Below are 404,876 nucleotides of genomic sequence, written 5' to 3'. Positions count from 1 at the left end.
TTTTCAAAGGAACCTCATCCACCGAAATGGACGGGGTATCAACTTCTGGCGTTGATTTTTGGCACGCTGTTGAGTTCTCAAGGGACGGACGCTTCCTTTGTACTCACCCTCTCGGGCTTTCCTCCGGCGCTTCGTTCTTCGTTTCCGACTCTATCAGACTCTTTCGTGTCCGATTCCCGGTCGAAGCGGGATTCGCTTTCCAGGATTCCGCTTTCGCGTTTCCCTTTCCGGCGAGTCCGACTCTATCAGTGCTTTTCCTTCTCCCTGACCACTCACCGGTTTACCAAAAAGGCATGCGGAAAGAAGAGGAGAGAGGAGGATCGGTACTGAAGAGGAGGATGCCCGTCCGCCAACTGTTCGCGAGAAGTTCACACGAGGTGTCGCGGCAGGAGTCACGACAGTACAGGTCCGGCAGTGGCCAGGCAAATCGATTCGGGCGTATGGTCTAGTCCACCGGTCTAGTCCACTAGTCTCCGTGCCGAAGGGCCATCCGGGTCGGGACCAACACCAGGCGAACCGGTACAACCCGTGACATATCCTTCTGAAAGTACGCCGTTCGCGACAGGTAGTGACGGCGACATGTAGCAGCCCCACCCCTGGGAGGCCCCCATGACCAGCGTGACGTCCCCACTTGCCGGGCGCGCCATCGGACTCGCGGCAGTGCCCGATCCGGTGTTCTCCGGCGCCATGGTGGGACCGGGCACGGCCATCGATCCCGCGCGTGACTCCACGGAGGCGGTGTCCCCCGTCGACGGCGTGGTCGTCTCCCTGCACCCGCACGCGTACGTGGTCGTCGACAGCGACGGGCACGGTGTCCTGACCCACCTCGGGATCGACACCGTCCAGCTCAACGGCGAGGGCTTCGAGCTGCTCGTCAACAAGGGCGACACCGTGGAGCGCGGCCAGGTCGTCATCCGCTGGAACCCTGCCGCGGTCGAGGCCGCGGGCAAGTCCCCCATCTGCCCGGTCGTGGCACTGGAGGCCTCTGCCGAGTCGCTCTCCGAGGTTGCCGAGAGCGGTGACACGAAGGCCGGGGACGTCCTCTTCAACTGGAAGTGACACCTCCGCCTATCGGGCGAGTCGGACATCCACCGCGGCGGCACAGGCCCGCCGCTCAATCGGAGACGGGTGAAATGGAGACAACGCTGCGAGGCGTCGGCGTGAGCCACGGTGTGGCGATCGGCGAGGTCCGGCACATGGGCACGGCGGTTCTCGAGCCGCCGGCCAAGCAGATCACCGCGGACGAGGCGGAGCGTGAGCAGGGGCGCGCCCGCAAGGCCGTGGAGGCTGTTTCGGCCGACCTGATCGCGCGCGGGCAGCTGGCCGGCGGCGAGGCCCAGCACGTGCTCGAGGCCCAGGCGATGATCGCCACGGACCCCGAGCTGATGGCGGACGTCGACCGGCGGATCGCCGTCGGCAGCACGGCCGAGCGTGGCGTGTACGACGCGTTCGCCTCCTACCGTGACCTGCTTGCCGGAGCGGGCGAGTACATGGCGGGCCGGGTGGCCGACCTGGACGACGTCCGCAACCGGATCGTGGCGCGCCTGCTCGGCGTGCCGATGCCGGGTGTCCCGGACAGCGACGAGCCGTACGTGCTGATCGCGCGGGACTTGGCGCCGGCCGACACCGCCCTGCTGGACCCGACGCTGGTGCTCGGCTTCGTCACCGAGGAAGGCGGGCCGACCAGCCACAGCGCCATCCTCGCGCGGGCGCTGGGCGTGCCGGCGATCGTGGCCCTGCCGGGTGCCGGTGAGATCGCCGAGGGCACCGTCATCGCGGTGGACGGCAGCACGGGCGACCTCTTCCTTGAGCCGAGCGCCGAGAAGAGGGCGGAGCTGGAGGCCTCGGCCGCGGAGCGGAAGGCGGCTCTGGCCGCCTCTTCCGGTCCGGGTGCGACCTCCGACGGCCACAAGGTGCCGCTGCTGGCCAATGTCGGCGGTCCCGCCGATGTGCCTGCGGCCGTCGAGGCGGGGGCGGAGGGTGTGGGCCTGTTCCGCACCGAGTTCCTGTTCCTGGACGACAGCAAGAAGGCTCCCTCCGAGGAGAAGCAGGTCGAGTCGTACCGCAAGGTGCTGGAGGCCTTCCCCGAGGGCCGGGTCGTCGTCCGGGTGCTGGACGCGGGCGCCGACAAGCCGCTGGACTTCCTGACGCCGGCCGATGAGCCGAACCCGGCTCTGGGTGTCCGCGGCCTGCGGGCGCTGCTCGACCACCCGGAGGTGCTGCGGACGCAGCTGACCGCGCTGGCGAAGGCGGCCCAGGGTCTGCCCGTCCACCTTGAGGTCATGGCGCCGATGGTGGCGGACCGCGCCGATGCGAAGGCGTTCGCGGACGCCTGCCGTGCGGCGGGCCTGCACGCGAAGTTCGGTGCGATGGTGGAGATCCCCTCCGCCGCGCTGCGGGCGCGCTCGATCCTGCAGGAGGTCGAGTTCCTGTCGCTGGGCACGAATGACCTGGCGCAGTACGCCTTCGCGGCGGACCGGCAGGTCGGTGCGGTCTCGCGCCTGCAGGACCCGTGGCAGCCGGCGCTGCTCGACCTGATCGCCCTGTCGGCGGACGCCGCCCGGGCCGAGGGCAAGAGCTGCGGCGTCTGCGGCGAGGCGGCGGCCGATCCGCTGCTGGCCTGTGTGCTTGCGGGTCTGGGTGTCACCTCCCTCTCGATGGGCGCCGCCTCGATTCCCTACGTGCGGGCGACCCTCGCCAAGCACACCCTCGCGCAGTGCGAGCGGGCCGCTGCGGCGGCCCGTGCGTGCGACAGCGCGGAGGAGGCCCGGGTGGCCGCCCAGGCGGTGCTGTCCGGCGAGTAGCCGACGGCGGCAACGCCAGGACCGTGGGGCCTCCGCCGGTGGCGGGGGCCCCACTGCCGTATCCGGCGCCTTCTTCTTGCGTCAGCGGTGCGGGCCCGGGGCGTCCACCTCGTATCCGGGGCAGTATTCGACGCCTGGTTCCGGGGACACCGGCTCCCCTGTGTCGGCGTCCGTGCAGTACGCGTTGAACACGGCGGCCGCGGAGAGTGCGGTCAGGCGGCCGCGGTCGAGGTGCCAGCCGTGGACCCGGTCCCTGCCGTCGGTGGTGGTGCGCAGGACGAGCCCGCCGGGGCCGCCGAGAGCGAGTCCGGCGGCGAGGACGGTCACGAAGCCGAGGCCCTCCCGGCCGTCGACCCGGGGCGGGCCGTCCGGTTCCTCGCCGCCCTGCGCGTGCAGGACGGCGACGAGCTGTTCCGCGTCGGTCGGGACGCTGCAGACGAGGTGGTGGCGGCCCGGGCCGGCGCCTGCGATCAGGCGTTCGAGTGCTTCGGTGGCGCGCTCGAAGGAGGACCGGCCGATGTCCTCCCCGCAGTCGGCGCAGCTGCCGACGCGGGACAGGAGGGTGGTGGCGTACTCCCAGGTGGCGTGGCGGACGGCCTCGTCGACGAGGAGGGGGAGCAGTTCGTCCACCGGTTGGCCGGCGTAGGGCAGCACGGCGCCTCCTGTGGCGAGCTCCGCGGTGAAGCGGGCCCGGGTCCCGGCGGCGTCGGGGTCGAGGCCGCGCTCGGCGCAGTAGCCGGCGTACTGCTCGGGGTCGAAGAGCGCGACAGTGGTGTGGATGCCCTGGGCCGCGAGGGAGCGGAGCAGGCCGTCCACATGGTGGAGGTAGTCGGGGTACTGGGCGAGGTCGTCGAAGGCGAAGGTGCGGTAGCCGCACATGGCCGCGAAGTCCTCGGCGTCGGCCAGCAGGCCGAGGGTGCTGGGGACTTCGCGGCGCAGGGTGCGGCGGGTGCCGGCGCCTTTGGCGCCGGCCCCGGCCGCGGTGCCGGTACGGGAACTGCTCCTGGTGCGGTCGGTCGGTGGCATGGCTGGCTCCCCCTGAGTAAGGCCGTCATTTCTCACTCAGAGTAATCATCGCCACTGACAGTGACCTCAGCCGCGGGTGCGAGCCAGCTCCTCGTAGAAGTGGAGGAGGTCGAGATCGTCCACGGAGCCCGGGTTGACGGCCTTCGCCATCGGCGCGCCCTGGAGGAGCCGCTTGACGGGGACCTCGATGCGCTTTCCGGTGAGGGTGTGCGGGATCCCCGGCACCTCGATGACCTCGTCCGGGACGTGGCGCGGGGAGAGCTCCTCGCGGATCGTGGCCTTGATCCTGGCGCGCAGGCCGTCGTCGAGGACGGCGCCCGGGGCGAGGTGGACGAACAGCGGCATCCAGTACCCGCCGTTCGGCTCCTCCAGTCCGATGACCAGCGACTCCTTGATCTCGGGGAGGCGTTCGACGGCCTCGTAGATGTCGGCGGAGCCCATCCGGACGCCTTGGCGGTTGAGTGTGGAGTCCGACCGCCCGTGGATGACCACCGAGCCGTGCCCGGTGATCGTGATCCAGTCCCCGTGCCGCCAGACGCCGGGGAACATCTCGAAGTAGCTGTCGTGGTAGCGGCTGCCGTCGGGGTCGTTCCAGAAGCGGACCGGCATCGAGGGCATCGGGTTGGTGACGACGAGCTCGCCGACCTCGCCGACCAGGGGCTTGCCGGACGGGTCCCAGGCCTGGAGGTCCGTGCCGAGGCAGGCCGCCTGGAGTTCGCCGATGTGGACCGGGAGGGTGGGGACGGCGCCGGCGAAGCAGCTGCACACGTCGGTGCCGCCGCTGACGGAGGCGATCCAGAGGTCCTCGGCGACCTCGTCGTGGAGCCAGCGGAAGCCGTCGGGCGGCAGCGGGGAGCCGGTGGTGGCCACGCACTTCACCGCGGACAGGTCGAAGTCCCGGCCCGGGTGGACCTCGGCCTTGCGGCAGGCCATGACGTAGGCGGCGGAGGTCCCGTACAGCGTGGCCTTCGTCCGCTCGGCGATGCGCCACTGGGCCCCGGTGTCGGGGTAGCCGGGGCTGCCGTCGTACAGCACGACGGTGGTGCCGGTGAGCAGGCCGGAGACGAGGAAGTTCCACATCATCCAGCCGGTGGAGGTGTACCAGAAGAACCGGTCCTCGGGGCCCAGGTCGCAGTGCAGGCCGAGCTGCTTGAGGTGTTCGAGGAGGATGCCGCCCTGGGACTGGACGATGGCCTTGGGCAGGCCCGTCGTACCGGAGGAGTACAGCACCCAGAGCGGATGGTCGAAGGGCACCGCCTCGAAGACGGGCTCGGTGTCCCCGGCGGTCAGGGCGGACCAGTCGAGGGCGCCCTCGGGGGCGGGGGTGCCGAGCAGCGGCACGTGGACGACGGCCCGCAGCGAGGGCAGTTCGGCGCGGAGCTCGGCGACGGTGTCGCGGCGGTCGTGCTCCTTGCCTCCGTAGCGGTAGCCGTCGACGGCGAAGAGGACGACCGGCTCGACCTGCTGGAAGCGGTCCAGGACGCTGCGGGCGCCGAAGTCGGGGGCGCAGGAGGTCCAGACGCCGCCGACCGCGGCGGTGGCGAGGAGGGCCGCGACGGCCTCGGGGATGTTGGGGAGGTAGCCGCTGACCCGGTCGCCGGGGCGTACGCCGAGGGCGCGCAGTTCGGCGGCGAGCGCGCCGACCTGGCGGCGGAGCTCGGCCCAGCTGACGGGGGTGGCGTCGTGGGTCTCGTCCACGGACAGCAGGGCGGGGTCGCCGGCGCGGGCCGGGTCCTCGCCGGCGCGCAGGGCGTGCTCGGCGTAGTTCAGGGTGGCTCCGGCGAACCAGTGCGCTCCGGGCATGGAGCGGTCGGCGAGGACGGACTCGTACGGGGTGCTGAACCGGACGTCGAACCAGTCGGCTACGGCCTGCCAGAAGGTGTCGAGAGCCTCGACGGACCAGCTGTGCAGGGCGGGGTAGCCGCCGTCCGCCGGGGCCCCGTACCGCTCGGCGGCCCAGGCCTGGAAGGCGGTGATCCGGGCCGCGGCGATCCGGTCGGGGCCAGGGGCCCAGAGGGGTTCCGGCGGCGTGGCTGAGGTCATGGGTCGGCTCCCGGTCAGATCTGTGGCTCGCGCTTCGTGTGCGTACGGTGCCATCGCGCGGCGGGTGGGTGCGCGGCGGCTCACAGGGACCATGCCATGTGATCGAGATCCGCACCAGAGTCGTCGGCGCCACTCCCCGGGCGCGCCGTGGAGGGGTGTCAGCCGGTCGCCGGTGATCGCCTGCGGGTGAACGGCAGTTGAACGCAGCACCCGCGGCAGGGGCCCGGTGGCAGGGTGCTTCCATGGACGGTCGTGATCTGGTGCGTGCGGTCAGGGACATCGGTACGGAGCGCGGACGGCGGGCCTGGCTGTCGGCCTGGCGCCACCGGCGCGCGGATGCGGTGGGGCTTGCGCGCCGGGGCGCGGAGCGGGCGCGGGTGCCGGGGCTGCTGACGGGGACGGAGCCCCGCCCGGGCGGGGGCGTGCTGCGGTTCGCCCGCTCGGAGCTGCTGGTGCGGGTGACCGTGGGCGGCGCCGTCTTCTGGAGCTGGGACGGGGCCGGGCCGACGCCTTCGTACGCGGTGGTGGGCAGTGGGCCGGCCCCGGATCCGCGGGCCGCGCTGGAGCCGGACACCGGGGGCGGCTGGCGGGTGGTGTCGGAGCGGGTGACGGTGGCGGTGTCCCGGCACGGGGCGGTGGAGGTGCGGACCCCGGGCGGGGCGGTGCTGCGGCGGGAGCTGCCGCCGCGCTGGTGGGAACCGGTGTCCGCCGGGGAGGGGGCCCCGCGGGCGGCGCGCTGGCTGCAGCGCAGCGAGGTGCCCGCGGACGCGCGGTTCTTCGGGCTCGGCGGGCGGGCGGCGGGGCCGCGGCTGCGGGACGGGGTGTACCGGCTGTGGAACACCGACCCGAAGGGCGGCTTCGGACCGGGAGACGACCCGCTGTACATCACGATGCCGGTGCAGCTGGTGGTCGCGGACGCGGGGACGCACCTGGTCTTCCACGACAACTCCTGGGACGGGCGGGTGACGCTGCGCGAGGGTGAGGAGGGCGCCGGATCGGGCGCGGACCGGCCGGGGACGAGCGAGCTGCGGGCGGAGGGCGGGCCGCTGCGCTGCTGGGTGCTGACGGGCACTCCGGCGCGGGTGCTGCAGGGCTGGTCGGGGCTGACGGGCGCGGCGGCGGTGCCCCCGCAGTGGGCGCTGGGGTACCAGCACGCGAAGTGGGGCTTCGACAGCGCGGCCGAGGTGCGGCGGGTGGTCGCGGGCTATGCGGAGCGCGGCTTCCCGCTGTCGGTGGTGCACCTGGACATCGACCACTACGACGGGCACCGGGTCTTCACCGTGGACGAGGAACGGTTCGCGGACCTGCCGGGGCTGGCCCGGGACCTGGGCGAACGGGGGGTGCGACTGGTCTCCATCGTGGATCCGGCGGTGAAGGCCGGGGACCCGGTGCACGCCGCGGGGCTGGCGGTGGGTGCACGCGGGGCCTTCGTCCGGGACGCCCGGGGCGCGGAGGTCCGCGGCGAGGTCTGGCCGGGGACCTGCGCCTATCCGGACTTCACGGATCCGGTGGTGCGGGAGTGGTGGGGCGGGCTCTACGAGGAGCGGCTGGCGCGGGGCTTCGCGGGCTTCTGGCACGACATGAACGAGCCGGTGTCCTTCGCCCCCGTGGGGGATGCCACGCTGCCGCGGTCGGCGCGGCACGCGATGGACGGCGCGGGCGGGGACCACCGCGAAGGGCACAACGTGTACGGGCTCGCGATGGCGCGCGCGGGCTGGGAGGGCCTGGTGCGGCTGCGGCCCGCCGAGCGCCCGTTCCTGTTCTCCCGCTCGGGGTGGGCGGGGATGCAGCGGTACGGGGGCAGTTGGTCCGGCGACGTGGAGAGCAGCTGGGCGGGGCTGCGGGCGTCCTTGGCGCTGGTGATGGGGCTGGGGCTGTGCGGGGTGCCGTACTCGGGGCCGGACGTGGGGGGCTTCGGCGGGACCCCGTCGGACGAGCTGTACCTGCGGTGGCTACAGCTCGGCGCGTACCTGCCGCTGTTCCGGACGCACTCGGCGATCTGGGCCGGGCGGCGGGAGCCGTGGGAGTTCGGGCCGGAGGTGGAGGAGCACGCGCGGGCCGTCATGGCGGAGCGGGAGCGGCTGCGCCCGTACTTCGTGACGCTGGCGCACCTGGCGCGGCGGACCGGGGCCCCGTACGTGCGGCCGCTGTGGTGGGGGGCGCCGGAGGAGCGGTCGCTGCGGGACTGCGAGGACGCCTTCCTGCTGGGCGACGCCCTGCTGGTGGCGCCGGTGCTGGAGTGCGGGGCGGACCGGCGGGCGGTGCGGCTGCCGCGGGGCCGGTGGTACGACACGGCGACCGGGACGGCGTACGAGGGGCCCGGCCAGATCCTGCTGGACGCACCGCGCGGGCGGATCCCGGTGCTGGCGCGGGCGGGGTCGGTGGTCCCGGTACGGGCCGGCGCGAACGGCGGGAGCGGGGACGGGGACGGGCCGGGCGACGGGGTGGTCCTGGAGGTGTGGGCCCCGGCGCAGGGGCGCACGGGCGGCGGGGTGGTGGTCAGGGATCCGGGGCCGGGCTTCGAGGCGGGCGTGGTGGAGCGGTACGCGGTACGCCGGCTGGGCGGGGCGGTGGTGGTCGAGGACGAGGAGGGCAACCCGGTGGAGGAGGGCGTGGTCGTGCGGGGGCTCTGACGCGCAGGACGGAGCGGTGACCGGCCGGGCAGCCCCCGCCGGGGGCCCCGCCGGGGCGGCCCGCCGGGGGTCCTTCGCTGGGGCGGCCCGCCGGGGGTCCTTCGCCGGGGCGGTCCCCCGCCGGGGCAGTCCCCCGCCGGACAGGCCTTCCCCGGGGCGGTCCCCCGCCGGACAGCCCTCCCCCGCCGGGGCAGTCCCCCGCTGGGGCCGTCCTCCCCCGGGGCGGCCCCCCGCCCCGGCGGCGGTGCTCCCCCGCCGGTCACCCCTCCGGCCGGGTGGCTCCGTATCCCGGGTCGGCGTGGCGGACCCGGGTGGCGAAGTCCTCTACCGCGTCGCTGACGGCATGGAAGCGCAGGGAGGGGAAGAGGTCGAAGTTGTGCTGCGTGCCCGGGAGTTCGGCGTAGGCCACCGGTCCGGCGGACGTCCGGCCGAGCGCGGCGGCGAAGTGGCGTGCGTCCTCGACCAGGACCAGGGTGTCCAGCGCGCCGTGGACGATGAGGAACGGCGGGGCTCCGGGGTGCAGGTGGGCCAGCGGAGTGGAGTCGGCGGCGCCGTCGGCCTGCCCGTAGTAGCCGTAGAAGGCGATCACCCCTGCCACCGGGCCGCCGTCCGGGCCGCCCGGCGTGCGTGATGCGGTGAGGGCGGCCGTGGCCGCCAGGTGCGCGCCGGAGGAGCCCCCGGCGAGGAACAGCGCCCCCGGATCGGCGCCGAGGGCGGCGGCGTTCTCGCGCACCCACCGGACGGCGCGGCGCACGTCCGCGAGCCGGTCGGCGTAGGTCAGGGAGCCGCCCAGCCGGTAGTCGGCGCTCACGCACACCCAGCCGCGGCCGGCGAGCCGGTGGAACAGCGGGCGCGCGCCCAGCAGCCTGCTGCCGGTGCGGAAGCCGCCGCCGTGGAGGTAGAGGAGCACCGGCGCGTCCCGCGCCCCCGAGCGGGGGGCGTACACGTCCAGGAGGTGGCCGCGGCCGGCGTCCCCGTAGCGCAGGCCGGCCGTCCTGCGCACCCCGGGCCGGTAGGAGACCAGGGGCAGCACCAGCAGGCGGAGCAGCCGGCGCAGCCCGGGGCGCGGCCGCGGGTCGACCGTCCGCGGTCCCAGTGCCTGCCGCAGCGCGGCCTCCAGCCGGGGGCGGGCGGTGCGGGTCCGCACCGCGAGCGCCAGCAGGCCTGCCGCGGTGGCGGCGGCGGTGCCCGCGCCCAGCCACCACGCGGGGGTGCCGGTGCTTCCTGACGTCAGGGCGGGCAGGGCGCCGGCGGCGAGCAGGTACAGGGCGAGGAACGGCTGCTCGTTGATCAGGAACGTCAGGACGAAGCTGAGGGTGAAGGGGGTCGAGCGGGGCGGTCGCGGCGGGCGCAGGGCGAGCGCCGTCATGAGCACGATCATTCCGCTGCTGCTGAGCACCTGGACGAACGGCACCGGTCCTCCCCCGAACCTCCCGTGGACGTGCAGGACACCGGCCCGGTCGGGCCGGGTTCAGCCGTAGGCGCCCGCGAACCAGTTCGCCGCCGCCCGGGTGTGCAGGGGGAAGGCGAGGTCGGCCGGGGCGCGCAGGACGTGCCATCCCGTGGTCTCGTCGGTGGCTGCCGAGGCGGGCAGGTCGGCGGTCGGGCGGGGTGGGAGCAGACCGAAGAGCAGCAGGTGGCCCGCCGGGGAGCTGAGGGCGTCGGCGAGGGCGACGTCCTCGGCGGCTGCGGTGATGCCGGTCTCCTCGCGCAGTTCGCGCACGACGGCCTCGCGCCAGTCCTCGCCGAAGTCCATGAAGCCGCCGGGCAGGGCGATCCCGCCGAGGGCCGGTGCGATGGTGCGCGTGATGACGACCAGGCCGGTGCCGTGCTCGTCCTCGACGGGGAGGAGTGTGACGGCGACCGGGAGCGGGTTGCGGTAGGCGACGGCCCCGCACGCGGTGCACCGGCGGGGCCAGTCGGCCGAGCCGTACGGCGCTCCGCAGGTGGAGCAGTGCGAGTCCTTCAGCGGTGCCTGCATGCGCCGATGGTATGCCAAGGGGTATGCGGAGAAGGGCTGTTGCGGCAGTGGTCGCGGGACTGGCGGCGGTACTGGCGGCGGGGCCGCCGGGCGGGAGCGCGGAGGCCGGAGCAGCCGGCGGGGCCGGGGGCGACGCGAGGGTCGACAAAGTGGCCGGGCGCGGCGCAGTGGCCGGGCGCGGCGCAGTGGCCGGGCGCGGCGGGCGGGTCGCGCCGTCGGGGTTCGCCGCCCTGCGCGAGGTCGATCCGAGCATCCGCCAGGACATGCGGTACGCCGGTGCGCACAATTTCACCGGCGGCGTGGTCGACGGGTACGAGGAGCCCGTCTGCCTGCTCGGCCGTCCGGCCGCCGAGGCGCTGCGGCGGGCCCAGCGCGGACTGCTGCGGCGCGGGTATGTGCTCCGGGTGTACGACTGCTACCGGCCGCAGCGGGCCGTGGACCAGTTCGTGCGCTGGGCGCGCTCGGCCGAGGGGCCCGGCGACGCGCGGACCAAGGCCGAGTTCCACCCGCACGTGGACCGTGACCGGCTGATTCCCGAGGGGTACATCGCGCCGAAGTCCGGCCACAGCCGCGGGAGCACGGTCGACGTGACCCTGGAGCGGCTCGCGGGCGGGGCGCTCGACATGGGGACGCCGTTCGACTACTTCGACCCGCTGTCGCACACCGCCGACCCCCGGGTCGGCGCGGCGGCCCGGGCCAACCGGCAGCTGCTGGTGCAGGCGCTCGGGGCGCAGGGCTTCGTCAACCTGCCCGAGGAGTGGTGGCACTTCACCCTGCGGCCCGAGACCTTCCCCGGGACGCACTTCGACTTCCCGGTCTCTGTCGCCTCCGTGCGGCCGTGAGTACCGTGCCCGCATGACCTTCCGTTCGTACGAGGAGTTCTGGCCCTACTACGTCGCCATGCACTCCCGCGCCGCCACCCGCTGGATCCACCTCACCGGGACCCTGACCGGTCTCGCGGTGACGGCCTACGGGCTGGCGCGCGGCCGGTGGCGCCACCTCGCCGCGCTGCCCCTCATCGGGTACGGGACGGCCTGGCCCGCGCACTTCCTGGTCGAGGGGAACAACCCGGCGACCTTCGGCCATCCGGGGTGGTCGCTGCGCGGGGATGCGCAGATGATCCGGATGATGCTGTCCGGCCGGGACGCCGAGCTGGCCGTGATCGCGCAGAAGTGGCTTGCCGAGAACCGGTGACCGGGTGCGCCCTCCCGTGGCACACTCCTGACGATCCGTCAGATTCGGTTGGGGAGGGGTCTTGGCACTCACACGCACACCCGTCGTCGACGGGTGGTTCACCGAGCACGGGCCGGACGGCGGCTTCCGGCTGCTCGGCACCCGCTGCACCGCCTGCACCGCCGTGTTCTTCCCGCGCGAGGACGCGTACTGCCGCAACCCGCACTGCCCCGGCGGCGGTGAGCTGGCCGAGGCCGCGCTGTCGCCGCGCGGGCGCGTCTGGTCCTACACCGACGGGCGCTACCGGCCGCCCGCCCCGTACGTGTCCGACCCGGACGCGCCCTGGGAGCCGTACACGCTCATCGCCGTGGAGCTGGAGTCGGAGGGCATGGTCGTGCTCGGGCAGGCGGCGCCCGGGGTGGGCGTGGCCGACCTGGCGGTGGGCATGGAGGTCGAGGTGGTGGGCGGCGTGCTCAACGAGGACCGTGCCGCGGGGACCGCGTGGACGAGCTGGCGGTTCCGGCCGGTCGCGGACCCCGGCGGTACGGCGTGAGCGCCGAGGTCGCCGTCCTCGGCGCCGGGATGCACCCGTGGGGCAAGTGGGGGCGCAGCTTCGTCGAGTACGGCCGCGCCGCCGCCCGGAGCGCACTGGCCGACGCCGGACTGGACTGGACGGACGTGCAGTCGGTGGTCGGCGCCGACACGGTGCGCGGCGGCTACCCGGGCTACGTGGCCGGAGCGACCTTCGCCCGGGCCCTCGGCTGGCAGGGGGCCCGGGTGACGAGCGTCTACGCGGCCTGCGCGTCCGGGGCCCAGGCGGTCGGGGCCGCGCGGGCCCAGATCCTCGCCGGACTGGCCGACGTGGTGCTGGTGGTGGGGGCGGACGCCGCGCCCAAGGGGTTCTTCGCACCGGCGGGCGGCGAGCGGCCCGAGGATCCCGACTGGCTGCGCTTCCGGGTGCTGGGGGCCACCAACCCGGCGTACTTCGCGCTGTACGCGCGCCGCCGGATGGCCGTGTACGGCGACACCCCGCAGGACTTCGCCCAGGTCAAGGTGAAGAACGCGGCGGCCGGGGCGCTCAATCCGAACGCCCGCTACCGCACGGCGGTGACGGCCGACGAGGTCGCCGCCTCGGCCGTGGTCGCGGACCCGCTGCGCCTGCTGGACATCTGCGCGACCTCCGACGGGGGCGCGGCCCTGGTACTGAGCAGCATGGACTTCGCACGCGCGCGCGGGATCACCGACCCGGTGCGGATCCGGGCGGTGTCCACGGTGACGCCGACCTATCCGCGGACCGTCCTGGATCTCCCCGACATCGCCACCGACTCCACGGCGGCGGTGCGTCCGGCGCCGGGGTCGTTCCGGTCCTCCATCGCCCGCGCCGCCTACGAGGAGGCCGGGCTCGGGCCGGACGACCTCTCGCTCGCCGAGGTGTACGACCTGTCCACGGCGCTGGAACTGGAGTGGTACGAGGACATCGGGCTCTGCGGGGAGGGCGAGGGGGCGAAGCTCGTACGGGAGGGGGCGACGGCCCTCGGCGGGCGGATCCCGGTGAACACCAGCGGCGGGCTGGCCTCCTTCGGGGAGGCGGTGCCCGCGCAGGCCATCGCCCAGGTGTGCGAGCTGACCTGGCAGCTGCGCGGTACGGCCGGAGACCGGCAGGTCCCCGGGGCGCGGGCCGGGATCACCGCCAACCAGGGCCTGTTCGGACACGGGTCGGCCGTCGTCGCCGTGCGCTGAACAGCGGGTGTTGTCGGGATGCTTGACGGCCCTCCGCGGCGGGTTCACACTCGCTCCACAGTCCCGCGCCGTGACCGGGACACCCCAGCCCCCCATGAGAGCCGCGGCCCGTACCCCAGTCGGCGGGGGTACGGGCCGCCTCCTTGTCGGGCCCCTGGTCAGGCGCCCGGCGTCAGGCTCCGGCGGCGGGCGCGGGCCAGCGACATCGCGTGTTCCACGACCCCGACCAGCACGTCCTTGACGGACTCCCGGTCGCGGGCGTCGCACAGCAGCACCGGCACCTCGGCGTCGAGGTCGAGGGCGTCCCGTACGGTCACCACGGGGTGCCGGTCCGCGCCGTCGAAGCAGTTCACCGCGACCACGAACGGGATCCCGCGCCGTTCGAAGTAGTCGACGGCGGCGAAGCAGTCCGCGAGGCGGCGGGTGTCGGCGAGCACGACGGCGCCCAGCGAGCCCTGGGACAGCTCGTCCCACAGGAACCAGAAGCGGTCCTGGCCGGGCGTGCCGAACAGGTACAGCACCAGGTCCTCGCGCAGGGTGATACGTCCGAAGTCCATGGCCACGGTCGTCGTCTTCTTGCCCTCCACTCCCCCGGTGTCGTCGATGGCGGCGCCGGGTTCCGAGAGCCGTTCCTCGGTCCGCAGCGGTCTGATCTCGCTGACCGCACTGACCAGGGTGGTCTTGCCCACCCCGAAGCCGCCCGCGACCAGGATCTTCAGGGTCAGCGGCTCGACCGGCGACACGGCATGCATCGCGCCGGTGCGGCTAGAGCGCCCGAAGGCCATCGATCACCTCACGCAGAATGGATTCATCGGGGAGTTCGGCCGGAGGTACCGGCCGGGTCACATGGACCAGTTCGTCGTCGACCAGGTCGCCGATCAGGACGCGGACGACCCCGACCGCGAGGTCGAGTTCCGCCGCCAGCTCCGCGACCGACTGCGGCCGGTCCCGGCACAGGCCCAGGATGTGGGCGTGCTCGGGGGCCAGGGTCAGGTCCCAGACCGGGTCGTCGGCGGCCGCTTCGGCGACGACGAGCGCGATCAGGTCGAGGCGGTGCTGGCCCGCGTGGCTGGTCCGGCCACGGGTCATCGCGTACGGGCGCACCACGGGGCCCGCGTCGTCGTCGAACCAGTGCGGGTGTTCGTGTCCGCGGACGGCGGCAGGGGTGTCGGTGGGGTGGTCCTGGCCGGGTTCGCTCATGCCGTCCGACTCACCCTCCGGTTGGCAGCCCGGCGCGCGGGGCGGTCGCCAGGTGGTCGCCCACCCGCTTGACCATGAGCGTCATCTCGTAGGCGACCTGGCCGACGTCGGAGTCCGCGTCGGACAGGACGGCCAGGCAGCTGCCGTCCCCGGCCGCCATCACGAAGAGGAAGGCCTCGTCGAGTTCGACGACGGTCTGGCGCACCGTGCCGGAGTCGAAGTGCCGGCCGACGCCCTTGGCCAGGCTGTGGAAGCCGGAGGCGACGGCCGCCAGGTGCTCGCTGTCCTCCCGCGTCAGGTCCTTGGAGCTGCCGGTGGGCAGGCCGTCGCCGGACAGGACCACCGCCTTGCGGATGCTGGCGACGCGGTCGACGAGCTCGTCGAGGAGCCAGTTGAGCGGGCCGGAGCCGCGGCCCCTGCTGTCGTTGCCGGTCTGCGGTGCGGTCATCGACCGTCCCCTTCGTTCTCGTGCGCGGGACCGTCGGCGGCGGGGGTGCCGGCCTCGGCCTCGGACTGCTGCTTCCTGTGCTGGGTGCGGCCCGCCGTCCAGCCGCGCTGGAGGGCGGCCATGCGGGACCGCACCTCCTCCGCGTCCCGGTCGGGTGCCGGCTGCGCCTCGGGGGACGCGGGGGCGGTGGCCGCGGGGTTCTTCAGCTGCGGCGCCAGGTTCGCCTGGCGGACCCGCCGGGGCAGCACGCCGGCCCCCGGGGCGGGGTCCGCGGCGCTCTGCCCGGGAGTGGCGGCGGGGGGCGGGACCGCGGAGACCGGGCGGGGGTCGACGCGGCGGCCGTGCTCGGCGACCAGGGTCGGGGTGGGGCGGCGGCGCGGGAGCGGCACGGCGCCACCGGTACGGGCGCCCTCGGGGCGGGCCGCGTCCCGGCGCGGGTTGTCCAGGCGGACGGGTCCGGTGGGGGCCAGCGGCTCGCGGCCGGCGCCGGGGCGCCGTTCGCCGGGCCGGGCTCCGTGCCGTTCGGCGTCGCGGTCGCGCAGGGCGTCACGGTCGCGCCCGCTGTCGCGGTCGCGGTCCCGCAGCGCCTCCCGGTCCCGGAAGCCCTCGGCGTCGCCCTTCCAGGCGCCGCTGCGCTCGGCCTGCCGACCGGTGTGCGGCCGGTCCGCGGGGCGCAGCCCGAGCAGGGCGCTGCGCGGGGTGCCGTTGGGCGGGGTCTCGTCGTCCAGGGTGGCCATGGCCGGGCGGGCGGCGGCCGGGTCCGGGGCGGCGGGGTCGTCGAGGCCGGGTACGGCGTCCAGGCCGAAGGCGCCGAGAGGGGCTTCCAGCTCCACGGGGCCGCGGAGGTCGGCGGGCGGCAGCTGGCGGCCGGAGGGGACCCGTTCGACCGCGGGGGAGGTCCGCGCGGCCGGGACGGTACGGGGTCCGCTGGCCCCCTTGCCGACGGCCGTCCGCACGCCGGCGCCGTCGGTCTCGGGGGCCTCGGTGAGCAGGGCCACGGGGAGGAAGACCACCGCGGTGGTGCCCCCGTACGGGCTGCGCTGGAGCACCACCTTGATGCTGTGGCGCCGTGCGAGGCGGCTGACGACGAACAGGCCGAGCCGGTCGGTGTCGGAGAGTTCGAACTCGGGGGTCTCGGCGAGCCGCAGGTTCGCGTCGAGCAGCGCTTCGGGGTTCATGCCGAGGCCGCGGTCGTGGATCTCCAGCGTGAAGCCGTTGGCCACGCGTTCCCCGTGCACCTGGACGGCGGTGTGGGGCGGCGAGAACACGGTGGCGTTCTCCAGCAGTTCGGCGACGAGGTGGGTGACGTCGGCGACGGCCGGACCGGCGATGCCCAGGCGCGGCAGGCGGCGCACCTCGATGCGCTCGTAGTCCTCGACCTCGGCGACGGAGGCCCGGACGACGTCCATGAGCTGGACGGGTTTGCGCCACTGCCGGGAGGGCGCGGCGCCGGAGAGGATCACCAGGCCCTCGGCGTGGCGGCGCATGCGGGTGGTCATGTGGTCGAGGCGGAAGAGGTCGGCGAGTTCCTCGCTGTCCTCCGTACGGCGTTCCATCGTGTCGAGCAGGGTCAGCTGGCGGTGCAGCAGCACCTGGTTGCGGCGGGCCAGATTGACGAAGACCTCGGACACGCCGCGGCGCAGCTCGGCCTGTTTGACGGCTGCCTCGACGGCGGCCCGCTGGAGGGTGTTGAGGGCCAGGCCGACCTGGCCGACCTCGTCCTTCTCGTACTCCAGGCGGGGCGCCTCGGTCTCCACGTCCACGTGCTCCCCGGCGGCGAGGCGGCGCATCACGCCGGGCAGCCGGACTCCGGAGGCCTCGTGGGCCTCCTTGCGGAGCCGGGACAGGTCGCGGATCAGGTCGCGGCCGATGCGTACGGAGAGCACCAGGGACACGGTCAGGGCGATGAAGCCGAGGACGCCGGCCACGGCAGCCTGGACCAGGACGTCCATGGCGGCGGGTTCGACCCGCTTCTGGTAGCGGTCCCCGGCATCGGTGCCCATGGCGGCGAGGTCGTCGAGGACCTTGCCGGCGCCGGCGTCCCATTGGGCGGCGGTGACCTTGGGGTTCTTGGCGGCGCCGCCGGACAGGAGGCGTTCTTCGGCGTCGCGCAGCGCCTTGGTGTCGGCGCCGCCCCAGTACTCCTCGAAGCGCTTGCGGTCGGCGTCGGGGAGGATCGCGAGATTGCTCTCGTAGAGCAGGGTGCGGTTGGCCATCAGGTCGGAGACGCGCCGCAGGTCGGTGGCGCTGACGCTGTGCGCGGCGAGGGCCGAGGCCACGACGGCGTCCTCGCGGGAGAGCGTCTCCCGGGCGCGGGTGATGCCGACGAGGGCGCGGCCCTGCTTGTCCAGCTCCACGTTCTCCAGGGCGTGGAGGTTCATGAGGAACTCGTAGCAGGGGTCGACGAGGCGGCTGTAGAGCTCCAGTGCCTGGCTGGGGTCGAGGGTGTTCTGGTCGACGGAGCGGCGCAGGGCGCTGATGCCGTGGAGGCCGGCCAGCAGGGAGCGCAGGCGCTGGGCGTTGGCTGCGCTGAGCTCGTCGGTGACCTCGGGGTCCCGGGCGTTCACGCCGATCCGTTCGACGACTGCGTCGGTGGCGGCCCGGTTCTCGGCGAGTGCGGCGGTCGCGGTCGAGGCGCGGGGGTCGCCCAGCACGACGAGGCTCTGGCGGCGTTCCTGCTGGACGACGCGGACGACGTCCTCGACGGGGTAGCCGACCTTGTCGATGACGTAGGCGACATCGAGGAGTTGGACGGCCTGCCGGCCCGTGATGACCGTGGCGAAGCCCCAGAGGGCGGTCAGGGAGACGAGCGGCACAAGGAGCAACGCCACGATCTTCCGGCGGATGGACTTCCCGCGAAAGCGCATGGCCTCCCCAGCCTCCCCCAGCTCAACCCCGCTGCCGGGGGTAGGTGTTCCGTCATTTAAACGGCGTGAGCCTACTACTGCCGTGGCGTTGCTTCGAAGGCGTGTCCGGACGTTTTCGGCCGGACTCCCGGACGAGGATCACGAGTTGTCCGATACCTCCGGTCAAGAGCACGCCGATTTGCGGCAGATGGCTCCTGGTGGGGCTTCGGTTCCCGCATCGGGATGGATGGCTGGAATTATTCGTTCCGCCCCTCTTTCCCTCTTCGGGTGTCCGCGATGCGGGAATCTCCGGGCCGTCCCGGACGTCCTTCTGTTCGAGGGGGCGCATGGGAACGGCAGACGGGGTAGACGCACTGCACGACGGCGTGAACCGGGTGCAGCGGCAGGCAGGGCGGGACCGCATGGTGGGGAGTGAGCGGACCATGGACAGGTACGAGGACGACCGGGGGCCGGACGGCGGCGCAGCGGCCGGGATGCACGGGCGCGGACTGTGGGTGGAGGAGCCGGCCCGCCGGCGGCGGATGCCCGATCCGGTGCGGGATGCGGCGGTGCGGGCCGTCCTGGTCGTGGCACTGACCCTGATCCAGGCGACGGTCACCTTCTTCCTCGCCCTCACCGCCTCGTGGCTGGCCCTCCCGATGACGCTGGGCGCGGTCGCCGGGACGATCGTGGCCACCTGGGCGGTCCTGGACGTGTGGATCACCCGGCAGACCTGGATCCAGCGGTACGGGGTCGTGTCGGAGCCCAGCAGCTCGGCGCGGGCCCGCCACCGCGAGGCCCGGCGGGCGGAGCGGGCGCAGCGGCCGGCGCGCGGAGAGCGGGCTCGGCGGCCCGCGCGCGCGGACCGGGCGCAGCGGCCGGAGCGCGAGCCCGGCCCGGTCCGGATACGCCGCGAGGACGCACGCCTCGCGGCTCCGGGCCGCGGCTGAGGCGTGTGCCGGGGCCGCGTGCCGCGCGGCCGGCAGGACTCTTGCCCCCGTCCTGGGTGTACGGCCCGGCGGGGCCGGGGCCGCGCGGCCGGCAGGACTTTCGCCGGGCGCGCCCGGCCGCTGCCGGAGATTGCAGGGGCCGCCTGGGGCGGCTCCCGGGCCGCGCGGAGGCAGGGCCGGGCCGGTCGGCCGATCCGGCCCGGTCGGTCCTGCGGCCGTCAGGCCGGCGTGCTCCGGCGGTACATCCGGGTCGCCGTGATCTCGCCGTGGATGGTCTCTCCGTCCGGTGACTGCTGCGGCAGGCCGGGGCGCAGGTGCTCCTCCACGCTGATGTACTTCAGGCCCGCCCGCAGGTCTGCATCGTTGCGCAGCCGGATGACCAGGGGGAACTCGGCCAGGGCGGTCGTGTCGAACAGGCCCGTGGTGTAGAGCAGCTGCACACCGAGCGCGTCGGACACGGCCCGCTGGAGCTCCAGCAGGTACGTGGCGTTGGCGCGGCCGATCGGATTGTCGAGGAACAGCGTGCCCGCGTGGCGGTGCCGGTCGCGGCCGCGGTCGTTGCTGCGCAGCGCCGCCATCGTGCAGTACAGGGCGATCGCTGCGGTCAGCAACTGCCCGCCGGAGAAGACGTCGCCCATCTGGCCGACCGGGACCCGCTCGGCGCGCAGCACCGCGTCCGGCTTGAGGATCTCGACGGAGATGCCCTTGGGCTCCAGCGCCGCCTGGACGGCGCCCAGCAGCAGGGACATGCCGTCGCGGCGGCCCTCGCCGAAGGAGGCGGTGCTGTTCTTCTTCACCGCCGCCCGGGTGGCCTCGTCGATCACCTCGCCGAGCCGTTCGGTGAGCGTGGCCTGGTCGGGCTCCTCGAAGCGGATCCGCAGGAACTCCTGCCCCGACCACTCCCCGAGGCCTTCCGGCAGCTGGGACAGGCGCTGCGCGGAGCGCAGGGTGGCCAGGGCCGATTCGACGAGCCCGCGCAGCCGGTCGACGATGCTGTCGCGGTTGCGCTCCAGCTGCGCCAGCTCGTCGGTGAGGACCCGCAGTCGCGGCGCGAAGGCGGCCGCCCAGGCCGCCGCGTGCTCCGGCAGGGCTGCGGCGGGCAGTTCGCGGATCTGCTGGCGCGCGGGGGTGCGCACCTGCTCGTAGCGGGTGGCGTTGGCGTGCCGGACCAGGACGTCACCGGCCTCGCGCAGCGCGGATTCGGCGGCCGACAGGTCGGCGGCGCACCCGCGCAGGGAGCGCCGGGCCTCGGCCGCGGACTGGCGGGCCTCCTCCAGGCTGCCGGGGTGGGGTACCGGCTCCTGTTCGTCCTCCGGGTGCGCGTGGTCGCGCAGCAGGTCCCGGAGCAGGGCCGCGGTCTCGTCGAAGCCGCCGGCGCCGTCCTCGGCGGCCCGGTGGGCGCGCAGCAGGTCGGCGTGGGCGGAGCGGGCGTGCTCCACGGCGGCGGTGTGGGCGGCGAGCTGGGCGGTGGCGGTGCGCAGCAGGGCCTGGGCCTGGTCGACGTCCGCGGGAACCAGTTCCTCGGGGAGGTCGGTGTGCGCCCCGCCGTCGGCGGGGGCGTGCCGTTCGGCTTCGCCGCGCAGCCGGCCCAGCTGCTCGCTGGCGTGGGAGGCGCGGGCCTCCAGCATCTGCACGAGGGATTCCGCGCGGGCGGCGGCGGCCTGGCGGGAGGGCCCGTCGGCGCCGTCGGTGCCTTCGAGGAGCTGGGCGGCGCGGGTGCGGACCTTGTTGGTGAGGCGGTCCAGTTCGGCGAGGGCGGCGCTCTCGTCGCTCTCGGCGCGGGCCTGTTCGGCGCGCAGGTCGGCGCCGACGCCGACCTTCTCGTAGAGCCGGGAGGCCGCGCGGTAGGCCTCGCGCAGGTCGGGCAGGGGCGGGCGCCGGCCCTGGGGTGTGCCGTCGTCTTCCGGGAGGGGCTCGGGGGCTCCCGCGATCTCGGCGCGCTCGGCCCGCAGGGCGCGTGCGGTGCGCCGGGCGTCGTCGGCGGCCCGCTGGGCGGCGCGGCGGTCCTCGTCGGCGGCGCGGGCCCGGTCCAGGCAGGCCTCGGCGCGCGCCTCCGATTCGGCGGCCTCGTCGGCGAGTTCACGCAGCCGCGCCTGCCAGCCCGCACGTTCGCGCAGCCGGAAGGCGAGGCCCGCGAGGGCGTCGGCGACGCGGCGGGCGCGCTGGGCGGTGTCCTGGCGCTCGTCGCGGACGCGGAGGGCGTCGGCGGCGGCCTCCTCGGCCTCGGCGCGGACCGTACGGGCTTCCGCGAGTTCGGCGTCGGCCTCCTCGGCGAACGTCCGGGCGGCCCGGGCCTGCCGGGCGAGTTCGGCGAGGCGGCCGGGCGGGCAGCCGGTGCGCCAGGAGGCGAGGCGGGCGGCCAGCTCGCGGTCCCCCGACAGGCGGGCGGCCAGGTCGCGGATCTCGGCGTCGCGGTCGGCGGCGCGGGCCCGCAGGGCCTGGCGCTCCTCGTCGGCGGCGTGCTCGTCGTGCATGGCGGGGTTCGGCGGCACGATGAAGATGCCGGAGGCGGCCGCGCCGGGGCCCTCGCCTGCCGGGGGTACCGGCGCCAGCAGGGCCGCGGCCGTGCCCACGGCCACTGTGGAGCGGGGCAGCAGGGCGGCACCGGAGAGGACCTCGCGGGCGCGGCTGTGGGTGTCGGGGTCGGTGATGACGACGCCGTCGACGAGTTCGGGTCGGGCGGCGAGGACGGCGGCGTGGTCGGCGGGGTCCACGGACTGCGCGAGGTAGCGCCAGCCGGGGAGGGCCGGGATGCCGTGCTCGCCGAGGTACTCGACGGTGGCGAGGACGTCGGGGCCGGGCGGCAGCAGGCCGCCGTCGCCGAGGGCGCCGAGGATGCGGGCGTCGTCGGCGGCCGCGGTGCGCAGGTCGAACAGCTGGCGTTCCGCCGCGGCGACCCCGTCGGTGAGCAGCGTGTGCAGGTCGCCGGCGTTGCGGTCGAGGTCTTCGGCGCAGAGTCCCGCGGCGGTGGCGACGGCCCCCGGGGCGGTCTCCGCGGCGCGGTCCGCGGGGCCGTGGCCACCGGAGTCGCCGTGGCCACCGGAGCCGCCGGGGCCTGCGGGGGCGTCCCCGCCGCCGCCGGGCCGGCCGGGCGTGGTGCGGGCGTCCTCGGCGGGGGCGTCGCCCGTGCGCGGGCCGGGGACCGAGGCGTCCGCGGCGTCCGCGGCGGCCGGCAGGCCGAGGAGTTCGGCGAGCCGCGGCGCCGCGGCGAGGGAGGCGGCGGTGCGGTGCTCCGCCTGGTGGGCCGCCTCGGCGGCGTCGGCTGCGTCGGCGGCGCGGGCGGCGGTGAGTTCGGCGCGGGATTCCGCGGCGGCGGCATCGCGGGCTTCGTCGGCGGCGGCGCGGGCGGCGGCGCGGGCCTCGTCCCAGGCCGCCACGGCGGTCTGCTCCGCGTCGGCGGCGGCGAGGGCGGCGCGGGCCGGGTCGGCGTCGGGGGCGGAGTCGTCGAGCCAGCCGGCGCGGACGGCCTCGGCGGTCTCCTGCTGGACCTCGCCGAGGCGCGAGCGGAGGTGCTCGGCCTCGCTGCGGGCCCGCTGGGCGGCCGTGGCGGCGGCGGTGGCGTCCCGGTGGGCCGCCTCGCCGGTCTCCTGGAGGACCGCGGAGCGCTCCTCCTCCTCGTTGGCGAGGCGTTCGCCGTGCTCGGCGGCGGTGTGCAGGGCACGTACCAGCTCGGTGGCGGCGGTGGCCCGGGCGGCCAGCGCGGGCGCTGCGTCCCGTTCGGCTTCCAGGATGGCGGCGGCGACGCGGGAGGAGCGGTCGGCTGCGGCGCGCAGGCGCAGGACGGTCTCGGCGGCCTGCCAGGCGGAGTGCAGGGTGCGGGCTTCGAGGAGTTCGCGGCGCTGGGCGGCGGCCGCCTTGTCGGCGACGGTCAGGGCCAGCGAGGCGTGCCGGTAGGCGAGTTCGGCGGAGATCGCGGCGCTGCGGGCGCGGGCGGACTCCGCGGAGGTGACCTCGTGGGCGGCGCCGGTGACGCGCTGGGCGAGGTCGGCGGCAAGGCCGCGTTCCCGGGTGGCGCGGGCGGCGAGCCGGCGGGCGAGGGCGCGGGTGCGGCGTTCCGCGCCGGCGTGGACGTCGCGGAGGCGGGCGCGGGCCGCGGCCGCCTCGACGATCTTGGTGAGGAGGTCCACCGACCCGGCGGTGAACTCGCGTTCGGCCATCAGCTCGGCGCGGCGGCCGAGCTTGTTGCCGAAGCCGTGCACGAGGTCGGCGAGCCCGTCGGTGTCCCGGGTGTCGGTGACGGCGCGCAGCAGGAGGTCGGTGAAGTCGGAGTCCTTCTTGACCGCGAAGAGGCCGGCTGCCTCGCCCTCGTCGGCGTTCATCTCGCGCTGGTAGCGGAACAGCTCCGGGTCGAGGCCGAGTTCGGTGAGGTGCTCGTTCCAGCGGTCGTGGATCTCCTCCCAGCCCACGTCGAGGTGCGGGTAGGCCTTGCCCGCTTCGGTGAGGGCGTCCCGGAAGCCCTTCATGGTGCGGCGGCGGCCCTGGGCGCCGGAGACGCCTTCGGCGGTCGCGCGCACGGAGGTGGCCTCGGCGACGGGCAGGTTGTCGAGGCTCAGGCCGGGCCCGGGCCGGAAGGAGTACCAGGCCTCGGCGAACTTGCGGGGGTCGTTGGAGACCTGGCGGCCGCGCCATTCGCTGACCTTGCCGACGACCAGGCACTCACCGGTCTGGGTGTGCTGCCACTCCAGCGCGACGTGGCCGCAGTCGTCGGCGAGCAGGAACTTGCGCAGGACGCCGGAGCTGGCGCCGCCGAGGGTGTTGCGGTGGCCCGGGAGCATCACGGAGAAGATCAGCTTGAGGAGGACGGACTTGCCGCCGCCGTTCTCCAGGAAGAGCACTCCGGCGGGCGCGGGGCGGCGCGGCGGGCCGGTGGGCTCGTCCTCGAAGAACTCCGCCTGGGTGGGCGCCGGGTGGGGCACCGGCTCGCCGACTCCGCGCAGGTCGAGCACGGTGTCGGCGTAGCGTGCGCCGGCGGGCCCGATGGAGTAGAGGCGGATCCGGGACAGCTCGTACATGGCGGCGGACTCTCGTGGTGGCTGGGTGAGGCAGGGGTGCGGGGCGGAACTCAGGCGTGGAAGGGCAGCCCGGCGTCGGCCGCCAGTTCCAGGTCGTCGCCCTCGGGCGGCGGCAGCAGGCTGGCGGAGCCGTCGCTGACGGCGACCACGCCGAGTTCCAGGAGCTCGGCCATGGCCGCGCTGCCCGCCATGTCGCGGACCTGGAGCTGGTAGCGGGGGGTGGTGCGGTAGGTGCCGCCGGAGTCGTCCCCGGTGCGCTGGAGGAAGCCGGACTCGGTGAGGAACGCGGCGGCCTTGCCGACGATGCCGGTGGTGGAACCGGCCAGCCGGCGGGCGTCCTTGGTGGCGCCGGTCGCACTGCGGCGGGCGTAGACGCGCCAGGCGGCTTCCAGGCCGGGGGCGTCGGTGGCCGGGTCGGTGTTCTCACCGAGCTCCTCGGCGCGCTCTTCCAGGCGGCGGCAGGCCTGCCGGACGAAGGCGTCGACCCCGTTGACGGTGACGCGGCCGATGTAGCCGTCGTCGGCGAGGTCCTCGGGGCGGGGGAAGGCGAGGGCCGCGACGGCGAGGTGCGCGAGGCCGTGCAGGAACCGGTCGGCGGACTCGGCGGCGGTGCGGCGGGCGTAGTCGCCCATCCGGACGGCGAACACGGATTCCTCGCCCGCGGCGACGGCCATGCCCGCGCGGGGCGACACCTCCAGGACGACGAGGCCGAGGCCGGTGGCGACGGCGTCGGCGAGGCGGCCGAAGGCGGGCTCTTCGCGGTAGCGGCGCAGCAGCTCGGCGTACTCGGCGTCCCGGGCGGGCAGCAGCTTGGGCTGGAGCCCGAACGCGACGAGCCGGGCCGCGTCGGCGGCGTCGGCGGGGGTCACCGCGGCCGATGCCGGGGCGGCGGGCGCGACGGGGCCCGACGGGCCGTCGGGCTCGCTCCACGCAGGGTGCTCGGCGTGGTGGTCGCTCACGGGCGGATCTCCTCGGCGGTGCGGTGGGGGGTGGCGTGAGGTACGGCGCAGCCGCGGGGTGCGACGGCAGCTCCGGGGCCGGGGCCGAAGCCCGGGCCGAAGCCCGGGCCGGAGCCGGAACCCCGGCCGGAGCAGGCGGGGTCGGCCCCGGGGCCGGGCGGGGGTGCGTCCGGCGGGACGGCGGCTGCGCGCGAGCCGTCCGGCACTCCGCCCCGGGCCCCGCGCCTCGGACGCCGGCGGGGCTGGATGGTGGCCTCGGCGCTGCACGCGGGGGCACGCCGGCTCACGTCGCCTCCGCCCGGGCCGCCGCCATGCCCGCCGCGTCCAGCAGTGCCGTGCCGACGATCAGGTCGGCGCCGCCGAACTCGGGGTCCTGGAGAGGGGTGCCGTCGTCCACCGCGAAGAGCAGCCGCTCCTCGCCCTGCCGGTAGGCCGTGCCGACGGCCGGGCTCGCCGCGTGCACGGCCAGCAGCGCCACCAGGTACGGCAGGTCGGGGTCGGTGCGGCGGGCCTCGGCGAGGAGCCCGGACAGCCGCCGCGGCGCGTCGTGCGGAAGGGTCAGCAGCTCCGTGGCGCAGGCGAGCTGCTCCTCGCTGAAACGGCTGTCGTCGGGGGTGGCGATCAGGTCGGGCTCCGGCATCTCCGCGCCGAGGTGCTCCCGTTCGACCGGCGGGGTCAGCAGGATCTCGACGAGGTCGGCGACCCGCACGCTGACGGGGGTGCGCAGTCCGGCGCCGGCGGCGAAGAAGGCGTCGGTGACGCGCCCGGCACTGGCCAGGGGCAGCGGCAGCAGGGGGGCCACCAGCTGTCCGTACAGGTCGATGCCGGAGCGCGGCGCGGGGGCGGCGAAGGCCTGCCGGTCCTGCTCGGCGCGGAACAGCGGTCCGGCGTCCAGCAGTCGGGACTGGAGCTGGGTGTGGCGGCGGATGCAGTCCTTGACGATGTCGACGAGCTCGGCGGCGCGCCGCTTGTTCTCGGGCTCCTCCGCCTCGTCGCGCGCCTTGCGGATGTTGGTGAGGATCGCGTTCTCGTGGCGGTAGCGGGCGGCGACGTGGTCGAGGGCTTCCGCGATCATGTCGGGGACGGCCTGCAGCCAGTCCACCGCCCGGACGTTGCGCCGGGTGGCGTCGAGGGTCCGGCGCAGCGTCTCGGCGTACTGCACGGTCCGGTAGCGGGCCTGTTCCGCGGCGAGCTGGGCGTCCGCCAGCCGTCCTCGGCTGATCAGCACCTCCAGCTTGACCTCGGCGGCGATCTGCGCGCTGGTGACGTCGGTGTCGAGGGCGCCGACGAGGACGTTGACGGCCTCGTCGGTGGTGCGCAGGTAGACGGTGCCGCCGGGGCCCGGCACCTCCTCGATCAGCTTGAAGTCGTAGTCCCGGCGGACGTAGACCCCGTCCGGGCCGAAGGTGCCGTAGAGGGCGCGGAAGCCGCGGTCGACACTGCCGACGTTGATCAGGTTCTCCAGCACCCAGCGGGCCACCCGCTCGTGCTCGGCCGCCGGACGGGCCGGTGCCTGGGCGGCGACCCGGGGCAGCAGTCTGGTCACCACCTGCTCGTGGTCCGCGCCGGTGTCGAAGTCCATGGTGAGCGTGACCAGGTCGATCGCGGCCAGCGCGACCTCCGCCATCGCGTAGATGCCGTACTCGCCCGCCAGATTGGCCTTGCGCACGTCGAGGTCGTGCAGCGGGGCGGTGCAGGCGAGGGCGCGCAGCCGCCGGGCCAGGCCCTCGTCGGCGGCCGGGCCCGGCGCCGGGGACGGAAGGGTCTTCGCCGGGGCGGGGAGAGTCACGGGCAAAGACTAGGCGCTGACCCGGACAACAACCCAAACGGCATGGTTCGGCCGGATCGTCCCGGCCTCCAGGGAGACGGTGTGTCCGCTGTTCTACGCTCGCCGCATGGCTTCCATGATCACACCTTCGGCCGGGGCCGGGCCCGGCGCCCCGGTCGACCTGAACGCCGACCTCGGCGAGGGCTTCGGCCGCTGGACGCTGACCGACGACGAGGCGCTGCTGTCCGTCGTCACCAGCGCCAATGTGGCCTGCGGCTTCCACGCCGGGGACCCGTCCATCATGCGCCGGGTCTGCGAGCTGGCCGCGGAGCGGGGGGTTCGGATCGGGGCGCAGGTCTCCTACCGCGACCTGGCCGGCTTCGGGCGCCGCTCCATGGACGTGCCGCCCGCCGAACTGGCGGACGAGGTGGCGTACCAGATCGGGGCGCTGGAGGTGTTCGCCCGGGCGGCCGGCTCCAGGGTGTCGTACGTGAAACCGCACGGTGCGCTGTACAACCGCACCGTCCACGACGCCGGGCAGGCAGCCGCCGTGGTGGCCGGAGTGGTCACGGCCGGGGGCGCGCTGCCCGTGCTCGGGCTGCCCGGGTCGCTGCTGCTGGCAGCCGCCGGGGAGGCCGGGCTGGTCCCGGTACCGGAGGCGTTCGCCGACCGCGCCTACACCCGGGCCGGGACGCTGGTGCCGCGTACCGAGCCGGGCGCAGTGGTGCACGACCCGGATGCGGTGGTGGCGCGGGCGCTGCGGATGGCGGCCGAGGGCGCGGTGACCGCCGCCGACGGCTCCGCCGTCCCCGTGGCCGCACGCTCGCTGTGCCTGCACGGGGACACCCCGGGGGCGGCCCGGCTGGCGCAGCGGGTGCGCTCGGCGCTGGAGGAGGCCGGGGTCCGGGTGGAGGCGTTCGCATGAGGACCCTGGTGGTCGGCGAAGAGGCCCTGCTGGTCGAGTTGGGGACGGCCGAGGAGGTGGCCGCGCTCCACGCGGAGCTGCTGCGCCGCCGGGACGCGGGCGAGCTGGGCGGCGTACGGGACATCGTGCCGGCGGCGCGGACCGTCCTGCTCGACGGGGTACGGGACCCGGCCGGCCTCGGGGCCGGGATCCCGCGGTGGGAGGTGCCGCGGCTCACCTCGGCCCAGGGGCCGCTGGTGAGCGTCCCGGTGCGCTACGACGGCCCGGACCTGGCCGAGGTGGCCCGGCTGTGGCAGGTGGCGCCCGACGAGGTCCCCGCCGTGGTCGGGGCCGTCGAGTTCCGGGTGGCGTTCTGCGGCTTCGCCCCCGGTTTCGGCTACCTGACCGGTCTCCCGGACCGCTTCCACCTGCCTCGCCGGGCCACGCCCCGCCCGGCCGTCCCGGCGGGCTCGCTGGCGCTGGCGGGCGAGTATGCGGGGGTGTACCCGCGGTCCTCCCCCGGCGGCTGGCAGCTGGTCGGCTCCACCGACGCCGTGCTCTGGGACCCGGAGCGGGAACCGGCGGCCCTGTTCGCGCCCGGGGTGCGGGTGCGGTTCACGCAGGCGCCGGCATGAGCGGACTGCTGGTGGTGCGGCCGGGCGCGCTGACGACGGTCCAGGACCGGGGCCGGCCCGGGTACGCCCACCTGGGGGTGCCCCGGTCGGGGGCGCTGGACACGGCGGCGCACGCCCTGGCCAACCGGCTGCTCGGCAACGCCCCGGACGCGGCGGCTCTGGAGACGACCCTGGACGGGGTGGGCCTGCGGGCCCTGGCCGCGACGGTCGTGGCGGTCACCGGTGCGCCCTGTGCCGTACGGGTGGACGGCCGGCCGGTGCCCTGGGGGGCGCCGGTGCGGCTGCCGGCCGGGGCGGAGCTGGAGGTGGGCCCGGCGCGGTCGGGGGTGCGCAGCTACGTCGCGGTGCGCGGAGGGGTGGCCGTCCCGCCGGTGCTGGGCAGCCGCTCGACGGACCTGCTGTCGGGGCTGGGGCCGCCGGTCCTGTCGGACGGTCTGCTGCTCCCGGTGGGCGGGCCGGGTCCCGCCCCGGACGCGTGGCCGGACGCCTGGGGTCTGCCGGGGGCGCCCTCGGAGCTGGCGCTGCCGCTGCGCCTCGGCCCGCGGGCCGACTGGTTCACCGCCGCTTCGCTGGCCGGGCTGTGGCGCACGGGGTTCCGGGTCTCGGCCGTGTCCAACCGGATCGGCCTGCGCACGGAGGCGGGTACGCCGCTGGTCCGGGCCCGCTCCGGTGAGCTGCCCAGTGAGGGCATGGTGCTGGGCGCGGTCCAGGTGCCGCCGGACGGGCTGCCGGTGGTGTTCCTGGCCGACCACCCGGTGACGGGCGGCTACCCGGTGGTGGGCGTGGTTCCGGCGGGGCCGGCCCTGGACGCGGCGGCCCAGGCCCGCCCGGGGACGCCGGTGCGGTTCGTCCGGGCGCGGTGAGGGGCGCCTGACACGCCCCGGCCCGGCCCCCGGTGTCAGGGGGCCGGGCCGGGGCGTGTGCGTCAGGGCCGGGGCGTGAGCGGCGCTACACGGCGGACTCCGGTGCGATCCGGCTCCGTACGGCGGACTGCACGTCCTCCTCCTCCGCCGGGTCGGTGGCCAGGTGGCGCAGCCGTGGGGCGACTCGGGCGTCGGCCGTCTCGGCGTGGCGGGCGGCGACCTCGCGGGTGCTCTCCTCGCAGTCCCACAGGCACTCGACGGCGAAGCCGGCCGCGAAGCCGGGGTCCGTGCTCGCGAGGGCCTGCGCGGCCCGGCCGCGCAGCTGGGAGGAGGCCGTCTCCCGGTAGATGTGGCGCAGCACGGGGGCGGCGCAGCCGATGGCGAGCCGGCCGGCCCCGTCGACCAGGGCGAACAGCCTGGGGGTGTCCGGGCCGGCGCCGCGGACCGTGGAGCGCAGGGCTCCGAGGACCAGGGGCGCGTCCTCGGCCCCGCCGCGGGCGGCCAGTACGGCGGCGGCGGCGGCTCCCAGGGCGTCGGGGCGGTGGATCCAGCGCCGGGCCCGGTCGACGGCGGCGGGGCTGCACATGCGCTCGTACGCGGCAACGGCGGGCTCGTCGGCGGCGGCTTCGATGAGGTCCAGGACGGCCGGGTTGTCCGGTTCGGCGAGGACCAGGTGGTGCAGGGCGGTGGCCCGGGCGGCTTCTCCGCAGGCTCCGGCGGCCGCCGCCAGAATGGCGGTGCGGTCCTCGGGAGCGGCCACGGCGGCGAGGCAGCGCGCGGCGGGCACGTGCAGCGGTGTGCCGCGGCTCAGCCCGTCGGCGGCCCAGTCGAAGACGGCCTGGACGCCCCAGCCGGGCCGGGGGCCGCTGGGGGTGAGCTGGCGCTGCCAGCGGTCGAAGGAGCCCTGTTGACGGGCTGCGCGCAGGCGCTCCCCGTGCTCCGGGGTCTCCTCCCACAGCCACCACGGCCGGGGCTCGTAGGCGTCGCGTACGGCGGCGGCCAGCCGCGCCTCGCCGTCCGCGGTGGCGGGGAAGCGGGCGAGGACGGGCCCGGCGAGGGAGCGCAGGCCCTCGTCGTCGTCGCGCAGGGCGAGCTCGTCCAGGGCCCAGGCCCAGTTCGCGCCCGTGGCGGCGTAGCGGCGCAGCAGCATGAGTGCGTCGTCGCGGCCGTAGGAGGCGAGGTGGCCCAGGACGGACAGGGCGAGGCCGGTCCGGTGGTCCTCGTCGTCGACGAGGTCCTCGGCGTCGAAGAGGTGGGCCTCGATCGCGCCGAGCGGGCCGTCGAGGTCCAGGTACAGGCGGGCGTAGTAGAGGGAGCGGTTCTCGACCTGCCAGTCCGTGCGCGGGTCGCGGAGCACGCACCGGTCGAGGGCCTGGAGGGCCTCCGCGCGGGGCGCCGCCAGGGCGTGCAGCGTGCCGTCGCCGCGGCCCCGCTGGAGGAGCCCGAGCAGGGTGCCGCTAGGCGCTATGACTGGTTCGAACATGGGAGTGGCCTCAAATCAAGCTGGGGACGCAACCGGGAATCGGAATTCACAGGGCCGCGCAACAGCATGCGAGGACGTCCGCCGTCGTGTTCCGCTCGATGTAGACCATTGCCTTCTCACTCTCGTCGGTGCTTCTCGACCAGGGCGGCGGTCCCCCGGCAGGAGGGGGGTCGGACACCCGTTGTGTCCTGCCCGCTCCTGCCCGTCCGCCCAGTTCGCGAATCGAATCCGTCGCCATGATGACCCAGCCGGTTTGTGCACCGCGACCACATTTATGGCCGCCGTGACCAGACTGTGAGGTCTGTACCGGCCCGCACCCGGCAAAAAACGGACTACTTGGCTCCGAAGAGTTCCAGCAGGTCCGCCTTGGCGAACATGCGCGCCGTGTCCACGGCGGAGGGGGTCCCGGCGTTCGGGTCCGCGCCGCCGGCGAGCAGCGCGCGGATGACGGCCTCCTCGCCCTTGAAGACGGCTCCGGCGAGCGGGGTCTGGCCCCGGTCGTTGGGCCGGTCCGCCTCGGCGCCCCGGTCGAGCAGGACCGTGACGGCCTCGGCGTGGCCGTGGTAGGCGGCCAGCATCACGAGGGTGTCGCCGCGGTCGTTGGTGAGGTTGGCCGGTACGCCGGCGTCGACGTAGGCCGCGAGCGTGGCGGCCTCGCCCTGGCGGGCCAGGTCGAAGATCTTGGTGGCCAGCTCGATGACGTCTTCGTCGGGGCCCTCCGCAGAGGGGCCCGGAGAGGTGCCCTCGGTGTGCTCGCTCATCGTTCGTGGCGCCTTTCACTCGCTGCCTGCCCGGCCCGTCCGGACGCCCCGTCCCCGGGCCCGGCGGGCAGGGGGATGCACGGCACGGCGTCCGTACGGGTGAATCGCCAGAGTAGCGCCCGCGCCCGGGCGTACCGGGGCCGGGCCGAGGCGAGGATCACCCTTGCCCCCTGTTCGGCGGACGCGCCAGCCGGGGTGAGCCGGTCAAGTGAAAAATCGCTCGATTCACCCGTATGCACCTTTTGTCGCATTGATACTTCCTGTGAGCCTGGAACAACTGATGGTGACTGTCCCCACCCACCAGGAGAAATTCTCATGGTCCTGTCCATCTCAGGTGTCGTCCTGCTCGGCATCATCTGCTTCCTGTTCTTCAAGAAGGACGGGATGAAGCTGTCGCACGCGTTCGTGTGCTCGCTCTTCGGCTTCTTCCTGGCCGGCTCCGCCATCGCCCCCAGCATCACGGCGAGCACCGCGAGCCTCGCCAGCCTCCTCGGCGGGATCAAGCTCTAGCCGGGCCCCCGTACGAGAACACCCAGCCCCACCCGAAGCACCCGTCACACCCCACAACTCCAGGAGACGCCCGTGGCCCGGCGCCCACTTCCCCGCATCCTCAGCAGCGGCACCACGTCGCTGGCACGGGGCCGCGACCTCGCTCGCACGGCCGCCGACAGTGCCACGGACGTCCTCCATCCGCTCCTCACCATCGGACGCGGCCTGCGCATCCTGGCCTCGGCCGGGCGGCGCAAATGGTCCGAAACGCCCAAGGACAAGCGTGGTCCCGCGCTGTTCCTGGGCGCCGCCTGCGTCCTCGTGGTCGCGCTCGTCCCCTACGGCCCGCTCTTCGCCATGATCACCGTCATGGCGGCGGCGGCCTGGCAGGGACGCGACCGCACCCCGGTGAAGACCGGGCCCAGCGATGCCGAGACCGAACGCCTCGGCTCCCTCTACGAAGCCCTCGTGCCGTACTTCTCCACCCCGGAGGACCCGAACCCGCTCTTCGCCCACGGCGGGGACTGGGACAAGGCCTTCAGCGGCTACGAGTTCGACGAGGCGGGCCGCATCACCCGGCTGCGCATCCGCTACCCGGCCTACTTCACCGATGGCGAGGCCGCCTCACGGACCCGGATCGAAACACTGCTGCACGCCAAGTCCGGGCGCGGACGGGAGTATCTCTTCGACTGGGACGAGGAGGGCAACCAGCTCGACCTGAGCGTGCTGGCGGCGCTGCCGACGGGCATCGCCGCCCAGCCGTTCGTCACCTCCCCCGGGGAGACCGTGCTCGGCTTCACCGACGCCGCCGGCGTGCAGCGGACCCTGCCCGTTCAGGAGGCCGGCGAGCCGCGCGACGTGCCGCCCGTGCTGTGGCGCACCGGACCCCGCTCCACCGAACCCCACCTGCTCGCCGTGGGCCAGCCCGGCAGCGGCACGTCCACCCTGCTGCGCTCGATCGCCCTCCAGGCCCTGCGGCACGGGGGCGACGTCCTGGTCGTCGAGGGCGGCGGCAGCGGCGAGTACGCCTGCCTGGCCGGCCGCACCGGGGTCCTCGCCGTCGAATGCGGGCCGACCGGCGCACTGTCCACCCTGGAATGGGCCGCGCAGGAGACCGAACGCCGCCTCGTCGCCACGCACCGGGCTCGCGAGACGGGCCGCCCGGCGCCCGAGGACACCACCCGCCCGCTGTGGATCCTGCTGGACCGGCCCAGCGTGCTGGCGCACCTCGCGGCAGCCGACGGCCGCCCCGACCCGCTCGCCCGGCTCCAGGTGCCGCTGCGGCACGGCCGGGCCGCCCACGTCACGGTGGTGGTGGCCGAGCAGTTCGACCACCTGGAACTGCTCGCCGACGCCGTGTGGCAGCACACCCGCGCCCGCGTGGTCCTCGGCCCGGCCGAGACCGGGCAGATCTCCGACGTCCTCGGCCTGCCCCCGCACACCACCCCCACCACGCAGGTCCCGCCCGGCCGCGGATACGCCCGGCTCGGCGCGGGCCCGGTGCACCGGCTCCAGGTCCCCGCCACCCCGGACCCGTACGACGACGCCACGCACCCCGGCCACCGCCAGGCCGTACTGGACCTGCTGCCCGACCGGCGCCAGGACCAGGCGGCCCCGCAGGGCGGACCCGACGGCCCCGCCCCCGCCAAGGCGCTCCACCCGCAGCCCCCGGCCCCCGGCTCCGCCCAGGCCCCGGAGGTCCCGGCCGAGGCGCCCTGATCCCGGCGGGCCCGGCGGCCCCCTACGCGACGAAGGTGCGCGGCGGCTCCGCCCCGCCGCCCCCCGCACCGGTACCGACCAGCCGGGCCGCCGCCGCCAGCCGCGCGGCGGCCTCCTCGGCCACCGGGCCGCCCACGGTGAACGGCAGCCGGACGTACCCCTCGAACGCCCCGTCCACCCCGAACCGCGGCCCCGACGGCACCCGCACGCCGACCCGCTCCCCCACCTCGGCCAGCCGGGAGCCGGACAGCCCGCCCGCCCGCGCCCACAGGGTCAGCCCGCCCCGCGGCACCTCGAACTCCCACTCCGGCAGCTCCCGGCGCACCGCCGCGACCAGCGCGTCCCGGTTCTCCCGGGCCTGCTCGCGGCGGATCCCCACGGCCTCCTGCCACCCGCCGGTCCGCATCAGCCAGTTCACCGCGAGCTGTTCCAGCACCGGCGTGCCCAGATCGGCGTAGGCCCGGGCGGCGACCAGGCTGCGGATCACGTCCGGGGCGGCGCGCACCCAGCCGATCCGCATCCCCGCCCAGAACGCCTTGCTGGCGGAGCCCACGGTGACCACCGTGCTGCCCGACGGGTCGAAGGAGCACACCGGGCGCGGCATGGCCAGGTCCGCGTCCAGCCGGAGTTCGACCATGGTCTCGTCGACCACCAGCACGGTCCCGGCCGACCGGGCGGCCTCCACCATGGCCCGGCGCTGGTCCTCGGAGGCGAGGGCCCCGGTCGGGTTGTGGAAGTCGGCGACGACATAGGCCAGCCGCGGGGCCGAGTCGCGCAGCACCTGCCGCCACACGTCCATGTCCCAGCCGCTCAGCCCGTCGGCCATGGCCACGGGCACCAGGCGGACCCCGGCGGCGCGCATCAGCTGGAGGATGTTGGCGTAGGAAGGGGACTCCACGGCGATCCGCTCCCCGCGCCCGGCGAACAGGGTGCAGATCGCGTCGATGGCACCCATCGCCCCGGTGGTCACCATGATCTGCTCGGGCATGGTCGGGATGCCCTGCTCGGTGTAGCGGTCGGCGAGCATCCGGCGCAGCGCGGGCAGCCCGGCCGGGTAGTCCCCGTGCGTGTGCGCGTACGGGGGCAGCTCCTCCAGCGCCCCCTGTACGGCCTTGGTCAGCCAGGGCTCCGGGGCGGGCAGCGCCGCGCACCCGAGGTCGATCATCGAGCCGAGGGACTCGGGCGGCAGCGGTTCCAGGCCCCGCGCGGGCAGCGGGTTGCCCGCCGGGACGGAGGTCCAGCTCCCCGAGCCCCGGCGGGACTCCAGGAAGCCCTCCCCGCGCAGCGCCTCGTACGCGGCGGCGACGGTGGTGCGGCTGAGGGAGAGGGCGACGGCCAGCTCCCGCTCGGCCGGCAGCCGGGCCGCGACGGGCACGCGGCCCTCCAGGACGAGGAGCCGGATCCCGTCGGCGAGGGTGCGGTACGCGGGCGGCTTGCGGGTGCCGGAAGCCGGGGGGCGCTCCTGCTGGGAGCCGATGAGGCGGGCGAGCTGTGCGGCGCCGACCGCCGAGGTCCATTCGGCCATTGCGTCGGGTCCACCTTCGTCGGATTGGCTTCGGAGCGGGTGCCCCGGGCCGGGATTGGATTGCCTTCTTCCGGCACAGCCTGTCACGCGTCAGTCCACTTCCACCAGGCCCCCCCGCGCCCCCTCGCACCTCCGCCCCTCGCGCCTGCGCGCCCCGGTGCCGCCCGCACCTCCCGCGCGCGGGGCACGGGGGCGCGGGGGATACTGCCGCCGTGACGCACGTACGCCTTCGCCACCCGTATCTGGACCACCCGGCTCCCATCCCCTTCGCGCACCGGGGAGGGGCCGCGGACGGGCTGGAGAACACCGCCGCCGCCTTCCACCGGGCCGCCGAGGCGGGCTACCGGTACTTCGAGACCGATGTCCACGCCACGGCCGACGGCAGGCTGGTGGCCTTCCACGACGCGACCCTGGACCGGGTGACCGACGGGCGGGGCCGGATCGGCGAGCTGCCCTGGAGCCGGGTCCGCGAGGCCCGTGTGGCGGGCAGCGAGCCGCTGCCGCTCTTCGAGGAGCTCCTCGACGCGTTCCCGGAGGCCCGCTGGAACATCGACGTCAAGGCCGAGGCCGCCCTGCACCCGCTCGTGGACCTGATCGCCCGGCGCGGGATCTGGGACCGGGTCTGCGTCGGCTCCTTCTCGGAGGGCCGGGTGGCCCGGGCGCAGCGGATCGCCGGGCCCCGCCTGGCGACCTCCTACGGCGTGCGCGGAGTGGTCGGCCTGCGGCTGCGTTCGTACGCGATCCCCGCCGCCCTGCGCGTGGGCGCGGTGGCCGCGCAGGTCCCGGAGGTCCAGTCGGGCATCCGCGTGGTCGACCGCCGGTTCGTGCGCACCGCGCACGAGCGCGGCCTCCAGGTGCACGTCTGGACCGTGAACGAACCGCAACGCATGGAGGCTCTGCTGGACCTGGGGGTCGATGGCATCATGACCGACCGGATCGACATCCTGCGCACGGTGCTGGACCGTCGCGGCGCCTGGGCCTGACCGGCCTCCGGGCGGCCGCCCGGCTCCCGGGCCGGTGCGGTACGGGAACCAGCGAGGGGGCACCGATGAGTGCGCAGACGACGGACGGGGCGGGGCCGGACGCCGAGGACGGCAGATCGGCCGCGGCGGTGGCCGCACGCCGGCGCGAGCAGCGGGGCTGGTACTTCTACGACTTCGCCGTGTCGGTGTACTCCGCCAGCGTGCTGACCGTGTTCCTAGGGCCGTACCTGACCTCGGTGGCCAAGGCCGCCGCGGACGCCGAGGGCTTCGTGCACCCGCTGGGGGTACCGGTCCGGGCCGGCTCCTTCTTCGCCTACACGGTCTCCGCCTCAGTGATCCTGGCCGTGCTGCTGATGCCGCTGGCGGGAGCGGTCGCGGACCGGACCGGCCGCAAGAAGCCCCTGCTGGCGGCGGCCGCCTACACGGGGGCCGCGGCGACGGCCGCGATGTTCTTCCTGGGCGGCGAGCGCTACCTGCTGGGCGGCCTGCTGCTGATCGTGGCGAACGCTTCGCTGTCGGTCTCGATGGTGCTGTACAACGCCTACCTCCCGCAGATCTCCACCCCGGACGAGCGGGACTCGGTGTCGTCGCGGGGCTGGGCCTTCGGCTACACGGCGGGCTCCCTGATGCTCGTGGTGAACCTGGTGCTCTACCTGGGCCATGACAGCTTCGGCCTCAGCGAGAGCGAGGCGGTGCGGATCTGCCTGGCCTCGGCGGGCCTGTGGTGGGGCGCCTTCGCGCTGATCCCGCTGCGCAGACTGCGGGACCGGGCCGTGGTGCGCGAGCCGGGAGCGGGGCCGGCCGTCAGCGGCTGGAAGCAGCTCGTCGCCACCTTCAAGGACATGCGGCGCTACCCGCTGACCCTGTCCTTCCTGCTGGCCTACCTGGTCTACAACGACGGCGTGCAGACGGTGATCTCGCAGGCTTCCGTCTACGGGTCGGAGGAGCTGGAGCTGGAGCAGTCCACGCTGATCGGGGCGGTCCTGCTGGTGCAGGTGCTCGCCGTGGCGGGCGCGCTGGGGATGGGCAGGCTGGCGCGGGTGTACGGAGCCAAGCGGACCATTCTCGGATCGCTGGCCGCGTGGGCGGTGACCCTGGCGGCCGGCTACTTCCTGCCCGCCCGTACCCCGGTGTGGTTCTTCGCGCTGGCCGCGATGATCGGGCTGGTGCTGGGCGGCAGCCAGGCTCTGTCGCGCTCGCTCTTCTCGCACCTGGTCCCGGCGGGCAAGGAGGCCGAGTACTTCTCCGCGTACGAGATGAGCGACCGGGGCCTGAGCTGGGTGGGACCGCTGGTCTTCGGGCTGACCTACCAGGTCACGGGCAGTTACCGGGACGCGATCATCTCGTTGGTGGTCTTCTTCGCACTGGGTTTCGTGCTGCTCGCGCGAGTGCCGGTGCGGCGCGCGGTGGAGGCGGCAGGCAATCCTGTACCCGAGCGGATCTGAGCGGGACCCGCGAGTACGCCCGGCCCGGACCTGCGAACGAATTCCGAACGAATTTAGACGTTGAAGCAAAGGGCCGGTAGTGTACGCCTTTGGCCTGCCAGGCGGACCGTTACTGCGCGCGCAAGAAGCGTGGACGTTGGGTGACATCTGCTGCCAGATGTGACAAAACGGGCATTGGTGGGTACAACAAGGGGCGGCACGACGGGCGACGCACGACCCGGAGCGGGAATCTATACCGCCGACCGGACGTTGACCGGATGACGACGACAGCGACACCTGTCCTGTGGGCGACAAAGCCCGGGAGGCACGATTCATGAGTGAGCGAGCTCTCCGCGGTACGCGCCTCGTGGTGACCAGCTACGAGACGGACCGCGGCATCGATCTGGCCCCGCGCCAGGCGGTGGAGTACGCATGCCAGAACGGTCATCGATTTGAGATGCCGTTCTCGGTTGAGGCAGAAATTCCGCCGGAGTGGGAGTGCAAGGCGTGCGGCGCCATGGCACTCCTGGTGGACGGGGACGGGCCCGAAGAGAAGAAGGGCAAGCCTGCGCGAACGCACTGGGACATGCTCATGGAGCGACGCACCCGCGAGGAGCTGGAGGAAGTGCTGGCCGAACGGCTGGCGGTCCTGCGCTCCGGCGCCATGAACATTGCCGTGCATCCGCGGGACAGCCGCAAGTCCGCCTGACAGCCGGACGAACGCACGAGCCGAGGGGCCCCGCCACACAGTGTGGCGGGGCCCCTCGGCGTTCCGTGTGCGGCGCACCCGTCGTGCGCGGCGACCCCGTAGTCCCCGTGCGCCGGCCCGCGGGCCGGCGCACGGGGACTACGGGGTGAGCGGCGGCCGGTACCCGGTGTCCGGACCCCGGCCCTGCGGCCGGTCCTCACGGATGACCTCGCCCTGGACGACCTTGCCGTCGGGCTGGTGGATCCTGGCCTGCCGGAGCGCGCCGCCGAAACCGCCCGCCGAAGCCTCGGCCATCTTCCGCTCCAGCGTCCGCGTGGCCCTGCGCCCGATCCAGGCCCGGACGGGCGGGAGCAGGCAGAGCAGGCCGGCGGCGTCCGAGAGCAGCCCGGGCATGATCAGCAGCAGGCCGGCCAGCATGGTGAGGCCGTTGCCCCGGCCGGGCTCGGGCGGGGTGGGCTGCTGCCCCTGCTGAGCCTGCCGGAAGGTTTCCGCCAGGTTCCTGAAGGCACGCCGCCCGGCCCGCTTGATGACCACCACGCCCAGGACCAGGCCGGCGGCGAGCAGCGCGGCGACCACCGGGCCGCCGGCCGCCCCTGCGACCAGGCTGAGCAGCCAGATCTCCAGGATCAGCCAGGCGGCGACCGCCAGGGGGAGGAACGTGCGGGCGGGCGAGCGCCGCCGGGGGGCCGTCGAAGTGGGAACGCCGGTCGTCATGACATCCAGTGTGCCCGGGCCCGCATAAAAGCGGCCTCAGTCGGAAGTACCGGACACCCCCTAAGGGATGCCCGGTGACCGGCGCGGCCGGGTCAGACCGGGGAGCCGCCCTTGCCGGTCAGCCGTGCGACCTGGGCCTTCAGACCCCACTGGGTGACCCTCCACAGGGCCTCCACCACGATGTCCTTGCTCATCTTGCTGTCGCCGAACTCGCGCTCGACGAAGGTGATCGGCACCTCCACGACCCGGAAGCCCTTCGCGACCGCCCGGCGGGCCAGGTCGACCTGGAAGCAGTAGCCGGCGGAGGCCACCTCGGCCAGGCCCAGCCCCTCCAGGGTCTCGCGGCGGAAGGCGCGGTAGCCGCCCGTCACGTCGCGGATCGGGACACCCAGCATCAGGCGGGAGTACGTCGAACCGCCGCGCGAGAGGACCTCCCGGCTCTTGGGCCAGTTCACGACGCGGCCGCCCGGCACCCAGCGGGAGCCCAGGACCAGGTCGGCGCCGGCCAGGGCGGTCAGCAGGCGCGGCAGCTCCTCCGGCTGGTGGGAGCCGTCGGCGTCCATTTCCACGATGACGCCGTAGCCGTTCTCCAGGCCCCAGGCGAAGCCCGCCAGGTAGGCGGCGCCGAGGCCTTCCTTGCCCTTGCGGTGCAGGACGTGCACGTGGTCGTCGCCGGCCGCCAGCTCGTCCGCCAGCTTGCCGGTGCCGTCGGGGCTGTTGTCGTCCGCGACGAGGATGTGGGCCTCGGGCACCGCCGCGCGGACACGGCCGACGATAAGCCCGATGTTCTCCGCCTCGTTGTAGGTCGGAATGATCACCAAGGCCGTACCGAGCGGTCCGTAGCTCTTCTGTCCGCCGTCGCTCACTGAGTCCCCTTTAGGTATTCCTGTTCGTCCTGCACGTCCTGTCACAGAGGATGATTTTAGAACAGCGATCGGGGCCCGCGGTCCTTCGGGCCGGTCGGGCGCTCGCTGGCTGCGGGCCGACCCCGACCGTTGTCTACTGGACCGCCGGGCCCCGACCTGGGGCCACCCGCCGCCCGGCGAAACCTTCCCTCGCCCCCGAGGCGCGGGCGCGGCTGAGCAGACGGATCCGTCCGGCACGACGTCCAGTGGTGGACCCGGCCGAACCTATCCGGGTCCGGCCGCCCGCACCGAACCGAGGCCGACCGCATCACCCCTGTGGGCGTACGAATACCTCCCGCCCGCCGACCACCGTCGCCAGGCACACCGGCAGGTCCGCGCCGGGGCTCAGGTCCGGCAGCCCCGGGGTGCCGGAGCGCGGGTCGGTGGACCAGCGGGCCACCCGGTCGTCGGGGGCCTGCACCACCAGTTCCGAGGTCTGCCAGACCGCGTAGTCCGCCGGGGCGCCCGGCACCAGCACCCCCGCGTCGTCCCGCCCGACGGCCCGCCAGCCGCCCCTCGTGTGCGCCGTGAAGGCCGCCCGCACCGACACCCGGTGCTCCGGGGTCCGGTGGAAGGCGGCCGCCCGCACCGTGCCCCAGGGGTCCATCGGGGTCACCGGCGCGTCCGAGCCGAAGGCCAGCGGCACACCCGCCCTCAGCATGGCCGCGTACGGATTGAGGGTCCGGGCCCGCTCGGCGCCCAGCCGGTCGGCGTACATGCCGTCCTCACCGCCCCAGGCCGCATCGAACGCGGGCTGCACCGAAGCGGTCAGCCCGAGCTCGGCGAAGGCCGCGATCGTCGCCGGGGTCATCATCTCGGCGTGCTCCACCCGGTGCCGCCCTGCCCGCACCCGGGCCAGGCCCACCTGCTGCGCAGCAGCCCGTACCCCCTCCACCACGGCGCTGACCGCAGCGTCGCCGATCGCGTGGAAACCGGCTTGCAGACCCGCCTCCGTACAGGCCGCCACGTGTTCCCCCACGGCCCGCGCGTCCAGGTATCCGGTACCGGTGTGCGCGGCGTCCGCGTACGGGCTGTGCAGGCAGGCCGTGTGCGAACCGAGGGCCCCGTCGACGAACAGGTCCCCCGCCGCTCCGACGGCCCCGAGCTCCTTGACCCGCCCCAGGTCCCGGTCCGCCCAGTAACCGAACACCCGCGGCCCCGGGCGCTGCGCCGCCAGGGCGAGCAGACCGGTGAAGTCCTCCTCCGAGGAGATGCCGGGGCCGCCGCACTCGTGCACCGAGCCGATGCCGAGCGACGCCGCCCGGTCGAGGGCCGCCCGCTGCGCCTCGGCGCGCTGGGCGGGCGTGACCGCGCCGAGCGCGGCAGCCCGGACCGCGTGGTGGGCGTCCCGGGTCAGCGGCTCGTCCCCCTCAGGGTCCACCCCGGGTACGAGGTCCAGCAGAGCGGTGGTCACCACGGCCGAGTGCACGTCGATGCGGCTCAGGTAGAGGGGACGGCCCCCCGCCGCACGGTCGAGTTCCGCACGGCGCGGAGCGCGCCGCTCCGGCCAGCGGGCGGCGTCCCAGCCGTGCCCGAGGAGCACCCGGTCCGCGGGGCGGCTCGCGGCGTACTCCCGGACGAGGTCCAGTGCCGCGGACAGCGAGCGGGCCCCGGAGAGGTCCAGGCCCGTCAGCGCCAGGCCCGCCGAGGTGGTGTGGACGTGGGCGTCGGTGAAGGCGGGCGTGACGAGCGCCCCGCCGAGGTCCACGACCTCGTCCACGCCGGGGGCGAAGGCGTCGGCGGCCCCCTCGGAGCCCACCCAGGCGACATGGCCGCGCTCGACCACCATCGCGGTGGCGAAGGGGTCTGCGGGACTGTGGACCTCTCCCCCGCGCAGCAGGACGGTACGGGTGGGGTCGCCGGGTGCGGGGATCGCGCGCTTGCTCATGCGCACCAGTCTCGCCCCTCGGACGGGGGCGGCCGGACGCGGGTACGCCCCTACACGCGCGGCGGGCGCGCCTCGTACGGCGTGGACAGGACGACCGTCGTCCGGGTCGCGACGTGGGCCAGGGCCCGCAGCCGGCCCAGCAGGTCCTCCAGCTCCAGGGGGGTGGCCACCCGCACCTTCAGGATGTAGTTCTCGTCGCCCGCGACGCTGTGGCACGCCTCGATCTCGGGAACGTCCGAGAGCCGGTCCGCGATGTCGTCCGGGGCGCTGGGGTCGAACGGTTTGACCGAGATGAAGGCGGTCAGCGGCAGGCCCACGGCCTCCGGGTCGACCACGGCCGCGTACCCGCGGATCACTCCGCGCTGTTCCAGACGGCGTACTCGCTGGTGGACGGCCGACGTGGACAGTCCGGTGGCCTTGCCCAGATCCGTGTAGCTCATCCGCCCGTCCCGCACGAGCAGATCCACGATCTGGCGGTCCAGCTCCTCCATTGCGCTCATAGCCGCTCAACCTAAGGCCCAAGGGCACTCCAGGCCCAGTGCTGTCCGCTCACTGGAGGCATCTGCGGCGGGCATGTGACCAAAGCCACAAGGGTATACCGGTGTACGGCCGTCCGTTGTGGTTACTCGTGCCGCGCGACGGGAAGTGCTTGCTGTGGCCGAGGACGAAGAACCAGCCCGCCCGGCCCACCCAAGGGGGAGTCCATCCATGCTGAACACCAAGCGCACCGGTCGCACCGCACCGGAGCCCCTGGAACCTCTCGAATCCGAGGACGACGAGTACCTCGACGGCCTCGAAGACGCCGAAGGCTTCGAGATCCACCACGCGATCTGCCCCGACTGCAGCCAGTCGATCGCCCTCTTCGCCGACGAGGAGTACCTGCCCCAGCACGCGCTCTGCCTGACCCCGTGGAACCCCTTCGGGCTCACGGTGTGCGCCGGCACCGGGCGTCCCGCGGGCGACGCACTGCCCGCCGCGGGCACCTCCCGGCCGCACGAGGGCGCGCCCGAACTGGACGCCGTCGTCATGCTCAGCCTGCCCCAGGGACTGGACTGGCGGACGCAGCCCTTCTCGCACGTCGGCGGTCCGGGCTCGCGTCCGGTCCGGGCGATGGCCCCCGTGCTGCCGCAGACACGGCAGCAGCACGCGCAGGCCGCCTGACCGCCGCTACCAGTACGTCCCCTGCACCATGGCCGCGAGGCCGGCGTGGTGCAGGATCAGGCCGTCCGGGTCCGCCGGTACCGCCACCTCACCGAAGTACGCCTGCCGGTACGCGATCCGCAGCATCACGATCCCGTGCCGCAGGGCCGCGTAGAGGGTGTGGAACTCCATGTCCCGCGGGGTGTGCCCGGTGAGTTCGGCGTACCGGCGCTCCAGGTCCGCCCGACGCAGGAAGTCCGGCAGACCGGGCTGGCCGAAGCCCACCGTGAGGTCCTGGAAGAAACGGTGGAGGAAGACGGTCCAGCCGAGGTCGACCTCGCGCGGGGCGTATCCGGCCATCTCCCAGTCCAGGACGGCGACCGGCCTGAACCCGTCGTAGACGATGTTGCCGATACGGGCGTCGCCCCAGTTGAGCACGGCCGGGCCCTCGTCCGCCGGCCACAGCTCCTCCAGCCGGGCGAAGGCCCGCTCGATCAGCGGGGACGGCGCCAGCCCGTCCACCACCCAGGCGTAGTAGGCGCGCTGGGCGTTCACGTGCCGCCGCAGCGGACTCCCCTCGCCCCCGGGCAGCAGGAACTCGGCCTCCCGGGCCGGGAACTGGTCGTGCAGCCGCGCCAGCAGCGCGATGCTGTCCTCCTGGAGCGCGGCGCGCTCCGCATCGGTGGCGGAATGCAGCCAGTTGCCCTCGTACGTGTAAGGCATCACGTCAGGCGGCACCCGTCCCTCGGCGCGGGCCATCACGAAGAACGGCGCCCCCAGCGGCCCTGGATCCTCCTCCAGCCACAGCACCTGCGGGACGGGGACGTCCGTGTACCGGGCGACCAGGCCCATCACCCGGTGCTGACGCGGCATGTCGTACGCGGGGAAGACGCTGTACGCCGCCGGATCGGCCGCCAGCCGCAGCGCGCAGCCGCGCACCGGCGCCCGCGGATGCTCCAGGTCGAAGAGCAGGGTCTCGCTGGACATGCCGTTGGAGCCTGGGACGGACACGTTCACGACCTTCGCGCCGGGGAGCTCGGCGTCCAGCCAGGCCGCCAGGCGCCGGCCGAGCTCCTCGGGCTCCCGGGTGGACGTGCGGGGACGGGGTGCAGTGGCCATGGATGAGCCCCTTTCCTGCGGGTTCCGGCGGGCTGGTGCCTACGGGGCGACGGAGGAGTGGTCGGTGAAACCGCTGGGGTCGTGCCGGCCGAAACTGCCGTGCTCGAAGATGCCGTGGCCGACCTGACCGTCGAGGGTGAAGCGCGCCGAGTGGTCGGTGACCCCGAAGGCGGCCATCGGGTGGGCGGCCGGATCGGACAGGTCGTAGACCCGGCGGTCGGTCCAGCCGCGGCCCATCCAGGTGCCGTGCTGCCAGTCGGCGGCGGGCGGGTATCCGGCGCCGACGGCCAGCGGGGAGGAGTTCAGGATCTCCACGCCCAGCTCCAGGGGCTTGCGGGAGGCGTCGGTGAGGTGGACGACGGCGCTCTCGGGGTGCCGGCTGCCGGGGCGGTAGCGGATCTCGGTGTGCGGCCAGCCGAGCTGCACGTCGCCCCGGCCGTCGGCCTCGGGGAACACCTGCACGGCCTCGTTCAGGGTGCGGTGGCCGTCCGCGTCCTCCTGCGTGATGACCATGAGGAACCGGTCCGCGAAGCGGACCGGGACCCACAGCCAGTGGAAGCCCTCCGGCCGGTGCTCCTCGGCGGCCCGGCCGCCGTCCTCACCGGGGATCGGCCGCGCGCCCCAGCTGCGGTCCCGGGTACCGGTCCACTCCCCCGGAGCCAGGGTGAACTCCTCGCCTCCGGCCCGGACCGTACCCGCGACCCGGCCCGCCTGGACGAAGCGGCGCCCCTCCAGGATCAGCCGGTCCCCGCGCCGCTGGACGTGGTGGGGCTCCCAGACGGCGGGGAACTCGGCGGTCCAGGTGATGTCGTACGAGAGCCCGTGCGGGTCGTCCGGGTCGGCGGCGCAGCGCAGGGTGAGCTGCTTCAGCGGGACGTCGACGGTGATGGACAGGGGCCCGACGGACAGGTCCGTCCGGTCGTCGCCGAGGGCGTCGGAGGCGCGGACGGCGCGGAGCTCGTCGCCGGTGCGGAGGGTGGCGTAGGCGTCGATGACCCCGGCGTTGGGGTAGACGCCGAGGCCGAGGATGAGGACGGCGCGGCCGGCGTGGTCGAAGACGTGGAAGATGCAGCGGTCATAGGCGTTGCGGTCACCGCTGACGACGTGCTTCATCGACAAGGGGGCCTGGTGGATGGGGTATTCGTCGAGGGACACGGGCCGGTCGGCGGGCATGGCGAACCTCCTGGACGGCATGGCGGAGCCTGACACGGCTGCCCGGGCAGCAGATGTGACGGTACGTCAGAAAGCGCGCGAGGGGCCAGACTCCTGGCACAACCTGACAGGCCTGCACGGATGGGCGGGGGGGTGCGGGGGGGTGCGGGGCTTCGGGGGCTCTGTGGCGGTGGGGCGGTATCAGGGAGGTGTGGGGGTTTCCCGTCAGTCCCAGGGTCCTTCCGGGTCGGGCCGTCCCCTCAAGGGCGCTCCTTCGTCGCGTCGCTACGCGATGGCCTACGGCCACCCTTGACCGGCCGTCCCGCCCCGGAAAGACAAGGACTGTCGGGAACCCCCCAAAAGGACGCTCACCGGGGACCGGTCAACATTCGGGCCGGCCAGCGATGGGCGGCCGAGTCGGGGGCCGCATCAGACCATGACCCCTGCCACTCGGCATAGCGTCTGCACACCGCCCGTGGCCGTACATAAGCCGCAGACTCTCCGCTGCCCCCTGCCACTCGGCTTAGCGACTGCCACCCGTCTGTGGCCGTACATAGGACGCAGACTCTCCGCTGCCCCCTGCCACTCGGCTCAGCGGCCGCCGGTCGCCTGTGGCTGGACATAGGCCGCCCACGGTCCGGTGCCCTCCGGCGCCCGGCTTGGCGACTGCCACCCGCCTGGGGCTGGGCATAGGCCGCAGGCCTCCCGCTGCCCGCTGCTGCAAAACTTGGCGGCCTCCGACCGCACCGAGCTGGGCATGGGCCGCAAGTCCTGCGGGGGTGGTTGCGGCGATCGGGCGGTGAGCGGATCGATGCGGAAGGCGCACAAGCCGCCTTCCGGCAGCCGTAGGGGCCGTGAACGGCCATCGGCCGTTGCGGGAGGGGGCCTTGGGGCTCAACTAAGCGCTTAAAGGGCCGCATCGGGGGTCGAAGGCGCTCTGACGGAGTCAGAGGCCACTTCCCTCGCTGTCACACTCCGGCAAGACACCATCCACGCCCAGACCGGCACCCAAAAGGGATAAATGAGCGGAGGTGGCTCCCCTGGGCCGCGAGCGGCCTGTGCCCACCCCCGGACGGCTCGCAGACGCCCGCGGCGGGGAGCACACCCCGCCTACGGCGGCCCGCACCTCGGCCACGGACGAGGTGGCAGCCGCCAAGCCGAGCAGCAGAGGGCAGCGGAGACTCTGCGGCCTATGCCCAGCCGCAGGCGACCAGCGGCCGCCAAACCGAGGGGCAGGGGCACCGGGTGGTGGGCGGCCTATGCCCAGCTACAGACGGGCGGCAGCCGCCAACCCAAGTAGCAGGGGGCAGCGGAGGGTCTGCGGCTTATGCCCAGCCCCAGGCGGGTGGCAGTCGCCAAGCCGAGTGGCAGGGGGCAGCGGAGAGTCTGCGTGCCTATGTACGGCCACAGACGGGGTGCAGACGCTATGCCGAGCCGCAGGGGTCATGGTCTGATGCGGCCCCCGACTCGGCCGCCCATCGCTGGCCGGCCCGAATGTTGACCGGTCCCCGGTGAGCGTCCTTTTGGGGGGTTCCCGACAGTCCTTGTCTTTCCGGGGCGGGACGGCCGGTCAAGGGTGGCCGCAGGCCATCGCGTAGCGACGCGACGAAGGAGCGCCCTTGAGGGGACGGCCCGACCCGGAAGGACCCTGGGACTGACGGGAAACCCCCACCCCTCCCTGATCCCGCCCCGCCGCCACAGAGCCCCCCGAAGCCCCCGCCCCACCCACCGACACCGCCCACCGCCCCACAGCCCCCAACCCACCAAAGCCCCCGCCCCCCCGGGGAAGCGTCGAACGGATGGGCGTGGGGTGGTGGGGATTACCCCGTGCTGCGGTGGGGCGTTGGCCCTGTATGACCATGCTGCAGTCTGCAACGGGGCGAAGGCGGCGTCCGGTGACGCCGGGCTTCGGAGAATCGGTTCAGCGTGAGTCCGGGCCGCAGGGCGGTCCGGCTCCCGACCCGCCCATCTACCGGGCGCTGCTGGCCCGCTATGCCGATGACGGGCGGACCCTGCCGGGCCGCCGGGACCCGGAGTGGGCCCGGCTGACCACGTCGCCGGTGTGGCCCGCCACGAGCAGCGGGCTCTACTAGGCCGGGCCCGTCAGCGGGTTTCGGGGCCCGCAAGGTGGCGGGCGATGACCATGCGCTGGATCTGGTTGGTGCCCTCGACGATCTGCAGCACCTTCGCCTCGCGCATGAGCCGCTCCACGGGGAAGTCCGCCGTGTACCCGTAGCCGCCGAGGATCTGGACGGCGTCCGTGGTGACGGCCATCGCCGCGTCGGTGCAGAACAGCTTCGCCATGGCGGCCTGCCGGGAGAAGGGCCGGCCGGCGTCCCGCAGCCGGGCCGCGGCGAGGTACAGGGACCGGCCCGCCTCGATCTTGGTCGCCATGTCGGCCAGCATGAAGCGCAGGCCCTGGAAGTCCGCGATGGGGTGGCCGAACTGCTTGCGGCCCAGGGCGTAGGCCAGGGCCTCGTCGAGCGCGGCCTGGGCGACGCCGATGGCGCAGGCGGCGATGCCGAGGCGGCCGGCGTCCAGGGCGGCGAGGGCGATGGTGAAGCCCTGGCCCTCCTCGCCGATGCGCCGGGCGTCGGGGATCCGTACGCCGTCGAAGTGCAGCTGGGCGGTGGGCGAGCCCTTCATGCCCATCTTCTTCTCGGGCACGGCGGCGGTGAGCCCGGGGGCGTCCCCGGGGACCAGGAAGGCGGTGATGCCCTTGGGTCCGGCGGCGCCGGTGCGTGCCAGGACGGTGTAGAAGTCGGCGACTCCGCCGTGGGTGATCCAGGCCTTGGTGCCGGTGATGACCCAGTCGTCGCCGTCGCGGACGGCCTTGGTGGTCAGAGAGGCGGCGTCGGAGCCCGCGGCGGGCTCGGAGAGGCAGTAGGCGCCGAGCAGGCCGCCGCCGAGCATGGCGGGCAGGTGGGCGCTCTGCTGCTCCTTGGTGCCGTAGCCGGCCAGGCCGTGGCAGGCCAGGGAGTGGACGCTGACGCCGAGGCCGACGGTCAGGCGGGCTGCGGCGAGTTCTTCGAGTGCCTGGAGGTAGACCTCGTAGGGCTGCTCGCCGCCGCCGTGTTCGCCCGCGTACGGGAGGCCGAGCAGGCCGGCCTCGGACAGCAGGGTGAAGACTTCGCGGGGGAAGCGGCCGGAGTCCTCTTCCTCGGCGGCCCGGGGGCGGATCTCCCGCTGGGCGATCTCGCGTACGAGGGCGAGGAGGTCCCGGGACTCCTCGGTGGGCAGCTGACGGTCCACCGGCTGCGGGGCGCGGTCAGTCATGGCGGCGCTCTCCTCCCTGATCGGGCACGGCGGCGGCGCGTGAGGTGTGGGACGCGACGCCGGGTCTCGGTGCTCTTACAGCCGATGGTGCCCTTCCGGGTCGCGGAAAGAGCCATTCAGTGGCTGCGGCGGGTTGAGTATGCCTGATCAGCGGCGTCACGTCACCGGTGCAAGATCTTTTCCCCGGCGGGTTCAGGACAGGACGGCGTCCTCGGCCGCGGGCGGAGCGGGGCACTCCGGGACGAACTCCTCGATCACCGTCAGAGTGGCGCGGAGCTGGCGGACGAGCAGGGCTCCGAGCCGTTCGCGGTCGGGGCGTCCCGTCCGGTCGGTCCCGCCCGGCGGGGCGGCCCCGGCGGCCGGGCCGGCGGGTCCGCCCGGTGGCCGCGCCCGGGCTGCTCCGGGGGCGCCGATCCATTCCAGGGTGATGCCTTCCACCGCGGAGAGCCAGCCCACGAGGGCGAGCCGGGCGAGCGGCGGGACGGTGCGGTGGCCGTAGGCGCCCTCGGCGATGGCGGCGACCAGTTCCTCGCGGACGGTGTCGCGGATGGCCAGGACCTCGGCGTCGGAGCCGATGCCTCCGGTGACGATGGTCCGGTAGGCGGCGTGGTGGTGCTCGGCGTAGTGGAGGTAGCCGTCGATGGTGCGGCGGGCGCGTTCGGCGGCGGGCAGGTCGGTGTCTCCGACGGCGCGGGCGAGGAGTTCGGCCACCGAGTCCTCGACGATGGCGAGGTAGTAGCCGCGTTTGCTCGTGAAGTAGTAGTAGAGGAGCCCTTTGGCGACGCCGGCGTGCCGGGCGATGTCGTCCACGGAGAGGGCGTCGTACGAGGTGTCGGCGAACAACTTCCGGCCGATGGCTATGAGTTCGGCCCTGCGCACCTGCGATCGACTGGTGGCGCGGCGCTGTTGCCCGTGATTCACATTCAGCCCCAGCCTCGAACTGCCCCAGGATGCACGAAGTATGGCAGGGCGGAGGTGGCCCTGTACCCCAGCCGCCGCTGTGCGTGACGTTCCGTGCCGACGCTCCCGCCGCTCCCCGGTCATCCCCCGTTCGTCTTCATGACCGGTGTCCGGGCCGGGCAGGCGATGGTGACCTCGGACGTGATCGTGACGGACGGGCTGCGGCTCACATCCAGCCGACCTGGGTGACGAACATGGCCACGACGACCACGAGGGTCCAGCCGAGGACGTGTTCCAGCCAGGAGGACTCCTCTTCGGGCCCGCCGGTGGCGACGAGGTTCCGGGGCAGGGGCGGCAGGGGCGGGGGTGGTGGCAGTCATGGCGTCCAATGTGCCGCGTTCGCGCCTTTCGCGGTAGAGACGAGGGTCACTGGTGGCGAGGGTCACGCGGGCGGGCCCCTGCCCCTGCGAGGCTGCGGTGCGGACGGGGCCCGTCGCCGGCCCGGTCCCGGTCCCGGTCCCGGTCCGGCTGGGCTTCGCGGCACCGGTGGCCTGCGGCTCCCCGGATACGGGACCCTCCGCCGCGGGGCCCTCCGGCGCGGAGACCTCCGGCCCGGGGACCCCCGCCGCGGGGACCTATACGGCGGGGACCTCCACCGCGGGGCCCCCCACCGCGGGGACCTGCCGTCGGGATGCGGGGCGCCCCCGGCCGCGGGGCGCGTCCGCCGGGGCTCAGAGGACTCCGACCGCCGCCAGCGCGGCCGTCTGCACCGGGCCGGGCAGGTCCGGTGCGTAGAGGTAGCAGACGCCTCCGCTGCCCGAGACGGTCTTGCCCGCCGCGTTGTGCCGCTTGGTGCGCAGCCAGACGTTCTCGAACTCGCGCCGCCGGTAGACGCGGCGGACGGCGGCGTTGTCCGGTGAGTTGGGGTCGTTGGCGACCACGTCCCCGGCGGCGGTGAAGCCGATGACGGTCATCAGGTGGCCCGCGGTGCCGTAGCCCGCTCCGGTGAGCTCCCCGGAGGTGAAGGACTGCGAGGTGATGACGGGGATTCCGGCCCGGACGAGGATCTCCAGCTCGGTGAGGGACCCGAGGCGGGTGACCACGCCGGCAAGGCCGGGGTGGGTGGCGGCGTAGGCCGCGTTGAAGGGCCAGTTGCCGCAGCCCTTGTAGGCGGCGTCGTAGGTGGAGCGGGCGGCATGGCACACCTGGGGGTCGGAGAACTCCGGGGCGACCCAGGCGAGGGAGGCGGCGTCGGGACGGTGGCCCCAGAACTCGATGACCATCTGCGAGGAGGTGGGGCTGCACCAGGCCTCGCCGCCGTTGTCGTACTCGGGGTAGCGGCCGGCGTGGACCTCCTGCGAGTAGCGCGGGACGGCCAGTTCGCGGGCCCGGCCGGAGGGCGTGGAGGCGGGCACGGTGAAGCGGTCCGGCACGTCGGAGGCGGCGGCTCCGGCCAGCCGTACGGTGGGGCCGCCGGTGGAGCCGGGCCTGCGGTACAGGGTGAGGCGCAGCTGCCAGTCGGTGAGGCGCAGGCCGCTCGCGGGGGCGTCGACGGCCAGGGTGTCGGTCCAGACGGTGGAGCGGCTGTCGGTCTGGCCGTCCACGGAGGTGCGGCGGATGTCGCCGTCGCCGGAGGCCCAGCGGCCCATGACGTACCAGGGGGTGGTGGTGCCGTCGGTGTACGTGCCGCGCAGTTCGGTCTGGATCCAGGTGCCTGCGGGCGTCGCGGCGTTCCAGGAGGCGATGGCCTCGGTGGCGGGCACGGCGCAGTGGTGCACCGGGGAGGTCCAGACCGCGTACTCCCAGGTGCTCTTCCTGCCGGTGTGCGGGTCGGCGTACCCGGTGCGGCCGACGGGGGTGGCGATCTCCAGGCCGGACCGGAGACCGGCGACGGCGGTGGTGCCCTCGTGGCGGCCGGCGAGCCAGTGCGCGCGGGAGTACCAGAACCGGTTGTCGACGGTGCGGCGCGGGCCGCGGGGGGCGGTCCGGGGCGCGGCCGAGGCGCTGTTCCCGGGGACGGGGGCGGCGGTGGCGGCCGTGGCGGCGGCGACCGCGAGTGCGGCGACGAGTACGGCCCTGCGCGGTGTGGGTGCGGTCATCGCGTGGTTCCCCCAGGGGTTGCGTCGGTGCATCGGTGGCTTCACCCTTCCAGTTCCCGGCGGCCGGGGGTCGAAGCCGGGGGCTCGTGTCGGGGGTGACGACCGGTCCGGCCGTAGGGTGGCGGGGTGGAGCCACACCAGTCACTCGAAGCACTCGCGCGGGAGCTTGCCGGTCTGCCGCCGTCCCTCGGCCCGGTCCGGCTGATCGGTGTCGACGGGCATGCCGGCTCGGGGAAGACCACCTTCGCGGCGCGGCTCGGCGAGGCGCTGGGCGGGGCTCCGGTGGTGCACCTGGACGAGGTGGCCACCCACGAGGAGCTGTTCGGCTGGGCGGGGCGGCTGTGGGCGCAGGTGCTGGAGCCGCTCGCGGCGGGGCGGCCCGCGCACTGGGCGCCGTACGACTGGGTGGAGCGGCGCTTCGGTGCGGCGCGGGTGCTGGAGCCGGCGCCGGTGGTGCTGCTGGAGGGGGTCGGGGCGGGGCGGCGGGTGCTGCGTCCGCATCTGGCGGGGCTGCTGTGGATGGAGACCCCGCGCGCGGTGTCGTGGGGGCGCGGGCGGAAGCGGGACGGGCGGGAACTGTCCGACTTCTGGGACGGATGGGAGCGCGCGGAGCGCGCGCACTTTGTGGATGACCCTTCGCGCCCCTTCGCCGACACCGTGGTGCGGCAGAGCGGTACGGGATACGAGTGGACTTCCGGGGCGGTTGCGACGCCGGAAGCACCCGGAATCGTCACTGAACGTGACGGGCTCCCCCGGGCCTGAGCGCCCGTGGACCCGGGCCCCACCAGGCCTCCGCCGACCTGCTTGACCGGGGTGCCGCGACGGCCTTACGTTCTGGATGTGCGGCCTTCACCGGCCGCCGCGGACGCGAAGCCCCCGGTTGTTCCCCCGTGATCGGGGGCTTCGTTCTGCCCTCCCCACCGCGGCCGGGGCCGCGGCGGACGGGTGCCCGACGCCCCCGTTTTCTCACCGTGCGTCACGGTCCGGGCAGGGCGCCGCAGCCCGATCCCGGTACCCCGCACCCTGGGTAAGGCGCGAAACCGCAGGTACGATGCAGCCCTGATTTCATCGGCGGTGGGCAACTCGCGTGCTCGACGCGGAGGTTGCCGCGCACCACGGGGGCGGGCTTGTGGGGGACGTGATGGATTTCGGCACGCCGGGCAGCACGCACGCCCCGGCCGAACTCGCCTGGCTGCGCGGGGTCGACGCCTGCACGATGGGCGCCTATCCGCAGGCTGAGGAGGAGTTCCGGGCGGCCGTGCAGCTCGATCCCTCGATGGCGGACGCCTGGCTGGGCCTGCACGCCCTGCGGGTGGACACCGCCCATGCGCTGGTGCGGATGTACGCGCACCGGGAGCGCTTCGGCGAGCAGCGGGCCCGGCACCGGCGGACGCTGAACTCCTGGTACTGGCTGGGCTGGTGGGTGCAGCCGGTGCTGGAGAGTCGCCGGGACCTCTTACTTGCCCACGCCTCGCACTGGCTGGACGGCCGACACGTGCCCGAGCTGGACCAGGCGCTGGCCGCACTGCCGCCGGTGGACACCGATCCCCAGGTGCGCTTCCTGCACGCCTGCCGGGCCTATCTGGTGAAGGACTGGGAGCAGCTGGTGCGGCACACCGAGCCGCTGGTCGACGATCCGCTGCTGGGTATCGAGGCGGGGCTGTTCGGCGGGATGGCCCGGGTCCGCCTGGAGATGTACGGGCAGGCGGAGCCGCTGCTGTCCGCGGCGTTGATGCGGTGCCGCAGCGAGCAGCCGCAGCGCAAGGAGCTCCGGTACTGGCTGGCGCGGGCGCACGAGGGCACCGGGCGCAGTGCGGCGGCGCTGCCGCTGTACCGGGCGGTCCACCGGGTGGACCCGTCGTTCATGGACACGGCGGCCCGGCTGACGGCCATCGAGGACGGCGACGACTGCGACGGCATGGCGGGGTCGGCCGGTCCGGCGGGGTACGTCGGGTACGGGGCGTGGGGCGGGCACGGCCCCTCCCCGGTCGGCGGGGACTTCGCCGCGGTGGCGCTGGGCGGCGGCCCGGTCCAGGACGTCGCCGCGGACGGCCAGGCTGAGCCGGATCCGCCGGCGGTGCCCGAGCCGCCGGACCTGCGCCACGGGCCGGGTTCGGCAGGGGCCGCGCCGCCCGGGCGGGGTGCGCGGCGCAAGGTGTCCGTCCCGGCGCAGAGCGGTCCGGGCGTTCTGCCGGCGGGCCCGGCGGATCCGGCGGCGCTCGCCGAGGCGCTGGCGGAGCTGGAGCGGATGGTGGGCCTGGAGCCCGTCAAGCGGCAGGTGAAGGCGTTGTCGGCGCAGTTGCACATGGCGGGGCTGCGGGCGGGGCAGGGCCTGCCGGTGCAGCCGCCGAAACGGCACTTCGTGTTCTCCGGCCCGTCGGGGACGGGCAAGACCACGGTGGCCCGGATCCTGGGCCGGGTGTTCTACGCGCTGGGCCTGCTGGGCGGCGACCACCTGGTGGAGGCGCAGCGGGCCGACCTGGTGGGCGAGTTCCTGGGGCAGACGGCCGTGAAGGCGAACGACCTGATCGATTCGGCCATCGGCGGGGTGCTGTTCGTGGACGAGGCGTACAGCCTGTCCAACTCGGGCTACAGCAAGGGCGACGCGTACGGGGACGAGGCCCTGCAGGTGCTGCTGAAGCGGGCCGAGGACAACCGGGACCACCTGGTGGTGATCCTGGCGGGCTACCCGGCCGGCATGGACCGGCTGCTGGCCGCGAATCCGGGCCTGTCCTCGCGGTTCACCACCCGGGTGGACTTCCCCAGCTACCGGCCGCTGGAGCTGACCGCGATCGGCGGGGTGGTGGCGGAGGCGAACGGGGACTGCTGGGACGAGGAGGCGCTGGAGGAGCTGCGCAGCATCAGCGCCCATGTGGTGGAACAGGGCTGGATCGACGAGTTGGGCAACGGCCGCTTCCTGCGCACCCTCTATGAGAAGAGCTGCGCCTACCGCGACCTGCGGCTGTCGGGTTTCGCGGGTGAGCCCTCACGGGACGACCTGGCGACGCTGCGGCTGCCGGACCTGATGCAGGCGTACGGGGAGGTCCTGTCGGGCCGGGGCCCGCAGGACCGCCCGGAGGCGCCGCCGCTGTGACGGCGCCGTCGCCCCCGGGCGGCGGGGTCAGCCGGTCAGGGCGCCCTCCGAGCTGTGTTCGGGCCGGTGCGGGCGGGGCTGCGAGCCGCGCTCGGGCCGGCGGCCCGGGGTGGCGGGCCCGGCTGCGGGCTCCGGGCGCCGCGCTGCCGGGGCGGTGCGGTGCGCGGGGTCGCGCACCTCGCCGACCAGCATCTCCAGGACGTCCTCCATGGCGACCAGGCCCAGGACCCGTCCGGCCGCGTCGGCGACCTGGGCCAGATGGGTGGCGTCGCGGCGCATGACGCTGAGCGCGTCGTCCAGCGGGAGCGTCGCGGACACGGTGGTCATGCGGCGCCAGACCCGCTGGGGGACGGCCCGTTCCCGGTCCTCCAGGTCCAGGACGTCCTTGACGTGCAGGTAGCCCATGAAGGCTCCGCTGTCGGAGCGGACGGGGAACCGGGAGTAGCCGGTGCGCACCGTCAGCTGCTCGATCTGCCGCGGGGTGGCGGACGGTCCGACGGTGATGATGCGGTCCCGGGCGAGGAGGACGTCGGTGACCGGGCGGCTGCCCAGTTCCAGGGCGTCCTCCAGCCGCTCCTGCTCTCCCGGTTCGAGGAGTCCGGCCTGCCGGGAGTCCTCGACGAGGCGGCCGAGCTGGGCGCTGGTGTAGACGGCCTCCACCTCGTCCTTGGGCTCGACCTTGAAGAGCCGCAGGACGAGCGTGGCGCAGGCGCCGAGCGCGGTGGTGACCGGCCCGCAGACGCGGGCGAAGGCGACCAGGCCGGGGCTGAACCACAGGGCGGTCTTCTCGGGGGCGGCCATGGCGAGGTTCTTGGGGACCATCTCGCCGATGACCAGGTGCAGGAAGACGACGGCGGCGAGCGCGAGGGCGTAGCCGAGGGGGTGGATGAGGCCCTGCGGGACGTGGAGGGTGTGGAAGAGGGGTTCGAGGAGCCGGGCCACCGTGGGTTCGGCGACGGCTCCCAGGGTGAGGGAGCACATGGTGATGCCGAACTGGGCGGCGGCCATCATGCGGGGCAGGTTCTCCAGCCCGTGGAGGACTTGCCGGGCCCTTGCGGATCCGGCCGCGAGCGGCTCGATCTGGCTGCGCCGTACGGAGACCAGCGCGAACTCGGCGCCGACGAAGAAGCCGTTGGCGAGGACGAGGAGCAGGGCGAAGAGGAGTTGCAGGGCGTTCACCGGCCCACCGCTTCCAGTTCGGCGGGGGCGGGGGCGGGGGCCGTGCGCACCAGCCGGACGCGTTCGGCACGGTAGCGGCCGACCTGGCGGACGGAGAGCTTCCAGCCGGGGAGCTCGGCCCGGTCGCCGGGGGCGGGAATCCGGCCGAGCAGGTCGGCGACCAGGCCTGCGACGGTCTCGTAGGGGCCCTCGGGCACCTCAAGGCCTATCCGGCGCAGGGTCTGCACCCGGCAGCTGCCGTCGGCCTCCCACGAGGGGCGGCCGTCCTCGGCGGGCACGGCGGCCAGCTCGGGCCGGCCGTCCTCCGCCCGGTCGTGCTCGTCGCGGACCTCGCCGACGAGTTCCTCCACGATGTCCTCCAGGGTGACGACGCCGGCGGTGCCGCCGTACTCGTCGACGACCACGGCCATGGGCTGTTCACTGCGCAGCCGTTCCAGCAGGGGCTGCACCGGCAGGGAGCCGGGCACCAGCAGGGGGGCGACGCAGATGCGGCCGACGGTGGTGCGGGCACGTTCCGCCTCGGGTACGCCGAGGGCGTCCTTGAGGGAGACGACGCCGGTGATCTCGTCGATGCGTTCGCGGTAGACGGGGAAGCGGGACAGGCCGGTGGCCCGGGTCAGGTTGAGCACGTCGGCGGCGGTGGCCGTGTACTGCAGGGCGCTGACCTTCACCCGGGGCGTCATGACGTGCTGGGCCGTGAGCTCGCCCAGCGAGAGGGTCCGTACGAAGAGGTCGGCGGTGTCCTGTTCCAGGGCGCCGGCCTGGGCTGAATGGCGGACCAGGGAGACCAGTTCGCCGGGGGTCCGGGCCGAGGCCATCTCCTCGGTGGGTTCCACGCCGAGCGCGCGGACCAGCCGGTTGGCGACGGCGTTGAGGCCGGCGATGACGGGCCGGAAGGCCCGGGAGAAGGCCTGCTGGGGGCCGGCGACGAAGCGGGCCACCTGGAGCGGCCGGGAGACCGCCCAGTTCTTCGGGACGAGCTCGCCGACGACCATCTGGACGGCGGAGGCGAGCAGCATGCCGACGACGACGGAGACGCCGGCGGTGGCCCCCGCGGGGAGGCCGGTCGCGGCGAGCGGCCCGGCCAGGAGTGCGGCGAGGGCGGGCTCGGCGAGCATGCCGACCACGAGGGAGGTGATGGTGATGCCGAGCTGGGTGCCGGAGAGCTGGAAGGACAGCTCCCGCAGGGCTTCGACCACCGTGCGGGCACGGCGGTCTCCGTCGGCTGCGGCCCGTTCGGCCTCGGGTTTCTCGACGGTGACGAGGCCGAATTCGGCCGCCACGAAGAAGCCGTTGGCGAGGATGAGGGCGAAGGCCGCCACGAGCAGAAGTAGCGGGATGGTCATGCCGCCGCCTCCGGGGGGAGGGCGGCGCGGATACTACCGGACGATCCGTCCATTGCTGGAGGGAGTCACTCCTCAAGTCGCAGGTGCCCACGGGCCACGGGGTCCCGGGGCCGGTGGGAGGGCGCGCCATCGCGCCCCGCCACCAGGGTAGTCACTGGGATCGCCGCCGCAATGGGACGCAGCGGGCGAAGGCGGCCGCTCAGGGCCGTCCCGGGGGTGTCCGCGGCCGCGCCGGGCCGGGTGGGGCCGGGCGCGGCTGCGGGTCAGTGGTCGTGCGTGCCGGTTCCGCGGGTCTCGGCGAGGGCGCGCAGGGCACGGGCGTCGCGGACGGCCTGTTGCCGGGCCACGCCGGGCTGGATGCCGAGGGCGGGCAGGCTGGTGCCGTCGCTGAGGTCGAGGAAGACCCAGGGGTCTCCGGGCCGCAGGTTGACGCGGAGGATCTGGGGCCATTCCAGGCGTCGCTTGGACGTCAGGTTGACCACGGTGACGCCGTGCTCGTCGGCGACGACCTTGGGCCGGCTGAGGAGGACGAGGACGGAGGTGAGGAGCAGCGCCGTGAAGACGAAGCTGACCCGCTCCCCCGGGCTGAGGTTCTCCAGGAGGAAGGCGATCGCCGTGATGGTGACGAACATGGCGAGGCCGACGCCCAGCAGGACCGCCCGGGTGCGGGTCGGCCGGAAGGTGACCGGCAGGGCGGGCGGTGCGGGCGGGGCGGCGGGCTCGGCCATGGGGTTCGTTGCCTTCTGGGGGTGGCGTACGGGGCGTGCGGGCCTGCGGGGGCCGCTCAGAGGCGGCAGGCGTGGATCGAGGTGGTGAGGATCGCGCGGGCGCCGAGCTCGTACAGGTCGTCCATGATCCGCTGGGCTTCCTTGGCCGGGACCATGGCGCGGACGGCGACCCAGCCCTCGTTGTGCAGGGGGGAGATGGTCGGCGATTCCAGGCCGGGGGTGAGGGCGACGGCGCGCTCCAGGTGCTCGGCGCGGCAGTCGTAGTCCATCATCACGTAGCTGCGGGCGACCAGGACGCCCTGGAGGCGGCGCAGGAACTGCGCGACCTTGGGGTCGTCGGTGGCGGCGCCGGTGCGGCGGATGACGGTGGCCTCGGACTGGAGGATCGGCTCGCCGATGACTTCCAGGCCGGCGTTGCGCAGGCTGGTGCCGGTCTCGACGACGTCCGCGATGATCTGGGCGACGCCGAGTTCGATGGCGGTCTCGACGGCTCCGTCGAGGTGGACGACGGCGGCGTCGATGCCGAGTTCGGCGAGGTGCTTGCCGACGATTCCCTCGTATGAGGTCGCGATCGTCATGCCGCCGAAGTCCTGGGGGCCCTTCGCGGTGCCGGGCTTGGTGGCGTAGCGGAAGGTGGACCGGCCGAAGTTCAGCGGCAGGATCTCCTCGGCGTTGGCGCCGGAGTCCAGGAGGAGGTCGCGGCCGGTGATGCCGATGTCGAGCTTGCCCGACGCGACGTAGATCGCGATGTCCTTCGGGCGGAGGTAGAAGAACTCGACCTCGTTGTCGGGGTCGACCGTGACGAGTTCCTTGGACTCCTTGCGCTGCCGGTAGCCGGCCTCATGGAGCATCGCCGACGCCGGTCCGGAGAGTGAACCCTTGTTGGGGACGGCGATGCGCAGCATGGGGCTTCCTTGGGTGCGTAGGGGCGAAAGGGGGTGCGTGAGCGGGCGCGGCGGGCCGCGGCGGGGCTCTGGCCTAGAGGTGCGCGTAGACGTCGTCGAGGGAGATCCCGCGCGCCACCATCATCACCTGGACGTGGTAGAGCAGCTGGGAGATCTCCTCGGCGGCGGCTTCCTTGCCCTCGTACTCGGCGGCCATCCAGACCTCGGCGGCTTCCTCGACGACCTTCTTGCCGATGGCGTGGACGCCCTTGCCGACCAGCTCGGCGGTGCGGGAGGTGCTGGGGTCGCCGGTGGCCTTGAGCTGGAGCTCGGTGAAGAGCTCTTCGAAGCTCTTGGGGGTTTTGTTCGCCATGATGGTCCTCAGAATACGGGGTGGCGCGCTGCCTACTGGCGCCAGGGTTCGCTGACGGTGCGCAGGGTCATGGCGGTGGAGACGGCGGCGGTGACCGCTTCGTGCCCCTTGTCCTCGTTCGACCCCTCAAGGCCGGCGCGATCCAGCGCCTGCTCGTCGTTGTCGCAGGTCAGGACGCCAAAGCCGACGGGGACTCCGGTGTCGATCGACACCTGTACCAGGCCCTGGGTGACGCCCTGGCAGACGTAGTCGAAGTGCGGGGTGCCGCCGCGGATGACCACGCCGAGGGCGACGATGGCATCGTATCCGCGACCGGCCAGTACCTTCGCCACGACGGGGAGCTCGAAGCTCCCGGGGACGCGGAGCAGGGTCGGCTCGTCGATGCCCAGCTCGTGCAGGGCCCGCAGGGCGCCGTCGACCAGTCCGTCCATGACCTTCTCGTGCCACTGGGCCGCGATGACGGCGACGCGCAGGTCTCCGCAGTTCTTCACGCTCAGTTCGGGTGCGCCCTTGCCGCTCACAGCTCTGCTCCTCGGTGGTTCGTGTACGGGTGGTAGGTGCTGGTGGAGTGCTTGCCGGTCACTGGTTGCCGCAGGCGGAGGTGGGCACGGCCCCCTCCAGCCACGGCAGGTCGTGGCCCATCCGGTCCCGCTTGGTGCGCAGGTACCGCAGGTTGTGCTCGCCCGCCTCGATCGGCATGGCCTCGCGGCCGCTGACGGCGATGCCGTGCCGGATCAGGGCGGCGGACTTGTCGGGGTTGTTGGTCAGGAGGCGGACGCTGCGGACGCCGAGGTCGGCGAGGATCTGCGCGCCGGCTCCGTAGTCCCGGGCGTCGGCCGGCAGGCCCAGCTCCAGGTTGGCGTCGAGGGTGTCGCGGCCGCGCTCCTGGAGTTCGTACGCGCGCAGCTTGGACAGCAGTCCGATGCCGCGGCCCTCGTGGCCGCGCAGGTAGACCACGACGCCCCGGCCCTCGTCCTTGATGCGCTGCATGGAGGCGTGCAGCTGGGGGCCGCAGTCGCAGCGCTGCGACTGGAAGATGTCGCCGGTGAGGCATTCGGAGTGCATCCGGACGAGGATGTCCCCGCCGTCGCCGTCGCCGACGTCTCCGTGGACCAGGGCCACGTGCTCGACGCCGTCGACGGTGGACCGGTAGCCGTAGGCGGTGAAGTCGCCGAAGGCGGTGGGCAGGCTGACCTCGGCCTCGCGGCGCACGGTGGGCTCGGCGGAGCGGCGGTAGGCGATCAGGTCCTCGATGGAGATGATCGTCAGGCCGTGCTTGCGGGCGAAGGGGATCAGCTCGGGCAGGCGCAGCATGACGCCGTCCTCGCCGGCGATCTCCACGATGGCGCCGGCCGGGCGCAGGCCTGCGAGGCGGGCGAGGTCGACGGCGGCCTCGGTGTGGCCGTTGCGGACCAGGACGCCGCCGGGCTTGGCGCGCAGGGGGAAGACGTGGCCGGGGCGGACGAAGTCGCCGGGTTCGGAGGTTCCGTTCGCCAGGAGGCGCAGGGTGGTGGCGCGGTCGGCGGCGGAGATGCCGGTGGAGACGCCGTGGGCGGCGCTCGCGTCGACGGAGACGGTGAAGGCGGTCTTCATCGACTCGGTGTTGTGCTGGACCATCTGGGGGAGTTCGAGCCGCTCCAGCTCGGGGCCCTCCATGGGGGCGCAGATCAGGCCACGGCACTCGCTCATCATGAAGGCGATGATCTCGGGGGTGGCCTTTTCGGCGGCGATGACGAGGTCGCCCTCGTTCTCGCGGTCCTCGTCGTCGACGACGACGATGGGGCGCCCCGCGGCGATGTCGCGGATGGCCTGCTCGACGGGGTCGAGGCGGAAGGTCTCTTCGGGGACGTCGGGCACGGGCTTGAGGGTGGCGGTCATGCCGTTGCTCCTTCCAGGGCCGGGGCGGCGGGGGTGCGCGAGCGCTGGTACCAGTCGTACGCGCCCCACAGGACGAGCGCGAAGTACACGACGTAGACGAGGCCGGAGAAGGCCAGGCCGTTGGTGAAGGCGAGGGGGACGCCGACCAGGTCGACGAGGAGCCAGGCGAACCAGAACTCGACGAGGCCGCGGGCCTGGGCGACCATCGCGACGATGGTGCCGACGAAGATGTAGGCGTCGGCCCACGGGCTCCAGGACAGGTGCGGGAAGTACGTGAACAGGCCGCCGACGGCCAGGGTGCCCGCGGCCGCGCCGGCGAGGAGCAGTCCGCGCTCCTTCCAGCTCGCGGTGCGCACGGCGATGGAGCCGTCCTGGGCCTGCCGGCGGCCGCGCTGCCAGGCGCGCCAGCCGAAGAGGGCCACGCCGATGACGAGGAGCTGCTTGCCGACGCCGCCGGCGAGGTGGGCGGAGGCGTAGGCGGCGATGAGGATCAGGCCGGAGAGGAGCTGGGCGGGCCAGGTCCACAGGGAGCGGCGCCAGCCGAGGGCGAGGGCGGCCAGGCCGATCAGGTTGCCGATCATGTCGGACCAGATGACCTTCTGGTCGAAGACCGTGAAGGCTTCGGCGTTGAGCCAGGTCAGGGCGCTCACCGGTCGGCTCCTTCGCTGTGCAGGGGGTCGACGCCGGCGGCCAGCAGGCGTTCGACGTACTTCGCGAGGACGTCGACCTCGAGGTTCACGGGGTCGCCGGGCTGCTTAATGCCGAGGGTGGTCAGTGCGAGCGTGGTGGGGATCAGGCTGATGCTGAACCAGTCGGCGGCGGCCTCGACCACGGTGAGGCTGACGCCGTCGACGGTGATGGAGCCCTTCTCGACGACGTAGCGGGCGAGGTTCCCGGGGAGGGCGATCTTGACGATTTCCCAGTGCTCGGACGGGGTCCGGGAGAGGATCGCGGCGGTGCCGTCGACGTGGCCTTGGACGAGGTGGCCGCCGAGGCGTCCGCCGAGGGCCATGGGGCGTTCGAGGTTGACGCGGGAGCCCGGGGTGAGGGCGCCGAGGCTGGAGCGGTTGAGGGTCTCCTGCATGACGTCGGCGGTGAACTCGCCGCCCGTGCTCTCCACGACGGTCAGGCAGACGCCGTTGACGGCGATGGAGTCGCCGTGCTTGGCGCCGTCGGTGACGAGGGGGCCGCGCAGGCGGAAGCGGGAGGCTTCCGCGAGCGGCTCGACGGCGGCGACCTCGCCCAGCTCTTCGACGATTCCGGTGAACACTCAGTGCTCCTTGGTGGGGGCGGGGGCGGGGGCGGTGGCGGGGACTGCGGTGATGCGCAGGTCGGGGCCGATGCGGACGGCTTCGGTGAGGTCGAGGCGCAGCGCTGCGGAGACGGTCCCGATCCCGGCGTCGGCGAGGGCGGCGGGGCCCGCGCCGAGCAGGGCCGGTGCGAGGTAGCCGATGACGCGGTCGACGGCCCCGGCTTCGAGGAAGGCTCCGGCGAGGGCGGGTCCTCCTTCGAGGAGGACCGAGCGGGTGCCGCGGGCGTGCAGGGCGGCGAGCAGGTCGTCGACGCCGATGCGCCCCTGGCGCAGGGGGAGCCGCAGGACGTCGACGCCGGGCAGGTGGCGGGTGTCGGCGTCCTCGGCGACGACCAGCAGGGTGGGTGCGGCGGCGTCGAGGATGCGGGCGGCCGGCCGGACCTCGGCGCGGGTGTCGAGGGCGATCCGCAGGGGCTGGACCGCGCCGTCGATGCCGCGTACGGCGAGGTGCGGGTCGTCGGCGCGCAGGGTGCCGGAGCCGACCAGGACGGCGTCGCTCTCGGCGCGGAGGCGGTGGACGTCGGCGCGGGACTCCGCGGAGCTGATCCAGCGGCTGCTGCCGTCGGCGGCGGCGCTGCGTCCGTCGAGGGTGGCGGCGTACTTCCAGGTGACGTGCGGGCGGCCGAGGCGTACGGAGGTCAGCCAGGCGGCGTTGCCCGCCTCGGCCTCGGCGGCGAGCAGTCCGCCGACGGCCTCGACCCCGGCGGCGCGGAGGGTGTCGGCGCCTCCGCTGGCCTGCTGGTTCGGGTCGGCGACGGCGTAGACGACGCGGCTGATCCCGGCGTCGACGAGGGCCTGTGCGCAGGGGCCGGTGCGGCCGGTGTGGTTGCAGGGTTCGAGGGTGACGTAGGCGGTGGCGCCGCGGGCGGCGCCGCCTGCCGCGCGCAGGGCGTGGACCTCGGCGTGCGGGCCGCCGGCCCGCTGGTGCCAGCCTTCGCCGACGACGGTGCCCGCGGCATCGGTGATGACGCAGCCGACGACGGGGTTGGGGCTGGTGGAGCCGAGTCCGCGGGCGGCGAGCTCGACGGCTCGGCGCATGGCGCGGGTGCCCGCGTCGGGTGCATCGGATGCTGCGTGCGCGGCGTGTGTCGCCACCGGGTCCTCCTGCCTCATCGGGCACGGACTCCGGGGCCTGTCGGGATGCGACAGATGAAGCGGGCTTGCGCACACGGGGACGCCGAGGCCGGAAAGGACGGTCCGGTCAGACGCATCCGCTGGGATGCGCCGACGAACCGCCGACGGCGGCGTACCGGTCACTGGCCCGCCGCGCACTGCCTCCCATCCGGACTTTAACCGTCGGTCCAGGAATCCCACCTGGTCAACCGGCCGCTGGCTGCGGACGGGTCGCGGACTATAACCGCCGGTTCGGAATTACACCGACCCCGGAGTGCGCTGCTTACTGGTACTGGAGCCAGTCTGCCACGGTCGATCGTCGGCCACCCGGGTGAGGGGATGTGGCCTGGCTCACATGGAGGAGTTCTCCAGGGGGTCTCATGCGGGGCGGGCGGGCCGGGTCTGCGCGACTGCGGCCGCCTTTGGTCCAGACCTATTGACGGGTTGGTCTAGTCCTCTTAACGTTCCCTTCATCTTCCCGGGAACAGCCCGTCAGATGTGCGCACATCACGGGCCGGCACGCCTCATATCCCTTGCCGTTGCAGCACGTTGTGTCCTGTCGTGTCCTGCCCCCTCCCCTCCCCAGGAGGCACCATGCCGTCCCCCACGCGTACGAGAGCGATGCTCCTGGCATCCGGCGCCGCCATCGCCGGCCTGCTGGTGGGCGGGCTCTCGGCGGGCGTCTCGCACGCCGCCGACAACGAGTCCTGTCGCCCCGACGGGCTGTACAAGACCGCCGGCGTCGACGTCCCGTACTGCTCCGTCTACGACTCCGAAGGCCGCGAGAAGATGGGCGCGGACCACCAGCGCCGCGTCATCGGCTACTTCACGGGCTGGCGCACCGGCAAGGACGGCACCCCCGCCTACCTCGCCAACAACATCCCCTGGTCCAAGGTCACCCATCTGAACTACGCCTTCGCCCACGTGGGAGCCGACAACAAGATCTCGGTCGGCGCCGACAACGCGAACAACGCCGCCACCGGAATGACCTGGCCGGGGGTCGCGGGCGCCGAGATGGACCCCTCCCTCCCCTACAAGGGCCACTTCAACCAGCTGACCAAGTTCAAGAAGCAGTACCCGAACGTCAAGACGCTGATCTCGGTCGGCGGCTGGGCGGAGACGGGCGGCTACTTCGGCGACGACGGCAACCGGGTCGCCTCCGGCGGCTTCTACTCGATGGCCACCAACGCCGACGGCTCGGTCAACCAGGCCGGCATCGACACCTTCGCGAACTCATCGGTCGAGTTCATCCGCACGTACGGGTTCAACGGCGTCGACATCGACTACGAGTACCCGACCACCATGAAGGACGCGGGCAACCCGCTCGACTGGCAGCTGGCCAACGCCCGCCGGGCCGGCCTCGTCAAGGGCTACGACGCGCTGATGAAGTCCCTGCGCGAGAAGCTCGACCGCGCGGGCGCCGCCGACGGCAAGCACTACCTGCTCACCGTGGCCGCCCCCTCCTCCGGCTACCTGCTGCGGGGCATGGAGACGTTCCAGATGCAGAAGTACCTGGACTACGTGAACATCATGTCCTACGACCTGCACGGCGCCTGGAACGAGTACGTCGGCCCGAACGCCTCGCTCTTCGACGACGGCAAGGACGCCGAGCTCGCCGCCGCGAACGTCTACGGCAGCTCCCAGTACGGGAACATCGGCTACCTCAACACCGACTGGGCCTACCACTACTTCCGCGGGTCCATGCCGGCCGGGCGCATCAACATCGGCCTGCCCTACTACACCCGCGGCCACAAGAACGTGCAGGGCGGCACCGACGGGCTGTGGGGCAAGGCCTCCGCCACCACCTGCCCGGCGGGCGCAGGCCTGACGAAGTGCGGTGACGGCGCGGTCGGCATCGACAACCTGTGGCACGACAAGGACACCAACGGTGTCGAGTCGCCCGCCGGCTCCAACCCGATGTGGCACGCGAAGAACCTGGAGAAGGGGATCGTCGGCGACTACGTCACGAAGTACGGCTTCCCGGCGAACACCGCGCTGACCGGCACCTACGTCCGCAAGTACGACGCCACCCTGGTCGCGCCCTGGCTGTGGAACGCCCAGAAGAAGGTCTTCCTCTCCACCGAGGACGAGCAGTCGGTGGCCGCCAAGGCCGACTACGTGGTCGACCGCGGCATCGGCGGCACCATGGTCTGGGAGATGGCCGGCGACTACGGCTGGAACGCCGCCAAGGGCCAGTACGAGATCGGCGACACCCTCACCTCGGTGATGTACGACAAGTTCAAGGCGGCCGCCCCGTACGGCGCGAAGAAGTCCAACAGCGCGCTCCCGACCCGGGCCGTGGACGTCAGGACCGAGTTCACCGAGTTCAAACTGGGCGACTCGAACTACCCGATCACCCCGAAGATCAAGATCACCAACAACACGAAGAGCGCGCTGCCCGGTGGCACCGAGTTCCAGTTCGACTACGGGACCTCGGCCCCCAACAACGCTTCCGACCAGTCGGGCTTCGGCACGAAGGTGATCAGCAGCGGCCACACCGGCAGCAACGCCGGAGGCCTGAAGGGCGACTTCCACCGGGTCTCGCTCAAGCTCCCGGCCTGGCAGTCGCTGGCCCCGGGCGCCTCGGTGGACCTGGCCTTCAACTACTACCTGCCGGTGTCCACGCCCTCCAACTGGACGGTGAACATCTCCGGCACCAGCTACGCCCTGGCCGGCGACCTGGCGCGCGGCACCACGGTGGTGGAGCCGGGCACCACCCAGCCGCCGACCACGCCGCCCACCACTCCCCCGACCACCCCGCCCACGACCCCGCCCACCACGCCCCCGACGACCCCGCCGGGCGGCACCTGCACGAACCCCGCGTACGTGGCGGGCAGCGTCTACAACAGCGGGAACCTGGTCTCCCACAAGGGCCGCAACTGGAAAGCCCAGTGGTGGACGCAGAACGAGGAGCCCGGCACCACCGGTGACTGGGGCGTCTGGAAGGACCAGGGAGCCTGCTGAGCCCGCAGGCGACCTGACGTGAGGACCCGGTGGCCCGGCGGCCACCGGGTCCTCGCGCGTCACCGGGTCCTTAGGCGTCACCAGTTCCTCGCGCGTCACCGGGTCCTCGCGGAGCCCGCCGCGGCGGGCTGCGGCCGGCCTTGGGCCTACCCCCCGAACAGGGCTTCCTGGGCCGATTCGCGGGCGGCCAGGCGGGCTCCCGCCAGGACGGCCGCGCCGCCGAGGACGGTGGCGCGGACCTCCGTCGGGAGCGGGGTCAGCGCCGCCAGCCTGCCGGCCACCCGGGCGGCCAGCAACGGGCCGCCGGCGAGGCCGAGTTCGCCGCCCAGCACCACGCAGCCCGGGTCCAGGACCGCCGCGACGGCGGCCGCGCCCAGCGCGAGGCGCTCCGCGAGGGCGTCGAGGAAGGGCTCCCCCGCCGCCCCGGACACCGCCTGCTCCACGGGGCCGTCGAAACCGTGCAGCCGGGCCAGGGCCGTCACGGCGTCCCGGCCGGCGAGGGCGTGGAACCCGCCCCCGCAGTCGGTGGCGGAGGGCAGCCCGCCGGTGCCGGGGACCGGGAGGAAGCCGATCTCGCCGGCGCCGCCGGAGGCGCCCCGGCGCAGCCGGCCGTCGAGGACGACGGCTGCCCCCACCCCCGCGCCGAGCCAGAGCAGGACGAAGGAGTCGAGGTCGCGGGCCGCGCCGAGGCGCTGTTCGGCGAGGGCGGCCAGGTTGGTCTCGTTCTCGACGGCCACCTCCGCGGGCAGGCTGCGCTGGAGCGCGGCGACCAGGTCCCGGTGCCAGGCGGGCAGGCCGGTGGTGTCGCGGAGTTCGCCGGTGCCGGGGGCGACCAGGCCGGGGGCGCCGACGACGACGGTGTGCAGGGAGTCCGCGCCCGCAGTGCGGGCGGTGTGCAGCAGGGCCGCGACGGCGTCGGCGGGGGCGCCGGCGGGCAGGTCGGCCTGGGCCAGGGTCCGGCCCAGGAGGTCGGTGACCACGGCGGTGACGCTGTCCGTGCGGACGTCGAGGGCGGCGAGGTGGGCCCGGCGGGCGACGATGCCGTAGACCCGGGCGTTGGGGCCGCGCCGCTGTTCGCCGGACTCGCCGACGACCTCGATCAGCCCGGCCCCGGTGAGCCGCTCGACGAGGTCGGCGACGGAGGGCCGGGAGAGTCCGGTCCGCGTCTTGAGCTCGGCGGCGGTCAGCGGGCCGGACTCCTGGAGGAGGCGCAGGGCGAGGCGGTCGTTGATCGCCCGGGCCGTGCTCGGTGAGGCGGGGGCCGGAGCGGCGGGGGTGAGGGCCTTGGCAGGAGTCACGGCGCCATCTTAGGGAGGCCGGGCCCCTAACCATCAGGCAGGGTTCCTGATAATTTATGGGCCATGACCGGGGACACCGACTTCAGCCCGGCGCGGCTGCGCCGCGCCCGTTTCGCGATCGCCGCCGTCTTCTGCGCCCACGGCGCCGTCACCGGCTCCTTCGCCACCCGCATCCCCTGGATCCAGGAGCACGCGCACCTGACCCCCGGCACCCTGGGGCTCGCCCTCGCGTTCCCCGCCCTCGGGGCCGCGCTGTCGATGCCCCTGGCCGGACGGGTCAACCACCGTTTCGGCGCCCGCACGGCCCTGCGGGGCCTGCTGGCGATGTGGACCCTGGCCCTGGTCCTGCCGAGCCTCGCCCCGAACCTCCCCGTCCTGTGCGGTGCGCTCTTCCTGTACGGGGCCGCCGCGGGCATGTCGGACGTGGCGATGAACGCGCTGGGCGTGGAGACCGAGAACCGGCTCGGCCGCTCCGTCATGTCCTCGCTGCACGGCATGTGGAGCGTGGGCGCCCTGCTCGGTTCCGCCGCCGGCACGGTCGCCGCGCACGGCGGGGCGGACGCCCGGCTGCACCACCTCGTCGCCGCGCTGGTCCTGACCGCGGCCGGACTGGCCGCCGTACAGGGGGTGCTGGACCTGAAGAGCGCCGAGGACGCGCAGGCGCCGCCGCATTTCGCGCTGCCGCCGAAGTCGGCCCTGCTGATCGGCGCCATAGGCTTCGCGGCGGTGTTCGCGGAGGGCGCGAGCCTGGACTGGTCCGGGGTCTACCTCCGGGACGTGCTGCACACCGACGCCGGTCTGGCGGCCGCCTCGACCACGGCGTTCGCGCTCACCATGGCGGTCGCCCGGCTCGTCGGGGACTGGGTGGTGGACCGGTTCGGGGCGGTGCGCACGGTCCGGGTGGGCGGCGTGCTGGCGACGGCGGGCGGGCTGCTCGTGGTCGCGGTCCGGGAGCCCGCGGCAGCCCTGGCGGGCTTCGGGCTGATCGGGCTGGGGATCGCGGTGGTGGTCCCGCTGGCCTTCGCGGCGGCGGCGCGCAGCGGTCCGGCCCCGGCGCAGGCCATCGCCGGGGTCGCGACGATCACGTACACCTCGGGTCTGATCGCCCCGTCGGCGATCGGGGCGGTGGCCGACGCGAGCTCGCTGGTGGTCTCCTTCGGCCTGGTCACCCTGCTGGCCTTCGCCCTGGTGGTGGGGGCGGCGGTGCTGCGGCCGAGGCCTGCGGTGGGGCAGTCTTCGGGGGAGGCCGGTCCGGCCAACCGGGACGAACCTGCCGAAATCCGGCCGTAATATATCGCTGGCCGCGGCGGCACCACCCGTGCAGCGGCTGCGATGGGTGATCAGCCGGAGAAACGGAGTGGAACATGGGCCTCGGCGTGCGCTGGACCGTGCACGGAGACGGGCGGACCCCCGCTCCCGGCGCGGTGGTCCGGCCGGAGGAGCGGCTGTCGTGGCCGCGGACCGCGGGGCTGGGAGCCCAGCACGTGGTGGCCATGTTCGGCGCGAGCTTCGTCGCCCCGGTCCTGATGGGGCTGGACCCGAACCTGGCCATCATGATGTCCGGTGTCGCGACCGTGATCTTCCTCCTCGCGACCCGCGGGCGGGTCCCCTCCTACCTGGGCTGCTCCCTCTCCTTCGTGGGCGTGGCCGCGGCGATCCGGGCCTCCGGCGGCGACAGCGCCGTGGTGACCGGCGCCGTCTTCGTCGTCGGGGCGGCGCTGTTCCTGGCCGGCCTGGCCGTCCGGCGCTTCGGGGCGCGGATCATCCACGCGGCGATGCCGCCCGTGGTGACCGGCGCCGTGGTGATGCTCATCGGGTTCAACCTCGCCCCGGTGACCGCTTCGACGTACTGGCCGCAGGACCAGTGGACGGCCCTGGCGACCATGGCCTTCACCGGGTTCGCCGTGGTCTGCCTGCGAGGGTTCTGGTCACGGATCGCGATCTTCCTCGGCCTGCTGTTCGGGTACGGGCTCTCCTGGATCCTCGACCTCACCCTCGGCAGGATCCACTCGCCGGCGGGCGGGCCCGAGGCCGTGGACCACTGGAGACTGGACCTGTCCGGAGTGGCCCGGGCCGACTGGGTCGGGCTGCCCTCCTTCCACGCCCCGGCCTTCGAGTGGTCGGCGATCCTGATCGCGCTGCCGGTGGTCATCGCGCTGATCGCGGAGAACGCCGGGCACATCAAGGCCGTCGGCGAGATGACCGGCGACCCCCTCGACGACAAGCTGGGCACCGCGATCGCCGCCGACGGCGCCGCGTCGATGCTCTCCACCGCGGTCGGCGGACCGCCCAACACCACGTACTCCGAGAACATCGGCGTCATGGCCGCCACCCGCGTCTACTCCACCGCGGCCTACTGGGCCGCGGCCGCCTTCGCCCTGCTCTTCGGCCTGTGCCCCAAGTTCGGGGCGGTCGTGGCCGCCATCCCCGGCGGGGTGCTCGGCGGGATCACCGTCATCCTGTACGGCATGATCGGCCTGCTCGGCGCCCAGATCTGGATCAACGGCGGCGTGGACCTGCGCAATCCGCTGAACCTGGTACCGGCTGCGGCGGGCATCATCATCGGCATCGGCGGGGTCACGCTGCGCATCACCGACAGTTTCGAGCTCGGCGGCATCGCCCTGGGCACGATCGTGGTGATCGCGGGCTACCACGCGCTGCGCCGCCTCGCCCCCGCGCACCTCAAGCAGCAACCGCTGCTGGACGCGGGCACCTCGGCCTACGACGACGAGGGGCCGCAGGACAAGCGCGGTTGACGCGGTTTCGCCCGAACCGGGGAAGCCCACGGCCAAGTTCCCCGGATCCCCGGCGGCGCCTGCGACGCTGCCTCCCATGGAAGCGGTGCTGGCGCGGATGCGCGCCCTGGACGAGCGGCTGCCGCCGCAGGACGGCGTCGCCGTCTTCAACCGGGTGTACCTGACGGTGACCCGGACCCTGCACCGCCGGATCGAGCGGGGGGACTTCCCCGCGCCACGGACCGCCCGGACCCTCAGCGTGCGCTTCGCGGAGCGGTACCTGGCGGCCGTGGAGGCCGACCGGGCCCCGGCCTGCTGGCGCCCGCTGCTCCAGTACCGGCGCCACCCCGGCGTCCGGCCGCTGCAGTACGCCCTGGCCGGGATCAACGCGCACATCGGCCATGACCTCGCGCTGGCGGTGGTCTCCACCTGCCGGGCGCTGGACTGCGAACCGGCTTCCCTGGAGGCGGATTTCGACCGGGTCGGCGACACCCTGGTCGCGCTGGAGGAGCACATCCGCGAGGAGCTGATGCCGGGCCCCGACCTTCTGGAGATCGCCGACCCGCTGACGCACCTGCTCGGCTCGTGGAGCCTGGACCGCGCCCGCGCGGGCGCCTGGGCGTCGGCGCGGCTGCTGTGGACGCTGCGCCGCACCCCCGAACTGGCCGAGGAGTTCCGCGAGTCCCTGGACGCGAGCGTCGGCCTCGTCGGCCGCTGCCTGCTGACGCCGACGGTCCTGCCCGGCGGATACGGCACCCGGGGGCACCTCGGGCCCCCGGGGCCCCCGGCGGAACCCGTCCGGCAGACGGCCGTCGCCTGGCGGGCGGGGTAGCCGGACCGGGCCGCTGCCGGCTGGTCTCCGGCGGGCATGGGAACGGGCCGCCGCCGCGCGGTGTGCGCGGGGGCGGCCCGTGTCGGGGGGATGCCGGGAGGTCAGTCCTCCGGCAGCTCAACCGGGGCGATGTCCTCGTAGAGGTCGCCCGGGCCCGGGTTGGTGGAGTCGGTCGAACCGCCCAGGTGGTGCATGACGCCCCACACCGCGTTCAGGGCGGTCTGCACGGCGCCCTCGGCCCAGCCCGCGGTCCAGGAGATGTCGTCGCCCGCGAGGAAGATGCCGCGCTTGTCCTCGGGGAGGCGGTCCTGCATGAAGTGCGTGAACAGGCGGCGCTGGTAGCGGTAGTGGCCGGGGAGGTTGGCCTTGAAGGCGCCCATGAAGTAGGGCTCGTTCTCCCAGGACACGGTCACCGGGTTGCCGATGACGTGGCGGCGGATGTCGACCTTCGGGTAGATCTCGCCCAGCGACTTCAGCATGACCTCCATCCGCTCGTTCGCGGACAGCGGCAGCCACTTGAGGCTGTCGTCGCACCAGGTGTACGAGAGGCAGATGACGGCGGGCTTGTCCGGGCCGTTGTCCAGCAGGTAGGTGCCGCGGGTCATCCGGTCGGTCAGGGTCATCGACATGACGTCCCGGCCGGTCTCCTCGTCCTTGTCGAGCCAGAACGGCCGGTCGACGGGCACGAAGAGCTTGCTGGACTCCATGTAGTGGGTGCGCTCGATCGCCGTCCAGTGGTCGATCGGGAACAGCGTGTCGTCGCACTCGATCTTGGACAGGAGCATCCAGGACTGGGCGGTGAAGATCGCCGCGCGGTAGGTGCGGATGTCGCCCGTGGAGTCGGTGACCGTGATGCGGTTGCCCGCGGTGCGGTGCAGCCGGGTCACGGCCGGCCGCGGCGCGCCTGCGTGCAGCGAGGACAGCGAGGTGCCCTGCGCCCAGTGCAGGATCTTCTCGGGCTCGCGCTCCCACAGCCGCAGCGGGAGCTGCTGCGAGCCGCCCACGATGCCGCGGTGGTGGTCGTCGGCCTCGGTGTAGACGACGCGCAGGATTTCCAGGATCGAGTTCGGGAAGTCGGTGTCCCAGCCGCCGGTGCCGAAACCGACCTGCCCGAAGATCTCGCGCTTGCGGAAGGACTGGAAGGCCTCGGACTTGCAGAGGAACCCGTAGAAGGTCTCGTCGTCGAGCTTCTCGACGAGCTTCGCCCAGATCTCGCGGATGCGCGGGACGTCCCGCTCGCGCATCGCCGTGTTCATGTCGGAGAAGTCGGCGCCCTCGTCGAGGCACGCGTTCCACGCGGCGGCGACGTCGCGGTAGACCTGCGGGAGGTCGGCGATGGTCTCGGCGTAGTGCGTCTCGCCCTTGAGGTCCACGACCGTGGAGGGGGTGGCCTCCGCGAGCGGGTTCGGGAAGGGCTCGGTGGCCAGGCCGACGAGGTCGATGTAGTGCTGGAGGGCCGTGGAGGACGGCGGGAAGCGCATCGCGCCCATCTCCGCGGTCAGCTCCTCGGTACCGGCGCCCTCGAAGCCGACGGTGCGCAGCCGCCCGCCGATCTGGTCGGCCTCGTAGACGACGGGCTTGAGGCCCATCTTCATCAGCTCGTACGCGGAGATGATGCCGGACAGGCCGCCGCCGATCACGGCGACCTCCGTGCCGTGCTCGGTCGCCGGTATCTGGCCCAGGCCCGCCGGGTGGGCAAGGAAGTCGTCGTAGGCGTACGGGAAGTCCGGGCCGAACATGGTGATCGGCGGCTGTCCGTCGCTGTGCGGGACGGCGGTGGTGGGCACCGTGGACGTCATGGCGGTACGTCTCCTTGCGGCAGAGCAGGCGGGGCGGGGGGGAAGAGGGGTCTCAGACGAGGGAGGCGTAGAGCCCGGGGCGGCGGTCGCGCAGGTACGGATTGGTCTCGCGGGACGCTGCCAGCAGCTCGGGGTCGGCCTCGCCGAACACCAGCTCCTCGCCGCGGCCGGCCCGGGTGCGGGTGGTCCCGTCGGGACTCGCCAGGCAGCTGAGCCCGACGAACTCGAACGCGCCTTCCGGGCCGGTGCGGTTGACGTACGCGATGTACATCTGGTTCTCGAAGGCCCGTACGGGGACGAGCTGTTCGGCGACGAACTGGAAGGGGTGCATCTGCGCGGTCGGCACCAGGAGGAGGTCGGTGCCGGCGAGCGCGTGCGCCCGGACGTTCTCGGGGAACTCCACGTCGTAGCAGATCATGATGCCGACCCGGAGGCCGTTCAGGTCCGCCTGGACGACGGGGGTGTCGCCGGAGGCGAAGGCCTCCTGCTCGAAGCCGCCGAAGAGGTGGGTCTTGCGGTAGTTCGCCAGCGGGGCGCCGTCGGGGCCGATGAGCTGCGCCGCGTTGAAGACGGCGCCGTCCGCGCGCTCGGGGTAGCCGTACAGGACGGCGACGCCGTGGCGGCGGGCGATCTCGCCGACGGCCCGGGCCGACATGCCGTCGGCGGGTTCGGCGAGCGCCGCGATCTCCTCGACCTCCAGGGCGTAGCCGGTGAGGAACATCTCCGAGGTCACGAGGAGCCCGGCACCGCTCTGCGCGGCGCGCGCCGCGGCCTCGTCGAGCGCCTTGAGGTTCTCGGCGGTGTCGCCGAGCCTTCCGGAGCTCTGGAGGAGGGCAGTGCGCAGCGGCGGCATGGACGTACCTCTGTGGCAGGAGGGGCGGGGGTGTCCTCAAACGGTACGTTTGCGCGTTCGACGGAGACAAGCCGTGAGCGTTGTGCTCCGCGCATCGATCCGTTGCGTGTTCGGGGTCCGGAGCGGCGATTCGTTGCGCAGGCCGCTCGGGAGCCCCTGGCCCCTGCCCCGGGGAAGTCTACGAGGCCGCCCGGAACGCCGGATGGGCGGCGAGCAGCCGCAGGTCCTCCAGGATGTCGGGCGTGTGGTTGGACACGACCCGGCCGCTCCAGGTGTCGCAGAGTGCGGGGACGGTCAGCGGACCGTCGAAGTGGTGTCCGGCAGCCTCGTAGGCGCGGCGCAGGGCGGCGTACGCGGCCGTGTCCTCGGGGGCGCCGGCGTCGGGACCGAGGACGGTGGTGGCGACGCTGCCCTTGAGGTCGAGCAGGGCGCGGCTGGTGAGGACGCGGAAGGAGCGCGGACAGCCGGCGGAGAGGTAGAGGTGGTAGCGGTGGGGCACCGGGGAGAAGCCGGTGCCGAGGCGGCCGCGCAGGGCCGGGGCCGTGGCGGCGGCGGTGCCGGGCCGGGCGGCGCACAGGGACCGGGTGGCCTGGGCGGTACGGCCGGGCCGGCCGGTCAGGGTGGGCTGCGGGGTCTGCGTGGTCTGGGACATGGCTCTCCTCGCGGGCTGCGGATGGCGGTGCGGGCGGGCGGGCTGAGCGGGGCAGGCGGGCACGACGGGGCGGGCGGGCAGGGCATAGCGGGGCAGGTCAGGGCAGGGCACGTCGTACGGCGGCTGCTGCTCGGCGATGCGGGCCGTGGCGGGCGACGGCTCCCCGATGCGGGGGCGCCGGGGTGCGGCTCACGGGCAGGCGGGGTGCGGGGGCACGGGAACGCGCCTGCGGTCCCGTGGGGAGGCGGCCTGCTCGGCCGTGCCGTGGGGACGGGCAGACGTCAGCCGCGCGCGCCGAAGGCGCTGCACACGCGCAGGAGGTCGATGTGCAGGCGCCGGGTCAGCCACCAGCGGCGGAGGGTCTGCGCCCCCGTGCCCGCCGTCCAGGCTGTCGCCACCGGCCCCGTCCCCCGTCCGTGCTCGGCGGCCCCCGCGGTGGTTACCCTTCCCGCGGCGGGCGCTGTGCCTCGTGTCCGTCCCCCCGCAGTCTCGTGGCGGCGCCCGGGGCCGTCAAGACGGCGGTGAAGGCTTTGTGCGCCCGGATCCGCCACTGCGCCGTAGGCGGGAGGCGGCCGGACAGGAGAGGAGTGGAGCAGTCATGACGTCCGAGAACGGCGGCCCCGGCACCGGGGTGCTCGACCATCCCGCCTGGGCCGCACTGACCGGCCCGCACCGCGGCTTCGCCGTGACCGGGCCCGCGGGCCTGGCCGTCCGCTACCCCGGGGACGTCTCCCCGCTGGCGGCCCTGCACGACCCCGCGGATCCGCGGGCCTGGGCGGACCTGGCCGCGCTGGCCGAGCCCGGCGGGCTGCTGTTGGTGACGGGGCTGTCGGGGCCGCCCGAGGGATGGGAGACCGTGGTGTCCCTGCCGGGCGTCCAGCTCGACGGTCGGGACGTACGGGGGCGGGCCTCGGCGCAGGCGGTGCCGCTGGGGCCCGCCGACGTACCGGAGATGCTGGAGCTCGTCGCGCTGGCGAAGCCGGGCCCCTTCCGCGAGCGGACCGTCGAACTCGGCACCTACCTCGGGATCCGGCACGAGGGGCGGCTCGTCGCGATGGCCGGTGAGCGGATGCGGCCGGCGGGCTGGTCGGAGATCAGCGCCGTGTGCACGCACCCGGGCCATCGCGGCCGGGGACTGGGCGCCCTGCTGACGCGGGCCGTGGTCGCGGCGATCCGGGAGCGCGGCGACCAGCCGTTCCTGCACGCGGCCGCGGAGAACGCGGGCGCCGTCCGGCTGTACGAGTCGATGGGCTTCCGACTGCGCCGCCGCCCGTCCTTCTTCGGGGTGCGGCCGCCGGCCCCGTAGACGGTTCTCGCGGATCGGACCGGGCCGGTCCGGTCCGGTCCGGTCCGCAAGACGCCTCCCCCGCGCCGGGTTTCAAGACCCGGGGGGCGGTCACACGCGCCAGGGCAGGACGAAGACAAGGGCGCAGGGCGAGTAGGACGGGCCTGCCTTTGTACGACGGACGACCCCACGGGAGGGAACTGCCATGACCGACGTCTCACGCCTGCCCGGAGCCACGCACGCCTCCTGGCAGTGGCAGACGCGAGCGGCCTGCAGGCAACTGGGAACGGGCCGGTTCTTCCATCCGGCCGGCGAGCGGGGCGAGGACCGCGAGGAACGTGACGCCGCCGCGAAGCGGGTCTGTGCGGGGTGCCCGGTGCGCAGGGAGTGCCTGGAGCACGCGTTGCGGACCCAGGAGAGCTTCGGAGTCTGGGGCGGCCTGACGGAGGAGGAGCGCCGCTCGCTTCCGGCCCCGGCCGAACCGGCCCGGGCCATGGCCTCCGCCCGCCGCTGAGCTCGCCCGGCAGCCCGCGGCCGCTCTCGGCCCGGCCCGCCGCACCGCTCGGGTGCTGCCCTGCACTGCCCCGTATCGCGTCCCCGGTATCGCCCTCGCCCGTCTCGCCGCTCGCGTGGAGCCGCGCGGGGGTCCGGCAGGCGGGCGGTCTACGCCGGGGCGCCCGAGGTGAAGCGGCGCAGCAGCGGGGAGAGGACCAGCACCGACTTGGTGCGCTCCACGAAGGGCTCCCCCGCGATCCGTTCCAGGACGCGCTCGAAGTGGCGCATGTCGGAGGCGAAGATCTGGACGAGGGCGTCCGCGTCGCCGGTGACGGTCGACGCGGACACCACCTCGGGGTACCGCTCCAGGCCTCGCCGGATGTCGTCCGGCGAGGTGTTGTGGCGGCAGTAGATCTCGATGAAGCCCTCGGTCTCCCAGCCCATCGCGGCGGGGTCCACACGGACCGTGAAGCCGGTGATGGCGCCTTCGGCCCGCAGCCGGTCCACGCGGCGTTTGACGGCGGGGGCGGAGAGTCCGACCTCGGAGCCGATGTCCGCGTAGGAACGGCGGGCGTCCTCGGCGAGGGCGTGCACGATGCGTTCGTCGAGATCGTTCAGTCGCACTGCGGGTGGATCACTTCTCTGCCGTGGCCAGTCGGGAGCGGCGGATGCCGTACAGGAAGTAGACCACGAGGCCTGCGGCCATCCAGCCACCGAAGACGATCCAGGTGGCGGTGTCCAGGCTGAACATCATGTAGCCGCAGGCGAGCAGGCCCAGGATGGGCGTGACCGGGAAGAGGGCGACCTTGAAGGTGCGCGGCATGTCCGGGCGGGTGCGGCGCAGGATGACGACGGCGACGTTGACGAGGCCGAAGGCGAAGAGGGTGCCGATGCTGGTGGCGTCGGCGAGCTTGCCCAGCGGGATGAAGGCCGCGAGGACTCCGCAGAAGAGGGAGACGAGCACCACGTTGGCGCGGGGGGCGCCGGTCTTCGGGTGGACCTTGGCGAAGACCTTGGGGACGAGGCCGTCGCGGGACATGGCGAACAGGATGCGGGTCTGGCCGTAGAGGACGGCGAAGACCACCGAGGCGATGGCGACGACGGCGCCGGCGGCGAGGACGACGCCCCAGAAGGAGTGGCCGGAGACGTCGGTCATGATCTGGGCGAGCGCGGCCTCGGTGCCCTCGAAGTCCTGCCAGGGCATCGCACCGACGGCGACGAAGGCGACGAGGACGTAGAGCACGGTGACGATCAGCAGCGAGAGCATGATCGCGCGCGGCAGGTCGCGCTTGGGGTTCTGGGCTTCCTCACCGGCGGTGGAGGCGGCGTCGAAGCCGATGTAGGAGAAGAAGAGGGTGGCCGCGCCGGCGCTGATGCCGGTGATGCCGAGGGGGGCGAGGGGGGCGTAGTTGCCGGCCTTGATGCCCATGAAGCCGATGCCGATGAAGAGCAGCAGGGTGACGATCTTCACGGCGACCATGGCCGAGTTGATCCGGGCGCTCTCCTTGGCGCCGCGCATCAGGAAGACCATGGCGAGCAGCACGACAACCAGGGCGGGCAGGTTGATGAAGCCGCCGTCGCCGGCCGGGTGCGAGACCGCGTCGGGGATGGTGATGCCGAGGGTGCCGTCGAGGAGTTCGTTGAGGTACTCGCCCCAGCCGACGGCGACCGCCGCGACGGAGACGCCGTACTCCAGGACCAGGCACCAGCCGCAGATCCAGGCGATGAGCTCGCCCATGGTGGCGTACGCGTACGAGTACGAGGACCCGGAGACGGGGACGGACCCGGCCAGCTCCGCGTAGGACAGGGCGGAGAAGAGGGCGGTCAGGCCCGCGATGACGAAGGAGATCGTCACGGCGGGGCCGGCCTTGGGGGCGGCCGTGCCGAGGACGACGAAGATGCCGGTGCCCAGGGTCGCGCCGATGCTGATCATGGTCAGCTGCCACATGGTGAGCGAGCGGCGCAGCGAGCCGCCCTCGCCCTGGCCGCCCTCGGCCACCATCTGCTCGACCGGCTTGCGGCGGAGCAGCGGGTGGGCGGGCCGGCGGGGCTCGCCGGTGACGGGTGGCGCCTGGCCGTGGTCGAGCACGAGGGGACTCCTTCTTCACTGCGGATGGGGACTGTCAGGCGTCGACCGCAGCGGTCCGGAGCAGGAGCAGGCAGGCGGGAGCCTGCCTGGACACGGGGGACCGCCGAGCAGGCGATCCGCGCCACTCCACGTACAGCGAGTGAGCCTACGAGCTGAGTGATACCGCCCGTAATGCACCATCCTTGCACATTGCCGCACGATCGTTGCGCGGATCTGTCCCAGATGGTCCTTTGTTGCGCGCGGATGATCGATCACTGCGTGAGCGACCCGGAGCACCGTTGTTGACACCTCGTCAGATCTGTCGGAACGTGCCGTACGAGCAGGTGGAACGGGCCCCCACGGGGTACGAGGTCCACGAGGGGGCGCCGCACCGTCGGGCGCAGCCGACGAGCGGAGGCGAAGAGTGAGACGACCGAGCCCTGACGAGCCCTGGCTGGACCCGGGACCGTTCCTGCGGGGTGTGGCATGGCTGGACGAGGGACGTCCCGTCCGGGCCGACCCGGCCGACACCATGCGGCTGCCCTGGGACACCGGCGAGCGCGCCACCCTGCCCATCGGGGTGCGGCTGGAGTTCACCACCGATGCGGCGGAGGCGGTGGAGATCCGCTACCGCGGGGCCGTGCCCGGCCCCACCGACGCCCTGCGCGACCTGGCGCACGGATTCGCCCTGTGGGACCGGCACGGGATGGTCGAGGAGGTGTTCACCGAACCGGCCGCGGAGTCCGTCGTACGCATCGCACTGGGCGGCGGCCGCGGCCCCTTCACCGTCTACCCGCCGGAGACCCAGTCCCCGGTCGTCCTCGGCCTGCGCGGGATCGGCGGGACCCTCTCCCCCGCCCCGCCCGCCCCGCGCTGGGTGGTGCACGGCGATTCCATCACCGAGGGCTGGTGGTCCACCCGTCCGGCACACGGCTGGCCCGCGGTCACCGGGCGCGCGCTGGGCTGGGACACCGTGAACCTCGGCTATGCGGGCGCCGCCCGCGGGGAACTGGCCACCGCCGAACAGCTCGCGGGCCTGCCCGCCGATGCCCTGACCCTGGCCTTCGGCACCAACTGCTGGTCCCGGGTGCCCTATTCGGCACCACTGCTGTACGAAACCACCCGCGCCTTCCTCGAACTCGTCCGGCAGGGACACCCGAGGACCCCGCTGCTGCTCCTCTCCCCCGTCCTGCGGCCCGACGCCGAGCGCACCCCCAACCGGCTCGGCGCCACCCTCGGGGCCCTGCGCGACGCGATGGAGCGTGCCGCCCGGGACCGCATCGCCGCCGGGGACGAGCGCCTCGCCGTGCTCCCGGGCCGCGATCTGCTGGGTCCCGAACACCTGGCGGACGGCCTGCATCCGAACGACGCCGGACACCAGGTGCTCGGCCTCGCTGTGGCCACGGCCCTGCGGCGGGCCGGGTTCGGCACGGGGTGAGTGAAAGAGCCCACACCGGATTCTCCGGATCTCCCTGAACGCATTCCGCCCACCGGGGCGTGTCCTGGGCACAGATGCCGCCGCCCGGCGACGGCGAGGAAGACACCACCCGTGGGAGAGATCAGATGGGCATGAAGCGCGGAACCACCCTTGCCGCGGTCGCGATGGCGGTCGCCCTGGCGGCGACCGCCTGCGGCCCGGCGCAGGACAAGGCGGCCGGCACGGCCCAGCCGGCCGGGGCCGCCTCCTCCCAGGGCTACGACGCGCCCTCCGACACGGCCGCGGCAGCGGCTGCGGCGCCCGCCGGCCCGCTCGCCGTCGCCGCCGACGGGAAGCTCGGACCGATCCTGACCGACAGCGCCGGGCTCACGCTGTACCGCTTCGACAAGGACACCGCCCAGCCTCCGAAGTCGGCCTGCGAGGGGGACTGCGCGAAGACCTGGCCGGTGGTGCCCGCGGGCGACGCGACGGCCGCCGAGGGCACGGACCCGGCGCTGCTGGGCGAGGTCGTGCGCGGCGACGGCTCCCGGCAGCTCACCGTGGCCGGCTGGCCGGTGTACCGGTTCAGCAAGGACACCAAGGCGGGCGAGACCAACGGCCAGGGTGTCGGCGGCACCTGGTTCGCCTTCGCGCCCGACGGCAAGAAGGCGGCCAAGGCCGCCGCGGACGCCCCCGCGGCTCCCGCGGCCCCCGCGGCCCCCGGCGGGGCCGCTCCCGGCGGGGCCGCCCAGGCGGGCGGGGGCGCGGCGCTGTCCGTGGCGAAGGACCCGAAGCTGGGCGAGCACATCGTCGACGGCAAGGGCATGACGGTGTACCGGTTCAAGCCGGACACCGCGTGGCCGATGGTGTCCAAGTGCACCGGCGACTGCCTGGCGAAGTGGCCGGCCGTGCCGCCCGTGGACAAGGCCGACGCCCGGGGGATCACCGAGCGGAACTACCTGGTGCTGGACCGGCCCGACGGAGACAGGCAGCAGACCGTGGACTGCTGGCCGGTGTACACCTTCACGGGCGACAAGAAGCCGGGCGACGTCAACGGCCAGGGCGTCGGCGGCACCTGGTACGCGGTCTCCCCCGACGGCAAGCTGATCACCGCCCCGTAGCCGCCCCCGGCCCCCACCCGTGGCCACCCCCTCCCCCCACGCATCCCGGACCGCGCGGCCCCCGTCATCCCCCCACGGGGGCCGCGCACCGTGCCGCCCGGGCCCGGGCGGCACGTTCCCGGGCGGCGGCGCCCGGCACACCCTTCCGGTCGCCGCACTAGACTCGGCTGCATGCTGCGCGTGCTGGCCGTCGACGACGAGGAGCCGCTCCTTGAGGAGCTTCTCTACCTGCTGCGCTCCGACCCACGGGTGCACAGCGCCGAGGGCGCCTCGGACGCGACCGGCGCCCTGCGCCGCATCACCCGGGCGCTGGAGACCGGCCCGGACGGCGCCGACGGCATCGACGTGGTCTTCCTCGACATCCACATGGCCGGGCTGACCGGCCTGGACATCGCCCGGCTGCTGGCCGGCTTCGCACGGCCGCCGCTGATCGTGTTCGTCACCGCCCATGAGGGCTTCGCGGTGCAGGCCTTCGACCTCAAGGCCGTGGACTACGTCCTCAAACCCGTACGCCCGGAGCGGCTGGCCGAGGCGGTACGGCGGGCCTGCGCCCTGCTGGACCGCCCCGCGGAGGGTGCGCCCGCCGCCGGGGAGGCCGGGGCCGCCGTGCCGGCGGCCCGCCGGCCCGCCGCCGAGGGCGGCGCCGCCGACCGCGCCCCGGACCAGATCGCCGTCGAACTGGGCGGCGTGACCCGGTTCGTGGCGATCGCCGACATCGCCTACGTCGAGGCGCAGGGGGACTACGCCCGGCTCCACACCGACGAGGGCAGCCACCTGGTGCGGATACCGCTGTCCACGCTGGAGGAGCGCTGGGCGGCCCGCGGGTTCGTCCGGATCCACCGGCGCCACCTCGTCGCCCTGGGCCGCATCGACGAGCTCCGGCTCGACGCCGGCACCACCACCGTCCGCGTGGGCTCCGCCGAACTCCAGGTCAGCCGCCGGCACGCACGCGAGCTGCGGGACCTGCTGATGCGTCAGGCCACCGGCTGAGGGGCGCCGTCCGGGCCGCGGCCGACCGTCCGGCGTGCCGGCCCGGCCGTTCGTCGCTCCGGGAAGGGCGTACGGCGATCCGCCGGGCCTTTCGGCCGCACGGGCGGGCCGGGCGGCCCGCCGCCCACACGCCCCCGCCTATCGTGGATCTTCCGGCGCGGGAGGAGCGTGATGTCCGAGATCCAGGCGCTGCTCGACACCCTGACCGGACTGCCCCGCACCCGGCCGGCCGGCCCCGCCGAGGCGGAAGCGCTGGTGGCAGCGCTGCGCAGCGCTGCCGCCCGCTGGGCCGACGTGCTGTACGAGGCCGGCGAGGGGACCCGCCGGCAGGTGCCGCCCCGGGCCGAGGCCGCGCTGACGCTGGCCTTCCGCCGCGCGGAGGAGTCCTACGTGGAGCTGGAGATCGCCCTGCGCGACTGCGCGGAGCACCGCGACCCGGCGCTCTGAGCCGGCCCGTGCCCGCCCGCCCGCGGCGCCCGGCCGGATCGCCCCTGTCGCCCGGTGCGGGGCGTGCATAGACTCCGGTCACCCCGCCCCGCACCTGCTGAAGGACCGATCGGTGAACCAGACGTACGCGCTGACCGCGGTCACCGTGGTCGTGCTGGTCACGGTCCTGGTCGGGGCGCTCGGACTGCGGATATCCCGGACCACCTCCGACTTCTACGTCGCCTCGCGGACCGTCGGCCCGCGGCTGAACGCGGCGGCCATCAGCGGGGAGTACCTCTCGGCGGCCTCCTTCCTCGGCGTCGCGGGGCTGGTGCTGCTGCAAGGGCCCGAGATGCTCTGGTACCCGGTGGGCTACACCGCGGGCTACCTGGTGCTCCTCGTCCTCGTGGCGGCTCCGCTGCGCCGCTCGGGGGCGTACACGCTGCCCGACTTCGCCGAGGGCCGCCTGGAGTCGCAGGCCGTGCGGCGGATGGCGGTCCTGTTCGTGGTCGGGGTCGGCTGGCTGTACCTGCTGCCGCAGTTGCAGGGCGCGGGCCTGACCCTGGAGATCCTGACGGGCGCCCCGCACTGGGTCGGCGGGGTGGTCGTCGCCTCCGTCGTCAGTGCGGCCGTGGCCGCGGGCGGGATGCGCAGCATCACCTTCGTGCAGGCCTTCCAGTACTGGCTGAAGCTGGCCGCGCTGCTGGTCCCGGCCTTCTTCCTGCTTGCCGCCTGGGCGGGGGACGGCGCGCCGCGCGCCACCTTCGACGCCCCCGCGGTCTTCCGCGAGCACACCGCCGTCACCCTCGCCGAGGACGTGCGCCTGTCGGTGGCGGAGCCGCTCGCACTGACGGTCACCGGGCAGGTGGACGGGCGGGCCCACCAGGCCGCTCCGCTGACCCTCGCCGCCGGTCAGCACTCCGTACGGGCCGGAACCCGGATGGAGTTCGACCCGGGCACGCCCGTGCCGCAGAGCAGGGCCGAGGCGGGCGCCGCCGTGTCCAGCTGGTCCTCGCCGCTGTCGGGGAGCCACCGGGAGCACCGGCTGTACGCGACGTACGGGCTGATCCTCGCCACGTTCCTCGGCACCATGGGCCTGCCCCACGTCGCGGTGCGCTTCTACACCAGCCCGAACGGGCGGGCCGCGCGGCGCACCACCCTGGTGGTGCTCGGGCTGGTCGGGGTCTTCTACCTGCTTCCCCCGCTGTACGGGGCGCTGGGCCGGATCTACGCACCCGAGCTCTCCCTCACCGAGGACGCGGACGCGGCGGTGCTGGTGCTGCCCGAGCGGATGATCGGCGGGCTGCTCGGGGAGCTGCTGGGGGCCCTGCTGGCGGGGGGCGCCTTCGCCGCGTTCCTGTCGACGGCCTCGGGGCTGACCATGGCGGTGGCGGGGGTGCTCCACCAGGACGTGCTGCGGGCCCGCGGGGTGCGCAGCTTCCGGCTCGCGGTGCTGGTGGCGGTCCTCGTCCCGCTGGCCGGGAGCGTGGCGGCCCGCGATGTGCCGGTCGCGGACGCGGTGGGGCTGGCCTTCGCCGTGTCGGCCTCGTCGTTCTGCCCGCTGCTGGTGCTGGGCATCTGGTGGCGGGGGCTGACTCCGCCGGGTGCGGTGGCCGGGCTGGTGGCCGGCGGCGGGGCGGCGCTGAGCGCCGTCCTGGCGACGCGGGCGGGGCTGGCGCCCGCGGGCTGGGTGAACACCCTGCTGGCCTGGCCCGCCGCGTGGTCGGTGCCGCTGGGCTTCCTCACGATGGTCCTGGTGTCGCTGGCCACCCGGTCGCGGATTCCGGCCGGGACGGCGGCGACGCTGGCCCGGCTGCACCTGCCGGAGGACGTGGCCGTGGACCGCGGGGCGGGGGCCCGGTGAGCGGGGCCCTGCTCGCCCTGGCGGCGGTGGCCGGCGCGGCGTTGCTGCTGGGCGCCGGGTGGGCGGCGGGCCGCCGGCACGCCCGGCGCGGTGAGCGGGCGGCCGGGCTGGACCTGGGCACCCCGGTGGAGCGGGCCACCTTCCACACCCTGCACACCGCCTCGCTGGCCGCTCCCCCGCTGCGGGCCGGGCTGACCGAGGACGCCGCGCGCAAGGCGGCGAAGCGGCTGCGGTCGCTGCTGGGCACGGACGCGCTGTGTCTCACCGACCGGGAGTCGGTGCTGGCGTGGGACGGCCCCGGCGCCGACCACCACGAGCGGCGGGCCATGGTGCGGGTGTCGATGATGCTGGAGTCGGGGCGCAGCGCGAGCGTGCGCACGGACTGCCAGCGGCCCGAGTGTCCGCTGAAGTGGGCGGTGGTGGCCCCGCTCACCGGGGAGGACGGGGTGCTGGGTGCGCTGGTGGCGTACGGGTCGCGGGAGTCGGCGGTCCTCGTGCGGGCGGCGACCGAGGTCGCGCGGTGGGTGTCCGTGCAGCTGGAGCTGTCGGAGCTGGACCGGTCGCGGACCCGGCTGATGGAGGCGGAGATCAAGGCGCTGCGTGCGCAGATCTCCCCGCACTTCATCTTCAACTCCCTCGCGGCGATCGCCTCGTTCGTCCGGACGGACCCGGAGCGGGCCCGGGACCTGCTGCTGGAGTTCGCGGACTTCACCCGGTACTCGTTCCGCAGGCACGGCGAGTTCACCACGCTGGCCGAGGAGTTGCGCTCCATCGAGCAGTACCTGGCGCTGGCCGGGGCCCGGTTCGGGGAGCGGCTGAAGGTGACCCTGCAGGTGGCGCCGGAGGTGCTTCCGGTGGCGCTGCCCTTCCTGTGCCTGCAGCCGCTGGTGGAGAACGCCGTCAAGCACGGGCTGGAGGACTCCACCGCCGTGTGCCGGATCATCATCTCGGCGCAGGACGCCGGCGCGGAGGCGGTGATCACCGTGGAGGACAACGGGGTGGGGATGGATCCGGCCGTGCTGCGCCGGATCCTGGCCGGGGAGCGCGGCGGGTCCTCCTCCGGCATCGGGCTGCCGAACGTCGACGACCGGGTCCGGCAGGTGTACGGGGACGACTACGGGCTGGTGATCGAGACGGGGCTCGGCGCCGGTATGAAGGTGACCGTGCGGATCCCCAAGTTCCGGGCGGGCGTGCACAGCGCGCCCCCGCCGCCCCCGCTTCCCGGTCCCTGACCGGGGCGTCCGGGCACTGCGGGCGGTCACTGCAGGCATCCGGGCACTGCGGGCGTGCGCCGTGCGTTGACCGGGTGGAGAACCGGCCTTCCACGAGCCAAGGGAAGTGGTCACGTGACGGAGCGCAAACCCCCCGGGATCAGCTTCGAGTCCTGGACGGACCGGCAGATCCGCGAGGCCGAGCAGCGGGGGGCCTTCGCCGAGCTGCCCGGTTTCGGCAAGCCGCTGTCGGAGCTGGACCAGCCGTACGACGAGCTGTGGTGGATCCGCAGGAAGATGGCCTCCGAGAACATGACCGCGATGCTCCCGCCGGCCCTGGCCCTGCGCAAGGAGGCCGAGGACGCGCTGGCCGCGGTGGCCGCGGCGCCGTCGGAGCGGGCCGTACGGGCTCTGCTGGAGCCGGTCGACGAGAAGATCGCCGCGGCGCTGCTCCGGCCGCCGCCGGGGCCGCCGCTGGGTCGCGGGCGCATCGACGTGGAGGAGGCCGTACGGCAGTGGCGCGAGGCCCGCGGCGCGGCCTGAGCGGATGCACCCGTGGCCCCGGTCGTCCGCGGGGGACGGCCGGGGCCACGGGTGGACGGTCCGCAGTGGATTCGCGGGCCGGGGGTGAGCCGGCGCCGCGGGATCCCGGATCCGCGAGCGGGAACTAGCTCCAGCTGGCGTGCAGCGGCTTGCCCTCGGCGTAGCCGGCGGCGGACTGGATGCCCACGACGGCCTTCTCCTCGAACTCCGCGAGGGAGCCGGCACCGGCATAGGTGCAGGAGGAGCGGACGCCCGCGATGATCGAGTCGATCAGGTCCTCGACGCCCGGCCGGGTCGGGTCGAGGAACATCCGCGAGGTGGAGATGCCCTCCTCGAACAGCGCCTTGCGGGCGCGGTCGTAGGCGGACTCCTCCGAGGTGCGGTTGCGGACCGCGCGGGCGGAGGCCATGCCGAAGGACTCCTTGTAGAAGCGCCCGTCGGCAGACTGCTGGAGGTCGCCCGGGGACTCGTACGTCCCGGCGAACCAGGAGCCGATCATGACGTTGGAGGCGCCGGCGGCCAGCGCCATCGCCACGTCGCGGGGGTGGCGGACGCCGCCGTCGGCCCATACGTGCTTGCCGTACTTCTTCGCCTCGGCCGCGCACTCCAGCACCGCGGAGAACTGCGGGCGGCCCACGCCGGTCATCATGCGGGTGGTGCACATGGCGCCGGGGCCGACACCGACCTTGATGATGTCCGCACCGGCGTCGATGAGGTCCTTGACCCCGTCGGCGGCCACGATGTTGCCCGCGACGATCGGCACCTGCGGGTCCAGCGCGCGGACGGCCTTGATCGCATTGATCATCGACTCCTGGTGGCCGTGCGCCGTGTCGATGACGAGCGTGTCCACGCCCGCGTCGAGCAGCTGCTTGGCCTTCTCCACGAAGTCGCCGTTGATGCCGACGGCAGCGGCGATGCGCAGCTTGCCCTGGGCGTCGGTGGCCGGGGTGTACAGGGTCGCGCGCAGGGCGGCCTTGCGGGTGAGGATGCCGACGAGGCGTCCGTCCCGGTCGACGGCCGGGGCCAGCTTGCGGTGGCCGGCGTCGAGCTTGGTGAAGGCCTCGCGGGGGTCGATGTCGGCGTCGATGAGCAGCAGCTCCTTCGACATGACCTCGGAGAGCTGGGTGAAGCGGTCCACACCGGTCAGGTCGTGGTCGGTGACGACGCCGACGGGGCGGCCCTCGCCGTCGACGACGACTCCGGCGCCGTGGGCGCGCTTGGGCAGTAGGGACAGCGCGTCGGCGACGGTCTGGGTGGGCGCCAGCGTGATCGGCGTGTCGAGCACGAGGTGGCGGGTCTTCACCCAGGAGATGACGTCGGTGACGACCTCGATCGGGATGTCCTGCGGGATCACCACGATGCCGCCGCGGCGGGCCACGGTCTCGGCCATGCGGCGGCCGGCGATGGCGGTCATGTTCGCGACCACGAGGGGAATGGTGGTGCCGGTGCCGTCGGGCGAGGTGAGGTCCACGGCCTGCCGGGAACCGACCGCGGAGCGGCTCGGCACCATGAACACATCGTCGTACGTCAGGTCGTACGGCGGCTTCAGGTCATTGAGGAAACGCACGTGCTAGACATCCCAGTCGGTCGAAGGATCCTTCTTGATGGCTGACAGGGCAGCCGAGGAAACGCACGTACTTCATTCTCCCACGTCCTCGTGTTCACCACGCCCGGGCTGATCGTCCGAGACATATGGGGCCCCGTGGTCCTTTCCTACGGGACCTTGGTCCCGGCGGTCCGGCGGTGGATGGGCAGCCGGCCGCCGGTCAGCGGGACCGGGGAGCGGCCGTGGCGGACCGCCGTGAACTCGGCGGCGATGGCCAGGGCGGTCTCCTCGGGGGTGGCGCCGCCGAGGTCGAGGCCGATGGGCGAGCGCAGCCGGGCCAGCGCGGTCTCCGGTACGCCCTCCTCGCGCAGCCGGGCGGCCCGGTCGGTGGTGGTGCGGCGCGAGCCCATGGCCCCCACGTAGCCCAGTGGCAGCCGCAGGGCGTGCGCGAGCAGCGGGACGTCGAACTTCGCGTCGTGGGTGAGGACGCAGACGGCGGTACGGGAGTCCAGCCGGCCGGCCCGGGCCTCCTGCGCCAGGTGCCGGTGGGGCCAGTCCACGACCACCTCGTCGGCGTCCGGGAAGCGGGCCGGGGTCGCGAAGACCGGCCGGGCGTCGCACACGGTGACCCGGTAGCCGAGGAAGGAGCCGATCCGGGCCAGGGCGGCGGCGAAGTCGATGGCCCCGTACACGAGCAGCCGGGGCGGCCGGGCCGTCGATTCCACCAGGAGGGTGAGCGGCCGGCCGCACAGGCCGCCGGCCGTGCCGAGTTCGGCGGTGCCGGTCCGGCCCGCCAGCAGCAGGGCCCGTACCCGTGCGGCGGCGGTCCGGTCCAGGGCCGGGCCGCCGGCCAGGCCGCCCTCGTACGACCCGTCGCCGTGGACGGCGAGCGCCCGGCCGAGCTGGCCGGGGGGTCCGGACACCACACGGGCCAGCGCGGCCCGCGATCCGTCCGCGGCGGCGTCGAGCACGCAGCCGAGGACGGGGCGCACCGGATCGCCGCCGCGGACCGGGGTGACCAGGACGTCGAGTACGCCGCCGCAGGTCAGGCCAACGGCGAAGGCGTCGTCGTCGCTGTAGCCGAAGCGGTGGACCCCGCCCGCGCCCGAGCTGATCGCCTCAAGGCACAGCTCGTGCACGGCGGATTCCACGCAGCCGCCGGAGACCGAGCCGAGGGCGGTGCCCCGGTCGTCGACCGCCAGGGAGGCGCCCGGGCCGCGCGGTGCGCTCCCGCTGACCGCGACCACGGTGGCCAGGGCGAATTCCCGCCTCGCGGCGCACCACGCGCGTAGGTCCGCGGCGATGTCGAGCATCAGCGGATGTACTCGCGGCGCGGGGCCTGCCCGGGGATGAGCGGCCGCGGCGGCAGGACCGCCGGGGCGGGGGGCCGGGTGGCGGGATGGCGGGCCGCCGCACGCACGGCTGCGGTCCGCGCGGGCCCGGTGGACTCTTCGGGTTCGCGGCGCACACCGAGCAGTTGCGCCGCGTGGGCCACGCTCGCCAGGGTGGCGTGGTGGTGCCAGCCCCGGAAGGAGCGCCCTTCGAAGTCGCGGATGCCGGCGGGCTCGCAGGTGTCCGCGAAGTCGAGGGAGACCCGGTCGGTGAGCTTGGCGAGCAGGAAGAGCTGAGCGAGCGGCCGGTCGCCGATGTTGGTGACCCAGAACTCGGTGGGCAGCAGGGCGGCTTCCGTCCAGGCCCCGACCAGCAGCAGCGGGGTGGGCGGGGCGGGCAGCAGGCGGTCCTCGCCGGGGGTGGCGAGGATGGAGGCGGAGGTCAGCAAGGTCACCGCCCCTTCGCCGTGGCCGTGCCGGGTCCACTCGACGACGCGGCGCTGGGAGCGCAGGGAGTCGATGAGTTCCCGGGCGGGTGCGGTGTGCGGCCCGGGCTTGTGCCGTGCTGCGCCGCCGAAGGAGACGGGCAGCGAGCCGTCGACCTTGAAGACGAAGGGGATGTCGTGCTGGGCGAAGGACTCGATGCACTGCGGGAGTTCGCTGTTGGCGACCTCCATCACCACCGGGCGGCGCTGGAGCTGCCAGGTCGCCGCCATGCGCTGCACGGCGTTCACGGCGTCCTGCGCGGGGGTGAGCGAGCGGGCCGTGTCCGGGATGCCGGCCCGCCGCCGTCGCAGGAGTTCGCTGGTCCAGGGGCCCGGCAGGGTGAGGGTCCACTCGACGGGGAAGCTTGCCTCGCTGGATGCGAGCCAGATGCCGCTGGCCTGCTGGCAGTTGGCGGTGCGTCCGAGCTGCGGGACGAACTGCCGGCCCACCCCCACCGAGCGGTCACCGGCCTTCTCGATGACCATCGGCTGCAGCACCCAGGCCAGCGGGCGCTGGGCGGTGCGTTCGATGTGCTGGGCGAGGGAGCGGCGTACCGGGGTCCAGTCCCAGGGGGACTTGCTGATGAACTGCTGGAGGCTCTGCTCGACGGAACTGGCACCCGTGCCGGCGATGTTGCGGATGGTTTTCTTGCCGGTGGTCTTCACGAGGCCGTTCAGATAAACGCGGGCCCAGTTTCGCTGGTCCCGCCGGGGTAAGGACTCGAAGAGCAGGGAGATCAATACGTCGATCAATTCGGAGATTTCTTTTTCTGAATCCTCCGACAGCACTATGCGAGCCATCTGGGCCTCCCCCGCGACCAGCTAGATCCGTTACCCTACTTGACGGCGAAGAACGGCCGTAGGCCCTTGCAGCTACTTCCTGAAGTCGCTCGAAGTTTCGAGCTGTTCTTCTTCCACCACGAGCGGGATGGGGATCTGGTTCGCCGCATAGTAGATCGCGATCAGGAAGTGCGCGGCAAGTGTGAGCGGTGCGGAGATGAAGGCCAGGAGTACGGTGACCGGATACGCGATCGCACCGAGGCCGAAACGCATCCGTGTGGCTCGCGCCCCCGCCCTGTCCACGTGGTCGTGGAAGAGGTGGCCGACCCTGGTCACGTACCACCAGAAGGCCATGAAGGCGAGGGCGTAGGCCACCGTGACGGCGCTGTACAGGACGGCGGCCGCATGCGCCGACCCGCCGTCCTCCACCAGGTGTTCGGCCAGGACGGTGGTCGTGTAGGGGATCACCGACACCACCATCAGCACCAGGAGATTCAGGAACAACAACGGTCGGTCGACCCGCTTGAGGTGACTGAAGATGGTGTGGTGGTTCACCCACATGACGCCGATGATGAGGAAACTCACCACGTAGGCGGCGTAATGCGGCCACTGTTCCCGCACCCCGTGCCAGAAGTCCGAACCCGTTTCTTCCGGAACCTTCAATTCCAGAACGAGGATCGTGATGATGATGGCGAATACACCGTCACTGAATGCCTCGACCCGCCCGGTTTCGCGCTCCATGACCTCCCCTTTGCCATTGCGTGCATAAATGCAACCTGCGCGTCCCGCGTATGCCGTGCATAACGGGGAGGGCGATCTTCTCCCGCCCTCCCCGCACACGCTACCCAGATTCCGCAGGCTAGCTGCCGAACCCGGCAGTCTGCCGCCAGATTCGGCCATCGCGGACCACAAGTGTCCCGAACGCGTGCTCCGGTTCACCGTTCAGGTTCATGATCGCCCGGTAGAAGATGGTGTCGTCGGTCTCGATGTACTCCTGGAGTTCCACCAGGGTGGGCTTGACGGTGAGGTAGCCGGTGAACGTCTCGCGTACGGCTTCGATGCCGACCGAGGCGCCCTCGAAGCGCAGCAGGACGGCGTCGTCCGTGTAGTTCTTCATCACTGCTTCGATGTCCAGTGCCGCGAGCGCGTCCATCTGACGGACGAACACCGGGTGCAGCTTGGCGATGTCGTACGTGGCCATTGTCGACTCCGTTCTATCAACTGGTGGAGGAACTGGTGGAGTTGGGGGTGCCCGCAGGCTCGGCCGGGACGGCGCAGGAGCCCGTGGCCCCGGCGAAGGGCAGCCGGACGACCATCCGGGTCTCCCCCGGCCGCGAACGGGCCGTGAGGGAGCCCTGGTGGCGCTGGGTGACGATCCGGTAACTCAGGTGGAGTCCCAGACCCGTTCCCTTGCCCACGTCCTTGGTCGTGTAGAAGGGTTCGAAGATCCGCGGCAGGGACTCCTCGGGGATGCCGCGACCGGTGTCGGCGACCTCCACGACCATGCAGATCCCCTCGGACCGGGCCCGCAGCGTGAGCACGCCGGCGCCTTCCATGGCCTCGGCCGCGTTGTCGACCAGGTTGGTCCACACCTGGTTCAGCTCGCCCGGGTAGCCCGTCAGTTCGGGCAGGCCGGTTTCGTACGCACGCACGATGCTGATCCCGGCGAGCTTGGCACGCAGGACGACCAGCGTGTTCTCCAGGCCTTCGGTCACCTGGAAGCGCTGTTCGGGGGCTCGGTCGAGATTGGCGTAATCACGGGTGGCGGCGACCAGTTGGGAGATCCTCGGGCCGGCCGCGCGCAGCTCGGCCGCGAGCGAGCGGATCTCCAGCAGGGCCGCCAGGTGGTCGAGGCCGGCCGCCAGGGCCGGCTCGCCGATCCCCTCCAGCCGCTCCCGCAGCCAGCCCAGGTCCACACCGAGGTCCGAGACGCCCGAGGCGAGCAGGCCGGCCCGTTCGGCGCCCGCCTCCTCGGCCCAGTCGGCGATCTCCTCCTCGGCGTCCGACTGGGCCAGCGGATCGGTGACCTCCGGCGGCGGCAGTGAGTCGAGCTCCTCCGCCAGCCGGTCCAGGGCGGCCCGCTCCGCGCCCCCGGCCGAGGCCCCCCAGTCCTGAGCGGTCCGGGTGAGCCGCGCCAGGGCCGGGGCCAGCTCCTGTGCGGCCCGGGCCACGGCCGCCGCCGGGTTGTTCAGCTCGTGCGCCAGTCCCGCGGCGAGGGTGCCGAGGGCCTCCACGGTGGCCCGTTTGCGGGCCTGCACCTCGGAGGACTTGATCCGCCAGGCCAGGACCGGCAGCAGCACGGCCGCGACGCCCTGACAGCGGGTCAGCATCTCGAAGAAGACCGGCCGGGAGTAGGCCACCACCGTGGTCGACGGCCCGCTCGCGGCCGCGGTGGCCACGTACGCGCCCCCGGTGAGCAGCGGGAGCTCGCCCGTGAACCGGTGGGCGGCGGAGGGTTTGCCGTCGTGGGCGTCGGCGGCCGCGCTCTCCCCCTCGGTGGAGTGCCGGGTCAGCACCTCCTCCCGCCCGTCGACGACCTTGGTGACCACCAGCCCGCCCGAGAGCAGCACGTGGAAGCCGGTGGCCTCCTCCCCGTCGCGGAAGAGGACCTCCCCGTCGGCGAGCACCCGCGGTTCGGAGACCGACACCAGCCAGTCCAGCTGCTCCTGCGTGAGCGCGGCGAAGATCTCCAGCCCGTGCAGGGCGCTCCGCAGTTCGCCGCTGTTCACGCCGGCCTCCGCACGGCCCCGGTACGGGCGGACAGCCGCAGGGTGGCCAGCAGAGCCAGGGCGCACACCCCGGCCACGGCGGCCATGAAGCCGACGGAGGTGCGGTGCAGTCCGTACGTGTTGGTGAGCATCCCGGCGAGGACCGCCGGAACGCTCATGGCCAGGTAGGCGAAGACGTAGACGGCCGCGGTCAGTTCACCGCGGCGGGCCGGGTCCGCCAGGGCGCTCAGGGCCCGGAAGGCGCCGAGGAAGGCCGCGCCCCAGCCGCTGCCGAGCACCGCCGTGGCCGCCAGGAACACCGGGGCCGAGCCGAGGCCCAGGGACAGCAGGACCAGGCCGAGCCCGGCCAGCAGCCCGCACAGGCCCAGGACCGCGGTCCGCAGGGCCTCGGTCCGGCCGAACAGGAGCTGCGCTGCGGTGGCGGCCCCGGCGAGCAGCGCCACGGTGGCGCCGCCGACGAGGTAGTTGGTGGACTGCAGCAGGGACAGCGCCAGGTGCGGGCCGAGGGAGAGGTAGAACCCGCCCACCGCCCAGACGGCGACGATCGTCAGGACCAGGACGGCGAAGCGGCCCCGGGCCCCGGCCGGTACGTGGATCCGGTGCGGGGCCACCCGGAAGCGGCCCCCCGCCCCCGGTGCGCTCTCCGGCATGCGGACCACCCCCGCCAGGGTCACCGCGAAGGCCCCGACCAGCAGGACGTAGCTCAGTACGGTCGGCGCCGGGGCGAACTGCACGAGCAGCCCGGCACCGAGCCCGCCCAGCCCGATGCCCACCGTCGGCCCCGCACTGTTGACCTGCGCGCCGAGCGCCGGTTTCGTGCGCGGGGCCAGTTCGAGGAGGGCCGCTCCCATCGCCCCGGTGGCCAGGCCCACGGCCAGCCCCTGCACGGCGCGGGCCGCGAGCAGCAGGGCGAGCCCGTCGGCCGCGGCGAACAGGGCCATCGAGACGATCGCCAGCACCAGTCCGGCTCCCAGGACCGGTCGCCGGCCCAGGGTGTCGGAAAGGGAGCCGAACAGCAGCAGTCCGGCGAGCACGGTGACCGCGTACAGGGCGAAGACCACCGTGACGGTGCCGGAGGACAGGCCCCACCGCTGCTGGTAGAGCACGTAGAGGGCGGACGGGACGGAGGAGGAGAGCATCAGCAGGACCAGGACCGCACCCACCACCCAGAAGCCGGATGCTGCGGGTGCGTCGGCCGCGGGTGCGGCGGGGGGCACGGCTGCCCCCGTGGTCGTTTTCGTCGGATCGGCCACTGCGTCACTCAACTCCCCCAGGACGGGCCCGTCGGGCCCTCGGCGTGCTGTGGTCAGACGAGGGCCCGGGCCTTCGCCAGTGCGCGGGCCGTGAGCACCCCCGCGAGGTGGCCGAGGTACTCGGCCGACGTGCCGCGCCCCGGGACGAACAGCTCCCGGGGCTCGCGGCGGAAGGCGGCGAGTACGGCGTCGGTGGTGTACGGGCCCCCGCGCAGCCGGTCCTCGACCCCGCGCAGCCGCTGCGCGCGGGCGGTGGCCCCGGTGACGGCGATGCGCGGCCCGTCGGGGGTGATCCGTACGGCGGCGGCGCACACCGGGTAGCGGGTGGCCCGGTCGGCGGTCTTCTCGAAGGCCGCCGCCCGGCCGGCTGCGGGCACCAGCAGTGCGGTGATCACGGAGCGGGCGGGCGGGGAGCCGGCCGTGAACTCCTCGGCGGACACGCTCGCGCGCCCGCCGGGGCCGGCCAGTTCCACCGCGGCGTCCGCCGCGAGGGCGGCCACCGGCAGGTCGGTGGCCCGTCCGGGGGCGGCGAGGTTACCCCCGACGGTGCCGAGGTTGCGGACCTGGGGGTCGCCGTTGGCCCGGGCCGCGGCGGCCAGCTCCGGGGCTTCGGCGAGGACCAGCGGGTCCGCGGCGAGTTCGGCGAGCGTGGTCAGGGAGCCGATCCGCAGCCCCTCGGGGACACGGGCCACGCCCTTCAGCTCGTCGAGCCCGCGGAGGTCGACAAGGAGCCGGACGCCGTCGGCGCCGAAGGCGTTCTCGCCGGTCCGCAGCCCGGGCAGCAGGCTCTGGCCGCCGGCCAGGACCCGGGCTCCGCGGGTGCCGGCCAGGAGGGTCAGGGCCTCCTCCAGGCCGACGGGGCGGACGTAGTCGAACTCGGTGAGGATCACTGGGCTTCTCCTCGCAGGCGGCGCCAGACCTTCTCGGGGGTGAGCGGCATGTCGATGTGCTGGACGCCGAGGTCGCGGAGGGCGTCCACGACGGCGTTGACGACGGCCGCGGCGGGCGGCACGGTGGCGATCTCCCCGGCGCCCTTGGCGCCGAGCGGGTTGTGCGGGCAGGGCGTGACCGTCTTGTCCAGGGTGAAGTGGGGGACGTCGGCGGCGCGCGGCAGGGCGTAGTGGTCGAGGTCGGCGCTGATCAGCCGGCCGTCCTCGGCGTACTCGGCAGCCTCCATCAGGGCCTGGCCGAGGCCGTGCACGATGCTGCCCTCGATCTGCCCGAGGACCACCGTGGGGTTGCCGATGTTCCCGGCGTCGTCCACCGCGGTGTAGGCCACCACCTCGGTCTCGCCGGTGAGTTCGTCGATCTCGACGACCGCCACGTGCGACCCGAAGGGGTAGTTGAAGTCCGGGGGGTCGAAGTGGGTGGTCTCGTCGAGGGCCGGTTCGATCTCGGGGGGCAGCCCCCAGCCGTACCAGAGGGCCATGGCGAGTGCGGCGAAGGTCTTGGTGTTCTGCGGGTTGCCCTCCTCGTAGACCTTGCCGGCCTCGTAGACGACCTTCTCCTCGGGGACGCCGAGGAAGACCGCGCCGGCCCGGATCAGCTTGTTCTTGATCTTCCGGGCGGTCAGCGCGATGGCGGGGGCGGCCATGCTGTAGGAGCGGGAGCCGTAGGTGCCCTGCCCGTACGGGGCTTTCTCGGTGTCGCCCTCGAAGACCTGGACGGAGTCCGGGTCGATGCCGAGTTCGTCGGCGGCGACCTGGGCGAAGACCGTGCCGTGGCTCTGGCCGGTGGAGGCGGAGCCGACGGTGACGGTGACCTCGCCGGTGGGGTGCACCCGGATGTTGGCGCTCTCCCAGGTGCCGCCGAGCATGCCCTCCTGGGACATCCTGGTGGAGGGGCCGACGCCGCAGACGGCCACGTAGGTGGCGAGGCCGACGCCGAGGCGCTTGCCCCGGGTGCGGGCCTCGGCCTTGCGGGCGGGCATGTCGGCGTAGCCCGACAGTTCGAGGGCCCGGTCGAAGTTCAGCCGGTAGTCCCCCGAGTCGTAGGTCCAGCCCAGACCGTTGTCGTACGGGAACTTCTCCTTCGGCACCAGGTTCATCCGGCGGACGGCCGCCGGGTCCATGCCGATCTCGCTCGCGAACCGGTCGACGAGCCGCTCCATCAGGAACGCGGCCTCGGCGCGTCCGCTGCCGCGCTGGGCGCCGAGGGGGACGGTGTTGGTGAAGGCCGCGTACACCTCGCAGAAGGCGGCGTCGATGTCGTACATCCCGCTGATGGAGCGGCCCATCAGGGCGGTGGCGACGCCGGGGCCGATCGTCGAGGGGTAGGCGCCGAGGTTGGCGTGGCTGGTGCAGCGCACCGCGGTGATGCGGCCGTCGCGGGTGCCCGCGAGGGTGACGTGCTGGCGGTGGTCGCGCCCCTGAACGGTGGAGTTCATCAGCCCGGTGCGGGTGTCCACCCATTTGACGGGCCGGCCGAGCTCCTTGGACAGGAGCAGGACCAGGGCCATGTCGGGGTACAGGTACCCCTTGGTGCCGAAGCTGCCGCCGACGGTCGGGGTGATCACCCGCAGCTTGTTGAAGGGGATGCCGAGGACCAGCGCGGAGAGCAGGAACCGGTGGTTGTGCGGGCCCTGGGTGGAGGCGTACAGCGTGTACTCGCCGGTGGCGGCGTGGTAGTCGCCGACGGCGCCGCGCGGTTCGATGGGGCTGTTGATCGTGCGCTGGTTGACGAGGTCGAGTGCGACGGTGACCTCGGCGGAGGCGATGGCCGCGTCGGTGCGGTCCTTGTCGCCGCAGGTCCAGTACGCGTTCAGATTGCCGGGGACCGCCTCGTGGAGCTGCGGCGCGCCCTCGGCGAGGGCCTCGTCTGCGCGGGTGACCACGGGCAGCGGTTCGTACGCGACGGTGATGGCGGCGAGCGCTGCGGCGGCCTGGCGCGGCGTCTCGGCGACGACCACGGCGATCGGGTCGCCCACGTGGCGGACCGCGTCCCCGGTCAGGACGGGCCGGGCGCCGGGGAGTCCGTAGGGGTGGGGCGGGAAGTGGCTCTCGACCCCGCCGGGGACCCAGATGCAGGGCAGCGGCATCACGTCGGTGAAGTCGGCGGCGGTGGCCACCTTCAGGACGCCGGGCAGCCGTTCGGCCGCCTCGGTCCCGATGGAGAGGATCCTGGCGTGGGCGACGGTGCTGCCCAGGATCGCCATGTGGGCGGTGCCGGGCAGGTCGATGTCCGCCACGTACGTGGCCTCGCCGCGCAGCAGCTGCGGATCCTCGCGGCTGTCCAGCGGCCGGCCGAGCAGGCCGTTTCCGCTGGGAGCGCTCTCCTGCGGCTGAGCCGTCTGCTCCCCCGTCACTGCGGTCATCTCCCGCTCCCCTCCTGTCCGGCCGCGGCGGACACGGCGGGCAGCTCGGCGCGGGTGGCGGCGCAGGCGCGCTGCACTCCGCGGACGACGCTGTGGTAGCCGGTGCAGCGGCACAGGTTGCCGGTCAGCCACTCGCGGATCTCCGGCTCGGTGGGCGCCTCGCCGTCCGCGGTGGAGTCGACGAGTTCACCGAGGGCCATCACCATGCCCGGGGTGCAGAAGCCGCACTGGGTGCCGTGCTCCTGGCGCAGTGCCTCCTGCAGGCCGGACAGTTCGCCGCCGGGGGTGGTGACCCCTTCGATGGTGGCCACCTCGGAGCCGGCCGCCGAGGCGGTGAGGACCAGGCAGCTCTTGACGGACCGGCCGTCGAGCCGGACCACGCAGGCGCCGCACTGGCCGGTGTCGCAGCCGACCTTGGTGCCGGTCAGCCCGAGGCCGTCACGCAACCGTTCCACGAGCAGTTCGTTCGGCTCCGCCGAGAACTGCTCGGGTCTTCCGTTCACCTTCAGTGTGATATCCATGCCAGCGCCTGCGCTTCCGTGAGCGGCCGGTTGAAAAGGGGCCCGCCGGGCTGCTGGAGAATTCCTCCGGAGTGCAGCGGGCCGGTGTCGACGGGCGCGAATCCGAGATCCGTGATGATTCCCGCGACGATTTCCTTCGCTTTTGTGTCGTCGCCCGCCACGAAATGGGCCAGGCGGTTCGGCCCGGCCCGGTCCGGCGCGGTGCCGGCCACGGCGAGGGTCTCGAAATGCATGGTGTTCAGGGATTTCACCAGCCGCGCCTGCGGATACCATGCGGCGACCAGGTCGCTGGAACCCCGTCCGCCGAAGTCCCGGGGCGCGCCCGGTCCGCTGAAGGCGTTGGTGGCGTCCACGAGCAGGGTGTCGCGTACGGACTCCGGCGGGAGCAGTCCGCGGACGCTGTCGAAGGGCACCATCAGCACCAGGAGTTCGGCCTGGCCGGCGGCCTCGGCGGGGTGCGCCGCCGAGGCCGCCGGTCCCAGTTCGGCCACGAGGGGGCCGAGGGTCTGCGGGCCGCGGGCGTTGGCGAGGAGGACCTCGTGCCCCGCCGCCACGAGGATGCGGGCGAGGACCGTGCCGATCCGCCCGGTGCCGATGATGCCTGTCTGCATGGACTCTCCCGAAGCGGTCGATCCGGTACGGCGGGGCGGCTGCGCGGCGGCGCCGCCGAAGGGCCCCTCCTGGCCGGGCGCGGTCAGTCCATGCCGATCCAGACCGACTTGGTCTGGGTGTAGTTCTCCATGGACTCGGGCCCGCACTCGCGGCCGTAGCCCGAGGCCTTGTAACCGCCGTAGGGCACGGCCGGGTCGTACTGGTTGTAGCAGTTGACCCAGACCGTGCCGGCCTTGATCTGCGAGGCGACCCGGTGTGCGCGCCGGAGGTCCTTGGTGTGGACGCCGGCGGCGAGGCCGTACGCGCTGTCGTTCGCGATGCGCACGGCGTCCTCCTCGGTGTCGAAGGGAATGATCGACAGGACGGGTCCGAAGATCTCCTCCTGGGCGATCCGCATCCCGTTGTCGACGCCGGTGAAGACGGTCGGCAGGAAGTACAGGCCCGCCGACAGCTCGTCGGAGGCTCCCTCGGGGGTCCAGCCGGTGCCCCCGGTACGCAGGGTCGCGCCTTCCTTCTCGCCGATCTCGATGTACGAGCTGACCTTGTCGAACTGGCCGCGGTGGGCCAGCGGCCCGAACAGCGTGGCCGGGTCGCGCGGGTCGCCCGGCTTGAGGGCGGCGGCCCGGGTGACCAGGCGTTCGACCATCTCGTCGTGGATGGGGCGCTGGAGCAGCAGGCGGGAGCCGGCGGTGCAGATCTCGCCCTTGTTGTAGTAGATGCCGAAGAAGGCCAGTTCCTCGGCGGCGTCGAGGTCCGCGTCGGCGAAGACGATGTTGGCGGACTTGCCGCCGAGCTCCATCGTCACCTTCTTCAGGGTGCCGGCCGCCTTGCGGATGATGGACTGGCCGACGGAGGTGGACCCGGTGAAGGCGATCTTGTCGATGTCCGGGTGGTCGGTGAGGGTCTCCCCCAGCTCCACGCCGGGGCCGGTGATGACGTTCAGCACGCCGTCCGGGATCTCCGCCTCCTGGAAGAGCTCGGCGATCTTCAGGGCGGTGAGCGGGGTGGCCGGGGAGGGCTTGTGGACGACCGTGTTCCCCGCCGCCAGGGCCGGTGCGATCTTCGTCATCGACAGCAGCAGCGGGAAGTTGAACGGGGTGATGGCGCAGACCACGCCCAGCGGTTCGCGCAGGGTGTAGGCGAGCTGTCCGCCGGCCGGGGCCCGGGAGGAGCCGTCGACCCGGGTCACGGCGCCGGCGTAGTAGTGCATGAGCTGGGCGGCCATGGGGGCGTCGACGGTGCTGGAGAAGGCGAACGGTTTGCCCATGTCCACCGTCTCCAGCAGGGCGATCTCCTCCAGGTCGCGCTCGATCAGCTCGCCGACCCGGTTCAGCCGCAGCGCGCGTTCCTGGGCGGAGAGTCTGCTCCAGGGCCCCTCTTCGTACGCCTTGCGTGCCGCGGACACCGCCGCGTCCGCGTCGGCGGCGGCGGCCTGGGCCACCGGCACGATCTCCTGGCCGTCCACGGGGCTGACGTCCGGTTCGGTACGGCCGTCCCGGGCCGGGACCCACTGGCCGCCGATGAAGAGTTTTCCGGGGTTGGCCAAGGGCTGGTCGCTGAGCGCGCGCCTGGTCATGGCTGCTGCCTTCCGGTGTCGGGTGCGGGGCGGTGGCTAGCCCTGCTCGAGCTGGGTCAGGAACGTCTCGGCGAGGGCCTTGGAGGAGTACGGGTTCTGGCCGGTGGTCAGCCTGCGGTCCACGACCACGTGCGAGTCCCAGATCGCCTCGGCCTTCTCGTAGCGCGCGCCGAGCCGGGTGAGCTCGACCTCCAGGATCAGCGGGAGCCGGCCGGCCATGTTGGTGACCAGCTCCTCGCTGTGCGAGAAGGCCGTCATGCGGTAGCCCTCGAAGGGCCAGCGGCCTTCGCCGTCGCGCAGGGCGAGCAGCGAGGTGTGGCCGTGGCAGACGGTGGCGAGGGGCTTGTCCTGGGCGATGACCCAGCGCAGGATCTGCGCGAGCTCGTCGGATTTGGGAAGGTCGCCGATGGCGCCGTGACCGCCGCTGACGTAGACGCCGTCGTAGCCGGCGATGTCCTTCTCCGTCAGGGTTTCCAGGGCGGTCGGATGCTTCAGCTGGGGCGTCTCCCCGATGACGCGGACGTACGCGGCGGCGTTGGCCGCGTCCTCGTCCGGCGAGCCCTGCGGGCGGACCCACCGGAGGAACTGCGGGTCGATGCTGGTCTGGTCCACGGTGGGCGACTGGCCGCCGATCGTCGCCACGTCCACCGTGTGGCCGGCCGCCGTGAACAGCTGATAAGGCACGACGAATTCCTCGGCCCAGAATCCCGAGGGGTGCTGTTCTCCGTCGAGCAGGTGGAGGGTGGCCTTGGCCGTCATGACGACGAGAATCTTCATGATTCTCTCCTTGTTCTGGATTCGCTGCCGATTCAACACGCCCCTCGCAGGGGGCGTAAGGGGACGACGTCAGGCCCGTGATACTTCGTCACGTGCGTCCAACGCCGCGATGATGGTGCGGAATTCACCGACCAGTGGGTGGTCGGGATGCGCGTCGGCGAATATGCGTTCTCCGTGCAGAGCGGCCATATCCCGCGAGTACGGAAGGATTCCGGCCAGGGGTGCGCCGTAGACCTCCTCGGCCCGCCGGCGGGCCCCGGCCGGGTCCAGCCCCTCGGGGGCCATGCTGAGGACCACTGCGCGCCGGCAGGGCAGCCGCCCGGCCAGGGCGATGGTCTCCTCGACCCCGGCGAGGTCGATCCGGTCGGCACGCGCCATGATCATCAATACGTCGGCGCTCGCCATGGCCGTCACCGACTCGTTGTTGAGCCCGGCATGGGTGTCGAGCAGCAGCACGTCCAGTGCGAAGTGCCGGGCCAGCCGGTCGAAGCCCTCCGGCAGGAGGCCGACGTCGTAGCCGCTGGTCATGATCTCGCGCAGGGCGGCCGTACCGGTCCGGGCGGGTACCACGTACAGCCCGGGCACGGCCACCTGCTGGGCCGCGGCCTCGATCTCGCAGCGGCCGAGCAGGTAGTCGGCCAGGGAGGGGCCGGGCCCGAGCCGGAAGAGCAGGTCCAGGGCGGGGGAATGGATGTCGGTGTCCACCACGCCCACCCGGCGGCCCCCGCCCGCGATCAGCAGGGCGAGGTTCGCCAGGACCGAGGACTTCCCGGTGCCACCGCGGTGCGAGTGCACCACGACGGTGCGGGTCACCCGGCCACCGCCTGCCGGGCGGCGGCGTCCGCGTGCGGCCCCCGCGCCGCACGCGGCCGGTGCAGGGCCAGCATGGTGACGTCGTCGTGCTGTTCGGCCGTTCCCGTGTGCTCGATCACCGCCACGTCCATCCTGTCGACCACGTCCTTGCCGTTCACCAGGGGCGCGGTGAGCAGGTCCAGCATCCGTTCGTCGCCGAAGAAACTGCCGCTGGGGCAGCGGGCCTCGGGTACTCCGTCGGTGAAGGCGAAGAGGGTGTCGCCGGGGTCCAGTTGGGCGTAGCCCAGGGTGTAGACGCAGTCGGGCAGCACCCCGACGGCCGGCCCGGTGGTGTCCAGCGCGACGGGCTCCCGGCCGTCGCCGGGCAGGAGCAGGGGCGGGTTGTGCCCTCCGTTGATGTAGACGAGGCTGCCGGTGAGCGGGTCCAGCACCCCGAAGAACAGGGTGGCGAAGTAGCCCTGCCGCAGGTGGTTGCGGGTGAGGTAGCCGTTGGTGGCGGTCACCGCGTTGAGCAGCGGGGTCGCTCCGACGACCGGGATCCGCCGGCTGCCGCCGGTGCGCCCGGCGGCCACCAGGTGCTGGAGTCCGCTGTTCTCCGCGGTGTGGCGCAGCAGTGAGCGGATGAGCGCCATGAAGAGCGCGGCGCCGACCCCCTTGTCGCAGACGTCGGCGACGACGAAGGCGAGCCGGCGGCCCCGGGAGATCTCGAAGACGTCGTAGAAGTCCCCGGCGACCTGCCGCGCGGGCCGGAACCGCACGTCGATCTCCCAGCCCGCGGGGACCGGCAGTGATTCGGGCAGGAAGCCCGCCTGGATCTCGCGGCCGATCTCCAGTTCCTTCTCGTAGCCCATGAGTTCGGCGCGGGCGTCCGCCTCGCGCAGGGTGCGGCCGAGGCCGGCCCGCTCCGAGCAGCTGTGCAGCCGGGCGCCGACCAGGGCGGGCAGGAAGGGCGGGACCAGGTAGTCGTGCCCGATCCGGACGTGGTCCTCCAGGGCGGCGAACTGCTCCACCGTCCAGACGACGACGGCGGGGGCGCCGCCGGCTTGGCGGCGCAGCCGGCGTACGGCCAGCCGTACGGACTCCCCGTCGGATTCGGCGGGGACGAGCAGCACGTCGGCGTGGGGCAGCAGGTCCAGCGGCTCTCCGGCCAGTTCGGCCGGGGTGCGGGTGACGAGTTCCGCATCCGTCGACCGCAGTGCGTGGAGCAGCTCCGGCGGCGGGGGCGGGTACGCGTCGAGGATGATCACGGTCGTGGAGGGCATGGGTCAGTCCCCTCAGCCTTCACAGTCAGCGTGCTGATGTTGCAGCCGTCCCTGTGCACGTAGCTGAACTCGTCCGCGCTGGTCAGCGCCAGGTGGATGCCGAGACCTCCGATCCGCCGGTCCTGCGGGGGCACCCCGGGGGCGGGGGGCAGGCAGCCCGCGACCGGGTCGAACGGCGGTGCCGAGTCCTCGATGGCGATCCGCACCCCGCCGGGGCCGGAGCGGCCGCGGACGGTGATCCGTCCGTCGCCGCCCCGGTACCCGTGCATCACGATGTTCGTGGCCAGTTCGTCCGCGGCCAGGCGCAGCCGGTAGGCGGCGCGCTTGTCCAGGCCCGCCCGGTCGGCCAGCCGCAGGACGAACGAGGCGATGTCGCCCAGGGCCCCGAGGGTCGCGGGCACCTCCAGTACGGCGGGCGTCCTCGCCAGTTCGGCCATGTCGGGCACGGTCGTCACTCGTCGGTGAGGACGATGCTGCGGTCGAGGCCCGCGGTCCGGATGGTCCGGGAGACGGGCTCGATCGCGCCGACCACCTTGATGGTGACGTGGTTGGCCACCTTCTGCTGGGCGAAGACCAGGGAGCGCAGTCCGGCGCTGGCCATGTAGCCGACGCCGGCCATCCTGATCTCGACGGTGCTGGTGCCGTGCCCGGCGGCCTTCTCGATCGTCTGGTGGAACTCCGGGGCGGTCTTGGCGTCCAGCTCGCCCGTCAGTTCGATCACCGTGGTGTCGCCCTCGATGCTCAGGGACACGGAAAGCGGCATGTCTGGTCTCCTTCGGTCAGGGCGTGTCAGTGCAGGTCGGCTTCGGTGTTCGTGCGGCCCACCAGGATCACGACCGAACGCGGGCCGATCAGGTACTTCCCGGCGTTGTCCAGCTCCTCTTCGGTGCCGGGGGTGCGGATGTCGTACGGGGCCTGCGCGCCGGTGTCGGCGAACAGGTGCCAGCTGCGTCCGCCCGGCAGGGCCGGCAGCTCCAGGTCGTGCGACTCCCAGTGCGCGTTCATGGCCACGTACACCACGTCGTCGTCCCCGGTGCCGCAGCGGGCCACCGCCAGCAGACGGCTCTCGGCCGACCAGTCGGGCTGCCAGGCCCGCTCCCCGTGCCAGCTGATGTCCGGCAGGCCCAGGTGTTCGCGCACCCGGCCGGTGGGGTGGGTGGTGGCCCGCAGCTCACGGTGGCGCTTGCGGAAAGCGATCATCTGCCGTGTGAAGCGCAGCAGTTCGGAGTTCTCCTCGACCTGGTCCCAGTCGAACCAGGACAGTTCGTTGTCCTGGCAGTACGTGTTGTTGTTGCCCTGCTGGGTCCGCGCCACCTCGTCGCCGGCCAGCAGCATCGGGATGCCCTGGCTGGTGAAGAGGATGGCGAGGGCGTTCTTCATCTGACGCAGCCGCAGCGCATTGACCTCGGGGTCGTCCGTCGGCCCCTCGGCTCCGCAGTTCCAGCTGGCGTTGTCGTTGCCGCCGTCGTTGTTGCCCTCGCCGTTGGCCTCGTTGTGCTTGTCGTTGTACGAGACGAGGTCGGCCAGGGTGAACCCGTCGTGCGCGGTCAGGAAGTTGACGGACGCGGAGGTCCCCCGGGTGGAGTACAGGTCCGGGGAGCCGGCGATGCGGGTGGCGAGTTCGCCGGTGATGCCGGGGTCGCCCTTGAGGAAGCTGCGCACGGTGTCGCGGTACTTCCCGTTCCACTCCGCCCAGCGGCCGTACGCCGGGAAGTTCCCGACCTCGTACAGGCCGCCCGCGTCCCAGGCCTCGGCGATGAGCTTGGTGTGCCGCAGGACGGGATCGTAGGCGAGCAGTTCCAGCAGCGGCGGGTTGGGCAGCGGGGTGCCGTCGAGGGAGCGGCCGAGGATGGCCGCGAGGTCGAAGCGGAACCCGTCGATGTGGTAGTCGGCGACCCAGTGGCGCAGGCAGTCCAGCACGAAGTTGCGCACGACGGGGTGGTTGCAGTTGACCGTGTTGCCGGTGCCGCTGAAGTTGAAGTAGTACCCCTCGGGCGTGAGCATGTAGTAGGTGGCGTTGTCGAGCCCCTTGAAGGAGATCGTCGGCCCCTGCTCGTTGCCCTCGGCGGTGTGGTTGAAGACGACGTCGAGGATGACCTCGATGCCGGCCGCGTGCAGGTCCTTGATCAGGGTGCGGAACTCGTCGCCCTGCATCCCGTACCGCCCGGTGGCCGCGTAGCCGGCCTTGGGCGCGAAGAAGGAGACGGTGTTGTAGCCCCAGTAGTCGTAGAGCTTCTCACCGGTCTCCGGGTTGGTGCGCGGGTTGTCGCTCTCGTCGAACTCGAACACCGGCAGCAGTTCGATGCAGTTGACCCCGAGCTCCTTCAGGTACGGGATCTTCTCCCGCAGCCCCGCGAAGGTGCCGGGAGCCGTGACCTGCGAGGAGGGGTGCCGGGTGAATCCGCGCACGTGGGCCTCGTAGACGACGAGGTCCTCCGCGGGGATGCCCAGCGGGGTGTCGTCGCCCCAGTCGAAGTCCTGGAGGCAGACGCGGGAGCGGTACTGGTAGCCGCGGCTGTAGTCCGGTTCCACGCCCCACACGTCGCGGCCGGCGATCAGCCGTGCGTACGGGTCGGAGAGGACCTGCCGGGCGTCGAAGCGCTGGCCGGAGACCGGGTCGTAGGGGCCGTCGGCCCGGTACCCGTACTCCATGTTCTCGTGGTCGAGCCCGAAGACCGTCATGGCGAAGACGCTGCCGGTGCGGAACTCCTCGGGGAACCGCAGCTCGGCCGTCGGCTCGGGCTCTCCGCGTTGGAAGATGACCAGGGTCATGGAGGCGGCCTGGTCGGAGAAGACGGAGAAGCTCACCCCGCCGGGGACCACATTGGCCCCGAAGGGGAACGGCTTGCCGGCGCGGACGCGGTACCCGCCGACCTCGTGGGTCGGGTACGCGTCGACCCGCAGCACCTGCTCGGACCGGGTCTCGCTCACCGTGCGGCCTTCACCGTGGTCGTGGCGGCCGCCGCGCGGGCCTCGCCCGTCTCGAAGAAGTCGAGGAAGCCGGTGGCCGACATGACGAACCGGACCTCCTCGCTCACCCCGTAGAGGGTGACGGCGACGCCCGCGTGCTGGGCCTCGCGGTAGACCACGAGCAGGGTCCGCAGACCGGCGCTGGAGACGTAGGTGACCGCCGTCAGGTCGATCTTCAGCGCCTTGCCCTCACGGACCAGCGGCAGCAGTGCCTGGAGCAGCGAGCCGGAGGTCTCGCTGTTGATCTCTCCGGTGGCGACGAGCACGGTGGCCGTCTTGTTCCGGCGTTCTTTGAGGCTGAGAGTCATTGCCTTCCCCTCTGGTTGGGGCGCCCCCCGTTGAGCGCTACTTGGTCACGGGACGCAGCCGCACCTTGACCTTGACCCGGCCCTGTACGTCGGGCAGGCGGACGGTCAGCTGGTCCGCGTCGAACTCCTCGTACGGCTTCTCGTCGATCTCCACGGCGGCGATGCGCACCGATCCCGCGGGAAGCAGGTCGGGCGAGACGCGCAGCACGCGGTCGGGCAGGTTGGTCGGGTCGGGCTGGAAGTGGAAGTCCATCTCCCGGCCGTTGATGAGCAGGTTGTTGTAGACGGCGGCGAGGTAGCAGAGCTCGGCCGAGTGGTACATGGACATCGAGTGGCTGCCCTTGAGCCGCTCGGTGCCGAGCAGGTACGGGGTCCCGCTGGCGAGCACGTTGAAGTAGACGGCGCCCTCGTCGTGGTCGAGGAAGAAGGTGTTGTAGAACGCCTGCGCCTGCCGGGCCTCGCGCAGGTTCGCGTCGCCGCCGGCGGTGCCGTGCAGGATGAGGTAGGCGAGGATCGCCTGCTCCTGCTGCCACCAGGCCTTGCGGTCGTGCCAGGCGAAACGATACGTCTCCTCGTCGCCGGACTTGGTCCGCTCCACGACGTCGTACCAGCCGCCGCGCTGGAGGTCGCTGCCGACCGCCGGCATGATCTCGCCGATCTTGCGGGCGAGCTCCTGGTAGGCGGGCTTGGCCTTCAGCGAGTTCATCCGCATCAGGTTCCAGGCGATCTTCAGGTTGTGGCCGACCACCGCGCGGTTCTGCTGCCAGCTGTGCGCGGTGTCGTGGGACCAGTCGCGGAAGAAGCGCTCCTGGACGAAGGGGCTGTTCTTGTAGTCGGGGAACTTGTCCGCGATGGTGTCGAAGGTGTACTCGAGGAAGTCGGCGTACTTCTGGTCGCCGGTCGCCAGGTACAGGTTGATCAGGTAGGCGGGCGCGTGGTCGCCGACCGAGTTCCAGTTCTTGCGCTCGGCGTTCTCGCCGAGGGACTCGTGGTCCGCGCTGAACAGGATCGGGTCGATGTGCGAGTAGTAGCCGCCCTGCTCCGGGTCGAAGAAGAACTTGTCGAACAGCCGGATGGTGGCGTCCGCGTCGTTCTTGATCCGGACGTCCCCGGTGACCCGGTAGGTCTGGATGGGGCCGGCCAGCGCGTAGATCTGCTCGTACATCGGGATCGCGTCGTAGTCGTCGGAGAACTCCGAGGTGAACAACTTGCGTTCGCTGTCCCCGTCGACGCTGATGCCGTGGTACCAGAAGACCACGTCCTCCTCGCTGTCGACCACCCGCATGTGCTTGCGCAGGTACTCGGTGCCGCGTTCGGCGACCTCCAGGTACTCGTCCTTGCCGGTCAGCAGGTAGGCCGAGGCCATGCCGTAGACCAGGCGGGAGATCGTGTCGGTCTCCTGGACGTGGCTCGCGGTCTTGTCGCCGCCCAGCCGGATCTCGGTGCGGTACTCGGTGAAGTCCACCGGCCCGTCGCCGAACTGGGCCCGCTTGTAGAAGTCGGCCAGCGACTCGATCTGCTTGATCCACCAGCTGGGCTCCTCGAAGCGGTAGTCCTCGGCGCCGCGGCCCAGGAACACCAGGCGCTTGGCGTCGAAGCGTCCGCCCTGCTCCGGGTAGTGCACGCCGTAGACGAAGAGGAACCGGCCCGGCGAGAGCATCTCGTCGATGTGCCCGGAGGCGTCGACGTACGGCTCTTCCAGGTTGCGGACCAGCTCCGCGCTCGGGTCGCCGGCCAGCGAGACCTCGAACGACCGGCCGTCGGAGGTCTTCAGCCGCAAGGCGCGGGAACCGGAGTCGAAGCGGTCGACATAGCCGGCGATCGTGTCGGAGAAGGAGAAGCTCACGGCGTCCGCCATGTCATGCACCGTCCTTGTCGGAAGAGTCCTCGTGCGCGTGGTCGTCCTCGAACCCCTGGCTGACCTCGACGATCACCCCGTCGGGGTCGCGGACCCACACGGTCCGCCATCCGCAGATGAAGTCGTCGAAGTCCAGTGGCCCCAGGGTCACTTCGGCTGCGTCCCCGAGCTGCGCCAGGAACGCGTCCACGTCGTCGGTCTGGAAGGCCAGGTGGCGCAGCCGGCCCGGGGCCTGCGGCCCGTCCTCGTGCGCCGGGCGGGCCGGTTCGGCGTCGGCCGCGAAGAGCTCCAGGTACGCGTCCCCCTTGCGCAGGAAGACGATCCGGGCCTCCCCGAGGTCGACGACCCGGGCCCGGGTGAAGCCGAAGTACCGGGTGTAGAAGTCCTCGGTGGTCTTCTGGTCGGTGCAGTTGAGGCCCACGTGCGACCAGACCATCGCGCCCGGCATCAGGGGGCACCGCCCAGCGGTGGCCGGGGGGCCGTCCCCCGGCCCCGCCCCGCCGCGGCCAGTTCGATGATCCGGCGGGCGAACAGGTGGTGGTGGGCGCCGGTGCGGCCGGTGACGAGGTCCCCGTCCACCACGACGTCCTCGTCGACGTACTGGCCGCCCATGTTGCGGACGTCGCCGATGAGGTTGTTGTGGCAGACCACCTTGCGGCCGCGGATCCGGTCCGGGATGGAGGAGGCCAGCCACATCCCGTGGCAGATGATCCCCTTGAGGACCGTCGGCTCCCCGAAGGCCCGGCGCAGCAGCTCCGTCGCCGGGGCGAGCCGGTCCACGTCCTCGGTGTAGCGCAGCCGGTCGGCCACCATGCCCGAGGGCACGATGAGAGCGGCGTACCGGCGCAGCTCCTCGTCGCTCAGCCCTTCCAGGGACCGCTCGGCGGTGAAGGGCGCCCGGTACTCGTGGCCGGAGAAGGTGAGGGACTCGTTGCCCCAGAGCCGGGTCAGGAAGTGGACCTCGGCGCCCTCCTCGGCGAAGCGGTGCTGGTAGTAGAAGATCTCCGGCTCGTAGAAGTCGCTCTCGACCAGGACCGCGATCCGGGTCCCGGACATTGCGCCCTCGCGCAGGACGGCATCAGGCACGGGACACCCCCTTCAGGAAGTCCGCCGCGCGCTCGGCGATCATCGCGATGGCGGTGTGGCAGTTGCCCGACGGGACGGCGGGCATCACGCTGGCGTCGACGACGCGCAGGTTCCGTACGCCGTGCACCCGCAGCTGCGGGTCGACCACCGCGAGGTCGTCGATGCCCATGCGGCAGGAGCCGGCCTGGTGGTGGTAGCTCTCGGACTTCTGCTTCACGAAGGTCCGCAGGTCCTCGTCGCTCGCGTGGCCGGGTCCGGGCTGGAGCTCCTGCTTGTACCAGGGCGAGAAGGCGGAGGTGGCGAAGATCTCCCGGGCGGTCTTCACGCCCTGCACCATCCGCTCCAGGTCCCACCGGTCGCCCAGGTAGTTCGGGTGGATCAGCGGGTGGGCCAGCGGGTCGGTGCTCGCCAGCCTGATCCAGCCGCGCGAGACGGGCCGTACCACGCCGGGAAGGATGGACACCGTGTTCGGGTGGTCCTGGCCCACGATCACGTCGAAGGGGACGTGGACGAAGGCGATCTGGAGGTCCGGTGCGGGCAGCCCCGGCTGCGAGGACAGGAACAGGGCGCTTTCCGAAAGGTTCTGTGCGGGCGGCGGGAGCTCTTGGGTCACCTCGGCCATCAGCCCGGTCAGCACGTGGTTGTGGAAGTTCTCACCGACCCCCGGCAGGGCCGCGGTGACCGCGACGCCGTGCTCGCGCAGCTGCTCGGGGTGGCCGATTCCGGAGAGCAGCAGCAGCTTCGGGGACTCGATCGCCCCCGCCGCCACGACCACCTCCCGGCGGGCCCGCACCGTGTGCGCCCCGGGCGCCGGCGTCCTGCCGCGGCCGTCGCCGACGGTCCGGCCCGGGAACTCGGCGGGGGCCTGGAGCTGGACGTACTCGACGCCCGTGCAGGTGTCCCCGTCGACGAGCAGCCGGGTGGTCTGGGCGCTGGTGCGCAGGGTCAGGTTGGCCCGCTCCAGCGCCGGCTCCAGGTAGGCCGCGAGGGCTCCCTGGCGGCGGCCGTCGGCCACGTCGATGTGGTGCCAGCCGGTGCCGAACAGGCCGCGGCGGGGGCCGTCGGTGTTGAAGTCGGCGATCTCCTGGTGTCCGAGTTCGACGGCGGCGTCGATGAAGGCCCGGGAGACCGGGTTGGGGTCGTGCCGGCCGGCGTGGGTGATCCGCTGCGGCCCCCGGGTCCCGGTGGTGGCGGCGGTCGCGTCCTCCTGGCCCTCCAGCAGGGCGAAGTACGGCAGGACGTCCTCGTGGGCCCAGCCCGCGGCGCCCTGGTAGGCCCAGTTGTCGAAGTCCGAGGCGTGGCCCCGGATGTGCATCATGATGTAGAGGTTGCTGCTGCCGCCGGGGGCCTTGCCGCGCGGCTCGTAGGTGCGGCGGCCGTCGAGGCCGGGCTGCGGGACGCTGGTGTAGCCCCAGTCCACCGGCCCGCCGAGCAGCTTGTACCAGGAGGACGGGTCGTCCACCTCGGGCGGGATCCGGGCGCCGCCCGCCTCCAGGACCAGGACGGAAACGTCCGGGTCCTCGGAGAGCCGGTTGGCCAGGACGCTGCCGGCGGTGCCTGAGCCCACGACGATGTAGTCGTACTCTTCGGTCTCGAAGACGCCCACGAGTTCGCCCCCTCAGCCCTGGCTCAGCACCTGGAAGGGGACCGTGTCGTGGTGGTTCGCCATGTAGGCGATCTTCCCGTCCACGATCCGGAAGAAGTTCATGACCTCGGCCTCGATCGGCTCGCCGGAGGCGCTCACCGCGGTCAGGTGGGAGACGGCCGCGGCCTTCTCCCCGTCGACGAGGAAGTGCACGGGCTCGTTGCGGAACACCCGGTACATGGTGCCCATGCCCTTCATCATCGAGCGGAGCACCTCCAGGCCCTCGATGTGCCCGGCGAGCTGTTCGTCCATGACCTGGTCCTCGGCGAACAGGTCGCACCAGCGGTCCCAGTCACCGGCGTTGGCGTACTCGTAGTACTTCTGCAGGATCTGCTGTGCGTCCATCGCGGTCATCCCCTATCGGTCCCGGCGGGTTCCGTCGGGCGCGAACGGCGCCCAGAACTGGCTGAAGGCGGAGGCCGTGTCGCCGAAGAGCCCGTCGCGGCCCTCCACGACCCGGCCGTCCCGCCACCGCATGAAGTGGAAGACCGGGTAGTCCATCCGCTCGTACGGGGACCCGCTGCCCGGGTCGGCGCCGTCCCGCAGGGCGACGTTGCGGCACACGTCGGCGCTGCAGTCCTCGCCGACGAGGACGGACTCCAGGTCCATCCGGAAGGTGCCGCCCGTGAGCTTGTGGGTCTGCCCCATCAGCTCCAGGAAGGCGTCCAGGCTCTCGTACCAGCCGGCGAGGGGGTGGTTGCCCGGCACCAGCCAGCGCAGGTCCTCGGAGTAGAACTCCAGGATGCGGGCCCGGTCGCCGGAGCCGAGGGCGGCGTAGGCCGCCTGGACCCGCTCGCGTGTCACGTCGGTCATGGTGGCTTCTCCTTCGCCCGGGCTCAGAGCGCGCCGGAACCGGGCATCGGCGCCAGGTCGTTGACGGTGTACTGCCTGATCAGCGGGCCGTCGGGGCCAGCCACCACGGTCCAGGTCTGGTCGGCGTCGAAGCCCAGCCACTGGCTGCGGGCGGCCGGCGGGTCCCAGATCCTGGCCTGCCAGTTGACGAGGACCCGGACGATCGCCCGGTCGCCCTCGATGACGGGCTCGACCTTGGTGACCGTGTGCACCTCGTCGAAGAAGCGGTGGGTGACGGCCTCGTACCACCGTCCGAAGCCCTCGCGCCCGAGGAAGGTGTCCTCGGGGACCTTGAACTCCAGGTCCTCGGTGATCAGCGCGAGCACGTCGGCCAGTGCCACGTGCCGGTCCAGCGCCACGTACCAGTCCTCGGCGAAACTGCGGATCGCGTCCTCGGTCAACTGCCGCTCGGCGGGCATGCGGTCTCCTCCTGTTCCGTCTGCTGCGTCGGTTCCGTCTGCTGCGTCTGCTGCGGTCCGGGCGGGTGCCCCGGTCAGACCTGGACGTCGACGAGGAACGGCCCGGGGTGGGCCAGCATCCGGCCGACGGCCGCGGCCGCCTCGTCCGGCTTCTCCACGCGCGTCCCGCCGGCGCCCAGGGCACGCGCCAGGCCGGCGAAGTCGATCTCCGGGGTGGAGAGGTCGAAGGAGTGCGGGAACCCGTGCGCGGGGATGTCCCGCTCCTGCCAGTACCGGGCGATGTTGTCGTCCAGCAGCCGGTACTTGCGGTTGTTGCAGACCACGAACTTCGCGTCGATGCCGTGCCGGGCGGCGGTCCACAGCGCCTGGTAGGTGTACATCGACCCGCCGTCGCCCGCGAAGCCGACGACCAGCCGGTCCGGCCGGGCCAGCTTGGCCCCGACCGCGCCCGGGAAGCCGACGCCCAGTGATCCGCCCCGGGTGAGGTGGTAGTCGCCCGGCCGCTCCGGCGGGAGGTACCGAGTGACCAGCGGGGAGGTGGTCAGCGCCTCGTCGAAGACGATCAGGTCCCCGCCGGTGCGCTCGGCCAGGGTCCGCAGGAAGACCGCCATCGGTGAGCCGTCCTCGTCGGCCGACCGGTCCTCGCGGGCCCGCTCCCGGGTCCGCACGTCGAGGCGGGCGGCCGCGGCAGCCCGCCGCTGCGGGGTCAGGCGGTGCTCCAGTACGCCGGCCAGCGCGCGCAGGGCCTGCCGGGGATCGGCGGCGAGGCCGAGGTCCACCGGGTGGTTCTTGGCGATCTCGTACGCGTTCAGGTCGATGTGGACGACCTTCGCGCCCGGCCGGAAGGGGCTCTCCAGTTCGGGGAACACCTCCGGGAAGACGTAGGTGCCGACGATCAGCACCCCGTCGGCCTGCGCGACCAGCTCCTTGCTGTGCGGGCCGAACATGTGGCCGGTCTGGCCCCGCCGCAGCGGGTGCGAGGCCGCGATGTTCACCTCGGAGGAGTCGACCTCGTACACGTCCGCGCCCAGCAGTTCGGCGACGGCGGCGAGTTCGGCCTGGGCCCCGGAGAGCGCCACGCCGTCCCCGACGAGCAGGACGGGCCGCTCGGCAGCGGCGAGCAGCTCGGCCGCCCGCCCCACCGAGGCGTCCGAGGGCGCCACGTCGGTGAGCGGCACCGTGGCCGGCAGCACGGGCTCGGAGTTGAGCTCGTCCAGCACGTCCATGGGCAGGGCCACGAAGACCGGTCCGCGGGGCGGGGTGAGCGCGATCTTCACGGCCCGCCGGATGGTGCGGAGCACGGAGTTCCGGTCGGTGACCCGGGTCGCGTACTTGGTCACCGGTCTGGCCAGGGCGACCAGGTCGCAGGCCATCTGCGCGTCCATGGCGTCGTAGCGCACCCCGGCGTCGCCGGCGACCACGACGAGCGGGGTGTGGCCGCGCAGCGACTGGTAGAGCATCCCGATGCCGTTGCCCAGCCCGACCCCGGAGTGCAGCTGGAGCAGGGCCGCGCCGCCGGTGGCCCGGGCGTAGCCGTCGGCGATGCCGGCGGCCACGGTCTCCTGGAGGGCGAGGACGTACCGGAAGTCCTCCGCCGCGTCCACCGCGTCGAGGAATCCCTGTTCCACCGTCCCCGGATTTCCGAACATCACCTTCAGGCCGTCGGCCTTGAACTGCTCGATCAGCCTTTCCCGTCCGGGAGTGGCTTCCATGAATTCCCCCTCGTCTCCGATTCGACCCGGCACCCTCCTGGATTACCAGCCGTATCGGGTGAGACCGTCTTCCAGGACTTCCACGATCTTCTGCCCGGTGAGGTAGGAGTCGGGGGTGGAGCGTCCGGTGACGAAAGGGAAGTCGACGATGACCGAGACCGGTTTGCCGAAATTCCCGTGGTAAGCGCCGCCCGGGCCCGTCGCATCGCGCAGGATGTACTCCAGCGGGTACGGCGGCGGCCCCATGTTGAAATCGGTACCGAGGAATCCGGTGCCGTCCTTGTAGTCGTACTCCTTGCAGTGGCCGGTGACGTGCTTTCCCCAGATGATGCTCTTGCGGTCGCTCCAGTCACGGGCGAACGCCAGGCAGGCGACCCCGTAGCACTCGGCGGCCACGACCTTGCCGGCCCGCTGGAAGGCCAGGATCAGGGCGTGCACGCGCTCGTTGTTGGCGAGGTCGGCGATGGGGCCGCTGCCGCCCACGATGAGGATGGCGTCGTAGTCGGCGATGTCCGCGTCGATCGTGTCCAGGTCGCGGTGGTACTGCTCCAGCTTGGGGAGGTAGTCCGCGTCGCTCGTGTAGGGGCGCTCGGGCACCCACGCCTCGATGTCGAGCGGCGCGTCCAGCCGGCTCGACTGCTCGAACTCGCGGCCCAGCCGGGCGTTCTCCTCCGAGGTGACCGACCGGCCCAGCGGGGGGTCGACGTAGTTCGCGTCGAGGCTCGGCGGGAGAGCGTGCGCCCGCTTTCCGGTCGGCGTGGCGAATACGACCTCGTAGCCCCGCTCATCGAACGTGGAAACGGGGCCTATCAGTTCTTCGGCCCAGTAACCGTGTTCGGAGACAATGACCAGAATCTTTCTGCTCACGAATTCCTCCAGGCGCCGCCTGTTGTCGTTGGCGTCCACCACACTGGCCGCGCCCGGTGCCTTCGTCAAAGCGCTGGTGTGCGACTTCGTGAGGTAGCGGCCAAGGTCATGGCACCACTTCAGGAAGTCGTTTTCCGACGTCATGAAGTAGCCGCAGGACTACCTGACTTCGGCTGAATCGAGGAACCATTTCGGAAGGGGCGCCCTATGGTCGGACGAGCATGATGCACGGGGCGCGCGTCGCAGGGGCACGAGCACGGGAGAGGGACGGGGACGATGGACCTGTTGTGCACACACATCGATCAGATACGTCCGGTGGAACCGGGGACCGAGGGCTGCGAGGAGTGCCTCGCCACCGGTGACGGCTGGGTGCATCTGCGGATGTGCCTCAGCTGCGGGCACGTCGGCTGCTGCGACTCCTCGAAGAACCGCCACGCCACCCGGCACCACCGCGTCAGCGGGCACCCCATCGCGGCCTCCCACGAGCCCGGTGAGGACTGGGCCTGGTGCTACGCCGACCAGCTGATGCTGGACCCGGCATGAGTGCGGCCGCGGAGCGCGCCGGCGCCCCCGCCGGAGCCCCGGTGGCGCGCTCCGGCGCCGAGCGCGCGGAGAACCGCAAGCCCGTGATCCTGGCCGTGGACGACGACCCGCAGGTCCTGCGGGCCGTGCGCCGCGACCTGCGCAGCGCCTACGGGGACCGCTACCGGGTGCTCGGCGCCTCCTCAGCCGCCGACGCCCTGAAGATCCTGGACTCCCTCGACGAGCGCGGGCACGACCCGGCGCTGTTCCTGGTCGACCAGCGCATGCCGGACGTGACCGGCGTCGAGTTCCTGCTGGAGGCGGTCAGCCGCTTCCCGGACGCCCGCCGGGTGCTGCTGACGGCCTACGCGGAGACCGACGCGGCGATCACCGCGATCAACCGGGTCCGGCTGGACTACTACCTCCTCAAGCCCTGGGACCCGCCGCACGAGCGGCTCTTCCCGGTCCTGGACGACCTGCTGTCGGACTGGCTGGCCACCTACCGCCCGGCCTACGACGGGATCATCGTCGCCGGGCACCTGGTCTCCCCCGGCACCCATGCGGTCCGGGACTTCTTCACCCGCAACGGCCAGCCGTTCCGCTTCCTCAACGTGGAGCGCGATCCCGAGGCGCTGACGGTGATCGCCGCCGCCCAGGCCGACGCGGCGCTCCCCCTGGTCCGTTTCCCGGACGGCGCGGTGCTGTCCGCCCCTTCCGACACCGAGCTCGCCCGGCGGCTGGGCCTCGCCACGACCGCCTCCCGCCCGCACTACGAGTGCGTGATCGTCGGCGCGGGCCCGGCCGGGCTGGCGGCCGGGGTGTACGCGGCCTCCGAGGGCCTGTCCACGCTGATGCTGGACTCCCGCGCGCCGGGCGGCCAGGCCGGCACGTCCAGCCTGATCGAGAACTACCTCGGCTTCCCCTCGGGCCTCTCGGGCGGTGACCTGACCCGGCGGGCCACCATCCAGGCGGCACGGTTCGGCGCCGAGATCCTGCACCCGGTCGAGGTGGTCTCGCTGACCCGGGACGATCCGGCGAAGATCCTCACGCTGGCCGACGGCACGGAGATCAGCGCGGAGACGGTGCTGCTGGCCACCGGGGTCTCGTACAACCGCCTCGACGCGCCGGGCGCCGACCGCTTCGAGGGGGCCGGGCTGTACTACGGCGCGGCGACCACCGAGAGCTCGGCCTGCATCTCGCAGCACGTGTTCATCGTGGGCGGGGCGAACTCGGCGGGCCAGGCGGCGGTGCACTTCGCCAAGTACGCGGCCCGGGTGACGATCCTGGTGCGCGCCGCGTCCCTGGACGCGAGCATGTCCCGCTACCTGATCGACGAGATCGGCCGGACCCCGAACATCGAGGTCCGGGTCCGCACCACGGTCGTGGCGCTGGCCGGGGACGAGCACCTGGAGCGCCTCACCCTGCACGATGCCGAGACGGGCGGGGAACAGGAGGTCCCGGCCCGGTTCATGTTCACCTTCATCGGCGCCCGCCCGCACACCGAATGGCTCGCGGGGGTGGTGGAGCGCGACGACCACGGCTTCGTCCTGACCGGCTCGGACCTGATCGCCAACGGGGGCGAGCTGCCGGCGGAGTGGAGCCTGGAACGCGCGCCGTACCCGCTGGAGACCAGCGTCCCGGGCGTGTTCTCGGCGGGCGACGTACGGGCCCACTCGGTCAAGAGGGTCGCCTCGGGCGTCGGCGAGGGGGCGATGGCCGTCTCGTTGATCCACCGGTACCGCTCGATGGGCTGAGGTCCGGCAGCCCGGCCGACGGGGAGCCGGTGGACGGGGAGCCGGTGACGGGCCGGTCGGCCGTGAGCGAAACCGGTGCGCCGCTCTTGCGATCAAGAGTGCGGCGGATGCAACGTCGATTACATGATTACAGTCGAACAGAGCGAACAGCTCCGCGCGTGGTTCGCCGAGCGTCTGCCGGTGGACGTCTACGAGTCCCTCGTCTCGGTCACGGCCGACCGCGAGGAGATCACGGTCGTCGGCGCGGTGCCGGCGGACGAAACCGTCGCGCAGTTCCGCGAACGCACCCGCGAGCAGCGCATCGAGGTGGCCCGCGAGGCCGAGGAGCTCTACCGCCGCAAGGTCGCCTGGGGCGTCCGGGTGGGCGGGGAGACGACGCTCTTCACCCACCTCGCCGTCCCGGTGATGACCCGGCTCCGCCAGTCCGAGCGCCAGGTGCTCGACACCCTGGTGGCCGGCGGCGTGGCCCGCAGCCGGGCCGACGCTCTGGCCTGGTGCGTACGCCTCGTCGGGCGCAACACGGACACCTGGCTGGCCGAGCTGCGCGCGTCCCTGGACAAGGTCCAGCAGGTCCGCGCGCAGGGTCCGGACGTGTCCGGAGAGCCCGACTCCAGGAAGTCCGGGTCCGAATGAGGAATCGGCCCCACGGCCGCACATGATCGCGTAAGGCTGGCCGGAACCACCATCCAGGGAGAGGCACGCACCATGACGACGACCGTGGAGTACATCCGCTACCGGATCGCACCGGACGAACAACCGGCCTTCGAGGACGCGTACACCCGGGCGGCCGAGGCCCTGGCCGCCTCCCCCGAGTGCATCGAGTACGAACTGGCCCGCTGCGAGGAGGAGAAGGAGCGCTACATCCTGCGGATCCGCTGGACCTCGGTCGACGCCCACCTCAACGGCTTCCGCAAGGGCGAGCACTTCCCGGCGTTCTTCGGCGCGATCCGCCCGTACGTGTCGGCCATCGAGGAGATGCAGCACTACACGGTGACCGACGTCGCGGGCACCGGAAAGGCCGCCGGATAACCATGAGCACGACACCCACCATCTACGAGTGGATGGGCGGCGCGGAGGCGATGAACCGCCTCACCGACGCCTTCTACGCCCACGCCCTGCAGGACGAGATCCTGGCCCCGGTGTTCGCGGGCATGGACTCGGCGCACCCGCAGCACGTCGCGCTCTGGCTGTCGGAGGTCTTCGGCGGCCCGGCGGCCTACTCCGAGCACCACGGCGGCCACCGGCACATGGCCACCAAGCACCTGGGCCGTGCGATCACCGAGGAGCAGCGCCGCCGCTGGGTGGAACTCCTGATGGACACGGCCGACGAGGTCGGCCTGCCCTCGGACCCCGAGTTCCGCGGCGTGTTCGCCTACTACATCGAATGGGGGACCCGGATGGCCCTCATCTACTCGGGCCCCAACCCGCCGCCCGTCGACGCGGCCGAGATCCCCGTCTGGTCCTGGGGCCAGACCCCTCCGTGGATCCCGAAGACCGCCGGCGACTGAGCCGGCCCGTCCTGCGGCCCCCCGAGCGCGAGCGGCGCGGGCGGGGGCCGGGGTGCGCAGCCGGCGCTCAGCCGTGCGGGCGCTCGCGGGGGGCGCCGGAGGCGTGGCGGCCGCGGAGGTGCGCCCCGCCGCCGGGCTCGGGCTCGGCCAGCAGCACCTCCAGGGGTGCAGTGCCGGACTCCCGCCAGAACGCCGCCGCTTCCTCCAGTACCTCGGTGAAGGTCTCCCAGTCCTCCGGGCGCGCTGCCGCGTACCCGCGCCAGGAGGTCACCGCCAGCAGCGTCCCGGCGGCGTCCGGCAGCTGCTCCTGGTCTTTCAGCGCGTCCGCGAGCGCGTCCCAGTTCCCGCCGAACCACTGCGGCAGCCGCAGCGCGTCCGCGCACCGGCGCATCAGCTCCGCCTTGGTGCGCACGCCCTCCAGGTCCAGCCGCAGGGCCGTCCGGCCCGCCCGGCGGGCGGCGGCGAGCGCGGGTGCGAGCGGCTGCGGTTCGAGGGTCATCGCAGGACCGCCTTGAAGGTGTCGTAGTGGTCGTCCGTGTAGAAGAACTCCCCACCCTCGCCCGTCACGATCCGCCGGGCCCCGCGGTCGCGCTCCCCCGGCGTCCGCACCGTGTACTCGTGGTAGTAGCCGCGCTTCTGCCGCGGCAGAGCCTTCTCGAAGTTCCCGAAGACGGTCCCGTCCTGCCGGTACGCGTACGGCCCGCCCCTGTCGATCAGCGCGAGCACGTCCCGGGCCTGCTGCGGCAGCTCCCCGGCCCGTACGGTGGCCATGCCCTCGACCCACCGGGGCACGGCAGGCCCGCCGGGGGACTGACCGGTGCGCGGCCCCGGGCTCGCGCCCGTACCGGCGCCGGAGCTGGCGGCGGCAGGCGCAGGCGTTGTCGCACCGCAGCCCGCCGCACCGACCAGCGCGGCGCAGAGGAACACAGCCCCCAGCAGGCGCAGCAGCGAGCGGGGCACGTTCCGGAAGATCATGCTCCGATCGTGCCCGACACCCGGTGCGCCCGCGAGTCGCCCGACGGGCTCAGAGAGCGGCCATCTTGGTGTAGGGGCTCAGGATGCGTTTCTGGACCGAGCCGAAGTCGACGAGTACGGCGATCCCCTCCTCGATTCCGACGACACGGCCGAGGCCGTGCTCATCGTGAGTGACCCGGTCGCCGACGCTGAACTGCCGGAGCGGCGGTTCCACGGGGGCCTTGAACGGGCTGGACGGCAAATGGCGGCGAGGTACTGCGGACTTAGTCATCGGAACCAGTATGCGCCCCATAAGGCGCCGCGCGGTCCGCCGTTCGGATCTCAATTCCGGCACCATCCGCCCGCGCGGGGGCCGGTGGGCCCGCACCGGCCCGATCCGCCCGATCCGGCGCCCCCGGTCCGAAATATCCCGGATTGGGCCGAATCGGGTCGGTCAGTCGTCCGGGTCGGCCCGCTCAAGGGCCGGCCGGAGCCCCGGAGCGGACTCCGTCAGCAGGTAGTCGGCCACCGCGGTGTCGGTGACCAGGCTGGTCACCAGCCCCGAGCGCAGCACCGCCCCGATCGCCGAGGCCTTGCGCAGCCCGCCCGCGATCGCCACGACCTCGGGGATCCGCCGGAGCCGGTCCGCCTCGACGGTGATGCACCGCTCCCCGAGGTCCCGGCCGACCCGGCGGCCCTCGGAGTCGAAGAGGTGTGCGGACATCTCGGCCGCCACACCCAGCGAGGCGTAGTGGGCGCGCTCCTCGTCGGTCAGCATGTCGTGGACGGTGGAGATGCCCGGCTCCCAGGAGCCGATGGAGACGGCCGCGACCGTCACCTTGTCGAAGTACTCGAAAGCGCGCGCGATGCCGGTCTGGCTCCGCAGCGCCGCCGCGGTCGCCGGATCGGGCAGCAGCATCGGCGCGTAGATCGGGTGCGCGTCCCCGCCGGAGACCTGCGCGGCGCGCCGGACGGCCTCCACGGAGCCCCGTTCGGCCGTCCCCGCGTCGTACACGCCGGTCAGCTGCACCACGGTGCACGGCGGCAGCCGGTGCAGGGAGGCGGCCATGTGGATGGTCGACCGGCCCCAGGCCAGGCCCAGCACGTCCCCCTCGTTGACCAGCTCGCCCAGCAGGTCGGCGGCGACCGCCCCGAGGTTCTCCGGGTCGGGGGCGTCCTCGGTGGCGTCGGCCGGCGACTCCACCACCACGGCGTGCCGGAGCCCGTACCGGGCGCGGAGCGCGTCCGAGCGCTCCGCGTCCAGCTCCGCGGGCACCCTGATCTCGATGCGCACGAGGTCGCGTTCGAGGGCGGTCTCCAGGACCCGGGCCACCTTGAAGCGGCTCACGCCGAACTCCTCGGCGATCTGGATCTTGGACTTGCCCTCCAGGTAGAAGCGGCGCGCCATGGCCGCCGCCTGCACCAGCTCCGCGGGTCCCATCCGCAGGGCTGACCGTCCCGCCGACATTGCAGACACCGCGTTCTCCTCACTGCTCACACTCTCGTGTTCACACTCTCGACTCGCTGTTCATCCTGTCAGATGCGACGGCAGTTGATCAGCCCGGACAGCTCCCGTTCACCGAGCTGTTCACCCACGCTTGGCTCAGTGGTCGCACGCCCACGGCGCAACGGAGATCGCCGTGTCCGCCTGGTCACGCAGCGTGCGGACGGCCGCGGCCGGATCGACCGCGCCGTAGACCGCGCTGCCCGCCACGAACACGTCGGCGCCCGCCTCGGCGCAGCGCTCGATGGTCGACGCGGAGACCCCGCCGTCCACCTGGAGCCACAGCTCCAGGCCGTGCTTGGCGATCAGCTCACGCGTGCGGCGGATCTTGGGGAGCATGATGTCCAGGAACGGCTGGCCGCCGAAGCCGGGTTCGACGGTCATGATCAGCAGCATGTCGAGCTCCGGGAGGAGGTCCTCGTACGGCTCGATCGGCGTCGCCGGCTTGAGGGCCATCGACGCCCGCGCCCCCTTCGCCCGGATCTCCCGCGCCAGCCGCACCGGAGCCGCCGCGGCCTCGGCGTGGAAGGTGACCGAGCCCGCACCGGCCTCCACGTACTGCGGGGCCCAGCGGTCCGGGTTCTCGATCATCAGGTGGAGGTCGAGCGGGATGTCCGTGGCCCGGCTCAGCGACTCCACGATCGGCATGCCGAGGGTGAGGTTCGGGACGAAGTGGTTGTCCATCACGTCGACGTGCAGCCAGTCGGCGCCTTCGACGGCCTTGGCCTCCTCGGCGAGGCGGGCGAAGTCTGCGGACAGGATGCTGGGGGAGATCTGGGCGGCCATGCCCCAAGCCTGCCATGCCTGCGGCCACTTCCGGCCACGACCCCGGAACTCCGCACAGGACGGCCACCGGTGTTCGGCAGGCCCGGCCCCGGGGCGCTCGGCCGGACCGCCGCCCGGGCGCTCGGCCAGCCGGGGTGCGGATCGGCCCCCGGGCGCTCGGCCGGACCGGCCGGACCGGCCGGACCGCGCCCCGGCTGCGGTCCCGGCAGCCGGGGACGGGCCCGGCCCGCCTCGGCCGGTCACGGGGACCGGCGCGCACCCTCCGGGCGGACCGGCCCGCGCCGCTCCCCGCCGCCGGGCCCCGGTTCAGCGCCCGGCCGTCAGGCTCAGGCGGTGCGCCGCAGCAGCGCCAGGTACATCGCGTCCGTACCGTGCAGGTGCGGCCAGAGCTGGACGTCCGGGCCCTCGCCCAGGCCCGCCACGCCCGCCATGTGGGGGCGGGCGTCGACGAATTCGGCCGAGACGGGGACGGCGCCCGCGCCGCGGCCCTTCAGGACGTCCTCCACGACCACCCGGGTCTCGGCCAGGTGCGGCGAGCAGGTCGCGTAGCCGACCACGCCGCCCACCCGCACCGCGGCGAGCGCCTCGCGCAGCAGGCCCCGCTGGAGCGGCCCGAAGCCCTCCAGGTCCTCGGGCCGGCGGCGCCAGCGGGCCTCGGGCCGGCGGCGCAGCGCGCCCAGGCCCGAGCACGGCACGTCCACCAGCACCCGGTCGAAGGAGCCCGGCAGCCACGGCGGCCGGGTCCCGTCGGCGGCGATGACCTGGTAGGGGCCGGGGTTGCCGGCCAGCGCGTGCTCGACGAGGCGGGCGCGGTGCGGCTGCTTCTCCGATGCCAGCAGGAACGCCCCGCGCTGCGCGGCCAGCGCCGCGAGCAGCGCCGCCTTGCCGCCGGGCCCGGCGCAGCCGTCCAGCCACCGCTCGTCGCGGCCCTCGACGGGCACCGCGGCAAGGGCCGCGGCCACCAGCTGGCTTCCCTCGTCCTGGACCCCGGCGCGTCCGTCGCGCACCGCCTCCAGGGCGCCCGGCTCACCGCCCTCCGCCATCCGCACGGCGTACGGGGACCAGCGGCCCGGCAGCGCCGACTCCTCACCGACGGCTTCCAGGAGCTCCTCGGGCGTGGACCGGCCCGGCCGCGCCACCAGGGTGACCTCGGGCCGCTCGTTGTCGGCCTCCAGCAGGTCCTCGATGCCGGCCCGGCCGCCGCCCAGTGCGTCCCACAGGGCGCTGACGATCCACCGCGGGTGCGAGTGGTACACGGCGAGGTGTTCCTCGGCGTCGTCCTCGTAGGGCGGTGCGACCTTCTCCAGCCAGCCCTCCAGGTCGTGCGCGGAGATCTTGCGCAGCACGGCGTTCACGAACTTCGCCCGCCCGTCGCCGAGCACCACCCGGGCCAGCTCCACGCTCGACGACACCGCGGCGTGCGTCGGGATGCGGGTGCCGAGCAGCTGGTGCGCGCCGAGCGAGAGCACGTCCAGCACCGGCGGGTCCACCTCGCGCAGCGGGCGGTCGATGCAGGCCTTGATCACGGCGTCGTAGGTGCCCTGGCGGCGGAGCGTCCCGTAGACCAGCTCGGTGGCCAGCGCCGCGTCGCGCGCCTGGAAGGCCTCGTCCTTGCGGGCTTTGCGCAGCAGCGGCGGCAGCACGAGGTTCGCGTACGCGTCGCGCTCGTCCACCGCGCGCAGCACCTGGAAGGCCAGCATCCGGACGGGGTCCTTCTTGGGCCGGCGGTGCGGCCGGGCGGGCCTGGCGGATGGTCCGCCGGACGGCTTGCCGCCGCCCGTGGTGCGCGGCTCGGGCTGACGGGGCTGTTCGCTCACGTGAAAGGTGCTCCGGGGGTGATGAGTGCTGCGCGTGCGGCGGGCGCCGCGGATGCGCCGTGGCGCGGTGGTGCGGGGTGCGGTGGTGCGGGCGGCGGGGTGCGGGCGGCGGGCGCGGCCGCCGGCGCCGGTGCCGGTGCCGGTGCCGGGATTCAGCCTACGTCGGCGGCGCCGAGCCGCTCGCCGGGGGCGATCCGCACCCCGCGCGCCCAGTCGGCGCCCCGCATCGGCTTCTTGCCCTGCGGCTGCACCCAGAGCAGCTCCACGGCGTGCGAGCCGGTGCCGACGCAGACGCTGTTCTTGGCGGGGGCGAGGACGCCCGGGGCCAGGTCCGTGCGGTCGGGCAGCAGGCCCACCGAGACGAGCTTGAGGCGCTCCCCGCGGAAGACGGTCCAGGCACCCGGTGCGGGGGTACAGCCGCGGACCACCCGGTCGGCGCGCAGGGCCGGGGCGCTCCAGTCGACCCGGGCGTCCTCGACCGTGATCTTGGGTGCGAGGGAGAGTCCGTCGGCGGGCTGCGGGACGGCCCGCAGGGTGCCGTCCTCGATCCCGTCCATGGTGGCCGCCAGCAGCCCGGACCCGGCGAAGGCCAAGCGGGTCAGCAGGTCCCCGCTGGTGTCGGTCGGCCGGATGTCCTCGGTGAGCACCCCGTAGACCGGCCCGGAGTCCAGCCCCTCCTCGATCAGGAAGGTGGAGGCGCCGGTGACCTGGTCGCCCGCCATGATCGAGTGCTGGACGGGCGCCGCACCGCGCCAGGCGGGCAGCAGCGAGAAGTGCAGGTTGACCCAGCCGAGCCGGGGGATCTCCAGGGCGCTCTTGGGCAGCAGCGCGCCGTAGGCGACCACCGGGCAGCAGTCCGGGCCGATCTCGCGCAGCCGGGCCTGGAACTCCGGGTCGCGCGGCCGGGCCGGCTTGAGGACCTCGATGCCCGCTTCCTCGGCGCGCTCCGCGACGGGGCTGGCGACCATCCTGCGGCCGCGGCCCGCCGGCGCGTCGGGACGGGTGATGACGGCCGCCACCTCGTGCCGCCCGGAGGCGATCAGGGCGTCCAGGGCGGGCACGGCGACCTCGGGGGTGCCTGCGAAGACCAGCTTCACTGGGGTCCTACCTCGCTATCTCGGCGGTCAGCAGCGCACCAGTCTATGGGCCGTGCGGCCACGGCACCGCCCGGGCCCCGGCCGTCCTGACCAGGGGGCGTACGCACATGCGCGCGCCTCTCGCATATGCCGACACGCCCCCAGGGCGTGACCTGGCCGCCCGCTGACGCGTTGGTCAAAGGAGATTGACCACAACGGGCCGCGTTTGAACGGTGTACGCGGCCCGCTCCGCCCTTCAGCACCGGTTCGAGAGGCTTCTTCATGGCCGACCACGCCACCCACGACGCCCAAGCCCGGGCCAGCCTGCACCTGCTGGTGCGGGACATCGAGCGGGTCAGGCGGCAGGTGGATGCCCTGCGTACGCTGACCGCCCAGCTCGGCAATGTGTACCGCCCGCGCCGCTCAGGTCCCTCCACGGGCTTCGTCGTCTACGGGCGGGCGCCCGCGCCCACCGTCCGCCTCGCCCAGGAGCTGCGGGACAGCGTCGAGACGCTGGTGACCGCGGCGGTCGACTTCGACCGCTCGCTCGGATTCTCGTGGGACGCGGTCGGCTCGGCTCTCGGCGTCACCAAGCAGGCGGTGCACCGCCGCTACGGTGCCCGGCGGGCTCAGAGCGCCGACTCCCCCGAGCAGCCGGCCGAGGCCACCGCCACCCGGACCCTCGGACCGCTCCCCACGGTCCCCGCGGCCCGCTCCGTGCCCCCGCAGCCGATGCGCGAGGAGTCCCAGGCCGCGGCGGGCGTGCCCCGCCCGCCGGCCTCGGCCTTCCCCGGCCCCCGCAACGGCTGACCCGTCCGCGACCGCGGCGCCCGGCCCGCACCGCCCTCCGCCGGGACGCCGACCCCCGACGGCCGGGACCGCGGGCCCCCCGCACCGCACCGCACGCGCCCCCGGCGCGGTGACCCCCGTGGCCCCCGCACCGGGGGCGCGCGACGTCGCGGACCGGGGGCCGAGGGCCCGGCATCGCGGGCCGGGGGGCGTCCTCAGCCGATGTCCGGCGGGTCGATCCGCACCCGCACCGCCTCCGACGCGGGTACGCCCTTCGCCATCCGGGCGGCCTGCGCCGACTTGAGGGCCGCGGCGAGCGCCGCCCCGCTGCCGGGCGGCACGCGTACCAGCGCCCGCTCCCCCGGCGAGGCCTCCCCGCGCCGTCCCGGCAGCGGCACCGGTCCCAGCACCTCCGCGTCGGGCGGCAGTCCGGCCCCGGCGAGGAAGGCCTCAAGTGCCTCGCCCCGGCCGGCGACGGCAGCCATCCGCGACACCGGCGGGAACCCGAGCTGGGCCCGCTCGGCCAGCTCCCGGACCGCGTGGCCGACGGGGTCCCAGCGCACCAGCGCCTGGACCGGCCGCAGCGTCGGCTCGGCCACGACGACGACCTGGCCGTCCGCGCGTACCAGCGAGGCCGCCGCGATCCAGCGCCGCAGCGCGTCCTCGCCGGCCCGCAGGTCCGGCCGCGTCACCATCGCCCAGCCGTCCAGCAGCAGGGCCGCCGCGTACCCGGCGCCGGCCGCCACCGGCTCCGCTCCCGGAGTGCACACCACCAGCGCGGGCCGGTCCGGCACCTCGTCCAGCACGTGGTCGCGCCCCGAGGTGCGCACGGCCACGGCGGGAAAGGCCCGCCCCAGTTCCTCGGCGGTCCGCCGCGCCCCCACCACCTGGGCCCGCAGCCGGAAGGACCCGCACTCCTCGCAGTGCCAGGCGGGCTCCGGCCGCCCGCACCAGCCGCACTGCAGGTCCCGCTCGTCGGGCGCCTCCAGCGGCCCGGCGCACCGGGTGCAGCGGGCGGGCGTGCGGCACCGCTCGCACGCCAGCCGCGGGACGTAGCCCCGGCGCGGCACCTGGACCAGCACGGGACCGGTCTTCAGCCCTTCCCGTACGGTCTCCCACGCCAGGCTCGGCAGGCGCGCGGCCCGCGCCGCGCCGTCCCGGGCGAGGAGCTCGTCGCCCACGGTCCGGATCCGGGGCACCACGGCGCGGACCGTCGCCCGGTCGGCAACCAGCGGCCGGGCCCAGCCCGACTCGACCAGCTGGGCGGCCTCCACGGTGCAGCTGGTGCTCCCGGCGAGGAATCCGCAGCCCTCGCTGACCGCGCGCAGCTCCAGTACCTCGCGGACGTGCGGGAAGGGGGCGTGGTCGTCGCTGTGGCTGGAGTCGCCGTCGTCCCAGACGGCGACCAGTCCGAGGTCGCGCACCGGGGCGAACATCGCGGCGCGGGTGCCGATGACCGCCCGTACCGAGCCCCTGTTCACGGCGAGCCACTGCCGGTAGCGCTTCTCGGGGCCGGACTCCGCCGTCAGCAGGGCGTGCCGCCCCTCGCCGAGCAGCGCCGTCAGCGCCGCGTCCACCCGGGCGGCGGTGCGCCCGTCGGGCAGCACGGCGAGGGCGCCGCGGCCGGAGGCGAGGGTGGCCGCGAGGGCGCGGGCCAGCTCGCCGGCCCACCCCGGGCCCGGCAGGGCGGTCCACACGGCCCGGGGCGCCCCGCCCGTGGCCAGCGCCCGCAGGAATGCGGGCCCCGCTCCGTACCGCTCCCAGCTCCCGGGCTCCGGCGCCGCGGGCGGCGGCAGCGGCTCCGGTGAGGGTTTGCTCTCGGCGCGGGCGTTGCGCGGGGGCAGGGCGAGCTGGAGCACGTCGGCGAGGCTGCCCGCATACCGGTCGGCGACGGCCCGGGCGAGGGCGAGCAGGCGGGGGCCGAGCACGACCTCGGGCGAGACGACGTGGGCGAGGGCGGCCAGCGCCCCGTCGTAGTCGGATTCGGCGCGGCGCTCGACGATGAACCCGTCGATGAGGCCGCCGCCCTCGCGGCGGCCTCCGTGCACCTGGTGGGACCCGGCCCCGAAGCGCACGCGGACGCGTACGCCGGGCTGCGCGGCGTCGGAGAGCTCCTCGGGGACGGCGTAGTCCCAGAGCTGGTCGAGGTGGAGCACGCCCTTGTTGACGAGGATCCGGGCGACGGGCAGGTCCTTGGCGAGGGCGGCGCCCCGCCAGGTCCGCGGTTTCGCCTTGGGTGCCTTGGCCTTCGCCTCGGCGACCATCTCCCGGATCAGCGCGAGCTGCTCCGGCGGGGAATCGTTCGAGCTGCTCACACCAGCATTCTTACCAAACCCTGCTGACAGCGGACGGGCCCGGCCGGGCCCGCGGGCACGCACGACGGCCCCGGACCAGCTGGTCCGGGGCCGTTGCGGTGGGCGCGGGCGGTGCCTACAGGCCGGCGGCGGCGCGCAGGGCGTCGACGCGGTCGGTGCGCTCCCAGGTGAAGTCCGGCAGCTCACGGCCGAAGTGGCCGTAGGCGGCGGTCTGGGCGTAGATCGGGCGCAGCAGGTCCAGGTCGCGGATGATCGCGGCCGGACGCAGGTCGAAGACCTGGCCGATCGCGTCCTCGATCTTCTGGACGTCGACCTTCGCGGTGCCGAAGGTCTCGACGAACAGGCCGACGGGCTCGGCCTTGCCGATCGCGTACGCAACCTGGACCTCGCAGCGCGAGGCCAGACCGGCGGCGACGACGTTCTTGGCGACCCAGCGCATGGCGTACGCGGCGGACCGGTCGACCTTGGACGGGTCCTTGCCGGAGAAGGCGCCGCCGCCGTGGCGGGCCATGCCGCCGTAGGTGTCGATGATGATCTTGCGGCCGGTCAGGCCGGCGTCGCCCATGGGGCCGCCGATCTCGAAGCGGCCGGTCGGGTTCACCAGCAGGCGGTAGCCCTCGGTGTCCAGCTTGATGCCGTCCTCGATGAGCTGGGACAGCACGTGCTCGACGACGAACTCGCGGATGTCGGGCGCGAGCAGCGAGTCCAGGTCGATGTCCGAGGCGTGCTGCGAGGACACCACGACGGTGTCCAGGCGCACGGCCTTGTCCCCGTCGTACTCGATGGTGACCTGGGTCTTGCCGTCGGGGCGCAGGTACGGGATGGTCCCGTTCTTGCGGACCTCGGACAGCCGGCGCGAGAGCCGGTGCGCCAGGTGGATCGGGAGCGGCATCAGCTCGGGCGTCTCGTCGCACGCGTAGCCGAACATCAGGCCCTGGTCGCCGGCGCCCTGCTTGTCGAGCTCGTCCTCGTCGCCCTCGACACGCTTCTCGTACGCCGTGTCGACACCCTGCGCGATGTCCGGGGACTGCGCGCCGATGGACACCGACACGCCGCAGGAGGCGCCGTCGAAGCCCTTCTTCGAGGAGTCGTAGCCGATCTCGAGGATCTTGTCGCGGACGAGCTGGGCGATCGGCGCGTAGGCCTTGGTCGTGACCTCGCCCGCGATGTGGACCAGACCGGTCGTGATGAGCGTTTCCACGGCCACGCGCGAGGTCGGGTCCTCGCGCAGCAGGGCGTCGAGGATCGTGTCGCTGATCTGGTCAGCGATCTTGTCGGGGTGGCCCTCGGTCACGGACTCCGAGGTGAAGAGGCGGCGGGACACATCGCTCCCTGGGGTTGCAGCGGCTGCTGGCTGATCAATTGGCGGAACCACACCGGAGGCTGCGCCCGGTCACGTTCCTCGTGCAGTTTATCGGTCGCCGCCGTTCGGCGGACCACCTGTCTCGCCTTATGGGAGCCACGTGACCTGCGACACTCCATTCTGGCGTACGGATTCCCCCAGGAGAAGCGCCGTGCTCAGGCGCGTCGCCCGGCCAGCCGGGGGGCCACCTGGTCCCAGACCGCCTGGGCCAGGGCCTCCTTGGGCCCGTAGGGGATCTGGACCTCGGCTCCGTCGGAGCTCAGGATCACGGCTTCGTTCTCCTCCGCACCGAAGGTCTTGGACTCGCCGACCTCGTTCACCACGAGCAGGTCGCAGCCCTTGCGCCGCAGCTTCGCCCGGCCGTTGGCGAGCACCTCGTCGGTCTCGGCCGCGAAGCCCACCACGACCTGGCCCTCCCGGGCCCGCTGCGCCGAGACCTCCGCGAGGACGTCGGGGTTGCGCACGAGGGCGACAGGGGCGGGTTCCTGCCCGTCCTTCTTCTTGATCTTGCCGCTGGCGTACGCAGCGGGTCGGAAGTCGGCCACGGCCGCCGCCATCACCACCACGTCGGCGTCCTTGGCCGCCTCCAGGACGGCCTCGCGCAGCTGGACGGCCGTCCCGACGCGTACCAGGTCCACCCCGGCCGGGTCGGCCAGCGCGGTGTTGGCGGCGACCAGGGTGACGCGGGCCCCGCGGGCCACGGCGGTGCGGGCGAGGGCGTAGCCCTGCTTGCCGGAGGAGCGGTTGCCCAGGTAGCGGACCGGATCCAGCGGCTCCCGGGTGCCGCCCGCGCTGATCACCACGTGACGTCCGGCGAGGTCGGGTGCGGCGGCGCCCCGCGCCAGCACCCCCCGGCACACCTCGAAGATCTCCTCGGGGTCGGGCAGCCGCCCCTTGCCGGTGTCCTTGCCGGTGAGCCGGCCGACGGCGGGCTCGATGACGAGGGCTCCGCGCCGGCGCAGCGTGGCCACGTTCTCCCGGGTGGCCGGGTGCTCCCACATCTCGGTGTGCATCGCCGGGGCGAAGACCACCGGGCAGCGCGCGGTGAGCAGGGTGTTGGTGAGCAGGTCGTCGGCCAGGCCGTGGGCGGCCTTGGCCAGCATGTCCGCGGTGGCCGGGGCGACGACGACCAGGTCGGCGGACTGGCCGATGCGCACGTGGGGCACTTCGTGGACGCTCTCCCAGACCCCGGTCGAGGCCGGATTCCCGGAGAGGGCGGCCCAGGTGGCCTCGCCGACGAAGTTCAGGGACGCCGCCGTGGGCACCACCCGGACCTCGTGCCCGGACTCGGTCAGCCGGCGCAGCAGCTCGCAGGCCTTGTAGGCGGCGATCCCGCCGCTGACCCCGAGGACGACCTTCGGCTTGCCCACCATGTACTCCCCTTCGACGCGCGCGACGGCTCGGCTCGGGCCGTCGTACCCCTCCATGACACACCACAGGCCCGGCAGATGTTCTGCCGGGCCTGTGGTGAAAGGACTCTCGGTGCCTTACTGGGCCGGGGCCTCGATGGCCTCGGAGGTCAGCAGACCCGCGTTGATCTCGCGCAGCGCGATCGAAAGCGGCTTCTCGTGGACGTGGGTGTCCACCAGCGGGCCGACGTACTCGAGCAGGCCCTCACCGAGCTGCGAGTAGTACGCGTTGATCTGACGCGCACGCTTGGCCGCGTAGATCACGAGGCTGTACTTCGAGTCGGTTGCCTCGAGCAGCTCGTCGATCGGCGGGTTGATGATGCCCTCGGGCGCAGTGATGGAAGAGGACACGCTCTACCTTCCGAAGATGGGTGAAAGATCAGACATTGATCGGTGTATTGATCAACGATCAGACAACTTCCATCAAGGCTAGCAGCTCACGGGCCACGTCCTCGACGGAGGTGTTGACGAGGGTGGTGTGGAACTCGGACTCGGCAGCGAGTTCGATCTTGGCCTGCTCCAGTCGGCGGGCGATGACCTCGGCCGATTCGGTGCCGCGGCCGGTGAGCCGGCGCACGAGCTCGTCCCAGCTCGGCGGGGCCAGGAAGACCAGCTGGGCCTCGGGCATGGACTCCCGCACCAGCCGGGCGCCCTGGAGGTCGATCTCCAGCAGGACCGGCTCGCCGTTCTCCAGGCGTTCCAGCACTGCGCCGCGCGGTGTGCCGTAGCGGTTGCCCGCGAACTCGGCCCACTCCAGCAGCTCGCCGTTGGCGATCAGCTTGTCGAACTCGTCGTCGCCGACGAAGAAGTAGTGGACTCCGTGTCGCTCACCGGGCCGCGGCTTGCGGGTGGTGGCCGACACCGAGAGCCATACCTCAGGGTGGACCTTGCGCATATGCGCGACGACCGTGCTCTTGCCGACCCCTGAGGGGCCGGAGAGCACGGTCAGCCGCGGACGAACCTCTGCTGCCATAGAGCGATTATCCAGGTTCCAGGGACTGCCTGAGAACGCCGGACGAGCTCCGGGCGACGCGTCAGCCGGCAGGAGTGCCGAACTCACGCTCCAGAGAAGCGATCTGGTTGGAGCCGAGACCTCGAACACGCCGGGACTCGGAAATGCCGAGGCGCTCCATGATCTGCTTGGCGCGCACCTTGCCCACGCCAGGCAGGGACTCCAGCAGGGCGGAGACCTTCATCTTGCCGATGACGTCGTTCTCCTGGCCCGTCTTGATGACCTCTTGGAGCGAGGCGCCGGAGTGCTTGAGTCGATTCTTGACCTCGGCCCGCTCCCGGCGAGCCGCGGCGGCCTTTTCGAGCGCGGCTGCGCGCTGTTCAGGGGTAAGGGGCGGAAGAGCCACGCCTACGTCACCTCGGATGTCGAACTGTCGGATACGGACCGGTGGAGAGCCCGTAGGCACCCCACCTGGCGAGGTCCCGAACAGCAGTGATGCACGCTCGCTGCTCGTTCACTCTGATCGGAGACTAGCGGCCAAGGCCGCTCCAGTCAGCGAGAACGGACGAAAAGTCCTGGTCAGCCTCCACTGAACCGTACATCACAGACAAAACACCCCGGATTTGTCCGGTGAAAGACGTTCGAATTTCGTCACGCCGGGCGAATCGGCGGGCTGCGGCCGCCGGCCGGGTGCCGCCGGCGGCCGCTTTCCGGTCGGTCAGGCCGACACGGCCGCGCGGACGGCGTCCGCGAAGGCGGTGGCCGAGGCGCGCAGCGCCGCGGCGTCCGGGCCGTGCTTCAGGACGCCCCGGGAGACGTTCGGCACGACGTTGCCGACGGCCTTGCCGAAGACGCTGGGCAGGTCCGCCGCCGTCGCGCCCTGGGCCCCGATGCCGGGGGCCAGCAGTGGCCCGTTGATGTCCAGGTCGAAGGAGGACAGGTCGCCCAGCGTGGCGCCGACCACCGCGCCGAAGGAGCCCATCGGCTCCGCGCCCGCGTTCTCCGCCGCCAGGTGCGCCAGCATGGTCGCGCCGATGCTCCGGCCGTCCTCCCGGACCGCCCGCTGGACCTCGGCGCCCTCGGGGTTCGAGGTCAGCGCCAGGACGAACAGGCCGGCGCCCGACTCCCGCGCCAGGTCGACCGCGGGCTTCAGCGAGCCGTAGCCCAGGTACGGGGAGACCGTCAGGGCGTCCGAGAACAGCGGCGAGGCCGGGTCCAGGAAGGCCGAGGCGTACGCCGCCATGGTCGAGCCGATGTCACCCCGCTTCGCGTCCATGACGACCAGGGCGCCGACCGCCCGGGCGTCCGCGACGGTCCGCTCCAGCACCGCCACGCCCCGCGAGCCGAACCGCTCGAAGAAGGCCGCCTGCGGCTTGAACACCGCGACGGAGTCGGCCAGGGCCTCGACGACCGTGCGGGAGAACCGCTCCAGGCCCGCGATGTCGTCGGACAGGCCCCACTGGGCCAGCAGCTCGGCGTGCGGGTCGATCCCGACGCACAGCGGGCCGCGGGAGTCCATCGCCGTGCGCAGGCGGGCGCCGAAGGGGGTCACGGGGCTGACAGGGCTCACTGGGCGGCCTTTCGGGTCTCGGCGCCCACGGCTTCGGCGAGCGTCGCGTACGGGCTGTCGGCCAGGCGGGCGGCCAGGCCCTTGTGGATGGCGCGGGCGTAGCAGGGGCCCTCGTAGACGAAGGCGCTGTACCCCTGGATCAGCGTGGCGCCGGCCAGGATGCGCTGCCAGGCGTCCTCGGCGTTCTCGATGCCGCCGACGCCGACCAGGACCAGCCGGTCGCCCGCACGGGCGTACAGCCGGCGCAGGACCTCCAGGGAGCGCTCCTTGACGGGGGCGCCGGACAGGCCGCCCGCCTCCTTCACCAGGGAGGGCGCGGAGGTCAGGCCGAGGCCCTCGCGGGCGATGGTGGTGTTCGTCGCGATGATGCCGTCCAGGCCCAGTTCCAGGGCCAGGTCGGCGACGGCGTCCACGTCCTCGTCCGCCAGGTCCGGGGCGATCTTGACCAGGAGCGGGACCCTGCGGTCGGTGACCACCCGGTCCGCGGCCTCCCGTACGGCGCTCAGCAGCGGCCGCAGCGACTCGGTGGCCTGGAGGTTGCGCAGCCCGGGGGTGTTCGGGGAGGAGACGTTCACGACGAGGTAGTCGGCGTGCCGGGCGAGACGCTCGGTGGAGGCCACGTAGTCCGCCACCGCCTCCTCCTCGGGCACGACCTTGGTCTTGCCGATGTTGACGCCGACGACGGTCCGGAAGACCGGGGTGCGGGCGGCCAGGCGGGCGGCGACGGCGGCGGAGCCTTCGTTGTTGAAGCCCATGCGGTTGATCAGGGCGCGGTCCGGCACCAGCCGGAACAGCCGCTTCTTCGGGTTGCCGGGCTGCGGTCGGGCGGTGACCGTGCCGATCTCGACGTGGTCGAAGCCGAGCATGGCCATGCCGTCGATGGCGACGGCGTTCTTGTCGAAGCCCGCGGCCAGTCCGAAGGGGCCGTGCATCCGCAGGCCCAGGGCCTCGGTGCGCAGGCTCCGGTGGCGGGGGGCCAGCCAGGCCGCGACGAAGGTGCGCAGGCCCGGGACGCGGGCCGCGCGGCGGATCCAGCGGAAGGCCAGGTAGTGGGCCTGCTCGGGGTCCATGCGCGTGAAGACGAGCTTGAAGAACAGTGAGTACATCGTCCGGAATATCCCTTGTGCGCTCATGAAAGGGGGGACACCGGTCGCCGTGCCGGTGCCCCCCTCTCGTACGGGCTGCTAGTCGCGGGCCGCGGTCAGGTGCTCCGCGTGCTCCTGGAGGGAGCGCACGCCCACGTCGCCGTGGTTGAGGGCGTCGATGCCCTGCACGGCCGCGGCGAGCGCCTGGACCGTGGTCAGGCACGGGACGCTGCGCGCCACGGCCGCCGTGCGGATCTCGTAGCCGTCGAGGCGGCCGCCGGTGCCGTACGGGGTGTTGACGATCAGGTCGACCTGGCCGTCGTGGATCAGCTGGACGATGGTCTTCTCGCCGTTCGGGCCCTCGCCGTCGCTGAGCTTGCGCACGACGGTGGCGTTGATGCCGTTGCGGCGCAGGACCTCTGCCGTGCCCGAGGTCGCCATCAGCTCGAAGCCGTGGGCGACGAGCTCGCGCGCCGGGAAGATCATCGAGCGCTTGTCGCGGTTGGCGACGGAGATGAAGGCGCGGCCCTTGGTGGGCAGCGGCCCGTAGGCGCCGGCCTGCGACTTGGCGTACGCCGTGCCGAAGACGGAGTCGATGCCCATGACCTCGCCCGTGGAGCGCATCTCCGGGCCGAGCACCGTGTCGACGCCGCGGCCGTGGATGTCGCGGAAGCGCGACCACGGCATGACGGCTTCCTTGACGGAGATCGGCGCGTCGAGCGGCAGGGTGCCGCCGTCGCCGTTCCTCGGCAGCAGGCCCTCGGCGCGCAGCTCGGCGATGGTGGTGCCCAGCGAGATGCGGGCGGCCGCCTTGGCGAGCGGGACGGCGGTCGCCTTCGAGGTGAAGGGGACGGTCCGGGAGGCGCGCGGATTGGCCTCCAGGACGTAGAGGATGTCGCCGGCCATCGCGAACTGGATGTTGATCAGGCCGCGGACGCCGACGCCCTTGGCGATGGCCTCCGTGGAGACCCGCAGGCGCTTGATGTCGTGTCCGCCGAGGGTGATCGGGGGCAGCGCGCAGGCGGAGTCGCCGGAGTGGATGCCGGCCTCCTCGATGTGCTCCATGACGCCGCCGAGGTAGAGCTCGTGGCCGTCGTAGAGCGCATCGACGTCGATCTCGATGGCGTCGTCGAGGAACCGGTCGACCAGCACGGGGCGGGTCGGGGAGATCTCCGTGGACTCGGCGATGTACGACTCCAGCCGGGCCTCGTCGTAGACGATCTCCATACCGCGGCCGCCGAGCACGTACGAGGGGCGGACCAGGACCGGGTAGCCGATCTCGTCGGCGATGGCCTTGGCACCGGGGAAGGTGGTGGCCGTGCCGTGCTTGGGGGCGGGCAGGCCCGCGTCCGCGAGGACCTGGCCGAAGGCACCGCGGTCCTCGGCGGCATGGATGGCCTCGGGCGAGGTGCCGACCACCGGTACGCCGTTGTCCTTGAGGGCCTGGGCGAGACCGAGCGGCGTCTGGCCGCCGAGCTGGACGATGACGCCGGCGATGGGGCCCGCGAGGGACTCCGCGTGGACGATCTCCAGCACGTCCTCCAGCGTCAGCGGCTCGAAGTACAGGCGGTCGGAGGTGTCGTAGTCGGTGGAGACGGTCTCCGGGTTGCAGTTGACCATCACGGTCTCGTAGCCCGCGTCGCTGAGCGCGAAGGAGGCGTGGACGCAGGAGTAGTCGAACTCGATGCCCTGGCCGATGCGGTTCGGGCCGGAGCCCAGGATGATCACCGCGGGCTTCTCGCGCGGGGCGACCTCGGACTCCTCGTCGTAGGAGGAGTAGAAGTACGGGGTCTTCGCGGCGAACTCGGCGGCGCAGGTGTCGACCGTCTTGTAGACCGGGCGGACGCCCAGCGCGTGGCGGACCTCGCGGACGACGTCCTCGCGCAGGCCGCGGATCTCGGCGATCTGCGCGTCGGAGAAGCCGTGGCGCTTGGCCTCGGCGAGCAGCTCGGGGCCGAGCTTGTCGACGGCGGCCAGCTCGTCGGCGATCTCCTTGATGAGGAAGAGCTGGTCGACGAACCAGGGGTCGATCTTCGTGTACGCGAAGACCTCCTCCTGGGTGGCGCCGGCGCGGATGGCCTGCATGACGGTGTTGATCCGGCCGTCGGTCGGGCGGACCGCGGTGGCCAGCAGCTCGGCCTTGTCGCCGGGGTCTCCGACGAAGGTGAACTGCGAGCCCTTCTTCTCCAGGGAGCGCAGGGCCTTCTGGAGCGCCTCGGTGAAGTTGCGGCCGATGGCCATGGCCTCGCCCACCGACTTCATGGTGGTGGTGAGGGTGGCGTCGGCGGCCGGGAACTTCTCGAAGGCGAAGCGCGGGGCCTTGACGACGACGTAGTCGAGGGACGGCTCGAAGGAGGCCGGGGTCTGCTCGGTGATGTCGTTGGGGACCTCGTCGAGGGTGTACCCGATGGCCAGCTTCGCGGCGATCTTGGCAATCGGGAAGCCGGTGGCCTTCGACGCGAGCGCCGAGGAGCGCGAGACGCGCGGGTTCATCTCGATGACGATGACGCGGCCGTCGGCGGGGTCGATCGCGAACTGGATGTTGCAGCCGCCGGTGTCGACGCCGACCTCGCGGATGATCGCGATGCCGATGTCGCGCAGCCGCTGGTACTCGCGGTCGGTGAGGGTCATCGCCGGCGCGACGGTGATCGAGTCGCCGGTGTGGACGCCCATCGGGTCGAAGTTCTCGATGGAGCAGACGACGACCACGTTGTCCTTGGTGTCGCGCATCAGCTCCAGCTCGTACTCCTTCCAGCCGAGGATGGACTCCTCCAGGAGCACCTCGGTGGTCGGGGAGAGCGTGAGGCCCTGGCCGGCGATGCGGCGCAGCTCCTCCTCGTCGTGGGCGAAACCGGAGCCGGCGCCGCCCATGGTGAAGGAGGGGCGCACGACGACGGGGTAGCCGCCGAGGGTGTCGACGCCCGCGATGACGTCGTCCATGGTGTGGCAGATGACCGAGCGGGCGGACTCGCCGTAGCCGATCTTGGCCTTCACGGCCTCGACGACGCCCTTGAAGAGGTCGCGGTCCTCGCCCTTGTTGATGGCCTCGACGTTGGCGCCGATGAGCTCGACCCCGTACTTCTCCAGCACACCCTGCTCGTGCATGGAGATCGCGGTGTTGAGCGCGGTCTGGCCGCCGAGGGTGGGCAGCAGCGCGTCGGGGCGCTCCTTGGCGATGATCTTCTCGACGAACTCGGGGGTGATCGGCTCGACGTACGTGGCGTCGGCGATCTCCGGGTCGGTCATGATCGTCGCCGGGTTGGAGTTCACCAGGATGACCCGCAGGCCCTCGGCCTTGAGGATGCGGCAGGCCTGGGTGCCGGAGTAGTCGAACTCGGCGGCCTGCCCGATGACGATCGGGCCGGAGCCGATGACCAGGACGGACTGGATATCGGTGCGCTTAGGCACGCTCGGCCTCCATCAGGGCTACGAAGCGGTCGAAGAGGTACGCGGCGTCGTGCGGGCCCGCGGCCGCCTCGGGGTGGTACTGGACGCTGAAGGCCGGCTGGTCGAGCAGCTGGAGGCCCTCGACGACCTGGTCGTTCAGGCAGACGTGGGAGACCTCGGCGCGGCCGTAGGCCGTGTCGGAGACCTTGTCGAGGGGCGCGTCCACGGCGAAGCCGTGGTTGTGCGCGGTGATCTCGACCTTGCCGGTGGTGCGGTCCTGCACCGGCTGGTTGATGCCGCGGTGGCCGTACTTCAGCTTGTAGGTGCCGAAGCCGAGCGCACGGCCCAGGATCTGGTTGCCGAAGCAGATGCCGAAGAGCGGCGTCCTGCGGGCGAGGACGTCCTGCATGACGGAGACGGGGCCGTCGGCCGTGGCGGGGTCGCCCGGGCCGTTCGAGAAGAACACGCCGTCCGGCTGGACCGCGTACACCTCCTCGGCGGTGGCGGTGGCGGGCAGCACGTGCACCTCGATGCCCCGCTCGGCCATCCGCTGCGGGGTCATGCCCTTGATGCCGAGGTCGACCGCGGCCACGGTGAAGCGCTTCTCGCCGATCGCGGGGACCACGTAGGCCTCCTGGGTGGCGACCTCGGCGGAGAGGTTCGCGCCCTTCATCTGCGGGGCTTCCTTGACGCGGGCCAGCAGGGCCTCGTCGCGGACGCCGGTCCAGGCCTCGCCGGAGAAGATGCCGACGCGCATGGCGCCGCGCTCGCGCAGGTGGCGGGTCAGGGCCCGGGTGTCGACGCCGGAGATGCCGACGACGCCCTGCCGGACGAGCTCCTCGTCCAGCGAGCGCCGGGAGCGCCAGTTGGACGGGACGCGGGCGGGGTCGCGCACGACGTAGCCGGCCACCCAGATGCGGGCGGACTCGGGGTCCTCGTCGTTGACGCCGGTGTTGCCCACGTGCGGGGCGGTCATGACGACGACCTGCCGGTGGTACGACGGGTCGGTCAGGGTCTCCTGGTAGCCGGTCATCCCGGTGGAGAACACGGCCTCGCCGAAGGTCTCCCCCACAGCGCCGTAGGCACGGCCGCGGAAGATGCGACCGTCCTCCAGGACGAGTACGGCGGGAGCTTTGGCTGCTCCCCTGGTGGAGGTCGTCATCGTTCGGCGCCTTCCGTCGTGATGGATGAGTTCATGGAGTTGATCGCCTCGACCCAGGCGGCGTGCTCGGCCGCGCGGTCGGAGCGGAATCCGGAGTCGATCTGCTGGTCACCGTGCGCCCAGGTGACGACGAGCAGACCGCCCTCGGTGAGTACCTTGCCCGCGATTCCCTTGTCGAGGCGGGCGCCGCGCAGCTGCGCGGCCGGTACGAAGAAGTCGGTGGCACCCGGACGGACCACGTCGAGGCCCGCGTCGGTGAGCGTGAGCTCCACCCGGCTGCGGACGCCCAGCCCGTGGGCCACGATCCGGTCGAGCCACTGCCCGGCGGTGGTGGACCCGTGGTACCGGCCGGTCAGCGCCAGCCGGTGCGCGGGGAGCCCGTCGGGGGCGGCGGGCAGCTCCGGCAGGTCGTTCTGCAGGGCGCCGCGCCATTTCCAGCCCTGCCGCATCAGCCAGTAGACGAATGCCACGAAGACGGCCAGGCCGATCACCCACGCCATGCGGGCGCCGAAGCTGGTCACCTCCGCCGACTGTCGTTCGGCGGCCTCGGCGGCCAGTTGGATTACTGCAGGTGTCACGCCAGCGTCCCGTCCACGACCGTTGCCCGGCCCCGCAGGAAGGTGTGCGTGACGCGACCCGGCAGCTCGCGGCCCTCGTAGGGCGTGTTGCGGCTGCGGGAGGCGAAGTGTGCGGGGTCCACGACACCACGGTACGAGGTATCGACCAAGGTCAGGTTCGCGGGTTCACCTGCCGAGACGGGACGGCCGTGGTGGTCCAGGCCGCCGATGCGCGCGGGGGCGAAGGACATCCGCTGCGCGACGCCCGCCCAGTCGAGCAGGCCGGTCTCCACCATCGTCTGCTGGACGACGGAGAGCGCGGTCTCCAGGCCCACCATGCCCATGGCGGCGGCGGCCCACTCGCAGTCCTTGTCCTCGTGCGGGTGCGGGGCGTGGTCGGTGGCGACGATGTCGATCGTGCCGTCGGCGAGGGCCTCGCGCAGGGCCAGCACGTCGCGCTCGGTGCGCAGCGGCGGGTTGACCTTGTAGACCGCGTTGTACGAGCGGACCAGCTCCTCGGTGAGCAGGAGGTGGTGCGGGGTGACCTCGGCGGTGACGTCGATGCCGCGGGACTTGGCCCAGCGGACGATCTCGACGGAGCCCGCGGTGGAGAGGTGGCAGATGTGCACGCGGGAGCCGACGTGCTCGGCCAGGAGCACGTCGCGGGCGATGATCGACTCCTCGGCGACGGCGGGCCAGCCGCCGAGGCCGAGCTCGGCGGAGACGACGCCCTCGTTCATCTGTGCGCCCTCGGTGAGGCGGGGCTCCTGCGCGTGCTGGGCGACGACACCGCCGAAGGCCTTCACGTACTCCAGGGCACGGCGCATGATCACGGCGTCGTCCACGCACTTGCCGTCGTCGGAGAAGACGGTGACGCGGGCGGCGGACTCGTGCATGGCGCCCAGCTCGGAGAGCTGCTTGCCCTCCAGCCCGACGGTGACGGCGCCGATGGGCTGCACGTCGCAGTAGCCGGACTCCTTGCCCAGCCGCCAGACCTGCTCGACCACGCCGGCCGTGTCGGCGACGGGGAAGGTGTTCGCCATGGCGAACACGGCGGTGTAGCCGCCGGTCGCGGCGGCGCGGGTGCCGGTGAGGACGGTCTCGGAGTCCTCGCGGCCCGGCTCGCGCAGGTGGGTGTGCAGGTCGACGAGGCCGGGGAGGAGCACCTGCCCCTCCGCCTCGATGACCTGGGCGCCCTGCGCCGACAGGCCGGTGCCGACCTCGGCGATGGTCTCGCCGTCGATCAGGACGTCCTGCGCCTCGCCGCCGAGTACCTTCGCGCCACGGATCAGGATCTTGCTCATGGTTACTTGCTCTCCTCGGTACCGGGGGCGGGGCGACGCGCGGCGTCTCCCTCGGGGGCGGTGGCGGGCGACGGGCGGGCGGGGGTGGTGGTGACGGCGGGCTCGGAGCCGCCGAGCAGCAGGTACAGGACGGCCATCCGGGTGGAGACGCCGTTGGCCACCTGCTCGACGGCCGTGCAGCGGTCGGAGTCGGCGACCGCGGCGGTGATCTCCATGCCGCGGTTCATCGGGCCGGGGTGCATCACGATGGCGTGCGCGGGCATCTTGGCCATGCGGTCGCCGTCGAGCCCGTACCGGCGGGAGTATTCGCGCTCGGTGGGGAAGAAGGCGGCGTTCATGCGTTCGCGCTGCACACGCAGCATCATGACCGCGTCGGACTTCGGCAGCACCTCGTCGAGGTTGTACGAGACCTCGCAGGGCCAGCTCTCCACGCCGATCGGGACCAGCGTGGGCGGGGCCACCACGGTGACCTGGGCGCCGAGGGTGTGCAGCAGCTGCACGTTGGAGCGGGCCACCCGGCTGTGCAGGACGTCCCCGACGATGGTGATCCGGCGGCCGTCCAGGTCCTTGCCGAGCCCGGCGTCCCGGCCGACCAGGCGGCGGCGCATGGTGAAGGCGTCCAGCAGGGCCTGGGTGGGGTGCTCGTGGGTGCCGTCGCCCGCGTTGACCACGGCGGAGTCGATCCAGCCGGAGGTCGCGAGCCGGTAGGGGGCGCCGGAGGCGTGGTGGCGGATGACGACGGCGTCCGCGCCCATCGCCTCCAGGGTCAGCGCCGTGTCCTTGAGCGATTCGCCCTTGGAAACGGAGGAACCCTTCGCGGAGAAGTTGATGACGTCGGCGGAGAGCCGCTTGGCGGCCGCCTCGAAGGAGATCCGGGTCCGCGTCGAGTCCTCGAAGAAGAGGTTGACGACGGTGAGGCCGCGCAGGGTGGGCAGCTTCTTGATCGGCCGGTCCGCGACGCGGGCCATCTCCTCGGCGGTGTCGAGGATCAGGACGGCGTCGTCGCGCGTGAGATCGGCGGCCGAGATGAGGTGGCGCTTCATCTGGAGGGCTCCGTAGGTCGGAAGGGCGGCCGGGCGGACGGGCCGGCCGGCGGGAGTCGGGCGGGACGGGGCAGGGCACGGCGCGGCGCGGGACCCCGCGGGGGCCCCTCACGCGGACGGGTGCTACTGCCCTGCTGCCCGGGGGGTCTGCTGCCCGAGCAGCACGGCGTCACGGCCGTCCTCCTCCTGGAGCTGGACCTTGACGGTCTCCCGCAGCGACGTGGGGAGGTTCTTGCCGACGTAGTCGGCGCGGATCGGCAGTTCGCGGTGGCCGCGGTCGACCAGGACGGCGAGCTGCACGGCGCGGGGGCGGCCGAGGTCGCCGAGCGCGTCGAGGGCGGCGCGGATGGTGCGCCCGGAGAAGAGCACGTCGTCGACGAGGACGACCAGGCAGCCGTCGAGGTCGTCACCGGGGATCTCGGTGCGGCCGATGGCGCGAGCCGGCTTCATCCGCAGGTCGTCGCGGTACATGGTGATGTCGAGGGAGCCCACGGGGATCTTCGAACCCGTGATCTCTTCGAGTTTGGCGCCCAGCCGGCGGGCGAGGTGGACGCCGCGGGTGGGAATGCCGAGGAGCACCACGTCGTCGGCGCCCTTGGCGCGTTCGACGATCTCGTGGGCGATGCGGGTCAGGACCCGCGCGATGTCCTGCGCCTCGAGGACGGGGCGCGCATCGCTCTGCTGAGCGTCCATGGGAAGGACCTCCTTCTCCGCCTCACGGGACGGACCTTAAAGGACGTCGGAATGTACGCGTCCCACCGTAGCAGGGCCTTCCCGGCAGCTCGCACCGGGGGCCGCGCCCGGCCCCCGTACCACCCCTCGGAAACGATCGACAGGGACCATTCGGCTTGACGCATCCAAGTAACGCTGCGTAACCTCACAGTGAGTTACCAGCCGCGCGGCGGAGCCGCACGTGGTCAAGGCCGTCACAGCGTCCATGTCCGTCACAGCGTCACAGCGTCCGGGAGCGTTATGTCCAGCGAATACGCCAAACAGCTCGGGGCCAAGCTCCGCGCCATCCGCACCCAGCAGGGCCTTTCCCTCCACGGTGTCGAGGAGAAGTCCCAGGGCCGTTGGAAGGCCGTGGTGGTCGGTTCGTACGAGCGCGGGGACCGCGCCGTGACCGTCCAGCGCCTTGCCGAGCTGGCGGACTTCTACGGGGTGCCGGTGCAGGAGCTGCTGCCGGGCACGACCCCGGGCGGGGCCGCCGAGCCGCCGCCGAAGCTCCGTCTGGACCTGGAGCGCCTCGCGGGCGTCCCCGCGGAGAAGGCCGGTCCGCTCCAGCGGTACGCGGCGACGATCCAGAGCCAGCGCGGCGACTACAACGGCAAGGTGCTGTCGATCCGCCAGGACGACCTGCGCACCCTGGCCGTCATCTACGACCAGTCGCCCTCGGTCCTGACCGAGCAGCTCATCAGCTGGGGCGTGCTGGACGCGGACGCCCGCCGCGCCGTGGCCCACGAGGACGCCTGAGTCCCGGGCCCCAGGCCAGCAGAAACGTTTACCGGTGGCGCCGGTCCCGCAGGGGGCCGGCGCCACCGGCATGTCCGGGGCGCCGCGCAGGACGGGCGGACGCTCGGGCCGGGGACACACCGACCCGTCGGCGCCCGGGACGGGCGGCCGTCACGGACGCCGGGGAGACGACGAAGGGCGGAGGGCCAGCAGGTGTGCTGCGGGCCCTCCGCCCTGCCGGACCGGCCGCGTACTACTCGCGGCGCAGGTTCGGCTTCAACTCCTTGAAGCGGCTCAGCAGCCCGTTCACGAACGAAGGGGAGTCGTCCGTGGAGAACTCCTTGGCCAGCTGGACGGCCTCGTCGATGGCCACGGCGTCCGGGGTGTCGTCCACCCAGATCAGCTCGTAGGCACCGAGCCGCAGGATGTTGCGGTCCACGACCGGCATGCGGTCGAGTTCCCAGTCCACGGCGTAGGTGACGATCAGGTCGTCGATGCGGTTCACCTTGTCGGCGTAACCCTCGACGAGATCCATCGTGAAGGCGCTGACCGGCGGCTGCCGGTCGTCCGACCGCGCATGGCGGATCCAGTCCGCGAGGACCTCGCGGACGGGCACACCGCGCTGGTCTGCCTCGAAGAGGATCTGGAAGGCGCGCTTGCGCGCATTGCTCCGAGCGGCCACGGGTTAGTTGCCGCTCTTCCGGCCGAGGTAGTCGCTGGTGCGGGTGTCGACCTTGACCGTCTCGCCGATGGTGATGAAGAGCGGGACCTGGATCTCGTAGCCGGTCTCCAGCGTGGCGGGCTTGGTGCCGCCGGTGGAGCGGTCACCCTGGACGCCCGGGTCGGTGTGCTGGATCTTGAGCTCGACCGCGGCCGGGAGCTCGACGTAGAGCACCTCGCCCTCGTGCTGGGCGACGGAGGCGGTGAAGCCCTCAATCAGGAAGTTGGCGGCGTTGCCGACGGCCTTGCGGTCGACCATCAGCTGGTCGTAGGTGTCCATGTCCATGAAGACGAAGTAGTCGCCGTCCATGTACGAGAACTGCATGTCGCGGCGGTCGATCGTGGCCGTGTCAACCTTCGTGCCGGCGTTGAACGTCTTGTCGACGACCTTGCCGGAGAGCACGTGCTTGAGCTTGGTGCGCACGAAGGCCGGGCCCTTGCCGGGCTTGACGTGCTGGAACTCGACGACGGACCAGAGCTGGCCCCCGTCGAGCTTCAGCACCATGCCGTTCTTGAGGTCGTTCGTGGAAGCCACGGTTGCGGAATCTCCTGCACTGGAAGACCACGGGTGCGCGCCCAGTCCGGCACTGCGGACTAGAGCGCGAGCAGCTCCTTGGTCGTAATGGTGAGTAGCTCGGGACCGCCGTCCGCCTCGGGGCGCACGACGAGCGTGTCATCGATCCGGACACCTCCCCGGCCCGGGAGGTGAACCCCCGGTTCGACGGTGACCGGCACGCAAGCGTCCAGTTTACCCATGGCCGCAGGTGCAAGCTGCGGGTCCTCGTCGATTTCAAGACCGACCCCGTGCCCCATGGAGGCCGCAAGGGCTTCTCCGTGGCCTGCCGAGTCCAGCACGGAGCGGGCGGCGCGGTCCACGTCCCGGTACGCGGCCCCGGGCAGCAGCGCCTCGCGGCCGGCCCGCTGGGCGGCGAAGACCAGTTCGTACAGCTCGATCTGCCAGTCCGCCGGGGTGGTGCCGATGACGAAGGTCCGGCCGATCTCGCACCGGTAGCCCCGGTAGTTGGCGCCCAGGCACACCGACAGGAAGTCGCCCTCCTCCACCCGGCGGTCGGAGGGCCGGTGCCGGGAGCGGCCCGAGTGGGGGCCGGTGCCGACGGAGGTGGGGAAGGCGGGGCCGTCCGCCCCGTGGTCGACGAGCCGCCGCTCCAGCTCCAGGGCCAGGTGGCGTTCGGTGCGCCCCACCAGGATCGACTCCAGCAGCTCGCCGAGGGCCTGGTCGGCGATCTCCGCGGCGATCCGCAGGCAGGCGATCTCCTCCTCGTCCTTGACGAGGCGCTGCTGCTCCACGGCGAAACCGAGGTCGGCCAGGCGCAGCGCAGGTGCCACCGAGCACAGCGCCCGGTGCCGGGCCACGGTGAGGTGGTGCTCCTCCACGGCCAGCGAGTCGGCCCGTACGGAGGCTGCCAGGTCGGCGGCCGCGACCGCCGGGTCCCCGCCGGTCCCGGACAGCACCGAGACCCCGAGTCCCTCGTCCAGGCGCCCCTCGTCGGCCTCCCCGGTCGGCGGGGCGTGGCAGAAGAGCAGGTCCTCGGCCGGGCCCACGAACAGGACGGCGCCCAGCGGCGACGCCCCCGACAGGTAGCGGACGTTCGCCGGACGCGTGATCAGCGCGGCGGCGCTCCCCGCGGCGGCGCAGCGGTCGCGGAGCAGGCCACGGCGGGCGGCGTACACGTCAGACATGTCTTCGAGCGTACGAGCGCCCCGCGCATCCGGCCTGACGAGCGCGTCCGGACGGGGCCGGGCCGCGGCCGCCGTCCCGCGCTCACCAGGCGGCGGGAGCCGCGATGGCGCGGGCCAGGGCCTCGTCCAGGGCCCGTGCGGTGGCCTCCACGTCGAGCTGGGAGTTGTCGATGATCGGCAGGCCGGAGCCGTACCAGCCGGCCATCCTGCCGTGGATGCGCGCGACTTCCTCGTCGGAGAGCCGGCGGTTGCCCGAGCGGGCGGCGTTGCGCTCCAGGACGATCTCCAGGCCGGGCAGCAGGACGACCGGCAGCAGCGCTGGCCCCACGTGGCGCTTCCAGCCGCCGAGCCCCACGACCGGCCGGTCGGGGAAGACGGCGTCGTCCAGGATGCAGGAGATCCCGTTGGCCAGGTAGTTGCGGGCGGCGAAGCCGCAGGTGCGGCGGGCCAGCCGGTACTGGGCCTCGGAGTGCTCGTTCCAGCCGGACTGGGGGTCGGCGAAACCCGAGCAGACCCACTCGCGGACGTCGTCCAGGCTGACGTGGGCGGTCGGCACGGGCCGGGTGCTCGCCCAGTGCCGGGCCACGGTGGTCTTGCCGGCGCCCGCCGGGCCGATCAGCAGGACGGCGAGGGTGGCCCCGCCCGTCCCCGCCGCCGCGGGCGGGAGCGGAATGTGCCCGGTGGCCTCCCCCGCGGCCGGGGACGCGGGCGGGGGCAGCGCCGGCGGGGAGCCCGGCCAGCCCTGCGCCGGGGGTATCGGCGGCTGCGGGGGCGCGGCCGGGTGCTGCCCCGACTGTCCCCAGCCTGCGTCCCCGCCCCCCACTCCTTGCTGCATCCGCTGCCACTCCGTCTCGTTCCGGCGACTGATGCGAGAACGTTATATGACCCGGAGCGTCCCTCCGTCCACCGGTACCGCCTGCCGGAGCCCGACTGCCGGGGCCGCCGCGCCCCGGCAAGCGGAACGTCAGCCGAGCTCGTCCGCCAGGGCCCGCAGGGCGAGCCGGTAGGAGCCGATGCCGAAGCCCGCCACCGTCCCGGTCGCCACCGCGGCGACGACCGAGGTGTGCCGGAACTCCTCGCGGGCGTACGGGTTCGAGATGTGCACCTCGATCAGCGGCGCGGTGCGCTGCGCGGCCGCGTCCCGCATCCCGTACGAGTAGTGCGTGAAGGCACCGGGGTTGATCACCACGGGGATCCTCCCGTCCGCCGCCTCGTGCAGCCAGCGGATGAGCTCGCCCTCGTCGTTGGTCTCGCGGACCTCGACGTCGAAGCCGAGCTCCTCGCCCACCGCGCGGCAGCTCTCGACGAGCCCGGTGTAGGAGGTGGCCCCGTACACGTCGGGCTCGCGCGAGCCGAGCCGGCCCAGGTTCGGACCGTTCAGCACCAGGACCCGGCGGCTCACGCCGACACCTCGCCGTAGGCGGCCACCAGGTGCGCCGGGTCGGGGCCCTCCAGGACGGTGGGCTTGGCGAGGCCGTCCAGGACGATGAAGCGCAGCAGGTTGCCGCGGGACTTCTTGTCCAGCTGCATGGTCTGCAGGAGCTTGGGCCACTGGTCGCCGCGGTAGGTCAGCGGCAGGCCGACGGCGGCGAGGACCTCGCGGTGGCGGTCGGCCGTCGCGTCGTCGAGCCGGCCGGCCAGCCGGCCCAGCTCCGCCGCGAAGACCATGCCGACGGACACGGCCGCGCCGTGCCGCCACTTGTAGCGCTCGTTCTTCTCGATGGCGTGCGCGAGGGTGTGGCCGTAGTTGAGGATCTCGCGCAGCCCCGACTCCTTGAGGTCGCTGGAGACCACGTCGGCCTTGACCCGGATGGAGCGGACGATCAGCTCGGCCGTGTGCGGGCCCGCGGGCGTACGGGCCGCCTGCGGGTCCTCCTCGATCAGGTCGAGGATGACCGGGTCGGCGATGAACCCGGCCTTGATGATCTCGGCCAGGCCGCTGACGTAGTCGTGGACCGGCAGCGAGTCGAGGGCCGCCAGGTCGCACAGCACGCCGGCCGGCGGGTGGAAGGCCCCGACGAGGTTCTTGCCCTCTGCGGTGTTGATGCCGGTCTTGCCGCCGACGGCCGCGTCCACCATCGCGAGGACGGTGGTCGGGACGGCCACCCAGCGCACACCGCGCAGCCAGGCGGCCGCGACGAAGCCGGCGAGGTCGGTGGTGGCTCCTCCCCCGACGCCGACGATCACGTCGGTACGGGTGAAGCCGGACTGGCCGAGCGCCTTCCAGCAGTACGCCGCGACCTCGATGGTCTTGGCCTCCTCGGCGTTCGGCACCTGGATGGCGACCGCCTCGAAGCCCTGCCCGGCCAGGTCGTCGCGCAGCGCCTCACCGGTCGAGGCCAGCGCCTCGGGGTGGATGACGGCGACCCGCTGGGCCTTCGTCCCGATCAGGGTGCCGAGTTCGCCGAGCAGCTGCCGGCCGACCAGCACGTCGTACGCGTCGTGTCCGGCTCCCCCAGCTACCGCTGGGAGGGGCCCCCCGGCGCCGACCTGGATCCGCGTCACCTGGTCTGTCATACGTCCTTCAACTCCAGAGCGTCGAGGACCGCCTGGGCGACCTCTTCGGGGGTGCGGTCGTCGGTGGCCACCACGACTCGCGCAACGTCGGTGTACAGCGGCCGCCGGGCCTCCATCAGCTCGCGCCACTGCCGGCGCGGGTTGACGGCCAGCAGCGGGCGCGCGGCGCCGAGGCCCACGCGCCGGACGGCTTCCTCCACGTCCATCGAGAGGTAGACCACGGGGAGGCCGGCGAGCAGCGTACGGGTGCCCTCGTCGAGCACCGCGCCGCCGCCGAGGGCGAGGACTCCGGTGTGCCCGGCGAGGGCGGCGGCCACCGCCTGGCGTTCGAGCGCACGGAAGTACGGCTCGCCCTCGTCGACGAAGATGTCGGAGATCTCCCGGCCCTGGGCCGCGACGATGTCGGCGTCGGTGTCCCGGTAGGGGACGCCGAGCCGTTCGGCGAGCAGTGATCCCACCGTGGACTTGCCGGACCCCATGGGGCCGACGAGGACGACCAGCGGTCCGCCGGTCACCGGATCTGCAGGTGTTCGAGGTAGGACTGCACGTTGCGGCGGGTCTCGGCGACCGAGTCGCCGCCGAACTTCTCGACGACCGCGTCGGCCAGCACCAGCGCGACCATGGCCTCGGCCACGATGCCCGCGGCGGGCACGGCGCACACGTCGGAGCGCTGGTGGTGGGCCACCGTCGCCTCTCCGGTCGCCACGTCCACGGTGGCCAGGGCGCGCGGCACGGTCGCGATGGGCTTCATGGCAGCCCGGACGCGCAGCAGTTCACCGGTGGTCAGACCGCCCTCGGTGCCGCCGGAGCGGCCGGAGGTGCGGCGCAGGCCGTCCTCGGTGGAGACGATCTCGTCATGCGCCTGGGAGCCGGGCACCCGGGCCAGGTCGAAGCCGTCGCCGACCTCGACGCCCTTGATCGCCTGGATGCCCATGAGCGCGGCCGCGAGGCGGGCGTCCAGGCGGCGGTCCCAGTGCACGTGGGAGCCGAGGCCGACGGGCACCCCGTAGGCGAGCACCTCGACGACGCCGCCGAGGGTGTCGCCGTCCTTGTGGGCCTGGTCGATCTCCGCGACCATCGCCTTCGACGCGTCGGCGTCGAGGCAGCGCACCGGGTCGGCGTCGAGCTTCTCGACGTCGGCGGGGGTCGGGTAGACGCCGTACGGGGCCTTGGCCGCGGCCAGCTCCACCACGTGCGAGACGATCTCGATGCCGGCGGTCTCCTTGATGAAGGACCGGGCGACGGCGCCGAGGGCGACCCGGGCGGCCGTCTCACGGGCGCTGGCGCGCTCCAGGATCGGGCGGGCCTCCGAGAAGCCGTACTTCTGCATGCCCGCGAGGTCGGCGTGGCCGGGGCGCGGACGGGTCAGCGGCGCGTTGCGCCCGGTGTCCTTCAGCAGCGCGGGGTCGACCGGGTCGGCCGACATGACGGTCTCCCACTTCGGCCACTCGGTGTTGCCGATCATGACGGCGATCGGCGAGCCCTGCGAGAGGCCGTGGCGGACGCCGCCGAGGAAGGTGATCTCGTCCTGCTCGAACTTCATCCGGGCACCGCGGCCGTAGCCGAGCCGGCGCCGGGCCAAGTGGTCGGCCACCAGCTCGGTGGTGACCGGGACGCCGGCGGGAAGGCCCTCCAGCGTCGCCACCAGCGCCGGTCCGTGGGACTCCCCGGCCGTCAGCCAACGCAACCTGCTCAACGATGCTCCTCATGCTCGCGCCTGACAAGGCCACGGCGCGACCGGGTGCGCGTCCCGACCCGCCGTACCCGATCCTCCCATGTCCGCGCGGGTACCCCGGGCCGCGGTCCAGCTGTCGGACGCCTTGTCCGGCAGGCGGAGGCGAACCCGGACCCGGTGAACCTTTCCGGTCACCGCACTAGCGGGCGGCGAGGGCCCGTTCTCCCGCGGCCCGCATGGCCGCGAGGGGACCGGGCCGGCCCGTCATCTGCCCGACCTGGAGGACCGCCTGGTGGACCAGGAGGTCCAGGCCCCCGACGACCGTGCCGCCGCGTGCGGACCAGGCCGCCGCGAGGGCGGTCGGCCAGGGGTCGTAGAGCACGTCGAAGAGGGTCCCTGCCGCTTCGGGCACGGCCGGGGCGAGGGCGTCGGTGGCGCCGGCGGGGGTGGTGGCGATCACCAGCGGCGCGGCCAGCGCCTCGGCGGCCCGCGCCCAGTCGACCGTCTTGACCTGCACGCCGAGCCGCTCGCCCCACTGCTTCATCTCGTCCGCCCGGCCGCGCGAGCGGACGTACGCGGTCACCTCGCCGGAGCAGATCCGCGCGAGGGCGGCCAGCGCGGAGGAGGCGGTGGCGCCCGCGCCGAGGACGGCGGCGGAGGGCACCTTGCCGATGCCGCGCTCCTGGAGCGCGGCGAGGATGCCGGGGATGTCGGTGTTGTCGCCGAGGCGGCGGCCGTCCTGTGTGAAGACGACCGTGTTGACCGCCTCCACCGCGGCGGCGGTGTCGCTGACAGCGTCGAGCAGCGGGATCACCGCCCGCTTGAGCGGCATGGTCAGCGACAGTCCGGCCCAGTCCCGGCCGAGGCCGGCGACGAAGTCCGGGAGCCCGGCCTCGTCGACCTCGAACCGGTCGTAGGACCAGTCGTCGAGGCCGAGCTCCTGGTAGGCGGCGCGATGCAGCACCGGTGAGAGGGAGTGCTCGATGGGCGAACCCAGCACCGCGGCCCTTATCCGTGACATGTCGTGCCTATCCGCCGTTCTTCTGCTTCTGGCGCTCCAGGAACTCGTCGGCGAGCTTCTGGTGCTCCTCGTAGGTCTTGGTGAAGGTCGTCGTCTTCCCGTCGACCGACACGAAGAACATCCAGCCGCCGCCGTCGGGGGCGAGCGCCGCGGTGATGGCCTCGTCGCCGGGGTTCCCGATCGGACCGGGCGGCAGCCCCTTGACGAAGTGGGTGTTGTAGGGGTTGTCGAGCGCCCTCGCCTCCTTGAGGGAGAAGTTGATCTCGCTCGACTTCTTGATGTAGTTGTACGTCGAGTCGAACTCGAGCTTCTGGTTCGTGACGTCGTTGGTCTTCTTGAGGCGGTTGTAGACCACCTCGGACATCTTCCGGAAGTCCTCGTGGTGCTTGCCCTCGGCGTTGACGAGGCTGGCGACCGTGATCACCTGGAGCGGGTTCTCCAGTCCCAGCTCCTTGGCCTTGCCCTCGACCCCGAGCTCGCCGTACTTGTCCGTCGCGTTCTTGACCATCTGCTTGAGCAGCGACTCGGGGGTGCTGTCCTGGCTGACGTCGTAGCGCGCCGGGAACAGGAACCCTTCGAGCGGGTCCATGATCTTCGGGTTGTTCCCCGCCCAGGCCGGCAGGCCGAGGTTCTTGGCCTCGCGCTTGGCGATCTCCTCGGTGGTCCCCTCGGACTTGCCGAGCCGGGTGTCGATCAGCTTGTAGACGTCGACGTTCCGCTTGCCCTCGGGGATCGTGATCACGTTGAGCTTCGTGGGGTCGGTCATGAAGGTGACGGCGGCCGCGGCCGACATCTTCTTCCTGAGCGGGTACACGCCCGGCTGGATCGACTTCCCCTTGGGGTTGGCGCCGGCGGCGGCGGTGAACGCCTCCACGCTCGCGACGATGCCCTTCTCCTTGAGGATGTTGCCCATCCTCGTCAGGGAGGAGTTCGGGGGGATCTCCACGTCGACCGGCTCGCCGGTGCCCTCGCCGGCGTAGTCCTCCGCCGTGGCGAACCTGGCCTTCAGGTAGCTGTAGCCGTAGTAGCCGCCACCGCCGACCACGCCCACCAGGGCGAGCGCGACGATCAGGCAGGCGGCGCGGCTGCGCTCCTTGCGGCCCTTGCCCGAGCGGCCGGTCCGGCGGCCGCCCGAGTCGTCACCGCCGCCGGGCAGCAACGACTCCTCGGCATCCGCCTCGCGGGTGTCCGTCCCGGCCCCGCCGTCCTGCCACTCCTCGGCCGGATCGGGCTCCAGGTGACGCAGGCCCGGCGGGGTGGGCGGCGGGTAGGCCTCGGCCGTGGTGTACAGGTCGGGGGCCTCGCCGGGGAAGGCACCGGCGGGGGGCTGGGCGTAGGGGTCGGCTGCCGCGTAGGGGTCGACCTGCACGGCGGCCGCCACGTACTGGCCCTGACCGGTGTCCCAGGACTGCTGGTCGTACGCCGGCTGCGGGGCCTGCGGAACCTGCTGGGCCTGCTGGGCCTGCTGGGCGTAGCCCTGCTGCTCGGCGTACTGCTGGTACTGCTGCTGCTCGGTGTACTGCGGCTGCGGCTGCTGCGGGTACTGCTGCTCGGTGTACTGCTGCTGCGCCTGCTGCGGGTACGGAGCGGGGTACTGCTGCTGGTACTGCGGCTCCTGTGGGTAGGCCTGCTGCTGCGGGTCACCGCCGTGGGGCGGCTGGCCCTGCTGGGTCTGGTGCGCGGTCCACCCCTGGTCCCCGTACAGGGGGTCCTCGGGGTGCCACGGTTCGGAGCCACGGCCCCGGCCATACTCAGTCATCGGTCCCCTAGAGCCGCGAGACGGAGGCCACGGATTGCGTCTCCCGTGGCACCCGGTTCCGCCTCTTCAGTGGTGGGCGACGGCTGTTCGAATGCCGTCTCATCGCGCGGAACGTTACCGTATCGCGATCAGACAACCACTTCGACGCACTCGCCAGGCGGATTACCTGATACCCGTTCGGTCTCAAGAGCGTTCTGCAGGATCACCACCGCGGCCGCCTGATCGATGACCGAACGGCCCTTCTTGGCGTTCTTCCCGGAGGCCCGCAGCCCCTGGGCGGCGGTGACCGTGGTCATCCGCTCGTCCACCAGCCGGACCCCCACGGGCTTGATGCCCTTGGCGAGCTCCATGGCGAAGGCCCGGCACTTGGCCGCGGCCGGGCCCTCCCGCCCGCTGAGCGAGCGGGGAAGGCCGACCACGACTTCGAGCGGCTCGTACTCCGCGACGAGCTGCCGCAGCCGCCGGTGGGCGGCCGGGACGTCCCGTCCCGGCACGGTTTCGACCGGTGTGGCCAACACCCCGTCGGGGTCGCAGGAGGCGACCCCGATCCGGGCGTCGCCGACGTCGATCGCGAGACGGCGGCCGCGGCGCAGCGTCATGCTCAGGCCGTCTCTACGACGAGGCGCTCGACGGCGGCGATGGCCTCCGGCACGGCGTCGGGGTTCTGGCCGCCGCCCTGGGCCACGTCCGGCTTGCCGCCGCCTCCGCCGCCGAGGGTCTTGGCGGCGGTACGGACCAGGTCGCCGGCCTTGAGGCCGCGTGCGCGGGCCGCCTCGTTGGTGGCGACCACGGTGAGCGGGCGGCCTGCGGCGACGGTGAACAGGGCCACGACGACCGGGCGGTCGCCCTGGATGCGTCCGCGGACGTCCAGGACCAGCTTGCGCAGGTCGTCGGCGCCGGTGCCGTCCGGCACCCGGCCGACGACGAGGGCGACGCCGCGGACGTCCTGGGCGTTCTCGGCGAGGCCGGCGGCGGCCCGCAGGACCTTCTCCGCGCGGAACTTCTCGATTTCCTTCTCGGCGTCCTTCAGCTTGCCGAGCATGGCGGCGATCTTCTCCGGCAGTTCCTCCGGGCGGCCCTTGACCAGCTCCTGGAGCTGGGCGACGACCGTGTGCTCCTTGGCGAGGAAGTTGTACGCGTCCACGCCCACCAGGGCCTCGACGCGGCGCACGCCGGAGCCGATGGAGGACTCGCCGAGCAGCTTCACCAGGCCGAGCTGGGCGGTGTTGCCCACGTGGGTTCCGCCGCACAGCTCCTTGGAGAAGTCGCCGATGGTGACGACGCGCACGCGCTCGCCGTACTTCTCGCCGAACTCGGCGATGGCGCCCTGCTTCTTCGCCTCGTCGATGCTCATGATCTCGGCGGTGACGTCGAGCTCGCGGGAGAGCACGTCGTTGATCTTCTGCTCCACGTCGGTGAGGACCGTGCCGGGGACGGCGTTCGGCGAACCGAAGTCGAAGCGGAAGCGGCCCGGGGAGTTCTCCGAGCCGGCCTGGGCGGCGGTCGGGCCCAGCGCGTCACGCAGCGCCTGGTGCGTCAGGTGCGTGGCCGAGTGGGCGCGGGCGATGGCCCGGCGGCGCCGGACGTCGATGGCGGCGTAGGCGGAGGCGCCCACCGTCACCTCGCCGACCTGGACGGATCCCTTGTGCACGGAGACGCCCGGGACCGGCTGCTGGACGTCGCGGACCTCGATCACGGCGCCGGAGTCGAGCCTGATGCGGCCCTGGTCGGCGAGCTGCCCGCCGCCCTCGGCGTAGAAGGGGGTGCGGTCGAGGACGACCTCGACCTCGTCGCCCTCGGAGGCGGCGGGCGCGGACACGCCGTTGACAAGCAGGCCGACGATGGTGGACTCGCCCTGGTTGGTGGCGTACCCGGTGAACTCGGTGGCTCCGGAGCCGTCGGCGATCTCCCGGTAGGCGGACATGTCCGCGTGGCCGGTCTTCTTGGCCTTGGCGTCGGCCTTGGCCCGGTCGCGCTGCTCCTGCATCAGGCGGCGGAAGCCGGACTCGTCCACGGAGAGGCCCTGTTCGGCGGCCATCTCCAGGGTGAGGTCGATCGGGAAGCCCCAGGTGTCGTGGAGCAGGAACGCCTTGTCGCCGGAGAGGACGGTGCCGCCCGCGGCCTTGGTGTCCGTCACGGCGGCGTCGAGGATGTTCGTGCCGCCCTTGACGGCCTTGAGGAACGCGGCCTCCTCGGCGAGGGCGACGGTCTCGATGCGCCCCCGGTCGGTGACGAGCTCGGGGTACTGCAGGCCCATGGTGTCGATGACGACGCCGATGAGGTCCTGCACGACGGGGCCGGTGGCGCCCATCAGGCGCATGTTGCGGATGGCGCGGCGCATGATGCGGCGCAGCACGTAGCCGCGTCCCTCGTTGCCGGGGGTGACACCGTCGCCGATGAGCATGGCGGAGGTGCGGATGTGGTCGGCGACCACGCGCAGCGAGACGTCGGTGCCCTGGGCGGCGCCGTACTGCACGCCCGTCAGCTCGGTGGCCTTGTCCATGACCACGCGCAGGGTGTCGGTCTCGTACATGTTCTGCACGCCCTGCAGGATCATCGCGAGGCGTTCGAGACCCAGACCCGTGTCGATGTTCTTCGACGGCAGGTCGCCGAGGATCGGGAAGTCCTCCTTCCCGTCGCCGGCGCCGCGCTCGTACTGCATGAAGACCAGGTTCCAGATCTCCACGTAGCGCTCGTCGTTGACCGCCGGGCCGCCCTCGGCGCCGAACTCGGGTCCGCGGTCGTAGTTGATCTCCGAGCACGGGCCGCAGGGGCCGGGGACGCCCATCGACCAGAAGTTGTCCTTCTTGCCCAGGCGCTGGATGCGCTCGGCGGGGACGCCGATCTTGTCGCGCCAGATGGCCTCGGCCTCGTCGTCGTCGAGGTAGACCGTGATCCAGAGCTTCTCGGGCTCCAGGCCGTAGCCGCCGTCCGCCACGGAGCTGGTCAGCAGCTCCCAGGCGTAGCGGATGGCGCCTTCCTTGAAGTAGTCGCCGAAGGAGAAGTTGCCGCACATCTGGAAGAACGTGCCGTGGCGGGTGGTCTTGCCGACCTCTTCGATGTCCGGCGTGCGTACGCACTTCTGGACGCTCGTCAGCGTCGGCGCCGGCGGCTTGACCTCGCCCAGGAAGTAGGGCTTGAAGGGCACCATGCCGGCGGGCACCAGCAGCAGAGTCGGGTCGTCCGCGATGAGCGACGCCGAAGGGACAACGGCGTGACCGCGCTCCTCGAAGAAGCTCAGCCAGCGGCGGCGGATTTCAGCCGACTCCATCAGTGGTCCTCATTCCGGTTGTACGAAAACTTCGTTCGGTGGGTGGTCTTGTCGTGCGCGTCCGGTGCGTCGTACGCGAGGGCCCGCAGGCGCCGGGGGCCGTCGAGGGCGCCTGCGCCGTCGGCCGGGACCGCCTGGTCGGGGTGCTGGGCCAGGCCCAGCGCGTCGTTCAGTTCGTCCTCGCGCTGCGTCATCCCCGCCTTGACGTCGAGGGCGAAGTCCTTGAGGCGGTGACCCGCTTCCACAGCCTTGTCGGCGGCCTGGGCGGCGAGGCTTTCCGGCGTCAGCTTCTTCAGCTGCCGGTTGACCTTGGTGGTGGCCCACACGCCGGCGGCGGCGCCTGCGGTGAACCAGAAGGCTCGGCGGAACATCGGCGGTCTCAGCCCTTCTGCTTCCGGCGGCGGGCCGCCGGCACCGTACGGCCGGCGATCACGGTGCGCCGGGGGGTCTTGCGGGGGGTCTCGTCCGTGCGGCCGAGTGCCTTGCGGACGCCGTAGCCGAAGGCCGCGACCTTGACCAGGGGGCCGCCGAAGGCCGAGGCCACGGTGGAGGACAGCGCGGAGGCGTTGGAGGTGACCTCCTGCACGTCGCTCGCGATGGCGTCGACCCGGTCGAGCTGGGTGCGCGCGGAGCGGACGGTGCGGGAGGCGTCGGCGAGCAGCGGGACGGCCTGGTCGGTCACCTCGGCCACCAGTCGGGTCGTCGCCTTCAGCACCTGGGCCAGCCTCACCAGCACCACGGCGAGGAAGGAGACCAGGATGGCCCAGAAGACGGCCACGAGGATGCCGGCCACCTCTCCACCGGACACGTCACACCGCTCTCTGTCTGTACCTGCACTGCTGGAGGATTCCTCCCCCGACCCTATCGCGCCGGAGATCCCCGGCCCTACCGGAATTCCGAGGCCGCGGGAGCGCCTTGTACGCAGCGCACGCGGACCAGTACCCTCCGTGTCCCATGCGACAGAGGACGTACGGCCATCTTCCCTCGGAGCTGAACCGGTTCGTGGGGCGGGGTGGCGAACTCGCCGGGCTGATGCGGCTGCTGGAGTCCTCGCGGCTGGTGACGGTGACCGGAGTGGGCGGCGTGGGCAAGAGCCGGCTGGCGCTCGCCGCGGCCCGGGCGCTGGACGGCGGGGCCGACTCGGGGCAGGGGTCCGCGGGGGGAGCGCAGGAACGCTACTGCGACGGGATCCGGCTGGCCGAGCTGGCCTGCGTACGGGATCCGGCGCTGCTGGAGCTGACGCTCGCGGAGGCGCTCGGGCTGACCGACCACACCACCCGGCCGCCCCGCACCGTCCTGGCCGAGCACCTGGCCGGGCGGAACCTGCTGCTGGTGCTGGACGGCTTCGAGCAGCTGGTGGACGAGACGGCGGACCTGGTGCAGGAGCTGCTGCTGCGCTCCCCCGGCCTGCGGGTGCTCGCGGCGGGCCGGCGCCCGCTGGCCCTGCCCGGGGAGCGGGCCTTCCCACTGGCCCCCATGGCTCCGGACGAGGCGCTGGAACTGCTGGTGGAGCGGGCGGCCGAGGCCGATCCGGGCTTCGGTCCGGATGCGCAGGAGCGCGCCGCTCTCGCGGAGGTCTGCGCCCGGCTGGACGGGATCCCGCTGGCGGTGGAGCTCGCGGCGGCCCGGCTGAGGGTGCTGTCGCCGGCGCAGGTGCTGACCCGGCTGGAGGACCGCTTCGCCCTGCTGGCGGACGGCGGCGCCCGCGGGGTGCTGCCCCGGCACCGCACCCTGCGCACGGCGATGGGCTGGAGCCACGAGTTGTGCACCCCCGCGGAGCGGCTGCTGTGGGCGCGGCTGTCGGTCTTCGCGGGGCTGTTCGAGCTGGACGCCGCCGAGTACGTGTGTGCGGGCCCGGACCTGCCGGTGGAGGGCCTGCTCGACCTGGTCGGTGCGCTGCTCGCCCAGTCGCTGCTGGTCCGGGAGGAGACGGCAGCCGGGGTCCGCTACCGGATGCTGGAAACCGTACGGCTGTACGGAGCGGGCTGGCTGGAGTCCACGGGTGACGCCCGGCGGCTGCGCCGGCGCCACCGGGACTGGTACATGGGGCTGGCGACCTGGTGCGAGCTGGACTGGTTCGGGCCGCGCCAGCGGGAGGTCCGCTCGCTGGTGGAGGCGGAGCTGCCGAACCTGCGGCTGGCGCTGGAGTGCTGTCTGGACGATCCCGACGAGGCCCACCTGGGGCAGTACCTGGCCGGCACCCTGTGGTTCTACTGGGCGGGCTGCGGGCGGCTCACCGAGGGCCGGCACTGGCTGGACCGGACCCTGGAGCCCGGGCCGTCCGGCGGCTCCGGGCAGCAGGAGGGCCCGTACGAGAGCTCGCGGCTGAAGGCGCTGTGGGTGCTCGGCTACGTGGCGGCGCTCCAGGGGGACGCGGTGGCCTCGATGAGCGCGCTGTACGAGTGCCGGGAGGGGGCCGCGCAGACGCAGAACGCGGTGGCGGCCGCCTATTCGGTGCACCGGCTGGGCTGTCTGGCGCTCGTCTCGGACGACATGACGCGGGCCCGGGAGCTGCTGGGCTCGGCGCTGGAGCAGTACCGGGCGGCCGGCGAGCTGAACAGCAGCGTGCTGATGTGCCAGGTGGAGCTGGCGATGGCGCTGGCCTTCCAGGGCGAGCTGGCCGGGGCGGTGTCCCTGTGCGAGGAGGTCCGCGAGGTCTGCGAGGAGCGCGGCGAGCTCTGGACGAAGGCGTACGCCCTGTACGTCCTGGCCTACGCGGCCCTGGACGCGGGGGCCACGCCCGAGGCGCGGCGGCTGCTGAGCGAGTGCGTGGCGGTCAACCACGCCTTCCACGACCTGGTCGGGCTGGTGCTGGCGCTGGAGCTGCTGGCCCTGGTCACGGTCGCCGAGGGCCACCCGGCGGAGGCGGCGGTGCTGCAGGGCGCGGCGGAGCCGATGTGGGACGGGGTGGGACTGCAGCTCTTCGGCTCCGGCTACTTCAACGCGCCGCGGCTGATGTGCCAGGAGCGGGCGGGCGAGCTGCTGGGCGCCGACCGGTACGCGGCGTACGCCGCCGAGGGGCGCCAGCTCAGCCGGGAGGCCCTGGTGGTGCGGGCCCAGCTCGCCCCCGGGGAGCGGGGCCGCGGAGTGCCGTCGCCCCGGCCGGCGGGCCGCGGCGGGCTGCGCGGGACGCGGGCCGCGGGCCGGGCCGCGGCGGACCAGCCGTAGCCGTCGGGCCCCGGGAGACGCGGGAAGCCCGCCGCCCCCCGAGGGGGACGGCGGGCTTCCACCAGCCTTGAGGGCTACGCCTGCATCAGCGGGCGTAGTACTCGACGACGAGCTGCTCGTCGCAGATGACCGGGATTTCCTTGCGGTTCGGGTCGCGGTCCAGGCGGAAGGCCAGGGCCTTCAGGTTGACCTGCAGGTAGCGCGGGGTCTCGCCCTCGCCTGCGTAGCCACCCTCGCGGGCAACCTGGAACGGAACCTTCTCGCGGCTGCGCTCGCGCACCGTGATGACGTCGTCCGGGCGGACACGGAACGACGGCTTGTCGACCTTGCCACCGTTGACCTCGATGTGGCCGTGGACGACCATCTGGCGGGCCTGGTAGATGGTGCGGGCGATGCCCGAACGCAGGACCAGGGCGTCGAGGCGACGCTCGAGCTCGACGACCAGCGCCTCGCCCGTCTTGCCTTCGGCCTTCTTGGCGCGGTCGTACGCGCGGGCCATCTGGCGCTCGGAGATGTCGTACTGAGCGCGCAGACGCTGCTTCTCCAGCAGACGAACCTTGTAGTCCGAGTTCTGCTTGCGGCCACGGCCGTGCTCGCCCGGCGGGTAGGGGCGGGCCTCGAAGTACTTGACGGCCTTCGGGGTCAGCGCAATGCCGAGGGCACGCGACTTCTTGACCTTGGGTCGCTTCTGGTTCACGTGGAACCTACCTCCATGTAAGTTAGGTGAGGCTTACCTTAGCGAGGAGGACGTAATGTCTCGACCACATGGGATCCCCCTGCCCAGTGCGCGACGAAGTTCAGATTCCAACGAAACGGAATCTGCTTTCGACGACGATAAGCAAGGTCAGCCGCGTCCCAGGGAAGGCGTTCGGCAGCTCACCGGAGCCGAACGCGTACGAACCCTCGTAGAGTCCAACGCCTCAGTATCCCTCACTCTGCCGGGTGCTCGTGACTGCCGGGCTTTCGACGAGTTCGGGACGGGGATGCCGGTCGCACGGACCGTCACCCCGGACGGGGACGTGATTCTCCTGGTTTCCGGGGAATCCGCGGCTGCCAGGGCAGCCGCTCACGCCCAGGACGACGACCTCACCGCCGTGATCGAGATCACGGATGTGGCGCCGGTGTCCGTGCCCCATCGTATCCGAGGCCGCGCCCGGCTCACCGGGTGGCTGACACCGGTGCGCGGGGACGACCGCCCGGCGTGCGCCGCGCTCCTCGCGGAGCGCCGGCCGGCGGCCGGACTGCCGGCCCCGGACGGGCCCCCGGAGCCCCCGTACGCGGTCAGCCCCGCCTGGACGATGCTGCGCCTGGAGGTCGGCGAGATCACGCTGGACGACCTGTGGGGCGCCGAGCACGTGGAGCCCGAGGCCCTGGCCGCGGCGGAGCCGGACCCGATGGCCGCGCACGAGACCGAGCTGCTCCAGCACCTGTACGCGGCCCACGGCGACCGCCTCGGCACGCTGTGCGGACTGGTCGGCGCGCGGGGCGCCGAGCACCTGACCGCCGTCCCCCTCGCCCTGGACCGCCTGGGCCTGCGCATCCGCTTCACCGGCGGCGCCGCCGGCCCCTTCGACGCCCGCTTCGACTTCCCGGAGCCCGTCGCGGACATCTGCGGCCTGCGCCGGGCCGTGCACACGCTCTTCTCCGCGGCGGCTCACTGAGGGCGGGACGAGCGGGGCGCCCGGTCCGTCAGGTCCCGCCGCGCAGCCGTTCCCGTACCTTCTCCACCACGTCCGCGTAGCGGGCCTCGGCTCCGTACCGCGTCGGCTCGTAGTACGGCTTGCCGTGGATCTCGTCCGGCGCGTACTGCTGGGCGGCGATCGCGCCGGGCACGTCGTGCGGGTACACGTACCCCTGCGCATGCCCCAGTTTGGCCGCGCCCTTGTAGTGCCCGTCCCGCAGGTGCGCCGGGACCGAGCCCGCCAGCCCCGCCCGTACGTCGGCCAGCGCGGCGCCGATCGCGGTGGTGGCCGTGTTCGACTTCGGGGCCAGGGCCAGGGCGATCGTGACGTGCGACAGGGTCAGCGCGGCCTCCGGGAAGCCGATCATCGCCACGGCCTGGGCCGCGGCCACCGCGAGGGGCAGCGCCGCCGGGTCGGCCAGCCCGATGTCCTCGCTGGCCGAGATCATCAGCCGCCGGGCGATGAACCGCGGGTCCTCCCCCGCGTCGATCATCCGGGCGAGGTAGTGCAGGGCCGCGTCCACGTCGGAGCCGCGGATCGACTTGATCAGGGCGCTCGCCACGTCGTAGTGCTGGTCGCCGTCCCGGTCGTAGCGCACGGCTGCCCGGTCGACCGCTTCCTCCACGGTCTCCAGGGTGATCTCGGCCTCGCCCTTGGCGATGGCCGAGCCGGCGCCCGCCTCCAGCGCCGTCAGCGCCCGCCGGGCGTCGCCGCCGGCGATCCGCAGCAGGTGCGCCTGCGCGTCCGCCTGCAGGGTGACCGCCCCGCCGAGCCCCCGGTCCTCCGTCAGGGCCCGGCTCATCAGCGCGCTCAGGTCCTCGTCGGTGAGCGGCTCCAGGGTCAGCAGCAGCGAGCGCGAGAGCAGCGGCGAGATGATCGAGAAGTACGGGTTCTCCGTGGTCGCCGCGATCAGCGTCACCCAGCGGTTCTCCACCGCGGGCAGCAGCGAGTCCTGCTGCGCCTTGCTGAAGCGGTGGATCTCGTCCAGGAACAGGACGGTCTCCTTGCCGTAGCCCCCGGCCGCGCGCCGGGCGCCCTCGATGACCGCCCGGACCTCCTTGACGCCGGCCGTGATGGCGGACAGCTCCACGAACCGCTTCCGGGTGGCCTGGCTGACCACGTACGCGAGGGTGGTCTTGCCGATGCCCGGCGGACCCCACAGGATCACCGACGAGGCGCCGGCCGGTCCCCCCGCCCCTTCCCCGACCAGCCGCCGCAGTGGCGAGCCGGGCTTCAGCAGGTGCTGCTGGCCGACGACCTCGTCCAGGGTGCGCGGACGCATCCGGACGGCGAGCGGAGAACTCGCGGGGTCCTTCTCCTGGCGTTCCTCGGCTGCGGCGGTGAAGAGGTCTGGTTCCACACCGGAAGCCTATGCGAGCGCGCCGACAGGCGGCCCGGGCTCAGGCCCGGGCTCAGGAGGTCCAGAAGTCCCACCAGCGGGTCAGCACCAGCATGCCGATGATCCCGATGTGCAGCACGGGCAGCACCCAGGTGAACTCGTCGAAGAAGCGCCGCAGCCAGCCGGGGGCGGGCAGCAGTCCCTGGCGCACGTTGTGCGAGGTGACGTACCAGAACATCACGATGGTGGCGACCCAGGCCAGGGAGCACCAGAGGCAGAGGGAGTTGATCCGGTACAGGGACTGGTAGGTCAGCCAGGCGCAGAAGACGACGCCGAAGAGGGTGCCGGCGTTCAGCGTCAGCCAGTACCAGCGGGCGAACCGGGCCCGGGCCAGCAGGCTCATGCCGACGCAGACCACGATGCCGTAGGCGACCAGGCCCAGCATCGGGTTGGGGAAGCCGAAGACGGCCGCCTGGTCGCTCTTCATGATGTTGCCGCAGGAGACGACGGGGTTCAGGCTGCAGCCCGGCACGAAGTCCGGGTCCTCCAGCAGCTTGAACTTGTCGATCGTGATCACCCACGCGGCGAGCAGCCCGGCCGCCCCCGTGATCACCAGCAGCAGGGCCAGGGCCCGGCTCGCACCGACCGTCGTCCTCGGGGCGGTGTCCGCGTCCGTACCTCGTGTCGTCATGCCTACCGCCCCGCTCCGCCATCCCCGAACCCGGCCGTCCGGCCGTACCTGCAAGGTCATCAAGCACCGGCCATTGTGCCGTACCGGGCCGGGGGGCCACCGTTCGCAACGGATAAGGACCCGCCGCCGATCCGCCGCCGATCCGCGTCCGATCCGCCGCCGCACGAGCGGTCCACGACCGGCGCCCGCCCGCCAGGACCGACCGGTGGGGCCGGGAACGCCGCAGGCGGGGCCGCGGGGACCGCGCTGCGCGCCATCCCCGGCCCCGCCTGCGGCGGTGTGCCCGGTCAGGCCAGACGGGCGCGGACGGCGTCGACGAGGTCGGCGAGCGCCACCGGCGCCTGCTCCCCGGACTCCATGTCCTTGAGCTGGACGACGCCCTCGGCGAGGTCCCGCTCGCCGGCGACGACGGTGAGCCGCGCACCCGAGCGGTTCGCGTCCTTCATCGAGCCCTTGAGCCCCTTGCCGCCGTACGAGAAGTCCGCCGCGACGCCCGCCCTGCGGAGTTCGGTGACCTTCCCGAACAGCACGCGCCGGGCCTCCTCGCCCAGGGCCACCGCGAACACCGACGTCGCCGCCGGGATGCCCAGGTCGATGCCCTCGGCCTCCAGGGCCAGGACCGTGCGGTCCACGCCCAGCGCCCAGCCCACCGAGGGCAGCGCCGGTCCGCCGATCATCTCGGACAGGCCGTCGTAGCGCCCGCCGCCGCCGACCGCGGACTGCGAGCCCAGGCCGTCGTGGACGAACTCGAAAGTGGTCCGCGTGTAGTAGTCCAGTCCGCGGACCAGCTTCTCGTCGTCCTCGAAGGCGACCCCGGCGGCCGTGACCAGGGTGCGCACCTCCTCGTGGTACGCCTTGCACGCGTCGCACAGGTAGTCCCGCAGCGCGGGGGCGCCGACGAGCTGCTTCTGCACGTCGGTCCGCTTGTCGTCGAGGACGCGCAGCGGGTTGATCTCGGCGCGGCGGACGGTCTCCTCGTCGAGGTCCAGCCCGCTCAGGAAGGACTGCAGTGCCTCCCGGTACACCGGGCGGCACTCCTTGTCGCCCAGCGAGTTCAGCAGGATCCGGAAGTTGCGCAGCCCCAGGGAGCGGTACGCCTGGTCGGCCAGGATGATCAGCTCGGCGTCCAGCGCCGGGTCCTCGGCGCCGATCGCCTCGGCACCGACCTGCGAGAAGTGGCGGTAGCGCCCCTTCTGCGGCTTCTCGTAGCGGTAGTACGAGCCGGAGTACCAGAGCTTGACGGGCAGGTTGCCCTTCTTGTGCAGGCTCGCCTCCAGAGCGGCGCGCAGCACCGAGGCCGTGCCTTCGGGGCGCAGGGCCAGCTGGTCGCCGCCCTTGGTCTCGAAGGCGTACATCTCCTTGGAGACGATGTCGGTGGACTCGCCGACACCGCGGGCGAAGAGGCCCACGTCCTCGAAGCCGGGAGTCTCGATGTAGCCGTATCCGGAGTTGCGCAGCGGCGCGGCGATGGCCTCGCGTACCGCCAGGTACTTCACGGAGACCGGCGGGATCAGGTCGTACGTGCCCTTGGGGGCCTGAAAAGTAGCCACGGAACTGTCGTCACATTCCTCGTCGTGGTGCGGCTGTCGGATCCGCTGCGCGCCCTCGGGGGCCTGCGGCCACTTCCCGCAGGTACGGGTTGGCGGCGCGCTCGCGGCCGATGGTGGTCTGGGGACCGTGGCCGGACAGCACCACGGTCGAGTCGTCGAGCGGCAGGCACACGCGGGCCAGCGATTCGAGGATCTCGGCGTGGGAGCCGCCGGGCAGGTCGGTGCGTCCGATGGAGCCGGCGAAGAGCAGGTCGCCCGAGAAGAAGACCGGCGGGACGTCGGCCAGCTCGGGCATCCGGAAGGTCACCGACCCCTTGGTATGGCCGGGCGCGTGCGCCACCGAGAAGTCCATTCCGGCCAGTTTCAGACCGGCCCCGTCGGTGAGCTCGCGGACGTCGTCCGGCTCGCCGACGGTCAGCTCGCCCATCAGCGGCATCCCGATGGAGCGGCCCAGGGCCTTCTCCGGATCGCTCAGCATGTAGCGGTCCTCGGGGTGGATCCAGGCCGGTACGTCGTGTGCTCCGCACACCGGGACCACCGAGGCCACATGATCGATGTGGCCGTGGGTCAGTACGACCGCGACGGGCTTGAGCCGATGCTTCTTCAGCGTCTCCTCGACACCCTGGGCGGCCTGGTGGCCCGGGTCGATGATGACGCACTCCTCGCCTGCGGCGGGGGCGACCACATAGCAGTTGGTCCCCCAGGCCCCGGCGGGGAACCCGGCAATCAGCACGTTCGTCCTCAATCGTTCGTCCGGCGGGAGGCTGCGGATCGGAAGGCAGCTGATCAGAGCCTACCGGCGCCCCTCATGACACAGCGAACCCATATACGGTACGCCCTAACCCAGCCCGGACAGCGGTACCAGACACGCACAAGGAGACGACCCGGTGGTCACGAGCGATCAGCGGCGGCGACAGCTCGCCAGGGAGAAGTACGAGCGCCAGCAGAAGCGCCGGGCCGAGGCCCGTACGAAGGCGCGCCGGCGGGCGGCGGTGATCGGTGCGGCGGTGGCGGTGGTCGTCGCCGCGCTGGTCGGCCTCATCGCGGCCGGCGTCTTCGACTCGGACACGAAGGACCAGGCGGCCGACCCCTCGGCGAGCCCGTCCGACTCCCCCTCCCCCAAGCAGTCCCCCTCCCCCGAGATGGCGGTCGACCAGAAGGCGAAGTACACCTTCGCCCTGAAGACCAGCGCAGGCGACATCACCGTCGCGATGGACGCGGCGAAGACGCCCCAGACGGTGAACTCCTTCAAGTCGCTGGCCGACAAGGGGTACTTCGACAACACCAAGTGCCACCGGCTGACGACCGGCGGGATCTACGTGCTCCAGTGCGGCGACCCGGAGGGCACCGGCCGCGGCGGCCCGGGCTACACCATCCCGGACGAGGACCTCGCCTCGCTCGGCAAGCCGAACGAGCAGGGCCAGGTCGTCTACCCGGCGGGCACGGTGGCGATGGCCAACACCGGGCAGCCGGGCACCGGCGGCAGCCAGTTCTTCCTCGTCTACAAGGACAGCCCGCTGGCCCCCGGGTACACCCCGTTCGGCAAGATCGACGCGGCCGGCCTGAAGGCCCTCGAAGAGGTCGCCAAGGCCGGGACGGCCGACGGCGGCCAGGACGGAGCACCCAAGACGGACGTCAAGATCGAGAAGGGCACCGTCACCCAGGGGTGAGGTCCCGCGGCGGCCCGCAGCCGCGGCCGGCGTCCCCCGCCCGTACGTCGATATTGCGTCGTGCGGGATGCGGACAGCCGGCCCGGCGGTCGCCTATGTTGGCGTTGTGCAGGGCGGGCGCGGCCCGCCCCAGGAAACTGTGGACGATGCCCAGGGGGTGAACCCCTCGCAAGGCATCAGGTGGAGGAGGCGCTGTGAGCAGCGACCCGTGGGGCCGAGTCGACGAGACGGGCACCGTGTACGTGCGTACTGCCGAGGGCGAGAAGGTCGTCGGCTCGTGGCAAGCGGGCACCCCCGAGGAGGCCCTGGCCTATTTCGAGCGCAAGTACGAGGGCCTGGTGGTCGAGATCGGCCTCCTCGAGAAGCGGGTGCGGACCACCGATCTGTCCGCGAAGGACGCGCAGACGGCGATCGACCACCTGCGGGTGCAGGTGGAGGAGCACCACGCCGTGGGCGACCTCGATGCGCTCCGCGTCCGGCTGGACAAGCTGGTGGAGACCGTGGAGTCCCGGCGCGAGGAGCGCAAGGTCCAGAAGGCCAGGCAGACGGACGAGGCCCGCGCGGCCAAGGAGGCGCTGGTCGTCGAGGCCGAGGAGCTGGCGCAGAGCGACCAGTGGCGCAGCGCCGGCGAACGGCTGCGGGCCCTGGTGGACATCTGGAAGGGCCTGCCGCGTCTGGACCGCAAGTCGGACGACGAGCTGTGGCACCGCTTCTCGCACGCCCGTTCCGCCTTCTCCAAGCGCCGCAAGGCCCACTTCGCCTCGCTGGACGCGCAGCGCGAGGACGCCCGCAAGGTCAAGGAGAGGCTGGTCGCCGAGGCCGAGTCGCTGTCGAAGTCGACCGACTGGGGTCCGACGGCGGCCCGCTACCGCGAGCTGATGGCGGACTGGAAGGCGGCGGGCCGGGCCCAGCGGGAGTCCGAGGACGACCTGTGGAACCGCTTCCGCGGGGCCCAGGACGTGTTCTTCGCGGCCCGCAGCGAGGTGTTCGCCGAGCGCGACGCCGAGCAGGTGGAGAACCTGAAGGTGAAGGAGGAGCTGGCCGGGGAGGCCGAGAAGCTCCTCCCGATCACGGACCTGAAGGCGGCCCGTGCCGCGTTCCGTACCCTCAACGAGCGGTGGGAGGCCGTCGGCCACGTGCCGCGCGACGCCCGTCCGAAGGTCGAGGGCCGGATGCACACGGTGGAGCGGGCGATCCAGGAGGCCGAGGAGGGCGAGTGGCGCCGGACGAACCCGGAGGCGCGGGCCCGCGCGGCCGGTCTGACCGGGCAGCTCCAGGCGGCGGTCGACAAGCTCCGCGGCCAGGTGGATGCGGCGCGCGCGGCGGGCAACAACGCCAAGGCCGACAAGCTGGCCCGTGAGCTGGAGGGCCGCCAGGCCCTGCTGGACCAGGCGCTGAAGGGCCTGGAGGAGTTCGGCGGCTGACCGGCTGCACCCACTGACGGGAAGCTGACGGGAAGCTGACGCGAAGGGCCCCGGTACGGAGATCCGTACCGGGGCCCTTCCCGTGCGGGGCGTCCCGCGCCGTGCGCCCGGGGCCGCGTGCCGCCTGCCGCCTGCCGTTACGGCCGGCGGGCCGAGGTCACGCGGTAGACGTCGTAGACGCCCTCGACGCCGCGGACCGCCTTCAGGACGTGCCCCAGGTGCTTGGGGTCGCCCATCTCGAAGGTGAACCGGGAGGTGGCCACCCGGTCGCGGGAGGTCTGCACGGCCGCCGACAGGATGTTCACGTGCTGGTCCGACAGGACCCGGGTGACGTCGGAGAGCAGCCGGGAGCGGTCCAGTGCCTCGACCTGGATGGCGACCAGGAAGACGGAGGACTGGGTGGGCGCCCATTCCACTTCGAGCATCCGCTCGGGCTGCTGGGAGAGCGAGTCCACGTTGACGCAGTCCGCTCGGTGCACCGATACCCCGCTGCCCCGCGTGACGAAGCCGATGATGGGGTCACCCGGCACCGGGGTGCAGCAGCGGGCCAGCTTGACCCACACGTCGTCGACGCCCTTGACGACCACGCCCGGGTCGGCGTTGCCGCGGCGCTTGCTGCGTCCGCGGGCCGGCGGGATGGACTCCTCGATGTCCTCGTTGGCGGCGTCCTCGCCGCCGAGGGCCTGCACGAGCTTCTGCACGACGCCCTGCGCGGCGACGTGGCCCTCGCCGATCGCCGCGTACAGCGAGGAGATGTCCGGGTAGCGCATCTCGTGGGCGAGGGTGACGAGCGAGTCCCCGGTGAGGATGCGCTGGATCGGCAGGTTCTGCTTGCGCATGGCCCGCGCGATGGCGTCCTTGCCGTGCTCGATGGCCTCGTCGCGGCGCTCCTTGGAGAACCAGGCGCGGATCTTGTTGCGGGCCCGCGGGGACTTCACGAAGCCGAGCCAGTCGCGGGAGGGGCCCGCGCCCTCGGCCTTGGAGGTGAAGACCTCGACGAGGTCCCCGTTGTCGAGGGTGGACTCCAGCGGGACGAGGCGGCCGTTGACCCGGGCCCCTATGGTCCGGTGCCCGACCTCGGTGTGGACGGCGTACGCGAAGTCCACGGGCGTGGCGCCGGCCGGCAGCGCTATCACGTCGCCCTTGGGCGTGAAGACGAAGACCTCGTTGCGCGAGAGGTCGAAGCGCAGCGAGTCGAGGAACTCGCCCGGGTCCTCGGTCTCCTTCTGCCAGTCCAGCAGCTGGCGCAGCCAGGCCATGTCGTTGACGGTGTCCTGGCCGGCGCTGCCCTTGGCGGCCTGCGGGACGTCGGTGCGGACCTTGGAGGTGCCGGCGACGGTCTGCTGCTTGTACTTCCAGTGCGCGGCGATGCCGTACTCGGCGCGGCGGTGCATGTCGAAGGTGCGGATCTGGAGCTCGACCGGCTTGCCGCTGGGCCCGATGACCGTCGTGTGGAGCGACTGGTACATGTTGAACTTGGGCATCGCGATGTAGTCCTTGAACCGGCCGGGGACCGGGTTCCAGCGCGCGTGCACGGTGCCGAGGGCGGCGTAGCAGTCCCGGACGGTGTCGACGAGGACGCGGATGCCCACCAGGTCGTAGATCTCCGCGAAGTCGCGGCCGCGGACGATCATCTTCTGGTAGACGCTGTAGTAGTGCTTGGGCCGGCCGGTGACGGTGGCCTTGATGCGGGCGGCCCGCAGGTCGGTCTGCACCTCGTCGGTGACGACGGCGAGGTACTCGTCCCGCTTGGGCGCCCTCTCGGCCACCAGGCGCACGATCTCGTCGTACATCTTGGGGTAGAGGATCGCGAAGGCGAGGTCCTCCAGCTCCCACTTGATCGTGTTCATGCCGAGGCGGTGGGCCAGCGGCGCGTAGATCTCAAGGGTCTCGCGGGCCTTCTTCTCCTGCTTCTCCCGCTTGAGGTAGCGCATCGTGCGCATGTTGTGCAGCCGGTCGGCGAGCTTGATCACCAGGACGCGCGGGTCCTTGGCCATCGCGACGACCATCTTGCGGACGGTCTCGGCCTGCGCGGCCTCGCCGAACTTGACCCGGTCGAGCTTGGTGACGCCGTCGACGAGCAGGGCCACCGCGTCGCCGAAGTCGCGGCGCAGGTCCTCCAGCCCGTACTCGGTGTCCTCGACGGTGTCGTGCAGCAGGCCGGCCATGAGGGTGGCGGGGTCCATGCCGAGCTCGGCGAGGATGGTGGTCACCGCGAGCGGGTGGGTGATGTACGGGTCGCCGCTCTTGCGCTTCTGGCCGCGGTGCCAGCGCTCGGCGACCTGGTAGGCCTGCTCCAGCTGGCGCAGCGTGGCCGTCTCGATCTTCGGGTCGTTGCTGCGCACTATCCGCAGCAGCGGTTCGAGGACCGGGTTGTACGGGTTGGAACGCTGGACGCCGAGGCGGGCGAGCCGGGCGCGCACCCGGTTGGAGGACCCGGCCGACTTCGCCGGCGCGGGCTTGACCGGCGGGGCCGGCGGGGGCGGCGGGGGCGTGGCGGCGGGCGCCGCGGCCGGCTCGGCCTGCGGGTCGGGCTGCGCGGCGGGAAGGGGCTGGACCTCGTCTGGCAAGAGCGCTCCTCACGGGGGTCCCCCCGGACGGGCCCGGGGAGAGGGTCCGGTGCCCGTGTCCGGTCCGGATAACCCATCGTAGCGAGGGTTGGGTCGGGTCGTTCCCCGAGGCCGGGGCCCGGCCCTCCGCCGGGCGGACCCCGCTGCCCGCCGGCGGCGCCGCACACGCGGGCGGCGGGCACCCGGGGTGTCCCGGATGCCCGCCGCTGCACGGAGTGCGGGTCGGACCACGAGGGGCCGGACCACGAGGGTCAGACCACGATCAGCGCGTCCAGGGGGGCGTCGCCGAGCGGGCCGGCCAGCCTGGCCCGGCCCGGCAGGAAGGACAGCTCCATCAGGACGGCCACCGCGGCGACCTCCGCGCCGGTCCGCCGGATCAGCTCCAGCGAGGCCTCCGCGGTACCGCCGGTGGCCAGGACGTCGTCGATGACCATGACCCGGTCACCGGCCGACAGGTCCTCCGCGTGGATCTCGATCTCCGCGCTGCCGTACTCCAGCTCATAGGACTGGGCGAGGGTCGCCCCCGGCAGCTTCCCGGCCTTGCGGACCGGCACGAAGCCGATCCCGGCCTGCACCGCAACCGGGGCCGCCAGGATGAACCCCCGCGCCTCCAGGCCGACGATCTTCGTCGCCCCGTACCGCCCGGCCAGGTCCACCAGCGTGTCCGTCAGCGCACCGAAGGCCTTCGGGTCCGCCAGCAGCGGGGTGATGTCCTTGAACATCACGCCCGGCTTCGGGTAGTCGGGAACGTCCTTGATCCGGCTGAGCAGCAGCTCGCGTACGTCCTCGGACAGCAGGGCGGTCACCGGCGCCGCCCCGAGCGGCCCGGGGACACGGCCTGCGGCGCGTCCTCGGCCCCGGTCTCGTACCCCTCGTCGGGGGACTCGCCCTTGGCCGCGGCGGACGCCCGCTTGGCGAGCACCCGCTTCTTCAGCGCCTTCATGGCGGGCTCGCGCTCCTTCAGGTCCACGACCAGCGGGGTCGCGATGAAGATCGAGGAGTACGCACCGGCCGCGAGGCCGACGAACAGCGACAGGGAGATGTCGTTGAGCATGCCCGCGCCGAGGAAGCCGCCGCCGATGAACAGCAGTGCGCCGACCGGGAGCAGCGCCACGACGGTGGTGTTGATCGAGCGGACCAGGGTGCCGTTGATGCTGCGGTTGGCGATCTCGCTGTACGTGTAGCGGGTCTGCTTCGTGATGTCCTTCGAGCCCTCCTTGAGACCGTCGAAGACGACGACGGTGTCGTAGAGGGAGTAGCCGAGGATCGTCAGCAGGCCGATGACCGTGCCCGGCGTGACCTCGAAGCCGACCAGCGCGTACACGCCGACGGTGATGGTGAGGTCGTGGATCAGGGCGATCAGCGCCGCGACCGCCATGCGCCACTCGAAGGCGATGGCCAGGTAGATCACCACGAGGACCATGAAGACGCCGAGGCCGGTCCAGGCCTTGTTCGCGATCTGCTCGCCCCAGCTGGGGCCGACCAGGTCGGCGTTGATGTCCACCTCGGTGACCTTCAGGTCGGTGGCCAGCTGCTTCTTGACGCCCGCGGCGGAGTCGGTGTCCAGACCGGAGATCTGGATGCGCAGGCCGCCGGTGCCGAGCTCCTGGACGATCGCGTCGTGGCCGGAGGCCTTCTCCGCGTCCTCCGTGGCCTGGGCGACGGAGACGGCCGTCTTCGGGGTGGTGAAGACGGCACCGCCCTTGAACTCGATGCCCATGTTGAGGCCCTGGACGGCCAGGGCGACGATCGCCGTGATGGTGATCAGGATGGAAACGCCGTACCAGAGAAAGCGCTTGCCGACGAAGTCGTAGCCGACCTCACCGCGGTACAGCTTGGCGCCGAGATCTCCCAGCTTCGACATCTCTCACGCCTCCTTTGCGTCGACGGGGGCGGGGGCGGCACCGCTGCGGCGGGACCGGCGCAGCGGGGGCTTGGCGCCGAGCCGCTTCGGGTCCAGCCCGGACCACGGGTGGCCGCTGGAGAAGAACTTCGTACGCGCCAGCAGCGTCATGACGGGCTTGGTGAAGAGGAACACCACGACCACGTCGAGGAGGGTGGTCAGACCCAGCGTGAAGGCGAAGCCCTGCACCTTGCCGACGGTGACGATGAACAGCACCGCGGCGGCCAGGAACGACACGAAGTCGGACACCAGGATGGTGCGCCGGGCACGCGGCCAGGCGCGCTCGACGGCCGGACGCAGGGTGCGGCCCTCGCGGATCTCGTCCCGGATGCGTTCGAAGTACACGATGAACGAGTCCGCCGTGATGCCGATCGCGACGATCGCACCGCAGACGGCGGGCAGGTTCAGCGCGAAGCCGATGCCCTTCCCGAGCAGCGACATGATCGTGTAGGTCAGGATCGCGGACACCAGGAGGCTGATGATCGCGATGAAGGCCAGACCGCGGTAGTAGACGAGCAGGTAGATCACCACGAGCAGCAGGCCGATGGCACCGGCGATCAGGCCGGCCTTCAGCTGCTCGCCGCCGAGCGCGGCGGTGACGGTGGTGACGCTGTCCTCCTGGAAGGACAGCGGCAGGGCGCCGTAGGAGAGCATGTTGCCCAGGTCCTGCGCGGACTGCTGGGTGAACCCGCCGGAGATCTGCGCGTTGCCGCCGGTGATCGCGCTGCTGACGGACGGGTCGGAGATGACCGAGCCGTCGAGGACGATCGCGAACTGGTTCTGCGGCATCTGCTTCGCGGCCAGCTCGCCGGTGACCTTGGCGAAGGCGTCGGAGCCGCGGTCGTTGAAGTCCATCGTGACGATCCACTGACCGGACTGCTGGTCGATGATGCCCTTGGCGCTCTTGACGTCCTTGCCCTCGACGGCGGCCGGACCGAGCACCCACTTGCCCCAGGCACTGCCGCGCTGGCCGCAGGCGAGCGTCGGGTCCTCGGGCTTGACGCCCTTGCCCACCGTGGCGCGCTGCGCCTCGTCGGTGCAGTCGAGCGCGGCGAACTTCGCCTGGAGGTCGGCGGCGGCGGCGTCACCCGAGGGGGTGGGCGTCGGGGCCGGGGTCTCCGCCTTGTCGTCTGCCTTCTTCGACTCGCTCGCCGAGGGCGAGGGAGAGGGGGCGTTCGGGGCCTTGAGGGCCTCGCTGAGCGCACGGCCCTGGGAAGTGGCGCTGGACGACGGGGTGGCCGGAGGGGACGACTTGCCGCCGTCCTCCGCCTTCGGAGCGCCGGAGCCGCTCGCGGAGGGGCTCGGGCTCTGCGAGCCCTCGGGGGCGACCGGGGCGCCGTCGGCGAAGGCCAGGACCGGGCGGAAGTAGAGCTGGGCGGTGGTGCCGACCTGCTCGCGCGCCTGCTTCTCGTTCATCCCCTTGGGGATGTTGACGATGATGTGGTCCTCGCCCTGCGTCTGGACCTCGGCCTCGGAGACGCCGAGACCGTTGACGCGGCGCTCGATGATGCCGACCGCGGTGTCCATGTTGGTCTTGTTGACCGCGTTCGGCTTGCCGGGCTCGCTCTTGGCCTTGAGCGTGATGCTCGTGCCGCCGGCGAGGTCGATGCCCAGCCGGGGAGTGGTCTGATGCGAGAGGAACATCCCCGCGGTGAGCGCCACCATTGCGATCAGGATGATCGCCAGGGCGCGCCCCGGCCTCCCCTGAGCCCCCGTGGGCCGCCGGCCCTTCTTCGGTGCTGCCACCTTGTCGTTTCTCCCTGTCCAACCGTCCCACGCCGGGTCAGCGCGCGGACGGCCACGAAATGTGTGGTGGGGACCCCTGCCCCCCGCAGAAGTGTCACGGGCGAGGGACCGCGGCGACCGCCGGTCCGGCGCCTCCGCGGTCCCTGCCGGCCGCTACTTGGCGGCCGGCCCGCCGTCCGCCTTGCCGTCCGTGGGCTCGTCGCCGGAGCCGTCCGCCACGTCGTCCCTCTTGCCCAGGTCGAGCTTGGGGGACGGGTCCTCGTCCTTGGTGAGGTCCGTCTTCGGGTCCTCGGTGAGGGCGGAGGCGTCGTCCGGGACGACCGGCGTGTCGCCCGGGGCGTCCTCGGTGATGCCGTGGACGATGCGGTTGTACTCCGCATCCTCGAGGACGGCGCCGATGGCGTTCTTCGCGTAGATCGCGTGGACGCCGGGAGCCACCTCGAGGGTGACGGTGTCGTCACCGACCTCCTTCACCGTGGCGTACATGCCGCCGATGGTGCGGACGCCGGTGCCGGTCACCATGTGGTCGCGCATCTGCGCGGCCGCCTGCTGCTTCTTCTTGGCGGAACGGGTCATCAGGAACATCGCCCCGATGAGCACGATGAACGGGAGGAGTGTCACGAGATTCACGGGACGGAGATCCTTCGCACGACCGCACGGGAGACGGCCTTTTTCTACGGGGGTGGGCACGCCGACCCGAAGGGTCGGCATCGGCGGAGTCTAGGCGAGTCCGCACCGATGGAACAACGCCCAGCATGGCACCGCAGTTCCTGGCCGGTCGAACCTCCGCGCCGTCAGGCCCCGAACAAGCCCTGTTGTCCGCTTGATCCACTGCCGTGGTGCTGCGGCGGGACGAGGCCCAGGTGGGCCCAGGCGGCTGGCGTCGCCACCCGCCCCCTGGGAGTCCGCGCGAGCAGGCCCTCGCGGACCAGGAAGGGCTCCGCCACCTCCTCCACGGTCTCCCGCTCCTCCCCCACGGCCACGGCGAGGGTCGACAGGCCCACCGGCCCGCCGCCGAACAGCTTCAGCAGGGCCTCCAGTACCGCCCGGTCGAGCCGGTCCAGCCCGCGCCCGTCCACCTCGTACACCTGGAGGGCCGTTCGGGCCACCTCCCGGTTGACCACGCCGTCCGCGCGGACCTGGGCGTAGTCGCGGACCCGGCGCAGCAGGCGGTTGGCGATGCGCGGGGTGCCGCGGGAACGGCCGGCGATCTCGGCGGCGCCCGCGGTGTCGATCTCCACGTCGAGGAGGCGGGCGGAGCGGTGCAGGACGCGCTCCAGCTCCTCGGGGGCGTAGAACTCCATGTGCCCGGTGAAGCCGAAGCGGTCGCGCAGCGGAGGCGGCAGCAGACCGGCCCGGGTGGTGGCTCCCACCAGGGTGAACGGCGGCAGTTCCAGCGGGATGGCGGTGGCCCCGGGCCCCTTGCCGACGATGACGTCGACGCGGAAGTCCTCCATGGCCATGTAGAGCATCTCCTCGGCGGGCCGGGACATGCGGTGGATCTCGTCGAGGAAGAGGACCTCCCCCTCCTGGAGGGAGGAGAGGATGGCGGCGAGGTCCCCCGCGTGCTGGATCGCGGGCCCCGAGGTGATGCGGATGGGCGCGCCCATCTCCGCCGCGATGATCATCGACAGGGTGGTCTTGCCGAGGCCCGGGGCGCCGGAGAGCAGCACGTGGTCGGCGGTGGCGCCGCGCTGGCGGGCCGCCTTCAGGACGAGGTCCAGCTGTTGGCGGACCTTCTCCTGGCCGACGAACTCATCGAGGTCCTTGGGCCGCAGCGCCGCCTCGACGGCGGTGTCCTCCCCGTCGGCGGCGGCGGCGACGATGCGGTCGTCGCCCCCGGCGGTGGCCTCGGTGTCGTCGTCCCAGTTCACGGTGTCTGTCTGCCTTCTCGGTGGGGCGCGGTGTCCTCGGTGGGGCACTGTCTCGGGGTGGGGCCCGGTCCGCGGGTGGGACGCGGTCTCCGGGGGTGCTGCGACCGGCCGGGGGCGGTGGCGGCGGCCCGGCGGCGGCGCTGCGGGCCGGTCAGCGGGCGCGGTTCAGGGACTGCAGGGCCGCCCTCAGCAGCTGGGGCACGGGCGCGGCGCCCCCGGCGGCGATGGCGGCCTCGGCCTGCGGGGTCACCGCGGAGACCGCGTCGTCGGCTTCCCGCGCGGCGTAGCCCAGGCCGATCAGGGCCGCGGCGAGCTGCTCGGTCCACGGCGCCGGGCCGGCGGCCGCGGCCCGCTGCGCACCGACGAGGCCGCTGGTCCCCAGCGGGGCCCCCAGCTTGTCCTTCAGCTCCAGCAGCAGCTTCTGCGCGCCCTTCTTGCCGATGCCCGGGACCGCCGTCAGCGCCTTCTCGTCCCCCGTGGACACGGCCAGGCGGAGGGCGTCCGGGCTGTGCACCCCGAGCATGGCCTGGGCGAGCCGCGGCCCGACCCCGCTGGCGGTCTGGAGCAGCTCGAACACCTGCCGCTCGTCGTCGTCGGCGAAGCCGTACAGGGTCAGCGAGTCCTCCCGTACGACCAGGGAGGTCGCCAGGCGGGCCGGCTCCCCCGTCCGCAGGCCGGCGAGGGTGGCGGGCGTGCACTGCACGGCCATGCCGACGCCCCCGACCTCGATCACGGCCAGGGTGGGGGCGAGCGCGGCGACCGGGCCGCTGACGAAGGCGATCATCGGGTACGGCCTTTCGGGGCGTGCTGGGCGTGCAGGGCGACCGCCTGCTGGAGGCGGTTCTGGGCGGGGGCCCGCCAGATGTGGCAGATGGCAAGGGCGAGGGCGTCGGCGGCATCGGCGGGCCGGGGCGGTTCGGCCAACCGCAGCAGCCGGGTCACCATGGCTCCGACCTGCGCTTTGTCGGCCCGGCCGCTGCCGGTGACGGCAGCCTTGACCTCGCTGGGGGTGTGCAGGGCGACCGGCAGTCCGCGGCGGGCCGCGCAGAGCATGGCGACGGCGCTCGCCTGGGCGGTGCCCATCACGGTGCTGACGTTGTGCTGGCTGAACACCCGCTCCACCGCGACGACTTCGGGGCGGTGCGTGTCGATCCACTCCTCGATGCCCTGCTCGATCGCGACGAGCCGGTGGCCCAACTCGGCGTCCGCCGGGGTCCGTACGACCCCCACGCCGAGCATGGCCAGGGGGCGTCCGGCGACTCCCTCGACGACGCCGACGCCGCACCGCGTCAGCCCCGGGTCCACGCCGAGTACGCGCACCGCAGCCCCCTCCCCTCGCTCACCTGTCCGTGTCGGTGCAGGCTACCGGGCCCCACTGACAAAGCGACGGGCCGACGGGGTGTGTCCCGTCGGCCCGTCTCAAGCAGCGTCCCCACCGGCCGCGCGGGGCCGGAAGGGGTGGTGCTACGCGTCGACCTTCTCCATGACCTCGTCGGAGACGTCGAAGTTGGCGAAGACGTTCTGCACGTCGTCGCTGTCCTCGAGGGCGTCGATGAGCTTGAAGATCTTGCGCGCACCCTCTTCGTCCAGCTCGACCTGCATGGTCGGCAGGAAGTTGGAGTCGGCCGAGTCGTAGTCGATGCCCGCCTGCTGGAGCGCGGTGCGGACCGCGACCATGTCGGTGGCCTCGCTGATGATCTCGAAGCTCTCGCCGAGGTCGTTGACCTCCTCGGCGCCGGCTTCGAGCACCGTCTCCAGGATGTCGTCCTCGGAGAGCTCGCCCTTGGGCAGGAGGACGACGCCCTTGCGGTTGAACAGGTACGAGACGGAGCCCGGGTCGGCCATCGAACCGCCGTTGCGGGTCATGGCGACCCGTACGTCGGAGGCGGCGCGGTTGCGGTTGTCGGTGAGGCACTCGATGAGCACCGCGACGCCGTTCGGGCCGTAGCCCTCGTACATGATCGTCTCGTAGTCGGCGCCGCCGGCTTCGAGACCGCCGCCGCGCTTGACCGCGGAGTCGATGTTCTTGTTCGGGACCGAGCTCTTCTTCGCCTTCTGGATGGCGTCGAAGAGGGTGGGGTTGCCGTCGACGTCGGCGCCGCCCATACGGGCCGCGACCTCGATGTTCTTGATCAGCTTCGCGAAGAGCTTGCCGCGCTTGGCGTCAACCACGGCCTTCTTGTGCTTCGTCGTAGCCCATTTAGAGTGGCCGGACATCTGCCTGTCTCCTTCGCGTCACCAACAATGTTCGCCTCGGATCCTACCGGGACCCGGTCACAGCCCCGCGCGCACCATGTCGACGAAATACGCGTGGACGCGGTCGTCGCCGGTCAGCTCGGGGTGGAAGGAGGTGGCCAGGACGTTGCCCTGGCGTACGGCGACCGTGTGGCCGTCGTGCACGGCGAGCACCTCGGCGGCGCCCCCGACCGACTCGACCCAGGGGGCGCGGATGAACACGCCCTGGACGGGGCCGCCCTCGATGCCGGCGAACTCCACCTGGGCCTCGAAGGACTCGTTCTGCCGGCCGAAGGCGTTGCGGCGGACGATCATGTCGATGCCGCCCAGCGTCTCCTGGTCCTCACGGCCGTCCAGGAGCTTGTCGGCGAGCATGATCATGCCGGCGCAGGTGCCGTAGACCGGCATCCCGGCCCGCACGCGCGCGCGCAGCGGCTCCAGCATGCCGAACAGCACGGCCAGCTTCGACATGGTCGTGGACTCGCCGCCGGGGATCACCAGCGCGTCGACCTCGGCGAGCTCTTCGGGACGCCGGACCGGCCTGGCCACGGCGTCCGCCGCGGCCAGGGCGATCAGGTGCTCCCGTACGTCGCCCTGGAGGGCCAGGACACCAATCACGGGGGTGGTCATGGCGGTGACTACCAGCCGCGGTTGGCGTAGCGCTCGGCCTCGGGCAGCGTGTCGCAGTTGATGCCGACCATGGCCTCGCCCAGGTTGCGGGAGGCGTCCGCGATGATCTTCGGGTCGTCGTAGAAGGTGGTGGCCTTCACGATGGCGGCGGCGCGCTTGGCCGGGTCGCCCGACTTGAAGATGCCGGAGCCGACGAAGACGCCCTCGGCGCCGAGCTGGCGCATCAGCGCGGCGTCGGCCGGGGTGGCGACGCCGCCGGCGGAGAACAGCACCACCGGGAGCTTGCCGAGCTCGGCGACCTCCTTGACCAGCTCGTACGGGGCGCGCAGGTCCTTGGCGGCGGCGAACAGCTCGTTGTTGTCGTAGCCGCGCAGACGGGCGATCTCGTTCTTGATCTGGCGCAGGTGGCGGACGGCCTCGACGACGTTGCCGGTGCCGGCCTCGCCCTTCGAGCGGATCATGGCCGCGCCCTCGGCGATGCGGCGCAGGGCCTCGCCCAGGTTGGTGGCGCCGCAGACGAAGGGGGTGGTGAACGCCCACTTGTCGGAGTGGTTGACCTCGTCGGCCGGGGTCAGGACCTCGGACTCGTCGATGTAGTCGACGCCGAGGGACTGCAGGACCTGGGCCTCGACGAAGTGGCCGATGCGGGACTTGGCCATGACCGGGATGGAAACGGCCTCGATGATCTCTTCGATCATGTTGGGGTCCGACATGCGGGCGACCCCGCCGTCCTTGCGGATGTCGGCCGGAACCCGCTCCAGGGCCATGACGGCCACGGCGCCGGCGTCCTCGGCGATCTTCGCCTGCTCGGCGTTGACCACGTCCATGATCACGCCGCCCTTGAGCTGCTCGGCCATGCCGCGCTTGACGCGCGAGGTGCCGATCGCCGACTCGGCGGACTGGGGAGAGGTGGGAAGCGTGCTCACGGATGACCTCACTCGAAGGGAACGCGGAAGGAAGACGGGTTCTACTGGGCCGAGGAAACCGCACCGACCAGTCCACAGCAAGGGCCAATGTGGAGCCGGTGGCCCCTCCACTTGTCCCCTGCGGCACTGGACCGGCCCGCCTGGGGCCCACCCGGAGGCCCGCAAGGGGACCCGTCAAGATCCGGAAGGTCCTCAGACGGGCCGCTCGGCGAGGTCCGCCGGGGGTTCGTCGTCCATCTCGAAGGCGAGCGGGAAGGGGGCGTGCCCGGCCAGCCGGAACCAGCGCACCTTGCGGTGCCGGCGCAGGGCGCGGGCGGCCCGTACGGCGTCGTTGTGGAAGCGCCGCGCCATGGGCACCCGCCGGACGGCCGCGGCCAGCTCCTCGGTGGCCTCGGCCCCGCCGGGCGCCGCCTTCAGCACCTCGACCTGGTCGGCGTCGGCGAACACGGCGCGCAGCGCCTGGCTGAGCTCGCTCTCGGCGACCTCTCTGTGCTCCTCCTCGGCCTGCCGGGCGGCGTGCGCGGACTCGTAGAGCACCAGGGAGGAGGCGGGGTCCAGCACCCCGGAGGTGGCAACCTCCAGCACCACCGACGCCCGCCGCACGAGCTGGGCGTCGAGCGCGGCCCGGGCTGCGTCCATCCGGGAGTGCAGCCGGTCGAGCCGCCCGGCGGTCCAGCTGAGGTAGACCCCGACGGCTCCGAGGCCCAGGGCGATCCAGACAAGGGTTTCGATCACGGGCCGCGACTCTACCGCCGACCGCGCGCCGGGCCCCGCCCGGCCCGGAGCCGCCCGGCCCGCGGAGCGCCCGGCCGCGGCTCCCGGAAGAACCCCGGACGCGCCTCAGCCCGCCCAGCCCTCCACGACCCCCGCAACCTCGGCCGGGCCCCGACAAGATCCGAGAGGGGCGGCCTGATAGTGCTGTGACCGGAAAGGCGTGCCGGGCGCCGCGACCCGGTGAACCTTCCCGGTCACCGCACTAGTCCCGGGAGAAGCCCAGGCGGGTGCGCAGGGGGATGCGTTCGTCGGCGGCCACCGCGGCCGCGCCGTCCGTGACCGTCTCGTACACGGCCAGGATGTCCGCGCCCACCGTGGACCAGTCGAACCGGCGGACGTGCGCCGAGCCGCGTGCGCTCAGCTCGGCCCGCCGGGCCGGGTCGCGCAGCAGGCGGACGGCGGCCGCCGCCAGCGCGTCGGAGTCCTCGTTCGCGAAGAGTTCGCCCGCCCCGCCCTGGTCCAGTACCTGGGCGAAGGCGTCCAGGTCGGAGGCCAGCACCGTCGCGCCCGCCGACAGGGCCTCCACGAGGATGATGCCGAAGCTCTCGCCGCCGGTGTTGGGGGCGACGTACACGTCCACGCTGCGCAGCAGCCGCGCCTTGTCCTCGTCCGAGACCATGCCGAGGAACTCGACCCGGGAGCGGAGCTCCGGCGGCAGGGCGGCCACCGCCTCCTCCTCGTCGCCGCGGCCGGCGACCAGCAGCCGGACCTCGGGGCAGGCTGCCACGATGTTCGGGAAGGCCGCCATCAGCACCGGCAGGCCCTTGCGCGGCTCGTCGATGCGGCCGATGAAGCCGAGGGTCTGGCCGCCCCACTCCGCCTTGGGGTCGGCCGAGGCGAAGAAGTCGACGTCCACGCCGTTCGGGATCACCACCGCGTCCCCGCCGAGGTGCTCCACCAGGGTGCGCCGGGCGTACTCGCTGACCGCGATCCGGGCGCTGATCTTCTCCAGGGCCGGCTGGAGGATCGGGTACGCGGCGATCATCGCCCGCGACCGCGGGTTCGAGGTGTGGAAGGTGGCGACGATCGGGCCCTGCGCGGCCCAGCAGGACAGCAGTCCCAGCGAGGGCGAGGCGGGCTCGTGGATGTGGATCACGTCGAAGGTGCCGTCGTGCAGCCAGCGGCGCACCCGGGCCGCCGACAGGAACCCGAAGTTCAGCCGGGCCACGGAGCCGTTGTACGGGACCGGCACCGCCCGGCCCGCGGAGACCACGTACGGCGGCAGGGGGGTCTCGTCGTCCGCCGGGGCCAGCACGGACACCGCGTGCCCGAGCCGGATCAGGTGCTCCGCGAGGTCCCGGATGTGGAACTGGACGCCGCCGGGCACGTCCCAGGAGTACGGGCACACGATGCCGATCTTCACTACGCGTGCTCCCCCTGGTCGGCCCGGTCGTCCAGGTCGTCGAGCCACAGCCGCTGGAGCATGTGCCAGTCCTGCGGGTGCTCGGCGATGCCCCGGGCGAAGGCGTCGGCCACCGACTGGGTCATGGCGGCGGTCTTCTCGGACCGGGTGCCCGTCTTCGGCACTTCCACCTCGGGGTGGATCCGGCCGTACATCTTGGGCGTGTCGCCGTAGTACAGGGTCGCCGGGAGCAGGACCGCCCCCGTGTGCTGGGCCAGCATCGCCGGGCCGGCCGGCATCCGCGCCCTGGCGCCGAAGAAGTCCACCTCCACCCCGGAGTCCGACAGGTCGCGGTCGGCCACGAGGCAGACGAGGCCGCCGGAGCGCAGCCGCCGGGCGAGGGTGCCGAAGGCGGAGCCGCCGGTGTGCGGCAGGACCTCCATGCCCAGGCTCTCGCGGTAGGCGACGAAGCGGTCGAAGAGGCTCTCGGGCTTGAGTCGTTCGGCGACCGTCGTGAAGGGCACCCCGATGTGGCAGATCGCCCAGGCGCCGGCGAGGTCCCAGTTGGCCAGGTGCGGCAGGGCCACCACGACTCCGCGCCCCGAGGCGAGGGCCTCGCGCAGGATGTGGTCGTCCTTGAGTTCGACGTCCTGGCCGAAGCGGGCGGTGTCCATGGCCGGCAGCCGGAAGGATTCCATCCAGTACCGCATGTACGAGCGCATCCCGGCCTGCGACAGCTCGCGCAGCCGCTCCGGGGAGGCGTCCGGCACCACCCGGGCCAGGTTGGACTCCAGGCGCAGCACGCTCTTGCCGCGCCGCTTCCAGGTGAAGTCGGCGATCCGGCGGCCGAGGGCCACCGCTGCGGGCTCGGGGAGCTTTTTGACCCCGGCCCAGCCCAGGCCGTAGAGCCCGTCGACCAGCTTCTCTCGTGCGCTGCCCATCAGGCCTGACCGCCTTCGGGGGTCTCGGCGGCCGCAGCCGCGGCGGCCGCATCGGCCTCGGCCGACTCTCGGCGTACGGTGACCACCCGCTGGATCAGCGTGACCAGCGAGCCCGCGGCCACCACCCACAGGGCGACGGGCAGGAGCACGCCGATCCAGGAGGGCACCCCGAAGGTCTGCAGGCCGGACAGGCCGGCCGCGACCAGCGAGATCACCAGGCGTTCGGCGCGTTCGATGAGGCCGTTGACGGCGACCGGAAGCCCGATCGCCTCGCCCCGGGCCTTGGTGTACGAGACCACCTGGCCGCTGGCCAGGCAGAAGATCGCCACCGCGCACAGCACGTTGTCGTGGCCGCCGCCCGCGTACCAGAGCGCGAGCCCGCCGAAGATGGCCGCGTCGGCCACCCGGTCGAGCGTGGAGTCGAGGAACGCGCCCCACCGGCTGGACACCCCGGCCTGGCGGGCCATGTTCCCGTCCACCAGGTCGGAGAAGACGAAGAGGGTGATGGTGATCGTGCCCCAGAAGAACTCGCCGCGGGGGAAGAAGACCAGCGCTCCCGCCACCACTCCGGCCGTGCCGATCAGGGTGACCGCGTCCGGGCTCACCCCCCGCCGGAGCAGAAAAGCGGCGAATGGCGTGAGGACACGCGTGAAGAATGCACGCGCGTACTTGTTCAGCATGGCCTTCCCGGAGGGTCGCTGGGCCGCACGGCCACCACGGCCACCGGCTGGCCCATCGTAGCCAGCGCACCGCCCTCCGTACGCCGCGCACCCACCGGTTCGTCCCGGGGATGCCCCGCGGGGGTCCGCCGGGCGGCCCCCGGACCGTTCCCGGCCGCCTTTCCGGGCGGCCTCCCGACCGGGCGCCCGTCCCGCCGGGGCGCGACGTATGGACGCGGTGGGGAGCCGGTGCAAAGCTCGAAGAACATCAGGTTCCTCTTTCGCGAGGGGCGCCGGGAGACCGCCGCGGGACCCGCCGGGGATACCGCGGGGCACGGCGCCTGCTCGCACCCCTCGCGCCCCTCGGATTCCGGGGAACGCGCCCTCAGCACACCTCCTCACCGTCACCACCGGGAGGCACGAGCACCATGGGAGCCACCTCACACCACGCCGGAGCCGCCGGCAGGGCACCGACGGCCGACCACCCGTCCTCCGTACGGAACGTCGTGCTGGTCGGCCACAGCGGATCCGGCAAGACCACGCTGGCCGAGGCCCTCGCCCTGACCGCGGGCGCGGTCAAGCGGGCGGGCCGGGTCGAGGACGGCAGCACCGTCTCGGACCACGACGAGATCGAGCACCGGCGGCAGCGCTCCGTCCAGCTCTCCCTCGTCCCCGTCGAATGGGGCGGAATCAAGATCAACATCTTGGACACCCCCGGATACGCCGACTTCGTCGGAGAACTCAGGGCCGGTCTGCGCGCCGCGGACGCGGCCCTCTTCGTCGTCTCGGCCGCCGACGGCGCCGAAGGCCTCTCCGGCGCCACCCGCATGGTGTGGGACGAGTGCGAGGCCGTCGGCATGCCCCGCGCCATCGTCGTCACCCACCTGGAGGCGGCCCGGGCCGACTACGACCGGATGGCCGCCGTCTGCGGCGAGACCTTCGGCGCCGAGGACCCCGACGCCGTCATCCCCCTCCACCTCCCGCTCTACGGGCCCGCCACCGGCGGCCACGCGCCCGTCACCGGCCTGCTGGGCCTGCTCTCCCGGCGCGTCCACGCTTACTCCTCCGGCGAGCGGACCGAGCGCGACCCGGACCCGGAGGAGTTCGCCCTGATCACCGGGGCCCGCTCCCGCCTGATCGAGGCGATCATCGCCCAGAGCGAGGACGAGGGGCTGATGGACCGCTACCTCGGCGGGGAGGAGATCGACCTCAAGACCCTCGTGGACGACCTGGAGCGCGCCGTCGCCCGGGGCACCTTCCACCCCGTCCTGATGGCCGCCCCCGCCGCGGACGGCGCACGGCAGGGCCTGGGCACGGTGGAACTGCTGGAGCTGATCACCGGCGGCTTCCCCACCCCGCTGGAACGGGCTCCGGTCACCGTCACCTCCCCCGACGGCGCCGCCCGTCCCGAGGTGGTCTGCGACCCCGACGGCCCGCTGCTCGCCGAGGTCGTCAAAACCTCGTCCGACCCGTACGTGGGCCGCATCTCCCTGGTCCGCGTCTTCTCCGGCACCCTGACGCCCGAGGCCACCGTGCACGTCTGCGGCCACGGCCTGGCCGACGGCGACGGCGCCCACGCCCACGGCCACGGCCACGGCCACGAGGAGCAGGAGCTCCACCAGGCGGACGAGCGCATCGGCGCCCTCAGCTCCCCCTTCGGCAAGCAGCAGCGCACCCTCGCCCGGTGCATCGCGGGCGACCTGGCCTGCGTGGCCAAGCTCACCCGCGCCGAGACGGGCGACACCCTCTCCGCCAAGGAGGCCCCGCTCCTGATGGAGCCCTGGAGCATGCCCGACCCCCTGCTCCCCCTCGCCATCGAGGCCCACAGCAAAGCCGACGAGGACAAGCTCTCCCAGAGCCTGTCCCGGCTGGTCGCCGAGGACCCGACGATGCGCCTGGAACAGAACCCGCACACCCACCAGCTCGTCCTGTGGTGCCTCGGCGAAGCCCACCAGGACGTCGCCCTGGAACGGCTGCGCACCCGGTACGGGGTCCAGGTCGACCCGGTGGCGCACAAGGTGAGCCTGCGCGAGACCTTCGGCTCCGTGGCCAACGGGCGCGGCCGGCACGTCAAACAGTCAGGCGGGCACGGCCAGTTCGCGATCTGCGAGATCGAGGTCGCACCGCTCCCGCCGGGCAGCGGCATCGAGTTCGTCGACAAGGTGGTCGGCGGCGCCGTGCCCCGGCAGTTCATCCCGTCCGTGGAGAAGGGCGTACGCGCCCAGGCCGCCCGCGGCCTCGCGGCGGGCCACCCCCTGGTCGACGTGCGGGTCACCCTGCTCGACGGCAAGGCGCACTCGGTGGACTCCTCGGACGCCGCGTTCCAGACCGCGGGGGCCCTCGCCCTGCGCGAGGCCGCCGCCGAGGGCGGCGTGCAGCTCCTCGAACCGTTCGCGGAACTCGTCGTCCTGGTGCCCGACGAGTACGTCGGACCCGTGATGAACGATCTGGCCGGCCGGCGGGGCCGGGTGGTGGGCACCGAGCAGGCGGGGGCCGGGCGGACCCGGGTCCGTGCCGAGATCCCCGAGATCGAGATCGGCCGCTACGCCGTCGAACTGCGCTCCGTCTCGCACGGCACCGGCCGCTTCACCCGGGCCTACGTCCGGCATGAGCCCATGCCGCCGCAGATCGCCGAAAAGGTGCGCGAACAGGCCGGGAAGGGAAGCCAGTTCACATAGTGCTGCGGGAAGCCGCCCGTCCAACCTGCTTGCGATGGGCGGCATTTCCCTGTCCCATGACCATGGGGCGGGATCCGCCGATAGGCTCGTCGGCGCACCAAAAGAGCAGGAACGCACAGCGATGGGGGGCAGTGGTGGCGGACGACGGATTCGATTTCAGGCCCGGGGCACAGATTCCGCTCCAGGGCGGCGGCGGGCAGACGGCGGCGACCAACGCGCTGGCCTCCGCCGCCTACCGCGACGGCGCGGAGGACACCCGCCTGGCCGAGATACTCAAGGCCAACAGCGAGAACCACCCGGCGACGGTCAAACCGCCGAAGTTCTCCCTCTTCGAGCCCAGCCTGGGCGAGGCCTTCTGCCGGGCCGTGGAGGCCCGTACCCTCGGCGGCGCCCGCAAGCCGATCATCCAGTCCTTCGGCGCCGATCCGCAGACCATCGTGGAGCACTGCCTGGCCGCGTCCCGCATCCGCAAGGAGCGCGACCAGAAGCTCCGTCTGATCACCCTCGTCTGCGGGGTGCTCTTCCTGCCCGGGCTGCTGCTGTGGCTGGGGCTGTTCCAGCTCCGCAAATCCCTGTCCTCCGGCCGGCACGCCTCCTGGATCGGCACCGCGCTGCTGGTGGGCGTGGGCATCCTGGTGGCCGTCGCGATGTTCCGGCTGCCCTTCAGCGGCTTCCTCGGCATCTACCTCCGTGCCATGGTCATCGCGCCCGTCCTGGGCTGGCTGATGGCCCGCCGCCTGTGCGAGTCCACCGCCGCCGACCTGCGCGCCCGCTGGGACGGGCTGCTGGCGGGCGACGGCATCGGCGCCAAGATCCCGGACGCGGTCCCCGGCAACCCGGACGAGAAGGCCCGCGAGGACCTGCGCCGCCAGCTGGCCAAACTGACCGCCGAGGACCGCAGCAACCACGTCTTCTACGCGGGCCCCAAGGGCATCCTCGGCATGGGCACCCGGTGGGGCAGCTGGCAGATGGCCGAGGAGCTGACCCCGCGCTCCGAGGGCGCCGAGATCCACCCCTTCCGCAGCTGGGACGTCATCCGCGCGATCGACACCCAGCTGCGCAAGCTGGAGCGCGGCCCCCTGCACACCGGCGGCTTCCCGGCCGCCGCCATCCAGCACTGGATCGTCACGCCGGTCGGCGAGGGCGCCGCGGAGGTCGCCCGGCCCACCGGTGAGAACACCGACGCCTTCCTCATCAAGCCGCACGAGATCACCCGGATCTGCAACGAGCAGCAGTTCAGCGCGGGCAACCGGCACTACCTGGGCATCCAGTACCCGCTGTGGGACGGCCAGCTCGTCATCACCATGCTGGTGACCGTGACCGTGCTCTACAAGACGCTGCGGGTGGACGTCACCGCCCACGCCCTGGGCCCCGTGCACGGCCTGTTCACCACCAAGTCCAAGGCCCCCGTGGTCGAGGTGCCCAAGAGCATCCGCTTCTGGGAGACCGTCGAGCGGCCGCTGCCGCTGGTGGACACCCAGGAAGTGGTCCGCCTCGCCGTCCGCGCCCCGCTGACCTGGTACCCGCCGGTCCTCGACCACCTCGGCGGCAAGCTGGTCCTGCCCGAGCCCTTCGGCCTGCGCCACGTGTGGGCGGGCTCGATGTGGCGCCACCGCTTCATGGCCGACGACGCCCTGCGCACGGTCGCCCCGGTCCTGCGGGCGGTGCACGCCGCCACCTTCAAGGTCCTGGAGGAGAACGGCGTCGACACCGACCGCTTCACCAACCGCTCCTCGATCATGAGCGGGCTCATCCAGGAGCCGTCCCCGCGCAAGGCGGACGTGTACGACGCCTAGTGCGGTGACCGGAAAGGTCCACCGGGTCGCGGCGCCCGGCACGGCACCAGGTCGTCTCCAGAGGATTGTGCCGGGGCCCTGGGGCCGCGTCCGGGGACCGGCCCGGCCCGCCCCGGCCCCGGTTCCCGAGCCGGGGCGGGGGCCCGAGCCGGGGCGTCCGCGTGTCAGCGGGCCGGCTGGTCAGTCGGTGGGCCAGGAGTCCGCGAGCATCCGGCGGGTGTCCGCGAGCAGTTGGGGCAGCACCTTGGTGTGGCCCACGACCGGCATGAAGTTCGTGTCCCCGCCCCAGCGGGGCACGATGTGCTGGTGCAGGTGCGCGGCGATGCCGGCTCCGGCCGCCGCACCCTGGTTCATCCCGATGTTGAAGCCGTGCGCCCCCGACGCCTTGCGCAGGGCGGCCATGGCCCGCTTGGTCAGGTCAGCGAGCTCGGCCGTCTCGGGCCCGTCGAGCTCGGTGTAGTCGGCGACGTGCCGGTAGGGGACGACCATCAGGTGCCCGCCGTTGTACGGGTACAGGTTCAGCACGGCGTAGACGTGCTTGCCCCGGGCGACCACCAGGCCGTCCTCGTCCGACATCTCCGGAATCCCGCAGAAGGGACAGCCGTCACCGGCCTCCGGACCGGTCGGCTTGTTCTCCCCCTGGATGTACGCCATCCGGTGGGGCGTCCACAGTCGCTGGAACGCGTCCTGCGTGCCCACACCGATCTGCTGCTCCGGCTCAATCGTCATGGCATGCAGCATATGACCTGGCCCGCGCGGACGAGGAAGGCCCCCGGAAAGTGATCACTTCCCGGGGGCCCGCCGCGCACGGATCAGACCTGGACGCGGTCCTCGACGGCCTTGGCCAGCTTCGCCAGGGCCTCGTCCTTGGCGATGCCGTTCTCCTGCGAACCGTCGCGGTAGCGGAAGGAGACGGTGCCCGCGGCCATGTCCTCGTCACCGACGATGACCATGAACGGGACCTTGAGCTTCTGGTGGTTGCGGATCTTCTTCTGCATGCGGTCGGAGGAGGCGTCCACCTCGACGCGCAGGCCCTTCTTCTTCGCCTCGGCGGCGAACTCCTGGAGGTACTCCACGTGCCCGTCGCCGATCGGGATGCCGACGGCCTGGACCGGAGCCAGCCACGGCGGCATGGCGCCCGCGTAGTGCTCCAGCAGCACCGCGAAGAACCGCTCGATGGAGCCGAACAGCGCGCGGTGGATCATGACCGGGCGCTGGCGGCTGCCGTCCGGGGCGGTGTACTCCAGGTTGAAGCGCTCGGGCAGGTTGAAGTCGAGCTGGACGGTCGACATCTGCCAGGTGCGGCCGATGGCGTCCCGCGCCTGCACCGAGATCTTCGGGCCGTAGAAGGCCGCGCCGCCCGGGTCGGGGGTCAGCGGGAGGCCCTGCTTCTCCGCGACCTGCTGGAGGACCGCGGTGGCCTCCTCCCACGCCTCGTCCGAGCCGACGAACTTCTCCGGGTCCTTGGTCGACAGCTCCAGGTAGAAGTCGGTCAGACCGTAGTCCCGGAGCAGGTTCAGCACGAAGGTGAGGGTGCGGTCGAGCTCCTGCGCCATCTGCTCGCGGGTGCAGTAGATGTGCGCGTCGTCCTGGGTGAAGCCGCGCGCGCGGGTCAGGCCGTGCACGACGCCCGACTTCTCGTACCGGTACACGGTGCCGAACTCGAAGAGGCGCAGGGGCAGCTCGCGGTAGGAGCGCCCGCGGGCGTCGAAGATCAGGTTGTGCATCGGGCAGTTCATCGGCTTGAGGTAGTAGTCGGTACCGCCGTCGAGCTGCATGGGGGGGTACATGCCCTCCGCGTACCAGTCCAGGTGGCCGCTCTTCTCGAAGAGGGCGCCCTTGGTGGCGTGCGGGGTGTAGACGAACTCGTAGCCCTCCTCCTCGTGCCGGCGGCGCGAGTAGTCCTCCATGACCCGGCGGATGATGCCGCCGCGCGGGTGGAAGACGGCGAGGCCTGAGCCGATCTCGTCCGGGACGGAGAAGAGGTCGAGTTCGTTGCCGAGCTTGCGGTGGTCGCGCTTCTCGGCCTCGGCGAGGAAGTCGAGGTGGGCCTTCAGCTCGTCCTTGGTCGGCCACGCGGTGCCGTAGATGCGCTGGAGCATCGGGTTCTTCTCGCTGCCGCGCCAGTAGGCGGCCGCGTTGCGCATCAGCTTGAAGGCCGGGATGTTGCGGGTGGTGGGCAGGTGGGGACCGCGGCAGAGGTCCTTCCAGCACAGGTCGCCGGTCTTCGCGTCGAGGTTGTCGTAGATGGTCAGCTCGCCGCCGCCCACCTCGACGTCCGCGCCGTCGTCGGAGGACGCGGAGCCCTTGATGCCGATGAGCTCCAGCTTGTACGGCTCGTCGGCGAGCTCCTCGCGGGCCGCCTCGTCGGAGACCACGCGGCGGGCGAACCGCTGCCCGCGCTTCTGGATCTCCTGCATCTTCTTCTCGATGACCTTCAGGTCCTCGGGGGTGAAGGGCTTGGCCACGTCGAAGTCGTAGTAGAAGCCGTCCCGGACCGGCGGGCCGATGCCCAGCTTGGCCTCGGGGAAGAGCTCCTGCACGGCCTGCGCCATGACGTGCGCGGTCGAGTGGCGCAGGATGTTGAGGCCGTCCTCGGAGGAGATCTCCACCGGTTCGACGGTGTCGCCGTCCTTCACCTCGTGGGCGAGGTCCTTCAACTCACCTGCGATGCGCGCGGCGACGATGGTGCGCTCGCCGGCGAAGAGCTCCGCCGCCGTAGTGCCCGTGGCCACCACGCGCTCGTCCCGCTCGGAATCGCGTTGGATGATCACACGGACGTCTGACACCGGTCTCTCCTGACTCAGGGGGTGCGCGAGCGAACACTGCGCGCCTGAATCGTACCGAGCGGAGCGGTCGCGCCGCCAAACGGTTCTCGCCGGGCCCGGGCGCCTGCGGCCACCGGGACCTGGGCTGCCCCGCGGCCGGAGCCCGTACGGCCCGGCCCCGGCGGCCGGAGGCTGCCCTCAGTCGTCGGACGGGAGCACGTCGGACGGGTCGAAGGCGTCGTCCAGCGACTTCATCAGCCGGTCCCGCTCCACCTCGTCCAGCGGGACCGGCGTCACGTCCGTGGCCCCGGCAAGGCGGCGGAAGCCGCCCCGCCGCTGGAGCCGCCCGCTGACCCGGACGGGCAGGCCCACCAGGTGGGCGTGGCCGGCCACCCGGTACGCCTCCTCGTCGAGGACCGCGCGGACGTACGGGACCTCCGCCCCGGTGAGGACCCGCAGCCGGACCGTGCCCCCGCCGCCGGGGGCCGAGCGGCGCATCCGTACCACCGCGCCCGTGATCCGCACCGGGACGGCGGGCTCGTCGCGGGTGTAGCGTGCGGCCGCCTCCCGGAGCACGGGGAGGTCCCCCGGTGAGAACTCCACCGGCTCCGGCCGGGCCGCGCACCCCGCCGGCGCTCCGGCTGCCGGCGCCCAGGCCAGCGCGATCCGGGCCCCTTCGGAGCCGCGGACCAGGGCGATCAGGGCGTCGGCGAGCTCCCGGCTGACCCCCGCCTGCACGGCGGCGTCGAAGGCCTCCATCCCGCCGGTGGCCCGCCGGTAGTCCACGGCCTCGCGGGCGGCGTGCAGCGCGTGGTGCAGTCGCGTGACGGTCCCGCGTCCACCGCCGACCGGGACGTAGGCGGTGAGCCGGCGCCCGCCCGGGGAGGGGCCCACCAGCACCCCGTCCAGGGCCCGTTCGGCCTTCCCCCGGTGGCGGGCGCCGTGGTAGCCGGCCCTCGCCCGGTCCGCCAGCGCCCCCGCGAGCAGGAGCTGCCGGGCCGCCGAGCGCAGCTGTTCCTGCACGGTCCAGGAGGCCTCGCCCTGGATCCCGTACGGCCCTTCCGGTATCTCCCGCTCCCAGCGGACCTCGTCGCTGGGCACGCTCAGCCCGTAGAGGACCTCGCGGGCCGAGGGCAGGGCGCTGCGCGAGAGGGCGGTCAGCGCCTCCTCCAGCAGGTCGGCGCAGTCGGGGAAGGCCCGGCTCTCGGGGACGAGGAGGCTGGTCGCCCCGCTGCCGCCGGAGGGGGCCGCGGGCGGGGTCCAGCGCCCGTACCGGCCGGCGTCGCCGCCCCGGCGCTGCCAGCCGTGCCGGTGCAGCAGGGCGCCGAGCACCGCCGGGTCGACCTGGGCCGGGTCGGGCGTGCCGGGGCGGGCGGGGGCCGCGTACCCCGGGTGCTCCCGGGGCGGCGGTCCGGGGTTCGGTGCATGCCAGTGCATCAGGGTGTCCCTCCCGACCCGACCCGGGTCATGATCTCGCACAGCGCCCGGTCGTCGAAGATCCGCGTGGTCGGTATCCGCACGGTGGTCCGGCGGCGGCCGGTGACGGGCTGTCCGGCGAGGTTGGTCCAGTAGCAGCAGTGCCGCAGGTCGAGCCGGTCGTGCCCGGCGGACAGCCACTGGTCGCGCTCGCGCGGGACGAGCATCACGACGAGGATCTTGTGGACGGCGACCGGGGTGCGGGCCAGTTTCACGAGGTGCTCGTTGTCGAGGGTGAAGCCGAAGGTGGCCCCGGCCGGCCGGGGCGGTATCTGGTAGGTCGCCTTCAACTGCACCTTGATGGTGACCTCGTCGTCGACGACGTGGTCGGGCGCACCGTGGCTGACGTGCCAGTCGATGCCGTTGTCCGGGAAGGGCTGGGAGAGCGAGCAGCCGGCCGCGGCGGCGACGGCGTGCAGGTAGCCCACCTGGAGGGTCTCCATGCAGGTGGTGGTGGCGAGTGTGCCGCGCAGCGGTCCGGTTCGCGGATCGGTCTGCCCCTGCAGCACCCCGCCCGGTTCGGGCTGCGTGAGCGCCATGGCCGGCTCCCCATGCCTTGCGGGCTCTGCCGTGGGTGGTGGGCGGGGTGACGACCGGTCATGTGTGCGGTCCCCCAGGGATGTTGTCTCCGCACCCGGGCACCCGCAAACGGCGTACGGGGCAAACAGCCCGGGTATCACCGGTTCGGGCAACGGTGGCACGTTCCGAGGCGGCCGCGCCCGGGTGCCCCATCTGCCGACCGGGGACGAGGAGTTCGCCATGACACGCTGGTACGAGGGCCCGCTGGCCGCATTCGACACGGAGACCACCGGAGTGGACGTCGAGCAGGACCGGATCGTGTCCGCCGCGCTCGTCGTGCAGGAGTGCGCGGGGGGCCGGATCCGCTCCACGCGCTGGCTGGTCAATCCCGGGATCCCGGTGCCTGCGGGAGCCACGGAAGTGCACGGGCTCACCGACGAGCACCTCCAGCGCCACGGGCGCTGGCCCGCCCCGGTGGTGGAGGAGATAGCCCGCTCCCTCGGGGAGCAGCGGGTGGCGGGCCGGCCGCTGGTGGTGATGAACGCGCCGTTCGATCTGACGCTGCTCGACCGGGAGTTGCGCCGGCACCGGGCCTCATCACTGTCGCGGTACCTGGACAACCGGCCGCTGACGGTGCTGGATCCGCGGGTGCTGGACAAGCACCTGGACCGGTACCGCAAGGGCCGCCGGACGCTGACGGACCTGTGTGCGCACTACGGCATAGAGCTGGAGGGCGCCCACGACGCGGCCGCGGACGCACTGGCCTCGCTGGAGCTCGTACGGGCCGTGGGGCGCCGGTTCGCCGGCCGGCTGGAGCGGCTCACACCGGCCGAGCTGCACACGCTCCAGCAGGTGTGGCACGCGGCCCAGGCGCGGGGGCTCCAGGCCTGGTTCGCACGGCAGGGCACCCCCGAGTCGGTGGATCCGCACTGGCCGCTGCGGCCCGACCTCTCCACGGCGGCGTGAGCGGCCCGGAACATGCGGAAGGCCGGCCCGTCATCAGACGGACCGGCCTGTCCCGGTGGGCGATACTGGGATCGAACCAGTGACCCCTTCGGTGTGAACGAAGTGCTCTCCCGCTGAGCTAATCGCCCGGGAACGCACCGAACAATACAGAAGGCCCGGGGCTGGTTCAAACCGCTTCCGGGGAGAGCGCCAGCCGGGCTTCGAGACCGCGCTGTCCGGCCCGCATCATCAGGGCGTGGTTGAGCCGGAACACCGGGCGGCATGGCAGCGAGAGCCGCCGCATGAGCGGCATGCGGACCTCCACCTCCTGCTCGTACAGGGCGCGGGTGCGTCCGGCGTCCGCTCCGCGGCGGGCGCGCACGGTCCACCGCGCCCAACCTTCGAGATCCCCGTGGAGGGAGACCTCCAGGACGCCCCGGCCGGGGTCGCGCAGCAGCTCGGTGGTGGTGAGGCGGAGCGAACAGGGCAGCGCGGAGCGCACGAGCACGGTCCCGCTGCGGTCGCCGGTGCGCTCCACGCGGCGGAACTGGGGCCACCAGTACGGGTACTGGTCCAGCTGCTCCAGTTCCGCGTAGACGCGGCCGGGCGGTGCGTCGAGGTCCCACACGCTGCGGAAGCGGTAGTGGCTCCAGCGGTCCTGGCGGCTGTGGTGCATGGGACCAGTCTTGCGTCCGGCGGGCCCGCGCACGCCCCGTTCGGGCAGACCCGTGCGTACTCAGGGCGGATCTGAGTACGCACGCCCATGTCCTGACGCCGTGACGGGCGCCACACTCCGCAGCATGAACACGTCCCTGCCGCCGGCCGAGGAGCTGGCGCTCGTCGACCGCGAACTGGCCTGGCTCGACCACCGGCGGATGTACCTGCTGACCCGCCGGGACCGGCTGCTGCACCTCCTGCGGCAGCCGGGCCCCGCCCCCGCCGCGTGGGGGCCGCCGGCCGGGTGGGTGCCTGCGCCCGGCCCGGGGGCCCCGGCTCCCGCCGAGGACGCCTCGGCGCCGAGCGCGCAGAACGTGCTGCTCGCGCTGGGGGTGGTGCTGCTGGCTGTGGCCGCCACGGCCTTCACGCTGGTCAGCTGGGGGGCCATGGGGATCGCCGGGCGCAGCGCCGTGCTCGCGGTGGTGACGGCGGCGGCGCTGGGCGCCCCGGTGGCGCTGCTGCGGCGGGGTCTGCGCGCGACCGCCGAGTCGGTGGCCGCGGTCGGGCTGCTGCTGACGGTGCTGGACGCGTACGCGCTGTACGTGGCCGCCGGGGCGGACACCGGTCCGGCGGCGTACGCGGCAGCCGCGGCCGCGGTGTGCGCCGCGCTGTGGGCGGGGTACGGGCTGGGGCTGGCCCGGCGGCTGCCCGCGCTGCGCATCCCGCTGCCCGCGGCCGTGCTGGCCGCGCAGTGGCCGCTTCCGCTGGCGGCGCTGGCCGGGCAGAGCGGTCCGCTGGGGCTGGGCTGGGCGCTGCTGGTGACGGCGGTTCTGGACGTGCTGCTGGCGCTGCGGGTGCGGGCGCTGCCGGCCCCGGTGGCGTGGGTCCCGGCGGGCGTGCTGGGCGCGGGGGCGCTCCTGACCGGGGCGGTGCGCTCGTGGTCGGCGGCGTCGGCGGCCGGGGCGGTGGCCCCGGGGGTCCTGCTGGGTGCGGGGGCGGCGCTGGCCGTGGCCGTCGCGGTGGCGGTGGCGGCGGCCGGCCGCGGGGCGGCGGCCTGGCCGGTGGCGGCGGCCGGCGGGCTCGCGGCGGTGGTGGGGCTCGGCGGGGTGGCCCGCCCGGAGCTCGGGCCGGGCTGGGCGGTGGTGGCGCACCTGCTGGTGGCGCTGCCGCTGCTGGCGGCGGTCCGCGCCGGGCGGCTCGCGGAGCCGGTCCGCCGGGGGCTGCTGCTGGCCGGTGCGCTGGCCGCCACGGTGGCGGCGCTGGGGGCCTGGTGCGCGGCGGCCGCGGTACTGGCGGCCCGGACCGGGGTGCTGGACGAGGTGTGGGCGGCGTCGACTCCGGGGGCTGACCCCTTCGGGGCGGGGGCGCCCGCGGTGGTGGTCCTGCTGCTCGCGGCGGCGGCCGCCGGGTGGCTGTCCCGGGCGCTCTCCCGGCCCGAGCCGCCGGTGGTGGCGGTGGCCTTGGCGTGGTCGGGTCTGTTCACGGCCCCGGCCCTGCTGGACTGGCCGGCCGCGGTGGTGTTCGCCGTGCAGGTGGTGGTGACGGCGGCCGCCGGGGCGTACGCGCTGAAGGGGCGTACGCCGGGCGCTGCGGTCGCGGCGGGCGTCTGCGCCCTGCTGGGCGCGGGGAACGTCTCCCTGGGCGCACTGGACGGGCGGACGGCCACCTTCGCCGTGTGGGGGCTGCTGGGCGCGGGCTGCGCCGCAGGCGCGGCGCAGCGGTCCGCGCCCCGCCCGGCCCGGTCCGTGGCGGCGGTGTGCGCCGTGGGGTACGCCGGGGGCCTGCTGCTGGCGGCTTCCGCGGCGGCGGGGCGGCCGCCGGCCTGGTGGGGGCTGCCGCTGCTCGCCGTTCCGGCGGCGGCGGCCGTGTTCGGGCCTCGGCTGGGCGGCGTACGGGTGCCGGCGGAGATCGCTGCGGCCGTCTGCGGGGCTCTGGCGGTGCTGTGGTCGGCAGGGCGGCCCGGGACGCTGGGTCTGGCGCTGGCCCTGGCCGGGGTGGTCTGTGCGGGGGCGGCGGTGCGTGCGGAGCGGCGCCCGGTGGGCTGGGCGGCGGGGACGCTGTTCGTCCTGGCGGCGTGGGTGCGGCTGGCCGGTGCGGGGGTGGCGGCGCCGGAGGCGTACTCGCTGCCGGTGACGGTGCCCGCCCTCGCGGTGGGCCTCGTACGGCGCCGCAGGGACCCCTCGGCGTCCTCCTGGACGGCGTACGGCCCGGGGCTGGCCGCGACCCTGCTGCCGAGCCTGCTGGCGGCTCTGGAGGACCGGCACTGGCTGCGGCCGCTGCTGCTGGGGCTGGCGGCGCTGGCGGTGACCCTGGCGGGCGCCCGGCGGCGGCTGCAGGCCCCGCTGCTGCTGGGCGGGGCCGTGCTGGCGGGGGTGGCCCTGCACGAGCTGGCCCCGTACGTCGTCCAGGTGGTGGGCGCGCTGCCGCGCTGGCTGCCGCCGGCGCTGGCGGGCCTGCTGCTGCTGGCCGCGGGTGCGACGTACGAGAAGCGGCTGGGTGAGGCGCGGCGGCTGCGGGACGCGCTCGGGCGGCTCCGGTAACGCCGGAGGCCCGGAGACGGTGAAGTCTCCGGGCCTCTGGTCCGGGTGGGCGATACTGGGTTCGAACCAGTGACCCCTTCGGTGTGAACGAAGTGCTCTCCCACTGAGCTAATCGCCCGGACGCACCGCAAACATTACCGCATGTCAGCGGCGCTCCGGACCATCACTGGTCCGTGAGGTTCCAGGGCAGCACGAGCCCGTACTTCCACAGGTAGAAGCCCACCAGCGCGGCGGCGACGACCAGCCCGACGGTGGTCAGGATGATGTTGCGGCGGCGGACCCTGGGGTCGAGCGCCTTCTGCGCAGCCTCGGTGACCTTGCGCTTCGTCCAGCGCAGGACGAGGTGGGCCCAGGCGAACTCGGTGGCCCAGATCGCCAGGCCGGCGAAGATCGCGACCCAGCCGGGGCCGGGCAGGACGAGCATGGCGACACCCGCGGCGATCACGGCGAGGCCGACGACGAAGACGCCGACCTGCCAGCTCAGGTGCAGGCTCTTGCGGGCTTTGATGAAGGCGGGAGCCTTCGACACGTGCGGCGCGTCGTCGGCGGCCGACGCGGCGGCCTCCTCGGCGGCTGCGGTGGGAGCCGGCGTGGGAGCCGGCTCGCTGCTGGCGGACCCGTGGGTCTCGCGGTCACTCCCCGTATTCATGAGGTCGAATCTACCCGAACCGGATACACACGTGGATGAGGGTTTGGATCCGCCGTTCGAGGGACCCAGAGGTCCGCAAAACGGTCAGAGGGGTTTACAACGGCACCGTAGGTGGCATGTCGATTTCGCCGACGTGCGAATCCCCGAGCGCACACTGAGCGAAAGGCCCTGGCGCTTATGAACACCACGGTCAGCTGCGAGCTGCACCTGCGCCTCGTTGTGTCGAGCGAGTCCTCACTGCCTGTTCCCGCGGGCCTGCGGTATGACACGGCCGACCCCTACGCCGTGCACGCCACCTTCCACACCGGCGCCGAGGAGACGGTCGAATGGGTATTCGCCCGCGACCTCCTCGCGGAGGGCCTGCACCGGCCCACCGGTACCGGCGACGTCCGCGTCTGGCCCTCCCGCAGCCACGGCCAGGGCGTCGTCTGCATCGCCCTGAGCTCACCGGAGGGAGAAGCACTGCTCGAAGCACCCGCCCGAGCACTCGAGTCGTTCCTCAAGCGGACGGACGCCGCGGTTCCACCCGGGACCGAGCACCGGCACTTCGACCTCGACAAGGAGCTCTCCCACATCCTGGCCGAAAGCTGAGCCAGGCCTACCTCCGCTCGACACCGTCCGACTCGGGGCGACGGTGCGAACCGGACAACCACATACGGCAGTGCCGGCGCTGTTCTCGCGGGAGCCACCCGCGCGGACGGCGCCGGTGTGCGTGGGGACCCCCCGCGGGGGCGACCGGCTAGAGTCCTCCCCCGGCGGCGGCACCGGCCCGTCGCCGCAGGCCCGGCCCCTGAGGGAGACCCCGTGCAGATCCCCCACGACACCCGTCGCGCGCTCGACGTCGTCGTCGCGCTGGTGAACACCGCGGCCGAGGTGGACCACCCCGACGGGCTGGCGGACATCGGCGCTCTGCGGGCGTTCGTCAGGGAGTACGCGATCAGCGACGTCGGCGAGCTCGGGGCCCGCGACCTGTCGGGGGTGCGGGCGGTGCGCGGCAAGTTCGCCCAGGTCTTCGCGGCGCCGAACTCCCGTACGGCCGCCGCACTGATCAACGAGCTGGTGGCGACCGCCGGGACCACCCCGCAGCTGACCGACCACGACGGCTACGACTGGCACGTGCACTACTTCGCCCCGGGCGCGTCGGTGGGCGACCACCTCGCGGCCGACGGCGGCATGGCACTGGCCTTCATCGTGGTCTCGGGCGAGGAGGAGCGGCTGCGCCGCTGCGAGGCCCCGGACTGCCGGCGCGCCTTCGTGGACCTGTCCCGGAACCGTTCGCGGCGCTACTGCGACAGCAGGACCTGCGGGAACCGGCTGCACGTGGCGGCGTACCGGGCCCGGCGCAAGGAGGCCGACGCGGGGGCGTCAGAGCAGGAAGAGGTCGTGCACGGCGGCGAACAGCAGCAGGGTGCCGATCACTCCTAGGAAGATCATCAACGGGGGTTGCGAGAGCGCGAAGAGGCAGCCTCGCGGCTCCTCGGCGACGGGGGCGGGGACCGGTGCGGGGACCGGCGGCTCACCCTTCGATGTGTCGAGCATGTCGGCCCGATGATGGCGCAGCGCGGTGGCGTCCGCCCCTCAACACGCCAACATCGGGGCGGGAGTTCGCCCGATCTTGTGGGCCCGGGACCGGCCGGCGGTCAGATCCCGTGCTTCTTGAGGATGGCCTCGATGTCGGAGAAGTCCTCCGCGGGCGCCGCCGGGGCGCCGGTGCGGGTGTCCGGCCGGGGCCGTGCGCCCGCGTCGAGCGAGGGCGCCGAGGCCCCCGGGGCGACGGCCGGCTGCGCAGCACCGCCCCCGACCCGCCTGCCGGCGTTGCGCCGCTCCACCACGCGGGTGGCGGCCAGCAGCAGCCAGGCCAGGGCGAGCAGCCCGAAGCCGGCCCAGACGGCCGGGTTGAAGACCGTGCCGGACACCCATTCCACGACACCCGTCAGCACCAGCCCCAGCGGCACCAAGGCGTAGGCGGCGATCCGGGCGGCGGTCCGGAACCGCTTGCGGTACGCGGTCACGGCAGCCAGGCCCAGGCCCGCCGCGGACACCGCGGAACAGATGGTCTCGGCGAGCATGCGTTCCTCCTGAACTGGGCGGTCCGTCCCCCCCATCCTGCACCGGCCCCCATCGCAGGGGCCAGGCGCGGAGCCCGGCCGGCCCGGATCTCCGGGACATCTCGGGGTCGCACCTCCTCCCTGGGTCCCGTCCCGGGTGCCGTCCCGGGCCCGGGGCCCTCGCCCCGGTCGGCCCGGGCGGTGCGGGGCTGGGAGAATCGCCCCATGACCGATTCCGTGATCCTCGACGTCTGGTGCGAACTCCAGTGCCCGGACTGCCACCGCGCCCTGGACGACCTGCGCGCCCTGCGGGCCCGCTACGGCGACCGGCTGGACATCCGGCTGCGCCACTTCCCCCTGGAGAAGCACAAGCACGCCTTCGCCGCGGCGCAGGCCGCCGAGGAGGCCGTCGAGCAGGGGCAGGGCTGGCCGTACGCCGAGGCCCTGCTGGCCCGGACCGCCGAGCTCGGTGAGCGCGGTGAGCCGGTCCTGGTGGACGTGGCCCGCGAACTCGGCCTGGACGCAGAGGAGTTCGACACCGCGCTGATCGACGGCCGGCACATCCTGATCGTCGACGCCGACCAGGCCGAGGGCAAGGCGATCGGCGTGACCGGCACGCCGACGTACGTGATCGGCGGCGAGCGCCTCGACGGCGGCAAGAGCCAGGACGGCCTGCGCGCCCGTGTCGAGGAGATCGCCGACCGGCTGCTCGCGGCGGACGCCCACGGGCAGGACTAGCTCGTCCCTTCCGGATCCTGCGGGCCCCGACACGATCCGAAGGAGCCGGCCTAGAGCAGGTCCTTGGCGTGGTTGAACAGGGTCGGCGCGTAGCCCAGGGACTCGTACAGGCGCACGGCCGGGGTGTTGTCCGCGAAGACATGCAGGCCGATGGTCCGGTGGCCCTGCGCGAGGGCGGTGCCTTCCGCGAGGAGCATCAGGTCGCGGCCGAAGCCGCGGCCGCGGTGCGCGGGGAAGACCAGGACGTCGTAGACGTAGGAGCCCCCGTCCCGGGCGCCGACCCAGATGTGGCCCACGGGTTCGCCGGCCGCCTCCAGGACGGCGAAGGAGGCCCCCGGTGTTGCCGCGCCCAGGGGCAGCAGGCTGCGGTGGTCGGCCTCCGACTTGGCCTCGGCAGCCTGGACCGGCATCCCGCGGCCGGCCCAGTCCTCGGCGTACTCGCGGATCGCCTCGGCCTTCCAGGCCTCGTACTCGGTCGGTGTCATCGGCCGGCCCCGCACCCCGGCGGACAGGGCGGGGGGCTCCTCGGGCAGCTGCTTGGACATGTTGCGGCTGATCTCCGCGTAGCCGAGGGACCGGGCCAGGCGCAGGCCCGCCGCGGAGTCCGCGGGAACGCTGACGCCGACCCGGCGGCAGCCCCAGCCGCGCAGGACCTCCTCGGCGGCCAGGGCGGCCACGGCGGCCCGGCCCCGCCCGCGGTCGGGAGCGTCGACCAGGAGGTCGCGGATCTCCCCCACGGTCGGCCCGAAGGGGGTGTCGGAGGCGATCGTCAGGCCTCCGACACGCCTGCTGTTGACGCGGATCTCGTACGGGCGCGTCCGCGCCCCGCCGTCGCTCTGCTGAAGCGGCCCGGACGGCCGCAGGGTGGTGGTCATCACCGGAGTTGTACCCCGCGCGGCGGCTCCGGTGCGAGGGTGTTACGGGTCGAGGTCGTCCGCGGAGCGCGCGTCGAAGACCCGCATCGCCTCGGCGGTGACCGGACCGGGCCCGTCCCCGAGCTCGCGGCCGTCGATCCGCACGACCGCCTGCACGTCGCGCAGCGAGGAGGTCAGGAACACCTCCTCGGCCTGTTCCAGCACCTCGAAGGGCAGGTCGCTCTCCTTGGCCCCGGCCCAGTCGGCCACGAGCGCGCGGGTGATGCCGGCCAGGCAGCCGGAGGCCGTCGCAGGGGTGTGCAGCTCCCCGTCGAGGACGACGAACACATTGGAGCCGGTGCCTTCGCAGAGCCGGCCCAGGGTGTTCGCGAAGAGGGCCTCGGAGGCCCCGGCCCGGTGGGCGGCGGCCAGCGCGACCACGTTCTCGGCGTACGAGGTGGTCTTCAGGCCGGCCACGGCGCTGCGCTCGTTGCGCACCCAGGGCACCGTGGCCACGGCCGTGGTGTCGGGGCGGCGGGCGGTCTCGGCGAGGGCCGCGATCAGCGTGGGGCCCGCGTCGCCGCGGTCGGAGCCGAGGGGGGAGACGCCGCCGGTGTAGGTGACCCGCAGCCGGCCGAGCGGCACCGGGTTGGCCTCCAGCACGGCCGTGCAGGCCCGGCGCACCTCGTCCGGGTCGGGGTCGGGCAGGCCCAGGCCGCGGGCCGAGCGGGTCAGCCGCTCCAGGTGGCGGGTGAACGCGAAGGTCCGGCCGCGCTCCGCCTTGAGCGTCTCGAAGACCCCGTCGCCCACCGTCAGCCCGTGGTCGAACACCGACACCTTCGCGTCGTCCGCGTCCCGCAGTGCCCCGTCGATCCAGATCCTCACCCTGCTGTCCTTCCCGTCGTCCCGTGCGCACCGCCGGCGCCGCCCGCCCCGGGGGCGCCGGGGGCACCGTGCAGTCCCGACGCTACCCGCAGCAGCCGGGCCGCCTTCAGTTCGGTCTCGGCCCACTCGCGGTCGGGGTCGGAGCCCCAGGTGATGCCGGCGCCGGTGCCGAAGAGCAGCCGGGGGCCGCCGGGAGCCTCCCGGTCGATCCAGAAGGTGCGGATGCCGACGGCGAGCTCGGCGGTGCCGAGGTCGGCGTCGACCCAGCCGATGCCTCCGCAGTAGGGGCCGCGCGGGGCGGTCTCCAGCGCCTCGATGATCCGCAGGGCCGAGGACTTGGGGGCGCCGGTGACGGAGCCGGGCGGGAAGGTGGCGGCGAGCAGCTCGGGCCAGCCCGCTCCCTCGGCGAGCTCCCCGCTGACGGTGGACACGAGGTGGACCAGGCCAGGGTGCTCCTCCACGGCGCACAGCTCGGGCACCGCGACGGACCCGGTGGCGCAGACCCGGCCGAGGTCGTTGCGTACGAGGTCCACGATCATCACGTTCTCGGCGTGGTCCTTGGGCAGCAGGTCCGCGACGGTGCGGCCGGTGCCCTTGATGGGGCCCGATGCGACGCGGCGGCCGCTGCGGCGCAGGAACAGCTCCGGGGAGGCGGTGGCGACCTCGACGCCGTGGGCGGGAAGCCGAATCGTTCCTGCATAGGGGGCCGGGTTGCCGCGCGCGAGCAGGGCGGTGAGCGCGTCGACATCGGCTCCGGCGGGGTCGGCCAGCGGCGCGGACATCACCCGGCACAGGTTGGCCTGGTAGACCTCGCCCGCGGCGATGTGCTCGCGGATGCGCCGGACGCCTGCCGTGTACGCGGCCCGGTCCAGCGAGGAGGTCCACTCGTCGGCGTCCGGGCCGCGCCAGGCGCCCGGCACGGGGGCCGGCACCGGGTCGGGGCGCACGTCCCCGAAGCGCGCGCAGACCAGCCGCCCCTCGAAGTCGGCGGCCACGGCCCAGAACCCGGTGGAGTCCAGGGCGGCGGGATCACCGGTGACGTCTCGGAGGTCGGTCGCGAGCAGGCCGCCGAAGCGGGCCAGGGGAGGCAGGTCGTGCACGGCTGCGAGTCTAAGACCGGTGACACGGTGGCGCCGGTGGGGTGACCGCCGGGTGACCGGCCGTGATCGAGCGGCAGCACGCTGCGGAAACGCGTTTTTGAGCTGGCCCGGGAATCCGCTAGAGTTCAACACGTCGCCAGGAGCGAAGGGGGAGATCCCCGGAGTGAACGCGGTGACCTGCGGACGTAGCTCAGTTGGTAGAGCACCACCTTGCCAAGGTGGATGTCGCGAGTTCGAGTCTCGTCGTCCGCTCGAGTGGGGGCTTTCTTCCCGAGAACCCCTGCAGCTCCATGGTGGAGTGGCCGAGAGGCGAGGCAACGGCCTGCAAAGCCGTCTACACGGGTTCAAATCCCGTCTCCACCTCCAAGGACGATTAGCTCAGCGGGAGAGCGCTTCCCTGACACGGAAGAGGTCACTGGTTCAATCCCAGTATCGTCCACTGGTCCGCAAGGATCCCCGCGCGATTAGCTCAGCGGGAGAGCGCTTCCCTGACACGGAAGAGGTCACTGGTTCAATCCCAGTATCGCGCACGCAGCACCTGTAGCACCCTGTTGCACCTGCGGCTTCACCGCTGCGGAACCCGCGCGATTAGCTCAGCGGGAGAGCGCTTCCCTGACACGGAAGAGGTCACTGGTTCAATCCCAGTATCGCGCACAGCCCGGAAGCCCCGGCCGTCTCGACGGCCGGGGCTTTCGACGTTCCTCCCGGAGCGGGCCCGTGGTCCCGCGGGACCACGGGCCCGCGGGGCTCAGGAGCTGAAGAGCATCCGGCCGAAGCCGCCGCGGTGCTGGCCGTGGTGGCCGTGCCCACCGTGGCCGCCGTGGTGCGGGGCGCCCCAGGCGGGCGCCGGGGCCGGGTAGGCGGCCGGGGGCGGCGGCGGGGCCTGACCGTACTGCTGGGAGGTGTACTGGGACTCCAGGCGGGTCAGCGCCTCCAGCTCGCCGTAGTCGAGGAAGATCCCCCGGCAGCCGCTGCACTGCTCGATCTGGACCCCGTTGCGGTTGTACGTGTGCATCTGCGCGTGACACTTCGGACACTGCATGGACCGATCAACTCCTCACCGTGGACGTCGCCATCGGACGCCTGCCCGGTGGCGGGGGATTCACCCTACGGCGTGGGCCCGGAATCCAAGTCGGCCGGGAGGGCCGCGATGCGGGCACAGGCGTCCACCATCAGCCGCTCCCCGCCGTCCAGTCGGCGGCCCTGCTCCGCGGACTTGGCCAGCGCCAGGGCCGCCGTCTGCACGGTCAGCGCGCGGGCGGCCAGGTCCAGTTCCGGCCAGGGGTCGGAGCCGGGCGGTCCGGCCGCCGGCCCCCCGGCGGCCCGGTAGGCGTCCAGGAAGCGCAGCCAGACCGGGGGGTCGAGCAGGCCGGCGGCGTACCAGGCCGCCGGGCGGGCGAGGTCCCAGGCGGGGGTGCCGATGCCGAGGTCGTCCACGTCGATCAGCAGCCAGGGCCCGTCCGGGGCGGGGTGGCGCACCAGTTGGCCCAGGTGCAGGTCCCCGTGGCACAGCGTCCCGCCGGGCGGCGGCGGGTACTCCCCCCGCGCCCAGCCGGGCAGGGTCCGTGCGGCGGCCCGTACGGCTCCGGCACCCCGGGGTGCGGTCCGCTCAAGGCGGTGCAGGGCGCGGGCGACCTTGGCCGGGCCGCGCATCGGCGGGACCGGGCCGGGGAGCTGCCCGGGCGGGATGCGGTGGAGGGCGGCCAGCAGCCGGCCGGCCGCTTCCCAGGGCGCGTCCGCGGGCCGTTCGGGGTCGACCGGGGCCCCGTAGGGCCACAGGGACACCGGCCGCTCCGCCACCGGGCCGGCGGCGGCGCCCAGCGGGGGCAGCAGCACCCCGGCCAGCGACGCGTGCCCGGCGATGCGCATCCGGGCCGCGAGGGCCTCCCGGTCGGAGTCGGCCGCGTGCGCCTTGGCCACGGTCTGCCCGCAGCGCACCACGGTCCCGTCCGGGCGGTCGGCGAGCACGGCGTAGGGCTCCCGCGGCCCGGACGGCGGGGCGGCGAGGGCGGCGAGGGCCTCGGGCAGGGAGTCGGTCACGGCTGTTCCCGGTGGGGGCGGCGTGGGCGGCGGGCGGCGTCCCGGACGGGCCCGGGCCCCGGTGCCCGGGATGCCCGCGGCCGGCGTGCCGGTGCCCGTGGATCGTACGCCGCGGCGTGCGGGGGGCATGAGAAAGGGTGCTGCCCGTCCGACTCCCCAGTCGTACGGGCAGCACCCTTCACCTGCCGTCCGTCGCACCCCCGTCCCCACGGGGCTGACGGGCCGGTGTCATGTGCACCCGGGCCGCTCTCCCGGGTCCGGGGCGCCGCTCAGCGCCCCAGCACCGCACCCACGGACGACGCCTGCGCCGCCACCTGCTCGAAGCCTCCGAAGAGGAAGAGCAGGAGGGCGGCCAGGGGGAGCACCATGGCCGCGGCCACCAGCGGGTGCCGGGTGCCGGACTCATGGCCGTTGAACGCGAATGCCTTGCGTCCCTGCCGTGCGATGTCCGCCATGGTCCTCTCCCTGTCGTCTGGCAGCGGCGGGCCGGTGACCTCGGGGGACGAGTGCTCCACCCGCCGCTTGTCCTCAACACTAGGCGCGGGGACGGCCCCTGGCCTCATGCCCTCGTACCCATTCCCGGGCCTCCGGGAGGATGAGGGGGCCTCCTGCGTGTACTCCCCTGGGTGGAGACCGGCCCCCGGCCTTCGGGGTCTTCCCGGAGGGGATGACCGGAGGGTGGTGACTTCACTCACTTCCGTCACTCCCTGTTCCTGCGTGTCCGCGGGCGGTCCACCCGCAGGATCGATCCGGCCCGTGCGGCCGTACGGCCCCCTCCGGTCCGGTGCGATGTGCGGGGTCAGGGGTCAAGAGCCCTGCCGTGGGAGGGATTTGGGCGCGTCCGTGCACCCTCCGGCAGTATCGGGCCGCGCACTTGAGGATCCCTCAAGAGGGCTGCCCCGCACTGACGAGCGAATCTCCCGACGAGGGCGCGGCCTCTGAGCGCGCATGGCGGATCGTCCGTAAGCTGTGCCACGTCAACAGGACGACCGGGCAGCGGGGTGGACATGGCGATGATGCGGCTCCGGCGCGAGGACCCGCGTGTCGTCGGCTCGTTCAGGCTGCACCGCCGGCTCGGCGCCGGCGGCATGGGCGTGGTCTACCTGGGGTCGGACCGGCGGGGGCAGCGGGTCGCCCTCAAGGTCATCCGGCCGGACCTGGCCGAGGACCAGGAGTTCCGCTCGCGGTTCGCGCGCGAGGTGTCGGCCGCCCGGCGGATCCGCGGGGGCTGCACCGCCCGGCTGGTCGCGGCGGACCTGGAGGCCGAGCGGCCTTGGTTCGCCACCCAGTACGTCCCCGGGCCCTCCCTGCACGACAAGGTGGCCGAGGACGGCCCCCTGACCGCCGCGCAGATCGCCGCGATCGGTGCGGCCCTCTCCGAGGGACTGGTCGCGGTGCACGAGGCGGGCGTGGTCCACCGGGACCTCAAGCCCTCGAACATCCTGCTGTCCCCCAAGGGGCCCCGCATCATCGACTTCGGGATCGCCTGGGCCACCGGCGCGAGCACCCTGACGCACGTGGGCACCGCCGTCGGCTCCCCCGGCTTCCTGGCGCCCGAGCAGGTGCGCGGCGCCGCCGTCACCCCCGCCACCGACGTCTTCGCCCTCGGCGCCACCCTCGCCTACGCGGCGACCGCCGACTCCCCCTTCGGGCACGGCAGTTCGGAGGTCATGCTGTACCGCGTCGTGCACGAGGAGCCCCACCTCCAGGGGGTCCCGGACGCGCTGGCGCCCCTCGTCCAGGCCTGCCTGGCCAAGGACCCCGAGGAGCGGCCCAGCACCCTCCAGCTGTCGATGCGGCTGAAGGAGATCGCGGCCCGGGAGGCGCAGGGCCTCTCCGACGGGCGCCCGCCGGCGCAGCGCGCCCGCGCGGACCGGCCCACCGGCCGCCTCCCCGAGGGCGCCGAGGCCTACGCCGACCAGCAGACGGAGCGGCGACCCGGGCCCGCCCCGGCGCCGCGCTCCCAGGGCGGCCCGACGAGCGGACCGCACTCGCGGCCCTCGTCCCCGCGCCATCCCGGCGGTCCCTCGTCCCGGCCGACGGCGGGGCGTACGGGCGGCCGCCCGGCCCCGCGGACGACGGGCACGGGACGGCGGCCCTCGCGGCCGGACCCGAAGCTGATGAGGCAGCGGCTGATCGTGTTCGTCGTGGTGACGCTGATCGTCGCCCTCGGCATTGCGGCGGCCCAGAAGCTCTGAGCCGCCGCCGCGGCCCTCAGGCGGTGTCGCGGCCCTGGGCCACCGCGTAGAAGGCGACGGCCGCGGCCGCGCCGACGTTCAGCGAGTCCACCCCGTGGGCCATGGGGATGCGGACCCATTCGTCCGCGGCGACCAGGGCCTGCGTGGAGAGCCCGTCCCCCTCGGCGCCCAGCATCAGCGCCACCCGTTCCAGCGACTGGGGTGCGGCCACGTCGATGGGCGAGGCCTTCTGGTGCGGGGTGAGGGCGAGCAGCTTGAAGCCCGCCTCGCGGACCGAGTCGAGCCCCTTGGGCCAGGCGTCGAGGCGGGCGTACGGGACCGAGAAGACCGCGCCCATGGAGACCTTCACCGACCGGCGGTAGAGCGGGTCCGCGCAGTCCGGCGAGAGCAGCACCGCGTCCATGCCGAGGGCGGCGGCGCTGCGGAAGATCGCCCCGATGTTGGTGTGGTCGTTGACCGCTTCCATGATGACCACGCGCCGGGTGGTGGCGAGCAGCTCCTCGGCCGTGGGCAGCGGCTTGCGCTGCATGGAGGCGAGGGCGCCGCGGTGCACGTGGTAGCCGGTGACGCGTTCGGCGAGCTCCGGGCTGACGGCGTACACCGGGGCGGGGAGTTCGTCGATGACGTCGCGCATGACGTCGACCCACTTGGCGGAGAGCAGCATCGACCGCATCTCGTAGCCGGCGTCCTTGGCGCGTCTGATGACCTTCTCGCCCTCGGCGATGAACAGGCCTTCGGCGGGCTCGCGGCGGCGCCGCAGTTCGACGTCGGTCAGGCCCGTGTAGTCGCGCAGGCGCGGGTCGTCGGGGTCCTCGACGGTGATGAGATCTGCCACAGGGTGATACTGCCTTGTCCTGGGTGTGGTGCCAACGGCCTGTCAGGCGCCGGCGGTGGGAAGGCTCGGGGTCCCGACGCGGACGACCTCGCCGACGACGATGACCGCGGGCGGGCGGACGTCCTGCGTCCGGACCCTCTCGCCGACGGTGGCGAGGGTCGCGTCCACGCGGCGCTGGGCGGCGGTGGTGCCTTCCTGGACGACGGCGACGGGGGTGTCGGCCGCCCGGCCGTGCCGGACGAGCGCCTCGGCGATCAGGCCGATCTTGTCGACGCCCATGAGGATCACCAGGGTGCCGGTCAGCCGGGCGAGGGCCTCCCAGTCGACGAGCGAGCGCGGGTCGTCGGGGCCGACGTGCCCGCTGACGACGGTGAACTCGTGGGCCACGCCGCGGTGGGTGACCGGGATGCCGGCGGCCCCGGGGACCGAGATGGAGCTGGAGATGCCGGGGACGACGGTGCAGGGGATCCCCGCCTCGGCGAGGGCCTGCAGCTCCTCCATGCCGCGGCCGAAGACGTACGGGTCCCCGCCCTTGAGGCGGACCACGGCCTTGCCTGCCTTGGCGTGCTCGATGAGGGCGTTGTTGATGGCCTCCTGGGCCATGAACCGGCCGTACGGGATCTTCGCCGCGTCGATGACCTCGACGTGCGGCGGGAGTTCGTCGAGGAGGTCGCGGGGGCCGAGCCGGTCGGCGATGACCACGTCGGCCTCGGCGAGCAGGCGGCGCCCGCGGACGGTGATCAGGTCGGGGTCGCCGGGGCCGCCGCCGACGAGGGAGACCCCGGGGGTGTGGGCGCGGCGGTGGGCGGGCGCGGCGAGGGTGCCCTCGCGCAGGGCCTCGACGACGGCGTCCCGGACGGCGGCGGAGCGGCGGGGGTCGTTGCCGGTGAGCACGGCGACGGTGACGCCCTCGCTGCGGCCGGTCGCGGGGGTCCAGGCGGTGGCGGCGGAGGCGTCGTCGGCGCGGACGCACCAGACCCGCTCCCGCTCGGCCTCGGCGGAGGCGCGCTCGTTGTCCGCGCGGTTCTGGGTGGCGATCAGCGCGTACCAGGCTCCGGCCAGGTCCCCGTCCTGGTAGCGGCGGCGCTCCCAGCGGATCTCGCCGGTCTCGGCCATGGCGTCCACGGACGGGGTGGCCGAGGGCGAGATCAGCAGGACGTCGGCGCCGGCCGCGATGAGCGCGGGAAGGCGGCGCTGGGCGACCTGGCCGCCGCCGATGACGACGACGCGGCGGCCGGCCAGGCGGAGTCCTACGGGGTACGCGGGGGTGTCGGCCATGGCGATTGCGGCTCCTGAGGCGGCGAGGGGGCCGCTGCTTCGCTGGAGCGGCTGGTTGACGTGCGGTTTCGCGGTGTCCGGAGTCCACGATACGACCCGTGGGCCCGGGGGTCCCGGCGGGGGCGGGCGGCGGCGGGGACGGTGGCGGGGCCGGCTGCGCCGGGAGCCGGCGGGCGGGCCCGGCGGGAGGACGCGGGACATCCGCCCCCTGGAACCGTGCCCGCCGGTGGGGGTGCCGGGCCTCCCCCGCCCGGTGTGCGGGCGGGGGGCGGGCCGGCTACTTCTCGGTGACTCCCGCAGAGTCGAACGTGGCGACCTCGTGCATGGCGCGGGCCGCGCTCTGCACCAGGGGGAGGGCCAGCAGGGCGCCCGTGCCCTCGCCGAGGCGGAGGTCGAGGTCGACCAGGGGGCGCAGGCCCAGCTTGTTCAACGCCGCCACGTGGCCCGGCTCCGCGCTGCGGTGGCCCGCGATGCACGCCGACAGGGCCTCCGGGGCGATGGCGCGCGCCACCAGGGCGGCCGCGCCCGCGCTGACGCCGTCCAGGATGACCGGAGTGCGCAGCGAGGCCCCGCCGAGGAGCAGGCCGACGATGGCCGCGTGCTCCAGGCCGCCGACGGCCGCGAGGACGCCGATCGGGTCCGCCGGATCGGGCTGGTGGAGTTCCAGGGCGCGGCGGACGACCTCGACCTTGCGGGCGTGGGTCTCGTCGTTGATCCCGGTGCCCCGGCCGGTGACCTCCGTCGGGTCGACCCCGGTGAAGACCGAGATGAGGGCCGCGGAGACGGTGGTGTTCGCGATGCCCATCTCGCCGGTGAGCAGGGCCTTGTTGCCGGCCGCGACCAGGTCGCGGGCCGTCTCGATGCCGACCTCGATGGCCGCGACCGCTTCCTCGCGGGTCATGGCCGGACCCACCGACAGGTCGGCGGTGCCCGGGCGGACCTTGCGGGGCAGCAGGCCGGGGGTGGCGGGCAGGTCGCCCGCGACGCCCACGTCGATCACGCAGACCTCGGCGCCCACCTGGTTGGCGAAGGCGTTGCAGACGGCCCCGCCGCCCAGGAAGTTGGCCACCATCTGGGTGGTGACCTCCTGCGGCCACGGCGTGACGCCCTGGGCGTGCACCCCGTGGTCCCCGGCGAAGATCGCCACGGCTGCCGGCTCGGGGATCGGCGGCGGGCAGACCCGCGAGAGGCCCGACAGCTGCGCCGAGATGATTTCGAGCATGCCCAGGGCCCCGGCGGGCTTGGTCATGCGCTTCTGCCGCTCCCATGCCTCGCCGAGCGCCTTCGCGTCGAGCGGACGGATGCTGGCGACGGTCTCGGAGAGCAGGTCGTGCGGCTCCTCGCCGGGCAGCGCGCGGCGCCCGTACGTCTCCTCGTGCACGACCCAGGACAGCGGCCGGCGCTGGGACCAGCCGGCCTGCGCCAGCTCGGGCTCCTCCGGGAACTCGTCGACGTACCCGACGCACAGGTAGGCCACGACCTCCAGGTGCTCGGGGAGGCCCAGCTCGCGGACCATCTCGCGCTCGTCGAAGAAGCTGACCCAGCCGACGCCGAGGCCTTCCGCGCGGGCGGCGAGCCAGAGGTTCTCGACGGCGAGGGCCGAGGAGTACGGGGCCATCTGCGGCTGGGTGTGCCGGCCCAGGGTGTGGCGGCCGCCGCGGGTGGGGTCGGCGGTGACGACGATGTTGACCGGGGTGTCGAGGATGGCCTCGATCTTGAGTTCCTTGAACTGCTTGGCCCGGCCCTTGGGCAGCGACTTCGCGTAGGCCTCGCGCTGGCGCTGGGCGAGCTCGTGCATCGTGCGGCGGGTCTCTACCGAGCGGATGACCACGAAGTCCCAGGGCTGCGAGTGTCCGACGCTGGGCGCGGTGTGGGCGGCTTCCAGGACGCGGAGCAGCACCTCGTGCGGGATGGGGTCGGTACGGAAGCCCTTGCGGATGTCCCGGCGCTCGCGCATGACGCGCAGGACGGCCTCGCGTTCGGCGTCGGCGTAGCCGGGGGCGGCTTCCCCTGCCGGGGCGGGCGCGGTCGGTGCGGCCGTCTCGGGCAGGGCCTCGGCCGGTGCGTCGGCCCCGGCCGCGGTCCCGGCCGTGGGGGGCTCGGGCTCCTCGGCGGCCTCGGGCGCCGCCGGCTCGGCCGCGACGGGGAGCGGCTCACCGGCCCCGGCCTCCGGGGCCGGCGCGGTCTCGGGCTCGGGCTCGGGCGCAGCCTCGGCCTCGGCCTCGGGGTGTACGGGGCCGGCCGCGACGGGCAGCGGCTCCGCCGGGGCCGCAACGGCCTCAGGGGCCGCCGGCGCGAGCGGTGCGGCCTGCGGGGCCGGGTCCGCTGCGGCCGCGGAGGGCTCGGTGGTGGCGGGGCCGGTTGCGGCGGCCTCGGGAGCCGGGGCGAGAGCCGCTTCGGGCTCGGGCGCCGGGGCGTCGGGAGCCTCGGCGGGCGGCCCGGCGGGCACCTGTACGGGCTCGGGGCCTGCCGGGTCGGCGGGCGCCGCCTCGACCGGCTCGGGCGCGTGCGGCACCACGGGCAGCGGGTGCGCCTGCGCCTGAACGAAGGCAGGCTCGGGGAACTCCTGCGCGACGGCGGGGACGGGCCCGTCCGGCTCGGCGCCTTGCTGCAGGGCTTCGGGCGCGGCGAACGCGGCCACCGCCGGCTCGGGCTCGGGCTGGACCGCATCTCCGGGCTGGACCGGGTCGGGCTGGACCGGGTCGGGCTGGACCGCGTCGCCGGGCTGGACCGCGTCGGGCTCCTGGGCCTCGGGCGCCGCCTCGGGCAGGGCGGGCTCCTCCTCGGCGGGGCCGGGCTGCGCGGACTCGGCGAGGAAGGGGCCGCCGGGCTCCGGCGCGGCCTGGGCGGCCTCCTGCGCGGGCGAATCGGGGAGCGGCTGCGGACCGGCGGTGAACGGCGCGGGCGCGTCCTGCGGCTCGGGCTGCGGCGCGTCCTGCGGCTCGGCCTGCGGTTCCGGGCTCCACGGCGCCCCGGCCTGGAGGGGCACCTCGGCCCGCGGGAGGTCGAGGTACTCGGGGCCCGCGGTGGGCGGTCCGGCGTGGCGCACCGGCATGGCCGCCGCCGGGGTGCCGAGCGCGGAGACGAGCGGGTTGGTCCGGTCCGGGGCGGCGGCCGGGGCCTGGACGGGGGCTGCGGCGGGGCCGCGGTCCGCGAGGGAGCGTACGACGCCACCGGTGGCCTCGGGCACGGGCGGACCCATGTGCAGCGGACGCCGGGCCGGGGCGGCGGGCGCGGCGGCCGGGGCCGCCTGCGGGGGCACCATGCCGCCGAGGTCGAGGGCCCCGGAGTCGCGGCCGCCCGCCTCGTGGGCGCCGGCCGTGTAGGAGCCGTCGGGGAAGGACGGCTGCGGGTAGTCCGCGTAGGCGGCGGGCTCGGCGTAGGCCGCGGGCTCGGCGTAGGCCGCCGGGGCCGGGGTCCCGGGATAGACGGGCTCGGCGCCGTAGGGCGCGTCGGCGTACTGCGGGAAGTCGCCCGCGGCCGGGTCCACGGGAAAGGCGGGGGCGGGCGGGACGATCTGCGGGTCGCTCCAGGCGCCCTGGCCGCTGGGCATCAGCAGCAGTTCCTCGTCCTCCGGCTCGGCCGGGTGGTCCACGAGGTCCTGGAAGGCGTAGCCGGCGTGGAGCGGCGGCGGCATCTGGCCGGGAGCGGGGATGCCCTGCTGATCCACCATGCCCCCGTTGTCCGGGTGACCCTCGCCCGGGACCTGGCCGGTGTCAGTCATGCGTACCCCTCGCCCATCGGTGTTGCCTCTTCGATCGCCCGGCGCCCACGGGGCCGTCGAGCGGAGTTGCCGTACGGGTCCGTCGTGAGGCGCCTTCGCCTCGCCTGCGCCCGCACGACAACCACTAAGCATTGTCGCGCCCGTCAGCCACCACGGCGGCCATTACCGTCACGGTCTGCTGTGGACTGCGCCACGTCGCGCGTCCCGGCGGTGTCGCGGCGCCCGAATCGTCCGGGGCGGTACGACGATCGGCCAGCCTACCCCGGCCTCCGTCTCAGCGGGTCAGGGGGCGTTCCGCGGCCAGCAGGAAGACGACGGAACGCTCCTGTTCGGCCCAGGTACGGGTGTCGAGGCCGACGGACTGGAGCAGGGCGCACTCGACGGCGTACCCGTGTTCGGTGAGCGCCCGGCCGATGGCCTCCGCCTCGTCGCGGGTGGAGGCGTGGCTGACGATCCGTTCGGGGCGGCGCTCGGCGACCGCGGCGACCACCTCGGCTCCCCCGCCGCCGATGCGGACGACGTCGGGCTCGGGCAGGTCCTCCAGTACGTGCGGGGCGCGCCCGGCGACGACCTGGAGCTGCACTCCGCGCTTGCGAGCGGCGGCCGTTGTCCGTTCGAGGGCGAGCGGGTCGGCGTCCACCGCGATCACGGCGGCCCCGAAGCCGGCGGCGTCCACGGCGAAGGCGCCGGAGCCGGAGCCGATGTCCCACACGAGGTCGCCGGTGCGCGGGCCGAGGCGGGCGAGCTGGGCGGCGCGCAGCGGTGCGGACTCCCCTTCGCCGCCCGCGTCGGGGCGCGGGCGGGCCCAGCCGCGTCCGGCGGCGTGGGCGGGGCCCTGGCCGAGCAGCCAGCCCGGGTCGGCGGTGGAGGCCTGTCCGCCGCCGATGACGATGACGACGTTGGGGTCGCGCCAGGTGTGGTCGGCGGCCTTGTCGGAGGTGAGGACGCTGACCTGTTCCCGTTCGGTGCCCAGCTCCTCGCAGATGACGAAGGTGCGGTGGATTCCGCCGAGGAGCAGGGCCAGTTCGGCGGGTCCGGCTCCGGGCGAGGTGAGGACGGCGACCTTGCCGTGGGCGCGGCAGACGTTGACGGCGCGGCGCAGGGTGCGCGGGTGGGCGACGACGATCTGGGCGTCGTCCCAGGGCATTCCGGCGCGGGCGAAGGCGGCGGCCACGGCGGAGACGGCGGGGACGACTTCCACTTCGAGGCCGTGCTCGGGGGCGCGCAGGGTGCGGACGACGCCGAAGAAGCCGGGGTCCCCGTCGGCGAGGACGACGGCGGTGCCGCGGTGGCCGGCGATGCGGCGGGCGGCGAGTTCGAGGCTGCCGAGGCGGATGCGCTCGGCGGTGGGCGGTACTTCGGGGAGCGCGAGGTGGTGGGGCGCGCCGGCCACCAGGGTGGCGGCGGAGAGCGCGGACCGGGCGGCCGCGGTCAGGGGGGAGCCGTCCCAGCCGATCACCGTGACCCGGTCGGCCATCGTCGTCAGTCTCCTGGGGTGGGGTCAGGCGAAGTCTTGCTCGGGGGGCGCACGGTGAGACTACCTGGTGATCGGTTCAGTTCCGCTCGGCGCCGACCGGGCGGCCGTTCGCGTCGGCCGGGCGGCCGTTCGCGTCGGCCGGGCGGCCGTAGGAGTACTCGTCCTCGAAGCCGCCGTACCCGTCGTAGCCCTCGTAGTCGGCGGCCTCGTCGAGGTCCTCGGGGACGAGGCTCCAGACGATGAGGTCCGTGCGGGTGTCGGTCCAGCGGCCGTCGGCCGTCTGCACGCGCACCATCCACGCGTTGCGCAGTACGCCCTCGCTGATGCAGCCGATCTTCTGGGCCACCTGCTGGGAGGCGGTGTTGTCGGCGGCCGTGCGCAGTTCGAGCCGCTCGAAGCCCTGGTCGCGCAGGAGCCAGCGGGCGACGGCGAGGACGGATTCGCTGGCGTAGCCCTCGCCGCGGGCCCAGGGGGCGGTGATGTAGCCGGCCTCGGTGGAGCGGGTGCGCCAGTCGGTGTTGCGCAGGTGGACGGTGCCGACGAGGCGCTGGGTGAGGAACTCGGTGACGGCGAAGACGATGCCGCGGCCTGCGGTGCGCTCCTCGTGGGCGCCGCGGGTGGCCCAGTGGCGGGCGTGGGCCCGGGTGTAGGGGTGGGGTGCGCCGGTCCAGGCGGTGACGTGCTCGTCGTTCATCATCTCGGTGAGCGCGGTGACGTCCTCTTCCTCGAAGGGGCGCAGCACCAGCCGGTCCGTGCTGATGGTGACGTCCGGGAAGGTGGTAGTCATGCGCAGCTCCAAGCCTGGGACCGTGGTGCGACCGTGGTGCGGAACCGTTCGTGCGCTCCGTCCGTGCGGGTCGTAGGGCTCAGCATGCAGCATCGGCGGGGGCGGGCGCATGGCCGGGTTGCCCGGAAGCGGGCAGCGTCCGGCCCCGCACGCCGAGGGGGCGTACGGGGCCGGCGGGGAGGGCCTGAGGGGTCCGCGCGGGGCGGGCCGCAGGGGGTCAGGCGGCAGGGGTGCCGAAGGCCGGGGTGACCGAGCCCTGGTACTTCTCCTCGATGAACTTCTTGACGTCGTCGGAGTTCAGGAGCTTGGCGAGCTTCTGGATCCGCGGGTCGTCCTGGTTGCCTTCCTTGACCGCGAGGAAGTTGGCGTAGGGGTTGCCCTCGGCCTTCTCCAGGATCAGGGCGTCCTTGGCGGGCGCCAGCTTGGCCTCAAGGGCGTAGTTGCCGTTGATGACGGCGGCGTCCACGTCGTTCAGGGCGCGCGGGACCGTGGCGGCCTCCAGCTCCTTGAACTCCAGGCCCTTCTTGTCGGTGATGTCGGACAGCTTGGCGGCGGTGCCGACACCCTCCTTCAGGGTGATCAGGTTGTTCGCGGCCAGCAGCTGCAGGGCGCGGCCCTCGTTGGTGGTGTCGTTGGGGACGGCGATGGTCTGGCCGGCCTTGATGTCGGTGAGGGCCTTGGCCTTCTTGGAGTAGAGGCCGAGGGGTTCCAGGTGGACGTTCACGACGGGCACGACGTGCGTGCCGTTCTTCTTGTTGAAGTCGTCGAGGTACGGCTTGTGCTGGAAGTAGTTGGCGTCGACCTGGCCCTGCTCGGTGGCGGTGTTCGGCAGGACGTAGTCCGTGAACTCCTTGACCTCCAGCTTGAGGCCCTCCTTCGCCGCGAGCTTGTCCTTGACGAAGTTCAGGATGTCGGCGTGCGGGCTCGGGGAGGCCGCGATGACGAGCGGCTTGCTCTCGTCGGCCTTGGCGCCGTCGGCCTTGGTGGAGGACGGGTCCGAGGAGCTGCCGCAGGCGCTGAGGCCGAGGACGAGCGCGGACGCGGTGGCGGCGAGGGCGGTGAGCTTGATGTTCTGACGCACGAAGAGTGCCTTTCTTGCTGAACAAGTACCTGAGACTTGCTGGTGGTGGCCCAAGCACGACAAGTGCGGGCTCTGCTGGGGGAAATCGGGGGGCGGGCCGGGCGGCCCGGGTGTCAGGCCGTCCGGCCGCGGCGGGCGAGCAGTCGGACCGCGCCGTCGCCGATCAGCTGGACCACCGTGACGATCACGATGAGGACCACGACGGTGGCGACCATGAATCCGGTCTCGAAGCGCTGGAAGCCGTAGGTGATGGCCTTGGAGCCGAGGCCTTCGCCGCCGACGGCGCCCGCCATGGCGGAATAGCCGACGAGGGTGATGACGGTGGTGGTCACGGCCGCGACCAGGGAGGGCAGGGCCTGCGGGAGGAGCACCTTGCCGACGAGGGTGGGCACCGAGCCGCCCATGGACTCGACGGCCTCGATCAGGCCGTGGTCCACCTCGCGTACGGCGGTCTCGACCAGCCGGGCGAAGAAGGGGACGGCGCCGATGGCGAGCGGGACGATCATGGCGGTGGGGCCGATGAAGGTGCCGACCACGGCGGTGGTGACGGGGATCAGGAAGATCAGCAGGATGATGAACGGCAGCGAGCGGCCGATGTTCACGATCACGCCGAGGACCTTGTTGAGCGGCTGGTTCTGCAGGAGGCCGCCCTTGTCGGTGAGGACCAGCAGGATGCCGATGGGCAGTCCGCCGAGGACGGTCACCAGGGTGGACCACAGCACCATGTAGAGGGTGTCGAACGTGCCCTGGCTGAGCAGGGGCTGCATCTCGGACCAGGTCACTTGGCACCATCCTTGACCAGCGCGGGGTTTTCGGTGTCGAGGTCGCCGAGGAGGTCGGCGGGTCCGGCCTGGCCGAGGGGGCCGGGGGCGCGGGTCTGCTCGTGCGCCTCCACGACGTCGACCTGGAGGCCCTGCTCGCGCAGGAAGCCGACCGGGACCACGTTCTCCTCGTACCGCCCGGGCAGCTCGATGCGCATGCGGCCGATCTGCTTGCCCGCGACGGTGTCCATCGCGGCGCCGAGGATCGAGATGTCGATGTTGTACGTCCGCGACAGCTGGGAGATGACCGGCTGGGTCGCGGCGTCGCCGTGGAAGGTGACGTCGAGGACGGTGCGGTCGGGTCCGGTGGCGGAGCCGCTGACGGGGAAGAGGGCGCCGGCGAGTTCGGAGCCGGGGGTGGCGAGCAGCTCGGCGACGGTGCCGGACTCGACGATGCGGCCCTTCTTCATCAGGGCGGCCGAGTCGCAGACGGACTTGACCACGTCCATCTCGTGGGTGATGAGCAGGACGGTCAGGCCGAGCTGCTGGTTCAGGTCGCGCAGCAGTTGGAGGATCGAGCGGGTGGTCTCGGGGTCCAGGGCGCTGGTGGCCTCGTCGGAGAGCAGCACCTTGGGGTCGCCGGCCAGGGCGCGGGCGATGCCGACGCGCTGCTTCTGGCCGCCGGAGAGCTGGACCGGGTAGGCCTTGGCCTTGTCGGCGAGGCCGACGAGGTCGAGGAGTTCCAGGGCCTTGCGGGAGCGCTCGCGCCCGGGGACGCCGAGGATCTCCAGGGGGAGTTCGATGTTGCCCTGGACGGTGCGCGAGGACAGCAGGTTGAAGTGCTGGAAGACCATGCCGATGCGGCTGCGGGCCTCGCGGAGCTCCTTGCCGGCGCGGCGGCCGCGGCCGGCCAGCGCGGTGAGGTCGACGCCGTCGACGCTCACGGTGCCGGTGGTGGGGCGCTCCAGCAGGTTCACGCAGCGGATCAGGGAGGACTTGCCGGCGCCGCTCTGGCCGATGACTCCGTAGACCTCGCCCTCGCGGACGTGGAGGTCGACGCCGTCCAGGGCGGTGACCTCGCGGCCACGGGACTGGTAGACCTTCGTGAGGCCCGATGTGGTGATCACAGGATTTCCGTCGCTGTCGAGTGCACGGCGCAGCGGGTGCCGGGCACGGGGCAAACATCTGGGGACGCGGTACGGCCGGCAGCCGTCAGCCCGTACGGAACGGAGCGGATGGCGGGGCGGCGCGTGCGCGGGGCAGGAGCAGGTCCGCACTGCTGGGCAGCTGGTGACGGAGAGGCTCGTCAGCTCTCGCTTCGGGGCGCGAGGCGCAGGGGAGGGGCCCTCAGAAGGCGCACATTCGACACATACAACGAGCACCGGGCGTCATCGTCGCCTCGGTCGCAAGGGTGCGGCTGCTCGTCGTGGTCATGGGCCCAAGTAAAGCAGACCCGGTCACTGACCGATCAAAACTGTCCGGATAGCGGACGGGACACGACCGTATTCCGGACAGTCCGGGGCCGGGTCAGCCGTCCGTACGGACCTCCAGGCCCTCCCCGGTGACCTGCACGGACACGGCCGAGAGGTCCCGTACGACCACGTCCGCGCGGAGCTGCTCCGCGGGGTGCGTTGTGGTCAAGGCCACGGTGCGCATCCCGGCCGCACGCCCGGCCGCCAGACCCGCCGGGGCGTCCTCGAAGACCAGGCACTGCTCCGGCTCCACCCCCAGCCGGGCCGCCGCCCGCAGGAAGGGTTCGGGGTCGGGCTTGCCGCGGGTGACGTCGTCGGCGGCGACCAGCACGGGGGCGTCGATGCCGACCTCCCGCAGCCGGGCCCCGGCGAGCGGGCGGGTCGCGGAGGTGACCACCGCCCAGCGGTCCGCGGGCAGGGCGGACAGCAGGTCCTTGGTGCCGGGGAGCAGGACCACACCGCCGGCCACGTCCTCGACCTCCAGGGCCTCGATGCGGGCCAGCGCACCGGCGCGCACCGGCTCGGGCAGCAGCTCGGCGATGATGTCCACTGCGGTGCGGCCGTGCAGTTCCACGCCGGCGAACTCCTCCTCGGTGATCCCGTGCTCCCCGGCCCAGCGGGTCCAGCAGCGGTGCACCGATTCCATGGAGGAGACGAGCGTGCCGTCGTTGTCGAAGAGCAGGGCTCGGGCTTGCAGGTTCATGCCTCCCAGCAAAGCGCCCTGCCAGGGGTGCGCGCATCGGGTCTTTCGACCCGTAATACCCTCGCTGCATGCTCGACGCCCTGACGGTCGCCATCGGCGCCGCCGCACTCGCCCTCGCCGCCTGGTGCGGCCACGCCGCCTGGCGGGACCAGCCGACCAAGGACTGGCACTTCATCGGCATGGCCGTGGTGACCCTGCTGGTCCTGGCCCAGCTGGTGGTCGGCGTGGTCAAGCTGGCGCAGGGCGGGAAGCCCGACGAGGGCTCGGTGATCTTCGTGGCCTACCTGCTGGGCGCCCTCGTGGCCATCCCGGGCGCCGCGCTGCTCTCCCTGACCGAGCGGACCAAGTGGGGCTCGGTGACGGTGGCCGCGGCGGCCGTCGTCCTCGCCGTCCTCGAGGTACGGCTCTACGACATCTGGGGAACGACCGGTGCCTGACACGAAGACCGCCCCTGCCGGCGGGCGCAAGCGGCTGGTGTCCGGGCCGGGCCTGCTGCTGGTCTGGCTGTACGGGGTGATGGTGGTGGGCGCGGTGTCGCGGTCCGCCTACCAGATCTCCACCGAGTTCGACCGGGCGCCGCTGGCGTACGCGCTGTCCGCCGCGGCGGCGCTCGCGTACGCCTTCATCACCTTCTCGCTGGTGCGCGGCGGGGAACGGGCCCGCAAGGCGGCGCTGGTGTGCTGCGCCGCCGAGCTGGCCGGCGTCCTGGTCGTGGGCACCTGGACCCTGGTGCGCCCCGATTCCTTCCCGGACGCGACCGTGTGGTCGCAGTTCGGGATGGGCTACCTGTTCATCCCGGTGATCCTGCCGGTCACCGGGATGCTCTGGCTGCGCGCCAAGCGCTGAGCACCGGGGTCCGGACCCGGTGCGCCGGGCGTCAGGCGCTGACCGTGAACGCGCTCGGGTCCTTGGCGTCCTTCTCCAGGATGACCAGCTGCACGCCGTCGGAGGCGGTGCGGCCGCCGACCCGCGTGTAGCCCGCCTTGCGGTAGAGCCGCAGGTTCGACTCGCTCTTGTGCCCGGTGTGCAGGCGGAACCGGGTGGTCGCGGCGTGGCCCGAGAGCGCCACCTCGACGGCGCGCAGCAGCCGCGAGCCGAGGCCGTGGCCCTGGAGGCGGGGGTGGACGCAGAGCTTGCCGATCTTGCCGGTGCCGTCCTCGTCGACGCTGCCGCGGACGGTGCCCACGACCTCGTCGCCGAGCCGGGCCACGAGCACGGTGTCCTCGGCGAGTTCCGCCTTGAGGGAGTCCAGGGACTGGGTGAGCGGCTGGATCAGGTAGTTGCCGTACAGCTCCGCCTCACGCTGGAAGGCCAGGTACTGCAGTTTGAAGATCTGCTCGGCGTCCTCGGCAGCTGCCGCCGAAATGATCACGCTCATGCCCATGTGCGCATGCCTCCCGCTCACCTGGTAGCCCGTCGGTCTACCGCTCCTTTCCCCACGGGCCAGGAGCTGCAACCTCTGCAGCCAGCATTCTGCGCAGACATCCCAGGCAACGGGAACGGACGGGCCCCAAACTTCCTTGTGAGATACCCAACTCTCCTGCGATTTCACGGTAGGTGAGGTCTCTGGGCGAAAGAAATGCCTTCATCAGCTCCGGGCAGCGCCCGGGCAGTCGGGCGACCGCCGAACGGAGCGCGCGCCGGGCCTCCCCGTGCAGCAGGGCGTCCTCCGGTCCGGCATGCCCTGCTCCGGCCGCCCCGGGCGGCCCGGCGGGCCGCCGCGGTTCGGCCACGGCGGGGCGGCGGTGGTCGTAGGCCACTTCCCGGCGGGCGCGGCGCCGGGCGCGGCGGGCCTCGGCGCGCACGGCCCGCCGCAGCCAGCGTGCGGGCTCCGCCGGGTCGGCGGTGTCGGGGGCGTGCCCCTCGGCTTCCAGCAGCCTGACCCAGACGGCTTGTTCCAGGTCGGCGGCGTCCACTCCGGTGCCCGGGGCCTCGGCCGCCGCCTCTGCGGAGAGCAGCGGGCCCAGTTCGTTCAGGAGGGCGGGGTCCTTCAGCAGATCCATGCCGGGCGGGACGCGGGGGCCGGGCCCGGCGGTTTCGCCGCCGGGAACCGGACACCCGTACGACGGTGTCCCCGCTAGGGGTTGACGGGGCGCCGGCCCGGCCGGAAGGCCTCCGCCGCCAGCAGCCCGGTGTCCGGGTTGTCGGTGAAGATGCCGTCGATGCCCTGCTCGAAGTAGGTGCGCAGGGCCCCGAAGGCGTCGCCGTAGGCGGCCGGGTCCGTGCCCTTGCGGTACTCGGCCGGCAGGAAGCTGTTCTCGTTGCGCGCGGTGTAGGGGTGCAGCACCAGCCCGCGGGCGTGGGCGTCCTTGACGAGGGTGGTGGGCGCCCCGAGCCGGCCCGCCGCGTCCCGGGGGATGACCAGGTCCAGGGTCGGGCCGATGCCCTGGGCGAAGCCGGAGATCCACTGCAGGCCCCGGGGCGTCACCAGGTCGGCGACCGTCCGCGGGTCCTTCGCCTGTTCGAAGTCCCACGGGCGGGTGTGCGCGGCGCCGAGCAGCACCACGCGCGGGGCGGAGACCAGCCGGGCGAGCCGCTGGATGCTGGAGGGTTCGAACGACTGGAGGAAGACGGCGGCGTCGCGGCCGTCGCGCCCGTGGCGGCGCAGCAGCCGGGCGAGGGGCTCCTCCAGGCCCAGGCCCAGGGAGCGGAAGTACGTGGGGTGCTTGGTCTCGACGTGCAGCCAGACCCGCCTGCCGCGCCGCCTGCCCTCGGCGTCCGCCCAGCGCAGCACCTCCTCGAAGGTCGGCACGGCCCACCGGCCGTCGTAGAGCGTGTTGCGCTGGCGGACGGCGGGGATGCGCTCCTGGGCGCGCAGCGTCTTGAGCTCGGCGAGGGTGAAGTCCTCGGTGAACCAGCCGGTGACGGCGACCCCGTCGACGGTCTTGGTGGTGCGGCGCGGGGCGAACTCGGGGTGTGCGGCGACGTCCGTGGTGCCCCCGATCTCGTTCTCGTGGCGGCACACCAGGTGGCCGTCCCGGGTGGGGACCAGGTCCTGCTCGACGATGTCCGCGCCCAGGTCGAGCGCGAGCGCGTAGGAGCCGAGGGTGTGCTCCGGCCGGTACCCGCTGGCGCCGCGGTGGCCGATCACCGTCGGAACGGGCAGGCTCCGGAAGCCGCCGCCCCCGCCGGCGCCCCCGCGCCCGTCCTCCGCGGCGGACGCGGTCCCCGCCCCCAGTCCCGCGACGGCCCCGCCGGCCGCCAGGGCCGCCGCCCCCAGTACCGTGCGCCGCGCTGTCCCACCGTGCGTCATGTGTGCACTCCTCGTCCTGGAAGGCCCGCCACCCCCGGAAATCCCGGTCGCCCCGGCGTCCGTCGGCCCCGATCCGGCAGGGGGATCGTAGGCATCGCCGCATGTCCGCGGGGTGAGACGAGGCCTAACATGGCGGAAACACGCGTCAACACTGCGTATCCACCACGTGAACCCGATGTGCGATCAGAGTGGACCCGCGAGTATCGTCCTCACCTGCACGACCACCGTGTCGCGCGAAGCCGCTTTTCGATGCCGGAGGGCTCACGTTGTTCCGTACCGCGCTCATCAAGGCCACTGTCGGACCCGTCATGCGCATGATGTTCCGCACCCGTGTCGAGGGCATCGAGAACATCCCGGGCTCCGGAGCGGTGATCCTTGCGGGCAACCACCTCACCTTCATCGACTCGATGATCCTCCCGCTGGTCTGCGACCGCACGGTCCACTTCATCGGCAAGGACGAGTACGTGACGGGCAAGGGCCTCAAGGGCCGCCTGATGGCGTGGTTCTTCACGGGCGCCGGCATGATCCCGGTGGACCGCGACGGGGCCAACGGCGGGGTGGCAGCCCTGATGACGGGCCGCCGGATCCTCGACGAGGGCAAGATCTTCGGCATCTACCCCGAGGGCACCCGCTCCCCCGACGGCCGGCTGTACCGCGGTCGCACCGGCATCGCCCGCCTCACCCTGATGACGGGCGCCCCGGTGGTGCCCTTCGCGATGATCGGCACCGACAAGCTCCAGCCCGGCGGCGCCGGGATGCCGCGCCCCGGCCGGGTCACCGTGCGCTTCGGGGAGCCGATGGAGTTCTCCCGCTACGAGGGCATGGACCGCGACCGGTACGTGCTGCGCGCCGTCACCGACTCGGTGATGGCCGAGGTCATGCGGCTCTCGGGCCAGGAGTACGTGGACATGTACGCCACCAAGGCCAAGGCGGCCTGACCCGCCGCCGCCCGGCTACTGCCGTTGGAGGGACCGGCTGACGCCCGCTGCCGTCGTGGTGGCCAGCACCCAGCCGGTCACGATCAGCAGGTACGAGAGCCACTGGTGCCAGCCGCTCGGCGCGTAGGCGGCCTCCTGGCCGAAACCGATGATCGGCAGCATCAGGTCGATCGTGTAGAACACCGCGTTGAAGTCCGGCGCCTCCCCCGCCTTCAGGGCCCGCGGCGGGTCGGTCCCGTACGCGAGGGCCCCGGTCAGCAGCAGGGCCAGCAGCCAGCCCGCCGCCCGCAGCGGCCGGTAGCCGTAGCCGACCGTGAGGTCCTGGAGGAGTCCCCAGAGCCGGGCGGGCCGGGGCAGGGTGCGGCGGTGGCGGCGCAGTTTGGCGAGCTGCACGGTCCGGGCGGCCGCCTCGTCGCCGACCGTGCGGTAGGCCGTGGCCAGCTGCTCGTAGGCGTACGGGAGGTAGCCGGACTCCTCGCGCTCCAGCGCGGGCAGCCGCTCCTGCGCGGTCAGGTGCGGGGCCAGCACCCGGTAGGTGAGGCCGTCGACGCGGATCTGGTCGGGCCAGGTCCGCGGTTCCACGTGCAGCAGGTCGAACTGGGATCGGCGCAGGCTGACCGTTCCCTGGACGGGTTCGCAGCGCCGCAGCCACATCTCGCCGACGACGCAGCTGGAGGCGCGCAGGGCGACGCCGCCGGGATTCGCGAACGACGCGCGGCCGAAGTAGACCTGACCCGGTATCCGGACGCCGGTGAGGTTGACCGTGCCGCGCGCCTCCAGCCGGTCGGCCCGCAGGTCCGTCCCCACGGCCAGGGTCTCGGCGTGCAGGGCGATGGCGCCGGGGTTCAGCAGGCGGGCCCGGTCGAGGGAGATCTGGCCCCCGACGGTGGCCCCGTTGAGCCGGAGCTGGCCGTGCACGGTCAGATCGTTCGCGATGATGTCGGTGCCGACCTCGACGTGGTTGAGCTGGAGCGGGGGCTCGTCCGCCTCCTCACCGGTCGCAGGGCCGATCACGGCCCCCTGGAGGAAGATCCCCCCGGCTATCCGGGCGCCCGCCAGCCGTACCGGTCCGGTGATCCGGCAGCAGGAGAGCCGCAGGACCACGTCCACGCGCAGCGTGGCGGCGGTCAGGCCCGGCAGGGTCGAGTAGCCGAGTACCAGCGCCCGCAACTGGGCCCCGTACATCAGGGGTTTGCGCTCGAACCAGCAGTCCCGCAGCCGGATGGGGTGGTCGACGACCGCATAGCGCAGGTCGAGCTTGCCCACGATCCTGGCGCCCTTGATCTTGAGTCCGGCGACCCGGCCCTCCTCGGCGGGGCAGGCACCCAGCAGGAGCGCTCGCAACACCTCGGCGCGCAGCGTGCGTTCGGGTCCCCAGTCGGCCCCGTCGACCGAGCTGTCCTCGGGGTGGGCGCGGAAGTCGACGCCGTCGCCGCGCGGGAAGGCCTCCCACACGCGGCGTTCCGCCGGGGTCAGTTCGTTGATCTCCATCGCCGGGATCGTGTCCCGCGACCGGACGGCCTGTCAACTGCGCCGGACACGCACCCCTTTGGCCGGGCTCAGTGCTCCAGGCCGTCCTGGAGCCGCTGCCCCTTCAGCAGGAACCAGGCGGCCGCGGCAGTGGCCAGCAGGACGGCCGCGCCGACGCCGGAGGCGAGGCGAAGCCCGTCCACGAAGGCCACCTGGGCCGCTTCCACCATCTGTGTGCCGGTCTGCGGATCCAGCGACGTGGCGGCTTCGACCGCCCCGCCCAGGGACTCGTGGGCCGCGTCCGCGAGCGGCGCGGGCACCGAGGCCGGGGCGGTGAAGGACTGGTAGACGCCGGTCACGATGGAGCCGAGCAGGGCGATGCCGAGGGCCGCGCCGAGTTCGTAGGCGGTCTCCGAGACCGCGGAGGCCGATCCGGCCTGCTCCTTGGGGACGCTGGAGAGGATCACGTCGGCGGTGACGGTGAAGGAGAAGCCGGCGCCGAGGCCGACGACGAGCAGGGCGGCGCCGAGCAGCGGGTAGCCGGTCTCCTTGTGGATCAGGGTGAGGGCGGCCAGGGCGATGCCGATGGCGGCGAGGCCGCCGGTGACGATCGACCGTACGGAGTACCGGCGGGCGTAGCGTCCCGCGACCAGGCCGGTGACCACGGCGCCGATGGCGGCGGGCAGTTCGGCCAGACCGGCTTCGAGGGGGTCGCGGCCCTGGACGAGCTGGAGGAACTGGGAGAGGAAGAAGACCAGCCCGGAGAGGCCGAAGACGGTCAGCAGGTCGGCGAGGACCGCCCCGGAGAAGCCGCGGTGGCGGAAGAGCCGCATGTCGAGCAGCGGGGACGGCAGGGTGAACTGGCGGCGGACGAAGGCGTGGAGGCAGCCGGCGCCGATGACGGCGGCGGCCCAGACGCCCCAGGTCATGCCGTGCGTGGCGACTTCCTTGACCGCGTAGACCACGCCGATGACCCCGGTGAGGGAGAGGGCGACGCTGACCAGGTCCCAGGGCCCGGCGACCGGGTTCTTGGACTCGGGCAGCAGCCTGATGCCGACGAGGACGAGCGCGAGCATGACGGGCAGGTTGATGAGGAAGACCGACCCCCACCAGAAGTGCTGGAGCAGGGCTCCGCCGACGACGGGTCCGACGGCCGCGCCGGCCGAGGCTGCCGCGCCCCAGACGCCGATGGCGAGGCTGCGCTCCCGGGGGTCGTGGAAGATGTTGCGGATCAACGCGAGGGTGGACGGCATCAGGGTCGCGCCGGCCACGCCGAGCAGGGCGCGGGCGAGGATCATCATCTCGGGGCTGGTGGCGTAGGCGTTGAGGACCGAGACGGCGCCGAAGGCGGTGGCGCCGATGAGCAGCAGCTTCTTGCGGCCTATGCGGTCGCCGAGGGAGCCCATGGAGACGAGCAGTCCGGCGATGACGAAGGAGTAGATGTCGCCGATCCACAGCAGCTGGGTGCCGGACGGCTTGAGGTCCTCACTGAGGGCGGGGGTCGCGAGGCCGAGTACGGTGGCGTCCACCGCGACCAGCAGCACGGCCAGGACCAGCACGCCGAGCGCGAGCCAGCGTCCGCGCCCCGCACCCTCCGCTCCCGTCCGCCGGTTCAGCTGTTCGGTTCGGCTCATCACTCCACACTCCGTCGTGCGCCACCGAGCAGCAACTCGATGATCATGTACTGGAAGTCCTTGGCGGCGACCCGCCCGTCCATCACGGCCCAGGCGCAGGTGCCGATGAGGCCGTAGAGGGCCTCGGTGAGCCAGGCGGGGCTCAGGTCGATCCGGATGTCACCCTCCTGCTGGCCGCGCCGGAAGAGGGCGCCGACCCGTGCGTCCAGCCGGGACCAGCCCTCGTCGACCTCGTCGCCCTCGAAGAGCTGGTTCTCGGTGACGAGGAAGGCCAGCAGTCCGGCGTTCGGCTCCGCCTCGGCGACGAGCCGCTTCAGCGCCTCGACCGCCGTGCCCTCGTCGAGGCGGGCGGCATCGAAGGCCGCCTCGAACTCGCGGATGCCGAGTTCCTCCAGGGCCCTCACGAGGGCGTCGCGCCCGGCGAAGTGCCGGTGCAGGGTCGCGCGGCCGATCCCGGCAGCACGGGCGACCTCGTCCATCGTGGCGGTCGATTTACGGGAGAGCAGCGCCGCCGCATCCCGGAGCACTTGGTCACGATCCATAGCCATGAGACAAGCATAACCCGAATGAGACGTCACTGTCTCATTCAAAGCTTGCGGCCTGGCACCCGGCCGGACCGGGCCCGGCGCCGGGCGCCGGGCGGCGCACGGGCGGGCCGGGCGGCGCGCGGGCGGTCGGGCGGCGCGCGGGCGGCCGGGCGGCGCACGGCCGGGGGTCAGGTCAGGGTCTGGGCCAGCAGGGCTGCGGTCCGGGCGACCAGGGCGTCGTCCCGGGGGCCCTGCGGCAAGCCGGGGCGGGTGGACAGCACGGCCATCACGATCGGCGGTCCGTCGGGGGCGCGCACGACGCCCACGTCGTTGGCCACGCCGTACTCGTTGCCGCCGCCGGTCTTGTCCGCGAGGATCCAGTCCGGTCCGAGCCCGGCGCGGAAGCGCGCGCCGTTGGTGGTGTTCGCGAGCATCCAGTCGGTCAGCCGCCGGCGGTCCCGGGGTTCCAGGACCCCGCCGAGGAGCAGGCGCCCGTAGGCGGCGGCGATGGCGCGCGGGCCGGTGGTGTCGGTCGTACGCCACGGCTCCGCCGAGTTGAGGTCCGGCTCCCACCGTTCCAGGTTCGTCCGGCGGTCCCCGATCGAGCGGCTGAAGCGGGTGACCGCGTGCGGGCCGCCCAGCTCGCGCAGCAGCAGGTTCGCGGCCAGGTTGTCGCTCTCGCCGACCGCGGCGGCGCACAGCGCCTCGACCGTCATGCCGGCGGCGATGTTCTCCGGCCGGCCGGTGACCACCGCGTAGCCCGACTTCTCGGCGTCCTGCGCGGTGTAGTGGATGCGCCGGGCGAGGAACTCCCCGTCCCGGTCGAGGTCGCGCAGGACGGCCGCGGCAGCCAGCGGCTTGAACACCGAGCACAGCGGGAACCGCTCGTCGGCGCGGTAGGCCGCGGTGCGGCCCGTGGCGGTGTTGCGCGCGAAGACTCCCAGGCGGGCGGAGTGCTCCCGCTCCAGTGCGGCCAGCTGCGCATCGAGCGGGCCGGTGCCGCCGGGGGCCGCGTACGCGCCGCCCGCCGAGGCGGCGCCCAGGCCGGCGGCCAGCGCGGCGCCGGCCCCCAGGGCCAGTAACGTGCGGCGGGACGGACGCACCGGGGGATCTGCCGGCGACCGGACCAAAGGCTGGACGAAAGGCCGGACGGAAGACTGGTCGGAAGACTGGTCGGAAGGACGTGCTCCTGCGGGTTCCACTGCCTGCTCCTCCTCGTGGGCGATCACGACATGGATCACCACGCCCGCCGGAGAGGCAGCGGTTCCCGCAGCCCGGGGAGCCGTCTACTGCTTGTGGGCCGCCCAGGCGTGCTGGATCACCAGGTCCGCCTTGAGCTCGGTGAGCTGGACCGCGACCGCCGAGGGGGCGGTGCCGCCGCGGCCGTTGCGGGAGGCCAGCGCGCCCTTGACGTTGAGCACGGTGCGGACCTCGGGGGTCAGGTGCTCCGAGATCTTCGCGAACTGCTCGTCGGTCAGCTCGTCCAGCTCGATGCCCTCGGCCTCGCACTCCTTCACGCACGCGCCGGCCACCTCGTGCGCCACCCGGAAGGGCACACCCTGCTTGACCAGCCACTCCGCGATGTCGGTGGCGAGCGAGAAGCCCGCCGGGGCCAGCTCCTCCATCCGCTCCCGGTTGACCGTGAGCGTGGCCATCATGCCGGTGAAGGCGGGCAGCAGCACCTCAAGGGTGTCGCAGGAGTCGAAGACCGGCTCCTTGTCCTCCTGGAGGTCCCGGTTGTAGGCCAGGGGCAGCGCCTTGAGGGTGGCGAGCAGACCGGTGAGGTTGCCGATGAGGCGGCCGGACTTGCCGCGTGCCAGCTCGGCGATGTCCGGGTTCTTCTTCTGCGGCATGATCGACGAGCCGGTGGAGAAGGCGTCGTGGAGGGTCACGAAGGAGAACTCCTTCGTGTTCCAGATGATGATCTCCTCCGCGATCCGGGACAGGTTGATCCCGATCATCGCGGTGATGAAGGCGAACTCGGCGACGAAGTCGCGGGAGGCCGTGCCGTCGATGGAGTTGCCGACCGAGCCCCGCTCGAAGCCGAGGTCCGCGGCGACCGCCTCGGGGTCCAGGCCCAGCGAGGAGCCGGCCAGGGCGCCGGAGCCGTACGGGGAGACCGCGGTGCGCGTGTCCCACTGGCGCAGCCGTTCCGCGTCCCGGGACAGGGACTGCACGTGGGCGAGGACGTGGTGGGCGAAGAGCACCGGCTGTGCGTGCTGCAGGTGGGTGCGGCCCGGCATGGCCACGCCCTCGTGCGCTTCGGCGAGGCCGACCAGGGCGTCCTGGAGGTCCGCGATCAGGCCGCCGATGATCCGCGCGTGGTCGCGCAGGTACATCCGGAAGAGGGTGGCGATCTGGTCGTTGCGCGAGCGGCCGGCCCGGAGCTTGCCGCCGAGGTCCGCGCCGAGGCGCTCCAGCAGGCCCCGCTCCAGGGCCGTGTGCACGTCCTCGTCCGCGACGGTGCCGGTGAAGGAGCCGTCGGCCACGTCGGCCTCCAGCTGGTCCAGGCCGCGGACCATGCGGTCGAGTTCCTCGGCGGTGAGCAGCCCCGCTTTGGCGAGCACGCGGGCGTGGGCGCGCGAGCCGGCGATGTCGTAGGGGGCGAGACGCCAGTCGAAGTGGACGGACGCCGACAGCAGGGCCAGCGCCTCCGAAGGGCCGTCGGCGAAGCGCGCGCCCCAGAGCCGGACGTCACCGTTGTTGCTGCTCACAGCTACTGCTCCTCAAGGCTGCATGGCTTTGGCAGCCTGTGGGTTCCTGTTGGTTGCGGATGTGCAACGGCCTCCCCGGCGCGGAGGAAACGGGGAGGCCGTCCGTGCTGCTGCGGGTGCGCCTCAGGCGAGGTCGCGGCGGGCGGCGATCTTCGAGGACAGGCCGAAGATCTCGATGAAGCCCTGGGCCTTGGACTGGTCGAAGGTGTCGCCCGAGTCGTAGGTCGCGAGGTTGAAGTCGTAGAGGGACTCGTCCGACTTCCGGCCGGTGACGACGGCGCGGCCGCCGTGCAGGGTCATCCGGATGTCGCCGGTGACGTGCTGGTTGGCCTCGTTGATGAATCCGTCCAGGGCCCGCTTGAGCGGGGAGAACCACAGGCCGTCGTAGACCATCTCGCCCCAGCGCTGCTCGACCTGCCGCTTGTAGCGGGCCAGTTCGCGCTCGACGGTGACGTTCTCCAGCTCCTGGTGGGCGGTGATCAGGGCGATCGCGCCCGGGGCCTCGTACACCTCGCGGGACTTGATGCCCACGAGCCGGTCCTCGACCATGTCGATCCGGCCGATGCCCTGGGCGCCGGCCCGCTCGTTGAGCTGCTGGATGGCCTGGAGCACGGTGACGGGCTTGCCGTCGATGGCGACCGGGACGCCCTCCTTGAAGGAGATGACGACCTCGTCGGCCTCGCGGGGGACGGCCGGGTTCGAGGTGTACTCGTAGATGTCCTCGATCGGGCCGTTCCAGATGTCCTCCAGGAAGCCCGTCTCGACGGCGCGCCCGAAGACGTTCTGGTCGATGGAGTACGGGGACTTCTTGGTGGTCGCGATCGGGAGGTTCTTCTCCTCGCAGAAGGCGATCGCCTTGTCCCGGGTCATCGCGTAGTCGCGGACCGGGGCGATGCACTTGAGGTCGGGGCCGAGGGCGGCGATGCCGGCCTCGAAACGGACCTGGTCGTTGCCCTTGCCGGTGCAGCCGTGGGCCACCACCGAGGCACCGTGCTTGTTGGCCGCGGCTACCAGGTGCTTGACGATGGTCGGCCGCGAGAGGGCGGAGACCAGCGGGTAGCGGTCCATGTAGAGGGCGTTGGCCTTGATGGCCGGGAGGCAGTACTCGTTGGCGAACTCGTCCCTGGCGTCGGCGACCTCGGCCTCCACGGCACCGCAGGCGAGCGCGCGCTTGCGGATGACGTCCAGGTCCTCGCCGCCCTGGCCGACGTCCACGGCAACGGCGATGACCTCGGCGCCCGTCTCCTCGGCGATCCAGCCGATGGCGACGGAGGTGTCCAGGCCGCCCGAGTAGGCGAGTACGACGCGCTCGGTCACGGGTTTCTCCTTACGGTGCATTCAACGACAGGCATAACTATGCACTACTCCGTATGTTTCGTCAATTGCCGCCGAAAGGGCCAGGTCAGCCGGGGCGTCGCGCCCCCTGCGCGAAGAAGGAGTTCATCGGATCGGCTCCGGACGGCCTGGCTGCGCCGACACCGCCCCTCAGGCCCGTAATGTCTGGCCTGTGCTGCTGCGTACCGCTCTTGCCACGGCCTCACTGATCGTCACCACCCTGCTGCCGCAGGCCTCCACGGAGGGGGGCGGCCCGCTGCCCGCCCGGCTCGCCGACACGGGGGGCGGCAGCCAGTTGGTCACCGCCGTCGCGCCCGCGCCCGGATCCACCACCGGCCGGCTGACCTGGTGGGACCTGCGGGCGGGGCGGTGGTACGAGGCCGGCAGCGCGGACGCCCGGTTCGGGGCCAACGGGCTCACCGAGGGCTCGACCCGCACCCAGGGCACCAGCACCACGCCCACGGGCCTGTACGCGCTCCCGTTCGCCTTCGGGATCAGGCCGGCGCCGGCCGGTACGGCGTACCCGTACCGGCCGGTGACCGAGGCCTCCTGGTGGTGCCAGGACAATGCCTCCGCCGCCTACAACCGCTGGACCGAGCCCCTGCCCGCGGACTGCCGCCCGGGCGAGGCGGAGCACCTGGTGACGTACGCGGAGCAGTACGCACACGCCCTGCTCGTCGCCTTCAACTACGACCGGCCCGTGCACGGCCGGGGCGCGGGCATCTTCCTGCACGCCCACGGCAAGGGGGCGACGGCCGGCTGCGTGTCCGTCCCCGTCGGGGCCATGCGGGAGATCCTGCGCTGGGCCGATCCCGCGCGGGAGCCGCACATCGCGATCGGCACGGAGGCCGGGGAGCTGGCCGTGACGCGCTACTGAGGGCCGCTGCCGGGCCCGGGGCGGGCGGCCGCGGCGGGCCGCGGGAGGGCTCAGCCCTCCTTCTGGGCCAGCCGCAGCAGGTGGTCGGCGAGGGCCTGGCCGCCCGCCGGGTCGCGGCTGATCAGCATCAGGGTGTCGTCCCCCGCGATCGTGCCGAGGATCGCCTGCAGTTCGGCCTGGTCGATGGCCGAGGCCAGGAACTGGGCCGCGCCCGGCGGGGTGCGCAGGACCACGAGGTTCGCCGAGGCCTCCGCCGAGATCAGCAGCTCCCCGGAGAGCCGCCGCATGCGCTCCTCCTTGGCCGACTCGCCGAGCGGGGCCTGCGGGGTGCGGAAGCCGCCCTCGCTGGGCACCGCGTAGATCAGCTCGCCGCCGGTGTTGCGGATCTTCACCGCGCCCAGCTCGTCGAGGTCGCGCGAGAGCGTCGCCTGGGTGACGCTCAGCCCGTCGTCGGCGAGCAGCTTGGCCAGTTGGCTCTGGGAGCGGACCGGCTGCCGGTTGAGGATGTCCACGATCCGGCGGTGGCGCGCGGTGCGGGTCTGCGGGACGGCCTGGCCCCCGTGCTCGTTGTCCTGCGCCTGACTCATCGTCGTCTCATTCTCCGGATCCGTCCCCGCTGGCTGCGTCGAGGACGCCGGGCAGCGCCTGGAGGAACGCGTCCACCTCGGCCTCGGAGACCACGTACGGGGGCATGAGCCGTACGACGTCGGGGGCGGGCGCATTGACCAGGAAGCCGGCATCCTGAGCCGCCTGCTGCACCCGGGGTGCGAGGGGCTCGGTCAGCACGATACCCAGCAGGAGGCCCGCACCACGGACGTGGGAGACCAGCGCATGTCCGGAGGCTTCGATTCCGGAGCGCAGCCGCTCTCCCCGCGCCTTGACCTGGTCCAGGAGCCCCTCGGCGGCGATGGTGTCGATCACGGCGAGACCGGCGGCGCAGGCCACCGGGTTCCCGCCGAAGGTGGTGCCGTGCTGGCCGGGCCGCAGCAGGTCGGCGGCGGGCCCGAAGGCGGCCACGGCGCCGATGGGCAGTCCGCCGCCCAGTCCCTTCGCGAGGGTGACGAGGTCGGGCTCCACGCCCTCGTGGGCCTGGTGCTCGAACCACTGGCCGCACCGTCCGATGCCGGTCTGCACCTCGTCGAGGACGAGCAGGGTGCCGGTGGCCCGGGTGATCTCCCGGGCGGCCTCCAGGTACCCGGCGGGGGGTACGACGACGCCGTTCTCGCCCTGCACGGGCTCGATCACGGCGAGCGCGGTCTCCTCGGTCACGGCGGCGCGCAGGGCCTCGGCGTCCCCGTACGGCACGTGGGTGACGTCGCCCGGCAGCGGCCGGAAGGGGTCCTGCTTCTTCGGCTGCCCGGTGAGGGCGAGGGCGCCCATGGTCCGTCCGTGGAAGCCGCCGGTGGTGGCGACCATGTGGGTCCGGCCGGTCAGTCGGCCGATCTTGAAGGCGGCCTCGACCGCTTCGGCACCGGAGTTGCAGAAGAAGACCCGGCCGGGCCGGCCGAAGAGCTGGAGCAGCCGCTCGCCGAGGGCGAGGACCGGTCCGGAGGCGTAGAGGTTGGAGACGTGCCCCAGGGTCGAGATCTGCTCCGTCACGGCGGAGACGATCGCGGGGTGGGCGTGGCCGAGGGCGTTGACGGCGATGCCGCCGACGAAGTCGGTGTACCGGCGGCCGTCCGCGTCCCAGACCTGGGCGCCCGCGCCGCGGACGAGGGCCAGCGCGGGGGTGCCGTAGTTGTCGGTCAGGGCGCCCTGCCAGCGGGCGGCGTACTCCTGGTTGCCCGTGGTCCCGCTGCTCTCGCTCACTTCGCTCCCCCTTGCGCCTCGTCGGGCACGACCATCGTGCCGATTCCCTCGTCCGTGAAGATCTCCAGCAGGATCGAGTGCTGCACCCGTCCGTCGATCACGCGGGCGGTGTTCACGCCTCCCCGCACGGCGTGCAGGCAGCCCTGCATCTTCGGCACCATGCCGCTGGACAGCTCGGGCAGCAGCTTCTCCAGCTCGCTGACGGTGAGCCGGCTGATGACCTCGTCACTGTTCGGCCAGTCCGCGTACAGGCCCTCGACGTCGGTGAGGACCATCAGCGTCTCGGCGCCCAGGGCGGCGGCGAGCGCGGCCGCCGCGGTGTCCGCGTTCACGTTGTACACGTGGTGGTCGTCGGCGCTGCGCGCGATGGAGGACACGACCGGGATCCGGCCGTCCGCCAGCAGCGCCTCGATCGCGCCGGTGTCGATGGCGGTGATCTCGCCGACCCGCCCGATGTCCACGAGAGCGCCGTCGATCTCCGGGCTGTGCCGGGTGGCGGTGATGGTGTGGGCGTCCTCGCCGGTCAGCCCGACGGCGAGCGGCCCGTGCTGGTTGAGCAGGCCGACCAGCTCGCGCTGCACATGGCCCGCCAGGACCATCCGGACGACGTCCATGGCCTCGGGGGTGGTGACGCGCAGCCCTGCCTTGAACTCGCTGACCAGGCCCTGCTTGTCGAGCTGGGCGTTGATCTGGGGGCCGCCGCCGTGCACCACGACGGGCCTCAGGCCCGCCTGGCGCAGGAAGACGACGTCCTGGGCGAAGGCCGCCTTGAGCTCCTCGTCGATCATGGCGTTGCCGCCGAACTTGATGACGACGATCCTGCCGTTGTGCCGGGTCAGCCAGGGCAGGGCCTCGATGAGGATCTCCGCCTTGGGCAGGGCCGTGTGCTTGCGGGCACTTCCGGGGGCCCCGCTCACGAGCTGTACGCGCTGTTCTCGTGGACGTACTCGGCGGTCAGGTCGTTGGTCCAGATCACGGCGGACGCACTGCCGGTGGCCAGGTCCGCGGTGATGCGGACCTCGCGGTCCTTCATCGACACCAGGTCGCGGTCCTCGCCGACCGATCCGTTGCGGCAGACCCAGACCCCGTTGATGGCGACGTTCAGCCGGTCCGGGTCGAACGCGGCCCGGGTGGTGCCGATCGCGGACAGCACGCGGCCCCAGTTCGGGTCCTCGCCGTGGATGGCGCACTTGAGCAGGTTGTTGCGGGCGATGGACCGGCCGACCTCGACCGCGTCCTCCTCGTCGGCCGCCCCGACCACCTCGATGCGGATGTCCTTGCCTGCGCCCTCGGCGTCGCCGATGAGCTGGCGGGCCAGGTCGTCGCAGACGCTGCGGACGGCCTCGGCGAACTCCCCGTACGCGGGCACCTCCCCGGAGGCGCCGGAGGCGAGCAGCAGCACGGTGTCGTTGGTGGACATGCAGCCGTCGGAGTCGATGCGGTCGAAGGTGGTGCGGGTGGCGGAGCGCAGCGCCTTGTCGAGGGTGGCGCCGTCCACGTCCGCGTCGGTGGTGAGGACCACGAGCATGGTGGCCAGGCCCGGGGCGAGCATGCCGGCGCCCTTGGCCATGCCGCCGACGGTCCAGCCTCCGGCGGAGGCGGTGGCCGTCTTGTGCACGGTGTCGGTGGTCTTGATGGCGATCGCGGCGGCCTCGCCGCCGTCCGCGGACAGGGCGGCAGCGGCGCTCTCGATGCCGGGCAGCAGCCGGTCCATGGGAAGCGGGACGCCGATCAGGCCGGTGGAGGCGACGGCGACCTCGCCGGCGTTGTGCTCACCGCCGAGGACCGCGGCCGCCTTCTCCGCGGTGGCATGGGTGTCCTGGAAGCCCTTGGGGCCGGTGCAGGCGTTGGCACCGCCGGAGTTCAGCACGACCGCGCTGACCACTCCGCCCCGCAGGACCTGCTCCGACCAGAGCACGGGCGCGGCCTTGACGCGGTTGGAGGTGAAGACACCCGCGGCGGCGAGACGCGGCCCGTGGTTGACCACCAGGGCCAGGTCCGGGTTCCCGTTCGCCTTGATCCCGGCGGCGATGCCCGCCGCCGTGAATCCCTGTGCTGCCGTGACGCTCACGGTGCGACTCCGATCGTGGAAAGCCCGAGCTCCTCGGGGAGCCCCAGGGCGAGGTTCATGCTCTGGACCGCGCCGCCCGCCGTGCCCTTGGTCAGGTTGTCGATGGCGCTGATGGCGATGATCCGCTGCGCGGAAGGGTCGTGGGCGACCTGGAGGTGGACGGCGTTGGACCCCTGGACCGCCTGGGTGGCCGGCCACTGCCCCTCGGGGAGGAGGCGCACGAAGGGCTCGTGCGCGTACGCCTTCTCGTAGGCGGCGCGGAGGGTCTCGGCGGTGACGCCGGGCAGGGCCTTGGCCGAGCAGGTGGCGAGGATGCCGCGGGGCATGGGGACCAGGTTCGCGGTGAAGGAGACGCTGACCCGCCGGCCGGCCAGCGGGGAGAGGTTCTGGACCATCTCGGGGGTGTGCCGGTGCCCGCCGCCGACGCCGTAGGGCGTGACCGAGCCCATCACCTCGGAGCCGAGGAGGTGCGGCTTGAGCGCCTTGCCCGCGCCGGAGGTGCCGGTGGCCGCGACGATCACGGCCTCGGGCTCGGCGAGCTGGGCCTGGTAGGCCGGGAAGAGGGCGAGGGAGACGGCGGTGGGGAAGCAGCCGGGCACGGCGATGCGCCGGACGCCGGCCAGGGCGGCCCGGGCGCCGGGCAGTTCGGGGAGGCCGTAGGGCCAGGTCCCGGCGTGCGGGGCGCCGTAGAACCGGTCCCAGTCGGCGGGGTCCTTCAGGCGGTGGTCGGCGCCCATGTCGACGACGAGCACGTCCTCGCCGAGGCGGGCCGCGACGGCGGCCGACTGGCCGTGGGGCAGGGCCAGGAAGACGACGTCGTGCCCTGCGAGGACCTCGGGCGTGGTCGCCTCCAGGGTCCGGCCGGCGAGCGGCACGAGGTGCGGCTGCAGGGAGCCGAGGAGCTGTCCGGCGTTGGAGTTCGCGGTCAGTGCGCCGATCTCCACCTCCGGGTGGGCGAGCAGCAGGCGCAGGACTTCGCCGCCCGCGTACCCGCTCGCTCCGGCCACCGCTACACGTACTGCCATCGGACCCTCCTCGTCGATGGCATGACTATACGTATCTACGCAGTTTTATGCAAAGGCCTTCAGGGTGCGAGGGGGTGCCGCACCCAGACGTTCGGCTCCACGTAGACCGCGTACCCCTGTTCAGGATCGCAGTGGACCGGCACCAGCGCTCCGGGCACGTGCACCGGGCCCGGGGTGTCGAAGGGCAGGCCCGTCCACTCCCGCCACTCGGCGAGGGAGCCGGTGATCGTCATCGACAGCGGGGCCACCGACTCGATCGTGCCGCCCGCCCGGACGTGGACGCGCAGCCACGGGTCGTACGGCAGGCCGTCCTCCCGGGTGCGCCGGGCGTACTCGTGGGCCGACGCGTCCGGCTCGGCCGGCTTGCCGCTCGGCCGGACCGGGGCCACCACCTCGGTGAAACCGCGGGCGCGGGCGTTGTCCCGCATGGCCGCCAGCATCCGCCCCGACAGGCCCTCGCCCTGGCGCCCGACGGCGACGCTGATCTCGATCGCGCTCACCGTGTCGGGTACGGCCCGGCGCCGCAGGTCGGAGAAGGTCCACAGCAGGACCTGGTCCCAGCCGCGCGCGGGCAGCTTCCCGTCCCGTCCGGGGGCGTGCAGACAGAAGGGCACGCTGAAGCCGCGCGCCACGACCTCGTCCCCGTCGGTGGCGACCAGGACGTACTCCGGCAGCTCGGCGACCATCCGCGGGTAGAGCAGGTAGGCGACCGGGTCGTGGTCGGCGAACGCCGGCCAGGAGTCCTTCATGTCCCACAGCCGTCCGGCCAGTTCGGGCCGCTCGGCGAGGGTGGTGATCGTGATCTCGCTCATGGGCGCAGGCTAGGGGCGGCCGCCCGGCGGCCTCAACTGCTTTGTGCGGCGTGCAGGGAGAGGTGCCAGCGACCGGACCAGCCGGTCAGGGTCACCGTGGACAGGGGACGGACATCGACGTTCCAGTACGTCCGCGGGGGCGCGTTCAGGGCGTAGACCAGGGCGGCCCGGACCACCGAGGGCTCGGCCACCGCCACGATGGCGCCCCCGTCGTCCGCCGGGCGGGTGTCCAGCCAGCCGCCGATCCGGGCGATGAAGGCGAGCAGGGACTCCCCGCCGTGCGGAACGGCCCGCGGGTCGGTGAGCCAGAGGTCGACGGCTCCGGGTTCCCGGGCGGTCACCTCGGCCAGGGTCAGCCCGCGCCAGCGGCCCATGTCGCACTCGCGCAGCGCGGGCTGCGCGAGGGGTGCGTACCCCAGGGCCCGCCCGGTGGCCCGGCTGCGCGGGGTCGGGGAGCAGTAGCGCAGCCCGGCCGCCCCGAGGGGTACGAGGTCCCGGGCGGCCGCCTCCAGCGCCCGCAGCCCGGTCCCGTCCAGCGGACGGTCGTCGTCGAAGCGCTCGGCGAGCAGCGAGCAACTGCGGGCTGCGGCGACGAGCGAGACCCGAACATGCATGCGGCGATGGTGGGCCGTCCGCGGCACGCGGTCAAGCGTCCCGACGGCCTTCAGAGCGGATCCTGGAGGCCGGAAGCCAACCGGCGCACCACCTCCGCCAGTTCACCGGCGCCCGACACCCCGGCGAAGCTCAGCCGGACGTACGGGCCCGGCGGCTCCGCGCAGAAGTAGGGGCGGCCGGGCGCCACCGCGACCCCGGCGCGCAGGGCGGCCGCGGCGAAGGCGTCGTCGCTGCCGTGCGCGAGGCGGGCCCACAACTGGTAGCCGCCGGTGGGCAGGTGCGCGGGCGCCACCGCGGGCAGCTCCCGGCGCAGGGCCCCGGCAAGCACGTCCCGGCGGTGCCGCAGTTCCGCGGCGACCGCCTTGAGGTGGCGCGGCCAGGCGGGCGCGCCCACGAGTTCGAGGGCGGCTTCCTGGAGCGGCCGGGGCACGAAGAAGCTGTCCACGACCTGGATGGCGCGCAGCCGGTCCACCACCGGGCCGCGGGCCGCGAGGGCGCCCACCCGCAGGCTGGGCGAGGCGGCCTTGGTCAGCGACCGGACGTGCACGACCACGCCGTCGGGGTCCTCGGCGGCCAGCGGCAGGGGCAGCGGCCCGGCGTCCTCGTGGGCCAGGGCGCGGGCGTAGTCGTCCTCCACCACGAAGGCTCCCGCGGCCCGGGCGATCCGCAGCACCTCGGCCCGGCGGCCCGGTGCGAGCACCGCCCCGGTCGGGTTCTGGAACAGCGGCTGGCACACGAAGACCCGTGCGCCGGTGGCCTCGAAGGCGGCGGCCAGCAGGTCCGGCCGGACCCCCTCGGCATCCACCGGGACGGGGACCGGACGGCAGCCGGAGGCGCGGGCGATGGCCAGCAGGCCGGGGTAGGTGGGGGATTCCACCAGGATCGGTGCGCCGGGCGGGGCGAGGGCCCGCAGGGCGGTGGTGAGGGCGCTCTGCCCGCCGGCGGTGACCAGCACGTCGGAGGCCGTGAGTGCCCCGCCGACCTCCCGGGCGAACCAGTCGCGCAGCTCGGGCAGCCCCTCGACGGGCGGCCGCCCCCAGGCTCCGGGCCGCCGGCCGGCCCGGGCCAGGGCGGCGGCCAGGGCCCGCTCCGGTTGCAGACAGGGGTGCAGGTAGCCGCTGTTGAGCTCGATCACCCCGGCGGGCGGCGCGGTGAGCGAGCCCAGCACGCCGGTGGCGTCCACGGAGCGCGGGATCACGTCCCCGGCGCCTTCCGCACTGAGGGCGACCTCCTGCCAGGAGGTGTCCCCGGTGGCGTGGGCCCGCGTACGCGGCCGCGCGCGGAAGGCCCCGGCGCCCGGGCGGGTGACGACCAGGCCCTCGGCGGCCAGCTGCGCGAGGGCGCGGGAGACCGTGACGGGGCTGACCCGGAAGCGCTCGACGAGGGCCCGGCTCGACGGCAGCTTTCCACCTTCGGAGTAGCGGTTGAGTTCAGACCGCAGGGAATCCGCCAACTCGGCCACACTGCTACGCTCGTACATGACAGCACAGAATAGCGCTACTCTCGCGGACACGATAGCGGTGAAGGGCCCTGCGGGCCGGAGCACCAGGTCGGCCTCCACCCGGGGCACCCTGCTCGCCTCGCTCGGAGTCGTCGCCTTCTCGCTGACCTTCCCGGCGACCGCCTGGGGTCTGGAGAGCTTCGGACCGTGGTCCCTCGTGGCCCTGCGCAGCGTCCTGGCAGCCGTCATCGCCGGCGGTTTCCTGCTGGCCCTGCGGACTCCGCCGCCCGCCCGCGAGCACTGGGCCGGCCTGGCCGTGGTCGCCGCCGGGGTGGTGGTGGGCTTCCCCCTGCTCACCACCCTGGCGCTGCAGACCTCCACCACCTCGCACGCCGCCGTGGTCGTCGGCCTGCTCCCGCTGACCACTGCCGCCCTCTCCGCGCTGCGCACCGGCGCCCGGCCCTCACGCCGGTTCTGGGCCGCGGCGGGAGCCGGGGCGGCGGTGGTCCTCGGCTTCACCGCGGCGCAGAGCGGCGGCTCCCTCTCGGCGGGCGACGCCTACCTGTTCGCCGCCCTGCTGGTGTGCGCCGCCGGCTACACCGAGGGCGGCCGGCTGGCCAGGATGCTGCCCGGCTGGCAGGTGGTCGGGTGGGCGCTGGTGCTGTGCCTGCCGCTCAGCCTGGCCGGTGCCGCGCTGGGGCTGGCGTACGAACCGGTGCACCTCACGGGCCACGGGCTGGCCGGGCTGGTCTGGGCCGCGGCCGGCTCCACCTTCCTCGGCCTGTACGTCTGGTACCGCGGCATGGCCGAGATCGGCGCGCCGCGCGCCAGCCAGCTCCAGCTCGCCCAGCCGCTCCTGACCCTCGTCTGGTCGGTGGCGCTGCTGGGCGAGCACCTCTCCCCCGCCGTACCCGCCGCCGCCTGCGCGGTCCTGCTCTGCATTGCCGTGACCCAACGGGTCGGATAGCCGCATAACGACCTAAACTGCTGTCACCGGATCGGATCGCCGCCAAGGAGGCCAGTCATGCATGCGAGTGAAGGCGACCAGCTGGTGCAGCACGGCAGGATCGTCGGACAGAACGACAAGGTGGGCGAGATCACCCAGGTGCTGGGCGAGAACGGGACTCCCCCGTACCGGGTCCGCTTCCAGGACGGGCACGAGGCGCTGATGGCCCCCGGGCCCGACTGCACGGTCCGCCACCCGCAGGACGGCGGCGCCCACTGACCCTGCCCCCGCTCACCGCGGGGGCACGGCCGAGCGGTAGTGGTCGGCGACGACCTCGGCCATCGCCCCGTTGGGGTCCGTGGCCACCTGCTTCGCGGAGAAGTAGACGTGGCCGCGGACCTCGGGGTGGCGCCCGGCGAAGTCGAGGTGCCGGGAGAGTTCCGAGGGATCGCGCCAGGCGGCGGTGGGGCTGTCGGCGTCGCAGCGGTACAGCGCCTCCCCCACGTACAGGTCCACTCCGGTGCCCCGGACCGTGCGCGCCCACCAGGGGACCACGTCGGCGTAGTCGGCGACGGGGTGGCCGATGTGCCAGTAGGCCTGCGGGACCACGTAGTCGATCCAGCCCTCGGTGATCCACTTGCGGGTGTCGGCGTACAGGTCGTCGTACGTGGCCAGGCTGCCGTCGGTCGGCGACCCGAGCGGGTCCTTCCCCGCGTTGCGCCACACCGCGAACGGGCTGATGCCGAACCGGGCCGCCGGCCGGACCTCCCGCACCCGCGCGGACATCTCGCTGACCAGGGTGTCGGTGTTGTGGCGGCGCCAGTCGGCCCGCGAGGCGAAGTCGGCTCCGTACTCCTCGTAGGCCTCGTCGTCGTCGAAGGACTCGCCGTCCACCGGGTACGGGTAGAAGTAGTCGTCCCAGTGGACCCCGTCCACGGGGTAGCGGCGGACGGCGTCGAGCATGGCGTCCTGCACGAAGCGGCGCACCTCGGGCAGGCCCGGGTTGTAGAGGAGCTTCCCGCCGTACGCGACCGTCCAGCCGGGGTTGCGGCGGGCCGGGTGCCCGGCGGCCAGCCGGCCGGGGTCGGTGTGGTGGGCCACCCGGTACGGGTTGAACCAGGCGTGCAGTTCCAGCCCGCGGGCGTGGGCCTCGGTGACGGCGGTGCCCAGCGGGTCCCAGCCGGGGTCCGCGCCCTGCTTCCCGGTCAGCCACTGCGACCAGGGCTCCAGCGGGGAGGGCCACAGGGCGTCGGCCGCCGGACGCACCTGCAGGATCACCGCGTTGAGCCGGCTCTCGACGGCGGCGTCCAGGAGCGCGAGCAGCTCGCGCCGCTGCGCCCCAGCGGACAGCCCGGCCCCGGAGGGCCAGTCCACATTCGACACGGTGGCGATCCACATCCCGCGGAACTCCGCTGCCGCAGCCTCGGCGGACCGCGCCGTCCCTGACGGCGCCGCGGCCGCGGCCGGGCCGCCGGCGGCGCCCGGCGCCCCCGCCCGGCCGGCCGCGGCCGCCGCTCCCGCCCGCGCCCCCGCGGCCGTGGCCAGCGCGCCCGCCGCCCCCGCCAGCAGTCCCCGGCGTCCGATGTACTTCATGTGGGCGTCCCGTTCCGTAGCGTGACATCGATCTCGTGCGCCCAGCATGCCCGCCCCGGCCCGCCACCGGGGGCAAGGTCGGGGGTAACGTCGTGGGGCGTGGCGGGCGCCGGAATGCAGTGACCACTGACACGGGGGACCCGCGATGGATGAGCAGCGAAAGGCACGATGTGACGGACCTCTCTACCCTCCCGACCGACATCGCACGGGTCGGCGTAGTGGGCTGCGGCCAGATGGGCGCGGGCATCGCCGAGGTGTGCGCCCGCAGCGGTCTTGAGGTGAAGGTCGCCGAGACCACCGGCGAGGCCCTGGAGATCGGGCGCACCCGGCTGCACAACTCCCTGATGAAGGCCGCCGAACGCGGCAAGATCAGTGAGGAGGAGCGGGACGCCACCCTGGCCCGCCTCACCTTCACCACCGACCTCGGCGAGTTCGCCGACCGGGACCTCGTCATCGAGGCGGTCGTCGAGAACGAGCAGGTCAAGACGGAGATCTTCCAGGTCCTCGACCAGGTCGTCACCCGCCCGGATGCCATCCTGGCCTCCAACACCTCCTCCATTCCGCTGGTCAAGCTGGCCGTCTCCACCTCGCGGCCGGACCAGGTCATCGGCATCCACTTCTTCAACCCGGCGCCGGTGCAGCAGCTCGTGGAGCTGATCCCCGCGCTGACCACGGGTGACGAGACCGTCAAACGTGCCGAGGCCCTGGTGCGGGACGTGCTGGGCAAGCACGCGATCCGCGCCCAGGACCGTTCCGGCTTCGTGGTCAACGCGCTGCTCATCCCGTACCTGCTGTCCGCGATCCGGATGTTCGAGTCGGGCATCGCGAGCCGCGAGGACATCGACAACGGCATGGAGATGGGCTGCGCCCACCCGATGGGCCCGCTGAAGCTGGCGGACCTGATCGGCCTGGACACGGTCGCCTCGGTGGCCGACTCCATGTACGCGGAGTACAAGGAGCCCCTGTACGCCGCTCCCCCGCTGCTCCAGCGGATGGTCGACGCGGGCCGCCTCGGCCGCAAGACGGGCTCGGGCTTCTACCCGTACGGCTGACCGCCGGGACGGGCTCAGCCGAGCCGCAGATGGTGCAGGAGCAGGAGTCCGGCCGCCATGTTGGCGGCCGGGACCTCCCCCCGCGCGATCATGCCGGGGACCAGCTTGAGCGGGACCCACTCGCGGCGTGAGGACTCGAAGGCGTCCTCGGGGTCGCCGATGTACGTGGCCCCGTCCGCCCAGTAGAGGTGGTGGCGGGCGTCGGTCAGCCCGTTGGACGGCTCGACGGTCATCAGGTGGCGCAGCGGGCCGGGCCGCCAGCCCGACTCCTCCTCCATCTCGCGGGCGGCGGCGGTGGCGATGTCCTCGCCGTCCTCCACCACTCCCGCCGGTAGCTCCCAGCCCCAGCTGTCGGTGATGAAGCGGTGCCGCCACAGCAGCAGCACCTCGTCGGCCGCGTTGACGGCCGTGGCGACGGCGACCGGGCGCAGCCGGATCACGAAGTGGTCCAGGTGCCGGCCGTCCGGGAGTTCCACGTCGGCGAGATTCACATCGAACCAGCGGTTCTTGTACACGGTCTGCTCATTGAGGTTCGTCCACTGCACGGCTGTGCCACCTTCCGATCGGGTTGGTGGCAACATGGCAGCAGTTGACGCCCTCACAGGGGAACGAGCAGCGCCCCGTCGATCAGCCGGGCGGTCTCCTCCGCGCCCGAGCAACCGCTGGTCAGCAGCTGTTCGCGGACCGACCGGAGCCGGTCGCGCAGGCGCAGCGACTCCATCCCCTTGGCCCGTTCGGCCATTTCGGCCGCGGCGGCCACCGCCCGGTCGGCCTCGCCCTGGCGCAGCTGGATCTCGCAGAGCATGGCCAGCCGGTGCACCCGCCCGCGGTCGTGCGCCGGGGTGCCGACCGCGGCCGCCGCCTGCTCGTGCGCCGCGTCGAGCTCGCCCAGGCTGAGCAGCGCCTGCGCCACCTGGACGTTGACCAGCCCGGGCTGTACGTAGCCGGTCTCGTCGGGTTCGGTGCCCGGCCTGATCCGCTCGGCGGCCGCCTCGGCGCTGCGGATGGACGCCAGCGCGGCCCGGGTGTCGCCGAGCTGGGCGTAGGCCTTGGCCTGCATGGCGTGCAGGTCCGCGGCCAGCGCCGGGGTGGTGTGGCCTCCCGCGGCCCGCAGCGCGGCCTCGGCGAAGGCGACGGCCTGGCGGTACTCGCGCAGGTGCAGGGACTGGTTGACCAGCAGCGCGATCACGTACGCCCCCAGCCCCCGGTCGCCGCTGGCCTTGGCCAGCCGCAGGGCCTGGTGGAAGTAGCGCTGGGCCAGGCCGTGGGCGTCCGAGTCGTAGGCGCAGATGCCGGCCACCGCCACCAGGGAGCCGGTGGCGCGGTGCAGTTGGCGGCCCAGGCCGTCGGGGTAGCTGCCGCGCAGCATCGGCGCGGTCTCGGCGCCCAGGAAGCGGACGATCCGCGCCCGGGTGGCCACCCCGCCGCAGCGCCGGTACATCAGCTCGTAGTGCGCGCGGGCGGCCCGCAGGACCACGAGGTGCTCGGGCCCGATCCGCAGCGGGCCCGCCCGGGAGACGTCGGCATCCTCGGGCGGGTTCTCCCACTCCCAGACCGGGATGACGGCGGGCGTGCCCGTGACGGCCGCCGCGGTCAGCGACGGGCTCCGGCCCTGCCCGTCGGAGCGCCACAGGGCGGCCGCCCGGTCCACGAATCCGCTGAGCGGCGAGACGTGCCCGCAGCCGGGCCCGTCCGGCACGCCGAGCCCGATGTCGTCCAGGCCGAGTGGGCGCATCAGCCGGCCGCCCAGCACCTCGCAGATCAGGTCGGGCACCTGGCCCCGGGGCCGCTGGCCCTTCAACCACCGGGCCACGGCGGTGTGTTCGTAGCGCAGGGCCAGTCCACGGCTGCGGCCCGCCTGGTTCACGTACGCGGCGAGTCCGGCGTGGGACATGCCCGCCTCGGCGAGGAGGGCTTCGAGCAGGACATTGGGCTGCATGGACCGCTCCCCGGGGCTCGTGGCCCCCAGGCTAGTGGGTGCGCGGTTCACACGGGGTGCGAACCGCGTACGCGCATAAATGCGATACGCACCCTGCCGCGCGGGCCTCCGCGGGCGCTTCACTTAAGGGCCTCGCCAGAGGCAGCCCGGGTCGTCGGCTCCCCCTCGTACAGTGCGACGACCCGTCAGCGCCGCCCGTCTGCCGTCTGCCCGACACTCCATGGCAGACGGGCGGCGCACTCAGGTTCCGCCGGCGCCCGGTTGGTCGCCGGGCCCCGGCAGGAACCGGGCCGCACGCGCGCCGGACCCGCCCACCGGACACCGGCGCGCGGCGCGGCCGCCACGGACCGGGCCCGTCGGGTCCGGCCGTCGCCGGCGCCGGCCGGGCGGTCCGTCGGCGGGCCGCCCGGCGGTGCAGGCCCCGCGCCACGGCCGAGGGGCCTGCCCGGTGCTCCGGACAGGCCCCTCGGCCTGGAACAGGTCCTGCGGGATGCGGCTAGGCGCCGCGCAGCACCGCCCCGGTCCGCTCGCCCGCGAGCGCCACCGCGGCGTCACGCGCGGCCGTGGACTCCTCGGCGGTCAGCGTGCGGTCGGTTGCGCGGAAGCGCAGCGCATACGCCAGGGACTTCTTGCCCCCGCCGACCTGCTCACCGGTGAACACGTCGAACAGCCTCAGCGATTCGAGGAGTTCGCCCGCGCCCTGGCGCAGCGCGGCCTCCACGTCCGAGGCCGGCACCGACGCGTCCACGATCAGCGCGACGTCCTGGGTCGCCACCGGGAAGGAGGAGATCCGGGGCGCCCGCAGGGCCTCGCCGCCGGCTGCCGCAAGGCGGTCCAGGTCGAGTTCCATCGCGCTGGTGCGGGCCGGCAGGCCCAGCGCCTTGACCACGCGGGGGTGCAGCTCGCCGGCGTGGCCGACGACCTGCTCGGCCCCGTCGAGGGTGACGACCAGCTCGGCGCACCGGCCGGGGTGCCAGGGCCCGTACCGGCCCTGGCGGACGAGGAGTTCCGTACCGGCCTCGACGGCGAGCAGCCGTGCGGCCTGAACGGCGTCCGCCCAGTCGGCCGGGCGGCCCTTGCCCCACCAGCCGGCCTGCTCGCGCGCACCGGCCAGCACGACCGCGGCGTGCCGCGGCTGCGCGGGCAGGGCCGCGTCCAGGGTGGCGAGCTCCTCGTCCGTGGGGCGCCGGTCGACCGGCAGCCGCACTGCGACGCCGGGCTGCGGGCCCGCCAGGAAGACCGAACCGGTCTCGAAGAGGGCGAGGTCGTGGCTGCCCCGGCTGTCGTTGCGGCGCAGCGCGCCCAGCAGGCCCGGCAGCAGCGTGGTGCGCAGCGCCGGCTCCTCGTCGGAGAGCGGGTTGACCAGCGTGACGAGCCGGCGGGCGGCGTCCTGCTCGGGGAGCTGGAGCTGGTCGAGGACCTGCGCGCCGATGAAGGGGTAGCTCAGCGCCTCCACGTAGCCCGCGCCGGCCAGGGCGCGGCCGACCCGGCGGTGCAGCTGCTGGCGCGCGGTCAGACCGCGTCCGGAGGGCACCTGCGGGAGGGTCGACGGGAGGTTGCCGTAGCCCTCCAGCCGGATGACCTCTTCGGCCAGGTCGTTGGGCTCGGCGAGGTCGGGCCGCCACGAGGGCACGGTGACGACGAGCTCGTCCTGGCCGTAGACGTCGCAGCCGATCTCCTGGAGGCGGCGTACGACGGTCTCGCGGCCGTAGTCCATGCCCGCGACCCGGTCGGGGTGGTCGGCGCGCATCGCGACGGTGCGGGGGGCACCGGGGGCGAGGAACTCGGTGACCCCGGCCTCGGCGGTGCCGCCCGCGAGCAGCACGAGCAGGTCGACGGTGCGCTGCGCGGCAGCGGCGGCGGCCTGCGGGTCGACGCCCCGCTCGAAGCGCTTGGACGCCTCCGAGGAGAGCTTCAGGCGACGGGCGGTGCGGGAGATCGACACCGGGTCGAAGTGCGCGGCCTCGATCACCACGTCGGTGGTGCCCGTGACCCGGCCCGTCTCGGGGTCGGTCACGGAGTCGGCGATCTCGGTGTCGGCGCCGCCCATGACACCGGCGAGCCCGATCGGCCCGCTGCTGTCGGTGATCACCAGGTCCTCGGCGTCCAGGGTGCGCTTGACCCCGTCGAGGGTGGTGAACTGCTCGCCCTGCTCGGCGCGGCGGACGCCGATGGCGCCGTCGATCCGCGTGCGGTCGTAGGCGTGCAGCGGCTGGCCGAGCTCCAGCATCACGTAGTTGGTCACGTCGACGGCGAGCGAGATCGGGCGCATGCCCGCCTTCTGGAGGCGGCGGGTCAGCCAGATCGGGGAACGCGCGTCGGGGTCCAGGCCGGTCACCGTGCGGGCGGTGAAGCGGTCGCAGCCGGCCGGGTCCTCGACCTGGACCGGGTAGCCGTACGAGTTCGGCCCGGGCACGTCGAGCAGCGCCGGGTCGCGCAGCGGCAGACCGTACGCGGTGGCGGCCTCGCGGGCCACGCCGCGCAGCGACATGCAGTAGCCCCGGTCGGGGGTGATGTCGATGTCGAGGACCTCGTCGACGAGCTGGAGCAGCTCGATTGCGTCGGTGCCGACCTCGTACTCCGGCGGCAGCACGATGATGCCGTGCGTGCCGTCGTCGCCCATGCCGAGCTCCTCGCCGGAGCAGATCATGCCGTGCGAGGTCTTGCCGTACGTCTTGCGCGCGGCGATGGCGAAGTCGCCGGGGAGCACGGCGCCGGGCAGGACCACGACGACCTTGTCGCCGACGGCGAAGTTGCGGGCGCCGCAGACGATCTCCTGCGGCTCGCCGGTGCCGTTGGCGCCGCCGACGTCGACGGTGCAGAACCGGATCGGCTTGCGGAAGCCCTCGAGCTCCTCGATGGTCAGCACCCGGCCGACGACGAGCGGGCCCTTGAGCCCGCCGCCGAGCTGCTCGACGGTCTCGACCTCAAGGCCGGCGTCGACCAGCTTGGCGGCCACGTCACGGCCGGTTTCACCCGCGGGGAGGTCTACGTACTCCCGCAGCCAGGAAAGCGGGACGCGCATCAGATCTCACTCCCGAACGGCCGGGTGAAACGCACGTCACCCTCGACCATGTCTCGCATGTCTTCGACGTTGTGGCGGAACATCAGCATCCGCTCGATGCCGAACCCGAAGGCGAACCCGCTGTACTTCTCGGGGTCGACACCGCAGGCGGTCAGCACCTTGGGGTTGACCATGCCGCAGCCGCCCAGCTCGATCCAGCCTTCGCTGGAGCAGGTGCGGCACGGGCGGTCGGGGTTGCCCACCGAGGCCCCGCGGCACACGTAGCACTGCATGTCCATCTCGGCGGACGGCTCGGTGAAGGGGAAGAAGTGCGGGCGCAGGCGCGTGGTGGTGCCCTCGCCGAACAGCTCCTGGACCATGTGGTCCATGGTCCCCTTCAGGTCGGCCATGGTCAGGCCCTCGTCGACGGCGAGCAGCTCGACCTGGTGGAACACCGGGGTGTGCGTCGCGTCGAGCTCGTCGGTCCGGTACACGCGGCCCGGGCAGACGACGTAGACGGGGGGCTTGCGCTCCAGCAGCGTGCGCGCCTGCACCGGGGAGGTGTGGGTGCGCAGCACGACACCGGACTCGTCGCCGTCGGTGCCCTCGGGGCCCCGGACGAAGAAGGTGTCCTGCATCTGGCGCGCCGGGTGGTCGGGCGTGAAGTTGAGGGCGTCGAAGTTGAACCACTCCGCCTCCACCTCGGGGCCCTCGGCGACCTCGTAGCCCATGGCCGTGAAGATGTCCGCGATGCGGTCCATCAGCGTGGTCAGGGGGTGCCGGGCGCCGGCGGGGACGCGGTCGTGGGGCAGCGTGACGTCCACGGCCTCCTCGACCAGCACCCGCTCGTCCCGTTCGGCCTCCAGCGCCACCGTGCGGGCCCCGAAGGCCTTGTTCACGGCGCCCCGGGCCTGGCCGACGCGCTTGCCCGCCTCGGCCTTGGCCTGGGGCGGCAGGGCGCCGATCTCGCGGTTGGCGAGCGCCAGGGGCGAACGGTCGCCCATGTGCGCGGTCTTCGCCTCCCGGAGCGCGTCGAGGTCGCCGGCGGCCGCGAAGGCGGCGAGCGCCTCGTCCCGCATGCGCTCGATCTCTTCCGGTTTCAGTGCCTCGACCTCGACAGGGTCGTACGACTTGTTCGGTGCCGACATCTCTTCCCGTACTTCCGGTGGCTGGCTGGTGGAACCCCGCGCGGCGCGCTCGACCGGCACGCTCGCCACAAGGACACAAAGGTGCCAAAGGACGAGTCTAAAGGTCGCTGGGGGTGAAGGAGCCCGTGGGCCGACCGGTGAGACGCTCCGCAGGGCTACTGCGTGAGGTACGCCGGCGCGCTCACGGGCAGGATGAACCGGAACTCGGCGCCGCCCCCGGGGCCGCGGCCGACCGTGATGGTGCCGCCGTGGGCCTCCACGATGCCCTTGACGATGTACAGGCCCAGCCCGGTGCCGCCGCGCTTGCTCCCCCGCCAGAAGCGGGTGAAGACGCGGCCCATCGACTCCTCCGGGATCCCGGGGCCCTCGTCGGTCACGGTGACGGCTGTTCCCTTCTCGTGCGGCGACACGTCGATGGTGACGGTTCCGTCACCGTGGCGCACCGCATTTTCGAGGAGGTTGCCGAGGATCTGGTCGATCTTGTCGGGGTCCGCCCACAGGTCGGGCAGGGGGCGGCTGACGCTGACGAGGAAGCGCTCGGGGGCCTGGCCGTTCGCGGTGAGGGCCTGGACGTGCCGGCCGACGGCGGTGGCCATGTCCACCGGCTGGCGGCGGACCTCCAGGCGGCCGGAGTCGATCCGGGAGATGTCCAGGAGTTCGGTGATCAGCCGGGTCACGCGGTTGGCGTCGGCGTCGACGGTCTCCAGCATCAGCCGCTTCTGGTCGTCGGTGAACCGCTCCCATTTGGCGAGCAGGGTCGCGGTGAAACCCTTGACGGAGGTCAGCGGTGAGCGCAGCTCGTGCGCGACCGTGGCGATCAACTCGGCATGGCTGCGCTCCGTGCGGCGGCGTGCCTCGGTGCCCCGCAGGGTGACGACCAGGCGGCTCAGCGGTCCGGTGGGGTGCGCGCGGACGTACTGGGCGCAGACCAGCACCTCGCGGCCGCCCGGGAGCAGCAGGTTGCGCTCGGGCTGCCCGCGGCGGGTGGCGAGGCCCCCGTACGGGTCGGTCAGCGTCCACCAGCGGCGTCCTTCGAGGTCCTCCAGCGGCAGGGCCCGCTCGATGGGCGCGCCGAGGGCCAGGCGGGGCTCGGTGGCGGTCATCCGCGCCGCGGCCCGGTTGAAGCAGATGACCTGCCCGGCGGCGTCGGCGACGACGAGCCCGTCGGGCAGGTCGTCGGGGTCGATCCCGAACCCGGTCCGCGCGGCGGGGCCGGGGGCCGGCGCCTGCTGCGGTACGCCGCGCAGCGCGTCGGCGGGGAGCGGGGCCTCGGGGACGCCCGGGAACCGCTCCTCGGCCGCGTCCGCGGCCCCCGGTGAGCTGTTCGTGCCGACGGTCATCTCCCCGTACCCCACATCTCCGGGTAGCTCAGTGGGCCCCCGGGCCGCCACATTACTAGCTGGGGGTCACGGAACGGCACCCTCCGGACGCCCGCTGTGCACGCGCGGACGCGTAGAGGCACACGGCGGCGGCCGTCGCGAGGTTCAGGCTTTCCGCCTTGCCGTGGATCGGGACCCGTACGACGGCGTCCGCGAGGGCGCGCGTCTCCTCGGGCAGGCCCCAGGCCTCGTTGCCGAAGACCCAGGCCGTGGGGCCGCCCATGGTGCCCGCGTCGAGCTCGGCGTCGAGGTCGTCCTCGCCCGCGCCGTCAGCGGCGAGGATCCGCACGCCTGCCGCCCGCAGCCCCTGGACGGCCTGCTCCACCGGGACGCCGACCGCGACCGGCAGGTGGAAGAGGGAACCCACGGAGGCCCGTACCGACTTGGGGTTGTAGAGGTCCACGGAGGCGTCGGTGAGGACGACCGCGTCGGCTCCGGCGGCGTCCGCGCAGCGCAGCACCGTACCGGCGTTGCCGGGGTCCCGGACGTGCGCGAGGACGGCGACCAGCCGGGGGCGGGACGCCAGGACTTCCTCGAAGGGCGAGTCCAGGAAGTGGCAGACGCCCACCAGGCCCTGCGGGGTCACGGTCTGCGAGACCTCGGCCAGGACCTCGTCGTCGGCGTAGTGGACCCGGGCGCCGGAGGCGCGTGCGGCCTCGATGATCCCCGGGTGGCGCTCGGCGGCCTCGACGGTCGCGAACAGCTCGATCAGGGTGGCGCCGGCCGCCCCGCGGTGCTCGACCGCCTCGCGGACCGCCTGCGGGCCCTCGGCGATGAACCGCCGCTCCTTGGTGCGGAAGTTGCGTCGCGCCAGGCGCCTGGCGGCGGCCACCCGCGGGGATCGGGGGGAGATCAGCTCGGCGGGGGTAGCCATGGTGGTCAGCGGTTCTCTCTCGGGCTGCGGTCCGGGGCGCGGCGCCCCGGCGGGGACCGGCGCCGTACGGGCGCGGGGGTCGGATGCGCCCCGCGGGCTGCTGCGGGGGCGAAAGCACACGGACCCGCAGGCGTGGTGCCTGCGGGTCCGTGGGGGCCGGCCGGAAACCGGCCGGCCAGCCCTTAGGCAGCGGCCTTGGGGGCGTTGACGTCGGCCGGGAGGGCCTTCTGCGCGACCTCGACCAGCGCGGCGAACGCGTTGGCGTCGTTGACGGCCAGCTCCGCGAGGATCTTGCGGTCCACCTCGATGTTGGCGGCCTTCAGACCCTGGATGAGGCGGTTGTAGGTCATGCCGTTCTGGCGGGCAGCGGCGTTGATGCGCTGGATCCACAGCTGACGGAAGTCGCCCTTGCGCTTCTTGCGGTCGTTGAAGTTGTAGACCAGCGAGTGGGTGACCTGCTCCTTGGCCTTGCGGTACAGGCGCGAACGCTGACCGCGGTAGCCGGAGGCCGCCTCGAGGATCGCCCGGCGCTTCTTGTGGGCGTTTACTGCCCGCTTGACGCGTGCCACTTTTTAACTCCTTGTAGCGGGGCCGTGGTTGTCTTCACGCGGCCCGAATTCGATGGGGTCCCGGTCTTGACGTCCCGCTCCCGGCAGGGGGAGCGAGGGACGTCACTTGCCGAGAAGCTTCTTGATCTTCGCGGCGTCGCCGGGGGCCATCTCCGCGGTGCCGGTCAGGCGGCGGGTGACACGGGACGACTTGTGCTCGAGCAGGTGGCGCTTGCCGGCGCGCTCACGGAGCACCTTGCCGGAGCCGGTGATCTTGAAGCGCTTCTTGGAACCGCTGTGCGTCTTGTTCTTCGGCATAGCGCCGTTATCTCCTCGTCGGTGGCGCTCCCACCGGTCCGATGCCGGACCGGCTCGGGGGAGCGTCATGTTGTATCGGTGATCCGGGACGGGCTGCCCCGGAATCAGGCCTCGGTCTTCGGCTCCTCGGCAGGCGCCTCTTCGGCGGCGGCCTCGGTGACCTCGGCGGAGGCGGCTGCCTCGTCGGCTGCGGCCTCGGCCGGAGCCTCCTCGGAAGGAGCCTCGTCGTCGGCGTGGGCCACACCCTGGCGCTCGGCCTTGCGGGCGGCCTGCGCCTCGCGGGCTTCGGCCATTGCCTCGGTCTTCTTCTTGTGCGGACCGAGAACCATGATCATGTTTCGGCCGTCCTGCTTCGGGTTCGACTCGATGAACCCGAGGTCCTCGACGTCGGCCGCGAGGCGCTGCAGCAGACGGAAGCCGAGCTCCGGCCTGGACTGCTCGCGACCACGGAACATGATCGTGATCTTGACCTTGTCGCCCTGCTTGAGGAACCGAACGACGTGACCCTTCTTGGTGTCATAGTCGTGCGGGTCGATCTTCGGCCGGAGCTTCATTTCCTTGATGACCGTGTGCGCCTGGTTCTTGCGCGCCTCACGGGCCTTCATGGCCGACTCGTACTTGAACTTGCCGTAGTCCATGAGCTTGCAGACCGGCGGGCGTGCGGACGCCGCGACCTCGACCAGGTCGAGGTCGTACTCCTGCGCGAGTTCAAGCGCCTTGGCAAGCGGCACGATGCCGACCTGCTCGCCGCTGGGACCGACGAGTCGTACCTCGGGAACGCGAATCCGGTCGTTGATGCGGGGCTCGGTGCTGATGGATCCTCCTCGGTTGCACCACACGGCTGCCTGGCAGACAGCCGCTGACGTGTATGTCCGTCAGACCGACCGCAGCGGGGAGAATGCAGAAAAGCCCCGCCGGGCACAGGCAGGGGCTCCAAAACGACCGGAGCACCGCCGCGTGCACACCGCGGGGCGCAATTCGGGCAGCTTTCCATCGTCCGTACGGAACGATGGATACCGCCTGACCGGTGACCCGCCTCCCCGGAGGGTGGTCGGGTGGGAGATCGGAGCCTCCACTTGTGGCCGGGCACGCAGGTGTCCGGCCGGTCGAAGTCCATACTAGCACCCGCTGGGCAGGCCCGCCGCACGGCATATCGTGGGGCACATGACTGACGCGACCCCTTCCACCGGCCCCGCTGCCGACGCCGCCCCCGACTACGACGCCCTGACCCGCGACATCGCGGACGTCCCCGCCGTCGAGGTGATCACCACGGTGGCCGTGCACCTGCTGAGCGCCGCGGCGGTCAACCTGGGCCTGGACAAGCCGGACTCCGAGCACAAGGACCTCGACGAGGCCCGCAAGCTGATCACGGCCCTGGCCGGCCTGGTCACCGCGAGCGCCACCGAGATCAGCTCCTTCCACGCGGCCCCGCTGCGGGACGGCCTGAAGTCGCTCCAGCTCGCCTTCCGCGAGGCCTCGATCGTCCCGGACGAGCCGGGCCAGGGCCCGGGCGAGAAGTTCACCGGCCCGGTCTTCGGCTGACCGTCCGCGGCGCCCGCCGGGAGGACGGGCGCAGCGGTACGGATCAGGACGTGCGAGGAGGGGCGGGCGGTCCGGGAGTACCCCGGAGCCGCCCGCCCCTCCTCGCGTACGCCCCCGCTCAGCGGCTGAACAGCGGCTCGCCCGAGGGAGCCGGGGCGTCCGCGGGCAGCAGCGCCAGGTCCAGCCCGCGCACCAGCCGGGCCCGCAGCGTCTCGTCGGCCGCCAGTGCCTGCGCGACCCGGCGGGCCGCCGCCGCGGCCTGCGCACCGCTGCCCGCGGAGATCGCCAGGGTGCCGTCGGAGTCGGCGCCGCCCCGGCCCAGGTGGGCGCGGAGCACCCCGGGCTCCGCGGCCACCACGGCTCGTACGGCCTCACGGACGGCCGGGTCGGCGAGCGGGTCCGCGTCCGAGCGGCCCTCGGCGAGGGCGAGCAGCGCGGAGCCGGTGAGCTGGTAGGTGACCGGGCCGGCCAGGTCGAGCACCACGGTGTCGGCCTTCTCGTGCGCGGCGGCGGCCAGGGCCTGGTGCAGGGGGACGGCCACCGGCCGGGCGGCCGGGTCCCACAGCGCGAGGGAGGCCGTCGAGGTGAAGGCGGGCAGCGCCCGCCGGTCCCCCGCCCGCAGGGTGGGCACGGCCATGTCGCTGGTCTTCTCGCGCTTCAGGCCCGTCTGCGGGTCCGTCTCGACCTCGCCGAGTACGGCGACGACCGGGACCAGCAGGCGGGCGCCGGCCAGGGCGGCCAGCACCTCGGGCTCCTTCGACCGGTCCCCGGCCCAGGCGGCCAGGGCCGCGCTCAGCCGCGGATCGGCCGAGCCGTCGTCGTCGGAGAAGCCGGGGTCGGGAATGTTCTTGTTCGCCATGTTCGCCACAGTGAACCGACCCTACTGTGCCGCGGGCGGGTCTCCGTACGGGGCCGCCCCGGCGACCCGGTGCCGGCGGCCGCGCGGGCGCCGGGCCAGTACGCCGGCCAGAACGAGCAGCGCCGCTCCCGCGCCCGCGGCCCCCGCGGCCCCGATCCGGGCGCCGCGCTCGGGGGGCCGGACCGGATCGGGGCCGGGCCCGAAGTAGGTCTGCGGGGCAGCGGCGGGCGCGGGCACGGGCGCCTCGGGCCGCACACCCTCGGCCACTTGGAGCGCCGCGGCGGGGTCCACCAGGCCGTGGCCGCGGGAGTCGTCGCGCCCGCCGGCGGGCCGGTCGGCGGCGGTGTCCTCCAGCAGCTTCTTGACCTGGGCCGGGGACAGGTCCGGGTGGGCGGCCTTGACCAGGGCCACGGCGCCGGAGACGAAGGCGGCGGCGGCGCTCGTCCCCCAGCCCTCGTAGTAGGAGCGGTCGGGGTCGGCGATGACCACGTCGACTCCGGGGGCGCTGACGGTGGCGTACCAGTTGCGGGTGGAGAAGGGGGCCTTGCGGCCGCTGCGGTCCACGGCGGCGACCGCGATGACGCCGGGGTAGGCGGCCGGGTAGGAGGTGTGGTCGCCCGTTTCGCCGCCGTTGCCCGCGGAGGCGACGACGACCACTCCCTTGCCGAGGGCGTACTGGACGGCCTCGTCCTCGCCGGCCTCGTGATGGGCGGAGTCGCTGTCGTCGCCGAGGGACAGGTTGATCACGTCGGCTCCGTGGTCGGCGGCCCACCGGATGCCTTCGGCGAGGGCCCCGCCCTTGTTCTCTCGGGCCGCGGCCCGGCCCGGGTCCCCCTCCTCCAGGATCACCCGCACCGGGAGGATCTTCGCCTGCGGGGCGAGGCCGAGGACTCCCTGGCCGCGGTCGGGGCCGTGTCCGTGCCCGGCGATGATGCTCGCCATGGCGGTGCCGTGGCGGGCCCACGCGCGGTCGCCGCGGCCCGCGCCGGAGCCGATGAGGTCGGTGCCCTCCAGGACCTGTCCGGCGAGGTCGGGGTGGGTGGCGTCGACCCCGGTGTCGAGGACGGCGACGGTCACGCCGTCACCGCGCGTGGTGCCCCAGGCCTCTTCGGCGCGCAGGGCGAGCAGCCCCCACTGGCGGTCCCGGATGGTGTCGGCGGCGGCGGGGGGCGCGGCCGCGCCGGCGAGCAGGACGGCGAGCGCGAGGGCGGCGGCCGCCCGGGCACGGCTCATCGGGAGGACTCCGGGGCGGTCGTGGCGGAGGTCGCGGCGGAGGCCGTGGCGGAGGCCGTGGCGGAGGCCGTGGCGGAGGTCTTGGCGGCGGTCTTGGCGGCGGTCGCGGCGGCGGTCGTGGCGGAGGTCGTGGCAGCGGTCGTGGCGGAGGGTCCGGGCGTCGGCGGAACGGCCAGGGTGCGCAGGGCGAGCCGTATCCGGTCGGCGACGGCTTTGGCCTCGTGGCCGAGGCCCGCCTGGGCGACGGCTCCGGTGGCGTCCTTCTTCATCACGTCCTCGGCGGGGCGGGGGGCGTCCAGGGGGCGGCCGTCGGCGAAGGAGGAGACGGCGTAGACGACGACGGGGGCCTCGGGGAGCACCGCTGCGTCCCAGGCGGCGCGCTGGGCGTCGGTGAACCCGTAGCCGGGGGGCGCGGTGAGGCGGCCGGTGAGCGCGGCCATCGCGGGGGCGTCGGCGGGCGTGAAGACCATGCCGACGGTGATCAGGGAGCTGCGGGTGGCGTCGGTGTAGGTGGCGCGCAGGACGCGCGTGCAGCCGGTGGCGGCCAGCAGGGCCTGCCAGTCGGCGGCCAGTGCGGCCGGGCAGTCCGCGTCGGGGGCGAGGGCGGTCCGGGTCCAGGTCCGGTCCGCGGACCCGGGCCCCGCCGAGGGTCCGGACAGCACGGGCGGGAAGAGGCGGTCGACCGGGGCGGAACGCCACAGCGATCCGGCCTTGCGGTAGAGGGCGTCGGCCGTGGGCGGGCGGTTCGCGGCGCGGTGTTCGGCCCAGCCGGTGAGCGCGGCCCCGCCGGTCAGGCCGGCGCCGAGCAGGGCGCACAGCACGGTGGCGAGGACCCGGCCCGGGCGGCGGCGCGGGGCCGGGTGCGGGGGCGGCGGCGGGCCGGGGTCCCCGAGGACCGCGGTCCGCGGTGTCGACGTGGTCATCCGGCGGCTCCGCCCCCCGATCCGTACGGCTGCCTGGTCGTACTCTACGGCCGCGCGGGCCCGGGCCGGACCCGCAGGGCCGGGCCGTGACCCCTACCCACGGGTAGAGCGGTCTGGCAAGCTGCGCCCATGAATTCCCCCGCCGCCGACCGTGCCCGGTACGACCGGGCGACCGCGCACCTCGACGCGCCGCTGGCCATTGTGGACCTCGACGCGTTCGACGCCAATGCCGACGACCTGGTGCGCCGGGCCGGCGGGAAGCCCGTACGCGTCGCGAGCAAGTCCGTCCGCTGCCGGGCGCTCCTCGAACGGGTGCTGGCACGGCCGGGGTTCGCCGGGATCATGTCGTACACCCTGGCCGAGTCGCTGTGGCTGGCCCGCTCCGGCTTCGAGGACGTCCTGCTGGCCTATCCGTCCGCGGACCGGGCGGGTTTCGCCGAACTCGCCGCGGATCCCAAGCTGGCGGCGGCGGTCACCGTCATGGTCGACGACCCGGCGCAGCTGGAACTCGTCGACCGCTCCCGGGACGGCGGCACCCAGGAGATCCGGGTCTGCCTGGAGCTGGACACGGCGCTGCACCTGCTGGGCGGGCGGGTCCGGGTCGGGGCCCGGCGCTCCCCGCTGCGCGAGCCCGCCCAACTGGCGGCGCTGGCGCGTGCGGTCGCGGCCCGGCCGGGCTTCCGGGTGGTGGGCGTGATGGGGTACGAGGGCCATGTCGCGGGGGTCGGGGACGCGCCGGCCGGGCGGCCGCTGCGGTCCCGGGCGATCCGGCTCATGCAGGCCGCGGCCCGCAGGGAGCTGGCGGCCCGCCGTGCGGAGGCGGTGCGGGCGGTGCGCGCGGTGGTGCCGGACCTGGAGTTCGTCAACGGCGGGGGGACGGGCAGCGTCCAGCAGACGGCCGCGGAGGACGCGGTCACGGAGATCGCCGCCGGGTCCGGGCTGTACGTGCCGCGGCTGTTCGACCACTACACGTCCTTCCGGGGCCGTCCGGCCGCGCTGTTCGCGCAGCCCGTGGTCCGGCGTCCCGGGGTCGGTGTGGTGACCGTGCTCGGCGGGGGCTATCCGGCCTCCGGCGCCCCGGGGGCGGACCGCCTGCCGGTGCCCCACCTGCCGCCGGGCTTGCGCTACGACGCCCAGGAGGGGGCGGGCGAGGTGCAGACCCCGCTGCTGGGGAGCCCGGCCGACGACCTGCTGATCGGCGACCGGGTCTGGTTCCGGCACGCCAAGGCGGGCGAACTGTGCGAGCGCTTCGACACGCTGCACCTGGTGCAGGACGACCGGGTGACGGCCACCGCCCCGACGTACCGGGGCGAGGGCCGCACCTTCCTGTGACCGCTCCGGTCGCCCGGGAGCCGGGGTCCGCCCGGCCGGGGCCGTCACGGCCGTGGCGGACCGGCCGGCGGGCTCGGCGGCTCGGGCTTACAGCGGGGTCACGTACGCGCCCGAGATGCCGCCGTCGACGAGGAAGTCGGTGGCGTTGATGAAGGAGGAGTCGTCGCTGGCGAGGAAGGCGACGGCCGCGGCGATCTCGGTGGGCTCGGCGAACCGGCCCAGCGGGATGTGCACGAGCCGGCGGGCGGCGCGCTCGGGGTCCTTGGCGAACAGCTCCTGAAGGAGCGGGGTGTTGACGGGGCCGGGGCACAGGGCGTTCACCCGGATGCCCTCGCGGGCGAACTGCACGCCCAGCTCGCGGGACATGGCCAGGACCCCGCCCTTGGAGGCGGTGTAGGAGATCTGGGAGGTGGCGGCGCCCATGACCGCCACGAAGGACGCGGTGTTGATGATGGAGCCGCGGCCCTGGCGCTGCATGTAGGGCAGGGCCGCCTTGCAGCAGAGGTAGACGGAGGTGAGGTTGACGTCCTGGACGCGGCGCCAGGCGTCGAGTCCGGTGGTGAGGATCGAGTCGTCGTCCGGGGGTGAGATGCCCGCGTTGTTGAAGGCGATGTCGACGGATCCGTAGGTGTCGTAGGCCGTCTTGAACAGGGCCTCGACCTGCTCCTGGTCGGTGACGTCCACTTGGACGAAGAGGCCGCCGACCTCATCCGCGGCGGCCTTGCCGGCCCTCTCGTCGATGTCCGCGCAGACCACCCGGGCGCCCTCGGAGGCGAGCCGGCGGGCGGTGGCGAGGCCGATGCCGCTGCCGGCTCCGGTGATGACGGCGGTGCGGCCGCCCAGGCGGCGGCAGACGATCTCTTCGGTGCGGTCGGTCATGTGGGTTCAGGCCTCCGTGCTGATGAAGACGTTCTTGGTCTCGGTGAAAGCGGTGAGGGCGTCGGGTCCGAGTTCGCGGCCGAGTCCGGACTGCTTGTAGCCGCCGAAGGGGGTGCTGTAGCGGACGCTGCTGTGGGAGTTGACCGACAGGTTGCCGGCGGCGACGGCGCGCGAGACGCGCAGGGCGCGGCCGATGTCGCGGGTCCAGAGCGAGCCGGAGAGCCCGTAGGCGGTCGCGTTGGCCAGGCGTACGGCGTCCTCCTCGTCCTCGAAGGGCAGGACGACGGCGACGGGTCCGAAGACCTCCTCGGCGGCGACGGGCGCGGCGGGGTCCACGTCCGTGACGAGGGTCGGCGGGTACCAGAAGCCGGGGCCCTGCGGGGCGGTGCCGCGGACCGCCTTGAGGTCGTCGGTGACGTAGGACCGTACGCGGTCCAGCTGGGCGCGGGAGATGAGCGGGCCCATCTGGGTCCGCTCGTCGGCCGGGTCCCCGACGACCACGTCCTCGATGCGCGGGGCGAGCAGTTCGAGGAAGCGGTCGTGGACCTGGCGCTGGACGAGGATCCGGGTGCGGGCGCAGCAGTCCTGCCCGGTGTTGTCGAGGAAGGACATGGGGGCGGCCGCGGCGGCCGCCTCCAGGTCCGCGTCCGCGAAGACGATGTTGGGGCTCTTGCCGCCGAGTTCGAGGGTGACCCGCTTCACCCGGTCCGCGCACTTGGCCATGATCTGCTTGCCGACCCCGGTGGAGCCGGTGAAGACGATCTTGGCCACGCCCGGGTGCTCGACGAGTGCGTCGCCGGCCACCGTCCCGCGGCCGGGGAGCACCTGGAAGAGGTGCTCGGGGAGCCCCGCTTCGAGGGCGAGTTCGGCGAGGCGCAGGGCGGTCAGGGGGGTGGTCTCGGCGGGCTTGAGGAGGACGGCGTTGCCCGCGGCGAGCGCCGGGGCCAGTCCCCAGGCGGCGATCGGCAGGGGGAAGTTCCAGGGGGCGATCACGCCGATGACGCCGAGCGGTTCGAGGAAGGTGACGTCGATGCCGCCCGCGACGGGGATCTGGCGGCCGGAGAGCCGCTCGACTCCCCCGGCGGCGAAGTCGAGCAGGTCGCGTACGTTGCCCGCTTCCCAGCGGGCGTTGCCGATGGTGTGGCCGGCCTCCCGGACCTCCAGCCGGGCGAGCTCCTCGACGTGCCCGTCGACGACCGCGGCGAAGCGGCGCAGCAGCCGCGCCCGGTCGGCGGGGGCCGCGGCGGCCCAGCCGCGCTGCGCGGCGGCGGCCCGGGCGACCGCGGCGTCGACGTCGTCCCGTGTGGCGGCCGGGACGAGGGCGACGGTTTCCTCGGTGGCCGGATTCAGGACTTCCAGCACATCGGACACGTGGTGCCTCTCACAGGTTCGGTGCGGGTGGGGGTGCGGGTTCGGCGGGGGTTCGGGTTCGGCGGGGCGCCGCTTCGGGTGGGCTCAGAGCCGTTCGAAGGAGCGGCGCAGTTCCCAGTCGGTGACCGCGGAGTCGTAGGCGTCGAGTTCCACGCGGGCCATGTTCCGGTAGTGGGCGACGACTTCGGGGCCGAACGCGGCCTTGGCGATCTCGCTGTTCTCCCAGAGCTCGGCGGCCTCGCGCAGGGTGGTGGGGACGTGCGCGTAGGCGCCCGCGTAGGCGTTGCCCGCGCAGGCCTCGGGCAGCTCCAGTTCGCTTTCGATCCCGTGCAGTCCGGCCGCGACCAGTCCGGCGACGGCGAGGTAGGGGTTGACGTCGCCGCCGGGGAGGCGGTTCTCGAAGCGCATGGACCGGCCGTGGCCGACCACCCGCAGGGCGCAGGTCCGGTTGTCCACGCCCCAGGCGACGGCCGTCGGGGCGAAGGATCCGGGTCGGAAGCGCTTGTACGAATTGATGTTGGGGGCGTAGAGAAGGGAGAAGTCGCGCAGCGCGGCCAGCTGACCCGCCAGGAAGTGCCGCATCACCGGTGACATGCCGCCCGGGCCGTCACCGGCCATCGCATTGCGCCCGTCGGCGTCAGCCAGGGAGAGGTGGATGTGGCAGGAGTTGCCCTCGCGCTCGTCGTACTTGGCCATGAAGGTGAGCGAGACGCCTTCCTGGGCGGCGATCTCCTTGGCCCCCGTCTTGTAGACGGCGTGCTGGTCGCAGGTGGTGAGCGCCTCGTCGTAGCGGAAGGCGATCTCGTGCTGGCCGAGGTTGCACTCGCCCTTGGCCGACTCGACGACCAGCCCCGCGGCCTGCATCTCGGTGCGGATCCGGCGCAGCAGGGGCTCGATGCGGCCGGTCCCGAGGACGGAGTAGTCGATGTTGTACTGGTTGGCGGGCGTCAGGTCGCGGTAGCCGGAGTTCCAGGCCTGCTCGTAGGTGTCCTGGAAGACCATGAACTCCAGCTCGGTGCCCGCCATCGCGGTGTACCCGTGCCCGGCGAGGCGCTCCAGCTGGCGGCGCAGGATCTGCCGGGGCGCGGCGACGACGGGCGAGCCGTCGTTCCAGGCGAGATCGGCGAGGAGGAAGGCGCTGCCGGGGTTCCAGGGGATGCGGCGCAGGGTGGCGGTGTCGGGGTGCAGGGCGAAGTCGCCGTAGCCCCGGTCCCAGGAGGACATCTCGTACCCGTCCACCGTGTTCATGTCGGTGTCGACGGCGAGCAGGTAATTGCACCCCTCGGTGCCGTGCTCCAGGACCTCGTCGAGGAAGAACGGTGCGGCGAACCGCTTGCCCTGGAGGCGGCCCTGCATGTCGGGGAAGGCCAGGACGACGGTGTCGATCTCGCCGGCGGCGACGAGGGCGCGGAGCTCCTCGATCGCCAGCGGCGGCTTGCGGTCTACCACGGGAATCTCTCCTTCGGTGAGCCGAGGAGGCCTAAGGTATTGAACAGAACCATTGCTTGGGAAGGGGAGGGGCCCAGATGACCGATACGGCGAGCGAAGGCGACGCCGTCGCACGGCTGAATCCGGTACTGCGTCAGGTGCGGGCGGGCAACGGTTTCGAGGAGGCCCTGGAGCAGATCCTCCAGGTGGTCCGGCTGGGGCTGGTGCCGGGCGGGGAACGGCTGCCGCCCGAGCGGGAGTTGGCCGAGCGAATGGGGATCAGCCGGGTCACCCTGCGCGAGGTGCTCAAGGTCCTGCAGGACCAGGGCCTGGTGGAGTCCCGGCGCGGGCGGTACGGCGGAACGTTCGTCCTGCCCCGCGCCGACACCCCGGCGGGCGGCGTCGAGGAGGAGCTGCGCCGGCGTGTCGCCGGGGTGGACATCGAGGACGTGCTGCGGTTCCGCGAGGTGCTGGAGGTGGGAGCGGCCGGGCTCTGCGCCTCCCAGGGGCTGACCGGGGAGGGCGCCGCGCGGCTGCACCGCGCGCTGGCCGCCACGCATGACGCCCCGCTCGCCGACTACCGCCGCCAGGACACCCTCTTCCACCTCGCGCTGTGCGAACTGGCCGGCTCCGCCACCCTGACGGCCCAGTACGCGGCCGTCCGAGCCACCGTCAACGACCTGCTGGACTGCATCCCGCTGCTGGTGCGCAACCTGGAGCACTCGCAGCAGCAGCACACCGCGGTGGTGGAGGCGGTGCGCGGACGGGACGCGGCCCGGGCGCGGGAGACGATGCGCGAGCACTGCTGCGGCACGGCCGCGCTGCTGCGGGGTTTCCTGGCGTGAGCGGCCGGGCAGGCCGACGGGAAGCCCCCGCCGCCGGGGGGCCGGCGGCGGCCCGCTTCCCTGCAGAGGTCTTGCGCACTCCGCTCCACTGCGGCAAAGGTACGCCCCACAACCTTTGCTGACCGCCCTGAGGCAGGAGCGCACGATGGCCGACGACATCGAGGCACGGCTGACAGCCGTGCCCGCACCCCCCGCATCCCCCGAGGGCGCCGACGAGGACTACCACGCCCGCCGCACGCTCCGCCGGGGCAGCGCCGGCTGGCTGCTGCTCACCGGCCTCGGCGTCGCCTACGTCGTCTCCGGGGACTTCTCCGGCTGGAACGTCGGCCTCGACAAGGGCGGCTTCGGCGGTCTCGCGATCGCCACCGTCCTGATGGGCGCGATGTACGCCTGCCTGGTCTTCTCCCTGGCGGAGCTCTCCACCATCCTGCCGACGGCGGGCGGCGGCTACGGATTCGCCCGGCGGGCGCTCGGCCCCTGGGGCGGATTCCTCACCGGTACCGCCATCCTCATCGAGTACATCCTGGCCCCGGCCGCGATCGTCATCTTCATCGGCGACTACGTCGAGTCCCTCGGCCTCTTCGGCCTGACCTCCGGCTGGCCCGTCTACCTCGGCTGCTTCGTGATCTTCATCGGGGTCCACCTCTGGGGTGTCGGCGAGGCCCTGCGCTTCAGTCTCGTGGTGACCGCCATCGCCGTGGCCGCCCTGCTGATCTTCGCGGTCGGCGCCTTCACCGAGTTCGACGCCGACGCCCTCAACGACATCCCCGTCGACACGGCGGCCTTCGGCTCCACCTCCTGGCTCCCGCTGGGCGTCCTGGGCATCTGGGCCGCCTTCCCCTTCGGCATGTGGTTCTTCCTCGGCGTCGAGGGCGTCCCGCTGGCCGCGGAGGAGGCCAAGGACCCCGTCCGGTCCATGCCCAAGGCACTCTCCCTCTCCATGGGCATCCTCGCCCTGCTGGCCCTGGTCACCTTCTTCGCGGCGACCGGGGCGCAGGGCGCGGACGCCGTCAAGGCGGCCGGGAACCCGCTGGTCGTGGCCCTGGAGGGGGACGGCGGCCCGACCGCGCTCAGCCGGTTCGTCAACTACGCGGGCCTCGCCGGCCTGGTGGCCTCCTTCTTCTCGCTCATCTACGCCGGCTCCCGCCAGCTCTTCGCCCTCTCCCGGGCCGGGTACCTGCCGCGCTTCCTGTCCCTGACCTCCCGGCGCAAGGCCCCCTACCTCGGCCTCGTCATCCCCGGCGCGATCGGCTTCGCCCTCGCGGCGGCCACCGGTGACGGCGCGCGGATGCTCAACATCGCGGTGTTCGGTGCGACGATCTCCTACGCGCTGATGGCCCTCTCGCACATCGTGCTGCGGCGCCGGGAACCGGGCCTGGAGCGCCCGTACCGCACCCCCGGCGGCATCCTGACCTCCTCGGCGGCCCTCGTCCTCGCCCTGTCGGCACTGGTCGCCACCTTCCTGGTGGACAAGGACGCGGCGTTCATCGCCCTGGCCGTGTACGCGGTCGCCCTCGCCTACTTCGCCTTCTACAGTCGGCACCACCTCGTGGCCTCCGCGCCCGAGGAGGAGTTCGCCGCCCTCGCCGAAGCCGAGGCGGAGCTCTCGCGGGACTGAGGTCCCACCCGCGCCCGGCCCCACCCCCCACCGTCCTGGAGGTAGCGATCGTGCCCAGGCCGCTCATCGGCATCAGCACCTACGTGGAGGAGTCCACCCGCTACGGCGTGTGGGACCTCCCGGCGGCCCTCGTCCCGGCCGGGTACTACCGGCTCGTCCAGGCGGCGGGCGGCACGGCCGTACTGCTCCCGCCGGACGACCCCGGTACGGCGGCGGAGGTGCTGAGCCGGATGGACGGACTGGTCGTGGCGGGCGGCCCGGACGTGGACCCGGTGCACTATGGCGCCGCCCGCGACCCCCGCACCGGGCCCCCCGCCACCGTCCGCGACCACTGGGAGCTGGCCCTGATCACCGCGGCCCTGGACGCCGGACTGCCGCTGCTCGGGGTCTGCCGGGGCATGCAGGCCCTGAACGTGGTCCTCGGCGGCACCCTGATCCAGCACCTGGAGGGGCACCTGCACACCCCGGGGGTCATGTCCCGGCACCCGGTCCGCCCCGTGGCCGGCACCCGGTACGCGGAGCTGGTCCCGGAGGAGGCGCAGGTGCCCGCCTACCACCACCAGGCCGTGGACCGGCTGGGCCGGGGCCTGGCCGCCTCGGCCCACGCGGCCGACGGCACGGTGGAGGCCGTCGAGCTCACCGATCCTGCACGGTGGGTCCTGGGCGTGCAGTGGCACCCCGAACGGGACGAGGACACCCGGGTCATGGCCGCCCTGGTCGACGCGGCCGCGGCCCGCACCTCGGCGCGGGTGCACTGAGCGCAGCTCACGGCTGGGGCCGGCGCCCCCGGGTCAGCGACAGCAGGTCGCGCGCCGGGCCGGCCGGGCGGGACCCCGTCGGCCACACGGCCCGCAGGGCCCGGCCCAGGGCGGCCCCTGCCACCGGCACGGCCACCAGCCGGCGCGCCGCCACCTCGTCCCCGACGGCCAGTTCCGACAGCACGCAGGGCCCGGCGCCGCTCAGCGCGGCCGCCTTCACGGCAGTGGTGGAGGCGAGTTCGAGCAGCGGCCGGGCCAGGCCGCCGCTGCCGGCCAGCGCCGCGTCCAGCACCTGGCGGGTGCCCGAGCCGCGCTCGCGCAGGATCAGCGGGGTCGCCGCCAGTTCCGCCGTGGCCACGCCGCGCGAGCGGCGCGCCCAGGCGTGCCCCGGAGCCACGGCCACGACCAGCCGGTCCTGCGCGATGACCGCCGAGTCCAGCCCCTCCGGCACGGTCAGCCCCTCCACGAAGCCGAGGTCGGCCTCGTGCGCCAGCACCCGTTGCGCAACCTCCGAGGAGTTCCCGGCGTACAGGGACACCGCGGTGTCCGGGCGCTGCCCGCGCAGGGCGATCAGCCAGCCGGGCAGCAGGTACTCCGCGATGGTCATGCTGGCCGCCACCCGCAGCCGCGAGTCCCGCCGGCCGCGCAGCGCCTGCGCCCCCGCGTCGAAGGCCTCCGCCGCCTCCACCACCTGCCGGGCCCAGTCCGTGACCAGGGCGCCCTCGGCCGTCAGCGTGGACCCGCGGGGCGAGCGGTCCACGAGGGCGACGCCCAGCCGGGCCTCCATGGCCCGGATCCGGCTGCTCGCCGCGGGCTGGGTGATGCCCAGCCGCCGCGCCGCGCCGCTCAGGCTGCCGATGCGGGCCACCGCGAGCAGCAGCTCCAGCGCGCCCAGGTCCGGTACCCGGTGTGCCAGCGGAACCCACTCCTCATCACCCATAACAGCAGTTTATGGCCTCATAGGAAGATGACCTCTGCCGCCTCCGGTCGGCCGGTACGACGCTGAGGCCATGGCCACCACCCTCGTGCGACCCCGCACCCTCGCCCGGCCCGCGTTCGGAGCCCACAAGGCACCGGCGCTGCGGCACTTGGGCCCCAACTGGTACGCCCCCGTCATGGGCACGGCGATCATCGCGAACGCGGGCGCGACCCTCCCGTACCAGCTCCCCGGACAGCGCGTGGCCTGCCAGATCGTCTGGGCGCTGTCGGCGCTGGCCCTCGCCGCCGTGCTCGCCGCCCGGGCCGGCCACTGGATCCACCACCGCGACCAGGCCCGCGCCCATCTGCTCGACCCGGCGGTCGCCCCCTTCCACGGCTGTCTGCCGATGGCCCTGCTGGCCGTCGGCGGCGGCACCCTGATCGTCGGCAAGGACCTGATCGGGACCGGCCCCGCCGTCGTCGCGGACACCGTGCTGTTCACCGCCGGCACCGCGATCGGCCTGGTCACGGCCGTGGCGGTGCCGTACCTGATGGTCGTCCGGCACAGGGTCGAGGCGCAGCAGGCCACCCCCGTCTGGCTGCTCCCGCTGGTGGCCCCGATGGTCTCCGCCGCCGTGGGCCCGCTGCTGGTACCCCACCTGCCCGCGGGCCTGCCCCGCGAGGCACTGCTGCTCGCCTGCCACGCCCTGTTCGGCCTCAGTCTGCTGGCCACGCTCCTCATGCTGCCCCTGGTCTTCGGCCGGCTGCTCGTGAGCGGCCCGCTCCCCCTGGCCCTCACCCCGACCCTCTTCCTCGTCCTCGGCCCCCTCGGGCAGTCCACCACCGCCGTGAACCAGCTGGCCGACGTGGCGCCGGTCGCCGTCGACGGCCCGTACGCGGACGCGCTCGGCGCCTTCGCCGTGGTCTACGGGGTGCCCGTCATGGGCTTCGCCCTGCTGTGGCTGGCCTTGGCCGCCGCCCTGCTGATCCGCGCGGCCCGGCAGGGCATGGGCTTCGCGATGACCTGGTGGGCGCTGACCTTCCCGGTGGGGACCTGCGTCACCGGAGCCGCGGGGCTGGCCCGCCACACCGGCCTGACCGCTTTCGCCTGGCTGGCCGTGGCCCTGTTCCTGGCCCTGCTGACGGCCTGGCTGCTCAGCGCGGCCCACACCCTGCGCGGCCTGCGCTCCGGCCGCCTCCTGGCCGCGCCCCGCCGCCATGCCTAGTGCGGTGGCCGGAAAAGCTCACCGGGCCGCTTCCAGGGCTTCGGCGAGGACGGCCGGGGCCTGCACCAGCGAGGGCCCGTACCAGGTCAGGTGGCGGCCGGAGACCAGCGCGGCCGGCAGTCCGGGGAAGGCCTCCGGCCCGTCGGAGACGGAGAACCGGTAGGGCTCGTCGGGCAGCACCACCAGATCGCAGCCGGCCGCCGCCAGTTCCTCCACCGGCACCCGCGGGTACCGCTCGGCATGGCCGGCGTAGGCGTTGCGCACCCCCAGCCGCGCCAGCAGGTCCCCCGCGAAGGTGTCCCGGCCCAGCACCATCCAGGGCCTGCGCCAGATCGGGACGAAGGCCGTGAGCGTCCCGGCGGGCTCCACCCGGGCCCAGGCCGCCTCCGCGTCCGCCAGCCACCCGGGCCGCTTCAGCCCCAGCGCCCCCACCAGCACGCGGTCCAGCTCCCGCAGGGCCTGTGGGAGGTCCCGTACCTCGGTGACCAGCACCTCCACCCCGGCGGCGCGCAGCTGCGCGAGGTCCGGGGCCCGGTTCTCCTCCTCGTTGGCGATCACCAGGTCCGGGCGCAGTGCCACGATGCCCCGGACGTCCGGGTTCTTCGTCCCGCCGATCCGCTGCACTCCGGCCGGGTCCGGGGGGTGCGTGCACCAGTCGGTGACCCCGACGAGCAGCCCCGGGGCGCTCTGCGCCACCGCCTCGGTCAGGGACGGCACCAGCGAGACGACCCGCCGTACGGCGGTCACCGTCCGGGCGCGGGCGGCTCGGAGGTGGCGTGGATGTGCTCGCCGACCGCGACGACCAGCAGCCGGGTGTCCTCGGTGACGGCGCGCCAGCGGTGGCGCACGCCGCCCGAGAGGAACAGCGCGTCCCCGCTCTCCAGCCGGTACGCCCGCCCCTCCGCCTCCACCTGGCAGGCACCCGAGACCACGTACATCAGCTCGTCGTTGCGGTGCTGGTACTCGCGGCCCGCGTCCTGGTCCCCGGTGAACTCCAGGGCGTGCAGCTGGTGGTGGCCGCGCACCAGGGGACGCACACCGGGGACCGGGCTGAGCCCGGGCTCGTCGCCGGCCCGTACGAGGTCCACGGTGCGCGCGGTGTCGGAGGCGGCCAGCAGCTCGACGGCCGTGGTCTCCAGCGCGTCCGCGACCCGCTCCAGGGACCGCATGCTGGGCCGTGCCCGCTCGTTCTCTATCTGGCTCAGGAAGGGGACCGACAGCCCGCTGCGCGCCGAGACGGCCGCCAGGGTCAGGTGGAGGGCGCGACGCCGCTTGCGGACGGCGACGCCCACCCGCAGGGGTTCCTTCGCGTCCTTGTCCTTGTCGCGGCCCGTGTCCCGGCCCGCGTCCCGGCCGTTGTCCCGGTCCGCGCCCTTGGTCCTGCCGGGCCCGCGGTCCGGGCCGCCCGGGCCGTCCGTGCCGTCCCTGTCGTTCATGTCGGGGCTGCCCTCCCCTTGTCCGTCGCACATCGGCGTGCTGTAAGCACCTTACGCAGCAACCGCCCCCCGTATCGCGTGCACGGCTGGACCCGTCCGCCCCCGGCGTGCCTCGCCGTACGGGCGCGCTCACCGTCCGTGGCTGCCCGCGGGCCCGTCCGCGGTCCCCGGCACGGCCCCCTGACGGGACGTCCGTCCTCGTACGGGCCCGCAGCGCGGTGCGGCATCATCGTTGCCGTGACGACACGACGCCTGATGCTCCTGGACACCGCCTCCCTCTACTACCGGGCCTACTTCGGTGTGCCGGACTCCGTGAAGGCCCCCGACGGCACCCCGGTCAACGCCGTGCGCGGCCTGCTCGACTTCATCGGACGGCTGGTCCAGGACCACCGTCCCGACGACCTCGTGGCGTGCATGGACGCCGACTGGCGGCCGCACTGGCGGGTGGAGCTGATCCCCTCCTACAAGGCGCACCGGGTCGCGCAGGAGAGCGAGGCCGGACCGGACGTGGAGGAGACCCCGGACACCCTCGCCCCGCAGGTGCCCATCATCGAGGCGGCGCTGGACGCCTTCGGCATCGCCCGCGTGGGCGTGGCGGGTTACGAGGCCGACGACGTGATCGGCACCCTCACCGCCCGCGCCACCGGCCCGGTGGACATCGTGACGGGCGACCGGGACCTGTACCAGCTGGTGGACGACGCCCGCGGGCGGCGCGTGCTCTACCCCCTCAAGGGCGTCGGCACCCTCCAGGTCACCGACGAGGCCTGGCTGCGCGAGAAGTACGGGGTGGATGGCCCGGGGTACGCGGACCTGGCGCTGCTGCGCGGCGACCCGAGCGACGGCCTGCCGGGGGTCCCCGGCATCGGGGAGAAGACCGCGGCCAAGCTCCTCGACGCGTACGGCACCCTCGCCGGGATCATCGCGGCCGTCGACGACCCGCGCTCGAAGCTGACCCCCACCCAGCGCAAGCGGCTCGACGAGTCCCGGCCGTACCTGGCGGTGGCCCCCAAGGTCGTCCAGGTGGCCTCGGACGTGCCGCTGCCGCCGTTCGACCCGGCCCTCCCCCCGGCCCCCGCCCAGCCCGAACTGGTGGAAGCCCTCGCCCGTCGGTGGGGACTCGGCGGAGCCGTGTCCCGGCTGAGCAGCGCACTACGCCCATGAGGTGCTAACTTAGGTAATCCTAAGTTTCTGGGGAGTCAGGGGAGTCACCGTGGCAGAAGGACGCGCCCGCACCGTCGGCACCGCCGACGTCGTACGTACCGAGCGGCTTTCGCCGCACATGGTGCGGATCGTGCTGGGCGGTGAGGGTTTGGCGGGCTTCGGCGCGGGCGAGTTCACGGACCACTACGTCAAGCTCCTCTTCGCCCCGCAGGGCGTCGTCTACCCCTCGCCGTGGAACCTGGAGCAGATCCGCGCCGACTTCCCCCGCGCGCAGTGGCCGCGCCAGCGTGCGTACACCGTGCGCGCCTGGGACCCGGCGCACCGCGAGCTCACCCTCGATTTCGTCGTCCACGGCGACGAGGGCCTCGCGGGGCCCTGGGCGGCCCGCGTCCAGCCGGGTGAGACGGTGCACTTCCTCGGGCCCGGCGGTGCGTACGCCCCCGACCGGGAGGCGGGCTGGCACCTCCTGGTGGGCGACGAGAGCGCGCTCCCCGCGATCGCCGCGACGATGGAGGCCGTTCCCGCCGGTACGCAGGTGCTGGCCTTCGTCGAGGTCGAGGGCCCGGCCGACGAGCTGAAGGTCGCCACGGCCGACGGTACGACCCCGTTCTGGATCCACCGCGGCGACCGCCCGGTCGGCGAGGCCCTGGTGGAGGCGGTCACCGCCCTGCAGTTCCCGTCCCCGGACGTCCAGGCCTTCGTGCACGGCGAGGCCGGTTTCGTCAAGGAACTCCGCCGCCACCTGCGACTGGACCGCGGCATCCCGCGCGAGCGCCTGTCGATCTCGGGCTACTGGCGCCAGGGCGAGACGGACGAGGGCTGGCGCGCGATCAAGCGCGACTGGAACGCCACGGTGGAAGCCGAACAAGAACTCCCCCACAACGCCGCCGCCTGACCCCCACTGGGCGTCCGAAGCCCCCGCCCCACCAAGCCCCGCCGGCAATTGAGGCGCGGGCCCCAGGGCAGCGCCCCACAACGCCGCCGCCTAACCCCCACTGGGCGTCCGAAGCCGCCGCCCCACCAAGCCCCGCCGGCGATTGAGGCGCGGGCCCCAGGGCAGCGCCGCCGCCCCACAAAGCCCCGCCGGCGATTGAGGCGCGGGCCCCAGGGCAGCGCCCCGCAACGGCGCCCAGCCCACACCGCCCGGCCCGGCCCGGCCATACCCGCCCGGCGCGGGCCCCGGCAACGGCCCGGCCCGGCCACCCCCAAGCCCAGCGGCAGCGAACAGGCGGGGCCACCCGTTCCGCGGGACAATGACCGCATGCCCTCGCTCCGCGCACGCGGGGCGGCGGCGGCGGCCGGGGCCGCGCTGCTGCTGACCGCAGTGACGGGGGTGACGGCGGCGGCCGCCGCCCCCAGCCCGCCGCCCCCGCCGAAACCCCTCCTGAGCGACGCCCAGGTCGACCGGGCCGTCGCCCGCATCGACGGGACGGTCCAGGAGATGATGCGCCGCACCGGCCTCCCGGGGGTGTCCGTGGCCGTGGTCCACCGGGACAAGGTCGTCCACCTCAAGGGCTTCGGGCTGCGCAGGACCGGCGACGACGCCCCGGTCGGCCCCGACACCGTCTTCCAGATCGCGTCCCTCTCCAAGCCGGTGTCCTCCACCGTCGTGGCCGGCGCCCTCACCTCCCCCGAGGAGTGGGACCGCCGCGCACAACTCCCCGGCTTCGCCCTCAAGGACCCCTGGGTCACCGGCCACGTCTCCCTCGCCGACCTGTTCTCCCACCGCAGCGGCCTCCCCGACCATGCCGGCGACCTGTTGGAGGACCTCGGCTACGACCAGGCGTACATCCTCGACCACCTCCGCATGGCGCCCCTCGCCCCGTTCCGCGCGAGCTACGCCTACACCAACTTCGGCCTGACCGCCGCCGCCGAGGCCGTCGCCCGCGCCAAGGGCACCAGCTGGCAGAAGCTCGCCGAGGACACCCTCTTCCGGCCCGCCGGAATGCAGCACACCAGCACCCGGTTCTCCGCTTTCGCCGACGCCCCCGACCACGCAGCCACCCACGTCAAGAACCCGGACGGCACCTGGAGCGCCCGCTTCGTCCGTGATCCCGACGCGCAGGCACCGGCCGGCGGGGTCAGCTCCACCGCCCGCGACATGTCCCGGTGGCTGCGCCTCCAGCTCGCCGGCGGCTCCCTCGACGGCAAGCGGATCGTGCCCGCGGACACCCTGGCCCGCACCCACCTGCCCGAGATCGTCTCGCAGCAGCCCACGCCCCCGCAGAACCGGACCGGCTTCTACGGCCTCGGCTGGAACGTCTCGTACGACGACGCCGGCCGGCTGCGCCTGAGCCACTCCGGGGCCTTCGAACTGGGCGCCAACACCAACGTGACGATGCTCCCCCTGGAGCAGCTCGGCATCGTCGTCCTCACCAACGGCGCCCCGGTGGGCCTTGCCGACGCGGTGGCCCTGGACTTCTTCGACGTCGCCGAGCACGGCCGGGCCGGCACCGACTGGCTCGGCCTGACCTCCGCCCTCTACGCGCAGATGGCGGACGCGGAACGCTCCCCCACCGACTACGCCCACCCCCCGGCCGGAGCGAAGCCCGCTGCGGACAGCTCCTCCTACACCGGCAGCTACGACAACGCCTACTACGGCAGGGCCACCGTGACCGCGGACGACGAGGGCGCCCTGACCCTGTCCCTCGGCCCGAGGCCCGAGCGCTTCCCGCTGACCCACTACGACGGCGGCACCTTCAGCTTCGAGACCCGCGGGGAGAACGCGGTCGGCCGCACCGGGGTGACCTTCGCCGACGGCACCCTGCGCGTCGAGTACCTGGACGCCGACCACCTGGGCACCTTCACCCGGCCGTGACCGGCTCCGCGGCCGCATAGCCTGTCCCCGATGAGACGCAGAGCCCCCGCCCCTCCCCCGCCCCTGCCGCAGCGCGCCGGGATCGATCCGGTGCGGCTGCGCCTGCCCGCCGACCCGGAGGGCCGCTGGGCCGACCTCGGCAGCTATCTCGCCGCGCACTACGCGGGCGGCCCCGGCGCCGGAGCCGTCGTACGGCTGCTGGCGCAGGGCCGGGTGCTCGGCCCCGGCGGGCGGGTCCTGCGCGCCCAGGACCCGTACGAGCCGGGCGGCTGGCTGTGGTTCCACCGGGACCTGCCGGCCGAACCGCCCGTCCCCTTCCCCCTCCGCATCGTGCACCGCGACCGGCACCTCCTGGTCGTGGACAAGCCGCACTTCCTGGCGACGACCCCGCGCGGCAGCCACGTCACCCAGACCGCCCTGGCCCGGCTCCGGACGGAGCTGGACCTGCCCGGGCTCAGCCCGGCGCACCGGCTGGACCGGCTGACCGCGGGGCTGGTGATGTTCAGCATCAGGCCGCAGGACCGGGGCGCCTACCAGCTCCTCTTCCAGCGCCGCGAGGTGCACAAGGAGTACGAGGCCCTCGCGCCGCACGATCCGCAGACCGCCCTGCCGCGCACGGTGCGCAGCCGCATCGAGAAGGAGCGCGGGGTCATCGCGGCAACCGAGGTCCCGGGCGGCGAACCGAACGCCGAAAGCCTGATCGAACTCACCGCCACCCGCGGGGACCTGGGCCGCTACCGGCTCACCCCGCTGACCGGCCGCACCCACCAGCTGCGGGTCCACATGAACGGGCTGGGCCTGGCGATCCTCGGCGACCCGGTGTACCCGCAGGTCACCGATCCGGCCCCGGACGACTACCGCAGGCCGCTGCAGCTCCTGGCCCGGGTCCTGGCCTTTACCGACCCGCTCACCGGCGCCGCCCACCGCTTCGAGAGCGGGCGCACCCTGCAGGCCTGGGACGACCGCCCCGGCTGGGAGGCGGGGACCGGCGGAACGGCCTAAGCGGCCCCGTGCGGCCGGGTCGGGCCCGGGGAGCCCGCGATGCGCAGGGCGGCGTCCGCGGTGGCTTCGGCGAAGGCGGCGACGGGTCGTTGCGGATCCGCACGGTGGATGAGCATGACGCCCTCGATCAGGCCGAACACCAGGTCGTTGCGGAGCGCCAGCCCGTCGCGGTCCTCGGCCAGTTCGGCGCCGGCTCCCGTGCCGTGGAGCAACTGCCGGTAGATCTGCTTGAGTTCGGCCCGCATCCGGCGGAACTGGCCGAAGCGGGCCCCGGCCACTTCCGGCAGCAGGTACAGCGCTCCCAGGTTGTACGGGCCCCCGCACAGCAGCAGCACGTCGGAGCGGCACAGTTCCCACAGCCGCCGGGCGGCGGGCCGGCCGGCGTCGGCGAGCAGCCGGCGGGCCAGCAGCAGTGAGGGCGCGACCGTCGACTCCAGGAGTTCGGCGAGGAGTTCCTCCTTGCCGCGGAAGTAGTGGTACATCGTGGCCTGCCGCATTCCGGCCCGTTCGGCCACCGCCCGCGTGGTGGTGGCCGCGTACCCCTGGACGGTGAACAGCTCGGCCGCCGCGCACAGGAGTTCCTCGCGCGGCGGCCGGCCGCTCGGCGGCCTCAACCGGTCGGCGCGCGGCCGACCGACCCGTCTCGGTCCCTCGTCTCCCCCACTCATGCGCCGATCGTCGCACAGCCCGGGCACGAACCGATCATGGCAAGAGATGAGATCAGGCCAGCCCCGCTTTCAGAGGAAGCCCCAAATACGCCTAGCCGACCGAGCTGTAGGCCACTACACCCCGAAGCAGTGCGTCCACGGCCTTACGGGCATTTCGCGCCACCGTGCTCCCACTGTCGCCGGAGGCCGACGGGGCCGCCGCAGCGACCTGTCCGAGGACGTCGATGACCTGCTTGCACCAGCGCACGAAGTCGCCGGCCGGCATCTCCGCCTCGCGCAGCACCTCGTCCAGGCTCTTGTCGCAGGCCCACTGGTAGGCGGCCCACGCGAAGCCGAGGTCGGGTTCGCGCTGGCCCACGCCCTCGGCCTGGTTGATGCCGTGGTCCTCCTCCAGCGCATCGAGGCGGCCCCAGATGCGGACCATCTCGCCCAGCGCCTCCTTCGCCGCGCCGCCGGGCACCTTCGGCGCCACCGCGTCGTCGGACTGCCGCGCCTCGAACACCAGCGCCGATACGCAGGCGGCCAGTTCGGCCGGGCTCAGGCCCTCCCAGATCCCGGCGCGCAGGCATTCGGAAGCCAGCAGGTCGAGCTCGCCGTACAGGCGGGCCAGCCGCTTGCCGTGCTCGGTGACGGCATCCTCACGCAGGTAGTCCAGCTCGGTGAGGAGTGCGTGGATCCGGTCGAAGGTCCGGGCGATGGTGTTCGTCCGGCCCTCGATGCGCCGCTCCAGCGCCTGGGTGTCCCGCTTGAGCCGGTGGTAGCGCTCCGCCCAGCGGGCGTGGTCCTCGCGCTCGTCGCAGCCGTGGCAGGGGTGTGCCCGCAGCGCGGCGCGCAGCCGGGCGATCTCGCGGTCGTCGGCTGCGGCGGCCCGCCCGCGGGGTGCCCGCCCGGGGCGGAAGTCGCCTGCCTTGGTCCTCAGTTGTGAGGCCAGGTCCCGACGGGACTGCGGGGAGCGGGCGTTGAAGGTCTTGGGGATCCGCATCCGGTCCAGCGCCTCGACCGGGACCGGGAAGTCGATCGCGGCGAGCCGCTTGACCTGACGCTCGGCGGTGAGCACCAGCGGGCGGGGGCCTTCGGTGTACTCGTGCCCGCGGTGCCCGTTGACCCGCCCGGCCGGCACGCCCGGGTCCAGGACGAGCGCGAGTCCGGCGAACTTGCCGCTCGGCACGTGGATGATGTCGCCCGGCTTGAGCTTCTCCAGCGAACTGGCCGCCTGCGCCCGGCGCTGGGCCGCGCCCTGCTTGGCCAGGTCCGTCTCGCGGTCCTTGAGGTCGCGGCGCAGCTGCGCGTACTCCTCGAAGTCCCCCAGGTGGCAGGTCATGCCTTCCTGGTAGCCCTCCAGGCCCTCCTCGTTGCGCTGCACCTGCCGGGAGATCCCGACGACCGAGCGGTCGGCCTGGAACTGCGCGAAGGAGGTCTCCAGCAGTTCGCGGGAGCGGTGGCGCCCGAACTGGCTGACGAGGTTGACGGCCATGTTGTAGGAGGGCTTGAAGCTGGAGCGCAGCGGATAGGTGCGGGTGCCCGCCAGCCCCGCGAGGGCCGCCGGGTCCATGCCGCGCTGCCAGAGCACCACCGCGTGGCCCTCGACGTCGATCCCGCGCCGTCCGGCCCGGCCGGTGAGCTGCGTGTACTCCCCGGGGGTGATGTCGGCGTGCTGCTCGCCGTTCCACTTGACCAGCTTCTCCAGGATGACCGTCCGGGCGGGCATGTTGATGCCCAGCGCCAGGGTCTCGGTGGCGAAGACGGCCTTGACCAGGCCGCGGACGAAGAGCTCCTCCACGACCTCCTTGAAGGTGGGCAGCATGCCCGCGTGGTGGGCGGCGATGCCCCGCTCCAGGCCTTCGAGCCACTCGTAGTACCCGAGGACGTGCAGGTCCTCGGTGGGGATGGAGGCCGTGCGCTCCTCGACGATCTCACGGACCTTCAGGCGCGCGGAGTCGTCGTTGAGCCGCAGTCCCGCGAAGAGGCACTGCTGGACGGCGGCCTCGCAGCCGGCCCGGCTGAAGATGAAGTTGATGGCGGGCAGCAGTCCGTCACCGTCGAGGCGGGCGATTACCTCGGGCCGGGAGGGGGTCCAGATCCGGCCGCGGGAGCGCCGTTCGCGTTCGCGGTCGGCCTCGCGGACCATCTTGCCGCGGCGCCGGTCCTTGGGGCTGTAGGTCCGGCTGTTCTCCTCGCGGGCCATGCGCAGCAGGTCCGGGTTGACCTCTCGGCGGGCGGCGCTGCGGCCGCCGTGGTCGGTCCCCTCCTCGAAGAGGTCGTGGACCCGCCGGCCGGCCATGACGTGCTGCCACAGCGGTACGGGCCGCTCCTCGGAGACGATGACCTCGGTGTCGCCGCGCACGGTGTCCAGCCAGTCGCCGAACTCCTCCGCGTTGGACACGGTGGCCGACAGCGACACCAGGGTCACCGACTCGGGGAGGTGGATGATCACTTCCTCCCAGACGGCTCCGCGGAACCGGTCGGAGAGGTAGTGCACCTCGTCCATGACCACGTACCCGAGGCCGCGCAGGGACTGCGAGCCCGCGTACAGCATGTTGCGCAGCACCTCGGTGGTCATCACGACCACCGGTGCGTCGGAGTTGACGCTGTTGTCGCCGGTGAGCAGGCCGACCTTGTCGGCGCCGTACCGCTTGACCAGGTCGGCGTACTTCTGGTTCGACAGCGCCTTGATGGGCGTCGTGTAGAAGCACTTGCGGCCCTGCTGGAGCGCGAGGTGCACGGCGAACTCGCCGACGATGGTCTTGCCCGAGCCGGTCGGGGCGGCGACGAGGACGCCCTTGCCGGCCTCCAGCGCCTTGCAGGCCTCGATCTGGAAGGGGTCCAGATCGAAGGCGTACATCTCGCGGAAGGGGTGCAGCGCGGTGGCCTCTTCGGCGGCGCGGATCCGGGCAGCGGCGTACCGCTCGGCGGGAGAGAGTTCTTCGGTCATCTTGTGATCGAGCCTACCCGCCCCCTCTGACAACAGTCGCGATCTTTTGTGCGAGCGGGCGGGCGGTCACCACCCGGCCGGACGGGCCGCCCGGGGTACGGGCGTACCCGTCAGGTGGCGTCGTCGTAGCCGTTGATCCGCTGGCGTCCGCCGTCGTCCTGCCCGGGCAGCGCCGCGGGCGCGGCGACGGGCTCCATGGCGCCGAGCGGCGCCGGGGTGAGGTCCAGGGGGGCGGCCTCGTCGTCGTCCAGGGCCGCATCCGGGTCGTTGCGCTTGCGCCGCCGGTCGTTGATGAGGCAGAACCCGAGGGCGACGAAGTACAGGGCCACGATCGGGGCGGCCAGCGCCAGCATGGTCATGGGGTCGCCGGTGGGTGTCGCGAAGGCGGCGAAGACCGTGATGCCGAGGACCATGGCGCGCCACCAGCTCGCCAGGCGCTTCGCGCTCAGCACCCCGGTGACGTTGAGCAGGACCAGCAGCAGCGGCAGCTCGAAGGCGAGGCCGAAGACGATCACCATGCGCGTGATCAGGTCGAGGTAGTCGTCGACCGGGAGCAGGTTGCGCGCGTGCTCGGGGGTGAATTCGAGCAGGATCGTGGCGGTCTGCGGGAGGAGCTTGTAGGCGAGGACGGCGCCGGCGCCGAACAGCGGCGCTCCGAGCGCGACGAAGCTCAACGCGTACTTCTTCTCGTGGTTGTGCAGGCCCGGTGCGGTGAAGCCCCAGAGCTGGTAGAGCCACACCGGCGCGGACAGCACCACGCCGGCGGTGAGGGACACCTTCAGGGCGATCGAGAAGGGCGCGATGAGGCCGTTGACGGTCATGTCGGCGCAGGGGCGGCCGTTGCGCTGCGAGACCACGCCGCCGGTGCAGCCGACGGAGTCCAGCATCGGCTTCAGCATGAAGTCGATGAGGTCCTTGTAGAAGAAGGCCGCGACCACGGTGATCACGAGGATCGCCAGGACCGACTTCAGCAGGCGGTTTCGCAGTTCGCGCAGGTGTTCGACGAGAGGCATGCGCCCTTCGGCGTCCTTGGCCTGTCGTCCTGGCTTCCCCTGCTTGCGGGCAGACTTGAGCAACCCACGTCCCTCGTCTCGATGCAGATGACTGGCGTGTCCGGCAGGAGTCAGCCCTGGGTGGTGCGGTTCGGCTCGCTGACGGGACGGGAGCTGGTCACGTCACCGGGCGCGGCCTGGATGGTGCGCGGGGCGACGGGCTGGCCGGCCGGGTCGGTGACGTTGGCCGCGGTCGCCGCGTCCTCCGCCTCGCCGTCCTTCTTCATCGCCTTCGCCTCGCTCTTGAGGATGCGGGCCGACTTGCCGAGGGAGCGGGCCATCTCGGGGAGCTTCTTGGCACCGAACAGCAGCACGATCACAGCGATGATCAGAAGGATCTCAAGGGGCTTCAGATTGCCCATAACGTGTGACTTCCTTACTCACCGAAACGGCTGGTTGTGGTGGTTCCGGGCAGTTCGGACACCCATCCGGTAACCGCCTCAGACAAGGATCGTAACCCCCGGGGGTTAACGCCCGGCAATGCCCCGGGGTACCCCCGCTTACCTGCGGGCCGGTTGCCTGCGCCCCGCACGCCCGCATTCGTACCGCTTTTCCGTCGCACAGGCCACCCCCAGGAGGGGTCCGCCCGGCTACGGGCGTACGGCCTGCCCCGCGCGCGCCAGGTCCTCGGCGGCCCGTTCCAGGTCCCCCGAGGCGTCCGCGATCCGGCGGCTGGCCAGGGCGACCTGCCCGGAGAGCCGCTGCACCTGCACGTACACCCGCAGCGCGAGGACGGACAGGACGGCGGCCCCGAGGAAACCGAGGGCAATTGCGAGCATCGGCCACAGCATGCCCCGAGCCTAGGCCACCGGCCGGCTCAGATGCTGCGCAGGGTGCTCACGCCGCCGCCCGTCAGCAGCTCCACGATGCGCTCCCCGGCCGGTTTGCGGACCGCGGCCCCGCACGCGGGACAGGTGAAGGAGTAGAAGGTGGCCCGTCTGCTGCCCCCGATGGCCAGCCGCAGGGCGCCCGCGGGCAGCTCGAAGCGGGCCCGGCACTCGGGACAGGACGCCTTGAAGGCGACGGACCCGGACGTTGGCGACATGGACCGCCCCTCCCTCAGAGCTGTTCCCCGTACCCCGCGAGCGCCTCGCGGGCGGCGCTGCGCGCACTGTCCGCCAGCTCCAGGGGCGCCACGATCCGTCCCTCCCGGCCCAGCCGCAGCGCCAGCCGGCGCAGCGAAGCCGGGTCCGGGCTGCGCAGCGTGATCCGCAGGCCCCCGCCGGCCAGCTCCTCGGCGCTGTCGTGCGGGTAGTACTCGGCGACCCAGCGCCCGCCGGGACCCACCTCGACCACCACCTCCGGGTCCTCCGCGGCCGGCTGCACCAGGCCCACGGACAGGTCCCGCGGCTCGATGGCCGGCGGCTCCGCCCGCTCGTCGAGCAGCCGGATCTCCGCGACCCGGTCCAGCCGGAAGGTGCGCCGCGCCTCCGAGAGGTGGCACCACCCCTCCATGTACGTGTGCCCCACCGCGAAGAGGCGGATCGGGTCCACCGTCCGCTCCGTGAGCTCGTCCCGCGCCGGGGAGTAGTAGCGCAGCCACAGTCGGCGGCGCTCCGCGATGGCCCGGTCGACGTCCGCGAAGACCCCGCCCTCGGCCTCGAAGGTCACCGAGAGCCGGGCGCTGGCCCCGGCGGCCTCGCCCGCCGCCGCCTCCAGCTTGGCCGTGGCCCGCAGCAGCGCGTCCCGGTCGCTCTCGCGCAGCCCCGGCAGGGTCGCCACGGCGCGGGCGGCGACCAGCAGCGCGGTCGCCTCGTCGGCGGCGAGCCGCAGCGGCTCCGCGGTGGACTCGCCGGAGGCGTCGGGGTTGCGCCACCAGATGCGCTCCCCGTCGGTGTCGATGTCGAGCAGGTCCCCGCCCCGGAAGCTGGTCCCGCACATGGGCAGCACGTCGAGGTCCGAGATCAGCTCGTCCTCGGTGATGCCGAAGGCCCGGGCCACGTCCGCGACGTGCGCCCCGGGGCGCTCGCGCAGGTAGGTCACCAGGGACAGCATCCGGCGGGTCTGGTCGATGGCGTTGGCAGCCATGCTGGTACGTCTCCCCCTCAGGGCGTGCTCATCGGATCGTGCGGCGGCGCCGCGGCAGCGCGGCCGCCGGTGGTGCGCAGGGGCGCGGAGCCCCCGCGGACGGTACGGGTACGGGCGCGGCGGGTCAGCCCTTGGCGACGGCCCGCAGCCGGTCCACCACGTCGGCCCGCAGGTCGGCCGGCCCCACCACCACGACGTCGGGCCCGAACTCCACCAGCCAGGCGTCCAGCCCGTGCCCGTAGGGGATCTCCAGCTCGTCCCAGCCGTCCCCGCCCTCGCGCACCGCGGTGGCCTTGGCCCGCAGCGGGTAGCCCGCCCCGCTGCGCAGCCGGATCAGAGCCGAGCGGTCCGCGCTCTCACCGGCCCAGCTCGCCACGGTCTCCCGCACCGTCACCACGTCGGGCACCTGCGCGGTGTACTGCGCGGCGCGGGAGCGGACCTTGCCCGTGATGCGGGACAGCCGGAACACCCGCTCCGCCCCGCGGTCGCGGTCGTACCCGGCCAGGTACCAGTGGCCCCGCCAGCACTCCAGCGCCCACGGCTCCACCTGGCGGGTCTCGGGCCGGGCGGCGGTGGACTTGCGGTAGTCGAAGACCACCGGCCGGCGGTCCCGGCAGGCCAGCATGAGCGGCTCGAAAGCCGCCTCGTGGACCGGGATGCGCGGCTCGATGGCGCTGTGCTGGCCCCCGTACAGGTCGCCCGCCTCCGGCATCCCGCCCGCACGCAGCTTCTGCAGCGCGCCGTTCGCGGCGCCGGCGAGGCGGGCCTGCTGCCAGACCTTGGCCGCCAGTCCCAGCGCGGCGGCCTCCTCGGCGTCGAGGGCCACGGGCGGCAGCCGGTTGCTGTCCCGGCGGGCCAGGTACCCGGTGTCACCCTCCAGGTTCTCCACCGTCTCGATGACCAGGCCGAGTTCACGCAGATCGTCCTTGTCCCGCTCGAACATGCGGTTGAAGGACTCGTCGTTGCCCGCCTCCATGTAGGCCTCGATGGAGCCGCGCAGCTCGCGCTTGCTCAGCGGCCGGCGGGTCCCCAGCAGACACAGCGCCAAGTTCATCAGCCGCTCGGCCTTGGCAATCGCCATCGACGCCCTTCCGCCCTTCTCCGCGAACACATCTTTCGCCCCGTCACCCGCGCCCCGCGCAGTGCACCCCGCAAGGGGACGGACCCGTGACCGTGACCGTACCGCCCCGGCCGTCCCCGGCAAAAGCGAGGGGCCCCCGCCGTACCGGCGGGGGCCCCTCGACAGCTCGCGGTGAGCCGGATCAGCCGACCTTGACCAGGTCGCAGACGAAGATCAGCGTCTCGCCCGGGGCGATCGCACCGCCCGCGCCGCGGTCGCCGTAGGCGAGGTGCGCGGGGATGACCAGCTTGCGGCGGCCGCCCACCTTCATGCCCTGGACGCCCTGGTCCCAGCCGGAGATGACCTGGCCGACACCGAGCTGGAACTGGAGCGCGGAGCCGCGGTTCCAGGAGGCGTCGAACTCCTCGCCGGTCGAGAAGGCCACGCCCACGTAGTGGACCGAGACCCGGTCGCCCTTCTTGGCCTCGGCGCCGTCGCCCAGCCAGATGTCCTCGACCACGAGGTCCTTGGGGGCCTCGCCCTCGGGGAAGTCGATCTCGGGCTTGCTGAGCTCGTTGCTCACGGAACTGCTCCTCATTGCGTACGAAAGGGTCAACCGGAACAGTCTTACATCACTGTCAGGATGTCGAGGCTGAAGACCAGCGTGGACTTGGCCGGGATGGTGCCCTGCTCCTTGTCGCCGAAGCCCATGTCCGGCGGGATGACCAGCAGGATCCGGCTGCCGGCCTTCTTCCCGACGATGCCCTCCTTCAGCCCCTTGACCGAGAGCTGGTCCATCGGCCAGGTGACCGTCTGGTCCGTGGCGTACGTGCTCTCGAAGGTCTTGTCGTCCTTCCACGTCTTGCCGTTGAACTTGACGACGACGTTGTCGGTGTCCTTCACCGGCGCGCCCTCGCCCTCGATGATGTAGTTCGACACCAGCTTCGCCGGCTCGGCGACGTCCTTGGGCACCGTCACGGAGACTTCCTTGCCGTCCGTGTTGGTACCGACCTTGGGCAGGTCCTTGTTGTCCTGGGCGACCTCCTTGCCCTTGGCCGAGGCCGGGACCGTGGTGCCCTTGACGATGTCCACGACGAAGACCAGCGTCGCGTTCGGCTTGATCTTCTCGCCGGAGCCCTGCTCGCCGTAGCCGAGGGCCGGGGGGATCACCAGCTCGACGCGACTGCCGACCTTCTGGCCCTCCAGGCCCTGGTCCCAGCCCTTGATGACCGTGCCGGCACCCACGTTGACGTCGAAGGGCTTCCCCTTGGTGAAGCTCTCGTCGAACGGTTCCTTGCCGTCCCACACCTGGCCGTAGTAGTTGACCTGGGCGACGTCGCCCTTCTTCAGCGCCGGGCCGTCGCCCTCGCTGATGGTCACCACCTTCAGCTCCTTCGGGGGTTCACCCTTCCCCTTCGACAGGGTGGGCTGCTCCCCGAACTTGGCACCCTTGGTGATCGCGGGCGCCCCGTTCTTCATCTGGGCGGAGTCGGAGCCGCCGTCGTCACCACAGGCCGCTGTCGACAGCAGCAGAAGGGGTACGACAAGCAGGCCGGCAAGTCGGCGCACGTGTTCCTCAGATCTCAGACGGCAAGGCGGTCGCCCGCCACTCTAAGCCGTGCACAGGGCCCCGTACGAGAGACGTACGGGGCCCCTGGCCAAGATCAGGACGTCAGCGCGGTGCCACCCGGCCCTCTCACATGCCGGCGATCAGCTTCTCCACCCGGTCGTCCACCGACCGGAACGGGTCCTTGCACAGCACGGTCCGCTGCGCCTGGTCGTTCAGCTTCAGGTGCACCCAGTCGACGGTGAAGTCCCGCCGCTGCTCCTGCGCCCGGCGGATGAAGTCGCCGCGCAGCCGCGCCCTCGTCGTCTGCGGGGGCACCGACTTGCCCTCGAAGATCTTGAGGTCGTTGCAGATCCGCGCCGCCTGCCCCTTGCGCTCCAGCAGGTAGTACAGCCCCCGCCGGCGGTGGATGTCGTGGTAGGCGAGGTCTATCTGCGCCACCCGCGGATTCGACATGGTCATGTTGTGCTTGGCGCGGTACCGCTCGATCAGCTGGTACTTCATGACCCAGTCGATCTCGGTCCCGATCCGGTCGAGGTCCTCCGCGTCGATCGCGTCCAGCGTGCGGCCCCACAGCTCCAGCACCTGGTCCACCACGCCCGTGCGGATGCCCCGCCGCTCGGCGAAGTCCACCGCCTTGTCGTAGTACTCCCGCTGGATCTCCAGCGCCGAGGCCTCCCGGCCGCTCGCCAGGCGCACCTTGCGCTGACCGGTGATGTCGTGGCTGACCTCCCGGATCGCCCGGATCGGGTTCTCCAGCGTCAGGTCCCGCATCACGGTGCCCGCCTCGATCATGCGCAGCACCAGGTCGGTGGCCCCGACCTTCAGCAGCATGGTCGTCTCGGACATGTTCGAATCGCCGACGATGACGTGCAGCCGCCGGTAGCGCTCCGCGTCCGCATGCGGCTCGTCGCGGGTGTTGATGATCGGCCGGGAGCGGGTCGTCGCGGAACTGACACCCTCCCAGATGTGCTCCGCCCGCTGGCTGACGCAGTACACCGCACCCCGCGGGGTCTGGAGCACCTTGCCCGCGCCGCAGATCAGCTGCCGCGTGACCAGGAACGGAATGAGGATGTCCGCCAGGCGGGAGAATTCCCCGTGCCGGGCCACCAGATAGTTCTCGTGGCAGCCGTACGAGTTGCCCGCCGAGTCGGTGTTGTTCTTGAAGAGATAGACGTCGCCCGCGATTCCCTCCTCGTGCAGGCGGCGTTCTGCGTCGACGAGCAGGCCTTCGAGAATGCGCTCGCCCGCCTTGTCGTGCGTGACCAGTTCGGTCACGTTGTCGCATTCGGGTGTTGCGTATTCCGGATGCGAACCCACGTCGAGGTAGAGGCGGGCGCCGTTCCGCAGGAAGACATTGCTGCTGCGGCCCCATGACACAACACGGCGGAAGAGGTAGCGCGCCACTTCGTCAGGAGACAGTCGGCGCTGTCCCCTGAACGTGCACGTGACGCCGTACTCGTTCTCCAGCCCGAAAATGCGGCGGTCCATGACTGAACATTACGCCTTCTGCCCTCTTCTGAAACCGGGTTCGCCCATGCCGTTCCGATCAGCCCACGGAACGGCCCCCGCCATCAGCCCGCCGAAGGGACCCCGGACGCCGTCCCCGCCGGGTCCTGCACCGCCTCCTCGGCCCCGGCCGCCACCGCCCGGCTGCGCCCGGGAGTTGCCAGCACCCGCTGAGTGGCCGTCAGGACCACCAGCGCCGCCGCCCCCGCGACGGCCGCCACACCGAAGCTCGCCGCCGTACCGCCCCACTCCACCGCCGGGCCCGCCGCCGCCGTGCCGATCGCCGCACCCACCCCGAAGAAGGTCACCAGCCACGAGAAGGCCTCCGTCACCGTGCCCGCCGGGGCATGCCGGTCCACCACGATGAACGCGCACGCGATCGACGGGGCGAGGAACACCCCCGCCAGCGCCGCCAGCCCCGTCATCGCCACCGGACCCGGCGTCAGCATCAGCGGCAGATAGCAGACCGCCAGCAGCGCCACCAGCAGCCGCAGCCGGCGCTCGGGCGCCCCGGACCACTGCCGGGCCCCGTACACCACACCGCCGACCAGCGCACCGAGCCCCAGCGCCGCCATCAGCCAGCCGTACACCGCCTGACGGCCGTGGTCGTCCGCGTACGCCACACCCGCCACCGTGATGGACCCCAGCGCCGTCCCCACGAAGAAGAAGGCCCCCAGCAGCGCCAGCAGCCCCCGCGAACGCAGCGCCCCGAGCCAGTGCGCCTCCCGCGGAGCCGACCGCCAGGTCCGCGAGGGCTCGCTGACCACGACCGACAGCGCACCCAGCACCCCGATCGCATTGATCACCAGCAGGGCCGCCGCCGGATCCCACAGCGCCACGAACAGCGTCACCAGCAGCGGGCCCACCGTGAACATGACCTCCTGGGCCACCGCGTCCAGCGCGTACGCCGCATGCACCCGCTCCTCCCGGCCGCCGAGCACACCCGGCCACAGCGCCCGCAGCCCGCCCTCCAGCGGAGGCGTGAACAGCCCCGCCACGACCACCGCCCCGTACGCGGCAGCCGGAGAACCCGTCCCGGCCAGCGCCAGCCACACCATCCCCAGCGCCGACACCACCGCCGCCGGCAGCTGCACCCGCGGCTGGCCGAACAGGTCCACCGCCCGGCCCAGCAGCGGCTGGCCGACCGCATTGGCCAGCCCGTACACCGCGGCCAGCGCCCCCGCCAGGCTGTAGCTGCCCCCCTCGGCCCGGGTGAACAGCACGATGGCAATCGGCGCCGTGCCGTTCGGCAGCCGCCCTATCAGCGTGCCCGCCAGCAGCCTCGCGGCATGCCGCGTCCGCAGCAGCTCCGCATATCCCGCGGCCATGTCGGCCTCCTCCTGCCCGGACCACGCCCGGGTAATACGTATAACGTGACGAGGTCATACGTACCATGGCCCCACCGCGCCCGTCCACACCGCACCCGCCTCCCCGGACCCCGCCCACCCCCCCACCCCCACGGTCCCCGCCCCCAGGAGCACCCCCTGTGACGAGACCCACCAGCCGCGACGTCGCCACCGCCGCCGGCGTCTCCCAGGCCACCGTCTCCCTCGTCCTCGGCGACAAATGGCGCGGCCGGGTCTCCGAACGCACCGCCGCACACGTCCGCGACACCGCCGCCGGCCTCGGCTACCGCCCCAACCTCGCCGCCCGCAACCTCCGCCTCGGCTCCACCCGCACCGCCCTGCTCGTCGTCCCCGCCCTCACCAACGAATTCTTCGCCCGCGTCTACACCGGCGCCGCCCGCGTCGCCGCCGCCCACGGCTTCGGCGTCGTCCTCTACCCCTCCCCCGACGGCACCGGCCCCGCCCGCGACCCCTTCGCCTCCGCCCGCGCCGCCCTCGACGGCGTCATCGCCTCCTCCATGGCCGCCCACACCCTCGAAGCCCTCGGCGGCGACGCACTCCCCCTCGTCATGCTCGACAGCGACCCCACCTCCACCACCGCCGCCGCCCACGTCAACCTCGCCATGGCCGACGGCATGCGCCAAGTCGCCGAACACCTCCTGCGCAACGGCCACCGGCGCTTCCTCCACCTCGCCTCCGCCGTCGACTCCTGGACCTTCCACGTCCGCGCCGAAGCCCTCAGCGCCCTCCTGAGCCCCCACGCCGAACTGCGCACCGTACGAGCCCCCCTCACCGTCCACGGCGCCCGGACAGCCGCCGAGAACGCCCTCGCCCCCTCCCCGGGCCGCCCCACCGCCATCGTCTGCGACGACGACATCCTCGCCGCCGGCGCCTGCAAAGCCGCCCGCCGCCTCGGCCTGCGCATCCCCGAGGACCTCTCCGTCACCGGCTTCGACGACCTCGCCCTCGCCACCGCCGTCGAACCCGAACTCACCACCGTCCGCCTCCCCGCCGAACACGTCGGCGAACACGGCATGACCGCCCTCCTCACCGTCCTCGACGGCGCCCCCTGGAACGCCCCCGACCTCCCCGTCCACCTCGTCGTCCGCGACTCCACCGGCCCCGCCCCCGCCACCACCCCCTGAACACGAAAAGACCCCGACCCGCCGCGAACGGCAGACCGGGGCCCCTCCCCGCAGACGGACGCCTACTCGCCCTCGTCCTCCGCGACCTCATCGTTCGACACGGCATCGGCCTGCACCGCCGCCGTCACCTCCGCCTCCAGCAACCGCGCCAGCTGCCGGCCCCGGATCCGCTTGAACTTGCGCTGCTGCGCCCGCGTACGGTCCAGCACCGCCACCTCCAGCCGATCCGCCGGAATCGCCTTGTCCGCACCGTTGGCCTGGCTGGACAGCGCCTGCACCGCCAGCTTCAACGCCTCCGACAAGGTCATCCCGTCCTGATGGCGCTGGTCCAGGAAGGTACTGATCTGCTCGGCGTTCCCGCCGACCGCGACCGAGCCGTGCTCGTCCACGATCGACCCGTCGTGCGGGAGCCGGTAGATCTGGTCCCCCGCCGCCGTGGCACCGACCTCGGCGACCACCAGCTCCACCTCGTACGGCTTCTCACCCGCCGAGGAGAAGATGGTGCCCAGCGTCTGGGCGTACACGTTCGCCAACCCACGGGCCGTCACGTCATCGCGGTCGTAGGTGTACCCCCGCAGATCCGCGTAGCGCACACCGCCGATCCGCAGGTTCTCGTACTCGTTGTACTTCCCGGCGGCCGCGAAGCCGATCCGGTCGTAGATCTCGCTGAACTTGTGCAGGGCACGGGAGGGGTTCTCACCGACGAACACGATGCCGTCGGCATACTGCAGCACGACGAGGCTGCGACCACGGGCAATGCCCTTGCGGGCATATTCCGCCCGGTCGGCCATGGCCTGCTGGGGTGACACATAGAACGGAGTCGACACCGGCTGTCCGTCCCTTTCTTCTGGGCTCCTACGGGGCGACGGATGGTCAGAGCAGGGCGGCGCGCGGGCCGTCGGGCTGCTCCAGCCGACGGTTGGTGACCGTACGGGCCAGCTCCTGCGACTGGCCGTCGGTCAGCCTGCGGAACCCCTCGTCCGTGATCACGGTGACGATCGGGTAGATGTGGCGGTACAGGTCCGGCCCACCGGTCGCCGAATCGTCGTCCGCGGCGTCGTACAGCGCCTGCACGACCAGCGTGGTGGCCTGCTCCTCCGTCAGGTCGGGACGGTAGAGCTTCTTCATGGAACCCCGGGCGAAGATCGAACCCGAACCGGTCGCGGCGTACCCGTGCTCCTCCGAGCGGCCGCCGGTCACGTCGTAGGAGAAGATCCGCCCCTTCTCCTTGGCCTCGTCGTACCCCGCGAACAGCGGAACCACGGCCAGACCCTGCATCGCCATGCCCAGATTGCTCCGGATCATGGTCGACAGCCGGTTCGCCTTGCCCTCCAGCGAAAGGGTCGTCCCCTCCACCTTCTCGAAGTGCTCCAGCTCCAGCTGGAACAGCTTCACCATCTCCACGGCCAGGCCGGCCGTACCGGCAATGCCCACCGCCGAGTACTCATCGGCCGGGAACACCTTCTCGATGTCCCGCTGCGCGATCATGTTCCCCATGGTCGCCCGCCGGTCACCGGCGAGCACCACCCCGCCGGGGAAGGTCGCGGCCACGATGGTCGTCCCGTGCGGCGCCTCGACCACGCCCTCCGGCAGCCTGCGGTTGCCGGGCAGCATCTCGGGCGAGTGCGCGCCCAGGAAGTCCATGAAGGACGACGACCCCGGCGTCAGGAAGGCTGCCGGTAGACGCCCTGTGCCAAGATTGTTGGCTTCCACGCGTGTCCCTCCAGGTATGAGATGGCCCGACGCAGAGTGTCGGGATCCTCTCCCAACTTGCCGATGGCCGAGTTGCAGTTGAAGCACAGTACGCCTCGGACCTTACCCGTCGCATGACAGTGATCCACATGCACGGCCGGAGCCTTTAGGCAGATCAGGCAAAGCCCGCCTTGAGCTGCAATCATTTCGTCACGTTGAGCCTCTGTCATGCCATAGGAACGCTTGAGATGGCTCGCCCGTCCCTCCGCCGCACGACAGGTCTTGCAGCGCGTGGACAACCCGTCCGACGCCGTCTTGTTGCGATCCCATGCCGAATGCGGTTTGACCTCACCGCACCGGCGGCAATACTTGTGCCCTTCCGGCGCGGGAACGCGTGGACGCACATTCCGGCCCTTGGCCTTCTGCCGCTCCTGGTGATAGTCGGCTACGCACGGCCTGCAGTAGACCTGCAAGCCGTCGCGCATCGCCCGATTCGAAGCGAAGGCACTGTGTGGCTTTGTCTCGCCACATCTCACGCAGCGCTTCCCATCCTCCGACACTCACCCTCCCCGAAGAGCTTCACCTTCGATTCGAAGGTGAAATCACTCTCCACCCTTCTGAACGAAGCTCCGCACGAAGTCCTCGGCGTTCTCCTCCAGGACATCGTCAATCTCGTCAAGTACGGAGTCGACGTCGTCGGAGAGCTTTTCCTGGCGCTCCTTGAGGTCGGTCGATTCCTCGACCGCCGCCTCCTCGACCTCCTCGGTCGAGCGCGTCGCCTTCTGCTGTCCGCCGCCGGTGTCCTTGGTCGCCATGTCTACCTCACCCCGCTCGGTTCGCACGCTCACACAGAGAGACCCCGGATCGGGATCTCCCAAGATCAGACCCTACGTCGGACCCTACAAGGAGGGTCCGACATTCGTCCCCGCACTTTCACAAGTCCGGTGTCTCCATGATTCCCGGACCGGAGCCCTTTCAGGCCCCCTCAGCGCCCCGAAAGAACCCGGACCAGGTCCTCCGCCGTGCGGCAGCGGTCCAGGAGCTCCTTGACGTGCGCCCGGGTGCCCCGCAGCGGCTCCAGGGTGGGGACCCGCTGGAGGGAGTCGTGGCCCGGGAGGTCGAAGATCACGGAGTCCCAGGACGCCGCGGCCACGTCGTCCGCGTACTGCTCCAGGCAGCGGCCGCGGAAGTAGGCCCGGGTGTCCTCCGGAGGCTTGCTCTGCGCCCGTTCCACGTCCGGCTCGGTGATGAGCCGCTTCATCTTGCCGCGGGCCACCAGGCGGTTGTAGAGGCCCTTCTCGGGGCGGACGTCCGCGTACTGGAGGTCCACCAGGTGCAGCCGGGCCGCGTCCCAGTCGAGTCCGTCGCGCCTGCGGTAGCCCTCGAGGATCTCCCGCTTGGCGATCCAGTCCAGCTCCCCCGACAGGCTCATCGGGTCGGTCTCCAGCCGGCCCAGCACGTCCTCCCAGCGGGCGAGGACGTCCTTGGTCTGGTCGTCCGCGTCGGAGCCGAACCGCTCGTCCACGTACTTCCTGGCCAGCTCGAAGTACTCCATCTGGAGCTGTACGGCGGTCAGCGTGCGGCCGCTGCGCAGCGTGATGAGGTGGTGGAGGTCCGGGTCGTGGGAGACCTGGTGGAGGGTGCGCACGGGCTGGTCCACGGCGAGGTCGACGGTGATGAACCCGTCTTCGATCATGGAGAGGACCAGGGCGGTGGTGCCGAGTTTGAGGTAGGTGGAGGTCTCGGAGAGGTTGGCGTCGCCGATGATCACGTGCAGGCGGCGGTACTTCTCGGCGTCGGAGTGGGGTTCGTCGCGGGTGTTGATGATGGGGCGCTTGAGGGTGGTTTCGAGGCCCACCTCGACCTCGAAGTAGTCGGCGCGCTGGCTGATCTGGAAGCCGTGCTCGCGGCCGTCCTGTCCGATGCCGACGCGTCCGGCGCCGGTGACGACCTGGCGGGAGACGAAGAAGGGGGTGAGGTGGCGCACGATGTCCGAGAAGGGGGTCTCCCGCTTCATCAGGTAGTTCTCGTGCGTGCCGTAGGAGGCGCCTTTGTTGTCGGTGTTGTTCTTGTAGAGGTGGATCGGCTGGGCTCCGGGGAGCTGGGCGGCGCGGACGGCGGCCTCGGCCATGATCCGTTCGCCGGCCTTGTCCCAGAGGACGGCGTCCATCGGGTTGGTGATCTCCGGGGAGCTGTACTCGGGGTGGGCGTGGTCCACGTAGAGCCGGGCGCCGTTGGTGAGGATCACGTTGGCGAGGCCGATGTCCTCGTCGGTGAGCTGGCTGTTGTCGGCGGCCTCGCGGGCGAGGTCGAAGCCGCGGGCGTCCCGCAGCGGGTTCTCCTCCTCGAAGTCCCAGCGGGCGCGTCGCGCCCGGTGCATCGCCGCCGCGTAGGCGTTGACGATCTGGGACGAGGTGAGCATGGCATTGGCGTTCGGGTGCCCGGGGACGGAGATCCCGTACTCCGTCTCGATTCCCATTACTCGCCGTACGGTCATGCGGCCCTCCTTGCCCGGCGGCGCTCCCGTTCGGGGCGGCGCTCAAGTACCGCTGGTGCTCCGGTGCGTGTGCGGTGCGGTGTCCGGTCCCCGCACTGCGGATGAGGCGGTACGGAAGAGCCTAGAACCACCACGCGCTGGTGGGGAGATCATTTCAGTCATTGACGTGCTGCTGTCACCGGCTGAAATGCAGTCGGTAAAGCAGTCGGCTGCGGATGCCCGGGAGGGCATCCGCAGCCGTCCCGCTTCGTCAGAGGTACTGACCGGTGTTTGCCACCGTGTCGATGGAGCGTCCGGTATCCGCGCCCTGCTTTCCGGTGACGAGGGTGCGGATGAATACGATCCGCTCGCCCTTCTTTCCGGAGATACGGGCCCAGTCGTCGGGGTTGGTGGTGTTGGGCAGGTCTTCGTTCTCCTTGAACTCGTCCACGCAGGCCTGGAGGAGGTGGGAGACGCGCAGGCCCTTCTGGTTGTGCTCGAGGAAGGCCTTGATGGCCATCTTCTTCGCACGGTCCACGATGTTCTGGATCATGGCGCCCGAGTTGAAGTCCTTGAAGTAGAGGACTTCCTTGTCGCCGTTGGCGTACGTGACCTCGAGGAAGCGGTTCTCCTCGGTTTCGGCGTACATCTGCTCGACGACGGTCTGGATCATGCTGTGGACGGTGCCGGGCCGCGAGTCCTGGTGTTCGGACAGGTCGTCCGTGTGCAGGGGCAGCGTGGCCTTGAGGTACTTCGCGAAGATGTCCTTCGCGGCTTCGGCGTCCGGGCGCTCGATCTTGATCTTCACGTCGAGGCGGCCGGGGCGCAGGATGGCCGGGTCGATCATGTCTTCGCGGTTGGAGGCGCCGATGACGATGACGTTCTCCAGGCCTTCGACACCGTCGATCTCGGCGAGGAGCTGCGGGACGATGGTGTTCTCCACGTCCGAGCTGACTCCGGATCCGCGGGTGCGGAAGAGGGATTCCATCTCGTCGAAGAAGACGATGACGGGGGTGCCCTCGCTCGCCTTCTCCCGGGCACGCTGGAAGACGAGGCGGATGTGCCGCTCGGTCTCACCGACGTACTTGTTGAGGAGTTCGGGGCCCTTGATGTTCAGGAAGTAGGACTTCCCGGCGGGCTGGCCGGTGACCTCGGCGACCTTCTTGGCAAGGGAGTTGGCGACGGCTTTGGCGATGAGCGTCTTGCCGCAGCCGGGCGGGCCGTAGAGCAGGATGCCCTTCGGGGGCCGCAGTTCGTGTTCCTTGAAGAGGTCGGGGTAGAGGTAGGGGAGCTCGACGGCGTCGCGGATCAGCTCGATCTGGTCGCCCAGGCCGCCGATCTTGTCGTAGTCGATGTCCGGGACCTCTTCGAGGACGAGTTCTTCGACCTCGCTCTTGGGGACGACCTCGTAGACGTAGCCGGAGCGGGGTTCGAGCAGGAGGGCGTCGCCGGGGCGGATGGTGATGTCCAGGAGCGGCTCGGCGAGCCTCACCACCCTTTCCTCGTCGGTGTGCCCGACCACCAGGGCGCGCTCGCCGTCCTCAAGGATCTCCTTGAGGGTGACGATGTCCCCGGCCCGCTCGTACTGCATGGCCTCGACCACGTTGAGGGCTTCGTTGAGCATGACTTCCTGGCCGCGCCGGAGGTCGTCCGGTTCGACGCTGGGGCTGACGTTCACACGGAGCTTTCGGCCTCCGGTGAAGATGTCGACGGTGCCGTCCTCGTTGGACTGCAGGAAGACACCGAAACCGGCCGGCGGCTGGGCGAGCCGGTCGACTTCTTCCTTGAGGGCCACGATCTGGTCGCGGGCCTCACGGAGGGTATTCGCCAGTCGTTCGTTCTGAGCGGAGACGCCGGCCAGATTTGTCTGCAGCTCGACGATCCGCTCTTCGAGAATCCTCGTGTGTCGCGGAGAGTCGGCGAGCTTACGTCGCAGGACGGCGATTTCCTGCTCGAGATAGGCAACCTGGCCGGCGGGGTCCTCAGACCCTCGCCCGGGCCGGATGCCGCGGTTGATGTCGTCGTCGTGGGCTGCCACGGTCCTCACCTCCTCCAAGGGGAGCTGGACGCTTCCTGACCCTACCTGGGCTGGTGGTGATTGAAACCCCTAGATCACAAAGACGGTAGGGGTGTGTCCGATCTTCACCCTTGCGTACTCCCTCACGCCAAGGAAATACCCACCCATCAACATCGGAAAGCGGCCGGTTGTAAGGTCGAAGAGTTCAACACCCGTCAGGGCCCGCGCGACTTGCTGCGGGTGGTGACCGGGATGGATCACTCAGCGCAGGGAACGGCAGGAGATATGACCGTGCAGCAGGAGGCTCCGGCGGGCGGTGCCGGCGAGTCCGGAGAGCCGCTCGAGGTGTGGATCGATCAGGACCTCTGCACCGGGGACGGGATCTGCGTGCAGTACGCGCCTGAGGTGTTCGAGCTGGACATCGATGGTCTGGCGTATGTGAAGAGCGAGGAGGACGAGCTCCTCCAGGAGGCGGGGGCGAGTGCTCCGGTTCCTCTCACGCTGCTCCAGGACGTGGTCGACTCGGCGAAGGAGTGCCCGGGTGACTGCATCCACGTGAGGCGTGTGTCGGACCGGGTGGAAGTGTTCGGTCCCGACGCGGAGTGAGCGTTCAAACACTCCTGGCGGTCGAGTCCGTCAGCTCCTGGCGGAATTTTCCGCCGCTCCACCGCCACTTGGCGAGCTGCTTGGTGTCGGGGCTGTAGCGGGGCACTTCGGGTGAGGAGTAGCCGAGGAGGTGGGCGGTGACGGTCCCGTCGCGGATGGTGAGATCGGTCACGGTCTGCTGTCGGCCGGTGTCGAGCAGGGTGGCGACGAGGCGGGGGGCGGCCGCGGGGGCGCGGTCGCGGGTGAGGACGTAGAGGGCGTGGGGCGGGGTGCCGGAGCCTGCGTCGCAGCGGACGGCGGCGACGGTCTCGGGGCGGCCGTCGGCGTCAAGGTCGCCTTCGGCGGTGGCGGTGACCGTGTGGGGGGCGCCGTGGCAGTCCAGGGGGTAGGTGGCGGCGGCTGCGTCGGGGGCGGGAGCGGGGGTGGTGTCGCGGGGGTCGTCCGCGGCGGGCGCTCCGGCGGCGGCGACGGTTTCGGCGGGGGTGCCGGTGGCCGGCTGGAAGAGTCCTGCGGCGGCGATGACGGCGGCCATGGCGGTGGCCGTGGCGAGCCAGTGGAGGGGGCTGGTGCGGCTGTGCGCCAGGTCTTCCCGGACCGGGGACGGCTCGGCGGTGCGGTGCGGCACGCGGGGTGTCTCCTGTGTGAAGGGTGACGGGGAGCCAGCATCGTGCCACACCTCACACGGAGGGGGAACGGCTGGGTCCGGGTGGCGCTGCCCGGTGGCCGGCGTCGGGTCGGGCTGCGCGTCGGGTGCCGGTCGGGTGCCGGTCGGGTGCCGGTCGGGTGCCGGTCGGGTGCCGGTCGGGTGCCGGTCGGGTGCCGGTCGGGTGCCGGTCGGGTGGGGCAACGAAAAGGCGCTGTGGCGCAGTTCCCCGCTGGTGGGGGGAACTGCGCCGCAGCGCCGTCGTGTTGGGTGCGGGCCGGGCGGCTCAGGCGGAGCGGTCGCTGCCGGGGCCGTCGTAGTCCTCGCCGTAGGCGCCCTTGGAGGGGCGGCGGCGGCGCATGGGGGGTTCGACGCCGTCCGCGAGGCGGCGGGCCGTGACGAGGAAGCCGGTGTGGCCGATCATCCGGTGGTCGGGGCGGACGGCCAGGCCCTCGACGTGCCAGTTGCGGATCATCGATTCCCAGGGCTGCGGTTCGGCGTAGCAGCCGAACTCGCGGATGGATTCGACGGTGCGCGAGAGCTGGGTGGTGGTGGCCACGTAGCAGCAGAGGATGCCGCCGGGGACGAGTGCCTTGGAGACGGCTTCGAGGCATTCCCAGGGGGCGAGCATGTCGAGGATCACGCGGTCGACGTCGGTGTCGGACAGGTTGTCCTGGAGGTCGCCCACGGTGAGCTGCCAGGCGGGGTGGGGGCCGCCGAAGTAGCGTTCCACGTTGGCGGTGGCGATCTCGGCGAAGTCCGCGCGGCGCTCGTAGCTGTGGAGCATGCCCTGGTCGCCGATGGCGCGCAGCAGGAAGCTGCTCAGGGAGCCGGAGCCCACTCCTGCTTCCACGACGCGGGCGCCGGGGAAGATGTCGGCGAAGGCCAGGATCTGGCCTGCGTCCTTGGGGTAGACCACGGCGGCGCCGCGGGGCATGGACAGGACATAGTCGGGGAGCAGGGGACGCAGCGCGAGGTAGGCGACGTTGCCCGTGGTGCGGACAACACTGCCCTCGGGGGCACCGATCAGCTCGTCGTGCGGGAAGGAACCCTTGTGGGTGTGGAAATTCTTCCCTGCTTCGAGCGTGAACGTGTAGTGGCGGCCCTTGGGGTCGGTGAGCTGTACCTGGTCCCCGACCTCGAAGGGCCCGCGTCGGCGGGCGGCACCGGTCGGTTCGGACATGTGACCAGTGTATTGGCTTCAGGAGTGGGGCCGTGCCATGGCTTTCACGAAGGCTTTCTCGACGTCGAGGGTGGACAGGACGCCGTAGATCTCGCCGCTGGTTTCGAGGACGAGGTATTCGGTGGCGGGGTGGGTGCGCAGGTGGTCGAGGAGTGCTTCGCCGGTGAGCTCCGCTGAAACCTTCATGCCGTCGGTGAGGTCCTGGGCGAGGGTGCTGACGGCGATCCAGGGGCGGCGGTGTTCGGGGACGGAGGCGATGGCGCTCTCGCGGACGACGGCGGTGGGGTCGCCGGCGGCGTCGACGACGACGAGGGCGCGGGCGCCGGCTTCGTTGGCCCGGCGCAGGGCCTCGGAGAGGGGGGTGGTGTGCTCGACGGGGATGGCGCGGCGGGTGAGGGTGCGGGCGCGCAGGTCGGGGAGGTGTTCGCGGAGCCGGGCCATGCGCAGGCTGTTGCCGGCGCCGGTCCAGATGATCGCGGCGAGGATCGCGGCGAGGAGGGCGTCCATGACGGTGTCCATGCCGGAGCGTTCGATGCCGCCGGGGCCGACGGCGCCGGTGTGGGTGAGCAGCGGCAGGCCGAGGAGGACGGCGACGGCGAGGGCGCGGCCGATCCAGGCGGCGGCGACGGTGCCGGTCATGGGTTTGCCGGTGATGCCCCAGATGACGGCGCGGAGCATGCGGCCGCCGTCGAGGGGGAGGCCGGGCAGGAGGTTGAAGGCGGCGACGAGGAGGTTGGAGACCATCAGCCCGGCGAGGAGCACGCCGGGGACGGTGTCCGGGTGGACGGCGTTCATGCCGAGGTAGAAGGCGCCGGAGAGGATGAGGGAGAGCAGGGGTCCGACGGCGGCGAGGACGAATTCGCGGCCGGGGGTCTCGGATTCCTTCTCGATCTCGGAGACGCCGCCGAAGAACTGGAGCTGGATGCGGCGCACGGGGAGTTTGAAGCGGAGTGCGGCGACGGTGTGGGCGAGTTCGTGGACCAGTACGGAGGCGTAGAAGGCCACGGCGAAGAAGAGGGAGACGAGGTAGCGGAGGGGGCCGAGGTCCGGGAGGACCCGGTCGAGCTGGTCTCCGAAGACCCAGGTGATGAGGGCGGCGACGAGGAACCAGCTGGGCGACACGTACACGGGGACGCCGAAGGGGCGGCCCATGAGGAGTCCGCCGCCCGGGCCGGAGCGCCGGCTCGGGCGCTCGCCGGTTTCGTCGGTGTCTGCCACGGCTGTCCTTCGTTCGGTGCGTGTCCGGCGGGTGGGGTCCGCCGGTTCTGTGGTGCGGTCCGGGTGGGCTGCGGCTCTGGTTCCGGTGGGGTTCCAGTGGCGCCGTAGCGCGGTGTGATGCACCGATCATGCAGTGCGAGGGTGCTCGACGTCGATGGTATGCGCGTGCTGTCGGCTGCGGGTCGTAGGGTTTTGGGCATGACGACGAGCTCCGGTGCCGTGCCTGGCGCAGCCGATGCCGTTGCAGTGCCGAGCGCTGTGCGGCCCACTTCGCTGTCCCCGTCGCGGGCGAGCGACTTCATGCAGTGCCCGCTGCTGTACCGGTTCCGGGTGATCGACAAGCTGCCGGAGAAGCCCAGTGCGGCGGCGACGCGGGGGACGCTGGTGCATGCGGTGCTGGAGCGGCTTTTCGACCGTCCGGCGCAGGAGCGGACGGCGTCGGCGGCGAGGGCGCTGGTTCCGGGGCAGTGGGACCGGTTGCTGGAGGCGAGGCCGGAGCTGGCGGAGCTGTTCCCGGAGGGGGATGAGGGGGCGGGGCTGGCGCGGTGGCTGACGGAGGCCGAGGCGCTGGTGGACCGGTGGTTCACGTTGGAGGACCCGACGCGGCTGGAGCCGGTGGAGCGGGAGTTCTTCGTGGAGGCGGAGCTGGAGTCGGGGCTGCGGTTGCGCGGGATCATCGACCGGGTGGATGTGGCGCCGACGGGTGAGGTGCGGATCGTCGACTACAAGACGGGCAAGGCGCCGCGGCCGGAGTACGCCGAGGGTGCGCTGTTCCAGATGAAGTTCTATGCGCTGGTGGTGTGGCGGCTCAGGCAGGTGGTGCCGCGGCGGCTGCAGCTGGTGTACCTGGGCAGCGGGGACGTGCTGACGTACGACCCGGTGGTGGCGGACCTGGAGCGGGTGGAGCGCAAGCTCCATGCGCTGTGGGAGGCGATTTCGCGGGCGACGGAGACGGGTGAGTGGCGGCCGCGGCCGACGAAGCTGTGCGGTTGGTGCGACCACCGTGCGGTGTGTCCGGAGTTCGGGGGCACTCCCCCGGTGTACCCGCTGGTGATCGGCCCGCGTGCGCCGGAGCCGGACCCGGGGCCGGCGGTTGCGCGGGTGTCGGCGTCCGCGGTCGCGGAGGCTGCCGTGGCGGAGGCCGCGGTGGCGGAGAGCACGGTCGCGGAGGCCGCGGTCGCGAAGGCGGAAGCGGAGGCTGCGGTGGAGGGTGCGGGGGACGGGGCGGTGCGCCCGGCGGATTCCTGATCGCGGGCCCAGGGCAGAATGGGGCGGGTCCGCCGACAGCCGTCCCGATGAATAGAGGAGGCCCCGTGGCCATCCGCGTCCTGCTGGTCGACGACCAGCCACTCCTGCGCACCGGCTTCCGGATGATCCTGGAGGCCGAGGAGGAGCTTGCGGTGGTCGGGGAGGCCGGGGACGGTCTGCAGGCGCTGGAGCAGGTGCGGGCGCTGCAGCCCGATGTGGTGCTGATGGACATCCGGATGCCGCGCATGGACGGGGTGGAGGCCACCCGGCAGATCACGGGTCCGGGGCGGGACGGCCCGGCGAAGGTGCTGGTGCTGACGACCTTCGACCTGGACGAGTACGTGGTGGAGGCGCTGCGGGCGGGCGCGAGCGGGTTCCTGTTGAAGGATGCGCCGGCCACGGAGCTGGTGCAGGCGATCCGGGTGGTCGCGGCGGGCGAGGCGATGCTGGCTCCGAGCATCACGCGGCGGCTGCTGGACAAGTACGCCGGGCACCTGCCGTCGGGCCAGGACAGTGTCCCGGACACGCTGGGGACGCTGACCGAGCGGGAGGTGGAGGTCCTGAAGCTGGTGGCGCGGGGCCTGTCGAACGCGGAGGTCGCGGCGGACCTGTTCGTGAGCGAGACCACGGTGAAGACGCATGTGGGCCATGTGCTGACGAAGCTGGGCCTGCGGGACCGGGTGCAGGCGGCGGTGTACGCGTACGAGAGCGGTCTGGTCCGTCCGGGCGCGGCTCCCTAGTGCGGTGACCGGGAAGGTGTGCCGGGTCGCGGTGTCCGGTGCGGTGCATCGCACGGCGGAGGGCCACGTCTCGTACCGGTCGTACGCGCGTGGTCCGACGACGCCGCGAGGCGCGGTGCCGGGCGCCGCGACCCGGTGGACCCTTCCGGTCACCGCACTGGCGGTGGGGCGGCGGGGCGGGCCGCGTCTCCCGGGGGGTTCCGGGGGGCGCGGCCGGCCGCGGCGGGTCAGCCCTTGCTGATCTCCCAGAAGCGGAAGACGGTCGAGGCGTCCAGGGACCACTGGAGTCCGGTGACGTTGGGGCGGGTGACCGCGTACTGCTTGCTCTGCCAGAGCGGGAGGAGCGGGACCTCGTCGGCGACGATGTCCTGGAGGCGGAGGTAGTCGGCGTTGGCGGTGGAGCGGTCCGACTTGGCGGAGGTCGCCGGGATGATCGTCCCGGTGATCTCCTTGTTGTCGTAGTTGTTGCGCAGGACGTTGTCCGGGCCGAAGAACGGCTGGGTGAAGTTGTCGGCGTCGGGGTAGTCCGGCACCCAGCCCTTCACGTAGACGCCGTACTTGCCGGCTTCGATGTCCTTCTCGTACTGCTCGAACTCGACGGACTTGACGTCGGCCTCGAAGAGGCCGCTGTCGTTGAGCTGCTTGGCGATCAGCTGGAATTCCTGGTCCGTGGAGGGGCCGAAACGCGAGGGCGTCGAGTACAAGGTGATCTTGACCTTGTCCTTGATGTTGGCCGCGCGCAGGACGGCCTTCGCCTTGTCGGGCTGCGGGCTGCCGCCGTAGCGGTCGAAGAACGGCGTGGTGTGCCCGGCGATGCCGGCGGGGACGACGGAGTACAGGGAGGTCGCGGTGCCGTTGTAGACCTCCTTGACCAGTGCTTCGCGGTCGACGAGGTAGGCGATGGCCTTGCGGACGGGGAGCTTCCCGGCGACCGGGTCGTTCATGTTGAAGACGAGGTGTTCGACCTCGGCTCCGGTGCCCTGGACGACCTCGACCTTCTGGTCGCCGCTCTTGTCGGCGAGGCCGGCGATGTCCTTGGCGGCGAGGCCGCGGAAGGCGAAGTCGACGTCGCCGCTCTCCAGGACCTTCTTGAGGGCGGCCTGGTCCTCGTTGAAGAACTTCATGGTCACGCCGGTGTTCTTCGGCTTGGCGCGGCCGCTGTAGGAGCCGTTGACGGAGAAGCTGGCGCTCTTGTCGCTGATGGAGTCCAGCTTGTAGACGCCGGAGCCGAAGGCCTTGCCGTCGGTGCGGAGCTTGTCGGCCGGGTACTCGGTGTGGTCGACGATGGACCCGGCGCCCGAGGCGATCTTGCTGGGGAAGGTCGCGTCCGAGGCCTTGAGGCGGAAGACGACGGTCTTGTCGTCGGGCGCGTCGATGCCTGCGATCGAGGACAGCATCACGGCGGGGCCGTTGTCGTCGTTGATCTTCAGGGTGCGCTCGAAGGAGTGCTTGACGTCCTTCGAGGTGAGGCTGTTGCCGTTGCTGAACTTCAGGCCGCCGCGCAGGGTGCACTTGTACACCTTGCTGTCGGAGCCCTCGAAGGCGCAGGTCTGTGCGGCGTCGGGTTCGGGGGTGGTGCCGCCCTTGGGGAAGCTCAACAGCGACTGGAAGACGTTGTTGAACAGCAGCCAGGAGCCGGGGTCGTAGCCCGACGCGGGGTCGGTGGCCTTCACCCGGTCGGATATCCCCATGACCACGCCCTTGCCGCTGCCGGCGTTGGAGCCATCGGTCGAACCGCAACCGCTGAGCAGCGCGGCGGCGGTGGCTGCGCCGAGCGGGGCCGCCAGCCACTGGTTACGTCTCATCACGCGAACGTCCTTCACAGTCTCACTCGATCGTTGCGCCGGCCTGCGACACCCGCCGCCGGATACTGCCGCTCTCAGCCGCTGACACCTCGGCCGAGTTCCCACAGCTGGAGGTCGGAGATGGCGTTGACGGACCACTCCACTCCGGTGATCCCGTCGCGTGCGGCGACGTACTGCTTGCCCTGCCACAGGGGCAGGACGGGTACGTCCTCGGCGACGATGTCCTGCATCTCCGTGATCGCGGGGACGGCGCCGTTGCGGTCGACCGCCCGCCGGGACTCGGGGATGAGCCGGGTGCGCACCGCGCTGTTGGCGTACGGCGTGCCCAGGAAGTTGTCCTGCTCCAGGAACGGGGCGAGGAAGTTGTCGGCGTCCGGGTAGTCGGGGAACCAGCCGAGCCCGTAGGCGGCGTAGTCGCCCTTCTTCTGGGCGGGGCGGAAGTCGGCCCAGTCGCTGCCCTGGACGGTGATGTCGAAGAGCTGGGTGGAGTTCAGCTGGGTCTTGAGGGTCTCGAACTCCACGGCCGTGCCGTCGCCGTAGTGGTCCTTGGTGTAGTGGAGGGTCAGCTTGACCGGGGTCTTGATCCCGGCGTCCTTCAGCAGGGCGGCCGCCTTGGCGGTGTTGGCCTCGCCGTACTTGTTGAAGAACGAGTTGACGTGCCCGTTGACCGAGGTGGGGACCAGGGAGTAGAGCGGCTGGGCGGATTTGCCGTAGACCTTGGAGATGACGGCGTTGCGGTCGACGGCTGCGGCGAGGGCCTGGCGCACGGCCTTGTCCTTGACGACCGGGGCGTCGGTGTTGAAGCCGAGGTAGCGGATCTCCAGGCCGGGCATCGGGACCAGCTTGACGCCCTTGGGGGGCTTGGCGGAGAGCTCGGTGATCTGGGCGGGCGACAGGGTGCGGGAGACCATGTGCAGGGAGCCGTCGGCGAGCGCCCGGCCCATGGCCGCGGAGTCGGCGTACGTGCGCAGTTCGACCTTGTCGTTCTGCACCTTGAGGTCGCCCTTGTAGTGGGGGTTCCTGGTGAAGACGGCCCGGACCAGCTGGTTGTCCTTGACTTCGGCCTTCATGGTGTACGGGCCGGAGCCGTCCACGGCGAAGCCCGCGCGGAGCTTGCCGGCCTCGTAGTTCTTCTCGCTGACGATGCCGGCGGCGGGCGTGGACAGCTTGGAGGGGAAGGTCGCGTCGGGGGTCTTCAGGTGGAAGACGACGGTGTCGGCGCCCTTGGCCTCGACGGTGTCGAGGGTGGAGAGCAGCGAGGAGGGGCCGTTCTCGTCCTTGATGGCGAGGATGCGGTCGATGGAGAACTTGACGTCCTTGGCGGTGAGCGGGTCGCCGCTCGCGAACTTCAGCCCGGGGCGCAGGGTGCAGCGGTAGCTCTCGTTGCCGGCGTCGGTGAAGCGGCAGTCGGAGGCTGCTTCGGGGACGGGCTGGCCGCCGCCGCGAGGGGTGTGCATGAGCGTCTGGACGGTCTGGCGCAGCACGTTCCAGGCGCCGGCGTCGTAGGCGTAGGCCGGGTCGAACGGTGCGGGGGCGGCGTCGGCCGCCTCGAACCGGTCGGTGGTGCCGACGACGATCGCTCCGGATCCTGCTCCTCCGCCGCTTGCGCTGCCGCAGGCGGCCAGCGTGGGGGTGAGCAGTCCGGCCGCGGCCGTCAGCACCAGGGTCTTGCGGTTCATGCTGGAAGTACTCCCTAGACCGGCACGTGCGTAGAGCGGTGTGGAGGGCACTTCGCGGCGGTCGCCCGTTCGGGGCGGAACGATCGGGCCGGTGTTGTGACGATCGGTCCACGCGGTTCCGGCACAGGGGTGTGTGACCGGTCGGCTGAGGGTGCGGCGCAGTGCCCGCGTCGACATTAGTGGCCCGGGGCGGGATGGCTGGAACCGGCCGGACCGGGGCTGTGACCGCACGGTGAGGGGAACGGACTGGCTGTTTACGTAGAGGTCGGCGCAGATTCGGTCATGAGCTGATCAATGCGGACACAAGGGGACCGGGCGGGGAGCCGGGGCGGGGCCGCGGGGCGCGGGGCGGGTGATGAAGGTCACCCGGGACAACTGGCCCGGAGAGGATGGAATTTCAGCCTCCGGGGCGGTCGGCGGAAGATTCTTCCGTGGGACCTTGATCACACCGGCTTCCGTTCGGTACGGAGCGTGTACGCGGTGTTCCGGTGCGTGGCGGCCCCTCGGCCGCCCAGGCGACCCCCCGGCAGCTCCGGCAGCCCGGCGGCCCGGGCGACCCCCTGGCGGCCCCTGCGCCCGGCCGCCCCGCCCGCCGTCAGTTCATCGAGGGGATGAGCGCGCGCAGGAAGGCCAGGTCCACGTCCTCCAGCGAGCCGACGACCGTACGCCCCGGAGCCGGTGCGATCAGGCCGACGGAGGGCACGGCCACGACCCGGCAGCCCGCGGCCTCGGCCGCCTCCACCCCGGTGGCGGTGTCCTCGATGACCGCGCACCGCGAGGGGTGCGCGCCCAGGGTGCGGGCGGCCAGCAGGTACGGGTCGGGGTGCGGCTTGGTCCGCAGCACCTCGTCGCCCGCGACCGTGGTGGCGAAGCGCTCGCGGCCCAGGGTGAGCAGCACCCGGTCGATGACCCGCCGGTGGGAGGCGGAGACCAGGGCGGTGGGCACGTGGTGCCGGGCGAGTTCGGACAGCAGCCGCTCGGCGCCCGGCATGAGCGGGACCTGGTCGGCGATCCGCGCCTCGAAGCGCTCGTTGAGCAGGACGCTCAGCTCACCGACGCTGATGTCCGCGCCGGTGGCCTCGATCAGGAAGGAGGCGCTGCGGCTCATGGGGCCGCCGACGACGATGTCCCGCCAGGAGTCCTCCAGCCGGTGGCCCAGTTCCCCGAAGATCTCGGCCTCGATCTCCCACCAGAACCCCTCGGTGTCCACGAGGGTGCCGTCCATGTCGAGGAGCACCGCCTGGAGGGCGTGCCCGTCGGCTGTACGGGTGACGGGCGCGGGAACGGTGCTGGTCATCCGGCACACCTCTCTGGGGGGACGAGAAGGCCGGTCACCCGCTCCCGTGGGGTTATCCCCCGGGGAACAGGTGACCGGCCTGTATGGGACCGACAAGTGTACGTCGGTCCGCGTCAGCGTGCGTTGAAATACTTCGCTTCGGGGTGGTGGATCACGATGGCGTCCGTCGACTGCTCCGGGTGGAGCTGGAACTCCTCCGAGAGGTGGACGCCGATCCGCTCCGGCTGGAGGAGGTCGGCGATCTTCGCCCGGTCCTCCAGGTCGGGGCAGGCGCCGTAGCCCAGGGAGAAGCGGGCGCCGCGGTACTTCAGGTCGAACATGTCCTCGACCGCCGCCGGGTCCTCGCCGCCGAAGCCGAGCTCGGCGCGGACGCGGGCGTGCCAGTACTCGGCCATGGCCTCGGCGAGCTGGACGGACAGGCCGTGCAGCTCCAGGTACTCGCGGTAGGAGTCGGAGGCGAAGAGCTTGGCCGTGGCCTCGCCGATCTTCGAGCCGACGGTGACCACCTGCAGGCCCACCACGTCCGTCTCGCCGGACTCCTCCGGGCGGAAGAAGTCCGCGAGGCACAGCCGCCGGCCGCGCCGCTGGCGGGGGAAGGTGAAGCGGGTCCGCTCGTTGCCCTGCTCGTCCAGGATGATCAGGTCCTCGCCCTTGGACACGCAGGGGAAGTACCCGTAGACGACGGCGGCTTCGAGGAGGTTCTCGGTGTGCAGCCGCTCCAGGAGGCCGCGCAGCCGCGGGCGCCCCTCGGTCTCGACGAGCTCCTCGTACGTGGCCCCGCCCGCACGGGCCTGCTTGAGGCCCCACTGGCCCTTGAACAGGGCGCCCTCGTCCAGCCAGGACGCGTAGTCCTTCAGCGGGATGCCCTTGACCACGCGGGTGCCCCAGAACGGCGGGGTGGGCACCGGGTTGTCCACGGCCGTGTCGGAGCGGCCGCCGGGCTCCTCGGCCTCCTCCACCTCCAGGACGGGCGTGTCCCGCTTGGCGACGCGGCGCTGCTTGAGCTCCGGCAGGCTGGCGCCGGGGACGCCGCGCTTGACGGCGACGAGGGCGTCCATCAGGCGCAGGCCCTCGAAGGCGTCGCGGGCGTAGCGGACCTCGCCCTCGTAGATCTCGTGGAGGTCCTGCTCGACGTAGGCGCGGGTGAGGGCGGCGCCGCCGAGGATCACCGGGTAGTCGGCCGCCAACTTGCGCTGGTTGAGCTCCTCCAGGTTCTCCTTCATGATCACGGTCGACTTCACGAGGAGGCCGGACATGCCGATCACGTCGGCCTTGTTCTCGACCGCGGCTTCGAGGATCGCGGAGACCGGCTGCTTGATGCCGATGTTCACGACGTTGTAGCCGTTGTTGGACAGGATGATGTCGACGAGGTTCTTGCCGATGTCGTGGACGTCGCCGCGGACGGTGGCCAGGACGATCGTGCCCTTGCCCTCGGCGTCGGACTTCTCCATGTGCGGTTCGAGGTGGGCCACGGCGGTCTTCATGACCTCGGCCGACTGCAGGACGAAGGGGAGCTGCATCTGGCCGGAGCCGAAGAGCTCGCCGACGACCTTCATGCCTTCCAGGAGGGTCTCGTTGACGATGTCGAGGGCGGGGCGGCTCTGCAGGGCCTCGTCGAGGTCGGCCTCCAGGCCGTTCTTCTCGCCGTCGATGATGCGGCGCTGGAGGCGCTCGTCCAGCGGCAGGGCGAGGAGTTCCTCGGCCCGGCCGGCCTTGAGGGACTTGGTGTTGACGCCCTCGAAGAGGGCCATCAGCTTCTGCAGCGGGTCGTAGCCCTCGGCGCGGCGGTCGTGGATCAGGTCGAGGGCGGTGGTGACCTGCTCCTCGTCGAAGCGGGCGATCGGCAGGATCTTCGAGGCGTGGACGATGGCCGAGTCCAGTCCGGCCTTGACGCACTCGTCGAGGAAGACGGAGTTCAGCAGGACCCGTGCGGCGGGGTTCAGGCCGAAGGAGATGTTGGACAGGCCCAGGGTGGTCTGGACGTCCGGGTGGCGGCGCTTGAGTTCGCGGATGGCCTCGATGGTGGCGATGCCGTCCTTGCGGGACTCCTCCTGACCGGTGCAGATGGTGAAGGTGAGGGTGTCGATGAGGATGTCCGACTCGCGGATGCCCCAGTTCTGCGTGAGGTCGTTGATCAGGCGTTCGGCGATGGCGACCTTGTGCTCGACGGTGCGGGCCTGGCCCTGCTCGTCGATGGTGAGTGCGATCAGTGCGGCGCCGTGCTCCTGCGCCAACCGGGTGACCTTCGCGAACCGGGACTCCGGTCCGTCGCCGTCCTCGTAGTTGACGGAGTTGATGACGGCGCGGCCGCCGATCTTCTCCAGGCCGGCCTGCAGGACGGGAACCTCGGTGGAGTCCAGGACGAGGGGCAGCGTGGAGGCCGTCGCGAAGCGGCCGGCGAGCTCCGCCATGTCGGCGACACCGTCGCGGCCCACGTAGTCCACGCACAGGTCGAGCATGTGCGCGCCCTCGCGGATCTGGTCGCGGGCCATCTCGACGCAGTCGTCCCAGCGGGCTTCGAGCATCGCCTCGCGGAACTTCTTGGAGCCGTTGGCGTTGGTGCGCTCGCCGATCGCCATGTACGCGGTGTCCTGGCGGAAGGGCACGGTCTGGTAGAGCGAGGCCGCACCGGGCTCCGCCTGCGGGCTGCGCTCGGTGATGCGGGCGCCGCGGACCCGGTCCACGACCTTGCGCAGGTGCTCGGGGGTGGTGCCGCAGCAGCCGCCGACCAGGGAGAGCCCGTACTCGCGGACGAAGGTCTCCTGGGCGTCGGCGAGCTCGTCGGCGGTGAGCGGGTAGTACGCGCCGTCCTTGGCCAGGATGGGCAGGCCCGCGTTCGGCATGCAGGACAGCGGCAGGCGGGAGTGGCGGGCGAGGTAGCGCAGGTGCTCGCTCATCTCGGCGGGGCCGGTGGCGCAGTTCAGGCCGAGCATGTCGATGCCCAGCGGCTCCAGGGCGGTGACGGCCGCGCCGATCTCGGAGCCCAGCAGCATGGTGCCGGTGGTCTCGACGGTGACGGAGCAGATGAGCGGGACGGTGACGCCGTGCGCGTCCATGGCGCGGCGGGCGCCGATCAGCGCGGACTTGGCCTGGAGGAGGTCCTGGGAGGTCTCCACCAGGAGGGCGTCCGCGCCGCCGGCGAGGAGGCCTTCGGCGTTGGTCTGGTAGGCGTCGCGCAGCGTGTCGTAGCCGATGTGGCCGAGGGTGGGCAGCTTGGTGCCGGGACCCATGGAGCCCAGCACCCAGCGCTGCTCGCCGGTGGCGGCCGTGACCTCGTCGGCGACCTCGCGGGCGATCCGGGCGGAGGCCTCGTTGAGTTCGAAGTTGCGGTCGGCGATGTCGTACTCGGCGAGAGCGGAGTAGTTGCCGCCGAACGTGTTGGTGGAGATGCAGTCGACGCCGGAGGCGAAGTAGGTCTCGTGCACCGAGCGGACGATGTCCGGGCGGGTGACGCTGAGGACCTCATTGCAGCCTTCCAGCTGCTGGAAGTCCTCCAGGCTGGGTTCCTGAGACTGGAGCATCGTCCCCATGGCTCCGTCGGCCACCACCACACGGGTGGCCAGGGCCTCGCGGAGGGCGTCGGCCCTTGTCTGGGTGTCGGCGGGCGGGTTCGGCAACGAGGCCATGGTTATGCTCCCTGGGATGCGACGGCTGTCGGCTTTGCACCCCCTCCTATGTCAAGGGTGCACGCCGTCAGGGTAACCGCGCGGCCCGGGACCCGGTGGGGTCGTCCCACGTGGCGGACGGCATTCTGTGCCGGGGGTTCACCCGGGTGTCCCCGCGCCGGCGACGTCCCGAACACGTGCCCGCCCCTGCGCGGAGTCGGCATCGACCGATACTGTTCAGCATTGTCGAACCGCTTCACCACAGTAGGCACGGTCAGCAGGAGGCTGCACGATGGCACGGAACATCCAGTCGCTCGAACGAGCCGCTGCGATGCTGCGACTCCTGGCGGGCGGCGAGCGCCGGCTGGGACTGTCGGACGTGGCCTCGTCCCTTGGCCTGGCCAAGGGCACGGCCCACGGCATCCTGCGCACCCTCCAGGCGGAGGGCTTCGTGGAGCAGGACCCCGCCTCCGGCCGCTACCAGCTGGGCGCGGAGCTGCTGCGCCTGGGCAACAGCTACCTGGACGTCCACGAGCTGCGGGCGCGCGCCCTGGTGTGGACGGACGACCTGGCCCGGGCCAGTGGTGAGAGCGTGTACGTGGGGGTGCTGCACAAGAGCGGGGTGCTGATCATGCACCACGTGTTCCGGCCGGACGACAGCCGCCAGGTGCTGGAGGTCGGGGCCATGCAGCCGTTGCACTCCACCGCCCTCGGCAAGGTGCTCTCCGCGTACGACCCGGTGGCCCACACCCAGGTCATGGAGGTGGAGCGCGAGGCGTTCACCCCACGGACGGTCACGGACGCCGCCGGGTTCGAGGACGTGCTGGCGCTGACCCGGGCGCGGGGCTGGGCCGCCGACGTCGAGGAGACCTGGGAGGGCGTCGCCTCGGTGGCCGCGCCCATCCACGACCGGCGCCGGATGCCCGTCGGCGCGGTCGCCGTCGCGGGCGCGGTCGAGCGGGTCTGCGGGGAGCCGGGCGAGCCGCGGGCCTCCCTCGTGGCGTCCGTGCGGGACTGTGCGCGCTCGGTTTCACGCGATCTCGGCGCGGGCCGGTTCTGACCCCTCCCCCGGAGCTCCTGGGCCGTTTCCGGCCGGGATCCGGCTGCTTCATGCCCATTTTTCGCCATGTCAGCGCGCTGCGGTGGCTGGATTTGTTCGATCGCACCGAGTGGTAACGATCCGACACTTTGGCCTGGCCGACCCTTGACGCAATCTTCACTGGGGCGGAAAACTGCCGTTCATCGGTCGGCATTGTCGAACACCTACCGGCAATACGCGTTAGGGTGTGGCAAGGCCAAGGACCGGTGCAGCACTCACCGAGTGCGCGGAACCACCGGAGGGACCCGGTGTCCGCCCACCCCTGGACGTACGTAAGGAGTCGCGGGTGTCCAGCTCCGACATCTTCATCGGCGAGACCATCGGTACCGCCCTGCTCACCCTGCTCGGCGGTGGCGTCTGCGCCGCCGTGACCCTCAAGAGCTCCAAGGCCCGCAACGCGGGCTGGCTGGCGATCACGTTCGGCTGGGGCTTCGCCGTCCTGATCGGCGCGTACGTCTCCGCGCCGCTGTCCGGCGCGCACCTCAACCCCGCGGTCACCGTCGGCCTCGCCGTCAAGACCGGCGAGTGGGGCGACGTGCCCCTCTACCTCGCCGCCCAGCTGCTGGGCGCCATGCTCGGCGCGGTCCTGATGTGGGTCACCTACTACGGCCAGTTCCGCGTGCACCTGTCCGACCCGGAGCACATCCGGGACGCCAAGCTCGGCCCGGAGGACCCGCACCCGCACGACACGGCCGGCCCGGTGCTCGGGGTCTTCTCGACCGGCCCCGAAATCCGCAACGTGGTGCAGAACCTCGCCACCGAGATCATCGGTACCGCCGTCCTGATCCTGGCCATCCTGACCCAGGGCCTGCAGGACGACGGCAAGGGCCTGGGCGTCATAGGCGTGCTGATCACCTCCTTCGTGGTCGTCGGCATCGGCCTCTCGCTGGGCGGCCCGACCGGCTACGCCATCAACCCGGTGCGCGACCTCGGTCCCCGCATCGTGCACTCCCTGCTGCCGCTCCCGAACAAGGGCGGCTCCGACTGGGGATACTCCTGGATCCCGGTCGTCGGCCCGCTCGTCGGTGCCGTCGTCGCCGGCGGTCTGTACAACATCGCGTTCGCCTGATCAGCATCTGCAGCGCTCGTAAGATCCGCACCGCACTCCTGATTCCGCCAACTCCCCAGACCTGCCAGGAGCAGCCGACATGACCAGCAGCACCGGCCCCTTCATCGCCGCGATCGACCAGGGCACCACCTCCTCCCGCTGTATCGTCTTCGACCGCGACGGCCGCATCGTGGCCGTCGACCAGAAGGAGCACGAGCAGATCTTCCCGAAGCCGGGCTGGGTCGAGCACGACGCCACCGAGATCTGGACCAACGTCCAGGAGGTCGTCGCCGGCGCCATCGCCAAGGCCGCCCAGGACATTCCGGGCTTCACCGCCGCCGACGTCAAGGCCGTCGGCATCACCAACCAGCGCGAGACCACCGTGATGTGGGACAAGACCACCGGCGAGCCGGTCCACAACGCGCTGGTCTGGCAGGACACCCGCACCGACGCCCTGTGCAAGGAGCTCGGCCGCAACGTCGGCCAGGACCGCTTCCGGCGCGAGACCGGCCTGCCGCTGGCGAGCTACTTCGCCGGCCCGAAGGCCCGCTGGCTGCTCGACAACGTCGAGGGGCTGCGCGAGCGCGCCGAGGCCGGCGACATCCTCTTCGGCACCATGGACTCGTGGGTCATCTGGAACCTCACGGGCGGCGCACAGGGCGGCGTGCACGTCACCGACGTCACCAACGCCTCGCGCACCATGCTGATGAACCTGCACAACCTGGCATGGGACGAGCGCATCGCCGAGTCCATGGGCGTCCCGCTCAACGTCCTGCCGGAGATCAAGTCCTCCGCCGAGGTCTACGGCCACGTCAAGGACGGCGTCCTCGCGGGCGTCCCGGTCGCCTCGGCGCTCGGCGACCAGCAGGCCGCCCTCTTCGGCCAGACCTGCTTCGCCGAGGGCGAGGCGAAGTCCACGTACGGCACCGGCACGTTCATGCTGATGAACACCGCCGACAAGATCATCAACTCCTACAGCGGCCTGCTGACCACGGTCGGCTACCAGATCGGCGACCAGAAGCCGGTCTACGCGCTGGAGGGCTCCATCGCCGTCACCGGCTCGCTCGTCCAGTGGATGCGCGACCAGATGGGCCTGATCAAGTCGGCCGCCGAGATCGAGACGCTCGCCTCCTCGGTCGAGGACAACGGCGGCGCCTACTTCGTACCGGCCTTCTCCGGCCTGTTCGCCCCATACTGGCGTTCCGACGCCCGCGGTGTGATCGCCGGCCTCACCCGGTACGTCACCAAGGCGCACATCGCCCGCGCCGTCCTGGAAGCCACCGCCTGGCAGACCCGCGAGATCACCGACGCCATGACCAAGGACTCGGGCGTCGAACTGACCGCCCTGAAGGTCGACGGCGGCATGACCTCCAACAACCTGCTGATGCAGACGCTCTCGGACTTCCTGGACGCCCCCGTGGTGCGCCCGATGGTCGCCGAGACCACCTGTCTCGGCGCCGCCTACGCCGCCGGCCTGGCCGTCGGCTTCTGGCCCGACACCGACGCCCTGCGCGCCAACTGGCGCCGCGCGGCGGAGTGGACCCCGCGGATGCCCGCCGAGCAGCGGGACCGCGAGTACAAGAGCTGGCTCAAGGCCGTGGAGCGTTCCATGGGCTGGGTCGACGACGAAGACGCCAGCTGACCGCACTCAGCTGAGTCAATCGACGAGGAGCTAAGAGAGATATGAGCACTCTGCAGAGCGTTCCCGCGCTGGGTACGCACCCGACCGCCGGCTCGAACCCGAGCCGCGCCGAGACCCGTGAGCAGCTGGCGAAGGCCACGTACGACCTGCTGGTCATCGGCGGTGGAATCCTGGGCACCTCGGTGGCCTGGCACGCCGCGCAGTCGGGTCTGCGGGTTGCCATGGTGGACGCCGGCGACTTTGCCGGCGCCACCTCCTCCGCCTCCTCCAAGCTGGTCCACGGCGGTCTGCGCTACCTGCAGACCGGCGCGGTCAAGCTGGTGGCCGAGAACCACCACGAGCGGCGGGTGCTGGCCAAGGACGTGGCCCCGCACCTGGTCAACCCGCTCACCTTCTACCTCCCGGTGTACAAGGGCGGTCCGGTCGGCGCCGCGAAGCTCGGCGCGGGCGTCTTCGCCTACTCGGCGCTGTCCGCCTTCGGCGACGGCATCGGCAAGGTCATCTCCCCGGCCCGCGCCGTCGCCGACAACCCCGGACTGAAGACGGACAACCTGAAGGCCGTCGCCGTCTACTACGACCACCAGATGAACGACTCCCGGGTCGCCGTCATGACGGTGCGCGCCGCCGTCGAGTCCGGTGCGGTCGTCCTCAACCACGCCGAGGTCACCGGACTGCGCACCACGCGCGGCCGGGTCAGCGGCGCCGAGCTCAAGGACCGCCTGGACGGCACCGAGTTCGGGGTGGACGCACGGGTCGTGCTCAACGCCACCGGCCCGTGGGTGGACCACCTGCGGCGGATGGAGGACAAGCACGCGATGCCCTCCATCCGCCTGTCCAAGGGCGCGCACATCGTGATGAAGCGCAAGTCGCCGTGGAAGGCCGCCATGGCCACCCCGATCGACAAGTACCGCATCACCTTCGCCCTCCCGTGGGAGGACCAGCTGCTCCTCGGCACCACCGACGAGGCCTACGAGGGCGACCCGGCGGACGTGCGCGCCACCGAGGCCGACATCCAGCAGATCCTGGACGAGGCGGCGTTCTCGGTGAAGGACGCCGACCTGGACCGCTCCCTGATGACGTACGCCTTCGCCGGCCTGCGGGTGCTGCCCGGCGGTCCCGGCGGCGTGGAGAAGGCCAAGCGCGAGACGGTGGTCTCCGAGGGCGCGGGCGGCATGCTGTCGGTGGCCGGCGGCAAGTGGACCACCTACCGCCACATCGGCCGCGTGGTGATGGACAAGCTGGCGAAGCTCCCGGGCAGCCCCCTGACCGAAGACATGGAGCCGCTGAAGTCCCTGGTGCGCCGGGTCCCGCTGCCCGGTGTGGCCAACCCCAACGCGGTCGCGCACCGGCTGCTGGTGGACCGTGAGCCCGGCACCCGGATGGACCCGCTGACGGCCCGCCACCTGGCCTCGCACTACGGCTCGCTCGCCTTCGACATCGCGCGGATCGCGAACGAGGACCCGGCGCTGGCCGAGCGGATCCACCCCGACGGCCCGGAGATCTGGGCGCAGGTCGCCTACGCCCGCGACAACGAGTGGGCGCAGACGGTCGACGACGTCCTGCGCCGGCGCACGACGGTGACGGTCCGGGGCCTGGACGACGCGTCCGTACGCGCCCGGGTCGAGGAGATGCTGGGCCGCCAGGCATAGCTCTCCCGCAGGTGGGGAAGAGGGGCGGTTCCGAGGGGAACCGCCCCTCTGTCGTGGGCTGTGGCCGGTGCCTCATCAAGGCTTAGGCTGACCCACGTACGCAAGGGAACTTCGGAAGGAGACCTGGGTGATCGAGCTTGAGGGCGTGCCCGAGCTGATCGACCCGGTCATGGTGGCCGCGTTCGAGGGCTGGAACGACGCGGGTGACGCGGCCTCCGGTGCGGTTGCACACCTGGACCGGGAGTGGAAGGGCGAGGTCTTCGCGGCTCTGGACGCCGAGGACTACTACGACTTCCAGGTCAACCGGCCGACGGTGTGGCTGGACAACGGGGTACGGAAGATCACGTGGCCGACGACACGGCTGTCGGTGGTCCGCATCGGCGGCGCCAAGCCGCGCGACCTGGTGCTGGTCCGGGGCATCGAACCGTCCATGCGGTGGCGGTCGTTCTGCAACGAGATCCTCGGCTTCGCACACGAGCTGGGCGTGGAGATGGTGGTCATCCTGGGGGCGCTGCTCGGGGACACCCCGCACACCCGGCCGGTGCCGGTGAGCGGGGTCACCTCGGACGCGGACCTGGCGCGGACCATGGACCTGGAGGAGACGAAGTACGAGGGCCCGACGGGCATCGTGGGCATCCTGCAGGAGGCCTGCACCCACGCGGGCGTCCCGGCGGTGTCGCTGTGGGCGGCGGTGCCGCACTACGTGTCGCAGCCGCCGAACCCGAAGGCGACGCTGGCGCTGCTGAACCGGCTGGAGGACCTGATCGACATCAGGATCCCGCTGGGCGAGCTGCCGGAGGACGCCCGGGCCTGGCAGTTGGGCGTGGACCAGCTGGCGGCCGAGGACAGCGAGGTCGCGGAGTACGTGCAGACGCTGGAGGAGGCGCGGGACACGGCGGACCTCCCGGAGGCCTCCGGGGACGCCATCGCCCGGGAGTTCGAGCGGTACCTGCGCCGGCGGGACCCGTCGGCCGGCCCGGCGCCCGAGGCGGGCGACGGCTCGTACCTGCGGGAGACCTCCAGCGGCCTGACCCGCCCGCCGAAGCGGAAGCCGGACGCCTCCGGCGAGGATCTCCAGCCCCCGGCCGTGGCCCCGCCGGAGGAGGACGAAACCCCGGAGCCCCCGGAGGCATAGCCCCGTGCGGGCCGCCGGACGGGCTGCGAAGACAGCCCGTCCGGCGCCTGAGGCGCGGGGGTCCGGGGCGGAGCACCCGGCAGCGGCGCCGCACCGGCGCAGGGACGGTGGTGCGGCTACGGCTACGGCTACAGAGCCACGCCGAGCAGCGCGTCCACGGTCCGCGACACCAGGCCGGGCGCCGCCTCGTCGTCGCCCCCGTCGGCCAGCTGGAGCTCGACCCAGCGGTCGACGGCCGCCAGCGCGGCGGGCGCGTCCAGGTCCTTCGCCAGGGCCGCGCGGACCTCCTCGACCAGCGCGTCGGCCGGGAGGCCGTCCGGCCGGGACACGGCCGCACGCCAGCGCTCCAGGCGGGCCACCGCCTCGGCGAGGACGGCGTCGGTCCACTCCCAGTCGGCCCGGTAGTGGTGCGAGAGCAGGGCCAGCCGGATCGCGGCCGGGTCGACCCCGGCGCGGCGCAGCGCGGAGACGAAGACCAGGTTGCCCTTGGACTTCGACATCTTCTCGCCGTGCAGGGCCACCATGCCGGCGTGCACGTACGCCTTGGCCATCGGGAACTCGCCGGTCAGGGCCTGCGCGTGCGAGGCGCCCATCTCGTGGTGCGGGAACGCCAGGTCGGAGCCGCCGCCCTGGATGTCGAAGCCCATGCCCAGGTGGTCCAGGGCGATGGCCACGCACTCGATGTGCCAGCCGGGCCGGCCGCGGCCCAGGGAGCCGCCGTCCCAGCTCGGCTCGCCCTCGCGGGCGCCCATCCACAGCATCGGGTCGAGGGGGTTCTTCTTCCCCGGCCGGTCGGGGTCGCCGCCGCGCTCCGCGGAGAGCAGCCGCATCGCCTCGGCGTCGAGGTGGGAGACCCCGCCGAAGTGCGGGTCGGACTCCACGGAGAAGTAGACGTCGCCTTCGAGCTCGTAGGCGGCGCCGGCGTCCCGCAGCCGCTCGACCAGCGGCACGATGCCGGGTATGGCCTCGACGGCTCCGATGTAGTGCTGCGGCGGCAGCATCCGCAGGGCGGTCATGTCCTCGCGGAAGAGGGCCGTCTCGCGCTCGGCGAGCTCGGTCCAGTCCTGGCCGTCGCGCAGGGCGCGTTCCAGGAGGGGGTCGTCGACGTCCGTGACGTTCTGGACGTAGTGGACCTGCCGCTTGGTGTCGAGCCACACGCGCTGTACGAGGTCGAACGCGTTGTAGGTCGCCGCGTGACCGATGTGGGTCGCGTCGTACGGGGTGATGCCGCAGACGTAGATGCGGGCGACGGGACCGGGGGCGAGGGTGATCGTCCCCTGGGTCGCGGTGTCGTGGATCTCGAGGTCGCGGCCCTTGCCAGGCAGGGCGGGGACGTCGGAAGCGGGCCAGGCATGCATGGGTCGAGCGTAACCGGACGCATGTTCCGGAAACGAACCGGACCTGCACGGTTGTCCTGATCCGCGCTCTTGTGCCCGGGCCGCACCTGTGCGTGGCCCCCGGGTGCCTGCTCAGACCGGCGGCCAGGGGATCGACGGCCACTGCCCGGAGGGCCGGGGGTGCTCCCCGGTGCGCAGCAGATGCGCCACCCTGGCCCGTACGGCGGCCTGCTCGACCGGTGTGATCAGTTCGGCCAGCCGGGTGGCGAGCGGTGCTCCGGGGGCCAGGGCGGCGTCCAGGAGGCCGAGTGCCTCGCGGGCGTCGTCGGTGAGCGGCTCCCCCGCCCACCCCCACAGCAGGGTGCGCAGTTTGTCCTCGGCGTGGAAGGTCACGCCGTGGTCGATGCCGTAGAGCCGCCCGTCGGGGGCGGGCAGCAGGTGGCCGCCCTTGCGGTCGCCGTTGTTGATCACGGCGTCGAGGACGGAGAGCCGGCGCAGCCGCGGGTCGTCGGCGTGCACGAGCAGGGCGGTGCGGCCCTCGCCGACCTCGGCGAAGGCGACGGGCTTCCAGCCCTCCCCCGCCTCCTCCCCCTCGACGAGGGCGAGGAGCTCGGCGCCCGGCGCCTCCTCCTGCGGGGTGTCGATCCAGCGCTGGACCATGCCCTCGCCGTAGGGCCCGTCGCGCAGCACGGTGGCGGGCACCAGGCCCCAGCCGGTGGCCTCGGAGACCAGGTAGGAGGCGACCTCGCGCTGGGCGAGGCTGCCGTCGGGGAAGTCCCACAGCGGCCGCTCGCCCTTGACCGGCTTGTACACGCAGTCGGCGGTGCGGCCGGCGTGGGTGACCGTGCACAGCAGCACCGCGTTGGACGCCTCGCGGATCCGGCCGACGACGGTGAGCTCGCCCTCGGCGAGCAGTTCCTCCAGCTCCCCCGTGGTGGTCACGCCTGGCGCCGGTAGCCGTTCTGGCGCGGGCACACGTGTCCCTCGGGGTCGAGCGGGAGGCTGCACAGCGGGCACGGCGGGCGTCCCGCGTTGACCACGTCCAGGGCGCGCTTGGCGAAGGCCCGTGCCTGGGCGCCGCTGAGCCGGACCCGCAGCAGCGGGGGGCCGTTCTCCTCGTCCTGCAGGAGCCGCTCCTCCGCCTCGGCGAGGTCCTCGTCCGAGTCGGCCTCGACCTCCACCAGGGCCTGCGCCTCGACGATCATGCGCTGTTCCTCGCCGTCCCAGGCCAGGGCCATGGTGCCGACGCGGAACTCCTCCTCGACGGGGACGTCCAGGGGGGCGGTGTCGGCGGCCTCGGCGGGGGCCACGGCGGGGACGGGGGCGTTGCCCCCGGTGCGCCGTACGACCTCGTCCAGCAGCTCGTCCATCCGCTCGGCCAGTGCGGCGACCTGGGTCTTCTCCAGGGAGACGCTGGTGACCCGGGGCCCGGAGGAGGCCTGCAGGAAGAACGTACGGCGTCCCGGCAGACCGACCGTGCCGGCCACGAAGCGGTCCGGAGGGTCGTAGAGGAACACCTGACGGGGCACGTCCAGTCTCCAAGTCTCGGCGGCAGGGGCAGGGCTCCCCGCAGGTGGCTGCGCGCGTTGGTAGGGCCAGTCCACCCTACTGCGCCGTTCGATCACGCCGCGCCCGCGCCGCCCCCCACGACGGCGTTGCCGCCGTCTTCGGCGGCTTTGTCGCTCGGCGCGTGCGGCACCAGCGAGCCGAAGTCCCCGGTGTCGCCCAGGCGGAACACGAAGGGCCGGGTCGGGGTGTACCGGACGGCGGTGACCGAGCAGGGGTCGACGTGGATGCGCTGGAAGAGGTCCAGGTGCATGCCCAGGGCGTCCGCGACAAGGGACTTGATGATGTCGCCGTGCGAGCACATGAGGAAGACGGCGTCGCTGCCGTGCTCCTCCTCGATGCGGGCGTTCCACTCCCGTACGGCGTCCACGGCGCGGGCCTGCATGGCGCGCATGGACTCCCCGCCGGGGAAGGCGACGGCCGAGGGGTGCTGCTGGACGATCTTCATCAGGGGTTCTTCGGAGAGCTCGGAGAGCTTGCGGCCCGACCAGTCCCCGTAGTGGCACTCGCCGATGCGGTCGTCGGTGTGCAGGGCCAGCCCGGGGCGGGCGGCGAGCAGCGGCGCGAGGGTCTCCCGGCAGCGCTGCAGCGGACTGGAGACGGCGGCGGCGAGCGGGACCCCGGCCAGCCGCCCGGGGAGCGCGGCGGCCTGCTCGGCGCCGCGCTCGTCGAGGGCGACACCCGGGGTCCATCCGGCGAGCAGCCCGGCGGTGTTGGCGGTGGACCGCCCGTGTCGTACGAGGATCAGCGTGGCCATGGGGTCAGGGTATGCCGTGTCATCCGTGTGCGGGCCGGGCCGGGGCGGGGGAGAATGCGCCGGTGATTGTCGACTGCGCGATTTACCGGGACGGCCGCCGTACCGAGGGGCCCGTGGACTTCTCGGACGCCCTCCAGGCGGCGAGGGCGACCGGTGACGCCTTCCTGTGGGTCGGCATGCACGAGCCGTCGGAGAAGGAATTCGACCACGTCAAGGCGGAGTTCGGCCTGCACCCGCTGGCGGTGGAGGACGCGCTGGGCGCACACCAGCGGCCGAAGCTGGAGGTGTACGACGACTCCCTGTTCGTGGTCCTCAAGCCGGTCGTGTACGACGACGCGGCGGACACGGTCACCACGGACGAGCTGATGCTGTTCATCGGCGACTCGTTCGTGGTCACGGTCCGGCACGGCGAGGGGGCTCCGCTGGCCGCCGTGCGCCACCGGCTGGAGCAGGAGCCGGAGGTCCTGCGGCAGGGCCCGACGGCCGTGCTCTACGCGGTCTCGGACGCGGTGGTGGACCACTACATCGAGGTGGCCTCCGAGCTCCAGGCGGACCTGGAGGAGCTGGAGGCCGACGTCTTCGCGCCGAACGCGGCGGACACCAAGAACACCGCGGCCCGGATCTACGCCTTCAAGCGGCAGATCCTGGAGTTCCGCCGGGCGACGAGCCCGCTGCTGCAGCCGATGGACCGGCTCGCCGCCGGGAGCGTGCCCTTCGTCCACGCGGGGGCGCAGCCGTTCTTCCGTGACGTGGCCGACCACCTGACGCGGGCGAACGAGTACGTCGAGGGGCTGGACCGGCTGCTGTCGGACGCGCTCGCCGCGCACCTGGCGCAGATGGGGGTCCGGCAGAACGACGACATGCGCAAGATCTCGGCCTGGGCGGCCATGGCGGCCGTCCCCACGATGGTGGCGGGCATCTACGGGATGAACTTCGAGCACATGCCGGAGCTGCGGCAGCCCTGGGGCTACCCGGGCGTGGTGGCCCTCATGGCGGCCGTCTGCTTCGGGCTGCACCGGCTGTTCAAGCGCCGGGGCTGGCTGTAGCGGGCGGCCCGGTCAGGCGAACTCGGGGCTGGTGAGGGGGGCGCCGCCGAGTGCGTTGCGCCGCTGCGGCATGCGCAGGTCCACCATCCGGTGCCAGCCGCTGAACCGTTCGTACGCGTACAGGGCGTGGATGCCGGCGGCGAGTGCGGCGGCCTTGGGCGCCGGCCAGCGCAGCAGGCGTCCCATGCGGCCCATCACGGCGAGGCTCACGTCCCGGTGGACCTGGATCTCGGCGAGGGCGCTCTCGCGCAGCACCCGCTGGATGGTGCGGCCGTGCCCGGCGCCGGCCAGGCGCAGCAGCTCCTCGTGGCAGTAGGCGAGGTGGTTGTCCTCGTCGTGGCTGATCATCCGGATGGCCTTGCCGAGCTCCGGATGGTCGCCGAAGTGCCGGACCAGCATCTCCATCTGGTCGGCGGCGCGCTGTTCGGTGACGCGGCTGTGCGCCAGGTAGACCACGATGTCCTGCTCGGTCAGCGGCTCCTCGCGGCGCAGTGTGGCGTGCGCGAGTCCGATGCCGCGCCGTTCCAGCAGCATCGTGTAGTCGGCCGCCGGCGGCACCGGGACGGGCGGCAGTCCGCGCTTGCGGAGCAGGGCGTTGAAGATCCGCCCGTGCTTGTCCTCGTCCGCGCCGTGCCGGCTGATCTTGGGGGCGAGGGCGCTCATCGCGGGGGGCACGAGGGCGGCGATGCGGGCGTTCTCCCAGCCGCCCTGGGACTCCCCGCTGGCGGCGATGGAGCAGAACAGCTGGAAGGAGTCGTCGTTCTCGACGATCTCCTGGAACAGGCTGCGGGCAGAGAGCATGCACCGAGTCAAACGCCGCTCCCCGGCGCGGGCAACCGAGGAGTCGCCCGACTCGTCCGAATGAACGAACCGGGGCGATGCGCCCGGGTGCGTAACCCGGCGGGCGCCGTGCGCGTTGTTGCCTGTGCCGGCCGTGGCGGGGAAGACCCCCCGAGCCCCCACCACGGCCGCAGACCTACGCCAGTCCGGCGCGCTCCAGGGCCTCGGTGCCGGCGCGCAGGGCGGCGACCCGCTCGTCGAGGGTGAACCCGGCCGGGGCCAGCGTGAGGGTGGTGACCCCCGCTTCCGCGTAGGCCTGCATGCCGTCCGCGATCCGCTCGACGGAGCCGAGCAGCGTGGTCGAGTCGATCAGCGAGTGCGGTACGGCCGCGGCGGCGCCTGTCTTGTCGCCCGCCAGGTACTTGTCCTGGATCTCGGCGGCTTCCTTCTCGTAGCCCATGCGCCGGGCCAGCTGGTTGTAGAAGTTCTGCTTGCGGCTGCCCATGCCGCCCACGTACAGGGCGGTGTACGGGCGGAACACGTCGGCGAGCGCGTGCACGTCCTCGCCGAGGGCCAGCGGCACGGTCGGGCAGACGTCGAAGCCCTCCATGGTCAGTCCGGCCTTCTCGCGGCCCGCCCGGATGTGGGTGAGCGCGGTGGCCTCCAGGTGCTCGGCCGCGGGGAAGATCAGCAGCGCGCCGTCGGCGATCTCGCCGGTCTGCTCCAGGTTCTTCGGGCCGATCGCCGCGATGTAGAGGGGGATGTGCTCCCGCTCCGGGTGCACCGTCAGCTTGAGGGGCTTGCCGGGGCCGCCGGGCAGCGGCAGGGTCCAGTGCGCGCCCTCGTAGGAGAGGCGCTCGCGGCTCATCGCCTTGCGGACGATCTCCACGTACTCGCGGGTCCGCGCCAGGGGCTTGTCGAAGGTGACGCCGTACCAGCCCTCGGAGACCTGCGGGCCGGAGACGCCCAGGCCGAGCCGGAAGCGGCCCTTGGTGAGCGAGTCCAGGGTGGCCGCGGTCATCGCGGTCATGGCGGGCTGGCGGGCCGGGATCTGGAGGATCGCGGAGCCGACGTCGATGCGCTGCGTCTGGGCCGCGACCCAGGCCAGCACCGTCGGGGCGTCGGAGCCGTAGGCCTCGGCCGCCCAGCAGACGTCGTAGCCGAGGCGGTCGGCCTCCTGCGCCACGGCGAGGTTGTCGGCGTCCATGCCCGCACCCCAGTAGCCGAGATTGATGCCGAGCCGCATGTGTCGTCCCCTTACCGGTGTACCGATCAGTAACGTAGGTCTGCGGGGACTGTAGCGCGCCAAGGTCCGTTGCGTCAGTGCCCCAGTAGTCTCAGCGCTCATGGAGCAGAGGCATCTCGGCCGCACCGGACTGCGCGTCTCCCGGATCGGCCTCGGCACCCTCACCTGGGGCCGCGACACCGGCGAGGAAGCCGCCGGCGAGCTGGTGAAGACCTTCTGGGAGGCCGGCGGCACGCTCGTCGACACGGCCGACGCCTACGGCGGCGGGGAGGCGGAGTACCTCCTCGGGCAGCTGATCGGCGGCCTCGTCCCGCGCCGGGACCTGGTGATCGCGACAAAGGCGGGCGGCGTCCGCCGTCCCGACCGGCGGGTCGACGGCTCGCGCGGGCACCTGCTGGCGGCCCTGGACGCCTCCCTGGACCGGCTGGGCACCGACTACGTCGACCTCTGGCAGGTGCACGCCTTCGATCCGGCGACCCCGCTGGAGGAGACCCTTCAGGCGGTGGACCTGGCGGTGAGCAGCGGCCGGGCCCGGTACGCCGGCGTGGCGGGCTTCTGCGGCTGGCAGCTGGCGAAGGCGGCGACCTGGCAGCTCGCCGCCCCCGGGGTGCGGACCCGGCTGGCGTCGACCCAGATGGAGTACTCGCTGCTCCAGCGGGGCGTCGAACGCGAGGTGCTGCCCGCCGCGCTGGACCTGGGGATCGGCCTGCTGCCCTCCTCCCCGCTGGGGCGCGGGGTGCTCACGGGCAAGTACCGCAGCGCCGTGCCGGCGGACTCCCGGGGCGCCTCGGAGACCCTGGCCTCCTTCGTGGAGCCGTACCTGGACGAGGCCGCGGGAAGGATCGTGGACGCGGTGGCCACGGCGGCCCAGGGCCTGGCGGTGACCCCGTTGCAGGTGGCGCTGGCGTGGATCCGGGACCGGCCGGGGGTGGTCGCCCCGGTTGTCGGCGCGCGGACGGCCGCGCAGCTCGTGGCGGCGCTGTCGGTGGAGGCCCTTAGTCTTCCGGAGGAGATCTGCCGGGCGCTGGACGATGTGTCGGCGCCCGTGCACCGCTATCCCGATCAGGACTGGAGCACGCTGTGAGTACGGACCGTCAGGCCGAGCCCGCTGCCACGGAGGAAGCGGAGCAGGCATCGGCCCCGGCCGCCCAGCCCGCCGAAGCCCAGGACGCCCGCCCGGCGGAGGCCGCCGGGGAGTCCCCCGCCGCCGGCGCCGGGACGGACACCGGGACGGACTCCGGGACAAAGACCGGGACGGAGACCGAAACGGACGCCGGGCCGGGGCCTTCAGCCGGGGCCGGGGGCGAGGCGGCAGCGGAGGCCGGCCCCTCCGGGGGCGGGGCCGACGGGGAGGACGGGGAGCCGGCCGACGGGGCGGACGCGGACGGGGAGCCGGCCGCCGGGGCGGACGGGGCGCCCGCCGCGGGCGCGGGGCTGACCGAGGCCCAGGCCGAGCTGGCCGCGCAGAAGGTCGAGCGGGAGCGGATCGCGCGGCGCAAGGCGGAGCGGGAGGCGCCCGTCGAGGCCGGCGCGAAGCTGAGCGGGAAGGCCGCCGACCTGCTGGCCGCGGTCCGGGCCGTGGAGGGCGGCGCGAAGCCCCCTGCCGAGTTCTTCGACGAGGCTCCCCCGGCGCCGCGCCGGCCCGCCGCCGCCCCCGCCGCCCCGCGCACCCCCGCCCCGGCGCCCGCGCCCGCGGCGGCTGCGCCCGGGACGGTCGAGGAGGTGCGGGCCGTCCTGGCCCGCGGCGCCGCCCCCGAGGCCCTGGCCGCCGAGGCGGCCGCCGCACTCGGCGAGGGCGCCGCCGAGGAGCTTGCCGCGAACCCCTGGCTGCTGCTCTCCCTGACCGCGGTCCGCCCGGCGCAGGCCGACGGCTTCGCCCGCGCCCTGCTGGGCTCCGGGGCCGGCCCGGGGGACGGGCGCCGCACCGGCGCCCTGGTCGGCTGGCTGCTGGTCCAGGCCGGGCTCAAGGGGCACACCGTCCTGGAGGTCCCGCTGCTGGAGAAGGCCCTGGCCCAGTACGGCGTGCCGGACCCGGCCGAGGCCGTCGAGGCGGCCGTCGCCGAGGGCTCCGTACTGGTCTTCCACGAGCCGCTGGGCCCGCCGGTCCCGGAGGGCGAGGAGCAGCCCGTACGGCTCCTGGTGGGCTTGGAGGGCTCCGCCATGGCCGAGGAGAGCCTGGCCGACGGCCTGGCCCGGCTCGTCAACACCTTCGAGGGCCCCGCGGACTGGGCCACCGGGGCCACCGGGCCCGGCGCCGAGCTGGTCCGCGCGGTCGCGGGGCACGGCCTGGTCGCCCACACCGGCGGCGAGGCCGCCCGGGCCGAGCCCCTCGCCCTGCTCGCGGCGGCCCGGGAGCAGGGCCTGCGCGTCTGCCTGGCCGCGCACGCCCCCTCCGCCGACGGGATCGCCGTGGCGGACCTGCTGGCCGGGACGCAGGGCCCGGGCCGGGACGCCGACGGGCGGTTCGCCGTGGACCTGCTGGTGGTCCTGGACGCCCCGCAGCTGGACGTGGAGAGCGCCGCCGCCCTGGTGGAGTCGGTTCCGGACGGGGCGCGGCTGGTGCTCAGCGGGGACCCCGGCGTCCTCGGGTCCGCCGGGGCGGGCCGGGTGTTCGGCGATCTGCTGGCGGCGCGGACCTGCCCCCAGGTGGTCTCCCGCACCCCCGACCCGGGCCCGCTCGGCGAGCTCGTCTCGGGCATCGGCATCGGCGAGCTGAACCAGGTCGACGCCCCCGGCAAGGAGGTCGTCATCGTCCCGGTGCGGGACGCGGCGGAGGCGGTGCACCGCACGGTGCAGCTGGTGTCGGAGTCGGTTCCGCGGGCCTTCGGGGTCGACGCCGACACCGTGCAGGTGATCACCCCGGGCCACGGCGGCTCGGCGGGCACCCGCGCCCTGAACGCCGCCTTGAAGGAGCGACTGAACCCCGGACCGGGCCGGTTCGGCGGTTTCGACCCCGGTGACCGGGTCGTGCACGTGCCCTCGCCCGGCCGGGCCGTACCGGCCCGGGTGCTGTCGGCGGACGCCGAGGGGCTGCACCTGGAGGGTGCGGGCGGGCGGTTGGTCGTACCGAAGGAGCAGGTGGAGTCGCGGGTCCGGCACGGCTGGGCCGTGACCGCGCACCAGGCGGCCGGCGCGCGCTGGCCCGCCGTGGTCGTGGTGCTGCCGGGCGACGCGGCGCAGGCGCTGTCGCGGGACTGGGTGTACACGGCCTTCGGGCGGGCGCAGCGGCACCTGTCCGTGGTGCACGGCGTGGACCAGGCCCTGCCGCATGCGGTGGCGCAGGTCCCGCCGAAGCCCCGTACGACGCGGCTGACGGGCCTGCTGAAGGCCCTGGCAGCCCCGGCCGGCGAACAGCCGCAGTGACGGACGCGGCCCCCGCCCGGCAGGGCGGGGGCCGCGGTGTCCGGCGTGCGGGCCGGGTCAGGCGGAGGTGAGTCCCTGCCGTGCCGGCTCGTCGCCCTCCTCTTCGTCTTCGTCTTCGACCTCGTCCTCTTCCGCGTCCTCGGCCTCCTCGTCGAAGACGGAGCTGACGTCGAAGCGGTGCAGCACGTCTTCCGGATCGGTCTGCGCGAAGGGCGAGTCGAGCCACTCCCCCGGTTCAGCCACCTCCTCCGAGGCGGCGATCCAGAGCGTGGAGTCGCCCTCCTCCAGACCGAACTCCTTGTAGCGGGAGGCGATCTCGTCGGGCTCGTACTCCCCGAAGAGGACGCCCAGCGCACCGGCGGTGCCCCCGTCCTCGACGAGTTCGGCATCCCGGTCGTGCGCGGCGACGCGCTCGGCCTGGGCGATCAGCCGCGGCGGTTCGACCACCGCGTAGTCGCGGCGGATGAGCACGCTGAAGGCGGTGGGATCGGCGGGACCGGTGTACGGGACGCCGTCGTCGGGCGTGGGGATCTCGAAGGGGGTGACCTCGTCGTACCGGTCGTAGAGGAGTTCGTCGTACTCCTCGGCCGCCGCGGCGAGTTCGTTGAACGCGGCGTAGACCTCCGGGTCCTCGTCCCCGGTCCTGCTCTCGACCGCGGCGAGGTGGCGGTCGAGAGCGGCCTTGACCGCCTCGGCGGCGGCGCGTACCTCGGCAACAGTGGGCAGAGCGGCATCAGACATGGAGCAGACGCTATCCGTAGCAGGGCTCCGCCCGCACAATAGATGCGATGCCGGAATACGAATTTGTCGACGTGTACGTGCCCCGCGGGGTCCCTCGCAAGGAGGCGACCCGGCTGTTGACCGACCATGCCGAGTACGGGAACTGGGAGCTGGACCGGCTGACGCTGCACCGGGACGGCAGCCGCAGGGTGCGGCTGCGCCGCCGGATCATCCGCCAGGTCCGCGCGACCTGGTGACGCGGGCCCCGGGTGGGGGCCCGCGCCGGGCGCGACGCCGGTCAGGCGGCGCTGCGGGCCCGCCGGTAGAGCACGGCGCCGGCCAGCAGGAGGCCGCCCGCGAGCGGGAGGCCCGCGCTGAGCACGTCCCCGGCCCCGGTGGCCGCCAGCAGCCCGCCCTGACCTGCCCCGTGGCCCCCGCTGCCGTTGCCCTGGCCGGGCGTGACGGAACCGCCCCCGGGCCCGGCCGGCCCGCCGGGGGCACCGGGGGTGCCGGGGGCACCGGGGGTGCCGGGGTTCCCAGGGGTGCCCGGGGTGCCCGGGGTGCCCGGGGTGCCGGGGTTGCCCGGGTTGCCAGGATTCCCGGGGTTCCCCGGGTTACCGGGGTTGCCCGGGTTGCCCGGGTTACCGGGGTTGCCCGGGTTCCCGGGGTTGCCGGGGTTCCCCGGGTTGCCGGGGTTGCCGGGGTTCCCCGGGTTGCCGGGGTTCCCCGGGTTACCGGGATTCCCCGGGTTGCCGGGGTTACCGGGGTTCCCCGGGTTACCGGGGTTCCCCGGGTTGCCGGGGTTGCCGGGGTTGCCGGGGTTCCCCGGGTTCCCGGGGTTCCCGGGGTTCCCGGGGTTTCCGGGGTTCCCGGGGTTCCCCGGGTTGCCGGGGTTGCCGGGGTTGCCGGGGTTCCCCGGGTTGCCGGGGTTCCCCGGGTGGTCGTCGCAAGGCTCGTCGTCATCGCCCGGGTGACCCGGGTGGCCCGGGTGGCCGGGGTGACCCGGAGTGCCGGGGTTGCCGGGATGACCCGGAGTGCCCGGGTTGCCGGGGTGACCCGGGTTACCGGGGTGGTTCGGGTGGTTCGGCTTCTTGCCCGGGAGGTTCGCGCAGTGGTTGCCGAAGGCCGGGTTCAGGCCTCCCACCACCGTCACGGTGTTCCCGCAGGCGTTCACCGGTACGTCCACGGGCGCCTGCAGCGCATTGCCGGACAGCAGGCCCGGTGAGTTCGCCGCTTGTCCCGAGGCACCGGAATCCGCGTGTGCGTAGCCCCCGCCGAGAGCGAGGACACCCCCCGCGGCAGCCATGGTGATCAGGGTCTTCCTGGTGACCTGTGCCGGTCGTCGCATCTGAGTTCGTCCCCTGGTGTGTACGTGGATCGGCGGCCGCCGCCGGCGGCCCCGGCCGTCCGGGCTCCCCCGCCCGGTGCGCCGGAAGTCGGATGGACCGGGCCCCGAAAGCCCGGCGGCCCCGGAGCGCTGGAATGCGCTCCGGGGCCAAGAACTTCAGACGCGTCAGGCGTTGACGCAGGTGTTGCCGAAGGCCGGGTTCAGCAGGCCGATGACGGAGATCGTGTTGCCGCACACGTTCACCGGGACGTGGACCGGAACCTGGATGACGTTGCCGGAGGCAACACCGGGGGAGCCGATGGCCGCACCCTGGGCACCCGCGTCGGCAACAGCCAGACCCGCACCCGCGAGAACCAGGCCACCCGTGGCAGCCGCAGCGGCTACAACCTTCTTGATCATTGTTCCTCCTAGTAGGCAATGCGGTCCCAGCCGCGGACCGCACCCCCTGTAACGAGGAGGGATCACCGGGGCTACGAGCGTATGAGCGCATTCACTCTTCTCAGTGGAATGCGCACACCGATCCGAATCTCAGGCGTTGTCAATGAATCGGTCGAGCACCCGTGCGCCGAACTTCAGCCCGTCCACCGGCACCCGCTCGTCCACCCCGTGGAACATCCCGGCGAAGTCCAGCTCCGGCGGCAGCTGGAGCGGGGCGAAGCCGAAGCAGCGGATGCCGAGGTCGTCGAAGGACTTGGCGTCCGTACCGCCCGAGAGCATGTACGGCACGGCCCGTGCGATCGGGTCCTCCGCCTTCAGGGCGCTCTGCATGGCGTCGACGAGCTTCCCGTCGAAGTCCGTCTCCAGCGCCTTGTCCCCGTGCACGTCCTCCCGCTTGACCCGCGGTCCGAGGATTCGGTCGAGGTCGGCGAAGAACTCGTCCTCGTAGCCCGGCAGGAAGCGGCCGTCCACGTGCGCCGTGGCCTGGCCGGGGATGACGTTGACCTTGTAGCCGGCGCCCAGCATGGTCGGCGCCGCCGAATTGCGCAGGGTCGCGCCGACCATCTTGGCGATGCCGCCCAGTTTGGCCAGGGTCGCGTCCATGTTGTCGGGGTCGAGCGGGGTTCCGAGCGCGTCCGAGAGCTCGTCGAGGAAGGACCGCACGGTCTTGGTCACGCGCACCGGCCACTGGTGGCGGCCCAGCCGCCCCACGGCCTCGCACAGCTCGGTGATGGCGTTGTCGTTGTTGGTCATGGAGCCGTGGCCGGCGGTGCCCTCCACCGTGAGCCGCATCCAGTGCATGCCCTTCTGGGCGGTCTCCACGAGGTACAGGCGCAGGTTCTCGTTGACCGTGAAGGAGAATCCGCCGACCTCGCCGATGGCCTCGGTGACGCCCTCGAAGAGCCCGGGGTGCTTGTCCACCAGGTACCGGGCCCCGTACAGGCCGCCGGCCTCCTCGTCGGCGAGGAAGGCCAGCACGATGTCCCGCGGGGGCTTGCGTCCGCTGCGCATCCGGTCGCGTACGACGGCCAGCGTCATCGCGTCCATGTCCTTCATGTCGACGGCGCCGCGGCCCCACAGGCAGCCGTCGGCGATCTCGCCCGCGAAGGGGTCGTAGGTCCAGTCCGCCGCGTTGGCCGGGACCACGTCGGTGTGCCCGTGGATCAGCAGTGCCGGCCGCGACGGGTCCTCCCCCTCGATCCGCGCGACGGTCGAGGCGCGCCCCTTGTGCGACTCGAAGACCTGCGGCTCCAGCCCGACCTCGGCGAGCTTCTCCGCGACCCATTCCGCGGCCTTGCGCTCGCCCGGGCCCGAGTGGTCCCCGTAGTTGCTGGTGTCGATCCGGATGAGGTCCCGGCAGAGGTCGACGACCTCGTCCTCGCCGCAGACGGTCCTGCCCGCGCTCGACTCGCTCACGCTGTTCCTCCCACTGCTCAGTACCGAACTGCCTCCATCCTCACCCCCCGGGCCGTTCTCCCCAAGGGCGATCCCCGGCCGCCGGGGGGTGTGATCGAGGCCCCCGGAATGTTTGGTAATGTTTTCCACGTCGGAACGGCCCGCGAGGGACGCGAGACAGACACCTTGTCCGGGTGGCGGAATGGCAGACGCGCTAGCTTGAGGTGCTAGTGCCCTTTATCGGGCGTGGGGGTTCAAGTCCCCCCTCGGACACCACACAGAGAACCCCACTTCGGTGGGGTTCTTTGCGTTGGGCGCCCGTCAGGGGACCGCCGGTCCCCTGACGGCCGGGGCCCCGCGCCGGCCGTCGGCCGGGCACGGGGCCCCGGGGTGGCGCCGGTGTCAGTCGCGGGCGGACGCGAGGGCGGCGACCCGGCCGCGGACCAGGAACCAGCCGCCGACCAGGGCGGCGGCGATCAGCGGCACGAACATGACCGTGGTGCGGCCGACTCCGCCGTCGCACCACATCAGCACCAGCACCGTGACGAGGAAGACCAGCGTGACGATCTGGGTGTACGGGGCCCAGGGCAGCCGGTAGGCGGGGCGTTCGACCGTGCCCCGGCGGGCGCTGCGCCAGAAGAACAGCGAGCAGATCATGACCATCGCCCAGGTGCCGAGGATGCCGAGGGAGGCGAAGTTCAGGACGATCTCGAAGGCCTCCTCCTCCATGAAGTAGTTCAGGCCGACGCCCGCGACGCCGAAGGCGGCGGTGAACAGGACGCCGCCGTAGGGGACCTTGCCCCGGTTCATGACGCCGGTGAACTTGGGAGCGGAGCCGGAGAGCGACATCGAGCGCAGGATCCGGCCGGTGGAGTAGAGGCCGGAGTTCAGGCTGGACAGGGCGGCGGTCAGGACGACCAGGTTCATGATGCCCGCAGCTCCGGGGACGCCGAGCTTGTCGAAGACCGTGACGAAGGGGCTCTGGTCGGAGGAGTACGCGGTGTACGGGAGCAGCAGGGCGAGCAGGACGACCGAGCCGACGTAGAAGATGCCCACGCGCCACATGATCGAGTTGATCGCCTTCGGCATGATCTTCTCGGGGTTCTCGGTCTCGCCGGCGGCGACTCCGCAGAGCTCGACGGAGGCGTACGCGAAGACCACGCCCTGGATGACCAGGAGCATCGGCAGGACGCCGGCGGGGAAGAGGCCCCCGTTGTCGGTGATGGAGGCCAGGCCCGGGACGTGGCCGTCGATCGGGTGGCTGGTGGCGACCAGCCAGATGCCGACGAGCAGGAAGACCACCAGGGCGGCCACCTTCACCAGGGAGAACCAGAACTCCATCTCGCCGAAGTACTTCACCGAGATCAGGTTGGCGGTGAGGACCACGGCCAGGGCGACGAAGGCGAGGACCCACTGGGGGACGTCGGTGAACAGCGACCAGAAGTGGGCGTAGGTCGCGGCGGCCGTGATGTCGGCCACGGTGGTCGTGGACCAGTTCAGGAAGTAGAGCCAGCCTGCCGTGTAGGCGCCCTTCTCGCCCATGAACTCGCGCGCGTAGGAGACGAAGGCTCCGGACGAGGGGCGGTAGAGGACGAGCTCGCCGAGGGCCCGGACGACGAAGAAGGCGAAGACGCCGCACACCGCGTAGGCGATGGCGAGGGAGGGGCCCGCGCCGGCCAGCCGGCCGCCGGCGCCGAGGAACAGGCCGGTGCCTATCGCCCCGCCGATGGCGATCATGTTGATGTGGCGGGACTTGAGGTCCTTGCTGTAGCCCTCGTCACCGGCGTCGACATGGCGGGAAGACGCCGGGGCGGGGGCCTCGGTCAAGGTGCGGTCACTCATGTATGACTTCGCCTTCGTGGGGGTCGGACGGCAGGCCCGGAATGCGCCGCAGGGGAGCTGGGTGGTGTCCCCTGTGGCGTGGTCCGGTGTTTTTGTCGCCCCAATAGACCATGAGCCTCCGCCAGCCGCCAAAATCGGACCCTCACGCACCGAAGCCCCCGACGACCTTGGAAACGGGCGTCAGGGGCTTCGTAGAGGGCTGAAAGCGAGGTCAGGCGCCGGGGGTGGCCTCTGCTGCCTGGTCGAGGCGGAAGGCCTCGTTGCCCAGGCCTATGCGGGCGTGCACCTCGGGGCGGCGGCGCTGGAGCAGCGCCCCGTACAGCAGGCCCGCGACCGCGGCGCTCCCAATGACGGCGGGCAGGATCCAGCTGAGCGCGGAGCCCTTCCCGGCGCCGACCAGGACACCGAAGTCCTTGACCGTGTACACGGCGATGCCGAGGAGGGCGAGCCCGGCGGCTCCGGCGGCGGCGAGCCGCCAGACCTGGGCCGCGGCGGTGCCGCGCCGTACGAAGAAGGCGATGACGGCGAAGGAGGCGGCGGCCATGAGGAGGGTCACGCCGAGGGCGCCGACGCTGCCCATCCAGGTGAACAGGTGCAGAACGGGGGCGGTGGGGTCACCGGCGGGCAGGTCGTCGGTGACGGCGAAGGCGGTCACGACGAGGGCGGCGACGACGGTCTGCAGGAGGGAGCCGGTACCGGGGGCTCCGGTCCCCGCGTTGGTGCGGCCGAAGGCGGCGGGCAGCAGTCCTTCACGGCCCATGGCGAAGGCGTAGCGGGCGACCACGTTGTGGAAGCTGAGCATCGCCGCGAACATGCCGGTCACGAAGAGCACGTGCAGGACGTCGGTGAAGGTGGTGCCGAGCCGGGACTCGGTGAGCTGGAAGAGCAGGCCGGGGCCCGCTTCGGCGGAGGTCCGCACGACCTCGCCGGGTCCGGTGGCCACCGTGAGGGCCCAGGCGCTGAAGGCGAAGAAGAGGGCGACGAAGCCGACCGCGAGGAACATCACCCGGGAGACGACGATGTGCGGCTTGCTGGTCTCCTCGGCGTAGACCGGGGACTGCTCGAAGCCGACGAAGGCGGCGATGCAGAAGCACAGGGCGGTGCCGAGGCCGGCCCCGCCGAGGGTCTCGGGGTTGAAGGCGTGCAGCGACAGGCCCTGGGGGCCCGGGTCGGCGAGGGCCGCGGCGTCGAAGACGACGACGAGGGCGCACTCGATGAGCAGGAGGACGCCGAGCACCTTCGCGTTGAGGTCGATCTTGAGCCAGCCGAGGGCTCCGGTGGCGGCGACCGCGAGCAGGGCCGGTATCCACCAGGCCAGCTCGATGTCCAGGTAGGTGGCGAAGAGTCCGGAGACCTCGAAGCCGAGGATGCCGTACACGCCGCACTGCATCGCGCTGTAGGCGACGAGGGCGACGAAGGAGGCGCCGGCCCCGGCGGTGGGGCCGAGGCCGCGGGCGATGTACGCGTAGAAGGCGCCGGCGTTGTGGACGTGGCGGCTCATCTCGGCGTAGCCCACGCTGAAGAGCGCGAGGACCAGGCCGAGGGCGACGAACAGCAGGGGCTGGCCGACGATCCCCATGACGCCGAAGGTCGTGGGCATGACGCCAGCGACCACCATCAGCGGCGCGCTGGCGGCGAGTACGGAGAGCAGCAGGCCGGCGGTGCCGAGGCGGTCGGCCCGCAGCGCCCGATCCTGGCCCTTGTACGTGCGGATCTCGGGTGCGGCGTGGAGCGTGGTGGATCTGCCCGTCGGCATGGCGCCGTCCTTTCGGGGTGCGGTTCTCGGTGGGCGTGCTTTGCCGTGTGTCCCGGGGCGTTGCCGCAGGGGTCTGCGCCGGCGGTGCGCGTCCGGGGCTGCGGAGCGGCGGAAGAGGTCGCCTTCATGGGGTCAAGCGGTGCCGAGCGCGGCGCTGCGCGCGGCGAGGAAGGCCTTGTGCGGGTCGAGGTCGGGATAGGACCAGGGGGCGCGGGTGGCGTGGCTGCCGATGCGGTGGAAGAGGGCGGCGGCCTCGGCGGGACGGCCCTCGCACAGCTTGGCGTGGGCGAGGAAGTTGAGGTCGACCCGGTTGCGCGGATGGTCCTCGCGCTCCCACTCCAGCCACCAGTCGAAGGCCGAGCGCAGCACCTGGCGGGCCCGCCGGCCGGACCAGTGCTCGGCGGCGCTGCTGAAGGTGTGCCCGTGCTCGGCGGCGAGCACCCGGTAGCGCTCGGCGTGCGCGATGACGGGGAGGACGGCCAGCGGGGAGTCGGCCGGGGACTCCTCGGCGGCCCACGCGGCGAAGTCGTAGACCTCGTGCAGCGGGTCGTGGCCGGCGGCGGGGCTGCGCTCGGCCAGCTTGGCGACCATCAGGTGGTGGGCGTGGTGGTGCTCGCGGTGGCGGGCCCGCACCTGGTCGAAGTGGCGGCTGAACTCCTCCTCGGTGCCGAAGGCGCGCGAGAGGAGCAGCAGCCCGAGCCAGGGCGTGGGATCGGCGGGCAGCAGTGCGGCGGCCCGGCGGCAGGCCTCCTCGGCGGCGTCGGGCGAACCCTTGCGGCGCAGCGCGGTGAAGACGGCGGCGCAGGCCAGGAGGGTGACGGCGTCGGGGCTGTCGGGTTCGGCGAGCAGCCATTCACCGGCCCACGCGGTGGCCGCGGGGGTTTCGGCGAGGACGACGACGCGGTGGCCGCGGCGGTCCCAGTCGTCGGCGGTGCCGGCGAGCAGGGAACGGGCCTTGGACCAGCGGCCCTGACTGAACTGGGCGCGCACGTCGACGAGTTCGGCGTCGCACAGCGCGGGGTCGAAGAGCTGGGCGTCCCGTTTGCGGGCGCGGCCGAGGGGCGGCGGAGGCGGGGACATCCGCGGGTTTCCCTCCAGGACACGGGCGCGGGCGGGTGTGGGGATGCGCAGGACCACACGGGTGAGCGCATCCGGATGATCACGCACAGCAAACCGGTACGCACAGCTCCGAGTCAAGGTCCAGGCCACGGGGTGGCGCGTTTCAACTGGTTGTGCGAGGGGTGGAGTTGGCGGGTCCGGGCGGGAGCGGACGGACGGCCCGCGGGGGCCGGGGGCCGTGGCGGAGCCCCGCGGAGCCGCTTCGCGGGCCGAGGGGGCGGTGGCGGGACGCGGTCTGCCGGGGTGCCCGTCCGGCGGTCCCGGGGCGCCGCGGGAGGCGCTGGTCGCCGCCGTGCCCGGGCTGCCGCGGGCCGGCGCCCGGGGTCCGCGGCCGGGCCGGGGCCGCGGGCGGACCCGTGCCGAGGCCGCCGCGCGGAGCGCCCCCGGCGGCCGGGCGCGGCGGCGCCGATGGTGGCGGAGGGGCGGGAGGTACGGATGGGACGTCCGGCCGGGCCCGGCCCCCGGGGCGCCGCGGGCGGGGCCGAGGGGTATGCGTCAGTGGCTGAATGGCGCCCTTTTCCCCACGCCCCGGCCGCCCGGGCCGCCCCGAGGAAACGGCTCGGCGCCGGGGGGCGGCGGGCGGGAGCCCCGGGGCGGGGTGGCGCGAGCCCGGGGGCCGGGGGGGCGCGGTGACGTGAGCCCGCGGGGCCCGGCGGGGGGATGGCGTCAGCCCGGAGGCCCGGCCCCCGGGGGCGGGCGGCGGGCGGGAGCCCCGGGGCGGGGTGGCGCGAGCCCGGGGGCCCCGCGGGGCGGAACGCCCGGGCCGGCGGCGTCGAGACGGCGGTAGACGGCTCCGTTCCGCGTCCCGCCTGCCAGCCCGGGCAGGGTGGCGTGAACCCGGGGTCCCGCGGGCGCGATGGCGTCAGCCCGGGGCCTGCCGGGCGACCGCCCGGGCCGGCGGCGTCGGGACGGACCCGTTCCGCGCCCCGCCTGCCCGCCCGGCCGGGGACCCGGGTGGGCAGGCGGGGGCGGTTCTGGGGTCAGGTTCAGCTCACGGCCTGGGCCGCCGCTCGGCCCGCCGTGCGGCCCGAGAAGAGGCAGCCGCCGAGGAAGGTGCCCTCCAGGGCGCGGTAGCCGTGCGCGCCGCCGCCGCCGAAGCCGGCCGCCTCGCCCGCCGCGTAGACGCCCGGCAGGGGCTCGCCCTGCGGGGTCAGGACGCGCGAGGACAGGTCGGTCTCCAGGCCGCCGAGGGATTTGCGGGTCAGGACCGACAGGCGCACCGCGATCAGCGGCCCGGCCGCGGGGTCGAGGATGCGGTGCGGGGCGGCGGTGCGGATCAGCCGGTCCCCGAGGTACTTGCGCGCCCCGTGGATGGCCGTCACCTGGAGGTCCTTGGTGAACGGGTTGGCCATCTCCCGGTCCCGGGAGGTGATCACGCCGCGTAGGGCGGCCTCGTCGATCAGGTCCTCCTTGGTGACCGCGTTCATGCCGCGCACCAGCGCGGACAGGTCCCGCTCCACCACGAAGTCCGCACCCCGCTCCATGAACGCCCGGACGGGTCGCGGTACGGCCAGCCGCGCCCGGTTGACGACGTCGCGCACCGACCTGCCGGTGAGGTCGGGGTTCTGCTCGGAGCCCGAGAGGGCGAACTCCTTGCCGATGATGCGCTCGTTGAGGACGAACCAGGTGTGGTCGTGGCCGGTCTTCATGATGTGGTCGAGGGTGCCGAGGGTGTCGAAGCCGGGGAAGAGCGGGACCGGCAGCCGTCTGCCCGTCGCGTCCAGCCAGAGCGAGGAGGGGCCGGGCAGGATGCGGATACCGTGCCGGGCCCAGATCGGGTCCCAGTTCTCGATGCCCTCGGTGTAGTGCCACATCCGGTCCTTGTTGATGTGGCTGGCGCCCGCCGCCTCCGCGATGCCGAGCATGAGCCCGTCCACGTGGGCGGGGACCCCGGAGAGCAGCCGCGCCGGCGGGGTGCCGAGCCGGGCGGGCCACTGGGCGCGTACGAGATCGTGGTTGCCGCCGATGCCGCCGCTGGTCACGATCACGGCCTGGGCGCGCAGCGAGAACGCGCCGGTGGCCTCGCGGCTGCTCGCGGCGCCCCGTTCGGCGTCGGAGGGCTCCAGCACCTCGCCCGTCACCGTGTCCACGGCCCCGGCGGTGCGGGACAGGCCGGTGACCCGGTGGCGGAACCGGAACTGGACCAGGCCGCGGGCCGCCCCGGCCCTGACCCGCCGTGCGAAGGGTTCGACCAGGCCGGGGCCGGTGCCCCAGGTGATGTGGAAGCGGGGGACGGAGTTGCCGTGGCCGTCGGCGTCGTAGCCGCCGCGCTCCGCCCAGCCGACCACGGGGAAGAAGCGGACGCCCTGCGCGTGCAGCCAGGCCCGCTTCTCACCTGCCGCGAAGTCGACGTACGCCTCGGCCCAGCGGCGCGGCCAGGCGTCCTCCTCGCGGTCGAAACCGGCGGTGCCCATCCAATCCTGGAGGGCGAGGTCGCGGTGGTCCTTGATGCGCATGCGGCGCTGCTCGGGCGAGTCCACGAGGAAGAGCCCGCCGAAGGACCAGTGCGCCTGCCCGCCGAGGGACTGCTCGGGCTCCTGGTCGAGCAGGATGACCTTGCGGCCCGCATCGACGAGCTCGGCGGTGGCCGCCAGACCCGCGAGCCCGGCCCCGATCACGATCACGTCTGCGTCGTACGTCATGCGCTACCCGTCCTCCGTCGGTGGTGGGGCAGATCCTTTGCTACGGAGCGGTAACCAGTCAACAGCGGTGGTTTGATCGGTCCATGGATGCAGCCGACGAGGTACTGGACGTGGTGGACCGTGACGACCGGGTGACGGGGCAGGCCCGGCGGGGCGGGGTGTACGCCCGCGGGCTGCTGCACCGCTGTGTGTTCGTGCAGGCCAGAGATGCCCGGGGGCGGATCTTCGTGCACCGCCGGACGGCCTCGAAGCTGGTGTTCCCCGCGTACTACGACATGTTCGTGGGCGGGGTGGCGGGCGCCGGGGAGGACTACGCCTCGGCCGCCCTGCGGGAGGCCGAGGAGGAACTGGGGGTGTCGGGGCTCCCGCAGCCCGAGCCGCTGTTCAAGTTCCTCTACGAGGGGCCGGGCGGGGCCTGGTGGTCGTACGTGCACGAGGTGCGGTGCGAGCTTCCGGTGGCTCCGCAGGTCTCGGAGGTGGACTGGCACGCGTTCCTCCCGGAGGCGGAGGTGGAGCGGCGCATCGCGGACGGGTCCTGGGCGTGGGTGCCGGACGGGCTGGAGGGGTACCGGCGGCTGCAGGCGTTCCGGGCTGCGCGCCAGTAGATTGACCAAGTGATCGACTTCGTCAAGGACGTGCGCCTCTGGTTCGCACCCGCGCGGCTGAGGGACGAGGGCGCAACCCCCGACTACCGCTTCTCGCTCGCCAACGAGCGGACCTTCCTGGCCTGGATCAGGACCGCGCTGGCCCTGGTGGGCGGCGGTTTCGCCGTGGACCAGTTCCTGCCGGACCTGCGCTGGGGGGTGCGGGTCGGGATGGCCTTCGCGCTGCTGGCCGTGGGCGCGGCCTGCGCGGTGCGGGCGGTGAACCACTGGGTGCGGTGCGAGCGGGCGATGCGGCGGGGCGAGGACCTGCCGCTGTCCCGGTTCCCGGTGGTGCTGAGCCTGGGGGTCGGGCTGGTGGCGGTGGGGATGGTCGTGGTGGTGCTGCTGGGCTGGACCACCGGCCGGTGAACGGTCCGGGCGGCGGCGGGGTCCGCGACGCCGGACTGCAGCCGGAGCGGACCCGGCTCGCGTGGCGGCGTACGACGCTGGCCTGCTCGGTGGTGGCGGTCCTGGCGCTGCGGCAGGCGCTGCGCGGGTCCGGCGGGCCGGTCGAGGTGGCCGGGACGGCGGTGATCGCGCTGGTCTGGCTGGTGTTCCTGGCGGTGGCCCACCGGCGGATCCGGGGGCTGGCGGCGGACCGGCTGCAGGGGCTCGCTCCGCGGGCGGCGCTGGCGCTGGCGGCCTGTACGGCGGCGCTGGCGGTCTTCGCGGTGGCGGTGATCATCTGAGCGGACGGTCGGATGATCCACTCACCGTACGGTCGGATGGTCCGCCTGAGCGTACGGTCGGATGGCCCGCCTGAGCGGACGGTCGGGTGGTCCGCCTGAGCATACGGTCGGATGGTCCGCCTGGTGTGTGCCGCTCGGACAAGGCGGGACCATCGGGGGCGGCCCGCACCAGCGTCGGCCCCATGACGACCCGGCACCTGGAACACCCCCCGCACGCGCACACCCACGGCCCCGACTGCGGACACCACCCGCCCTCCCCCGGCGCCGCGGCGACTGGCAGGATGCCGACGGCCTGTCATTTCGACCCGGGGAGCGCGCAGATGACCGTAGCGGAGCCGTACCTCGTCCAGCTCGCCACGGGCGTGCACGCCTACATACAGCCCGACGGCGGCTGGTGCCTCAACAACGCGGGCTTCGTCAGCGACGGCGGCCGGACCCTGCTCGTGGACACCGCCGCCACCGAGCGGCGGGCGCTGGCGCTGCGGGAGGCGGTGCTGGCGGCCGGAGCGCCGTTCCCCCGGACCGTGGTGAACACCCACCACCACGGGGACCACACCTACGGCAACGGCGTGTTCGCCGCGCAGGCGGTGGTGGTCGGGCACGAAAGCGCACGCTCCGAGCAGCTCGCCGCCGGGCACCAGCTGGAGATGATCTGGCCCGGGACGGACTTCGGCGCGGTGGAGATCACCGCGCCCGACCTCACCTACCGCGACCGGCTGACCCTGCACGTGGGCGGGACCGAGGTGCAGGTGCTCCACCCGGGGACCGCCCACACGACCGGGGACTCGGTGGTGTGGCTGCCGGGGCAGGGTGTGGTGTTCACCGGGGACCTGGTCTTCGCCGAGGGGACCCCGTTCCTGGCGATGGGCTCGCTGGCCGGTTCGCTGCGGGCGCTGGAGCTGCTGCGCTCGCTGGACGCGGAGACCGTCGTCCCCGGGCACGGACCGCTGACCGACCCCTCGGCGTACGAGGCCACCGAGCGCTACCTGCGGTACGTGGCCGAACTCGCCCGGGAGGGCCGGTCGCAGGGGCTGTCCCCGCTGGAGACCGCGCAGGGGGCCGACCTGGGCGCCTTCGCGGCGTGGCGGGAGAGCGAGCGGCTGGTGGCCAACCTGCACCGGGCGTACGCGGAGCTGGCCGGCGAGCCGGAGGGGGCGCCGCTGGACTTCCTGGCGGTGCTGAGCGACATGACGGTGATGAACGGCGGCGTACCGATCCTGTGCCACGCGTGAGGCGGGGCCCCGGGTCCGAGGCCGGGACGGAGGTGGCGCGCACCCTGATCCGGGGGCGGAAAGGGGCCGCCCTCTGGACGACATACCGACTGGTCGGCATGATGGCTCCTGGCATGCACGCCCGCAGCCCGTCGTCGTCCGCCCCCTCCGGAGGTGCGCCACCATGACCGCAGATCCCGCCCTGCCCCCGGCCGGCCCCAAGGGCCTCGACCTGGAGCGGCTGCGCAGCCACCTGGACCGTGCGCGCCCCGGGCTCGTGGCGGGCGCCCTGCGCGGCCGGCTGATCGAGGGCGGCCGCTCGAACCTCACGTACGAGATCACCGACGGGACCGCGCGCTGGGTGGTGCGCCGGCCGCCGCTCGGGCACGTCCTGGCCACGGCGCACGACATGCGGCGCGAGCACCGGGTGATCGAGGCGCTGCACGGCACGGCCGTACCGGTGCCCGAGCCGCTGCTGCTCTGCGAGGACGCGTCGGTGCTCGGCGCCCCCTTCTACGTCATGGAGTACGTGGACGGGGTGCCCTTCCGGACGGCGGAGCAGCTCGCGGAGCTCGGCCCCGAGCGCACCCGGCGGGCCGTACTGGGCCTGGTGGACACGCTGGTGGAGCTGCACGCCGTGGATCCGCAGGCGGTGGGGCTGGCCGACTTCGGGCGGCCCGAGGGGTTCCTCGACCGCCAGCTGCGCCGCTGGGGCAAGCAGCTCGCCGCCTCCCGGGGCCGGGAACTGCCCGGGATCGACGAGCTGCACGCCGCGCTGGGCCGGACCCTGCCCGACTCGCCGGCCCCGACCGTGGTGCACGGGGACTTCCGGCTGGACAACGTCCTGATCGGCGGCCCGGACGACCAAATCCGCGCGGTGCTGGACTGGGAGATGTCCACGCTCGGCGATCCGCTGACCGACCTCGGTCTGCTGGTCATGTACAGCTCGGACCTGGGCCTGACGGGATCGCCGGTCAGCACCACGAGCGGGGCTCCGGGCCATCCGGCGCCGGCCGAACTGATCGCGCGGTACGCGGCCCGCTCCGGGCGGGACACCGGGGCCATCGCCTGGTACACGGCGTTCGCCTGGTTCAAGCTCGCGGTGATCCTCGAAGGCATCCACTACCGCTTCACGCTCGGACAGACCGTCGGGGCGGGCTTCGACCGCATCGGCGAGCTGGTGCCGGTGTTCATCGCGCACGGACTGACCACTCTTCAGGAACCGCAGGAAGGCTGAGGCATCCACCCATGGACTTCGCATTCGACGCCCGGACCGAGGAACTCCGCGAACGGCTCCTCGCGTTCATGGAGGAGTACGTCTACCCGGCGGAACCCGTCGCCGCCGAGCAGCGCGCACGGCTGGCCTCGCCCTGGGACACCCCCGCCGTCATCGGTGAACTGAAGGCCGAGGCGCGCCGCCAGGGCCTGTGGAACCTCTTCCTTCCCGACGCGGAGTACGGCGCCGGGCTGACCAACCTCCAGTACGCCCCGCTCGCGGAGATCACCGGCCGCAGCCCGCACCTGGCGCCGACCGCCCTCAACTGCGCGGCCCCGGACACCGGGAACATGGAACTGCTCGCCCAGTTCGGCGACGAGCAGCAGCGCAAGCAGTGGCTGCACCCGCTGCTCTCGGGTGAGATCCGCTCGGCCTTCGCGATGACCGAGCCCGAGGTCGCGTCCTCGGACGCGACCAATGTCGAGACCCGCATCGAGCGCTCCGCCGACGGCTCCACGTACGCGGTCACCGGGCGCAAGTGGTTCATCTCCGGGGCGATGAACCCGGACTGCAAGATCTTCATCGTGATGGGCAAGACCGATCCGCAGGGCGCCGACCCGCGCCGCCAGCAGTCGATGGTCCTCGTCCCGCGGGACACCCCGGGGGTCGAGGTGCGCCGGGCGATGACGGTGTACGGGTACGAGGACCACGACCACGGCGGCCACGCCGAGGTGGTCTTCGACGGTGCGCGGGTGCCGGCCTCGCACCTGATCGGCGAGGAGGGCGGCGGCTTCGCCATCGCCCAGGCGCGGCTGGGTCCGGGCCGGATCCACCACTGCATGCGGCTGATCGGCATGGCGGAGCGGGCCATCGAGCTGATGTGCCGGCGTGCGGTGGGGCGGACGGCCTTCGGGAAGCCGCTGGCCGCGCAGGGTGTCGTCCAGAACTGGATCGCGGACGCCCGGGTCAGCGTGGAGCAGCTGCGGCTGCTGGTGCTCAAGACGGCCTGGCTGATGGACACGGTGGGCAACCGCGGAGCGCACACCGAGATCCAGGCCATCAAGATCGCCACCCCTCGGGCGGTGGTGCGGATCCTGGACGATGCCGTGCAGCTGCACGGGGCGGGCGGCGTGAGCCAGGACTTCCCGCTGGCGGAGCTGTGGGCGGCCGCCCGGACGCTGCGGCTGGCGGACGGTCCCGACGAGGTGCACCAGCGCTCGCTGGCGCGGCGGGAGCTCAAGCGCCATCTCTGACGCAGGCCGCGGGGGGACCTGCGGAGTGGTTTAGACCACTCCGCAGGTCCGATATATTCGACATGCCCCCCACGGAAAGTGCGCACAGCCATGTCTGCTCCCACCCTGGCCGCCCCCACCGCGGCCCCCGCACCCGCCGCGGCCGCCCCCGCCGCCCCGGCCGCCGAGGTCCCGCCGGTGCGGGCCGCGGCCCCCGCGGACCGCCTCGCCGACCCCGCCCCGCTCGGGCTGGCCGCCTTCGCCCTGACCACCTTCGTGCTCAGCCTCTTCAACTCGGGCCTGGTCCCGAACGCGGCCCTCAGCGCCGTCGTTCTGCCGCTCGCCCTCTTCTACGGCGGCCTCGCGCAGTTCGTCGCCGGCGTGCTGGAGTTCCGCCGCGGCAACACCTTCGGGACCACCGCGTTCGTCTCGTACGGCGCGTTCTGGATGTCCTTCGCCGGCTACGTGCAGTTCGTCGTCCCGACCCTGCCCGCCGGCCAGGCGCACACCGCCACCGGCTGGTTCCTCGTGGCCTGGTTCGTCTTCACCGCCGCCATGGCCGTCGCGGCCCTGAAACTGGACCTGGCCCACCGGCTCCTCTTCGGCGTCCTGGCGTTGACCTTCCTCTTCCTCGCGCTCGGCGACCTCGCGCAGGCCACCGCCCTGACCCGCACCGGCGGCTTCCTGGGCCTGCTGTGCGCGGGCATCGCCTGGTACGTCTCCCTCGCCGTGGTGACCGCGCAGACCTGGGGCCGCAAGGTGCTCCCGCTGGGCTGACCCCGGCCCCGCCGTCCTCCCCCGCCGGGCCCGGCCCGGCGGGGGGCGGCTCAAGGGCGCAGCGCGCGCAGCAGGAGGTCGGCCAGGTGGTCGGCGACCTGCTGCGGGGTGAGGGGGCCGTCCGTGCGGTACCAGGTGGACAGGTGGTGCACCGAACCGAAGTGGTAGTCCACCACCAGGTCGGCGGGGGTCGCGGTGGAGAACACCCCGGCGCGCTGGCCCTCCTCGACCAGGGCCCGGAAACGCTCGTGGTAGCGCCGGCGCTCGGCCCGGACCTGCTTGAACTTCTCCGGGCTGAGCTGGTGCATGGACCGGAAGAAGATCTGCGCGTCGTCGAGGTTCTCGATGGTGGTGACGACCACGTCGGCGGCCGCGGTGCGCAGCCGCTCCGCCACGGGGGCGTCGGAGTCCGCGACGGCGTCCAGGCGCTGCTGCTGCAGGCGCAGCATGCGCGCGTACACCTCGTGCAGGAGGTCGTCCTTGGACCCGAAGTAGTGGTAGAGCGCGCCCTTGGTGACCCCGGCCGCCTCGACGATCTCCTGGACCGAGGTGCGGTCGTAGCCGCGTTCGGCGAACAACCGGGTGGCCACGGCCAGCAGCCGCTGCGGCACCGGGGCTTCGTGCGTGCCTTCGGGCACCGTGGTTCTGGCCGCCATGGCGCGGACCTGTCCTTTCCTGTCGTCGCCGGCTGCCCGGCCGCCCGGCTGTCGTCAGCCGCGGTCGCGCAGTTCCCGTCGGAGGATCTTGCCACTGGTCGTCTTCGGAAGCACAGGCAGGATCTCCACCTGCCGCGGGTACTTGTACGCGGCGAGCCGGGCCGCGCAGTAGGCGGACAGCTCCGCCGGATCCGCCGAGGCACCGGGCCGGAGGCTGACGTACGCCTTCACGCTCTCCCCGCGGTACGGGTCCGGCACCCCCACGACGGCCGCCTCGCGGACCGCGGGGTGGGTGTAGAGCACGTCCTCGACCTCGCGCGGCCAGACCTTGAAACCGGATGCGTTGATCATGTCCTTCTTGCGGTCGACGACGTAGAGCCAGCCGTCCGCGTCCATGAAGCCGATGTCGCCGGTGCGCAGTTCGCCGTCCGGGAAGGCCGCGGCCGTGTCCTCGGGCAGCCCCCAGTAGCCCGGGACGACCTGGGGCCCGCGGACGGCTATCTCGCCCGCCTCGCCGAGGGGGGCCTCGCCGCCGCGGGCGTCGAGGATGCGTACGGCGGTGCCGGCGCCGGGGACGCCGACGGAGAGCGTGCCGGAGGCGGGGTCGACGGGTGCCTCCAGGTGCGCGGGGACCGAGGCGCAGGGGGCGGTGCACTCGGTGAGGCCGTAGCCGTTGCGCAGGTAGAACCCGAAGTCGGCGCGGAGGCGTTCGACGAGCGCGGGCGGCAGCGGTGCGCCGCCGGAGGAGACCACCCGGAAGGAGGCGAAGTGGTCGCGGGTGGCACCGGGGTGCGCGGCGAGCGCCATGAACGCGGTGGCCGGGCCGATGGTGTAGGCGGGCCGGTGTTCGAGGAAGGCGTCCAGGACCAGCCCCGCGTCGAAGCGGTGGGCCAGGACGAGGGTCCCGGCATTGGCGAAGCAGGCGGCCAGTTCGCACACCATCCCGGTGATGTGGAAGAGGGGGGCGAGGGCGAAGTACGCGGCGCCCTCCGGGACGGGGTGGCCGCTGACCTGGCGGACCGCGTTGTAGGTGAGCGCCCCGTGCGGGTTCATCGCCCCCTTGGGGGTGCCGCTGGTGCCGGAGGTGTAGCTGATGAGGGCGATGTCCTCGGCGGTGAGCCGCGGGTCGGCAGGCGGCCGGTCGCCGCGGCGGGCCACGGAGGTGAAGTCGGCGGTGTGCGGGCGTACCTCCCCCCGGGGAGAGGCCGGCCGAGGGTCCGGCTGCGCCTGCGGACCGGCTGCCGCCCGCGGCTTCGCCGGCTGGGGTCCCTGCGGGGCGGCCGTCAGGGCGAGCAGCCGCGGGTCGTCGCGGGTCTGCAGGTCGAGCTCGGCGGCGGTCAGCACGGTGTGCACGGCGCTGCCGTCCGCGGCCTCGCGCAGGTACGCCGTCCAGGCCGGCCCCGCGCAGACCAGCGCCACGGCCCCGCAGTCGCGCAGGACGTGCCGGGCCTCGGCGGACTTGTACATCGGGTTGAGGGGGACGACCACCGCCCCGGCCTTCCAGGCGGCCAGGACGGCGAGGACGAAGTGCGGGGTGTTCTGCAGCGCGACGGCGACCCGGTCCCCGCGGCGGACCCCCCGCGCGGCCAGGTGGGCGGCGGCCGAGTCGGACAGGGCCGCGGCCTCGGCGTAGGAGATCCGGCCGTCGAAGTAGGCCAGGGCGGTCCGCCCGGGAGCCCGGACGGCGGCCTCGCGGAAGGCCTCCAGCACGGAGGGCGGCGGCTGCACCGGCGCGCGCTGGGCCGGGCTGAGCCGCGCGAGCCAGGGCCGGGCGGCGTACGGGGAGGCGGGCGCGGCCCCGGTGGCGGCGGCCGGCGGGGCGGCGGGGGTCACCTGGTCTCCCACTTCTGCTGGAGGTGGTTCATACCGGTCAGCCAGCGGTCCGGCTCGGTGGCGCGGGCGACGTGGAAGTCGGCGACCTCGGGGTGCGGGAGGATCAAGAACCGGCCCTTCTCCATGCCGTCGAACAGTGCGTCCGCCACCGCTTCCGGCTCGATCGCGGTCGGCGCCAGGACCAGGTCGCCTGCCGAGCCCGCGGCGGTCAGCATGTCGGTGCGCACTCCCTGCGGGCAGATGGCGTGGACCTGGACGCCCCGGTGCCGGTAGGTCAGCGAGAGCCACTCCGCGAAGGCGAGGGCGCCGTGCTTGGTGACACTGTACGGGGCGGCCCCGATCATGGTGAGCAGTCCTGCGGCGGAGACGGTGGACACGAAGCACCCGCTCTCCCGCTCCAGCCAGGCCGGCAGCAGCAGCCGGGCCGCCCGGACGTGGGCCATCACATTGGTGTCCCAGGCCGCCTCCCAGACGGCCTCGTCGGCGAACGCGTCGCCGCCCGAGGCGAGTCCGGCGTTGGCGCAGTAGACGTCGATCCTGCCGCCCAGGACCTCAAGGGCCTCTCCGACGATCTCCGAGGCGTCGCCGGGCAGCGGGATGGCCCGGGCTCCGATGGCGGCCGCCACCGCGGCGGCCCGGTCGGCGTCGCGGTCGTTGACCACGACCGTGGCGCCTTCCGCGGCGAACCGCCGGGCGAGGGCGGCTCCGATGCCGCCGCCTGCACCGGTGACGACGACTCGCTGGTCCTGGTACGCGCTCACGGGGATCACCTTTCGTGGCCGGATGCCGGATCCCCGGCAGACTAACCAGTCGGTATGTCCTGGCGGAAGGGGTCCGGGCCCTAGCGTGGCGGGATGACTCTGTCGCGACGCGGGGCGCTGGGACTGGCGGGGGCGGCGGGCGCCCTGGGCTCCCTGGGGGCGGTGGGCGCGGCCGCAGGGCCGCGGGCGGGCCGGGTGCGCACCGGATGCGAACGGCTCGCCGCGGGCGGGTACGCGGAGCTCGCCGGCCAGAAGGTGGGGGTGGTCACCAACCCGACCGGCATCACCGCCGACGCCCGGCACCTGGTGGACGTCCTGCACGCGGACGAACGGGTCGACCTGGTGGCGGTGTTCGGACCCGAGCACGGCTTCCGGGGGACGGCGCAGGCCGGGGGCTCCGAGGGCGCGTCCCGGGATCCGGCGACGGGCCTGCCGGTGTACGACACATACGGCAGGAGCGGCCGGCAGCTCGCCGAGGTGTTCACGGCGGCCGGGATCGACACGGTCGTCTTCGACATCCAGGACGTCGGGGCGCGGTTCTACACCTACGTCTGGACCCTGTACGACTGCATGCGTGCGGCCTCGCTCGCCGGCAAGGCGGTGGTGGTGCTGGACCGGCCGAACCCGGTCGGCGGCCGCCGGGCGGCCGGGCCGGTGCTGCAGCGGCCCTACGCGAGCTTCGTCGGCCGGGAGCCGATCGCCCTGGCGCACGGGATGACGGCGGCCGAGCTGGCCCTGCTGTTCAACGGCGAGTTCCTGACGGACGGCTCGCTGCCCGCCGGGCCGGTCCGGCTGCGGACGGTGGCGATGAGCGGCTGGCGCAGGGAGTCCTTCTTCGGGGAGACGGGACTGCCGTGGGTGCCGCCGAGCCCGAACATGCCGACCCCGGACACGGCCCTCGCGTACGCCGGCACCTGCCTCTTCGAGGGGACCAACCTGTCCGAGGGGCGCGGGACGGCCACCCCGTTCGAGGTGGTCGGCGCCGAGGGCCTCGACCGGAGCTGGGCGCAGGCGGCGAACGCACTGGAACTGCCCGGGGTGTGGTTCCGCGAGGCGTACTTCACGCCGTCCTTCTCCAAGCACGCGGGGAAGGTGTGCGGCGGGGTGCGGCTGATCGTGCACGACCGGCGGGCCTTCGACCCGGTGCGCGCCGGGATCGGCCTGCTGGTGACGGCGCGCCGCACCTGGACCGGCTTCGCCTGGCGGGCGGACCACTGGATCGACAAGCTGACCGGATCGGACCGGGTGCGCACGATGATCGACGCAGGGGCCGGGGTGGAGGAGGTCGTGGGCGACTGGGCGGCGGGGCTGGCCGGGTTCACGGCCGTCCGGGAGGGGTACCTGCTGTACCGGTGAGCCGCCGGGCACGGCGGCGCCGGAGGTCCGGGGACGGGCCCGGCAGCGCGATGCCGGGGCGCACCGGAGGCGGCGCGGAGGGGGACGTCATGGCGTACGGCGGTTCGGGGGCAGAGACGGGGACGGGGACAACGGGGGCGGGGAGGGAAGCGGGCCTGGCGGCGGGGTCGGCGGTCGGCGTCGGGCCGTACGCGGAACTGGTCTTCGACTCCGAGGGCGACCCGGACTCGGCGGGGCAGGCCGCGGTGGCCCGGATGGACGCCACCGACCTGCTGGTCTTCGCACACGGCTGGAACAGCGACCGGAGCACTTCGCTGCGCCTCTACGACCGCTTTTTCGCGCCGTTCCCCGGTCTCGTGGGGCCGGGGGTACGGTTGGGGTACGTGGGGGTGCACTGGCCCTCGATACGGTTCGCGGACGAGCCGATACCCGACTTCGACCCGCCGGCGGCACGGGACGGGCGGGCGTACGGGCCGGCGCTGGACCCGGAGACCCGGGAGGCGCTCGGCGTCTTCTGGCCGGGCCGGGAGGCGGAGCTGGACCGGGTGGCGGAACTCCTGGCCGAGCAGCCCGAGTCGGCGGCCGGACTCATCGAGTTCGGCGCCCTGGTGCGGGAGCTGGCCGGGGTGAACGCCGTCACGTCGGCGGAGCCCCCGGCGGTCCCCATGATCTTCGCCGCGGACGTGCTGGAAGTGTGCCGGGCCCTCGCCCGCGGCCTCCCCGGGACGGACGCGCCGCCCGGAACGGACGCACCGCCCGGGACGGACGCACCGCCCGGGACGGCCGGCTCGGCGCAGGACCGGGCGGGCGGTGGGCCGGGGCTGCGGGACGGCGGGCTGCGGCCGCTGTGGGGCGGGGCCAAGGAGCTGCTGCGGCAGGCCACGTACTACCGGATGAAGAAGCGCGCGGGCGTGGTCGGCGAACTCGGCCTCGGCCCGGTACTCGCCGGGCTGGCGGCCGCCCGCCCGGAATTGCGCTTCCACCTGGTCGGGCACAGCTTCGGGGCCCGGGTGGTGTCCTTCTCGCTGCGCACGGTGCCCGACGGAGCCCGGTACGTGAAGTCCCTGACCCTGCTCCAGGGGGCCTTCTCCCACTACGCCTTCGCCGACCGGCTGCCCCATGACCAGGGCAGCGGCGGCTCCCTGCGGGGTCTGCAGCGCCGGGTCGACGGCCCGGTGGTGGCCGGCCACTCCGCGCACGACGCGGCGCTCGGGGTGTTCTACCCGCTGGCCTCCCGGATGGCGGGGGATTCGGCCGGAGTGCTGGGTTTCGACGAACGGTGGGGCGCGATCGGGCACGACGGCGTGCAAGCGGTGCCGGGCGCACCGCGGCTGAGCCTGGACACGGCCCTGCGCAGGGGGCTGCCGGCGGGGGGCTGCGTCAGCGTGGACACGGGCTCCGTGGTGCGGCGGGGCGGCGCCCCCTCGGGGGCGCACAGCGACATCTGCCACGAGGAGTTGGCCCGGCTGGTGGTCTCCGCGGGACGCCTGGGGCGCTGACTTCCGGCCACGTGCCTCCCATACGCCTCGACCGCCCCCGCATGCGCCCGGCCCATAGGGGGCATGTTGGGCACATCGGCGGAGGTGACATGTCATGGCGGGATTCCGGAGTCTGGCCTATCAGGTGCGTGACGCACGCAACGATCGGGCCCTGCGGCGCCACTCGCTGCGCCGCTGCCTGGAGCGGTTCGCCCCCTACGGGCACCGGGCCACCTGGTGGCACCTGTGCGACCGGCACGGGATCGCCCCGGAGGACCGGGGTGCGGATCCGCTGCGGCTGGTGGCCGCACTGGAGGAGCTGGAGGAGGCGAGAGCGGTCTGGCTGGAGTACGAGCGCCAGTTCGCGGAGCGCAGACGGCGCGAGAAGCACCACGGGCTGCGGCGCCCGGAATGGGCGTGGGGCGGCGCGGGGGATGCGGTGGTGCGGTGCGCCGACCCGGGGGTGCGGCCCGAGGGGGCGCTGGACGAGGTACTGAGACGGCTGGTGCGGGCGTTGGAGTCGGAGCCGGGGACGGCCTGCCCGGTGTGCGGGGACCGGGAGCTGCACTGGCCCGCGCCCGTGCCCGCGCTGAGCCCGGTGCCTCGGCAGGGCGGCGGCGGGCATCGGGCGACGGGCCGCCCGGCGGGGGCCGGGCGGGTGCCTGCGCAGGGCCCCTGGGAGGGGGCGTGGGCCTGGGACGGGCCGCTCTGTGCGGGCTGCGGGATCGTGGTGCCGAGGCCGGCCCTGGTGGACATCCCCTCGGCGGGAGCCGCATGACAGCCGCGCACCCCGCGCATCTTCCACACCCCGCACCTCTCCCGTACCCCTCTGCTCCTCTTCGCCCCGGGAGCTCGGACCCTGCCGCGCGCGACGGGGGCCACTGCGGCGGCCGGGTCTCCCAGGTGTCGCTGAACGGCTCGCGGAGCGCAGCCGACGGCGCGGCCGTGCCGATGTCCCCCGCCGCCCTGGCTCGCGCGGCGCGGGAGGCGGTCGCTGCCGGGGCCGCGGAGGTGCTGGTACACCCCAGGACCCCGTGTGGACGCGAGAGCCTCTCCCCCCGGGTGGTCGGACCGCTGCTGCAGGCGATGCGGGCCGCCGGGACGGGTGTACCGCTGGCGGTCTCCATGGGCATCGCGGCCGAGCCGGGTCCGGCGCAGCGGCTGGAGCGGGTGCGGTCCTGGACCGTGCTGCCCGACCGGGCCGCAGTGCACTGTGCCGAACCGGGGGCCGAGGAGCTGGCCGAGGCCCTGCTGGCGCGCGGCATCGCGGTGGACGCCGTGGTTCCGCTCGGTGGGCCCGCCGGGGCGGACCCGATGGCGCGCTTCCTCGCCTGGCCTCTGCGGCGGCCCGCACGGGTTCGGCTCGCAGCCGAACTGACCAGTGACGACCCGTCGTTGGTCGCCGGCCTGCGCGGGCTGCCGCCCGTGGAGGTGCTGCTGTACGGGAGGGAGTCCGCCGCCTGGCCGGTGCTGCGGCTGGCCGCCCGCTGTGGGACGGGCACCGGTATCGGCCTGGGCGACGTCCTGCACCTGCCGGACGGCCGCCCGGCGGCGTCGAACGCCGAGCTGGTGGCGGCGGCCCGTACGCTGTTCCCCGCCCGCGGGCCGGATGCCGCAGCCGGGCATCCGGGGGCGGGGCGGAGCCCGGGGCAGGCTCCGGCTCGGGTATGAGCGCCGGCTCGGGTATGAGCCTCGGCTCGGGCTCCGGCGCCGATGTGAGCTTCGACCCCCGGTCCGGCGCCCGCTCCCCTACAGGCGCGAGCCGGTCAGCTTCTCGCCGAAGACGTCGTCCGGGTTGGACAGTGCGCAGGTCTCCAGGGACAGGCAGCCGCAGCCGATGCAGTCGGTCAAGTGGTCGCGGAGCCGGCCGAGTTGTGTGATGCGCTGGTCGAGCTCGGTACGCCAGGCCTCCGACAGCCGGGCCCAGTCCTCACGGGTGGGGGTGCGCTCCTCGGGGAGCCGGGAGAGCGCGTCGCGGATGCTGGCCAGCGGGATGCCCACCCGCTGCGCGGCCCGTACGAAGGCGACCCGGCGCAGGGCGTCACGGGTGTAGCGGCGCTGGTTCCCGGCGGTCCGGCGGCTGCTGATCAGACCCTTGGCCTCGTAGAAGTGGAGTGCGGAGACGGCGGCGCCGCTGCGGGCGGACAGCTGGCCGACGGTGAGCTCGTGGATGTTCTCGGGGATCTGCGGCACTCGGCCGAGGGTAGTCGGAGGTCCGTTGACATACCCATACGGTCCCAGCATGCTGAGCAAGCGCTTATTCGCCGGTTGCCCTGGCCGCCGGCCACCAGTCGTCTTCGATCGTCTTCAGTCGTTCGCGAGAAGCAGGAGCAGGGCATGGCCGAGCCGAAGGTCTTCACGTCCGCCGAGGAACTCCACGCCGGAATCGGGCAGCCGCTCGGCCCCAGCGGATGGCTGGAGGTGGACCAGAAGCGGATCGACCTCTTCGCCGACGCCACCGGCGACCACCAGTGGATCCACGTGGACCCGGAGCGCGCGGCGGACGGCCCCTTCGGCACCACCATCGCGCACGGCTACCTGACCCTGTCGCTGCTGCCCAGCCTGGTGCCGCAGATCATGCGGGTGGAGGGTATGCGGATGGGCATCAACTACGGGACCAACAAGGTCCGCTTCCCGGCCACGGTGCCGGTCGGTTCGCGGCTGCGCGCCACGGCCGTGATCACCGAGGTCACCGAGGCGGGCGGCGGTGTCCAGGTCACGGCCGCGGTCACGGTCGAGCGCGAGGGCGGCGAGAAGCCGGTGTGCGTGGCCGAGTCGGTGTCCCGCTACTACTTCTGAACGCGCTCCCGGTCGGCGCCGGGTCCCGGCGGGCGGCCCGGCGAGCCCACCATCCGGAGCACGAGGTCGGCGTAGAGCGCGCCGACCTCGTCGGGCGTGCGCTGTCCGGCCGCGCTGAACCAGCGCGCCACGTCGATGCACAGGGACAGCACGGCCAGGGTGGTGCCCGGGACGTCGGGCACGTCGAACTCCCCGGCCGCGACCCCCTCGGCGAGGATGCCGCGCACGGCGGCGTCGGTGCGCCGGCGCAGCGCCACGATCTCGGCACGGTGCTCGGGGGCGAGGGCGTCGAGCTCGTACTGGACCACCCGCGCGGTGGTGTGGTGGGCCGCGTGCCACCGGACGAAGGACCGCACGGCGGCGTCGAGCCGGTCGGCGGCGGTACCGGGGCGGTCGGCCGCCGAGGTCAGGATCTCCAGCGCCTTGTCGTGGCCGATCCGGCTGATCCGGTGGAGCAGCTCTTCCTTGGTCTTGTAGTGGATGTAGAGGGCGGCCGGGCTCATGCCGGCCCGGCCCGCGATGTCCCGGGTCGTGGTGGCGTGGTACCCGCGCTCCGCGAAGGCCTCGACGGCGGCGACCAGCAGTCGCCGCGCCGCGTCGGGGATGACCTCCGACCAGGGCTGATAGCCGCCGGTCGTCTCCTCCGCGCTGTCCATCGCTCACTCACCCTTCACCGTCTGGGAGTGAACACCCTACCGGAGGGTGAGCAAGCGCTTAGGGCTTGTGCGGCTTGGGGGCGTAGGGGTCGTACTCGGCCATCATCTTCTCCAGCCGGGCCTGGTCCACCCGGCTCACGATCTGGGTGATCTCCTGACGGTCGCGGACCACCTTCGCGAGGGTGAAGGCCGAGGTGGTCAGGTACAGGGCCGCGATGCCGAGGAAGGCGCGCACCCAGCCGTCCACCTCCAGGTTGTAGACCCCTAGGGCGACGGCGGCGAGGGCGATGCCGAAGGAGGCGACGGCCTGGCCGTAGTACGCCCCCGTGTTCTGCTGCTTGACCGGTGTCTCACTCATGGCCCCAGCATCGGGCGGGGCGGGCGGGGCCGTATCCGCTCCCGTACTCAGGTGCGTACTCAGCCGGCGGTGGCGGTGGCGGAGGCGGTGGCGGAGGCGGAGGCGGAGGCGGTGGCGGTGGCGGTGGCGGTGGCGGTGGCGGTGGCGGTGGCGGTTCAGAACGCCGAGACGCCGGTGCGGGCACGCCCGATGAGCAGTTTCTGGATCTGGCTGGTGCCCTCGTAGAGGGTCATCACGCGGGCGTCGCGCAGCAGTTTGCCGGCGGGGTACTCGTCGATGTAGCCGTAACCGCCGTGCACCTGGAGGGCGTTGCTCGCGGCCCGCACGGCGGCTTCGGAGGCGAAGAGCTTGGCGGTGGAGGATTCGGTGGCGAAGGGCAGCCCCCGGTCGATGAGGTCGGCGACCCGCCAGGTCAGCAGCCGCGCGGCGTCCACGTCCACGGAGATGTCGGCGATCAGCTCCTGGACCAGCTGGTGCCCGGCGATCGGCTTGCCGAACTGCTCGCGCTGGGCGGCGTACGCCACGGCCGCGTCCAGCGCCGCCTGGGCGATGCCCACGCAGCCCGCCGCGACCGACATCCGCCCCTTGGCCAGGGCGGACATGGCCACCGAGAAGCCCTTGCCCTGCGGCCCGAGCATCGCGGAGGCGGGCACGCGCACGTCCTCCAGGACCAGTTCGGCGGTGGCCTGGCCGCGCAGGCCGAGCTTGCCGTGGATCTCGCGGCGGGTCAGGCCGGGGGTGTCGGTGGGGACGAGGAAGGCGCAGACCCCGCGGTGGCCGGGCTCGGACCCGGCCCGGGCGAAGAGGAGCACGACGTCGGCCCAGGTGCCGTTGGTGATGAACATTTTGCTGCCGTTGAGGACGTACGCCTCCCCGTCGCGCACGGCGCGGGTGGTCAGGTTCCCGGCGTCGGACCCGGTGCCGGGCTCGGTCAGCCCGAAGCAGCCGAGGGCGTCGCCGGAGCACAGGCGGGGCAGCCAGCTGCGCTTCTGCTCTTCGGTGCCCCAGGCGGCCACGGTCTTGGCGACCAGGCCGAGGGAGACCGAGACGATGCCGCGCACGGAGGAGTCGCCGCGGCCGAGCTCCTCGGTGACCAGGGCGTAGGCGAGGTGGTCGCCGCCGGAGCCGCCGTACTCCTCGGGCACGGTCAGCCCGAGGAAGCCGACCGCGCCGAGTTTCTTGACGATGGCCCGGTCCACGCTCTCGGCGCGGTCCCACGCGGCGGCGTACGGGGTGACCTCACGCTCGGTGAACTCGCGGGCGAGCCGGCGGACGGCGGTCTGTTCCTCGCTCAGCTCCAGGTTCACCGGGCACCTCCGGGGTGGTCGTGGCGGAGTCCGGCGCCCTTTAACTAGCACCGGTAGTTTATTGCGGGCAGGGCCTACTATGTGGCGCATGGCCAGACCGCGCAAGCCCCTCCTCAGCCGAGCCCGCATCGTCGAGGCGGCAGGAGCCCTGGTGGACGCGGAGGGGCTGGAGGCGGTGTCGACGCGGAGGCTGGCGGCCGCGCTCGGGGTGAGCGGGCCCTCGCTGTACAACCACTTCCGCACCAAGGACGAGATCCTGGACGCGGTGGCGGATGCGGTGAGCGCCCGGGTCGACTTGTCGATGTTCGAGGCCGTCGGGGCCGGCAGCGCCCAGGACGGCGCACCCGGGGGTACGGGCCCCGCTGGCGAGGCCGGGGCCGAGGCCCGGGCAGCGGGCGCGGCCGAGGCCGGGGCCGGGAGCCGGGCGGCGGGCACGGGCGAGGCCCGGGCGGCGGGCGGGGGCGGGGCCGAAGCCCGGGCGGCGGGCGCGGGCGACGCTGGGGTCGGGAGCCGGGCGGCGGGCACGGGCGAGGCTGAGGTCGGGAGCCGGGCGGGCGGGGGCGGGGCCCTGGCGGGGGGCGGGGACTGGCGGACGGCCCTGCACGACTGGGCGCACTCGTACCGGGCGGCCCTGGCCGACCATCCGAACATCGTGCCCGTCCTGGCCCGCGGGCCGGGACGGCGGCCGGCCGGACTGCGCGTCGCGGACGCGGTGTTCGGCGCGATGACGGCGGCGGGCTGGCCGCCGGCGCAGGCGACCCGGATCGGCGCACTGATGCGCTACTTCATCCTGGGCTCGGCGGTGGGTTCCTTCGCCGGCGGCTTTGTGGACGACGAGACGGCGTACGACCCGGCGGCCTACCCCCACCTCGGCCAGGCCCACCGCCTGGCCGAGCACCGCCGCGAGGTGGACGACGGCGCCTTCGAGACAGGGCTGGCGGCGCTCCTCGACGGCCTGGCGCTGCAGTACGAGGCCCTGCGCACGCCCACCACCACCACTACCTGAGCCGCACTCCCGGACGGGGCCGGGGCCGCCCCCGAAGAGACGGCCTAGAAGACGACCAGGGAGCGGCCGCCCTTGCCCGCGAGCATGGCGTCGAAGGCGGCCGGGATGCCGTCGAGGGTGATGCGGTCGGTGACCAGGGCGCCGAGGTCGAGGCGGCCTGCCCGGACGTGCTCGGCGATGACCGGGAGGTCGCGGGCCGGGTCGCTGTTGCCGTAGACGCATCCGGTGAGGGTGCGGGCGAAATGGAAGATCTCCAGGGCGTGGAAGGCCACCTTCTGGTCCTTGCCACCGATGCCCACGACCGTGGTGCGGCCGCCGCGACGGGTGGACTCCCAGGCTCCGCGGATGGTCTCGGCGCGGCCCACGCATTCGACGGCTACGTCTGCGCCGTGTCCGCCGGTGAGCTCCCGGATCTGCTGGGCGGTGGTGTCACCGGCGAGCACGAACGCGGTGGCTCCGGCCGCCCGCGCCAGTTCCTCCTTGTCCGGGGAGACGTCGACGGCGACGATCGGGCCCGCCTCGGCGATCCGGGCGGCCTGGAGGGCCGCGAGGCCGACCCCGCCGACGCCGAACACCGCCACGGACTCGCCGGGGCGGACCTGGGCGCTGTGGTGGACCGCCCCGTATCCGGTGAGGACGGCGCAGCCGAGCAGGGCCGCCTCGGCGAGCGGGATCCCGGCGGGCGCGGGCAGTACGCAGCCGGCCGCGACGACGGTCTCCTCCGCGAACGCGGCCACGTTCAGCCCGGGGTGCAGGGCGACGCCCTGCGCGTCGTGGGCGTACACCGCTCCGACCCCGGCGAGGGCCCTGGAGCAGAGCCAGACCTCGCCGAGGGTGCAGTGGTGGCACTCCCCGCAGGACGGGGCCCAGTTGAGCACCACCCCGTCGCCGGGCGCGACGTGGCTGACCCCTTCGCCGACGGCGAGGACCGTGCCCGCGCCCTCGTGTCCGAGGACGGCGGGCACGGGCACTCGCATGGTGCCGTTGGTGAGGGAGAGGTCGGAGTGGCAGACCCCGGCGGCGGTGAGCCGTACCCGGACCTGCCCGGGGCCGGGATCGGGCAGCACGATCTCCCGTATGTCGAGCGGTGCTCCGACGGCGGGCAGGATGGCGGCGCGGACCATGGTCGTCGTCTCCGTCTGGGCGAGGGCGGTCTGGGCGGGCGGATGGAGTGAGGCGGGGCGGGGCGGGAGCGGCGAGGGGTGGGGCTTCGGGCTCAGAACTGCAGGGACTTGGTCTGGAGGTACTCGGCCAGGCCGTGCGGGCCCAGCTCGCGGCCGACACCCGACTGCTTGTAGCCGCCGAAGGGCGCGAGCACGTTGAAGCGGCCGCCGTTGATGTCCACCTGGCCGGTGTCCATACGGCGCGCGAAGGCCGCGGCCGTCTCCTCGTCCGCCGCCCAGACGGCGCCGCCGAGGCCGTAGACGGTGCCGTTGGCGATGCGCAGCGCGTCCTCCTCGTCCTCGTACCGGAGGATCGACAGCACCGGGCCGAAGATCTCCTCCTGGGCGATGGTCATGTCGGGTGTGACGTCGGCGAACACCGTCGGGGCGACGAAGTACCCCTGGGCGTGGGGCGCCTCGGGGCCGCCCGCGACCAGGCGCGCGCCCTCCTTGATGCCCTTGTCGATGTATCCGCGCACGCGGTCGCGCTGCTTGGCGTTGACGACCGGGCCGAGGCGGGTGCCCGGGTCGGTGGGGTCGCCGCTGGCGTACTTGGCTGCGGCGGCGGCCGCGAGCGAGACGGCTTCCTCGTACTCGTCCCGGTGGACGAGCATGCGGGTCAGCGCATTGCAGCTCTGGCCGGAGTTGTTCATGACGTGGCCGACGCCGGCGGCGACGGCCTTGGCGAGGTCGGCGCCGGGCAGGATGACGTTGGCCGATTTGCCGCCGAGTTCGAGGGCGACCCGCTTGACGGCGGCGCCGGCGGTGGCGCCGATCTGCCGGCCGACGGCGGTCGAGCCGGTGAAGGAGACGAGGTCGACCCCTTCATGGGCGGCCAATGCCTGTCCGGCGACCGGCCCGGTGCCGGTCACCAGGTTGAAGACTCCGGCCGGGATCCCCGCCTCGTGCACGGCTTCGGCGAAAAGCTGTGCGGTCAGCGGGGTGTCCTCGGCGGGCTTGAGGACGAGGGTGCAGCCGGCGGCGAGAGCGGGCGCCACCTTGGCAACGATCTGGTGCAGCGGGTAGTTCCAGGGCGTGATGGCCGCGACCACGCCGATCGGTTCCAGCAGCACGGTGGAGTTGCCCAGCCGCTCCTCGAAGGCGTACGAGGCCGCCAGGCTGGCGTAGGACGAGGCCACCGCGATGGGCGCCCCGACGTGGACCGCCTCGGAGAAGCCCAGCGGGGAGCCCAGTTCGGCGGTGACGGTCGCCACTATCTCGCCCTTGCGGGCCACCAGGACGTCGCGCAGGGCCTCGATCAGGGCCGCACGCTCCGGCGCGGGCACGGCAGCCCAGCCGGGCAGGGCCGCACGGGCCGCCCGTACAGCCGCGTCCACGTCCTCGGCGGTGCCCGCCGGCACCTCGGCGATGACCTGCTCGTCCGCCGGGTTGACGACCTCGATCCGGTCGCGTCCGGCGGCGGGCCGCCAGGCGCCGTCGATGTACATCCCGTCGTGAGCCTTCATGGCATTTCCTCCCGAGCACGTACCGGCGTGTAGACCTGATCTCGCGGACACCTTACAAACTAGCGCCGGTAGTTTTCCGGGCGCCAGGGGCCGCGGGCATCAGATGATGCCGAAAAGCATCCCTGCGCCGAGTACGACGAGCGAGGTGAGGGCCGCCCATTTCACGGTGAAACGGGTGTGGTCGCCGAACTCCACCTTCGCCATGCCGACGAGGACGTAGACGGCCGGAACCAGCGGACTGGACATGTGCAGGGCCTGTCCGGCGATCGAGGCGCGGGCGATCTGCAGCGGGGAGACCCCGCGGGCGGCGCCGGCCTCGGCCAGGACGGGCAGCACGCCGAAGTAGAAGCCGTCGTTCGACATGAAGTACGTGAGGGGCAGGCTCAGCAGGCCGGTGACGAGCGCCATGTGGGGGCCCATCCCCTCGGGAACGGCCCCCACGAGCCAGTCGGCCATGTGCTTGACCATGCCGGTGCCGGAGAGGACCCCGGTGAAGACGGCGGCGGCGAAGACCATCCCGGTGACGTTGAGGACGTTGTCCGCGTGGGCGGCGATCCGGGCCTTCTGGTCGGGCATGTGGGGGAAGTTCACGGTGAGGGCGAGGGCGGCGCCCAGCAGGAACAGCACCGGGATGGGCAGCAACTCCATGATCATCGCGGTGAGCAGGGCGACGGTGAGGCCCGCGTTGAACCAGTAGAGGCGGGGGCGCAGCGTGGCCCGCTGCGGATCGAGGCCCTGGAAGCCGCCCCCGGGGGCGTGGACTTCGGCGTCTGCCTGTGGCGCGCCCCCGGCGGCGTGGGCGTGTGCCTGCGGCTCGATGCGGGCTCCGGCACACCCGGCACCCGCCTGCGCGGCCGGCCCGGCCGGCCCGGGGCACGCGGCCGGCTCGGGGTGCTCTTCGGGCTCGGAGTGCCTTGCCGGCTCGGAGCGCTCGGGGTTCAGGGGGTGCTGGTGCTCGGGGTTCAGAGGATGCTCGGGGTTCAGGGGGTGCTCGGGCATTGCGGGCTGCGCTGACGTCATGGAGGCCGCCGGGGCCGGCGAGGTCCCGGACGTGGGGGAACCCGCCGGGATCCCGGACCCGGAAGTCGCAGAGAGGGCAGGGGTCTTCCGGAGCCCGGAGGTCTCCGGGGGCACGGGCGGGGCCGCCGGCGCAGACGGGGTGGCGAGTACCGGAGCAGCCGCGGGCGCAGACGGGGTGGCGGCCAGGGCGGCCTCCGTGCCGGGCAGGGACAGGAGGCCCACCCGGCGGCGCTCCTTCAGCCCGAGGACGTAGGCGAGCACGAACACGAAGAGCAGGCCGGCCGCGAGGGCCGGGATCATCGGGACGAAGATGTCCGCGGCGTCCACCTTGAGGGCGGTGGCGGCGCGGGCGGTCGGCCCGCCCCACGGGAGGGTGTTCATCACGCCGTTGGCGGTGGCGGCGACACCCGTCATCACGACCAGGCTCAGGCCGAGCCGCTTGTAGAGCGGGTACATGGCCGAGACCGTGATCATGAAGGTGGTCGACCCGTCCCCGTCGAGCGAGACGATCGCGGCGAGGACGGCGGTGCCGACCACGACGCGCATCGGGTCGGCCTTGCAGAAGCGCAGGATGCCCCGTACGACCGGGTCGAAGAGGCCGACGTCGATCATCACTCCGAAGTAGACGATGGCGAACATCAGCATGGCGGCGGTCGGAGCCAGCTTGCCCACCCCGTCGATGACGAAGTCGCCGAGGTGAGCACCCTGTCCGGCGAACACACAGAAGAGTGCGGGGATGAGGACGAGCGCCGCGATGGGCGACATTTTCTTCATCATGATCAGGACCAGGAAAGTCGCGATCATGGCGAAGCCGAGGAAGGTCAGCATGCAGGGAACGTAGGTGCCTTCTCCGGAAGCCAACAAGACGTCGACGCGTGAGCAATACGAGCAAAACCCCAGCTCAGGGCAGTGGAGCCTGCTCGTTCAGGGCAGTGGAGTCAGCTCGACGGGGAATCCGTTGAGCACCGCGGTACCGGACAGCGGGTCGAGCCGCGAGCCGTCGAGCAGCTGGTTGACGTTGACGCCGGGGGCGGCCGAGGCGACGGCGAGCCGGGCTCCGGAGCGGTTGTGGCCCCAGCCGTGCGGGAGGCTCACCACGCCGGTGCGGACGGTGTCGGTGACCTCGACGGGGACCTCCAGGCTGCCGCCGTCCGCGGTGATCCGGGCACGGCCCCCGTCGGTGAGGCCGAGGCGGCCGGCGTCTTCCGGGTGGACCTGGAGGGTGCACCGGTTGGAACCTCCGACGAGGGCCGGGACGTTGTGCAACCAGCTGTTGTTGGACCGCAGGTGGCGGCGGCCCACGAGCACCAGGGCGGCGGGACGGTCGGCGAGCGTCGCGCGCAGCCTGGGGAGTTCGGCCGCGATCGGGTCCGACAGCAGCTCGATCCTGCCGCTGCGGGTCCTCAGCACGCCCGGGATCCGGGGCTCCAGCGGCCCCAGGTCGATGCCGTGCGGCGCCTGCCGGAGGTCTTCGAGGGTCAGGCCGTAGGGGCCCAGGCGGAGCATCATGTCGAGCCGCCGCTCCGGGCCGCTGCCGCCGTCCAGCGTGCGGGCGCGCTCCTTCGGGTCGTCGCCGGACAGCGGGGAGTGCGGGTCGGCGGCGGCGCGGGCGAGAGTGTCGGCGATGACGCGCTCGTCGACGGCTTCCGGCGGGGCGCCGTGCAGTCCGGACACGGCGAGGATCAGCCGGGCGTGGATCTCACACTCGTCCATCCGCCCCTCCTCCAGCGGGACGGCGGCAGGCGACCAGCGGACCTGGTTGCGCACGGCGAAGCCGTTGAAGGCGAAGTCGAAGTGTGCGCTCTGGGCGGGCGGCGGCGGGGGCAGCACGACGTGCGCGTGGCGTGAGGTCTCGTTCAGGTACGGGTCCACGGAGACCATGAAGTCGAGGCCGGTCAGCGCGCGGTCGAGCCGGTCGCCGTCGGGTGCGGACAGGACCGGGTTGGCCGCGACGGCGAGCAGCACCCGGATCCGCCCCTCCCCCGGGGTCTCCATCTCCTCCGCGAGGACGGACATGGGCAGTTCGCCCTTGGCCTCGGGGCGGCCCGTCACCCGGCTCGACCAGCGGCCGAGGGCGAAGCCCTTGCCGGGACCGGCGGGCCTCGGGGCGGGGGCCGTGGCGGAGAGCGGGAAGAGGGCTCCGCCCGGCCGGTCGAGGTTGCCGGTGAGGACGTTCAGCACGTCCACCAGCCAGCTGGCGAGCGTGCCGTGCTCGACGGTGCAGCTGCCGATCCGGGCGTAGACGGCAGCGGTGGGCGCGGCCGCGAGTTCCCGGGCGAGGCGGCGGATCTCGGCGGCGGTGAGGTCGCAGGCGGGTGCGACGGCCTCGGCAGTGAAACTCCCGAGCGCGGCGCTGAGTTCCCCGTACCCCTCGGTGTGTTCCGCGAGGGCGCCAGGGTCGGCGAGTTTCTCCTCGATCAGGGTCTGGGCGAGGGCGGCGAGCAGCAGGGCGTCGCTGCCGGGGCGCGGCGCGAGGTGGCGGTCGGCGAGCCGCGCGGTGCGGGTGCGGCGCGGGTCGACGACGACGAGGGTCCCGCCGCGGGCGCGCAGCGCCTTGAGCCGGCCCGGGAAGTCGGGGGCCGTGCACAGGGAGCCGTTGGACTCCACCGGGTTGGCCCCGATGAGGAGCAGGAAGTCGGTGCGGTCCAGGTCGGGGACCGGGATGGCGAAGGGGTCGCCGAACAGCAGGCCGCTGGAGACGTGCTTGGGCATCTGGTCGAGCGTGCTGGCGGTGAAGAGGTTGCGGGTGCCGAGGGCTTTGATGAGGAGCGGCGGGTAGAGGGAGCCGGCCATGGTGTGGACGTTCGGGTTCCCGAGGACGACGCCGACCGACTGGGGCCCGTACTCGTGGACGATGGCGGGCACGGCGGCGGCGATCACGTCGAACGCCTCCTCCCAGGTGGCTTCCTCAAGGCGGCCGTTCCGGCGGACAAGGGGGGTGCGCAGCCGGTCCGGGTCGGAGTCGAGAGCACCGAAGGCGGCGCCCTTGGGGCAGATGAACCCTCGGCTGAACACGTCTTCGCGGTCCCCGCGGGCGCCGGTCACGGTCGCGCCGTCGAGGGTGAGGGTGAGGCCGCAGGTGGCCTCGCAGAGGGGGCAGATACGCAGGGCGGTGCGGGGCATGGGGCCCTCCAGGGCGGCTGGCGGCGACGGCGGCCGGCGGCGACGGCACGGATACGCGGGGCCACCGAGCATACCGACCGGTACGGATGGCGGGGAGGGGGTTGCGGCACCTGTGTCCGCACGGACTGGCGCGAGGCGGTCCGGCGGGGCGGGGTGGGGCGGGACAGGACGGGGGGGGTCAGTCCAGCACGCGGGCGAGGTAGGCGTGCATCATGGCGCGGGTCTCGGCGACGATGTCGGGGTCCCCGGAGGCGTCGGAGCGGAAGGCCAGCTGGATCAGGGCGTCCGTGGCTTCGACCGCGACGAGTACGGCCCGCCAGAGCGTGGCGTCCGGCGTACGGCCCAGGTGGTCGCCGAGGAGTTCGGTGAGGCGGGCGGCCACGAGGTGGTTGGGGTCGGCCGCGGGCCCCTCGGCAGGAGGCGCGGGCACGCCGAAGTCGACCAACGCGAAGCCGGGGACACTGCGCTTCATGGCGAGGTACTCGTCGAGGACGGCGTCCACGGCGGGCCGCCAGTCGGTGGCCGGGAGCACGGCCAGCCGCTGCGCGATGCCGTCGGCGTAGCGGTCGAGGTTGCGGTGGGCGAGGGCGATGGCCATGGCGCGCTTGTTGCCGAAGAAGCGGTACACGGAGCCGATCGGCACCCCGGCGCGTACGGCCACGGCGCGGGTGCTGAGGTTCTCGTAACCGGTCTCGTCCAGCAGTTCGGCGCAGGCGTCGAGGATCCGGGCGAGCCGGTCGGCGCTGCGCTGCTGGACGGGGGTACGGCGCATGGGGTGGGCGGGAGGCACAGGTCCATCATGCCGCTGTCCGCCCGGCTCGTCGGCGCTGCCCTCAGTTCAGCAGGAGGCTCAGCCCGCCAACGGTGTACGTGATCATGAGCGCCAGCAGGGGCAGTTGGCCGACGAGGGCCCGATCGGGTGGGAAGAGCCGTACCGAGCGGTCGTGCGCGGCGACGACGCCGAGCACGTGACCGATGACGACGGCGAGGACCTGGAAGGTCGCGAGAGCCCCGGAACCCAAGGGCGGCAAGAGTTCAGGGGCATTGTCAGTGCCCCATGCCACGATAACTGTGCGTGGTCCTTCGACTACCAGGAGGGAGAGGTAATGGGCGAGGAGATAGCCGAGGGCGATCGGCACGAGTGAGTGCGCGAAGGCGGTCAGCGGGCCGGAGTGCGGGCCGCAGACGAGGCGGGTGGCCGCCGCGCTCAAGCAGTACAGGACGGCGACGAGGGCGACGGAGCCGAGGAGTCCGAGAGTGGCCGTGGGGGTGCGCCCCAGGGGGGAGGTCTGTACGGCGTTGATCCAGGAGGGGTGGTCGGAGAAGCCGTCGTAGGCGGTGGAACCGAGCAGGACGCAGACGGTGGCGACGAGTCCGGGCCGCTCGGGTGTCGCGTCGAGTCCGTGGAAGGGGTTGCGCAGGACGAGTCGACCGTCGCTGCGCCGGCCGAGCGGGGACATCCGGGCCAGGAGGGTGCTGTACGCCTCGAAGGCGTCCCCGTCGGCGAACCAGCGCTCGCCGAAGCGGGCGGCGAGTACGAGTTGGACGGTGGCGTAGCCGCCGAGGGCGATCAGGAGGGTGGTGGTGGATGCGGGATCGGGGGCGGCGAGTTCCAGCCAGGTGAAGGCGAACAGTCCGGCTGCGGCGGGCCATTGGCCCAGCCGGGCAGGAAGGGGTCGGTGGGGGCGGTGCCGGTGGCCGGTACTGCGGCGGGGCAGCAGCCGGCAGCACACGTGGTGCAGGCAGCGGAGCGGGTTGAGCAGGCGCCACACGGGGCCGAGGAGGAGGGAGGCGGGGACGAGTCCGACCCAGAAGAGGACGTAGACGGCGCCCGCGGCGGGGTTGCGGGCGGGGTCGTCAGGACCGAAGAGGAGGTGGAGGAGAAGCAGGAGCAGGGCGGCGAGGCCGAGCCCGCGCAGGGCGGTGCGGGTGACGGGGCTGTCGGCGGTTCGCTGGAGGGCGGCGGGCAGGGCGATCCCGGAGCGGTCGGCACGGAAGCGGGAGGTGGACCAGAGCACGCCGAGGGCGAGGAAGGAGACGAGGAGGGCGGTGAAGGCACCGGCGAAGGCGTAGAAGGGAGAGATCGGCAGGTCGTGCTGGGACCCGATCCCGTGCGCGAGAACGGTGAAGGGATCGGCCGGGTACGGGACCACGCCCCGGCCGCCACCACCGTCGGCGCCGTGCAGCGGGCCGAGCCCGACCGGCGTCAGCGCCGGGCCGCGGAGGCGGCCGAGCCCGACGCCGCCGCTCAGCACCGGGCCGGGGAGCAGGCCGAGCCCGAGGAGGCTCACCGCCGGGCCTCCGGCAGCGCCCGGGAGGGGGGACGGGGAGGGGAAGGGGCAATGGGCGGGGATGGGGCAACGGGAGGGGAAGGGGGAAGGGCAGGACGGCGACCCGGAGCGCTGCCGGTGCCGGGCGCGGCGGCGGGCGGCGCATCGGGGGGCGCCGCGGGGCGTGGGGGCGGCAGGGGATGCACCGGGCTGACCGGCGACGCGGGGCGTGCCGGCGGGGCGGGGCTGACCGGCGGCGCGGGGTGCACGGTGTGAGCAGGCGGCGCGGGGCGCGGTACTGGTTCCCGCGGAGTCGGGCCGGTCGGCGAGGGTGCCGGAGGCATCCCGGCGCACGTGGGGGAAGGTTGTCTGGACTCGGGCCCGAGTCCAGGTGCGGACCCCGTACGGCCGGTGCCGCGCCAAGCCGGGGGCGGCTCGGCTCTCCGGCTCGGGGCTGAATGCCGGCTCGGGGACGAGGCCGGAGCCAGGGCCTGGCGGGGGCTCGGGGACGAGGCCGCGGGCCGGTGCGGGGCCGGGGGTTGATCCGGGTCCGGGTCCGGGCTCGTGGGCGGGGACGGGATCGGGGGGCGGTCGGGGGTCATCGGACGAGGAGCTGGGTCAGGACGAGGCCGGACTCGTGCGTCTCGACCTCGAACAGGCCGGTGCGGTCGGCCGTCAGGACCAGGGTGGCCTCCTGGCCTGCGGGCAGGGCGAGTTCTCTGTCGTAGCCGTGGACATGCAGGGTGTCCGCGCGGTCGCTGGTGACGCGCAGGGCTATGCGTTCGCCCCGCTTGACCTCCGTGCGGGCGGGTGCGGGGCTGACTTTGCCGCTGCGGACGGACAGGACCACCGTCCGGTCGGCGGGCCCGTCTTCTTCCCCCTGCCCCTGCCCCTGCCCCGGGGACGGTGGCGGGGTGGCGCCGTGGTCGTGGCCGCCGGGACCTGCCGTGGTGGCGGTGAGCTGGGTCGCGCCCTCGACCGGCTTGCCGGAGACGGCCCATGCGGTGTGGTCGTCGGCGTAGAGGCGGACGGTCAGGGTGTGCGCGCCCTCCGGTACCTGTGAGGCGGACAGGTGGTACCAGGGGCCGTACAGCCGGGCCAACTTGCGGCCGTCGAGTTCGAGGTGGGCGTGACCGGCGCCCGGGAGGGCCGCGCCGCCGGTGCTGTCGGGGGTGAAGCGGAAGCCCCTCACTGCCAGTTCGAGATTCCAGCCGTCCTCGGAGTCCGGCCGGGCGGTGAGCTGTACGGCCGGGGCGCCCTCGGCGGGGACTTCCCGGAGCCGGTGGCCCGAGCGGTCCTGGGTAGCGAGCAGCGTGCCTGCGCTGCCGGTTGCCTGCTCATGGCTGGTGCCGGGTTTGTGGTGGGTGGTGGCCCGCCCTCCGCAGCCGGTGGCCGCGGCGCCTGCGAGCACCAAGGCGAGGGTGATCAGGGCTGCGCCGCGGGTGGTCGGGCGGGGCCTGCCGGGTGCGCGGGACGGGCGGGCCGCCGCGGCTGCGCCGGCGGTACGGGCGGGCCGTGGTCCGGCCACGCAGGTCCCGCCGGTCCCGCAGGCTGCGCAGGCGAGCGGGGCGTGGCCGCTGCGGGCGGATGGGCCGCAGGTTGCGCACCGGGTGCGTTCTTCGCGGTGGGGGTCAGTCACGACGGTGCCTCTCCTGGGTGGGTGCCGCTGGGGCCGGTACTCGCCTCGGCCCGGCGGCGTGGCGTCCGAGCCCGTCGGGGGAATCCGGGGCGCTCGCCCGGCGCTTGGCGTGGCTGCGCCGCCTGCCGCGGCAAGCGCCGGAGCGTGACTGGGGGCGGGCTCCGGCGCCCGCCCGGGCCAGGACTGCCGCCGAGCTCCGGCCTGTCCCGGGGCTTGGCCGGGGTGGATGACCAGCGCCATGCTCTGGGGGTTCCGCCCCGCGGCCGCCGCCGCTGCCGGGAGGCGCGGCGGAGTGGGCGGCCCGAGCCTCCTTCGGGCCCGCCCCGGAGCCGGCCCGGCCGCGGCCCGGGACCGGCCGGACGGCCAGACGCAAGCTCGTGCGTCCGCCCGCCCGCAAGCCGCCGCCGGGCTCTGGCCTGCCCTCCGGCCCGCGGCAGACACTCCGGCGCGCCCCCGTCCCACGGCCGCGGGCTGCGGGCCGCGGGCTTGGCAGCGTGTCCGGCCCGGCACACCTTTCTCCCCCAGGCCGATGCGGAAACCTCCGCCGCACTCCCCCACCGCCGCTGCCCTTGCGCGGCCGGTTGCCTCCCACGGGGCGGGATGGGGCACTTTGAGGCCGTACTCCTGAGGGTGGGCGCGGACCGGGCCGGGCCTTGAGAGGCCGCCCTCACGGAGACTGAGTGTGACGGGGTGTTGGGGCCGGAGCCGGGGGCGTATCCGGAACCGTGCTCGGGGCGATGGCCGGAATCGGGGCCGAGGACGAAGCCGGGGCCGGACCCGAGGCCGCATCATGACCCGGAGCCAGAGCCGCGGCAGGGGCCGTAGCCAAGCCCGAAGCCGGACCCGACGCCGTACCCGAAGCCGTATCCGCCCCCGGCCCCGACACCGGACCGGGCTCCCGAGGCGGCGCTGGCTCCCGGCCCGTACCCGAAGCAGACCCCGCCCCCGCGCCGGGCCCCGCCCCCGACGCCATACCCGAAGCCGGACCAGGCTCCCCGGCCGGACCAGGCTCCCGAGGCGCCCCCGCCCCCGGCCCCGAAGCCGGACCCGGCTCCCGAGCCGCCCCCGGCCCCGAAGCCGGACCAGGCTCCCGGCCCGGACCCGCCCCCGGCTCCCGAGGCGGCGCCGCCCCCGGACCCGCCCCCGGGCCCGGGCCCGGTTTCCGGGGCGGCGTCGGGGTGGGGGGTGGGGTGGGGCGGGCTGCGGCTGTGGTTGCCCAGAGGGTCCAGACCAGGGCGGCCAGGGCCCGGAGCCAGGCGGGGCTCAGGGGGGTCCAGGGGATCATCAGGACGGCCTTGTCGAAGGCGTCCAGCAGGGTGAGCCCGGCCAGCAGGAGCGTCAGGCGGGCCAGCCACGGGCGGGTGGGGCGCAGTGCCAGGCCGACGCCCGTCCACCACAGGCCGAGGAGCAGCAGCGCGGCGGCGGGGACGAAGGTCCCGGTCAGCGGGGTGGTGGAGCCGGCCACGTCCAGGGCCAGCCCGGCCAGCCGAGGAGGGAGGCGGCCGCGCCGAGGCGGGAGTTCCGCAGGCGGCGTGCCCACAAGGCGCCGCCGACCAGCAGCAGCACCGCCGCGACGGCCAGGGCGATCTGGGTCTCGACGCGTTCGAGGCCGCGCGCCCCGTACCAGTCGCAGCCTGCCGGGAGCCTGCGTGCCTGCACGCTGTAGTCGGCGCAGACGAGGAGCTGGACCAGCTTCACCGGTTCGCCGACCAGGCGCGCCGAGGCTCCGGAGACGGCGCCGCGGCGCTCCCCGCACTGCGGCAGCGTGCCCGGTGTGGACCCGTCGGGTCCGGACTGCCAGCAGTTGGCGCGGCCCTGGCCGTCCCACCACACGTCCATGCCGTTGGGGCGGGACGCGCCGGACTTGTCCTTGCCGAGGACGTTGCCGGCGTACCGGTTGTGGTGCGAGGTGTCCGTCTGCTTCGACCAGGCCTCCTCGCCGCGGATGAAGGCGGGGACGGCGCTGAGGAAGAAGCCCGCGCGGCGGTTCCCGTAGACCCAGTTGTCCTCGTAGCGGTTCCAGTTGCCGCCCGCGGTGATGATGCCGGTGCCCGGCGGCATGGAGATCTGCGGGCAGACGACGCCCCGCTCGTACCCGCGCTCGGCGGGCGGTTTGGCGCAGGTGCCGTCGGCGACGTACCCGTAGTAGTCCTGGTTGTTGTCGTGGATCAGGTTGCGTTCGAAGGTGGCGTGGTTCTGCGGGAGTCCGGGATGGCCGGGGAAGGCGCTGTCCATCGAGGCGCCGCCCATGTTCTGGTCGAACTCGTTGTCGTGGACCCAGACGGAGTCGCCCGCGGTGCCGGAGTAGCCGACCATGTTGTGGTGGCTGCGGCAGCCGGTGATCTCGATGGAGTAGCGGGGTACGTCGTAGCCGCGGCCGTTGTTGATGTCGGAGGCGCTGCCGGGGTAGATGCCGGAGTCGCCGTTCCCGTACGACTCGCAGTCCTTGTAGAGGCCGTGGTCGCTGGCGAAGGTCAGGAAGCCGTACTCGTCGTTCCAGCGGGTCAGTACGTCGTCGATGACGAAGCCGTCGGCCGCCAGCACGTACAGGGAGTTGAAGGTGGTGCGCTGCGCGGTGAAGTTGCGGAAGTAGACGCCGTCGGAGCGGTCGGCCCGGATGCCGTTGAGTTTCCGGTACTTGGCGTCGATGACCACGTCCTGGCGGGTGGCTCCGGTGCCTTCGATCTGGAGGTCCTTCTTGCCGAGGACCGCGACGAGGTTCTGGTTGTGGCGGCACTGGACCTGCTGCTCGTAGCTGAGGATCTGGTAGCCGAGTGCGGAGTCGGGGGCCTTCAGGGCGGCGCACGCGCCGGCGGGGGCCGGGAGGGAGGGCTCCTCCTCGTAGAGGCCGGGGAGGACGGCGATGTTCATGCCGGGCCGGTCGACGGCGTCCACGGCTTCCTGGAGGTGCCGGTAGCCGCTCTGCAGGCAGCGTTCGTAGAGGGCGAGGTTGCGCCGGCGCAGCGCGTCGGGGTAGCCGGCCGTCCGGCGTTCGAATGCGGGCCGGTCGGTCTTGCAGACCAGCAGGTCGGGCTCCCCGGTGCGGTACCGGGGTACGGAGCCGGAGCCGTCGGGGAAGGTGACCGGGCGCTCCTCGTGCGCGCGGGCGGCGGGCGCGGCGGCGAGGAGGGACAGGAGGGCGAGGAGGGTGGCGAGGAGGGCGGTGAGCAGCGCCTCCCCCGGGCTTCGTCCGGGAGCGGCCCCGGGCGCGGCAGGGGACCTGCGGATCCACGACATGCGCGAGAGAGTAGAGCAATGTTCATCTTTTGTGAGCCCCCTCTGCAGGGCCGGGTCCGCGGCTCACCCGGAATCCGGCCAGGCGGCCGGGAGGCGGCGTTGACGTGCGGGGCGCGGAATCCTACTGTCAGCCATAGGATTCCTTCGAGGAGCGGAGCAGCGATGAGCGAGCAGGCCAGGAAGACGGCGGAGGCACTGGAGTACCTCACCGGCTTCGGCAACGAGCACAGCTCGGAGGCCGTGCCCGGCGCACTGCCCCTCGGCCGGAACTCGCCCCAGCGCGCCCCCCTCGGCCTCTATGCCGAACAGCTCAGCGGCAGCGCCTTCACCGAGCCCCGCAGCCGCAACCGCCGCTCGTGGCTGTACCGGATCCACCCCTCGGCCGCGCACCCGCCGTTCACCCGGATCGACAACGGGGGCGTGCGGACGGCCCCCTTCACCGAAGTGCCCGCCGACCCCAACCGGCTGCGCTGGAACCCGCTGCCCGACCCGGCCCCCGGCACCGACTTCCTGGCGGGTCTGTGGACGCTCGGCGGCAACGGCGACGCGGCCCAGCGGGCCGGCATGGCCATCCACCTCTACGCCGCCAACTCCTCCATGACCGACCGGGTCTTCAGCGACTCGGACGGTGAACTGCTGATCGTCCCGGAGCGCGGCGGGCTGCTCCTGCGCACCGAACTCGGCCTGCTGGCCGCCCGGCCCGGCGAGGTCGCCCTGATCCCGCGGGGCGTCCGCTTCCGCGTGGAGCTCCTCGACTCCGAGGCGCGCGGCTACGTCTGCGAGAACTACGGGCAGCCCTTCGAACTCCCCGACCTCGGCCCGATCGGCGCCAACGGCCTCGCCGCCGCGCGGGACTTCCGGGCTCCGGTGGCGGCGTACGAGGACCCGGGCGCGGACGGGCGGCCGACCGAGGTGGTCAACAAGTTCTGCGGCAACCTCTGGTCCGCCACCTACGCCCACTCCCCGCTCGACGTGGTCGCCTGGCACGGCAGCCACGTCCCGTACGTCTACGACCTGCGGCGCTTCAACGTCCTGGGCACCATCAGCTACGACCACCCCGACCCGTCGATCTTCACCGTGCTGACCTCGCCCTCCGACACCCCGGGGCTGGCCGGCGTGGACTTCGTGGTCTTCGCGCCGCGGTGGCTGGTCGGCGAGGACACCTTCCGCCCGCCGTACTTCCACCGCAATGTGATGAGCGAGTACATGGGCCTGATCGAGGGCGCCTACGACGCCAAGGCCGAGGGTTTCGTCCCCGGTGGCGGCTCGCTGCACAACATGATGTCCGCGCACGGCCCCGACCGGGAGACCTTCGACCGGGCGAGCGCCGCCGAGCTGAAGCCGCAGCGGATCGACGACGGCCTGGCCTTCATGTTCGAGACCCGCTGGCCGATCACCGCCACCGCCCAGGCGGCCGGCGCGGACCACCTCCAGCCGGGCTACGACGACGTCTGGCAGGGTCTGGAGCGCCACTTCCGCCCCTGACCCGCGCTGCATACGCTGCGCACGCACCACCACGCCGGGCGGTGCCGCGCCGTGCCGGGCGCCCAGCGCCGGGCGCGGCGGCGCCCGCCCCCGTCCAGCCGTCCCAGCCGTTCGGAGAACCAGCCGTGACCGCCTTCGCCCCCGACTCCCTGGTACTGAACCGGAAGCTGCCGCTCTGGTACCAGGTGTCGCAGTCGCTGCGCGCCTCGATACTCGGCCGCACCCCGGACGCCTCGCTGCGGCTGCCCACCGAGGAGCAGCTCGCCGAGCACTACGGGGTGAGCGTGCTGACCATGCGGCAGGCGCTCAAGGAGCTGGAGGGCGAGGGCCTGATCAGCCGGCACCGGCGGCGCGGCACCTTCATCGAACCGGGGGCGCGGCGCGGGGCGCCGGTGCGGCTGCTGGGCTCGGTCGACGCGATCGTGGCGCAGCAGTCGGGCGACCTCACGACGGTGCTCGGCCGTTCCCGGACGGCGGTGGCCGGGGAGCTGCTGGAGCATTTCCCGGACACGGCCGAGGTGGTCGTCTTCCGGCGGCTCCGGCACGACCGGGAGAGCGGCGAGCCGACCAACTGGGCGGAGAACGCCGTACTCCCCGAGGTCGCCGCGTCGGTGGACCCGGCCGACCTGGTGCGCTGGCCCATGACGAAGGTGCTCCGGGACGTGGTGGGGGTGCGCATCAGCCGGATCACGGACACGGTGGAGGCCCGCCTGGCCGATCCGGAGACGGCCGAACTGCTCCAGGTGCCGCTGCTCAGCCCGATCCTGCACTACACGGGGGTCACCTACGACGAGGACGGCCGGGTGGTGGACGTGGCGCGGATCCGCTACCGGGGCGACCGGTTCTCCTTCACGGTGACCGTCGACGCCCCCTGACGGCGCCCGCACCCCGGGCGCCTGACCGGCGCACCCCCCGCCGGCGCACCCACCCCCGGCCCGCGCTCCGTGACCGGTGCCGCGGGACGGGTGCCCCGTGACGGGTGCCGCGTGACGGGTGCCGCGTGACCCGTGCAACCTCATCGGCGCCAGCGCCGGCGCCAGCGCCGGCCCCGGTCTCTCGGCGCAGGCCGTCAGTCGCGCTCGTCCTCGGCGGTCCGCTCCCCTTCCGCCTGTGAGGGGGTGGTCCGCATCGTCTGGGGGTGGCGTTCCTCGCGCTGGCGCTCGTCCATGTCCTCGTCGAGGCGCTCGCCCTCGGCCTGCGACGGAGTCGAGTATTCGTCGTACTGACTCATGGCCGTCTCCTCGGTCGACGGTACGTATGCGTACACAAGGAGCGTATCCCTTCGGCCGGTGGCCAGCCCGGCCGCCGGCCCCGTCGCTACCATCTGCCGGGTGAGCGATGACGTACCGCTGCTGGACGATCTGATGCCCTGGACCACGGGCGGGCTGCGCCTGGGCCGGGACTGGGTGGCCGCGCCCGATCCGGCCGCACTGCGCGCCCGCTGGGCGGCTCTGGCCGGCGCCGAAGGGCCCGAGCGGGAGCGGTTGTTCCGGCCGAGCCGCAGCCGTACGCCCGCCGCCGGCGCAGCCGCGCTGCCGGGTCAGCGCTCGGGCACGGCGCGGTTCGCCGACGAGCCGGGCCCGTGCCCCGACCCCGTACGGGTCCTCCGCGAGCCCTTCGACGAGCAGTGGCTGCTCCCGGACCAGCGGCTCATCGACGCGGCCCGCCCGGAGCTCTGGCGGGTCCGCGACGCGCACCAGCTGTTCCTCGTCGAGGTGCCGGACCTGCTGGTCACCGCGCACCTCCCGGCCGGCCGGCTCGGCCGGATCCGCCCGCTGCACCGCCGCCCCGGCGGCGCCGAGCCGAATCTCGCCCCGGGCCTGCTGCACCTGCTGGGCGGGCGCCACGGCGGCTGGGTCACCCCCGAGGACGTGCTGTGCTGGGTCCTCGCGGCGGGCCGCCCGTCGCCGCGGGGCCACGAGGTCCCGCTCGCCGCCGATCCGGAGCGCTGGCGCGCCGGGCTGGAGCTGGGGCACCGGCTGCTCTCGGTGCACCTCCGGGGGGCCCGCGGCGGGGAGCCGCCCCGGCTGCCCGGGGGGCGCCGCCCGTACGTCCGCTCGGCCGTCCCGGCCCGCCCGCAGGAGCTGGGCTACGACCCCGGGACCGAGACGCTGACCCTGGGCGGCGGAACCGTCTCCCCCGTGCCCCGGGAGGCCTGGGAGTACGAGGTGCAGGGCGTGCGGGTGCTGGAGGCCTGGTTCGCGGCCCGCACCGCACACCGCCGCCCGGACGCCGAGGGACTGGACGCGCTGGGCCCGGCCGAGTGGCCGCAGGGCTGGACCTCCGAGCTGCTGGCCCTGGTCACGACGCTGGCGCTGCTGGCCGCCCTGACCCCGGAACGGGCCGCGTTCGAGCCGGGCCCCGGCCTGTCGGCGACGGAGCTGCGCGCCGCCGGCGTACTGCCGGCGCCGCGCTGGACCCGGCGCCCGGCATCGGTGCTCGACCACCGGGAGGAGGGCCCGGGCGGGCAGTTCGCCCTGCTCTAGGAAGCGCCGGGCCGGCGCCGGGCCGGGCGGCGACCCGGCGGCCGGGGCTCCCGGGGGTGACAGACCGGGGTCCCAGCCGGTAGGCACAGCTGTCATGAACCACGATGCGCAGCAGTCCGACCCCCTGCCCCTCGCCGGCATCACCGTCGTCTCCGTCGAACAGGCCGTCTCCGCCCCCTTCGCCACCCGGCAGCTCGCCGACCTGGGCGCGCGGGTGGTCAAGGTCGAGCGGCCCGACGGGGGCGACTTCGCGCGCGGCTACGACACCGCCGCACACGGCCTCGCCTCGCACTTCGTGTGGGCCAACCGCGGCAAGGAGTCGCTCGCGCTGGACCTGAAGGACCCGCGCGGCCGGGAGGTCCTGCACGCGCTGCTGGCGGACGCGGACGTCTTCGTCCAGAACCTCGCGCACGGGGCGGCCGCGCGGCTCGGCCTCGACGCGGCCACGCTGTGCGGGCGCTACCCGCGGCTGGTCGCCGTGGACGTCTCCGGCTACGGGCCCGACGGCCCGTACGCCCACAAGCGGGCCTACGACATGCTGGTGCAGTGCGAGGCCGGGCTGGTCTCGGTCACCGGGACCCCGCAGTCGCCCGTCAAGGCGGGCATTCCGGCGGCGGACATCGCGGCCGCCATGTACGCCTTCTCCGGGGTCCTCGCGGCCCTGCTGCGGCGCGGCGCCACCGGTCGCGGGGGCAGGGTGGAGGTGTCCATGCTGGACGCCCTCGCCGAGTGGATGGGGCATCCGCTGCACCACACGATGCACGGCGGGGAGCAGCCCGTACGCACGGGGCTGGCGCACGCCGTGATCGCGCCGTACGACGCCTATCCGACGGCCGACGGGGACCGGGTGCTCCTGTCGGTGCAGAACGACCGCGAGTGGCGGCGGCTGGCGGAGCGGGTGCTGGGCCGGCCGGAACTGGCCGGGGATCCCGCGTACGGGACGAATGCGGCCCGCACCGCCCACCGGGAGCAGACCGACGCGGTGGTCGCGCAGGCCATGGCCCGGCTGACGGCGGACGAGGCGATCGAACGGCTGGAGGAGGCGGGTATCGCCTGTGCCCGGCTGAACTCCGTGGCCCGGCTGGCCGCCCATCCGCAGCTGGCGGCCCGGGACCGCTGGCGGGAAGTGGACTCGCCGGCCGGCCCGTTGCGGGCGCTGCTGCCCCCGATCGGGCTGCCGGGTGGCGCGGCACCGCACATGGGTGCGGTGCCGGCGCTCGGCGAACACACCGAGGCCCTGCTGCGCGCCCTGGGGATGACGGGCGCGCAGATCTCGGACCTGCGCCGGGACGGTGTCGTCGCGTAGAGGGTGCCGGAGGGCGGACGGTTGCGGTGCGGGGACGGTTCTACGAGCGGCGGCTGCCGAAGAGCGTGCGACGCAGACGGCGCAGCGGCGCGAAGAGCGAGACGCGCGCGCTCCGGCTCCGCAGGCGGTGCGTGTGGTCGCGGGAGGTGAGCTCGCGCATCAGCAGCGTTGCCTCGGCGGTCTCGCGGTGCGGCAGGGCGGGACCGCCCAGCACGGCGAGATGGCGGTCGAGGCGCGAGCTGGTCGCACCGCTGCCGCAGGTGATGGCAGGCACGCGTGGCGGCCTGCTGCGCATTGCTATCTGTTCCATGTTCTCTCCCCACCCGTACGAGGGCACCCGGCCCGGGCAGGTTAACCCTATCGCCCCCGCGTCGCGCCCGGGTATCCCGGTGGTGTGAATTACCCCTGGGGCGACGGATGTTGACGATTACTCAGCGGAGTCAATCGTCACTCTCCGCACAGATGGGGCCGGTTCACCACCCCTCCTCCACAGTCCGGCCACAACAGGGGCCCCTTTGCCTGCCCTGCGGTAACGTGGAGTGATCGCCCGATGACACGTGGATGCACAAAAGACGCACTGGGGGGTTCGCGTGAGCGGCAACGTGGGTGGCGCGGACGGCCATGCGCCCGGGGACGCGGCGGGGCATTCGAGTGACGGTCGAGTGCTCGCGGGCCGGTACCGGCTGCTCGACCCGATCGGACGCGGCGGCATGGGCACCGTCTGGCGGGCCCGGGACGAGGTGCTGGCCCGCGAGGTCGCCGTGAAGGAGGTGCGGGCCCCGGCCGCCCTGCCGGATTCCGAACTCCAGCGGATGTACCGGCGGTTGGAGCGCGAGGCCTGGGCGGCGGCCCGGATCTCGCACCGCGGGGTCGTCACCGTCTACGACGTGGCCACCGAGGACGGCCGGCCGTGGATCGTCATGGAGCTGGTGCGCGGGCTCTCGCTGGCCGACGTCCTGGAGGCAGAGGGGCGGCTCTCCCCGCAGCGGGCCGCCCACCTCGGGGAGCAGGTGCTGGCCGCGCTGCGCTCGGCGCACGAGGCGGGGGTGCTGCACCGGGACGTGAAGCCCGGCAACGTGCTGGTCGCCAACGACGGCCGCGTGGTGCTGAGCGACTTCGGGATCGCGAGCCTGGAGGGGTCCGCGGCCATCACCATGACCGGCGAGGTGGTCGGCTCCCCCGAATACCTGGCGCCGGAGCGGGCGTTGGGCCGCGATCCGGGGGCCGAGGCGGACCTGTGGGCCCTCGGGGCGATGCTGTACGCAGCAGTCGAGGGGACCACCCCCTTCCGCCGGGACAGCCCGCTCGCCACCCTGCAGGCGGTGGTGGAGGCGGAGCCGCCGCCGCCGCGCCGGGCCGGGCCGCTGGCACCCGTCCTGGAGGGGCTGCTGCGCAAGGACCCGGCCGAGCGGCTGTCCGCGGCGGAGGCGGCCCGGATGCTGCGGGTGGTGGGCGCGGGCGGGACCGTGCACCCCGCGGGCGGTCCGGGGCCGGACACGCCGGCGGCGGTGGCACACCCCGGGCACGAGCCGCACGGCGGCGGCACCCGGAGCGGCGCCGGGGCGGGCGGTGCGGCCGCGGCCGCCGCGCCCGGGTACGGCGGGCCGTCGCCTGCGTCCGTCGGCGGGGCGGCCCCTCCCCGGGGGCGGGCCGCCCTCGTGTTGGCGGTCGGGGCCGCCTTCCTGCTGCTGGCGCTGTCCGTGCTGGTCTGGCTGCTGCTGAAGGACCGCGCGGACACCCGGGACGACGGCGGCGCCCCGGGCCCGGGGCCGGCGGCGAGCTCCCCCGCGGGCGGCTCCGGCGCCCCGGGGCCCGCCGCGTCCGCCTCGGCGTCGACCTCGGCGTCCGCGTCGGCGGACGGCGGCCAGCAGGTGGTCGCGTACGTGGACGCCGTGCGCACGTCCTTCACGGGCAACTGCCCCCCGGCCGAGGGGCGCGCGCCCGCTTTCGCCGCCACGGTCGAGGTGGAGCGGGTGCCGGCCGTGCTGGAGTACCGCTGGGCCACGCGCAGCGGCAGGACCTCGGGGCCGGGCTGGCAGACCGTCACGTACGAGACCGGCGGGCCGCGGAGCCGGAGGCTGGAGCACAGCGAGCTGACGCACGTACCGGGTTCGGTCCACCGGGACGCCGTGCGGCTGGAGGTGCGTGCGCCCGTTGAGCTGGCCACCTCCTGGGTGGAGACCTCGGTGGCCTGCGAGAAGGTCGGGCCGAGCACCCCGGCCCCGTCCACGAGCGGCTCTGCCGGGCCCTCGGCCGCCCCGTCGGCGAGCGCGTCGGCCGGGGTGTCCCCGGAGGCGTCGCCGGAGGGGACGCCTCCGGGGGGATCGCCGGACCCGTCGGCGGGGGGAGGTCCGGCGCAGGAGGCCCCCCGGCCGTAGCCGGGGGGCGTGCGGGGCGGGATCGTCCGGTCAGGCGGCGTTGGTGAAGACGGGCAGGTAGCCGCCGGACTGTCCGGCGGCCGTGGGGTGGTAGGACTCGCCGATGTTGAGCCAGTTGACGCTGTGCAGCCATGCGGCGCCGGAGCAGATCTCGTGGCCGGTGAAGGCGCCCGCGACCGAGGCGAAGGTGAAGCCGTGGTCGGCCGCGCGTTTGGCTATGGCGGCGTTGAGGTGGTCGGACGCGCCGTTGATGGCGGTGCGTTCGCCCTCGGTCAGGCCGGTGGTGCAGGTTCCGTTCAGCTTGTAGAAGCGGGGGTAGCCGATGACGACGACGCGGGCGGCGGGCGCGCGGCTGTCGATGGCGTTGTAGACCTGGTCGAGCAGGCCGGGCAGGGTGGTGTCGACGTAGGCCTTGGCCTGGTTGACGCGGTTCACGCAGGTGGACTCGGACTGGAGCACACAGGTCGTCATGACGTCGGAGAATCCGGCGTCGTTGCCTCCGATGGTGATGCTGACCAGGTCGGTGCCGGAGTTCAGCGGGGCGAGCTGGCCGGAGAGCACATCACCCGTCCGGGCGCCGGAGCAGGCGGTGAAGGAGAAGGTCTGCGGGGCGTGTGCGGCGGCCCACAGGGCCGGGTAGGCGCGGCTGGTGCGCTTGCAGTTGCCGCTCGCACCGTCGTAGTTGCCGGCGCCGACGCCGGAGGAGTACGAGTCGCCGAGCGCGACGTAGCCGAAGTCGGCCTGGGCGGCGGAGGCGTGGGCGGCGCCGAAGAGGGTGGCTCCGGCGGCGAGCAACAGGGAGGAGATCAAGGCTGCGGAACGCGACAGTCTCATGCTCATGTGTGCGGCTCCTTGTGGGGGTTACTCCTGAGTCCGTGGTACAAGGAGCCGGGCCTGTCTGGAAGTGTTCATGCCAAGAATATTCGGGGCAGGGTTGCCGTCCGAATCTTCACCACCAGGACGTTTGACACCGAACCCGGGCGCCCTATCCGGCGAAACACGGGTGCATCGGGGCAGGCCGTGCCGGATCATGGGCGCCATGCCAGCCAACCCGCATGACGCGCTGCCGATCCGGCTCAACGTCGACGACAGCGACTCGCCGTCGGACGTCGTCGACGCGCTGTTCCTCGGCCGGTTCGCGTCCGGTGAGCAGCCGTACTCGCACAGCGTCACCATCGAGCGGGTGAAGGCGGGCGCCACCCTGCTGCCGCCCGGGGCCACCGTGTTGCGCTCGGCACGCGACACCGACCGCAGTGCCACCCTGGCCGAGGGCGAGGGCTGGACCATGCTCGTCTCCCGGTGGAGCCGCGGCGCGGACGTCACCGTGACGGCCGTCAGCGACGAACTCGCCGGCCTCGTGCTCGGCGAGGCCACGGAGGGGGTGCAGGACGAGCCCGAACCCCAGCCGGAGAACGTCACGATGGGCTTCTGGTACGTCTCCCCGCGCCGCGGTCCGTACCGGACGACACGCCAGATCGCGGCGGGCACCTGGCCCGAGGTGCGGTCCAACTACACCGCTCCGGTGGCCGGGGCGATGGACCGGCTGATGAAGGTCACCCCCGACGACATCGCCGGCCGGCTACTCCTGCTGCACGGGCCTCCCGGGACCGGCAAGACCTCGGCGCTGCGCACGCTGGCCCGCTCCTGGCGGGACTGGTGCCAGGTGGACTGCGTCCTGGACCCCGAGCGGCTGTTCAACGACGTCGGGTACCTGATGGACATCGCGATCGGCGAGGACGAGGGCACGGCGAAGGGCCGCTGGCGGCTGCTGCTGCTGGAGGACTGCGACGAGCTGATCCGCGGCGAGGCCCGGCACACCGCCGGCCAGGCGCTGTCCCGGCTGCTGAACCTGACGGACGGTCTGCTGGGCCAGGGCCGCAACGTCCTGGTCGGCGTCACCACCAACGAGGACCTGGAGCGCCTGCACCCGGCAGTGGTCCGGCCGGGCCGCTGCCTGGCCCGCATCGAGGTGGGCCGGCTGACCCACCCGGAGGCGGTGGACTGGCTGGGCACGGACGAGGGCGTCTCCCGCGAGGGCGCCACCCTGGCCGAGCTGTACGCCCTGCGCCGCGGCACGGGCCCGGCGGCGGTCCTGCCGCTCCAGCCGCACGGCGCCGAGCCGGGCCTCTACCTCTAGCGGGCCGTCTCCTGCGCATCGCCGGCCGCTCGTGCGCATCGCCGGCCGCTCGTGCTCGTCGCAGGCCGTCTCGTGCTCGTCGCAGGCCGTCTCGTGCTCGTCGCAGGCCGTCTCGTGCGGATCGCCGGCCGCTCGTGCTCGTCGCCGGCCGTCTCGTGCGGATCGCGCCGGGCCCGGGCCGGGTGTCCTGCCGCCCGGGGTCAGTCCGCCGCGTACCGGGCCCGGAGGGCGGCGGTGGCCGCAGCCAGGGCTTCGGCCTCCGTCAGGCCGAGGCGGCGGGCCCGCTCCGCGAACGCCTGCGCGGCAGCCGCGGCCTCGCGGGCCGCGCCCCCGCCCGCCGCGGCGACGAAGGTCCCGTTGCGGCCCCGCGTCTCGACGACCCCGTCCCCCTCCAGCGCCCGGTACGCCTTGGCGACGGTGTTGGCGGCGAGCCCCAGTTCCTCCGCGAGCCCGCGCACCGTGGGCAGCTTGAACCCGGCCGGCAGCCTCCCCGACCGGGCGCGGTCCGCGATCTGCGCGCGCAGCTGTTCGTACGGGGCGGCCGAACCGGCCGAGCCGTCGATGGTGATCTTCAGGTTCGTCGGGGTCACCCGGCCGATTCTCCCCCATCGCCGGTTAATTCGGAGGCGCCCGGAGCGGGCCCGGACGTAGCGTCTGGCGCATGACCGTCCCCGCTCCCGCCCCGGCCTCCGGCGCCGTCCTCGTCCGCGACCTGCGCCCCGGCGATCCCTCGGACGCCGAAGCCGTCGTCCGGGTGCGCCGCGCCGCCCTCCCCTTCATGATCACCACGGCCGAGGGGGTGGCGTACGAGGTGGCCTCGGCCCATCCGGCGAGGGCGCACCGGATTCTGGTCGCCGAGACCGCCGGCGGGCTCGTCATCGGCACGGCCCAGGCCGGCCTCGTCCACGACAGCCCCGAGCCCGGCCACTCGTACGCGAACCCGTACGTCGACCCCGCCCACCGGGGCCTGGGCGCGGGCCTGCTCCTGCTGCGCGCGGCCGAGGAGCACCTGGCCGCCGCTGGCGCGGTCGACACCCACGTCTGGGTGCTGGACGAGCCCGCGCACCGCGCCTTCGCCGAGCGGCGCGGCTACGGCCCCGGCCGGTCCGCGCACTTCCTGCGGCTGGACCTGGCGGGTGCGGCCCTGCCGTCGTTCCCGCAGGCCCTCCCGGCGGGGGTGGAGGTGCGCTGCGGCGCCGACTTCGCCGCCGACCCGCGGCCGTTGTTCGAAGCCGACGCGGAGGCGAGCGCGGACGAGCCGGGCGACGTGCCGGTCTCCCTCGACGACTACGAGGACTGGCTGACGGGCATCTGGCGCAACCCGACCCTCGACAAGGAGCTGACCACCGTCGTCCTCGTCGACGGCACGGTGGCCGCCTTCACCGCCGCCCAGACGGACGGCGCGACCCGCTACGGCTCGGCGATGACGGGCACCCGGCGCGCTTTCCGGGGCCGGGGCCTGGCCACCCTCGCCAAGACCGTCTCCCTGCACCGGGCCCGGGCGGCCGGGTACACGGAGGCCTTCACCGGCAACGATGCGGGCAACGAACCGATGCTGGCGGTCAACAACCGGTTCGGCTACGAGATCTGCGCGACCGAGACGCGTTACGCGAAGACCCTGGAGGCAGTGTGAACGGCCGGCTGCTGACCGTCGTCCTGACCAAGGCGGGACGCACCAAGATCCGCTACCCGGCGGCGCAGCTCGCCGACGACGGCGACCGGATCTCCGTGCGCGCCCCCTGGGCGGCCGAAGGCGTACGCGATTTCGGCTTCGTCCGCTTCGAGCCGGGCGACGTGTTCGTCGAGCACTTCTGGCGGACGCGCTGGTACGCGGTCAAGGAGGTGTGGAGCGCCGACGGGGTCCTCAAGGGCTGGTACTGCGACGTGACCCGGCCGGCCGTCCTGCGGGCCGGGGAGGTCCTCGTGGAGGATCTGGACCTCGACCTGTGGGTCTCGGCGGACGGCAGCCGGGTACTGCGCCTGGACGAGGACGAGTTCGCGGCGAGCGGGCTCGCCGAGCGCGACCCGGAGGCGGCCGGCCGGGCGGTGCGCGCCCTCGACGCCCTGACCGACCAGGCCCGCACCCCGGCGGGGCTCGCCGCGCTGCTCCGCTGAGGGTCCCGGAAGCGCGGCTCCGGGGTCTGCGGAGGCGGTTCCTCAGCCCCCGCTTACCCCTTCCTTAAGCGGATCCTAAGGATCCTCCCGGAGGGCCCGATCCCGGGGGAACGGGCTGTCCCGGCGGTTAGCTTGGCGGGGCCAGGGAGGGCCGGATGCGGCGCCGGGACCCCACGGGGGCGGCGCCGCACAGCCCGGTCCACTGGCGCAACCCTGCCTTGCGCCCGAAGGAGATCCACCCATGCCCGCACGCAGCACCGCCGCCCGCACCGCGACCCGCATCGCCGCCGCCGGCCTCGCCTCGCTCGCGGTGGCCGCGTACGCCGCCGTCCCCGCGGCGGCCCACGGTTCGATGACGGACCCGGTCAGCCGGGTGGCCGCCTGCTACGCGGAGGGGCCGGAGTCCCCGCAGTCCGCAGCCTGCAAGGCGGCGGTCAAGGAGAGCGGGGCGCAGGCGTTCTACGACTGGAACGCCGTGAACATCGCCAACGCGGCGGGCAACCACCGCTCCCTGATCCCCAACGGCCGGCTCTGCTCCGCGGGCAACGACAAGTACCGCGGTCTCGACCAGGCCCGCGCCGACTGGCCGGCCAGCCCCATGACCTCGGGCGCGCACACCTTCCGCTACAAGGGGACCGCCCCCCACAAGGGCTCCTTCGAGCTGTACGTGACGAAGGACGGCTACGATCCGTCGAAGCCGCTGAAGTGGTCCGACCTGGAGCCCGCGCCCTTCGCGAAGGCCACCGACCCGGGCATGCAGAACGGTGACTACGTCTTCTCCGGCACGGTTCCCGCCAAGTCGGGCCGCCATCTGATCTACAGCATCTGGCAGCGCTCGGACAGCCCGGAGGCCTTCTACACCTGTTCGGACGTCGTCTTCGGCAAGGACAACGGCGGCGGGGCGGGCACCGGAACCGGAACCGGAACCGGCACCGGCACCGGCACCGGCACCGGCAAGCCCACCGGAAAGCCCGGTGGCAAGCCGACCACCGCCCCGACCGCCGGCGCCGGGGTGAAGCCCTCCGCCACGCCTTCGGAGCAGGCGTCCGACGCGCCCGAGGGCCCGCCGGCCAAGGTGCCGACGGACCAGCAGATCGCCGACGGCGCGGAGAAGTCGAGCGTGGAGCACCACGGCCACGGCGACAACGACCCGAAGACGAACGGCGCCGCCGGCTCCCCGGTCCCCGCCCCGGCCGCGCCCTCGGCCGCCGAGGACGGCAACCTGGCGCAGACGGGCGGCAGCAGTGCCACCCCGATGCTCGCGATCGCCGGGGCGGGCGCCCTGGCCGCGGGCGCGGCCGTGCTGTTCGCCGTCGCCCGCCGCCGCGCCGCCGGGGGCGCCTCGCGGCGGTAGCCGGCAGGGCCTCGGCGGGCGCCCGCGCCCGGCCGGGGCCTTCAGGGCCGCCTGTGCACCGGCCGGGTCAGTCGAAGACCGAGGCGCAGGTGGTCCGTTCCGCATGGGCCGGGTCGAGGGCGTTGACCGCCTCGTGCCAGGCGATCCGGTCGGTGAGCCCGATGGCGACGTGCTCGGAGAGGTCCACGGCGCACAGGTCCTGCAGGACGACGTTCTTCACGTTCGCCCCGTCCAGGAAGCCGCTGCGGTAGGGCGTGACCACCTCGTCGTACCGGGTCGCGATCACCGTGTACTTCACGCCGGGCACGGTGTCCCCGCCGGCGTTCAGCCTCTGCAGGAAGGCCGATCCGGCGATCTGGTCGGCGAGGCCCGGCGTCGCGGTGCTCACCAGGTCCTCGGCGCCGGGGAAGTACGGCAGCAGCCGGGTGAAGCCGAGCAGGTCGGTGCCGTGGTTGTCGGGGGCGAGCCCGACCAGGGCGTTGACCTTGGCGGCGCCGCCGAGGAACTTCAGGTAGTGGCGCGGCATCATGCCGCCCTGTGAGTGGCCGATGATGTCGGTCTTCGCGGAGCCGGTGGAGGCGAGCACCTTGTCCACGAAGACGTCGAGCTGGGCGGCGGACTTGTCGATGGGGCCGAGCCCGTTGAAGAAGGGCACGCCGGGCAGTTGCCCGTAGTCGAGGGAGTAGACGCAGTACCCGCGGTGGACCAGGTACGGCGCGAGGCCGAGCCAGTTGTCCACGGAGTTGCCGAAGGTGCCGTGCACGAGGACGACGGGGCGCGGGTGCGCGGCGGACGGCTTGCAGGACCAGTTGTTCCAGCCGCTGCTGGGTGCGGACGCGGCCTGCGCGGCGCCGGTGGGGGCGACGAGCGCGGCGGCGGTGAGGGTGAGGACGGCCAGCGGGCGGAGCAGGCGTCTCCAGGGCAGCATCGTGTGATCTCCTTGCGGTTGCGACTCAAGGGGATGGAGCGTGGGGGTTTTCATCCCGTGATCCGGATCACAAGGGGGTGCTGCTGCCGTCAAATTACGGGCGGGTAGCACAACTGGGAAGTTACGCGTCGGTAAAAATCTCTCGTGTCGACCGGGACCCTGCTACGCCGCGAGCGTGCCGCGGGCGATGACGTGCGGGCCGAAGCGGGCGCGGACCCGGTCCGTGACGGCCTCCAGGCGGCGCGCCCGCTCGTCCTGCGGGTCCAGGCTGAGCTGCCGGGTGGCCCGTTCGGCCGCGCTCAGGTCCTCGGCCCGCAGGGACAGGGCCCGGACCCGGGCCCGCTGGAGGCCCAGTCCGGCGTAGAGGGCGTAGGCCGTGGCGGTCAACGCGGAGGAGTGGGCCGTGGGTTCGGCCAGGGTCCGGGTCCGGGTGAGCGTGGTGCGGTCGGCGCAGCGGACGGTGAGCGAGAGGGCCCGGCACACCTGTCCCCGCCCCCCGTCCGGCCCGTGCGTACGGAGCTTCGCGCCCAGTTCCTCCGTCAGCGAGAGCAGGGCCCGCCGGTGCTGTACGGGATCCAGCTCGTCGCGGTCGAAAGGCCGCTCGGCGGCGATGGACCGGGCCGACGCGCCCGGTTCGACGGGGGTCCGGTCGATGCCCAGGGCGCGCTCGTGCACCTCGCGGCCGAGCCGGACCCCGAGGATGCGCCGCAGGGTGGCGGGCGGGGCGGCGGCGACCTTGCCGACGGAGTCGAGGCCGTAGGAGCACAGGGTGCGGGCGGCCTTGGGCCCGACCCCGTCGAGGACTCCGACGGGCTTGTGCGCCAGGAACCCCCGTACGGCGGCGGGCTCGTCGGGGACCACCAGGGTCCCGCCGGGCCGGGCCGCCCGGGCGGCGGCCCGGGCCAGCATGGGGTTGCCCGCGACGCCGACGGTGCAGTCGACCCCGTACAGGGCGAGGGCGCGGACCCGGACCACGGCGGCCAGCCGGACGGCGTCGCACCCGAAGTACCGCAGCGCGCCGCGGACGTCGGCGAGGGCGGCCTCGGGCGGCAGGGCCTGCACGGCCGGGGTGAGCCCGCCGAGCAGGGCGAGCACCCCGGCGTACTGCTCCGCGCCCAGCGGCGTCCCGTCCGCGGGGTGCAGCCGCAGGCAGGCCACGACCCGCCCGGGCGCGGCCGGGTCCGGGCGGGGGGCTTCGGCCCCCGCGGCCGCGGGGGCGCCGGCGGCGGCAGCGGCGGTCATCCCGGGCTCCCCGAGCTGGAGTGCCACAGCTTGCGGCCGGTCGCCGAGCCCTCGCCCGGCGGCTGCAGGTCGGCCCAGGGGTTCAGCTCGTACCCCGTGGAGAGGCGGATCCGGCGGTCGGACCCCTTCGCGCCCGTACCGCCGTCGGCGCCCCCGCCCCCGCTCTCGCCGGCGCCCTCGCCCTCCGGGCTTCCGCCGCCGGTCCCGGCTGCGGCCCCGCCGGAGGCCAGGCGGGCCGCGACCGCGTCCAGGCCGCCCGTCCCCCGCAGCTCCACCAGTTCCGCCAGGTCCCACGCCGCCGCCCCGACCACGCTCAGGCTCTGCGGGCCGCGCCGCTGCACCACGCCCCGCACCAGCAGCAGGAAGGAGTGGAAGACGGTGTGCGCGCAGGACTCGTGGCTGTCGTCGAAGAAAGCCAGGTCGACCAGGCCCGTACCGTCGTCCAGGGTGCTGAAGATGACCCGCTTGCCGGAACGGATCGGCGGGGTCTGGGTGGCCGCCTTGGCCCCCGCGACCAGGACCGTCCGCCCGTGCTCGACGTCCCGCAGCCGCCGCGCCGGGACGACGCCCAGTTCGGCCAGGAAGGCGTGGTGGTCCTCCATCAGGTGCCGTGTGGTGTCCATCCCGAGCACCCCCAGCTCGGCGCTGAGCCGTTCGGTGTCGGTCAGGTCGGGCAGTCCGATGGCGGCCGTGGACCGGCCTCCTTCCAGGGGCAGTTGGGCTCCGCCGCGCACACCGGCGGCCCGCTGCGCGCCGTGCAGTTCCGTCACGTGCAGGAGCAGGTCGCGCCGGTTGGCGCCGAAGGCGTCCAACGCGCCGACCTGCGCCAGCCGCTGCGCCACCGGCCGGCCGGGGTGGGCCCGGTCCCAGAAGTCGCGCAGCGAGGCGTACGGCCGGCCGGCCTCGATCCGGGCCGCCTCGGCCTCGCTGATGCCGTGGACGTCGGACAGCCCCAGCCGCAAGCCCCACACCGGAGGCCCGTCGGACACCAGTTCGATCCGATGGGCGGCCGCCGACCGGTTCACGTCCAGCGGCAGCACCGGCACGCCCCGCCGCCGCGCGTCCGCCAGCAGCAGCCGCTTCGGGTACATCCCCGGGTCGTGGGTGAGCAGGCCGGCGTAGAAGGCCGCCGGGTGGTGCGCCTTCAGCCACGCCGACTGGTACGTCGGCACCGCGAAGGCCACGGCGTGCGCCTTGCAGAAACCGTACGAGCCGAAGGCCTTCACGATCTCCCAGGTCCGGCCGACCACCTCCACCGGGTAGCCGCGTTCCGCCGCCCGCGCCGCGAACCAGACCTTGATCCGGCCCTGCGACTGCGGATCGGACAGGCCGCGCCGCACCCGGTCCGCCTCGTCCCGCCCGCAGCCGGTCATGACGTTCACGATCTCGATGATCTGCTCGTGGAAGACCACCACCCCGTACGTCTCGCGCAGCGCGTCGGCGAGGTCCGGGTGCGGGAAGCGCGCCGGCGCCCGCCCGTGCCGGGCCTCGATGAAGGGCCGCACCATGTCGGCGGCCACCGGCCCCGGCCGGAACAGCGAGATGTCGACCACCAGGTCGCCGAAGGTGGCCGGCTGGAGCCGTCCCACGAGGTCGCGCTGGCCGGGCGATTCGATCTGGAAGCAGCCCAGGGTCTCCGCCGAGCGGATCAGCTCGTACGTGGCCGGGTCGCCCGGCGGGACCTGCGCGGGGTCGTCCAGGTCGAGCGCCCGTCCCGTACCGCGGCGGATCTCCGCGACCGCGTGCGCCATCGCGGACTGCATCCGCACGCCCAGCACGTCGAGTTTGAGCAGCCCGAGCTCCTCCACGTCGTCCTTGTCGAACTGGGACATGGGGAAGCCCTCGCCGCTGGTGGGCACCACGGGCGTGCGGGCGAGCAGCGAGGCGTCGGAGAGCAGCACCCCGCACGGGTGCATGGCGACCCCGCGCGGCAGCGCGTCCAGCGCCTCGACCAGCTCCCACAGCCTGCCGTACGACTGCCCCCGTACGTCCCGCAGTTCGGGCAGCTCCTCCAGTGCGGCGCGGGCGTCGCGGGCGCGGATGTGCGGGAAGGCCTTGGCGAGCCGGTCGGTGACCGCCGGGTCCATGGACAGGGCGGCGCCGACGTCGCGGATGGCGTGCCGGACCCGGTAGGTCTCGGGCATGGAGACGGTGGCGACGCGCTCGGCGCCGAACCGGTCGATGATCCGCCGGTAGACCTCCAGCCGCCGGGCGGACTCCACGTCGATGTCGATGTCGGGCAGGACGCGGCGGCGCTTGGACAGGAAGCGCTCCATCAGCAGGCCGTGCGCGACGGGGTCGGCGTGGGCGATGCCCAGCAGGTGGTTGACCAGGGAGCCGGCGCCGGAGCCGCGCGCCGCCACCCGGATTCCCATCTCCCGTACGTCGTCGACCACTTGGGCGACCGTCAGGAAGTACGAGGCGTAGCCGTGGTGGGCGATGATGTCGAGCTCGTGGTGCATGCGGTCCCAGTACGCGCGGTCGCCCGCATAGCCGCGCAGCACCATGCCCGCCGAGGCGCGGGAGGTGAGGACCCGCTGGGCGGTGCGGCCGGCGGCGCCGACGAGCCGGGCCTCGGGGAAGTGCACGGAGCCCATGCCGAGGTCGTCCTCGGGGTCCACCGAGCAGGCTTCGGCCGTCCGCCGGGTCTCTTCGAGCAGCCGGCGGGCGTCGGCGGGGCGCAGGCCGGCCGCGCGGGCGATCCGGTCGGCGGCCTCCGCCATGGCGGAGGCGTCCTTGAGCCAGCGCTCGCCGCTGTCGAGGGGGCTCCTGGGGTCGATGGGGACCAGGCGGCGGGACGCGTCGAGGATGTCGGCGACGGGGCCCTGGCCGGGGTCGGCGTACCGGACGGCGTTGGTCAGCACGGCCGGGACGCCCTGCTCGGCGGCGAAGCCGACGGTGCGGGCGGCCAGCCGGAGCGAGCCGGGGCCGGTGCCGGCGCGGCCGTGGTGGACGGCCTCCAGGCGCAGGGAGTCCCCGTAGACCTCCCGCCAGGGCGCGAGCAGCCGGGCGGCCCGGTCGGGGCGGCCCGCGGCGAGGGCCCGGCCCGGTCCGGAGTCGGGGCCGAGCAGCACGATGACGCCCTCCCCGGTCAGGTCGCCCCAGGCCAGCGCCGGCTGCCCGGCCGCCGTCCCGGTCCCGGCGCGAGCGTGGGCGGCGGTGACCATCCGGCACAGCTCGGCCCATCCGTGGGCCCCGTCGCGGGCCAGGAAGACGGCGCGGGGGGCGGACTCGTCGAGGAAGGCCCCGCCCTTGACGGGGGTGCGCCGGCGGTACGAAGCCTCGCCGGAGGCCGGGGAGCCCGAGACCGGGGAGCCCGAGACCGGGGAGGCGGGGCCCGGGGAGCCGTGTGCGGGGGAGCCCGCGCCGGAACCTCCCGGGCCCGGGGAGCCGGCGGGGCCCGGGCCGGCGCCCGGCGCGGCCGGTACGGCCAGGTCCACTCCGAACAGGGGCCTGATCCCGGCCTTCGCGCACGCCTTCGCGAACCGCACCGTACCCGCCAGGGTGTCCCGGTCGGTCAGGGCGAGGGCGTCCATGCCCCGCTCCGCGGCACGCTCCGCCAGCCGTTCCGGGTGGGAACCTCCGTAGCGCACGGAGAACCCCGAAACGGTGTGCAGATGCGTAAAACCAGGCACCCGCGGCCTCCTGCTTCGCTCGATGAACCTCCCCCCGTCATCCACCATAGAGCAATTCGAATACGCGTGCGAAACACCAGTTCGACCAGCCGGGTGGCCCGGTCTGCCGCCCGTCATCCGTTCGGCCCGCCCCTGCTGCGGCGCGTCGCGGCCCCGCAGAGCGTGGGGGCATGACCCAGCCCACCCAGAGCAACGACGCAGGTCCGTCCGGCGGCTTCCTCGCCGAGATCAAGGACGCCGTGACCACCCGGGCCGCGCTGCTGGTCCTGGGGGTGCTGGCGCTCCAGCTCGCCTTCATCACCTCGTACATCGGCGCCTTCCACCACCCGCGGCCCAGCGAGATCCCGATCGCCGTGGCCGCCCCCGCCGCCCAGGCCGCCGAACGGACCGCCCGGCAGCTCGACGGGCTGCAGGGCACCCCGCTCGATGCGCGTGCGGTCCCGGACGAGGCCACGGCCCTGACCCAGGTCAAGGACCGGACGGTGGACGGCGCACTGATCGTCGACCCGGCCGGCACCACCGACCGGCTGCTGGTCGCGGGCGGCGCCGGGGCCTCGCTCTCCCAGGCCCTCGAAGAGATCGTCGGCCTGGTCGAGAAGAGCCAGGGGCGCACCGTCCGGGTCACCGACGTGGCCCCGGCCGCCGCGGGCGACGCACGCGGGCTGAGCTCCTTCTACCTGGTCGTCGGCTGGTGCGTCGGCGGCTACCTGTGCGCCGCGATCCTCGCGATCAGCGCCGGCGCCCGGCCCGCGAACACCGCCCGCGCCGTCATCCGGCTCGGCGCGCTGCTCCTGTACTCCCTCGCGGCCGGGCTGCTCGGCGCGGTCATCGCGGGGCCCGTCCTGGACGCCCTGCCCGGCAGCCTGACGGCCCTGTGGGGGCTGGGCACCCTGGTGGTCTTCGCCGTCGGCGCCCTCACCCTGGCCCTGCAGGGGCTGGCCGGCGTGGTCGGCATCGGCCTCGCGATCCTGCTGGTGGTGGTGTTCGGCAATCCGAGCGCGGGCGGGGCCTACCCGTATCCGCTGCTGCCGCCGTTCTGGAGCTCCATCGGCCCGGCCCTGCCCCCGGGCGCCGGCACCTACGCCGCCCGCTCCATCGCGTACTTCCACGGCAACGGCGCGACCGGACCCCTGCTGGTCCTGGCCGGCTGGGCGGTACTGGGCTCCGCGGTCACGCTGGTCTGCGCGCTGTCCCGGCGGGGCCGGTCGGGCGCCGCCGTGGGCAGCGGGCTCGCCGACGACGCCCCGGGGGTCCCCCGGTTCGCCTCCGCCGGGGAGGCCGAGGGGCCGGGAGCGCGGTGACACCGGGCCGGGGAGCGGGGTGTTCACCCCGCTCCCCGGCAACCGGCCCTCCCGCCGGGCCGGGCGCGGCCGCCGGGGGCCGCTCCCGCTGCGTCAGCCGGCCCGGTGGACCACCTCGCCCGCGACCACCACCGTCTGTGCGACCGTGCCGGGGATCTGCTCCGGCGGGACGGACAGGATGTCCCGGGACAGCACCACGAAGTCGGCCGCCTTGCCCACCGTCAGCGAACCCCGCTCCGCCTCCAGGAAGTTGGCGTGGGCCGAACCCATCGTGTAGCCGTGCACGGCCGTCTGCACGTCCACCGTCTCGGCGGGCTGCCAGGCCGGGCCGCCGCCCGACAGCGGGCGGCGGGTCACCGCGGTGTAGATGCCGACCATGGGGTCCATCTCCGCCACGTTCCAGTCGCTGGAGAAGGCCAGCACCGCTCCCGCCTCGTGCAGGCTCCGCATCGGCCAGGCCTTGTGCCAGCGGTCCGCGCCCACGTTCTCGGCCCAGTCCTGGCCGGGGCCCGCGATCTCCGGCGCGCAGTGCCTGGGCTGCATGCAGGCGACCACGCCCAGCTCGCGGAAGCGCGGGACGTCCGCCGGGTCCAGGCATTCCACGTGCACGACCTGGTGGCGGGCGTCCCGCGGCCCGTTCACGGCCCGGGCGTGTTCGACGGCGTCCAGGACGGTCCGGATGCCGCGGTCGCCGGTGGCGTGCACGAAGCACTGGAAGCCCCGCGCGTCCAGCTCCGCCAGCAGCTCGGCGAACTCCTCGGCCGGGTAGAAGGTCTCGCCCCGGTGGTGGCCGCAGCCGGCGTACGGCTCCAGCAGCGCGGCCGTCCGCGGTTCCACCACGTCGTCGATGTACAGCTTGAGCGGGCCCACCCGCAGCCGGTCGCCCGCGTACATCCGTGCGGCCCCCGCGAAGGCGGCGAGCTCCTCCGGCGTGGTGCCCCGCGGGTGGAACAGGGCCGCGACGATCCGCGAGCGCAGCCGGCCCTCGGCCCGGGCCCGCTCGTAGAGCTCCAGGTCGTCCAGGGAGTTCTGCGGCTCCACCACCGTGGTGATGCCGAAGCCGATCGCGTCGTCCAGGCTCCGGGCGAGGCGCCCGTACTGCCGGTCCTGCGAGGCCCACGGCACGCCGAGGTCGCGCAGGGCCCGGTGGCCCTCGCGGGAGAGCCCCTTGACGGCGAAGTCCGTGACGAAACCGGTGGGCTCGCCGCTGTCCGGGTCCGTTGCGGCGGTGCCGAAGGGCAGGTCGGTGCGGTCCCGGGCGATGCCGAGGCGGCGCATGGCCGCCGTGTTCAACCAGGCCGTGTGGACGTCGTACGAGAGCACGAACGCGGGGGTGTCCCCGGTGGCGGGGTCCAGGTCCGCGGCGGTCGGCATCCGCCCGCCCGGGATCGCGGAGTAGTCGAAGGCCTCGGCCTCGATCCACCCGGCGTCCGGGTGCTCGGCGTGCCAGGACCGGATCCGTTCGTGGATGCCCGCCAGGGTGCGCACCCCGGCGAGCTGCACGCAGGCGGCGTCGGAGCCGAGCCGGACGTGGTTGTGCGCGTCGATGAAGCCGGGCAGGACGAGCCGGCCGCCCGCGTCGATCCGCTCGGTGTCCGGGCCGGCCCAGGCCTGCGCCCCGGCGTCGGGACCCACCCAGACGATCCGGCCGTCGTGCACGGCGAGGGCCTCGGCCTCGGGGAGGTCCGGGTCGACGGTGTGGATGCGCGCTCCGGTGAGCAGGAGGTCGGCGGGGAAGGGCTGGGCGGTGCCGGGCATGGGCTGGTGCTCCTGTGCAGAGGGGGGTGGGGTGGTCAGGCTGCGGCCGGGGTGTACGCGGGCACCCGCCGGGCCAGGGCCCAGTAGGCGAGCCCGGAGACCACCGACCCGAGGAGGGTGAGGTCGGCTCCGCCGAGGGGGGCCACCAGCGGCCCGGTCCACAGGGCGGAGTCGCAGGTCAGGGCGGCGAAGGCCATGCCGGCGAGCAGCGCGGCCATGCCGGCGGGGTGGTAGCCGGAGCGGTACCAGTAGGCGCCCCCGCTCCCGGCGTGCAGGGCGTCGGCGTCGTAGCGGCAGCGGCGCAGCAGCATGTCGGCGAGGAAGACCCCGCCCCAGGGGGCGAACACGATGATCAGCAGGGAGAGGAAGGAGAGCAGGGAGGTGGTGAAGTCGGTGAGGAACAGGGCGGCGAGCGAGCCCGCGGCGGTGACCGCGGCGCTGATCACGAGGGCCCGGGAGCGGCTCCAGGGGATGCCGAGGACCTGGAGGTTCAGGCTGGAGGAGTAGAGGGTGATGATCGAGTTGGTGACGGAGCCGCCGAGTACGAGGGCCAGGAACAGCGGCTGGAACCAGCCGGGCAGCAGCCCTTCGGTCCCGGCGACGGCGTCGGTCATGTCGGTCCGGGTGGCGGCGGCGGCCCCGCCGATGCCGAGGGCCACGGAGGAGGCGAACCCGCCCAGCGCGCCCGCCCAGGTGATCGACTTCAGGGAGGTGGTCCGGGGCAGGTAGCGGGTGTAGTCGGCGGGCATCGGCAGGTACGAGAACGGCCCGGCCAGCATGACGACGAAGGCGAGGCTCCAGCCGGACAGCCCGGGCCCCTCGGCGGGGGCCGCGGTGTCGGCGCCGGGCAGCAGGAAGACGAGCAGGACGCCGAAGCCGGCGGCGAGGACGTAGGCCATCCAGCGTTCGGCGAACTGCACGGTGGCGTGGCCCCACATCGCGACCGCGAAGGTCAGGGCGAGGGTGACCGTGAGGGCGAGGGCCCGCATCGCGGTCCCGGAGCCCAGGCCGGCCTCGGCGAGGAAGACCTCCAGGGCCAGCGTCCCGACCACGGTGTTGACGATGGTGTAGCCGATGCTCACCACCCAGTTCAGGACGCCGGCCGGGAGGTTCCCGCGGACCCCGAAGGCGGCGCGGGAGATGACCAGGGTGGCGGTTCCGGTGCGGATGCCGCCGAGCCCGGCGGCGCTGATGGCGAAGAAGGACAGTCCGCTGATCACGACCACGGCGGTGGCCTGCAGGAACGAGAGCCCGAAGGCCACGGCGAGCGCGCCGTTGATCACGTAGGTGAAGGTGAGGTTGGAGCCGAACCAGAGCCAGAAGAGGTCCTTGGCGCTGCCGTGGCGTTCGGCGTCGGGGATGGGGTCGATCCCGTGGGTCTCGACCCGGAACACCTCGTCGACGTCGGCTGTCTCCTGCTGTCCCATGCGGGCCCCTGACCTTGACCGTGAACCTTGAATGGCGTTCTAAGTTCTTGAATGGCATTCAAGATGCGCGCTGGACCGGGACGCCGTCAAGACCCTGTCCGGGATAAGGTCGGGCCAGGAAGATCAGGAAGGCGGACCGGTGGCGGGAGCGGCACGGCGGCGCGACGGGCAGATCGCCCAGGAGCGGATGCTGGAGGAGGCCATGGCGGCGATCGCCGAGGACGGGCTGGCCGCGCTCACGATGTCCGCGCTCGCCGAGCGCCTCGGCACCAGCGGCGGCCACATCCTCTACTACTTCGGCAGCAAGGACCGGCTCCTGCTGGAGGCCCTGCGCTGGAGCGAGGACCAACTGGCGGCCGAGCGCAGCGCCCTGATGGCCCGTCGGGTCGCCGCCCCGCGCAAGCTCGCGCTCTTCGTCGAGCTGTACCTGCCGCGCGGCCCGCGCGATCCGCGCTGGACCCTGTGGATCGAGCTGTGGGCCCGTACGGCCTCCAACGAACCCCTGCGCGCCGCCCAGCAGGAGATCGACGACGGCTGGCAGCGCGACCTCGAAGCCCTGCTCGCCAAGGGCGTGGAGCAGGGCCGCTTCGCCCCGGTGGACGTGCCGGCGCGGGCGTCCGAGCTGCTCGCCCTGCTGGACGGCCTGAGCACCCGGGTGGTCCTCGGCCAGCCCGGCGCGGACCGCTCGACGGCCCTGGTCCGCGCCCACTCGGCGGCCTCGGCCCTGGTCCCGGCCCCGCTCCGGGTCCCGCCCGGGTAGTGCCCGGGTCCCGCCCGGGTAGTGCCCGGGTAGTGCCGGGGCCCGGTGGCGCCGCGACCGGGGACGCGGTCGGCCCGCCCGGGCCTCGACGGCCGGACGGGCTGCCCGCGTCCTCGGCGGACGGTCGCGGGGGCGGTGTCACTCCTGTCCGGCGGGCGCCTCCCGCTCCCGGGCGGCCGCGGCCGTGCCGTAGTACGCCTGCCGCATCAGCTGCTGCATGTCGTCGATCATCGGCATCCGCGGGTTGGCGGGGGCGCACTGGTCGGCGTAGGCGTTCATCGCCTGGTCCGGCAGGGCTTCGATGAAAGCCCGCTCGTCCACGCCCTCCTCGGCGAAGGAGGCGGGGATGCCGCACCGGGCGCGCAGCTCCTCCACGGCCCGGGCATAGGACTCCACGCCCTCGGCTGCCGTGGCGGCCGGCAGGCCCAGCATCCCGGCGATCTCCTGGAAGCGTTCGGGGGCCCGGTAGACCTCGGCCTTGGGCCAGGGGGTGGCCTTGTGGGAGACCGTGCCGTTGTAGCGGATCACGTGCGGCAGCAGGATGGCGTTGGCGCGGCCGTGGGCGACCCCGAAGGTGTTGCCCAGGGTGTGCGCCATGGCGTGCACCAGGCCCAGGAAGGCGTTGGCGAAGGCCATGCCCGCCACCGTCGAGGCGTTGTGCATCTTCTCGCGGGCCTCGGGGTCGTTGGGGCCGTCGACCACGCACCGCCGGAGGTTCGCGAAGATCAGCTTGATCGCCTGGAGGCAGAGCCCGTCGGTGTAGTCGTTGGCGTACGCGGACACGTACGCCTCGGTGGCGTGGGTCAGGGCGTCGAACCCGGAGTCGGCGGTCACGGTGGGCGGCAGCCCCATGGACAGGACCGGGTCGACGATGGCCACGTCCGGGGTCAGCGCGTAGTCGGCGAGCGGGTACTTCCGGGCGGCGGCCGGGTCGGAGATGACGGCGAACGGGGTCACCTCGGAGCCGGTGCCGGAGGTGGTCGGGACGGCGACCATCCTGGCCTTCTCGCCGAGCCGGGGGAAGGTGTAGGCGCGCTTGCGGACGTCGAAGAACTTCTCCCTGGCGTCGGCGAACTCGACCTCCGGCCGCTCGTACATCAGCCACATGATCTTCGCGGCGTCCATCGGGGAGCCGCCGCCGAGGCCGATGACCGTGTCGGGCCGGAACTCGCGCATCAGCGCGGCGCCCGCCCGGACGGTGGCCAGCTCCGGGTTGGGCTCGACACCGTCGATGACCTGGACGGCCACGGAGCCGGCGCGGGCCTGGAGGATGTCGGTGACCTTCTGCACGAAGCCGAGGGCGACCATCGTCGTGTCGGTGACGATCGAGACGCGGTTGATGCCCTCCATCTCGCCGAGGTAGCGCAGGGAGTTGCGCTCGAAGTAGATCTTCGGCGGGACCTTGAACCACTGCATGTTGTTGTTGCGGCGTCCGATCCGCTTGATGTTGACCAGGTTGACCGCGGTGACGTTGCCGGAGACCGCGTTGTGCCCGTAGGAGCCGCAGCCGAGGGTGAGGGAGGGGAGGAAGGCGTTGTAGACGTCGCCGATGCCGCCGAAGGTGGACGGGGAGTTGGCGATGACGCGGACCGCCTTGACCCTGCGGCCGAACTCCTCGACGAGCTGCCCGTCCTCGGCGTGGATGGCGGCGCTGTGGCCCAGCCCGTGGAACTCGACCATGGCCGCCGCCAGTTCGAGTCCGTGGGCGGTGTCGGTGGCCTTCAGCGCGGCCAGGACCGGGGAGAGCTTCTCACGGGTGAGCGGCTCGCCCTCGCCGACCTCGCTGCACTCGGCGAGGAGGAGGGAGGTGCCGTCGGGGACGGTGAAGCCGGCCTGTTCGGCGATCCACTGCGGGGAGCGGCCGACGACGGCCGCGTTGAGCTTGGCTCCGGCGCAGTCGGCCGCGTGGGCCGTCGTGCCGAAGACGAACTCCTCCAGCTTGGCCTTCTCGGCGGCGGTGACCACGTGGGCGCCGAGCCGCCGGAACTCCGCCAGGCCCTGCTCGTAGATCTCCGCGTCGAGGATGACGGCCTGCTCGGAGGCGCAGACCATGCCGTGGTCGAAGGCCTTGGAGAGCACGATGTCGTGGACCGCGCGGCCGAGCTTCGCGCTCTTGTGGACGTACGCCGGGACATTGCCGGCGCCGACGCCCAGCGCGGGCTTCCCGCAGGAGTAGGCGGCCTTGACCATGGCATTGCCGCCGGTGGCGAGGATGGTGGAGACGCCGGGGTGGTTCATCAGGGCGCCGGTGGCCGCCATGGAGGGGGCACTCACCCACTGCACGCAGTCCTCCGGGGCGCCGGCCGCCACGGCGGCGTCCCGCACGATGCGGGCGGCCTCGGCGGAGCAGTCCTGCGCGGAGGGGTGGAAGGCGAAGATGATCGGGTTGCGGGTCTTCAGGGCGATCAGCGCCTTGAAGACCGTGGTGGAGGTCGGGTTGGTGACGGAGGTCATCGCGCAGACGACCCCGACGGGCTCGGCCAGCTCGGTGATGCCGTTCAGTTCGTCGCGGCGGATGACGCCCGCGGTCTTCAGCCCGCGCATCGAGTTCACCACGTGTTCGCAGGCGAAGAGGTTCTTGACCGCCTTGTCCTCGAAGACGCCCCGGCCGGTTTCCTCGACGGCCCGCCTCGCCAGGTCGCCGTGCCTGCTCAGGGCCGCCAGCGAGGCCTTGTTGACGATGTGGTCGACCTGCTCCTGGGTGAACGTCTCGAAGCGGCCGAGCGCCGTGAGCGCCCTGTGGACCAGTCCGTCCACCATCTCGTTGGCCTGCATGGCAGGAACTCCTTCATTTCGACCCCGGACCGAACCGGCGACCCGTTTTCCTGATGCCTCAATTCGACACCCGAAAGCGGAAGCGATGGCGCCGAAAAAGCCCCTTACGGGCAGGCCGAAGGTCCGGCTCCCTGCCGCCACTCCCCCGTCACACCCCTTCTGACCTGCATGGAGAGACAGTGACCAAAGACCCCTGTGAGCTTGTGAAAACTTTCACAAGAATTCCGCGCGAAGTGCGCCCTACCGCGCTCCTCCCCCAGCGCGCACAATCACCGTGACGACCCGTGCCGACGGTGAGGGAGGGAACGCGTGCGCAGTCAGGTGCGCGCCGCGGACGGACGCACTCTGATGGTGGAGCGCTGGGGCGACCCCGACGGCAGACCGGTCTTCCTGCTCCACGGCATGCCCGGCAGCCGTCTGGGCCCCGCCCCCCGGGGCATGGTCCTGTACCAGCGCCGGATGCAGCTCATCGCCTACGACCGGCCCGGATACGGCGGATCCGACCGCCATCCCGGCCGCAGCGTCGCCGACGTGGCGCAGGACGTGGCCGCCGTCGCGGACGCCCTGGGTCTGGACGCGTTCGCCGTCGCCGGCCGCTCCGGCGGCGCGCCGGGCGCCCTGGCCTGCGCCGCCCTGCTCCCCGACCGGGTCACCCGGACCGCCGCCATGGTGGGGCTGGCCCCCCGGGACGCGGAGGACCTGGACTGGTTCGCCGGCATGGCCGCCTCGAACGTACGGGAGTACACCGCCGCCAGCGACGACCCCGAGGGCCTGGAGGCCCGGCTGATCCCGCGTGCGGCGGGCATCCGCAAGGACCCCGGCCGGCTCCTGGACGAGCTGCGCCGGGAGTTGACCGACAACGACCGCATGATCGTCTCCGACGCCGGGCTGCGGTCGATGCTCCTGCGCAACTACAGCGAGGGGCTGCGCCGGTCGGCCTACGGCTGGATCGACGACGTCCTGGCCTTCAGCCGGCCCTGGGGGTTCGACCCCGCCGACATCCGCTGCCCGGTGCTGATCTGGCACGGGGAGCTGGACGTGTTCTCCCCCGTGGGCCACTCCCGCTGGCTGGCCCGCCGCATCCCGGGCGCCACCACCACCATCGACCCCGCCGCCGCGCACTTCGCGGCCCTGCGCGCCCTGCCCGACGTCCTCAACTGGCTGCTCCGCGAACTACCCGCCCCCGACCTCCCCGAACAGCAGCCCGTCTAGTGCGGTGACCGGAAAGGTGTGCCGGGCCGCGGTGTCCGGTGCGGTGCATCGCACGGCGGAGGGCCACGTCCCGTGCCGGACGTACGGGCGTGGTCCGACAAGGCCGCGAGGCGCCGCGCCGGGCCCCGCGACCCGGTGAACCTTTCCGGTCACCGCACCAGGCCGTCTTTCTCGACCCGGGCCCTCCTGGCCGCAGTTGAGCGTTTCCCGACGCGCTCCGCCGCCCCGGCGGCCCGCGCCCCGCGCGCCCTCCGCGGCCGTCCGGCCCGGCGGGTCCGCGGCCCGGCCGGGCGGGGCGGCCGGGCGGGGCGGCCGGGCCGAGGGCCGCGCCCCTGCATCCTGCGAGGTCAGCGAGGGGTGCCCGGACCGGGGGCCGCGCCCTCACCGCCCGGTGGCGCCCGTCGCCGGGCCGCCCTCGGTAAAAAGGATCTTGCCGTCCGGCAAACGGCCGAATCCACCACCCCGGGAAATGCGCCGCGCTTTCCCTAGAACGCTTGACCAGGCGTCATGTCTCGGTTGCCAATGGGGTGTGGCCGAGTAAAGTCCACGCTTGACAGCAGCGCGCCGTTTGTTGTCATTCACATGCCCATTCCCCATGGCCCCCTCAAGGACGGTGTCGTGAACACTTCCGCAGCCCCCGCGACCAGCACGGTCAAGGTCCGCCGGACCCCGCTCGACCAGATCGACGTCCGCAGCACCTCCGCGGCCGCCCGGCTCGGCCGCGTACTGCCGAGGGAATCCGGCCGTTCGGTGCAGGCGCCGATCTTCAACTCTGCTCTCTGACACCGGAGTACCCGCTCTAGACTGTGTGAAATGACCGGCCTGATCGCTTTCCGCGAGATCGTCCTGAAAGTTCACAGCAGATGCGATCTTGCTTGTGATCATTGCTACGTCTACGAACACGCAGATCAGAGCTGGCGAGCCCGACCGAAGGTGATCTCCCCCGAGGTGATCTCCCAGACCGCGTCGCGGCTCGCCGCACATGCCCGTGACCATGCACTCCCCTCCGTCACGGTGATCTTCCACGGAGGGGAACCCCTGCTGGCCGGGACCGACCGGCTCCGCCTCGTGTGCGAGGAGTTCACCCGCGCGCTCGCCGGGACCGCCGCACTCGACCTGCGGATCCACACCAACGGCCTCCAGCTCGGCACCCGCCACCTCGACCTGTTCGACGAGTTCGGGGTCCGGGTCGGCATCTCCCTGGACGGGGACCGCGCCGCCAACGACCGCCACCGCCGCTTCGCGGACGGCCGTACGAGCCACCCGCTGGTCCTGGCCGCCGTGGACCTGCTGCGCTCCGCGCCCTACCGCCACCTCTACCAGGGCCTGCTGTGCACCGTGGACGTGGCCAACGACCCGGTCGCCGTACTCGACGCGCTGGTCGCCCTCGAACCGCCCCGCGTGGACTTCCTGCTCCCCCACGCGACCTGGGAGACCCCTCCGGTCCGGCCCGACGGCGTCCCCGACGCGTACGCCCGCTGGCTGCTGCGCGTCTTCGACCACTGGGAGCGCCGGGGGCGGCCCGTTCCCGTGCGGCTCTTCGAGTCCCTGCTCTCCACCCTGCGCGGCGGCCCGAGCCTGACCGAGTCCCTGGGGCTCGCGCCCACCGACCTCGTCGTGGTGGAGACCGACGGGACCCTGGAGCAGGTGGACTCCCTCAAGAGCGCCTTCGAAGGGGCCGCCGCGACCGGCTTCAACGTCTTCGACCACACCTTCGACCAGGTCGCCGCCCACCCGGGGGTCCGGGCCCGGCAGCTGGGCCTGGCCGGGGTCAGCGGCACGTGCCGCCGGTGCCCCGTCGTACGTTCGTGCGGGGGCGGGCTCTACACGCACCGCTACAAGGCCGACGGCAGCGCCGGCGGGAGCTTCGACAACCCCTCCGTGTACTGCGCCGACCTGCGCGAGCTGGTGGACGGGGTCGAGGGCCGGACCGGCCCCCGCGAGACCGCCCCCGAGCTCGCCGACCCGGCCGTACTCGCCCGCAGCCAGCAGGAGCTGACCCGGGTCCTGCTGGCCCGGCTCCACCAGGACCTCGCCCCGGAGCCGGGCTGGGCCAGGGCCTGGGAGCTGCTGGCGGCGGTGGAACGGGCCGGGGAGGCCGGCGAGGCCGCCCTGGACCGCGTACTGGACCACCCCTTCACCCGGACCTGGGTCCTGGCCGCCCTGGACGCCCTGCAGGAGGGCCGGCGCAGCCCCGCCGCCGAGGGGCAGGGCGCCGCCCGCAGGCTGACCGCGCTGGCCGCCGCGGCCGTGCTGCGCGGCGGGCTGGACCTGCCCGCCGAGGTGGTCTACCGGGACGGCGAGGTGTACCTGCCGACGCTCGGCCTGCTGCGGCTCGGGGAGCCCGGCACGGACGGCCGGGCCGCGCTGCGCGCCACCGGGGACGGGTACGCGGTCCGCGACGGCCGTGCGGAGCACCGCTTCGGGCCGGCGGCGGGGGACGCCCGCTGGCAGCCCGTACGGACCTGGTCGCCCGGCCCGGACGCGGCCCCGGTGGCGCTGGAGGACCTCGACCCGCACCGCAACTGCTTCGCCCGCCCGCCCCGGCTGCGGCTCGGCGCCGGGGAGGCCGGGGAGTGGCGGGCCCGGCTGGACGCCGCCTGGGGCCTGCTGCACGGGGCGGTGCCGGGCTTCGCCCGGGTGGCGGCCGCCGGACTGACCACCCTGACCCCCCTGGCGGGCGGCCCGCGCGCCGGCGGCTGGGGCGAGGCGGGCCGGCACGGGCCCGGAGCCCTCGGGGTGCCCTATGCGGCGGGGGTGCCGGAGACGGCGCTGGCCCTGCTGACCGGCGGCCGGCGGGCCCGGCTGCAGGCGCTGACGGAGGTGGCCGACCTCTACGCCCTCGACGGGCAGTGGGAGCACCCCTCGCCGTGGCGGCAGAACCCGGTCCCGGTGTCGCGGCTGCTGGCCGACGTCCACGAGCGGGTGGCGGTGGAGGCGTACCGGCGGGCCACGGCGGCCCCCGGGCCGGCCGGGTCCGACCTGATCCACCAGGCCCTCGACCGGCTCTCCGGGGCGGCGGAGCTGACGAGCACCGGCAAGCGGCTGGTGGCGGAGCTGCGCTGGGAACTGAAGGCGGTCGACGCGTGACCCCCCGGCCCGGCCCGGCAGCCTCCGGGCCCGTCCCGCCCGGAGCCGTACCCGCCGCGGGCGGTCCGCGCGCCGCGGGTGCCCTGTCGCTGGCCGTGCACCTGCGCCTGCTGGGGGTCCGCCCCGGGATGCGGCTGCTGGTGCACGCCGCCCTTGCCGGGACCGGGCTGCGGGCCCAGACGCTGCGCCAGGCCCTGACGGGCGTTCTGGGGCCGCGCGGCACCCTGGTGGTCCCCGCCTTCACCCCCGAGAACTCGCGCACCTCCAGCGCCCATCTGGCGCGGATCGCCGGCCTGTCCGCGGCCGAGGTGCGGGCCTTCCGCGAGCGGATGCCCGCCTTCGACCCGGCGCGCACCCCGAGCCAGGGGATGGGGGCCTTCGCCGAGGCGGTCCGCACCGCGCCGGGCGCCGCGCGCAGCGCCCACCCGCAGACCTCTTTCGCCGCGCTCGGGCAGGACGCCGAACGGCTCTGTTCCGGTCACCGGACGGAAAGCCATCTGGGTGAGGAGACACCCCTGGGAAAGCTGTGCTGGGAGGGAGGCCAGGTACTCATGATCAATGTGGGTTTCTCGGTCTGCACCGCTTTCCATCTCGCGGAGTATCGAATTCCGAAGCCCCCCTTGCGCATGTACGAGTGTGTGGTGAAGGTGAACCATCCGGGGGATCATCCGGGGGATCGGTGCGGGCGCCGTCAGGGGGGAGAGTGGACCGCATACGAGGACGTCGCACTGGACGACAGTGATTTTGCGGAGATCGGCCGGACGTTCCCGGATGAGCGGATGCGCAGGGGGCGGGTGGGAGGGGCGGCGGCCATGCTCTTCCCGATCCCGGACGCGGTCGACCACGCCCTGGAATGGATGACCGAAAACAGACGCTGATTGACTGAACGATGAGGGGATGTGGCGGAGCAGCTCCGGAATGATGTTTCTTCGCTCGCATCTTCGGGACGGGGGTCGTGTGCCCGCATCAGTGCAGCCGTATTTTTTTCTCAGTTATGCGCATACACCGAGGTTCGGGGCCGGGGGGCCCGACCCCGACATGTGGGTCGAGCGCCTCTTCCGCGACCTCTGCAGTCATGTCATGGCGCTGACGGATCTGCCCGCCGGATCCGACGCGGGGTTCATGGACCGGGAGATACGCAGCGGCGAGGGCTGGTCGGAACGGCTCGGGGCGGCGCTTGCCACCTGCCGGGTCTTCGTCCCGCTGTTCTCGCCGCGCTACTTCGCCAGTGAGATGTGCGGCAAGGAGTGGTTCGCCTTCAACCAGCGCATCATCCAGAAGAGCGCCGTCAGCAACGAACCCGCGGAGGCCATCGTGCCCGCCCTGTGGGTGCCCGTCCCGCCCTCCCAACTGCCCGGACCCGCCGAGCGGCTGCAGTTCAACCACAACACCTTCGGCGAGCGCTACGTCACCGACGGCCTGTACGGCCTGATCAAACTGCGCGGCTACGCCGAGCAGTACGAGCGGGCCGTGTACGAACTCGCCAAGCGCATCGTCCGCGTCGCCGAGTCCGTCCGCCTGGAGTCCACCCGGCCGGTGGACTACCGGGTCGTGCCGAGCGCCTTCGGCTCACCGGGCGGCGCGGCCCGCACCCTCCACGTCACCGTGGCCGCCGCCTCCCGGCACGAGCTGCCCGAGGGCCGCAGCCCCGAGTACTACGGGGACAGCGCGCTGGAGTGGAACCCGTACCACCCGGTCTCGCAGCGGCCCGTCGCCGCGGTGGCCGAGGACCTGGTCCGCTCGCTCAACTACCGCACGACGATGGCCTCCTTCGACGACGAGGCCGGGCACTTCGAGAGCAAGCTGCCGCCGACGCGGCCGGAGATCCTGATCGTCGACCGGTGGGCGGTGGAGGACGAGCAGCGCCGCCTGCGCCTGGCCGCCTTCGACCAGGAGTCCCGGCCCTGGATCAACGTGGTCGTGCCCTGGAACCGCTACGACCATCAGAGCCGGGCGAAGGAGGCCGAACTGGTCCGGCGGCTGGAGGAGACCCTTCCGGTGAAGATGGGCCAGGGCCGGGCCGCCTGCCGGGCCGCCGCCAACGGGGTCGCCAACATGGAGACCCTGGGGCAGATCCTGCCGCAGGTGGTCGAGGCCGCTGCCCAGCAGTTCCTCCGGCACGCACAGGTGTACCTCCCCGCGGGCAACGCCCAGATCGAACGGCCCCGGCTGCTGGGGCCGATGGGGATGGGCGGGCCGCCCGCTCCGCCGCCCGCCCCCTTCCCGCCCGACGCGCAGCGGGCGCACACCGACAGGAACGACAGCACCGCCAGCGACAGCAGCAACGACACCGACCGGGGGGACGCGGATGACAGCGAGTCGTGACAGCCGGGACAGCGGTGACGGACGCATCGTCACCTTCTACTCGTACAAGGGCGGCACGGGCCGCACCATGGCGCTGGCCAACACCGCCTGGATCCTGGCCGCCAACGGCCGGCGGGTGCTCGCCGTGGACTGGGACCTGGAGGCCCCGGGCCTGCACCGCTTCTTCCACCCCTTCCTGGACCCCTCCACCCTGGGGGCCACCACCGGGGTCATCGACCTGATCAGCGAGTACGCGTGGGCCGCGACCAGCCCGGTGCAGCGGGCGGACGACTGGCACAGGGAGTACGCGCGGATCCAGCCGCACGCCGTCTCCCTCACCCCGGAGGCCCTCGGCTGGGAGTTCCCGGACGGCGGCACCCTCGACTTCGTCTCGGCCGGCCGGCAGAACCGCGAGTACTCCGCGACCGTCTCCACCTTCGACTGGGACAACTTCTACGACCGGCTCGGCGGCGGCCTGTTCTTCGACGCCTTACGGGCGGACATGAAGCAGAACTACGACTACGTCCTGATCGACAGCCGCACCGGCCTGTCCGACATCGCCGACATCTGCACGGTGCACCTGCCCGACGTGCTGGTCGACTGCTTCACCCTGTCCGACCAGTCCATCGACGGCGCGGCCTCCGTGGCCCGGCAGATCGACGAGCGGTTCAACGACCGCGGGATCAAGATCTACCCGGTGCCCATGCGGATCGACGAGGGCGAGAAGGAGAAGGCCGACGCGGGCCGGGCGCTGGCCCGGATCAAGTTCGACCGGTTCCCCAGCGGGCTCGTGGGCGACGAGCTCACCTCGTACTGGGGCGCCGTGGAGATCCCGTACCGGCCCTACTACGCCTACGAGGAGACCCTGGCGACCTTCGGCGACGAGGCCGGGCTCACCAACTCCCTGCTGTCCGCCTTCGAGCGGCTCACGACCGTGGTCACCGAGGGCGCGATCACCTCCATGCCGGTGATCGGCGAGGAGGTCCGGCTGCGCATCCGGGACGCCTTCACCCGGCGCCGCCCGGCACTGCCCGCCGACCTGTTCCTCTCCTACGTCGCCGAGAACCGGATGTGGGCCGACTGGATCGAGTCGGTGCTCACCCGGGCCGGCTTCCGGGTCGTCCCCAAGGACGTCTCCGCGGAGCACGCCCCGGGGACCGCCGCCGGGGACACCCTCGGCGGGGCGGGCATCAGCGTCGACACCGCCGCCCGGACCGTGGTGCTGCTCTCCAGCGCCTACCTGAAGTCGGCGCGGGCCGTGGACGTGTGGAACCGGGCCGCGGCCGAGGACCCGACCGGCGGCCGGCGCCAGCTGGTGCCGCTGCGGGTGGGCGACGTGCGGCTGGCGACGCCCTACATCGACCGCAACCCGGTGGACCTGTTCCGCCTCGACGAGGTGCATGCCACCACGGCGCTGCTGCGGGCCGTGGAGCGGCCGATGGCCCTGCCCGACAGCGTCAACAGCGCCTCCCAGCCCGGCCCCCGGTTCCCCGGGACCGTCCCGAAGATCTGGAACGCGCCGCCCCGCAACCCCGGTTTCACCGGGCGCAGCATCGTGCTGGAGCGGATGCGCGACCAGCTCGGCGGCGGCATGGCCGTGGTGCTGCCGCAGCCGCAGACGCTGTACGGCCTCGGCGGCGTCGGCAAGACCCAGGTGGCGCTGGAGTACGTGCACCGGTTCATGGCGGACTACGACCTGGTGTGGTGGATCTCCTCGGAGCAGACCGACGACGTGGTCGCGGCTCTCGCGGAGCTGGCCGTACGGCTGGGCGCGCAGACCGGCGAGGACATGTCGGCCGCCTCGCAGGAGGCGATCGACCTGCTGCGGCGGGGCGTCCCCTCCGCGCGGTGGCTGCTGGTGTTCGACAACGCCGACGACCCGGAGACCCTCAAGCGGTTCTTCCCGCCGGGCGGCCCCGGCCACGTGCTGGTGACCTCCCGCAACCAGTCCTGGTCGCAGTACGGGGACGCGCTGCCGGTGGACGTGTTCCTGCGGGAGGAGTCCATCGAGCACCTCCAGCGCCGGGCCCCCGGGCTCAGCAAGGAGGACGCCGAGCAGGTGGCCGTGGCGGTGGGCGACCTGCCGCTCGCCGTGGAGCAGGCGGGTGCCTGGATCGCGGAGACCGCGACGCCGGTGTCCGCGTACATCGAGCAGCTGGCCCAGCAGGCGGCGCGGGTGCTGGCGCTGAACCAGCCGCCCGGCTACCCCGAGCCGGTGGCCGCCACCTGGAACGTCTCCATAGAGCGGCTCCAGTCCCGTTCCCCGGCCGCCGTACGGCTGCTGCAGCTGTGCGCGTTCTTCGCTCCCGAGCCGATCTCGGCGAACCTGCTCTACAGCAAGGAGATGATCGACGCGCTGAAGCCGTACGACTCGTCCCTGCAGGAGAAGCTGGTGCTGGGCCGGGTGATCCGGGAGATCGGCCGGTTCGCGCTCGCCAAGGTCGACCAGGTCAGCAACAGCATCCAGGTGCACCGGCTGGTCCAGGCGGTGATCCGGGCGCAGTTGTCCGAGGAGGAGCAGAGCCAGGCCCGGCACGCCGTGCACCGGATCCTGGCGGGTGCCCGGCCGGACGACGACGAGCCCATAGACAACCCGGAGACCTGGCCGCGGTTCAACACGATCTGGCCGCACCTGACGCCGTCCGAGGCCCGGTACTGCAAGGAGCCGGAGACGCGCCGGCTGCTGATCGACCGGGTCCGCTACCTGTGGAAGCGCGGTGACTTCAAGGCCGCCTACGCCCTGGGCGAGGAGCTGCGCGAGGTCTGGAAGGAGACCCTGGGCGACCACGACCTGCAGTACCTGTACCTGCGCTTCCACCTGTCCAACATCCTGCGCTCGCAGGGCCGGTTCGTGGAGGCGATGGAGCTGGACGAGGGCACGCTGGAGCGGCAGCGCAATGCGCTGGGGCCCTCGCACCCGCACACGTACATGACCACCAGCGGCCTGGCCATGGACCTGGGCGCGCTCGGCCGGTACGGCGAGGCGATGGAACTGGCGACGGCCGCGCACGAGGGCTTCGGGCAGATCTTCCACGAGGCGCACCCGCGCACCCTGGCCGCGGCGAACAACCTGGCGCTGAACCTGCGCATGATCGGCCAGTACGCGCGGGCCCGGGAGATCGACCAGGAGGTCTTCGACCGGCGTACGGAGGTGCTGGGGCCGGACCACCCGTACACCCTGTCCTCCGCGCAGAACCTGGCCCGCGACCTGCGCGAGGTGGGCCGGTACGAGGACTCCGTGCAGCTGCTGAGCCGGACCTACGAGATCTACAAGCGGCAGCTGGGCCGGGCCTTCCCCGGCACGCTGTCGGCGGCGAAGAACCTGGCGGTGTCACTGCGGCGGGCGGGTGAGCTGGAGGACGCGCTGCGGCTGACGACGGCCACCCGCAACCGCTACCGGGCCAAGTACACCTCGGTCAACCCGGACCTGCTCGCCTGTGAACTGAACCTGGCCGCGGACCTGTTCGCGACCGGGGACCCGGGGGCGGCGCGGGACCTGGCGCAGGAGGTGGTGGACGAGTACATGAAGGTGCCGGGCGAGAGGCACCCGTACACCCTGGCGGCGCTGAACAACCTGGCGGTGTTCCACTGGGGCACGGGAGCGGCCGACACGGCCGATCCGCTGTTGCGGCAGGTGATCCTGCTGATGCGGGACGTGCTGGGCGACAACCACCCGCACACCATCTTCGCCCACCTGAACCTCGCCAACGCCCGGGCCGACCTGGGTGATCCGGAGGGCGCGCTGGAGCTGGAGAGGCTGTCCGTGCGGCGGCTGCGCGAGGCGCTCGGGGCGCACCATCCCGAGACCCTGGCCAGCTCGTCCAACATGGCGGTCAGCCTGGACATGATGGGCCGCAAGGAGGAGGCGGCCCGGGTGCGGGCCGAGTCGGTGAACGAGCTGACCCGGCTGCTGGGCGAGGAGCACGGTCTGACCCGCTACGCCCGCGACGAGCGGCGGGTGCACCGCGACCTGGAGCCCCTCGCCGTGTGATCCCACGACGGGCGGCCGGGGCCCCGCAGCCGCGGGGTCCCGGCGCCCGCCACCCGACAGCAGGGGGGCGCTGTGACCGACAGCATGACCTTTCGCAACGAGGACCTGCCGGCCCTCTTCCACCACACCGACCAGGCGGCCGTCTCCCGGCAGCGGGAGTCCACGCAGGCCACCCGCGCCCAGCTGATGCTGCTGGTCGCGGCCGCGGCGGCCGCCGCCCTGCCCGCGGGCCCGCAGCTGGGCTCGCTGCGCCTGTTCGGGCTGCTCAGCGTGCTCGCGTACCTGGGGGTGCTGGGCGTGGGCGTACGGGCCACCAGGCGCCGGGCCCGCCCGCAGTGGCAGCTCAACCGCAGCGCGGCGGAGTTCATCAAGTCGCTGGCCTGGCGGTACGCCGTGCACGGGGCCCCCTTCGGCAGCGACGCCGGCGGCCCGGAGGCGACGTACCGCACGCGCCTGGAGGCGGGGCTCGACGAGCTGCGCAAGATGGGCTGGGAGGACCCGCGGGCGGCCGGGCGGGTCCCCGAGGGCGCGGAGATCACCGGGGCGATGCAGCGGCTGCGCGGCCTGGACTACCAGGTGCGGCGGGAGACGTACGTCCGGGACCGGTTGATCGAGCAGCGCAACTGGT

At 73.2% G+C, this 404,876-nt stretch carries 357 protein-coding genes, 8 tRNA genes, 3 pseudogenes and 1 riboswitch (1 of these 369 running past the window's edge); of the genes and pseudogenes, 120 read left to right on the top strand and 248 right to left on the bottom strand.

From position 1 onward, the window contains the following. Positions 1-609: 609 nt before the first annotated feature. Together ACLJTM_RS28675 and ptsP are read left to right on the top strand one after the other, a co-directional pair. Positions 610-1,059 carry a PTS glucose transporter subunit IIA gene (locus tag ACLJTM_RS28675; RefSeq protein ID WP_411106623.1) on the top strand — a complete coding sequence of 150 codons (450 nt, stop codon included), beginning with the start codon at positions 610-612 and terminating at the stop codon, positions 1,057-1,059. Between the two features lie 74 nt (positions 1,060-1,133). Next, positions 1,134-2,804 carry a phosphoenolpyruvate--protein phosphotransferase gene (gene ptsP, locus ACLJTM_RS28670; protein WP_411106622.1) on the top strand — a complete coding sequence of 557 codons (1,671 nt, stop codon included), beginning with the start codon at positions 1,134-1,136 and terminating at the stop codon, positions 2,802-2,804. Between the two features lie 81 nt (positions 2,805-2,885). Here the strand turns inward: ptsP and ACLJTM_RS28665 are convergent, their stop codons facing one another. Further along, positions 2,886-3,830: a hypothetical protein gene (locus tag ACLJTM_RS28665; RefSeq protein ID WP_411106621.1), complete on the bottom strand. Its 945-nt coding sequence runs from the start codon at positions 3,828-3,830 to the stop codon at positions 2,886-2,888. 66 nt (positions 3,831-3,896) lie between these two features. Then, the gene (locus tag ACLJTM_RS28660; RefSeq protein ID WP_411106620.1) at positions 3,897-5,873 is read right to left on the bottom strand and encodes an acetoacetate--CoA ligase; all 1,977 of its coding nucleotides are present in this window, start codon (positions 5,871-5,873) and stop codon (positions 3,897-3,899) included. Between the two features lie 242 nt (positions 5,874-6,115). Between ACLJTM_RS28660 and ACLJTM_RS28655 the strand changes: the two genes are divergently transcribed. Further along, positions 6,116-8,506, top strand: coding sequence for a glycoside hydrolase family 31 protein (locus ACLJTM_RS28655; protein ID WP_411106619.1), 2,391 nt, complete (start codon positions 6,116-6,118; stop codon positions 8,504-8,506). 259 nt (positions 8,507-8,765) lie between these two features. Here ACLJTM_RS28655 and ACLJTM_RS28650 read toward each other — a convergent pair whose 3' ends face one another. Continuing rightward, entirely contained in the window at positions 8,766-9,920 is a 1,155-nt protein-coding gene (locus tag ACLJTM_RS28650) for an alpha/beta hydrolase (RefSeq protein ID WP_411106618.1), read from the bottom strand. A 57-nt stretch (positions 9,921-9,977) separates the two neighbouring features. Further along, positions 9,978-10,487, bottom strand: coding sequence for an NUDIX domain-containing protein (locus ACLJTM_RS28645; protein ID WP_411106617.1), 510 nt, complete (start codon positions 10,485-10,487; stop codon positions 9,978-9,980). A 23-nt stretch (positions 10,488-10,510) separates the two neighbouring features. Between ACLJTM_RS28645 and ACLJTM_RS28640 the strand changes: the two genes are divergently transcribed. The 4 genes from ACLJTM_RS28640 (at position 10,511) to ACLJTM_RS28625 (ending at position 13,400) form a co-directional block, all read left to right on the top strand. Continuing rightward, positions 10,511-11,329 carry a M15 family metallopeptidase gene (locus ACLJTM_RS28640; protein WP_411106616.1) on the top strand — a complete coding sequence of 273 codons (819 nt, stop codon included), beginning with the start codon at positions 10,511-10,513 and terminating at the stop codon, positions 11,327-11,329. Between the two features lie 13 nt (positions 11,330-11,342). Beyond that, entirely contained in the window at positions 11,343-11,681 is a 339-nt protein-coding gene (locus ACLJTM_RS28635; RefSeq protein WP_411106615.1) for an Mpo1-like protein, read from the top strand. Between the two features lie 61 nt (positions 11,682-11,742). Further along, positions 11,743-12,213 carry a Zn-ribbon domain-containing OB-fold protein gene (locus tag ACLJTM_RS28630; protein ID WP_411106614.1) on the top strand — a complete coding sequence of 157 codons (471 nt, stop codon included), beginning with the start codon at positions 11,743-11,745 and terminating at the stop codon, positions 12,211-12,213. Then, a complete protein-coding gene (locus ACLJTM_RS28625; RefSeq protein ID WP_411106613.1) occupies positions 12,210-13,400 on the top strand; it encodes a lipid-transfer protein in 1,191 nt (396 codons plus the stop codon). Before ACLJTM_RS28630 ends, ACLJTM_RS28625 begins: the two co-directional genes overlap by 4 nt. Positions 13,401-13,558: 158 nt before the next feature. On the opposite strand, the gene ACLJTM_RS28620 is transcribed toward ACLJTM_RS28625, so the two are convergent. From ACLJTM_RS28620 to ACLJTM_RS28605, 4 genes are read right to left on the bottom strand one after another with little or no spacing between them, the layout of a single operon-like run. Continuing rightward, entirely contained in the window at positions 13,559-14,185 is a 627-nt protein-coding gene (locus ACLJTM_RS28620) for a GTP-binding protein (RefSeq protein ID WP_411106612.1), read from the bottom strand. Next, a complete protein-coding gene (locus ACLJTM_RS28615; RefSeq protein WP_411106611.1) occupies positions 14,166-14,600 on the bottom strand; it encodes a DUF742 domain-containing protein in 435 nt (144 codons plus the stop codon). Before ACLJTM_RS28615 ends, ACLJTM_RS28620 begins: the two co-directional genes overlap by 20 nt. Positions 14,601-14,610: 10 nt before the next feature. Next, on the bottom strand, positions 14,611-15,048 hold the full coding sequence (locus ACLJTM_RS28610; RefSeq protein WP_411106610.1) for a roadblock/LC7 domain-containing protein: 438 nt from the start codon (positions 15,046-15,048) through the stop codon (positions 14,611-14,613). Beyond that, positions 15,045-17,915: a nitrate- and nitrite sensing domain-containing protein gene (locus ACLJTM_RS28605; RefSeq protein WP_411106609.1), complete on the bottom strand. Its 2,871-nt coding sequence runs from the start codon at positions 17,913-17,915 to the stop codon at positions 15,045-15,047. Before ACLJTM_RS28605 ends, ACLJTM_RS28610 begins: the two co-directional genes overlap by 4 nt. A gap of 422 nt (positions 17,916-18,337) precedes the next feature. Between ACLJTM_RS28605 and ACLJTM_RS28600 the strand changes: the two genes are divergently transcribed. After that, entirely contained in the window at positions 18,338-18,844 is a 507-nt protein-coding gene (locus ACLJTM_RS28600) for a hypothetical protein (RefSeq protein ID WP_411106608.1), read from the top strand. Between the two features lie 218 nt (positions 18,845-19,062). Here ACLJTM_RS28600 and ACLJTM_RS28595 read toward each other — a convergent pair whose 3' ends face one another. The 3 genes from ACLJTM_RS28595 to ACLJTM_RS28585 form a co-directional block, all read right to left on the bottom strand. Continuing rightward, a complete protein-coding gene (locus ACLJTM_RS28595) occupies positions 19,063-23,856 on the bottom strand; it encodes a hypothetical protein (protein WP_411106607.1) in 4,794 nt (1,597 codons plus the stop codon). A gap of 50 nt (positions 23,857-23,906) precedes the next feature. After that, the gene (locus tag ACLJTM_RS28590; RefSeq protein WP_411106606.1) at positions 23,907-24,815 is read right to left on the bottom strand and encodes a hypothetical protein; all 909 of its coding nucleotides are present in this window, start codon (positions 24,813-24,815) and stop codon (positions 23,907-23,909) included. A gap of 283 nt (positions 24,816-25,098) precedes the next feature. Further along, on the bottom strand, positions 25,099-26,604 hold the full coding sequence (locus ACLJTM_RS28585) for a hypothetical protein (RefSeq protein ID WP_411106605.1): 1,506 nt from the start codon (positions 26,602-26,604) through the stop codon (positions 25,099-25,101). 115 nt (positions 26,605-26,719) lie between these two features. On the opposite strand from ACLJTM_RS28585, the gene ACLJTM_RS28580 reads away from it, so the two are divergent. The 3 genes from ACLJTM_RS28580 to ACLJTM_RS28570 are packed head-to-tail and all read left to right on the top strand — an operon-like array spanning position 26,720 to position 28,985. Continuing rightward, positions 26,720-27,508 carry a LamB/YcsF family protein gene (locus ACLJTM_RS28580; RefSeq protein WP_411106656.1) on the top strand — a complete coding sequence of 263 codons (789 nt, stop codon included), beginning with the start codon at positions 26,720-26,722 and terminating at the stop codon, positions 27,506-27,508. Continuing rightward, on the top strand, positions 27,505-28,122 hold the full coding sequence (locus ACLJTM_RS28575) for a 5-oxoprolinase subunit B family protein (RefSeq protein WP_411106604.1): 618 nt from the start codon (positions 27,505-27,507) through the stop codon (positions 28,120-28,122). Before ACLJTM_RS28580 ends, ACLJTM_RS28575 begins: the two co-directional genes overlap by 4 nt. Then, a complete protein-coding gene (locus ACLJTM_RS28570) occupies positions 28,119-28,985 on the top strand; it encodes a biotin-dependent carboxyltransferase family protein (protein WP_411106603.1) in 867 nt (288 codons plus the stop codon). The genes ACLJTM_RS28575 and ACLJTM_RS28570 overlap by 4 nt, the downstream gene beginning before the upstream one ends. Before the next feature lie 85 nt (positions 28,986-29,070). On the opposite strand, the gene ACLJTM_RS28565 is transcribed toward ACLJTM_RS28570, so the two are convergent. Together ACLJTM_RS28565 and ACLJTM_RS28560 are read right to left on the bottom strand one after the other, a co-directional pair. After that, positions 29,071-30,468 (bottom strand): HEAT repeat domain-containing protein, encoded by a 1,398-nt coding sequence (locus tag ACLJTM_RS28565; protein WP_411106602.1) that lies wholly within the window; start codon positions 30,466-30,468, stop codon positions 29,071-29,073. A 332-nt stretch (positions 30,469-30,800) separates the two neighbouring features. Beyond that, positions 30,801-31,229: an ankyrin repeat domain-containing protein gene (locus ACLJTM_RS28560; RefSeq protein WP_411106601.1), complete on the bottom strand. Its 429-nt coding sequence runs from the start codon at positions 31,227-31,229 to the stop codon at positions 30,801-30,803. 315 nt (positions 31,230-31,544) lie between these two features. Here ACLJTM_RS28560 and ACLJTM_RS28555 point away from each other — a divergent pair, with 315 nt between their 5' ends. Beyond that, positions 31,545-31,739 carry a hypothetical protein gene (locus ACLJTM_RS28555; protein ID WP_030706611.1) on the top strand — a complete coding sequence of 65 codons (195 nt, stop codon included), beginning with the start codon at positions 31,545-31,547 and terminating at the stop codon, positions 31,737-31,739. A 72-nt stretch (positions 31,740-31,811) separates the two neighbouring features. Beyond that, the gene (locus ACLJTM_RS28550) at positions 31,812-33,437 is read left to right on the top strand and encodes a hypothetical protein (RefSeq protein ID WP_411106600.1); all 1,626 of its coding nucleotides are present in this window, start codon (positions 31,812-31,814) and stop codon (positions 33,435-33,437) included. A 22-nt stretch (positions 33,438-33,459) separates the two neighbouring features. Here the strand turns inward: ACLJTM_RS28550 and ACLJTM_RS28545 are convergent, their stop codons facing one another. Then, positions 33,460-34,962 carry a PLP-dependent aminotransferase family protein gene (locus ACLJTM_RS28545; RefSeq protein WP_411106599.1) on the bottom strand — a complete coding sequence of 501 codons (1,503 nt, stop codon included), beginning with the start codon at positions 34,960-34,962 and terminating at the stop codon, positions 33,460-33,462. Between the two features lie 212 nt (positions 34,963-35,174). Here ACLJTM_RS28545 and ACLJTM_RS28540 point away from each other — a divergent pair, with 212 nt between their 5' ends. From ACLJTM_RS28540 to ACLJTM_RS28530, 3 genes are all read left to right on the top strand, one after another. Beyond that, positions 35,175-35,945: a glycerophosphodiester phosphodiesterase gene (locus ACLJTM_RS28540; RefSeq protein WP_411106598.1), complete on the top strand. Its 771-nt coding sequence runs from the start codon at positions 35,175-35,177 to the stop codon at positions 35,943-35,945. 65 nt (positions 35,946-36,010) lie between these two features. Next, positions 36,011-37,390, top strand: coding sequence for an MFS transporter (locus ACLJTM_RS28535; RefSeq protein WP_411106597.1), 1,380 nt, complete (start codon positions 36,011-36,013; stop codon positions 37,388-37,390). Between the two features lie 313 nt (positions 37,391-37,703). After that, positions 37,704-38,078 carry an RNA polymerase-binding protein RbpA gene (locus tag ACLJTM_RS28530; protein ID WP_007262928.1) on the top strand — a complete coding sequence of 125 codons (375 nt, stop codon included), beginning with the start codon at positions 37,704-37,706 and terminating at the stop codon, positions 38,076-38,078. Between the two features lie 138 nt (positions 38,079-38,216). Here ACLJTM_RS28530 and fxsA (ACLJTM_RS28525) read toward each other — a convergent pair whose 3' ends face one another. From fxsA (ACLJTM_RS28525) to ACLJTM_RS28510, 4 genes are all read right to left on the bottom strand, one after another. Next, on the bottom strand, positions 38,217-38,792 hold the full coding sequence (gene fxsA / locus ACLJTM_RS28525; protein ID WP_411106596.1) for an FxsA family membrane protein: 576 nt from the start codon (positions 38,790-38,792) through the stop codon (positions 38,217-38,219). A 92-nt stretch (positions 38,793-38,884) separates the two neighbouring features. Next, positions 38,885-39,658 (bottom strand): polyprenol monophosphomannose synthase, encoded by a 774-nt coding sequence (locus ACLJTM_RS28520; RefSeq protein WP_411106595.1) that lies wholly within the window; start codon positions 39,656-39,658, stop codon positions 38,885-38,887. Between the two features lie 307 nt (positions 39,659-39,965). Next, complete coding sequence (locus tag ACLJTM_RS28515; RefSeq protein WP_411106594.1) at positions 39,966-41,585, bottom strand: amidohydrolase; 1,620 nt, start codon at positions 41,583-41,585, stop codon at positions 39,966-39,968. A 50-nt stretch (positions 41,586-41,635) separates the two neighbouring features. After that, entirely contained in the window at positions 41,636-42,076 is a 441-nt protein-coding gene (locus ACLJTM_RS28510) for an Lrp/AsnC family transcriptional regulator (protein ID WP_411106655.1), read from the bottom strand. A 217-nt stretch (positions 42,077-42,293) separates the two neighbouring features. Here ACLJTM_RS28510 and ACLJTM_RS28505 point away from each other — a divergent pair, with 217 nt between their 5' ends. Next, positions 42,294-42,746, top strand: a complete 453-nt coding sequence (locus ACLJTM_RS28505) for a hypothetical protein (protein WP_411106593.1) — start codon at positions 42,294-42,296, stop codon at positions 42,744-42,746. A gap of 6 nt (positions 42,747-42,752) precedes the next feature. On the opposite strand, the gene ACLJTM_RS28500 is transcribed toward ACLJTM_RS28505, so the two are convergent. Together ACLJTM_RS28500 and ACLJTM_RS28495 are read right to left on the bottom strand one after the other, a co-directional pair. Next, on the bottom strand, positions 42,753-43,844 hold the full coding sequence (locus ACLJTM_RS28500; RefSeq protein WP_411106592.1) for a phosphotransferase family protein: 1,092 nt from the start codon (positions 43,842-43,844) through the stop codon (positions 42,753-42,755). 39 nt (positions 43,845-43,883) lie between these two features. Beyond that, positions 43,884-45,017: a hypothetical protein gene (locus ACLJTM_RS28495; RefSeq protein WP_411106591.1), complete on the bottom strand. Its 1,134-nt coding sequence runs from the start codon at positions 45,015-45,017 to the stop codon at positions 43,884-43,886. Positions 45,018-46,891: 1,874 nt separating this feature from the next. On the opposite strand from ACLJTM_RS28495, the gene ACLJTM_RS28490 reads away from it, so the two are divergent. Next, on the top strand, positions 46,892-47,089 hold the full coding sequence (locus tag ACLJTM_RS28490) for a hypothetical protein (RefSeq protein WP_411106590.1): 198 nt from the start codon (positions 46,892-46,894) through the stop codon (positions 47,087-47,089). Positions 47,090-47,099: 10 nt separating this feature from the next. Here the strand turns inward: ACLJTM_RS28490 and ACLJTM_RS28485 are convergent, their stop codons facing one another. From ACLJTM_RS28485 to ACLJTM_RS28470, 4 genes are all read right to left on the bottom strand, one after another. Next, positions 47,100-48,272 (bottom strand): acyl-CoA dehydrogenase family protein, encoded by a 1,173-nt coding sequence (locus ACLJTM_RS28485; RefSeq protein WP_411106589.1) that lies wholly within the window; start codon positions 48,270-48,272, stop codon positions 47,100-47,102. 192 nt (positions 48,273-48,464) lie between these two features. Continuing rightward, positions 48,465-49,199 (bottom strand): TetR/AcrR family transcriptional regulator, encoded by a 735-nt coding sequence (locus ACLJTM_RS28480; RefSeq protein WP_411106654.1) that lies wholly within the window; start codon positions 49,197-49,199, stop codon positions 48,465-48,467. Positions 49,200-49,398: 199 nt separating this feature from the next. Next, entirely contained in the window at positions 49,399-49,521 is a 123-nt protein-coding gene (locus tag ACLJTM_RS28475; protein WP_411106653.1) for an SCO1431 family membrane protein, read from the bottom strand. 382 nt (positions 49,522-49,903) lie between these two features. Further along, positions 49,904-51,271, bottom strand: coding sequence for a peptidase C39 family protein (locus ACLJTM_RS28470; protein ID WP_411106588.1), 1,368 nt, complete (start codon positions 51,269-51,271; stop codon positions 49,904-49,906). Positions 51,272-51,397: 126 nt separating this feature from the next. On the opposite strand from ACLJTM_RS28470, the gene ACLJTM_RS28465 reads away from it, so the two are divergent. Then, complete coding sequence (locus ACLJTM_RS28465; RefSeq protein WP_411106587.1) at positions 51,398-52,033, top strand: uridine kinase; 636 nt, start codon at positions 51,398-51,400, stop codon at positions 52,031-52,033. Between the two features lie 379 nt (positions 52,034-52,412). Continuing rightward, complete coding sequence (locus ACLJTM_RS28460; RefSeq protein ID WP_411106586.1) at positions 52,413-54,365, top strand: AAA family ATPase; 1,953 nt, start codon at positions 52,413-52,415, stop codon at positions 54,363-54,365. A 27-nt stretch (positions 54,366-54,392) separates the two neighbouring features. On the opposite strand, the gene ACLJTM_RS28455 is transcribed toward ACLJTM_RS28460, so the two are convergent. The 10 genes from ACLJTM_RS28455 to ribD all read right to left on the bottom strand — a co-directional run bounded on the left by ACLJTM_RS28455 (position 54,393) and on the right by ribD (position 63,178). Continuing rightward, positions 54,393-55,544 carry a hemolysin family protein gene (locus tag ACLJTM_RS28455; RefSeq protein ID WP_411106585.1) on the bottom strand — a complete coding sequence of 384 codons (1,152 nt, stop codon included), beginning with the start codon at positions 55,542-55,544 and terminating at the stop codon, positions 54,393-54,395. Next, positions 55,541-56,890, bottom strand: a complete 1,350-nt coding sequence (locus ACLJTM_RS28450; RefSeq protein WP_411106584.1) for a hemolysin family protein — start codon at positions 56,888-56,890, stop codon at positions 55,541-55,543. Before ACLJTM_RS28450 ends, ACLJTM_RS28455 begins: the two co-directional genes overlap by 4 nt. Positions 56,891-57,153: 263 nt before the next feature. Next, positions 57,154-57,618 carry a PH domain-containing protein gene (locus tag ACLJTM_RS28445; RefSeq protein ID WP_411106583.1) on the bottom strand — a complete coding sequence of 155 codons (465 nt, stop codon included), beginning with the start codon at positions 57,616-57,618 and terminating at the stop codon, positions 57,154-57,156. Positions 57,619-57,674: 56 nt separating this feature from the next. Next, a complete protein-coding gene (gene hisG / locus ACLJTM_RS28440; RefSeq protein WP_411106582.1) occupies positions 57,675-58,523 on the bottom strand; it encodes an ATP phosphoribosyltransferase in 849 nt (282 codons plus the stop codon). A 73-nt stretch (positions 58,524-58,596) separates the two neighbouring features. Continuing rightward, positions 58,597-58,875, bottom strand: a complete 279-nt coding sequence (locus tag ACLJTM_RS28435) for a phosphoribosyl-ATP diphosphatase (RefSeq protein ID WP_411106581.1) — start codon at positions 58,873-58,875, stop codon at positions 58,597-58,599. 32 nt (positions 58,876-58,907) lie between these two features. Beyond that, complete coding sequence (gene ribH, locus ACLJTM_RS28430) at positions 58,908-59,396, bottom strand: 6,7-dimethyl-8-ribityllumazine synthase (protein ID WP_150520523.1); 489 nt, start codon at positions 59,394-59,396, stop codon at positions 58,908-58,910. Positions 59,397-59,454: 58 nt separating this feature from the next. Continuing rightward, positions 59,455-60,753 carry a bifunctional 3,4-dihydroxy-2-butanone-4-phosphate synthase/GTP cyclohydrolase II gene (locus tag ACLJTM_RS28425; protein ID WP_411106580.1) on the bottom strand — a complete coding sequence of 433 codons (1,299 nt, stop codon included), beginning with the start codon at positions 60,751-60,753 and terminating at the stop codon, positions 59,455-59,457. Continuing rightward, positions 60,750-61,403, bottom strand: coding sequence for a nicotinamide riboside transporter PnuC (locus tag ACLJTM_RS28420; protein WP_411106579.1), 654 nt, complete (start codon positions 61,401-61,403; stop codon positions 60,750-60,752). Before ACLJTM_RS28420 ends, ACLJTM_RS28425 begins: the two co-directional genes overlap by 4 nt. Continuing rightward, the gene (locus ACLJTM_RS28415; RefSeq protein ID WP_411106578.1) at positions 61,400-62,023 is read right to left on the bottom strand and encodes a riboflavin synthase; all 624 of its coding nucleotides are present in this window, start codon (positions 62,021-62,023) and stop codon (positions 61,400-61,402) included. The genes ACLJTM_RS28420 and ACLJTM_RS28415 overlap by 4 nt, the downstream gene beginning before the upstream one ends. Next, entirely contained in the window at positions 62,024-63,178 is a 1,155-nt protein-coding gene (gene ribD, locus ACLJTM_RS28410) for a bifunctional diaminohydroxyphosphoribosylaminopyrimidine deaminase/5-amino-6-(5-phosphoribosylamino)uracil reductase RibD (RefSeq protein WP_411106577.1), read from the bottom strand. A gap of 151 nt (positions 63,179-63,329) precedes the next feature. Continuing rightward, positions 63,330-63,460: riboswitch (FMN riboswitch) on the bottom strand. A 312-nt stretch (positions 63,461-63,772) separates the two neighbouring features. Here ribD and ACLJTM_RS28405 point away from each other — a divergent pair. After that, complete coding sequence (locus ACLJTM_RS28405; RefSeq protein ID WP_411106576.1) at positions 63,773-66,142, top strand: chitinase C-terminal domain-containing protein; 2,370 nt, start codon at positions 63,773-63,775, stop codon at positions 66,140-66,142. A 146-nt stretch (positions 66,143-66,288) separates the two neighbouring features. Here the strand turns inward: ACLJTM_RS28405 and ACLJTM_RS28400 are convergent, their stop codons facing one another. Next, positions 66,289-67,440, bottom strand: a complete 1,152-nt coding sequence (locus ACLJTM_RS28400) for an ROK family transcriptional regulator (RefSeq protein WP_411106575.1) — start codon at positions 67,438-67,440, stop codon at positions 66,289-66,291. A 63-nt stretch (positions 67,441-67,503) separates the two neighbouring features. Here ACLJTM_RS28400 and ACLJTM_RS28395 point away from each other — a divergent pair, with 63 nt between their 5' ends. The 3 genes from ACLJTM_RS28395 (at position 67,504) to ACLJTM_RS28385 (ending at position 71,007) form a co-directional block, all read left to right on the top strand. Further along, on the top strand, positions 67,504-68,730 hold the full coding sequence (locus ACLJTM_RS28395; RefSeq protein WP_411106574.1) for an MFS transporter: 1,227 nt from the start codon (positions 67,504-67,506) through the stop codon (positions 68,728-68,730). 74 nt (positions 68,731-68,804) lie between these two features. Further along, positions 68,805-70,196 (top strand): uracil-xanthine permease family protein, encoded by a 1,392-nt coding sequence (locus ACLJTM_RS28390; protein WP_411106573.1) that lies wholly within the window; start codon positions 68,805-68,807, stop codon positions 70,194-70,196. Between the two features lie 76 nt (positions 70,197-70,272). Next, positions 70,273-71,007, top strand: coding sequence for a DUF5995 family protein (locus tag ACLJTM_RS28385; protein WP_411106572.1), 735 nt, complete (start codon positions 70,273-70,275; stop codon positions 71,005-71,007). Between the two features lie 101 nt (positions 71,008-71,108). On the opposite strand, the gene ACLJTM_RS28380 is transcribed toward ACLJTM_RS28385, so the two are convergent. The 3 genes from ACLJTM_RS28380 to ACLJTM_RS28370 form a co-directional block, all read right to left on the bottom strand. Beyond that, positions 71,109-72,806, bottom strand: a complete 1,698-nt coding sequence (locus tag ACLJTM_RS28380) for a flavin monoamine oxidase family protein (RefSeq protein WP_411106571.1) — start codon at positions 72,804-72,806, stop codon at positions 71,109-71,111. Between the two features lie 52 nt (positions 72,807-72,858). Further along, positions 72,859-73,659, bottom strand: a complete 801-nt coding sequence (locus tag ACLJTM_RS28375) for a carbon-nitrogen hydrolase family protein (RefSeq protein ID WP_411106570.1) — start codon at positions 73,657-73,659, stop codon at positions 72,859-72,861. A gap of 178 nt (positions 73,660-73,837) precedes the next feature. Then, positions 73,838-74,311, bottom strand: coding sequence for a hypothetical protein (locus tag ACLJTM_RS28370; protein WP_411106569.1), 474 nt, complete (start codon positions 74,309-74,311; stop codon positions 73,838-73,840). Positions 74,312-74,909: 598 nt separating this feature from the next. Between ACLJTM_RS28370 and ACLJTM_RS28365 the strand changes: the two genes are divergently transcribed. After that, a complete protein-coding gene (locus tag ACLJTM_RS28365) occupies positions 74,910-75,617 on the top strand; it encodes a GNAT family N-acetyltransferase (protein ID WP_411106568.1) in 708 nt (235 codons plus the stop codon). Between the two features lie 184 nt (positions 75,618-75,801). Continuing rightward, positions 75,802-76,110: a WhiB family transcriptional regulator gene (locus ACLJTM_RS28360; protein WP_411106567.1), complete on the top strand. Its 309-nt coding sequence runs from the start codon at positions 75,802-75,804 to the stop codon at positions 76,108-76,110. 149 nt (positions 76,111-76,259) lie between these two features. On the opposite strand, the gene ACLJTM_RS28355 is transcribed toward ACLJTM_RS28360, so the two are convergent. Further along, positions 76,260-76,715 carry an Lrp/AsnC family transcriptional regulator gene (locus tag ACLJTM_RS28355; RefSeq protein WP_030027017.1) on the bottom strand — a complete coding sequence of 152 codons (456 nt, stop codon included), beginning with the start codon at positions 76,713-76,715 and terminating at the stop codon, positions 76,260-76,262. A gap of 10 nt (positions 76,716-76,725) precedes the next feature. Then, positions 76,726-78,180 carry an amino acid permease gene (locus tag ACLJTM_RS28350; RefSeq protein ID WP_411106566.1) on the bottom strand — a complete coding sequence of 485 codons (1,455 nt, stop codon included), beginning with the start codon at positions 78,178-78,180 and terminating at the stop codon, positions 76,726-76,728. A 403-nt stretch (positions 78,181-78,583) separates the two neighbouring features. Between ACLJTM_RS28350 and ACLJTM_RS28345 the strand changes: the two genes are divergently transcribed. The 7 genes from ACLJTM_RS28345 (at position 78,584) to ACLJTM_RS28315 (ending at position 85,731) form a co-directional block, all read left to right on the top strand. After that, on the top strand, positions 78,584-79,597 hold the full coding sequence (locus ACLJTM_RS28345) for a GDSL-type esterase/lipase family protein (protein WP_411106565.1): 1,014 nt from the start codon (positions 78,584-78,586) through the stop codon (positions 79,595-79,597). Between the two features lie 125 nt (positions 79,598-79,722). After that, entirely contained in the window at positions 79,723-80,697 is a 975-nt protein-coding gene (locus tag ACLJTM_RS28340; protein ID WP_411106564.1) for an SCO0930 family lipoprotein, read from the top strand. 171 nt (positions 80,698-80,868) lie between these two features. After that, positions 80,869-81,687 carry a LytR/AlgR family response regulator transcription factor gene (locus ACLJTM_RS28335; protein ID WP_411106563.1) on the top strand — a complete coding sequence of 273 codons (819 nt, stop codon included), beginning with the start codon at positions 80,869-80,871 and terminating at the stop codon, positions 81,685-81,687. A 171-nt stretch (positions 81,688-81,858) separates the two neighbouring features. Then, positions 81,859-82,134, top strand: a complete 276-nt coding sequence (locus tag ACLJTM_RS28330) for a hypothetical protein (RefSeq protein WP_411106562.1) — start codon at positions 81,859-81,861, stop codon at positions 82,132-82,134. Between the two features lie 112 nt (positions 82,135-82,246). Further along, on the top strand, positions 82,247-83,977 hold the full coding sequence (locus ACLJTM_RS28325; RefSeq protein ID WP_411106561.1) for a cation acetate symporter: 1,731 nt from the start codon (positions 82,247-82,249) through the stop codon (positions 83,975-83,977). Next, positions 83,974-85,209 carry a histidine kinase gene (locus ACLJTM_RS28320; protein WP_411106560.1) on the top strand — a complete coding sequence of 412 codons (1,236 nt, stop codon included), beginning with the start codon at positions 83,974-83,976 and terminating at the stop codon, positions 85,207-85,209. The genes ACLJTM_RS28325 and ACLJTM_RS28320 overlap by 4 nt, the downstream gene beginning before the upstream one ends. Positions 85,210-85,323: 114 nt before the next feature. Continuing rightward, entirely contained in the window at positions 85,324-85,731 is a 408-nt protein-coding gene (locus ACLJTM_RS28315; protein WP_411106559.1) for a DUF1992 domain-containing protein, read from the top strand. Between the two features lie 124 nt (positions 85,732-85,855). Here ACLJTM_RS28315 and ACLJTM_RS28310 read toward each other — a convergent pair whose 3' ends face one another. The 28 genes from ACLJTM_RS28310 to ACLJTM_RS28175 form a co-directional block, all read right to left on the bottom strand. Beyond that, positions 85,856-87,298 carry a GuaB1 family IMP dehydrogenase-related protein gene (locus ACLJTM_RS28310; RefSeq protein ID WP_411106558.1) on the bottom strand — a complete coding sequence of 481 codons (1,443 nt, stop codon included), beginning with the start codon at positions 87,296-87,298 and terminating at the stop codon, positions 85,856-85,858. Between the two features lie 146 nt (positions 87,299-87,444). Then, positions 87,445-88,590 (bottom strand): XdhC family protein, encoded by a 1,146-nt coding sequence (locus ACLJTM_RS28305; RefSeq protein WP_411106557.1) that lies wholly within the window; start codon positions 88,588-88,590, stop codon positions 87,445-87,447. Continuing rightward, positions 88,590-89,846, bottom strand: coding sequence for an IS701 family transposase (locus ACLJTM_RS28300; protein WP_411106556.1), 1,257 nt, complete (start codon positions 89,844-89,846; stop codon positions 88,590-88,592). Before ACLJTM_RS28300 ends, ACLJTM_RS28305 begins: the two co-directional genes overlap by 1 nt. A 120-nt stretch (positions 89,847-89,966) precedes the next feature. Beyond that, entirely contained in the window at positions 89,967-90,614 is a 648-nt protein-coding gene (locus ACLJTM_RS28295) for a TMEM175 family protein (protein WP_411106555.1), read from the bottom strand. Positions 90,615-90,732: 118 nt separating this feature from the next. Beyond that, on the bottom strand, positions 90,733-91,074 hold the full coding sequence (locus tag ACLJTM_RS28290) for a nuclear transport factor 2 family protein (protein ID WP_411106554.1): 342 nt from the start codon (positions 91,072-91,074) through the stop codon (positions 90,733-90,735). A 16-nt stretch (positions 91,075-91,090) separates the two neighbouring features. Beyond that, positions 91,091-92,602, bottom strand: a complete 1,512-nt coding sequence (locus ACLJTM_RS28285) for an ATP-binding protein (protein ID WP_411106553.1) — start codon at positions 92,600-92,602, stop codon at positions 91,091-91,093. Continuing rightward, on the bottom strand, positions 92,599-93,819 hold the full coding sequence (locus ACLJTM_RS28280; protein ID WP_411106552.1) for an MFS transporter: 1,221 nt from the start codon (positions 93,817-93,819) through the stop codon (positions 92,599-92,601). The genes ACLJTM_RS28285 and ACLJTM_RS28280 overlap by 4 nt, the downstream gene beginning before the upstream one ends. A gap of 89 nt (positions 93,820-93,908) precedes the next feature. Beyond that, positions 93,909-94,745 (bottom strand): FAD binding domain-containing protein, encoded by an 837-nt coding sequence (locus ACLJTM_RS28275; RefSeq protein WP_411106551.1) that lies wholly within the window; start codon positions 94,743-94,745, stop codon positions 93,909-93,911. Beyond that, complete coding sequence (locus ACLJTM_RS28270; protein ID WP_411106550.1) at positions 94,742-97,168, bottom strand: xanthine dehydrogenase family protein molybdopterin-binding subunit; 2,427 nt, start codon at positions 97,166-97,168, stop codon at positions 94,742-94,744. The genes ACLJTM_RS28275 and ACLJTM_RS28270 overlap by 4 nt, the downstream gene beginning before the upstream one ends. Beyond that, positions 97,165-97,689: a (2Fe-2S)-binding protein gene (locus ACLJTM_RS28265; protein ID WP_411106549.1), complete on the bottom strand. Its 525-nt coding sequence runs from the start codon at positions 97,687-97,689 to the stop codon at positions 97,165-97,167. Before ACLJTM_RS28265 ends, ACLJTM_RS28270 begins: the two co-directional genes overlap by 4 nt. After that, positions 97,674-98,300, bottom strand: coding sequence for an NADPH-dependent F420 reductase (locus ACLJTM_RS28260; protein WP_411106548.1), 627 nt, complete (start codon positions 98,298-98,300; stop codon positions 97,674-97,676). The genes ACLJTM_RS28265 and ACLJTM_RS28260 overlap by 16 nt, the downstream gene beginning before the upstream one ends. Positions 98,301-98,383: 83 nt before the next feature. Then, a complete protein-coding gene (locus ACLJTM_RS28255) occupies positions 98,384-99,877 on the bottom strand; it encodes an aldehyde dehydrogenase family protein (RefSeq protein WP_411106547.1) in 1,494 nt (497 codons plus the stop codon). A gap of 36 nt (positions 99,878-99,913) precedes the next feature. Continuing rightward, a complete protein-coding gene (locus ACLJTM_RS28250; RefSeq protein WP_411106546.1) occupies positions 99,914-100,654 on the bottom strand; it encodes a type 1 glutamine amidotransferase domain-containing protein in 741 nt (246 codons plus the stop codon). A 69-nt stretch (positions 100,655-100,723) separates the two neighbouring features. Beyond that, entirely contained in the window at positions 100,724-101,467 is a 744-nt protein-coding gene (locus tag ACLJTM_RS28245) for a MinD/ParA family protein (RefSeq protein WP_411106545.1), read from the bottom strand. Then, positions 101,464-102,729, bottom strand: a complete 1,266-nt coding sequence (locus tag ACLJTM_RS28240) for a PP2C family protein-serine/threonine phosphatase (RefSeq protein WP_411106544.1) — start codon at positions 102,727-102,729, stop codon at positions 101,464-101,466. The genes ACLJTM_RS28245 and ACLJTM_RS28240 overlap by 4 nt, the downstream gene beginning before the upstream one ends. After that, positions 102,711-103,184, bottom strand: a complete 474-nt coding sequence (locus ACLJTM_RS28235) for an ATP-binding protein (RefSeq protein ID WP_411106543.1) — start codon at positions 103,182-103,184, stop codon at positions 102,711-102,713. The genes ACLJTM_RS28240 and ACLJTM_RS28235 overlap by 19 nt, the downstream gene beginning before the upstream one ends. Beyond that, complete coding sequence (locus ACLJTM_RS28230; RefSeq protein ID WP_411106542.1) at positions 103,181-103,492, bottom strand: STAS domain-containing protein; 312 nt, start codon at positions 103,490-103,492, stop codon at positions 103,181-103,183. Before ACLJTM_RS28230 ends, ACLJTM_RS28235 begins: the two co-directional genes overlap by 4 nt. A 26-nt stretch (positions 103,493-103,518) precedes the next feature. Beyond that, on the bottom strand, positions 103,519-105,660 hold the full coding sequence (glgX, locus tag ACLJTM_RS28225; protein ID WP_411106541.1) for a glycogen debranching protein GlgX: 2,142 nt from the start codon (positions 105,658-105,660) through the stop codon (positions 103,519-103,521). Beyond that, on the bottom strand, positions 105,657-106,007 hold the full coding sequence (locus ACLJTM_RS28220) for an STAS domain-containing protein (RefSeq protein WP_411106540.1): 351 nt from the start codon (positions 106,005-106,007) through the stop codon (positions 105,657-105,659). The genes glgX and ACLJTM_RS28220 overlap by 4 nt, the downstream gene beginning before the upstream one ends. 37 nt (positions 106,008-106,044) lie before the next feature. Next, positions 106,045-107,865 carry an AGE family epimerase/isomerase gene (locus ACLJTM_RS28215; RefSeq protein WP_411106539.1) on the bottom strand — a complete coding sequence of 607 codons (1,821 nt, stop codon included), beginning with the start codon at positions 107,863-107,865 and terminating at the stop codon, positions 106,045-106,047. Position 107,866: 1 nt separating this feature from the next. Further along, the gene (locus ACLJTM_RS28210; RefSeq protein ID WP_411106538.1) at positions 107,867-108,313 is read right to left on the bottom strand and encodes a VOC family protein; all 447 of its coding nucleotides are present in this window, start codon (positions 108,311-108,313) and stop codon (positions 107,867-107,869) included. After that, complete coding sequence (locus tag ACLJTM_RS28205) at positions 108,313-108,951, bottom strand: DJ-1/PfpI family protein (RefSeq protein ID WP_411106537.1); 639 nt, start codon at positions 108,949-108,951, stop codon at positions 108,313-108,315. The genes ACLJTM_RS28210 and ACLJTM_RS28205 overlap by 1 nt, the downstream gene beginning before the upstream one ends. Next, complete coding sequence (locus ACLJTM_RS28200) at positions 108,944-110,557, bottom strand: GMC family oxidoreductase (RefSeq protein WP_411106536.1); 1,614 nt, start codon at positions 110,555-110,557, stop codon at positions 108,944-108,946. Before ACLJTM_RS28200 ends, ACLJTM_RS28205 begins: the two co-directional genes overlap by 8 nt. Positions 110,558-110,569: 12 nt before the next feature. Continuing rightward, complete coding sequence (locus tag ACLJTM_RS28195) at positions 110,570-110,941, bottom strand: nuclear transport factor 2 family protein (RefSeq protein ID WP_411106535.1); 372 nt, start codon at positions 110,939-110,941, stop codon at positions 110,570-110,572. Between the two features lie 12 nt (positions 110,942-110,953). Then, on the bottom strand, positions 110,954-111,409 hold the full coding sequence (locus tag ACLJTM_RS28190; protein ID WP_411106534.1) for a nuclear transport factor 2 family protein: 456 nt from the start codon (positions 111,407-111,409) through the stop codon (positions 110,954-110,956). A 23-nt stretch (positions 111,410-111,432) separates the two neighbouring features. Continuing rightward, a complete protein-coding gene (locus tag ACLJTM_RS28185; RefSeq protein WP_411106533.1) occupies positions 111,433-111,867 on the bottom strand; it encodes a nuclear transport factor 2 family protein in 435 nt (144 codons plus the stop codon). 74 nt (positions 111,868-111,941) lie between these two features. Continuing rightward, positions 111,942-113,579: a thiamine pyrophosphate-binding protein gene (locus ACLJTM_RS28180; protein WP_411106532.1), complete on the bottom strand. Its 1,638-nt coding sequence runs from the start codon at positions 113,577-113,579 to the stop codon at positions 111,942-111,944. A gap of 42 nt (positions 113,580-113,621) precedes the next feature. Then, positions 113,622-114,446, bottom strand: coding sequence for a type 1 glutamine amidotransferase domain-containing protein (locus ACLJTM_RS28175; RefSeq protein WP_411106531.1), 825 nt, complete (start codon positions 114,444-114,446; stop codon positions 113,622-113,624). Positions 114,447-114,722: 276 nt separating this feature from the next. On the opposite strand from ACLJTM_RS28175, the gene ACLJTM_RS28170 reads away from it, so the two are divergent. From ACLJTM_RS28170 to ACLJTM_RS28150, 5 genes are all read left to right on the top strand, one after another. Next, complete coding sequence (locus ACLJTM_RS28170) at positions 114,723-114,989, top strand: UBP-type zinc finger domain-containing protein (protein WP_411106530.1); 267 nt, start codon at positions 114,723-114,725, stop codon at positions 114,987-114,989. Continuing rightward, complete coding sequence (locus ACLJTM_RS28165) at positions 114,986-116,722, top strand: FAD-dependent oxidoreductase (protein ID WP_411106529.1); 1,737 nt, start codon at positions 114,986-114,988, stop codon at positions 116,720-116,722. Before ACLJTM_RS28170 ends, ACLJTM_RS28165 begins: the two co-directional genes overlap by 4 nt. A gap of 123 nt (positions 116,723-116,845) precedes the next feature. Then, the gene (locus tag ACLJTM_RS28160) at positions 116,846-117,355 is read left to right on the top strand and encodes a hypothetical protein (RefSeq protein ID WP_411106528.1); all 510 of its coding nucleotides are present in this window, start codon (positions 116,846-116,848) and stop codon (positions 117,353-117,355) included. 72 nt (positions 117,356-117,427) lie between these two features. Continuing rightward, a complete protein-coding gene (locus ACLJTM_RS28155) occupies positions 117,428-117,751 on the top strand; it encodes a putative quinol monooxygenase (RefSeq protein ID WP_411106527.1) in 324 nt (107 codons plus the stop codon). Between the two features lie 2 nt (positions 117,752-117,753). Beyond that, a complete protein-coding gene (locus ACLJTM_RS28150; RefSeq protein ID WP_411106526.1) occupies positions 117,754-118,230 on the top strand; it encodes a group II truncated hemoglobin in 477 nt (158 codons plus the stop codon). 67 nt (positions 118,231-118,297) lie between these two features. On the opposite strand, the gene ACLJTM_RS28145 is transcribed toward ACLJTM_RS28150, so the two are convergent. The 7 genes from ACLJTM_RS28145 to fmt all read right to left on the bottom strand — a co-directional run bounded on the left by ACLJTM_RS28145 (position 118,298) and on the right by fmt (position 124,388). Further along, entirely contained in the window at positions 118,298-118,729 is a 432-nt protein-coding gene (locus ACLJTM_RS28145; protein ID WP_411106525.1) for a barstar family protein, read from the bottom strand. Beyond that, positions 118,726-119,205 carry a ribonuclease domain-containing protein gene (locus ACLJTM_RS28140; protein WP_411106524.1) on the bottom strand — a complete coding sequence of 160 codons (480 nt, stop codon included), beginning with the start codon at positions 119,203-119,205 and terminating at the stop codon, positions 118,726-118,728. The genes ACLJTM_RS28145 and ACLJTM_RS28140 overlap by 4 nt, the downstream gene beginning before the upstream one ends. A gap of 49 nt (positions 119,206-119,254) precedes the next feature. After that, on the bottom strand, positions 119,255-119,476 hold the full coding sequence (locus tag ACLJTM_RS28135; RefSeq protein WP_031145007.1) for a CarD family transcriptional regulator: 222 nt from the start codon (positions 119,474-119,476) through the stop codon (positions 119,255-119,257). A 162-nt stretch (positions 119,477-119,638) separates the two neighbouring features. After that, positions 119,639-120,652 carry a sugar-binding transcriptional regulator gene (locus tag ACLJTM_RS28130; protein WP_411106652.1) on the bottom strand — a complete coding sequence of 338 codons (1,014 nt, stop codon included), beginning with the start codon at positions 120,650-120,652 and terminating at the stop codon, positions 119,639-119,641. 135 nt (positions 120,653-120,787) lie between these two features. After that, a complete protein-coding gene (gene rpe, locus ACLJTM_RS28125) occupies positions 120,788-121,474 on the bottom strand; it encodes a ribulose-phosphate 3-epimerase (RefSeq protein ID WP_411106523.1) in 687 nt (228 codons plus the stop codon). Positions 121,475-121,800: 326 nt separating this feature from the next. Beyond that, the gene (locus tag ACLJTM_RS28120; protein ID WP_411106522.1) at positions 121,801-123,291 is read right to left on the bottom strand and encodes an RsmB/NOP family class I SAM-dependent RNA methyltransferase; all 1,491 of its coding nucleotides are present in this window, start codon (positions 123,289-123,291) and stop codon (positions 121,801-121,803) included. Between the two features lie 152 nt (positions 123,292-123,443). Next, entirely contained in the window at positions 123,444-124,388 is a 945-nt protein-coding gene (fmt, locus tag ACLJTM_RS28115; RefSeq protein ID WP_411106521.1) for a methionyl-tRNA formyltransferase, read from the bottom strand. A 261-nt stretch (positions 124,389-124,649) separates the two neighbouring features. Between fmt and ACLJTM_RS28110 the strand changes: the two genes are divergently transcribed. Continuing rightward, complete coding sequence (locus tag ACLJTM_RS28110) at positions 124,650-125,177, top strand: hypothetical protein (protein ID WP_411106520.1); 528 nt, start codon at positions 124,650-124,652, stop codon at positions 125,175-125,177. 194 nt (positions 125,178-125,371) lie between these two features. Here ACLJTM_RS28110 and ACLJTM_RS28105 read toward each other — a convergent pair whose 3' ends face one another. From ACLJTM_RS28105 to pyrR, 14 genes are all read right to left on the bottom strand, one after another. Beyond that, the gene (locus ACLJTM_RS28105) at positions 125,372-127,420 is read right to left on the bottom strand and encodes a primosomal protein N' (RefSeq protein ID WP_411106651.1); all 2,049 of its coding nucleotides are present in this window, start codon (positions 127,418-127,420) and stop codon (positions 125,372-125,374) included. Positions 127,421-127,586: 166 nt separating this feature from the next. Beyond that, the gene (gene metK / locus ACLJTM_RS28100; RefSeq protein ID WP_411106519.1) at positions 127,587-128,795 is read right to left on the bottom strand and encodes a methionine adenosyltransferase; all 1,209 of its coding nucleotides are present in this window, start codon (positions 128,793-128,795) and stop codon (positions 127,587-127,589) included. A 194-nt stretch (positions 128,796-128,989) separates the two neighbouring features. After that, a complete protein-coding gene (coaBC, locus tag ACLJTM_RS28095) occupies positions 128,990-130,204 on the bottom strand; it encodes a bifunctional phosphopantothenoylcysteine decarboxylase/phosphopantothenate--cysteine ligase CoaBC (RefSeq protein WP_411106650.1) in 1,215 nt (404 codons plus the stop codon). 117 nt (positions 130,205-130,321) lie between these two features. Beyond that, positions 130,322-130,594, bottom strand: a complete 273-nt coding sequence (gene rpoZ / locus ACLJTM_RS28090) for a DNA-directed RNA polymerase subunit omega (protein WP_004948662.1) — start codon at positions 130,592-130,594, stop codon at positions 130,322-130,324. Positions 130,595-130,652: 58 nt separating this feature from the next. Further along, complete coding sequence (gmk, locus tag ACLJTM_RS28085) at positions 130,653-131,216, bottom strand: guanylate kinase (protein ID WP_411106518.1); 564 nt, start codon at positions 131,214-131,216, stop codon at positions 130,653-130,655. A gap of 61 nt (positions 131,217-131,277) precedes the next feature. Beyond that, positions 131,278-131,601: an integration host factor gene (locus tag ACLJTM_RS28080; protein WP_008740406.1), complete on the bottom strand. Its 324-nt coding sequence runs from the start codon at positions 131,599-131,601 to the stop codon at positions 131,278-131,280. Between the two features lie 312 nt (positions 131,602-131,913). Beyond that, on the bottom strand, positions 131,914-132,765 hold the full coding sequence (gene pyrF / locus ACLJTM_RS28075) for an orotidine-5'-phosphate decarboxylase (RefSeq protein ID WP_411106517.1): 852 nt from the start codon (positions 132,763-132,765) through the stop codon (positions 131,914-131,916). After that, positions 132,762-133,871 (bottom strand): quinone-dependent dihydroorotate dehydrogenase, encoded by a 1,110-nt coding sequence (locus ACLJTM_RS28070; protein WP_411106516.1) that lies wholly within the window; start codon positions 133,869-133,871, stop codon positions 132,762-132,764. Before ACLJTM_RS28070 ends, pyrF begins: the two co-directional genes overlap by 4 nt. 78 nt (positions 133,872-133,949) lie before the next feature. Next, positions 133,950-137,258 carry a carbamoyl-phosphate synthase large subunit gene (gene carB / locus ACLJTM_RS28065; protein ID WP_411106515.1) on the bottom strand — a complete coding sequence of 1,103 codons (3,309 nt, stop codon included), beginning with the start codon at positions 137,256-137,258 and terminating at the stop codon, positions 133,950-133,952. Next, a complete protein-coding gene (carA, locus tag ACLJTM_RS28060) occupies positions 137,251-138,399 on the bottom strand; it encodes a glutamine-hydrolyzing carbamoyl-phosphate synthase small subunit (RefSeq protein WP_411106514.1) in 1,149 nt (382 codons plus the stop codon). Before carA ends, carB begins: the two co-directional genes overlap by 8 nt. Next, complete coding sequence (locus tag ACLJTM_RS28055) at positions 138,396-138,977, bottom strand: hypothetical protein (RefSeq protein WP_411106513.1); 582 nt, start codon at positions 138,975-138,977, stop codon at positions 138,396-138,398. Before ACLJTM_RS28055 ends, carA begins: the two co-directional genes overlap by 4 nt. Continuing rightward, positions 138,974-140,260, bottom strand: coding sequence for a dihydroorotase (locus ACLJTM_RS28050; RefSeq protein WP_411106512.1), 1,287 nt, complete (start codon positions 140,258-140,260; stop codon positions 138,974-138,976). The genes ACLJTM_RS28055 and ACLJTM_RS28050 overlap by 4 nt, the downstream gene beginning before the upstream one ends. Positions 140,261-140,262: 2 nt before the next feature. Beyond that, a complete protein-coding gene (locus ACLJTM_RS28045; protein ID WP_411106511.1) occupies positions 140,263-141,303 on the bottom strand; it encodes an aspartate carbamoyltransferase catalytic subunit in 1,041 nt (346 codons plus the stop codon). A gap of 123 nt (positions 141,304-141,426) precedes the next feature. Next, positions 141,427-141,996, bottom strand: coding sequence for a bifunctional pyr operon transcriptional regulator/uracil phosphoribosyltransferase PyrR (pyrR, locus tag ACLJTM_RS28040; protein ID WP_411106510.1), 570 nt, complete (start codon positions 141,994-141,996; stop codon positions 141,427-141,429). Between the two features lie 279 nt (positions 141,997-142,275). Between pyrR and bldD the strand changes: the two genes are divergently transcribed. Beyond that, the gene (gene bldD / locus ACLJTM_RS28035; protein WP_030841550.1) at positions 142,276-142,776 is read left to right on the top strand and encodes a transcriptional regulator BldD; all 501 of its coding nucleotides are present in this window, start codon (positions 142,276-142,278) and stop codon (positions 142,774-142,776) included. Between the two features lie 232 nt (positions 142,777-143,008). On the opposite strand, the gene nusB is transcribed toward bldD, so the two are convergent. From nusB to ACLJTM_RS27965, 14 genes are all read right to left on the bottom strand, one after another. Beyond that, on the bottom strand, positions 143,009-143,437 hold the full coding sequence (gene nusB, locus ACLJTM_RS28030) for a transcription antitermination factor NusB (RefSeq protein WP_411106509.1): 429 nt from the start codon (positions 143,435-143,437) through the stop codon (positions 143,009-143,011). 3 nt (positions 143,438-143,440) lie between these two features. Beyond that, a complete protein-coding gene (gene efp, locus ACLJTM_RS28025; RefSeq protein WP_411106508.1) occupies positions 143,441-144,010 on the bottom strand; it encodes an elongation factor P in 570 nt (189 codons plus the stop codon). 59 nt (positions 144,011-144,069) lie between these two features. Next, positions 144,070-145,176: a M24 family metallopeptidase gene (locus ACLJTM_RS28020; RefSeq protein WP_411106507.1), complete on the bottom strand. Its 1,107-nt coding sequence runs from the start codon at positions 145,174-145,176 to the stop codon at positions 144,070-144,072. Between the two features lie 82 nt (positions 145,177-145,258). Continuing rightward, on the bottom strand, positions 145,259-146,011 hold the full coding sequence (locus ACLJTM_RS28015) for an AAA family ATPase (protein WP_411106506.1): 753 nt from the start codon (positions 146,009-146,011) through the stop codon (positions 145,259-145,261). Positions 146,012-146,140: 129 nt separating this feature from the next. Continuing rightward, on the bottom strand, positions 146,141-146,578 hold the full coding sequence (gene aroQ / locus ACLJTM_RS28010) for a type II 3-dehydroquinate dehydratase (RefSeq protein WP_411106505.1): 438 nt from the start codon (positions 146,576-146,578) through the stop codon (positions 146,141-146,143). After that, positions 146,575-147,693, bottom strand: coding sequence for a 3-dehydroquinate synthase (gene aroB / locus ACLJTM_RS28005; protein ID WP_411106504.1), 1,119 nt, complete (start codon positions 147,691-147,693; stop codon positions 146,575-146,577). The genes aroQ and aroB overlap by 4 nt, the downstream gene beginning before the upstream one ends. Next, positions 147,690-148,208, bottom strand: coding sequence for a shikimate kinase (locus ACLJTM_RS28000; protein WP_411106503.1), 519 nt, complete (start codon positions 148,206-148,208; stop codon positions 147,690-147,692). Before ACLJTM_RS28000 ends, aroB begins: the two co-directional genes overlap by 4 nt. Continuing rightward, complete coding sequence (gene aroC, locus ACLJTM_RS27995) at positions 148,205-149,389, bottom strand: chorismate synthase (RefSeq protein WP_411106502.1); 1,185 nt, start codon at positions 149,387-149,389, stop codon at positions 148,205-148,207. Before aroC ends, ACLJTM_RS28000 begins: the two co-directional genes overlap by 4 nt. Before the next feature lie 178 nt (positions 149,390-149,567). After that, entirely contained in the window at positions 149,568-150,389 is an 822-nt protein-coding gene (locus ACLJTM_RS27990; RefSeq protein ID WP_411106501.1) for a shikimate dehydrogenase, read from the bottom strand. A gap of 7 nt (positions 150,390-150,396) precedes the next feature. Then, positions 150,397-152,148: an endolytic transglycosylase MltG gene (gene mltG / locus ACLJTM_RS27985; RefSeq protein WP_411106500.1), complete on the bottom strand. Its 1,752-nt coding sequence runs from the start codon at positions 152,146-152,148 to the stop codon at positions 150,397-150,399. A 128-nt stretch (positions 152,149-152,276) separates the two neighbouring features. Continuing rightward, positions 152,277-152,747: a Holliday junction resolvase RuvX gene (ruvX, locus tag ACLJTM_RS27980; RefSeq protein ID WP_411106499.1), complete on the bottom strand. Its 471-nt coding sequence runs from the start codon at positions 152,745-152,747 to the stop codon at positions 152,277-152,279. Between the two features lie 2 nt (positions 152,748-152,749). After that, a complete protein-coding gene (alaS, locus tag ACLJTM_RS27975; RefSeq protein ID WP_411106498.1) occupies positions 152,750-155,419 on the bottom strand; it encodes an alanine--tRNA ligase in 2,670 nt (889 codons plus the stop codon). Then, positions 155,419-155,790, bottom strand: a complete 372-nt coding sequence (locus tag ACLJTM_RS27970; RefSeq protein WP_411106497.1) for a DUF6167 family protein — start codon at positions 155,788-155,790, stop codon at positions 155,419-155,421. The genes alaS and ACLJTM_RS27970 overlap by 1 nt, the downstream gene beginning before the upstream one ends. 8 nt (positions 155,791-155,798) lie before the next feature. Next, complete coding sequence (locus tag ACLJTM_RS27965) at positions 155,799-156,227, bottom strand: DUF948 domain-containing protein (protein WP_411106496.1); 429 nt, start codon at positions 156,225-156,227, stop codon at positions 155,799-155,801. Between the two features lie 146 nt (positions 156,228-156,373). Between ACLJTM_RS27965 and ACLJTM_RS27960 the strand changes: the two genes are divergently transcribed. Then, a complete protein-coding gene (locus ACLJTM_RS27960; protein WP_411106495.1) occupies positions 156,374-158,587 on the top strand; it encodes an ATP-binding protein in 2,214 nt (737 codons plus the stop codon). Between the two features lie 85 nt (positions 158,588-158,672). Here ACLJTM_RS27960 and rpsD read toward each other — a convergent pair whose 3' ends face one another. Then, the gene (gene rpsD, locus ACLJTM_RS27955) at positions 158,673-159,284 is read right to left on the bottom strand and encodes a 30S ribosomal protein S4 (RefSeq protein WP_030294564.1); all 612 of its coding nucleotides are present in this window, start codon (positions 159,282-159,284) and stop codon (positions 158,673-158,675) included. A gap of 55 nt (positions 159,285-159,339) precedes the next feature. On the opposite strand from rpsD, the gene ACLJTM_RS27950 reads away from it, so the two are divergent. Beyond that, positions 159,340-160,248 carry a DUF2470 domain-containing protein gene (locus tag ACLJTM_RS27950; RefSeq protein ID WP_411106494.1) on the top strand — a complete coding sequence of 303 codons (909 nt, stop codon included), beginning with the start codon at positions 159,340-159,342 and terminating at the stop codon, positions 160,246-160,248. Between the two features lie 28 nt (positions 160,249-160,276). On the opposite strand, the gene ACLJTM_RS27945 is transcribed toward ACLJTM_RS27950, so the two are convergent. The 4 genes from ACLJTM_RS27945 to ACLJTM_RS27930 all read right to left on the bottom strand — a co-directional run bounded on the left by ACLJTM_RS27945 (position 160,277) and on the right by ACLJTM_RS27930 (position 164,582). Beyond that, positions 160,277-161,629, bottom strand: coding sequence for a replication-associated recombination protein A (locus ACLJTM_RS27945; RefSeq protein ID WP_411106493.1), 1,353 nt, complete (start codon positions 161,627-161,629; stop codon positions 160,277-160,279). 52 nt (positions 161,630-161,681) lie between these two features. Then, positions 161,682-162,299: a vitamin K epoxide reductase family protein gene (locus tag ACLJTM_RS27940; protein ID WP_411106492.1), complete on the bottom strand. Its 618-nt coding sequence runs from the start codon at positions 162,297-162,299 to the stop codon at positions 161,682-161,684. A gap of 287 nt (positions 162,300-162,586) precedes the next feature. Continuing rightward, positions 162,587-163,849, bottom strand: a complete 1,263-nt coding sequence (hisS, locus tag ACLJTM_RS27935) for a histidine--tRNA ligase (RefSeq protein ID WP_411106491.1) — start codon at positions 163,847-163,849, stop codon at positions 162,587-162,589. 10 nt (positions 163,850-163,859) lie between these two features. After that, positions 163,860-164,582 carry an MBL fold metallo-hydrolase gene (locus ACLJTM_RS27930; protein ID WP_411106490.1) on the bottom strand — a complete coding sequence of 241 codons (723 nt, stop codon included), beginning with the start codon at positions 164,580-164,582 and terminating at the stop codon, positions 163,860-163,862. Between the two features lie 154 nt (positions 164,583-164,736). On the opposite strand from ACLJTM_RS27930, the gene ACLJTM_RS27925 reads away from it, so the two are divergent. Together ACLJTM_RS27925 and ACLJTM_RS27920 are read left to right on the top strand one after the other, a co-directional pair. Next, entirely contained in the window at positions 164,737-165,519 is a 783-nt protein-coding gene (locus tag ACLJTM_RS27925) for a peptidylprolyl isomerase (protein ID WP_411106489.1), read from the top strand. A gap of 194 nt (positions 165,520-165,713) precedes the next feature. Beyond that, the gene (locus ACLJTM_RS27920) at positions 165,714-166,943 is read left to right on the top strand and encodes a DUF349 domain-containing protein (protein WP_411106488.1); all 1,230 of its coding nucleotides are present in this window, start codon (positions 165,714-165,716) and stop codon (positions 166,941-166,943) included. A 137-nt stretch (positions 166,944-167,080) separates the two neighbouring features. Here ACLJTM_RS27920 and ACLJTM_RS27915 read toward each other — a convergent pair whose 3' ends face one another. The 15 genes from ACLJTM_RS27915 to pgsA all read right to left on the bottom strand — a co-directional run bounded on the left by ACLJTM_RS27915 (position 167,081) and on the right by pgsA (position 182,564). Continuing rightward, the gene (locus ACLJTM_RS27915) at positions 167,081-169,513 is read right to left on the bottom strand and encodes a RelA/SpoT family protein (RefSeq protein ID WP_411106487.1); all 2,433 of its coding nucleotides are present in this window, start codon (positions 169,511-169,513) and stop codon (positions 167,081-167,083) included. Positions 169,514-169,764: 251 nt separating this feature from the next. Beyond that, positions 169,765-170,310, bottom strand: coding sequence for an adenine phosphoribosyltransferase (locus ACLJTM_RS27910; RefSeq protein ID WP_411106649.1), 546 nt, complete (start codon positions 170,308-170,310; stop codon positions 169,765-169,767). Positions 170,311-170,315: 5 nt separating this feature from the next. Further along, the gene (gene secF / locus ACLJTM_RS27905; protein WP_411106486.1) at positions 170,316-171,377 is read right to left on the bottom strand and encodes a protein translocase subunit SecF; all 1,062 of its coding nucleotides are present in this window, start codon (positions 171,375-171,377) and stop codon (positions 170,316-170,318) included. A gap of 3 nt (positions 171,378-171,380) precedes the next feature. Next, positions 171,381-173,162 (bottom strand): protein translocase subunit SecD, encoded by a 1,782-nt coding sequence (secD, locus tag ACLJTM_RS27900; protein ID WP_411106485.1) that lies wholly within the window; start codon positions 173,160-173,162, stop codon positions 171,381-171,383. A 153-nt stretch (positions 173,163-173,315) separates the two neighbouring features. After that, on the bottom strand, positions 173,316-173,792 hold the full coding sequence (yajC, locus tag ACLJTM_RS27895; RefSeq protein ID WP_411106484.1) for a preprotein translocase subunit YajC: 477 nt from the start codon (positions 173,790-173,792) through the stop codon (positions 173,316-173,318). A 164-nt stretch (positions 173,793-173,956) separates the two neighbouring features. Further along, positions 173,957-175,036 (bottom strand): Holliday junction branch migration DNA helicase RuvB, encoded by a 1,080-nt coding sequence (gene ruvB / locus ACLJTM_RS27890; protein WP_411106483.1) that lies wholly within the window; start codon positions 175,034-175,036, stop codon positions 173,957-173,959. A 151-nt stretch (positions 175,037-175,187) separates the two neighbouring features. Further along, entirely contained in the window at positions 175,188-175,820 is a 633-nt protein-coding gene (ruvA, locus tag ACLJTM_RS27885) for a Holliday junction branch migration protein RuvA (RefSeq protein WP_411106482.1), read from the bottom strand. Continuing rightward, positions 175,817-176,356, bottom strand: coding sequence for a crossover junction endodeoxyribonuclease RuvC (ruvC, locus tag ACLJTM_RS27880; protein WP_411106481.1), 540 nt, complete (start codon positions 176,354-176,356; stop codon positions 175,817-175,819). The genes ruvA and ruvC overlap by 4 nt, the downstream gene beginning before the upstream one ends. Before the next feature lie 144 nt (positions 176,357-176,500). Beyond that, a complete protein-coding gene (locus ACLJTM_RS27875) occupies positions 176,501-177,253 on the bottom strand; it encodes a YebC/PmpR family DNA-binding transcriptional regulator (RefSeq protein ID WP_411106480.1) in 753 nt (250 codons plus the stop codon). 57 nt (positions 177,254-177,310) lie between these two features. Beyond that, a complete protein-coding gene (pdxT, locus tag ACLJTM_RS27870) occupies positions 177,311-177,901 on the bottom strand; it encodes a pyridoxal 5'-phosphate synthase glutaminase subunit PdxT (RefSeq protein WP_411106479.1) in 591 nt (196 codons plus the stop codon). Positions 177,902-177,909: 8 nt separating this feature from the next. Next, on the bottom strand, positions 177,910-178,827 hold the full coding sequence (gene pdxS, locus ACLJTM_RS27865; RefSeq protein ID WP_281205812.1) for a pyridoxal 5'-phosphate synthase lyase subunit PdxS: 918 nt from the start codon (positions 178,825-178,827) through the stop codon (positions 177,910-177,912). 192 nt (positions 178,828-179,019) lie between these two features. Then, on the bottom strand, positions 179,020-179,562 hold the full coding sequence (locus ACLJTM_RS27860) for a hypothetical protein (RefSeq protein WP_411106478.1): 543 nt from the start codon (positions 179,560-179,562) through the stop codon (positions 179,020-179,022). Between the two features lie 241 nt (positions 179,563-179,803). Then, positions 179,804-180,964, bottom strand: coding sequence for a glycosyltransferase family 4 protein (locus ACLJTM_RS27855; RefSeq protein ID WP_411106477.1), 1,161 nt, complete (start codon positions 180,962-180,964; stop codon positions 179,804-179,806). Beyond that, positions 180,964-181,884 carry a phosphatidylinositol mannoside acyltransferase gene (locus tag ACLJTM_RS27850; RefSeq protein ID WP_411106476.1) on the bottom strand — a complete coding sequence of 307 codons (921 nt, stop codon included), beginning with the start codon at positions 181,882-181,884 and terminating at the stop codon, positions 180,964-180,966. Before ACLJTM_RS27850 ends, ACLJTM_RS27855 begins: the two co-directional genes overlap by 1 nt. Beyond that, on the bottom strand, positions 181,884-182,564 hold the full coding sequence (gene pgsA / locus ACLJTM_RS27845) for a phosphatidylinositol phosphate synthase (protein ID WP_411106475.1): 681 nt from the start codon (positions 182,562-182,564) through the stop codon (positions 181,884-181,886). Before pgsA ends, ACLJTM_RS27850 begins: the two co-directional genes overlap by 1 nt. A gap of 407 nt (positions 182,565-182,971) precedes the next feature. On the opposite strand from pgsA, the gene ACLJTM_RS27840 reads away from it, so the two are divergent. Both ACLJTM_RS27840 and ACLJTM_RS27835 read left to right on the top strand, forming a co-directional pair. Beyond that, the gene (locus tag ACLJTM_RS27840) at positions 182,972-185,221 is read left to right on the top strand and encodes an elongation factor G-like protein EF-G2 (RefSeq protein WP_411106474.1); all 2,250 of its coding nucleotides are present in this window, start codon (positions 182,972-182,974) and stop codon (positions 185,219-185,221) included. A 134-nt stretch (positions 185,222-185,355) separates the two neighbouring features. Then, on the top strand, positions 185,356-187,017 hold the full coding sequence (locus tag ACLJTM_RS27835) for a hypothetical protein (protein ID WP_411106473.1): 1,662 nt from the start codon (positions 185,356-185,358) through the stop codon (positions 187,015-187,017). A gap of 180 nt (positions 187,018-187,197) precedes the next feature. Here the strand turns inward: ACLJTM_RS27835 and ACLJTM_RS27830 are convergent, their stop codons facing one another. The 4 genes from ACLJTM_RS27830 to ACLJTM_RS27815 form a co-directional block, all read right to left on the bottom strand. Further along, positions 187,198-187,758, bottom strand: a complete 561-nt coding sequence (locus ACLJTM_RS27830; protein WP_411106472.1) for an HIT family protein — start codon at positions 187,756-187,758, stop codon at positions 187,198-187,200. Positions 187,759-187,829: 71 nt separating this feature from the next. Then, positions 187,830-189,806 (bottom strand): threonine--tRNA ligase, encoded by a 1,977-nt coding sequence (gene thrS / locus ACLJTM_RS27825; RefSeq protein WP_411106471.1) that lies wholly within the window; start codon positions 189,804-189,806, stop codon positions 187,830-187,832. Between the two features lie 177 nt (positions 189,807-189,983). After that, entirely contained in the window at positions 189,984-191,222 is a 1,239-nt protein-coding gene (locus tag ACLJTM_RS27820; protein ID WP_411106470.1) for a hypothetical protein, read from the bottom strand. Further along, the gene (locus tag ACLJTM_RS27815; protein WP_411106469.1) at positions 191,222-191,800 is read right to left on the bottom strand and encodes a DUF4365 domain-containing protein; all 579 of its coding nucleotides are present in this window, start codon (positions 191,798-191,800) and stop codon (positions 191,222-191,224) included. Before ACLJTM_RS27815 ends, ACLJTM_RS27820 begins: the two co-directional genes overlap by 1 nt. A gap of 220 nt (positions 191,801-192,020) precedes the next feature. Between ACLJTM_RS27815 and ACLJTM_RS27810 the strand changes: the two genes are divergently transcribed. Then, complete coding sequence (locus ACLJTM_RS27810) at positions 192,021-192,746, top strand: 3'-5' exonuclease (protein WP_411106468.1); 726 nt, start codon at positions 192,021-192,023, stop codon at positions 192,744-192,746. Between the two features lie 56 nt (positions 192,747-192,802). Here the strand turns inward: ACLJTM_RS27810 and ACLJTM_RS27805 are convergent. Further along, positions 192,803-192,874 (bottom strand) — tRNA-Val (locus ACLJTM_RS27805). A gap of 38 nt (positions 192,875-192,912) precedes the next feature. After that, positions 192,913-193,401 (bottom strand): SRPBCC family protein, encoded by a 489-nt coding sequence (locus ACLJTM_RS27800; RefSeq protein WP_411106467.1) that lies wholly within the window; start codon positions 193,399-193,401, stop codon positions 192,913-192,915. Between the two features lie 124 nt (positions 193,402-193,525). On the opposite strand from ACLJTM_RS27800, the gene ACLJTM_RS27795 reads away from it, so the two are divergent. Beyond that, positions 193,526-195,922 carry an SCO7613 C-terminal domain-containing membrane protein gene (locus tag ACLJTM_RS27795; RefSeq protein ID WP_411106466.1) on the top strand — a complete coding sequence of 799 codons (2,397 nt, stop codon included), beginning with the start codon at positions 193,526-193,528 and terminating at the stop codon, positions 195,920-195,922. 46 nt (positions 195,923-195,968) lie between these two features. Here ACLJTM_RS27795 and ACLJTM_RS27790 read toward each other — a convergent pair. Both ACLJTM_RS27790 and ACLJTM_RS27785 read right to left on the bottom strand, forming a co-directional pair. Next, a tRNA-Val gene (locus ACLJTM_RS27790) sits at positions 195,969-196,040 on the bottom strand. 45 nt (positions 196,041-196,085) lie between these two features. After that, entirely contained in the window at positions 196,086-196,571 is a 486-nt protein-coding gene (locus ACLJTM_RS27785; RefSeq protein WP_411106465.1) for a TIGR02611 family protein, read from the bottom strand. 177 nt (positions 196,572-196,748) lie between these two features. Here ACLJTM_RS27785 and ACLJTM_RS27780 point away from each other — a divergent pair, with 177 nt between their 5' ends. Beyond that, positions 196,749-197,162, top strand: coding sequence for an SsgA family sporulation/cell division regulator (locus ACLJTM_RS27780; protein WP_030011909.1), 414 nt, complete (start codon positions 196,749-196,751; stop codon positions 197,160-197,162). Between the two features lie 213 nt (positions 197,163-197,375). Next, on the top strand, positions 197,376-197,996 hold the full coding sequence (locus ACLJTM_RS27775) for a CGNR zinc finger domain-containing protein (protein WP_411106464.1): 621 nt from the start codon (positions 197,376-197,378) through the stop codon (positions 197,994-197,996). Here ACLJTM_RS27775 and ACLJTM_RS27770 read toward each other — a convergent pair. Both ACLJTM_RS27770 and ACLJTM_RS27765 read right to left on the bottom strand, forming a co-directional pair. Beyond that, positions 197,937-198,110 (bottom strand): hypothetical protein, encoded by a 174-nt coding sequence (locus ACLJTM_RS27770; protein ID WP_411106463.1) that lies wholly within the window; start codon positions 198,108-198,110, stop codon positions 197,937-197,939. The two genes, ACLJTM_RS27775 and ACLJTM_RS27770, sit on opposite strands and share 60 nt — an antisense overlap. A 101-nt stretch (positions 198,111-198,211) precedes the next feature. Then, positions 198,212-198,640, bottom strand: coding sequence for a hypothetical protein (locus ACLJTM_RS27765; protein WP_411106462.1), 429 nt, complete (start codon positions 198,638-198,640; stop codon positions 198,212-198,214). Between the two features lie 204 nt (positions 198,641-198,844). Here ACLJTM_RS27765 and ACLJTM_RS27760 point away from each other — a divergent pair, with 204 nt between their 5' ends. Continuing rightward, complete coding sequence (locus tag ACLJTM_RS27760; protein WP_411106461.1) at positions 198,845-199,357, top strand: DsbA family protein; 513 nt, start codon at positions 198,845-198,847, stop codon at positions 199,355-199,357. 50 nt (positions 199,358-199,407) lie between these two features. Here ACLJTM_RS27760 and ACLJTM_RS27755 read toward each other — a convergent pair whose 3' ends face one another. The 3 genes from ACLJTM_RS27755 to ACLJTM_RS27745 are packed head-to-tail and all read right to left on the bottom strand — an operon-like array spanning position 199,408 to position 202,196. Continuing rightward, complete coding sequence (locus ACLJTM_RS27755; protein WP_411106460.1) at positions 199,408-200,232, bottom strand: GNAT family N-acetyltransferase; 825 nt, start codon at positions 200,230-200,232, stop codon at positions 199,408-199,410. A gap of 42 nt (positions 200,233-200,274) precedes the next feature. Beyond that, complete coding sequence (locus ACLJTM_RS27750; protein WP_411106459.1) at positions 200,275-201,096, bottom strand: aminotransferase class IV; 822 nt, start codon at positions 201,094-201,096, stop codon at positions 200,275-200,277. Beyond that, positions 201,093-202,196: a chorismate-binding protein gene (locus ACLJTM_RS27745; RefSeq protein WP_411106458.1), complete on the bottom strand. Its 1,104-nt coding sequence runs from the start codon at positions 202,194-202,196 to the stop codon at positions 201,093-201,095. Before ACLJTM_RS27745 ends, ACLJTM_RS27750 begins: the two co-directional genes overlap by 4 nt. A 179-nt stretch (positions 202,197-202,375) precedes the next feature. Here ACLJTM_RS27745 and ACLJTM_RS27740 point away from each other — a divergent pair. The 5 genes from ACLJTM_RS27740 (at position 202,376) to ACLJTM_RS27720 (ending at position 202,850) form a co-directional block, all read left to right on the top strand. Continuing rightward, positions 202,376-202,448: transfer RNA gene (locus ACLJTM_RS27740), tRNA-Gly, on the top strand. 40 nt (positions 202,449-202,488) lie between these two features. Continuing rightward, positions 202,489-202,562 (top strand) — tRNA-Cys (locus tag ACLJTM_RS27735). Between the two features lies 1 nt (position 202,563). Then, a tRNA-Val gene (locus ACLJTM_RS27730) sits at positions 202,564-202,635 on the top strand. Positions 202,636-202,654: 19 nt separating this feature from the next. Beyond that, a tRNA-Val gene (locus tag ACLJTM_RS27725) sits at positions 202,655-202,726 on the top strand. A 52-nt stretch (positions 202,727-202,778) separates the two neighbouring features. Beyond that, positions 202,779-202,850: transfer RNA gene (locus tag ACLJTM_RS27720), tRNA-Val, on the top strand. A 94-nt stretch (positions 202,851-202,944) separates the two neighbouring features. On the opposite strand, the gene ACLJTM_RS27715 is transcribed toward ACLJTM_RS27720, so the two are convergent. The 3 genes from ACLJTM_RS27715 to ACLJTM_RS27705 form a co-directional block, all read right to left on the bottom strand. Then, complete coding sequence (locus ACLJTM_RS27715; protein ID WP_411106457.1) at positions 202,945-203,238, bottom strand: zf-TFIIB domain-containing protein; 294 nt, start codon at positions 203,236-203,238, stop codon at positions 202,945-202,947. A gap of 65 nt (positions 203,239-203,303) precedes the next feature. Then, the gene (locus ACLJTM_RS27710) at positions 203,304-204,236 is read right to left on the bottom strand and encodes a phosphotransferase family protein (protein ID WP_411106456.1); all 933 of its coding nucleotides are present in this window, start codon (positions 204,234-204,236) and stop codon (positions 203,304-203,306) included. 269 nt (positions 204,237-204,505) lie between these two features. After that, positions 204,506-204,715, bottom strand: coding sequence for a hypothetical protein (locus ACLJTM_RS27705; protein WP_411106648.1), 210 nt, complete (start codon positions 204,713-204,715; stop codon positions 204,506-204,508). A gap of 528 nt (positions 204,716-205,243) precedes the next feature. On the opposite strand from ACLJTM_RS27705, the gene ACLJTM_RS27700 reads away from it, so the two are divergent. Continuing rightward, positions 205,244-206,434, top strand: a complete 1,191-nt coding sequence (locus ACLJTM_RS27700) for a protein kinase domain-containing protein (protein ID WP_411106455.1) — start codon at positions 205,244-205,246, stop codon at positions 206,432-206,434. Between the two features lie 16 nt (positions 206,435-206,450). On the opposite strand, the gene ACLJTM_RS27695 is transcribed toward ACLJTM_RS27700, so the two are convergent. The 9 genes from ACLJTM_RS27695 to ACLJTM_RS27655 all read right to left on the bottom strand — a co-directional run bounded on the left by ACLJTM_RS27695 (position 206,451) and on the right by ACLJTM_RS27655 (position 218,552). Further along, a complete protein-coding gene (locus ACLJTM_RS27695) occupies positions 206,451-207,269 on the bottom strand; it encodes a TrmH family RNA methyltransferase (protein WP_411106454.1) in 819 nt (272 codons plus the stop codon). A gap of 42 nt (positions 207,270-207,311) precedes the next feature. Beyond that, positions 207,312-208,547 carry a uroporphyrinogen-III C-methyltransferase gene (cobA, locus tag ACLJTM_RS27690; protein ID WP_411106453.1) on the bottom strand — a complete coding sequence of 412 codons (1,236 nt, stop codon included), beginning with the start codon at positions 208,545-208,547 and terminating at the stop codon, positions 207,312-207,314. A gap of 277 nt (positions 208,548-208,824) precedes the next feature. Further along, positions 208,825-212,271: a nicotinate-nucleotide--dimethylbenzimidazole phosphoribosyltransferase gene (gene cobT / locus ACLJTM_RS27685; RefSeq protein ID WP_411106452.1), complete on the bottom strand. Its 3,447-nt coding sequence runs from the start codon at positions 212,269-212,271 to the stop codon at positions 208,825-208,827. Positions 212,272-212,545: 274 nt separating this feature from the next. Continuing rightward, the gene (gene cbiE, locus ACLJTM_RS27680) at positions 212,546-213,748 is read right to left on the bottom strand and encodes a precorrin-6y C5,15-methyltransferase (decarboxylating) subunit CbiE (RefSeq protein WP_411106451.1); all 1,203 of its coding nucleotides are present in this window, start codon (positions 213,746-213,748) and stop codon (positions 212,546-212,548) included. A 76-nt stretch (positions 213,749-213,824) separates the two neighbouring features. Beyond that, a complete protein-coding gene (locus ACLJTM_RS27675) occupies positions 213,825-214,535 on the bottom strand; it encodes a GNAT family N-acetyltransferase (RefSeq protein ID WP_411106450.1) in 711 nt (236 codons plus the stop codon). A 217-nt stretch (positions 214,536-214,752) separates the two neighbouring features. Continuing rightward, positions 214,753-215,616 carry a MetQ/NlpA family ABC transporter substrate-binding protein gene (locus tag ACLJTM_RS27670; protein ID WP_411106449.1) on the bottom strand — a complete coding sequence of 288 codons (864 nt, stop codon included), beginning with the start codon at positions 215,614-215,616 and terminating at the stop codon, positions 214,753-214,755. A 113-nt stretch (positions 215,617-215,729) separates the two neighbouring features. Beyond that, on the bottom strand, positions 215,730-216,398 hold the full coding sequence (locus tag ACLJTM_RS27665; protein WP_411106448.1) for a methionine ABC transporter permease: 669 nt from the start codon (positions 216,396-216,398) through the stop codon (positions 215,730-215,732). Next, the gene (locus tag ACLJTM_RS27660) at positions 216,395-217,504 is read right to left on the bottom strand and encodes a methionine ABC transporter ATP-binding protein (protein ID WP_411106447.1); all 1,110 of its coding nucleotides are present in this window, start codon (positions 217,502-217,504) and stop codon (positions 216,395-216,397) included. The genes ACLJTM_RS27665 and ACLJTM_RS27660 overlap by 4 nt, the downstream gene beginning before the upstream one ends. A 400-nt stretch (positions 217,505-217,904) precedes the next feature. Continuing rightward, the gene (locus tag ACLJTM_RS27655) at positions 217,905-218,552 is read right to left on the bottom strand and encodes an HAD-IA family hydrolase (RefSeq protein ID WP_411106446.1); all 648 of its coding nucleotides are present in this window, start codon (positions 218,550-218,552) and stop codon (positions 217,905-217,907) included. 68 nt (positions 218,553-218,620) lie between these two features. Here ACLJTM_RS27655 and ACLJTM_RS27650 point away from each other — a divergent pair, with 68 nt between their 5' ends. Further along, complete coding sequence (locus ACLJTM_RS27650) at positions 218,621-218,989, top strand: hypothetical protein (protein ID WP_411106445.1); 369 nt, start codon at positions 218,621-218,623, stop codon at positions 218,987-218,989. Next, positions 218,982-219,398, top strand: coding sequence for a hypothetical protein (locus tag ACLJTM_RS27645; RefSeq protein WP_411106444.1), 417 nt, complete (start codon positions 218,982-218,984; stop codon positions 219,396-219,398). The genes ACLJTM_RS27650 and ACLJTM_RS27645 overlap by 8 nt, the downstream gene beginning before the upstream one ends. A gap of 31 nt (positions 219,399-219,429) precedes the next feature. On the opposite strand, the gene ACLJTM_RS27640 is transcribed toward ACLJTM_RS27645, so the two are convergent. The 3 genes from ACLJTM_RS27640 to ACLJTM_RS27630 form a co-directional block, all read right to left on the bottom strand. Further along, complete coding sequence (locus ACLJTM_RS27640; RefSeq protein ID WP_411106443.1) at positions 219,430-219,936, bottom strand: GNAT family N-acetyltransferase; 507 nt, start codon at positions 219,934-219,936, stop codon at positions 219,430-219,432. A gap of 37 nt (positions 219,937-219,973) precedes the next feature. Continuing rightward, entirely contained in the window at positions 219,974-220,555 is a 582-nt protein-coding gene (locus tag ACLJTM_RS27635) for an RNA polymerase sigma factor (protein WP_411106442.1), read from the bottom strand. Between the two features lie 74 nt (positions 220,556-220,629). Beyond that, complete coding sequence (locus ACLJTM_RS27630; protein WP_411106441.1) at positions 220,630-221,805, bottom strand: glycerophosphodiester phosphodiesterase; 1,176 nt, start codon at positions 221,803-221,805, stop codon at positions 220,630-220,632. Positions 221,806-222,113: 308 nt separating this feature from the next. On the opposite strand from ACLJTM_RS27630, the gene ACLJTM_RS27625 reads away from it, so the two are divergent. After that, positions 222,114-222,743, top strand: coding sequence for a lysophospholipid acyltransferase family protein (locus ACLJTM_RS27625; protein ID WP_411106647.1), 630 nt, complete (start codon positions 222,114-222,116; stop codon positions 222,741-222,743). Between the two features lie 15 nt (positions 222,744-222,758). On the opposite strand, the gene ACLJTM_RS27620 is transcribed toward ACLJTM_RS27625, so the two are convergent. From ACLJTM_RS27620 to ACLJTM_RS27595, 6 genes are all read right to left on the bottom strand, one after another. Continuing rightward, positions 222,759-224,234 (bottom strand): membrane-associated oxidoreductase, encoded by a 1,476-nt coding sequence (locus ACLJTM_RS27620; protein ID WP_411106440.1) that lies wholly within the window; start codon positions 224,232-224,234, stop codon positions 222,759-222,761. A gap of 68 nt (positions 224,235-224,302) precedes the next feature. Beyond that, on the bottom strand, positions 224,303-225,847 hold the full coding sequence (locus tag ACLJTM_RS27615; RefSeq protein ID WP_411106439.1) for an MFS transporter: 1,545 nt from the start codon (positions 225,845-225,847) through the stop codon (positions 224,303-224,305). Then, positions 225,847-226,395, bottom strand: coding sequence for a TetR/AcrR family transcriptional regulator (locus ACLJTM_RS27610; RefSeq protein ID WP_411106438.1), 549 nt, complete (start codon positions 226,393-226,395; stop codon positions 225,847-225,849). Before ACLJTM_RS27610 ends, ACLJTM_RS27615 begins: the two co-directional genes overlap by 1 nt. 167 nt (positions 226,396-226,562) lie before the next feature. Continuing rightward, positions 226,563-227,477, bottom strand: a complete 915-nt coding sequence (gene bla / locus ACLJTM_RS27605; protein ID WP_411106437.1) for a class A beta-lactamase — start codon at positions 227,475-227,477, stop codon at positions 226,563-226,565. Between the two features lie 183 nt (positions 227,478-227,660). After that, the gene (gene argH / locus ACLJTM_RS27600) at positions 227,661-229,088 is read right to left on the bottom strand and encodes an argininosuccinate lyase (protein WP_411106436.1); all 1,428 of its coding nucleotides are present in this window, start codon (positions 229,086-229,088) and stop codon (positions 227,661-227,663) included. 123 nt (positions 229,089-229,211) lie between these two features. Then, positions 229,212-230,405 carry an argininosuccinate synthase gene (locus ACLJTM_RS27595; RefSeq protein WP_411106435.1) on the bottom strand — a complete coding sequence of 398 codons (1,194 nt, stop codon included), beginning with the start codon at positions 230,403-230,405 and terminating at the stop codon, positions 229,212-229,214. A 196-nt stretch (positions 230,406-230,601) separates the two neighbouring features. Between ACLJTM_RS27595 and ACLJTM_RS27590 the strand changes: the two genes are divergently transcribed. Next, positions 230,602-231,300 (top strand): L,D-transpeptidase family protein, encoded by a 699-nt coding sequence (locus tag ACLJTM_RS27590; protein ID WP_411106646.1) that lies wholly within the window; start codon positions 230,602-230,604, stop codon positions 231,298-231,300. Positions 231,301-231,350: 50 nt separating this feature from the next. Here ACLJTM_RS27590 and ACLJTM_RS27585 read toward each other — a convergent pair whose 3' ends face one another. Genes ACLJTM_RS27585 through ACLJTM_RS27550 form a run of 8 tightly spaced genes read right to left on the bottom strand, consistent with a single transcriptional unit; the run spans position 231,351 to position 239,112 of the window. Then, on the bottom strand, positions 231,351-231,887 hold the full coding sequence (locus ACLJTM_RS27585; RefSeq protein ID WP_266937803.1) for an arginine repressor: 537 nt from the start codon (positions 231,885-231,887) through the stop codon (positions 231,351-231,353). Between the two features lie 7 nt (positions 231,888-231,894). Next, positions 231,895-233,109 carry an acetylornithine transaminase gene (locus ACLJTM_RS27580; RefSeq protein WP_411106434.1) on the bottom strand — a complete coding sequence of 405 codons (1,215 nt, stop codon included), beginning with the start codon at positions 233,107-233,109 and terminating at the stop codon, positions 231,895-231,897. Beyond that, positions 233,106-234,026: an acetylglutamate kinase gene (gene argB / locus ACLJTM_RS27575; protein WP_411106433.1), complete on the bottom strand. Its 921-nt coding sequence runs from the start codon at positions 234,024-234,026 to the stop codon at positions 233,106-233,108. Before argB ends, ACLJTM_RS27580 begins: the two co-directional genes overlap by 4 nt. After that, entirely contained in the window at positions 234,023-235,180 is a 1,158-nt protein-coding gene (gene argJ / locus ACLJTM_RS27570; RefSeq protein ID WP_411106432.1) for a bifunctional glutamate N-acetyltransferase/amino-acid acetyltransferase ArgJ, read from the bottom strand. The genes argB and argJ overlap by 4 nt, the downstream gene beginning before the upstream one ends. Next, the gene (gene argC / locus ACLJTM_RS27565; protein WP_411106431.1) at positions 235,177-236,205 is read right to left on the bottom strand and encodes an N-acetyl-gamma-glutamyl-phosphate reductase; all 1,029 of its coding nucleotides are present in this window, start codon (positions 236,203-236,205) and stop codon (positions 235,177-235,179) included. The genes argJ and argC overlap by 4 nt, the downstream gene beginning before the upstream one ends. A gap of 59 nt (positions 236,206-236,264) precedes the next feature. After that, positions 236,265-237,017 (bottom strand): N-acetyltransferase, encoded by a 753-nt coding sequence (locus ACLJTM_RS27560; RefSeq protein ID WP_411106430.1) that lies wholly within the window; start codon positions 237,015-237,017, stop codon positions 236,265-236,267. A gap of 32 nt (positions 237,018-237,049) precedes the next feature. Further along, positions 237,050-237,631, bottom strand: coding sequence for a histidine phosphatase family protein (locus tag ACLJTM_RS27555; RefSeq protein ID WP_411106429.1), 582 nt, complete (start codon positions 237,629-237,631; stop codon positions 237,050-237,052). A gap of 50 nt (positions 237,632-237,681) precedes the next feature. After that, positions 237,682-239,112, bottom strand: coding sequence for a PLP-dependent aminotransferase family protein (locus ACLJTM_RS27550; RefSeq protein ID WP_411106428.1), 1,431 nt, complete (start codon positions 239,110-239,112; stop codon positions 237,682-237,684). Here ACLJTM_RS27550 and ACLJTM_RS27545 point away from each other — a divergent pair. Together ACLJTM_RS27545 and ACLJTM_RS27540 are read left to right on the top strand one after the other, a co-directional pair. Continuing rightward, the gene (locus ACLJTM_RS27545; protein ID WP_411106427.1) at positions 239,111-240,040 is read left to right on the top strand and encodes a DMT family transporter; all 930 of its coding nucleotides are present in this window, start codon (positions 239,111-239,113) and stop codon (positions 240,038-240,040) included. The genes ACLJTM_RS27550 and ACLJTM_RS27545 overlap by 2 nt on opposite strands. A 57-nt stretch (positions 240,041-240,097) precedes the next feature. Then, positions 240,098-240,298, top strand: coding sequence for a DUF1918 domain-containing protein (locus tag ACLJTM_RS27540; RefSeq protein WP_411106426.1), 201 nt, complete (start codon positions 240,098-240,100; stop codon positions 240,296-240,298). Between the two features lie 12 nt (positions 240,299-240,310). Here the strand turns inward: ACLJTM_RS27540 and ACLJTM_RS27535 are convergent, their stop codons facing one another. After that, a complete protein-coding gene (locus tag ACLJTM_RS27535) occupies positions 240,311-241,612 on the bottom strand; it encodes a glycoside hydrolase family 10 protein (RefSeq protein WP_411106425.1) in 1,302 nt (433 codons plus the stop codon). Between the two features lie 149 nt (positions 241,613-241,761). On the opposite strand from ACLJTM_RS27535, the gene ACLJTM_RS27530 reads away from it, so the two are divergent. Continuing rightward, positions 241,762-242,664: a 3-hydroxybutyryl-CoA dehydrogenase gene (locus tag ACLJTM_RS27530; RefSeq protein WP_411106424.1), complete on the top strand. Its 903-nt coding sequence runs from the start codon at positions 241,762-241,764 to the stop codon at positions 242,662-242,664. A 14-nt stretch (positions 242,665-242,678) separates the two neighbouring features. Here the strand turns inward: ACLJTM_RS27530 and ACLJTM_RS27525 are convergent, their stop codons facing one another. The 9 genes from ACLJTM_RS27525 to infC all read right to left on the bottom strand — a co-directional run bounded on the left by ACLJTM_RS27525 (position 242,679) and on the right by infC (position 252,713). Beyond that, positions 242,679-243,209 (bottom strand): NUDIX hydrolase, encoded by a 531-nt coding sequence (locus ACLJTM_RS27525; protein ID WP_411106423.1) that lies wholly within the window; start codon positions 243,207-243,209, stop codon positions 242,679-242,681. A 53-nt stretch (positions 243,210-243,262) separates the two neighbouring features. Further along, positions 243,263-244,603, bottom strand: a complete 1,341-nt coding sequence (locus tag ACLJTM_RS27520) for a transcriptional regulator (protein ID WP_411106422.1) — start codon at positions 244,601-244,603, stop codon at positions 243,263-243,265. A 496-nt stretch (positions 244,604-245,099) separates the two neighbouring features. After that, positions 245,100-247,628: a phenylalanine--tRNA ligase subunit beta gene (pheT, locus tag ACLJTM_RS27515; RefSeq protein ID WP_411106421.1), complete on the bottom strand. Its 2,529-nt coding sequence runs from the start codon at positions 247,626-247,628 to the stop codon at positions 245,100-245,102. Next, entirely contained in the window at positions 247,628-248,755 is a 1,128-nt protein-coding gene (pheS, locus tag ACLJTM_RS27510; protein WP_411106420.1) for a phenylalanine--tRNA ligase subunit alpha, read from the bottom strand. The genes pheT and pheS overlap by 1 nt, the downstream gene beginning before the upstream one ends. Positions 248,756-248,910: 155 nt before the next feature. After that, entirely contained in the window at positions 248,911-250,095 is a 1,185-nt protein-coding gene (locus ACLJTM_RS27505; RefSeq protein WP_411106419.1) for an ATP-binding protein, read from the bottom strand. 55 nt (positions 250,096-250,150) lie between these two features. Next, positions 250,151-251,008 (bottom strand): TrmH family RNA methyltransferase, encoded by an 858-nt coding sequence (locus tag ACLJTM_RS27500; protein ID WP_411106418.1) that lies wholly within the window; start codon positions 251,006-251,008, stop codon positions 250,151-250,153. A gap of 182 nt (positions 251,009-251,190) precedes the next feature. Next, positions 251,191-251,577 (bottom strand): 50S ribosomal protein L20, encoded by a 387-nt coding sequence (gene rplT, locus ACLJTM_RS27495; protein WP_007263143.1) that lies wholly within the window; start codon positions 251,575-251,577, stop codon positions 251,191-251,193. A 102-nt stretch (positions 251,578-251,679) separates the two neighbouring features. Then, positions 251,680-251,874, bottom strand: coding sequence for a 50S ribosomal protein L35 (gene rpmI / locus ACLJTM_RS27490; protein WP_030387121.1), 195 nt, complete (start codon positions 251,872-251,874; stop codon positions 251,680-251,682). Between the two features lie 104 nt (positions 251,875-251,978). Then, positions 251,979-252,713 (bottom strand): translation initiation factor IF-3, encoded by a 735-nt coding sequence (infC, locus tag ACLJTM_RS27485; RefSeq protein WP_411106417.1) that lies wholly within the window; start codon positions 252,711-252,713, stop codon positions 251,979-251,981. A gap of 325 nt (positions 252,714-253,038) precedes the next feature. On the opposite strand from infC, the gene ACLJTM_RS27480 reads away from it, so the two are divergent. After that, the gene (locus tag ACLJTM_RS27480; protein WP_411106416.1) at positions 253,039-253,416 is read left to right on the top strand and encodes a DUF1844 domain-containing protein; all 378 of its coding nucleotides are present in this window, start codon (positions 253,039-253,041) and stop codon (positions 253,414-253,416) included. Positions 253,417-253,534: 118 nt separating this feature from the next. Here the strand turns inward: ACLJTM_RS27480 and ACLJTM_RS27475 are convergent, their stop codons facing one another. Genes ACLJTM_RS27475 through ACLJTM_RS27465 form a run of 3 tightly spaced genes read right to left on the bottom strand, consistent with a single transcriptional unit; the run spans position 253,535 to position 256,431 of the window. Beyond that, positions 253,535-254,275 (bottom strand): SseB family protein, encoded by a 741-nt coding sequence (locus ACLJTM_RS27475; protein WP_411106415.1) that lies wholly within the window; start codon positions 254,273-254,275, stop codon positions 253,535-253,537. Positions 254,276-254,296: 21 nt separating this feature from the next. Then, the gene (gene mycP / locus ACLJTM_RS27470) at positions 254,297-255,508 is read right to left on the bottom strand and encodes a type VII secretion-associated serine protease mycosin (protein WP_411106414.1); all 1,212 of its coding nucleotides are present in this window, start codon (positions 255,506-255,508) and stop codon (positions 254,297-254,299) included. Continuing rightward, positions 255,505-256,431, bottom strand: coding sequence for a hypothetical protein (locus ACLJTM_RS27465; RefSeq protein WP_411106413.1), 927 nt, complete (start codon positions 256,429-256,431; stop codon positions 255,505-255,507). Before ACLJTM_RS27465 ends, mycP begins: the two co-directional genes overlap by 4 nt. Before the next feature lie 129 nt (positions 256,432-256,560). Here ACLJTM_RS27465 and ACLJTM_RS27460 point away from each other — a divergent pair, with 129 nt between their 5' ends. Then, positions 256,561-257,763, top strand: coding sequence for an amino acid deaminase/aldolase (locus ACLJTM_RS27460; RefSeq protein ID WP_411106412.1), 1,203 nt, complete (start codon positions 256,561-256,563; stop codon positions 257,761-257,763). A gap of 87 nt (positions 257,764-257,850) precedes the next feature. On the opposite strand, the gene ACLJTM_RS27455 is transcribed toward ACLJTM_RS27460, so the two are convergent. The 3 genes from ACLJTM_RS27455 to ACLJTM_RS27445 all read right to left on the bottom strand — a co-directional run bounded on the left by ACLJTM_RS27455 (position 257,851) and on the right by ACLJTM_RS27445 (position 261,462). Continuing rightward, entirely contained in the window at positions 257,851-258,642 is a 792-nt protein-coding gene (locus ACLJTM_RS27455; RefSeq protein WP_411106411.1) for a 3-oxoacyl-ACP reductase, read from the bottom strand. Positions 258,643-258,648: 6 nt separating this feature from the next. Beyond that, positions 258,649-260,013 (bottom strand): aldehyde dehydrogenase family protein, encoded by a 1,365-nt coding sequence (locus ACLJTM_RS27450; protein ID WP_411106410.1) that lies wholly within the window; start codon positions 260,011-260,013, stop codon positions 258,649-258,651. Positions 260,014-260,097: 84 nt separating this feature from the next. Continuing rightward, the gene (locus tag ACLJTM_RS27445) at positions 260,098-261,462 is read right to left on the bottom strand and encodes a glutamine synthetase family protein (protein WP_411106409.1); all 1,365 of its coding nucleotides are present in this window, start codon (positions 261,460-261,462) and stop codon (positions 260,098-260,100) included. A 77-nt stretch (positions 261,463-261,539) separates the two neighbouring features. Here ACLJTM_RS27445 and ACLJTM_RS27440 point away from each other — a divergent pair, with 77 nt between their 5' ends. From ACLJTM_RS27440 to ACLJTM_RS27430, 3 genes are all read left to right on the top strand, one after another. Next, the gene (locus ACLJTM_RS27440; RefSeq protein ID WP_411106408.1) at positions 261,540-262,286 is read left to right on the top strand and encodes a FadR/GntR family transcriptional regulator; all 747 of its coding nucleotides are present in this window, start codon (positions 261,540-261,542) and stop codon (positions 262,284-262,286) included. Between the two features lie 145 nt (positions 262,287-262,431). Next, complete coding sequence (eat, locus tag ACLJTM_RS27435; RefSeq protein WP_411106407.1) at positions 262,432-263,904, top strand: ethanolamine permease; 1,473 nt, start codon at positions 262,432-262,434, stop codon at positions 263,902-263,904. Between the two features lie 50 nt (positions 263,905-263,954). Beyond that, positions 263,955-264,662, top strand: a complete 708-nt coding sequence (locus tag ACLJTM_RS27430; protein WP_411106406.1) for a gamma-glutamyl-gamma-aminobutyrate hydrolase family protein — start codon at positions 263,955-263,957, stop codon at positions 264,660-264,662. Positions 264,663-264,669: 7 nt separating this feature from the next. Here ACLJTM_RS27430 and ACLJTM_RS27425 read toward each other — a convergent pair whose 3' ends face one another. Beyond that, entirely contained in the window at positions 264,670-265,602 is a 933-nt protein-coding gene (locus tag ACLJTM_RS27425) for a LysR family transcriptional regulator (protein ID WP_411106405.1), read from the bottom strand. 70 nt (positions 265,603-265,672) lie between these two features. Between ACLJTM_RS27425 and ACLJTM_RS27420 the strand changes: the two genes are divergently transcribed. Further along, positions 265,673-266,806 carry a TDT family transporter gene (locus ACLJTM_RS27420; protein ID WP_411106404.1) on the top strand — a complete coding sequence of 378 codons (1,134 nt, stop codon included), beginning with the start codon at positions 265,673-265,675 and terminating at the stop codon, positions 266,804-266,806. 18 nt (positions 266,807-266,824) lie between these two features. Here ACLJTM_RS27420 and ACLJTM_RS27415 read toward each other — a convergent pair whose 3' ends face one another. Continuing rightward, on the bottom strand, positions 266,825-267,553 hold the full coding sequence (locus tag ACLJTM_RS27415) for a helical backbone metal receptor (protein WP_411106403.1): 729 nt from the start codon (positions 267,551-267,553) through the stop codon (positions 266,825-266,827). Beyond that, on the bottom strand, positions 267,550-268,098 hold the full coding sequence (locus ACLJTM_RS27410) for a helix-turn-helix domain-containing protein (protein ID WP_411106645.1): 549 nt from the start codon (positions 268,096-268,098) through the stop codon (positions 267,550-267,552). Before ACLJTM_RS27410 ends, ACLJTM_RS27415 begins: the two co-directional genes overlap by 4 nt. Before the next feature lie 399 nt (positions 268,099-268,497). Here ACLJTM_RS27410 and ACLJTM_RS27405 point away from each other — a divergent pair, with 399 nt between their 5' ends. The 4 genes from ACLJTM_RS27405 (at position 268,498) to ACLJTM_RS27390 (ending at position 273,223) form a co-directional block, all read left to right on the top strand. Next, a complete protein-coding gene (locus tag ACLJTM_RS27405; RefSeq protein WP_411106644.1) occupies positions 268,498-269,403 on the top strand; it encodes a 5'-3' exonuclease H3TH domain-containing protein in 906 nt (301 codons plus the stop codon). 49 nt (positions 269,404-269,452) lie between these two features. Beyond that, a complete protein-coding gene (locus ACLJTM_RS27400) occupies positions 269,453-270,298 on the top strand; it encodes a siderophore-interacting protein (protein WP_411106402.1) in 846 nt (281 codons plus the stop codon). 366 nt (positions 270,299-270,664) lie between these two features. Beyond that, on the top strand, positions 270,665-272,221 hold the full coding sequence (locus ACLJTM_RS27395) for a serine hydrolase (protein ID WP_411106401.1): 1,557 nt from the start codon (positions 270,665-270,667) through the stop codon (positions 272,219-272,221). A 30-nt stretch (positions 272,222-272,251) separates the two neighbouring features. Further along, entirely contained in the window at positions 272,252-273,223 is a 972-nt protein-coding gene (locus ACLJTM_RS27390) for an RluA family pseudouridine synthase (RefSeq protein ID WP_411106400.1), read from the top strand. On the opposite strand, the gene ACLJTM_RS27385 is transcribed toward ACLJTM_RS27390, so the two are convergent. The 12 genes from ACLJTM_RS27385 to ACLJTM_RS27330 all read right to left on the bottom strand — a co-directional run bounded on the left by ACLJTM_RS27385 (position 273,220) and on the right by ACLJTM_RS27330 (position 285,367). Next, positions 273,220-273,891, bottom strand: coding sequence for a helix-turn-helix domain-containing protein (locus tag ACLJTM_RS27385; RefSeq protein ID WP_411106399.1), 672 nt, complete (start codon positions 273,889-273,891; stop codon positions 273,220-273,222). The two genes, ACLJTM_RS27390 and ACLJTM_RS27385, sit on opposite strands and share 4 nt — an antisense overlap. 91 nt (positions 273,892-273,982) lie before the next feature. Next, positions 273,983-276,823, bottom strand: a complete 2,841-nt coding sequence (locus ACLJTM_RS27380) for a DEAD/DEAH box helicase (RefSeq protein ID WP_411106398.1) — start codon at positions 276,821-276,823, stop codon at positions 273,983-273,985. 110 nt (positions 276,824-276,933) lie between these two features. After that, positions 276,934-277,899: a twin-arginine translocase subunit TatC gene (tatC, locus tag ACLJTM_RS27375; RefSeq protein WP_411106397.1), complete on the bottom strand. Its 966-nt coding sequence runs from the start codon at positions 277,897-277,899 to the stop codon at positions 276,934-276,936. Between the two features lie 47 nt (positions 277,900-277,946). Beyond that, positions 277,947-278,237, bottom strand: coding sequence for a Sec-independent protein translocase subunit TatA (gene tatA, locus ACLJTM_RS27370; protein ID WP_411106396.1), 291 nt, complete (start codon positions 278,235-278,237; stop codon positions 277,947-277,949). Between the two features lie 228 nt (positions 278,238-278,465). Next, a complete protein-coding gene (locus tag ACLJTM_RS27365; RefSeq protein ID WP_411106395.1) occupies positions 278,466-278,666 on the bottom strand; it encodes a hypothetical protein in 201 nt (66 codons plus the stop codon). Positions 278,667-278,692: 26 nt separating this feature from the next. Continuing rightward, positions 278,693-278,920: a hypothetical protein gene (locus tag ACLJTM_RS27360; protein WP_411106394.1), complete on the bottom strand. Its 228-nt coding sequence runs from the start codon at positions 278,918-278,920 to the stop codon at positions 278,693-278,695. A 14-nt stretch (positions 278,921-278,934) separates the two neighbouring features. Next, positions 278,935-279,903, bottom strand: a complete 969-nt coding sequence (locus ACLJTM_RS27355; RefSeq protein ID WP_411106393.1) for a helix-turn-helix transcriptional regulator — start codon at positions 279,901-279,903, stop codon at positions 278,935-278,937. 124 nt (positions 279,904-280,027) lie between these two features. Beyond that, positions 280,028-280,984: a helix-turn-helix transcriptional regulator gene (locus tag ACLJTM_RS27350; RefSeq protein WP_411106392.1), complete on the bottom strand. Its 957-nt coding sequence runs from the start codon at positions 280,982-280,984 to the stop codon at positions 280,028-280,030. A gap of 181 nt (positions 280,985-281,165) precedes the next feature. Next, positions 281,166-281,561 carry an FKBP-type peptidyl-prolyl cis-trans isomerase gene (locus ACLJTM_RS27345; RefSeq protein ID WP_411106391.1) on the bottom strand — a complete coding sequence of 132 codons (396 nt, stop codon included), beginning with the start codon at positions 281,559-281,561 and terminating at the stop codon, positions 281,166-281,168. Positions 281,562-281,590: 29 nt separating this feature from the next. Beyond that, positions 281,591-282,532 (bottom strand): FKBP-type peptidyl-prolyl cis-trans isomerase, encoded by a 942-nt coding sequence (locus tag ACLJTM_RS27340; RefSeq protein ID WP_411106390.1) that lies wholly within the window; start codon positions 282,530-282,532, stop codon positions 281,591-281,593. 127 nt (positions 282,533-282,659) lie between these two features. Beyond that, positions 282,660-284,021, bottom strand: coding sequence for a Pup--protein ligase (gene pafA, locus ACLJTM_RS27335; RefSeq protein ID WP_030016332.1), 1,362 nt, complete (start codon positions 284,019-284,021; stop codon positions 282,660-282,662). A gap of 83 nt (positions 284,022-284,104) precedes the next feature. Then, positions 284,105-285,367, bottom strand: a complete 1,263-nt coding sequence (locus ACLJTM_RS27330) for an MFS transporter (protein ID WP_411106389.1) — start codon at positions 285,365-285,367, stop codon at positions 284,105-284,107. 158 nt (positions 285,368-285,525) lie between these two features. Here ACLJTM_RS27330 and ACLJTM_RS27325 point away from each other — a divergent pair, with 158 nt between their 5' ends. Beyond that, entirely contained in the window at positions 285,526-286,530 is a 1,005-nt protein-coding gene (locus ACLJTM_RS27325) for a LacI family DNA-binding transcriptional regulator (RefSeq protein ID WP_411106388.1), read from the top strand. A 62-nt stretch (positions 286,531-286,592) separates the two neighbouring features. Here ACLJTM_RS27325 and prcA read toward each other — a convergent pair whose 3' ends face one another. From prcA to arc, 6 genes are all read right to left on the bottom strand, one after another. Further along, the gene (gene prcA / locus ACLJTM_RS27320) at positions 286,593-287,357 is read right to left on the bottom strand and encodes a proteasome subunit alpha (protein WP_411106387.1); all 765 of its coding nucleotides are present in this window, start codon (positions 287,355-287,357) and stop codon (positions 286,593-286,595) included. Positions 287,358-287,403: 46 nt separating this feature from the next. Further along, the gene (prcB, locus tag ACLJTM_RS27315; protein WP_411106386.1) at positions 287,404-288,243 is read right to left on the bottom strand and encodes a proteasome subunit beta; all 840 of its coding nucleotides are present in this window, start codon (positions 288,241-288,243) and stop codon (positions 287,404-287,406) included. Beyond that, entirely contained in the window at positions 288,195-288,428 is a 234-nt protein-coding gene (locus ACLJTM_RS27310; protein ID WP_411106643.1) for an endonuclease VII domain-containing protein, read from the bottom strand. Before ACLJTM_RS27310 ends, prcB begins: the two co-directional genes overlap by 49 nt. 396 nt (positions 288,429-288,824) lie before the next feature. After that, positions 288,825-289,037 carry a ubiquitin-like protein Pup gene (locus ACLJTM_RS27305; protein ID WP_030233608.1) on the bottom strand — a complete coding sequence of 71 codons (213 nt, stop codon included), beginning with the start codon at positions 289,035-289,037 and terminating at the stop codon, positions 288,825-288,827. Positions 289,038-289,207: 170 nt separating this feature from the next. Then, the gene (gene dop, locus ACLJTM_RS27300; RefSeq protein ID WP_411106385.1) at positions 289,208-290,719 is read right to left on the bottom strand and encodes a depupylase/deamidase Dop; all 1,512 of its coding nucleotides are present in this window, start codon (positions 290,717-290,719) and stop codon (positions 289,208-289,210) included. Positions 290,720-290,969: 250 nt separating this feature from the next. Next, positions 290,970-292,736, bottom strand: coding sequence for a proteasome ATPase (gene arc / locus ACLJTM_RS27295; protein ID WP_411106384.1), 1,767 nt, complete (start codon positions 292,734-292,736; stop codon positions 290,970-290,972). 264 nt (positions 292,737-293,000) lie between these two features. Between arc and ACLJTM_RS27290 the strand changes: the two genes are divergently transcribed. Beyond that, positions 293,001-293,321 (top strand): ferredoxin, encoded by a 321-nt coding sequence (locus tag ACLJTM_RS27290; RefSeq protein ID WP_411106383.1) that lies wholly within the window; start codon positions 293,001-293,003, stop codon positions 293,319-293,321. Between the two features lie 4 nt (positions 293,322-293,325). Here ACLJTM_RS27290 and ACLJTM_RS27285 read toward each other — a convergent pair whose 3' ends face one another. From ACLJTM_RS27285 to ACLJTM_RS27275, 3 genes are all read right to left on the bottom strand, one after another. After that, positions 293,326-293,853, bottom strand: coding sequence for a hypothetical protein (locus ACLJTM_RS27285; RefSeq protein WP_411106642.1), 528 nt, complete (start codon positions 293,851-293,853; stop codon positions 293,326-293,328). Between the two features lie 397 nt (positions 293,854-294,250). Then, entirely contained in the window at positions 294,251-295,147 is an 897-nt protein-coding gene (locus ACLJTM_RS27280; protein ID WP_030233594.1) for a tRNA (adenine-N1)-methyltransferase, read from the bottom strand. 18 nt (positions 295,148-295,165) lie between these two features. Continuing rightward, a complete protein-coding gene (locus ACLJTM_RS27275) occupies positions 295,166-296,299 on the bottom strand; it encodes a site-2 protease family protein (RefSeq protein ID WP_411106641.1) in 1,134 nt (377 codons plus the stop codon). Positions 296,300-296,563: 264 nt separating this feature from the next. Here ACLJTM_RS27275 and ACLJTM_RS27270 point away from each other — a divergent pair, with 264 nt between their 5' ends. Then, positions 296,564-297,613, top strand: a complete 1,050-nt coding sequence (locus ACLJTM_RS27270; protein WP_411106382.1) for a RecB family exonuclease — start codon at positions 296,564-296,566, stop codon at positions 297,611-297,613. A gap of 65 nt (positions 297,614-297,678) precedes the next feature. After that, positions 297,679-298,353 carry a response regulator gene (locus ACLJTM_RS27265; RefSeq protein WP_411106381.1) on the top strand — a complete coding sequence of 225 codons (675 nt, stop codon included), beginning with the start codon at positions 297,679-297,681 and terminating at the stop codon, positions 298,351-298,353. 227 nt (positions 298,354-298,580) lie between these two features. On the opposite strand, the gene ACLJTM_RS27260 is transcribed toward ACLJTM_RS27265, so the two are convergent. The 4 genes from ACLJTM_RS27260 to metH form a co-directional block, all read right to left on the bottom strand. Next, positions 298,581-300,158, bottom strand: a complete 1,578-nt coding sequence (locus ACLJTM_RS27260) for an ABC transporter substrate-binding protein (RefSeq protein ID WP_411106380.1) — start codon at positions 300,156-300,158, stop codon at positions 298,581-298,583. Positions 300,159-300,232: 74 nt separating this feature from the next. Next, positions 300,233-301,837 (bottom strand): ABC transporter substrate-binding protein, encoded by a 1,605-nt coding sequence (locus ACLJTM_RS27255; protein ID WP_411106379.1) that lies wholly within the window; start codon positions 301,835-301,837, stop codon positions 300,233-300,235. Positions 301,838-302,432: 595 nt separating this feature from the next. After that, positions 302,433-303,134 (bottom strand): HAD family hydrolase, encoded by a 702-nt coding sequence (locus tag ACLJTM_RS27250; protein WP_411106378.1) that lies wholly within the window; start codon positions 303,132-303,134, stop codon positions 302,433-302,435. A gap of 113 nt (positions 303,135-303,247) precedes the next feature. Beyond that, the gene (gene metH, locus ACLJTM_RS27245; RefSeq protein WP_411106377.1) at positions 303,248-306,760 is read right to left on the bottom strand and encodes a methionine synthase; all 3,513 of its coding nucleotides are present in this window, start codon (positions 306,758-306,760) and stop codon (positions 303,248-303,250) included. A 271-nt stretch (positions 306,761-307,031) separates the two neighbouring features. On the opposite strand from metH, the gene ACLJTM_RS27240 reads away from it, so the two are divergent. From ACLJTM_RS27240 to ACLJTM_RS27220, 5 genes are all read left to right on the top strand, one after another. After that, entirely contained in the window at positions 307,032-307,799 is a 768-nt protein-coding gene (locus ACLJTM_RS27240) for an IclR family transcriptional regulator (protein WP_411106376.1), read from the top strand. A 325-nt stretch (positions 307,800-308,124) separates the two neighbouring features. Further along, complete coding sequence (locus tag ACLJTM_RS27235; protein ID WP_411106375.1) at positions 308,125-308,907, top strand: MIP/aquaporin family protein; 783 nt, start codon at positions 308,125-308,127, stop codon at positions 308,905-308,907. 79 nt (positions 308,908-308,986) lie between these two features. Further along, complete coding sequence (glpK, locus tag ACLJTM_RS27230; protein WP_411106374.1) at positions 308,987-310,528, top strand: glycerol kinase GlpK; 1,542 nt, start codon at positions 308,987-308,989, stop codon at positions 310,526-310,528. Positions 310,529-310,569: 41 nt separating this feature from the next. Next, positions 310,570-312,177 carry an FAD-dependent oxidoreductase gene (locus ACLJTM_RS27225; RefSeq protein WP_411106373.1) on the top strand — a complete coding sequence of 536 codons (1,608 nt, stop codon included), beginning with the start codon at positions 310,570-310,572 and terminating at the stop codon, positions 312,175-312,177. A gap of 127 nt (positions 312,178-312,304) precedes the next feature. Continuing rightward, positions 312,305-313,312, top strand: coding sequence for a PAC2 family protein (locus ACLJTM_RS27220; protein ID WP_411106372.1), 1,008 nt, complete (start codon positions 312,305-312,307; stop codon positions 313,310-313,312). Between the two features lie 128 nt (positions 313,313-313,440). Here ACLJTM_RS27220 and mshC read toward each other — a convergent pair whose 3' ends face one another. From mshC to ACLJTM_RS27200, 4 genes are all read right to left on the bottom strand, one after another. Then, complete coding sequence (gene mshC / locus ACLJTM_RS27215) at positions 313,441-314,670, bottom strand: cysteine--1-D-myo-inosityl 2-amino-2-deoxy-alpha-D-glucopyranoside ligase (RefSeq protein ID WP_411106371.1); 1,230 nt, start codon at positions 314,668-314,670, stop codon at positions 313,441-313,443. A 111-nt stretch (positions 314,671-314,781) separates the two neighbouring features. Then, positions 314,782-315,624, bottom strand: a complete 843-nt coding sequence (locus tag ACLJTM_RS27210; RefSeq protein ID WP_411106370.1) for an SCO1664 family protein — start codon at positions 315,622-315,624, stop codon at positions 314,782-314,784. Further along, positions 315,588-316,178 (bottom strand): DUF3090 domain-containing protein, encoded by a 591-nt coding sequence (locus ACLJTM_RS27205; protein WP_411106369.1) that lies wholly within the window; start codon positions 316,176-316,178, stop codon positions 315,588-315,590. The genes ACLJTM_RS27210 and ACLJTM_RS27205 overlap by 37 nt, the downstream gene beginning before the upstream one ends. A 92-nt stretch (positions 316,179-316,270) precedes the next feature. Next, positions 316,271-316,972 carry a histidine phosphatase family protein gene (locus tag ACLJTM_RS27200; protein WP_411106368.1) on the bottom strand — a complete coding sequence of 234 codons (702 nt, stop codon included), beginning with the start codon at positions 316,970-316,972 and terminating at the stop codon, positions 316,271-316,273. Between the two features lie 11 nt (positions 316,973-316,983). Here ACLJTM_RS27200 and ACLJTM_RS27195 point away from each other — a divergent pair, with 11 nt between their 5' ends. Then, positions 316,984-318,018, top strand: a complete 1,035-nt coding sequence (locus ACLJTM_RS27195; RefSeq protein WP_411106367.1) for a magnesium and cobalt transport protein CorA — start codon at positions 316,984-316,986, stop codon at positions 318,016-318,018. A 12-nt stretch (positions 318,019-318,030) separates the two neighbouring features. Here ACLJTM_RS27195 and ACLJTM_RS27190 read toward each other — a convergent pair whose 3' ends face one another. Together ACLJTM_RS27190 and ACLJTM_RS27185 are read right to left on the bottom strand one after the other, a co-directional pair. Next, the gene (locus ACLJTM_RS27190; RefSeq protein WP_411106366.1) at positions 318,031-318,819 is read right to left on the bottom strand and encodes a ferritin-like domain-containing protein; all 789 of its coding nucleotides are present in this window, start codon (positions 318,817-318,819) and stop codon (positions 318,031-318,033) included. 175 nt (positions 318,820-318,994) lie between these two features. After that, positions 318,995-320,044: an LLM class F420-dependent oxidoreductase gene (locus tag ACLJTM_RS27185; protein WP_411106365.1), complete on the bottom strand. Its 1,050-nt coding sequence runs from the start codon at positions 320,042-320,044 to the stop codon at positions 318,995-318,997. A 100-nt stretch (positions 320,045-320,144) separates the two neighbouring features. Between ACLJTM_RS27185 and ACLJTM_RS27180 the strand changes: the two genes are divergently transcribed. Together ACLJTM_RS27180 and ACLJTM_RS27175 are read left to right on the top strand one after the other, a co-directional pair. Beyond that, positions 320,145-321,128, top strand: a complete 984-nt coding sequence (locus ACLJTM_RS27180) for an aldo/keto reductase (protein ID WP_411106364.1) — start codon at positions 320,145-320,147, stop codon at positions 321,126-321,128. Beyond that, on the top strand, positions 321,125-323,407 hold the full coding sequence (locus ACLJTM_RS27175) for an ATP-binding domain-containing protein (protein WP_411106363.1): 2,283 nt from the start codon (positions 321,125-321,127) through the stop codon (positions 323,405-323,407). The genes ACLJTM_RS27180 and ACLJTM_RS27175 overlap by 4 nt, the downstream gene beginning before the upstream one ends. Before the next feature lie 57 nt (positions 323,408-323,464). Here ACLJTM_RS27175 and ACLJTM_RS27170 read toward each other — a convergent pair whose 3' ends face one another. Further along, on the bottom strand, positions 323,465-324,148 hold the full coding sequence (locus ACLJTM_RS27170) for a hypothetical protein (protein ID WP_411106362.1): 684 nt from the start codon (positions 324,146-324,148) through the stop codon (positions 323,465-323,467). 47 nt (positions 324,149-324,195) lie between these two features. Between ACLJTM_RS27170 and ACLJTM_RS27165 the strand changes: the two genes are divergently transcribed. Then, complete coding sequence (locus ACLJTM_RS27165) at positions 324,196-324,384, top strand: DUF5703 family protein (protein ID WP_031146791.1); 189 nt, start codon at positions 324,196-324,198, stop codon at positions 324,382-324,384. A 41-nt stretch (positions 324,385-324,425) separates the two neighbouring features. Here the strand turns inward: ACLJTM_RS27165 and ACLJTM_RS27160 are convergent, their stop codons facing one another. The 3 genes from ACLJTM_RS27160 to ACLJTM_RS27150 all read right to left on the bottom strand — a co-directional run bounded on the left by ACLJTM_RS27160 (position 324,426) and on the right by ACLJTM_RS27150 (position 327,329). Next, the gene (locus ACLJTM_RS27160) at positions 324,426-325,475 is read right to left on the bottom strand and encodes a chaplin (RefSeq protein WP_411106361.1); all 1,050 of its coding nucleotides are present in this window, start codon (positions 325,473-325,475) and stop codon (positions 324,426-324,428) included. A gap of 165 nt (positions 325,476-325,640) precedes the next feature. Beyond that, on the bottom strand, positions 325,641-325,874 hold the full coding sequence (gene chpH, locus ACLJTM_RS27155; RefSeq protein WP_411106360.1) for a chaplin ChpH: 234 nt from the start codon (positions 325,872-325,874) through the stop codon (positions 325,641-325,643). 129 nt (positions 325,875-326,003) lie between these two features. After that, positions 326,004-327,329, bottom strand: a complete 1,326-nt coding sequence (locus ACLJTM_RS27150; protein WP_411106359.1) for a M20/M25/M40 family metallo-hydrolase — start codon at positions 327,327-327,329, stop codon at positions 326,004-326,006. 167 nt (positions 327,330-327,496) lie between these two features. Between ACLJTM_RS27150 and ACLJTM_RS27145 the strand changes: the two genes are divergently transcribed. Further along, positions 327,497-327,584, top strand: a tRNA-Leu gene (locus ACLJTM_RS27145). Positions 327,585-327,710: 126 nt separating this feature from the next. On the opposite strand, the gene ACLJTM_RS27140 is transcribed toward ACLJTM_RS27145, so the two are convergent. The 4 genes from ACLJTM_RS27140 to ACLJTM_RS27125 all read right to left on the bottom strand — a co-directional run bounded on the left by ACLJTM_RS27140 (position 327,711) and on the right by ACLJTM_RS27125 (position 334,667). Then, positions 327,711-329,150 (bottom strand): amino acid permease, encoded by a 1,440-nt coding sequence (locus ACLJTM_RS27140; RefSeq protein ID WP_411106358.1) that lies wholly within the window; start codon positions 329,148-329,150, stop codon positions 327,711-327,713. A gap of 211 nt (positions 329,151-329,361) precedes the next feature. Beyond that, positions 329,362-330,906, bottom strand: coding sequence for an APC family permease (locus ACLJTM_RS27135; RefSeq protein ID WP_411106357.1), 1,545 nt, complete (start codon positions 330,904-330,906; stop codon positions 329,362-329,364). Between the two features lie 132 nt (positions 330,907-331,038). Continuing rightward, positions 331,039-331,986 carry a hypothetical protein gene (locus tag ACLJTM_RS27130; protein ID WP_411106640.1) on the bottom strand — a complete coding sequence of 316 codons (948 nt, stop codon included), beginning with the start codon at positions 331,984-331,986 and terminating at the stop codon, positions 331,039-331,041. A gap of 1,025 nt (positions 331,987-333,011) precedes the next feature. Further along, positions 333,012-334,667, bottom strand: coding sequence for an FAD-binding dehydrogenase (locus tag ACLJTM_RS27125; protein WP_411106356.1), 1,656 nt, complete (start codon positions 334,665-334,667; stop codon positions 333,012-333,014). Positions 334,668-334,750: 83 nt separating this feature from the next. Here ACLJTM_RS27125 and ACLJTM_RS27120 point away from each other — a divergent pair, with 83 nt between their 5' ends. From ACLJTM_RS27120 to ACLJTM_RS27090, 7 genes are all read left to right on the top strand, one after another. Next, positions 334,751-335,272 carry an NUDIX hydrolase gene (locus ACLJTM_RS27120; RefSeq protein WP_411106355.1) on the top strand — a complete coding sequence of 174 codons (522 nt, stop codon included), beginning with the start codon at positions 334,751-334,753 and terminating at the stop codon, positions 335,270-335,272. Between the two features lie 9 nt (positions 335,273-335,281). Further along, on the top strand, positions 335,282-335,680 hold the full coding sequence (locus ACLJTM_RS27115) for a YidH family protein (RefSeq protein ID WP_411106354.1): 399 nt from the start codon (positions 335,282-335,284) through the stop codon (positions 335,678-335,680). After that, on the top strand, positions 335,677-336,000 hold the full coding sequence (locus tag ACLJTM_RS27110; protein ID WP_411106353.1) for a DUF202 domain-containing protein: 324 nt from the start codon (positions 335,677-335,679) through the stop codon (positions 335,998-336,000). The genes ACLJTM_RS27115 and ACLJTM_RS27110 overlap by 4 nt, the downstream gene beginning before the upstream one ends. A 320-nt stretch (positions 336,001-336,320) precedes the next feature. Beyond that, complete coding sequence (locus ACLJTM_RS27105; RefSeq protein WP_411106639.1) at positions 336,321-337,232, top strand: MBL fold metallo-hydrolase; 912 nt, start codon at positions 336,321-336,323, stop codon at positions 337,230-337,232. Between the two features lie 163 nt (positions 337,233-337,395). Continuing rightward, a complete protein-coding gene (locus ACLJTM_RS27100; protein ID WP_411106352.1) occupies positions 337,396-338,448 on the top strand; it encodes a phosphotransferase family protein in 1,053 nt (350 codons plus the stop codon). 11 nt (positions 338,449-338,459) lie between these two features. Next, on the top strand, positions 338,460-339,680 hold the full coding sequence (locus ACLJTM_RS27095) for an acyl-CoA dehydrogenase family protein (protein ID WP_411106351.1): 1,221 nt from the start codon (positions 338,460-338,462) through the stop codon (positions 339,678-339,680). 90 nt (positions 339,681-339,770) lie between these two features. Beyond that, entirely contained in the window at positions 339,771-340,436 is a 666-nt protein-coding gene (locus tag ACLJTM_RS27090) for an acetate uptake transporter (protein ID WP_411106350.1), read from the top strand. A gap of 50 nt (positions 340,437-340,486) precedes the next feature. Here the strand turns inward: ACLJTM_RS27090 and ACLJTM_RS27085 are convergent, their stop codons facing one another. Genes ACLJTM_RS27085 through ACLJTM_RS27075 form a run of 3 tightly spaced genes read right to left on the bottom strand, consistent with a single transcriptional unit; the run spans position 340,487 to position 343,695 of the window. After that, positions 340,487-341,092 carry a TetR/AcrR family transcriptional regulator gene (locus tag ACLJTM_RS27085; protein WP_411106349.1) on the bottom strand — a complete coding sequence of 202 codons (606 nt, stop codon included), beginning with the start codon at positions 341,090-341,092 and terminating at the stop codon, positions 340,487-340,489. A gap of 54 nt (positions 341,093-341,146) precedes the next feature. Next, positions 341,147-342,925, bottom strand: a complete 1,779-nt coding sequence (locus ACLJTM_RS27080; RefSeq protein ID WP_411106348.1) for an AMP-binding protein — start codon at positions 342,923-342,925, stop codon at positions 341,147-341,149. Continuing rightward, the gene (locus ACLJTM_RS27075) at positions 342,922-343,695 is read right to left on the bottom strand and encodes an SDR family oxidoreductase (protein ID WP_411106347.1); all 774 of its coding nucleotides are present in this window, start codon (positions 343,693-343,695) and stop codon (positions 342,922-342,924) included. Before ACLJTM_RS27075 ends, ACLJTM_RS27080 begins: the two co-directional genes overlap by 4 nt. An 84-nt stretch (positions 343,696-343,779) precedes the next feature. On the opposite strand from ACLJTM_RS27075, the gene ACLJTM_RS27070 reads away from it, so the two are divergent. The 4 genes from ACLJTM_RS27070 to ACLJTM_RS27055 all read left to right on the top strand — a co-directional run bounded on the left by ACLJTM_RS27070 (position 343,780) and on the right by ACLJTM_RS27055 (position 348,191). Next, positions 343,780-345,042, top strand: coding sequence for an exo-beta-N-acetylmuramidase NamZ domain-containing protein (locus ACLJTM_RS27070; RefSeq protein ID WP_411106346.1), 1,263 nt, complete (start codon positions 343,780-343,782; stop codon positions 345,040-345,042). 89 nt (positions 345,043-345,131) lie between these two features. Beyond that, the gene (locus ACLJTM_RS27065; RefSeq protein WP_411106345.1) at positions 345,132-346,541 is read left to right on the top strand and encodes a serine-threonine protein kinase; all 1,410 of its coding nucleotides are present in this window, start codon (positions 345,132-345,134) and stop codon (positions 346,539-346,541) included. A gap of 94 nt (positions 346,542-346,635) precedes the next feature. After that, the gene (locus ACLJTM_RS27060) at positions 346,636-347,298 is read left to right on the top strand and encodes a hypothetical protein (protein ID WP_411106344.1); all 663 of its coding nucleotides are present in this window, start codon (positions 346,636-346,638) and stop codon (positions 347,296-347,298) included. Between the two features lie 173 nt (positions 347,299-347,471). Further along, on the top strand, positions 347,472-348,191 hold the full coding sequence (locus ACLJTM_RS27055; protein ID WP_411106638.1) for a 3-keto-5-aminohexanoate cleavage protein: 720 nt from the start codon (positions 347,472-347,474) through the stop codon (positions 348,189-348,191). Positions 348,192-348,269: 78 nt separating this feature from the next. On the opposite strand, the gene soxR is transcribed toward ACLJTM_RS27055, so the two are convergent. Beyond that, a complete protein-coding gene (gene soxR / locus ACLJTM_RS27050) occupies positions 348,270-348,713 on the bottom strand; it encodes a redox-sensitive transcriptional activator SoxR (RefSeq protein WP_411106343.1) in 444 nt (147 codons plus the stop codon). A gap of 144 nt (positions 348,714-348,857) precedes the next feature. Here soxR and ACLJTM_RS27045 point away from each other — a divergent pair, with 144 nt between their 5' ends. After that, a complete protein-coding gene (locus ACLJTM_RS27045; RefSeq protein WP_411106342.1) occupies positions 348,858-349,319 on the top strand; it encodes a MaoC family dehydratase in 462 nt (153 codons plus the stop codon). On the opposite strand, the gene ACLJTM_RS27040 is transcribed toward ACLJTM_RS27045, so the two are convergent. The 3 genes from ACLJTM_RS27040 to ACLJTM_RS27030 form a co-directional block, all read right to left on the bottom strand. Then, complete coding sequence (locus ACLJTM_RS27040; RefSeq protein WP_411106341.1) at positions 349,310-349,975, bottom strand: TetR/AcrR family transcriptional regulator; 666 nt, start codon at positions 349,973-349,975, stop codon at positions 349,310-349,312. The two genes, ACLJTM_RS27045 and ACLJTM_RS27040, sit on opposite strands and share 10 nt — an antisense overlap. A gap of 58 nt (positions 349,976-350,033) precedes the next feature. After that, positions 350,034-350,333, bottom strand: a complete 300-nt coding sequence (locus tag ACLJTM_RS27035) for a YiaA/YiaB family inner membrane protein (RefSeq protein WP_411106340.1) — start codon at positions 350,331-350,333, stop codon at positions 350,034-350,036. Positions 350,334-350,488: 155 nt separating this feature from the next. After that, on the bottom strand, positions 350,489-351,640 hold the full coding sequence (locus ACLJTM_RS27030) for an acyl-CoA dehydrogenase family protein (RefSeq protein WP_411106339.1): 1,152 nt from the start codon (positions 351,638-351,640) through the stop codon (positions 350,489-350,491). An 88-nt stretch (positions 351,641-351,728) separates the two neighbouring features. On the opposite strand from ACLJTM_RS27030, the pseudogene ACLJTM_RS27025 reads away from it, so the two are divergent. Together ACLJTM_RS27025 and ACLJTM_RS27020 are read left to right on the top strand one after the other, a co-directional pair. Further along, positions 351,729-351,953: pseudogene (locus ACLJTM_RS27025) on the top strand (TetR/AcrR family transcriptional regulator); the annotation flags it as partial. 270 nt (positions 351,954-352,223) lie between these two features. Then, positions 352,224-352,646, top strand: a pseudogene (locus ACLJTM_RS27020) (TetR/AcrR family transcriptional regulator C-terminal domain-containing protein); the annotation flags it as partial. Positions 352,647-352,690: 44 nt separating this feature from the next. On the opposite strand, the gene ACLJTM_RS27015 reads toward ACLJTM_RS27020, so the two are convergent. From ACLJTM_RS27015 to ACLJTM_RS26980, 8 genes and pseudogenes are all read right to left on the bottom strand, one after another. Further along, positions 352,691-353,770 (bottom strand): zinc-binding dehydrogenase, encoded by a 1,080-nt coding sequence (locus ACLJTM_RS27015; protein ID WP_411106338.1) that lies wholly within the window; start codon positions 353,768-353,770, stop codon positions 352,691-352,693. A 92-nt stretch (positions 353,771-353,862) separates the two neighbouring features. Continuing rightward, complete coding sequence (locus ACLJTM_RS27010; protein ID WP_411106337.1) at positions 353,863-355,275, bottom strand: aldehyde dehydrogenase family protein; 1,413 nt, start codon at positions 355,273-355,275, stop codon at positions 353,863-353,865. A gap of 99 nt (positions 355,276-355,374) precedes the next feature. After that, the gene (locus tag ACLJTM_RS27005) at positions 355,375-357,123 is read right to left on the bottom strand and encodes a CitMHS family transporter (protein WP_411106336.1); all 1,749 of its coding nucleotides are present in this window, start codon (positions 357,121-357,123) and stop codon (positions 355,375-355,377) included. Between the two features lie 96 nt (positions 357,124-357,219). Next, on the bottom strand, positions 357,220-359,418 hold the full coding sequence (locus ACLJTM_RS27000; protein WP_411106335.1) for a molybdopterin oxidoreductase family protein: 2,199 nt from the start codon (positions 359,416-359,418) through the stop codon (positions 357,220-357,222). 178 nt (positions 359,419-359,596) lie between these two features. Then, positions 359,597-360,190: a TetR family transcriptional regulator gene (locus ACLJTM_RS26995; protein ID WP_411106637.1), complete on the bottom strand. Its 594-nt coding sequence runs from the start codon at positions 360,188-360,190 to the stop codon at positions 359,597-359,599. Positions 360,191-360,251: 61 nt separating this feature from the next. Further along, positions 360,252-361,571 (bottom strand): hypothetical protein, encoded by a 1,320-nt coding sequence (locus ACLJTM_RS26990; RefSeq protein WP_411106636.1) that lies wholly within the window; start codon positions 361,569-361,571, stop codon positions 360,252-360,254. 715 nt (positions 361,572-362,286) lie between these two features. Further along, positions 362,287-363,327: a hypothetical protein gene (locus ACLJTM_RS26985; RefSeq protein WP_411106334.1), complete on the bottom strand. Its 1,041-nt coding sequence runs from the start codon at positions 363,325-363,327 to the stop codon at positions 362,287-362,289. Positions 363,328-364,294: 967 nt separating this feature from the next. After that, positions 364,295-366,564: pseudogene (locus ACLJTM_RS26980) on the bottom strand (right-handed parallel beta-helix repeat-containing protein); the annotation flags it as partial. Between the two features lie 162 nt (positions 366,565-366,726). Here ACLJTM_RS26980 and hmgA point away from each other — a divergent pair. After that, entirely contained in the window at positions 366,727-368,049 is a 1,323-nt protein-coding gene (gene hmgA, locus ACLJTM_RS26975; protein ID WP_411106333.1) for a homogentisate 1,2-dioxygenase, read from the top strand. A 125-nt stretch (positions 368,050-368,174) separates the two neighbouring features. Further along, entirely contained in the window at positions 368,175-368,924 is a 750-nt protein-coding gene (locus ACLJTM_RS26970; protein ID WP_411106332.1) for a GntR family transcriptional regulator, read from the top strand. 194 nt (positions 368,925-369,118) lie between these two features. On the opposite strand, the gene ACLJTM_RS26965 is transcribed toward ACLJTM_RS26970, so the two are convergent. Next, positions 369,119-369,280, bottom strand: coding sequence for a hypothetical protein (locus ACLJTM_RS26965; RefSeq protein WP_411106331.1), 162 nt, complete (start codon positions 369,278-369,280; stop codon positions 369,119-369,121). Between the two features lie 133 nt (positions 369,281-369,413). Here ACLJTM_RS26965 and ACLJTM_RS26960 point away from each other — a divergent pair, with 133 nt between their 5' ends. Together ACLJTM_RS26960 and ACLJTM_RS26955 are read left to right on the top strand one after the other, a co-directional pair. Next, entirely contained in the window at positions 369,414-370,535 is a 1,122-nt protein-coding gene (locus ACLJTM_RS26960) for a type ISP restriction/modification enzyme (RefSeq protein WP_411106635.1), read from the top strand. A gap of 94 nt (positions 370,536-370,629) precedes the next feature. Then, entirely contained in the window at positions 370,630-371,841 is a 1,212-nt protein-coding gene (locus tag ACLJTM_RS26955) for a CaiB/BaiF CoA transferase family protein (protein WP_411106330.1), read from the top strand. A gap of 40 nt (positions 371,842-371,881) precedes the next feature. Here the strand turns inward: ACLJTM_RS26955 and ACLJTM_RS26950 are convergent, their stop codons facing one another. Continuing rightward, the gene (locus tag ACLJTM_RS26950) at positions 371,882-372,151 is read right to left on the bottom strand and encodes a hypothetical protein (protein WP_267760327.1); all 270 of its coding nucleotides are present in this window, start codon (positions 372,149-372,151) and stop codon (positions 371,882-371,884) included. A gap of 400 nt (positions 372,152-372,551) precedes the next feature. On the opposite strand from ACLJTM_RS26950, the gene ACLJTM_RS26945 reads away from it, so the two are divergent. Beyond that, entirely contained in the window at positions 372,552-374,219 is a 1,668-nt protein-coding gene (locus tag ACLJTM_RS26945; RefSeq protein ID WP_411106634.1) for a serine/threonine-protein kinase, read from the top strand. A 30-nt stretch (positions 374,220-374,249) separates the two neighbouring features. Here ACLJTM_RS26945 and ACLJTM_RS26940 read toward each other — a convergent pair whose 3' ends face one another. Next, positions 374,250-375,053 carry an SGNH/GDSL hydrolase family protein gene (locus tag ACLJTM_RS26940; RefSeq protein ID WP_411106633.1) on the bottom strand — a complete coding sequence of 268 codons (804 nt, stop codon included), beginning with the start codon at positions 375,051-375,053 and terminating at the stop codon, positions 374,250-374,252. Positions 375,054-375,258: 205 nt separating this feature from the next. On the opposite strand from ACLJTM_RS26940, the gene ACLJTM_RS26935 reads away from it, so the two are divergent. Further along, positions 375,259-376,356 carry a DUF5925 domain-containing protein gene (locus tag ACLJTM_RS26935; protein WP_411106329.1) on the top strand — a complete coding sequence of 366 codons (1,098 nt, stop codon included), beginning with the start codon at positions 375,259-375,261 and terminating at the stop codon, positions 376,354-376,356. 200 nt (positions 376,357-376,556) lie between these two features. On the opposite strand, the gene ACLJTM_RS26930 is transcribed toward ACLJTM_RS26935, so the two are convergent. Continuing rightward, positions 376,557-376,946 (bottom strand): GntR family transcriptional regulator, encoded by a 390-nt coding sequence (locus ACLJTM_RS26930; RefSeq protein WP_411106328.1) that lies wholly within the window; start codon positions 376,944-376,946, stop codon positions 376,557-376,559. A gap of 71 nt (positions 376,947-377,017) precedes the next feature. Here ACLJTM_RS26930 and ACLJTM_RS26925 point away from each other — a divergent pair, with 71 nt between their 5' ends. The 3 genes from ACLJTM_RS26925 (at position 377,018) to ACLJTM_RS26915 (ending at position 379,825) form a co-directional block, all read left to right on the top strand. Next, positions 377,018-377,989, top strand: a complete 972-nt coding sequence (locus ACLJTM_RS26925) for a GNAT family N-acetyltransferase (RefSeq protein WP_411106327.1) — start codon at positions 377,018-377,020, stop codon at positions 377,987-377,989. Continuing rightward, complete coding sequence (locus ACLJTM_RS26920) at positions 377,986-378,471, top strand: DUF402 domain-containing protein (protein WP_411106326.1); 486 nt, start codon at positions 377,986-377,988, stop codon at positions 378,469-378,471. Before ACLJTM_RS26925 ends, ACLJTM_RS26920 begins: the two co-directional genes overlap by 4 nt. Positions 378,472-378,712: 241 nt before the next feature. After that, the gene (locus ACLJTM_RS26915) at positions 378,713-379,825 is read left to right on the top strand and encodes a lytic polysaccharide monooxygenase (protein WP_411106325.1); all 1,113 of its coding nucleotides are present in this window, start codon (positions 378,713-378,715) and stop codon (positions 379,823-379,825) included. 67 nt (positions 379,826-379,892) lie between these two features. Here ACLJTM_RS26915 and ACLJTM_RS26910 read toward each other — a convergent pair whose 3' ends face one another. The 3 genes from ACLJTM_RS26910 to ACLJTM_RS26900 all read right to left on the bottom strand — a co-directional run bounded on the left by ACLJTM_RS26910 (position 379,893) and on the right by ACLJTM_RS26900 (position 385,630). Beyond that, positions 379,893-380,753 (bottom strand): esterase/lipase family protein, encoded by an 861-nt coding sequence (locus ACLJTM_RS26910; protein ID WP_411106324.1) that lies wholly within the window; start codon positions 380,751-380,753, stop codon positions 379,893-379,895. 162 nt (positions 380,754-380,915) lie between these two features. Further along, the gene (locus tag ACLJTM_RS26905) at positions 380,916-381,995 is read right to left on the bottom strand and encodes a hypothetical protein (protein ID WP_411106323.1); all 1,080 of its coding nucleotides are present in this window, start codon (positions 381,993-381,995) and stop codon (positions 380,916-380,918) included. Further along, positions 381,992-385,630 (bottom strand): DNA polymerase III subunit alpha, encoded by a 3,639-nt coding sequence (locus tag ACLJTM_RS26900; RefSeq protein ID WP_411106322.1) that lies wholly within the window; start codon positions 385,628-385,630, stop codon positions 381,992-381,994. Before ACLJTM_RS26900 ends, ACLJTM_RS26905 begins: the two co-directional genes overlap by 4 nt. A gap of 170 nt (positions 385,631-385,800) precedes the next feature. Between ACLJTM_RS26900 and ACLJTM_RS26895 the strand changes: the two genes are divergently transcribed. Beyond that, a complete protein-coding gene (locus tag ACLJTM_RS26895; RefSeq protein WP_411106321.1) occupies positions 385,801-386,931 on the top strand; it encodes a DUF3533 domain-containing protein in 1,131 nt (376 codons plus the stop codon). A 93-nt stretch (positions 386,932-387,024) separates the two neighbouring features. Here ACLJTM_RS26895 and ACLJTM_RS26890 read toward each other — a convergent pair whose 3' ends face one another. Both ACLJTM_RS26890 and ACLJTM_RS26885 read right to left on the bottom strand, forming a co-directional pair. Next, positions 387,025-388,689, bottom strand: a complete 1,665-nt coding sequence (locus tag ACLJTM_RS26890) for an amidohydrolase (protein ID WP_411106320.1) — start codon at positions 388,687-388,689, stop codon at positions 387,025-387,027. Between the two features lie 35 nt (positions 388,690-388,724). Beyond that, a complete protein-coding gene (locus ACLJTM_RS26885; RefSeq protein WP_411106319.1) occupies positions 388,725-390,116 on the bottom strand; it encodes a purine-cytosine permease family protein in 1,392 nt (463 codons plus the stop codon). A gap of 139 nt (positions 390,117-390,255) precedes the next feature. Here ACLJTM_RS26885 and ACLJTM_RS26880 point away from each other — a divergent pair, with 139 nt between their 5' ends. After that, a complete protein-coding gene (locus ACLJTM_RS26880) occupies positions 390,256-390,876 on the top strand; it encodes a TetR/AcrR family transcriptional regulator (RefSeq protein ID WP_411106318.1) in 621 nt (206 codons plus the stop codon). A gap of 138 nt (positions 390,877-391,014) precedes the next feature. Here the strand turns inward: ACLJTM_RS26880 and adhE are convergent, their stop codons facing one another. Further along, a complete protein-coding gene (gene adhE / locus ACLJTM_RS26875) occupies positions 391,015-393,651 on the bottom strand; it encodes a bifunctional acetaldehyde-CoA/alcohol dehydrogenase (protein ID WP_411106317.1) in 2,637 nt (878 codons plus the stop codon). 309 nt (positions 393,652-393,960) lie between these two features. On the opposite strand from adhE, the gene ACLJTM_RS26870 reads away from it, so the two are divergent. The 7 genes from ACLJTM_RS26870 to ACLJTM_RS26840 all read left to right on the top strand — a co-directional run. Next, complete coding sequence (locus tag ACLJTM_RS26870) at positions 393,961-394,863, top strand: alpha/beta fold hydrolase (protein ID WP_411106316.1); 903 nt, start codon at positions 393,961-393,963, stop codon at positions 394,861-394,863. A gap of 618 nt (positions 394,864-395,481) precedes the next feature. Then, positions 395,482-395,646: an FxSxx-COOH cyclophane-containing RiPP peptide gene (gene fxsA / locus ACLJTM_RS26865; RefSeq protein ID WP_411106315.1), complete on the top strand. Its 165-nt coding sequence runs from the start codon at positions 395,482-395,484 to the stop codon at positions 395,644-395,646. A 30-nt stretch (positions 395,647-395,676) separates the two neighbouring features. Then, positions 395,677-397,953 carry a radical SAM/SPASM protein FxsBH, inactivated beta-hydroxylase extension form gene (fxsBH, locus tag ACLJTM_RS26860; RefSeq protein WP_411106314.1) on the top strand — a complete coding sequence of 759 codons (2,277 nt, stop codon included), beginning with the start codon at positions 395,677-395,679 and terminating at the stop codon, positions 397,951-397,953. A gap of 95 nt (positions 397,954-398,048) precedes the next feature. Next, complete coding sequence (locus tag ACLJTM_RS26855; protein WP_411106313.1) at positions 398,049-398,831, top strand: aminoglycoside N(3)-acetyltransferase; 783 nt, start codon at positions 398,049-398,051, stop codon at positions 398,829-398,831. 43 nt (positions 398,832-398,874) lie between these two features. After that, on the top strand, positions 398,875-400,278 hold the full coding sequence (locus ACLJTM_RS26850) for a TIR-like protein FxsC (protein WP_411106632.1): 1,404 nt from the start codon (positions 398,875-398,877) through the stop codon (positions 400,276-400,278). Then, positions 400,262-404,248, top strand: coding sequence for an FxSxx-COOH system tetratricopeptide repeat protein (fxsT, locus tag ACLJTM_RS26845; protein WP_411106312.1), 3,987 nt, complete (start codon positions 400,262-400,264; stop codon positions 404,246-404,248). Before ACLJTM_RS26850 ends, fxsT begins: the two co-directional genes overlap by 17 nt. An 84-nt stretch (positions 404,249-404,332) precedes the next feature. Next, positions 404,333-404,876, top strand: partial view of a DUF4231 domain-containing protein gene (locus ACLJTM_RS26840; protein ID WP_411106631.1) — the 5' portion only. 353 nt of this gene lie beyond the right edge of the window; the window shows 544 of its 897 coding nt (coding positions 1-544); its start codon is at positions 404,333-404,335; its stop codon lies beyond the right edge, outside the window.

This window comes from Streptomyces sp. cmx-4-9, from assembly GCF_046548835.1.
GTDB lineage: Bacteria > Actinomycetota > Actinomycetes > Streptomycetales > Streptomycetaceae > Streptomyces.
The sequence above is the reverse complement of the archived record's forward strand: the minus strand, read 5'-3'. Positions and strand labels throughout refer to the sequence as shown.

Excerpts from the sequence above, each read along its gene's own strand:
- ACLJTM_RS28675 (WP_411106623.1), top strand. The coding sequence starts at position 610 with ATGACCAGCGTGACGTCCCCACTTGCCGGGCGCGCCATCGGACTCGCG.
- ptsP (WP_411106622.1), top strand. The coding sequence starts at position 1,134 with ATGGAGACAACGCTGCGAGGCGTCGGCGTGAGCCACGGTGTGGCGATC.
- ACLJTM_RS28665 (WP_411106621.1), bottom strand. The coding sequence starts at position 3,830 with ATGCCACCGACCGACCGCACCAGGAGCAGTTCCCGTACCGGCACCGCG.
- ACLJTM_RS28660 (WP_411106620.1), bottom strand. The coding sequence starts at position 5,873 with ATGACCTCAGCCACGCCGCCGGAACCCCTCTGGGCCCCTGGCCCCGAC.
- ACLJTM_RS28655 (WP_411106619.1), top strand. The coding sequence starts at position 6,116 with ATGGACGGTCGTGATCTGGTGCGTGCGGTCAGGGACATCGGTACGGAG.
- ACLJTM_RS28645 (WP_411106617.1), bottom strand. The coding sequence starts at position 10,487 with ATGCAGGCACCGCTGAAGGACTCGCACTGCTCCACCTGCGGAGCGCCG.
- ACLJTM_RS28640 (WP_411106616.1), top strand. The coding sequence starts at position 10,511 with ATGCGGAGAAGGGCTGTTGCGGCAGTGGTCGCGGGACTGGCGGCGGTA.
- ACLJTM_RS28635 (WP_411106615.1), top strand. The coding sequence starts at position 11,343 with ATGACCTTCCGTTCGTACGAGGAGTTCTGGCCCTACTACGTCGCCATG.
- ACLJTM_RS28620 (WP_411106612.1), bottom strand. The coding sequence starts at position 14,185 with ATGGCCTTCGGGCGCTCTAGCCGCACCGGCGCGATGCATGCCGTGTCG.
- ACLJTM_RS28615 (WP_411106611.1), bottom strand. The coding sequence starts at position 14,600 with ATGAGCGAACCCGGCCAGGACCACCCCACCGACACCCCTGCCGCCGTC.
- ACLJTM_RS28610 (WP_411106610.1), bottom strand. The coding sequence starts at position 15,048 with ATGACCGCACCGCAGACCGGCAACGACAGCAGGGGCCGCGGCTCCGGC.
- ACLJTM_RS28605 (WP_411106609.1), bottom strand. The coding sequence starts at position 17,915 with ATGCGCTTTCGCGGGAAGTCCATCCGCCGGAAGATCGTGGCGTTGCTC.
- ACLJTM_RS28600 (WP_411106608.1), top strand. The coding sequence starts at position 18,338 with ATGGACAGGTACGAGGACGACCGGGGGCCGGACGGCGGCGCAGCGGCC.
- ACLJTM_RS28595 (WP_411106607.1), bottom strand. The coding sequence starts at position 23,856 with ATGTACGAGCTGTCCCGGATCCGCCTCTACTCCATCGGGCCCGCCGGC.
- ACLJTM_RS28580 (WP_411106656.1), top strand. The coding sequence starts at position 26,720 with ATGATCACACCTTCGGCCGGGGCCGGGCCCGGCGCCCCGGTCGACCTG.
- ACLJTM_RS28575 (WP_411106604.1), top strand. The coding sequence starts at position 27,505 with ATGAGGACCCTGGTGGTCGGCGAAGAGGCCCTGCTGGTCGAGTTGGGG.
- ACLJTM_RS28570 (WP_411106603.1), top strand. The coding sequence starts at position 28,119 with ATGAGCGGACTGCTGGTGGTGCGGCCGGGCGCGCTGACGACGGTCCAG.
- ACLJTM_RS28565 (WP_411106602.1), bottom strand. The coding sequence starts at position 30,468 with ATGTTCGAACCAGTCATAGCGCCTAGCGGCACCCTGCTCGGGCTCCTC.
- ACLJTM_RS28560 (WP_411106601.1), bottom strand. The coding sequence starts at position 31,229 with ATGAGCGAGCACACCGAGGGCACCTCTCCGGGCCCCTCTGCGGAGGGC.
- ACLJTM_RS28555 (WP_030706611.1), top strand. The coding sequence starts at position 31,545 with ATGGTCCTGTCCATCTCAGGTGTCGTCCTGCTCGGCATCATCTGCTTC.
- ACLJTM_RS28545 (WP_411106599.1), bottom strand. The coding sequence starts at position 34,962 with ATGGCCGAATGGACCTCGGCGGTCGGCGCCGCACAGCTCGCCCGCCTC.
- ACLJTM_RS28535 (WP_411106597.1), top strand. The coding sequence starts at position 36,011 with ATGAGTGCGCAGACGACGGACGGGGCGGGGCCGGACGCCGAGGACGGC.
- ACLJTM_RS28530 (WP_007262928.1), top strand. The coding sequence starts at position 37,704 with ATGAGTGAGCGAGCTCTCCGCGGTACGCGCCTCGTGGTGACCAGCTAC.
- fxsA (WP_411106596.1), bottom strand. The coding sequence starts at position 38,792 with ATGACGACCGGCGTTCCCACTTCGACGGCCCCCCGGCGGCGCTCGCCC.
- ACLJTM_RS28515 (WP_411106594.1), bottom strand. The coding sequence starts at position 41,585 with ATGAGCAAGCGCGCGATCCCCGCACCCGGCGACCCCACCCGTACCGTC.
- ACLJTM_RS28510 (WP_411106655.1), bottom strand. The coding sequence starts at position 42,076 with ATGGAGGAGCTGGACCGCCAGATCGTGGATCTGCTCGTGCGGGACGGG.
- ACLJTM_RS28505 (WP_411106593.1), top strand. The coding sequence starts at position 42,294 with ATGCTGAACACCAAGCGCACCGGTCGCACCGCACCGGAGCCCCTGGAA.
- ACLJTM_RS28500 (WP_411106592.1), bottom strand. The coding sequence starts at position 43,844 with ATGGCCACTGCACCCCGTCCCCGCACGTCCACCCGGGAGCCCGAGGAG.
- ACLJTM_RS28495 (WP_411106591.1), bottom strand. The coding sequence starts at position 45,017 with ATGCCCGCCGACCGGCCCGTGTCCCTCGACGAATACCCCATCCACCAG.
- ACLJTM_RS28485 (WP_411106589.1), bottom strand. The coding sequence starts at position 48,272 with ATGACTGACCGCGCCCCGCAGCCGGTGGACCGTCAGCTGCCCACCGAG.
- ACLJTM_RS28470 (WP_411106588.1), bottom strand. The coding sequence starts at position 51,271 with ATGACCGCACCCACACCGCGCAGGGCCGTACTCGTCGCCGCACTCGCG.
- ACLJTM_RS28460 (WP_411106586.1), top strand. The coding sequence starts at position 52,413 with ATGGATTTCGGCACGCCGGGCAGCACGCACGCCCCGGCCGAACTCGCC.
- ACLJTM_RS28450 (WP_411106584.1), bottom strand. The coding sequence starts at position 56,890 with ATGACCATCCCGCTACTTCTGCTCGTGGCGGCCTTCGCCCTCATCCTC.
- ACLJTM_RS28445 (WP_411106583.1), bottom strand. The coding sequence starts at position 57,618 with ATGGCCGAGCCCGCCGCCCCGCCCGCACCGCCCGCCCTGCCGGTCACC.
- hisG (WP_411106582.1), bottom strand. The coding sequence starts at position 58,523 with ATGCTGCGCATCGCCGTCCCCAACAAGGGTTCACTCTCCGGACCGGCG.
- ACLJTM_RS28435 (WP_411106581.1), bottom strand. The coding sequence starts at position 58,875 with ATGGCGAACAAAACCCCCAAGAGCTTCGAAGAGCTCTTCACCGAGCTC.
- ACLJTM_RS28425 (WP_411106580.1), bottom strand. The coding sequence starts at position 60,753 with ATGACCGCCACCCTCAAGCCCGTGCCCGACGTCCCCGAAGAGACCTTC.
- ribD (WP_411106577.1), bottom strand. The coding sequence starts at position 63,178 with ATGAGGCAGGAGGACCCGGTGGCGACACACGCCGCGCACGCAGCATCC.
- ACLJTM_RS28405 (WP_411106576.1), top strand. The coding sequence starts at position 63,773 with ATGCCGTCCCCCACGCGTACGAGAGCGATGCTCCTGGCATCCGGCGCC.
- ACLJTM_RS28395 (WP_411106574.1), top strand. The coding sequence starts at position 67,504 with ATGACCGGGGACACCGACTTCAGCCCGGCGCGGCTGCGCCGCGCCCGT.
- ACLJTM_RS28390 (WP_411106573.1), top strand. The coding sequence starts at position 68,805 with ATGGGCCTCGGCGTGCGCTGGACCGTGCACGGAGACGGGCGGACCCCC.
- ACLJTM_RS28385 (WP_411106572.1), top strand. The coding sequence starts at position 70,273 with ATGGAAGCGGTGCTGGCGCGGATGCGCGCCCTGGACGAGCGGCTGCCG.
- ACLJTM_RS28380 (WP_411106571.1), bottom strand. The coding sequence starts at position 72,806 with ATGACGTCCACGGTGCCCACCACCGCCGTCCCGCACAGCGACGGACAG.
- ACLJTM_RS28375 (WP_411106570.1), bottom strand. The coding sequence starts at position 73,659 with ATGCCGCCGCTGCGCACTGCCCTCCTCCAGAGCTCCGGAAGGCTCGGC.
- ACLJTM_RS28370 (WP_411106569.1), bottom strand. The coding sequence starts at position 74,311 with ATGTCCCAGACCACGCAGACCCCGCAGCCCACCCTGACCGGCCGGCCC.
- ACLJTM_RS28365 (WP_411106568.1), top strand. The coding sequence starts at position 74,910 with ATGACGTCCGAGAACGGCGGCCCCGGCACCGGGGTGCTCGACCATCCC.
- ACLJTM_RS28360 (WP_411106567.1), top strand. The coding sequence starts at position 75,802 with ATGACCGACGTCTCACGCCTGCCCGGAGCCACGCACGCCTCCTGGCAG.
- ACLJTM_RS28340 (WP_411106564.1), top strand. The coding sequence starts at position 79,723 with ATGGGCATGAAGCGCGGAACCACCCTTGCCGCGGTCGCGATGGCGGTC.
- ACLJTM_RS28335 (WP_411106563.1), top strand. The coding sequence starts at position 80,869 with ATGCTGCGCGTGCTGGCCGTCGACGACGAGGAGCCGCTCCTTGAGGAG.
- ACLJTM_RS28330 (WP_411106562.1), top strand. The coding sequence starts at position 81,859 with ATGTCCGAGATCCAGGCGCTGCTCGACACCCTGACCGGACTGCCCCGC.
- ACLJTM_RS28305 (WP_411106557.1), bottom strand. The coding sequence starts at position 88,590 with ATGCTCGACATCGCCGCGGACCTACGCGCGTGGTGCGCCGCGAGGCGG.
- ACLJTM_RS28295 (WP_411106555.1), bottom strand. The coding sequence starts at position 90,614 with ATGGAGCGCGAAACCGGGCGGGTCGAGGCATTCAGTGACGGTGTATTC.
- ACLJTM_RS28290 (WP_411106554.1), bottom strand. The coding sequence starts at position 91,074 with ATGGCCACGTACGACATCGCCAAGCTGCACCCGGTGTTCGTCCGTCAG.
- ACLJTM_RS28270 (WP_411106550.1), bottom strand. The coding sequence starts at position 97,168 with ATGACCGCAGTGACGGGGGAGCAGACGGCTCAGCCGCAGGAGAGCGCT.
- ACLJTM_RS28265 (WP_411106549.1), bottom strand. The coding sequence starts at position 97,689 with ATGGATATCACACTGAAGGTGAACGGAAGACCCGAGCAGTTCTCGGCG.
- ACLJTM_RS28260 (WP_411106548.1), bottom strand. The coding sequence starts at position 98,300 with ATGCAGACAGGCATCATCGGCACCGGGCGGATCGGCACGGTCCTCGCC.
- ACLJTM_RS28255 (WP_411106547.1), bottom strand. The coding sequence starts at position 99,877 with ATGACCAGGCGCGCGCTCAGCGACCAGCCCTTGGCCAACCCCGGAAAA.
- ACLJTM_RS28250 (WP_411106546.1), bottom strand. The coding sequence starts at position 100,654 with ATGAAGATTCTCGTCGTCATGACGGCCAAGGCCACCCTCCACCTGCTC.
- ACLJTM_RS28240 (WP_411106544.1), bottom strand. The coding sequence starts at position 102,729 with ATGCCCTCCACGACCGTGATCATCCTCGACGCGTACCCGCCCCCGCCG.
- ACLJTM_RS28230 (WP_411106542.1), bottom strand. The coding sequence starts at position 103,492 with ATGCCGCTTTCCGTGTCCCTGAGCATCGAGGGCGACACCACGGTGATC.
- ACLJTM_RS28220 (WP_411106540.1), bottom strand. The coding sequence starts at position 106,007 with ATGACTCTCAGCCTCAAAGAACGCCGGAACAAGACGGCCACCGTGCTC.
- ACLJTM_RS28215 (WP_411106539.1), bottom strand. The coding sequence starts at position 107,865 with ATGGCGGACGCCGTGAGCTTCTCCTTCTCCGACACGATCGCCGGCTAT.
- ACLJTM_RS28210 (WP_411106538.1), bottom strand. The coding sequence starts at position 108,313 with ATGCCGGGCGCGATGGTCTGGTCGCACGTGGGCCTCAACTGCACCGAC.
- ACLJTM_RS28195 (WP_411106535.1), bottom strand. The coding sequence starts at position 110,941 with ATGGACGCACAGCAGATCCTGCAGAAGTACTACGAGTACGCCAACGCC.
- ACLJTM_RS28190 (WP_411106534.1), bottom strand. The coding sequence starts at position 111,409 with ATGACCGACGTGACACGCGAGCGGGTCCAGGCGGCCTACGCCGCCCTC.
- ACLJTM_RS28185 (WP_411106533.1), bottom strand. The coding sequence starts at position 111,867 with ATGCCCGCCGAGCGGCAGTTGACCGAGGACGCGATCCGCAGTTTCGCC.
- ACLJTM_RS28180 (WP_411106532.1), bottom strand. The coding sequence starts at position 113,579 with ATGGAAGCCACTCCCGGACGGGAAAGGCTGATCGAGCAGTTCAAGGCC.
- ACLJTM_RS28170 (WP_411106530.1), top strand. The coding sequence starts at position 114,723 with ATGGACCTGTTGTGCACACACATCGATCAGATACGTCCGGTGGAACCG.
- ACLJTM_RS28165 (WP_411106529.1), top strand. The coding sequence starts at position 114,986 with ATGAGTGCGGCCGCGGAGCGCGCCGGCGCCCCCGCCGGAGCCCCGGTG.
- ACLJTM_RS28160 (WP_411106528.1), top strand. The coding sequence starts at position 116,846 with ATGATTACAGTCGAACAGAGCGAACAGCTCCGCGCGTGGTTCGCCGAG.
- ACLJTM_RS28155 (WP_411106527.1), top strand. The coding sequence starts at position 117,428 with ATGACGACGACCGTGGAGTACATCCGCTACCGGATCGCACCGGACGAA.
- ACLJTM_RS28150 (WP_411106526.1), top strand. The coding sequence starts at position 117,754 with ATGAGCACGACACCCACCATCTACGAGTGGATGGGCGGCGCGGAGGCG.
- ACLJTM_RS28145 (WP_411106525.1), bottom strand. The coding sequence starts at position 118,729 with ATGACCCTCGAACCGCAGCCGCTCGCACCCGCGCTCGCCGCCGCCCGC.
- ACLJTM_RS28140 (WP_411106524.1), bottom strand. The coding sequence starts at position 119,205 with ATGATCTTCCGGAACGTGCCCCGCTCGCTGCTGCGCCTGCTGGGGGCT.
- ACLJTM_RS28135 (WP_031145007.1), bottom strand. The coding sequence starts at position 119,476 with ATGACTAAGTCCGCAGTACCTCGCCGCCATTTGCCGTCCAGCCCGTTC.
- ACLJTM_RS28130 (WP_411106652.1), bottom strand. The coding sequence starts at position 120,652 with ATGTCGGCGGGACGGTCAGCCCTGCGGATGGGACCCGCGGAGCTGGTG.
- rpe (WP_411106523.1), bottom strand. The coding sequence starts at position 121,474 with ATGGCCGCCCAGATCTCCCCCAGCATCCTGTCCGCAGACTTCGCCCGC.
- ACLJTM_RS28110 (WP_411106520.1), top strand. The coding sequence starts at position 124,650 with ATGGCCGACCACGCCACCCACGACGCCCAAGCCCGGGCCAGCCTGCAC.
- ACLJTM_RS28105 (WP_411106651.1), bottom strand. The coding sequence starts at position 127,420 with ATGGTCGCCGAGGCGAAGGCCAAGGCACCCAAGGCGAAACCGCGGACC.
- gmk (WP_411106518.1), bottom strand. The coding sequence starts at position 131,216 with ATGGCAGCAGAGGTTCGTCCGCGGCTGACCGTGCTCTCCGGCCCCTCA.
- ACLJTM_RS28070 (WP_411106516.1), bottom strand. The coding sequence starts at position 133,871 with ATGTACTCACTGTTCTTCAAGCTCGTCTTCACGCGCATGGACCCCGAG.
- carA (WP_411106514.1), bottom strand. The coding sequence starts at position 138,399 with ATGACGACCTCCACCAGGGGAGCAGCCAAAGCTCCCGCCGTACTCGTC.
- ACLJTM_RS28050 (WP_411106512.1), bottom strand. The coding sequence starts at position 140,260 with ATGAGCAAGATCCTGATCCGTGGCGCGAAGGTACTCGGCGGCGAGGCG.
- ACLJTM_RS28045 (WP_411106511.1), bottom strand. The coding sequence starts at position 141,303 with ATGAAGCGCCACCTCATCTCGGCCGCCGATCTCACGCGCGACGACGCC.
- pyrR (WP_411106510.1), bottom strand. The coding sequence starts at position 141,996 with ATGGACGCTCAGCAGAGCGATGCGCGCCCCGTCCTCGAGGCGCAGGAC.
- bldD (WP_030841550.1), top strand. The coding sequence starts at position 142,276 with ATGTCCAGCGAATACGCCAAACAGCTCGGGGCCAAGCTCCGCGCCATC.
- ACLJTM_RS28020 (WP_411106507.1), bottom strand. The coding sequence starts at position 145,176 with ATGTCTGACGTGTACGCCGCCCGCCGTGGCCTGCTCCGCGACCGCTGC.
- ACLJTM_RS28015 (WP_411106506.1), bottom strand. The coding sequence starts at position 146,011 with ATGCAGCAAGGAGTGGGGGGCGGGGACGCAGGCTGGGGACAGTCGGGG.
- aroB (WP_411106504.1), bottom strand. The coding sequence starts at position 147,693 with ATGACAGACCAGGTGACGCGGATCCAGGTCGGCGCCGGGGGGCCCCTC.
- ACLJTM_RS27990 (WP_411106501.1), bottom strand. The coding sequence starts at position 150,389 with ATGTCACGGATAAGGGCCGCGGTGCTGGGTTCGCCCATCGAGCACTCC.
- mltG (WP_411106500.1), bottom strand. The coding sequence starts at position 152,148 with ATGACTGAGTATGGCCGGGGCCGTGGCTCCGAACCGTGGCACCCCGAG.
- ruvX (WP_411106499.1), bottom strand. The coding sequence starts at position 152,747 with ATGACGCTGCGCCGCGGCCGCCGTCTCGCGATCGACGTCGGCGACGCC.
- alaS (WP_411106498.1), bottom strand. The coding sequence starts at position 155,419 with ATGGAGTCGGCTGAAATCCGCCGCCGCTGGCTGAGCTTCTTCGAGGAG.
- ACLJTM_RS27970 (WP_411106497.1), bottom strand. The coding sequence starts at position 155,790 with ATGTTCCGCCGAGCCTTCTGGTTCACCGCAGGCGCCGCCGCCGGCGTG.
- ACLJTM_RS27960 (WP_411106495.1), top strand. The coding sequence starts at position 156,374 with ATGCGACAGAGGACGTACGGCCATCTTCCCTCGGAGCTGAACCGGTTC.
- ACLJTM_RS27950 (WP_411106494.1), top strand. The coding sequence starts at position 159,340 with ATGTCTCGACCACATGGGATCCCCCTGCCCAGTGCGCGACGAAGTTCA.
- ACLJTM_RS27940 (WP_411106492.1), bottom strand. The coding sequence starts at position 162,299 with ATGACGACACGAGGTACGGACGCGGACACCGCCCCGAGGACGACGGTC.
- secF (WP_411106486.1), bottom strand. The coding sequence starts at position 171,377 with ATGTCGAAGCTGGGAGATCTCGGCGCCAAGCTGTACCGCGGTGAGGTC.
- ruvA (WP_411106482.1), bottom strand. The coding sequence starts at position 175,820 with ATGATCGCCTTCGTCAGCGGCCCGGTCGCCGCGCTCGCCCCCACCCTG.
- ACLJTM_RS27875 (WP_411106480.1), bottom strand. The coding sequence starts at position 177,253 with ATGTCCGGCCACTCTAAATGGGCTACGACGAAGCACAAGAAGGCCGTG.
- pdxT (WP_411106479.1), bottom strand. The coding sequence starts at position 177,901 with ATGACCACCCCCGTGATTGGTGTCCTGGCCCTCCAGGGCGACGTACGG.
- ACLJTM_RS27850 (WP_411106476.1), bottom strand. The coding sequence starts at position 181,884 with ATGGGCAGCGCACGAGAGAAGCTGGTCGACGGGCTCTACGGCCTGGGC.
- pgsA (WP_411106475.1), bottom strand. The coding sequence starts at position 182,564 with ATGCTGAACAAGTACGCGCGTGCATTCTTCACGCGTGTCCTCACGCCA.
- ACLJTM_RS27840 (WP_411106474.1), top strand. The coding sequence starts at position 182,972 with ATGGGAGCCACCTCACACCACGCCGGAGCCGCCGGCAGGGCACCGACG.
- ACLJTM_RS27830 (WP_411106472.1), bottom strand. The coding sequence starts at position 187,758 with ATGCTGCATGCCATGACGATTGAGCCGGAGCAGCAGATCGGTGTGGGC.
- ACLJTM_RS27820 (WP_411106470.1), bottom strand. The coding sequence starts at position 191,222 with ATGCACTGGCATGCACCGAACCCCGGACCGCCGCCCCGGGAGCACCCG.
- ACLJTM_RS27815 (WP_411106469.1), bottom strand. The coding sequence starts at position 191,800 with ATGGCGCTCACGCAGCCCGAACCGGGCGGGGTGCTGCAGGGGCAGACC.
- ACLJTM_RS27810 (WP_411106468.1), top strand. The coding sequence starts at position 192,021 with ATGACACGCTGGTACGAGGGCCCGCTGGCCGCATTCGACACGGAGACC.
- ACLJTM_RS27800 (WP_411106467.1), bottom strand. The coding sequence starts at position 193,401 with ATGCACCACAGCCGCCAGGACCGCTGGAGCCACTACCGCTTCCGCAGC.
- ACLJTM_RS27795 (WP_411106466.1), top strand. The coding sequence starts at position 193,526 with ATGAACACGTCCCTGCCGCCGGCCGAGGAGCTGGCGCTCGTCGACCGC.
- ACLJTM_RS27785 (WP_411106465.1), bottom strand. The coding sequence starts at position 196,571 with ATGAATACGGGGAGTGACCGCGAGACCCACGGGTCCGCCAGCAGCGAG.
- ACLJTM_RS27780 (WP_030011909.1), top strand. The coding sequence starts at position 196,749 with ATGAACACCACGGTCAGCTGCGAGCTGCACCTGCGCCTCGTTGTGTCG.
- ACLJTM_RS27770 (WP_411106463.1), bottom strand. The coding sequence starts at position 198,110 with ATGCTCGACACATCGAAGGGTGAGCCGCCGGTCCCCGCACCGGTCCCC.
- ACLJTM_RS27765 (WP_411106462.1), bottom strand. The coding sequence starts at position 198,640 with ATGCTCGCCGAGACCATCTGTTCCGCGGTGTCCGCGGCGGGCCTGGGC.
- ACLJTM_RS27760 (WP_411106461.1), top strand. The coding sequence starts at position 198,845 with ATGACCGATTCCGTGATCCTCGACGTCTGGTGCGAACTCCAGTGCCCG.
- ACLJTM_RS27755 (WP_411106460.1), bottom strand. The coding sequence starts at position 200,232 with ATGACCACCACCCTGCGGCCGTCCGGGCCGCTTCAGCAGAGCGACGGC.
- ACLJTM_RS27715 (WP_411106457.1), bottom strand. The coding sequence starts at position 203,238 with ATGCAGTGTCCGAAGTGTCACGCGCAGATGCACACGTACAACCGCAAC.
- ACLJTM_RS27700 (WP_411106455.1), top strand. The coding sequence starts at position 205,244 with ATGGCGATGATGCGGCTCCGGCGCGAGGACCCGCGTGTCGTCGGCTCG.
- cobA (WP_411106453.1), bottom strand. The coding sequence starts at position 208,547 with ATGGCCGACACCCCCGCGTACCCCGTAGGACTCCGCCTGGCCGGCCGC.
- cobT (WP_411106452.1), bottom strand. The coding sequence starts at position 212,271 with ATGACTGACACCGGCCAGGTCCCGGGCGAGGGTCACCCGGACAACGGG.
- cbiE (WP_411106451.1), bottom strand. The coding sequence starts at position 213,748 with ATGGCCGACCGGGTCACGGTGATCGGCTGGGACGGCTCCCCCCTGACC.
- ACLJTM_RS27675 (WP_411106450.1), bottom strand. The coding sequence starts at position 214,535 with ATGACTACCACCTTCCCGGACGTCACCATCAGCACGGACCGGCTGGTG.
- ACLJTM_RS27655 (WP_411106446.1), bottom strand. The coding sequence starts at position 218,552 with ATGAACCTGCAAGCCCGAGCCCTGCTCTTCGACAACGACGGCACGCTC.
- ACLJTM_RS27650 (WP_411106445.1), top strand. The coding sequence starts at position 218,621 with ATGCTCGACGCCCTGACGGTCGCCATCGGCGCCGCCGCACTCGCCCTC.
- ACLJTM_RS27640 (WP_411106443.1), bottom strand. The coding sequence starts at position 219,936 with ATGGGCATGAGCGTGATCATTTCGGCGGCAGCTGCCGAGGACGCCGAG.
- ACLJTM_RS27635 (WP_411106442.1), bottom strand. The coding sequence starts at position 220,555 with ATGGATCTGCTGAAGGACCCCGCCCTCCTGAACGAACTGGGCCCGCTG.
- ACLJTM_RS27630 (WP_411106441.1), bottom strand. The coding sequence starts at position 221,805 with ATGACGCACGGTGGGACAGCGCGGCGCACGGTACTGGGGGCGGCGGCC.
- ACLJTM_RS27625 (WP_411106647.1), top strand. The coding sequence starts at position 222,114 with ATGCGCATGATGTTCCGCACCCGTGTCGAGGGCATCGAGAACATCCCG.
- ACLJTM_RS27620 (WP_411106440.1), bottom strand. The coding sequence starts at position 224,234 with ATGGAGATCAACGAACTGACCCCGGCGGAACGCCGCGTGTGGGAGGCC.
- ACLJTM_RS27615 (WP_411106439.1), bottom strand. The coding sequence starts at position 225,847 with ATGAGCCGAACCGAACAGCTGAACCGGCGGACGGGAGCGGAGGGTGCG.
- ACLJTM_RS27610 (WP_411106438.1), bottom strand. The coding sequence starts at position 226,395 with ATGGCTATGGATCGTGACCAAGTGCTCCGGGATGCGGCGGCGCTGCTC.
- ACLJTM_RS27585 (WP_266937803.1), bottom strand. The coding sequence starts at position 231,887 with ATGAGTCAGGCGCAGGACAACGAGCACGGGGGCCAGGCCGTCCCGCAG.
- argC (WP_411106431.1), bottom strand. The coding sequence starts at position 236,205 with ATGGCAGTACGTGTAGCGGTGGCCGGAGCGAGCGGGTACGCGGGCGGC.
- ACLJTM_RS27560 (WP_411106430.1), bottom strand. The coding sequence starts at position 237,017 with ATGAGCGAGATCACGATCACCACCCTCGCCGAGCGGCCCGAACTGGCC.
- ACLJTM_RS27555 (WP_411106429.1), bottom strand. The coding sequence starts at position 237,631 with ATGCATGTTCGGGTCTCGCTCGTCGCCGCAGCCCGCAGTTGCTCGCTG.
- ACLJTM_RS27545 (WP_411106427.1), top strand. The coding sequence starts at position 239,111 with ATGACAGCACAGAATAGCGCTACTCTCGCGGACACGATAGCGGTGAAG.
- ACLJTM_RS27550 (WP_411106428.1), bottom strand. The coding sequence starts at position 239,112 with ATGTACGAGCGTAGCAGTGTGGCCGAGTTGGCGGATTCCCTGCGGTCT.
- ACLJTM_RS27540 (WP_411106426.1), top strand. The coding sequence starts at position 240,098 with ATGCATGCGAGTGAAGGCGACCAGCTGGTGCAGCACGGCAGGATCGTC.
- ACLJTM_RS27535 (WP_411106425.1), bottom strand. The coding sequence starts at position 241,612 with ATGAAGTACATCGGACGCCGGGGACTGCTGGCGGGGGCGGCGGGCGCG.
- ACLJTM_RS27530 (WP_411106424.1), top strand. The coding sequence starts at position 241,762 with ATGAGCAGCGAAAGGCACGATGTGACGGACCTCTCTACCCTCCCGACC.
- ACLJTM_RS27520 (WP_411106422.1), bottom strand. The coding sequence starts at position 244,603 with ATGCAGCCCAATGTCCTGCTCGAAGCCCTCCTCGCCGAGGCGGGCATG.
- pheT (WP_411106421.1), bottom strand. The coding sequence starts at position 247,628 with ATGCGCGTCCCGCTTTCCTGGCTGCGGGAGTACGTAGACCTCCCCGCG.
- pheS (WP_411106420.1), bottom strand. The coding sequence starts at position 248,755 with ATGTCGGCACCGAACAAGTCGTACGACCCTGTCGAGGTCGAGGCACTG.
- ACLJTM_RS27505 (WP_411106419.1), bottom strand. The coding sequence starts at position 250,095 with ATGACCGTCGGCACGAACAGCTCACCGGGGGCCGCGGACGCGGCCGAG.
- ACLJTM_RS27500 (WP_411106418.1), bottom strand. The coding sequence starts at position 251,008 with ATGGCTACCCCCGCCGAGCTGATCTCCCCCCGATCCCCGCGGGTGGCC.
- rpmI (WP_030387121.1), bottom strand. The coding sequence starts at position 251,874 with ATGCCGAAGAACAAGACGCACAGCGGTTCCAAGAAGCGCTTCAAGATC.
- ACLJTM_RS27480 (WP_411106416.1), top strand. The coding sequence starts at position 253,039 with ATGACTGACGCGACCCCTTCCACCGGCCCCGCTGCCGACGCCGCCCCC.
- ACLJTM_RS27475 (WP_411106415.1), bottom strand. The coding sequence starts at position 254,275 with ATGGCGAACAAGAACATTCCCGACCCCGGCTTCTCCGACGACGACGGC.
- mycP (WP_411106414.1), bottom strand. The coding sequence starts at position 255,508 with ATGAGCCGTGCCCGGGCGGCCGCCGCCCTCGCGCTCGCCGTCCTGCTC.
- ACLJTM_RS27465 (WP_411106413.1), bottom strand. The coding sequence starts at position 256,431 with ATGACCACGTCGACACCGCGGACCGCGGTCCTCGGGGACCCCGGCCCG.
- ACLJTM_RS27460 (WP_411106412.1), top strand. The coding sequence starts at position 256,561 with ATGAATTCCCCCGCCGCCGACCGTGCCCGGTACGACCGGGCGACCGCG.
- ACLJTM_RS27455 (WP_411106411.1), bottom strand. The coding sequence starts at position 258,642 with ATGACCGACCGCACCGAAGAGATCGTCTGCCGCCGCCTGGGCGGCCGC.
- ACLJTM_RS27440 (WP_411106408.1), top strand. The coding sequence starts at position 261,540 with ATGACCGATACGGCGAGCGAAGGCGACGCCGTCGCACGGCTGAATCCG.
- eat (WP_411106407.1), top strand. The coding sequence starts at position 262,432 with ATGGCCGACGACATCGAGGCACGGCTGACAGCCGTGCCCGCACCCCCC.
- ACLJTM_RS27425 (WP_411106405.1), bottom strand. The coding sequence starts at position 265,602 with ATGGGTGATGAGGAGTGGGTTCCGCTGGCACACCGGGTACCGGACCTG.
- ACLJTM_RS27420 (WP_411106404.1), top strand. The coding sequence starts at position 265,673 with ATGGCCACCACCCTCGTGCGACCCCGCACCCTCGCCCGGCCCGCGTTC.
- ACLJTM_RS27405 (WP_411106644.1), top strand. The coding sequence starts at position 268,498 with ATGCTCCTGGACACCGCCTCCCTCTACTACCGGGCCTACTTCGGTGTG.
- ACLJTM_RS27395 (WP_411106401.1), top strand. The coding sequence starts at position 270,665 with ATGCCCTCGCTCCGCGCACGCGGGGCGGCGGCGGCGGCCGGGGCCGCG.
- ACLJTM_RS27390 (WP_411106400.1), top strand. The coding sequence starts at position 272,252 with ATGAGACGCAGAGCCCCCGCCCCTCCCCCGCCCCTGCCGCAGCGCGCC.
- ACLJTM_RS27385 (WP_411106399.1), bottom strand. The coding sequence starts at position 273,891 with ATGAGTGGGGGAGACGAGGGACCGAGACGGGTCGGTCGGCCGCGCGCC.
- ACLJTM_RS27380 (WP_411106398.1), bottom strand. The coding sequence starts at position 276,823 with ATGACCGAAGAACTCTCTCCCGCCGAGCGGTACGCCGCTGCCCGGATC.
- tatA (WP_411106396.1), bottom strand. The coding sequence starts at position 278,237 with ATGGGCAATCTGAAGCCCCTTGAGATCCTTCTGATCATCGCTGTGATC.
- ACLJTM_RS27365 (WP_411106395.1), bottom strand. The coding sequence starts at position 278,666 with ATGCTGTGGCCGATGCTCGCAATTGCCCTCGGTTTCCTCGGGGCCGCC.
- ACLJTM_RS27360 (WP_411106394.1), bottom strand. The coding sequence starts at position 278,920 with ATGTCGCCAACGTCCGGGTCCGTCGCCTTCAAGGCGTCCTGTCCCGAG.
- ACLJTM_RS27355 (WP_411106393.1), bottom strand. The coding sequence starts at position 279,903 with ATGGCTGCCAACGCCATCGACCAGACCCGCCGGATGCTGTCCCTGGTG.
- ACLJTM_RS27350 (WP_411106392.1), bottom strand. The coding sequence starts at position 280,984 with ATGGCGATTGCCAAGGCCGAGCGGCTGATGAACTTGGCGCTGTGTCTG.
- ACLJTM_RS27345 (WP_411106391.1), bottom strand. The coding sequence starts at position 281,561 with ATGAGGAGCAGTTCCGTGAGCAACGAGCTCAGCAAGCCCGAGATCGAC.
- pafA (WP_030016332.1), bottom strand. The coding sequence starts at position 284,021 with ATGGACCGCCGCATTTTCGGGCTGGAGAACGAGTACGGCGTCACGTGC.
- ACLJTM_RS27330 (WP_411106389.1), bottom strand. The coding sequence starts at position 285,367 with ATGGCCGCGGGATATGCGGAGCTGCTGCGGACGCGGCATGCCGCGAGG.
- ACLJTM_RS27310 (WP_411106643.1), bottom strand. The coding sequence starts at position 288,428 with ATGATTGCAGCTCAAGGCGGGCTTTGCCTGATCTGCCTAAAGGCTCCG.
- ACLJTM_RS27305 (WP_030233608.1), bottom strand. The coding sequence starts at position 289,037 with ATGGCGACCAAGGACACCGGCGGCGGACAGCAGAAGGCGACGCGCTCG.
- dop (WP_411106385.1), bottom strand. The coding sequence starts at position 290,719 with ATGACCGTACGGCGAGTAATGGGAATCGAGACGGAGTACGGGATCTCC.
- ACLJTM_RS27290 (WP_411106383.1), top strand. The coding sequence starts at position 293,001 with ATGACCGTGCAGCAGGAGGCTCCGGCGGGCGGTGCCGGCGAGTCCGGA.
- ACLJTM_RS27285 (WP_411106642.1), bottom strand. The coding sequence starts at position 293,853 with ATGGCCGCCGTCATCGCCGCCGCAGGACTCTTCCAGCCGGCCACCGGC.
- ACLJTM_RS27280 (WP_030233594.1), bottom strand. The coding sequence starts at position 295,147 with ATGTCCGAACCGACCGGTGCCGCCCGCCGACGCGGGCCCTTCGAGGTC.
- ACLJTM_RS27275 (WP_411106641.1), bottom strand. The coding sequence starts at position 296,299 with ATGGGCCGCCCCTTCGGCGTCCCCGTGTACGTGTCGCCCAGCTGGTTC.
- ACLJTM_RS27270 (WP_411106382.1), top strand. The coding sequence starts at position 296,564 with ATGACGACGAGCTCCGGTGCCGTGCCTGGCGCAGCCGATGCCGTTGCA.
- ACLJTM_RS27260 (WP_411106380.1), bottom strand. The coding sequence starts at position 300,158 with ATGAGACGTAACCAGTGGCTGGCGGCCCCGCTCGGCGCAGCCACCGCC.
- ACLJTM_RS27255 (WP_411106379.1), bottom strand. The coding sequence starts at position 301,837 with ATGAACCGCAAGACCCTGGTGCTGACGGCCGCGGCCGGACTGCTCACC.
- ACLJTM_RS27250 (WP_411106378.1), bottom strand. The coding sequence starts at position 303,134 with ATGACCAGCACCGTTCCCGCGCCCGTCACCCGTACAGCCGACGGGCAC.
- metH (WP_411106377.1), bottom strand. The coding sequence starts at position 306,760 with ATGGCCTCGTTGCCGAACCCGCCCGCCGACACCCAGACAAGGGCCGAC.
- ACLJTM_RS27240 (WP_411106376.1), top strand. The coding sequence starts at position 307,032 with ATGGCACGGAACATCCAGTCGCTCGAACGAGCCGCTGCGATGCTGCGA.
- glpK (WP_411106374.1), top strand. The coding sequence starts at position 308,987 with ATGACCAGCAGCACCGGCCCCTTCATCGCCGCGATCGACCAGGGCACC.
- ACLJTM_RS27225 (WP_411106373.1), top strand. The coding sequence starts at position 310,570 with ATGAGCACTCTGCAGAGCGTTCCCGCGCTGGGTACGCACCCGACCGCC.
- mshC (WP_411106371.1), bottom strand. The coding sequence starts at position 314,670 with ATGCATGCCTGGCCCGCTTCCGACGTCCCCGCCCTGCCTGGCAAGGGC.
- ACLJTM_RS27200 (WP_411106368.1), bottom strand. The coding sequence starts at position 316,972 with ATGGCCACGCTGATCCTCGTACGACACGGGCGGTCCACCGCCAACACC.
- ACLJTM_RS27195 (WP_411106367.1), top strand. The coding sequence starts at position 316,984 with ATGCCGTGTCATCCGTGTGCGGGCCGGGCCGGGGCGGGGGAGAATGCG.
- ACLJTM_RS27190 (WP_411106366.1), bottom strand. The coding sequence starts at position 318,819 with ATGCTCTCTGCCCGCAGCCTGTTCCAGGAGATCGTCGAGAACGACGAC.
- ACLJTM_RS27185 (WP_411106365.1), bottom strand. The coding sequence starts at position 320,044 with ATGCGGCTCGGCATCAATCTCGGCTACTGGGGTGCGGGCATGGACGCC.
- ACLJTM_RS27180 (WP_411106364.1), top strand. The coding sequence starts at position 320,145 with ATGGAGCAGAGGCATCTCGGCCGCACCGGACTGCGCGTCTCCCGGATC.
- ACLJTM_RS27170 (WP_411106362.1), bottom strand. The coding sequence starts at position 324,148 with ATGTCTGATGCCGCTCTGCCCACTGTTGCCGAGGTACGCGCCGCCGCC.
- ACLJTM_RS27165 (WP_031146791.1), top strand. The coding sequence starts at position 324,196 with ATGCCGGAATACGAATTTGTCGACGTGTACGTGCCCCGCGGGGTCCCT.
- ACLJTM_RS27160 (WP_411106361.1), bottom strand. The coding sequence starts at position 325,475 with ATGCGACGACCGGCACAGGTCACCAGGAAGACCCTGATCACCATGGCT.
- chpH (WP_411106360.1), bottom strand. The coding sequence starts at position 325,874 with ATGATCAAGAAGGTTGTAGCCGCTGCGGCTGCCACGGGTGGCCTGGTT.
- ACLJTM_RS27140 (WP_411106358.1), bottom strand. The coding sequence starts at position 329,150 with ATGAGTGACCGCACCTTGACCGAGGCCCCCGCCCCGGCGTCTTCCCGC.
- ACLJTM_RS27135 (WP_411106357.1), bottom strand. The coding sequence starts at position 330,906 with ATGCCGACGGGCAGATCCACCACGCTCCACGCCGCACCCGAGATCCGC.
- ACLJTM_RS27130 (WP_411106640.1), bottom strand. The coding sequence starts at position 331,986 with ATGTCCCCGCCTCCGCCGCCCCTCGGCCGCGCCCGCAAACGGGACGCC.
- ACLJTM_RS27125 (WP_411106356.1), bottom strand. The coding sequence starts at position 334,667 with ATGACGTACGACGCAGACGTGATCGTGATCGGGGCCGGGCTCGCGGGT.
- ACLJTM_RS27120 (WP_411106355.1), top strand. The coding sequence starts at position 334,751 with ATGGATGCAGCCGACGAGGTACTGGACGTGGTGGACCGTGACGACCGG.
- ACLJTM_RS27105 (WP_411106639.1), top strand. The coding sequence starts at position 336,321 with ATGACCGTAGCGGAGCCGTACCTCGTCCAGCTCGCCACGGGCGTGCAC.
- ACLJTM_RS27100 (WP_411106352.1), top strand. The coding sequence starts at position 337,396 with ATGACCGCAGATCCCGCCCTGCCCCCGGCCGGCCCCAAGGGCCTCGAC.
- ACLJTM_RS27095 (WP_411106351.1), top strand. The coding sequence starts at position 338,460 with ATGGACTTCGCATTCGACGCCCGGACCGAGGAACTCCGCGAACGGCTC.
- ACLJTM_RS27090 (WP_411106350.1), top strand. The coding sequence starts at position 339,771 with ATGTCTGCTCCCACCCTGGCCGCCCCCACCGCGGCCCCCGCACCCGCC.
- ACLJTM_RS27085 (WP_411106349.1), bottom strand. The coding sequence starts at position 341,092 with ATGGCGGCCAGAACCACGGTGCCCGAAGGCACGCACGAAGCCCCGGTG.
- ACLJTM_RS27070 (WP_411106346.1), top strand. The coding sequence starts at position 343,780 with ATGACTCTGTCGCGACGCGGGGCGCTGGGACTGGCGGGGGCGGCGGGC.
- ACLJTM_RS27065 (WP_411106345.1), top strand. The coding sequence starts at position 345,132 with ATGGCGTACGGCGGTTCGGGGGCAGAGACGGGGACGGGGACAACGGGG.
- ACLJTM_RS27060 (WP_411106344.1), top strand. The coding sequence starts at position 346,636 with ATGGCGGGATTCCGGAGTCTGGCCTATCAGGTGCGTGACGCACGCAAC.
- ACLJTM_RS27055 (WP_411106638.1), top strand. The coding sequence starts at position 347,472 with ATGTCCCCCGCCGCCCTGGCTCGCGCGGCGCGGGAGGCGGTCGCTGCC.
- ACLJTM_RS27045 (WP_411106342.1), top strand. The coding sequence starts at position 348,858 with ATGGCCGAGCCGAAGGTCTTCACGTCCGCCGAGGAACTCCACGCCGGA.
- ACLJTM_RS27040 (WP_411106341.1), bottom strand. The coding sequence starts at position 349,975 with ATGGACAGCGCGGAGGAGACGACCGGCGGCTATCAGCCCTGGTCGGAG.
- ACLJTM_RS27035 (WP_411106340.1), bottom strand. The coding sequence starts at position 350,333 with ATGAGTGAGACACCGGTCAAGCAGCAGAACACGGGGGCGTACTACGGC.
- ACLJTM_RS27015 (WP_411106338.1), bottom strand. The coding sequence starts at position 353,770 with ATGGTCCGCGCCGCCATCCTGCCCGCCGTCGGAGCACCGCTCGACATA.
- ACLJTM_RS27010 (WP_411106337.1), bottom strand. The coding sequence starts at position 355,275 with ATGAAGGCTCACGACGGGATGTACATCGACGGCGCCTGGCGGCCCGCC.
- ACLJTM_RS27005 (WP_411106336.1), bottom strand. The coding sequence starts at position 357,123 with ATGCTGACCTTCCTCGGCTTCGCCATGATCGCGACTTTCCTGGTCCTG.
- ACLJTM_RS27000 (WP_411106335.1), bottom strand. The coding sequence starts at position 359,418 with ATGCCCCGCACCGCCCTGCGTATCTGCCCCCTCTGCGAGGCCACCTGC.
- ACLJTM_RS26995 (WP_411106637.1), bottom strand. The coding sequence starts at position 360,190 with ATGCGCCGTACCCCCGTCCAGCAGCGCAGCGCCGACCGGCTCGCCCGG.
- hmgA (WP_411106333.1), top strand. The coding sequence starts at position 366,727 with ATGAGCGAGCAGGCCAGGAAGACGGCGGAGGCACTGGAGTACCTCACC.
- ACLJTM_RS26965 (WP_411106331.1), bottom strand. The coding sequence starts at position 369,280 with ATGAGTCAGTACGACGAATACTCGACTCCGTCGCAGGCCGAGGGCGAG.
- ACLJTM_RS26960 (WP_411106635.1), top strand. The coding sequence starts at position 369,414 with ATGCCCTGGACCACGGGCGGGCTGCGCCTGGGCCGGGACTGGGTGGCC.
- ACLJTM_RS26955 (WP_411106330.1), top strand. The coding sequence starts at position 370,630 with ATGAACCACGATGCGCAGCAGTCCGACCCCCTGCCCCTCGCCGGCATC.
- ACLJTM_RS26950 (WP_267760327.1), bottom strand. The coding sequence starts at position 372,151 with ATGGAACAGATAGCAATGCGCAGCAGGCCGCCACGCGTGCCTGCCATC.
- ACLJTM_RS26945 (WP_411106634.1), top strand. The coding sequence starts at position 372,552 with ATGGGCACCGTCTGGCGGGCCCGGGACGAGGTGCTGGCCCGCGAGGTC.
- ACLJTM_RS26940 (WP_411106633.1), bottom strand. The coding sequence starts at position 375,053 with ATGAGACTGTCGCGTTCCGCAGCCTTGATCTCCTCCCTGTTGCTCGCC.
- ACLJTM_RS26935 (WP_411106329.1), top strand. The coding sequence starts at position 375,259 with ATGCCAGCCAACCCGCATGACGCGCTGCCGATCCGGCTCAACGTCGAC.
- ACLJTM_RS26925 (WP_411106327.1), top strand. The coding sequence starts at position 377,018 with ATGACCGTCCCCGCTCCCGCCCCGGCCTCCGGCGCCGTCCTCGTCCGC.
- ACLJTM_RS26915 (WP_411106325.1), top strand. The coding sequence starts at position 378,713 with ATGCCCGCACGCAGCACCGCCGCCCGCACCGCGACCCGCATCGCCGCC.
- ACLJTM_RS26910 (WP_411106324.1), bottom strand. The coding sequence starts at position 380,753 with ATGCTGCCCTGGAGACGCCTGCTCCGCCCGCTGGCCGTCCTCACCCTC.
- ACLJTM_RS26905 (WP_411106323.1), bottom strand. The coding sequence starts at position 381,995 with ATGACCGCCGCTGCCGCCGCCGGCGCCCCCGCGGCCGCGGGGGCCGAA.
- ACLJTM_RS26895 (WP_411106321.1), top strand. The coding sequence starts at position 385,801 with ATGACCCAGCCCACCCAGAGCAACGACGCAGGTCCGTCCGGCGGCTTC.
- ACLJTM_RS26890 (WP_411106320.1), bottom strand. The coding sequence starts at position 388,689 with ATGCCCGGCACCGCCCAGCCCTTCCCCGCCGACCTCCTGCTCACCGGA.
- ACLJTM_RS26885 (WP_411106319.1), bottom strand. The coding sequence starts at position 390,116 with ATGGGACAGCAGGAGACAGCCGACGTCGACGAGGTGTTCCGGGTCGAG.
- adhE (WP_411106317.1), bottom strand. The coding sequence starts at position 393,651 with ATGCAGGCCAACGAGATGGTGGACGGACTGGTCCACAGGGCGCTCACG.
- fxsBH (WP_411106314.1), top strand. The coding sequence starts at position 395,677 with ATGACCGGCCTGATCGCTTTCCGCGAGATCGTCCTGAAAGTTCACAGC.
- ACLJTM_RS26850 (WP_411106632.1), top strand. The coding sequence starts at position 398,875 with ATGTTTCTTCGCTCGCATCTTCGGGACGGGGGTCGTGTGCCCGCATCA.
- fxsT (WP_411106312.1), top strand. The coding sequence starts at position 400,262 with ATGACAGCGAGTCGTGACAGCCGGGACAGCGGTGACGGACGCATCGTC.